Origin of the sequence: Sphingomonas beigongshangi (genome assembly GCF_016820445.1) — a bacterium.
GTDB classification, from domain to species: domain Bacteria; phylum Pseudomonadota; class Alphaproteobacteria; order Sphingomonadales; family Sphingomonadaceae; genus Sphingomonas; species Sphingomonas beigongshangi.
Genome location: NZ_JADHDT010000003.1, coordinates 53,959 through 390,451, shown reverse-complemented (window position 1 = coordinate 390,451; position 336,493 = coordinate 53,959). Strand labels below are relative to the sequence as shown.

315 protein-coding genes, 7 tRNA genes, 4 pseudogenes and 2 riboswitches (1 of these 328 cut by a window edge) are annotated in these 336,493 nt (G+C 67.1%); of the genes and pseudogenes, 187 read left to right on the top strand and 139 right to left on the bottom strand.

The window, feature by feature from the left end; genetic code table 11:
• Positions 1 to 363 precede the first annotated feature (363 nt).
• Positions 364 to 3,447, top strand: coding sequence for a TonB-dependent receptor domain-containing protein (locus tag IQ292_RS07685; protein WP_203309741.1), 3,084 nt, complete (start codon positions 364 to 366; stop codon positions 3,445 to 3,447).
• 144 nt (positions 3,448 to 3,591) lie between these two features.
• Here the strand turns inward: IQ292_RS07685 and IQ292_RS07680 are convergent, their stop codons facing one another.
• The 7 genes from IQ292_RS07680 to IQ292_RS07650 form a co-directional block, all read right to left on the bottom strand.
• Entirely contained in the window at positions 3,592 to 4,038 is a 447-nt protein-coding gene (locus IQ292_RS07680) for a MarR family winged helix-turn-helix transcriptional regulator (protein ID WP_203309696.1), read from the bottom strand.
• Positions 4,031 to 4,459: an ester cyclase gene (locus tag IQ292_RS07675; protein WP_203309695.1), complete on the bottom strand. Its 429-nt coding sequence runs from the start codon at positions 4,457 to 4,459 to the stop codon at positions 4,031 to 4,033. Before IQ292_RS07675 ends, IQ292_RS07680 begins: the two co-directional genes overlap by 8 nt.
• A gap of 528 nt (positions 4,460 to 4,987) precedes the next feature.
• The gene (locus IQ292_RS07670; protein WP_238940888.1) at positions 4,988 to 5,707 is read right to left on the bottom strand and encodes a TadE/TadG family type IV pilus assembly protein; all 720 of its coding nucleotides are present in this window, start codon (positions 5,705 to 5,707) and stop codon (positions 4,988 to 4,990) included.
• 41 nt (positions 5,708 to 5,748) lie between these two features.
• Positions 5,749 to 6,291: a TadE/TadG family type IV pilus assembly protein gene (locus tag IQ292_RS07665; RefSeq protein WP_338057606.1), complete on the bottom strand. Its 543-nt coding sequence runs from the start codon at positions 6,289 to 6,291 to the stop codon at positions 5,749 to 5,751.
• Positions 6,288 to 8,219 (bottom strand): TadE/TadG family type IV pilus assembly protein, encoded by a 1,932-nt coding sequence (locus tag IQ292_RS07660; RefSeq protein ID WP_203309694.1) that lies wholly within the window; start codon positions 8,217 to 8,219, stop codon positions 6,288 to 6,290. The genes IQ292_RS07665 and IQ292_RS07660 overlap by 4 nt, the downstream gene beginning before the upstream one ends.
• 91 nt (positions 8,220 to 8,310) lie before the next feature.
• Positions 8,311 to 14,961, bottom strand: a complete 6,651-nt coding sequence (locus IQ292_RS07655; RefSeq protein ID WP_203309693.1) for a BapA/Bap/LapF family large adhesin — start codon at positions 14,959 to 14,961, stop codon at positions 8,311 to 8,313.
• Positions 14,962 to 15,358: 397 nt separating this feature from the next.
• The gene (locus IQ292_RS07650; RefSeq protein ID WP_203309692.1) at positions 15,359 to 16,621 is read right to left on the bottom strand and encodes an FAD-dependent oxidoreductase; all 1,263 of its coding nucleotides are present in this window, start codon (positions 16,619 to 16,621) and stop codon (positions 15,359 to 15,361) included.
• Between the two features lie 271 nt (positions 16,622 to 16,892).
• On the opposite strand from IQ292_RS07650, the gene IQ292_RS07645 reads away from it, so the two are divergent.
• Together IQ292_RS07645 and IQ292_RS07640 are read left to right on the top strand one after the other, a co-directional pair.
• On the top strand, positions 16,893 to 17,990 hold the full coding sequence (locus tag IQ292_RS07645; protein ID WP_203309691.1) for a helix-turn-helix domain-containing protein: 1,098 nt from the start codon (positions 16,893 to 16,895) through the stop codon (positions 17,988 to 17,990).
• A gap of 200 nt (positions 17,991 to 18,190) precedes the next feature.
• Positions 18,191 to 19,540 (top strand): S41 family peptidase, encoded by a 1,350-nt coding sequence (locus tag IQ292_RS07640; RefSeq protein ID WP_203309690.1) that lies wholly within the window; start codon positions 18,191 to 18,193, stop codon positions 19,538 to 19,540.
• A gap of 378 nt (positions 19,541 to 19,918) precedes the next feature.
• Here IQ292_RS07640 and IQ292_RS07635 read toward each other — a convergent pair whose 3' ends face one another.
• From IQ292_RS07635 to IQ292_RS07595, 9 genes are all read right to left on the bottom strand, one after another.
• Positions 19,919 to 20,182: a hypothetical protein gene (locus IQ292_RS07635; protein WP_203309689.1), complete on the bottom strand. Its 264-nt coding sequence runs from the start codon at positions 20,180 to 20,182 to the stop codon at positions 19,919 to 19,921.
• The gene (locus IQ292_RS07630; protein WP_238940886.1) at positions 20,179 to 20,700 is read right to left on the bottom strand and encodes an SAM-dependent methyltransferase; all 522 of its coding nucleotides are present in this window, start codon (positions 20,698 to 20,700) and stop codon (positions 20,179 to 20,181) included. Before IQ292_RS07630 ends, IQ292_RS07635 begins: the two co-directional genes overlap by 4 nt.
• Positions 20,701 to 20,710: 10 nt before the next feature.
• Positions 20,711 to 20,974, bottom strand: a complete 264-nt coding sequence (locus IQ292_RS07625) for a hypothetical protein (protein WP_203309688.1) — start codon at positions 20,972 to 20,974, stop codon at positions 20,711 to 20,713.
• Between the two features lie 217 nt (positions 20,975 to 21,191).
• Positions 21,192 to 22,580, bottom strand: coding sequence for a glycoside hydrolase family 47 protein (locus tag IQ292_RS07620; protein ID WP_338057605.1), 1,389 nt, complete (start codon positions 22,578 to 22,580; stop codon positions 21,192 to 21,194).
• Between the two features lie 187 nt (positions 22,581 to 22,767).
• Positions 22,768 to 23,643 (bottom strand): SDR family oxidoreductase, encoded by an 876-nt coding sequence (locus IQ292_RS07615; protein ID WP_203309687.1) that lies wholly within the window; start codon positions 23,641 to 23,643, stop codon positions 22,768 to 22,770.
• A 312-nt stretch (positions 23,644 to 23,955) separates the two neighbouring features.
• Entirely contained in the window at positions 23,956 to 25,851 is a 1,896-nt protein-coding gene (locus IQ292_RS07610) for a glycoside hydrolase family 2 protein (protein WP_238940885.1), read from the bottom strand.
• A 17-nt stretch (positions 25,852 to 25,868) separates the two neighbouring features.
• The gene (uxuA, locus tag IQ292_RS07605; RefSeq protein WP_238940884.1) at positions 25,869 to 27,032 is read right to left on the bottom strand and encodes a mannonate dehydratase; all 1,164 of its coding nucleotides are present in this window, start codon (positions 27,030 to 27,032) and stop codon (positions 25,869 to 25,871) included.
• A gap of 9 nt (positions 27,033 to 27,041) precedes the next feature.
• Entirely contained in the window at positions 27,042 to 28,364 is a 1,323-nt protein-coding gene (locus tag IQ292_RS07600; protein ID WP_338057604.1) for an alpha/beta hydrolase family protein, read from the bottom strand.
• A 61-nt stretch (positions 28,365 to 28,425) separates the two neighbouring features.
• Positions 28,426 to 30,729 (bottom strand): TonB-dependent receptor, encoded by a 2,304-nt coding sequence (locus tag IQ292_RS07595; protein ID WP_238940883.1) that lies wholly within the window; start codon positions 30,727 to 30,729, stop codon positions 28,426 to 28,428.
• A gap of 114 nt (positions 30,730 to 30,843) precedes the next feature.
• Between IQ292_RS07595 and IQ292_RS07590 the strand changes: the two genes are divergently transcribed.
• Positions 30,844 to 31,662 (top strand): FadR/GntR family transcriptional regulator, encoded by an 819-nt coding sequence (locus IQ292_RS07590; protein ID WP_238940882.1) that lies wholly within the window; start codon positions 30,844 to 30,846, stop codon positions 31,660 to 31,662.
• 121 nt (positions 31,663 to 31,783) lie between these two features.
• Here IQ292_RS07590 and IQ292_RS07585 read toward each other — a convergent pair whose 3' ends face one another.
• The 4 genes from IQ292_RS07585 to IQ292_RS07570 are packed head-to-tail and all read right to left on the bottom strand — an operon-like array spanning position 31,784 to position 37,770.
• Positions 31,784 to 34,165: a glycoside hydrolase family 31 protein gene (locus IQ292_RS07585; RefSeq protein WP_203309685.1), complete on the bottom strand. Its 2,382-nt coding sequence runs from the start codon at positions 34,163 to 34,165 to the stop codon at positions 31,784 to 31,786.
• Complete coding sequence (locus IQ292_RS07580) at positions 34,162 to 35,415, bottom strand: MFS transporter (RefSeq protein ID WP_203309684.1); 1,254 nt, start codon at positions 35,413 to 35,415, stop codon at positions 34,162 to 34,164. The genes IQ292_RS07585 and IQ292_RS07580 overlap by 4 nt, the downstream gene beginning before the upstream one ends.
• Positions 35,416 to 35,455: 40 nt before the next feature.
• Positions 35,456 to 36,238, bottom strand: a complete 783-nt coding sequence (locus IQ292_RS07575) for a DeoR/GlpR family DNA-binding transcription regulator (RefSeq protein WP_203309683.1) — start codon at positions 36,236 to 36,238, stop codon at positions 35,456 to 35,458.
• Positions 36,235 to 37,770, bottom strand: a complete 1,536-nt coding sequence (locus IQ292_RS07570) for a glycerol-3-phosphate dehydrogenase (protein ID WP_203309682.1) — start codon at positions 37,768 to 37,770, stop codon at positions 36,235 to 36,237. The genes IQ292_RS07575 and IQ292_RS07570 overlap by 4 nt, the downstream gene beginning before the upstream one ends.
• Positions 37,771 to 37,825: 55 nt before the next feature.
• Here IQ292_RS07570 and glpK point away from each other — a divergent pair, with 55 nt between their 5' ends.
• From glpK to IQ292_RS07555, 3 genes are all read left to right on the top strand, one after another.
• Positions 37,826 to 39,307 (top strand): glycerol kinase GlpK, encoded by a 1,482-nt coding sequence (gene glpK / locus IQ292_RS07565; protein WP_203309681.1) that lies wholly within the window; start codon positions 37,826 to 37,828, stop codon positions 39,305 to 39,307.
• A gap of 306 nt (positions 39,308 to 39,613) precedes the next feature.
• Positions 39,614 to 40,369, top strand: coding sequence for a hypothetical protein (locus tag IQ292_RS07560; protein ID WP_203309680.1), 756 nt, complete (start codon positions 39,614 to 39,616; stop codon positions 40,367 to 40,369).
• A complete protein-coding gene (locus IQ292_RS07555; RefSeq protein ID WP_203309679.1) occupies positions 40,366 to 41,214 on the top strand; it encodes a metallophosphoesterase family protein in 849 nt (282 codons plus the stop codon). Before IQ292_RS07560 ends, IQ292_RS07555 begins: the two co-directional genes overlap by 4 nt.
• A 197-nt stretch (positions 41,215 to 41,411) precedes the next feature.
• Here IQ292_RS07555 and IQ292_RS07550 read toward each other — a convergent pair whose 3' ends face one another.
• Both IQ292_RS07550 and IQ292_RS07545 read right to left on the bottom strand, forming a co-directional pair.
• Positions 41,412 to 42,413 (bottom strand): family 43 glycosylhydrolase, encoded by a 1,002-nt coding sequence (locus IQ292_RS07550; RefSeq protein ID WP_203309732.1) that lies wholly within the window; start codon positions 42,411 to 42,413, stop codon positions 41,412 to 41,414.
• Between the two features lie 14 nt (positions 42,414 to 42,427).
• The gene (locus IQ292_RS07545; protein ID WP_203309678.1) at positions 42,428 to 45,271 is read right to left on the bottom strand and encodes a TonB-dependent receptor; all 2,844 of its coding nucleotides are present in this window, start codon (positions 45,269 to 45,271) and stop codon (positions 42,428 to 42,430) included.
• A 208-nt stretch (positions 45,272 to 45,479) separates the two neighbouring features.
• Here IQ292_RS07545 and IQ292_RS07540 point away from each other — a divergent pair, with 208 nt between their 5' ends.
• From IQ292_RS07540 to IQ292_RS07520, 5 genes and pseudogenes are all read left to right on the top strand, one after another.
• Positions 45,480 to 45,656, top strand: a complete 177-nt coding sequence (locus IQ292_RS07540; RefSeq protein ID WP_203309677.1) for a hypothetical protein — start codon at positions 45,480 to 45,482, stop codon at positions 45,654 to 45,656.
• A 66-nt stretch (positions 45,657 to 45,722) separates the two neighbouring features.
• Entirely contained in the window at positions 45,723 to 46,901 is a 1,179-nt protein-coding gene (locus tag IQ292_RS07535; protein WP_203309676.1) for a glycoside hydrolase 5 family protein, read from the top strand.
• A 4-nt stretch (positions 46,902 to 46,905) separates the two neighbouring features.
• The gene (locus IQ292_RS07530) at positions 46,906 to 48,009 is read left to right on the top strand and encodes a sialidase family protein (protein WP_203309675.1); all 1,104 of its coding nucleotides are present in this window, start codon (positions 46,906 to 46,908) and stop codon (positions 48,007 to 48,009) included.
• On the top strand, positions 48,006 to 49,046 hold the full coding sequence (locus IQ292_RS07525; RefSeq protein WP_203309674.1) for an arabinan endo-1,5-alpha-L-arabinosidase: 1,041 nt from the start codon (positions 48,006 to 48,008) through the stop codon (positions 49,044 to 49,046). The genes IQ292_RS07530 and IQ292_RS07525 overlap by 4 nt, the downstream gene beginning before the upstream one ends.
• A pseudogene (locus IQ292_RS07520) lies at positions 49,043 to 50,059 on the top strand (glycoside hydrolase family 43 protein); the annotation flags it as partial. The gene IQ292_RS07525 and the pseudogene IQ292_RS07520, both read left to right, overlap by 4 nt.
• Positions 50,060 to 50,175: 116 nt before the next feature.
• On the opposite strand, the gene IQ292_RS07515 reads toward IQ292_RS07520, so the two are convergent.
• Positions 50,176 to 52,998 carry a bifunctional YncE family protein/alkaline phosphatase family protein gene (locus IQ292_RS07515; RefSeq protein WP_238940881.1) on the bottom strand — a complete coding sequence of 941 codons (2,823 nt, stop codon included), beginning with the start codon at positions 52,996 to 52,998 and terminating at the stop codon, positions 50,176 to 50,178.
• Positions 52,999 to 53,210: 212 nt separating this feature from the next.
• Between IQ292_RS07515 and IQ292_RS07510 the strand changes: the two genes are divergently transcribed.
• The 14 genes from IQ292_RS07510 to IQ292_RS07445 all read left to right on the top strand — a co-directional run bounded on the left by IQ292_RS07510 (position 53,211) and on the right by IQ292_RS07445 (position 69,158).
• A complete protein-coding gene (locus tag IQ292_RS07510; RefSeq protein WP_203309672.1) occupies positions 53,211 to 54,770 on the top strand; it encodes a GH39 family glycosyl hydrolase in 1,560 nt (519 codons plus the stop codon).
• A gap of 181 nt (positions 54,771 to 54,951) precedes the next feature.
• A complete protein-coding gene (locus tag IQ292_RS07505; RefSeq protein ID WP_203309671.1) occupies positions 54,952 to 56,478 on the top strand; it encodes an acyl-CoA carboxylase subunit beta in 1,527 nt (508 codons plus the stop codon).
• Positions 56,479 to 56,522: 44 nt separating this feature from the next.
• Positions 56,523 to 56,810, top strand: coding sequence for a hypothetical protein (locus tag IQ292_RS07500; protein WP_203309670.1), 288 nt, complete (start codon positions 56,523 to 56,525; stop codon positions 56,808 to 56,810).
• A gap of 17 nt (positions 56,811 to 56,827) precedes the next feature.
• Positions 56,828 to 57,019, top strand: a complete 192-nt coding sequence (locus IQ292_RS07495) for a hypothetical protein (RefSeq protein WP_203309669.1) — start codon at positions 56,828 to 56,830, stop codon at positions 57,017 to 57,019.
• Complete coding sequence (gene mce / locus IQ292_RS07490) at positions 57,016 to 57,441, top strand: methylmalonyl-CoA epimerase (RefSeq protein ID WP_203309668.1); 426 nt, start codon at positions 57,016 to 57,018, stop codon at positions 57,439 to 57,441. Before IQ292_RS07495 ends, mce begins: the two co-directional genes overlap by 4 nt.
• A gap of 97 nt (positions 57,442 to 57,538) precedes the next feature.
• A complete protein-coding gene (locus IQ292_RS07485; RefSeq protein WP_203309667.1) occupies positions 57,539 to 58,321 on the top strand; it encodes an enoyl-CoA hydratase-related protein in 783 nt (260 codons plus the stop codon).
• A 22-nt stretch (positions 58,322 to 58,343) separates the two neighbouring features.
• On the top strand, positions 58,344 to 60,530 hold the full coding sequence (gene scpA, locus IQ292_RS07480; protein ID WP_203309730.1) for a methylmalonyl-CoA mutase: 2,187 nt from the start codon (positions 58,344 to 58,346) through the stop codon (positions 60,528 to 60,530).
• Positions 60,527 to 60,880, top strand: a complete 354-nt coding sequence (locus tag IQ292_RS07475; RefSeq protein WP_203309666.1) for a hypothetical protein — start codon at positions 60,527 to 60,529, stop codon at positions 60,878 to 60,880. Before scpA ends, IQ292_RS07475 begins: the two co-directional genes overlap by 4 nt.
• Positions 60,877 to 61,866: a biotin synthase BioB gene (bioB, locus tag IQ292_RS07470; protein ID WP_203309665.1), complete on the top strand. Its 990-nt coding sequence runs from the start codon at positions 60,877 to 60,879 to the stop codon at positions 61,864 to 61,866. Before IQ292_RS07475 ends, bioB begins: the two co-directional genes overlap by 4 nt.
• A gap of 117 nt (positions 61,867 to 61,983) precedes the next feature.
• Entirely contained in the window at positions 61,984 to 64,092 is a 2,109-nt protein-coding gene (locus IQ292_RS07465) for an acetyl-CoA carboxylase biotin carboxylase subunit (protein ID WP_203309664.1), read from the top strand.
• A 72-nt stretch (positions 64,093 to 64,164) separates the two neighbouring features.
• The gene (locus IQ292_RS07460; RefSeq protein ID WP_203309663.1) at positions 64,165 to 65,643 is read left to right on the top strand and encodes an efflux transporter outer membrane subunit; all 1,479 of its coding nucleotides are present in this window, start codon (positions 64,165 to 64,167) and stop codon (positions 65,641 to 65,643) included.
• A 17-nt stretch (positions 65,644 to 65,660) separates the two neighbouring features.
• On the top strand, positions 65,661 to 67,049 hold the full coding sequence (locus tag IQ292_RS07455; RefSeq protein ID WP_238940880.1) for an efflux RND transporter periplasmic adaptor subunit: 1,389 nt from the start codon (positions 65,661 to 65,663) through the stop codon (positions 67,047 to 67,049).
• A gap of 10 nt (positions 67,050 to 67,059) precedes the next feature.
• Positions 67,060 to 67,779: an ABC transporter ATP-binding protein gene (locus IQ292_RS07450; RefSeq protein ID WP_238940918.1), complete on the top strand. Its 720-nt coding sequence runs from the start codon at positions 67,060 to 67,062 to the stop codon at positions 67,777 to 67,779.
• Between the two features lie 170 nt (positions 67,780 to 67,949).
• Positions 67,950 to 69,158 carry an ABC transporter permease gene (locus IQ292_RS07445; protein WP_203309660.1) on the top strand — a complete coding sequence of 403 codons (1,209 nt, stop codon included), beginning with the start codon at positions 67,950 to 67,952 and terminating at the stop codon, positions 69,156 to 69,158.
• A gap of 141 nt (positions 69,159 to 69,299) precedes the next feature.
• Here IQ292_RS07445 and IQ292_RS07440 read toward each other — a convergent pair whose 3' ends face one another.
• The 5 genes from IQ292_RS07440 to IQ292_RS07420 form a co-directional block, all read right to left on the bottom strand.
• Positions 69,300 to 69,908: a nucleotidyltransferase family protein gene (locus tag IQ292_RS07440; RefSeq protein WP_203309659.1), complete on the bottom strand. Its 609-nt coding sequence runs from the start codon at positions 69,906 to 69,908 to the stop codon at positions 69,300 to 69,302.
• Positions 69,895 to 70,818, bottom strand: a complete 924-nt coding sequence (locus tag IQ292_RS07435) for an XdhC family protein (protein WP_203309658.1) — start codon at positions 70,816 to 70,818, stop codon at positions 69,895 to 69,897. The genes IQ292_RS07440 and IQ292_RS07435 overlap by 14 nt, the downstream gene beginning before the upstream one ends.
• A 123-nt stretch (positions 70,819 to 70,941) precedes the next feature.
• Positions 70,942 to 73,176, bottom strand: a complete 2,235-nt coding sequence (locus IQ292_RS07430) for a xanthine dehydrogenase family protein molybdopterin-binding subunit (RefSeq protein ID WP_203309657.1) — start codon at positions 73,174 to 73,176, stop codon at positions 70,942 to 70,944.
• Between the two features lie 2 nt (positions 73,177 to 73,178).
• A complete protein-coding gene (locus IQ292_RS07425; RefSeq protein WP_203309656.1) occupies positions 73,179 to 74,159 on the bottom strand; it encodes an FAD binding domain-containing protein in 981 nt (326 codons plus the stop codon).
• A complete protein-coding gene (locus IQ292_RS07420; RefSeq protein ID WP_203309655.1) occupies positions 74,156 to 74,701 on the bottom strand; it encodes a 2Fe-2S iron-sulfur cluster-binding protein in 546 nt (181 codons plus the stop codon). The genes IQ292_RS07425 and IQ292_RS07420 overlap by 4 nt, the downstream gene beginning before the upstream one ends.
• Before the next feature lie 109 nt (positions 74,702 to 74,810).
• Here IQ292_RS07420 and IQ292_RS07415 point away from each other — a divergent pair, with 109 nt between their 5' ends.
• Together IQ292_RS07415 and IQ292_RS07410 are read left to right on the top strand one after the other, a co-directional pair.
• On the top strand, positions 74,811 to 75,803 hold the full coding sequence (locus tag IQ292_RS07415) for a glycerophosphodiester phosphodiesterase (protein ID WP_203309729.1): 993 nt from the start codon (positions 74,811 to 74,813) through the stop codon (positions 75,801 to 75,803).
• The gene (locus IQ292_RS07410; RefSeq protein ID WP_203309654.1) at positions 75,804 to 76,082 is read left to right on the top strand and encodes a hypothetical protein; all 279 of its coding nucleotides are present in this window, start codon (positions 75,804 to 75,806) and stop codon (positions 76,080 to 76,082) included.
• Between the two features lie 23 nt (positions 76,083 to 76,105).
• Here IQ292_RS07410 and IQ292_RS07405 read toward each other — a convergent pair whose 3' ends face one another.
• Together IQ292_RS07405 and IQ292_RS07400 are read right to left on the bottom strand one after the other, a co-directional pair.
• Positions 76,106 to 76,798: an alpha/beta hydrolase gene (locus IQ292_RS07405; protein ID WP_203309653.1), complete on the bottom strand. Its 693-nt coding sequence runs from the start codon at positions 76,796 to 76,798 to the stop codon at positions 76,106 to 76,108.
• A gap of 35 nt (positions 76,799 to 76,833) precedes the next feature.
• Positions 76,834 to 77,520: a DUF2459 domain-containing protein gene (locus IQ292_RS07400; protein WP_203309652.1), complete on the bottom strand. Its 687-nt coding sequence runs from the start codon at positions 77,518 to 77,520 to the stop codon at positions 76,834 to 76,836.
• Between the two features lie 26 nt (positions 77,521 to 77,546).
• Between IQ292_RS07400 and phhA the strand changes: the two genes are divergently transcribed.
• Together phhA and IQ292_RS07390 are read left to right on the top strand one after the other, a co-directional pair.
• Positions 77,547 to 78,419 carry a phenylalanine 4-monooxygenase gene (gene phhA / locus IQ292_RS07395; protein ID WP_203309651.1) on the top strand — a complete coding sequence of 291 codons (873 nt, stop codon included), beginning with the start codon at positions 77,547 to 77,549 and terminating at the stop codon, positions 78,417 to 78,419.
• Between the two features lie 71 nt (positions 78,420 to 78,490).
• On the top strand, positions 78,491 to 79,492 hold the full coding sequence (locus IQ292_RS07390; protein ID WP_203309650.1) for an SDR family NAD(P)-dependent oxidoreductase: 1,002 nt from the start codon (positions 78,491 to 78,493) through the stop codon (positions 79,490 to 79,492).
• Positions 79,493 to 79,525: 33 nt separating this feature from the next.
• Here IQ292_RS07390 and IQ292_RS07385 read toward each other — a convergent pair whose 3' ends face one another.
• On the bottom strand, positions 79,526 to 80,155 hold the full coding sequence (locus IQ292_RS07385; RefSeq protein ID WP_238940879.1) for a TetR/AcrR family transcriptional regulator: 630 nt from the start codon (positions 80,153 to 80,155) through the stop codon (positions 79,526 to 79,528).
• A gap of 101 nt (positions 80,156 to 80,256) precedes the next feature.
• On the opposite strand from IQ292_RS07385, the gene IQ292_RS07380 reads away from it, so the two are divergent.
• The 5 genes from IQ292_RS07380 to IQ292_RS07360 all read left to right on the top strand — a co-directional run bounded on the left by IQ292_RS07380 (position 80,257) and on the right by IQ292_RS07360 (position 87,987).
• A complete protein-coding gene (locus IQ292_RS07380) occupies positions 80,257 to 81,432 on the top strand; it encodes an efflux RND transporter periplasmic adaptor subunit (RefSeq protein ID WP_203309649.1) in 1,176 nt (391 codons plus the stop codon).
• A 6-nt stretch (positions 81,433 to 81,438) separates the two neighbouring features.
• A complete protein-coding gene (locus IQ292_RS07375) occupies positions 81,439 to 84,678 on the top strand; it encodes an efflux RND transporter permease subunit (protein ID WP_203309648.1) in 3,240 nt (1,079 codons plus the stop codon).
• Positions 84,679 to 84,683: 5 nt separating this feature from the next.
• Positions 84,684 to 86,204 carry an efflux transporter outer membrane subunit gene (locus IQ292_RS07370; RefSeq protein WP_203309647.1) on the top strand — a complete coding sequence of 507 codons (1,521 nt, stop codon included), beginning with the start codon at positions 84,684 to 84,686 and terminating at the stop codon, positions 86,202 to 86,204.
• A gap of 116 nt (positions 86,205 to 86,320) precedes the next feature.
• Complete coding sequence (locus IQ292_RS07365) at positions 86,321 to 87,271, top strand: hypothetical protein (RefSeq protein WP_203309646.1); 951 nt, start codon at positions 86,321 to 86,323, stop codon at positions 87,269 to 87,271.
• Positions 87,268 to 87,987 carry an ATP-binding cassette domain-containing protein gene (locus IQ292_RS07360; RefSeq protein ID WP_203309645.1) on the top strand — a complete coding sequence of 240 codons (720 nt, stop codon included), beginning with the start codon at positions 87,268 to 87,270 and terminating at the stop codon, positions 87,985 to 87,987. Before IQ292_RS07365 ends, IQ292_RS07360 begins: the two co-directional genes overlap by 4 nt.
• 22 nt (positions 87,988 to 88,009) lie before the next feature.
• Here the strand turns inward: IQ292_RS07360 and IQ292_RS07355 are convergent, their stop codons facing one another.
• From IQ292_RS07355 to IQ292_RS07345, 3 genes are all read right to left on the bottom strand, one after another.
• On the bottom strand, positions 88,010 to 89,035 hold the full coding sequence (locus IQ292_RS07355) for a glycosyltransferase family 4 protein (RefSeq protein WP_203309644.1): 1,026 nt from the start codon (positions 89,033 to 89,035) through the stop codon (positions 88,010 to 88,012).
• A gap of 1 nt (position 89,036) precedes the next feature.
• Positions 89,037 to 89,930 carry a UDP-2,3-diacylglucosamine diphosphatase gene (locus IQ292_RS07350; RefSeq protein WP_420853661.1) on the bottom strand — a complete coding sequence of 298 codons (894 nt, stop codon included), beginning with the start codon at positions 89,928 to 89,930 and terminating at the stop codon, positions 89,037 to 89,039.
• 134 nt (positions 89,931 to 90,064) lie between these two features.
• Positions 90,065 to 91,711 carry an inorganic phosphate transporter gene (locus IQ292_RS07345; RefSeq protein WP_203309643.1) on the bottom strand — a complete coding sequence of 549 codons (1,647 nt, stop codon included), beginning with the start codon at positions 91,709 to 91,711 and terminating at the stop codon, positions 90,065 to 90,067.
• Positions 91,712 to 92,191: 480 nt separating this feature from the next.
• On the opposite strand from IQ292_RS07345, the gene IQ292_RS07340 reads away from it, so the two are divergent.
• Positions 92,192 to 93,349: an alpha-hydroxy-acid oxidizing protein gene (locus IQ292_RS07340; protein ID WP_203309642.1), complete on the top strand. Its 1,158-nt coding sequence runs from the start codon at positions 92,192 to 92,194 to the stop codon at positions 93,347 to 93,349.
• 116 nt (positions 93,350 to 93,465) lie between these two features.
• On the top strand, positions 93,466 to 94,545 hold the full coding sequence (locus IQ292_RS07335) for a mechanosensitive ion channel family protein (RefSeq protein ID WP_203309641.1): 1,080 nt from the start codon (positions 93,466 to 93,468) through the stop codon (positions 94,543 to 94,545).
• On the opposite strand, the gene otsA is transcribed toward IQ292_RS07335, so the two are convergent.
• The 4 genes from otsA to IQ292_RS07315 form a co-directional block, all read right to left on the bottom strand.
• Complete coding sequence (gene otsA / locus IQ292_RS07330) at positions 94,508 to 95,905, bottom strand: alpha,alpha-trehalose-phosphate synthase (UDP-forming) (RefSeq protein WP_203309640.1); 1,398 nt, start codon at positions 95,903 to 95,905, stop codon at positions 94,508 to 94,510. The genes IQ292_RS07335 and otsA overlap by 38 nt on opposite strands.
• On the bottom strand, positions 95,887 to 97,704 hold the full coding sequence (locus tag IQ292_RS07325) for a glycoside hydrolase family 15 protein (RefSeq protein ID WP_238940878.1): 1,818 nt from the start codon (positions 97,702 to 97,704) through the stop codon (positions 95,887 to 95,889). Before IQ292_RS07325 ends, otsA begins: the two co-directional genes overlap by 19 nt.
• Complete coding sequence (gene otsB / locus IQ292_RS07320; protein WP_203309639.1) at positions 97,701 to 98,447, bottom strand: trehalose-phosphatase; 747 nt, start codon at positions 98,445 to 98,447, stop codon at positions 97,701 to 97,703. Before otsB ends, IQ292_RS07325 begins: the two co-directional genes overlap by 4 nt.
• 142 nt (positions 98,448 to 98,589) lie before the next feature.
• Positions 98,590 to 99,519 carry a hypothetical protein gene (locus tag IQ292_RS07315; protein WP_203309638.1) on the bottom strand — a complete coding sequence of 310 codons (930 nt, stop codon included), beginning with the start codon at positions 99,517 to 99,519 and terminating at the stop codon, positions 98,590 to 98,592.
• A gap of 294 nt (positions 99,520 to 99,813) precedes the next feature.
• Here IQ292_RS07315 and IQ292_RS07310 point away from each other — a divergent pair, with 294 nt between their 5' ends.
• Positions 99,814 to 102,129 (top strand): S9 family peptidase, encoded by a 2,316-nt coding sequence (locus IQ292_RS07310; RefSeq protein ID WP_203309637.1) that lies wholly within the window; start codon positions 99,814 to 99,816, stop codon positions 102,127 to 102,129.
• A gap of 99 nt (positions 102,130 to 102,228) precedes the next feature.
• Here the strand turns inward: IQ292_RS07310 and nusG are convergent, their stop codons facing one another.
• The 3 genes from nusG to IQ292_RS07295 form a co-directional block, all read right to left on the bottom strand.
• Entirely contained in the window at positions 102,229 to 102,765 is a 537-nt protein-coding gene (nusG, locus tag IQ292_RS07305) for a transcription termination/antitermination protein NusG (RefSeq protein WP_037534189.1), read from the bottom strand.
• A gap of 13 nt (positions 102,766 to 102,778) precedes the next feature.
• Positions 102,779 to 102,976 (bottom strand): preprotein translocase subunit SecE, encoded by a 198-nt coding sequence (gene secE / locus IQ292_RS07300; protein WP_203309636.1) that lies wholly within the window; start codon positions 102,974 to 102,976, stop codon positions 102,779 to 102,781.
• A gap of 170 nt (positions 102,977 to 103,146) precedes the next feature.
• On the bottom strand, positions 103,147 to 103,359 hold the full coding sequence (locus IQ292_RS07295; protein ID WP_203309742.1) for a hypothetical protein: 213 nt from the start codon (positions 103,357 to 103,359) through the stop codon (positions 103,147 to 103,149).
• Between the two features lie 247 nt (positions 103,360 to 103,606).
• On the opposite strand from IQ292_RS07295, the gene IQ292_RS07290 reads away from it, so the two are divergent.
• The 11 genes from IQ292_RS07290 (at position 103,607) to IQ292_RS17890 (ending at position 110,379) form a co-directional block, all read left to right on the top strand.
• Positions 103,607 to 104,989, top strand: coding sequence for a tyrosine-type recombinase/integrase (locus IQ292_RS07290; RefSeq protein ID WP_338057603.1), 1,383 nt, complete (start codon positions 103,607 to 103,609; stop codon positions 104,987 to 104,989).
• 86 nt (positions 104,990 to 105,075) lie between these two features.
• Positions 105,076 to 105,636, top strand: a complete 561-nt coding sequence (locus tag IQ292_RS07285) for a hypothetical protein (RefSeq protein WP_203309634.1) — start codon at positions 105,076 to 105,078, stop codon at positions 105,634 to 105,636.
• 109 nt (positions 105,637 to 105,745) lie between these two features.
• Entirely contained in the window at positions 105,746 to 105,949 is a 204-nt protein-coding gene (locus IQ292_RS17875) for a helix-turn-helix domain-containing protein (protein ID WP_203309633.1), read from the top strand.
• Positions 105,950 to 106,182: 233 nt separating this feature from the next.
• The gene (locus IQ292_RS07275) at positions 106,183 to 106,392 is read left to right on the top strand and encodes a hypothetical protein (protein WP_203309632.1); all 210 of its coding nucleotides are present in this window, start codon (positions 106,183 to 106,185) and stop codon (positions 106,390 to 106,392) included.
• Entirely contained in the window at positions 106,389 to 106,700 is a 312-nt protein-coding gene (locus tag IQ292_RS07270) for a hypothetical protein (RefSeq protein WP_203309631.1), read from the top strand. Before IQ292_RS07275 ends, IQ292_RS07270 begins: the two co-directional genes overlap by 4 nt.
• Positions 106,697 to 106,924, top strand: coding sequence for a hypothetical protein (locus IQ292_RS07265; RefSeq protein WP_203309630.1), 228 nt, complete (start codon positions 106,697 to 106,699; stop codon positions 106,922 to 106,924). Before IQ292_RS07270 ends, IQ292_RS07265 begins: the two co-directional genes overlap by 4 nt.
• Positions 106,921 to 107,220, top strand: a complete 300-nt coding sequence (locus IQ292_RS07260) for a hypothetical protein (protein WP_203309629.1) — start codon at positions 106,921 to 106,923, stop codon at positions 107,218 to 107,220. Before IQ292_RS07265 ends, IQ292_RS07260 begins: the two co-directional genes overlap by 4 nt.
• Positions 107,217 to 107,513, top strand: a complete 297-nt coding sequence (locus IQ292_RS07255) for a hypothetical protein (protein ID WP_203309628.1) — start codon at positions 107,217 to 107,219, stop codon at positions 107,511 to 107,513. Before IQ292_RS07260 ends, IQ292_RS07255 begins: the two co-directional genes overlap by 4 nt.
• Positions 107,513 to 108,448: a DUF7146 domain-containing protein gene (locus IQ292_RS07250; protein ID WP_203309627.1), complete on the top strand. Its 936-nt coding sequence runs from the start codon at positions 107,513 to 107,515 to the stop codon at positions 108,446 to 108,448. The genes IQ292_RS07255 and IQ292_RS07250 overlap by 1 nt, the downstream gene beginning before the upstream one ends.
• Positions 108,445 to 109,881: an AAA family ATPase gene (locus IQ292_RS07245; RefSeq protein WP_203309626.1), complete on the top strand. Its 1,437-nt coding sequence runs from the start codon at positions 108,445 to 108,447 to the stop codon at positions 109,879 to 109,881. Before IQ292_RS07250 ends, IQ292_RS07245 begins: the two co-directional genes overlap by 4 nt.
• Before the next feature lie 300 nt (positions 109,882 to 110,181).
• Positions 110,182 to 110,379, top strand: coding sequence for an HGGxSTG domain-containing protein (locus tag IQ292_RS17890; RefSeq protein ID WP_420853660.1), 198 nt, complete (start codon positions 110,182 to 110,184; stop codon positions 110,377 to 110,379).
• An 816-nt stretch (positions 110,380 to 111,195) separates the two neighbouring features.
• Here IQ292_RS17890 and IQ292_RS07240 read toward each other — a convergent pair.
• From IQ292_RS07240 to IQ292_RS07205, 8 genes are all read right to left on the bottom strand, one after another.
• The gene (locus IQ292_RS07240; protein WP_203309625.1) at positions 111,196 to 111,516 is read right to left on the bottom strand and encodes a hypothetical protein; all 321 of its coding nucleotides are present in this window, start codon (positions 111,514 to 111,516) and stop codon (positions 111,196 to 111,198) included.
• Positions 111,516 to 112,007, bottom strand: a complete 492-nt coding sequence (locus tag IQ292_RS07235; protein ID WP_203309624.1) for a hypothetical protein — start codon at positions 112,005 to 112,007, stop codon at positions 111,516 to 111,518. The genes IQ292_RS07240 and IQ292_RS07235 overlap by 1 nt, the downstream gene beginning before the upstream one ends.
• Before the next feature lie 4 nt (positions 112,008 to 112,011).
• Positions 112,012 to 112,275 (bottom strand): hypothetical protein, encoded by a 264-nt coding sequence (locus IQ292_RS07230; protein WP_203309623.1) that lies wholly within the window; start codon positions 112,273 to 112,275, stop codon positions 112,012 to 112,014.
• Between the two features lies 1 nt (position 112,276).
• Positions 112,277 to 112,879 (bottom strand): hypothetical protein, encoded by a 603-nt coding sequence (locus IQ292_RS07225; protein ID WP_203309622.1) that lies wholly within the window; start codon positions 112,877 to 112,879, stop codon positions 112,277 to 112,279.
• Between the two features lie 2 nt (positions 112,880 to 112,881).
• Positions 112,882 to 113,514: a hypothetical protein gene (locus tag IQ292_RS07220; protein ID WP_203309621.1), complete on the bottom strand. Its 633-nt coding sequence runs from the start codon at positions 113,512 to 113,514 to the stop codon at positions 112,882 to 112,884.
• Positions 113,511 to 113,882 (bottom strand): hypothetical protein, encoded by a 372-nt coding sequence (locus IQ292_RS07215; RefSeq protein ID WP_203309620.1) that lies wholly within the window; start codon positions 113,880 to 113,882, stop codon positions 113,511 to 113,513. The genes IQ292_RS07220 and IQ292_RS07215 overlap by 4 nt, the downstream gene beginning before the upstream one ends.
• A gap of 3 nt (positions 113,883 to 113,885) precedes the next feature.
• The gene (locus IQ292_RS07210; RefSeq protein ID WP_203309619.1) at positions 113,886 to 114,281 is read right to left on the bottom strand and encodes a hypothetical protein; all 396 of its coding nucleotides are present in this window, start codon (positions 114,279 to 114,281) and stop codon (positions 113,886 to 113,888) included.
• Positions 114,282 to 114,634: 353 nt separating this feature from the next.
• Entirely contained in the window at positions 114,635 to 114,934 is a 300-nt protein-coding gene (locus IQ292_RS07205; protein ID WP_203309618.1) for a hypothetical protein, read from the bottom strand.
• A gap of 308 nt (positions 114,935 to 115,242) precedes the next feature.
• Between IQ292_RS07205 and IQ292_RS07200 the strand changes: the two genes are divergently transcribed.
• The 7 genes from IQ292_RS07200 (at position 115,243) to IQ292_RS07170 (ending at position 124,387) form a co-directional block, all read left to right on the top strand.
• Positions 115,243 to 115,467: a hypothetical protein gene (locus tag IQ292_RS07200; RefSeq protein ID WP_203309617.1), complete on the top strand. Its 225-nt coding sequence runs from the start codon at positions 115,243 to 115,245 to the stop codon at positions 115,465 to 115,467.
• On the top strand, positions 115,467 to 116,132 hold the full coding sequence (locus IQ292_RS07195) for a hypothetical protein (RefSeq protein ID WP_203309616.1): 666 nt from the start codon (positions 115,467 to 115,469) through the stop codon (positions 116,130 to 116,132). Before IQ292_RS07200 ends, IQ292_RS07195 begins: the two co-directional genes overlap by 1 nt.
• Before the next feature lie 8 nt (positions 116,133 to 116,140).
• Positions 116,141 to 116,968: a hypothetical protein gene (locus IQ292_RS07190; protein WP_203309615.1), complete on the top strand. Its 828-nt coding sequence runs from the start codon at positions 116,141 to 116,143 to the stop codon at positions 116,966 to 116,968.
• The gene (locus IQ292_RS07185; protein WP_203309614.1) at positions 116,968 to 117,879 is read left to right on the top strand and encodes a hypothetical protein; all 912 of its coding nucleotides are present in this window, start codon (positions 116,968 to 116,970) and stop codon (positions 117,877 to 117,879) included. Before IQ292_RS07190 ends, IQ292_RS07185 begins: the two co-directional genes overlap by 1 nt.
• Complete coding sequence (locus IQ292_RS07180; protein ID WP_203309613.1) at positions 117,876 to 122,489, top strand: hypothetical protein; 4,614 nt, start codon at positions 117,876 to 117,878, stop codon at positions 122,487 to 122,489. Before IQ292_RS07185 ends, IQ292_RS07180 begins: the two co-directional genes overlap by 4 nt.
• 702 nt (positions 122,490 to 123,191) lie before the next feature.
• The gene (locus IQ292_RS07175; RefSeq protein ID WP_203309612.1) at positions 123,192 to 123,722 is read left to right on the top strand and encodes a hypothetical protein; all 531 of its coding nucleotides are present in this window, start codon (positions 123,192 to 123,194) and stop codon (positions 123,720 to 123,722) included.
• A gap of 131 nt (positions 123,723 to 123,853) precedes the next feature.
• Positions 123,854 to 124,387: a hypothetical protein gene (locus IQ292_RS07170; RefSeq protein ID WP_203309611.1), complete on the top strand. Its 534-nt coding sequence runs from the start codon at positions 123,854 to 123,856 to the stop codon at positions 124,385 to 124,387.
• A 259-nt stretch (positions 124,388 to 124,646) separates the two neighbouring features.
• Here IQ292_RS07170 and IQ292_RS07165 read toward each other — a convergent pair.
• Positions 124,647 to 124,722 (bottom strand) — tRNA-Trp (locus tag IQ292_RS07165).
• A gap of 716 nt (positions 124,723 to 125,438) precedes the next feature.
• On the opposite strand from IQ292_RS07165, the gene rpsL reads away from it, so the two are divergent.
• The 30 genes from rpsL (at position 125,439) to IQ292_RS07015 (ending at position 145,182) form a co-directional block, all read left to right on the top strand.
• Positions 125,439 to 125,810 carry a 30S ribosomal protein S12 gene (gene rpsL, locus IQ292_RS07160; RefSeq protein ID WP_112381158.1) on the top strand — a complete coding sequence of 124 codons (372 nt, stop codon included), beginning with the start codon at positions 125,439 to 125,441 and terminating at the stop codon, positions 125,808 to 125,810.
• A 50-nt stretch (positions 125,811 to 125,860) separates the two neighbouring features.
• Entirely contained in the window at positions 125,861 to 126,331 is a 471-nt protein-coding gene (rpsG, locus tag IQ292_RS07155) for a 30S ribosomal protein S7 (protein WP_203309610.1), read from the top strand.
• 103 nt (positions 126,332 to 126,434) lie between these two features.
• A complete protein-coding gene (gene fusA / locus IQ292_RS07150; RefSeq protein WP_203309609.1) occupies positions 126,435 to 128,528 on the top strand; it encodes an elongation factor G in 2,094 nt (697 codons plus the stop codon).
• 202 nt (positions 128,529 to 128,730) lie between these two features.
• On the top strand, positions 128,731 to 129,924 hold the full coding sequence (gene tuf / locus IQ292_RS07145; protein ID WP_203309608.1) for an elongation factor Tu: 1,194 nt from the start codon (positions 128,731 to 128,733) through the stop codon (positions 129,922 to 129,924).
• Between the two features lie 276 nt (positions 129,925 to 130,200).
• A complete protein-coding gene (gene rpsJ, locus IQ292_RS07140; protein WP_007406109.1) occupies positions 130,201 to 130,509 on the top strand; it encodes a 30S ribosomal protein S10 in 309 nt (102 codons plus the stop codon).
• A 215-nt stretch (positions 130,510 to 130,724) separates the two neighbouring features.
• A complete protein-coding gene (gene rplC, locus IQ292_RS07135) occupies positions 130,725 to 131,462 on the top strand; it encodes a 50S ribosomal protein L3 (protein ID WP_203309607.1) in 738 nt (245 codons plus the stop codon).
• Between the two features lie 3 nt (positions 131,463 to 131,465).
• Complete coding sequence (rplD, locus tag IQ292_RS07130) at positions 131,466 to 132,092, top strand: 50S ribosomal protein L4 (RefSeq protein ID WP_203309606.1); 627 nt, start codon at positions 131,466 to 131,468, stop codon at positions 132,090 to 132,092.
• Positions 132,085 to 132,396: a 50S ribosomal protein L23 gene (locus tag IQ292_RS07125; protein ID WP_203309605.1), complete on the top strand. Its 312-nt coding sequence runs from the start codon at positions 132,085 to 132,087 to the stop codon at positions 132,394 to 132,396. Before rplD ends, IQ292_RS07125 begins: the two co-directional genes overlap by 8 nt.
• Before the next feature lie 5 nt (positions 132,397 to 132,401).
• Positions 132,402 to 133,238 carry a 50S ribosomal protein L2 gene (gene rplB / locus IQ292_RS07120; protein WP_203309604.1) on the top strand — a complete coding sequence of 279 codons (837 nt, stop codon included), beginning with the start codon at positions 132,402 to 132,404 and terminating at the stop codon, positions 133,236 to 133,238.
• 4 nt (positions 133,239 to 133,242) lie between these two features.
• Positions 133,243 to 133,518, top strand: a complete 276-nt coding sequence (gene rpsS, locus IQ292_RS07115; protein WP_115377319.1) for a 30S ribosomal protein S19 — start codon at positions 133,243 to 133,245, stop codon at positions 133,516 to 133,518.
• A complete protein-coding gene (rplV, locus tag IQ292_RS07110; RefSeq protein WP_115377318.1) occupies positions 133,518 to 133,895 on the top strand; it encodes a 50S ribosomal protein L22 in 378 nt (125 codons plus the stop codon). Before rpsS ends, rplV begins: the two co-directional genes overlap by 1 nt.
• A complete protein-coding gene (gene rpsC, locus IQ292_RS07105; protein ID WP_115377317.1) occupies positions 133,895 to 134,602 on the top strand; it encodes a 30S ribosomal protein S3 in 708 nt (235 codons plus the stop codon). The genes rplV and rpsC overlap by 1 nt, the downstream gene beginning before the upstream one ends.
• A 12-nt stretch (positions 134,603 to 134,614) precedes the next feature.
• The gene (gene rplP, locus IQ292_RS07100) at positions 134,615 to 135,049 is read left to right on the top strand and encodes a 50S ribosomal protein L16 (protein ID WP_203309603.1); all 435 of its coding nucleotides are present in this window, start codon (positions 134,615 to 134,617) and stop codon (positions 135,047 to 135,049) included.
• Positions 135,049 to 135,267 (top strand): 50S ribosomal protein L29, encoded by a 219-nt coding sequence (rpmC, locus tag IQ292_RS07095; protein WP_203309602.1) that lies wholly within the window; start codon positions 135,049 to 135,051, stop codon positions 135,265 to 135,267. Before rplP ends, rpmC begins: the two co-directional genes overlap by 1 nt.
• A 10-nt stretch (positions 135,268 to 135,277) precedes the next feature.
• A complete protein-coding gene (rpsQ, locus tag IQ292_RS07090) occupies positions 135,278 to 135,550 on the top strand; it encodes a 30S ribosomal protein S17 (protein ID WP_203309601.1) in 273 nt (90 codons plus the stop codon).
• A 163-nt stretch (positions 135,551 to 135,713) separates the two neighbouring features.
• Positions 135,714 to 136,082, top strand: a complete 369-nt coding sequence (gene rplN, locus IQ292_RS07085; protein WP_017979484.1) for a 50S ribosomal protein L14 — start codon at positions 135,714 to 135,716, stop codon at positions 136,080 to 136,082.
• Positions 136,082 to 136,399, top strand: coding sequence for a 50S ribosomal protein L24 (gene rplX, locus IQ292_RS07080; protein WP_203309600.1), 318 nt, complete (start codon positions 136,082 to 136,084; stop codon positions 136,397 to 136,399). The genes rplN and rplX overlap by 1 nt, the downstream gene beginning before the upstream one ends.
• Positions 136,392 to 136,976 (top strand): 50S ribosomal protein L5, encoded by a 585-nt coding sequence (gene rplE, locus IQ292_RS07075; RefSeq protein WP_203309599.1) that lies wholly within the window; start codon positions 136,392 to 136,394, stop codon positions 136,974 to 136,976. Before rplX ends, rplE begins: the two co-directional genes overlap by 8 nt.
• 105 nt (positions 136,977 to 137,081) lie before the next feature.
• Entirely contained in the window at positions 137,082 to 137,387 is a 306-nt protein-coding gene (gene rpsN, locus IQ292_RS07070; RefSeq protein ID WP_115377311.1) for a 30S ribosomal protein S14, read from the top strand.
• Positions 137,388 to 137,397: 10 nt separating this feature from the next.
• Positions 137,398 to 137,793 carry a 30S ribosomal protein S8 gene (gene rpsH / locus IQ292_RS07065; protein ID WP_115377310.1) on the top strand — a complete coding sequence of 132 codons (396 nt, stop codon included), beginning with the start codon at positions 137,398 to 137,400 and terminating at the stop codon, positions 137,791 to 137,793.
• Complete coding sequence (rplF, locus tag IQ292_RS07060) at positions 137,793 to 138,326, top strand: 50S ribosomal protein L6 (protein ID WP_203309598.1); 534 nt, start codon at positions 137,793 to 137,795, stop codon at positions 138,324 to 138,326. Before rpsH ends, rplF begins: the two co-directional genes overlap by 1 nt.
• Complete coding sequence (rplR, locus tag IQ292_RS07055) at positions 138,326 to 138,682, top strand: 50S ribosomal protein L18 (RefSeq protein ID WP_203309597.1); 357 nt, start codon at positions 138,326 to 138,328, stop codon at positions 138,680 to 138,682. The genes rplF and rplR overlap by 1 nt, the downstream gene beginning before the upstream one ends.
• A gap of 3 nt (positions 138,683 to 138,685) precedes the next feature.
• Positions 138,686 to 139,408, top strand: a complete 723-nt coding sequence (rpsE, locus tag IQ292_RS07050; protein ID WP_203309596.1) for a 30S ribosomal protein S5 — start codon at positions 138,686 to 138,688, stop codon at positions 139,406 to 139,408.
• Between the two features lie 6 nt (positions 139,409 to 139,414).
• Positions 139,415 to 139,591 carry a 50S ribosomal protein L30 gene (rpmD, locus tag IQ292_RS07045; RefSeq protein WP_115377306.1) on the top strand — a complete coding sequence of 59 codons (177 nt, stop codon included), beginning with the start codon at positions 139,415 to 139,417 and terminating at the stop codon, positions 139,589 to 139,591.
• Between the two features lie 168 nt (positions 139,592 to 139,759).
• A complete protein-coding gene (gene rplO / locus IQ292_RS07040) occupies positions 139,760 to 140,302 on the top strand; it encodes a 50S ribosomal protein L15 (protein WP_203309595.1) in 543 nt (180 codons plus the stop codon).
• A 180-nt stretch (positions 140,303 to 140,482) separates the two neighbouring features.
• Positions 140,483 to 141,847, top strand: coding sequence for a preprotein translocase subunit SecY (gene secY / locus IQ292_RS07035; protein ID WP_203309594.1), 1,365 nt, complete (start codon positions 140,483 to 140,485; stop codon positions 141,845 to 141,847).
• Positions 141,848 to 141,884: 37 nt separating this feature from the next.
• Complete coding sequence (locus tag IQ292_RS07030) at positions 141,885 to 142,535, top strand: adenylate kinase (RefSeq protein WP_203309593.1); 651 nt, start codon at positions 141,885 to 141,887, stop codon at positions 142,533 to 142,535.
• Positions 142,536 to 142,785: 250 nt separating this feature from the next.
• A complete protein-coding gene (locus tag IQ292_RS07025; RefSeq protein WP_203309592.1) occupies positions 142,786 to 143,475 on the top strand; it encodes a winged helix-turn-helix domain-containing protein in 690 nt (229 codons plus the stop codon).
• Positions 143,369 to 144,847 (top strand): sensor histidine kinase, encoded by a 1,479-nt coding sequence (locus tag IQ292_RS07020; RefSeq protein ID WP_238940877.1) that lies wholly within the window; start codon positions 143,369 to 143,371, stop codon positions 144,845 to 144,847. Before IQ292_RS07025 ends, IQ292_RS07020 begins: the two co-directional genes overlap by 107 nt.
• Positions 144,848 to 144,981: 134 nt before the next feature.
• The gene (locus IQ292_RS07015) at positions 144,982 to 145,182 is read left to right on the top strand and encodes a hypothetical protein (RefSeq protein ID WP_203309591.1); all 201 of its coding nucleotides are present in this window, start codon (positions 144,982 to 144,984) and stop codon (positions 145,180 to 145,182) included.
• A gap of 6 nt (positions 145,183 to 145,188) precedes the next feature.
• Here IQ292_RS07015 and IQ292_RS07010 read toward each other — a convergent pair whose 3' ends face one another.
• Positions 145,189 to 145,335, bottom strand: a complete 147-nt coding sequence (locus tag IQ292_RS07010) for a hypothetical protein (RefSeq protein WP_203309590.1) — start codon at positions 145,333 to 145,335, stop codon at positions 145,189 to 145,191.
• Positions 145,336 to 145,451: 116 nt separating this feature from the next.
• On the opposite strand from IQ292_RS07010, the gene IQ292_RS07005 reads away from it, so the two are divergent.
• The 8 genes from IQ292_RS07005 (at position 145,452) to guaA (ending at position 151,671) form a co-directional block, all read left to right on the top strand.
• Positions 145,452 to 145,715 (top strand): hypothetical protein, encoded by a 264-nt coding sequence (locus tag IQ292_RS07005; protein WP_203309589.1) that lies wholly within the window; start codon positions 145,452 to 145,454, stop codon positions 145,713 to 145,715.
• Between the two features lie 48 nt (positions 145,716 to 145,763).
• A complete protein-coding gene (locus tag IQ292_RS07000; RefSeq protein ID WP_203309588.1) occupies positions 145,764 to 146,564 on the top strand; it encodes a hypothetical protein in 801 nt (266 codons plus the stop codon).
• Between the two features lie 250 nt (positions 146,565 to 146,814).
• A complete protein-coding gene (rpsM, locus tag IQ292_RS06995; RefSeq protein ID WP_115377298.1) occupies positions 146,815 to 147,183 on the top strand; it encodes a 30S ribosomal protein S13 in 369 nt (122 codons plus the stop codon).
• 106 nt (positions 147,184 to 147,289) lie between these two features.
• Positions 147,290 to 147,679, top strand: a complete 390-nt coding sequence (rpsK, locus tag IQ292_RS06990; RefSeq protein WP_017979464.1) for a 30S ribosomal protein S11 — start codon at positions 147,290 to 147,292, stop codon at positions 147,677 to 147,679.
• 84 nt (positions 147,680 to 147,763) lie between these two features.
• Positions 147,764 to 148,831: a DNA-directed RNA polymerase subunit alpha gene (locus IQ292_RS06985; RefSeq protein ID WP_203309587.1), complete on the top strand. Its 1,068-nt coding sequence runs from the start codon at positions 147,764 to 147,766 to the stop codon at positions 148,829 to 148,831.
• 259 nt (positions 148,832 to 149,090) lie between these two features.
• A complete protein-coding gene (rplQ, locus tag IQ292_RS06980) occupies positions 149,091 to 149,513 on the top strand; it encodes a 50S ribosomal protein L17 (protein ID WP_203309586.1) in 423 nt (140 codons plus the stop codon).
• A gap of 128 nt (positions 149,514 to 149,641) precedes the next feature.
• Positions 149,642 to 150,088 (top strand): hypothetical protein, encoded by a 447-nt coding sequence (locus IQ292_RS06975; RefSeq protein ID WP_203309585.1) that lies wholly within the window; start codon positions 149,642 to 149,644, stop codon positions 150,086 to 150,088.
• 26 nt (positions 150,089 to 150,114) lie between these two features.
• Positions 150,115 to 151,671: a glutamine-hydrolyzing GMP synthase gene (guaA, locus tag IQ292_RS06970; protein ID WP_203309584.1), complete on the top strand. Its 1,557-nt coding sequence runs from the start codon at positions 150,115 to 150,117 to the stop codon at positions 151,669 to 151,671.
• 244 nt (positions 151,672 to 151,915) lie between these two features.
• Here guaA and IQ292_RS06965 read toward each other — a convergent pair whose 3' ends face one another.
• Positions 151,916 to 153,043, bottom strand: coding sequence for an SGNH/GDSL hydrolase family protein (locus tag IQ292_RS06965; RefSeq protein WP_203309583.1), 1,128 nt, complete (start codon positions 153,041 to 153,043; stop codon positions 151,916 to 151,918).
• 136 nt (positions 153,044 to 153,179) lie between these two features.
• Here IQ292_RS06965 and IQ292_RS06960 point away from each other — a divergent pair, with 136 nt between their 5' ends.
• The 5 genes and pseudogenes from IQ292_RS06960 (at position 153,180) to IQ292_RS06940 (ending at position 159,517) form a co-directional block, all read left to right on the top strand.
• Positions 153,180 to 154,211, top strand: coding sequence for a cupin-like domain-containing protein (locus tag IQ292_RS06960; protein ID WP_338057602.1), 1,032 nt, complete (start codon positions 153,180 to 153,182; stop codon positions 154,209 to 154,211).
• Positions 154,212 to 154,656: 445 nt separating this feature from the next.
• Positions 154,657 to 157,143: a glycoside hydrolase family 3 protein gene (locus IQ292_RS06955; RefSeq protein WP_203309723.1), complete on the top strand. Its 2,487-nt coding sequence runs from the start codon at positions 154,657 to 154,659 to the stop codon at positions 157,141 to 157,143.
• Positions 157,144 to 157,165: 22 nt separating this feature from the next.
• Positions 157,166 to 157,588, top strand: a pseudogene (locus tag IQ292_RS17885) (glycosyl hydrolase); the annotation flags it as partial.
• Positions 157,589 to 157,679: 91 nt separating this feature from the next.
• Positions 157,680 to 158,177 carry a glycosyl hydrolase gene (locus tag IQ292_RS17780; RefSeq protein WP_203309582.1) on the top strand — a complete coding sequence of 166 codons (498 nt, stop codon included), beginning with the start codon at positions 157,680 to 157,682 and terminating at the stop codon, positions 158,175 to 158,177.
• A gap of 2 nt (positions 158,178 to 158,179) precedes the next feature.
• Positions 158,180 to 159,517 (top strand): glycoside hydrolase 5 family protein, encoded by a 1,338-nt coding sequence (locus IQ292_RS06940; protein WP_203309581.1) that lies wholly within the window; start codon positions 158,180 to 158,182, stop codon positions 159,515 to 159,517.
• Between the two features lie 196 nt (positions 159,518 to 159,713).
• Here the strand turns inward: IQ292_RS06940 and IQ292_RS06935 are convergent, their stop codons facing one another.
• The 5 genes from IQ292_RS06935 to IQ292_RS06915 form a co-directional block, all read right to left on the bottom strand.
• Complete coding sequence (locus tag IQ292_RS06935; protein ID WP_238940876.1) at positions 159,714 to 161,783, bottom strand: M13 family metallopeptidase; 2,070 nt, start codon at positions 161,781 to 161,783, stop codon at positions 159,714 to 159,716.
• Between the two features lie 273 nt (positions 161,784 to 162,056).
• Entirely contained in the window at positions 162,057 to 163,220 is a 1,164-nt protein-coding gene (gene uvsE, locus IQ292_RS06930; protein WP_238940875.1) for a UV DNA damage repair endonuclease UvsE, read from the bottom strand.
• Positions 163,221 to 163,288: 68 nt separating this feature from the next.
• Positions 163,289 to 164,992: a PAS domain-containing protein gene (locus IQ292_RS06925; protein ID WP_238940874.1), complete on the bottom strand. Its 1,704-nt coding sequence runs from the start codon at positions 164,990 to 164,992 to the stop codon at positions 163,289 to 163,291.
• A 211-nt stretch (positions 164,993 to 165,203) separates the two neighbouring features.
• Positions 165,204 to 166,094: an alpha/beta hydrolase gene (locus IQ292_RS06920; RefSeq protein WP_203309580.1), complete on the bottom strand. Its 891-nt coding sequence runs from the start codon at positions 166,092 to 166,094 to the stop codon at positions 165,204 to 165,206.
• 216 nt (positions 166,095 to 166,310) lie between these two features.
• Positions 166,311 to 167,525, bottom strand: coding sequence for a cysteine desulfurase-like protein (locus tag IQ292_RS06915; protein WP_203309579.1), 1,215 nt, complete (start codon positions 167,523 to 167,525; stop codon positions 166,311 to 166,313).
• Between the two features lie 232 nt (positions 167,526 to 167,757).
• Here IQ292_RS06915 and IQ292_RS06910 point away from each other — a divergent pair, with 232 nt between their 5' ends.
• Both IQ292_RS06910 and IQ292_RS06905 read left to right on the top strand, forming a co-directional pair.
• Positions 167,758 to 168,078 carry a hypothetical protein gene (locus IQ292_RS06910; RefSeq protein ID WP_203309578.1) on the top strand — a complete coding sequence of 107 codons (321 nt, stop codon included), beginning with the start codon at positions 167,758 to 167,760 and terminating at the stop codon, positions 168,076 to 168,078.
• A 220-nt stretch (positions 168,079 to 168,298) separates the two neighbouring features.
• Positions 168,299 to 169,129 carry a 23S rRNA (adenine(2030)-N(6))-methyltransferase RlmJ gene (locus IQ292_RS06905; RefSeq protein ID WP_203309577.1) on the top strand — a complete coding sequence of 277 codons (831 nt, stop codon included), beginning with the start codon at positions 168,299 to 168,301 and terminating at the stop codon, positions 169,127 to 169,129.
• A 178-nt stretch (positions 169,130 to 169,307) separates the two neighbouring features.
• On the opposite strand, the gene IQ292_RS06900 is transcribed toward IQ292_RS06905, so the two are convergent.
• Positions 169,308 to 169,384: transfer RNA gene (locus IQ292_RS06900), tRNA-Arg, on the bottom strand.
• Positions 169,385 to 169,445: 61 nt separating this feature from the next.
• Between IQ292_RS06900 and IQ292_RS06895 the strand changes: the two genes are divergently transcribed.
• On the top strand, positions 169,446 to 170,186 hold the full coding sequence (locus IQ292_RS06895; protein WP_203309576.1) for a queuosine precursor transporter: 741 nt from the start codon (positions 169,446 to 169,448) through the stop codon (positions 170,184 to 170,186).
• Positions 170,187 to 170,201: 15 nt separating this feature from the next.
• On the opposite strand, the gene purQ is transcribed toward IQ292_RS06895, so the two are convergent.
• The 9 genes from purQ to budC form a co-directional block, all read right to left on the bottom strand.
• Positions 170,202 to 170,870 (bottom strand): phosphoribosylformylglycinamidine synthase subunit PurQ, encoded by a 669-nt coding sequence (gene purQ, locus IQ292_RS06890; protein ID WP_203309575.1) that lies wholly within the window; start codon positions 170,868 to 170,870, stop codon positions 170,202 to 170,204.
• A gap of 1 nt (position 170,871) precedes the next feature.
• The gene (gene purS / locus IQ292_RS06885; protein ID WP_203309574.1) at positions 170,872 to 171,102 is read right to left on the bottom strand and encodes a phosphoribosylformylglycinamidine synthase subunit PurS; all 231 of its coding nucleotides are present in this window, start codon (positions 171,100 to 171,102) and stop codon (positions 170,872 to 170,874) included.
• 17 nt (positions 171,103 to 171,119) lie between these two features.
• Positions 171,120 to 171,899 carry a phosphoribosylaminoimidazolesuccinocarboxamide synthase gene (purC, locus tag IQ292_RS06880; protein ID WP_203309573.1) on the bottom strand — a complete coding sequence of 260 codons (780 nt, stop codon included), beginning with the start codon at positions 171,897 to 171,899 and terminating at the stop codon, positions 171,120 to 171,122.
• 124 nt (positions 171,900 to 172,023) lie between these two features.
• Positions 172,024 to 173,652: an alpha-L-fucosidase gene (locus tag IQ292_RS06875; RefSeq protein WP_238940873.1), complete on the bottom strand. Its 1,629-nt coding sequence runs from the start codon at positions 173,650 to 173,652 to the stop codon at positions 172,024 to 172,026.
• 77 nt (positions 173,653 to 173,729) lie between these two features.
• Positions 173,730 to 174,527 (bottom strand): hypothetical protein, encoded by a 798-nt coding sequence (locus IQ292_RS06870; RefSeq protein ID WP_203309572.1) that lies wholly within the window; start codon positions 174,525 to 174,527, stop codon positions 173,730 to 173,732.
• Positions 174,528 to 174,592: 65 nt separating this feature from the next.
• Positions 174,593 to 175,372 (bottom strand): D-xylose 1-dehydrogenase, encoded by a 780-nt coding sequence (xylB, locus tag IQ292_RS06865; RefSeq protein ID WP_203309571.1) that lies wholly within the window; start codon positions 175,370 to 175,372, stop codon positions 174,593 to 174,595.
• Positions 175,373 to 175,391: 19 nt separating this feature from the next.
• Positions 175,392 to 176,534, bottom strand: a complete 1,143-nt coding sequence (locus tag IQ292_RS06860; protein WP_338057600.1) for a fumarylacetoacetate hydrolase family protein — start codon at positions 176,532 to 176,534, stop codon at positions 175,392 to 175,394.
• Between the two features lie 98 nt (positions 176,535 to 176,632).
• Complete coding sequence (msrB, locus tag IQ292_RS06855; protein WP_203309570.1) at positions 176,633 to 177,076, bottom strand: peptide-methionine (R)-S-oxide reductase MsrB; 444 nt, start codon at positions 177,074 to 177,076, stop codon at positions 176,633 to 176,635.
• A 23-nt stretch (positions 177,077 to 177,099) separates the two neighbouring features.
• Positions 177,100 to 177,861, bottom strand: coding sequence for a meso-2,3-butanediol dehydrogenase (gene budC, locus IQ292_RS06850; protein ID WP_203309569.1), 762 nt, complete (start codon positions 177,859 to 177,861; stop codon positions 177,100 to 177,102).
• A 172-nt stretch (positions 177,862 to 178,033) separates the two neighbouring features.
• On the opposite strand from budC, the gene IQ292_RS06845 reads away from it, so the two are divergent.
• Positions 178,034 to 179,257 carry a hypothetical protein gene (locus IQ292_RS06845; RefSeq protein ID WP_420853659.1) on the top strand — a complete coding sequence of 408 codons (1,224 nt, stop codon included), beginning with the start codon at positions 178,034 to 178,036 and terminating at the stop codon, positions 179,255 to 179,257.
• A 9-nt stretch (positions 179,258 to 179,266) separates the two neighbouring features.
• Here the strand turns inward: IQ292_RS06845 and IQ292_RS06840 are convergent, their stop codons facing one another.
• From IQ292_RS06840 to IQ292_RS06830, 3 genes and pseudogenes are all read right to left on the bottom strand, one after another.
• A complete protein-coding gene (locus IQ292_RS06840) occupies positions 179,267 to 179,656 on the bottom strand; it encodes an MAPEG family protein (RefSeq protein ID WP_203309568.1) in 390 nt (129 codons plus the stop codon).
• A 69-nt stretch (positions 179,657 to 179,725) separates the two neighbouring features.
• Entirely contained in the window at positions 179,726 to 180,730 is a 1,005-nt protein-coding gene (locus IQ292_RS06835; protein WP_203309567.1) for an inorganic phosphate transporter, read from the bottom strand.
• A gap of 10 nt (positions 180,731 to 180,740) precedes the next feature.
• Positions 180,741 to 181,385: pseudogene (locus tag IQ292_RS06830) on the bottom strand (DUF47 domain-containing protein); the annotation flags it as partial.
• Between the two features lie 257 nt (positions 181,386 to 181,642).
• On the opposite strand from IQ292_RS06830, the gene IQ292_RS06825 reads away from it, so the two are divergent.
• Both IQ292_RS06825 and IQ292_RS06820 read left to right on the top strand, forming a co-directional pair.
• Positions 181,643 to 182,182: a biliverdin-producing heme oxygenase gene (locus IQ292_RS06825; RefSeq protein ID WP_203309565.1), complete on the top strand. Its 540-nt coding sequence runs from the start codon at positions 181,643 to 181,645 to the stop codon at positions 182,180 to 182,182.
• A 138-nt stretch (positions 182,183 to 182,320) separates the two neighbouring features.
• A complete protein-coding gene (locus IQ292_RS06820; protein ID WP_203309564.1) occupies positions 182,321 to 183,292 on the top strand; it encodes a hypothetical protein in 972 nt (323 codons plus the stop codon).
• Here IQ292_RS06820 and IQ292_RS06815 read toward each other — a convergent pair.
• Positions 183,232 to 184,344: a GGDEF domain-containing protein gene (locus IQ292_RS06815; RefSeq protein ID WP_203309563.1), complete on the bottom strand. Its 1,113-nt coding sequence runs from the start codon at positions 184,342 to 184,344 to the stop codon at positions 183,232 to 183,234. The two genes, IQ292_RS06820 and IQ292_RS06815, sit on opposite strands and share 61 nt — an antisense overlap.
• A 482-nt stretch (positions 184,345 to 184,826) precedes the next feature.
• Positions 184,827 to 186,956: a histidine kinase dimerization/phosphoacceptor domain -containing protein gene (locus IQ292_RS06810; protein WP_203309562.1), complete on the bottom strand. Its 2,130-nt coding sequence runs from the start codon at positions 186,954 to 186,956 to the stop codon at positions 184,827 to 184,829.
• A 267-nt stretch (positions 186,957 to 187,223) separates the two neighbouring features.
• Between IQ292_RS06810 and IQ292_RS06805 the strand changes: the two genes are divergently transcribed.
• Positions 187,224 to 188,009 carry a metallophosphoesterase family protein gene (locus IQ292_RS06805; RefSeq protein WP_203309561.1) on the top strand — a complete coding sequence of 262 codons (786 nt, stop codon included), beginning with the start codon at positions 187,224 to 187,226 and terminating at the stop codon, positions 188,007 to 188,009.
• A gap of 39 nt (positions 188,010 to 188,048) precedes the next feature.
• On the opposite strand, the gene IQ292_RS06800 is transcribed toward IQ292_RS06805, so the two are convergent.
• The 8 genes from IQ292_RS06800 to rpoB all read right to left on the bottom strand — a co-directional run bounded on the left by IQ292_RS06800 (position 188,049) and on the right by rpoB (position 201,379).
• Positions 188,049 to 189,446, bottom strand: coding sequence for an L-serine ammonia-lyase (locus tag IQ292_RS06800; RefSeq protein ID WP_203309560.1), 1,398 nt, complete (start codon positions 189,444 to 189,446; stop codon positions 188,049 to 188,051).
• 116 nt (positions 189,447 to 189,562) lie between these two features.
• Positions 189,563 to 189,651: riboswitch (glycine riboswitch) on the bottom strand.
• Between the two features lie 29 nt (positions 189,652 to 189,680).
• Positions 189,681 to 190,424 (bottom strand): hypothetical protein, encoded by a 744-nt coding sequence (locus IQ292_RS06795; protein WP_203309559.1) that lies wholly within the window; start codon positions 190,422 to 190,424, stop codon positions 189,681 to 189,683.
• On the bottom strand, positions 190,421 to 190,639 hold the full coding sequence (locus tag IQ292_RS06790) for a helix-turn-helix domain-containing protein (protein ID WP_203309558.1): 219 nt from the start codon (positions 190,637 to 190,639) through the stop codon (positions 190,421 to 190,423). The genes IQ292_RS06795 and IQ292_RS06790 overlap by 4 nt, the downstream gene beginning before the upstream one ends.
• Positions 190,639 to 191,169 (bottom strand): DUF2975 domain-containing protein, encoded by a 531-nt coding sequence (locus IQ292_RS06785; RefSeq protein ID WP_203309557.1) that lies wholly within the window; start codon positions 191,167 to 191,169, stop codon positions 190,639 to 190,641. Before IQ292_RS06785 ends, IQ292_RS06790 begins: the two co-directional genes overlap by 1 nt.
• Positions 191,170 to 191,382: 213 nt before the next feature.
• Entirely contained in the window at positions 191,383 to 192,225 is an 843-nt protein-coding gene (locus IQ292_RS06780; RefSeq protein WP_203309556.1) for a hypothetical protein, read from the bottom strand.
• A 225-nt stretch (positions 192,226 to 192,450) separates the two neighbouring features.
• Positions 192,451 to 196,737, bottom strand: a complete 4,287-nt coding sequence (gene rpoC / locus IQ292_RS06775; protein WP_203309555.1) for a DNA-directed RNA polymerase subunit beta' — start codon at positions 196,735 to 196,737, stop codon at positions 192,451 to 192,453.
• The gene (locus IQ292_RS06770; protein ID WP_203309554.1) at positions 196,734 to 197,213 is read right to left on the bottom strand and encodes a hypothetical protein; all 480 of its coding nucleotides are present in this window, start codon (positions 197,211 to 197,213) and stop codon (positions 196,734 to 196,736) included. The genes rpoC and IQ292_RS06770 overlap by 4 nt, the downstream gene beginning before the upstream one ends.
• 8 nt (positions 197,214 to 197,221) lie before the next feature.
• Entirely contained in the window at positions 197,222 to 201,379 is a 4,158-nt protein-coding gene (gene rpoB / locus IQ292_RS06765; RefSeq protein WP_203309553.1) for a DNA-directed RNA polymerase subunit beta, read from the bottom strand.
• A 334-nt stretch (positions 201,380 to 201,713) separates the two neighbouring features.
• On the opposite strand from rpoB, the gene IQ292_RS06760 reads away from it, so the two are divergent.
• The gene (locus tag IQ292_RS06760) at positions 201,714 to 202,751 is read left to right on the top strand and encodes a M48 family metallopeptidase (RefSeq protein WP_238940872.1); all 1,038 of its coding nucleotides are present in this window, start codon (positions 201,714 to 201,716) and stop codon (positions 202,749 to 202,751) included.
• A 52-nt stretch (positions 202,752 to 202,803) separates the two neighbouring features.
• Here the strand turns inward: IQ292_RS06760 and IQ292_RS06755 are convergent, their stop codons facing one another.
• Together IQ292_RS06755 and cysS are read right to left on the bottom strand one after the other, a co-directional pair.
• A complete protein-coding gene (locus IQ292_RS06755) occupies positions 202,804 to 203,742 on the bottom strand; it encodes a D-2-hydroxyacid dehydrogenase (protein ID WP_203309552.1) in 939 nt (312 codons plus the stop codon).
• On the bottom strand, positions 203,739 to 205,178 hold the full coding sequence (gene cysS, locus IQ292_RS06750; RefSeq protein WP_203309551.1) for a cysteine--tRNA ligase: 1,440 nt from the start codon (positions 205,176 to 205,178) through the stop codon (positions 203,739 to 203,741). Before cysS ends, IQ292_RS06755 begins: the two co-directional genes overlap by 4 nt.
• A gap of 190 nt (positions 205,179 to 205,368) precedes the next feature.
• On the opposite strand from cysS, the gene rpsU reads away from it, so the two are divergent.
• Both rpsU and IQ292_RS06740 read left to right on the top strand, forming a co-directional pair.
• Positions 205,369 to 205,575, top strand: a complete 207-nt coding sequence (rpsU, locus tag IQ292_RS06745; RefSeq protein ID WP_017978269.1) for a 30S ribosomal protein S21 — start codon at positions 205,369 to 205,371, stop codon at positions 205,573 to 205,575.
• A 104-nt stretch (positions 205,576 to 205,679) separates the two neighbouring features.
• Entirely contained in the window at positions 205,680 to 206,246 is a 567-nt protein-coding gene (locus tag IQ292_RS06740; protein ID WP_203309550.1) for an FKBP-type peptidyl-prolyl cis-trans isomerase, read from the top strand.
• Between the two features lie 442 nt (positions 206,247 to 206,688).
• On the opposite strand, the gene IQ292_RS06735 is transcribed toward IQ292_RS06740, so the two are convergent.
• The 4 genes from IQ292_RS06735 to wecB all read right to left on the bottom strand — a co-directional run bounded on the left by IQ292_RS06735 (position 206,689) and on the right by wecB (position 210,357).
• Positions 206,689 to 206,913: a hypothetical protein gene (locus IQ292_RS06735; protein WP_203309549.1), complete on the bottom strand. Its 225-nt coding sequence runs from the start codon at positions 206,911 to 206,913 to the stop codon at positions 206,689 to 206,691.
• A 180-nt stretch (positions 206,914 to 207,093) separates the two neighbouring features.
• Positions 207,094 to 207,852: a metallophosphoesterase family protein gene (locus tag IQ292_RS06730; protein WP_203309548.1), complete on the bottom strand. Its 759-nt coding sequence runs from the start codon at positions 207,850 to 207,852 to the stop codon at positions 207,094 to 207,096.
• A gap of 86 nt (positions 207,853 to 207,938) precedes the next feature.
• Complete coding sequence (gene wecC / locus IQ292_RS06725) at positions 207,939 to 209,237, bottom strand: UDP-N-acetyl-D-mannosamine dehydrogenase (protein ID WP_203309547.1); 1,299 nt, start codon at positions 209,235 to 209,237, stop codon at positions 207,939 to 207,941.
• Positions 209,221 to 210,357 carry a non-hydrolyzing UDP-N-acetylglucosamine 2-epimerase gene (gene wecB, locus IQ292_RS06720; protein ID WP_203309546.1) on the bottom strand — a complete coding sequence of 379 codons (1,137 nt, stop codon included), beginning with the start codon at positions 210,355 to 210,357 and terminating at the stop codon, positions 209,221 to 209,223. Before wecB ends, wecC begins: the two co-directional genes overlap by 17 nt.
• Before the next feature lie 116 nt (positions 210,358 to 210,473).
• Between wecB and galU the strand changes: the two genes are divergently transcribed.
• A complete protein-coding gene (galU, locus tag IQ292_RS06715) occupies positions 210,474 to 211,343 on the top strand; it encodes a UTP--glucose-1-phosphate uridylyltransferase GalU (protein ID WP_203309545.1) in 870 nt (289 codons plus the stop codon).
• 7 nt (positions 211,344 to 211,350) lie between these two features.
• Here the strand turns inward: galU and IQ292_RS06710 are convergent, their stop codons facing one another.
• From IQ292_RS06710 to IQ292_RS06680, 7 genes are all read right to left on the bottom strand, one after another.
• Positions 211,351 to 212,124 carry a HesA/MoeB/ThiF family protein gene (locus IQ292_RS06710; RefSeq protein ID WP_238940871.1) on the bottom strand — a complete coding sequence of 258 codons (774 nt, stop codon included), beginning with the start codon at positions 212,122 to 212,124 and terminating at the stop codon, positions 211,351 to 211,353.
• Between the two features lie 7 nt (positions 212,125 to 212,131).
• Positions 212,132 to 212,515, bottom strand: a complete 384-nt coding sequence (locus IQ292_RS06705; protein WP_203309544.1) for a hypothetical protein — start codon at positions 212,513 to 212,515, stop codon at positions 212,132 to 212,134.
• Complete coding sequence (gene dut / locus IQ292_RS06700; RefSeq protein ID WP_203309543.1) at positions 212,515 to 212,958, bottom strand: dUTP diphosphatase; 444 nt, start codon at positions 212,956 to 212,958, stop codon at positions 212,515 to 212,517. Before dut ends, IQ292_RS06705 begins: the two co-directional genes overlap by 1 nt.
• A 10-nt stretch (positions 212,959 to 212,968) precedes the next feature.
• Positions 212,969 to 214,198, bottom strand: a complete 1,230-nt coding sequence (coaBC, locus tag IQ292_RS06695; protein ID WP_203309542.1) for a bifunctional phosphopantothenoylcysteine decarboxylase/phosphopantothenate--cysteine ligase CoaBC — start codon at positions 214,196 to 214,198, stop codon at positions 212,969 to 212,971.
• Positions 214,195 to 215,316: a hypothetical protein gene (locus tag IQ292_RS06690; RefSeq protein WP_203309541.1), complete on the bottom strand. Its 1,122-nt coding sequence runs from the start codon at positions 215,314 to 215,316 to the stop codon at positions 214,195 to 214,197. Before IQ292_RS06690 ends, coaBC begins: the two co-directional genes overlap by 4 nt.
• Positions 215,317 to 215,436: 120 nt before the next feature.
• On the bottom strand, positions 215,437 to 216,984 hold the full coding sequence (gene ubiB / locus IQ292_RS06685; protein WP_203309540.1) for a 2-polyprenylphenol 6-hydroxylase: 1,548 nt from the start codon (positions 216,982 to 216,984) through the stop codon (positions 215,437 to 215,439).
• Positions 216,985 to 217,003: 19 nt separating this feature from the next.
• Positions 217,004 to 217,735, bottom strand: coding sequence for a class I SAM-dependent methyltransferase (locus IQ292_RS06680; protein ID WP_203309539.1), 732 nt, complete (start codon positions 217,733 to 217,735; stop codon positions 217,004 to 217,006).
• A 56-nt stretch (positions 217,736 to 217,791) separates the two neighbouring features.
• Between IQ292_RS06680 and mutM the strand changes: the two genes are divergently transcribed.
• The 3 genes from mutM (at position 217,792) to dnaA (ending at position 220,917) form a co-directional block, all read left to right on the top strand.
• The gene (gene mutM, locus IQ292_RS06675) at positions 217,792 to 218,607 is read left to right on the top strand and encodes a bifunctional DNA-formamidopyrimidine glycosylase/DNA-(apurinic or apyrimidinic site) lyase (protein ID WP_203309538.1); all 816 of its coding nucleotides are present in this window, start codon (positions 217,792 to 217,794) and stop codon (positions 218,605 to 218,607) included.
• Positions 218,608 to 218,726: 119 nt separating this feature from the next.
• A complete protein-coding gene (rpsT, locus tag IQ292_RS06670; RefSeq protein ID WP_203309537.1) occupies positions 218,727 to 218,990 on the top strand; it encodes a 30S ribosomal protein S20 in 264 nt (87 codons plus the stop codon).
• A gap of 442 nt (positions 218,991 to 219,432) precedes the next feature.
• Positions 219,433 to 220,917: a chromosomal replication initiator protein DnaA gene (gene dnaA / locus IQ292_RS06665; RefSeq protein ID WP_203309536.1), complete on the top strand. Its 1,485-nt coding sequence runs from the start codon at positions 219,433 to 219,435 to the stop codon at positions 220,915 to 220,917.
• A 96-nt stretch (positions 220,918 to 221,013) separates the two neighbouring features.
• Here the strand turns inward: dnaA and IQ292_RS06660 are convergent, their stop codons facing one another.
• From IQ292_RS06660 to IQ292_RS06650, 3 genes are all read right to left on the bottom strand, one after another.
• Positions 221,014 to 221,529 carry a Smr/MutS family protein gene (locus tag IQ292_RS06660; protein ID WP_203309535.1) on the bottom strand — a complete coding sequence of 172 codons (516 nt, stop codon included), beginning with the start codon at positions 221,527 to 221,529 and terminating at the stop codon, positions 221,014 to 221,016.
• Between the two features lie 25 nt (positions 221,530 to 221,554).
• On the bottom strand, positions 221,555 to 222,883 hold the full coding sequence (mltA, locus tag IQ292_RS06655; protein ID WP_238940869.1) for a murein transglycosylase A: 1,329 nt from the start codon (positions 222,881 to 222,883) through the stop codon (positions 221,555 to 221,557).
• A 208-nt stretch (positions 222,884 to 223,091) separates the two neighbouring features.
• Positions 223,092 to 223,739, bottom strand: coding sequence for a Tim44/TimA family putative adaptor protein (locus IQ292_RS06650; protein WP_203309534.1), 648 nt, complete (start codon positions 223,737 to 223,739; stop codon positions 223,092 to 223,094).
• A gap of 223 nt (positions 223,740 to 223,962) precedes the next feature.
• Between IQ292_RS06650 and secB the strand changes: the two genes are divergently transcribed.
• From secB to trpS, 3 genes are read left to right on the top strand one after another with little or no spacing between them, the layout of a single operon-like run.
• Positions 223,963 to 224,472, top strand: coding sequence for a protein-export chaperone SecB (gene secB, locus IQ292_RS06645; protein WP_203309533.1), 510 nt, complete (start codon positions 223,963 to 223,965; stop codon positions 224,470 to 224,472).
• A 27-nt stretch (positions 224,473 to 224,499) separates the two neighbouring features.
• The gene (gene murJ / locus IQ292_RS06640) at positions 224,500 to 226,089 is read left to right on the top strand and encodes a murein biosynthesis integral membrane protein MurJ (RefSeq protein WP_203309532.1); all 1,590 of its coding nucleotides are present in this window, start codon (positions 224,500 to 224,502) and stop codon (positions 226,087 to 226,089) included.
• Positions 226,090 to 226,094: 5 nt separating this feature from the next.
• Positions 226,095 to 227,102, top strand: coding sequence for a tryptophan--tRNA ligase (gene trpS / locus IQ292_RS06635; RefSeq protein WP_203309713.1), 1,008 nt, complete (start codon positions 226,095 to 226,097; stop codon positions 227,100 to 227,102).
• Between the two features lie 32 nt (positions 227,103 to 227,134).
• Here trpS and dapE read toward each other — a convergent pair whose 3' ends face one another.
• The 8 genes from dapE to IQ292_RS06595 all read right to left on the bottom strand — a co-directional run bounded on the left by dapE (position 227,135) and on the right by IQ292_RS06595 (position 232,527).
• Positions 227,135 to 228,262: a succinyl-diaminopimelate desuccinylase gene (dapE, locus tag IQ292_RS06630; protein WP_203309531.1), complete on the bottom strand. Its 1,128-nt coding sequence runs from the start codon at positions 228,260 to 228,262 to the stop codon at positions 227,135 to 227,137.
• Positions 228,259 to 228,921 (bottom strand): glutathione S-transferase family protein, encoded by a 663-nt coding sequence (locus IQ292_RS06625; RefSeq protein ID WP_203309530.1) that lies wholly within the window; start codon positions 228,919 to 228,921, stop codon positions 228,259 to 228,261. The genes dapE and IQ292_RS06625 overlap by 4 nt, the downstream gene beginning before the upstream one ends.
• An 80-nt stretch (positions 228,922 to 229,001) precedes the next feature.
• Positions 229,002 to 229,619, bottom strand: coding sequence for a ribosome biogenesis GTP-binding protein YihA/YsxC (yihA, locus tag IQ292_RS06620; protein WP_238940905.1), 618 nt, complete (start codon positions 229,617 to 229,619; stop codon positions 229,002 to 229,004).
• A gap of 59 nt (positions 229,620 to 229,678) precedes the next feature.
• Positions 229,679 to 231,400, bottom strand: a complete 1,722-nt coding sequence (gene yidC, locus IQ292_RS06615) for a membrane protein insertase YidC (protein ID WP_203309528.1) — start codon at positions 231,398 to 231,400, stop codon at positions 229,679 to 229,681.
• A gap of 16 nt (positions 231,401 to 231,416) precedes the next feature.
• Positions 231,417 to 231,629 (bottom strand): membrane protein insertion efficiency factor YidD, encoded by a 213-nt coding sequence (yidD, locus tag IQ292_RS06610; protein ID WP_203309527.1) that lies wholly within the window; start codon positions 231,627 to 231,629, stop codon positions 231,417 to 231,419.
• Positions 231,626 to 231,991, bottom strand: a complete 366-nt coding sequence (gene rnpA / locus IQ292_RS06605) for a ribonuclease P protein component (RefSeq protein ID WP_203309526.1) — start codon at positions 231,989 to 231,991, stop codon at positions 231,626 to 231,628. Before rnpA ends, yidD begins: the two co-directional genes overlap by 4 nt.
• 8 nt (positions 231,992 to 231,999) lie before the next feature.
• The gene (gene rpmH, locus IQ292_RS06600) at positions 232,000 to 232,134 is read right to left on the bottom strand and encodes a 50S ribosomal protein L34 (RefSeq protein ID WP_028056723.1); all 135 of its coding nucleotides are present in this window, start codon (positions 232,132 to 232,134) and stop codon (positions 232,000 to 232,002) included.
• 102 nt (positions 232,135 to 232,236) lie between these two features.
• Entirely contained in the window at positions 232,237 to 232,527 is a 291-nt protein-coding gene (locus IQ292_RS06595; protein WP_203309525.1) for a hypothetical protein, read from the bottom strand.
• A gap of 123 nt (positions 232,528 to 232,650) precedes the next feature.
• On the opposite strand from IQ292_RS06595, the gene IQ292_RS06590 reads away from it, so the two are divergent.
• The 6 genes and pseudogenes from IQ292_RS06590 (at position 232,651) to IQ292_RS06565 (ending at position 237,380) form a co-directional block, all read left to right on the top strand.
• Complete coding sequence (locus IQ292_RS06590; protein ID WP_203309524.1) at positions 232,651 to 234,159, top strand: YifB family Mg chelatase-like AAA ATPase; 1,509 nt, start codon at positions 232,651 to 232,653, stop codon at positions 234,157 to 234,159.
• 265 nt (positions 234,160 to 234,424) lie between these two features.
• Positions 234,425 to 234,814: pseudogene (locus tag IQ292_RS06585) on the top strand (magnesium chelatase subunit ChlI family protein); the annotation flags it as partial.
• A 61-nt stretch (positions 234,815 to 234,875) separates the two neighbouring features.
• Positions 234,876 to 234,960: transfer RNA gene (locus IQ292_RS06580), tRNA-Leu, on the top strand.
• 585 nt (positions 234,961 to 235,545) lie between these two features.
• The gene (locus tag IQ292_RS17870; protein ID WP_338057599.1) at positions 235,546 to 235,971 is read left to right on the top strand and encodes a DNA/RNA non-specific endonuclease; all 426 of its coding nucleotides are present in this window, start codon (positions 235,546 to 235,548) and stop codon (positions 235,969 to 235,971) included.
• A 123-nt stretch (positions 235,972 to 236,094) separates the two neighbouring features.
• The gene (locus IQ292_RS06570) at positions 236,095 to 236,514 is read left to right on the top strand and encodes a hypothetical protein (protein WP_338057598.1); all 420 of its coding nucleotides are present in this window, start codon (positions 236,095 to 236,097) and stop codon (positions 236,512 to 236,514) included.
• Positions 236,515 to 237,179: 665 nt separating this feature from the next.
• Entirely contained in the window at positions 237,180 to 237,380 is a 201-nt protein-coding gene (locus tag IQ292_RS06565; protein ID WP_203309522.1) for a hypothetical protein, read from the top strand.
• A 111-nt stretch (positions 237,381 to 237,491) separates the two neighbouring features.
• On the opposite strand, the gene IQ292_RS06560 is transcribed toward IQ292_RS06565, so the two are convergent.
• From IQ292_RS06560 to IQ292_RS06550, 3 genes are all read right to left on the bottom strand, one after another.
• The gene (locus tag IQ292_RS06560; RefSeq protein WP_203309521.1) at positions 237,492 to 237,752 is read right to left on the bottom strand and encodes an SWIB/MDM2 domain-containing protein; all 261 of its coding nucleotides are present in this window, start codon (positions 237,750 to 237,752) and stop codon (positions 237,492 to 237,494) included.
• Between the two features lie 45 nt (positions 237,753 to 237,797).
• Complete coding sequence (locus IQ292_RS06555; RefSeq protein ID WP_203309520.1) at positions 237,798 to 238,004, bottom strand: hypervirulence associated TUDOR domain-containing protein; 207 nt, start codon at positions 238,002 to 238,004, stop codon at positions 237,798 to 237,800.
• Between the two features lie 82 nt (positions 238,005 to 238,086).
• Positions 238,087 to 241,071, bottom strand: coding sequence for a TonB-dependent receptor (locus IQ292_RS06550; RefSeq protein ID WP_203309519.1), 2,985 nt, complete (start codon positions 241,069 to 241,071; stop codon positions 238,087 to 238,089).
• 220 nt (positions 241,072 to 241,291) lie between these two features.
• Here IQ292_RS06550 and folE point away from each other — a divergent pair, with 220 nt between their 5' ends.
• Genes folE through IQ292_RS06530 form a run of 4 tightly spaced genes read left to right on the top strand, consistent with a single transcriptional unit; the run spans position 241,292 to position 243,966 of the window.
• The gene (gene folE / locus IQ292_RS06545; protein ID WP_203309518.1) at positions 241,292 to 241,921 is read left to right on the top strand and encodes a GTP cyclohydrolase I FolE; all 630 of its coding nucleotides are present in this window, start codon (positions 241,292 to 241,294) and stop codon (positions 241,919 to 241,921) included.
• Entirely contained in the window at positions 241,918 to 242,688 is a 771-nt protein-coding gene (locus IQ292_RS06540) for an SDR family oxidoreductase (protein ID WP_338057597.1), read from the top strand. The genes folE and IQ292_RS06540 overlap by 4 nt, the downstream gene beginning before the upstream one ends.
• The gene (locus tag IQ292_RS06535) at positions 242,681 to 243,031 is read left to right on the top strand and encodes a dihydroneopterin aldolase (RefSeq protein ID WP_203309517.1); all 351 of its coding nucleotides are present in this window, start codon (positions 242,681 to 242,683) and stop codon (positions 243,029 to 243,031) included. The genes IQ292_RS06540 and IQ292_RS06535 overlap by 8 nt, the downstream gene beginning before the upstream one ends.
• Positions 243,007 to 243,966 carry a hypothetical protein gene (locus IQ292_RS06530; RefSeq protein ID WP_203309516.1) on the top strand — a complete coding sequence of 320 codons (960 nt, stop codon included), beginning with the start codon at positions 243,007 to 243,009 and terminating at the stop codon, positions 243,964 to 243,966. The genes IQ292_RS06535 and IQ292_RS06530 overlap by 25 nt, the downstream gene beginning before the upstream one ends.
• A gap of 373 nt (positions 243,967 to 244,339) precedes the next feature.
• Here IQ292_RS06530 and IQ292_RS06525 read toward each other — a convergent pair whose 3' ends face one another.
• The 3 genes from IQ292_RS06525 to leuA are packed head-to-tail and all read right to left on the bottom strand — an operon-like array spanning position 244,340 to position 247,187.
• On the bottom strand, positions 244,340 to 245,011 hold the full coding sequence (locus IQ292_RS06525) for an HPP family protein (protein ID WP_203309515.1): 672 nt from the start codon (positions 245,009 to 245,011) through the stop codon (positions 244,340 to 244,342).
• 48 nt (positions 245,012 to 245,059) lie between these two features.
• Positions 245,060 to 245,476: a hypothetical protein gene (locus tag IQ292_RS06520; protein WP_203309514.1), complete on the bottom strand. Its 417-nt coding sequence runs from the start codon at positions 245,474 to 245,476 to the stop codon at positions 245,060 to 245,062.
• 34 nt (positions 245,477 to 245,510) lie between these two features.
• A complete protein-coding gene (gene leuA / locus IQ292_RS06515; protein ID WP_203309513.1) occupies positions 245,511 to 247,187 on the bottom strand; it encodes a 2-isopropylmalate synthase in 1,677 nt (558 codons plus the stop codon).
• Positions 247,188 to 247,492: 305 nt separating this feature from the next.
• Between leuA and IQ292_RS06510 the strand changes: the two genes are divergently transcribed.
• Complete coding sequence (locus IQ292_RS06510; RefSeq protein ID WP_203309512.1) at positions 247,493 to 247,885, top strand: BLUF domain-containing protein; 393 nt, start codon at positions 247,493 to 247,495, stop codon at positions 247,883 to 247,885.
• Between the two features lie 27 nt (positions 247,886 to 247,912).
• Here IQ292_RS06510 and IQ292_RS06505 read toward each other — a convergent pair whose 3' ends face one another.
• From IQ292_RS06505 to miaA, 5 genes are all read right to left on the bottom strand, one after another.
• Complete coding sequence (locus IQ292_RS06505) at positions 247,913 to 248,527, bottom strand: YceI family protein (RefSeq protein ID WP_203309511.1); 615 nt, start codon at positions 248,525 to 248,527, stop codon at positions 247,913 to 247,915.
• A gap of 149 nt (positions 248,528 to 248,676) precedes the next feature.
• Complete coding sequence (ilvC, locus tag IQ292_RS06500) at positions 248,677 to 249,696, bottom strand: ketol-acid reductoisomerase (RefSeq protein WP_203309510.1); 1,020 nt, start codon at positions 249,694 to 249,696, stop codon at positions 248,677 to 248,679.
• A 157-nt stretch (positions 249,697 to 249,853) separates the two neighbouring features.
• Positions 249,854 to 250,369, bottom strand: a complete 516-nt coding sequence (ilvN, locus tag IQ292_RS06495; protein WP_203309509.1) for an acetolactate synthase small subunit — start codon at positions 250,367 to 250,369, stop codon at positions 249,854 to 249,856.
• 112 nt (positions 250,370 to 250,481) lie between these two features.
• A complete protein-coding gene (gene ilvB / locus IQ292_RS06490) occupies positions 250,482 to 252,227 on the bottom strand; it encodes a biosynthetic-type acetolactate synthase large subunit (RefSeq protein WP_203309508.1) in 1,746 nt (581 codons plus the stop codon).
• Between the two features lie 66 nt (positions 252,228 to 252,293).
• The gene (gene miaA, locus IQ292_RS06485; protein WP_203309507.1) at positions 252,294 to 253,232 is read right to left on the bottom strand and encodes a tRNA (adenosine(37)-N6)-dimethylallyltransferase MiaA; all 939 of its coding nucleotides are present in this window, start codon (positions 253,230 to 253,232) and stop codon (positions 252,294 to 252,296) included.
• On the opposite strand from miaA, the gene serB reads away from it, so the two are divergent.
• The gene (gene serB, locus IQ292_RS06480) at positions 253,213 to 254,091 is read left to right on the top strand and encodes a phosphoserine phosphatase SerB (RefSeq protein WP_203309506.1); all 879 of its coding nucleotides are present in this window, start codon (positions 253,213 to 253,215) and stop codon (positions 254,089 to 254,091) included. The genes miaA and serB overlap by 20 nt on opposite strands.
• Before the next feature lie 10 nt (positions 254,092 to 254,101).
• Here the strand turns inward: serB and IQ292_RS06475 are convergent, their stop codons facing one another.
• A complete protein-coding gene (locus IQ292_RS06475; protein ID WP_203309505.1) occupies positions 254,102 to 255,181 on the bottom strand; it encodes an SPOR domain-containing protein in 1,080 nt (359 codons plus the stop codon).
• A gap of 161 nt (positions 255,182 to 255,342) precedes the next feature.
• Between IQ292_RS06475 and IQ292_RS06470 the strand changes: the two genes are divergently transcribed.
• From IQ292_RS06470 to IQ292_RS06460, 3 genes are read left to right on the top strand one after another with little or no spacing between them, the layout of a single operon-like run.
• Entirely contained in the window at positions 255,343 to 256,059 is a 717-nt protein-coding gene (locus IQ292_RS06470; RefSeq protein ID WP_203309504.1) for a ParA family protein, read from the top strand.
• A gap of 7 nt (positions 256,060 to 256,066) precedes the next feature.
• Positions 256,067 to 256,651, top strand: coding sequence for a hypothetical protein (locus IQ292_RS06465; RefSeq protein WP_203309710.1), 585 nt, complete (start codon positions 256,067 to 256,069; stop codon positions 256,649 to 256,651).
• Between the two features lie 22 nt (positions 256,652 to 256,673).
• The gene (locus tag IQ292_RS06460; RefSeq protein ID WP_203309503.1) at positions 256,674 to 258,020 is read left to right on the top strand and encodes an SPOR domain-containing protein; all 1,347 of its coding nucleotides are present in this window, start codon (positions 256,674 to 256,676) and stop codon (positions 258,018 to 258,020) included.
• A gap of 79 nt (positions 258,021 to 258,099) precedes the next feature.
• On the opposite strand, the gene IQ292_RS06455 is transcribed toward IQ292_RS06460, so the two are convergent.
• On the bottom strand, positions 258,100 to 259,320 hold the full coding sequence (locus IQ292_RS06455) for a dihydroorotase (RefSeq protein ID WP_203309502.1): 1,221 nt from the start codon (positions 259,318 to 259,320) through the stop codon (positions 258,100 to 258,102).
• On the bottom strand, positions 259,317 to 260,300 hold the full coding sequence (locus IQ292_RS06450; RefSeq protein WP_203309501.1) for an aspartate carbamoyltransferase catalytic subunit: 984 nt from the start codon (positions 260,298 to 260,300) through the stop codon (positions 259,317 to 259,319). Before IQ292_RS06450 ends, IQ292_RS06455 begins: the two co-directional genes overlap by 4 nt.
• 414 nt (positions 260,301 to 260,714) lie before the next feature.
• Between IQ292_RS06450 and IQ292_RS06445 the strand changes: the two genes are divergently transcribed.
• Positions 260,715 to 261,377, top strand: coding sequence for a hypothetical protein (locus tag IQ292_RS06445; protein ID WP_203309500.1), 663 nt, complete (start codon positions 260,715 to 260,717; stop codon positions 261,375 to 261,377).
• Positions 261,378 to 261,500: 123 nt separating this feature from the next.
• Here the strand turns inward: IQ292_RS06445 and IQ292_RS06440 are convergent, their stop codons facing one another.
• The 3 genes from IQ292_RS06440 to IQ292_RS06430 form a co-directional block, all read right to left on the bottom strand.
• On the bottom strand, positions 261,501 to 262,568 hold the full coding sequence (locus IQ292_RS06440; RefSeq protein ID WP_203309499.1) for an NAD(P)-dependent alcohol dehydrogenase: 1,068 nt from the start codon (positions 262,566 to 262,568) through the stop codon (positions 261,501 to 261,503).
• A 127-nt stretch (positions 262,569 to 262,695) separates the two neighbouring features.
• On the bottom strand, positions 262,696 to 263,169 hold the full coding sequence (ruvX, locus tag IQ292_RS06435) for a Holliday junction resolvase RuvX (protein WP_203309498.1): 474 nt from the start codon (positions 263,167 to 263,169) through the stop codon (positions 262,696 to 262,698).
• Positions 263,166 to 264,290: a DUF3089 domain-containing protein gene (locus IQ292_RS06430; RefSeq protein ID WP_203309497.1), complete on the bottom strand. Its 1,125-nt coding sequence runs from the start codon at positions 264,288 to 264,290 to the stop codon at positions 263,166 to 263,168. Before IQ292_RS06430 ends, ruvX begins: the two co-directional genes overlap by 4 nt.
• A 349-nt stretch (positions 264,291 to 264,639) precedes the next feature.
• Between IQ292_RS06430 and IQ292_RS06425 the strand changes: the two genes are divergently transcribed.
• The 9 genes from IQ292_RS06425 to IQ292_RS06385 all read left to right on the top strand — a co-directional run bounded on the left by IQ292_RS06425 (position 264,640) and on the right by IQ292_RS06385 (position 271,800).
• Positions 264,640 to 265,257 (top strand): hypothetical protein, encoded by a 618-nt coding sequence (locus IQ292_RS06425; RefSeq protein ID WP_203309496.1) that lies wholly within the window; start codon positions 264,640 to 264,642, stop codon positions 265,255 to 265,257.
• Between the two features lie 49 nt (positions 265,258 to 265,306).
• Positions 265,307 to 266,002, top strand: a complete 696-nt coding sequence (locus IQ292_RS06420; protein ID WP_203309495.1) for an HAD family hydrolase — start codon at positions 265,307 to 265,309, stop codon at positions 266,000 to 266,002.
• 106 nt (positions 266,003 to 266,108) lie between these two features.
• The gene (gene gatC, locus IQ292_RS06415; protein ID WP_203309494.1) at positions 266,109 to 266,411 is read left to right on the top strand and encodes an Asp-tRNA(Asn)/Glu-tRNA(Gln) amidotransferase subunit GatC; all 303 of its coding nucleotides are present in this window, start codon (positions 266,109 to 266,111) and stop codon (positions 266,409 to 266,411) included.
• A gap of 43 nt (positions 266,412 to 266,454) precedes the next feature.
• The gene (gene gatA, locus IQ292_RS06410) at positions 266,455 to 267,936 is read left to right on the top strand and encodes an Asp-tRNA(Asn)/Glu-tRNA(Gln) amidotransferase subunit GatA (protein ID WP_203309493.1); all 1,482 of its coding nucleotides are present in this window, start codon (positions 266,455 to 266,457) and stop codon (positions 267,934 to 267,936) included.
• A 46-nt stretch (positions 267,937 to 267,982) separates the two neighbouring features.
• A complete protein-coding gene (locus tag IQ292_RS06405) occupies positions 267,983 to 268,279 on the top strand; it encodes an AbrB/MazE/SpoVT family DNA-binding domain-containing protein (protein WP_203309492.1) in 297 nt (98 codons plus the stop codon).
• The gene (locus tag IQ292_RS06400; protein ID WP_203309491.1) at positions 268,276 to 268,686 is read left to right on the top strand and encodes a type II toxin-antitoxin system VapC family toxin; all 411 of its coding nucleotides are present in this window, start codon (positions 268,276 to 268,278) and stop codon (positions 268,684 to 268,686) included. The genes IQ292_RS06405 and IQ292_RS06400 overlap by 4 nt, the downstream gene beginning before the upstream one ends.
• On the top strand, positions 268,683 to 270,155 hold the full coding sequence (gatB, locus tag IQ292_RS06395; RefSeq protein ID WP_203309490.1) for an Asp-tRNA(Asn)/Glu-tRNA(Gln) amidotransferase subunit GatB: 1,473 nt from the start codon (positions 268,683 to 268,685) through the stop codon (positions 270,153 to 270,155). Before IQ292_RS06400 ends, gatB begins: the two co-directional genes overlap by 4 nt.
• Positions 270,156 to 270,229: 74 nt before the next feature.
• Positions 270,230 to 270,808: a peptidylprolyl isomerase gene (locus tag IQ292_RS06390; protein WP_238940865.1), complete on the top strand. Its 579-nt coding sequence runs from the start codon at positions 270,230 to 270,232 to the stop codon at positions 270,806 to 270,808.
• 119 nt (positions 270,809 to 270,927) lie between these two features.
• On the top strand, positions 270,928 to 271,800 hold the full coding sequence (locus IQ292_RS06385) for a hypothetical protein (RefSeq protein WP_338057596.1): 873 nt from the start codon (positions 270,928 to 270,930) through the stop codon (positions 271,798 to 271,800).
• 102 nt (positions 271,801 to 271,902) lie between these two features.
• On the opposite strand, the gene IQ292_RS06380 is transcribed toward IQ292_RS06385, so the two are convergent.
• On the bottom strand, positions 271,903 to 272,151 hold the full coding sequence (locus IQ292_RS06380) for a hypothetical protein (protein WP_203309487.1): 249 nt from the start codon (positions 272,149 to 272,151) through the stop codon (positions 271,903 to 271,905).
• Positions 272,152 to 272,165: 14 nt separating this feature from the next.
• Positions 272,166 to 272,327: a hypothetical protein gene (locus IQ292_RS06375; protein WP_203309486.1), complete on the bottom strand. Its 162-nt coding sequence runs from the start codon at positions 272,325 to 272,327 to the stop codon at positions 272,166 to 272,168.
• 114 nt (positions 272,328 to 272,441) lie between these two features.
• On the opposite strand from IQ292_RS06375, the gene IQ292_RS06370 reads away from it, so the two are divergent.
• The 6 genes from IQ292_RS06370 to IQ292_RS06345 all read left to right on the top strand — a co-directional run bounded on the left by IQ292_RS06370 (position 272,442) and on the right by IQ292_RS06345 (position 278,386).
• Positions 272,442 to 272,526: transfer RNA gene (locus IQ292_RS06370), tRNA-Leu, on the top strand.
• Between the two features lie 71 nt (positions 272,527 to 272,597).
• On the top strand, positions 272,598 to 274,295 hold the full coding sequence (tig, locus tag IQ292_RS06365) for a trigger factor (RefSeq protein WP_203309485.1): 1,698 nt from the start codon (positions 272,598 to 272,600) through the stop codon (positions 274,293 to 274,295).
• A 309-nt stretch (positions 274,296 to 274,604) separates the two neighbouring features.
• Positions 274,605 to 275,537, top strand: a complete 933-nt coding sequence (locus IQ292_RS06360; protein ID WP_203309484.1) for a glycosyltransferase — start codon at positions 274,605 to 274,607, stop codon at positions 275,535 to 275,537.
• Positions 275,538 to 275,592: 55 nt separating this feature from the next.
• Positions 275,593 to 276,282 (top strand): ATP-dependent Clp protease proteolytic subunit, encoded by a 690-nt coding sequence (locus IQ292_RS06355; protein ID WP_238940863.1) that lies wholly within the window; start codon positions 275,593 to 275,595, stop codon positions 276,280 to 276,282.
• A gap of 133 nt (positions 276,283 to 276,415) precedes the next feature.
• Positions 276,416 to 277,681 (top strand): ATP-dependent Clp protease ATP-binding subunit ClpX, encoded by a 1,266-nt coding sequence (gene clpX / locus IQ292_RS06350; RefSeq protein WP_203309483.1) that lies wholly within the window; start codon positions 276,416 to 276,418, stop codon positions 277,679 to 277,681.
• A 165-nt stretch (positions 277,682 to 277,846) separates the two neighbouring features.
• Entirely contained in the window at positions 277,847 to 278,386 is a 540-nt protein-coding gene (locus IQ292_RS06345; RefSeq protein ID WP_238940862.1) for a CPBP family intramembrane glutamic endopeptidase, read from the top strand.
• Between the two features lie 85 nt (positions 278,387 to 278,471).
• On the opposite strand, the gene IQ292_RS06340 is transcribed toward IQ292_RS06345, so the two are convergent.
• The 4 genes from IQ292_RS06340 to IQ292_RS06325 all read right to left on the bottom strand — a co-directional run bounded on the left by IQ292_RS06340 (position 278,472) and on the right by IQ292_RS06325 (position 282,880).
• Positions 278,472 to 279,053: a methyltransferase family protein gene (locus tag IQ292_RS06340; protein ID WP_203309482.1), complete on the bottom strand. Its 582-nt coding sequence runs from the start codon at positions 279,051 to 279,053 to the stop codon at positions 278,472 to 278,474.
• Complete coding sequence (locus tag IQ292_RS06335) at positions 279,050 to 279,292, bottom strand: hypothetical protein (RefSeq protein WP_203309481.1); 243 nt, start codon at positions 279,290 to 279,292, stop codon at positions 279,050 to 279,052. The genes IQ292_RS06340 and IQ292_RS06335 overlap by 4 nt, the downstream gene beginning before the upstream one ends.
• Positions 279,289 to 281,007 carry a M1 family metallopeptidase gene (locus IQ292_RS06330; protein WP_203309480.1) on the bottom strand — a complete coding sequence of 573 codons (1,719 nt, stop codon included), beginning with the start codon at positions 281,005 to 281,007 and terminating at the stop codon, positions 279,289 to 279,291. Before IQ292_RS06330 ends, IQ292_RS06335 begins: the two co-directional genes overlap by 4 nt.
• A gap of 169 nt (positions 281,008 to 281,176) precedes the next feature.
• Positions 281,177 to 282,880, bottom strand: coding sequence for a M1 family metallopeptidase (locus tag IQ292_RS06325; RefSeq protein WP_203309479.1), 1,704 nt, complete (start codon positions 282,878 to 282,880; stop codon positions 281,177 to 281,179).
• Positions 282,881 to 283,043: 163 nt separating this feature from the next.
• On the opposite strand from IQ292_RS06325, the gene lon reads away from it, so the two are divergent.
• The 7 genes from lon (at position 283,044) to IQ292_RS06290 (ending at position 293,374) form a co-directional block, all read left to right on the top strand.
• Positions 283,044 to 285,440, top strand: a complete 2,397-nt coding sequence (gene lon / locus IQ292_RS06320) for an endopeptidase La (RefSeq protein WP_203309478.1) — start codon at positions 283,044 to 283,046, stop codon at positions 285,438 to 285,440.
• 137 nt (positions 285,441 to 285,577) lie between these two features.
• Positions 285,578 to 285,850 carry an HU family DNA-binding protein gene (locus tag IQ292_RS06315; protein ID WP_203309477.1) on the top strand — a complete coding sequence of 91 codons (273 nt, stop codon included), beginning with the start codon at positions 285,578 to 285,580 and terminating at the stop codon, positions 285,848 to 285,850.
• A gap of 64 nt (positions 285,851 to 285,914) precedes the next feature.
• Positions 285,915 to 285,989 (top strand) — tRNA-Val (locus tag IQ292_RS06310).
• 613 nt (positions 285,990 to 286,602) lie between these two features.
• Positions 286,603 to 288,054 (top strand): hypothetical protein, encoded by a 1,452-nt coding sequence (locus tag IQ292_RS06305; RefSeq protein WP_238940861.1) that lies wholly within the window; start codon positions 286,603 to 286,605, stop codon positions 288,052 to 288,054.
• Between the two features lie 317 nt (positions 288,055 to 288,371).
• A complete protein-coding gene (locus tag IQ292_RS06300; RefSeq protein ID WP_203309476.1) occupies positions 288,372 to 288,608 on the top strand; it encodes a DUF5818 domain-containing protein in 237 nt (78 codons plus the stop codon).
• A gap of 202 nt (positions 288,609 to 288,810) precedes the next feature.
• Positions 288,811 to 290,457 carry a hypothetical protein gene (locus IQ292_RS06295; protein WP_203309475.1) on the top strand — a complete coding sequence of 549 codons (1,647 nt, stop codon included), beginning with the start codon at positions 288,811 to 288,813 and terminating at the stop codon, positions 290,455 to 290,457.
• A gap of 94 nt (positions 290,458 to 290,551) precedes the next feature.
• Positions 290,552 to 293,374, top strand: a complete 2,823-nt coding sequence (locus tag IQ292_RS06290; protein WP_203309474.1) for a TonB-dependent receptor domain-containing protein — start codon at positions 290,552 to 290,554, stop codon at positions 293,372 to 293,374.
• 28 nt (positions 293,375 to 293,402) lie between these two features.
• Here IQ292_RS06290 and IQ292_RS06285 read toward each other — a convergent pair whose 3' ends face one another.
• A complete protein-coding gene (locus tag IQ292_RS06285; protein WP_203309473.1) occupies positions 293,403 to 294,059 on the bottom strand; it encodes a prolyl hydroxylase family protein in 657 nt (218 codons plus the stop codon).
• A gap of 122 nt (positions 294,060 to 294,181) precedes the next feature.
• On the opposite strand from IQ292_RS06285, the gene IQ292_RS06280 reads away from it, so the two are divergent.
• From IQ292_RS06280 to IQ292_RS06185, 20 genes are all read left to right on the top strand, one after another.
• Positions 294,182 to 295,018 (top strand): type II secretion system protein N, encoded by an 837-nt coding sequence (locus IQ292_RS06280; RefSeq protein WP_203309472.1) that lies wholly within the window; start codon positions 294,182 to 294,184, stop codon positions 295,016 to 295,018.
• Between the two features lie 71 nt (positions 295,019 to 295,089).
• Positions 295,090 to 297,279 (top strand): type II secretion system secretin GspD, encoded by a 2,190-nt coding sequence (gene gspD, locus IQ292_RS06275; RefSeq protein WP_238940899.1) that lies wholly within the window; start codon positions 295,090 to 295,092, stop codon positions 297,277 to 297,279.
• 107 nt (positions 297,280 to 297,386) lie between these two features.
• Entirely contained in the window at positions 297,387 to 298,856 is a 1,470-nt protein-coding gene (locus tag IQ292_RS06270) for a GspE/PulE family protein (protein ID WP_203309706.1), read from the top strand.
• A 35-nt stretch (positions 298,857 to 298,891) separates the two neighbouring features.
• Entirely contained in the window at positions 298,892 to 300,115 is a 1,224-nt protein-coding gene (gene gspF, locus IQ292_RS06265; RefSeq protein WP_203309470.1) for a type II secretion system inner membrane protein GspF, read from the top strand.
• Between the two features lie 8 nt (positions 300,116 to 300,123).
• Complete coding sequence (gspG, locus tag IQ292_RS06260; RefSeq protein ID WP_203309469.1) at positions 300,124 to 300,570, top strand: type II secretion system major pseudopilin GspG; 447 nt, start codon at positions 300,124 to 300,126, stop codon at positions 300,568 to 300,570.
• A complete protein-coding gene (locus IQ292_RS06255; protein WP_203309468.1) occupies positions 300,545 to 301,120 on the top strand; it encodes a GspH/FimT family pseudopilin in 576 nt (191 codons plus the stop codon). The genes gspG and IQ292_RS06255 overlap by 26 nt, the downstream gene beginning before the upstream one ends.
• Before the next feature lie 3 nt (positions 301,121 to 301,123).
• Positions 301,124 to 301,510 carry a type II secretion system minor pseudopilin GspI gene (gene gspI, locus IQ292_RS06250; RefSeq protein ID WP_203309467.1) on the top strand — a complete coding sequence of 129 codons (387 nt, stop codon included), beginning with the start codon at positions 301,124 to 301,126 and terminating at the stop codon, positions 301,508 to 301,510.
• Positions 301,507 to 302,154, top strand: coding sequence for a type II secretion system minor pseudopilin GspJ (gene gspJ / locus IQ292_RS06245; RefSeq protein WP_338057595.1), 648 nt, complete (start codon positions 301,507 to 301,509; stop codon positions 302,152 to 302,154). The genes gspI and gspJ overlap by 4 nt, the downstream gene beginning before the upstream one ends.
• The gene (gene gspK, locus IQ292_RS06240) at positions 302,138 to 303,124 is read left to right on the top strand and encodes a type II secretion system minor pseudopilin GspK (protein ID WP_203309466.1); all 987 of its coding nucleotides are present in this window, start codon (positions 302,138 to 302,140) and stop codon (positions 303,122 to 303,124) included. The genes gspJ and gspK overlap by 17 nt, the downstream gene beginning before the upstream one ends.
• Positions 303,121 to 304,194 (top strand): type II secretion system protein GspL, encoded by a 1,074-nt coding sequence (gene gspL / locus IQ292_RS06235; protein WP_203309465.1) that lies wholly within the window; start codon positions 303,121 to 303,123, stop codon positions 304,192 to 304,194. The genes gspK and gspL overlap by 4 nt, the downstream gene beginning before the upstream one ends.
• Entirely contained in the window at positions 304,191 to 304,661 is a 471-nt protein-coding gene (gene gspM / locus IQ292_RS06230) for a type II secretion system protein GspM (RefSeq protein ID WP_203309464.1), read from the top strand. The genes gspL and gspM overlap by 4 nt, the downstream gene beginning before the upstream one ends.
• Positions 304,658 to 305,371, top strand: a complete 714-nt coding sequence (gspN, locus tag IQ292_RS06225; protein WP_203309463.1) for a type II secretion system protein N — start codon at positions 304,658 to 304,660, stop codon at positions 305,369 to 305,371. Before gspM ends, gspN begins: the two co-directional genes overlap by 4 nt.
• 143 nt (positions 305,372 to 305,514) lie before the next feature.
• Positions 305,515 to 305,591 (top strand) — tRNA-His (locus tag IQ292_RS06220).
• 102 nt (positions 305,592 to 305,693) lie between these two features.
• Positions 305,694 to 306,746 carry a Leu/Phe/Val dehydrogenase gene (locus tag IQ292_RS06215; protein WP_203309462.1) on the top strand — a complete coding sequence of 351 codons (1,053 nt, stop codon included), beginning with the start codon at positions 305,694 to 305,696 and terminating at the stop codon, positions 306,744 to 306,746.
• A gap of 103 nt (positions 306,747 to 306,849) precedes the next feature.
• The gene (gene ccmC / locus IQ292_RS06210) at positions 306,850 to 307,590 is read left to right on the top strand and encodes a heme ABC transporter permease CcmC (RefSeq protein ID WP_238940860.1); all 741 of its coding nucleotides are present in this window, start codon (positions 306,850 to 306,852) and stop codon (positions 307,588 to 307,590) included.
• A gap of 97 nt (positions 307,591 to 307,687) precedes the next feature.
• Entirely contained in the window at positions 307,688 to 308,122 is a 435-nt protein-coding gene (gene ccmE, locus IQ292_RS06205) for a cytochrome c maturation protein CcmE (protein WP_203309461.1), read from the top strand.
• Entirely contained in the window at positions 308,119 to 310,035 is a 1,917-nt protein-coding gene (locus IQ292_RS06200) for a heme lyase CcmF/NrfE family subunit (protein WP_203309460.1), read from the top strand. The genes ccmE and IQ292_RS06200 overlap by 4 nt, the downstream gene beginning before the upstream one ends.
• The gene (locus IQ292_RS06195; protein WP_203309459.1) at positions 310,032 to 310,559 is read left to right on the top strand and encodes a DsbE family thiol:disulfide interchange protein; all 528 of its coding nucleotides are present in this window, start codon (positions 310,032 to 310,034) and stop codon (positions 310,557 to 310,559) included. Before IQ292_RS06200 ends, IQ292_RS06195 begins: the two co-directional genes overlap by 4 nt.
• Positions 310,556 to 310,960, top strand: coding sequence for a cytochrome c-type biogenesis protein (locus IQ292_RS06190; RefSeq protein ID WP_203309458.1), 405 nt, complete (start codon positions 310,556 to 310,558; stop codon positions 310,958 to 310,960). Before IQ292_RS06195 ends, IQ292_RS06190 begins: the two co-directional genes overlap by 4 nt.
• Positions 310,960 to 311,595 (top strand): tetratricopeptide repeat protein, encoded by a 636-nt coding sequence (locus IQ292_RS06185; RefSeq protein WP_203309457.1) that lies wholly within the window; start codon positions 310,960 to 310,962, stop codon positions 311,593 to 311,595. The genes IQ292_RS06190 and IQ292_RS06185 overlap by 1 nt, the downstream gene beginning before the upstream one ends.
• A gap of 39 nt (positions 311,596 to 311,634) precedes the next feature.
• Here the strand turns inward: IQ292_RS06185 and IQ292_RS06180 are convergent, their stop codons facing one another.
• Both IQ292_RS06180 and ald read right to left on the bottom strand, forming a co-directional pair.
• Positions 311,635 to 311,868 (bottom strand): DUF3072 domain-containing protein, encoded by a 234-nt coding sequence (locus IQ292_RS06180; RefSeq protein WP_238940859.1) that lies wholly within the window; start codon positions 311,866 to 311,868, stop codon positions 311,635 to 311,637.
• Between the two features lie 38 nt (positions 311,869 to 311,906).
• A complete protein-coding gene (gene ald / locus IQ292_RS06175; RefSeq protein ID WP_203309456.1) occupies positions 311,907 to 313,013 on the bottom strand; it encodes an alanine dehydrogenase in 1,107 nt (368 codons plus the stop codon).
• 111 nt (positions 313,014 to 313,124) lie between these two features.
• Between ald and IQ292_RS06170 the strand changes: the two genes are divergently transcribed.
• The 4 genes from IQ292_RS06170 to IQ292_RS06155 all read left to right on the top strand — a co-directional run bounded on the left by IQ292_RS06170 (position 313,125) and on the right by IQ292_RS06155 (position 316,298).
• The gene (locus IQ292_RS06170) at positions 313,125 to 313,583 is read left to right on the top strand and encodes an Lrp/AsnC family transcriptional regulator (protein ID WP_238940858.1); all 459 of its coding nucleotides are present in this window, start codon (positions 313,125 to 313,127) and stop codon (positions 313,581 to 313,583) included.
• A 124-nt stretch (positions 313,584 to 313,707) separates the two neighbouring features.
• Positions 313,708 to 315,642 carry a potassium transporter Kup gene (locus IQ292_RS06165; protein WP_203309455.1) on the top strand — a complete coding sequence of 645 codons (1,935 nt, stop codon included), beginning with the start codon at positions 313,708 to 313,710 and terminating at the stop codon, positions 315,640 to 315,642.
• Positions 315,643 to 315,653: 11 nt separating this feature from the next.
• Positions 315,654 to 316,166: a 2'-5' RNA ligase family protein gene (locus IQ292_RS06160; protein WP_203309701.1), complete on the top strand. Its 513-nt coding sequence runs from the start codon at positions 315,654 to 315,656 to the stop codon at positions 316,164 to 316,166.
• A 55-nt stretch (positions 316,167 to 316,221) separates the two neighbouring features.
• Positions 316,222 to 316,298: transfer RNA gene (locus tag IQ292_RS06155), tRNA-Met, on the top strand.
• Positions 316,299 to 316,343: 45 nt separating this feature from the next.
• On the opposite strand, the gene IQ292_RS06150 is transcribed toward IQ292_RS06155, so the two are convergent.
• The 3 genes from IQ292_RS06150 to IQ292_RS06140 are packed head-to-tail and all read right to left on the bottom strand — an operon-like array spanning position 316,344 to position 319,398.
• On the bottom strand, positions 316,344 to 317,117 hold the full coding sequence (locus tag IQ292_RS06150) for a TadE/TadG family type IV pilus assembly protein (protein ID WP_238940857.1): 774 nt from the start codon (positions 317,115 to 317,117) through the stop codon (positions 316,344 to 316,346).
• Entirely contained in the window at positions 317,108 to 317,689 is a 582-nt protein-coding gene (locus tag IQ292_RS06145) for a TadE/TadG family type IV pilus assembly protein (RefSeq protein WP_203309454.1), read from the bottom strand. The genes IQ292_RS06150 and IQ292_RS06145 overlap by 10 nt, the downstream gene beginning before the upstream one ends.
• Positions 317,686 to 319,398 (bottom strand): pilus assembly protein, encoded by a 1,713-nt coding sequence (locus tag IQ292_RS06140; protein ID WP_203309453.1) that lies wholly within the window; start codon positions 319,396 to 319,398, stop codon positions 317,686 to 317,688. Before IQ292_RS06140 ends, IQ292_RS06145 begins: the two co-directional genes overlap by 4 nt.
• Positions 319,399 to 319,559: 161 nt before the next feature.
• On the opposite strand from IQ292_RS06140, the gene IQ292_RS06135 reads away from it, so the two are divergent.
• Positions 319,560 to 319,865, top strand: coding sequence for a hypothetical protein (locus IQ292_RS06135; RefSeq protein WP_203309452.1), 306 nt, complete (start codon positions 319,560 to 319,562; stop codon positions 319,863 to 319,865).
• A 47-nt stretch (positions 319,866 to 319,912) separates the two neighbouring features.
• On the opposite strand, the gene fdhD is transcribed toward IQ292_RS06135, so the two are convergent.
• The 6 genes from fdhD to IQ292_RS06105 form a co-directional block, all read right to left on the bottom strand.
• On the bottom strand, positions 319,913 to 320,704 hold the full coding sequence (gene fdhD, locus IQ292_RS06130; protein WP_203309451.1) for a formate dehydrogenase accessory sulfurtransferase FdhD: 792 nt from the start codon (positions 320,702 to 320,704) through the stop codon (positions 319,913 to 319,915).
• Entirely contained in the window at positions 320,701 to 321,297 is a 597-nt protein-coding gene (mobA, locus tag IQ292_RS06125) for a molybdenum cofactor guanylyltransferase (protein ID WP_338057594.1), read from the bottom strand. Before mobA ends, fdhD begins: the two co-directional genes overlap by 4 nt.
• Positions 321,204 to 323,495 carry an FdhF/YdeP family oxidoreductase gene (locus tag IQ292_RS06120; protein WP_203309449.1) on the bottom strand — a complete coding sequence of 764 codons (2,292 nt, stop codon included), beginning with the start codon at positions 323,493 to 323,495 and terminating at the stop codon, positions 321,204 to 321,206. The genes mobA and IQ292_RS06120 overlap by 94 nt, the downstream gene beginning before the upstream one ends.
• A gap of 115 nt (positions 323,496 to 323,610) precedes the next feature.
• Positions 323,611 to 326,268: a pyruvate, phosphate dikinase gene (ppdK, locus tag IQ292_RS06115; RefSeq protein ID WP_203309448.1), complete on the bottom strand. Its 2,658-nt coding sequence runs from the start codon at positions 326,266 to 326,268 to the stop codon at positions 323,611 to 323,613.
• Between the two features lie 86 nt (positions 326,269 to 326,354).
• The gene (gene glyS, locus IQ292_RS06110; RefSeq protein WP_203309699.1) at positions 326,355 to 328,601 is read right to left on the bottom strand and encodes a glycine--tRNA ligase subunit beta; all 2,247 of its coding nucleotides are present in this window, start codon (positions 328,599 to 328,601) and stop codon (positions 326,355 to 326,357) included.
• 5 nt (positions 328,602 to 328,606) lie between these two features.
• On the bottom strand, positions 328,607 to 329,506 hold the full coding sequence (locus tag IQ292_RS06105; RefSeq protein ID WP_203309447.1) for a glycine--tRNA ligase subunit alpha: 900 nt from the start codon (positions 329,504 to 329,506) through the stop codon (positions 328,607 to 328,609).
• Between the two features lie 224 nt (positions 329,507 to 329,730).
• Between IQ292_RS06105 and IQ292_RS06100 the strand changes: the two genes are divergently transcribed.
• From IQ292_RS06100 to trxB, 8 genes are all read left to right on the top strand, one after another.
• Positions 329,731 to 329,931 carry a helix-turn-helix transcriptional regulator gene (locus IQ292_RS06100; RefSeq protein ID WP_203309446.1) on the top strand — a complete coding sequence of 67 codons (201 nt, stop codon included), beginning with the start codon at positions 329,731 to 329,733 and terminating at the stop codon, positions 329,929 to 329,931.
• Positions 329,912 to 330,370 carry a hypothetical protein gene (locus tag IQ292_RS06095; protein WP_203309445.1) on the top strand — a complete coding sequence of 153 codons (459 nt, stop codon included), beginning with the start codon at positions 329,912 to 329,914 and terminating at the stop codon, positions 330,368 to 330,370. The genes IQ292_RS06100 and IQ292_RS06095 overlap by 20 nt, the downstream gene beginning before the upstream one ends.
• Complete coding sequence (locus IQ292_RS06090; protein ID WP_203309444.1) at positions 330,367 to 330,546, top strand: hypothetical protein; 180 nt, start codon at positions 330,367 to 330,369, stop codon at positions 330,544 to 330,546. Before IQ292_RS06095 ends, IQ292_RS06090 begins: the two co-directional genes overlap by 4 nt.
• Positions 330,543 to 330,983, top strand: coding sequence for a hypothetical protein (locus IQ292_RS06085; protein WP_203309443.1), 441 nt, complete (start codon positions 330,543 to 330,545; stop codon positions 330,981 to 330,983). Before IQ292_RS06090 ends, IQ292_RS06085 begins: the two co-directional genes overlap by 4 nt.
• A gap of 41 nt (positions 330,984 to 331,024) precedes the next feature.
• Positions 331,025 to 331,927, top strand: coding sequence for a TraB/GumN family protein (locus tag IQ292_RS06080; RefSeq protein ID WP_238940856.1), 903 nt, complete (start codon positions 331,025 to 331,027; stop codon positions 331,925 to 331,927).
• A gap of 140 nt (positions 331,928 to 332,067) precedes the next feature.
• A complete protein-coding gene (locus IQ292_RS06075; RefSeq protein WP_203309441.1) occupies positions 332,068 to 334,521 on the top strand; it encodes a TonB-dependent receptor plug domain-containing protein in 2,454 nt (817 codons plus the stop codon).
• Positions 334,522 to 334,556: 35 nt separating this feature from the next.
• Positions 334,557 to 334,673, top strand: a riboswitch (SAM-I-IV-variant riboswitch).
• Between the two features lie 52 nt (positions 334,674 to 334,725).
• Positions 334,726 to 335,775: a threonine aldolase family protein gene (locus IQ292_RS06070; protein ID WP_203309440.1), complete on the top strand. Its 1,050-nt coding sequence runs from the start codon at positions 334,726 to 334,728 to the stop codon at positions 335,773 to 335,775.
• A gap of 100 nt (positions 335,776 to 335,875) precedes the next feature.
• Positions 335,876 to 336,493: the 5' portion of a thioredoxin-disulfide reductase gene (gene trxB / locus IQ292_RS06065; RefSeq protein WP_203309439.1), read on the top strand. 351 nt of this gene lie beyond the right edge of the window; only the first 618 of its 969 coding nucleotides appear in the window; its start codon is at positions 335,876 to 335,878; the stop codon falls past the right edge of the window.

Below are 336,493 nucleotides of genomic sequence, written 5' to 3'. Positions count from 1 at the left end.
GAACTTGTTCGTCGTCTTGCTCGTCATAGCCCCTTCCTCTCAGGAGTTAGAGCCTCCGACAAACCCGGCGCGGTTCAGACAGCACCCTTTTGAGTCAGCCAGTCAGCATTCCGATGGGCGTCCCGTCTGACGGTGCGGCGGAAGATGGCCGCGCGCATTGGGGAGCAGCACGTCATCGTGACGCCGCCGCGCGGATGTGTTGCCGAGATGCCGCATTCCCGGCAAGAACGCCCGACATGACGCGATCGTCATGTTTCCGTTAAGTCACGTACATTCGTGGTGCAGACATAACCTCCCCATTCAAAAGGGGATTTACACGTGCGCCATCTACTCAACGCCACGGCATTGCTCGGCACGCTTGCGATGGTTCCGTCGCTTGCGCATGCCCAGACCACCGCGTCGGATTCGCCCGCGGTCGCGGCGGGGAGCGCAAGCCTGCAGGACCAGCAGGACGCGACAGACGCCGCGAGCAGGGCCGATCGCAGCAACGACATCGTCGTGACCGGCTCTCGCATCGCGAACCCGAACCTCACCTCCGCCAATCCGATCACGACGGTGCAGGGAGAGGATTTTTTCAAGACCGGCCAGGTTTCGATCGGCGATCAGCTCAATCAGCTGCCGCAATTCGCACCGACGTTTAGCCAGTCGAACTCGACGCGGTTCCTCGGTACCGCGGGCCTCAACCTGCTCGACTTGCGCGGCCTCGGCTCGCAGCGGACGCTGGTACTCGTCAACGGCCGCCGCCATGTCGCAGGCGACATCCTGAATTCGGGCACGTCGGTCGACACCAACACCATCCCGACCGACTTGATCGAGCGTGTCGATACCGTCACCGGAGGCGAATCCGCCGTCTACGGTTCCGATGCGATCGCCGGCGTCGTCAACTTCGTGCTGAAGGACCATTATCAGGGCCTCGAGGTGCGCGGGCAGAACGGCATCAGCACCTATGGTGACGGCGGCGCCAGCTTCGCCAGCCTGCTGGCCGGGCGCAACTTCAACGACGGTCGCGGCAATGTTGCGGTCAACGTCGAATATGCGCATCAGGATCAGTATTTTGCGAGCAGCCGTCCCTATCTCGACCAGCAAGCTGCGTTCATCACGGTCAACCCGACCGGCAGCGCCGGCAATCCGGAAAACATCCTCTACAACGACGTGCGCAGCGCGTCGTACAGCGAGACCGGTGTTATCCGCTTTGGTGGCAATGCGCGGTACAATGCCGGCATCGCGCCCAATGGCGTGGCTTACTATGTGCCCTATCAGTTCACGCCGGACGGCAATCTCGTTCCCCTGACCGGGCAGCGCGTCGGATATGGCCCGAACGGCAGCTTCATCGGCGGTAACGGCAGCAATTTCCGCTCGAACGACGAATTCCAGATCCAGCCGAAGCTCGATCGCGTCAACGTCAGCCTGATCGGTCATTACACGTTTGCGGACGCTTTCGAACCGTTCGTCGAGGCGACCTATTCGCATACCTCGGTGTTTGGGGCCGGATCGAACGGCGCTGCCTTCATCAACGGTGGGGTCTTCGGGGATAGTCGCGAAGCCATTCGGCTCGACAACCCCTACCTCACGTCGCAAGCGCTCGCGACGATCACCACCAACCTGCTTGCCGCCAACCCCGCCCGTGTCATTACGGGTGCTACCACGGTCAACGTCCGCGAACAGATGGCTGGTCTGGGTAATCGATCCGAACAGTCGGATCGCGATACGTATCGGATCGTCGGCGGCGTGCGTGGTACGTTCAACGGCGACTGGCGCTATGAACTGTCAGCGAATTACGGCTCGTTCCAGGAAAAGACCGAGGTTCTCGGCAACCTCAACATCCAGCGGTTCCTGCTCGCCAACGACTCCGTCCGCAACGCGAGTGGCCAAATCGTCTGCCGTTCGCAGGTCGATCCCACCGCTGCGGTCGGCTATGCCGGCGTGACGGATCCGAACCAGGCGACGAAGCTTGCACAGGACGTCGCCGCGTGCGTACCGATCAACGTGCTGGGCGGCCAATTCACGCAAGCACAGAAGAACTATGTGCTGCAGAACACGACGTCGGTCGGCAAGATCACGCAATTCGACGTCAGCGGTTTCGTGTCTGGCGACCTGCGCCAGCTGTTCTCGCTCCCCGGCGGCCCGATCGGCTTCTCGGTCGGTGGTGAATATCGCCGCGAGACGAACTATTACAACCAGGATCCGCTCGTCCAGGAAGGCTACACCTTCTACAATGCGATCCCGACCTTCACTGCTCCAGCGCTCCAGGTGAAAGAAGCCTATGGCGAGCTGCGCATTCCGCTGCTCAAGGACATCCCGCTGATCAAGGAGCTGACGATTTCGGGTGCAGCTCGCGTTTCCGACTATAACACCACCGCCGGGACGGTCTGGTCCTACAATGGATCGGCGATCTGGCAACCGGTCAGCGACCTGACCTTGCGTGCCAGCTATGCGCGTGCGGTGCGTGCGCCGAACCTGGGCGAATTGTACACGCCGGCCGGTGCCAATTATGCTCTGATCGCTGATCCGTGCTCGGCCGACAATATCGCCAAGGGCACCAATCCCGCCAATCGGCAGGCGAATTGCGCGGCCGCGGGGCGTCCCACCGGCTATAATTTCCAATATTCGAATTCGCTGCTCTTCTACAGCGGCGGCAACCCGAATCTGAAGGCGGAAACGTCGGATTCCTATACCTATGGCGGTGTGCTGCAGCCCCATTGGATCCCGGGGCTCTCGATCACGGTCGACTATTACAACATCCGTGTCCGCCAGGCGATCGCGTCGGTCGATGCGCAGACTATCGTCAATCAGTGCTACGACCTGCCGACCCTCAGCAATCAGTTCTGCGCGCTGTTCAAGCGTGCTGGATCGGGCGGCGGTCCGCGCGGAGAAGTGCCGTTCCAGATTCTGGAGGGCTCGCTCCTGTCGGCTGGCGTCAACTTCGGCGCCTTGCGCGCCCGCGGTATCGATACGTCGGTCACCTACACCCACCGCCTCGGCGATCTTGGACAGCTTTCGCTTCGCGGCAATTACACGCATGTCATCCAGCGCGATGATTTCACCGACCCGACCCGGCCCGCCTACGTCACCCGCGATCTCGACAATTTGGGTACGCCGTCGGACAGATTCACCGTCAATGCCGACTTCAAGTCCGGGCCGTTCACGCTTGGTTACCGCTTGCGCTGGTTTGCCCGTCAATATGTCGGCGATTACAGCTTCTACAATTCGCTAAACGGCAACGCGCCGACCGATCCCTATTATGCGAATTACAAGTTCTACCCGGTCGTCGCCTATCACGACCTGCGCCTTGGCGTTGATGCAACCAGTAAGTTCAACTTCTATCTGGGCGTCACCAATCTCGGCAATAAGCACCCACCGTTGGATCTGACGGGGCTTGGCGCAGGCAGTGGTCAGTATGATGTTCTCGGCCGCTTCATTTATGCGGGGGTGGTCGCGAAGTTCTGATAATAGCGTGCCAGCGAGCCATTGTGTTTGGCTGGCACGCATTACCGGACGATCCGCGGGGATGGGATCCCTATCCCCGCATTCGGCAGCGTAATCGCGACCGTGGCCTACAATCAGCTTACCGCGATAGATATCGAGGAATCGTCATTTGGCCCCGTCCGACAGGCGATCGAGGATGGGTATCGCAGCCTGGAGTTGCCTGCGCTCCTCGGCGGACAACATGCCGCGGATCGCGTCGGCGATATAAGCGGCGCGGTTCTCCCGCGCGCGCGCGAGTATGCGTTGCCCCTCGGACGTAATGGACACAAGCCTGCTGCGGCGGTCGGCGGGATCGGCGCGCTGTCGCACCGATCCTTCGGCTTCAAGCCCCGCGACCACAAGGCGCATCGTCTGGTGCGTGACGCCGCGTCGGTCGGCCAAAGCTGCGACATTCATCGAGCCGAGCCTCTCGAGAAGATCGAGTGTCTCAGACTGCGCCGACTTCACTGTGCACGTTCGCTGTCGCACGGTTCGGACGAACGCGCTTACGCTTTGCCGTAGAGCCTCGGCCAATTCGGCCGCGTTGTCCGCGGCTTCACCCATGTCACTCATGTGACGGTTCGTCCCGTTGCAGACCTGCGAGCACGATAGGGAGGTTGTTGATGCCCCAGTGTTCGACATAGCGGCCGTCCTCGACCCGCACGATGTCGATGACGTCAATGCGTATGGGCCTTCCGGTAGGTTCCGCACCGAGCAGGGGGCCGTTATGAGACCCCGATATGCTTTTGCGGGTGGTAACCTTATCGCCCTCCGCAATCTGATCGTGGATGGTAACGGTCAGCCCCCCGATTGCGGGGCGCAAAATCCGATCGAAGGTGTTCCACATGCTTTCGCCATCTGAAGGGGCATCAGCGGGCGCGGATCGGTTGATGAACGTCGGCGCCATTAGCGCCTCGAACGCCTCGCGATCGCCCTTCTCGATGACGTCTCGGTTGAAGCGACGAACAACGGATTTCGCATCGTCGGTCGACATAGCCTCTGCTCCATATATATACAGAATAGCTGTATATGATACGCGTGCAGCAAGCTTCAACCCGCGGTCTAAGCGGTTCCGTCGCCGACGCCTGCGAGCGCATCGCGTCAGCCGAACCAAGGCCGTTTCCGGGCGTCAAAGAAGGGCCGACGGACTGCCGGCCTGGATTTGCACGTCATTCGGCTGGCGGCTTGAAGACCTCTTTTATCGCTGAAGGGTCATGGCCAGTCGATTCCCTCCGACGGAAGGCGCCGATCCACCAAGTGCAGCCCCGGGCGAAGCATAAACCACAGTCCTATCCGCGGACATTGCGGAGGCTGATGCGTTGCCAAGCCCGGCTGCCGGTGCTGAAGAGAGGGCATGGTGTCGCCCGCTGGATCGAGACGACGTGTGCAGGGCCGGTCCCACGACGGCTACCAGAAATAACGTCGCACCTGCGGTCAATAGGCTCATTTTGATCATAGCCGAGTGAAGCCTGGCAAAGGTCGGGAGTTGGGCGGTGTCAGCGCGGTGTGCCTCGGTATTGTCTCAAGCAGTATGCTGGTCGCACGTGGACGGCACTGCACTTGGCGACGGATTGTAGATTTGCACGAAGCTGCGATTGTCACGTACGAGGAAGGACGCGGTGTAGTGGATAATTCGTGGCGCCACGAACAGCGTTCCAAACAATGGCTTGTACATGTAATTGATCTCTACGAACATGACGCCGGAATTGGCGGGTGCGGAGACCAGACGGCCTGGGTCGCCTATGCCATTTGGAACGGTGATTCCGGCGTTCGACTGCGTTCCGTCACTACCAGCCGACGGAGTGACCGAGCCGTAGCTCGACTCGTATCCCGCGCCGCTTGGCAGGCCGAGGCAGCGCTGCCAGTGGATGCGCTGGACTGGCTGCGTGTCGTAGCTCTGCTGAATGTTTTCCAGGCTGGAAATCGTGATCCGGCCGCGCGTCGTCAGGGCGATACCCGTGCCTTCGAGCTTGGCGCCGCGAAGCACGTCGTTGGCATCGTTTTCGCGAAAGCTTGTTACCCCGCTCGTGGCTTGCCCCACCCGTGTCGCATGATCGGCGAGGTTGAGCGCATATTGGCTGACGCGGAGGTGGCAGAGGGCAAGGTTGGACAGTTCGACGCCCCAGCCGCCGATCGCCAGGACGATGGGTAGCGAATAGGCGAACTCGGTGAGCGCTACGCCCCGGCCGTCTTCGCGAAGCGTGCGCAATTTGTCCGCCATGTGCGAAGCGATGTCGATCAATGAGGGCATATCTGCGCCGCTGTTTGTACGGTCTGGGTCGCTTAGGGTTGGTTCTTGAGCATCGTGGAGCCTGTCAGCGTGACGGTTCCCGGCAGACCGATTAGGCTCGCGACCGGGAACAGCCGCCGGTAGGTGATCGTCATCGTGTAAACGCTGACGTCGCTCGCCCCACCGCCGCCGCTCATGCCAGGATCGGTATCCCATACGCCGTTGCCGTTGATATCGGTGAAGCAGTCAACCGCTTGATTGTAGACGCCCGTTCCGGCGGTATCGACGAACGGCTCCGGCGCCACGCTCGTGAAGTTCGCGTAGCTTTTGCGGGTCGAGACGTAGGTGGCGTTGTGCGCCACTTTCCAGACCTGCTGCATCACGGCCTGATCGAGTTGCGATGTGTTGGCTGCCTGGATCGTAGAGCTGCGCCCGGCGCGCTGGATCGCCCCGGTGAGGACTGCCTGGATGTAGCCCTGATAGGTCAATTCGCCCAAGCCCATCATCAGGATCAGCATGACCGGGCACACGATAGCGAACTCGATAAGCGTCGCACCGCGCCGATCATCGACGAACTGCCGCATCAGCCCCGTCACTGGCTGATCCTCAACATCGACACGCGCTGGGCGATCGTCTGGAACGCGGCCGTCAGCTGCTGCGTGCTGTACGCCGAGAAGGATTGCCCGGGCGAGGCGCAATATTGCAGGTCGCTGGTGATCGCCGTGCCAAGGGCGACGGTATAGACAGTGATCCCCCGTGCCTTCGCCGCATCGCATTCGGCGCGGAACCGGGCGGCGTGATAGGCGCTGTCCCAGCTGGGCGAGCTTCCCATGTTGGCCGTGCTGCCATCCACGCGCAGATCAAGCGATTCAACCCCATATTGCCCGTAGATCAACGGGTTGGGTGCCATCGAACCATCGGTCATGAACACGATCGAGCGAGAGGGAGCCGGCCGCCCCGGCCAAGCCGTGGTGTCCGAGGCGAACACGCCGTTGGGCGACAGCATGCGCGTTCCCCAGATCATGCCGGTATCGTGATAGGTGCCGCCATAGGGCCTGAAGTCATTGTCGTTGACGTAATCCTGCACCTGCTGCGCCGTCATCGTCCGCAGGCGCTGAGCCCGGAAGGGGCAGGGCGCGTAGCCATATTGGTCGAACGGACTACCCGCCTTCATCGTCACATCGGTATAATATTGCGGGCTGGCTTCGTTGACCTGATCGTCGTTGACGTCGACCGTATTGGGCGACGAGCGCAGCCAGATCGCGTCGGGCCACATCGGTCGCCACATGTCGGATGCCGCGCTAGGGATGAAGTCGGGATTGAGATCGTCCGGCAGGCTGGTGGCGGAGAATGACGAAGCCGCGACGGTGTTCACCTCCTCGATGCAGCCGCGCCACTTGGACTGTGCGCCATCGAGACGGCTCGGATTGGCGACCGCGGCGCCGGCAACATATTGGGACAGCGGCAGCGAATAGGGCTGATATCGCCATACGGCCCGCAGCGGCTGCTGCGTACCGGAGCAGGTGCCGCCGTTCGCGGCGCTCCACGTCAGATTGTAGTAATATTCGGCTTGGTAATAGCTCGTGTTCCAGCTCGGCCCGGTCTTCGAATAGCCGGTCGCCGGATAGCGCTGCGGTACGCAATAGCTTTGCGGGATGCCGGTCAGGCTGACGCTGCTGGTCGCGCCGTAATTATAGTCGCGGTTGACCTGCCGGCTTTGATAGGTCCACGTCGTGCTCTGGAGATATTGCGATGGGATCGAGCCGCCGACGTTGACCGCGGAATTGTAGGGCACGAAACCATAGCGGAAATGGCTCGACGGATCCGCGCTGGACCGCATCGTCGTGTCGAACAGCGTCACGGCCTGACGCAACGATTGCAGCTTCGACAACGTGCTTCCGCTCGGCGCCTTCTCGGGGCTGTAGTAGCCGGTCGTGCCGTCGTCGCGCGTGAACGAGGAGGTGGCGGTGGCGCAGCTGTCTGGATCGCTGGGGTAACAGGACATGGAACCTGTCACGTCGAGCACGAACATGACGTCATTGTCGCCCGTGTCGAAAACCGCCTGGCAGGTGACCGCGATCGTGACCGGCGCCAACCCGAAGAAGCGCAGCAGTGTCATCGGGACCTGCGTGGACGCGGTCCCATTCACCTCGTTCGCGTAATTGGCGTTGCCTTGAACACCCTTGGTCGGCGTGAATGTCGCATTGGTGTTCTGAAACCAGCCCGACCGGAAGTTATTGCTGAAGAATGCATTGGCTGTTTGCGTGGCGGTCGCGTCGAGGGGTGTCGACGGATTGGTATCCGTCATCGCCTTGCGTCCGGCGAGCGCCCCGGCATCGCATGCCTGCTGCAGCCGCGCCTTCACGACATAGAGCCTTGCAGCATCGACGGCCGACCCCGACAGACCGATCAGCGGAATGAGAAACGCCGCCATGATCGCCATTGCATTGCCGCGTCGATCGCGTGCCAGGCGGGAGAGAAAGCATGGAAGGTGGTGCCGAGACGCTTCTTTACGACGGAACATGGTCACCTCACTGCCTTGGCAGCGGGTATGGCAAGCAACGTAAACGACCGGTAAAGTCAAACCAGTTTGGTGCGGCAACGTACTGTGTTTCTTAGCTTTCGGTGCTGCCGACAGTGCGGGACCGGAGCGGGGAGCGGCAAAAGCCGTCAGGTCTGCCTATGGCGTCTTCGCATCGGAATTGCGGCCGCGAAACGCAGCGGAAGACCTGATGCGGATAACGAGGCACCGCGGGCCGATTGCCGGCATGGCTGCCATCGGGATCTCTTCGTTTGCGAATGCGGGGACGATTTGGGTAGGCCGCGATCTTGATCCGGGATTCAATGTCCCGATCGTCGATTTCGGCGAACCGAGCGAGCGGTGCGGCCATGCCGAGCGCCACGACATCCGTATCCAGCACCGCGAAGGTGATGGGTTCGGTGATGCCTGCCGTGGCGGGCAGGACCGGCGTGGCGCCGTTGTTGATGTCCACCGCAATGTCGATCTGCGCGTTGGCGACGGTGCCGTTCGGCTGCACGATCTGATAGGTGAAGCTGTCCACCGGATCGGCCACGGCATAGGCTAGCGTCGTACTTGGCTGGTAGGTGTAATGACCGGCCGCGTCGACGGTCAGGCTGCCGTAGGTGCCCGCGATAGTCAGCGGGGAGTCGGGCACTTCAACGAACGCTCCGCCATGCGCGACCTGCAATGCGAAGAAGGCGCTGCCCGTCGCATCGTTGGCTAGGAGGTCGCCCTGCACCGGCGTGGTGTCGGTCAGCTGGTGCTGGTCGAAATGCGTTACCGTCTGGCCGATGTAGACGCCGGTGTCATATTGGCCGCTCAGCACGTGTGTCGACGAGACGGTGTAGGTGTACGATCCCGACGTCAGGTTGGGCAGCGTCACCGACACGCCGGTCCCGCCGAGCACGGGCAGGCCGGCGACGGCGGTGAGCGTCTGGTTGAGGATCTGGACGCCCTGCGGATTGGTGACGGTGATGGTGTAGCTGGGCAGCAAGCTGATCCCCGTTTGCGCCACGGCGGACAGGGTCACCGTGGAGGCGCTGTTCGCGTCTACGGTGAACGTGTGGGTGACGCTGCCGGTCTGCGGCGTGACGCCGGCCACAGGGGTGGTGAAGACCCGGTCCTGGAACGGGGCGACCGTCTCGACGACGTTCGCGAAGGTCGCGGCGGCGATCGCGGTATCGTGGCTAGCGACCGGTGCCGCAGCGATCTCCGGGCTGCCGATCGCGATCGACAGGTTGGCGCGTTCGACCTCTCCGTCGCTCAGGTCGAGCAGCTGGTAGGTGAAGACGTCGGTCTTGCCGATCGCGGCGGCATTGGCGTCCGCCGCATAGGTGTAGGACCCGTCGCGGTTGATCACCAGCGTGCCCCAGGCACCGTCGACGACGGTTCCGTCCGTCGTTACCGCCGTGGTGACGCCACCGACCGTGACGCTGGCCACGACCGTCTGCGGGCTGACCACGTCGACCGCGCCGCCGGGGCCGGGATCGGTGACGACGTTGCCGACGATCGTCCCGGGCATCGCGATCGCCTGCGTGAAGTCGCTGTCGACGCCGGTAGCGGACAGACCGCCAAGCAAACCGACGCCCGCCGTGCCGTCGAAGGTGACGAAGGCGCGATACTGGCCGGCCGCGAGCGTTTCGTTGGCGATGAGGTTGCCGTCGAGCAGCCGCACGTCCAGCGTCGTGCTGGTGCCGGTGCCGCCCACCGCGACCCAGCGGCCGCCGTCAAACCGCTGCACCACCACCGCATAGCCGGAAAGCGCACCGATGCTCAGCGTCGCGTCATAGGTGAAGGTCGCGTCCAGCGTGTGGCCGGCGGCGACGGTGAATCCGATGCTGGGCACCGCCAGCACCTGCGCGTCCAGATTGAGCGCGCCAAGTGACACCAAGGCGAGATAGGAGGCGCCGCCGAGCGTACGGTCGGCCTGCACCGGCTCCAGCGTAATCGACGCGGTGGCAGCGTTGTCGAACGCGGTGATGTCGAACGGCGCGGTGAGCCCGACCGCACCCGACTGATTGCCGGCGGGATCGCGCTGGTCGACCGTCAGTGCTTCGCCGGCGACCTGCGGCGTCGGCAACGTGATCGCATAGCCGCCACCGGCGCTGACCGGTCCCGTCGCGATGACGGTGCCGGCGGCATCGCGGACCTCGACTGTCGCGCCGGGTTCGCCAGTGCCACTGATGATCGCACCCGCCGTGTCGATTGCGGCGGTCGGCAGCGCCGGCGGCGTGATGTCCGGCGCGAGCGCGGGGACGGCCGGCGAGACGTTGCCCGCCGCATCGGCCTGCGTCACACGCAGCGTCTCGCCGTTCGCCTGCGGCGTGGCGAGCGTCGCGGTGTAGCTGCCGTCGCCCGAGACGACCCCGGTGGCGACGATCGCGCCGCCGGCGTCACGGATCGTGACGGTAGCGCCTGGTTCGCCGGTCCCGCCGATCGTCGTGCCGTCCGCTCCGACAAGGCCGGTGGGTGCGGCAGGGGCGGTGATGTCGGGAGCGGTCGCGACCGTCGTCGGCGAAATGTTGCCCGCTGCATCCGCCTGGGTGACCTGCACCTGCTCACCGTTCGCCTGCGCAGTGGTGAGGACGGCGGTGTAGCTGCCGCCTGCGCCTACCGTCGCGGTGCCAATCGGGGTGCCGGCGGGATCGCGGATGGTCACGGTCGCCCCTGGCTCACCGGTGCCGATAACCACGGTGCCCGTGCTGTCGACCGTCGCGGTCGGCGCGGCGGGGGCGGTGAGGTCGGGGGCGGTCGCGGCGGCGGCTGGAGAGACGTTCGCCGCGGCATCTGCCTGCGTGATCGTCAGCGCCTCGCCATTGACCTGCGCGGTGGTCAACGCCGCGGCGTAGCTGCCGTCCGCCGCGACGACCACGGTGCCGATCGCGGCGCCGGTGGCGTCGCGAACGGTGACGGTGGCGCCCGGTTCGCCGGTGCCGGTCACCGCCAAGCCATCCGCCGCGACGATTGCAGCGGGGGCGGCAGGCGCGGTGAAGTCCGGCGCGACGATGGGGGCGGCAGGCGAGATGTTGCCCGCCGCATCCGCCTGCGTCACGCTCAGCGCCTCGCCGTTGGTACGTGGCGCGTCGAGCACCGCGGCATAAGCGCCGTTCGCATTGATCACCGCCGTGGCGATCACCACGCCGCCCGCATCGGTGACACGTACGGTCGCGCCGGCTTCGCCGGTGCCGGTGACGATCTGGCCGCCCGTATCGATCGCCGCGGTGGGTGCGGCGGGTGCGGTAAGGTCGGGCGCGATCGCGATCGCCGGGGGCGAGACGTCCCCTTCCGCATCCGCCTGCGTCACGCGCACGGTCTCGCCGTTGAGCTGCGCCGGCGCGAGCGGTGCGGCATATGTACCGTTCGCATCGACGATGGCGGTCCCGATCACAACGCCGCCCGGACCGCGCACCGTGATCGTCGCGCCCGCCTGGCCGGTGCCCGATACGATGGTGCCGGTCGCGTCCACGACCGCGGTGGGCGCCGGAGGTGAATCGTTGAGCACCAGATCGGGGGCGAGCGCCGTCCCTGTCGGCGAGACGTTGCCGGCGGCATCCGCCTGGGTGAGTGTCAGCAGTTCGCCATTGACCTGCGCCGGGACGAGCGGCGCGGTGAACTGGCCCGCGGCATCGATCGTCACCGTGGCGATGACGACCCCGGTCGGATCGGTAATCGTCACGGTCGCGCCCGCCTCGCCGGTGCCTGACAACTGCGTGCCGTCGCCGCTTACCGTGCCGACCGGAGCGGCCGGTGCAGTCAGATCGGGCGCGGTGAGCGGCGTCGCAGGCGACGGATTGCCGGCGGCATCCGCCTGCGTCACGCTCAGAGCCTGACTGTCGATCTGCGGCGTGGTCAGGCGCACGGTGTAGGCGCCGCGGGCGTCGGCGGTCGCGGTGCCGATCGTCGCGCCGCCGGCGTCGCGCACGGTAATCGTCGCGCCTGACTCCCCGCTGCCGATGACAACGGCGCCGGTCGCGTCGAGCGCGGCGACGGGGGCCGCGGGCGGGGTGATGTCGGGCGCCGCGGCGGTCGTGGGTGGGGAGACGTTGCCCGCCGCATCCGACTGCGTCGCGATGACGGTGCCGCCGTTTGCCTGTGCCGGCGTCAGCTGCACGGTGAACTGCCCGTCCGCCCCGATGGTGGCGCTGCCGAGCGACGTGCCTGCGGCGTCGGTAACGGTGAGCGTCGCACCAGGTTCGCCCGTACCCGCGGCGCTGGCGCCATCAGCGCCGACCGATAGGCTGGGCGCAGCGGGAGCGGTGAGATCCGGCGCGACCGCGCTGGCAGGCGGGGAGGCGTTGCCCGCCGCGTCGGCCTGCACCACGCTCACCGTCTCGCCGTTGACCAGCGGCGTGGCAAGCGGCGCGGCGTAGGTGCCGTTGATCGTCACCGTCGCGGTGCCGATCGGCGCGCCGGTCACGTCACGGATGACGACGCTGGCGCCGGGCTCGCCGGTTCCCATCACGACGGCGCCGCTCGCGTCGATCATCGCGGTGGGGACCGCGGGCGCGGTGAGGTCGGGCGCAGTGATAGCGACACCGGGCGAGCCGTTGCCGGCCGGGTCGGTTTGCACCACAGCGAGCAGCTGGCTGTCGATCTGCGCGGGGGACAGCGGGGCCGCATAGCTGCCGTCGGCTGCGACGGTTGCGCTGCCGATCACCGTCCCGGCCGCGTCGCGCACGGTGACGGTGGCGCCCGGCTCGCCGGTGCCGGTCACCTGCGTGCCCTCGGCAGTGATGGTGGCGAGTGGCGCAGCGGGGGCGGTAAGGTCTGGCGCGACGGCAGTGGATGGCGTGGAAACGTTGCCCGCGGCGTCGCTCTGCCGCACCTCGACCGTTTCGCCGTCGCGCTGTGCCGGCATCAGTACGGCGGTGTAGCGGCCGTCCGTGCCGACCGTCGCCGTCGCGACCGTCGCGCCGGCGGGCGTGGTGACCGAGATGCTCGCACCCGGTTCGCCGGTGCCGCTGATGGTGATACCGTCCGCGGCGATCGTCGCGACCGGCGCCGCGGGTGCGGTCAGGTCGGGGGCGGTGACCGCCACCGCGGGTGAGGCGTTGCCGGCGGGGTCGACCTGGCTGACGATGAGCGACTGGCTGTCGATCTGCGGCTTGGACAGCGTGACGGCATAGCTGCCATCGGCGGCGACGGTCGCGCTGCCGATCGCCGTCCCGGCGACGTCGCGTACGGTGACGGTCGCGCCGGCCTCGCCGCTGCCGGTCACCTGCGTACCATCGATCGAGATGGTGGCGACCGGCGCAGCGGGTGCGGTCAGGTCGGGCGCGACGGCCGTCGATGGTGCCGAGCTGTTGCCGGTCGGGTCGACTTGGCGAACCTCGATGGTTTCGCCGTTGCGCTGCGGCTGGGTGAGGACGGCGGTATAGCTGCCGTCGGTCCCGACCGTGCCCGTGCCGATGGTGGCGCCAGCCGGGGTCGTGACCGTCACGCTGGCGCCCGGTTCGCCGGTGCCGCTGACCGTGGTGCCGTCGGCCGATACGGTCGCGACGGGCGCGGCGGGGGCGGTGATGTCGGGCGCCGCCACCGTCACCGGCGTCGACACATTGCCCGCCGGATCGGCCTGCACGACGGTGACCGTGCCCCCGTTCGCCTGCGCCGGCGACAGGGGCAGCGTGATGCTGCCATCCGCACCCACCGAGCCGGTACCGAGCACCTTGCCATCGGGGCTGCGCGCGGTGACCGTCGCACCGGGCTCGCCGCGGCCGGTCACGACGCTGCCGTCCGGTGCGATCGTCACGACAGGCGCGGCCGGGGCGACCAGATCGGACGTCGGCAGCGCGGTTGCGGGCGACACGTTGCCAGACGCATCCGCCTGCGTCACCGACAACGTGCTGCCCGCGACCTGAGGCGAGGCGAGGGTCACCGCATAGCTGCCGTTCGTGCCCACCACCGCGGTGCCGAGCACCGTTCCCGCGGCATCGACGACGCGAACGGTCGCGCCCGCCTCGCCCGTCCCGGTGATCACGATCCCGGCGGCGTCGATCGCCGCCGTCGGGGCTGCCGGGGCCGTCAGATCGGGTGCCACTGCGGTTGCGGGTGGCGAGACGTTGCCGGCGGCGTCCGCCTGCGTGACGGAGACGGCCTCGCCATTGGTGCGAGGCTGGTCGAGCGTGACGCTATAGCTGCCGTTCGCGCCGACCGTGCCCGTGCCGATCAGCGCGCCGGCGGCATTGCGGACCTGGATCGCCGCGCCTGCTTCGCCGGTGCCGGAGACGCTGGTGCCATCGCGCGTGAAGGTCGCGGTCGGTCGATCCGGCGGGGTGGCATCGACCACGCCGCCCGACGCACCGACCTCGCGCGTCCCGCCGCCGCCGCCCGCCACCGCGGCGGCAAGGCCGCCGGCGCCGGCAAGGCCGAGCACCGCGGGCAGCACGAAGGAACCGCCGCCGCCGCGGTCGCCCGACGCCGCGACGGCGGTCAGATCATGCACATCGTGCACAAGCGAAAAGCGCGCCGCCCCCGTTTCGGTGGGATGCGCGAGCCAGCGACTGCCGTCGCCGTCGCGAAGCACCAGATCGTTGGGAGTCGCTTGCGCTTGCCGGTAGAAATCGCCGATGTGGATACGTTCGCCGTCGGCGAGCACCAGGATCAGATCGTTGCCCTCTCGCTCGAACGCCGCGATGTCGGTCCGCGCCAGGTCGACCCGGACGATACTGGTCGTCGTCAGGCTGACGACGCTGCCATCGAGCGTATTTGTCCGGCCCGTTGCCTTGTTGACGATCTCGATCTTCATGGCTCGTGTCTCCCCATGCACACTATATGCTCGTGCCAAGCGCGCGATATCCATGTATCCGGTCCGGCCTAGCTGGGCCCTCAGCGGCTACTATCCCGAAGTCGGAAAATCACACGGGCGATCGTCGGCTCCGATACTTCCGAATTCGGAGTCAATTGTGCGTGTGCCGTCGGGATGTTCTCGGTTAGCTAAGCCCCGAGGCGCAGAAAGGGCGAAAAGAATGGCGAATATCGAATATCTGTTTCGACGCTTGCGCTCGGAACGTCGGCTGGCGCGGCGCGCGAGAACGACGGAGGCGAGCATCGCACATCGTCAACTGGCGGCCCTATATGCCGACCAGATCGCGGCACTGGGCGGCGGAGACGGAAACACGTTCTGGTTCGGCCGACGCTGGTGGCTATCGTGCTTTCGCCGCTGACGCGCGACCACCGATAGCGCGAGCCGTGGATACGGCGGCTCGCTGACTAAATAGCGGCTTCAGCGGATCGCCGATGAGGCCGCTGACCATGGCCGCCTGGATGCGAGTGGCAGGCCAGAGTTTCGACAACGGCCCGACAATCCGGTCGCGCATGAACGGGAGCGTTCGGCTGTCGGACTGGTAGACGGGGGTGAACAGCGCGGTCAGCGCCTGATACAGATGGACGTGCCGCCGGCGCATCGCGATCGCCGAGCTGAGCGCGGTTGCGACATCCGGCGATCGCCGCAAGGCCAGCGCCAGGGCATAGGCGTCGAGCAGCGCCATGTTCGCGCCCTGGCCCAATTGCGGACTGGTCGAATGCCAGGCGTCCCCGATGTGGATCATGCCCGTTTCCGCGGGGGTCGATAGCGTGCGATGCGCATAACGGGCAAAGGTAAGGTGATCGGCCGATCGGATCTGGTCGAGCAATCCTCGCGCTGCCGGCCATAGGGTGGACACCTCGGCCTTCCAGGCATCCAGGCCTGCCGCCTGCCACGCGGCCAGACGATCCGCGCGCAACGACCAGAACAGCGCGGCCTGTTGGCGCGGGGCGCCGGGAAACCGCCCGATGGGCAGGACGCCGACCATCACGCTCGCCCGCCGGTAGCGCTGTTCGAGTGCGGCGGGGTCGAAACTGACATCTGTGGGCCAGTCCAACGTGCCCCAGAGCGCACCATAGGCCAGTGTGCGACCGCAGGGCGGCGCCAGCGGCGTCCGCGTGCCCAGCGCGTCGACGATCAGATCGAACGGCCCGATGCGGCGACCGCCCTGCAGCAGCAGCGACCGGCGGTCGTCTGCTGCCGCTTCGCTTCCTATTACCGCGCAGCCGTTCTCAATCGCGATCCGCTCGGCTGCGACGGCTTCGTGCAGCATCGCGAACAGGGTCGCGCGGTGGACGCCGATGCCAAACCCTGCGTCTTTGCCGAGCGCGGCATAGCGGACATTGAGTACGACCCGGCCGCTGCTTCCTGCCTCGCCGTGGAGGCGATCGATGCGCGCACCGTGGTCGCGCAGGGTGTCGGCCAGCCCGAGCTCGCGCAGGACGGCGAAGCCGGTCGGCTGGATCATCAGTCCCGACCCCACCGGGCGCGGCGCATCGAACCGCTCGAACAGCGTGACATGGTGACCGTCGCGGTGCAGCAGCAGCGCCGTGGCGAGGCCCGCCGGGCCACAACCGGCTATGGCAATGTGAAGGCGCTGCATCGCGCCACCCTAACCAAGGTCTGGCGTGGCGGCATCCTCTTTGATGTCGGTGAGGGCCACAGCCCGCTCGATACCGATCGCGTTCAGGAAGCGGGCGTCGTGGCTGATCACGTGCAGCGCTCCGTTTCCCGCGCTCCCGCCGTCTGCGACAGAGACAAATGACACGTTCGAGAGGCGGGAAGCGGCGTCTGGACGCCGCCTTCGCATGCGAGCGATCGGATTTCATGCGTCGGCCGCTAGCGCTTGGCGGCCGTGAGGTTACGCTGAACCGATGGATCTGGTCTTCGGATGGCGCACGGCAGTTCTCGCGGTAGCGGCGGCGATCCTGCTGCCGCTGGCGGCGGGGCTTTGGATCTCTCTGCGCAACCGGCCGGCATCGCGCACGCTCGCGGCACTCCTGGTCGTCATGACGGGCGTCTTCGTCCCTTGGCTGATCGGGTTCGCCGGCTTCTACGATCGGTGGTGGTGGCTAACCTACGCACCCTTCTCCAACGCGCTCCTCGTACCGCCGCTGCTCTACCTACATGCATTCGCTTTGGTGTACGGTCGCTGGCCAGCTTTGGCCTGGCGGCATCTGCTCCCCGGCGCGGTCCAGTTCACTTACCAAACCGCCGCTTTCCTGCTGCCGACGCCGCTAAAGCACCTTTGGGCGGACCTCGCCTTCACAGCCGGGGACATGATCGCCGCGCTGCTGCTGGCGATCAGCTTCGTCGTCTACGGCGTCTGGATCATTCGCCTGCTCCGCCGTTACCGCCTCGCCCTGTCGCAGGAGCGTAGCGACGACGCGCGGTTCGCGACCGCCTGGCTGACGCATGCCGCCACCGCCTATCCGCTGTTGGCGATCGTCTGGGCGGGCTGGTTGCTCGTCGATGCGGCGATACCGCTCGGCTATACCGGGTTGATGCCGCTCTACGCGGCCGTCGCGGGGTTCGCGCTGTATCTCGGCATCGCCGGCTGGCGCTTCCTTGTGCTGCCGTTCCCGACGCTCGACGCGCTGCGGATACCCGAGATATCGTCGCTCCCGGGGCGGGACTGGCAGGCACAGGGGCTGGAATGGGCGAGGCGCACGCGGGAGGCGGGCTGGCACCGCGACGACGAGCTGACGTTGCGCCGCTTGGCCGCCTTGCTGGCAACCAATGAGAGCTATCTGTCGCGCGCACTCAACGAGGGGTTGGGCACTGGATTTTCCGCATTCGTCAACGGCCTGAGATGTGAGGATGTCGCGGCCGCGCTGGCGGCAGACGATCCGCGCCCGCTGCTCGTGATCGCGCTCGACGCCGGGTTCGCGTCAAAGGCCAGCTTCAACCGCGCCTTTCAGCGACGCTACGGTCGATCGCCGAGTGCCTATCGGGCGTCTCACAAGTCGTAGATTGCGGGCGATCCGCGATATTGAGGCGACCGCCTCATCCCGGGCGACCATGATGGCTCGTCACGTCATTCGCAGGAGTCGTCATGATCGTCTCGTCAATGTCGCGCCGGGCAGTTCTCGGCAGCTTCAGTGCCGCAATCGCCCCCCATGCGCTGTTTGCTCGGACGATGCCTGGCGCGCCGCTTCTTCAGCCAACCGACATGCGTGCGGACGTCGCGCTGTTGCGGCGGGCCTATGGCGCGCTCCACCCGGGTCTGCTGCGGTACAATTCCGCGACGAAGATGGAGCGGCGCTTCGATGCGTTAGAAGCGGCGCTCGCCGCGCCGATGTCGCTGCGCACCTTCTACCTGACGCTATCGCGCGCGCTCGCGACGGTGCGCTGCGGCCACACCTATGCCAACTTCTACAACCAGCGAAGCGAGGTGGCAGCCGCTTTGTTCGAAGCGCCCGACCGGCTGCCGTTCGACTTCCTCTGGCTTGGCGACGCGATGATCGTCACCGCCGATCCATTCGCGATCGGGATCAAGCCGGGCAGCCGCATCGTCGCGATCGACGGGCGGCAGGCGAGCGCGGTGCTGGCCGCGCTGCTCCCATTCGCTCGAGCGGACGGTCATAACGACGCCAAGCGCCGGCGGCTTCTCTCCGTTCAGGGCGACGATCGGTACGAGACGTTCGACATCTTCTTTTCGCTGCTGTTCGGACGCGAACGCTATCGACTGGTGGTCGATGATCCGGACGGCCGGCGGCGCACCACGACGGTAGCGGCGGTAACACTTGCGAAGCGCCGTGCCAGTGCGCACGCTGGCGTCGACGTGAGGGGCGACAAGCCGGTTTGGACGATCGAGCGACGCGGCGATGCCGCGCTGCTGTCGATGCCCAACTGGGGACTCTACGACAGCCAATGGGACTGGCGGGGCTGGCTCAATCAGGCGATCGATCGGCTGGTCATTGAACGGGTGCCGCGTCTGGTCGTCGACCTGCGCGCGAACGAGGGCGGGCTCGACTGCGGCAATGCGCTGGCGGAGCGGCTGGTGATGCGCCCGACGGCGTTCGAGGAGGTCCAGCGGCTGGTTCGCTACCGCACCGTGCCGGAGGACCTGAAGCCCGTACTCGACACATGGGACCGCAGCTTCGATCACCTCGGCGAGAATTCGACCCGCATCGACGACCGCTTCTATCGACTCGATGCGACGGGTGACCGGGTGGATCCGATCAGTCCGCGCGGAACGCGCTATGAGGGCGATGTCCGCATCTTGATCGGGCCGCAAAACAGCTCGGCGACCTTCCAGTTCGCCGACTTCGTCCGGCGAAACCGGCTTGCGACGCTGATCGGCGAGCCGACCGGCGGCAACCGGCGTGGGATCAACGGCGGATGCTTCTACTTCCTGCGCTTGCCGGCAACCGGATTGGAGGCAGACCTTCCGTTGATAGGACGGTTCCCGACGACGCCACAACCCGATCGAGGCGTAGTGCCGGACATGCCGCTACCGCTCTCGCGCGCCGACCTCATCTCGGGAACCGATCGACAGTTGCGGTTCGCGCTGGCGTGAGGCTGGCGACGAACCGCGCCCGCCTCTGTTACGAATGAACAAGCGGACGTTGGGGCCAATGACCAGCGGTGAGCGAGCGACGATCGGTCATCGGGGCAAAAGGGGTCGGCTGCATTGTCAGGCACGTCCGACAGACCGTTGATCGGCATTGCGATATGTCGGCGCGACTATCCCCGCCTCCGGTGCGTCCGCTCTTTCGCGCTCGGCGTCGTAACGCCCGAAAAGACGATGTCCGCCCGGACGATCCCGGCCCGGAGCGTACGCCGCAGTTCGCCCTGCCGGAGACGATGTCGACGCGAAAGCTGCGGCCGGCGCCCCCTCGGCGCGGGGGACGCCTTTGCGACGATCGAAGACCGTCGCGGGCCGGAACCGTGCGGGTCAGTGTCCGAAGCCGTCTTCGCCCTGTCCGCGACGCCGGAGGCGTGCACGGTGAACGACATCGGCGGTATGGCCGTGCCCGCGTCGCTCGGCGCGCAGCAACTGGCCGACGCGCTTGCCGTGGATCATCAATGGCAGACCGAGGAGCGCGAGCGGGAAGAAGATGATCATCGCAAACGATCCGTCGAGCGCCAGGCACATCGCGCACGATGCCGACAGCAGCAGGAAACCGCCTGCCTTCCATTGGAGGTCGCGCCGGGTCATGCCGCCAGCACCTTCGTGCCGCGCGGGCGGCGCCCATCGATGATCCGGTCGCTCGCCGCGGCGAGGCTCGCGCGTAGCCCGGGATGATCGTCGCCGGGGCGGTCGCCATGCCACAGCACGATATCGGCGGGGGCATCCGCTTCGACCGCCATCGCCTCGATCACGTCGGCGACCTCGAACGAAAGTCCGATTGCCGGATCGCGGAGGCGGGCGGCAGCCGCGCGGGCGCGACCGATCAGCATCGGCGAGCCGTCGATGCCGCGCCCTTCGATGGCGGTGAAGCCCATCTCGCGGGCATAACGCACCGCCGCGATCAGCATCGTGCCGCAGGCGCAATCGGCATCGACGATGCGCACGGCGCAGCGATGCCGCAAGCGAATCCGTTTCAGCGCCGCGCAGATGTCGGCCCAGCGGGGATCTTCGGTCGCCCTGCGGCTTCCCGGCATTGTCGAGCGGCACGGCGCCGCGCGGGCCGAAGTGTGACGCTTGACCGCGGTGATCTTCGAATTGCTAGCCATCGCAGGGCCTTCAGGCGGCAAGGGGGAGTGCGCGGTTGGCGCCGCGCTCTGGGACGAAGGCGATGGGTGGCACCAGCGTCAGTGTCACGATCTCAAGGCGCGCGTCATAGGTCCGACGCGCCGCTTCGACGAAACACCGCGCCGCGCCGCGCGACGCGAAATGGCCTTTCCACCGTTCGACGCTATCCTGCTCCAGCCAGCGACCCGAACTGTCCCGGCCGACGTCCAGGACCGCGCCGCGGCCGTCGGGCTCCGCCAAGGGTTTGGATGACATATCGCCTTCGAAACCTTCCATGATCGAGCGTCCAGCGCCCGCTCAGCCGAGGTACCGGCGGTGGCATAGTGCTTCGAGATCGATTCCCGGAAAGCGCATAGCGCGCTCATAGTGCTCACAACGGCTGGTCGCATTTCCGCAAAGGCGTGGTGTGCAGCCATCCAGCCATGCGGACGCGCGGAGCGGATCGTCACGATGACCGCGATCGTGACCGGCCTTACGCCTGGTTGCGGCGCAGGCCCTTGAGGACGTTGCCTTCCGTCGACAGGTAATTGTCCGAATAGTCGAAGCGCGGCGTATCGGCGAACAGCAGATAATAATATTTCATCTGTTCGGACCACCAATAGCCTGGGCAATGATCGGCCTGGCGCTTGGGCGTCGCCGTCACGTCGGCCATGTCGGTGTAGCCGTAGCGAGCCTTGTTCCACCGCTTCATCGCTTCATAGTGGATCCGCCCGATCTCGCGCCAGCGTGGCTGGCGATCGATCAGCCATAATGTGAAGGCGGCATCGGCAAGTTCGGGGCGCAGCGCATTGGTCACCTGGGTCGGCCGGGAGGTCGCATAGTCATAGCCTTCCGGCAGGATGCCGTAGCGCGCCTGCACCTTCGACCAGCTTTCGGTATAGGCGGCGCCCTGCCGGAGCGCGCCGCCCTGGCCGAGCAGGCCGCCATAGAAGGAGGCGAGTTCGTCCTGCTCGGTCGACACGACGGCGCCGGTCTCGAAGTCGACGTCGGCGAACCACAGTTCGTGGTCCTGCCAGACCTGCTGATGCTTGAGGATGGCGGCCGTGCACACATCGTACATGCGCTTGCACTCGGCATCGCCGAACAGCTGCCAGCTATCCCACAGATATTCGAAGAAGCTGTCGCAATAGGAGCCGATCGTTGCGGTGCGGGAGCGCCATGCGCCGCTCAGCACGTCGATCTTGGTCGCCACCAGATCGAGGGGGGAGCGCCGCTCGAAGACCGCGATCATCGCCTTGCGCGCGGCGGCGGCGTAGCGGGGATCGCCGGTCAGGCGGCTGAGCGTACCCCATTCGGGCAGATAGGTCGCGACATCGGCAGGGCTGGTGACCGCTTCACGCGGTACGCCCGTCTTCAGGTTGATGAAGCGGTAGGGCATGCCGGTCGGCGTTGCGAAGGCCGGCAGCAACCGGTCCGCGAGATCGCGCGCCTTGGCGAGCAGCGCGGCGTCACCGCACGCGAGATGGGCCGACAGCAGTCCACCGACGAGACGGATCGACGTCTCGAATACCGATACCTCGCCATCCACATCCGCGTCGAAGTGGGATTTGACCCACGCGACGCCGTCCTCGAACCGCGAGTCGAGCCCCATTACCCAAAGGGTGTCGAGCGCCTCGATGAGGCTGAGTCCGAGATGATGCGTCTTGAGCGGGAAGCTCGAGAAGGTCCCGCTTACAGGCTTGATCTCGTCCTTGCCCCAGGCACGGTCGCGGTAGCAATCCCAGGCCCAGGCCATCTGCGCTTTCACGTCCTCAGCCAACGCATGCCATCGCGCGTCGTCCTCGGCGTGGGATGGTTTTGATAGCGTCGTGCCGGCAAGCGCGGTCGCAGCGCCGATGACGGCTCGCCTGGTGATCTGCACGCGGCCTCATCCTCTTTCGTTGGGACCTTCTGCAGAGGAATGCAGCCTGCTGCGCCCGGCGTCCAGCGCAAGGTGTTTGCCCAGGACCGTCGGAGTGACCGCTCGCGGGCGACGCGTCCGCCCGGCGGATGCATGCCCGACCCAGCCACCGCCGCGTCGGGCGATGGCCGAGGCCGCGCAGTGCCTGTCAGGACACGGGAACGCCGCCCGTCACCGCTATGACGTTGCCCGACATGTAGCTGCCTTCCGATGAGGCGAGCAGCACATAGGCGGGGGCAAGCTCGGCTGGCTGGCCAGCACGTCCGACCGGCGTATCCTGTCCCAGCGTTTCCAGTTCGTGCGGCGACTTTGCGATCGGCTGGATCGGGGTCCAGATCGGGCCAGGCGCCACCGCATTCACGCGGATACCGTCGCCGGACAGAAGGTTGGAGAGCCCCACCGTCAGGCTCGATATCGCACCCTTCGTGGCCGCGTAGACGATCATGGTCTTGCTTGCGACCTTCGCCTGCTCGCTCGTCGTGTTGATGATCGCGGATTCCGGCTTCATGTGCGGCGCGGCAGCCTTCGCGAGGCGGATCATGGCGAAGACGTTGGCGGCGAAGGCCCCTTGCATCTCGTCGTCGTCAACGCTGTCCAATCCCTCGTTGATTGTCTGAGCGGCGGCATTGTTGACCAGGATGTCGAGGCGGCCGAACGCGGTGACGGTGCGTTCGACCAGGCTCGCGCAATGATCCCGGTCGCGGATGTCTCCTGGCAGCAGAAGGCAACGCCTGCCGGCTTCCTCGATCCAGACCCGGGTCTCCTCGGCATCCGCCTGCTCATCGGCGAGGTAGGATATGGCGACATCCGCACCCTCTCGCGCATAGGCGATCGCCACGGCCCGGCCGATTCCGGAATCGCCGCCGGTGATCAGCGCCGCCTTGTCCTTGAGCAAGCCTTTGCCGACATAGCTGTTCTCGCCATGGTCAGGCTTGGATCGCATCTCTGTCGTCAGGCCGGGCCGGGGCTGTTGAGGCTCGTCGGGAAAACGCGTCGGGCGTCTGGTCTGTGGATCGTCGGTCATGTCAGTTCCTGCTGATGGCGTGCAGGGAACGGTTCACGAGGATTAACTTTCCGGTGAAGGCGGTAGCGCGGTCGAATGACCGCGCTCCAAGCCGCTCATGCGCTGCCGGAACCGGTCGGCGGGCGAACAGCCGGCTGCCGCCTGCACGACGAGCGGGAATGATGATCCCCCGCGTGAGCGGATTGGAAGGCTAGATGGGTCGCCGCCGAGCCGGCATGGTCGTCATGTGGCGCGGTTCGGTGCTCGAAACCGACGAGGCCACGCCCTGTGCCGCATGGTCTATGAGGGGCGTGGGATCCTCGGAGCGCCAGCTTATCGTTGTCCGCGTCGCGCGTAATAATCGGCCAGCACGCCGAACGCCTCCTTGTGCTGGCCGGTTTCGGAGATAAGGCCCTTGCGGTTCCAGCCCTGCTGGAAATCGGGGTTCTGCCGCCGCGGTGACCGGAAATCCTTGAGGATCCAGGGCGACATGCCACGGAGCGTCGGAATGCGGTCCGCCATCGCCAGCGTCTGGCGATAATATTCGGCCTGATATTCCTCGCTGAACTTTTGCATATGCGCTGCGTCGTGGAATCCTGCCTTCGCGTCGGCGCCGAATTCCGAGAATATGAGCGGCTTGTCGGCAGGAACACGCCACTCGCTACTTGGCAGATCCGTCAGCCGATCCGGTGAATACCAGCCGTTGTAGGTGTTGATCGCGAGCACATCCAGCTTCGCCGCGAGCGGATCGGCCATCGTCATGACGGGGTGCGTCGAGTTCCGGTCCCGTTCGACCAACAGTGCGGCGCTGACCAGGCGGGTATCGTCCAGCCGCCGTGCGTCGTCCACCAGCGTCGTCAGAAAGCTGTTGCGGGCCGGCGTGACCGGCGTCTCGTTGGCGACCGACCAGATCGCGATCGACGCGCGGTTGCGGTCGCGCAGGATGTTTTCCGCGAGCATGTTGCGGGCGGTCGCCAGCGTTTCGGGGTTCGACCAGGCGACGCGCCAATAGACCGGCACCTCGCTCCAGACGATCAGGCCGAGTTCATCGGCGGCGCGCGTCATCACCTCGCTATGCGGATAATGCGCGAGGCGCACGAAATTGCCGTTCAACCCGTCGCGTACCTCGCCGAGCAGCAAGCGTGCCGCCGCCGGCGTCATCGCGCGCGTGGGATCGGTCCCGATCTCTTCCTCATGGAGCGAAATGCCGCGCAGGAACAGCGGCCGTCCATTCAACACGATGTCGCTGCCGCGGACCTCGATGGTGCGGAACCCGATGCGGTCCCGCCACACGTCGTCACCGGTGGTCAGCGTGACGTCATAGAGTTTGGGCATTTCGGGCGCCCAGCGCCTGAGCCCGCGCGGCACCGCGATGTCGCCCCGGAAACGCCCCTGCGCATCGGTGCGCCCAGTCAGCGTCACGTGAAGCTCGGGAATGAGCATTGTCACCGCGTGGTTCGCGGCATCCGGGCCGTCGAGCTTGGCGTCGACCGCGATGCGATTGCCGCGGATCAGCCGCACCCACGCGTCGTCGACATAGGTCGCGGCGGTGTGCACCAGTTGCACGGGGCGCGTGATGCCGCCGTAATTCTCCCAATCGGTGACGGGCGGCGGCACCGTCGTGTCGGTCGCTTGGGAATCCACGCCGATGGTGATCTGATTGTCGCCGTCTCGGAGCAATTGCGTCACCTCGAAGGCGAAGGGCGTGAAGCCGCCCTCATGTCGCCCGATCGGTTTGCCGTTCAGATAGACGTATGTCGCGTAATTGGCCGCGCCGAGCCGGATGAAATAGCGTCCGCTACGCTGGGCCGGCGCGGGAAAGGTGCGCTGGTACCACATCAGCCCCTGATAATACCGCAGTTCCGGCGCTTCGGTGAGCCAGGAGGAGGGTAGGGTGGTGATGGGCGAATGGGCTAGGTCAACCTCGTAGAGCACCCGGTTGTCGGCTGCCATTTCGCGTCGAACATCCGCTTCGCTGTACCGCTGTTGGCCGCGATCGGGCATCTCGCCGTGGAAACCGGCAAGTCCCGAGCGGAAGGGATCGATCGAATAATGCCAGGGGCCGGAGAGATCGGTGCCGTCGCGCAGATCGGCGCTGGTCAGGAGTGGCTGCGTCGCCACGGTCGCAAGCGGCAGTGGCACGACGGGCGGTCGCTCCTGCGCCTTGAGCAAGGTTGCCGGCATTGCGGCAAGCGCAACAAAGCTACCCAGCAGCGTGCGTCGTTCCATGCGCGTTTCTCCCTGTGCTAGCCGTCGAATGCGGCCGCTATGCCGCGTTCCAGTCCCCGCAGCTCGGCAAGCCCGCGCATCCGCCCGAGCAGCGAATAGCCAGGGTTCGTCTGCCGCGAGAGGTCGTCGAGCATCTGATGGCCATGATCGGGTCGTACCGGGATGCTCCGTCCCTCACGGCGCTGCAACGCGACGACGGCGCGCATCACCTCGGCCATGCGTGCGTCGCCCTCCAGGTGTCCGGCCTCGTGGAACGTGTCGTTCGCCTCGCGCTGAACCGAGCGAAGGTGGAGGAAACCGATCCGCGTGCCCAATCGATCGACCATGCCCGGCAGATCGTTGTCGGGGCGCACGCCGAAAGAGCCGGTGCAAAGGCACAGCCCGTTGGCCGCGCTCGGCACCCTGGCGAACAGGTCTGCGACATCGGCCTCCGTGCTGACGACGCGCGGCAGGCCGAAGATCGAGAAGGGCGGATCGTCGGGATGGACGACGAGGCGGATGCCATGCGCCTCGGCGACGGGGCAGACGGCTTCGAGAAAGGCGACGTGGTTCGCCCGCAGCCGCGCCGCATCAATCCCGGCATAGGTGCCGATCGCGGCTAGGAAGTCGGTGTCGGTAAAACTCTCCTCGCTGCCCGGCAGACCGGCGATGATCGTGCGGGACAGAAGGCGGCGCGCGTCATCGTCCATCGCGGCGTGACGACGCGCGGCGCCCTCCACCATCGCGGGCGTATAATCGTCCGCCGCGCCAGGACGGGCGAGGATATGAATGTCGTAGGCGGCGACCGCCTCCAGCTCGAAGCGCAGCGCGCGCGCGCCGTCGGGCAGTTCCCAGGCGAGGTCGGTGCGCGTCCAGTCGAGCAACGGCATGAAATTGTAGGTGACGACTTCGACCCCGCCCGCCGCCAGATTCTCGAGGCTGACCCGGTAATTGTCGATCAGGCGATCCCAGTCCGGGCCGCGCCGCTTGATATCCTCATGCACGGGCAGGCTCTCGACGACGGTCCAGCCGAGGCCGGCAGCCTCGATCTGCGCGCGGCGGGCGCGGATCGCCTCCAGCGTCCAGATCGCGCCATTGGGAACGTCGTGCAGTGCGGTGACGACCTCGCTGGCACCGGACTGACGAATAGCCTGCAGCGGAACCGGATCGTTCGGCCCAAACCAGCGCATCGTCTGCGTCATGAACATCGGTTACTCGCTTTCCCGGCCGCTGGCGGGGGACAGAACTTCGAAGGACATGCCGGCGCGCTTGCTCGGCTGAAACCCCTTCCAGATGGTCGAGGCAGGTGCGCCGGGACTGTAGCCGGCATAACGCCCGGCCGGCGCCGCCGCCCACATACCCATGTCCGAATCCGTCGTCAGCCCGTCGATATAAGCGGCTTTCGCAACGTCGCCCTTCACATAACGATCGAGGAATGCGGTGATGAAGTGCGACTGGACGGCGATCAGACGGTCCTTGCGCCACACGCCGTCCTCGAACCAATCCTTGTCCCAAAAGGTGTTCGTCATGCCGGGAGGCGCACCGATCAGCGCGATGCTGTGCGCGGCCTCGCGAAACGTCAGCAGGTAGCGACGCGTATGCGCCGTCTCTCTGAAGAGCGTACGCACGCCGGGATCATAGCCGACGACGTGATCCTGACTGCCGACGATGAACAGGGTCGGTGCGGTGATCGCGGTCATGCCGCCGTCCGCCCACAGCGGCAAATCACGCAATGCGCGCGGCGGGGAAATGGAGACCACAGCCTTGAGATTCGCGACCTTCAGCTCTCCGGCGCGCGCGCCTCCGGACACGAACGGGGTCAACACGCCGCGTGTCGCGGGGGCCAGTTGCGGTGCAAGCCGCCCGCCCGCCGCGGCGAGCACGCCATAACCGCCCATCGAATAGCCGATGAGGGCGGTCCGTTCGGGGTCGGCGGCGGCGAGGGGGCCCTTTCCGGCGCGGGCCAGGCGCTGTGCCTCCGCAGCGACGAAGGCGATATCGAGCGGGCGGCGCGCGAGCGGCCCTGCCAGCGATGCGAGCGTGCGCAGCGAAATCGCCGGATCGGCGAAGGCGGGTGCGACGACGACATAGCCCTTGCTGGCCAGGTTCTCGCCCAGCCACGACATCACCTCGGGCGTATTGCTGGCGCCATGCGCGAGCACGACGAGCGGGAAACGGCCCTTTGCGGCCGGCAGTCCCCGGGTCGCCAAACCCGGCACGTCGAACGCGACCGGTTGCCCATGCTCGCCGGGCAGGGCGGTATGGTAGGTCGTGCCGGTGCCGGTCGCGCCCGCCGGATACCAGATCTTGACCATCAGCCGTCGATCCGCCGCGACCGGCTCAGACCCATCGGGCAGTGGATAGAGCTGCCCCGGCTGGACGAGCGTCATGTCGGTGACGCCGATCGGATAAAAGCCCAATGCGGCAAGCTCGGGCGCGTCCACGCCCGGTCGTGCCGGTACGTCGGCCGCGGCGGCACCCATCGATGCCATTGCAAGGCACGCGGCCGCGACCGTCCTGATCCACCGTTTCACGGATCAATTCCCTTCGTGACAGGCGCGACCGACCTCGCGGCGGCACGCGCCTGCCATATCATCAGAAGTTCAGGCCGACGCGCAGACCGCCGTAGCGTCGGAAATCGCGCGGCAGTACGGCCTGTGTCGCGGTATTGCCCCCGAAATTGCCGGCCGTGTTCACGAGCGATCCGTAATATTGCTTGTCGAACACGTTGTTGACGAACGCGACGACTTCCCAGCGGCGATCCTCGTCACGCACGCCCAGGCCGACGTTGACGATGTGATAGGCGGGCTGGAACGTCTCCGGATCCCTCGCCTGGAAGAACAGGCTGCTTTGATATTGCCAGTTGAATTGTGCAACCCCGCGCAGGTGGCCACCGAGCGACGGCGAATAATCGCCGCTGATGTTGAACTTCCACTCCGGTGCCTGGACGGCGCGCGTGCCCGTCAGGTTCTGGCGCGCCGGAGTACCGGTGCATCCCAGCGCCGCGGTCTGCAGCGGATAGCATTGCGCGACGGGGAAGTCGGTGTAGGTCGCATCGAGATAGGTGACCGCGCCGTTCAGGCTGAGGTCTTGCGCCACCCGCAGCGAGCTTTCGAGCTCGATGCCCCGGGTACGAAGGCGTCCGACGTTGGTCAGGCGGAAGTTGGACGTGCCGTCCGCCAGCGTCTCGATCGTCTGCGCCTGGAGGTCGCGGTAGCTGGTGTCGAACAGCGTCAGGTTCAGCGTCAACCGCCGGTCGAAAAGCTGGCTGCGGATACCCAGTTCCTTGTCGCGCGACCGTTCCGGGCGGATCGGACCGGCGGCGGCGCGGTTCTGGTTGAAGCCTGTCGTCAGGTCGTAGGTCTGGCCTTTGTAGCCGGTGGCGTAGGTGAAGAACGCGTTGACGTCGGGTGTGAAGTCGTAACGCGCGCTCAGGCGATAGGTCGCGGCCGTGTCCTCGGCGCTGCCGCTGTAGAAGGTGTTCGCGAGATTGTCGCGGAAGCTGTAGGATACCCGCTCGTTCTGGACGCGCCCGCCGCCGGTCAGGGTCAGGCCATCGACGACGGTCCAGTCGGCCTGGGCAAAGCCCGCCACCTGGCGCGAGCGCGCGGTCGCATACCAATTCGCGAGCGAGAAGGACGGTCCGCGGAAAAACGGCCGCTCGAAGTGCGTGCTCGCCGCATAGGCACCGAGCGTGTAGCGGAACGGCAGTTCGCTCGGCGACTGCAGCCGCAGTTCCTCCGTGATCTGCTGCGACTTGAACTGTCCGACCTGGATATTCGCCCCCTGCGGCGCGGTCGACGCGGTGTCGTCGTGATCGAGGTAATCGTAGAGGTGGAACTTGTCGTAGGATGTGATCGAGATGAGGTTCATCGATCCCAGGCCGAGCTCGCCCCGGATATAACCGCCTCCGCCTTGGTATTTGGTGCGGGAGTCGTAGTTGTTGGCGATGTCCTGGTTGTCCGGACCGACGACGACACCGGGCAGCACCACCGCGGGGGGCAGCGCCGCGATGCCGCGCAGCCGTGCGTTGGGACCAAAGCGCAGGAAGGGACGACCGACGTCGGTGTTGCCGTTGATGTAATTGCCGGAGATCGTCAGCGAGGCGTTATCCGTCGGCGTCCAGCGCAATTTGCCGCGCAGGTTGATCGACTCGCGGCCGTTGACGGTCTTGTCATTGACGAGGTTGTGGACGTTGCCGTCCCAGTAATTGTAGGCGGCCGACAGGACATAGCCCAGGTTCTCGGCGGCCGGTCCCGACACGCTGAAATTCGCGCCACGCTCCTGATCGGTCGTCACCAGTGCATTGGCGCGTACGCGCAAGGTGTCCGTCGGATCGCGCGTGATGAGGTTGACCAGTCCGGCGGACGCCGACTTGCCGTAAAGCGTGCTCTGCGGGCCGCGCAACACTTCGATCCGCTCGACGTCGGGCAGATCGGTGAAGGCGCGTGCCTGGAACGCCAACGGAACCTCGTCGACCAGCACCGCAACGCTCGACTCCACGCCGATACCGAAGGCGAAGGTGCCGACGCCGCGCAGCGAGATGTTCGAATTCTGCGGCTGCTCGGCCGGGCGCACGACCAGCGAAGGTGCGATCTTGCCGATGTCGGTGAAATTGCGCACGCCCGCGCTCGCGAGCTGGGCCGGTGCGATCACCGAGACGGCGAGCGGCACCTTCTGGATATTCTCTTCCCGCTTGTTGGCGGTGACGATGATGTCGTCGGTGTTGACGGGGTCGGAGGCGACCTCCGCGGCTGACCTGGCCTGATCGGACGTGGTCTGGTCACGCTGCGGCGTTTGCATCGCCGTCTGCTCCGCGTTCTGTGCGAAAGCCGGCTGCGCGGCGCCCATGATCGCGGCGGCAAGCGCCCAACGGCACACGGTGTTTGCAAGACCCATCTGGCCCCTCCCATCTGATGAGCGGGTACGATGCGTGTCGGACCCATTGCCGACATCGCTACATATTGGTCAGGCCAAATGCAAGCGCTATTCCGATCAATAGGTCAGACGCACATGTTGCTGGCCATGGCGGGTGCTGGTAGCTGTGCGATCATGAACCTCTCTCCTCCAGCGCTCGGGCCGGTCGGCGATGGCCGCAAATTGTACCAGCAGGTCGCCAGCGCGGTTGCCGAGTCGATCCGCCGCGGGGATTTCAGGCCCGGGCAGCGCATCCCATCGGAGCGGGAACTTGCCGACGAGTACAAGGTCAGCCGCCCGACGATCCGAGAGGCGATGATCGCGCTGGAAGTGCTGGGGGTCGTGCGTTCGCGGCAGGGGTCGGGCATCTTCGTCAGCGATACGCCGCCCGGCGATGTGCCGATGATCGGGCTCGATATTGGCGCGTTCGAGCTCACCGAGGCGCGTCGCCTGTTCGAAGGCGAGGCAGCGGCGCTGGCCGCCATCAGCATCGATGACGCGCAGCTGGCGCAGCTCGAAACGCTCATCGAAAGCATGGAGCGCGAGAACCGCGAACGCGTGAGCGGCGAACATGCCGACCGCGAATTCCATCTCACGATCGCGCGCGCGACGCGCAACTCCGCGGTGGTCGACGTCGTCGAGTCATTGTGGGACGCCCGCTACCGCTCGCCCCTGTGCAAGCACATGCTTGACCGCGCGCGCAGCGTCGGCGTGCAACCGCGGATCGACGAGCATCAGGATATTCTGGCCGCGTTGCGCCAGCGCGATCCGCAGGCGGCGCGCCGCGCCATGCGCGACCACCTCGGGCGCGTCATCGAGGGGCTGCTCCACGCCACCGAGACCGACGCACTCGAACGCGCCCGCGCGGAGGTAGAGGAAAAACGCTCCGATCTCGCGCGGCGTGTCGCGATCTAGGGTGCGATCCAGCGAGGCTGGATCGGAGCGGCGCCGGCCTTCATCTCCCCACTAGGTCGCCCACACCGCGGATCCTGGATGGAGCAGGGGTGGGGGCCGCTTTACGGGCGTAGGTCAGACGCTAGACGCGCACGATCACGCCTCGGCGGCCGTCGACCTCGGCGGGCTCACCGTTCTCGACCTCGATCGCGCGCGTGTCCCCCCGCGGCAGCAGCAGAGTGATGGCGCGGTCCTGCGGCGTGCCGTCGCAGGCGACGGACAGGCGCACGCGCGCGGCGTCCGCATCGCCGGCGACGATCCACCGCCATGGTGCGCGATCCCCGTCGCCCTCGTCCTCCAACGCGTCCATGTCGAACGCGCCCGTTTGTGGCGGAAACAGCCACATCCCCCGTCGCATCGGCTCGGGCCGCCAGCCACCCGCGGCGAGGTCGACGAGCATCGCCGATCCGACGCGCGCGAGCAGCACCGGCGGGCCGTAAAGCGGCGCCGCCAACCGCGCCGTTTCTCCGCCGCGGACCGTCCGGCCGGTCCACACGTCGATCCAGTCCGCGCCGACGGGCGGCCGGACCTCGCGCTCGCCGGCGCCCTCCTCGACGACCAGCGGCACGAGCAGGTTGGGTCCGAGCAGATGGTCGTCGCTTTCCGCCCAGGCTTGCACGTCGTCGGGAAAGTCCAGCCACGTCGGGCGCACCATCGGCGCATAGTCGCGGTGGTAGCGCAGCAGGAGGTCGTACAGGAAGGGCACGAGCGTCTGGCGCAGCGCAAGCAGGCGACGGATCGCGGGCGTCGCCTGCGGATACATCCATGGCTCGTTGACGGTGCGGTCGTCGTTCCAGCTGTGGATCGAGAAGCGCGGCATCAGCACGCCCGCCTGCACCCATCGCACGAGCAGTTCCAGCGATGGCGCGGGACCGGAGAAACCGCCGACGTCATCGCCGCTGTTCGACACACCCGACAGCGCAAGGCCGATCGCCTGACGGGCATTGTAGCGCAGCGTCTTCCACGCGGTGCGATTGTCGCCGCTCCACGTCTGCGCGTAGCGCTGCAGCCCGGCCATGCCCGAGCGGGTGACGACATAGGGTCGCTGATCGGGCCGCGCCTCGACCTGGGCGCGGCGCGAGGCGCGCGTCATCAACAAGGGCATCACGGGACGCATCGCCGCTGCGGGCCGTGGCGCGCCAAAGCCCGCCAGTCGCGCGCGCGCGTCCCACAATTCATATTCGTTGTTGTCGTTCCAGGTCGCGACCATGCCGTGGTCCAGGAGCGCGGACTTGACCTGCGCACGCCACCAGTCGCCGGCGGCCGGGTTGGTGAAGTCGATGTAGCTGCCCACCTCGTCCCAGAATTGCGCTTCGACCGGATTGCCGTCGGCATCGTTGACGAACAATCCGGCGGCGCCGACCTCGTCATAGCGCGGATGACTGCGAAGCAGCGCAGGCTTGATATTCGGCACGAGCCGTACGCCTGCCTCGGCATAGCTGGCGACGAACGCGGCCGGGTCGGGAAACTTGTCGCGGTTCCAGTGGAAGACGTAGCGCTTGTCGCCGATCGACGTGTAGCCCGACGACAGGTGAAACGATGTCGCGCCGATGTCGTGCTCGTCCAGCTTGTCGAGAAAACCGGCCATCTGCGCGGCCGCGTCGGGCGCGTCGGTGTAGGTCATCGTCGAACCGGAATAGCCGAGCGACCAGCGCGGCATCAGCGCCGGGCGGCCGGTCAGCCAGGTGAAGCGACGCGTCACCGCCAGCGGGTCCGGCCCCGCGATCATCCACAGGTCCAAGTCGCCGAGTTCCGCCACGACATGGCGGTACAGCCCATGATAATTGTCGAGTTCGCGCCCCAGGTCGAGTGCGATATCGGCGCTGCTGTCGAAGAATTCGCCGTGGCAGCGACCGTCGGGATCGGCGACGAGCAGGTATGGGATCGACTTGTACAGCGGGTCGCTGGTCTCCGCGTCGAACCCCATCGGATCAACGTTGGTCAGCCGGAACGAGCGGCCGGCGCGGTCGCAGTCGCCCGTCCGGTCACCGAGCCCGTAGAAGCGCTCACCCGGGCGCCGTGCGAGATAGTGATGCGCGCGTCCGTCCCACCAGCCGAAATCATAGGCCTGCGTCGGACGATCCTGCGCCATCAGCCGCCACGTGTCGCCCTCGCACTGGTCCCAGCGGCAATGCAGACCGTGCAACGTGATCGTCACGCGCAGCCGCGACGTCGAAACACGGAGAATTCCATCATGCTCGACGACGCTGAAATCGGGGCAGGCGAAGCCGCTCACGTCCATCCGGTCGCGGCCCGGCTCTGCGATATCGTCCGCGCCGGGCGCGATCGCCCAGCTCGGCGGACTGGTGACCGTGCCGTCGGTCATAAGGAGCAGCCGCGCTATATCCTCCTCCAGCACGAACAGATGCGCAGTCGCGCCGGTATCGGCGGTGAGCGTCAGCCGGCCAGGCGCACGTTCCGAGACGGCGAAGACCGGCGGGTTGGAGAGCGTGGCGCGTCTCATCGGGCTTCCTTGGCGCGGGAGAGAATGGGAAGGCAGGCGATCAGCACGACCGCGCCCACGATGTCGAACAGCGACAGCGCGGCGAACAGCGGCGCATAGCCGGTTACGTCGGCGAGCTGCCCGATCAGCAGCGAGAATATCAGGCCACCCGTCCATCCGGCCTGGCCGATGAAGCCGTTCGCCTTGCCGACCTCCTCGGGCCGGAAGACGTCCGCGGACAGCGTGTTGATCAGCACCGAGATCATCTGGTGCGCAAAGCCGCCGATGCTGAACAGCGCGATCGCGGTGAAGGGGCTTTGCACCCAGCCAATGAACCCCGGCGCGATCATCAGCAGCGCGCCGGCGGTGACGCCGGCGACGCGCGAGGCGACCAGCGACAGCTTCGCCCGGTTCATCAGCAACGGCGACAGATACCCGCCGATCACGCCGCCGAAATCGGCCGCCAGGAACGGCAACCAGGCGAACACCGCGATCTGTTTCAGGTCCATGCCGCGTTCGGTGGCGAGGTAGAGGGGGATCCAGAAGCTGAACGTCTGCCAAGCGGGCTCCGCCAGGAAACGGGGTATGGCCAGTGCCCAGAAGCGACCGCTGCGCAGTATCTGGCGCGTGCTCGCCGGCTCGATCGGCGGCGGCCGGTCGGCGGCGATCAGCGCCGCTTCCTCGGCCGTGATCGCCGGGTGCGCGGCCGGGCTGCGGTAGAAGCGCCACCACATCGCGGCCCAGACCAGCCCGACCGCCCCGGTGACGACAAAGGCGATCCGCCAATTCGCCCAGAGCGACACTGCTACGACCACGGGCGGCGCGATCAGCGCGCCCAGCGATGTGCCGGCGTTGAACCAGCCGACCGCGACGGAGCGCTGACGGGCGGGAAACCATTCCGCGATCGCCTTTATCCCCGACGGGACCGCAGCGGATTCGGTGAATCCCAGCAGGCCGCGGAAGAAGGCGAGCCCGAGCCAGCCGGCCGCGAGCGCGTGCAGCATGTTGGTCAGCGACCAGGCAAGCCCGAACAGCGCGAAGCCGGCGCGCAGGCCGATGCGGTCGACGATCGCGCCCGCGATCGGCTGGCCGATGGTGTACGCAAGCTGGAATGCCCCGACGACGTAGCTGTACTGCTGGGTGGTCATTGCCAGCGTCGTCTTCAGCTGGGGCGCGAGAACGCCCAGCGAGTTGCGCGCCAGGTAATTGGCGATGGTGCCGAAGCAGATCAGGCCAACGATCCACCAGCGCAGATTGACGATCCGCCGCATCACCCTCTCCCCGATCCGTACGACCAATTGGTATGGCCAATTATATTGTCTGTGTCACCTTCACCCCGGCCGCGTCACACGCTGCGGCGATCTCGGCATCGTCGAGCTTGTCGGTCACCAAATGGTCGATCCGATCCAGGCCGGCGATGCGTACCGGCGCGGGCCGGCCGAACTTACTGCGGTCGACCGCCAAGATCGTGGTTCGCGCCTGTTCGATGATGCGTTGCGAGACGCGCACCTCGTCTATGTCGAAATCGAGCAAGGTGCCGTCCTGATCGATCGCGGACGCGCCGATCAGCGCGTAATCGACCTTGAAACCGCCGATGAAATCCATCGCCAGCGCACCGACGACCGCGCCGTCGCTCGGCCGGACGCGGCCGCCGGCCACGACTACTTCGATCGTCGGGCGGGCCGCGAGGATCGAGACGACGTTGAGGTTGTTCGTGACCACCAGCAGATTGCGGTGATCGACGAGCGCGCGCGCGATCGCCTCGGTCGTCGTGCCGATGTTGATGAACAGGCTGGCACCGTTGGGCACGAGCGCGGCCGCGGCGCGGCCGATCGCCGCCTTCGCCTCCGTCGCGATGGCGCCGCGCGCCTCGCGATCGAGATTGTCGACGCCGGAGGTGATGACCGCGCCGCCGTGGACGCGCGACAACATCGCGCGCTCGGCCAGGAGGTTGAGGTCGCGCCGGATCGTCTGGGGCGTGACGCCCAGCTCGCTCGCCAATGTGTCGACCGCGACGCTCCCCGTCCGTCGCGCCGCGGCGAGGATCGCCGCGTGACGCCGCGCGACCGCTTCCGGCAGCCCCTCGGCGATCATGCCGCGGCGCCCGTGCCGGTCGCGCTCGCGAGATACGCATCGATCCGCGCGGCCGTGCCGGCGGGAACGTGCAGGCCGAGCTTGCTGCGACGGTAGAGAATGTCCTCCGCCGTCCGGGCCCATTCGCGCGCGCGCAGGTGGTCGACTTCGCGCGTCGTCAGCCCGCCGCCCAGGTCTTCGCCCAGATCCGCCAGCGACGCGCCCGCCGGCACCAGCGTCGCGACGTCCGTGCCATAGGCGCGCACCAGCCGCCGTAACACGGCGGCGGGAATCGCGGGACGCGCCTGCGCCAGTTCGGCCAGATAGGCGTCGAAATCGAGGAAATCGCCGCCGGGTAGCGTCGCGCCCGCGGTCCAGGCACCCGTCGCCGCCGGGAAGAAGCGCGCGAGCTGTGCCATCGCATGCTCGGCGAGCTTGCGATACGTCGTGATCTTGCCGCCGAAAATGCTCAGCATCGGCGGCGCTCCGTCTGGAGCGTCGAGATCGAGCACATAGTCGCGCGTTACCGCGGAGGCGTTCGCCGCCTTGTCGTCATAGAGCGGGCGGATGCCGGCATAGCTCCAAACGACATCGTCCGCCGCTACCGCGCGCGCGAAATAGCGGTTGACCGTGTCGAGTAGATAGCGCGTCTCGTCCGCGCTGATTTCCGCCCGTCCGGGCGCACCCGTCCATGGCTCGTCGGTGGTGCCGACCAGCGAGAATTCGCCTTCGTAGGGGATCACGAAGACGATACGGCGGTCGGGATTCTGCAGCATGAAGGCGTGATCGCCCTCGTACAGCCTTGGCAGCACAAGGTGGCTGCCCTTGATCAGCCGCACACCACGGTCGTTGCGGCTGTTGCCGGCGCGCTGCAGTACGTCTGCCACCCATGGGCCGCCGGCGTTCACCAGGACACGCGCGTGCACTTCGGATGTACCGTGGCCTGCCGCGCCGTCGTCCCCGCTTTCGATCGTGGCGATCCAATGCTCGCCCTCCCTGCGGGCGCTGACGAGCCGCGTTCGCGTGCGCACGATCGCGCCCCGCTCCGACGCGTCGCGCGCGTTGAGCACGACGAGCCGGCTGTCCTCGACCCAGCAGTCCGAATAGACGAAGGCCTTGCCCGCGCGGGGCGCGAGGCCCGCGCCGCATGCCGACCGCTCCAGCGCGATCGTCTCTGTACCCGGCAGCCGCTTGCGGCCGCCGAGATGGTCGTAGAGGAACAGCCCAAGCCGCACCATCCAGGCCGGACGCGGCGATTGGGTCTGTGGCAGCACGAAGCGCAGCGGCCAGATGATGTGCGGTGCCATGCCCCAAAGCCGCTCGCGCTCGATCAGCGCCTCGCGCACCAGCCGGAACTCGCCATATTCCAGATAGCGCAGACCGCCGTGGATCAGCTTCGTGGACGCGGAAGATGTGTGGCTGGCGAGATCGTCCTGCTCGACGAGCATCACCGACAGCCCCCGTCCTGCGGCATCGCGTGCGATCCCGGCGCCGTTGATCCCGCCTCCGACGATCAGCAGATCGATCTTCGTTTCCGCGCTCATATCGAACATATTGACGCGCAAATGAAAACAATCAACAACCAAATCGAACATGGAGAGGTATTCGATGGCAACGCACATCCTGGCGATCGATCAGGGTACCACCTCGACGCGCAGCGTGGTGTTCGATGCCGCCGCGCGCCGCGTCGCCACCGCGCAAACCGAGTTCGCGCAGCATTATCCCGAGCCAGGGTGGGTGGAGCATGACCCCGAGGATATCTGGCGCGACGTGTTGGCGACCGCGCGCGAGGCGATCGACAAGGCGGGCCTTTCCGCGGCTGACATCGCCGCGATCGGCATCACCAATCAGCGCGAGACCACGGTCGTCTGGGACCGCGAGAGCGGCAAGCCGCTTCACAACGCCATCGTGTGGCAGGATCGCCGCACCGCATCCGTTTGCGCCAAGCTAAAGGCATCGGGCGCCGAGGATGACGTGCGCGCACGGACCGGCTTGCTGCTCGATCCGTATTTCTCCGCGACCAAGATAGGCTGGATCCTCGACCATGTCCCCGGCGCGCGCGAGCGCGCGGCGCGCGGCGAGCTTGCCTTCGGGACGATCGACAGCTTCCTGCTGTTTCGCCTGACCGGGGGGGCGGTGCATGCGACCGACGTCACCAACGCGTCGCGGACGTTGCTGTGGAACATCCACGAAAACTGCTGGGACGAGACGCTCTGCGCGCTGTTCGACATTGCGGTCGAGATGCTGCCCGAGGTCCACGACAATGCCCATTGTTTCGGCAGGACCGCGCCGGGCCTGTTCGACGCCGCCATTCCGATCACGGGCATAGCCGGCGACCAGCAGGCGGCGCTGTTCGGACAGGCTTGCTTCGCGCCCGGCACGGCAAAGTCGACCTACGGCACTGGCTGCTTTCTGTTGCTCAACACCGGTGAGTCGGCGATCACGTCCGAACACCGGCTGCTGACCACGCCAGCGTATCGGCTGAACGGCCGCACCACCTATGCGCTCGAAGGTTCGATCTTCGTCGCGGGCGCCGCGATCAAATGGTTGCGCGACGGCATCGGCGTCATCACCCATGCGCGCGAAACCAATGACATGGCTACCCAGGTCCCCGACAGTCATGGCGTGTACATGGTTCCGGCCTTTGTCGGGCTCGGGGCGCCGCACTGGGAGCCGGAGGCGCGGGGCGCGATCTTCGGACTCACGCTCGGCGCAACGCAGGCGCATCTCGCGCGCGCCGCGCTCGAGGCCGTCGGCTATCAGACGCTCGACCTGGTGACCACGATGGTTAGCGACGGCGGCACGAAGCCGGCCATGCTCCGCGTCGACGGCGGCATGGCGGCGAACGACTGGCTGTGCCGCTTCCTCGCCGACCTGCTCGAGGTGCCCGTGGAGCGCCCGGATGACCTCGAGACGACCGCGCGGGGCGCGGCGTTTCACGCAGGCCTCGCGGTCGGGCTGTGGTCCGGACTCGACGAATTGGAGCGGCTGTGGGCGCGCGAGGCATGCTTCGAGTCGGCGATGGAAGCCGATCACCGCGAGCGCCTGGTGGCGGGCTGGCAGGACGCGCTGTCTCGGGTGCTCCGCTAGAGCCTGATCCACGTGCGTGGAAGCGGCGCCGGCCCTCACCCCCACCCGGCCGCCCATCCAGGATACGCTGCGTGGGCGGCCGGGTGGGGGTGAGGGCCGGTACCGCGCCGATCCAGCTTTGCTGGATCGCACATCAGGCCACCACGCTGCTCCCTTATCCCCCCAAGCCGGTCGGTGCCCGCGCGCGTTGTCCCACGCCGCGCGCGATAAGACGTTGCGAGCGTGTTCAGCCGCAATACAATGTGTGCGGGCAATGGCTTACGGGGAGGATGATTGGCGATGTCGCATAGCGTTCGAACCGAAACCGTGGCGGCGGACATGGACCGCATCTTTCAGCCGCTCGCTGGGGTGACGGCGGGCCGCCATCCGTCGCCCAACCCCGTCGCCCGTCGAGAGCGGCGACGATCGCGCTGGTGGCTGCTGACCCTGCCGCCTTTGGTGGTCGCTGCCGGCACGGCCCTGGGCCTTACCGCCATCCACGAAGGCTGGCAGCCGCCGGTCGCCGCGCTCCGCTCCGCGGCGCCTACTGCTCCTCAAAAACGGGCAATCGACCAAGCGGCGCCCGCCGGCCCGCGTGTGACGGACGCGCCGACCGCCGTCGCGCCCGCCTCGCTGCCGGATACCGGCGTCGCTATGGACCCAGGCGGCACCGACGATGCCCAAACGGCCGTCCTGCGCGACGATCGCACGCCACCCGCCGCCGCCGATCTGCCGCGCGTAGCCCGTCAGCCGGTGCGGCCGATCGACCGCGCGACTCGGATCGTGACGGTGCGCGTTCCCGACAGGGTCCGCGGCGGTGGCGGGCGTGCCAGCGACTCCGGCTGCCCGCCGAACAGTCCGGAGAACCGCTGCATCTACCAGGACGTGCTCAACGCGCATGGCCGCCTGTATCGCGCGTATGAGCGCGCCCGGGTGCGCGGCGTGAGCAGTCGCGACCTCACGGTCATCGCGCGACGCTGGCGCGAGGCGCGCAACCGGGCGGACGACGATCCCGACGGCGCGATCCGCCGCTACAACCAACTGGCCGATCAGCTCGACGATCTGACGGAATCCGTGCCATGACGGGAGCCGCCGTGTCCGCGCTGCCGCGCGCCGACATCACCTGGATCGCCGATCATCCTCCATCGGCCCGAGCGGCGACTACCGACGGTAGGGTGGTCTATGCGATTGGCGATATCCATGGCTGCTACACGCAACTGGTCGCGCTGATCGAAGAGATCGTCGCCGACATCGCGCGCACGGGCGAGGGCCGGTCGGCATCGCTCATCTTCATGGGCGATTATGTCGATCGCGGGCCGGACTCGGCGAAGGTGCTCGATGCCCTGGTATGGATGAAGCGACAGGCGCCGTTCGATGTCGCCTTCCTGCGGGGCAACCACGAGGCGATGTTGCTGCAGTTCCTGGAGCGGCCCGACCGGGCGCTGCCCTGGTTGGAGCACGACGGGATCGGCACGCTCGCCTCCTATGGCGTGGCAGCGGGGCCGGAGGACGATTGTTTTCAACTACGCGATCGTCTGCTCGATGCCATGCCGGCGGCGCATCTGGCGCTGCTGCGTGGCCTGCCGGTGCGGGTGATCCGTGGCACCTATGTCTTCGTCCATGCCGGCTTGAGGCCCGGCGTCGCGCTGGCACGGCAAAGCGACGACGACTGCCTGTGGATCCGCGACGAATTCCTGCGCAGGGATTATCGGTTCGAGAAGATCGTCGTGCACGGCCATAGCTGGCGGTCCGAGTTGCCCGAGGTCACCGACCATCGGATCGGGATCGATACGGGCGTCTATGCGACCGGCGTCCTCACGGCCGTGCGGCTGGACGGCGCCGAGATCGCGTTCGCACAGGCGCGGCTGGATCCCGATCGTGACGCGGCTGCGAACCGCGCGCCATCCGAGGACGGCATGGGGTCGTGAGACCCACGGCCAGCGTGAAAGGCGTGACCAGGGTGTCGGTGTCATGAAAGCCGTCGCCGCGCCATCCCCTACGCATGCGGACCACGTTCGACGCTCTTGTCCGGTCGCCGGCCAGCGGCCCTGGGCGCTCTACACGCGCTGACCGGCCGCGCCCGGCGGGGGCAGAGCGTGGGCGGGGACCCGTGGCGCGAAGGTCGTCAGCAGCGCCGTGCGCGCGAGCGTGCGCTAAGGCCGATGTCGTGCGGGGATGCGGCGCCATCGGTCATGTGCACCGGCAGGATGGCGCCGTCCGCGGCATAATGGATTCGATCGATCGCGACCTGCCGCTCGCCACGCAGCGGCATCGGCCCGGGCGCCTGGTCCCACCGGTGGTAGACGATCAGCCATTCGCAATCCGGGGTACGGACGAAGCTGTGGTGTCCCGGTCCCTGATGGCTTGCGTCGCTCTGCAGGATGGGGCCCCGATAGCGCCATGGGCCGAGCGGCGACGGCGCGGTGGCATAGTGGACGGAATAGTCGGGGCCATTCCAATGGCCGTGGCTGTAGGAGAGATAATAGACGCCGCGGCGCTCGTGCATGAACACGCCCTCGGTGAACTGCGGCGGCTGGTCCACGTGCTCCTCGCGCGCGATCGTCACCATGTCGGGCTTCAGTCGCCAGACGCGCAGTCGTGCCCCGGCGCTGCCGCCCGCATAGAGGTAGCTGCGGCCCGTTCGCGGATCGGTAAAGACCATGGGATCGATAGCCTCGAACCCGTTGCCGCCGGTCACCAGCGGCTTGCCACTGTCGCGATAGGGGCCGCCGGGCCGGGTTGCGACCGCGACCCCGATGCGGCTGGGCGTCGGATTCTGCGGTCCCACCGAATAATAGAGGTACCATCGCCCATTGTGCCGCGCGACGCCCGGCGCCCACAGGAAGTGGTCGGGCGCGCCATCCTTGCCGATCCAGCCGATGTCGTCGCGGCGAAGCAACACGCCCCTGCTGCGCCACGACCTGAGGTCGCGCGACGAGAAGGCGCCGAACCGGTCGGCGCTCCAGCTGCCGCCCGGCCCGCCGGTCGGAAAGACCCACATCGCCCCGTCGATGATCATCGCATGGGGGTCCGCGCCCTGGAACTGCGGATTGTCCGCCGCGGCCATCGTGGCACACGAGAGCGATCCGATCAGAAGCAGACGGCGGGCAAGGCGGCTGATGCGCATCACGTCTATCCCGTTCAGAAGCGGAACCGGATACCGAGCGAGTAGCTGCGCTCGAGATACAGGACCTGGCGAAGGTAGCTGTCCCCCGTATCGTACTGGCGGGATCGCTGGATCGGGTTGCCGAGAAGGTTCACGATGTCGAAGGCCAATGTGATGTTCGGCACCGGCGTGACCGACGTCGAGAAGTCGAGCTGGCCGCGGCCTTCCTCGATCGTCGGATGCGCGATCGGGTCGAACGTCTCGAACGTATAGTAAGAGACGAAGCGCGAGCGATAGTTATAGGCGAGGCGCGCCGAGAATTGCGGCTTCTCGTACAGCGCGACGATGTTGTACGCCCATTTCGATACGCCCGGGAACGCCTGTTGCTGGTTGTTGTACGATGCGGCGAAGTTGGGCTGCAGGTCGCCCTTGGCATCGATGTACGTACCGTTCGCCTGGATGCCGAAGCCGCGTGCCCAATCGGGCAGCCCGGCGATGTCGAGGAAGCTGGTGAACTGCACCTCCGCGCCCTGCAGGCGGGTGCGGCCGAGGTTGACCGGCTGGTCGATCGCGATCAGGCCATAGGTCGGGTCGCGGAAGACGTTGTTGACGGTGGCGAGGAAGCCCTTGACGTCGTGCCGGAACACCGCCGCGCTGAAGAAGCCCGAGCGCGAGAAGTAATATTCGAGGCTCGCGTCATAGTTGTTCGACACCAGCGGCTGCAGGTTGGGATTGCCCTGCGATCCGCCGCGGGCACAGTTGCGGCTGTTGTACGTTGCGCTGGTCGGATCGAGGCAGGGGCTGCCGGCCGGGAAGGTCGGCGGCGTGCCAAGCGACAGGTTCGGCCGCAGGTCGATGAAGTTCGGGCGCGTACGCGTCTTGGTATAGGCCAGCCGCATCTGCAGCCCGTCGCTGAATGCGATGCGCGCGCTGCCGTTGGGCAGATAGTCCGTATATTCGTTGGTCGCGGTGTTCGGCGACACGACGCCAGCGATGTTCTGCTGCGCCAGGATGCGATCCTTCGTCTTCACCACGCGGAGGCCCGCGAGGCCGTCGATCGTGATTCCGCCGAGATCGAAGCCGTATTTCAGCTGGCCATAGGCGGCATAGGACTTCTCGTTCGCCCGGAACTGCTGCGTCGGATCGAAGGCGACCGTACCCGCCGGCTCGAGGAAGAACGCCCGCAGCGCGGCGAGGTTGTTGCGGATGCTGTCGCGGGTAATCGCCGCATAGGCGACGTTCGGCTGGCCGTTGTTATAGGTGAAGCCGGGCAGCGTGGTGCGAACGTCCGCGCCGGGCAGCGAGGTCAGCGGGATCTGGCGATCCTCGAAGAACACCGGCCCGGTCGTCGCCGTGCCGGGAACGGCGACGTTGTTGTAGATGTTGCCGAAATCACGGCTGGCGTCGCGATCGTCGTAGCGGACGCCGAACTGCAGCCGCTTAAGGAAGCCGGTGTCGAAATCATAGGACAGGTCGGCGCGCGACTGCCAGTCCTTGCCGCTGACCACGGTCAGTTCCTGGTAGAGACCGCGGGCGACGAAGTTCGCCGGATCGGCGATCGAATAGTTGACGAACGTCTGCGACGGACCGCCGTCTAGGCTGTTCGGCAGGTTGAAATAGGAGACATGGGTCGGCGAGCCGCGGGTCGCGTAGTCGACGTTGACCAGGTCGGCGGTATAGGTGCTGTCCGTGTAGGCGACGTCGCCGGAAATGGTCAGGCGATCACGCTTCCAGTTGAAGCCGGCACCGCCCTGGTAGGTGTCGGTCGCACCGTTGAACGAGCCCGTGTACCCGTCGGGGCGCACGGCTCCGGTGACGGTGGCGGACGAAATCTGGTTGGTGCCCGGGATGGTGGTGATGTTCGACAGGGTTATCCCGCCGAAGTTCGGGATGAACATCCAGCGGTTGTAGTCTTTCGAGCGGAAGCCCTGGTACAGACCGTCGGCGTAGATTTCGAGATCAGGCGTCGGCTTCCACTGGAACGCGGCATTGGCCGAAGGGCGGTAGCGCGCGCCATAGCCCAGGAAATTCCCCTGCGCGTCGGGGAAGCGCAGACCTGCAGGCTGCCCCGGCGCGTTGTTCGCGTCGGTGGTGGCGATCACCACCGATTGCTCGCGCGACGAGTCCATGAAATTGATGCCGACGTACGAGGCGTTGAGCAGCAGCCCCATCTCGCCGATGCCGGTCTGCCAGCGGTCGCTGATCAGCAGATTGCCGTTGGGGACGATCCGTTCCGATTGCTGCGACAGCACGCCGTTGAGCGACCCCGACAGTTCGAAGCCGTTGAAGTCGAACGGCTTGCGGCCGCGCACGTTGATCTCGCCGGCGATGCCGCCCTCGATCTGGTTCGCGGTGCCCGATTTGTAGACTTCGAGCGCGGCGACGGTGCCGGCGGGGAAGTCCTGGATCTGAACGAACCGCCCCTCTGCCGTGAAGATCTGGCGGCCGTTATAGGTCGTGGTGAGATCGGGGAGGCCGCGTACCGTGACGCCCGCGGACTCGCCGCCGCCACGCGTCACGGCGACGCCAGCGACACGCTGCAGGGCCGACGAGGCGAAGGTGTCCGGCAGCTTGCCGATATCCTGCGCGACGACCGCATCGACGATGCCGTCGGACGTGCGCTTGATCGCCTGCGCCGACTCGAGGCTGCGGCGCAGGCCGGTAACGACGATGTCGCTGCCATCGGTCGGCGTCTGCTGTACCGAGTCGGCGGCGGCGGGGTCCGTGCTCTGGTCGGAGGCGACATCCGGCTTGGGCAGATCCTGCGCCCCGCTCTTGGTCTGCGCGACAGGCGTGCCGTCGGTCTGTGCGGCCGCGGGCAAGCATCCCAGCAGGGCCACCATGGCTACCGACGCGTGCAACATCCCCTTGGCGTTCATATCCCCTCCTATTGCCGCCGGTCGGTTGGTTCCGAAGGTCTGGCGGCGGTTTCGTAACGCGACCTGACGCATCTGCCAACCGCTATTTGTCTGATTAGTTATAAAGTTCGCACTTCTGCCCTTGTCTTGGCCGGGGCATGCCGCGATGATGGAGCCGCCCCGGAGAATGGGCGGGCGGCACGCGCCGCAAGAGGGAGAGGGAGAAGCGATGAGGCAATTACCGGTCGCGGATATCGTATATTCCAAGCGTCTTACGGCGGTGTCCTCGCGCTGCGGCCTGGATGCGGTGCCGTTTTGCATTCTGTCGATGGTCCAGGCGAACACGCCGTTTGGCGGCCTTTCGTACGGTGCCGACGCCGCCCGACGCACCATTTATCTTGCCTGACAAGCCGACTCGCCGGTCCATCGTTGGTCCGGCTGGCGGGTCGTCCCGCGTAACAGGAGCTTCATCATGAAACCGTTTTATACGCTGCTTCTCGCATCCGCCGCGGTGCTTGCCGCAACGCCGGCGTCGGCGCGCGAGCGCTGGAGCGCGGCGCAGGCGAACGCCTGGTATGCGCGCCAGCCATGGCTAGTCGGATCCAATTACGCGCCGGCCAGCGCGATCAACCAGCTGGAGATGTGGCAGGCGCAGACCTGGGATCCGAAGCGCATCGACAGCGAATTCGCGCTGGCACAGGGCATCGGCATGAACACGATGCGCGTGTTCCTGCACGACCAGCTCTGGGCGCAGGATCCGGAAGGGTTCAAACGGCGGATCGACGAATTCCTGACCATCGCGCACCGCCATGGCATCCGACCGCTGTTCGTGCTGTTCGACAGCTGCTGGGATCCCGACCCGAAGCTGGGGCCACAGCATCCGCCGATCCCCGGCGTCCACAACTCGGGCTGGGTGCAGGGACCCGGCATGGCGGGGCTGCGCGACCGGGCCGGCTGGCCGCGGTACAAGGCCTATGTCCAGGGCGTGATCGGCGCGTTCAAGGACGACGATCGTATCCTCGGCTGGGATCTGTGGAACGAGCCGGATAATCCCGCCGACCAGTACAAGGGACAGGAGGGCAAGGAGCCGCTCGTGCGCGCCATGCTGGCGCAGGTGTTCGACTGGGCGCGCGCGGCCGACCCCGCGCAACCCGTCACCTCCGGCGTCTGGTGGCACGATGACTGGTCGCCCGATGCGGGCAAGCAGACGCCGATGGAAAAGCTGCAGCTCGGCCAGTCCGACGTCATCACGTTCCACGATTATAACTGGCCCGAGATATTCGAGCGGCGCGTGCGGCAGCTGATGCCCTACGGTCGCCCGGTGATCTGCACCGAGTTCATGGCGCGCGGCAACGGATCGACGTTCGACACAGTGCTGCCGGTTGGCAAGCGGCTCAACGTCGGCATGATCAACTGGGGCTTCGTCGACGGCAGGACGCAGACACGGCTGCCATGGGACAGCTGGAAGAAGCCCTATACGATGGACGAGCCGACGGTCTGGTTCCACGAGGTGTTCCGCGCGGACGGCACGCCCTATCGCCAGGCGGAGACGGACCTGATCCGGCGACTGAGCGCGGCGCCGAAGGGCGTCGTGCCGCAGCCCGCTGTCGCGGCGGCGCCGGTCGCGGCCGCGCGACGCGGACGGCGCTGAGCCGGTGACCATGCGGCCGGCGCAGGCATGGGTGGCGGCGATCGCCGCGATGACGTCGGCGACCGGCTGGGCGGAGGAGCGCGCCGCCCCGACGACGCCGGTCGCGCCGGTCGCCATCGCGGGGGCGACGCTTTATCCCCGTGCCTTCGAGGTCAGGCAGAATGCGCGGTGGAAGGGGCGGCTGATGCTGGCGACGCTCGCCGGCATCCTCCAGAGCGGCGACGAGGGCCGCAGCTGGGCGCCGGTGTCGCCTATCCCGCAACCTGCGGGTACGACCGAACGCTGCTGCGGCGTGCTGTACGAAGTGCCGCGGCGCGTCGGCGACCTCGCCGCCGGCAGTTTCCTCTACGCGGCGACATACCATCTGGGGCGGCAGACGACGATCCGCGTCTATCGCAGCGACGACGGCACGCATTGGCGACCGCACAGCGAACTCGCTACGGGTGGGCCGATCGGCACGGGCGTGTGGGAGCCGCAGTTCGACGTGGCGCGCGACGGTGCGCTGGTGGTCTTCTGGTCCGACGAGACCGATCCGTGCTGCAGCCAGCGACTGCGCCGTGCGCGCAGCTATGACGGAGTGACCTGGCGCGACACGGGCGATCTGGTGCGTGGCCACCGGCAGGCGGATCGTCCCGGCATGGCGACGACCGCGCGGATGGCGGACGGACGGACCGCGATGACCTATGAGATCTGCGGACCGGGCCGATGCGCGGTGTATATCCGCTATTCGCGCGACGGCTGGGACTATGGCGATCCGCGCGACCCCGGTGTGCGGGTCCAAACCGCGGCAGGGCAATATCTGGCCCATGCGCCGACCGTCGCGGCAAGCGGCGACCGGCTGCTGGTGGTGGGGCAGATGGTCTTCGAAGCGGACGACAGCGTCTCGCCGCTCAACGGGCGGGTCGTGCTGGAGCAGCGCGGCGGACAGGGGCCGTGGCGGACGACCGCGGCACCGGTGCAGGTGCCAGCCGCCTACGACAATTACTGCCCCAATTATGCCAGCATGCTGGTGCCGCGCGACGGTGGCCGGACATTGATGGAGATCGCGTCGGCCTATGACGCGGAGCATCGCTGTCGCGCCTATCTGGGGAAGCGGGGGATGCGATGACGATAGGAACGATCACGGCACGGGTGGCGGCGATGCTAGGCGGGTGTCTGGCGCTCGCGGCCGTGGCGCAGACGCCGTCGCTGCCGCTGGCGGGGGACGTGGCGCCCGTGCACGATCCCGTCATCATTCGCGCGCCAGACGGCTATCACGTCTTCTCGACCGGGATCGGGCCGGACGGGCAGGGCATAATGTCCGCTCGCCGGTCGCGCGATCGCATCCACTGGGAGCGGGAGCGGCCGCCGTTCAGCGCCATGCCCGCATGGGCGGCAAAGGCGATTCCCGGCGCGAAGAACATGTGGGCGCCCGATATCAGCTACGTCGATGGTCGCTACCGCCTGTATTATGCCGTCTCCACCTTCGGGTCGAACCACTCGGCCATCGGTCTTGCCACCAGCCGCAGCCTGGACCCGAACGCGCCCGATTACGGCTGGCGCGACGAAGGCATGGTGGTGATGTCTACCCCCGCCGACGATTACAACGCGATCGACCCCGCCTTCCTGGCGGACGCGCAGGGGCGACAGTGGCTATCGCTCGGCAGCTTCTGGACGGGGCTCAAGCTGTTTCCGCTCGATCCGCATACCGGCAAGCTGCTCCACCCCGGCGCGAGGCCGATCGCGATCGCCCGGCGTCCGGTCCCAAGCGGCGCGCCGTCCATCGTCGAAGCGCCGTACATCTTCGCACATGGCGGCTGGTACTGGCTGATCGCGTCCTACGATTACTGCTGCAAGGGCGTGAACAGCACCTATTACAGCGTCATCGGCCGCTCGCGCCGCGTCGAGGGGCCGTATCTGGGCAAGGACGGCAGCGCGATGATGGCAGGTGGCGGCACCATCCTGCTCCGTGCCGACCTTCAGGAAAAGCAGCGGTTCCGCGGGCCGGGCCATGTCGGCCACGTCCGTGACGCGGACGGCACAGACTATATCGTCTACCACGCCTATGATCGCGAGCGAAACGGTGTGCCGACCCTGCGGCTGGCGCGCCTTCGCTGGGGCGCGGACGGCTGGCCCGTCGCCAGCGAAGAGGGAGAGGCACGATGACCATCGATACCGGGCGCCGTCTGTTCGTGGCAGGCGCGCTGACGTTGCTGGCGGAGCCGGCGCTCGCCGCAGCGGAGCCACGCCGCGAGACGTTTCCGGACCCGCTCGTCCGGCAGCGCGCCGATGCGCAGGTGTTCCGACACACCGACGGCTGGTATTACATGACCGCCTCGGTCCCCGAATACGACCGGCTCGTGCTGCGCCGCGCGCGATCGATCGCCGGCCTGTCCACCGCGAGCGAGACGGTGCTGTGGCGGCATCCAGCCAGCGGGCCGATGTCGGGGTTCATCTGGGCGCCCGAACTGCATCTGATCGACGGGCACTGGATCATGTACTTCGCCGCCGGGCCGAGCGGCGGCGGCGCGGACGTCTTCCGCATCCGTACCTTCGCGTTGCGCTGCGATGGTCCCGATCCGATGACCGGGCGCTGGTCGGAACTGGGTCAGTTGCAGACCCCATGGGACAGTTTCACGCTCGACTCGACGAGCTTCGTCCATCGCGGAACCCGCTATCTCGCCTGGGCGCAGCGGGAGCCCGGCATCGACACCAACAGTAACATCTACCTCGCACCGCTCGCGACGCCACTGACGCTGGCGGCCCCACCCGCGCGGCTGACCGTCCCGATGCTGCCCTGGGAGATACGCGGCTACAAGGTCGCGGAGGCACCGGCCCTGCTCGCGCATGGCGGCAAGCTGTTCCTGACCTATTCGGCGAGTGCGACCGACGCGCGCTATTGCATGGGAATGCTGACCGCCGATGGGGACAGCAACATCATGGATCCGGCGAGCTGGGCGAAGTCGCAGCAGCCGGTGTTCCAGACTTCGGTCGCGAACCGGCGCTTCGGTCCCGGCCACAACAGCTTCACCGTGGATGAACATGGTCGCGACGTGCTGATCTATCACGCGCGCGATTACGACAAGATCGTCGGCGATCCGCTGTTCGATCCCAACCGGCATACGCGTGCGCAGTATTTCAGCTACCGTGCCGACGGCAGCCCGGACTTCGGCGTTCCCGGCGCGAGGGTCTGACACAATAGGAGTTGCGAGGAACGCTCGGCGGGAGCGACGCATATAGCGTCCGGACCAGCTAGCGTCCGGACCAGCCGCTGGCGGGACCCGTGCGGCCCGGCCTATCCCGGCAAGGGGCAGGATTCCGGACGCGTGGTGGGTAGGGCACGATCGCCGCGCAGGTCGGCCCCGCTGCGGACGGTCGGCTCCGCGCCTTCGCCCAGGCCGCGCCACAGCGCTGCGTTGAACGCGGCCGTGTCGAGATGGTCCTCCGTCCTGAAATCCTGCCCGCGCATCGCCGCCGTCCACCATCCGGCGGTCCGTCCGGGGCAGCCGACCGTCGCCGCCACGCGCGCGGCGAAGCGATCGGAGGGGATCGGCAGCTTCGTCGCGCGCAGCACGTCCGCCGCCTCGGCGCGGTAGGTCCATGCGGTCTGCGCCGGGTCGAAGAGATCCGCCATCGGCATGGCGAGCGCATCGTTGAGGCCGAGCGGTCTCAGTCCCAGGACAGCCTCGATCGTCCGCAGCATGTTGACCGTCGTATAGCGGGTCGAGACCAGCGCGCGCTGGCGGACATAGGGCCCGACGACGAACGCCACGCTGCGCCGGGCATCGACATGGTCCGCGCCATTCTGCGCATCGTCTTCGATCACGAACACGAGGGTCGAGCCTGCCGCCCGGCTATGCGCGATCCGCTCCACCACCATGCCCAGCGCATAGTCATTGTCGGCCATCTGCGTCTCGACGGTGTCGACGCCGTCCACCGCGTCCTTGAAATCGCCGAAATGATCGTGACTGAGGCGCAGCAGCGTCAGCGCGGGAAGCGTGCCGGCCGTATCGGCGGCGTCGAATTCGCGCTGCCACTCCAGCACGCGCCAGTAATCGGCGAGTTTCTGGTCGAAGCCGCGGAAATACGGATCGCTGCGGCTCGCGAGCAGGCGGTCGCCGGGCGTGTAGATGCGGCGGTGCTCCTTCCACGGTTCGCGTACCACAGGTACCGCGCCCGGTTCGCCGGTGTCGTAGATCGACGCATCGGAGAAGCCGTAGTTGCGCACGGTCAACCCCGCGCGGATGGCGGCGTCCCACAGGAACCCCTGTCCGGGCTTGTCGTCGTCTTCGGGGTCCGGCGCCGTCAGCAGCGCGGGCCCTGGCAGCAGGTCGGGGTCGCGGGAGAGCTTGGGGTTCGTCGCTAGTCGTTCGGCGGGCGTCTGCTGCGCGTAGACGAAGCGATCCGCCTCTTCCGCCTCATAGGCGAGGCCGCGCTGCGCGTAATTCACCGGCGCGGTCTTTTCGAGCAGGTCGGGCACGCGCGCCGCTGTCGACCAGGTCCAGCCGGTGCTCGACTGCTCGCCGGAGTCGTAGAAATTGTCGAGCGTGACGAACTGGCGCGCGAGCTGGTGATGGTTGGGGGACAATGCGCGGCCCAGGATCGCGAGATGCGGGTCGCCATTGCCGATCTCCAGGTCGCCGAGCACCTGGTCGTAGGTGCGGTTCTCCTTTATGATGAAGACGACGTGCTTGATCCGTGCGCGGATCGCCGCCATCCGCGCCTCGGCTGCGGCACGGTCCGCCCCGCCCGGCAGGCCGATATTGGCCGCCACCTGCAGCGTCGTTGCGGCAAGGACGGGATCCCGTGGCATTGGGAACTGCAGCAGTCCCGCTTTTTCCAGCTGGAAGATATATTGGTTGGCCGCGCCGCAGGCGTTCGGCTGTCCGCGGTAGATGGCGAGCTGCGGCGCGCAACCGTTCGGATTGGGGCCCGGCGGGCTCTTGCGGTTCACGACGAAGACGCGCGCGCCATCGGCGCTGGTCGCGACCGCGCTGGGATACCAGCCGGTCGGGACGAGGCCCGTGACGGCCCCGCCGCCCGCCGAAGGCGCGACCACCGCCACCGCATTGATGCCGCCGAGCGTGACGAGCAGCCGTCCGTCCGGCAATTGCGCGAGGCCGTTGGGATTGAGCCCCTTGCCGAGCGCGGGTGCCGCCAGCGCGGCGGGCAGCGTCAGGCGCGGCTCGGCGGCGAGGCGCCCCGCGGCGAGGTCGACGATCGCGAGCCGATCGGCATTGTCCTCGGTCGCGAACAGGCGGTGCTGTCGCTTGTCGATCAGCAGCGCGGTGGGCGCGCCGAGCGTCGCGACGCGCGCGGTCACGCGAACGCCTGCGTCGCCGACCGACAGTGCCACGAGCTGGCGGTCGCGCGGCGCGGATACCCAGGCGTGGCCCGTATCGGTCCAGGCGATCGCAAAGGGGTTTTCGCCGCCGGCGACCCCGCTCTGGCTCGGGTCGATCTTGCCGGGACGCAGATCCTGCTCCGCGACGACACGGCGCGCGGCGAGGTCGACCAAGCTGACCGAATCGTTGTAATAATTGGCGACGAGGGCGCGGCGCCCGTCCGGGCTGACCGCGACGCCCGCCGCCTGCGGCTTGACGTCCGCGCCGAGCCCGACAGCATGGCCGAGGGGGATCGTTCCGGCCGCCGCGAAGGTCGCGCCGCGACGAGCGAACAGGTGCAACGTATCGTCCACGCCCCCGCCGACGACGAATCCACCGCCGTCCGGGCGCCAGGCGATCCCGCCGAAGCTGTTGGGCACCTGCAGCGACTGGATCAACCGGCTGCCACGCGCATCGATCCGGTAGCGCAGCACGAACTGCGTCGACTGCGCGGCGACGACCTTGCCATCGGGCCCGTTGAAGCGATTGAAGCCGCTCGTCAGCACCAGCATCTCGCGCCGGTCGGGACTGACCGCAATCGCCGCCGCGCCGTCGGCCACGGTTGCGGGCTGGGGACCCGCATGAGTCACCAGCGGCTCGAATCGCGCGCCGGGCGCCGCGGTGGGCGTCAGTCGCTGGCCCGTCGGCAGCGCCTGTCCGCTGGAATCCTGCAAGGGCGAAGAAGCGGCAACGCCGGGTGCGGCGACAAGGACGAGGGCGCAAAACAGACGCAAGGCAGGCCTCCAATGGACAAGATGCCGCGATAGCGATGGTATATGACAGATCGCCGACTGGGCGCAGCGGGTTTTGACCATCTGTTGCCGATACTGAGAGCGCTATCATTGTTCGTCCTCGCCGACTATCGTCGGTCGAAACGGCGACGGGGCCAGCTCTTTGGCGACCGCGTGGCGAGTCGCTCGGGTGAACCGTGGAGCGGGAGGGGACGATGAGGATAGGGTTTCGCGCGGCGATGCTGGCCTGCGCAATGCTGTGGGCGGCACCGAGCGCGGCGCAGCAGGAGCGGGCGGTGACTGTCGACCTGGCGCGCCCAGGTGCACCGCTCGACCGGGCGTTCGACCTGTCGGTCGGCTCCGACTTCGCGGGCACCCTGTCGCGTGCCGACAGCCTGGCGCAGCTGCGCGTCGCGGTGGACGAGCTCGGCTTTCGTTATGTCCGCTTCCACGCTCCGTTCCACGACGCGCTCGGCACGGTGAAGCGGCAGGACGGGCGGATCGTCTACGACTGGCGCGGCCTGGACCGGCTGTTCGACGCCTTGCGCGCGCGGCGTATCCGCCCGTTCGTCGAACTCGGCTTCACGCCCGATGCGATCAAGACGTCGGACCAGACGATCTTCTACTGGAAGGGGAATACCTCCCATCCGCAGCCCGAGGCATGGCGTGCGCTGGTCGACGCGTTCGTCCGCCACATGCGCGCACGCTACGGCGCGGACGAGGTGCGGCGCTGGTATTTCGAAGTGTGGAACGAGCCCAACCTTGCCGGCTTCTGGGAGAAGGCGGACAAGGAAGCCTATTTCCAGCTGTACGAGGCGAGCGCCCGCGCGATCAAGGCGATCGACCAGGCCCTGAAGGTCGGCGGACCCGCGACGGCCGGGGCCGCCTGGGTGCCGGACCTGCTGGCGCGGACGGCCGCGCGCGACATCCCGATCGATTTCGTCACCACCCACACCTATGGCGTGGATGGCGGGTTCCTCGACGAAAAGGGGCAGGAGGATACCAAGCTGTCGGCCAGTCCGGATGCCGTGATCGGCGACGTGCGCCGGGTGCGCAGCGAGATCGACGCCACCCGCTACAAGGGGTTGCCGCTGTATTTCACCGAATGGAGCGCCAGTTACACCCCGCGCGATCCCGTCCACGACAGCTATATCAGCGCCGCCTATATCCTGCAGAAGCTGAGTTCCACACGCGGTTTGGCGCAGGGCATGAGCTATTGGACCTACAGCGACCTGTTCGAGGAGTCGGGGCCGCCGCCGACCCCGTTTCACGGCGGTTTCGGCTTGATGAACCGCGAGGGCATCCGCAAGCCGGCCTGGTTCGCCTATAAATATCTCCACGCGCTCACCGGCCGCGACGTGCCCATGGACGAGGCGCAGGCGATGGCCGCGACCGATGGCGTTCACACGGCCGTGCTCACCTGGGATTGGCGCCAGCCGCGACAGAACGTCAGCAATCGCCCGTTCTATACGAAGGTGTTGCCCGCCTTGCCCGACGCGCCGCGCTCCCTCCGCTTCACGGGCCTCAAACCGGGAAGCTACAGGCTGGCGTTGTACCGTACAGGCTTTCGCGCGAACGATCCGCAGACGCGTTGGCTGGAAATGGGATCGCCCACGACTTTGTCGCCGGCTCAACTCGCGGAACTGCAGGGGCTGACGCGCGACCTGCCGGAAGTGCAGCGCACCGTGACGGTCGGCGCCGACGGACGCTTTGTTTTGAGCGTGCCGCTGCGGAGCAACGACGTGGTGCTGGCGACGCTCGACCGTCTGCGCTGAGCCTGGGAGGGCCGCGGAGCCTGTCGGGCAGGGGCCGCGGGGGTTGATTCGTACGCCGTCGGCTGCCTATGCGCGAAAGCAACGGTCGCCCCGGGGGCGCGACACCGCGGCTTCGATGCCGCGGCGCGTGTCCTCGTGTTCGGCCATGCCATAGAGGGCGGACACGCTCGCAGGAGAGGCCATGTCATCGACGATCCAGGAACTCGACCGCCGCCGCGCCGCAGCGCGCCTGGGCGGGGGTGAGAAGCGCATCGCGGCGCAGCATGCCAAGGGCAAGCTGACCGCGCGCGAGCGTCTTGCCGTGCTGCTGGACGAGGGCAGCTTCGAAGAGGTCGACATGTTCGTCGAGCATAATTGCGTCGACTTCGGCATGGCGGACCAGGTGATACCGGGCGATGGCGTCGTCACCGGATCGGGCACGATCAACGGCCGGCTGGTCTTCGTGTTCAGCCAGGACTTCACCGTCTTCGGCGGCTCGCTGTCCGAGCGGCACGCGCAGAAGATCTGCAAGATCATGGACATGGCGATGAAGGTCGGGGCGCCCGTGATCGGCCTGAATGACTCGGGCGGCGCGCGCATCCAGGAGGGCGTGGCGAGCCTTGGCGGCTATGCCGAGGTGTTCCAGCGCAACGTGCTCGCATCGGGCGTGGTGCCGCAGCTCAGCCTGATCATGGGGCCGTGCGCGGGCGGCGCGGTGTACAGCCCCGCGATGACCGACTTCATCTTCATGGTGAAGGATTCGAGCTACATGTTCGTCACGGGCCCCGACGTGGTGAAGACGGTGACCAACGAGGTGGTGACGCAGGAGGCGCTGGGCGGCGCGGTGACGCACACCACCAAGACGAGCGTCGCCGACGTTGCGTTCGAAGACGATATCGAGGCGCTGCTCGCCGCCCGCGACTTCATCGACTTCCTGCCCGCCTCGAACCGCGAGCCCGTGCCCGAGCGGCCGACGGCGGATGCGTGGGACCGGATCGAGCCGAGCCTCGACACGCTCGTTCCGGCGAACGCCAACCAGCCCTACGATATGCACGAGCTGATCCGGAAGACCGTCGACGAGGGCGACTTCTTCGAGGTGCAGCCGGCGCATGCGGCGAACATCATCTGCGGCTTCGGCCGGATCGAGGGGCGCACCGTCGGTATCGTCGCCAACCAGCCGATGGTGCTGGCCGGCGTGCTCGACATCAATTCATCGAAGAAGGCGGCGCGCTTCGTGCGTTTCTGCGACGCCTTCGAGATCCCGATCGTGACCTTCGTCGACGTTCCCGGCTTCCTGCCCGGCACGGCGCAGGAGCATAACGGCATCATCAAGCACGGCGCCAAGCTGCTCTTCGCTTATGCCGAGGCGACCGTGCCCAAGATCACCGTGATCACGCGCAAGGCCTATGGCGGCGCCTATGACGTGATGGCGTCGAAGCATCTGCGCGGCGACCTCAACTACGCCTGGCCGACCGCCGAGATCGCGGTGATGGGCGCCAAGGGCGCGGTGGAGATCATCTTCCGCGGGCGGACGCCCGAGGAGATCGCCGAACGCACGGCGGAGTACGAAGCGCGCTTCGCCAACCCCTTCGTCGCGGCGAGCAAGGGGTTCATCGACGAGGTGATCCAGCCGCATTCCACCCGTCGCCGCATCGCGCTAGGCTTGCGCAAGCTGAAGAACAAGGCGCTGGAGAATCCGTGGAAAAAGCATGACAACATTCCGTTGTGAGCAACCCTCCTGCACATTATAAGGTCATGTGAAGGAGTGCGGCGATGCAGACGGAACGTGTGACCTTTCTGACAACCCCCGACCACAAGGCGGCGTTGGATGCCTTCGCGCGGGGGAGTGGCATGTCGGTGGGGCATCTCGTCCGCGAGGCGACCAGCCGGTACATGGCGGAAGGAGAGATCAGCGAAGAGGAGGAGCTCTCGCTGCTCGTCGACGAGCTGAACGTCGCCGTGCCGAAGATGGTAGCGGACATCGACGCGGCGATCCGCGCGATCGAAGAGTCCAATGCTCGCGTCGACGCGGTTCTCGCGGGAGAGGTCAAGCGCTCGTGAGCACGCTCGGAGATACCGTGAAGGCGGTGCGTGCCGTCCTGCTGTTGCAGGAGAAGCTCGCCGACCTGACGAAGACCGTCGAGCAGCAGGGCGCCAAGCTGTCGCAGATGGCAAATGCCCACGCGGACCTGCGAGACCGGGTCAGCCGCCTCGAAGGGGTGATCGAAGGCGCGGCGATGGCAACCCGCCAGCGGAGATTGGAAGAATGAACCTCGGTCGTCTCAACCATGTCGGCGTCGCGACGCCCTCGATCGCCAAGTCTGTCGAGACCTATCGCACCCTGCTCGGCGCCGCGGCGATCGGGGAGCCGTTCGATCTGCCGGCGCAGGGGGTGAAGGTGTGCTTCGTCGACGCGCCGAACACGCAGATCGAGCTAATCGAGCCTTATGACGATGCATCCCCGATCGCCGGCTTCCTGAAGAAGAACCCGGCGGGCGGGCAGCATCACGTCTGTTTCGAGGTGCCCGACATCCACGCCGCGGTCGCGCATCTGACGGCGAATGGCGCGACCGTGCTCGGCGAGCCCCGCATCGGTGCGCACGGCACACCGATCGTGTTTCTCCATCCGCGCGACATGGGCGGCATGCTGGTCGAACTGATGGAAAGCCCGGCGGAGGGGCGTCACGGCTGATCCCCTTGAACCGAAGCCGCGCGCGGTCCATGGCCCCGACAACGACGCGGGCGGGCACGGCTTTGCCGGCGAACCTTGGAGATAGGGAGAGGCGGATATGGCCGTCGATCAATTGCTGACCGAGCGGCGCGGCGACGTGCTCGTGCTGACGCTCAACCGGCCGGACCGCCTCAATGCGGCGCCGCCGTCGCTGTTCGAGGCGATCACCGCGGCGGTCGCCGACCTTGACGGTGCGCGTGCGATCCTGATCCAGGGCGCTGGTCGGGCTTTCTGTTCGGGCGCGGATGTCGGCATGGGGGCGCTCGGCAGCGAGGATCCCGGTGCCGCGACTCATGCCGCGCTGACCCAATCCTACAATCCCGCCATTCTTGCGATAGCTGGTGCAAAGGTGCCGGTCATCACCGCGGTGCGCGGGCCGGCCGCTGGTATCGGCTGCAGCCTGGCCCTCGCTGCCGATTTCTGCATCGCGAGCGAGAGCGCGTATTTCCTGCAGGCCTTCGTCAACATCGGTCTGGTCCCCGACGGCGGCGCGAGCTGGCTGCTGCCGCGCCTCGTCGGGCGGGCGCGGGCGGCTGAGATGATGCTGCTGGGCGAGCGCTTGCCGGCTGCGAAGGCGCTGGACTGGGGCATGATACACAAGGTCGTCGCCGACGACGCGCTCGACGACACCGCCCTCGCGCTCGCGACGCGTCTCGCGGCCGGTCCGACGGTCGCGCTCGGCGCCATTCGCCGCGGCCTGGCGGCCGCTCTCGAAACCGATCTCGCCACGGCGCTGGCGCGCGAGGCCGACGATCAGCGTGCGATGCGCGGCACCGCCGATGCGATGGAGGGCGGCATGGCCTTCCTGCAGAAGCGCACCCCCGCGTTCAGGGGAGCGTGACGTGACGGAGATCGAGACGAACCTGGGCGAGGACGCGGGCAGCACGCGCGCGCCTGCGGCACAGCCCGAGCCGACACCGCGCCCGACCCTCGCCGACTGGCAGGCTGCCGCTACCAGGGAGGTGAAGGGCAAGGACCTGACCTGGCACACGCCGGAGGGGATCGACGTCAAGCCGCTCTACACCGCGGCCGACACCGAGGGCTGGGACCCGGGCCTCCCTGGCTTCGCGCCGTTCACGCGCGGTGTTCGCGCGTCGATGTACGCGGGTCGGCCATGGACGATCCGCCAGTACGCCGGCTTCTCGACTGCGGAGGAGTCGAATGCCTTCTACCGTCGCAACCTCGCCGCGGGGCAGAAGGGCCTGTCTGTCGCCTTCGACCTCGCGACGCATCGCGGCTATGACAGCGACCACCCGCGCGTGACGGGCGACGTCGGCAAGGCCGGCGTCGCGATCGACAGCGTCGAGGACATGAAGATCCTGTTCGACGGCATCCCGCTCGACCGGATGTCGGTCTCCATGACGATGAACGGCGCGGTGATCCCGATCCTCGCCTTCTTCATCGTCGCTGGCGAGGAACAGGGCGTCGACCGCAAGCTGCTCGACGGGACCATCCAGAACGACATCCTCAAGGAGTTCATGGTCCGCAACACCTACATCTATCCGCCCGAGCCGAGCATGCGGATCATCTCGGACATCTTCGCCTATACGTCGCGCGAGATGCCGAAGTTCAACAGCATCTCGATCAGCGGCTATCACATGCAGGAGGCAGGGGCGACGCAGCTCCACGAGCTCGCCTTCACCATCGCCGACGGCATCGACTATGTGAAATACGGCGTGGCGTCGGGCCTCGACATCGACAAATTCGCCGGGCGGCTGAGCTTCTTCTTCGCGATCGGCATGAATTTCTTCATGGAGGTGGCGAAGCTGCGCGCCGCGCGGGTGCTGTGGCATCGGGCGATGACGCAGCTGGGCGCGAAGGACGAACGCTCCAAGATGCTGCGCACCCACTGCCAGACGAGCGGCGTGTCGCTGACCGAGCAGGACCCGTACAACAATGTCATGCGCACGACGATCGAGGCGATGGCGGCGATGCTGGGCGGCACCCAGTCGCTGCACACCAACGCGCTCGACGAGGCGATCGCGCTGCCTACCGACTTCTCCGCGCGCATCGCGCGCAACACGCAGATCGTGCTGCAGGAAGAGACGGGGATGACCAAGGTCGTCGACCCGCTCGGCGGCAGCTATTACGTCGAGAGCCTGACGAAGAGCCTGGTCGACGGCGCCTGGGCGATCATCGAGCGGGTTGAGCGCGAGGGCGGCATGGCCAAGGCGGTCGCCGCCGGCTGGCCCAAGGCGATGATCGAGGAGGCGGCGGCGGCGCGGGCGGCGCGGGTCGACCGGGGCGAGGACGTGATCGTCGGCGTCAACAAATACCGTCTCGCGGACGAGGCGCCGATCGACATTCTCGACGTCGACAATGTCGCGGTGCGCGAGGCGCAGATCCGCCGCATCGAACGCGTCAAGGCGACGCGCGACGAGGCCGCGTGCCAGCGTGCGCTCGATGCGCTGCGCGAAGGCGCGCGGGGCGGTGACAATCTGCTCGCGCTTGCGGTCGAAGCGGCGCGGGCGCGTGCGACGCTGGGCGAGATCTCGGCGGCGATGGAGGACGTGTTCGGCCGGTTCGGCACGCATCCCAAGCCCGTGAAGGGCGTCTATGGCGGCGCCTATACCGACGACGAGCGCTGGGCGCGGCTGGTGCGCGGCGTCGAGGCGACCGAGCGCCGGCTCGGGCGCAAGCCCCGTATGCTCGTCGCCAAGATGGGGCAGGACGGGCACGATCGCGGCGCCAATCTGGTCAGCTCCATGTTCGGCGACCTCGGCTTCGAGGTCGTGCCGGGACCGCTGTTCCAGACGCCGAAGGAAGCGAGCGCGCTGGCGCTGGAGAAGCAGGTCGACGTCGTCGGCGCCTCGAGCCTTGCGGCGGGCCACAAGACGCTGATCCCCGAGCTGATCGGCCACCTGAAGGATGCGGGCCGTCCCGACATCAAGGTGATCGCCGGCGGCGTCATTCCGGCGCAGGATTACCAGATGCTGCGGGATGCGGGCGTGCAGGCGATCTTCGGTCCCGGCACGAACCTGATCAAGGCGGCGGAGGACGTGCTGCGCCTGCTCGGCCACAACATGCCGCCCGAGGAGGAAGCCGCGTGATCGAGGCGGACGACGCGCCGGAGGGCGAGCTGCCGTTCGGCCGGTCCTATGATTTCTTCAAGCATGCGACCGGCATCGCGCTCGTTTCGCTGGGCGGCGTCTTCGCCTTCGCCGACGGACAGGGCACGAGGTTCGAGCACAAGCAGCTGATCGTCATTCTCGGCTTCATCGGCCTGGCCGGCGTCGTCAGCCTGTTGATGGCCTCCCACCTCGCCGGCCTCGAGGTGACGCCGCAACCGCGCGCCAAGGTTGCGCGGGCGATCCGTATCGCGCAAGCGGCCGTCAGCCTCCTGCTTTCGGGCGGGGTCGGCGCGTTCCTGTACAACTTCACACCGGCGATCCTGACATGACCCGTAACGACTGGACCCGCGACGAGATCGCAGCCTTGTTCGACCTCCCGTTCGACGAACTGATGTGGCAGGCGCAGGGCGTGCATCGCGCGCATCACGCGCCGAGCCAGGTGCAATTGTCGACCCTGTTGTCGATCAAGACCGGCGGCTGCCCGGAGGATTGCGGCTATTGCTCGCAATCGGTCAGCGCGGAGAGCGGCGTCAAGGCGACCAAGCTGATGGACGTGCGTGCCGTGCTGCAGAAGGCGGCGCAGGCGAAGGACAATGGCTCGACCCGCTTCTGCATGGGCGCGGCGTGGCGCAATCCCAAGGACCGCGACATGGACGCGATCGTCGCGATGGTCGAGGGTGTGCGCGCGATGGGCATGGAGACCTGCATGACGCTCGGCATGCTCGAGCCGCATCAGGCGCAGCGGCTCGCGGCGGCAGGGCTCGATTATTACAACCACAATATCGACACCTCGCCGGAGCGGTACGGCGACGTGATCACGACGCGCACCTTCCAGGAGCGGCTCGACACGCTCGACGCGGTGCGGTCGGCGGGGATCAACGTCTGCTGCGGTGGCATCGTCGGCATGGGCGAGACGCGCGAGGATCGCGTCGGCTTCATCCATGCGCTCGCCACCTTGCCCGAGCATCCCGGCAGCGTGCCGGTCAATGCGCTGGTGCCGGTGAAGGGCACGGTGCTCGGCGACATGCTGGCCGACACGCCGCTCGCCAAGATCGACGACATCGAGTTCGTCCGCACCGTCGCGGTGGCGCGCATCACCATGCCCGAAAGCATGGTGCGCCTGTCGGCGGGCCGCGAGAGCATGTCCGAGGCGACGCAGGCCCTGTGCTTCATGGCAGGCGCCAATTCGATCTTCACCGGCGACAAGCTGCTGACGGCGGGCAATGCCGGCGACGACAAGGACGCCGCGCTGTTCGCCAAGCTGGGCGTCACGCCGATGGCGGCGGAGTGCCGGCTGGCGGAGGCGGCGGAGTAAGTCCCCCCTCCCGCATGCGGGAGGGGCTAGGGGAGGGGCGTCCTCCCGACACCAGACAATGCCCGCGCGTGGACAGGCCCTCCCCGGCCCCTCCCGCAAACGGGTGGGGAGAAGAGGATGTTCAAGAAAATCCTGGTCGCCAATCGCGGTGAGATCGCCTGCCGTGTGTTCCGCACCGCGAAGCGGATGGGGATCAAGACCGTCGCGGTCTATTCCGATGCCGACGCGCGCAGCCCGCATGTGCTGATGGCGGACGAGGCGGTGCGGCTCGGGCCGGCGCCGGCGGCGGAGAGCTACCTCAAGGCCGAGCTGATCCTGCTCGCCGCCAAGGAGACCGGCGCCGATTGCATCCACCCCGGCTACGGCTTCCTTAGCGAACGGGAGAGCTTCGCGCGGGCGTGCGCGGACGCGGGGATCGCCTTCGTCGGGCCGCCGCCGAACGCGATCGCGGCGATGGGCGACAAGATCGAATCGAAGAAGCTGGCCAAGCAGGCCGGCGTCAACGTCGTGCCCGGCTATCTCGGCGAGATCGCCGACACCGACGAGGCGGTGCGGATCGCGTCCGACATCGGCTATCCGGTGATGATGAAAGCGTCCGCCGGCGGCGGCGGCAAGGGCATGCGGCTCGCCTGGAGCGAGCAGGACGTGCGCGAGGGCTTCGAGGCGACGAAGCGGGAAGGGCTCGCATCCTTCGGGGATGACCGCGTCTTCATCGAGAAGTTCATCGAGAGCCCGCGCCATATCGAAATCCAGGTGCTCGGCGATCAGCACGGCAACATCGTCTATCTCAACGAGCGCGAATGCTCGGTGCAGCGCCGCCACCAGAAGGTGGTGGAGGAAGCGCCGTCGCCTTTTGTCACGCCGAAGATGCGCGCCGCGATGGGCGAGCAGGCGGTCGCGCTGGCGCGTGCGGTGGGCTATTACTCGGCCGGCACGGTCGAGCTGATCGTCTCGGGCGCGGATACGACCGGCGAGAGCTTCTACTTCCTCGAGATGAATACGCGGCTGCAGGTCGAGCATCCGGTGACCGAGGAGATTACCGGCCTCGACCTCGTCGAGCAGATGATCCGCGTCGCTTACGGCGAGCGCCTCGCCTTCGGGCAGGCGGATGTGGGGATCAACGGCTGGTCGGTCGAGAACCGCGTCTATGCCGAGGATCCGTATCGCGGCTTCCTGCCGAGCATCGGCCGGCTGGTGCGGTATAATCCGCCCGAAACTACAGCCCTCCTGTCATCCCCGCGCAGGCGGGGATCCATAACCCATGTCGTCGATGGAGCCGCGGACGCTGCGTCTCTGGATCCCCGCCTGCGCGGGGATGACGAAGGGGGCGAAGGCGAGACCAACGCCATCGTCCGCGTCGACGACGGCGTCGCCGAGGGTGGCGAGGTCAGCATGTTCTACGATCCGATGATCGCCAAGCTGATCACCTGGGCGCCGACGCGCGAGGCGGCGATCGATGCGCAGATCGCAGCGCTGGACGCGTTCGAGATCGAGGGGCCGGGCACCAACATCGATTTCCTGTCGGCACTGATGCAGCATCCGCGTTTCCGCGAAGGACGGCTGACCACGGGCTTCATCGCCGAGGAATATCCCGAGGGCTTCCACGGCGCGCCCGCGTCGGACGGCCTGCTGCGCGAGCTCGCGGCGGTCGCCGCCTTTGCCGCGACCGCGCAGGCGGACCGCGCGCGGCGGGTCGATGGACAGCTCGGCCATCGCCTGCGCCCGCCGGCCGACTGGACGGTGCGGATCGGCGGCGTCGATCATGCCGTCAGCGTCTCGACCGACGGCATCACCGTCGACGGCGCGCCGCTGGAGATCGGCATCGAGTATACGCCCGGCGACCGGCTGATCGAGGCGGAGCTTGGCGAGGACGAGCGGCTGTCGGTCCGCATCGCGCCGACGCGGAGCGGCTTCCGGCTGACGACCCGCGGCGCCAGCCATGTCGCGCGCGTGCTGCCGGCGCATGTCGCGCCCTTCGCGCAGCATCTGATCGAGAAGGTGCCGCCGGATCTGTCGCGGTTCCTGATCGCGCCGATGCCGGGCCTGCTCGTCCGTCTCGACGTCGCCGCCGGTGACAAGGTCGAGGCCGGTCAGCCGCTCGCGGTGGTCGAGGCGATGAAGATGGAGAACATCCTGCGCGCCGAGAAGAGCGGCACCGTCAAGGTACTGAGCGCCGCCGCGGGCGACAGCCTGTCCGTCGATCAGGTGATCCTCGAAATCGAGTAACATGACAGCCGCGACATTCTGCGACAGATTAAGGCTGGACAGGTGGCGGGTGTGTTGGCCACACATCACGCCATGTCCCGTGCCCCCGCCTTCCTTCTACTGACCGCGGCACTCGCCGGCTGTACCGTCGGGCCGGATTACCGGCCGAAGACCGCGGCCGAACTCGGGGTGCCGGCAGGCTATTCCGTTCCCGCGCCGCAGACGCCGGAGGATCTGACGCGCTGGTGGTCGAACTTCGACGATCCCGTGCTCGGGCAGCTCGTCGAACAGGCGCGCCAGGCCAATACCGATGTCGCGCAGGCGGTGGCGCGGCTGCGCCAGGCGCGTGAGGCGCTGGTGGAAAGCCGTGCGCAGCTGCTGCCGACGCTGTCGGGATCGGCGGGCTATCAGCGCAACGAGAATCTGCGCGGCGGCGGCCGGTCGTTCACGCTGCCGGACGGCACGGTCGTCGATACGGGCGGGGGCGGCAGCAACAGTTTCTCCGCCGGTCTCTCCGCCAGCTACCAGCTCGGCCTTTTCGGTGAGGTGCGCCGCACCGTCGAGTCGAGCCGCGCGCAATATCAGGCCAGCGGGTTCGACTACGCCACGGCGTTGCTGACGGTCGAGAGCGAGGTGGCGAGCAACTATATCCTGGCCCGCGCCTATCAGGCGCAGCTCGCCAATGCGCGTGCCAGCCTCGCGATACAGGACGACAATCTGGAGATCGCGGGTTTCCGCGTGCAGGCGGGACTCGTCTCGTCGGTCGACGTCGAGCAGGCGCGCAGCCAGCGTGCGCAGACTGCCGCGACCGTCCCGCAGATCGAGCAGCAATATGCCGCCGCGGTCGCGCGGCTCGGCGTGCTGACCGGACAGGCCCCGGGCGCGTTGCGCGGCCAGCTCGCGGCGGCGCGTCCGATCCCGTGCGGACCGGAGACGGTCGGCGTCGGCATTCCCGCCGACGCGCTTCGCCGGCGTCCTGACGTCCGCTCCGCCGAACGGACCCTCGCGGCGGCGACGGCGCGGATCGGCGTCGCCAAGGCGGCACTCTATCCGGCGCTGGCGATCTCCGGCAACGTCAACACCAATGCGACCGGGTTGGGCAGCCTGGGGAGCGCCATCACCGGCAGCCTGTTCGCCGGTCTGACCCAGGCGATCTTCAACGGCGGCCGGCTGCGCAGCGTCGTGCGCGCCAACGAGGCGGCAACCGATGCCGCCTATGCCGCCTACAAGGGGACGGTACTGACCGCGCTGGAGGATATCGAGAACGCGATCGTCGCGCTCGATACCGCGCGCCGGCGCGAGACGCAGTTCCGCATCGCCTACGAGGCGGCGAACAATTCCGCGATCCTGGCGCGCAGCCAGTATCGCACCGGTCTCACCGATTTCACCACGCTCAACACGCAGGAATCGGCGCTTCTTTCCGCGCAGAACGGGCTGACCCAGGCCCAGTCGGACAGGGCGACGGCGCTCGTCGCATTGTACAATGCCTTGGGCGGCGGCTGGGACCCCAATGTCATCCCCGAGGCGCCCGCACGCGGCGCCCCGCTTCCTTCCGGTACAGAGACCCGCTGATGGCCCAGGACACGGCAATGCAGACGACCGACGAATTCCTGGGCGTGAAGCCGGTGCCGGCGTGGCGACGCTATCTGAAATGGGTGCTGATCGTCATCGGCGTTATCCTGCTCGGCCTGCTCGTCAGCCGCTGTTTCGGCGGCAAGAAAACGGCGGACTATGCGACGCAGCCGGCGGATCGCGGCGACCTGACGGTCAGCGTCTCGGCCACCGGCAAGCTCGCGCCGACGACGCAGGTCACGGTCGGCTCGCAGTTGTCCGGCCTCGTCACCAAGGTCGTCGTCGACGTCAACGACCGAGTCACCGCGGGCCAGCCGCTCGCGCTGATCGATCCGCAGCAGATCGACGACCAGATCAAGCAGCAGCAGGCGCAGATCGCCGCCAACGTCGCCCAGGTGAACCAGGCGCAGGCCACCGTCGCGGAAAGCCGCGCGCAGCTCGCCCGGCTGGAGGATGTCTACAAGCTGTCGGGGGGACGCGTTCCGTCGGGCACCGAGCTGCAGACCGGCCGTGCAGACTATCAGCGGGCCATCGCGGCGCTGAAGACCGCGCAGGCGAACGTCGCGGCCTCCCGCGCGCTGCTCGCGCAGAGCGAGACGCAGCGGCAGCGGGCGATCATCCGCTCGCCCGTCAACGGCGTCGTGCTGGCGCGGCAGGTCGATCCCGGCCAGACCGTCGCGGCGTCGTTCAACACGCCGACCCTGTTCGTGATCGCGCAGGATCTGTCGAGCATGAAGCTCGAGGTCGCGATCGACGAGGCCGACGTCGGCGGCGTCAAGCCCGGCCAGAAGGCGAGCTTCACCGTCGATGCCTTTCCGGGCAAGACGTTTCCCGCGACGATCACGCGGGTCAATCTCGGGTCGAACCTGACCGTGAGCGCTGCGAGCACCTCCTCGTCCTCGACGAGCAGCACGGCTGCGACCAGCAACCAGGTCGTCTCCTACGCCGCCGATCTGACGGTGGCCAATCCGACGCTGCAGCTGCGCCCCGGCATGACGGCGACCGCCGACATCGTCACCTCCGAGAAGAAGAACGTGCTGCTCGTCCCGAATGCGGCACTGCGGTTCAAGCCGACGAGCGGTGCGTCGTCGGACGGCGACGGCATCGCGGGATCGCTGACGATGCGGCGGATGCGGCGCAACAACCAGCGCCAGGCGACCGTCGGCTATGGCGCGACGCAGACCGTCTACGTCAAGGGCGCGGACGGCCAGCCGCAGCCGGTGCAGGTGACCACCGGCGCGACCAATGGCCAGATGACCGAGGTGCTGAGCGGCAGCCTGAAGCCCGGCGCGCAGGTGATCACCGGGCAGCTCGCGAGCAGCGATGGCAGCAGTGGCGGCGGCGGTGGTGGCGCGGGCCGGCGGCGCGGCGGTGCCGGGGCGGGCGGTGGCCAGCGTGGCCAGTAAGCCGCCGCCACTGCCCGCCGGCGACCCGCTGATCCGGCTGCGCGGCATCACCAAGACCTATGGCGAGGGTGCGACCGCGTTCCAGGCGCTGAAGGGCATCGATCTGGACATCCACGCGCGCGACTTCATCGCGGTCATGGGTGCGTCGGGATCGGGCAAGTCGACGACGATGAACATCCTGGGATGCCTCGACGTGCCGTCGGGGGGCGAGTTCCTGTTCCGCGGCCATCACGTCGAGGCACTCGACCGTGACCAGCGCGCCTTGCTCCGCCGCAAATATCTCGGCTTCGTCTTCCAGGGGTTCAACCTTCTGGCGCGGACCACGGCGCTGGAGAATGTCGAGCTGCCCCTGCTCTATCGCGGCGACAGCAAGCAGGCACGGCGCGAGGCGTCGATGGCGGCGCTGGACAAGGTCGGACTGGCGAAATGGTGGGACCATACGCCCGCCGAACTGTCCGGCGGTCAGCAGCAGCGCGTCGCCATCGCCCGCGCGATCGTGACGCAGCCCGACGTGCTGCTCGCCGACGAGCCGACCGGCAATCTCGATTCCGAACGCTCGGTGGAGATCATGGAATTGCTGTCCGATCTCAACGCCAACAGCGGGATCACCGTGCTGATGGTGACGCACGAGCCCGACATGGCGGCGTTCGCGCACACCGTGGTCCATTTCAAGGACGGGCTGGTCGAGCGGATCGAGGCCAACCACCGCGCCGGGGAGCCGGTGGCGTGAGCGAGGGGGCTACGGCACGCGCTACCGGCGATCGTCATCCCCGCCAAGGCGGGGACCCAGACACGCCGAGCGTCCTGCATGAAGCGCATTGGCAGCGTGTCCGGATCTCCGCCGCCGCGGGAATGACGAATGTAGGGGCGGACCGCGTTCCGTCGCGGAAGGCGCAATAGATGTTCGGCACCACGCTTCTTCTCGCGCTCCGGTCGATCGCACGGCACAAGCTGCGCTCGTTCCTGACGACGCTCGGCATCATCATCGGCGTCGCGGCGGTCGTGACGATGGTGACGCTCGGGCGCGCCACCACGGCGCAGGTGCAGAAGAACATCTCGTCGCTCGGCACCAACATCCTCCAGATCCGCCCGGGCCAGGGCTTCGGGCGCGGCGGCGGCGGCCCGCCGCCCGCGCCGTTCAAGCCCGAGGACGTCACCGCGATCGCGCAGCAGATCGCCGGCGTCACCGCCGTCGCGCCGCAGGCACAGGCGAGCGCCACCGCGATCTACGAGGGCGCGAACTGGCAGACGACGATCAACGGCACCACCAACGCCTATTTCGAGGTGCAGGCCTGGCCGCTGACCAGCGGGCGCTACTGGACGCCGCAGGAGGAAAGCGCGGGCAGGGCGGTGTGCATCATCGGCAGCACGGTGCGCCAGAACTTGTGGCGCGGCGGCGAGGCGGTCGGCACGCGCTTCCGCATCGGTTCGATCAGCTGCGACGTGATCGGCGTGCTCTCGACGCGCGGGCAGGCCGGTTTCGGCGGCGACCAGGACGATGTCGTCATCATGCCGATCAAGACGGTGCAGCGGCGTTTCACCGGCAATCGCGACATCCGCCTGATGCTGGTCGGCGTCGACCAGGCCTATTCGACCAGCACGGTACAGGCGGGGATCACCGATCTGCTGCGCGAGCGCCGCAACATCACCGCGGGCAAGGACGACGATTTCAACATCTTCGACACCAAGCAGATCAGCGACACGCTCACCAGTACGACACAGCTGCTGACGCGCATCGTCACCGCGGTGGCGGCGATCAGCCTGATCGTCGGCGGCATCGGCATCATGAACATCATGTTGGTGTCGGTGACGGAGCGCACGCGCGAGATCGGTATCCGCCTGGCGATCGGCGCGGTCGCGCGCGAGGTGCTGACGCAGTTCCTCGTCGAGGCGGTGGCGCTGTCGATGCTGGGCGGGCTGATCGGCCTGCTGCTCGCGCAGGCGGCGGTCGGCCTCCTGTCCGTGCTCGGCGATCTGCCGTTCCTGTTCGTGCCGGAGATCAACATCATCGCTTTCGCGATTTCGGCGATCATCGGCGTCGTCTTCGGCTATTTCCCGGCCCGACGTGCCGCGGCGCTCAACCCGATCGACGCGCTGCGGCACGAGTGATTAGCGCCGCTGGCGACGCCCCCGACAAGGACGTTCGATGCGCTCCTGCGAAGGCAGGAGCCCAGGCTTGCGGGCGATTGCGTCCGAGGCTCTGGGTTCCTGCGTGCGCAGGAACACGGCTCATGCGCGTGCCCGCTTAGGCTATCGCCATCGGGTCCTTGCTTCCGGCGCGTGGACCAGCCGGCGCAGCTCCTCCAATTCCTCGGGCGTGTCGACGTCGATCAGCTCCGCTGGCACCGTGACCACGTGCTTACCCGCCAGGATCAGCCGCCGGGCACCCTCGTCACCCTCGAGATCGCAAAGGGCATCGAAGTGGTTGCGCCCGAACACGCACGGCGGCTTCGGACTGCGGCCGTCGCTCGACGCCACCACCGCATCGTCATCCTCCGCCGCGTCGAGCAGCGCATGGATATGCGTCGCCGTCACGCGCGGCATGTCGGCGAGGGCGAGCACGACCGCCCGCGCGCCGATATCCCGCGCCCGCGCCACGCCGAGCCGCACGGAATTGGACAGACCGAGCGCGGGATCGTCGTTGCGGACGATGGCGAAACCGTGCCGGGCATAATCGCACTCGGCGCTGCCGCAGACGGCGACGCGTTCGCGGAACGGCATGTCCTCCAGCGCCACCGCGACGTGCAGCCCCAGTGGCCGTCCCAGGAACGGCTGGTCGAGCTTGCTGCCGATGTCGCCCATCCTCGTCGATCGCCCGGCGGCAAGCAGGACGAGGACGCATTCCTCAGCGCGGATCATGAAAGGCCTTCACCATCGCGGCGGCGATCGACAGCGCGATCTCGGATGGGCCGATCGCACCGATGTCAATCCCGACCGGTCCGTCGATCCGGTCGATCTGCACGCTGTCCAGTCCCGCCTCCGCGAGCCGCGTCCGCCGCGCGGCATGGCTCTTGCGGCTGCCCAGCGCGCCGACATAGGCGGCGTCGCTTGCCAGCGCGGCGGTCAGCGCGGGGTCGTCGATCTTGATGTCGTGGCTCAGCGTCACGACGGCCGTCGCGGGACCGGGGCGCCATGCCGCGACGGCCTCGTCGGGCCAGCGGTCGTCGAGCGTCGTGCCGGGAAAGCGCTCTTCGGTCAGGAAGCGCGCACGCGGATCGATCACCACCGTCTCGATGCCCAGCGTCGTCGATAACCGCGCGAGCGCCTGCGCGATCTGTACCGCTCCGACGATGAGCAGCCGCCGCGGCGGGTCGTAGCGATTGACGAACACCTCCCCCGTTTCCTGCGGCCGCAGGTCGCTGTGGCCGGTGGCAAGGTCGGTGGTCACGGTCAGCGCGCGTCCCTCGCTGCGCGCGTCGGCGATGCGGTCGAAGAGTTCGGGGTCGAAGCCGGCGGCGGTCACCGGCTGGACCATGACGGCGATCTCGCCGCCGCACGGCAGGCCGACCTCCCAAGCCGAAGCGTCCGCGACGCCGTAGCGCTTCAGTTGGAACGGCGCGCCGGCGATGACGTCGGCCGCGGTCTGCAGGATGTCGCTCTCGACGCAGCCACCGGACACCGATCCCTCGAACCGGCCGTCGGCGTGGACGAGCATATGGCTGCCGCGCGGACGCGGCGCGGAGCCCCAGGTCGACACGACGGTCGCCAGCGCCATCGGCTCGCCGGCCCAATTCCGTGCCGCGGCGATGACGCTATCGTTCTCGGCCATGGGTACCCTTTCGACGAAAAAGCCCCTCCCGGTCAGGGGAGGGGGGGGCACATCGGGCGCGCACCGCATGGCGCGGCGTCGCCCGTCCTCGCCCTTCCCCGCGGTGGGGAAGGGCGCTGCCCACTACACCGCCGGCAGCCCGTCCAGCAACTTGTCGAGCGTGAGCGGAAAGTCGCGCGCGCGAACGCCGGTGGCATTGTAGATCGCATTCGCCACCGCCGCGCCGGCGCCGGAGATGCCGAGCTCTCCCAGGCCCTTGGCGTGCATCGGATTGGCGTGGATATCGCGCTCCGACAGGAATTCGACGTCGATCTGCGGCACGTCGGCATTCACCGGGACATGATATTCGCCAAGGTCGCGATTGACGATCTTGCCGTTGCGCGGATCGTGCATCAATTCCTCGGACAGCGCCGTACCGATCCCGAAGGTGACGCCGCCGAGGATCTGCGACCGTGCGGTCTTTGCATTGAGGATGCGGCCGCCCGCGAAGACGCCGAGCATGCGCTTGATCCGCACCTCGCCGGTCACCGCGTTGACCGCCACCTCGCAGAAATGCGCGCCGTAGCTCGACTGGAGCGTTTCCTTCTCCTGCTTGCCGGGCGCGACCTCGCCCGTTGCGGCGATCCCGTCGCCGACCAGCTCCGCGAGCGGTACGGAGCGGTTGTCGCCGATGGCGCGCCCGTCCTTCAGCGTCAGACCATCCGCCGCGACGCCCATCTTGTCGGCGATCTGGCCGCGCAGGGCTTCGCAGGCGAGATAGACCGACGTGCCGCTCGAGCCGGCACCGAACGACCCGCCCGATCCGGCGGCGGGCGGGAAGGCGGTGTCGCCCAGCTTCACCGTCACGTCGTCGATCGGCAGGCCCAGGATCTCCGAGGTGATCTGCGCCAGGATGGTGTAGGTACCGGTGCCGATGTCGGTCATGTCGGTCTCGACCGTCGCACGGCCCTGGCCGTCGATGGACACCTTGGCGCTCGATTTCTGCAGCATGTTGGACCGGGCGGAGGCCGCCATGCCCATGCCGTACAGCCATTCGCCGCGCCGATCGCCCGCCGCCGGCTTGCGCTTGCTCCAACCGAACAGCGCCGCGCCACGCTCCATACACGGCACCAGTTGGCGCGACGAGAAGGGGATATGGTCGATCGGATGCTCGCCCGGCTCGTTCCGCTTGCGCAGCTCGATCGGATCCAGCCCGACCGCCTCCGCCAGCTCGTCCATCGCGCATTCCAGCGCGATCATCCCGACCGCCTCGCCCGGCGCGCGCATCGACGCGGCGAGCAGCCAGTCGAGCCGCACGATGTCGTGCGTGATCGTGATGTTGGGCGCGGCATAGAGGAACTGCGTTGCCTGCCCGCACGGCTCGAAGAAGCTTTCCTCGGGCAGGTTCGAGACGAGGCTGTTGTGGCCGAGCATCACGAGCTTGCCGTCCGCATCCGCGCCCAGCCGCACGCGCTGCTCGGTATTGGAGCGCCGGACGGTGGCGTCGAACACCTGCTGGCGCGCCATCACGCATTTCACGGGACGGCCGATCGCCTTCGCCGCGACCGCCGCCGCGACGCTTTCCGGCGCGATGCCCAGCTTCGAGCCGAAGCCGCCGCCGACGTAGCGCGCGATGATGCGCACCTTGTCGGGCTTCATGCCCATCGCCTTGGCCAGCTGGATGCGGTCGGTGCTCAACATCTGGTAGGCGCCGTAGAGGTGCAACTCGTCGCCTTCCCACACCGCGGTGCTGGCATGCGGCTCCATCGCCGCCGAATTCTGGCTCGGCGTGGTGTAGGTCGCGTCGATCTTTACGGCGGCGCCCTCGAAGGCCGCGTCGGGGTCGCCGGTGCCCGTATAGGGCGGCATCACGCCCTCTGGCGGCTTATCGTGCTCCTCGCGATAGGCGGCGAAGCTGTACCGGCCTTCCTTCGCCTCATAGGATACGCGCAACTGCTGCGCGGCATCACGCGCCGCCTCGTAGCTGTCCGCGACGACGATCGCGATCGGCTCGCCAAAATAGGCGACGTCGGCGACGCCCTGCGGCGGCTTGTTCGTGTCGCCGCCCTGGCCGGGGTTGCGGATGAAGGTCTTGTAGTCGGTGATGACGTCGATCACGCCGGGCAGCCCGCGCACCGAGTCCGCGTCAACCTCCGTCACCTTGCCCGCGCCGACCGTGGCACGGACGAGGAAACCGTAAGCCAGATCGGGGAAGTCGTATTCCGCCGCATAGGTCGCGCGGCCGGAAACCTTGAGCGGGCCGTCGATCCGGTCGATCGGCTTGCCGATCACCCCCTGCGCGCCCGTGTCGAGCAGGCTGTCGGGGTGCGGCTTGTCCATGGTCAGCGCATTGGTGTCGCTCTTGCCGAAACCGAACATGCTCATTCTCCCGTGAGTTCGCGCAAGGTGGCGATCAGGACCCGGCGCGCGAGCGGAATCTTGAAGTCGTTGCTGCCATAGCCCTTCGCGTCGGCGAGTAGCGCATCGGCAGCGGCGGCGAAGGCGGCGTCCGACGGCGCCTGGCCGACCAAAGCGGCCTCTACCGCGCCGTCGCGCCACGGCATCGAGCCAAGGCCCCCGAACGCCAGCGCGGCGGAGGCGATCTTTCCGTCCGCGACCTTAACCACGCCGGCCACGGACACGAGCGCGAAAGCATAGGACGCGCGGTCGCGCACCTTGCGATAGACCTGCCGGCCTTCGGGCGGCGCGGGCAGTTCGACATGCGTGATCAGCTCGCCCGGCTCCAGCACCGTCTCGAGGTCGGGCCGGTCGCCCGGCAGGCGGTAGAAGTCGTGGATGCTGATCCGCCGCTTGTCGCCGTCCGCCTTGAGCGTGACGATCGTCGCGTCGAGCGCGCGCATCGCGACGGGCATGTCGCCGGGATGCGTCGCGATGCAATTCTCGGATGTGCCGAGCACCGCGAGGATGCGGTTGAACCCGCCGATCGCGGAGCAGCCCGCGCCCGGCTCGCGCTTGTTGCACGGCATGGCCGTATCATAGAAATAATAGCAGCGCGTGCGCTGAAGCAGGTTGCCGCCCGTCGTCGCCTTGTTGCGCAGCTGCCCCGATGCGCCCGCCAGCAGCGCGCGGCTGAGCACGGGGTACTTGGCGATCACGCGCGGATCGGCGGCAAGGTCGGCGTTCGGCACCAGCGCGCCGATCGTCAGGCCGCCATCCTCGCGCTCCTCGATCTCGCCCAGCGGCAGGCGGCTGATGTCGACCAATTTGTCCGGCGTCTCGACCTGCAGCTTCATCAGGTCGAGCAAATTGGTGCCGCCCGCGATGAACTTCGCGCCCGCCCGGTCGATGTCGCGCACCGCCTCGTCGACCGTCGTCGCCTTTTCGTAGGTGAAGGTCTTCATGCGCCCGCCTCCGCCGGCTCGCGGGATGTCGGCGCGGTCTTCGCGTCGCCCGACGCCGCGGCGACCTCGCGGATCGCATCGACGATATTGGGATAGGCGGAGCACCGGCACAGATTGCCGCTCATTCGCTCGCTGATCTCGCCATCGTCGAATGTCGGGTCGGAAAGATCGTCGCTGACGTGGCTCGGCCAGCCCTTCTTGACCTCGTCGAGCATGCCGACCGCGGAGCAGATCTGCCCCGGCGTGCAATAGCCGCACTGATAGCCGTCGTGGCGGACGAAAGCCGCCTGCATCGGATGGAGCGATTCGGGGGATCCCAGGCCCTCGATCGTCACGATCTCGTCATCCTGATGCATCACGGCGAGCGTCAGGCAGCCGTTCACGCGGCGACCATTCACCAGCATGGTGCAAGCACCGCACTGGCCATGGTCGCAGCCCTTCTTGCTGCCCGTAAGGCCGAGATGCTCGCGGCACAGGTCGAGCAGCGAGGTTCGGATGTCGACATCCGCCTGATAGGATTGCCCGTTTATGGTAAAGCGCATGCGACGGAACCCCTGGTTGATCCATGTCGTAACGCCCTGCCTGCTGTTCGTTTCCGGCTGCGAATCAGTCGCACTGGCGCATGGCACGGCAGGCGGGCAGAGTGCGGCGATGCCGGCCCCGCTTTCTCCGCCCATCGTCATCGCCCATCGCGGCGCCAGCGGTTACCGGCCCGAGCATACGCTCGCTGCCTACGAGCTGGCGATCGATCAGGGCGCGGACGTGATCGAGCCCGATCTGGTGCCGACCAAGGACGACGTGCTCGTCGCGCGGCACGAGAACGAGATCGGCGGCACCACCGACGTTGCCCTGCATCCGGAATTCGTCGGCCGCCGCACGACGAAGACGATCGACGGCCAGCAGGTGACGGGCTGGTTCACCGAGGATTTCACGCTGGCCGAACTGAAGACGCTGCGCGCGCGCGAACGTCTGCCGACGGTACGGGCCGCCAACGCGGCCTATGACGGCCGGTTCGAGGTGCCGACGCTGGCGGAGATCATCGCGCTCGCCAAGCGCCGCTCGCAGGAACTCGGGCGCACGATCGCCATTTATCCCGAAACCAAGCATCCAACCTATTTCGCCACTATCGGTCACCCGACCGACGTCGCCCTGGTGGATCAGCTGAGAGCCGCCGGCTGGACCACCGCGGATGCGCCGGTGTTCATCCAGTCGTTCGAGGTGGACAATCTCAAGCGTATCCATGGCATGACCGGCATCCGCCTGATCCAGCTGGTCGACGGGGAAGGGGGACCGGCCGACCATGCCGCGCCGTCCTATGCCGCGATGCTGACGCCGGAGGGGCTGCGACAGGTCGCCGGCTATGCCTGGGGGATCGGACCGAACAAGGCGCAGCTGTGGCGGGGCGACATGCCGTCCACGCTGGTTGCGGATGCGCACGCGGCGGGGCTGCGCGTGCATCCCTGGACCTTCCGTGCCGAGAACCAGTTCCTCGCCACGCGCTTCCGTCGCGGCGCCGATCCCGACGCCCATGGCGACATACGGGGGGAAATCCGCGCCGCGCTGCATCAGGGTATCGACGGATTCTTCACCGATTATCCGCTAGAGGGCGTTGCGGCGCGCAACGGCGCCGAGGACCATCGGTAAATGCGCAAATTCTCCCTCCTGCTTCCCCTGCTCGGCCTCGCGACGAGCGGCTGCATCAGCACCGCGACGACGATCGTGAAGGCACCGTTCCAGGTTGCGGGCAAGGCGATCGACTGGACCACGACCAGCCAGTCGGAGTCCGACCGCAACTATGGCCGCAAGATGCGCAAGCAGGAGGCGAGGGAGGGCCGCGAGCGCAAGAAGGCGGCGAAGGAATGCCGCAAGCACCCCGACGACCAGGAAGCCTGCCGCTATTCGGGGTATCGCGCCGGTTACTGAACCTTGGGTGCCCGGCAGGGCGTTCAGTGCCCCCGCACGTCCTTGGCCAGCGCCGCGGCGATGGCGATCAGCACCTCTGGATGGATGTGCACGCCCAGGTGGCCGCTCGACACCTCGACGCAATCGGCGCTGGGATCGCGGCAGATATGGCCGTTGACGATGCCGTCGCGCCGGCTCCAGATCGCGGTGGCGGGCACCGGCAACGGCGCGGCGATCTCCTCGCACCGCGCCAGCACCGCGGGATCGTCCAGCCGCTCGCCCGTCGCCCATTCGAACGCGCGCCAGACGTTGGTCGCCTTGCCGCTGCCGGCATAGGGCGAACTGACCGTGACGACGCGGGAGACGAGATCGGGCCGCCGATGCGCGACCAACCGCGCCATCAAGCCGCCAAGGCTGACGCCCACCAGGGCGACGGGACCGGTCTCCGCGGCAAGCGCCTCGACCCTCGCGATCAGGCGGGCAGCATCGGGGTCCGCGCTGCGTGCGCCGAGGTTGCGACCCAGACCCCAGCCGTGCGGCCGATAACCCAGCCTCGTCAGGAACCGGCGCAGGACAAGGCTGGAACCATCGGAATCGAAGAGCCCGGGCAGCACCATGACGCCGCCGCCGTTGCCGGCAGGCACGGCGTCGAGCGCGTCGCGATAGCGCCATCGCGTCGCAAGCATCCATGCGACCCGCGGGAATTCGGATGCGAGCAGCGCGGGCGGCGGCGCCACCGGTCGGGCGCGTTGCCAGCCGGCCCTGTCGGACCCTACAGCGCTGCTGCTGCCCGAGGCGGGAACCATCCGAGGATCGTGACGGGAAACGGCGTCCATCGTCCTACCCGGACACCCGCGTGACGAAGCGCATCGCCGACCCAGGCGTTACACGTGCGGATCGCGCTGTAATGCCCGCGCGCGGGGTAGAAGGCGTCGTTCCTGTCATAACTTTGCAATATACGTCCTCCCGGCTTTAAGGTTGCCTGAACGAAGGCGATCAGTCGCCGGTATTCCGTGGGGCGCAAGACGATGCGGCGGCTCGTTTCGACGGGGCCGGGTACGTGCTCGACATGGAGCAGAGTCCGGTCGCTCCCCGCCGCCGCCGCCAGGATCGTGCCGGGCCGCACGTCGGCCCAGGTCGGCGTGCCGAGGAAGAACGCTTCGTCCCCCCAGCCGATGGCGAGGTGATCGTATCCTGCATATCGCGGATCGGCGATGTCCCCGGCCGAGGCAAGGGGACGCAGGTCGACGCCCGCCGCGACCTTCGGCAGCACCAGCGACACGTGGATGCCGTTCGACTCCACCCAGATCGGTATGCCCTGCGCCGGCGGGCGCCACGTCGCATGCGCGGGCAAGGCGCCGCCGACCAGCCCCGCGGCGCCATAGGCCAGCAGCACGCTAACGACGAGTGCGCCCGCGCCCGCGATCGACCGGAACAGCCATCGTGCGTATAGTTTCATCCGATACCTTCTGTTAGGCTGTGCCCATGGCTGACGACACGCACATGCTCGACTCGCCCCCGCCGGGCGCCGCCGCCGACTGGACCGTTCCGCAGGACTGGCAGCATTATACGGCGGAGGAGCATGCGACCTGGGATACGCTGTTCGCGCGGCAATCCAAGCTGCTGCCGGGCCGCGCGTCGGACGCCTATCTGCGCGGGCTCGACGTGCTGAAGCTGTCGAAGCCCGGCATTCCGGATTTTGAGGAGCTCAGCGAGCGGCTGATGAAGCTGACCGGCTGGCAGGTCGTGGCGGTGCCCGGCCTCGTCCCCGACGACGTCTTCTTCGACCATATGGCGAACCGCCGCTTCGTCGCGGGCAATTTCATCCGCCGGCCGGACCAGCTGGATTACCTGCAGGAACCCGACGTGTTCCACGACGTGTTCGGCCATGTGCCCATGCTCGCCGATCCGGTGTTCGCGGATTATCTCGAAGCCTATGGCCGTGGCGGCCAGCGTGCGCTCGGACTCGACGCGCTGAAGTATCTCGGCCGGCTTTACTGGTACACGGTCGAGTTCGGCCTGATCCGGGAGGGCGACGATCTGCGGATCTATGGGTCTGGCATCGTATCGAGCTACGCGGAAAGCCGCTTCGCGCTCGACGATCCCAGTCCGAACCGGATCGGCTTCGACATCGCACGCGTGATGCGGACCGAGTATCGAATCGACGACTTCCAGCAGAATTACTTCGTCATTCCCAGCTTCGACGAACTGCTGCGGATCACGGTCGAGACGGACTTTGCGCCGCTATATGCCGAGTTGAAGGCGCAGCACGATATTCCGGTGGCGGCGATCGAGCCGGGCGATACGGTCATCACCCGGGGCACGCAGGCCTATGCGCTGGCCAAGGCCGAAGGTTGACGCCTGCGCAAAAGGTCATAGAGCCCGCGCGGTCTCGTTCGCGCGAACGGGGATGCTGACGGGGAAGGGCGATGCCGACGACGCTGGTTACCGGAGCCGCCGGCTTCATCGGCATGGCGACCGCGCAGGCGCTGCTCGCGCGCGGCGATCGCGTCATCGGCGTCGATTCGATCAATGATTATTACGACCCCGCGCTGAAGCGGGCGCGGCTCGCGCACATCACACAGGCGCACGGCGACCGTTTCGCCTTCCATCATCTCGATTTCTCCGATGCCGCCGCGCTACGTGCCGCGCTCGCGGGCCGTGACTTCGATCGGATCGTCCATCTCGGTGCGCAGGCGGGGGTACGCTATTCGGTCGAGCGGCCCGACGTCTATGCGCAGGCGAATCTGGTGGGCCACCTCAACCTGCTCGAACTCGCGCGCGATCGGCGTGTCGCGCACCTGGTCTATGCCTCGTCCTCTTCGGTCTATGGCGGCAATATGGATGTCCCGTTCCGCGTCGAGGATCGCGTCGATCGGCCGCTGTCGCTGTACGCCGCCACCAAGCGCGCCAACGAATTGATGAGCGAAAGCTACGCGCATCTGTTCCGGCTGCCGCAGACGGGGCTGCGCTTCTTCACGGTCTACGGGCCGTGGGGGCGGCCGGACATGATGCTCTGGATCTTCACCGCGAAGATCCTGCGGGGGCAGCCGATCCCCGTCTTCAATCATGGCCGGATGGAGCGGGACTTCACCTTCGTCGACGATATCGTCGCCGGCGTCATCGCGGCGCACGACCATGCGCCCGCGGACGATGCAACGCCGAAGTCGGGAGGCAGCGTCTCGCCGCACGCGCTATACAATCTCGGCAACCACCGTGCCGAGCCGCTCGGCCGGGTCATCACGCTGCTGGAGGCGGCGATCGGTCGTCCCGCGATCCGGCAGGACCTGCCGATGCAGCCTGGCGATGTCACCCGGACCTTCGCGGATATCGAGTCCGCCACGCGGGACCTGAACTACCGGCCCGCAACGACGATCGACGAAGGTATTCCGCGGTTCGTGCGCTGGTATCGGGAGTATCACGGCGCATAATCACCGGCGCCGCCCCGATCCGGGCTCGCCGGATCAGGCGATTGCCGCCGAGCAGAGCGCGTCGAGCTCCCGGTCGACCATCTCGATCAGCTTCGCAGTAAGCGCCGGCATGTCCTTGGGCTGGTGTAGCAGCTGGAAATAGCTGAGCCCCAGCGACAGCGTCATGATCATGTCCGCCAGCAGCCGCCGGCGTTCGGCCAGCACATCGCCGGGCGCGAGCATCGTGAGCGCCGCGCTCAGCCGGCTTTCGAACTCTGCCCGCAACCGATGGAAGATCGTCGCGATCCGTGCGTTGCGCGTGGCCTCGGCAACGATCTCGGCGAACAACCGATCGTCACCCTCGGGATCCTCGGCATCGAGAAAATGGCGCAACCATTCGCGCACCCCCTGCGAGTCGCCCGACTCGATCGCCGCGTCCAGCTGGCCGCTCTGCATGAACTCGCCGCAATCGCTGTTGCAGATCGCCGCGACGATATCCTCCTTCGACGAGAAATCGCGATAGATCTGGCCGACCGCGACACCCGATTCCTTGGCGAGCTGTGCCATGCCCGTCGCATGAAAACCGTTTTCCATGAACAGCTTGCGTGCCGTCTCCGTCACCAGTCGGCGACGTTGCTCGGCGCGGTTCGCAAAGAGGGAGCAGCACTGTATCCTATCGGTCATGAAACGAAACTTCACCTTGGTGCTTGACGGTCAATCCGTGTTCGCAGTAGCAGCATTTTGTGAGTGAACGATCACTCACATACTGTCTAGCGGATTTCGACATGATGAACAGCCGACACGGAGTTGTGGCGCTGGCGTTGGTGCTGGCGGCCTGCGGCAAGGGGGGCGAGGCGCCGCCGCAGCAGCAGGGGGCGCAGGGACCGGCACCGGTCGGCTATGTCGTGATGGCGATGCAGCCCGTCCGGCTCACCTCGGAACTGCCCGGTCGCACCGCGGCCTATGAGACGTCGGACGTGCGGCCGCAGGTCAACGGCCTCGTCCAGGCGCGGCTGTTCACCGAGGGCGACATGGTGCGCGCGGGCCAGCCGCTCTACCGGATCGATTCCTCGCCCTATCAGGCGCAGGTCGCCAATGCCCGCGCCGCGCTGGCGCGCGCCCGTGCCGCGATCGCGTCGAGCGCCGCGCTCGCCCGCCGCTACGGCGAGCTCGTCAAGATCAACGCGATCGCTCGCCAGGACTACGAGAACGCGCTGACCAGTGCCGCGCAGGCGCGCGCCGACGTCGCCGCGCAGCAGGCGGCGCTGCGTACCGCGCAGATCGACCTTGCCCGCACCACGATCCGTGCGCCGATCTCGGGCCGCATCGGCCGGTCGGTATTCACCACCGGCGCGCTCGTCTCGGCGGCGCAGACGCAGGCGCTCGCGACGATCCAGCGCCTCGACCCCATCTATGTCGACATCCAGCAGTCGAGCGCCGACCTGCTCAAGCTGCGCCAGCAGATCATCGCGGGCCAGATCGCGCGCGACGGCAATGCGCGCGTGCGCCTGATGCTGGAGGACGGCACCGCCTATCCGATCGAGGGCACGCTGCGCTTCGCGGACGTGACGGTCGATCCGACCACCGGTTCGCAGACCATCCGCGCCTTGTTCGGCAACCCGCGCGGCCTGTTGCTGCCCGGCATGTTCGTGCGCGCGCAGCTGGTCGAGGGGACGCAGCAGAACGCGATCCTCGTGCCGCAGCGCGCCGTCAGCCGTGACGAGCGTGGCAAGGCGACCGTCATGGTCATCGGCCAGGGCAACAAGGTCGAACCGCGCGTGCTCGAGACCAGCCGCACGTCGGGCGAGAGCTGGATCGTCACCAGCGGCCTGAAGCCCGGCGACAAGGTGATCGTCGAGGGCGGCATGATGCTGCGTCCCGGCATGCCGGTCCAGGGCCATCCCTGGGATCCCAACGCCAAGCCGGCGGCCGGTCAACCCGGCCAGGCACAGGCGAAGTAACACCTCATGTCGCGCTATTTCATCGATCGCCCGATCTTCGCCTATGTGCTGGCGATAGTCACGATGCTCGCGGGCATCCTGGCGATCCGCAGCCTGCCGATCGCGCAGTTCCCGGCCATCGCGCCGCCCGCAGTGTCGATCACCGCGACCTATCCGGGCGCCGACGCCCAGACGCTCGAGAATACGACGACGCAGATCATCGAGCAGCAGCTGAAGGGAATCGACAACCTTCGCTACTTCTCGTCTTCCTCGTCCTCGGCCGGCCTCGTCACCATCACGCTGACGTTCGAACAGGGCACCGACCCCGACATCGCGCAGGTGCAGGTGCAGAACAAGCTGCAGGCGGCGACGCCGCTGTTGCCGCAGGAGGTGCAGCGCCAGGGTCTGATCGTCGCCAAGGCGACGCAGAACTTCCTGATGTTCGTCGGCCTATATTCGGCGGACGGCAGCCACAACGATTCCGACCTGTCCGATTATATCGTCTCCAAGCTCCAGGACCCGCTCGCGCGCGTCAACGGCGTCGGCGACACGACGGTGTTCGGATCGCAATATGCGATGCGCATCTGGGTCGATCCGCTCAAGCTCAACAACTACGCGCTGACGATGGCCGACGTGACGTCGGCGATCACCGCGCAGAATGCGCAGGTTTCGGCGGGCCAGATCGGCGCGCAGCCGGCGCCCAAGGAGCAGATGCTCAACGCCACCGTGTCGGTGGAATCGCGGCTGACCACGCCGGACCAGTTCGCGGCGATCCGCCTGAAGAGCAACACGGACGGGTCGATCGTGCGCCTGCGCGACGTCGCGCGGGTGGAAATCGGCGCGGAGAACTACGGCTTCCAGTCGCAGTGGAACGGCCGGCCCGCTTCGGGCATCGGCATCAAGCTCGCCCCCGGCGCCAATGCGCTGACCACGGTCACCGCGGTCAAGGAGCGGGTGAACGCGATCGCCAAGCAGTTCCCGTCCGACGTCAAGGTCATCTACCCCTATGACACGTCGCCCTTCGTGCGGCTGTCGGTCGAGCAGGTGGTGCATACCCTGATCGAGGCGATCATCCTCGTCTTCCTCGTCATGTTCCTGTTCCTGCAGAACTGGCGCGCGACGCTGATCCCGACGATCGCGGTGCCGGTGGTGCTGCTCGGCACGTTCGGCATCCTCGCCGCCGCGGGCTATTCGATCAACACGCTGACCCTGTTCGGCATGGTGCTCGCCATCGGCCTGCTCGTCGACGACGCGATCGTCGTCGTCGAGAACGTCGAGCGCCTGATCACCACCGAACATCTGTCGCCCAAGGAAGCGGCGCGCAAGTCGATGGACGAGATCACCGGCGCGCTGATCGGCATCGCCCTGGTCCTGTCCGCGGTGTTCCTGCCGATGGCCTTCTTCGGCGGGTCGACGGGCGTCATCTACCGCCAGTTCTCGATCACGATCGTCTCGGCGATGGTGCTGTCGATCGCGGTCGCACTGATCCTGACGCCGGCGCTGTGCGCGACGATCCTCAAGCCGCACGAGGCGAACAAGGTGGAGGGCAATGGCCCGCTCGCGCGCTTCTTCCGCTGGTTCAACGACAAGTTCGAACGCGGCCAGGTCCGCTACGAACATGGCGTGGTCCGCACCGCGAAGAGCTGGAAGCGGTCGATGCTCGTCTATCTGCTGATCGTGCTGGGCATGGGCTTCCTGTTCATGCGCCTGCCGACGGGCTTCCTGCCCGACGAGGATCAGGGGATCATGATCGCGCTGGTGCAGGGGCCTCCGGGCGCCACCACCGCGCGCACGCAGAAGGGCCTGGACACGATCCGCGACCATTTCCTGCAAAAGGAAGGCGGCAACGTCCAGGGCGTGTTCACCGTCAACGGCTTCAGCTTCGCCGGGCAGGGCCAGAACAGCGGCATCGCCTTCATCCCGCTCAAGGAATGGTCGCAGCGCGAAGGCGCGGCGAACAAGGCGCAGGCGATCGCCGGGCGCGCCATGGGTGCCTTCTCGCAGTTCAAGGATGCGATGATCTTCGCGGTCATCCCGCCCGCGGTGCAGGAACTGGGCAATGCCACCGGCTTCGACCTGCAACTCGTAGACGAGGCGGGGATCGGGCACGAAAAGCTGGTCGCCGCGCGCAACATGATGCTGGGCATGGCGATGGGCGACAAGTCGCTCGCCGGCGTGCGTCCCAATGCGCTCGACGACGCGCCGCAGCTCAAGATCGACGTCGATCAAGACAAGGCGCGCGCGCTCGGGCTCGACCTGTCGACGGTGAACAACACGATCGCGACCGCCTGGGGCGGATCCTATGTCAACGACTTCATCGATCGCGGCCGCGTCAAGCGCGTCTATATCCAGGCGGACGAGCCCTATCGCCAGAAGCCGGAGGACGTCGGCAGCTTCTACGTGCGCGGCGAGACCGGCACGATGGCACCCTTCACCGCCTTCTCGACCCTGTCGTGGAAGCAGGCCCCTGCGCAGCTGACGCGCTACAACGGCCTGCCGTCGATGGAGATATTGGGATCGCCGGCACCGGGCGTGTCGTCGGGCGCGGCGATGAAGGCGATGGAGGCGATCCATGCCAAGCTGCCGCCGGGCACCGGGCTCGAATGGACCGGCCTCAGCTACGAGGAACGCCTGTCGGGCGGCCAGGCGCCGGCGCTCTATGGCCTGTCGCTGCTGATCGTCTTCCTGTGCCTCGCGGCGCTGTATGAAAGCTGGTCGGTGCCGATCTCGGTGATGCTCGTCGTCCCGCTCGGCGTGCTTGGCGCGGTGCTCGCGGCGACGCTGACGGGTCTCAACAACGACATCTATCTCCAGGTCGGCCTGATCACCACGATTGGCGTGTCGGCGAAGAACGCGATCCTGATCGTCGAGTTCGCCGAGGAGAAGATGCGCGACGGGATGAAGCCGTTCGACGCGGCGGTCGCGGCGGCCAAGCTGCGGTTGCGGCCGATCCTGATGACGTCGCTCGCCTTCGTCTTCGGCGTGCTGCCGCTGGCGATTTCGACCGGCGCCGGCGCGGGTGGCCAGAACGCCATCGGCCGCGCGGTGGTCGGTGGCATGCTTTCGGCGACGATCCTCGCGATCTTCTTCGTGCCGATGTTCTTCGTCGTCGTCCTGCGCCTGTTCGGCCAGGGCGGCCATGCCGAGCCGGCTGCGCATGACGATCCCCATGGCCAGCCGCCGCACGACGGCCCTCACGGCACGTTGCCGCATGACGGCGGTGCGCATGACGACACTGAGGGGCGTCCCGCCCCGCAGGGAGCGTGATTTCGATGACCCGCAAGACCATCCTCCTTCTCGCCGCCGCGAGCGCGACGCTCGCCGGCTGCAATCTGGCGCCCAAATATGTGCGCCCGGTCGGCGCGGTGCCGGCGACCCTGCCGCAGGGCGGCGTCTATCCCGCGGCGGCGAGTGACGCGCCCGACGTCACGAAGATCGGCTGGCGCAGCTTCTTCACCGATCCGCGGCTGCAGCAGGTAATCGCGCTGGGACTCGACAACAATCGCGACCTGCGTATCGCGGCGGCCAATGTTCTGCAGGCGCGCGCGCAATATCGCGTGCAGCGCGCCGATCTCGTCCCCAGCACGACGATCAGCGGTTCGGGCACCTATACCAACAACCTGTTCGGCGCGGCGGGCGCGTCGGGTGCTGCCGCTGGCGGCGGCACCAGCGGCGGGGGAACGGGGACCGGCACGGGCACCGGAGTCGGTACCGGATCCGGGACCGGCGGCACGGGCGCCTCGGTCGGCACCGGCGGCTCGTCGAACCTGCAATTCTACTCGGTCAACGCCGGCTTCTCGGCGTTCGAGCTCGACCTGTTCGGCCGGGTCCGCAATCTCAGCCGCGCGGCCCTCGAACAATATTTCGCCAGCGAAGAGGCGCAGCGGACGACGCGGATCAGCCTGATCGCGGAACTTGCCACCGCCTGGCTGACGCTCGCCTCGGACCAGGATCAGCTGCGCCTGTCGGAGGAGACGCTCAAGGCGTTCCAGCAGACGCTCGACCTTACCCGCGCGCAATTCCGAATCGGCGTCGCCTCGGAGCTCGAAGCGCGGCAGGCGGAAACCAACTATCAGTCGGCGCGCAACGACATCGCCGTGCTCAAGACGCGGATCGCGCAGGACCAGAATGTGCTCAACCTGCTCGCCGGCACGACGGTGACTGCCGACCTGCTGCCGAACGGACTCGGGACCGGCGACGCGACCATCGCCAACCTGCCGACCGGCGTCGCATCCGACGTGCTGCTGCGCCGTCCGGACGTGCTGCAGGCGGAGCATCAGCTGATCGCGCAGAACGCCAATATCGGCGCGGCCAGGGCCGCGCTCTTCCCCCGCATCTCGCTCACCGCGACCCTGGGAACGATCAGCAGCGCGCTGAGCGGGCTCTTCGCCGGCGGCAGCTTCACCTATACCGGGTCACCCTCGATCGCCGCGCCGTTGTTCGACGGCGGCAGGCTGCGCGGCAATCTCGATTATGCGCGCGCCTCGCAGCAGGCGGCGGTCTCCACCTACGAGAAGACGGTGCAGACCGCCTTTCGCGAGGTCGCCGACGCGCTCGCCCAGCGCGGTACGATCGACGAGCAGGTTTCGGCGCAGGCCGCCCGCGCCAACGCCGCCAGCGTCGCCGCGCGCCTGTCGGACGCGCGCTATCGTGCGGGCGTCGATTCCTTCCTCACGACGCTCGACGCCCAGCGCACCGCCTACGCGGCGCAGCAACAGCTGGTGACGACGCGGCTGTCGCGCGGCAGCAACCTGGTCGAACTCTACCGCTCGCTCGGCGGTGGGCTGGAATAGGCTCGCCAGCCTTCGCCGTTCCACCGCCTTTCCATCGGTGGATTATCCGCGGTATGCCCGCGGGCATGGGGGACATGGAGCGCGGGCCGCGAGGCCTGGTCGATCATGACTGGCTGTTGATCCGTCGGTCAGTCGTCACGGCGTTGGCCGGCTGGCACGATCGATTCCTGGCGATCGTGCTGGTCGCGACCTGCCTGGCAGTCGCGCATCAGGGGCTCGCCGAGCGGACGCCGCGTCAGGCGATGTGGATCGCCATGGCGATCGGCGCGACGGCGGGCGTCGCCGCGTCGCGCGCTCTGGCGGATCGGCTGCGATACCATGTCGGCGAGGGAGCTCTGGCTGCGCTGGCGCTCCAGCGGGCATGCCGGCACCGATATCTGATCGCCTGTCATGCGGCGATAGTGGCGGTATTCGCTGCGGCCATGGCCATCGTACGAGCTGATACGATCCCTGTGGTCTGCGCCGCCTATCTGACGGCAGCGACCGGCGGGGCCGTCGACATCGCCCGCACGCCCGTCCCGAGTTCAGGGTGGCGCCGCGCGATCGACCGCCGCCTACTCTCTTGGCAGCGGCGGCCGGCGGCTGGGGTCGTCGCCGCCGTGCTGACCCTGATCGTGACGTTGGCGGCACCGACGGACGACAGCGCCCGACTTGCCGTCTGCGCCCTTGCGTCTTGTGCGGTGATCGCCGTGCTGACGCGGGTCGAACCCGCCGTCGTGCGGTTCCTGGCGCTCTCGGGGCACGGCCTGGGCAGCATCCTGTTGCGCCGGGCTGCCGGGGGCCTGACGTTCCTCTTCGTCGCGCCGGTGGTAGCATCGGTCGCAGTGGGGCTCGCCGGAGCCGTCGTGGTCGGATCTGTCATCGCCGGCATGCTGGTGCTGATGGCCCTGCGCATCCAGGCCCACCGGCTTTACGCGCGATTGCAGGCCGAACTGATCGTAGCGATGCTGGTCTTCGTGATAGCGATGGCCGTGCTCCTATCCCCCTTCGTCGCCTTGCCCGTCGCCGCCTTGGCCGTGTGGCGTTTGTCGCGCGCGGCGGCGCATCAGCGCTGGATGATCGGATGAGCGACATCACCCTGTCGGCCACGGTCGTCGTGCGGGGGAAGCGGCGGGTCGTCGACGGCATAGGGTTCGACGTGCCGCGCGGCACATGGTTCGGCGTGATCGGGGCAAATGGCTCGGGCAAGACCAGCCTCCTTCGCGCGCTTGCCGGGCGGCTGCCGCTCGCCGCGGGCATCTGCCGCGTCGACGGACGCGATCTCGCGGCGGATCGTGCCGCCCGCGCCCGCAGTTTCGGCTTTTGCCCGCCGGCCGATCGACTGCCCGACCTGATGCGCGGACGCGAACTGCTCGACTATGCGCGATGCGGCGCCGTGACGGATCATCGCCGCCTCGCCGCACTGTGGAGCGCGCTGGGCATCGCGGAGCTGTCCGACCGTTGGATCGGCGACTGTTCGGCGGGGATGCGGCAGCGGCTGGCGATAGCCTGCGCCTTTGTCGGCGGTCACACGCGGATCATTCTCGACGAGCCGTTCAACTGGCTCGATCCCGTCGCCGCCTACGACCTGCGGCAGGTTCTGCGCGCCATGGTCAACGACGGTCTTACCCTCGTAACGGCGTTGCACGACCTGCCGGTGCTCGCAAGCGCGTGCGATGCGGGCGTGATCCTCGCGGATGGGACGGTGGCGGCGACGCTCGACCGCAAGCGCCTGCGGGAAGCCGCCGTCGATCCGCAGGCCTTCGAGCGCGCAATGATCGACCGCCTGCGCAGCGGACGATAGCGCCAGGGCCGGGACGCGTATCTCAGGCGGCGCGTTGTGCGATCGGCCGGATCGGGGCCAGCGCGTTGAGGAATTGTGCTGCACTCGCTGCCCAGGTGAAGGCGCGCGCATAAGCCGCGCATGCCGCCCGATCCCTCCCGAGCGCGGCGAGGATCGCACGGTCGAGCGCCGCGTCGATCGCCCCCACCGCGGTCGACAGCACGTCGACCGGCCCCGGTGCAGGCAGTGCGGCGACGGGGGTGCCGCAGGCCAGAGCCTCGATCATCACTAGTCCGAACGTATCGGTAAGGCTCGGAAAGACGAAAACGTCCGCGCTGCGATATGCGGCGGCGAGCGCGCCACCGAACCGCGGGCCGACGAATCGCGCCTGCGGGTAGCGCGCCGCAAGCGCTTCGCGCGCCGGCCCGTCGCCGACGACGACCTTTGAGCCCGGACCAGGCGCCGCGAGGAACGCTTCGATGTTCTTCTCCACGGCGATGCGCCCGACGTAGAGCTGGATCGGGCCCGGCAACGCCGCGATCGCCTCGTCGCGCGGGCCGTCGGGGTGGAACAGCGACAGGTCGACGCCACGCCCCCAGCGGCGCGTGTGGCGCAGCCCCTGCGCCGCCAGGACGCCGTCCACCGATCCGGTGGAAACGAGGATCGCGTCCGCAGGCCGGTGGAACCAGCGGATATAGCGCCAGAACAGCTCCGCGTTCACGCCTGTCCGCTTGGCGAGATAATCGGGAAACTGCGTGTGATAGGCCGTGGTGAAGCGCAGGCTCTGACCCATGCACCAGCGCCGCGCGGCGAGCCCCAGCGGTCCTTCGGTCGATAGGTGGATCGCATCCGGATCGAAGGCGCGGACCAGGCGCCCCACGCCGCCGCGCCCGGTCAGCGCTAGCCGGATTTCCGGATAGGTCGGGCAGGGCAGGGTGGCGAAGCGGTCGGGCGAGACGACGAGCACCTCATGCCCCATCGCCTCCAGTTCCGCCTTGGTCGCGGTCAGCGTGCGGACGACGCCGTTGACCTGCGGCTGCCATGCGTCGGTGACGATCGCGATCCGCATGTCAGGCGGCGATCCGCGCGGCAGCGGCCCGCTCGGCCACCTCGCGCGCCGCGATTTCGTCGGCCCAGTGCAGCACCTCCATCGTGCCGTCGAAATGCTCGACCAGCGCGGTGCATCCCTCCACCCAGTCGCCGTCGTTATAATAGGTGACGGCGCCGATCTCCCGGATCTCCGCGGTATGGATATGCCCGCAGACGACGCCATCGACGCCGCGCGATCCGGCGGCATGCGCGACGACCTCCTCGAACCGGGAGATGAAGGCGACCGCGTTCTTCACCTTCGCCTTGGCATGCTTGGACAGCGACCAATAGGGGCGACCGAGCTTGCGCCGCACCACGTTGGTCCAGCGGTTGAGCGCCATCAGCGCGGTATAGGCGCTGTCGCCGAGCAGCGCGATCCAGCGGTGGCCGAGCGTGATGGCGTCGAACTCGTCCCCGTGCAGCACGAGCAGGCGGCGCCCGTCGGCCGTGCGGTGGATCGCCTTGCGCCGGATCGCGACGCCGCCGAAGTTCATGCCCGCGAACTGGCGGAACATCTCGTCGTGGTTGCCGGGGATATAGGTGACCTGCGTGCCGCGCTTGGCGCGCTTCAGCAATCGCCAGACGACGTCGTTGTGCGCGGCGGGCCAGTAGAAACGCTTCTTCAGCTGCCAGCCGTCGACGATGTCGCCGACCAGGTACAGGATGTCGCTGTCGACGCGGTCGAGGAAGTCGATCAGCATGTCAGCGTTGCAGCCGCGCGTGCCGAGATGCACGTCGCTGATCCAGATGGTGCGATAGCGGCGGCGGGCGACGTCGGGCTTTTCGGGCGTCACCGGCCGGTGCGACACGAAGGACAGGATCGCGGCCCCGGCATCGGCCATATCACCGGTGGTCATCGTCGGGTCGATGGTCATGGCATTCCACCCCAGCTGGGGGGCATTCGGCCCCCGTTCGGAGTGCCATGCCGGATCAGTGTGACGCTGACGTCACGATCCGGTTACGCGAATGTTGCGGTGGGATGCTCGTTCAGGGCATCCGCTGCGGCGCGTCAGCCGGCGAAGGTCCGGATGCCGGTCAGCAGCAGCCAGTATAGCAAACCCGAAAGAAGCATCGCGGCAGGAAGGGTGAGGAACCACGCCAGCGCCATGTTGCGGACGGTGCGCCATTGCAGTCCGGCGCCGTTGCCGACGGACGCACCCGCGACGCCCGACGACAGCACATGCGTCGTGGACACCGGCATGCCCAGCCGGTCGGCGAGCAGGATCGTGCTCGCCGCCATCAGCTCGGCGGACACGCCGATGCCATAGGTCAGGTGCGACTGGCCGATCTTCTCGCCGACGGTGACGACGATGCGCTTCCACCCGACCATCGTGCCGAGACCGAGCGCGATCGCCACGGTCACCTTGACCCACAGCGGGATGTAGCGGGTCCCCTGCTCGAGCCGCCCGCCATAGCCCTTGATCTGCTCCAGCTGCGCGGCGGAGAAGCGCGCCTTCGCGCCCTCGTCGGCGACGATCTGCTTGGTCGCATCGAGCACCAGATACATGTCCGCGCGGAGATTGGGCGCGGCGGCGGCGGGCACGCGGCTGAGCGCACCGTAATCGCCGATCCGGTCGCCGACGTCGCGCGACAGCTCCGCCAGCGCGCCATAGACCGCGGGCCGGTCGACGCTTCGCACCGACAGAGCCTGCGTGATCGTCGCGCGTGCCGCATCGGTCGAGGCGGGGCGCCCGCCGTCGGCATGGGCGGCGAAGGTCGCCTGGGCGGCGCGCGCCTGCGCGACATAGGCCGGCGTCGCGCTGTCCGGCACGGTGCGATTGAGCGCATAGGCGGTGGGCGCGCAGCCGATCAGAATCAGCATGATCAGGCCCATGCCCTTCTGCCCGTCGTTGCTGCCATGCGCGAAGCTGACGGCGGTGCAGGTGAAGATCAGCAGGCCGCGGATGCCGCGCGGCGGCGGTTGGTCACCGGACGGCTCGCGGTAGAGGCGCGGATCGGTGAAGATGCGCTTCATCAGCAGCATCAGCATCAGCGCACCGGCAAAGCCGACGAGCGGACTGACGAGGAGGGTGATGAAGATCTTTTCCGCCTGATGCCAGTCGACGCCCGACGTGCCCGACAGGCCCCGCGCGAGCAACTGGTTGGCGAGGCCCACGCCCAGGATCGATCCGATCAGCGCGTGGCTGGACGAGTTCGGCAGGCCCGCGGCCCAGGTCGCAAGGTTCCAGATGATCGCCGCGAGCAGCAGCGCGAAGATCATCGCGAACCCGCCCAGCGATCCGACGTGCAGGATCAGGTCGACCGGCAGCAGCGTGATGATCGAATAGGCGACCGCGCCAGAGGAGGTCAGCACCCCCAGGAAATTGAAGAAGCCCGACCAGACGACCGCGACCGGTGCGGGCAGGGCATGGGTGTAGATCACCGTCGCCACCGCATTGGCGGTATCGTGGAAGCCGTTGACGAACTCGAACCCCAGCGCGATCAGCAGGGCGAGGCCGAGGAAGAGGAACACGCCCGTTGCCATCTGCTCGCCGACCTGCGCGGTATCGGTCGCGATGCTGATCCCGGCATAGCCCAGCGCGCCGACGAGGACCGCGAGGAAGATCCATCGGCCCGCGGGGTGCAGCCGCGCGTCGAGATGCGGGCCGCGTGAGGGCGTAGCGCCCTCTGCCGGTTGGGAAGCGATGGTGGCCATTGGATTGCCGGTGCACCCGCGATGTGACGAGTTCGTGACAGGAGTAGTCGCTACCCGACATGTCCCGGAGCAGCAACACAGGTGAAGGTTGCAGGTTCCGCCATCCGTCGTCGCGCGCCAAGGCTTGCCATGGCCAACGTCTCCGCTGTCGGAGGGGCGACGGTGCGGAACGGCCCTCCCGTTCCGACCGGCGTGCGGGATCTCCGGCATGGGGCGCGCCGGACGTGGCGGGGCCATGAACCCGATGGAACCAGGCTCCATGGGGCGCTGCCGGGGCGAGGGGGGACGAGCCCGATCGGAGAAGCGTCTTGCGGGGCGCCAGATGCCGGCAGGTCGACGACCGGCTGCGAGGGGATGTTCGCCAGCGAGCAGGTCTCGCCATGCCCCCCGCATTCCGTATCGGGGGCGAGGCACGTCGCGCGACACGCTATGGCGGAGCGGAGCGCCAGCCGATAAGCGGGGAGAAAAGGAGAGGGGCCAATGGCCTATGGCGACTATCAGAACCTGATCTATGGGGCTGGGCTGCAGGGCATCGTCCCGCGCTGGCCGGTGGATTTCCCGACGCTGGAAGCACGCGCCGCCGCGGCGATGCCGCCGAGCGTGCTCGGCTATGTCCAGGGCGGTTGCGGTGACGAACTGACCCAGCGGCGCAATGCGGAAGCGTTCGGCCATTGGGGCATGGTGCCGCGGATGATGGTCGACTGTGGGACGCGCGACCTGTCCGTCGAACTGTTCGGCCTTTCGCTGCCGAGTCCGCTGTTCATGGCGCCGATCGGCGTCACCGGCCTGTGTACGCAGGATGGGCACGGCGACCTCGCCGCAGCCGCGGCCGCCGCGGCGACGGGGGTGCCGCTCTGTGCGTCCACCCTTTCGAACGATCCGCTCGAGGGCGTGGCCGGGGCGATGGGCGAGACACCCGGGTTTTTCCAGCTGTACACGCCCCGCGATCCCGATCTCGCCGCCAGCCTCGTCGGCCGCGCGGAGGCGGCGGGCTACAAGGCGATCGTCGTGACGCTCGACACCTGGGTCACCGGGTGGCGGCCGCGCGATCTCAACGTCGCCAATTTCCCGCAGCTGCGCGGCCATGTGCTGACCAACTATTTCGCCGACCCCGTCTTCCAGCGTCTCCTCGGCAAGTCGCCGGCCTCGGCGCCGGCGGAAGCGGTCGGCCTGTGGGCGCGTCTCTTCGGCAAGGTTCTGACCTGGGACGACATGCCCTGGCTGCGTTCGCTGACGCGCCTGCCGATCGTGCTGAAAGGCATCTGCCATCCCGACGATGCGCGGCGCGCGGTCGACGCGGGTGTGGACGGCATCTATTGTTCGAACCACGGCGGCCGCCAGGCGAACGGCGGGATCGCCGCCATCGACCTGCTGCCCGATGTCGTCGCGGCGGCCGGGACCGTGCCGGTGCTGTTCGACTCGGGTATCCGCTCCGGCACCGACGTGATCAAGGCGATCGCGCTCGGCGCGCGGATGGTCGGCGTGGGCAGACCCTATAGCTACGGCCTCGCGCTCGGCGGGGCGGACGGGGCGGCGCATGTGCTCAAGTGCCTTCTGGCGGAGGCCGATCTGCTGATGGCGGTCAACGGCTATCCGACACTCGACGCGGTGCGGCAGGCCGGCGCGCAGCGGATGTGAGCCGCGTCTGACAGGCATCTGATCCGGCACGGCAGCGACCGAGGTGGCGTGTCTCTCGCGCCGCCCCGGCCCCGGAGCGGGGGAGCCTTTGGCGCGCTGATGCGTGTTAGCGCACGATGCAGATCCCCTATCTCGATCACGACCTGCCGGGCTGGGTCGGGCGCCTGATCGGCCTGGCCGGCTACTTGCTGCTCGTCGTGCTGGTGCATCGCATCCTGTTCGCGGTCCTTCGCCGCGTCACCGAGCGGACGAAGACACGCGCGGACGATATCCTCGTGCTGCGCCTGCGCCGGCCGACCTTCTGGCTGATGATCGGCGTCGCGCTTGCCGCCGCGACCCCCGGCCTCGACCTGCCGCGCGTCTGGGAGAATGTGTGGCAGCGGCTGCTCGGCATCGCCGCCCCCGGGCTGTTCGGCTGGATGCTGCTCGCCGCGCTGACCGCCTATCGCGACATCAGCGAGGTCCGCTTCGACATCAGTGGTCCCGACAATCTGCGCGCGCGGCGACGGCGGACGCGCATCTCGATCCTGCACCGCATCGGCGTATTCGTGCTGGTGTTGCTGACCGCGATGATGATGCTGATGAGCATTCCGTCGGTGCGCACGATCGGCGTGACGCTTGCCGCCTCCGCCGGCGTCGCCGGCCTCGCGATCGGCGCCGCCGCGCAGCCGGCGCTGAAGAACGTCATCGCCGGCATCCAGATGGCCTTTACCGAGCCCATCCGCATCGACGATGTCGTCATCATCGACGGCGAATGGGGGCGGATCGAGGACATCAGACTGACCTACGTCGTCGTCCGCATCTGGGACGACCGCCGTCTTGTCGTGCCGGTGTCGAAGTTCCTCGAGAACAGCTTTCAGAACTGGACGCGAGAGACCAGCGCGCTGCTCGGCTCCGTCTTCTGGTATCTCGATCCGGCCGCCGATGTGCCACGGCTGCGCGCGAAACTGGAGGAGGTGGTCCGCGCGAGCAGCCGCTGGGACGGCCGCTTCTACAATCTCCAGATCACGGATTCCAAACCGGACGGGATCATGGAGGTGCGGGCGCTGATGACGGCGAAGGACGCGTCGACCGCCTTCGACCTGCGCTGCGAGGTGCGCGAGGCGCTCTATGCGTTCATTCGTATCGAGATGCCCGAGGCTCTGCCGCGCATGCGGCTCATGCCGGCTCCGGCGTCCGCACCAGCGCATTTGTGAAGGTGCGGCGCCACCATGCGATATCCTCGCGACGGATGACCGCCATCATCCGTTCCCACCGCTCGATCCGCTCGTCGCGCCCCATGCGCAGCGCCTGCATGATCGCGTCGGCCATCTCTTCGGCCGAATAGGGGTTGATCAGCACCGCGTCCGTCAGCTGGCACGCCGCCCCGGCGAAGCGCGACAGGATCAGCACGCCTGGGTCCTCCGGGTTCTGCGCGGCGACATATTCCTTGGCGACGAGGTTCATCCCGTCGCGCAGCGGCGTGACCAGGCCGATCTTCGCGGCGCGATAGATGCCGGCCAGCACGTCGCGCGGATAGCCCTGGTTGACGTAGCGGATCGGCGTCCAGTCGACATCCGAATAGGCGCCGTTGATGCGACCCGCGATGCTTTCCAGGCTGGACCGGATGCGCTGGTAGCTGCCGACGCTCGCCCGGCTCGGCGGCGCGATCTGGAGCAGGAAAACTTCCTTCCGCTCCTCGGGATGTTCAGTCAGGAACCGCTCATAGCCGAGGAAGCGCTCCTCCAGCCCCTTCGAATAGTCGAGCCGGTCGACGCCGACGATCATGTCCCGTCCCACCGCGCTGTCGCGCATCTGGCGGAAGGCGAGCCGGCCGCGCGTGCTGGTGGCCAGTTCGGCGAACTCGTCCACGTCGATGCCGATCGGCACCGCCATCACCTGCACCCGGCGCTCCCCTAGGCGCAGAATGTCGCCCTCCAGCGTCGCGCCCAGCTCGTGACACGCATAATCGACGAACGAGCTCAGCCATTCCTCGGTGTGGAAGCCGATCACGTCATAGGCGAACATCGTGCGCACCAGCGCCTCGGCCTCCGGCAGGATCGACAGCAGGCGGCGTGGCGGCCAGGGAATGTGCAGGAAGAATCCGATGCGGTTCTTCAGCCCGAGCCGGCGCAGTTCCTCGCCGAGCGGGAACATGTGGTAATCCTGAATCCACACCGCATCGCCGTCCTCGATAAGCGGCCGCACGGTTTCAGCGAAGCGGACATTGACCCTTTTGTACCCGCCGGCGAACTCGCGCTCATATTCGGCCAGGTCGACGCGATAGTGGAACAGCGGCCACAAGGTGCGATTGGCGTAGCCGTTGTAATATTCGTCGACGTCCTGCGCCTCCAAGTCGACCGTCGCGGTCGTGACGCCCTCCGCGCGGGTGAAGGTGATCTGGCCGGTGTATTCGTCCGTCTCCTCCCCCGACCAGCCGAACCAGATGCCGCCATTCTCCTGCAGGGCGGAGGCGAGCGCGACGGCGAGGCCGCCCTGTGCCCCGGAATGCGACCCATTGGGGGCAGAAACGCGGTTAGATATGATAACGAGGCGGCTCAGCGGATCGAACTCCATGGTTTGGATAGCAGGACGGCGCAGTTGATCATGCCGACCAGCGAATAGGTCTGTGGATAATTTCCCCAAAGTTCGCCGCTACTTGGATCAATATCCTCAGACAGCAACCCCGCTGCGGTGCGCCGTGTCAGCATCTCGTCGAACAACGCGCGCGCGTCCTCGGACCGACCGGTGAAGTGCAGCGCCTCGATCAGCCAGAAGGTGCAGACGTTGAACGCCGTCTCCGGCAGGCCGAAATCGTCCTCTGTATCGTAGCGCAGCATGTGACTGCCCCGGCGCAGTCCCTTTTCCACCGCCTCCAGCGTGCCGACGAAGCGAGGGTCGTCGGGCTCGAAGAAGCGCAGGTCGAGCAGCTGGATCAGGCTCGCGTCCAGGTCGTCGCCGGAGAATGTCGCCGACATGCGGTTCGTCTCCGGCCGCCACGCGCGGGCCTCGATCTCCGCCCGGATGCGGTCCGCGCGATCCTGCCAGAAGGTGCAGCGGTCCTCGAGCCCCAGCGCCTTGGCGGCATTGGCGAGACGATCGCAGGCCGCCCAGCACATCGCGCTCGAATAGGTGTGGACGCTCTGCCGGGTACGCAGCTCCCACAGCCCCGCGTCCGGCTGGTCGTGGAAGGTCCATGCGCGCTCGCCGACGCGCTCCAGGCTCTCGAAATCCTCGCGTCCCGACTGGCGGAACAGGCGCTGGTCGAAGAAGGCGTGGACGCTGCACAGCACGATCTGGCCATAAGCGTCGTGCTGGATCTGTTCATAGGCCTGGTTGCCGACGCGCACCGGTCCCATGCCGCGATAGCCGGCCAGCGCGGGGGCGAACCGTTCCTCCAGCGTCGCCTCGCCGAGCACGCCATAGAGCGGCTGGATGTGGCCGCCGCGCGCGCTGTCGACGATGTTGCGGAGATACCCCAGATACCCCTCCAGCACGTCGAGCGCGCCGAGGCGGTTGAGCGCCTGCACCGTGTAATAGGCGTCGCGCACCCAGCAATAACGATAGTCCCAGTTGCGCTCCGACCCGGCGTGTTCCGGTATCGACGTGGTCAGCGCCGCGACGATCGCGCCCGTCTCCTCGTGCTGGCACAGCTTCAGCGTGATCGCGGAGCGGATCACGACGTCCTGCCATTCCAGCGGCACGGCGAGGCCGCGCACCCACTCCTGCCATTCCGCGGTCGTCTGCGTCAGCATCGCCTCGACCGTTTCGGCGAGGTCGCCGGAGAAGCCCTCGTCCGGCCCCAGGAAGAAATGCAGCGGTCGCTCGATGCGGAACGGGCGCTCCTCCTCGACCATGCCGATCGGCGCGGTGGTGGTCAGCCGCATCGCCATCAAATCGAGCATGATGCGCAGGTGGTTCGATCCGCCGACCTGCTCGCGGCACGTGCCGCCCCAGCCGCAGGTGGTGCGCATGCGGACGCGGATGCGGGGGGATCCGGCGACCGGACGCACGATCCGCGCGAAGGCGACGGGGCGATAGGTGCGGCCGTGCCGCTGGAAGCGCGGGCTGAAGTCGATCACCTCGATAGCATTGCCATGCGAATCGGTGTGCAGGCTGACGAGGATCGGCGTGTTGCGGATGTAATATTGGTCGACGCGGGTCGAATCCTCGAGATCGATCGACCAATAGCCGTCGTCCGGCGCCGCGCCGCCGACGAGGGCGGAGAACAGCGGATCCCCATCGACGCGCGGCACGCAGGCCCAGACGAACCGGCCCGCACGATCGATCAACGCGCTGACCTGGCAATTGCCGATCGGCCACAGGTCGACCGACATTGCGTTCGCATCGGGATTGGCGACGGAGGCGTCGGTCATGCCGCCGCCTTCCGCGCTGCCGCCTCCAGCCAGTCCAGCGCGGCGGAGACTCCTTCCAGCCGATAGGCCGCGGCGCTCGCGCGCGCCGCGCCGATCAGGATACCGGCGCCGCCCAGCTGCGCCGCGGCGACCATCGCGGGCTCGTCGGTGTCGTCGTCGCCCAGGAAGACGGGGCGGTACCCCGCCATCGGTCCCGTCTCCATCAGCTTGTACAGCGCCGTTCCCTTGTCCGCGCCCGCCACGCGCACCTCTGCCATCATCTTGCCGGTCTGCAGGTGCAGCCCGGCCTCCTCGGCAAGCGCGCGGGCGAGCGCGTCGCTGTCCGCGGCGGCGGCGGGATCGCGGCGGTAATGGAGCGCCGCACCGAGCGGCTTCTGTTCGACGAGCACGCCGGGGCGCGTAGAGGCGAAGGATGTCATCTCCGCGACAATACGGTCGAGGGCGGCGGGTCGTTCCGCCACCGTCTCGCGACCGTCGGGCCAGGCGACTTCGAGCCCGTGGCTGCCCGAGATGGCGAAGCCGGGGTCGCCGAATAGCGCGCGGATCCCCGATACGGACCGCCCGCTGACGATCGCCACCCGACCGTCGAGCGCATCGGACAGGCGCGCGACCAGCGCGGACAGGCGATCGTCGACGCGCACCGCATCAGGCCGCTCCTGCAATTCGACGAGCGTGCCGTCGAAATCGAGGAACAGCGCCGCATCACGCAGCAGGTCAAGCGGGGGAGGGGGCAGATCGGCCATGTCGCGCGGCGTGTCCGATGTGAGGCCGCGCGGTCAATCCCCCGTGACGAGGAGGTGTGGGACCATGCTGGCAGCCATGTGGCGAGGGGCGCGGGCGCCGTGCCGTTCGATCTTCGGGACGCGGACGGCAGCGGCCGCAACATCATGGGGTTGAGTCGGGAAGATAGCCCGTTCGGATGAGGAAGGCGCGCAGGGAGTCAGGAAAACGCCTGAACCGTGTTCGGTGCCCCTCGGGGCATTGATGCCCTTGCCACTGCGAGGGTGGCAGATCGCACGGCTCCCAGAGAGCGCCGTCACGCTCGTAATGCGCCAGCATCGCGTTCCAGGCCGCATCGAATTGGCCGGCCCTCGCCGCATCGGCGACATAAGCCGCGCAAGCACCGTTGCGGTACCGATCATGCGATAGGCAAAGCGGTTCGAGGCGCTTCATGTCAGCGGCGAATATGCCTCCGACCCCCGGATCGCGGCTCTCATCGATGATCTGCCCATCCTTGACGGTCAGAAGCTTTGGCGGGCGCGGTGTGCAGGCATTGCAACCAAAGACGGAATCGAACGCAGCGTCTTCGAGTTTGAGATCGATGTTGCCATCCCCCGATAGATCATGAGGCGCATCAGCTATTTGACCTTGAAGGTGCAGGTCGACGGGGCTGAGTGATTGAGCCAGTCGGTAGCGATTGCCGATCGGGACCAGGAGTTGCAGCGTCATATCGCCGCCCGATCCACCTGATTGGCTTTCGATGATGATGCCCGGGATGCGGTCGCCTCGACGAATGCGAGCAACTGCGATCCTTGCATAGGCGCTCTGGCTGTCCGTCTTGATTGTCACGGAATCCATCCCCGCCTGTTCAACCGTGACGTTGGCCTGATTATTATAGCCATCCCACCTGCAAGCGCTGTCTCCGACGGGATGGGCGGGGCATGGCACCGCTTCTACATGAACGGTGACGCCGTCAGATGTGAAATCGAGCGGTTGCTTCTTGAAGGAAAGCCACGTTTGAAATTTGCCGGGTGGCACCTCAGCTGGGGCGGGGCCGATCAGAAAGCCGGCAATCATTATCGTTAGAGCGAGCACTGCACTGCCCCTTCACGGATATACTGAAGTCGACAATGCAGGGATAATCCATCGGTCGCAATAGTTCTTGTGGGAGGATGTAGAATATTGGCAAATATCGGCCGATCACCGGTTCCGCCTGTACCACGGCAGTGGAGCAACCACCCGTAATTCAAGCTCCCGCACCTGACGCAACACTTGGCGATCGTCGCAAGCCAGGGCATCCGCACGCGGACGGCGAGTCGCTCCCGAGCCGTATACGTTGCCGTCCCGCTCCGCTAACACGGCACGCACCATGCCTTGAGGGGGACATCCATGCGTTCGACACCCTTGCTCGCCCTGCTGGCCGCGGCGGTGTCGCCGGCGATCGTACGGGCTCAGCTCACCCCAGTACCGGAGGCGCCGGTGCAGCGCGCGAGGACACCTGTTGCCGCCGCCGCGCGGGGATACCGGCCGCTGACCGTCGACCGCATCTTCGGCGCCGACGCGATCCGCGGCGACAGTTTCGACGGCGGCGAATGGACCGAGGACGGGCGCGGCTATATCGCGATCGAATCGTCGAAAAGCACCGACGGCGGCAGCGACATCGTCCGTTACGAGATCGCGGGCGGCGCGCGCACCGTGCTTGTCCCCGCCGAGCTGCTCGTGCCGAAGGGGGCGGCGGCGATCGGGGTGGAGGGCTATGCCTTCTCGCCCGACCGGCGCAAGATGCTGGTGTTCACGGGCGGCAAGCCGTTCCGCCGCACGCACGCGCTCGGCGATTACTGGCTTCTCGACCTGGATACCAAGCAGTTGCGCAGGATCGGCGGTCCCACGGCCGCGCCCTCGACGACGATGTATGCGGAATTTTCGCCCGACGGCACGCGCATCGCCTATGTCCGCGCCAACGACCTCTATGTCGAACCCGTCGGCGGCGGCACACCGCAGCAGCTCACCCGCGACGGCAGCGACCTGATCGTCAACGGCCTGGGCGACTGGGTCTATGAAGAGGAGTTCGGCCTCCGCAAGGCCTGGAGCTGGAGCCCGGATTCACGCCGCATCGCCTTCTGGCGCTTCGACACCTCCGGGGTCGGCACCTTCGCCATGATCAAGAATACCGACGGCCAGTATTCGAAGGTCATCCCGCTGCAATATCCGAAGGTCGGCACTGCCAATTCGGCGGTGCAGGTCGGCACGGTCGACATCGCCACCGGCCGGACACGCTGGTTCAGGCTGCAGGGTGATCCGCGCCAGACCTATGTTCCGCAAATGGGCTGGGCGGGCAGTTCGGGCCGCGTACTGATCCAATATGCCAACCGGCTCCAGAACACTTACCAGGTTCTGCTCGGCGATCCCGCCGACGGCAGCGTCGCGCCCCTGTTCGTGGAGCGCGACAAGGCCTGGGTCGAGGCGAACGATCAGGTCCAGTGGCTCAAGGACGGATCCGGCTTCACCTGGATGAGCGAGCGCGACGGCTGGCGGCACCTCTATCTCGTCTCGCGCGACGGCAAGCGGATGCAGCTGCGCACGCCCGGCAATTACGACGTCATCGACCTGCTGCAGGTCGACGAGGCGGGAGGCTATGCCTATTTCATCGCCTCGCCCGACAATCCGACGCAGCGCTACCTGTATCGGGCGACGCTCACCGGCACGCCGCGCGTCGAGCGCGTTACGCCGAGCGGCCCGGGCCAGGCGGGAACGCATGCCTACGACCTTGCCCCCGGCGCGCACTGGGCACGGCACACCTTCTCCAGCTTCGACCGCGCGCCCGTCACCGAGGTGATGGACATGACGACCGGCAAGTCGCTGCGCGTGCTCGCGCGCAACCAGGCGCTGCAGGACGTGGTGACCGACGGGCCGCTGCCGCCGGCCGAATTCTTCCGCGTCGACATCGGCGGCGGGACGCAGCTCGACGGCTGGCTGATCAAGCCGGCGAACTTCGATCCGGCGAAACGCTATCCGATCCTGTTCCAGGTCTATGGCGAGCCGGCCGGTCAGACGGTGGCGGATCGCTGGGGCGGTCGCGGCGCGCTATGGCACCGCATGCTGGCGGAACACGGTTACCTGGTGGCGAGCATCGATCCGCGCGGGGTCGCATCGCCGCGCGGTCGGGAATGGCGCAAGACGATCTACCGGCGCATCGGGATCGTCGGGCCGGAGGACATAGCCGCGGCCGTGCGTCGCATGCTTGCGACCCGCGCCTATATCGATCCGACGCGTGTCGGCATCTGGGGCTGGAGCGGCGGCGGGTCGACGACGCTCCATTCGATGTTCCGCTTCCCGGATCTCTATGCGACCGGCATCGCGGTGGCGGGCGTCGCCGACCAGAAGCTTTACGACACCATCTACCAGGAACGGTACATGGGGCTGCCCGACGACAATGCGGAAGGATATCGCAAGGGGTCGCCGATTACCTATGCCGCGGGGCTCAAGGGCAACCTGCTGATGATCCACGGTACCGGCGACGACAACGTCCATTATCAGAACATGGAACAGATGGCAGACGCACTGATCGCGGCGGGCAAGCCGTTTTCGATGATGGCCTATCCCGACCGCACGCACGGCATCTACGAAAAGCCGGGGACGAGCGTGCACCTGTATTCGCTCATGACCCGTTATCTCGAGACCAACCTGCCGCCCGGCGGCCGGTAGGACGCTTTCTCCCCGCACGATTGCGGGCGGGAGCGGGGCAAGGAAAAAGGCCGGTCGGGTCGCCCCGCCGGCCTTTTCACGATCCGAAAGTCGTCGCGCTTACTTCGACCGTTCGACCTGCTCGAAGTCGAGCTCGACCGGCGTCGCGCGGCCGAAGATCGACACGCTGACCTTGACCTTCGACTTGTCGAAATCGAGCTCCTCGACGATGCCGTTGAAGCTGGCAAAGGGGCCTTCCAGCACCTTGACCGCGTCGCCGATCTCGTAATCGACCTTGACCTTGGTCTTCGGCGCCGCTGCGGCCTCTTCCTTGCTGTTGAGCATCCGCGCGGCCTCGGCCTCGCTGATCGCCTGCGGCTTGCCCATCGATCCCAGGAAGCCCGTCACCTTCGGCGTGTTCTTGACCAGGTGATAGACGTCGTCGTTCATGTTCAGCTTGGCGAGGACGTAACCGGGCATGAACTTGCGCTCGACCGCAATCTTCTTGCCGCGGCGGGCCTCGGTGACGGTCTCGGTCGGCACCTCGATCTGCTCGACCAGCTGCTCCAGGCCAAGGCGGGTCGCCTCGGCCATGATGGCATCGCGGACCTTGCCCTCGAAGCCGGAATAGGCGTGAATGATGTACCAGCGCGCCATGCAATTGGCCCCTTTACTTCGCGAGCTTCAGCAACGCCTGGACAACGGCGTTGAAGAACGAGTCGACGCCCAGGAAGAACAGCGCGAGGATGGTGGTCATGATCACCACCATGACGCCCGTCATGACCGTCTCGCGCCGGGTCGGCCACACGACCTTTTTCGTCTCGGCCTGCACCTGACGGATGAATTCGATGGGAGTCGTCTTCGCCACAGTTTTCGAAGCCCGCTAGAATCACAAAATACCGATCTGGAAGACATGGCTTTCCCGCCGCTTCCCGTAAAGGGAACCGGCGACGGCCCGTCCTCGCTGTCGGATGGGTTTCGGAGATAGCGGTGCGGCGACGCTAAGGCAAGAGCGCCGGTTATGCGTCGTTCCCGCGATCAATGGCCGTAGGTCTTGATCCCGCGGCGCCGCAGCTTCTCGCGCCGGCGTCGGCGCAGATAAACCGTCAAGGACGGAATGCCGATCAGGAGCAAGAGGCCTATGATGCCGTAAACAATGGTATAACGCGTCGCTTCATCCATGCGCTCGCGATAGCCGGGTGCCGGGCGGGCGTCACGCTCCGTTCGCCGCAAAAATGACACGGCATTCATGAAAAGCAACCGAAATCAGTGATTTAGACACCGATTTTGCAGCCATTTCGAGCGGAATGGCAGGAGTGGAGGGACTCGAACCCACGGCCCTCGGTTTTGGAGGTCCCTGCTACATACCGCAACGGATCACCCGACGGCATCAGGTGTTGTTTTATTCCCTGCCTGTTCTCTATGCGTATCGCCGTAGGCCGTCATAAGGCTTCCCGACTCGCCGCTGGCGTGTTATTCCCGTGCTTATCTGGAATGGGTGAGGCTCGCGGTGGCAACGGGGAAAATTACGAAACGCAGCGTCGAGGCTGTGCCCGTGCCTCCGCCGGGCAAGCGTGAGCATCTGTGGGATGACACCCTGAAGGGCTTCGGGGTCATGGTCACCGACAAGGGGGCGCGATCGTACCTCGTCCAATATCGCATTGGGGGGAGGGGCGCCCCTAGCCGACGAGTGACGATCGGCAAGCATGGATCGCCCTGGACGGCGGAGAGAGCCCGCGCCCGCGCTGCCGAACTGCTGGAACAGGTGCGGCGTCGAGATGACCCGTTCGACGCTGCGCAGGCTAAAGTCGCCGCTGAGCGAGAGGCAAAGGCGAGGGCAACAGCATCGGCAGTTGTCACCGAGCGGCTGGCTTTCAGTGTTTTCGCGAGTCGCTTTGTCGAGAAATACGCGAAGGTGAATCAAGCCCGGAGCTGGCGCGAGACGGAAGGCGTCATCAACCGCGACCTTGTTCCCCGCTTCGGCACGACACCGCTGACGGAGATCGAGGACGCCGATATTGTCGAAGTGATCGACGCGCTGGCTGAGCGCGGGCCATCCGCTGCCTTGAAGGGGTACAAGGCGCTCCGCCAGATATTCGCGTACGCCGTCGACAAAGAGCGCCGTCACTTGCCTGCGGCCAAGAACCCAATGGCGGGCATTAAGCCCCCTGCGAAGATGGGTAAGCGCGAACGCACCCTGACCGATACCGAACTGCGGCTAGTGTGGATGGCGGCCGGAGGGTTGGGCTGGCCGTTCGGCCCATTGGTCCGGCTCCTGATCTTGACTGGCCAGCGCCGCGACGAGGTAGGGGGCATGTCGTGGGCTGAGGTTGACGTGGACAAGCGGCAATGGCTGCTGCCGGGAGCGCGATCGAAGAACGGTCTGCCTAACCTCGTCCCCCTGAGCGACCAGACCTTGACCATTATCGGTGACCTGCCCGTGATTAAGGCGGTGCGAGGCGAGGGGGACAAGAGGCCCGATCCGCGTCTGGTGTTCACGACGACCGGCGAAACACCGGTGTCGGGCTTCTCCAAGGTCAAGGCGCGTTTGGATGACTCCATGCTTGATCTGATGCGGAAAGAGGCCGCAGAAGCCGGCGCCGATGAGCAGGCGATAAAGCGGCTGGCCGTTGAGCCGTGGACGCTACACGACCTGCGCCGCACTCTTGCCACTGGATGCCAGCGGCTGGGCTTCCCTACGGAGGTCACAGAGGCGGTCATCAACCACGTCAGCGGATCGCGGGCGGGGATCGTCGGAGTGTATCAAACATACCGGTATGAGAAAGAGAAGCGAGCCGCGCTTGATGCGTGGTCGCGCCACGTGACGAAAGCCGTAGTCGGGAAAACTGCGCCGAACAACGTTGTGGCGTTGCGCGCATGAGTGCTTGGATAACAGCGCGTCGCGCGCGGCATCTCGATCTGCGTAGCCTTGGAGGCAACGTAATCGAATGGGCAAGCCTTGGACTTGTGAAGTCGCGCGCCCGCGCGATCCGCAACCCCCGTGGACATGCCGGTTATGACCGGGGGGATGACGGCTGCTATCACCTGCCGGCACAATTCTGGGAAGACATGCGCGCGCTGCCGGGTTCTGAGTATCGCAGGTGGGACGCTGGCACCTTCTATGTGCTGCGAGGCCAGCACGCGCAGGTGCAGGCATATCTGGTTGAGTTTGATGAAGGCGATCTGTTGAGCGTGTTGGGCATAGCGATGGAGACGCCGCTGGCAGCAGAAGCTGAGCCATCGTCGGCCCCGCTTTCGCTTGATGACGGGCTGCCCGTTCCATCGGGGGGCAAGGCGCTGGCGACGTTGCGCCTTTTCCATGAGCGACTGAATAAGGGCGAGACGCTGCCGACCAAGGCGGCGGAGTATCGGGCGATTTACAGCTCATGGCCTGAACAACCAGGCCCCAGCGAGGACACGTGGTCCCGTAGCGGCGGACCTTATTACGATCGGCTCACGTGGCCAGGCAACAAGGCGCATCTTGATCCGCAAACCGCCGCAAAGTTGGCTAATATCACCGGCATTTGACCGCATTTCACCGCAACGCCGGTTGCGGTTATTTGCCCCCTGTTTCGCCGCAAGGCATCAGGTCCAAGACTGCTTCACCACAAGCAATCGCAATGTGGCGGAGGCAGATATGACCCAAGGATACCTACGAACGCCCGAAGCTGCGAAGTATCTCGGCATCGGTCAAAGTACGCTCGAACGTAAGCGTATAGACGGAACTGGCCCGCAATTTCGTCAGCTTGGCGCACGCATCGTCACTTATGCCATTGCTGATCTTGACGCTTGGGCGTCGCAGCAGGTGCTTACGAGCACTTCCGCACGGGTTGCTGCGTGATCCATGCTGGCAGCATCGGTTCGGGTATCGAAGCCCGGTAAGCGAAAGGGCCGCGCGGCTGGCACCGCACGACCCTCCCAGAAACTTCATCACGTCAGCGACAGCACAGATACTATCCCTCCACTGCAACTGCAATGCCTCGCGCGCTACGGCGTGACCGGCATTCGTGCCGGCCTGATCGCATCTCTGATCTGGGGCACTGACGGAGGTAATGAGCCGATCGGAGGTGTCGCATGACGCATCCCATGAACGCGAACCCCGTCAAGATCGCAGCGCTATCGCTGCTCAACCATCCCGAGCCGACGCTTAACTACAAGTCGGGCCAGTTCCTCGGCGGGATCGCCTTCAGCGACCAGCCGCTGACCGAGCGCCAGGAGCGCTGGCTGTCCGACTTGTTGCGAAAGCACGGCCTCCCCCCTTTGGTTTCGGGAGACAAAGCATGAGCTATCCCACCCAGGACAATCATCGCGGCGTCGATACCTCAATTGAGGCGGCTGCAATGGCCGCGCTGTCTTCGTCCGATCTGCGTCAGGTCGTTCTAAAGACGCTGTGCGCCCACCCAGAAAACCTGACGGTCGATCAGGTCTGCGCGATCACGGGACGGCCCCGGTACTCGCTGCAACCAAGATTTACGGAGTTGCGCAAGTTGGGGATGATCCGCGCGACCGAAGAGCGGCGGCGCAAGGCGTCGGGCGCGAACGCCATCGTCTGGCGTGCGGTGTTCCTTGATCGGAAGGAGGCGCAGGCATGAGCGCCGATCAACAGAGCGAGTTCATTGTCTTGCTGGCGAATGATGCGCTTGAAGCTGCGGATAATAGCCATGTCCATGCCGCGCTGCTGCTGTTCAATGCCGGCCTGTCGATCCTCGTCACGCGGCACCCCGGCACAGACGCTCGCCGCGAATTGGGCAGCATGTTCTCCGAATACGTGACGCAGCAGATTGAGGCGGTCATCACGCAAGGGGGTGACGCATGAGCGCGCCTGACAATCTGATTGTCCTTCGCCAAGTCGAAGGTACCCGCTGGTGCGTCGTGCGGCACACCCGCAAGGACGGCAAGCGCGTGTTTGCCGCCCGGATCGCGACTGCTCGCGACTACGCCGAAGCGGCGCGGATCGCGATGGAGGCGGCGTTCAAGCTGGGTCTGAGCCTCGGCATCGAGGGTAATGGCATGATGCTGCGCCGCTTTGATCGGGAGCGGGATATGCCGGCGCCTGAATTCAAGCGTCCTGATGGCTTCTCCCGCGTCTACGGCCGGGAGGATGCCGAATGAGCGCCGCTATCATCCCCCTGCGCCGCTCGCTGCCACGGTTGCCGTTCTGCGGAACGGTGGTCGTGATGGGGAGCAAGGAGACTGGCTTTCAGGTCGGGCACGAAAGCCGATCTGGCAATAGCTGGGGCCACTTTTCCGGGCCGTATTCGAACGGTGTCGATGCCATCTCCGCCGCGCTCGCGCTGAACCGTGACGAGTATAACGGCGGGTGTGATGTCGCCATCTGCGACGATGCCTTGGCTGATCGTGACGGCGTTACGTCACGGCCCCCCACCGATCGGGAGGACTTCTGATGGCCCTCCTAGACGTGCCGGCGATCCGGCAATTTTACCCGGTCGGGACCGTGGCGGGAGCGGTGATGCACCTTCGCCCGAAGCAGGGCGAGCTGGTCGGCTGCTGCCCGTTCCACAAGGACCGGTCGCCATCCTTCTACGTCTTCGCGGACGGCAAGCGGTGGCACTGCTTCGGGTGCAATGCGACCGGGGACGTGCTGGACTTCGTACAGCGCTACTATTCCCTGTCTATGCGCGAGGCGGCCGAGCACCTGTGCGGCGGTACGCTGCCGGTGGTCGAGGCCCCGAAGGTCACGGCGCGGGCCGAGCGGGACAACGCCTATGCGCTGAGCCTGTGGCGTTCTGCCGTGGCGATCGAGGGGACGCCTGCGGAGTCGTATCTACGACGCCGGGGGATTACGATCGAGTTGCCGTCCTCGCTGCGCTTTGCTCGTCTCAAACCGCCTGCGGAGAGCGGGGTCGCGGAGGCCAACGGGCGCGGATTGCTGCCGGCCATGGTGGCGCTGGTATCCGGTGCCGATGGCGAGCCTGCGGGGATCCAACGCACCTTTCTGCGGGAAGATGGCCGCAAGGCCGCAGCGACTGACGGCAAGGTCAAGTTTTCGCTGGGGCTGGTGCGGGGCGGGGCGATCCACCTCGGGCCGTGTCTCGATGATGGCTTGGCGCTCTGCGAGGGAGCGGAAGATGCGCTTTCCCTTATGGAGATGGGGGCGGCGTCTGCCTGGGCGTCGGCCGGTGCCGGGATGCTGGCGGGGCTGCAATTGCCCTCTGGCGTGCGCAGCGTCGTAATCGGCGGGGATGCGGACACGGCCGGCCGAGCGGCTGCTGAGACGGCGGCGGCGGCAATGTCGAGGCGCGGCGTAGAGGTTCGGGTGATCTATCCCGAGGATGGCGCCAAGGATTGGAACCAGAGCCTGATGGGGGTGGTGGCATGAACGCCCGTTCTTTTGCGGCGCTGGCCGCCGACGCCCGCCCGTTCGCCCCGGTGCCGCTTGATGGCGGATCGCCCAAACCAGCGTCAGAGCCGGTCGAAGTGCACGCCACGCAGTATGTCTTCCGCGATCCGGAGACGATCAAGCCGCGTGAATGGGTCTATGGTCGAGCGATCCAGCGCGGTCACGTGCGGGCGATCCTCGCCCCTGGCGCGGCCGGAAAGACCATCCTGAGTGTCGGCGAGGCGCTGGCAATGGTCACCGGGCGCAACCTGCTCGGTCAGGAAGTGCCGGGCGGTCCTAAGCGGGTCTGGCTGTGGAACCTGGAGGACGATGCGGAGGAACTGGCCCGCATCATCCAGGCGGCGTGCAAGCACTGGAGCATCAGCGCTGTGGACATCGGCGGACGGCTGTTCGTGGATAGCGCGTTGGACGGCGCTATCCTGAAGCTGGCCACCTCGACGGCGGCGGAAGGCTTCATGATCAACCGGCCGCTGGTGGCGGCGCTGACGGACGAAATGATCGCCCGCGGCATCGACTATCTGCACGTCGACCCCTTCGTATCGTCGCATGCTGCCAACGAAAACGACAACATGGAGGTGGACGCAATCGCGAAGGAATGGGCACTGGTTGCCAAGAACGCTCATGCGGCGATCGGGCTGGCGCACCACGTCAGCAAAGCCGGCGCTGGCGAGGTCACGGCGCTGTCTGGGCGGGGTGCCGTGGCGCTGGTCAATGCCTGTCGCTCAGTGATGGTCCTCAACCGAATGAGCGAAGAGGAAGCCAAGCGCTACGGCATTGAGGACGAGAAGCGCCGCCGGTATTTCCGGGTGTACGACGACAAGAACAACCGTGCCCCGCCCAGCGACAAGTCGGACTGGTTCACCATGGCGTCCGTCAGCCTCGGCAATGGGGTAAATGACGAAGGTGATAACATGGGGGTCGTCCTGCCGTGGTCGCCGCCGGATGCCTTTGAGGGCATTTCTGTGGATCATCTTCGCCAAGTCCAGGCTGCAATCGCAGCCGGTGAGTACAAGCACCATCACTCCGCGGCGGATTGGGCGGGCAACATCATTGCCGACGTGCTGGGCCTCAATATCAACGACAAGGTCGACAGGGCGCGTGTGCTCCGCATGCTCGGTACATGGATCGAAAACGATGTGCTGCGGGTGGAAGAACGAAGGGACGCGAACCGCCAAATGAAGAAGTTCGTCGTGGTCGGGAGAGGCGCCGACGACCACTCTGCTACACCTGCAAAAGGTGTAGCGTCGCAAGGTGTAGCAGCAGAGCCATCGAGTGCTACGCTACACCCCGCCCCCTTTAGGGGTGCGGGTGTTGCAGTAGCCGATAGCGAGGGCGGGAAGACTGACCGTTACGTCGCAGGCAATCCGGCATTAGGGGAGGTGAAGCGTGACCTCGGCCAGACCAAGTTTTGACGAGGTCACGCCGGCGGCCCCCAATAGGTCGGGCGAGTGGTGGGGCCAAGGTGTCAGCGTCACACGGATACCTCACCCCGTACTGGCTTCCGTAAAATACGGATGAGATACGGGGCAGTCGTTGGAATCACGGCGGATCAGGTGTGGGTTTGGGATCAGCGCGCGCGACGGGTGGTCTATTGGCGTAAGGCAGTTTCCGGACAGCATGTGCGCACACGGTAAGTCTCTTCTATATACAGTCGCGTAGGCGCGTACTGCTGCGCATCGCCCGCCGCCTGTAAAATACAGGAGGTTTAGAGGATGATCGAATTGCGAGGCGCGACCTGTGGCGCGATGACCAGGCTGGGCACGCCGTGCCGACGGTCGGACATCTATCGATCTGGGCGGTGCCGGCTCCATGGCGGCCTCAGTACCGGCCCGACCAGCGAGGCTGGCAGAGCGCGGGCAATCGCCAACCTGTCGAAGCGCTGGGCCGCTCGGAACCCCATGGGGACCTGATAAAACCTGACGCGGGACTGGCGCTGTCGATCAGAGGTTATTTCCCGATCTGGAAAAAACCGCTGCGCGGTGTCGTGCCGCGGCGTTGCTGCTCGGGCATGGGGTGTATGTTCAACATATACCCTTGTGGCGAGCGGCAGTCTCGTCGAAACCCTGAGTTTAAGTTAGGGTGTGGGTTCGCTGCGCCGTGCAGCAAACTCATCGCGTCTTATGATCGACACTTCCGTCGATCAGTCTTCGTCCGAAATTCGGACGCAGTCATTTTGAGGAAGTGCACGTCCACCGTTGGAGGCCATGCGATCACCTGTCTTCCAAAGCAGCAGCGTACGGGGATACGTTTGTCGCACCGCGCGACGTACGTCCCTGGGTTGCGTTTGCCTTGTGAGCCTTATCCGCTGGCGTAAGGAGACTGGATCGGCGTCGCTTAATCGGACGCCGATTGTTGTGTCGCAGGGCGCGACGTAACAACCTCGCTGAACGGGCGCAATTTTACGCCTGTCAGCGGCGACGAAATTCGTCGGCAGTCAATTCGCGCCACCATGGCGCAAATCTGGGCCATCCGGGGGTTTACGCCAAATCGGCGTCCGCTCGTGCGACGTCGATCCGCAGGCCATCAGGCTTTTTCCCCAAATTGGGGGGCAAACCAAGCCGACGAATTTCGGCCGGTTGGTTCCGACGTAATTCGTCGGATCAATTACCACCAACGGTGGAAAAGCCTCTCCTGATTCAACTGAACCCCGCTCGATGCAAATGGGCCGACTCCCCTGAAGGAGCCGACCCATGGAAGACGATCGACGGTGCCCGACCCGGTGCGGGTTATCTTGCGCCCCTGACCACCTCCAACAGCCCTGCACCTGTGGCGATCGACAGCCGCCATCTTGTGGGCATGTTGCCAGCAAAGTTCTGGGAAAGTGCCGAAGGCGGCGCCGCTACCGGGGAGCCGGCGATAAGCCCAAATTCTTCATCGGGCTCGCGCTCGTCTATCGGCTCTGCGTCGCCGTTGTCCTCGTAATCCGCGTCGCCATCCAGCTCGTCCAGGCGATCGATCATCTGATCGACTAGACGGGCCAGCGTCGGGCGCGGCAGGCTGGGGATCGCGGCGAGCATCTGCTCGGCGGATATGGGGCGGCTCGCCATCACGCCGCCCTCCCGATCTGGCGCATCGGCTCGTCAAAGGCGGGCTCCAGAACGCCGACGACCTTGCCGCGGAGTAAGCCGTTCAGGTAGCCGGCGCGTGGTCCCTCCGTCGCGTACGTGCCGTTGACCCAGCCCATATATCCGCCGCGATCGAGCCGTTCGCTGGCTTCCGCGAATGACCGAGGCCGGTTGGACCCGGCGACCAGCCAGCCGATCGTTTCGATATATTCACCATTCGGCCCACAGCCCAAGGTCATCGGGCGCGTCCAGGTTTCTACGATGGCTGAGCGCTCGCCGCCCCATGCAATGAGGAACAATTCGCCGTACTGCGGTTCCCGGTCGGTTGGATCGATGATCGCGATGTCACCGGGCCGGAGGTGAGGTGCATTCGCCATATCCGTGACCGGGAATGCGACGTAGCCTTCCGGCAGACGATCGTACACGACGAAGGCGCGCAGGTCGGGTTGCTGTGGTTGAGTGAGAGTGGCCATGGCGTCAGCCCTCCATCATCTGTTCGGATAGGGCTGCATTCGCCCGGAGAAGCCCCGCCAGCGCGTTTTGCGCGTCGGGGTGCATGATCGGCCCGCGAAGCCCGTTGAGGCTCCGTGTGGCGTCCCTGTCGAGGACTGGCGCCCGCCCGATCCACAGCCGGTCGCCCAGCAGCATTGCGATCCCGCCATGATCGGACCAGGCGGCAAACCATGCGGCGGCGTCGAAGGCAGGGGCGCTAGGCCCCTGCTCCATGATTGAGGTGGCCATATCAGCGGCCCTCCTTCGCGCGAGGCTTGGGGGCCTTGGCCGGGTAGCGCGCAAGGTCCTCGTCCACGATCGCCTGCCAGTCGGGTCGGTACGTCGCTGCCCATTCGCGCTTGCCGATCATCTCCTGCTTGGTGAGGGCGTCACATTTGCGAACGGTAGGGGTGCGTAGCGCGTCCTCTATGGTGCGGTTAAGATCGGCCTCGGCTTGATCGCATTCCAGCCGCGCCGCCTTGTGGCGCTCTCCTTCGTCTTGCCGGTCGAGGCAGTACGCGAGGTTCCACCGGCTTTGTGCAAGCTGGTGGGCTGCCTTTGCGACGCGCCACTTCCGCAGCGCCTCGTCAAACCATTCCCGTCGCGGAGTAATCGGGGTGACGAGCAACCGGAGGTTATTGCGAGGGAGCTTCTCGGTGATCCCCGCCATGTACTCGGCAAAGCGATGGTCCTTGCTGTTGGGTTCGGTCTGGGCAAGCTGGTATGCTTTTTCGGCATATGACCGTGCCACGCTCGCGACGCTGACAAACTCCAGGTCCTCGTTCCGCTGAGCGGGGATTGCGACACCTGGGCGGATTGCGCGGACGTTGCCGCGCCGTGCGATGCGGGCCATGCTCACGCCTCCCTGCCAGCAAGGCGGCGCACGTCGGCCATGACATGGTCGCTGTATTCGGGGATGTTGTAATCGCGCTCTGACCAAAGCCGATCCAGCTTGACCAACACGGCATCAAGGTCGGGGGCCTGGGTTTGGAAAAGCGCGTCCTCTGCCGGTCCAATGGCCTCGTAAAGTTCGTTGCTACGCTTGCGGATGGCATCCATGCCAAGCGTTGAGGCTGCTCGTTGGTGAGCCTGCCAAGCCGCCTTCACCTCTCGCGCCTTTGCGGCGTGTACCGATCCGGGGGGCATGGTTTCATACGCGTCGGGATCGTTGGGGCTCCAGCGGTGACGCACCGTGCGTCCCGTCTGGTCGGTGACTTCGAAGAAGCAGCCAGCGAATGGGGCGCGCCGTTGCAGTTTTTCGTTCGCGGGCTTTTCAACATCGGCGTAATGCCTGTCGCTTGCAGCGACGGCGGCGCGATAGGCGGCAAGCGCCCGATCCCAAGCGGCTCGGCCGGGACGCTCGGTTTCCGCGCCCTTGGCCTCTCCAGCGATGGCAAAGCCGCCAGCTACAGCGGCGGCGCCTGCACCATAGGCCAGTGCGCCAGTGCCGAGGCGCAGCAGGGCGCGGCGGGTTGTGTTCGCGCTCATGCCGCGTCCTCCAGCATGAAGCGCGACATATCCGCGACGATCGCGTGGCTATCGTCACCGTCGAACACAGAGCCGAAGTCGTTGAGCACCATCATGAAGCGCATTTTCGCCTGCGCGTCTGCGAGGGACTGGCAGGGCTGGTGGATCATTGCCCGCTCGATTTGGGTAAGCCGATCACAGATGGCCAAAAACTCGGGATGATCGTCTTCCCACCCGGCGTTTCCACGCGTCTGCACGGCGATGTATTCGAGGCGGAGGGCTTCGAAGGGGCTGCGGCTCGCGGCGGCGGCCGGTGTGGCTGCACAGGCGGCGACGGCGATTACCGGGAGCGCCGCAGCGCCCCCGAGAATGTTGCGACGGTTGAGCATGGATCAGCCCTCCATCTTCGCGGCAAGGGCTGCCTCGGCGGCGGCGTCGATCGCGTCCGTGACGCTGGACGAACGGCAGTGCAGCGCGAAGACGGCGTAGGCCGGGTCACCCTCGGCGTGGTACAGGTCGAGCGCGCGCTGTCCGTGTTCGTTGCGGATCGCCTCCAGCGCCTCCGCACGGTAGCCGACATAGCGGAAGCCCTCGCCATAGCCGTAGGCGTGATAGGCGCGGCTCCATTCGCCGTGCGGCATGGACGCGGCGCAGGACGCGAGCAGCAGCTTGGCGCGGGGATCGGCGGTCCAGCTCGCCAGATTATCGTTGGTGGGAATGGGCAGCGCGACGGGCGCAACCAGGGTGGTCGCATCATGCGCAATGATGCTAAGGGGCTGTGAAGCCATGGACGATCTCCTAACGATCGGTTGTGGTCAGACCGGGCGGGAGAGGTGCAAGCCTCCTGCTCGGTCGCCTTCCATGCTTGGAAGACCGTTACAAACTAACGCTACGCAATGCCTTGTCAACGGCTGTAGCGATAATTATTATCGGTGCATGACGATGACACCTGAACAGTGCCGGATGGCGCGCGCCGGATTGAATGTATCCATCGCCGATCTGGCGCAGGCCACGGGTTTTCGTCCCTCCACGATCAGCGCATTTGAGCGGGGGGGGGCTTCGCTGCAACGAACCGTCGACACGTTGCGGGAAGAATTGGAAGCCAGAGGCGCTGTGTTCTTCCCGTCTGGCGATGGCGTGCCTAGCGGTGGCGCTGGGGTGCGTCTGCGCCTTTAGCGCTTGGGTTGGGGCAACCCTTCTCTGCGATGGCCGACGCGACCTCGTAGACGTAATCGGGATCGCCTTCTTCCTTCGGCCCTTCCGCAATTCTGGCGATCGCATTCGCTCGATCAACGGGCTTGCCGCACATGGCTTCCGTTGTCGTGTTCCGTACCGGGTCGGAGGTTGCCGCTTCCGCGCTGTTGGCTGTTTCTTCCGGACCAGTGGTGCGCTGATCGCATCCGGCCATCGCGATTGCGATCGGGGTGAGCAGGAGCAGCATAGCGGAACGAACCATCCTGCGAGGATGCCTCAAGCCGCCATCGCCCGCAATCCATAGTCCGCAGATCACGGGCCGCAGGGTGTGGTTATCATGCCCACACTTTGCCCCGTGCCGATTGCCATGATGGCAATACCTTCAATGGATTCGCGCTTACGGAACGGCAGTAATGCGAGGTTTTCGCCCGTCCGAACGGCGGCAAACACTGAAACGATTCATACCCTGCTATTGCCTGTTTGTATGACATGGTGTACAAGGACGCATTGGCCCAGCCCTAGAGCAGCCGTTTCCGCCAGACTGGAAATGGGGCCATGCAATCCAAGCAGTACGAACATTCTGACGCGCGCGTCGCGACGCCCGATCGTCCTCGCTTGCCGTCACAAACTCTTTCACAGCGCACGACGCAGAACCGCCGTGTCATTTTCCGCTGTCCGGATCAGCTTGTGCAGTCCGCGCAGGATGCGGCTGACCGCAGCAAGATGGGCTTTTCCGAATATCTCCGCGACCTGATCCGTCGCGACGTTAGGGGGCTGTAATGGCTGGCAAGAGCACCACGACGACCGGCCCGAGCAAGGCGGCATTGCCGTACCTCAATATGGGTACGGACGCCCTCAACAGCGGTTACCAACAGTCGTCCAATCTGGCGAACCAGGCGACGAACCTGTTGCAGTCAAATCTACCAAACGTCGTCGGCCAGACGCTCAACAACCCAACGCTGACAGCAGCCAACAATTACACGCAAGGCGTGCTGAACGTGAATTACCTGAATTCGAACCCGTACCTTGATCAGCTAATCTCGAACAGCAACGCGCATGTCACCGACGCGGTGAATAGCTCCATTGGCACGCGGGGTCTGACTGGCGGTAGCGCGCAAACCCAGCTTCTGGCGCGACAGCTTGCCGAGAATGAAACCGGCATCCGCGCGAACCAGTACAACACCGAGCGGGGTTATCAGCAGAGTACAGCGAATACTGCGGCGGGCCTTTCGAGCGCAGGCGATCAGAACATCAATACGCTGCTGAATTACCTCACGGGCCAAACTCAACTGCCGCAGTCGGTGGCAAGCCAATATGCGAGCGGCATCAATGGCCTTTGGGGTGACAGCAAAACCACGACACAGAAGCAGAGCATCGGCTCGCAGCTTCTAGGCCTAGCTGGCGCGGGCCTTTCGGGCTGGGCAACCGGAGGGTTCAAGCTGTGAATGTTGCGATGTTCCAAGAGCTTTTCCGATCGGCGCAGCACGGAGACGCGAGCGGGTATTGCCAGCTTACCGTGGATGCTTTGGCTGCTGGGCGGAGCGGTGAACTTGCGGACACCATTGCGCTGACTCACGGCGTCATTTGGGCACGGTTGGCGACCTCCGTTGATCCCAGCGCAACCAACCTGACGACACTGAGCGAGATCCTCGCATCATATGCGCAGAGCGCTTGGCAACGCGGCTTTGCCACTCAGGCAGTGCAGATGGGAGCGCAGGCCATCTATCGGATGGAGCAGGCCGCCAAGATGGGGTTTGAGAGCGCAGCGGAACGGCTGGAGCGCATTGCGCGTGACCTGCCGTCCGAGTCCGCCAGCTTGGCGGCCGAGTGGGAGCGCAACGACCATCACGGGGTGGTCGAAGAGGACGATTGCCTGCGGGCTGCGGCCTGCGGTGAGCCCGCCGCCATCAACGAGATGTTCGACGCCGCCGTCGCCTTTACCGCTGAAGACGGAATGGACACGATCGACGGGATCGCGTTTCTCGACATCATCGGCGCGCTTGGATTGGCGACCGGCGACGACGGCTTGGCAATTCGGCAGGCAGGCGTCCTGCTTACGCGGGCATCGTATCTGCGCGCCTTCTACGGGGCAAACAGCGAGCATTGGCGCCCATCGGCGGAAGCCCTCGACATTCTGGCGGGCCTCGTAGGCCGCGGCGTTCACCGTGCGGCTAACGCACTGAATGTTGCGGTCGAGCTTGCCGATCCTCGTGCCTTGGTAGCGGTGGCGCAGGATACCCCATCCATTCTCGCCGCTCTCGAATGCAAAGGAATCTGTTGATGGTGTCTCGCCTGCTTCCGGGGATGATGTTCGCTGGTTCGGCGTCTATGATGCCACGCCCCGCATCGGTGATCGATGACCAGGCGCTTCCCAACCCTTCTGCCATGGGGATGGCATCGCCGGACCTGAGCGGGGCGACGGCGCAGCGTCCGGGGTTCTTCTCCAAGGGAGGCGGCTGGGTCGATGTCCTGGGCAGCATCGGCGATCAGCTCGCCGGCCGCCCGATCTTCCAGACCGCGCAGCGCGAGCGGCAGCAACAGGAGGCGGAGGCACAGCAGCTTGGCGCCCGCTTCCTCCAGCAGCAGGCAGAGCGGTTGCAGGATCATCAGTGGCATGTGGATGACCGCAACGCGGACATGAACAAGCCGCAGTTCTTCAACTCCGGGAATGACCGCGTGCGGTACGATCCGACGACCGGGCAGTCGCAAGTCGTGTACGATGCGCCCGCCGATTACGAGTCCTATGCCGCATCGCTCGGCCTCAATCCCGGCGACAAGGGCTATAACGAGGCGTTGCAGGATTACGTCCTGCGAGGCAGCGGACCCACGGCCCAGCGTGGCAAGATCGGGCTTGAGGGGTTGCGGCAGGACAACCGGGTCCAATTGCGGGGGATGCCGACCTTCGCCCAAGCGCACCCGGCGCCAGCGGGGCCAACCGCAGGACCTCGAATGCCAACGACGATGAGCGGTGTGGTTGCGCCTATCTTAGCCAAGATCGCGCAGGGCAAGACTTTGTCCCCAGGCGAGCAGCAGGCGCTGACGACCTATCAGGCCGGCCGTGGCGGGCGCAGTCGTGGGGGCGGCGGATCGTTCGGGGCTGCCGTGCCGACGGTCAAATCCCCTGCCGAGGCGCGTGCTCTACCGCCGGGTACGCGCTTCCGCACGCCTGATGGGCGGGAGATGGTGCGTTGATCGGGGACGACTGGAGCGAATTCAAACCCGCTCCGTCTAATCAGGGGGGCAGCCCTCGCTTCGCGCCGGTGGCGCCCATCGCGGCCGATCCTTGGGCTGAGTTCAGCGACGCGAAACCGTCGCGTAGTGCGCCGCCTTCCGGTCCCCTGATCCCTACTGGTCGCGCACATGATGGCGATACCTTCGCGCTTACCAACGGTCAGAATGCCCGGCTGTACGGTGCCGACGCTTTTGAGCTTAACCAGACAGGCGTGAACCGTGCTGGTGCCACTGTGCCGCTCGGGCAGATGGCGCGGACCAGCCTGCTACCATACCTCCAATCAGGCGCGGTGGTGACGCCCACCGGTGCCATGACCTATGGACGCCCCGTGGCTTCGCTGGAGCGCGGCGGGGACGCGGCGGACGGCTTGCTGCGTGACGGCTTGGCCATCGCGACGCCCTCGTTCCTGAAGGCCGATCCCCAGCGCCTAGCCGATTACATGGAGGCCGAGCGGTTCGCGCGCCTGAACGGCAAGGGCGCATGGCAGACGGCGTTCCAGCAGCCCGCCAGCTTCCGGCACAAGACGCCTGATCCGTGGGCGCCCGCGCAGCCTGCCGCCTATGGCAATGCGACCGCCGTGTTCAACGACGAGCCGATGCCGTTCCAGGGGCTGCGTCCCGAGATTGCAAAGGGCTATGCTGCGATCTTTCAGGACATGTCGTCCAAGCCTGAAGACCTGTTGGCCTATGCCAAGGCAAACGGCTTCCAGATCGATCCGGCCGAGACGCGCAAGCTGTACGCGCAACGCGCGAAGACGGGCGGAGCCGGTGGCGAGGTCACATACAAGGATGCGCCGCGCGTCCTGACCGACCCGAAGGACGGCCGGTTCGGCGCGTTCCTGCGCGGCGTTGGCGATCCCATCAACATGCTGGATGAGATGGGCGCGGTGGTTGACACCGTCGTCCCGAACCAGCGGGAAAACATCTGGTCGTCCGATCGGCGCTTCGGTGACATCCTCGCCAACAACCTCGATCAGAACCGCAGTGTCCTCGCCTTCGATGATGCCAACCATCCCTGGGCGCGGTTCGGCGGACAGCTTGCCGGTGGGCTCATCACGCCCGGCGCGTCGGTCGAAGGCTTGGGCTATCGCACGGCGGCGGCAGTACTGCGCGACGGCGGCACGCGCTTTGCGGCAGAGCAGGCGGCACGCTCCGCCGTCATCAAGCGGCTTGGGTTGGCCGGTGCGGTCGAAGGCGGCTTGGCAGGCGCGGGACAGGGCGAGGATGCGCGCGGGCGCTTTCAGGGCGCGTTGATCGGCGCGCCGGCTGGTCTGGCGCTGGGGACCGCCACCGGTGCTGTAGCGCCCGTGCTTGGCCGCCTGATCGGCAAGCCGTTTAGCCGACTGGCGGGGCGAGACGGCGAGCAGGCCGCGCAGGATCTGACAGACGGCGCCATTGATGCGGCAAAGAGCCGCGCGTCCAACGATCTGCCGCGCCCGCGCGATGTGCTGGATGGCGCGCCACCTCCCACGCTGACCGATCGCCCGTATGCGGCTCCGACGCAGGGTGTGCGTTCAATACACACCCCTGACCAAGCCATGGCGAACGAAACCGCCTCACCTACCTTGGCAGGTCCGAGCACTGATGAATGGGCAGAGTTTACGCCCGTTTCGGCGAGCGGCCCCAGCGCTGAGCGCATCGCGCAGGCGGAGGGCGTGACATCACGTGACATGCTGCCGCTGCCGGCGAACACCGTGGACGGCGTTGACGAGGCTGCCCGGATTGAGGCCGGGCGATATGCCCCCGTGCGCGCTCCGAATGAGGATGCGGCGCTGTCGAGCCGCACCATGCCATCGGGTACGACGGGCGCTCCTGTCCGCAAACGGGGGCCGGCTGACCTGGTGACGTGGCTGCGATCGGAAGGCAGCATCCGTCCGCAAGGCGGTGAGCTACAGCACTTCGGGATCGACAACACGCCGCGTCAGGGCATGGACTTTGCCAGCGGTGAAGGCCGATTTGGCGCGCTCGTCCGCAATGACGGCATGGGGTACGACGAGGCGGCGCAGCGTGCATGGGAAGCCGGGTTCTTTCCCGATCATGCCGAGCGGCCGACCGTAGCCGAGTTTCTGGATACCCTCCAGGCGACGCACAGCGGCGGCAACCGCGCCTTCCGGCCGGAAGACCTGCCAGAAGTCGACGCCTTCGAAGCGGCCCGCCGTCAGCGGTTCGACGTGGAGCGCGCTCGCGACCAAGGCGCGCCGCTGGCGGAGGACCGCGGCCAGCCGGTCGGATTGAGCGATCTGGACGCCAACGCGCCGCCAGTTAGGGCCTACGAGGAATGGGGCGAGAATGCCCCGAACCTCGCGGGTAACATCCGCCTCGACAAGCTGGACAGCCCGCAGGAGATCAAGCGGGCGCTGACGCAGACCGATCAGATTGCGGGCGGGTTCGACGCCGCACGGCGTGGCCGCATCACCCAGGCGGAAACCCAGAACCTTGCCGCTGACCTCGGCATGACGGCCGACGACCTGCTGAAGCGTCGCAAGGGACAGGCGTTCAACGCGGAGGAAGCGCTTGCAGCCCGCCAGTTGCTCGCGCGCTCGGGCGCCGATTTGGTCAACATGGCCAAGCGCATTGCGCGCGTCCAGACACCGGGTGACGAGATGGAGGCGGCATTCCGCAAGGCATGGCTTCGGCACGCTGCCATACAGGAGCAGGTGTCCGGCATGACGGCGGAGGCTGGGCGACTGCTGCAACAGTTCCGCATGACGGCGGACAGCCGCGACGTGTCGCAGGTGCTGTCGTCGCTGGGTGAGACGCTGGGCGGAACGGCCCGCATGAAGGAAGTGGCCGAACGGATCGTTGATCTGGAGAACGTCGGCACGACGCCGGCCGGCATCAACCAGTTTGCGTTGCGCTCGCTCCTGCCGAAGTGGCGCGACAAGGCGATTGAGCTTTACATCAACAGCCTGTTGTCCGGCCCGCAGACACACGCCGTCAACATCCTGTCCAACACGCTGACCTCGCTCGCGCAGTTGCCGGAACATGCCGTAGCAGCCGGCATCGGTGCCGTTCGCAAGGCGCTGCCGGGGCAGGCCGAGACTGACCGGGTACTGTTCTCCGAGCTTGGCACCCGCGCCGCTGGCATGGTGTCCGGCGCGCGCGAGGGGATGTCCGCGGCGGCCCGGTCGTTCCTGACCGGCGATGCTGCCGACGCTGTGACCAAGGTTGAATCCCAGATGGCGGCGATCGGCGGACGGACTGGCCGGATCATCCGCACGCCGACGCGACTGCTCACCGCTGAGGACGAGTTGTTCAAGGGCATCGCGAGCCGCATGGAGTTGAACGGCTTGGCTATGCGGCAGGCGGTGAACGAGGGCCTGCGGGGGCAGGCTGCGCGGGATCGTGCCGCCGATCTGGTCCTTAACCCGTCCGACGAGCTGTTGCAGCGCTCGATGGACTATGCGCGGTACGTGACGTTCCAGACCCCTTTGCGACACGGCAGCTTCTCGGCTGGCTTGTCGGCCGCCACGCAGGGGCAGCCGATCGCCAAGCTGCTGCTGCCATTCATCCGCACCCCCATGAACATTCTCAAGTTCGCAACCGAGCGGTCGCCTGCGGCTCTGGCAATGAAGTCGTGGCGCAAGGAATTTGCCGCGGGCGGTGCGCGTCGGGACATGGCCATCACGCGGGCCGTGGTCGGCACCGGGGTAGGCGCTGCCATCTACGAGATGGCGCTCGCTGGGCATATCACAGGCGGCGGCCCTGCCGATCGTAATGCACGGCGGCTGCTGGAGGCGAACGGCTGGCAGCCGTACAGCCTCAAGATCGGCAACCGCTACTACAGCTATGCCCGGCTAGACCCATTCTCCACGATGATCGGAACGGTCGCGGATATGGTCGACCTGCGCTCGCACATGACCGACGCGCAGCAGGAGCGGTCGGGGACGCTGGTCCTCGCCGCCATCGCGAACAACCTGATGTCCAAGACCTGGCTGTCCGGCCTTAGCTCGGCACTGGAAGCGGTGAACGACCCCGGCCGCTACATGGACAATTTCGTCTCACGCACGGCCGGCGCCATCGCTGTTCCTGCCCTTGTAGCACAGACAGCCCGCGAGACCGATCCGTTGATGCGTGAGGCACGCGGGCCGATCGACCGCATCCGCTCGCGCATTCCCGGCATGTCCACCAGCCTCAATCCGCGCCGTGACGTGTTCGGTCGGCCCGTAGAAGCGCAGGACGCGATTGGTCCGGACATCATCTCGCCAATTTACACAGGGGAGGACCGCGGCGACCCCACCATCTCGGCGCTGATTGATGCCGGCGCTACGATGTCAATGCCCGCCAAGACGTACAAGGAAGGCGGCAAGAATGTGCGCTGGACGCCTGAACAGTACGACCGCCTGCAAGCCGCGGTCGGGGCGTTGGCGAAGCCTCAACTTGATGCGCTGGTGTCCTCGCCATCGTGGCGCGGCATGGAGCGCGAGGGGCAGCAGAACGCCGTTGGCAATGTGATGAAGAGGGCGCGCACCGAAGCCAAGCGCAGCGTGTTGGGCGGTATGATGTTCTCGGGGCGGCCGGCTCCTGCGGCAAAGGGCGATGCCTGGGCGGAATTTAAACCGGCGCGGTGACGATCTGCACCGTCACGCAATGTCACGTGACCGTATCGACGTGAGCTACGGTGGTTATTCATGGAATCGATCAATCGCTAGGTATTGATCTAATATTCTCGTCCTGTCTTGCTTCTGTTCTCATTGCCCGATCAGGGCGAACACTCGTAGAACGAAAGAGGCCCGGCGCGTGGTTGCAACACGTCCGGGCCGCGAAACGGCGTTAGGCGCGCCGATCCGATAGGCCTCATGTAGGGGAACCCCCGGATCACTTGCAAGGCGGTTTACGCGCGTTGGCGCTTCACCCGTTCCTCAGTAATGAAGCTGCCTTGGTAGCGCCGCCACGTCCCGACATCTGCGGGTAAGCGGTCGAGCCTCCATCGAGTCGGGCAATCTCGATTTTTGACAAAGGCCCTGTTCCTCGGGTTTTTCCCCCGAACCGCCGACGCTTGAACCGAGCTAAGGCATAACCGTGTCACGGTGTGGGCGCTGATCACTGACGATCGGCACCGCGACGACAGCACGAACGAGGCCCGATTTTTTTGGGAGGCGTTCGATTGGTCGAGACTAGGGCTGGCCCCCCGGCGAGAGCTACAGGGCAGGCACGGGCAAACGAGGATGATGGTTCAGGGCAGTCCGTCGTGGTTTCCTTAGTAGGAGCCCCTTTCGACGGGGGACGGGGTGTGTCACCTATCGTCTTGGACGTCCAGCGGGGCCAAGCAGTTGAAGCGAGACTATCGAGCACGGGCAGACTGGCATTTTGCCAAGGCGGACAAGGCGATCACAGCCGATTGCGATGCGATGCTCGCGCAACATGCTGCTGCTGGCCTGCTTCAGAGCGGAGCGACACTGAAGAAGTCCGTGAAAATTTGGGCAAACCGGAGCGAGGAGGCCGTGACGGGCGTGTTGGCCGAAATGGGCTCAGTGATCGAAAAACGTGATAAAGAGTGGAGTCAGGCTATCGGCTCCGTGAAGCAGGCAATTGAAGCGCATCGGCTAAAGGCCGAAGATCAACTCGGCCGATATTTCCGGATGGCGGCACCCCCTGGGGATATGGACGGCGGCGCGATGAAGGCGGTTCGCGGCCTACTGGATGCGGCGGCGCAAGGCCTTCTCGGGCAGGTTGATAGTTTCGGAGACGGCTGGACCGCTCCACGTCCGAAAAAATGGAACGAGCGTCATCCCGTGGCCTTCGCGGTAATTATGGCGATCATAGGCGCTGCCTTAGCCCTCGCCGGGCGCGCGGCGTTCTAGGCCCTGCCATCGCACGATGAACTCCTGAGGCACGCTGCGATAGTCGATCGCGCGCCGAAGGCTATACTGGACCTATGGGAGACAACGACTCGCGCAGTAGGTTCGCGCCGATAGCCGGCTGGATGCCTGAGATGGCGCTTTCCGGCACCATCATCGCGATCATCGCTGGCGCCGCCTGGTTGGACCTGCCCGTGGCGGCATGGGGTCCAGCTCTCATCGCTGCGCTGGGTGTGATCTACTCCCGCATGTCGTCGCGCGAGCAGGCGCGTCTAGCAGAGCGGAAGCTGTTTCTTGACCTGATGCAACGGCGGGTGGCGTGGCTTGAGCAGCTTGAAGACTCGGTAGGCAAACGTGAGGCTGAGGCATCAGCGATGCTTGAACGCCTGCTGCAAGACGAGCCACCAGGCGAGCCTGAACATCTCTGGCGGATGCATAATTGCCAGCGGGAAGCTGCATGGCTTTTCGGCAAGCCAATCGCGGATCTGGTGGGGCAGGTGATAGCCGCGTCGGCGGCCGTGGACGATACCCGTTTGAAGGCCCGACAAGGTGACCGCTCGGCGGCGTTATCGGTGAGTGACAAGGCTTGGGTGGTCGTCAATCTAATGGGTGCGGTTACCTCGGCGCTTCGTCCGTACCTTTATGTCGGTGACATCAGGCGGCCTTGAGGGGCAAGTTCCACATCAGGAACTTTTGGCAATCGCTTTGAGGGTAGGGGGGGGCACGGTTTAGTCCGCGGCATATTGCGGAGACGATCGGAGCCGCCGCCCAATGCCGGTGACTAAGTTGGGGTGGCCATGTGGGAAGGGGTCGCGGACCGATTCGTCAGTCCGCTTGGCATTCTTCTCGCCGTGCTTAGCGCGTGCTTATCCAAGATCAGTCGAGCAGCTCGGCCGTTGCCTGATTGGCGCTAAGCCCTTGTAAAACTGGCAGGAGTGGAGGGACTCGAACCCACGGCCCTCGGTTTTGGAGACCGATGCTCTACCAACTGAGCTACACTCCTGCAGCGGCGCCGGCCTCTAGCGGGTCGTGTCGGGTAGGGCAAGCGCCCGATGTCGCAAATGCGTCACGTCGCGCGACCGGTCTTGCTGGGTTGCATAATGGCGCGCGATGGCCGCGGCGATCGGGGAGGGTGCGCGGCACCCCCGCGGCAGGGGAAGATTGTCGTTCGCCGGTTCGGGAAGGCTGATCCGAACCCGGACGCCCGCGCCGCATCGCATCCCGCCGCTCCGCCGCCTGATCCATGCCATGAGCAGGGTGGCCGCATGGAGGATCGACGCGGCCAGATGCGGATAGGGGGTGGGCGCCGGCCCCGTGGTCGAGCCGCGATCGGGGAGGAACCGCGCGACGGAGCGAGACTGGGTGCCCCAGGCGCGATTTCGCTCGGATCCGGCTGCGTTGTGCATCATGACGTGTCGCGCCTTGCGCCCGCGACGGTTGAGGCGGCGTTAAGGCCGGGAGGCGGCGCGCCCGCGCGTTGTCGCCCGGCCTGTTGTCGCCCGGCCCGTGTCGCCCGGCCCGTTGACGCTCGGCCTGCTCGCGCGTATAGGCCCGCCCCGTCCGGCGCCCTCAACAGGCGGTGGACAGCTTGAACATTGCTGGATGCAAAGTCGTGGGTCGGGGCGGCGCGGGTGATTCGCGCGGCCTTCGCCCCTTTTTGTATTCCCTAGTGCTGTGATGGCTCCAGCAAAGTAACCCTTTGATAGAGGTGAAGGCTTCATGCCGACGATCAACCAGCTGGTCCGCAAGGGCCGCGAACCGCAGAAGGCCAAGTCCAAGGTCCCTGCGATGGAGCAGAACCCGCAGAAGCGCGGCGTCTGCACCCGTGTCTACACGACGACCCCGAAGAAGCCGAACTCGGCGCTGCGCAAGGTGGCCAAGGTCCGCCTGACCAACAGCCGCGAAGTGATCAGCTACATCCCGGGCGAGGGCCACAACCTGCAGGAGCACTCGGTGGTGCTGATCCGCGGCGGCCGTGTGCGCGACCTTCCCGGCGTGCGCTACCACGTGCTGCGCGGCGTGCTCGACACGCAGGGCGTCAAGGATCGCCGCCAGTCCCGCTCCAAGTACGGCGCCAAGCGTCCGAAGTAAGCCGACGAACGCGTTTCGTCATCACGGCTGAAGTTTAGAAGGAATTTGAAATGGCACGTCGTCGTCGCCCCGAGAAGCGCATCATCCTGCCGGATCCCAAGTACGGTGATGAGGTTCTCTCGAAGTTCATGAATTCGGTGATGCTGGACGGCAAGAAGTCCGTCGCCGAATCGATCGTTTACGGTGCTCTGGAGACCGTCGAGACCCGCGCGAAGCGCGAGCCGATCGGCGTGTTCCACGATGCGCTCAACAACATCAAGCCGGGCATTGAGGTCCGCAGCCGCCGCGTCGGCGGTGCGACCTACCAGGTCCCCGTCGAGGTTCGTCCGGAGCGCGCGCAGGCGCTCGCGATCCGCTGGCTGATCGCCGCCGCCCGTGCGCGCAGCGAGAACACCATGTCGGCGCGCCTGTCGGGCGAGCTGCTCGACGCCTCGAACAACCGCGGCAACGCGGTGAAGAAGCGCGAGGACACGCACCGCATGGCCGAGGCGAACCGCGCCTTCAGCCATTACCGCTGGTAAATCGATGGTGACGCGGCCTGTCTTGGAAGCGTCTTACATCTGACCTATATCGTGGGGAGCCGGCCGAGTGCTGAGCTCCCCACATCGCTAAGGAAGCCCGATCATGGCCCGCAGCCATCCGCTCGAACTATACCGCAATATCGGCATCATGGCGCATATCGACGCCGGCAAGACCACGACGACCGAGCGCATCCTCTATTACACCGGCAAGTCCTATAAGATCGGCGAGGTCCATGAGGGCACCGCGACGATGGACTGGATGGAGCAGGAACAGGAGCGCGGGATCACGATCACCTCGGCGGCGACCACCTGCAAGTGGAAGGCCGAAGAGGGCAAGGGCCCCGAGCATCTGATCAACATCATCGACACGCCGGGCCACGTCGACTTCACCATCGAGGTCGAGCGTAGCTTGCGCGTCCTCGACGGCGCGGTCGCGTGCTTCGACGGCGTCGCCGGCGTCGAGCCGCAGTCCGAGACCGTGTGGCGTCAGGCCGACAAGTACGGCGTGCCGCGCATGTGCTTCGTCAACAAGCTCGACCGCACCGGCGCCGACTTCTATTTCTGCGTCCAGTCGATCATCGATCGCCTGGGTGCGAAGCCGGCCGTCCTGTATCTGCCGATCGGCATCGAGGGCGGCTTTAAGGGGCTGGTCGACCTGGTCGAGAATCGCGCGATCATCTGGCTCGAGGAGAGCTTGGGCGCGAAGTTCGAATATCAGCCGATCCCCGACGACATGGCCGAGAAGGCGGCGAAGTACCGCAACGAGCTGATCGAACTCGCCGTCGAGCAGGACGACGAGGCGATGGAGGCGTATCTCGAGGGCAACGAGCCCGACGCCAAGCAGCTCAAGGCGCTGATCCGCAAGGGTACGCTGAACATGTCGTTCGTGCCGGTCGTCTGCGGCTCGGCGTTCAAGAACAAGGGCGTGCAGCCCTTGCTCGACGCCGTCGTCGACTTCCTGCCGAGCCCGCTCGACGTGCCGGCGATCAAGGGCGTCAAGCTCGACGGCGAGACGCCGGACGAGCGTCCGTCGTCGGACGACGCGCCGTTCTCGGCGCTGGCGTTCAAGATCATGAACGACCCGTTCGTCGGCTCGCTCACCTTCGCGCGCATCTATTCGGGCGTCCTGACCAAGGGCGGCTACCTGAACTCGGTGAAGGACAAGAAGGAAAAGATCGGCCGCATGCTCCTCATGCACGCGAACTCGCGTGAGGACATCGAAGAGGCGCGCGCCGGCGACATCGTCGCGCTCGCGGGTCTCAAGGAGACGACGACGGGCGACACGCTCTGCGATCCGGCGCACCCGATCATCCTCGAGCGCATGGAATTCCCGGAGCCGGTGATCGAGCTGTCGGTGGAGCCGAAGACCAAGGCCGACCAGGAGAAGATGGGCATCGCGCTCAATCGCCTCGCCGCCGAGGATCCCTCGTTCCGCGTGTCGACCGATCACGAGTCGGGCCAGACGATCATCAAGGGGATGGGCGAACTCCACCTCGAGATCCTCGTCGACCGCATGAAGCGCGAGTTCAAGGTCGAGGCGAACGTCGGTGCGCCGCAGGTGGCGTATCGCGAATATCTCAAGAAGCCCGTCGACATCGACTATACCCACAAGAAGCAGTCGGGCGGCACCGGGCAGTTCGGCCGCGTGAAGGTGAAGCTGACTCCGGGCGAACGCGGCGCGGGCATCATCTTCAAGGACGAGATCAAGGGCGGTAACATTCCGCGCGAATATATCCCCGCGATCGAGAAGGGCTTCCGCGAGACGGCGGCGACCGGTTCGCTGGTCGGCTTCCCGATCATCGACTTCGAGATCACGCTGTACGACGGCGCGTATCACGACGTCGACTCGTCGGCGCTGGCCTTCGAAATCACCGCCCGCGGTGCGATGCGTGAGGGCGCCCAGAAGGCGGGCATCACGCTGCTCGAGCCGGTGATGAAGGTCGAGGTCGTGACGCCGGAGGATTACCTCGGCGACGTGATCGGCGACATGAACAGCCGTCGCGGCCAGATCCAGGGCACCGACACGCGCGGCAACGCGCAGGCGGTGACCGCGATGGTGCCGCTCGCCAACATGTTCGGCTACGTCAACTCGCTGCGCAGCTTCACGCAGGGCCGCGCCAGCTACTCGATGCAGTTCTCGCACTATGACGAAGTGCCGCAGAACGTCGCCGACGAGGTGAAGGCGAAGATGGCCTAAGGCGAACGGGGGCAGGCCTGCCTGCCCCCGCAACGTCGAAAGGCCGGCGGCGGATCGGCATCCTGCCGAGGCCGTCCCACGACGCGGGATCAATCCCGTGCGGCCCTCCTTCACGGGGGCTGGCATTACCGACAAACTCCCGCTACAGGGCCGCGTTCGCGTAGCCCCGGGCGGCACCGAATTCGAATCAGAAGGTAGGAAAATGGCTAAGGCAAAATTCGAGCGGAACAAGCCGCACCTGAACATCGGCACCATCGGCCACGTCGACCATGGCAAGACCTCGCTGACCGCGGCGATCACCAAGGTTCTGGCTGACCAGGGCCTGTCCGAGAAGGTCGACTTCGAGAACATCGATAAGGCGCCGGAAGAGCGCGCGCGCGGCATCACCATCTCGACGGCGCACGTCGAGTATGAGACCGCCAATCGCCACTATGCGCACGTCGACTGCCCGGGTCACGCCGACTACGTGAAGAACATGATCACCGGCGCGGCGCAGATGGACGGCGCGATCCTGGTCGTGTCTTCGACCGACGGCCCGATGCCGCAGACCCGTGAGCACATCCTGCTCGCCCGCCAGGTCGGCGTGCCGGCGATGGTCGTGTTCATGAACAAGGTCGACCTGGTCGACGACGAGGAAATCCTTGAGCTCGTCGAGCTGGAAATCCGCGAGCTGCTGAGCTCGTACGAGTTCCCGGGCGACGACATCCCCGTCATCAAGGGTTCGGCCACCTGCGCGCTCTCGGGTTCGAACGAGAAGCTTGGCAAGGACGCCGTCCTCGAGCTGATGCAGGCCGTCGACGACTACATCCCGCAGCCGGAGCGTCCGCTCGACAAGCCGTTCATGATGCCGATCGAGGACGTGTTCTCGATCTCGGGTCGCGGCACCGTCGTGACCGGCCGCGTCGAGACCGGCATCATCAAGGTCGGTGAGGAAGTCGAGATCGTCGGCATCCACCCGGAGGTCCGCAAGACCACCGTCACCGGCGTCGAGATGTTCCGCAAGCTGCTCGACCAGGGCCAGGCCGGCGACAACGTCGGTGCGCTGATCCGCGGCGTCGCTCGCGACGAGGTCGAGCGTGGCCAGGTGCTCTGCAAGCCCGGCTCGATCAAGCCGCACACCGACTTCAAGTCGGAAGTGTACGTGCTGTCGAAGGAAGAGGGTGGCCGTCACACGCCGTTCTTCGCCAACTATCGTCCGCAGTTCTACTTCCGCACCACCGACGTGACCGGCACCGTCGAGCTGCCCGAGGGCACCGAGATGGTCATGCCTGGCGATAACATCGCGCTCGGCATCAAGCTGATCGCGCCGATCGCCATGGACGTCGGCCAGCGCTTCACCATCCGTGAGGGCGGTCGTACCGTCGGCGCGGGCGTCGTGAGCTCGATCGACAAGTAAGACGCCGACGGCGCGCTCGCGCCGTCGCTGACCGAGGTTTTTCGCCCGGCTCCCCAAAAAAAGGGAGTCGGGCGATTGCCTTTTTATGAGGGTGCCTGTAGTGGGCGCGCCTTCAGTTTTTGAGTTTCGGCTCTTTCTCGTCGTTCCGGTGCCGCATTGAGCGGTGCATCGGGATCTCATCCCGCCGGCCTGCGGCCTGCGGCACGAGGCTCCATCGCCATCATGGCGGTCGGGGCGACGGCCGGGGTCGTGCTCGTATTCGCATCGGTAGGGATCATGGACAGCAACATCCGCATTCGCCTCAAGGCGTTCGATCATCGCGTTCTCGACCAGGCGACCGGCGACATCGCCGACACCGCGCGTCGCACCGGCGCGCTCATCCGCGGCCCGATTCCGCTGCCGACCCGCATCGAGAAGTTCACCGTCAACCGTGGCCCGCACATCGACAAGAAGTCGCGCGAGCAGTTCGAGGTGCGCACCTACAAGCGCATGCTCGACATCGTGCAGCCGACGCCGCAGACGGTCGACGCGCTCATGAAGCTCGACCTCGCCGCTGGCGTTGACGTCGAGATCAAGCTCGCGTAAGGGCTGCCTACGCGCTGCGGTCGACTCATGTCCCGCGGCGCGATGGCATTTGAGATACCGCTGACCGCCTCGGCAGTCAGGGCAGCGTCTCCCGTCATGTTCTTGAGCGTATCGCTGAGAGGACAACCGGCCCGGGACGGGGGCACGCTTCGCATTTCCGGGTCGACACGCACGTTTCGAATGGTTCGAGCGTGCCTCTGTGAGGAGTGTGGATCATGCGCACCGGCGTGATCGCGAAGAAGATGGGGATGACCCGCCTGTTTCAGGACGACGGTCGGCACGTGCCGGTCACCGTCCTGCAGCTCGAAGGCCTGCAGGTCATCGCCCGCCGCGAGATGAATACCGACGGCTACACGGCCGTCCAGCTTGGCGCAGGCGTCGCCAAGGCCAAGAACGTCGCCAAGCCGCAGCGCGGCCACTTCGGCAAGGCCGAGGTGGAGCCGAAGGCGGTCGTCGCCGAGTTCCGCGTGAGCGAGGACAACCTCCTCGACGTCGGCGCCGAGCTGTCGGCCGATCACTTCGTCGCCGGCCAGTTCGTCGACATCCAGGGTCGTACCCAGGGCAAGGGTTTCGCCGGCGCCATGAAGCGCTGGAACTTCGGCGGTCTGCGCGCGACGCACGGCGTCTCGGTCTCGCACCGTTCGCACGGTTCGACCGGTAACCGCCAGGATCCGGGTCGCGTCTTCAAGAACAAGAAGATGGCCGGCCACATGGGCGACAAGAACCGCACGCAGCAGAACCTTGAGATCGTCGGCACCGACGTCGAGCGCGGTCTGATCTTCGTGAAGGGTTCGGTTCCGGGCTCGAAGGGTGGCTGGCTGTTCGTCAAGGACGCCGTCAAGGTCGCTCGTCATGCCGATGCGCCGATGCCCGCCGGGCTGAAGAGCGCCGCCAACAACAATGTCGCTTCTGCCGAGCCTGCTCCGGAAGCCACCGCTGGCCAGGAGGGCTAACAAGTGAAGGTCGCAGTCAAGTCCTTCGCCGGTTCCGCCGCGGCGGATGTCGAGCTCAACGACGAGGTGTTCGGCCTCGATCCGCGTGCCGACGTCCTGCATCGCGTCGTCACCTGGCAGCTGGAGAAGCGTCGCGCCACCGCGCGTGGCACCCGCGAGCGCGCCGATGTCGCGCGTTCGGGCAAGAAGCTCGGTCGCCAGAAGGGCGGCGGTGTCGCCCGTCACGGCGATCGCCGCGCTCCCGTCTTCATCGGCGGCGGTAAGGCCCATGGTGCCCGCGTTCGCGACTTCAATCCGTCGCTGAACAAGAAGATCCGCGCGCTGGGCCTGAAGATGGCGCTGTCGAGCCACGCCAAGGCGGGTTCGCTGATCGTCATGGACAGCCTGGTCGTCGAGGGCAACAAGACGAAGACGCTCAAGGGCGATCTGGCGAAGCTCGGCTTCGGCAAGACCGCGCTCGTCATCGACGGCGACGCCGTCGAGACCAGCTTCGCGCTGGCGGCGGGCAACCTGCGCGAGGTCAACGTCCTCCCGGCGATGGGCGCCAACGTCTATGACATCCTGAAGGCTGACACGCTGGTGCTGACCCGCGCGGCGGTCGAGAAGCTGGAGGCTCGCTTCAATGGCTAAGCAGCAGAAGGCCGTCGACGTGCGTCATTATGACGTGATCGTCGCGCCGCACATCACCGAGAAGGCGACCCTGCTCAGCGAGCAGAACGCCGTCGTGTTCAAGGTCGCCAACGACGCGACCAAGCCGCAGATCAAGGCTGCCGTCGAGGCTCTGTTCGACGTCACCGTGACCGGCGTCAACACGATCGTCCAGAAGGGCAAGACCAAGCGCTGGAAGGGTGCCCCCTATCAGCGGTCTGACATGAAGAAGGCGATCGTCACCCTCAAGGATGGCCAGTCCATCGACGTGACGACGGGGATCTAAGGGTCATGGCACTCAAGCATTACAACCCGACGAGCCCGGCCCGCCGCGGCCTCATCCTCGTCGACAAGTCGGCGCTCTACAAGGGCAAGCCGGTCAAGGCGCTTACCGAAGGCAAGCGCAAGACCGGTGGCCGCAACAACAAGGGTCACGTGACCAGCCGCGGCATCGCGGGCGGCCACAAGCAGAAGTACCGCTACGTCGACTTCAAGCGTCGCAAGTGGGACGTCGAGGCGACCGTCGAGCGGCTCGAGTATGACCCGAACCGCACCGCGTTCATCGCGCTGGTCAAGTATGCCGACGAAGAGCTGGCCTACATCCTGGCGCCGCAGCGTCTGGCGCCGGGCGACAAGATCGTCGCGGGCAAGAAGACCGACGTGAAGCCGGGCAACGCCATGGAGCTGGGCCAGATGCCGGTCGGCACCATCGTCCACAACGTGGAGATGAAGCCGGGCAAGGGCGGTCAGATCGCCCGTTCGGCCGGCACCTATGTGCAGGTCGTCGGCCGTGACCGCGGCATGGTGATCGTTCGCCTGAACTCGGGCGAGCAGCGCTACATCCACGGCGAGTGCATGGCGACGGTGGGGGCGGTGTCCAACCCGGACAACCAGAACCAGAACCTCGGCAAGGCCGGTCGCAGCCGCTGGATGGGCAAGCGCCCGCTGACCCGCGGTGTCGCGAAGAACCCGGTCGACCACCCGCACGGCGGTGGTGAAGGCCGCACCTCGGGCGGCCGTCATCCGGTCACCCCCTGGGGCAAGCCGACGAAGGGTGCGCGCACCCGTCACAACAAGGCGACGGACAAGATGATCATCCGCAGCCGTCACGCGAAGAAGAAGGGCTGATAGGATGGCTCGTTCTGTTTGGAAGGGCCCGTTCGTCGAACTGAGCCTGCTGAAGAAGGCGGAGACGGCGCAGGACGCCGGTGGCCGCGCGCCGATCAAGACCTGGTCGCGCCGCTCCACCATCCTGCCGCAGTTCGTCGGCCTGACGTTCAACGTGTACAACGGCCGCAAGTTCGTGCCCGTCACCGTCAACGAAGAGATGGTCGGCATGAAGCTCGGCGAGTTCGCGCCGACCCGGTATTTCCCGGGTCACGCGGCTGACAAGAAGGGCAAGCGCTGATGAGCAAGCCTCAGTCCCCCCGCAAGGTCGACGACAAGTCGGCCCTGTCCGTCGGCACCCAGATCCGTGGGTCGGCGCAGAAGCTGAACCTGGTCGCGGGTCTGATCCGCGGCAAGAAGGCCGGCGACGCGCTGAACATCCTCGCCTTCTCGAAGAAGGCGATGGCGGTCGACGCCCGCAAGGTGCTCGCCTCGGCGATCGCCAATGCCGAGAACAACCACAACCTCGACGTCGACGCGCTCGTCGTCGCCGAGGCGTCGGTCGGCAAGTCGATCACGATGAAGCGCTTCGCCACGCGTGGCCGCGGCAAGTCGACGCGCATCCTGAAGCCGTTCAGCCGTCTGCGCATCGTCGTGCGCGAGCAGGAAGAAGCATAATGGGTCAGAAGAGCAACCCCATCGGTCTGCGCCTGCAGATCAACCGCACCTGGGACAGCCGCTGGTTCGCGGAAGGCCATGACTATGGCCGTCTGCTGCTGGAGGATCTCAAGATCCGTCAGTACATCATGAAGACCCTGCCGCAGGCGGCGATCTCCAAGGTCGTCATCGAGCGTCCGGCCAAGCTGTGCCGCATCTCGATCTTCGCCGCGCGTCCGGGCGTGATCATCGGCAAGAAGGGCTCGGACATCGAGAAGCTGCGCAAGACGCTGGGCGGCATGACCTCGTCCGACGTCTCGCTCAACATCGTCGAGATCCGCAAGCCGGAAGTCGACGCGCGTCTCGTCGCGCAGTCGATCGCCGACCAGCTGGAGCGCCGCATCGCGTTCCGCCGTGCGATGAAGCGCGCGGTGCAGTCCGCGCTGCGTCTGGGTGCCGAGGGCATCCGCGTCGCTTGCGGCGGCCGTCTGGGCGGCGCGGAAATCGCCCGCTCGGAGAGCTATCGCGAGGGCCGCGTGCCGCTGCACACGCTCCGCGCGAACATCGATTACGCCGAGGCCGAAGCGCACACGTCCTATGGCGTCTGCGGCGTCAAGGTCTGGGTGTTCAAGGGCGAGATCCTGGGTCACGACCCGATGGCGACCGACCGGCTGATGATGGAGGCTCAGACCTCCGGCGTCCGTCCGGCGCGCGACGACCGCCGCTAAGGATAGATAGTCATGCTGCAACCGAAGCGCACCAAGTTCCGCAAGGCCTTCAAGGGCCGCATCCACGGCGATGCCAAGGGCGGTACGAGCCTCAACTTCGGCGCCTATGGCCTCAAGGCCCTGGAGCCGGAGCGGATCACCGCCCGCCAGATCGAGGCGGCCCGCCGCGCGATCACGCGTCACATCAAGCGCCAGGGGCGTTTGTGGATCCGCGTCTTCCCGGACGTGCCGGTCTCGTCGAAGCCCGCCGAAGTCCGCATGGGCTCGGGCAAGGGCTCGCCGGAGTTCTGGGCGGCCCGCGTCAAGCCCGGCCGCATCCTGTTCGAGCTGGACGGTGTTGACGGCGGCCTCGCCGCCGAAGCGTTCAGCCGCGCCGCGATGAAGCTCCCCATCAAGACCAAGGTCGTTGCCCGCCTGGGCGACACCTCGCACCTCGGAGGCGAGTAATGGCCCAGAGTAAGAAGAACGGGACCGATTACAACGGCCAGAGCGACGACCAGCTCGTCGAGAGCCTGGGCAACCTGAAGCGCGAGCAGTTCAACCTGCGCTTCCAGGCTGCGACCAACCAGCTCGAGAAGCCGAGCCGCGTGAAGGAAGTCCGTCGCGATATCGCGCGGATCAAGACCCTGCAGGCGCAGCGCACCAGCGCTGCGGCCGCCAAGTAAGGAACGACACATGCCGAAGCGCGTGCTGACCGGAGTGATCGTCTCCGACAAGGGCGAGAAGACGGTGGTCGTGAACGTCGAGCGTAAGGTCAAGCACCCGCTCTACGGCAAGATCATCCGCCGTTCGAAGAAGTACCACGCCCATGACGAGGCGAACGAGTACAAGGCCGGCGAGACCGTGCGCATCGAAGAGACTGCGCCGATCTCAAAGCTGAAGACCTGGAAGGTGATCGATCGGGTGAACACCCATGCGACGCCGGAACGGGTCGACGTCGACGCATAAGTCTCCGTCCGGCTTCGGCCGGCGGACGGCGAGGGCAGGGCTTGCGTCCTGCCAGCGGAGTGGTTACAGGGCCGCTCCCCCGGTGCAGTCCGCTGCGCCGGGGTCATTGTTTTAGGCGGGGTTGGGTCGGTATCCACCCCATTGACGAGAAGGAAATGGATCGATGATCCAGATGCAATCCAATCTCGACGTCGCAGACAACAGCGGCGCGAAGCGGGTGCAGTGCATCAAGGTGCTGGGCGGCTCGAAGCGTCGCACGGCATCGGTCGGCGACATCATCGTCGTGTCGATCAAGGAAGCGCAGCCGCGTGGCAAGGTGAAGAAGGGTGACGTGCACCGCGCCGTCATCGTCCGCACCGCCAAGGACATTCATCGTGCCGATGGCTCGACCATCCGCTTCGACGGCAACGCCGCCGTCCTGGTCAACAAGAACGAGGAGCCGATCGGCACCCGTATCTTCGGCCCGGTCGTGCGCGAGCTGCGCGGCAAGAAGCACATGAAGATCATCTCTCTCGCGCCTGAGGTGCTGTAATGGCTGCCGCGAAGATCAAGAAGGGCGACCAGGTCATCGTCCTGTCCGGCAAGGACAAGGGCAAGACCGGCACCGTCACGCAGGCGATGCCGAAGGACGGCAAGGTCGTCGTGGGCGGCGTCAACGTCGCGACCCGTCACCGCAAGCCGACCCAGGCGAACCCGCAGGGCGGCCTGGAGCGCGTCGAAGCGCCGCTGCACATCTCGAAGGTCGCGCACGTGACCGCGGACGGCAAGCCGACCCGCGTCCGTTTCGAGACCCAGGACGGCAAGAAGGTCCGCGTGGCCGTCAAGACCGGGGAGAAGATCGATGGCTGATGCCTATAAGCCCCGCATGAAGGCGATCTACGAGGATCGCATCATCAAGGCGATGACCGACAAGTTCGGCTACAAGAACGTCAACGAGATTCCGCGGATCGAGAAGATCGTGCTCAACATGGGCGTCGGCGAGGCGACCCAGGACAAGAAGCGCGTCGATCAGGCGGCTTCGGAGATGGAGCTGATCGCCGGCCAGAAGCCGGTGGTGACAAAGGCGAAGAAGTCGATCGCGCAGTTCAAGCTGCGCGAGGGCATGCCGATCGGCGTGAAGGTCACCCTTCGCCGCGAGCGCATGTACGAGTTCCTCGACCGCTTCATCACGATCGCCCTGCCGCGCGTGCGCGACTTCCGCGGTCTGAACCCGAAGAGCTTCGACGGTCGCGGCAACTATGCCTGCGGTATCAAGGAGCAGATCATTTTTCCCGAGATCAACTATGACCGCATCGAGAAGGTGCGCGGCATGGACGTGATCGTCACCACCTCGGCGAAGACCGACGACGAAGCGCGCGAGCTGCTCCGTCTGTTCGGCTTCCCGTTCCCGCAGCCCGAGGCCGCCGAAGAGAAGAAGGCGGCGTAATCGGGACAGGGGAGGGGCCGTATCGAGCTGCGCTCGCGCCGGTCCTTCCCTCCCCCAACCCCTTCCGTTCGCGGGAGGGGAGCTAAGGAAGAAGAGCTTAAGTCCATGGCGAAACTGAGTTCGATCAACAAGAACGAGCGTCGCAAGAAGCTGGTGAAGCAATATGCCGGCAAGTTTGCGAAGCTGAAGGCCCAGGCTAACGACGAGAGCCTGGACGAGAGCGAGCGTCTGATCGCCCGCCTCAAGATGGCGGAGCTGCCGCGCAACGCGAACCCGACCCGGATCCGCAACCGTTGCGAGATCACCGGCCGCCCGCGCGCTTACTACCGCAAGTTCCGCCTCGCGCGCGTCATGCTGCGTGATCTTGCCAACAAGGGCATGATCCCCGGCCTCACGAAGTCGAGCTGGTAAGGATTAGATCATGGCAGTGACCGATCCCCTGGGTGACCTGCTCACCCGCATCCGCAACGGCCAGCGCGCGCGCAAGGACTCCGTCCTGACGCCGGCGTCGAAGCTGCGCGCCCGCGTGCTCGACGTCCTCCAGCGCGAGGGCTATATCCGTGGTTACAGCGAAGAGCAGATGGGCCCCGCGGCCGGCATCCGCGTCGAGCTGAAGTATTTCGAAGGCCAGCCGGCGATCAAGCATCTCGCCCGCGTGTCGAAGCCGGGCCGCCGCATCTATTCGGGTGCGCAGGACCTGCCGCGCGTGCGCAACGGCCTGGGCATCACCATCGTGTCGACTCCGCGCGGCGTGCTCTCGGATGCCGAGGCGCGCGAGCAGAACGTCGGCGGCGAAGTCCTGGCGGAGGTGTTCTGATGAGTCGCATCGGTAAGAAGGCGGTCCCGGTTCCGGCCGGCGTCACCGCGACCATCGCCGACAAGGTGCTGAGCGTGAAGGGTCCCAAGGGCACCCTGTCGATGCCGCTCGCCGACGAGATCGCCTATGACGTCCAGCCGGACGCGATCGGCGTGACGCCTGCGAACGACACCAAGCGCGCCCGCTCCTTCTGGGGAATGCAGCGCACGCTGGTGCAGAACCTGGTCACCGGCGTGACGACGGGCTTCTCGAAGAAGCTGGTCATCACCGGCGTCGGCTATCGCGCCGCGGCGCAGGGCAAGACCCTGAAGCTGCAGCTCGGCTACAGCCACGACGTCAACATCGACGTGCCGGAAGGCATCGAGGTGAAGACGCCGGACGCCACCACCGTCGAGATCAGCGGGTCGGACAAGCAGAAGGTCGGTCAGCTGGCCGCCGAGATCCGCCGCTGGCGCAAGCCGGAGCCGTACAAGGGCAAGGGCATCAAGTACGACGGCGAGTTCATCTTCCGCAAGGAAGGGAAGAAGAAGTAATGACCAAGGGTCTCTCTCTGTTCGAGAAGCGCCGTCGGCGCAATCGTACCGCGCTCAAGGCGCGTGCCGGTGGTCGTCCGCGCCTGTCCGTGCACCGTTCCGGCAAGCACATTTACGCCCAGGTGATCGACGACGAGGCGGGCAAGACCGTCGCGTCGGCGTCGACCCTGGAAAAGGGTGCGCGCGACACGTCGGGTGCCAATGTCGCGGCAGCGACCGAGGTCGGCAAGCGCGTCGCGGAAGCGGCGAAGGCCGCCGGCGTCACGCAGGTCGTGTTCGACCGCGGTGGCTTCCTGTTCCACGGCCGCGTCAAGGCGCTCGCCGAAGCGGCTCGCGAAGCCGGACTGGAGTTCTAAGTGATGGCTGACGAAAACACCGTGCAGCAGGCTGCCGGCGCCGAGGGCGCTCCGCAGCAGGACGCGGCACCCCAGGGCGGTCGCGGTCCTCGCGGCGGCCGTGGTCGCGGCCAGGGCGGCGATCGTGGTCGCGGCGGCCGTGACGGCAACCGCGGTCGTCGCGACGATCGTCGCGGCGCCGAGGATGGCGGCGAAGAGCTGATCGAGAAGCTGGTTCACATCAACCGCGTCTCGAAGACCGTGAAGGGCGGCAAGCGCTTCGGCTTCGCGGCGCTGGTCGTCGTGGGCGACGGCAAGGGCCGCGTCGGCTTCGGTCATGGCAAGGCGCGCGAAGTGCCGGAAGCCATTTCCAAGGCGACCGCTTCGGCGAAGAAGGCGATGGTCCGCGTTCCCCTGAAGGACGGCCGCACGCTGCATCACGACGGCAACGGCCACTTCGGTGCCGGTCGCGTGACGCTCCGTTCGGCGCCGCAGGGCACCGGCATCATCGCGGGTGGCCCTATGCGCGCCATCTTCGAGAGCCTGGGCGTTGCCGACGTCGTGACCAAGTCGGTCGGCACGTCCAACCCCTACAACATGATCCGCGCCACGTTCGAGGCGCTGACCGACCAGACTTCGCCGAAGTCCGTCGCGCAGCGTCGTGGCAAGAAGATCGCCGACCTGCTCGGTCGTGGCGGCGCCGACAAGGGCGTTGCCGAGGCCGAAGCCGCGGCCGTCACGGAGTAACGGGACATGGCGACGATCAAGATCAAGCAGACCGGTTCGCCGATCCGCCGCACCAAGGATCAGCGCGCGACGCTGGTCGGCCTTGGCCTCAACAAGATGCACAAGGTTTCGGAGCTCGAGGATACCCCCGAGGTCCGCGGCATGATCCGCAAGGTCCAGCACATGGTCGAGGTTCAGGGCTGATTGTGGTCCTGCGCAAGCAGGAACGCTAAAGCCACGGACCGGACCGGTATGACCCTGGGCTCCCGCGTTCGCGGGAGCACGGGACCTAGTGACAAATACGGGGAGGGGGGCTAATCGGCCCCCTTCCTTTTTCCATCAGCGCGACAAAAGCGAAAGCGAGTGCATATCATGAAGCTCAACGAACTCCGCGACAACCAGGGCGCCCGCAAGTCCAAGATCCGCGTCGGCCGCGGCATCGGCTCGGGCAAGGGCAAGACCGGCGGCCGCGGCGTCAAGGGTCAGAAGAGCCGCGAGGGCGTCAGCATCGCCGGCTTCGAGGGCGGCCAGATGCCGCTCCACATGCGTCTGCCGAAGCGCGGCTTCAACAACATCTTCGCCAAGGACTATGCGACGGTGAACACCGGCGCGATCCAGAAGGCGATCGATTCGGGCAAGCTGAAGGCCGAGGGCACGATCGACCATGCGGCGCTGAAGGCTGCTGGCCTGGCGCGTGGCGGCAAGGACGGCGTGCGTCTGCTCGGCAAGGGCGACCTGACCGCGAAGCTGGCCTTCACCGTCGCCGGCGTTTCCGCCTCGGCGCGTGAGATGATCGAGAAGGCCGGCGGTTCGGTCGATGTCCCGACGGTCGTTCCGGCCGCCGAGAAGGCCGCCGCCAAGAAGGGCGTCGCCTACAAGGCGCGCCAGGAGAAGAAGGCGTCGTTCAAGGCGTGACCCTTGCCGGTTCCCCGGCGTCCGCCGGGGCCCAGTAACGGGCCGCCCGCGACTGGGCTCCGGCCTCCGCCGGGGAACAATAGCTCCCATGGGTTAGACAAGCCTCGGAGCATGACTATATGAGCGGCGGGGGCGGTTGAACGCTTACCCGCCGTTTCTGTTTCCAGGACACCGACACGCATGGCATCCGCAGCCGACCAGATGGCGCAAAGCATCAGCCTGGCGAAGTTCGCCAAGGCCACCGACCTCAAGAAGCGGCTTTGGTTCACGATCGGCGCGCTGATCGTCTTCCGCCTGCTCAGCTACGTGCCGCTTCCGGGCATCGACCCGACCGTGCTCAGCCAGCTGTCGCAGCGGACCAGCGGCGGCGTGCTCGACTTCTTCAATACCTTCTCCGGCGGTGCGCTGACGCGCATGTCGCTGATCGCGCTGGGCGTGATGCCGTACATCACGGCGTCGATCGTCGTGCAGCTGGCGACGTCGCTCAGCCCGCAGCTTGCCGCGATCAAGAAGGAAGGCGAGTCGGGCCGCAAGAAGCTCAACCAATACACCCGCTACGGCACGGTCGCGCTGACCGCGGTACAGGGCTATTTCATCGCCGTCGGCCTGGAGGCGTTCGGTGCCAGCCAGGGCGTGCAGGCGGTGATCGAGCCTGGCCTGACCTTCCGCATCGCGGCGGTGGTCAGCCTGATCGGCGGCACGATGTTCCTGATGTGGCTGGGCGAGCAGATCACCAGCCGCGGCATCGGCAACGGCGTCAGCCTGATCATCATGGCCGGCATCGTCGCGCATCTCCCGACGACGCTGGTCAATCTGCTCGAGGGCGGCCGGTCGGGTTCGATCGACGCGGTGCGACTGGTCAGCATCGTCGCGGCGGTCGTGGTGCTCGTGCTGTTCATCTGCTTCATGGAGCGCGCGCAGCGCCGCATCCTGATCCAATATCCCAAGCGCCAGACGCAGCGCGGCATGCAGGCCGATCGCAGCCACCTGCCGCTGAAGCTCAACACCGCCGGCGTGATTCCGCCGATCTTCGCCTCGTCGCTGCTGCTGATGCCGCTGACGATCAGCCAGTTCGCCGGCCAGCGCGTCGCAGGGACGAGCAAGTGGGGCGACTTCATCATCACGCTCAACCAATATCTGCAGCACGGCAGCCCGGTGTACATGGCGCTCTATGCCGCCGGCATCATCTTCTTCTCGTTCTTCTACACCGCCGTGGTGTTCAACCCGGAAGAGACGGCGGACAATCTGAAGCGCTACGGCGGCTTCATCCCCGGCATCCGTCCCGGCAAGAACACCGAGACCTATTTCGATTACGTGCTGACGCGCATCACCGTGATCGGTGCGGCCTATCTGGTCATCATCTGCCTGTTGCCGGAATATCTGGTGTCGGCGCTGTCGATCCCCTTCTATCTCGGTGGCACCAGCCTGCTGATCGTGGTCAACGTGACGATGGACACGGTGACCCAGATCCAGAGCCACCTGCTGGCGCACCAGTATGGCGATCTGATCAAGAAGGCGAAGCTGAAGGGCGGACGCCTGCGCTGATCGGCGCCGTCACACGGTTTGAAAGGGGAAGACGCGCGTGAACATCATCCTTCTCGGGCCGCCGGGGGCGGGCAAGGGCACCCAGGCGCAGCGGCTGATGACGACGCGCGGCATGGTCCAGCTTTCCACCGGCGACATGCTGCGCGCCGCGGTCAAGGCGGGATCGCCCGTCGGGCTGCAGGCAAAGGCCGTGATGGATGCCGGGCAGCTTGTCTCCGACGACATCGTCTCGGCGCTGATCGGCGAACGCCTCGACCAGGGTATCGGTGGCGGAGCGATCTTCGACGGCTATCCCCGTACCGCCGCGCAGGCCGAGGCGCTCGACGGCCTGCTTGAGGCCCGCGACCAGACGCTCGACTTCGTCATCGAGCTCGAGGTCGACGAGGCCGCGCTGATCGAGCGCGTCGAGGGACGTTACACCTGCGCCCGCTGCGGCACCGGATACCATGACCGCTTCAAGCTGCCGAAGGTGCCGGGCGTCTGCGACGTCTGCGGCTCCACCGAATTCAAGCGGCGGCCCGACGACAATGCGGAGACGGTCCGTACGCGGATGCAGGAGTATCGCGCCAAGACCGCGCCGATCCTGCCGATCTACCAGGTGCGCGGGCTGGTGCACCGCGTCGACGGCATGGCCGACATCGAGCACGTCGCACAGTCGATCGACGCGATCCTCGACGGCCGCGGATAAGCGGTCATCGGCCGGGCGCCACGGGCGTCGACGACGGGTGTCGCAGCGATGCGGCGCCCGTTGTCGTGTCACATGACGAATCTTTCATACTGATTTCATGATCGCGGCGATCAGCTAAGCCTAGAACGGCAATCAACGATTTGGCAGGATCGGTACCCGACACTCCCGGGGGTATCGTTGGAGGCCGGCGGAGAGGTTGCTTTCCGCCGGCCTTTCCCGTCAAACGGAGATCGACGAGGACGAAGCGCGCGTGACCCGGAAGATCCTGATTGTCGAGGACGACAGCTCGACCGCTGCCTATCTGACCAAGGGGCTGTCGGAGGCCGGCTATGCCGTGGAGGCGGCGAAGGACGGGCGTGACGGCCTGTTCCTGGCGAGCGAGGGCATATTCGACCTGATCATCGCCGACCGCATGCTGCCGGGCCTGGACGGCCTGCAGATGGTCAGCGCGATCCGTGCCGCGGGCATCGCGACGCCGGTCTTGGTGCTGTCCGCGCTCGCGGCGGTGGATGATCGCGTCGACGGGCTCAAGGCCGGGGCGGACGACTATCTGTGCAAGCCCTTCTCGTTCGCCGAACTGTCCGCGCGGATCGAGGCGCTGGTGCGTCGGACGGATCGCGCCGCGAGCGAACCGACCAAGACCAAGCTGGCGGTTGGCGATCTGGAGATCGACCTGCTCGCGCGTCACGTCACGCGGGCGGGGCGGACCATTCCGCTCGGCGCGCGCGAATTCAATCTGCTCGAGTTCCTTGCTCGCCATGCCGGCCAGGTGGTGACGCGCACGATGATGCTCGAGAAGATCTGGAACTATCATTTCGATCCGGGTTCGAACGTTGTCGACGTCCATATCGGGCGCCTTCGCCGCAAGCTGGAGGACGGCTTCGGCGTGCCGATCCTCCACACCGTGCGCGGCGCGGGCTATCGCCTCGCCGTGGATTGAGCCGGGCGGAAGGGAGCTCATCGTCCTGCGCGCCCTTCGCCTGTCGGTCACCGCGCGCATCGCGCTGCTGTCGATCGCGCTCGCGCTCGTCTCCAACCTCGTCCTCGTCGGCTTCGTCTGGAAGCAGACCAGCGCCGCGGCGATCAGCACGGTACGGCGCGAGACGATCGAGAAGTCCGACGCGATGCGGGCGCTGTTCCACACCGGCGGCATGGCCGCGGTCCGCGAGGCGATCGGGGAAGGCCGCGCACCCGGCGACACTTCGCTGGTCCTGGCGGTGCTCGATCGTCGGGGCTACCGCGTCAGCGGCTTCGGACCGGCAAGGGTAACGATCCCGCTCGTCGCCGCGACCTTTCGCATGTCCGATATCGACGGCTCGAAGACCACCACCGACGTCGGCTATGCGCTGCATCCCATCGGAGACCATTGGCTGCTCGTCGGACGCAGTCTCGACCTCGTGCAGGCGGAGCAGCGGGCGATCGAGGGGGCATTGGCGGTCGCGGTCATCCTGTCGCTGATGCTGGGCGTTCTCGCCGGGCTCGTTCTGGCGCGTTACGTCGGACGCAGGCTGGAACGGATCGCCGCGGTCGTCGAGGCGGCGGGCGAGGGCGATCTGTCGCGGCGCGTGCCGATGGACGGGGGGCATGGCGACGGGTTCGATCGCCTGGCGGAGCAGCTCAACCGCATGCTGGGCAAGGTGGAGCGGCTGATGGTCGAGCTGCGCGTCGTCACGGACAGCCTGGCGCACGATCTCCGGTCGCCGCTCGCCCGCCTGAGGACCAAGACGGAACAGGCGGTGCTGATCGCGGATCCCGCGGCGCGGGAGGCGGCGCTCGGCGGGCTGCTGGTCGAAACCGATCTGGTCATGCGCATGCTGACGATGGTCATCGAGATCAGCCGGTCCGAGGCGGTGTCGCGCGACCGCTTCACGCTCGTCGAGCCCGCCGAGCTCGTCGAGGAGATCGGCGAATTGTACGAGCCGGTCGCCGAGGAGGCGGGGTTCGTCTTCTCCGTCGCGATCGACGCCGAGCCGCCTGCGATGCCGCTGCATCGGGAATTGCTCAGCCAGGCGATCAGCAATCTCATCGACAATGCCCTGAAGCACGCCGCGACGGGGAGAATGCTGGTCCTGCGCCTGACGACGGTAGCGGGCGCGATCGCTATCCAGGTCGAAGACCGCGGCCATGGCATTCCGGAAACCGATCGTGCGCAGGCGCTCAAGCGCTTCGGTCGGCTCGATGCGGCCCGCACCACGCCGGGCGCGGGGCTTGGGATGGCGCTGATCGAGGCGGTGGCCAGGCTCCACGACGGGCGGTTCGAACTGGCGGACAACGCCCCGGGGCTCATCGCCCGCATCGTGCTGCCGACCTGATCTGTCGGCATTGGTCGCATTTTTCGGGCGACTGGCAGTTAACCATTTGTCAGCGGACCAAAGCTTAGGTTTGGCGCTGCGTGCGGCCGGGGGGCCGCGGGGGCTTGGACCGTTTGGCGGCGAGAGGGAGCATCATGCTCGGGGCGTTCGTATTCACCTATGGAATGTTGGCCAGTTTCGTGTTGCAGGGAGCCGAGCGCAACCGCCGCTCCGGTCGGGCAAATCCGCCGGTCCTCGAATATGTCGGCTATACCCTGTGCGGCTTGTCCGCCGGTCTGGCGGTGATGCTGCTCGTCATGGCCTTCACGGCACCCGGCGCCATCCCGATCGCCTGAGCGCCGTCAGCCTCGCGTGCCGGTGCGCAGCGCCGCCTCGATCCTGGCGAGGAGATCGGCGATGGCGGGCGCGATCCATGGCCCGGCAGGGGCCGGGTGCGGCGTGCCGACTCGGGCGGCGATGTGATCGCTGATGCGGTGCGCGAGCGGCATGGAACTACTCCTCTGGCGGTCCGACCCGAGTGTCTCCGGGACGGCTAACATTGGGTTAACGGCGACATAGGTCGCCGGCCTTGCGCGGCTGGTAGCGAGCGGCCACGTCGGTCGGCATGGATCCGCTGTCGCTGTTCGGCCTGTTCGCCATCCTGTTCATGCTTCTGTGCTATATGATGGAAGCGCGGTCGCCGTGGTGGACACTCGGCTTCGCGCTCGGCTGTCTGCTGTCGTCGGCTTACGGCTTTCTGCAGGGCGCGTGGCCGTTCGGCGCCGTCGAACTGTTGTGGACCGCGATCGCGCTGCGCCGCTGGTGGCTGGCACTTGCGCGAAAAAGGGCCGTATCGGAATTGGTTGACCCCGATACGCAGCGGGGATAGTCCTTTCGGACCGAGTAGCGCGTTCCCTCTCGACCCGAAGGAACTTCGATGCCCAGCTCCGCCTATCGCCTGGCCGCCATCGCGGCGATCACCTTCGCAGCACCCGTCGCCGCCCAGACATCCCCATCGATCACCGGCACCTGGAAGGGCGACGTCGCGTCCGCCAAGCTCCCGACCAAGCCCGATATCTTCGCGATCAAGGACGGGCACTACACCTGCGCGAGCTGTACCCCGCCGATCGCCGTCAAGGCGGACGGGAGCGCGCAGGCGGTCGCCGGTCACGATTATTGGGATCACCTCACGGTCAGGATCGTCGATCCGCTGACCGTCGCCTATACCTATGCGCGCGGCGGCACGACCGTCTCGACCAGCACCGACACCGTGTCCGCCGACGGCAAGACGCTCACTACCTCATGGCGGTCGACCGACAATGCCAAGGGCATCGAACAGTCTGGCACATCGACCGAAACGCGGATCGGAACCGCGCCGGCGGGTGCGCACGCCGTATCGGGCAGCTGGCAGCGGGCCGAGATCAAGCAGGTGAGCGACTCGAGCCTGTACATGACGTTCAAGGACGCGGGCGGCGCGCTCGCCTTCTCGCAGCCCAGCGGCGAGACCTATACCGCAAAATTTGGTGGGCCTGCCGCGCCGATCGTCGGCGATCCGGCCGGCACCGTCGTCAAGGTGCGCCGTGTCGGCGCCCGGACGATCGAGGAAACCGACCTGCGCGGCGGCAAGGTTGTGTCCGTCTATACGATGACGGTGGCGCCGGACGGCAAGACCATGACCGTCGTCACCGAGGATCGAAAGGCAGGGACGAAAACGCAGTTCGTCGCCTATCGCCAATAGCGCGAGGGTGCCGGCGCGCGGCGGCCCGTCAGGGGCCCGCGCCGCCGGCGTCGACGAGGGGAACCGATCGCTTGACATGACGTTACCGGCCGCTTAACAGCCATCGCTTCCGAAACACCGGTTCCCGGCGGCGCTTGTTTGCGCTCGCCGCGCTCATGCGTACAAGGGGTCGGTGTCTGTGCGGAAGATGCGACGAGATGGGGGTCGTGGCTAGCCATGCCGGCCCCTGTGGAGCTAGGAGAAACGTTTCATGGCACGTATCGCGGGTGTCAATCTCCCGACCAACAAGCGCGTGGTGATCGCGCTGACGTACATCCACGGCATTGGCCCGGCCAAGGCCAAGGAGATCACCGGTAAGCTGAACATCGCCGCCGAGCGTCGCATCCAGGACCTGACGGACCAGGAAGTGCTGCAGATCCGCGAGACGATCGACGCCGACCACACGGTGGAGGGTGATCTTCGTCGCGAGACCGCGATGAACATCAAGCGCCTGATGGACCTCGCCTGCTATCGCGGCCTGCGTCATCGCAAGGGCCTGCCGGTCCGCGGTCAGCGTACGCACACCAACGCGCGCACCCGCAAGGGCAAGGCGAAGCCGATCGCGGGCAAGAAGAAGTAAAAACGATCCCGGGGGATCGTTTTTTCTTCTTCTCCGCCGGAGGCAGGCAAGAGGCTGAGCGCCTCCCGATCTCCGTACCACGAGATTTTGGTCAGGATTACCAACAATGGCACGTGAACCGCAGCGCCTTCGCCGTCGCGAGCGCAAGAACATCACCGCCGGCGTCGCGCATGTGAACGCCAGCTTCAACAACACCATGATCACCATCACCGATGCGCAGGGCAATGCGATCAGCTGGTCTTCGGCCGGCATGATGGGCTTCAAGGGCAGCCGCAAGTCGACTCCTTACGCGGCCCAGGTCGCTGCCGAGGACGCGGGCAAGAAGGCCGCCGAGCACGGCGTCCGCACGCTCGAGGTCGAGGTGAAGGGTCCGGGTTCGGGCCGCGAGTCGGCGCTGCGCGCGCTGCAGGCGGTCGGCTTCCAGATCACGTCGATCCGCGACGTGACGTCGATCCCGCACAACGGCGTCCGTCCGTCGAAGCGTCGTCGCGTCTGATGCTGCGCGGCCGCTGACGAGCGGCACCGCGCGTTTTTACCAGGCCGGCGTTTCCCCCGTCGGCCCAACTCCAGGGGACACAGCTTGTCTGTCAATGCAAAGAACTGGCAGGAACTGAAGAAGCCCAACGGCCTTGAGAAAAAGTCCGGCGACGGCAAGCGCAAGGCGACCTTCATCGCCGAGCCGCTGGAGCGCGGGTTCGGCCTGACGCTCGGCAACGCGCTGCGTCGCGTGCTGCTGTCGTCGCTGCAAGGCGCGGCGGTCACCTCGATCAAGATCGAGAACGTGCTGCACGAGTTCAGCAGCCTGGCCGGTGTGCGCGAAGACGTCACCGACATCGTCCTGAACGTCAAGCAGATCGCGATCCGCATGCAGGGCGAAGGCCCGAAGCGGCTCCAGCTTTCCGCCACCGGTCCGGCCGAGGTGAAGGCGGGCGACATCGCGGTGTCGGGCGATATTGAGGTGATGAACCCCGAGCTGGTCATCTGTCATCTCGACGAAGGCGCGACGTTCAACATGGAACTGACCGCCGACATCGGTAAGGGCTATGTCCCGGCGACCGCCAATCGTCCGGCCGATGCGCCGATCGGCCTGATCCCGGTCGACGCGCTCTACTCGCCGGTGCGCCAGGTGTCGTACAAGGTCGACCCGACCCGCGTCGGTCAGGACCTCGATTACGACAAGCTGACGCTGACGATCGAGACCGACGGCACCGTCACGCCCGAGGACGCGGTGGCCTATGCCGGCCGCATCCTGCAGGACCAGCTGGCGCTGTTCGTGCACTTCGACGATTCGGCGATCACGCGTTCGTCGGCTCCGGTCGGCCAGGCCGCCGTCCCGGCGACGGGTGGCGAGGTCGCGGGCGACACGCAGCAGATCAACCGTTACCTGCTCAAGAAGGTCGACGAGCTCGAACTGTCGGTGCGTTCGGCCAACTGTCTGAAGAACGACAACATCATCTATATCGGCGATCTGGTCGGCAAGACCGAGGCCGAGATGCTGCGTACGCCGAACTTCGGTCGCAAGTCGCTGAACGAGATCAAGGAAGTACTCTCGTCCATGGGCCTGCGCCTCGGTATGGAAATCCCGGGCTGGCCGCCCGAGAATATCGAGGAAATGGCCAAGAAGCTCGAGCAGGAAATCATGGGCTGAGCCTGCACCGGCGCAAGCTTGCTTGCGTCGGAGACGGGCCAGACCCGGCCGACGGGTCGGGGAGCGACGCAGTCGCAACCCGATCCCGTTCGACGTGACCGGTGCGGCTCTGCCGCACCGCCACCCGGCCACTGAAAGCGCATGCGAAAGTGTGCGACTTTTGGGATTTTCTAAAAGGTAATGGGTGGTGACCTTTTTATAACACCGCCTGGTCTGGGGTTCCGTGACACGGCCCCTTAACGAACGAAGGAAATGAATCATGCGTCATCGCGTCGGCGGCCGTAAGCTGCAGCGTACCTCGGCCCATCGTATTGCGCTGTTCCGCAACATGTCGGCCGCGCTCATCAAGCATGAGCAGATCACCACCACCGTCGCCAAGGCGAAGGAACTGCGCCCTTACGTCGAGAAGCTGGTTACGCTGGCGAAGAAGGGCGGTCTGTCGAACCGTCGTCTCGCGCACGCCCGCCTGCTCGACGACGCGCAGCTGGTGAAGCTGTTTGACGTTCTCGCGACCCGCTACGCGGATCGCAACGGCGGCTACACCCGCATCATCAAGGCCGGCATCCGCGCCAGCGATGCCTCGCCGATGGCGATCATCGAATTCGTCGATCGCGACGTCTCCGCCAAGGGCCAGGATTCGGGCCCGGTGATGAACGACGAGGACTTCGACGAGGCCGCCTGACCGGCATCCTCCCGGAGCATCCGCCATTGAAGGGGCGCGTCGGCAACGGCGCGCCCTTTTCGTTGTGTTCATCGGTCGGTCAGGTCTGAACCTTTCTAATGACCGGGATGGCGGGTAGGGGGCGGACGATGCGGCGACGGGTGGTGACGACGGGTGTGGCACTGAGCCTGACGGCATGCACCGGGCGGGGGCCGCAGCGTACGGCCATTTCGACGCCGACGTCGGAGCAATTGAAATGGGCGCGCGACCAGGCGAAAGTCACCCCGGCTCGGCTGGGTGGCGCAGTTGCGGCGGGGCTCGCCATGCAACTCTCCGGCCTGAAGGAGGAAGAGGAAGCTTCCGCCCCCGAGCTCCGGCGGGATCCACGTTTCCTCGATCTGGCGAGAACGGATGCGAGCGAGGTTCCGCTGACGCGATCGCGCCATTCCGGTCCGACGGTGGCGGGCGACGATCCGGAGACGCCGGTCACGGCGGGCGATCTGCCGCCCCCTGCGACCGTGCCGTTCATCCTGAAGCTGCCACCGGGCATTGCAATAGTGGCGCCTCGGGCTCGATCCGGTCGGGCTTGGCCTTGACGGGCTCGCCCGCTAAGGCCTGCGCCATGCAGCACAGCGACAGCATCCTCATCATCGATTTCGGCAGCCAGGTCACGCAGCTCATCGCGCGTCGGGTGCGAGAGGCGGGCGTCTATTCGGAGATCGCCCCCTTCCAGTCGGCGGATGCGGCGTTCGAGCGTATGCGGCCTGCGGGCATCATCCTGTCGGGCGGCCCGGCTTCGGTGACCGCGGAGAACAGTCCGCGCGCGCCGCAGCGCTTCTTCGAGGCGGGTATTCCCATTCTCGGCATCTGCTACGGCCAGCAGGTGATGAGCGCGCAGCTGGGCGGCAACGTCGTCGTTTCGGGCGATGGTGGTGAATTCGGCAAGGCGTTCGTCGACGTGACGGCGCCCTGTGCGCTGTTCGACGGCCTGTGGGCCGAGGGCGAGCGCCACCAGGTGTGGATGAGCCACGGTGACAAGGTCGATTCGCTCGCGCCCGGCTTCGCCCCGGTCGCCGTGTCGGAAGGCGCGCCCTTCGCCGTCGTCGCGGACGAGGCGCGGCGCTTCTATGGTGTCCAGTTCCATCCGGAGGTCGTCCACACCCCCGACGGCGGCAAGCTGATCGCCAATTTCGCGCGCCACGTCTGCGGCCTGAAGGGCGATTGGACGATGGCGGAATTTCGCAGCGCCAAGATCGCCGAGATCCGCGAGCAGGTCGGCAGTGCCAAGGTGATCTGCGGCCTGTCCGGCGGCGTCGATTCGTCGGTTGCCGCGCTGCTGATCCACGAGGCGATCGGCGACCAGCTGACCTGCGTCTTCGTCGACGGCGGCATCCTGCGGGCCGGAGAGGCCGAACAGGTCGTCAGCCTCTTCCGCGGCCATTACAACATCCCGCTCGTTCACGTGCAGGCGCAGGACCTGTTCATGGACGGTCTGGCCGGCGTCACCGATCCCGAGGCCAAGCGCAAGTTCATCGGCAAGACCTTCATCGACGTGTTCGAGGCGGAGGCGAAGAAAATCGGCGGGGCGGAGTTCCTGGCGCAGGGCACGCTCTATCCGGACGTGATCGAAAGCGTCAGCTTCACCGGCGGTCCGTCGGTGACGATCAAGAGTCACCACAATGTCGGCGGCCTGCCAGAGCGGATGAACATGAAGCTCGTCGAGCCCTTGCGCGAATTGTTCAAGGACGAGGTGCGGGTGCTCGGCCGCGAACTGGGGCTGCCGGACGTGTTCGTCGGTCGCCATCCGTTCCCCGGACCGGGCCTCGCGATCCGCATCCCGGGCGAGGTGACGCGCGAGCGGTGCGATATCCTGCGCAAGGCGGACGCCATCTATCTCGAGGAAATCCGTGCGGCGGGTCTCTACGACGCGATCTGGCAGGCCTTCGCGGTGTTGCTGCCGGTGCGGACCGTCGGCGTAATGGGGGACGGACGGACCTATGACAGCGTCCTGGCGCTGCGCGCGGTCACCTCGACCGACGGCATGACGGCGGACGTGTTCGACTTTCCGAGCGACTTCCTGCCGCGCGTCGCGACGCGGATCGTCAACGAGGTGAAGGGCGTCAACCGCGTCGTCTACGATTACACGAGCAAGCCGCCCGGCACGATCGAGTGGGAATGATCCGCTCGGGGTTCGGCGGATCCGGCGCGACGGACAGCCCGTGCCTGATCCCCTCTAGATCGGATCGCCGAGCGGGTCCGACAGGGAGGCGCGGGCCTGAGGGGCGATCCGGGTGGGCGGGGGCGGCACCGCTGCCACGCATGTGAACTCCATGGCAAACGCACGCCGGTGCAACGCGCTCGCCCGAGACCGTGACGCCGGACGACGTCGTTCTGTGCCGCGGCCGGCGCGAGCGGCAGCGCGATCACCGACGAATAGGCCAGACGTCGGGTTGCGCGTCGATCACCTTGCCCAGCGCGGCGGCGATGGCACGATCGTCGGCGACATCGGGGTGGCTGTGACAGCCGGCGAAGCGGAGGCCGGCGACCGGCACGAAGGCGACGCGGCGATCGCCGTCGCGTCGAAGCGCGGCGGCGACCCGTTCCGCCTCCCGCGCGATCTCGCCATCGGCGAGGTCGGTCGCCCACAACAGCACGAACGCACCCGGATATCGGCGGCGCAGCTGCCGGACGAAGGCGACATAGCCGCGCTCATAGTCGGCGTGGAGCGCCTCGCGGGTCGTCCAGCGCTCGCCCGGCTTCAGCTTGGTGGAGAAATCGTTGGTGCCGAGCCCGATCACGACCAGCTGCGGCCGCCAGCCGGCGGTGCGGTCCGGGGTCTTGCCGTCCAGCAAGGCGAAGGGATAGGCCTGCGGCACCGTCGGCGCGGCGAAACCATCGTAATTGCGCACGATGCCGCGGCCGGAGATCGCGTCGACCTGATAATCCGCACCATAATGAGCGGCCAGCGTGCCTGCGGGCCCCTGCGCGGTGTCGGTGGTCGCCCAGACCTGATCCTGCGTGCAATCGTTCCGGGCCGAGGTGTTGCCATAGCCGACGGTGTGCGAGTCGCCGATGAACTCGATCTGCCGCGTGCGCGGCGGCGGGGGTGCGAGCGGCGTCGTGCCGACCGGCGCATAGAGGCCGGCGATGCTGGTCGCGCCGGCCTGGCTTTCGCTGACGACCTGGATCCGGATGTCGTGGTCGCGCTCGCCCGGAGTGGCGATGCGATAGAGGCCTGGTGCGGGGCGGACCAATGCCAGCGGAGGGTTCCCGTCGATGGTGACGCGCAGCGAGACGTCGCCTGGCCCGACCGCTAGCGATACGGCCGGACCGTGGAAGCGCGCCTCCGCATAGCTGCCCGGCCATTGGCGGCGAAAGCCCGCCCCCTCCGCCACGACGCGGCCTCCGACCCGGAGCGATAGCGGTCGTCCCGCCGGCAGGCCGGCGGCCACGGCCGTTATGCCGGGCGGCAGATCGGGACGATCGTCCGCGCCGGTCGCGGCGAGGCTGATCGCAAGCATCAGCATGCGCCGGCCTGTTCGGATATCCATCGTCGCCACCTCCGGTCTTCGCCTCCGTTGGAGCCTAAGCGGCGGACCGGGGGGCGGACAATCGTAAACAAAATGATTTGCTTTTGCGGTTGCCGCTGCCAAGCTTCGGGAGGCGGAAATTATCGCGAGTTCGTAAGTGGTTGACGATTGGATCGCGGTTGCGCCGAAGCTACGCGAGGTGGCGTCGCCGCTCGCCGCCGGTGATTTCGACGCACTGATCGCAGAGGCGCGGCCGGTGGTGATGCGGGGGCTGGTCGCCGACTGGCCCGCCGTCGCCGCGGCGAAGGCGGGAAGCGACACGCTGGCCGGGCTGCTGCGCGGCTACGATGGCGGCCGGCCGCTCGGTCTGTTCGCGGGGTCACCGGCGATCGGCGGACGCTTCTTCTACCGCGACGACATGGCGGGTTACAATTTCGAGCGGGGGCAGGTGTTGTTGCCCGCGCTGCTCGATGCGCTGCTGGCGACGGCGACCGATCCGACACCGCCGGCGCTCTATGCCGGTGCGAATGCCGCCGACGAGCATTTTCCCGGCTGGACCCGCGACCATCGCCTGCCGCTGCCGTCGCCCGCCGCCGAGGCGACGGCACGGCTGTGGATCGGCAACGGCAGCCGCGTCTCGGCCCATTTCGACATGTCCGACAATGTCGCCGCCGTGGTTGCGGGGCGGCGCCGGGTCGTCCTCTTCCCACCCGATCAAGTCGGCAACCTGTATATCGGGCCTTTCGACGCGACGATGGCGGGCCAGCCGACCAGCATGGTCGATCTGGAGCAGCCCGATCATGCCCGCTATCCGCTGTTCCGGGTGGCGCAGGAGGCGGCGCAGGTCGCCGACCTGTCACCTGGCGACGCGATCTTCATCCCGGCGATGTGGTGGCACGAAATCCGTGCCACCGGCCCGCTCAACGTGCTGGTCAACTATTGGTGGACGGTGGGTACGCCGGATGCGCCGTTCGCGGTCCTGGTCCACGGGATCCTCGCTATCCGTGATCGTCCCGCGAGCGAGCGCGCCGCGTTTCGCGCTTGGTTCGATCATTATGTCTTCGGCGAGGGCGCGCGGGGCGCGGCGGACCATCTTCCGCCATCCGCGCGCAGCGTTCTGGGGCCGCCCGGCCCGGACCGCGACGCGCGAATACGCGGCTTCCTGCGTCGCATGCTCGGGGGTAGCTGACCTGCGGCAAGCCGGTCAGGGCGGTCCCGATGCGGCCGTGCCGGATCGTGCGCCAAGGCCCGCCGCCGACCCCGCCACAGGATGTGCCCCGCTTGCACCGACGGCGGGCCCCTCCGGCAGTGCCCCGGCCTTGGTAAACAGCGTTTCCGTACCTCTCCCTCCTCCCGGTTCGCGGGTTGCCCGCGGCAGCCACGATCCGGCAGGAGCCATGGTCATGTCTCCGTATCTTACCTAGAAACTGCTGGCTCCTGATCGGATTGGCCAGAGACCGGAATCGTGTCTTTTGTCCCTTTGCTTGGGCGCCAGGCGCGGAGTTCTGCTGCGTATTCGCACGCGACCGCGCGACCGATCTTGAGAAAACCCAATTCGCACTGCGTTTTCTTGACAGCTCCTCGCTGCGCTCGGCAGACAAGGCGCAAATCCGCAAGGGAGAGTAGGGATGGGGATGTCGAACGGGCTGGCGGCGCTGGCCGTCGCGACCGTGCTCGCGACGGGGGCCGCTGGCCAGCAGGCGCCCAAGGGGAGCGACGCGCGTGCGTCCGCGGCCTCGTCCGCGCTGGCGCATCCCGACCTGTGGCCCAAGCTGCAGCTCAGGCGCCAACGTGATCCGAAGATCGAGGCACGGATCGATGCGCTGCTGTCCCGGATGAGCATCGAGGACAAGGTCGGCCAGCTGATCCAGGTCGACATCGCCTCCATCACCCCGAAGGACCTTGAGACGTACAAGCTCGGCTCGATCCTCAACGGTGGCAATTCCGCACCGAACAACGACGAATTCGCGCCGGCCCCGGAATGGCTCAAGCTGTTCGACGCTTATTGGGACGCATCGGTGAAGCGGAGCGACGGACGGCCCGTCGTTCCGGTGATCTGGGGCACGGATGCGGTACACGGCGCTAACAACATCGTCGGTGCGACGCTGTTTCCGCACAACATCGGCCTCGGAGCGGCACGCGATCCGGAACTGATCCGCAAGATCGGCGCGGCGACGGCGGCGGAGACGGCGGCAACGGGTATCGACTGGAGTTTCGCGCCGACGGTGGCCGTCGTGCAGGACGACCGCTGGGGCCGCACCTACGAAAGCTATTCGGAAGATCCCGCCATCGTCGAGGCCTATGCCGGCAAGATGGTGGAGGGAATCCAGGGCACCGTGGGCGGCGACTTCATGCGGCCCGGCCACGTCATCTCCTCGATCAAGCATTTCCTCGGCGACGGCGGCACGGGCGGGCGCGATCAGGGCGACACGCGCGTATCCGAAGAGGTGCTGCGCGACGTCCATGCCGCCGGCTATCGCAGCGGTCTCGTCGCCGGTGCGCTCACCGTCATGCCCAGCTTCTCGAGCTGGAACGGGACGAAGATGACGGGCAATGCGAGCCTGCTGACCGGCGTGCTCAAGCAGCGGATGGGCTTCGACGGGTTCGCGATCGGCGACTGGAACGCGCATGGCCAGGTTCCGGGCTGCACCAACGAGGATTGTGCCGCCGCGATCAACGCGGGCCTCGACATGTTCATGTATTCGGGCGCCAAGTGGAAAGAGCTCTACGCCAACACCCTGCGCGAGGCACGGGACGGCACGATCCCCGCGGCACGGCTCGACGATGCGGTTCGGCGCATCCTGCGCGTCAAGCTGCTGGCCGGGACGTTCGAGGCAGGACGGCCGTCGTCGCGCCCCTATTCGGGGCGGTTCGAGTTGCTCGGCGCGCCGGACCATCGCGCGATAGCCCGCCAGGCGGTGCGCGAGTCGCTCGTGCTGCTCAAGAACAACGGCAGCGTCCTCCCGCTGAAGCCGGGGGCGAACATCCTCGTCGCGGGGCGCGGCGCCGACGATATCGGGCAGCAATCGGGGGGCTGGTCGATCACCTGGCAGGGCACCGGTGTCACCAACGCCAATTTCCCCAACGGCCAGTCGATCTGGTCGGGGATCGACGCCGCGGTGCGCGCTGGCGGGGGCAAGGCGACGCTCACGGCCGACGGCCGCTATGCGACACGCCCCGATGCCGCGATCGTCGTGTTCGGCGAGACGCCTTATGCCGAATTCACCGGCGACCGGCCGACGTTGGAATATAGCCCCGAAGACAAATCCGACCTCGCGCTGCTCAAGCGGCTGAAGGCGGCCGGAATCCCCGTCGTGGCGGTGTTCCTGTCCGGCCGCCCCCTGTGGGTGAACGCGGAGATCAACGCCGCCGATGCGTTCGTCGCTGCCTTCCTGCCGGGTACGGAGGGCGGCGGCATCGCCGACGTGCTGATCGCCCGCCCCGACGGCAAGCCGCGCTATGACTTCCATGGTACGCTGAGCTACTCGTGGCCGAAGCGGCTGGACCAATATGTGCTCAACCGGCGGGACCCAGGCTACGACCCGCTGTTTCCCATCGGTTACGGCCTGACCTACGCCAAGGGTGCGCAGCTGCCTGTGCTCAGCGAGACGCGGCCGGCGGGCGGCGTGGTCGACCAGAACGCGCTGTTCGTTCGCGGGCGGGTCGTCGCTGGCGCCCGGCTTGCGACGGCGGGACCGGTGCGGCAGACCCGCGTCGACCGCAATGCGCAGGAAGACAGCCTGCGCTTCGCTTTCGCGGGCGGCGGTGATGCGCGCGTGATGATCGAGGAGTCGCGCGGGATCGACCTGACGCGGGAATCGAACGGGCAGCTCAGCCTTCTACTCGACTATCGCGTCACGCAGGCGCCGACGGCGGAGGTGACGCTGGGCATGGAAGGCGGCAAGCCTGCGTCCGTTCCGATCACCGGGGCGCTCAGGGGCGAACTCGGCGCGTGGCGGCAATTGGCGGTGCCGCTGCATTGTTTCGCCGATGCCGGCGTGGCCATGGGGCAGGTGACCAGACCGTGGATCGTCGCCACCAGCGGGCGGCTTGGCCTCGACATATCATCGGTGCGCGTGGCGAGTGCGCCTCCGGGGCCGGTCAGCTGCGGCACGCGATAGGCGACGGGAAGGGGCTGGGGCGATGTCGATGCCGGATCTGACGCGGCGCCACGCGATCGGCGGCGGCGCCGCCTGCGCGCTGTTGCCGCGAGCGCTCGAAGCCGCTGTCGCGCCGCGCCTGTCCAATCCGGCCGCCGCCGGGCCGGCGCGGGCCCTCTATGCCTGGTTGTGGTCGCTCTACGGACGGCGCACGCTGACCGGACAGCAGGAAAGCCCCGGCGGGTCGCGCGATGAACTGGCCTATATAGAGCAGACCACGGGACGTCTGCCGGCGCTGCTGGGCCTGGACTATATCGATCCCGCCGACTGGAAGGGAGTCCGCGAGCGTGCCCTCGATTGGCATCGCCGCGGTGGCGTCGTCACGCTCTGCTGGCACTGGGGCGCGCCGGACATCGGTACGGGCTATGAGAATGCGAAACGCGACTTCGATGTCGCCGCCGCGCTGAAGCCCGGCACGGCGCAGCACCGGCTGATGATCGCGCAGATGGACGCGGTGGCGGGGGGAGCTGGCGTGGCTCCGCGACCGCGGCGTTCCCGTGCTGTGGCGTCCGTTTCACGAATTCAGCGGCGACTGGTTCTGGTGGGGCAAGCACGGACCCGACGCGTTCCGCGCGCTGTGGCGGACGATGTACGACCGTTATCGTACGCACCATCGGCTCGATCACCTGATCTGGGTGCTCGGTTGGGCGGGGCAGAACGTCGATCCGCGATACTTTCCCGGCCGGACAATGGTCGATGTCGCGGGGGCGGACATCTATGTCGACGATCACGACAATCTTGCACCGATGTTCGCCGCGGTGAAGCGCATCGTGGGCGACACGCTGCCGATCTGCCTGCACGAGAACGGCCCGATCCCCGATCCCGCAACCCTTGGGCCAGACGCCGACTGGCTATGGTTCATGACCTGGCACACACGCTGGCTGAAGGCGCCCGACCAGAATACCGCCGCCGGCCTGCGCGCGGCCTATAACGCGGAACGCTACCTGACGCTCGACGAGGTCGCCGCGCGTCGCCAAGCAACAGTGGAAGGATGACGATGGACGCGACGATCGACCGCCGGGCGTTGCTGGGCAGCGCGGCGCTGCTGGCCGGCTGCACCACGATGGGTGCGGGAGGCGCGGGGCGGGAGAGGCGTGATTTCGTGCGCCGCGACGGCATGCGCTTGATGGCGGGCGGGCGCCGCTATCGCTTCGCGGGTGCGAACATCTGGTATGCCGCCTATCTCGGCGCGGACGCCGCCTACGGCAATCGCGCGCGCCTGATGCGCGAGCTCGATGCGCTGAAGGCCATGGGGGTCACGAACCTGCGCATCCTCGCTTCGGCTGAGGAAGGTCCGCTGCGCAACGCGATCACGCCGGGGTTCCGCGGGCCGGGATCGAACTGGAACCAGACGTTGCTCGGCGGACTCGATTTCGCACTTGCCGAAATGGCGAAACGCAACATGCGCGCCGTGCTCTATCTGACCAATTTCTGGGAATGGTCCGGCGGCATGATGACCTATCTATCATACGTAAACGGCGGCAATTTCATAAACAACAACGATCCGGCGCATCCATGGCCGGCATTCGCGAACTTCAATGCGCAGTTCTATGGCAACGATCGCGCGGTCGGCCTCTACCATGACTGGGTGCGCGCATTGGTCGGCCGCACCAATGGCGTGACGGGACAGGCCTATGCCGATGATCCGACGATCATGGCCTGGCAGCTCGCCAACGAGCCGCGTCCGGCGGGCGACGTGGCTCACGCCGATCTGCCGGCCTTCTATGCCTGGGTGCAGGGCACGGCGCGACTGATCAAGTCGCTCGACCGCAACCATCTCGTCTGCACCGGGTCGGAGGGGCTGAAGGGATGCCTCGAACGTGCCGACATCGTGCTCGGCGAACATGGGATCGCGGAGATCGACTATCTGACCGCGCACATCTGGCCCAACAACTGGGATTGGGTGCGTCAGGCCGATCTGGCGAACACCTTCGCCAATGGCGAGGCGCTGACCCACGACTATATCGCCCGGCACGTTGGCTTTGCGCGGACGCTGGACAAACCGCTGATCATCGAGGAATTCGGATATCCCCGCGACGGCGGCAGCGACGATCCTGCCGTGTCGACGCGCTACAAGGACCGCTTCTACGGCCTGATCTACGCCGCCGTAGAGCAGGACATGGCCTCTGGCGGTCCCATCGCCGGCACCAACTTCTGGGCCTGGAACGGCGAGGCGCGCGCCCAGCATCCCGACTTCCGCTTCCGGCCCGGCGACCTCCAGTACATGGGCGATCCCCCGCACGAGCCGCAGGGGTGGTACGGCATCTTCACCGGGGACACGACCGTACGGCTGGTCGCCGACCATGCCGCCGCGGTCGCGCGCATGACGGCTTAGAGGTCGCTCCACCTGCGTGGGATCGGTGCAGGCCGTCACCCCCACGCGGCCAACCACGCGGCGAAACCTGAATGGGCGTCCGGCGGGGCGAAGGCCGGAACCTCGGCGATCCAGCCTTGCTGGATCGTACATTAGCCCACCCCCGTCACCCCGCGCGTCGTCGCGGGGATCGAGGAGCGTGATCGCCAGCGATAGCTTACCAGATCCGGACCCGATCCTCGGGTGCGAGATACTGTTTCTGGCTGGGGTCGATGTTCCAGGCCGCATACCACGCATCGACGTTGCGCAGCGGATTGACCGCGCGGATCTGACCCGGCGAGTGCGGATCGCTAACAAGTTGCTGGCGAAGCGCTTCGTTGCGGAACAGCGTCCGCCACACCTGCCCCCAGCCGAGGAAGAACCGCTGGTCGCCGGTGAACCCGTCGATGACGGGCGCGGGCTTGCCGCCGAGCGAATTGTGGTAGGCGTCGAGCGCGATCAGCACGCCGCCCAGATCGCCGATATTCTCACCCATCGAGGCGCGGCCGTTGATGTGGATGCCGGGCAGCCCATCGAAGCTATAGGCCTCGTATTGGCCACCGAGGCGGCTGGCCTGCGCCTCGAATTTGGTCGCATCCTCTGCGGTCCACCAGTCGCGTAGCACGCCATGTCCGTCCGACTTGCGACCCTGGTCGTCGAAGCCGTGGCTGATCTCGTGGCCGATGACGCCGCCGATGCCGCCGTAGTTCACGGCATCATCGGCCTTCGGATCGAAGAAGGGCGGCTGAAGGATCGCGGCCGGGAAGACGATCTCGTTCTTGACCGAGTTGTAATAGGCGTTGACCGTCTGCGGCGTCATGCCCCATTCCGCCTTATCGACCGGATTGCCGATGCGGCGACGCCGATAGTCCCATTCGAACCGCTGCGCCGCCTCGGCATTGCCGACGAGATCGTGGGGCCTGACCTGCAGCGCGGTGTAATCGCGCCATTTGTCGGGATAGCCGATCTTGACGTTGAACCCCTGCAGCTTGTCGAGTGCCTGCGCCTTGGTCGCCGTGCCCATCCAGGTCAGATTGCGAATCCGGCCGGCCAGCGCCACGCGCAGATTGCCGACGAGCCGATCCATCTTCGCCTTGGATTCGGGCGGGAAATAGAGCGCGACATAATCGCGGCCGATCCCCTCGCCGATGCCGTTCTCGGTGAAGGCGACGGCACGCTTCCAGCGTTCGCGCTGCTGCGGCTGGCCGTTCAGGAACTTGGAGCGGAAATCGAAATGCGCGTCGACGAAGCGCTTCGACAATAGCGGCGCCATATCGTCCGCGATGCGAAATGCTTCCCACGCCTTGAGCGTCGACAAATCCGTGTCGGTGAACACCTTGGCGATACCGGGGAAGGCGGTGTTCTGCGCGACGATGACTCGGTCAGCGGAATCGATACCCGCAGCCTTGAAGAAGGTCGGCCATGCGAAGCCCGGCGCCTGTGCCGTCAGCTGCGCCAGCGTCATCGGATTATAGGTCTTGTCGCGGTCGCGGCTCTGCGCCCGCGTCCAGTGCGCCGACGCGAGCCGGGTCTCCATCGCCACGACCGCATCTGCCGACGCCGCCGGGTCGGGCCAACCGGCGAAGGTCAGCATCTCCGCGACATATTGCCGGTATCGTGCGACCTGTGGCGCGAACTTGGGGTCGAGGTAGAGGTCACGGTCCCCCAGCCCGAGGCCGGACTGGCGCAGGTAGAGCGCGTAGATATCGGGCTGCTTTGCATCGTCATTGATGCCGGGCGCGAAGAAGCTCGCCCCGAATCCGCCCAGCGATCGGCCCATCAGCCCCGCGATGTCGGCCTTCGATGCGGCGGCCTTGACCGGGGCGAGACGCTGGACCAACGGCGCGGCGTCCAGGCGATCCGCCGTCGCCGCGTCCATATAATCGGCGTAGAGGATCGCGGCCTTCATGCGATCGGGATGCGCCGTATCGGCGGCCCCATAGCCGGAAATCAGGCTTCGCAGCCGCTGTTCGGAGATGTCCCGCAACACGGCGAATGCACCGTAGGAGGACCGGTCGGCGGGAATCTGCGTGCGTGCCGCCCAGGCGCCGTTGACGAAACGGAACCAATCATCACCGGGCTTGACGCTGCGATCCATGCCGCTGGTGTCGAAGCCCCAGCTTCCATAGCGTTCGGGCTGCGTGCTATCCTGACGCTCGGCAGCCGTCGCGCGGGTCACCTGCCCGGTGGCAGACATGCTGAGCGACGAGGCCCCGAGCAGGGCAACGAACGTCAGTTGCTTCAACATCAAGCCATCTCTCCATCCAAAGGTCAGGCCACCTTACGCGAATGATCGCGGGCCGCTAGACGTAAGATGCTGTTTAAAAACGCAATCACTCTCGGCAAGCGGAGCCTTGGCGTCGTCCGTTCTTATGCCGGTTCGTCTGCCGGCAGGCGCGGAGGCTTTGGGCCCTGTTGTGGAAAGCGTTCGTTCTGCGGGGGCGCATCGTCCGGGGGCGCCAGTCCTCGCGCCGCCGCACCGTGAGATATGGCCGCGATCGTCAGGCATCGACCGGCGGTGCTATGCTGTTCCGGCAAGCGCACCTTCGTCGACGTCCGCTTCCGCCTCGGCATCGACGCCATGGTCCAGCCTGGCCTCGTCGGCGGCGAAGGCAGCGGCATCCTCGTCCGTGATCCCGAACCGTGCCGCTACATCGGGGGCGAAACGCAGCAGATCCGGGCGCAGGCGCAGCAGGCTGAGATCCTTGGACTTGCCCTCCATCATCACGTCGAAAACCAGTCCCTCCGCCATGCGCATGAAGGTGGCGAACTCGAAAGGATTGGTAAAGTCGGCATGGCCCGTCCAGATCGGCGGTCGCAGCACCGTCTTCACACGTGCGGCGGCCTTCACCGGCGCCTTCAGCAGCTCGCCCTTTCGGGTCTTGGCGGTTCCGGATTTCGCCGCGGCGCGAGCCTTCGGCGTGATCTTCTGTTTGATCTCTCGTAATTCGGTGCGTGGCGACGAGAAATGGATCTTGGGACGTACGCCGTCGGGCCAAGTCGCCAGGAAGCGCTCCAGCGTTTCGCGCATGTCGAGCCGCTCGGGGTTGAGGCACCACATATGCTGATAGTCGAAGATGAGCCGGACGCCGGTGCGCTCGTGAATCCACAGCACGTCGGCCGCCGAGAAACGCGTGTCGTCGTTTTCGAGGACGAGTCGCCGCTTGACGTGCTCGGGGCATTGTTCCCAACCTTCGATCCAGCGCGCGCGGCTTGCCGCGTGATCGTCGTAGACACCGCCGACGTGCGTGACGACCACGGCTTCGTCGTCCAGGCCCATGCGGTCCAGCATCTCGGCCTGGCTCGACAGGTCCCAGATGCTCTTCTTTGTCAGCGCCGGATTGGGCGCATTGAGCAGCACATATTGCGACGGATGAAACGATAGGCGGATGTCGTACTGCCTCGCCTTTGCTCCGAAGGCGCGAAGTTCGGCGTCGCTGTCCGCCACCATCGAATGGAACTGCGGCATGTCCGGATGCGTGGCGTAGGGCGCGATGTCGGACGACATCCGGTACATGTCGAGCTTCTCGGACTTGAGGTAGTCGAGCACGCTATCGAGAAGTTCGAGCGAGCATTTCAGGTGCGGGTTCTTCTGCCACCGCCGGCTGTCCTGGCTTTTCAGGTCCGGTCTTCCCATTACCTTGACGGGAAAGCCGAGACGCAAGGGACGGTTCGTGCTGGTCATGCGTGTACCCTGTACCGTGGGCGGGGCAGGCCCGTGATGAGGCCATGATCGGTGCGCGAAGACACCTGTCAGTCGTCGCGGGCGAGGATGCCGCGATTGAGCGCCTGCCTGACGCGATCGAGCAGGTCGCTTCGCCGATAGGGCTTGCCGAGGACATCCAGACCGGCGCGCATCGGGCCTTCGGCCACCAGTTCCTCGTTATAGCCTGTCGTCATCAGGACGGGCAGATCGGGCGCACGTCGGGCGATCTCTCCGGCAAGGACGATGCCATTGATACCGCCCGGCATGATCAGATCGGTGAACAGAAGGTCCAGCGCCCCCGACGGCAGCGATTCGAAGAGTTCGAGCGCCGCCTTTCCGGTCTCGGCGGTCGATACGCGATAGCCGACCCCCTCCAATATCTCCCGCGCCAGCGCGAGCACTTCGGTGCTGTCTTCCACGACGAGGATATGCGCACCAGCTCGATCGCCGTCCGCCTGAGCGGAGACCGGCGGGAGGGAGGCGACGGGCTTGTCGGGGGCTCCATCGGTCGCCGAGGGAAACAGCAGGCGGACCGTCGTGCCCTGGCCGGCCTTGCTGTCGATCTCCAGCCGGCCCCGCGACTGCTGGACGAAACCGGACGTCATGGCCAGGCCGAGGCCTGTACCCTTGCCCTGGCCCTTCGTGGTGAAGAAAGGTTCGGTGGCGCGTTCCGCGACATGGGGCGGCATGCCCTGGCCCTGGTCGCGGACCTCCACGACGACATATTCCCCCGGCGAGAGTTCGCGTGACGATGCGTCCCCGTCGAGCAGCAGCTTGCTGGTCACGATCTCGATCAGACCGCCGTTCGGCATTGCATCGCGCGCGTTGATCGCGATGTTCAGGACCGCCATTTCGAACTGCTCGGGATCCAATACAGCCCGGGGCAGGCCACGCCTCAGGGTCAGCTGCAGCTCCGTCTGCTTGCCGAGCGAACTTTCGAGGACGTCGCAGAAGCCATGGATGGTGGCATTCACGTCGACCGGTCGCGGATCGAGACGCGACTTGCGGGCGAAGGCGAGCAGCTGGCCCGTCAGCTTGGCGCCCTTTTCGGCCGCCGTGCGGGCGCTTTGGATATAGCGGCTGATCCGATCGTCCTCAACGCGCGCCGCGGCCAGTTCGAGGTTGCCGTTCACGACCTGGAGCAGATTGTTGAAATCATGCGCCAGCCCGGCGGTCAACTGACCCACGGCTTCCATCTTCTGCGTCTGGAGCAGCGTCTTCTCGCTCTCGCGGCGGCGGGTCACGTCGATTTGGCTGGCGAAGAAGTAAAGGAGCTTGCCCGACGCGTCGTGGATGGGACCGATGAATACCGCGTTCCAGAAAGGCGTGCCGTCCCGCTTGTAGTTGAGCAGTTCGAGCGCGATCGAATCCTCGGCCTCGATGGCCTCCCGCAGCTTGGCCACCTCGCCCCGGTCGGTCTGCGCGCCCTGCAGAAAGCGACAGTTGCGGCCGACCACTTCTTCCTTTTCGTACAGCGTCAGATCGAGGAAGGCGTTGTTGGCGAAGACGATGGGGTTGTCGTCCTGATGCGGGTCGGTGATGACCATCGGCATCCGCGTCATCTCGATTGCGGCGAAGAAGACGTTGCCGCGCGCATCGAGACCCGGTTCGGTGATCGTCGCTTCCTGCCAGTGATGTATGCCGGAGGTCTCGATCGGCTCCCGCGCCCCGACATCCATGCTGCCCTCGGCCGGCGTGCCGGTGCTTTGGCCCCCGGCGTCGGCAAGCTTTTCCATGTCTTGGCCGGTCAACGTCTTCTCCCGTCTGTCGGCAGCTTACGGCTTGCAAACATTCCGGAGGCGCGTTCGGGTCCTTCGCCAGCACGGCTGGTCATGCGTTTCATCGGTGTCGGGGCGCCTGTCGTTCCGCCGCATCAGCGCCGCCGGTCCGCGCGCATCTCATCGCGATCCTGTGTTTCTCCGGTCCGACTCCCGCAGGGGCAGGCCCCGCCGGGGCGCCGGTCTATCGCCTGCGCGCGCTCCCATCGAGCCACCCTTCGTCGGCAAGCCAGTCCGCCAGGCGATCCGGCCAATGGAGGATCGAAATGCGGTTGGACTCGTCCAGGTTGAAGGCATGGTCCGCGCCGGCATACATGTGCAGTTCGGCGGACACGTGCGCCTCACGCAGCTGCTGATACAGGGCGACGGAGGGTGCGGCACAACATTGGTCCAGCGATCCGGCCGTGATGAAGGCGGGCGGTGCGTGCGAGGCGTCGCTGGCCGGCAGGCCGACCGGCCCTGGGAACACGAGGATCTGGAAGTCGGGTCGCGCGCTCAACCGGTCCGTGGCGTCGGTCACCGGCCTTCCCGCGGGTTCCGGATTGTCCGCGATGAGAGAGACCAGCTCGCCGCCGGCGGAAAATCCCATTATGCCCACACGGGTCGGATCGATGCCATAGTCCGCCGCATGCGCACGAACCCACCGCACCGCGCGACGCGCATCGTCCGCCGCGTCGCCGGCGACCGTATAGGTGGAACCCGGTTCGTTCGCGAGCCGATACTTCACCACGAAGGCGGTGACACCCATGCGGTTGAGCGCCGTCGCGACCTTCGTCCCTTCGTTGGTCCAGACGAGCAGGCGGTGACCGCCGCCCGGAAAGATGATGATAGCGGCGCCGCTCCGGTGTGCGGGATCGGCCGGAAACGCGATCAGCGAGGGATCGTGGATGTTGCGCACCCAATAATCCCGCGCGATCTCCGGCTCGCTACGTCTGGCTTTGGAGCCAGGCGCGCCGTTCGGCCAAAGCGGTATAGCCTTGAGGACCGGCGGCTTCGCGGGGGCGGGATCGTCGGCACGAAGGACGGCGGGCGTGGCCGCCGCCAGAAGCGCCGCAGCGAGCAATCTCAACCACATAACGCCTCGCTCCGTTCCGAAAGCTGACTGCCGGGGACGCTTTCATGCGGCGGTTCGCGCCCGTTGGCTAGAGTCTGATCCACTTACGTGGGAGCGGTACCGGCCGTCACGCCCACCCGGCCGTGCCGGCCCGGGGGATTGGCGCTGCCGTTCGGAACCGGGACAAGCGATGGCGGGGCAGGGTGACCCGCTCGCGGCGACGCCGATCCGCGACGCTCAGAGTTCCTCCAGCGCCTCGACCAGCCGGTCCACCTCGTCGGCGGTGCTGTAGTGGCAGAGCCCCACGCGAACGAGCCCGCCCTGATCGTCGAGGCCCAGGCGGCGGATGGCCTCGACGGCGTAGAAATGTCCCGCCCAGGCGAAGATGTCGCGTGCCGCGAGATGGCGCGCGATCGCGGCGGGGCTATGTCCCGCCACAGTGAAGGCGAAGGTCGGGACGCGTCCGTCCATGGTCGGCGGCCCATACAGCCGCAGGCCGGGGATGCGCGCCAGGCCGGCGAGCAGCCGCTCGCCGAGCATTCGCTCATAGTCGACGCTCGCCGCCATCGCCGCGAGCAGGCGGGAGCGGCGACTGTTGGCGAGGGGATCGATCTGGCGCCCGAGCCATTCCAGATAGTCGATGGTGCCGAGTACGCCGGCCTGACCTTCGAACGAGGGCGTGCCCGTTTCGAAGCGATGCGCGCCATCCGTGCCGGCCGGGCGAACCTTGTACGCCTGGATCTGGTCCAGCAAGGTCGCGCGGCCCCAGAGCACGCCCTGGTGCGGACCGAAGAACTTGTACGGCGAACAGGCGAGCAGGTCGCATCCGATCGCCGTCACGTCGGTGGCGACGTGCGGAACCGATTGTACCGCATCGACATAGACCATGGCGTCCGCATGCTGTCGCACGATGGCCGTGGCCGCGGCTATGTCGTTCAGCGTTCCGAGCGCGTTGCTCGCCGCCCCGATCGCCACCAGTCGCGTGCGCGCGTCGAGCAGGTCCGGCAACGCCTCCAGCAGCAGCCGGCCGCTGTCCGGATCGAAGTCGAGCCAGCGGATGTCCATGCCGCGGTCCGCCGCGACCGCCAGCCAGGGGGCGACATTGGCGTCATGATCGAGCCTGGTCACGATGAGATTGTCGCCGGCCGACCAGTGTCTCGCCAACGCGCGCGATACCGCGAACGTCAGCGACGTCATATTGGGTCCGAAGGCGATCTCCTCGGCACGACCGCCGAGCAGATCGGCCATCGCCTGGTGAGCCTCTTCGCTCAGCCGATCGACCGCACGCGATGTCGCGAAGGCGCCACCCGCATTGGCGGTGCCGGTGTTAAGGTGCGCGACCATGCGCTCGATTGCCGCCGCGCAGACCTGCGTTCCTCCGGGCGCGTCGAAGAAGGCACGATGGTCGAGCGCGGGAAAGCGCGCCCGGACGGCGTCGATGGGAAAGGTCATGTCACGATGTGTCCAACACCCGACGCCGCCGCGCAAGCGCATGCCGGCGAGGCGGGCCGGCAGGGGCCATGGCCGGTCGGCAGGGCCGTGCGCACTCGCGCCCAGCATGCCGCACTGGCGGCGGCGGGTCGAGGCGCCGGCGAAGATGCGCTATCGATCCACATCGCGCGTCCGTCAGCCGTTCCGGCACAGACCTGTGTTCTGACGCGGCCGGCGTGCTAAGGGCGCCGCCATGTCGAAAACGCAAAGCAACGGCGGCGCCGTCCTTGTCGATGGCGCCACCTATGATTGGCACCTCCAGCGCGAGCCGCATCAGTCGGACGACGAGGGATGGAAGGGGATGACGATCGCCCTTCTCGAGCGCGACGCGCAACGCGAGGCATGGGTGCAGTTTCCGCCTCCCAAGCGGCTATTGAAGGGTTTGCCGCGCGGTCGCCTGCAGCTGGATGACGCCACGATTTCGCGCTGCGTGCGGGCCGCCCTGGCGGCGGGTTGGGAGCCCATGTCGCGGGGCAAGCCGGTGGTCTTCATGGTCGATGCGGACGGCAATTGACCCGGCAGGATCGGCGGATCGCGCCGCGCGCGACGGTGGAGTCCGGCCCGATCGGCCCAGGATCGGTATTCCGCCTGCACGTGACCCGGGGCAGATCGAATCTCGGTGACGCTGCCAGCGCATGGCTGGCCATGCCGCGTCGCGTAAAGGCGTCTCGCAGCGGGCGTTATCGGGACGGGCGCGATGCGGCTGATTTCGTTTTTCGGAACCTGGAGCTGACGTGAATTATCGCCATTCCTTTCATGCGGGCAACAGTGCCGATGTCGTCAAGCATTGCCTGTTGATCGAGCTCGTCCGCGCGTTGCAGCAAAAGCAGGGCGGGTTGACGCTGATCGACACCCATGCCGGTTGCGGCCTGTACGATCTCCAGGGTGATGAGGCCCAACGCACGGGCGAATCCGTGCAAGGCGTGCTGCGGGCAGCGGCCGATCGCAACCCGCTTCTGGATGACTATCGTGCCGCCGTCCGGGCGGTCAACGTCGGCGACGAGCCGAGGCTCTACCCCGGATCACCGCGCATTCTCGCGCAGTGTCTGCGCCCGCAGGACTCCCTGATCCTCAACGAAAAGCATCCGGAAGACGCCTACACGCTGCGCGGGGCGATGCGCGGTACGTCCGCTGCCGTGCACCAGCGCGACGCCTACGAGTTCTGGCTGGCGATGGTCCCGCCCCGTACCGCGCGGGGCGTCGTCGTCGTCGACCCGCCGTACGAGCAGACGGATGAGCGCGAACGGATCACCGCCACCCTTGGCGCCGCACACCGTAAGTGGGGCCATGGCGTGACCGTGATCTGGTATCCGTTGAAGGAGCGCATGACGCATGGGCGGTGGAAGGAGCAGATGCGCAGGCTCGCCATCCCCAAGTTCCTCACGGTGGAGCATTGGCTGTACGACCAGGATCAGCCCGGCATCTATAACGGCGCCGGCCTGTTCATCATCAATCCGCCCTATGCCTTCGTCCAGACGCTGCCTCCGTTGCTGGAGGCCCTGCGCGCCGTGCTGGCACCAGAGGGCCATAACGGCGCGATCACGACCGATTGGCTGAACCGGTAGGGCGAAGCGCGGGCAGGGGGCTTTCCCCGGCGATGTGCTGCCGCTTGCGTTGACCGCGCCGGATCGTGGGCCGGATCCGCCGGACTCCCGGCGCGCATGCATTACGGGTGGGGAGCCCGGCGCTCCCGGTAGGCGCCGCTGCCGGTGCTGGTCGGCATGGACCGCACACGGACGAAAATGGCGCGCCCGGCTGGATTCGAACCAGCGGCCCCAAGCTTAGAAGGCTCGTGCTCTATCCAACTGAGCTACGGGCGCGCGCGGGAATGCGATTAGCGCGGATTGTGCGGCAGCGGAACAGCGATATGGTGCAGGGGTCATGATCCAGTCCGTCGAACGCCCCGTCGATGCCGCCGCCATGCAGGGGGCGGCATTTCGCTACTACGACTTCGTCATGGCCGCGTTCGTCGCGCTGCTGCTCCTGTCCAACGTGATCGGGGCGGGCAAGGTCGCGGTGGTGCACCTGCCCGTCGTCGGCGACTGGCCGTTCGGCGCCGGCATCCTGTTCTTTCCCGTCAGCTACGTGATCGGCGACGTGCTGACCGAGGTCTACGGCTATGCCCGGGCGCGTCGGGTCATCTGGGCTGGCTTCGCCGCGGTCGTGTTCATGGCATTCATGGCCTATGTCGTCGTCGCGCTGCCGCCCGCGCCGTCCTGGACCAACCAGGCAGCGTATGAAACGATCTTCGGCCAGGTGCCGCGGATCGTCTTTGCCAGTGTTTGTGCGTTCTGGGCGGGCGAGTTCGTCAATTCCTACGTCATGGCGCGGATGAAGCTGTGGACGGAGGGGCGCCACCTCTGGACCCGCACGATCGGCTCGACCGTGGTGGGGGAGGGCGTGGACAGCTTGATCTTCTACCCGCTCGCATTCCTGGGCGCCGAAGGCTGGACGCCGGCGCTGGTCGTCACCGTGCTGTTCACGCAATGGGCGCTCAAGGTGGGCTGGGAGGTGCTGCTTACGCCCGTCACCTATGCCGTGGTCGGCTGGCTGAAGCGAGCCGAGGGGGTCGATGTGTTCGACCGCGGCACCAACTTCTCGCCGTTCCGCACACGGCTTTGATCGCGCCGCGGCGACTTACGCGCCGACCGTTTCCAGCACGCCCTCGAAGAGGCGACGTCCGTCCGTGCCGCCATGCGCGGTCTCGATCTTGCGCTCCGGATGCGGCATCATGCCGAGCACATTGCCGGCGGTGTTGACGATCCCCGCGATGTTCCGCGCCGAGCCGTTGACCGCCTCGCCGTAGCGGAAGGCGACGCGGCCTTCGCCCTCGAGCCGATCCAGCGTCTCGGCATCCGCGAAATAATTGCCGTCATGGTGCGCGACCGGCACGGACAGCGTCTCGCCTGCGTCGTAGCGGCTGGTGAAGGCGGTCTGCGCATTGTCGACCGTCAGAGCGACGTCGCGGCACACGAAATTGAGCCCGGCGTTGCGCATCAACGCGCCGGGCAGCAGCCCCGCCTCGGTCAGCACCTGAAAGCCGTTGCAGACGCCGAAGACCGGCAAGCCGCGGCCCGCCTGCTCGACGACCGCGCGCATGATCGGCGAACGGGCCGCGATCGCCCCGGACCGCAGGTAATCGCCATAGGAGAAGCCGCCAGGCACGGCGACAAAGCCGATACCCTGCGGCAGCTCGGTGTCGGCATGCCACACCATCATGGGCTTGACCCCGGTCACCGCCTCCAGCGCGACGGCGAGGTCACGGTCGCAATTCGATCCCGGAAAGACGATGACGGCGGTCTTCATGTCAGGCGCGCTCCACCCGGAAATTCTCGATCACGGTGTTGGCAAGCAGCTGGCGGCACATGCCGTCGATCGCCTCGTCGGTCGTCGAGTCGGCGACCTCGAGCTCGAACATCTTGCCCGCGCGGACGTCCTCGACGCCCTCGAAGCCCAGGCTGCCGAGCGCGTGGTGGATCGCCCGGCCCTGGGGGTCGAGCACGCCGGGCTTCAGCGTCACGAAGATACGCAGCTTCATCTTACTCACCCCAGCCTTTACTTGCCACGCCGCTTGCGGTGGGAGTCGAGATCGAGCACCGCCGAATCCTCACCCTCTGGCATCAGGCCCAGCCGCCTCGCGACCTCCTGATAGGCCTCCGCCTCGCCGCCCAGGTCGCGGCGGAAACGGTCCTTGTCGAGCTTCTCGCCGCTCGTCATGTCCCACAGCCGGCAGCCGTCCGGGCTGATCTCGTCAGCCAGGATGATCCGGCCATAGTCGTTGTCCCAGATCCGGCCGAACTCGAGCTTGAAGTCGACCAGGCGGATGCCGATGCCCGCGAACAGGCCGGTCAGGAAGTCGTTCACGCGGATCGCAAGGTCGGCGATGTCGTGCATCTCCTCCTGGCTCGCCCAGCCAAACGCGGCGATATGCTCGTCGGTGATCATCGGATCGCCGAGCGCGTCGTCCTTGTAATAATATTCGATGATCGTGCGGGGGAGCTTAGTACCCTCCTCGATCCCCAGCCGCTTCGACAGCGACCCCGCCGCGACATTGCGCACGACGACCTCGATCGGCACGATCTCGACCTGCCGGATCAGCTGCTCGCGCATGTTGAGGCGGCGGATGAAATGCGTCGGCACGCCGATCGCGTCGAGCAGGGTGAAGACATGCTCGCTGATCCGGTTGTTGAGCACGCCCTTGCCGTTGATCGTGCCCTTCTTCTGGGCGTTGAACGCGGTGGCGTCATCCTTGAAATACTGGATCAGCGTGCCCGGCTCGGGCCCCTCGTAGAGGATCTTGGCCTTGCCCTCGTAGATCTGGCGGCGGCGAGCCATGTGCGGTTGTCCCCTGGAAACGGTGAGCCCCGGCGACGCCCTTGACGCGGCCGGGGCAGGATCGATGGCGCCTATAGGGGAAGGGGGGCGGGGGTGCAATCTTTGGCGCGTGCGGCGCCGGCCATCAGACGCGCGTCAGGCCGTCGCCCTCGACGATCAGGCCGATCCCGATCGGGTTGCGGAGCGCCGCTGGAACGTCGACCGCGATCGCGTCGGCGGTCGGCCTGAACGAAAGCGGGGCCGGGTCGCCCGGCACGGTGATCCGTCGCACCGATCCCTGCTTCGCCAGCGCGGGCAGCCGCACCACGCCGTCGTCGGGCCATCCCAGCGCAAAGGCGTGGACCGCGTTGCCCCTGCGGACATATCGGATATCGCGGGCCGTATAGGGACTGTCCTTGCCGCCCTCGTTGAAATCGCCGCCGGCGGCGCGCGTCGGCCCCTCGCCCGACAGGTGCCAGGGACGCGTACCGTAGATCGCCGAACCGTAGCGCCCCATCCACGCGGCGATCGCCTCGACGATCGCTTCCTCCTTCTCGTCGATCGTGCCGTCGCCCCGCATCGGCACCGACAGCATCAAATTGCCATTCTTCGACACGACATCGCACAAGGTGTGGATCACCTTGGCCGGCGTCTTGTAGCCGTCGCTCTCGTACAGATCGCGATCATAGTGCCAGTTGCCCAGGCATGTGTCGGTCTGAAAGGGAAAGGGCTGGATGTCGTCGTGCACGCCGCGCTCGACATCGTCGACGATGCCGCCGCGTCGGTCCGCGGGCGTGCCCTTTGCGGTGACCACCGCCTCGTTGCGGCCGCCGTGCCAGCGCATCGACTGGTTGTAGAAATGCGCGGTGATGTCGAGCCCGGCCTGGCCGAGGGGCAGCGAGAAATTGTCGAAGTAGATCATGTCGGGACGATAGGCGTCGATCAGCTCGCGGCAGCGCAGCGACCAGCCGCGAACGAAATTCGGATTGGTCGCGGGCGGCGTTTCCGTCCACAGCCGGTCGTTTTTCTCGTGCCAGGCATTGGCGGCCGCGATCGACCGGAAGCCGTCGGGCATCACCATGGTCGGTCCGGTATAGAGCTGCTGCGGATCGAGGCCCTGCCACCAGCGCCCCTTGCCCTGCGCCATCGTCAGGCGCGCGGCGTCGTAGCGTCGACCGGCAAGCGGCCCTTCGGGATCGTAGCCATAGGCGGGTTGCAGCCAGTGCCAGGCGTGACCGGAATGATTGGAGACCGCGAAGCGCAGACCGCGCGCGCGGGCATGTCTGCTCCACTCGCCGATGATGTCGCGGCGGGGGCCGATCCGCGTGCTGTTCCACGCATGATGGCTCGAGGCATAGGAATCGAAATTGTCGTGGTGGTTCGCCAGCGCCATGAAATATCTGGCGCCGGCGCGCTGATACAGGTCGAGCAGCCGGGCGGGTTCCCAGCGCGCCGCGGTCCAGCGCGGATACATTTCCATGAAGCCCACCTCGGAAGGGTGGCCATAATGCTTCAGGTGATGGGCATAGGCGCGGGCACCCTGCAGGTACATTTCGCGCGCATACCAATCGCCCGCCTCCGGCACGCACTGCGCCGACCAATGTGCCCAGATGCCAAACTTGGCGTCGCGGAACCAGTCGGGCGCCGTATATCCGCCGACCAGTGAAGCCCATGTCGGCTCGAATGCCGCCCCGCTTGCGCCACGCGCCCGGCCGTCGAGCAGCGAAGCCGAACCAAGGGCCGCCGCGCCATGGAGGAAAGATCGCCGGTCCATCGTGATTTCGCGCCTCTCGATTATGTCGGATCAGAACCTAAGCCGGCCTTTCCACCATGTCGAGGTGGCGCAAGCCGTCATTCGCTGCGAAGATCCGGGAACAGCCGCGCCCACCAGCGCCTGCCCAGGCGGTGCCACGCCAACGCGAGCAGCAGAAGCATCACGCCGGGTGGCGCAAGCCATGCGATCAGTGTCAGGGTCGTCGCCAGCGTCCATGTCAGCGACGCATATCCGGCCTGCGCGGCCTCCAGCAGGCGCGGGACCAGGCCGACGCCCGATCCGGCGTCATAGCGGAACGAAATCGGCGTCGTCGTGACGCTGGCACGTGCGGACGCTCCCGCCGCTGCCGCCTGTCGCTGCGTCTCCAGCAACGCGGCGCGGCGCGCGAGCAGATCGGAGCGCATCTGCTGCGACAGGTCGGGGCGCACGAGCTGTCGGTCGACCTCTTCGAGATCCGCATGCGCGTCGGCCGCGCCGGCAGACGCGGCGTCCCGTTCCGGCGCCGCATCCGTTCCGACGATCTCTGCGCTGGTCAATGCGCCGCCGGCGGCCGCAATCCCCTTGATCCCGTCCCGTCCGAACCCTCGCGCGATCGGCGACGCGACGCGCAGGTCGAGACTCGCCGAGGCCATTCCCGCAGCGTCCAGGTGATAGGCCATGCCGGTGATGCGGCACCGGCCCGGACCGAGCCGCTCGCACGCCTCTGCATGCGCCTCCTGCGCCTCCGCGATCCTGCTCGATGGCAGGCGGAAGTCGTAGCGATAGGCGAAGGCGACATCCGTCGCCCGCGTCGCGGCGTCTCCGGGGCCAGTGTCGGGAGCCTTGCTGCAGCCAGCGACCAGCACGCACGCCAAACCGAACCCAAGCCACCGCATCGCGACGCCCTCCCAGTGTGGGATATCCTATTATCGCGATGGAGATTGCGTCAAGCCGCTCGCGATCAGCGCCAGCCCGCGTCGATCCAGTAATTGTGACCGGTGCAAAGCCGCGCGTCGTCCGAGGCGAGAAACAGCGCGAGCGCCGCCACGTCGACGGGATGGATGCGCCCGTCCAGGCATTGCGCGGCGACGATCTCCGCCTCGCCCTCTGGCGTATACCACTTCTCCTGCCGCGGCGTCTTGACGTTGCCGGGTACGATCGCATTGCAGCGGATGCCGTCGCGGCCCAGGTCGCGCGCCAGGCTGCGCGTCAGGCCCTCGATCGCCGCCTTCGCGGTCTGGTAGAGGATGAGTTCGTTCAGCGCGAGATGCCAGCTGATCGAACCGAAATTAAGGATCGCGCCGCCGCCGGCGGCACGCATCGCCGGTACGACCGCCTGCGCCGCGAAGAACTGATGGCGCAGATTGACGTTCATCCGGTCGTCCCAATAGGCCGGTGTCACGTCCGCGATCGTGTGCCGATCGTCGTTGCCGGCGTTGTTCACCAGCACGTCGCACCCGCCAAGCGCGTCGATCAGGGCGCCGAACACGGTCTTGAGGGCATCCAGATCCGTGAGGTCGAGCCTCCGGAACAGCGGCGCATGTGCGGCATCCGGCGCCAGGCGCTCGACCAGCGCCTCGCTGTCCGCCACGGCGACGTCGACGAAGGCGACCTTCGCGCCTTGGCCGACGAAGGCCTCGACCAGGCCCGCGCCGATACCCGATCCGCCGCCGGTAATGATGACGCGCTTGTCGCGCAGCGAAGGGTAAACGGCGCGCCGGTCGGCGGGGACGTCGGTCATGGGAAGGGCCTTTCGAAGGTCAGGCGGAAAGCATGCCGCGCGCGGCAAGGTTGCGCATCAGCGCCAGTGTACCGAACGTCCAGGGTTCGGCGTCCTTCGACGTCGTCACGCGATTGACGAGCTGGCCGAGGCCGGGGCTGGCGATCGTCACAACGTCGCCGGTCTTGTGGGTGAAGCCCCGGCCGGGCTCGTCCCGATCCTGCACCGGCGCGAACAATGTGCCGAGATACAGCACGAACCCATCGGGATATTGATGCTCGCTCAGTGCCTGACGCACGAGCTCGAGCGGATCGCGGCTGATCTCGCGCATCGAACTGTGCCCGTCGAGACGATAGCCGTCCGTGCCCTCGATCGTCAGCGTCACCTGCGCATCGCGGACATGGTCGATCGTGAAGCGGTCGTCGAACAGTCTCACGAACGGGCCGAGCGCAGCGGACGCGTTGTTGTCCTTGGCCTTGCCGAGCAGGAGCGCGGAGCGGCCCTCGAAGTCGCGCAGGTTGACGTCGTTGCCCAGACAGGCGCCGACCGCCCGTCCATCCGGCGCGACGAGAAGCGCCACCTCCGGCTCGGGGTTGTTCCAGCCGGAATCTGAGCGAATGCCGACATCCGCGCCCCATCCGACCGTGGCGAGGACGGGTGCCTTGGTGAAGATTTCCGCATCGGGGCCGATCGCGACTTCAAGATATTGCGACCACAGGCCTTCCTCGATCAGCGCGGCCTTGAGCGCGGACGCTTCCGCCGTCCCCGGCACGACCGAACGCAGCCCGCCGCCGACACGCTCCTCCAGCCGCGCGCGCAGGCCCGCGGCGGCGGATGCGTCCCCGCGCGCCCGCTCCTCGATTACCCGTTCGAGCGCGGAGGTCGCGAAGGTCACACCGGCCGCCTTGACGACCTGAAGGTCCACGGGGGCAAGGAGGCGTGGCACCGCCGTTGCGGCAAGCCCGAGCGCCGCCAGGTCACCGATCGCTTCGCCCGCGTCCGCGTCGAACGCGGCGGCGGCGACCAGTTGCGCCACAGTCGCCGCGACTCGGCTCATGTCGTAGACGACGCCGTCGCGGATCAGGACCGGGCAGGGGCCTTCGCCCCGATCGATCCGGCCGAGCCACAGACCGTCACGCCAGTCGGCGCCGAGCACCGTCGCCGGATCGAAATGCGTCTCCACCAAGCCCCTCCATGGTTGCGGTACCAAAGCCGCCTGAGGGTCTCGTAGAAGCCGGGCGCGACGGCATCAAGCGGCTTTGATGCGCAGGTTGGGCGGGCTCAGCCTTCGACCTGGTCCAGATAGGCTCCATAGCCCTGCGCCGCCATCTCGGCCTTCGGTACGAAACGCAACGCGGCCGAGTTGATGCAATAGCGCAGACCGCCGGTTTCGCGCGGGCCGTCGTTGAAGACGTGGCCGAGGTGGCTGTCCCCACCGGCCGACCGGACCTCGGTCCGCACCATGCCGTGGCTGGTGTCGCTCAGCTCGTTGACGCGCGCCTGCTCGATCGGCTTCGTGAAGCTCGGCCAGCCGCAGTGCGATTCATATTTGTCCGCGGAGGCGAACAGCGGCTCGCCGGACACCACGTCGACATAGATGCCGGGCGCCTTGTTGTAGAGATATTCGCCGGTCCCCGGCCGCTCCGTGCCGCTCTGCTGCGTCACGTAGAATTGCTCGGGCGTCAGCTTGGCGATCGCCTCATCGGTCTTGCGATAGCCGGTCATGTCGGCCTTTCGATCTGCGCCCGTCAGCTCAGCGGTGGCTGGCCGTTCGACGCGGACAGGCCGCCGTCGACGGGCAGGTTGACGCCGGTAATATAGTGCGCGTCCTCGCTGGCCAAAAAGGCGATGGCACCGGAAATGTCCGCAGGCTCGGCGCCGCGTCCCATCGGGATGCGCTCCTCGAACTTGGCGATGAGGTCGGGCTGCTCCTTCATCCCTGCGGTGAGGGCGGTGTAGGTCAGCGACGGATTGACGGCGTTGACGCGAACGCCGTTCTTCGCCTCGTCCATCGCCAGTGCGCGCGTGAAATTGGTCACCGCGCCCTTTGCGGCGCAATAGAAGCTGTGGTTCCAGTCGCCACCGATGCCGGAGACGGAGGAAATGTTGACGATACAGCCCTTGGCGGCACGCAATGCGGCGATCGCGGCGCGGGTCATGTGGACGACGCCGTAGAGATCGGTTTCGATCACCTTGGTGAATGCCTCGTCGCCGCCCTCGTCGACCTTGCCGAGATGATCGACACCCGCGTCATTGACCAGCACGTCGATCCGGCCGAACCTCTCCGTCGCGCGTGCGACGAGCGCCTTGCAGTCTTCGGCCCGGGACACGTCCATCTCCAGCGTCTCGACCGTCCCGCCCAGATCGGTGGCCAGTCTGGCAAGACCATCCGCGTCCTTGTCGCCAAGAACGAGCATGGCACCTTCCTGGGCGAAGCGCCGGGCGGCGCCTTCCCCGATGCCGGACGCCGCGCCCGTGATCACGATCACCTTTTCCGAAAACCGAGCCATGGCCTTGATACTCCTCACCGGCGAAGCGCGAGAACGGCCCGTCTGCGCGATAGTTGCGGGGGCGGCCGAGGCGCGGGAAACATTTGGTAATGGCCGGGCAACGACTTCAACCTAGGGTCACGCGGCAGTCCGCTGTTACGGCGGACATCCATTTCGGGGGGATGGATGGGCTATGATGAAATTTGCGACGCGTTCGACGCCGCTGCTGACCACGGCCATGGTGCTGTCGTGTGTGACCACGCCGGCGGCGGCGCAGACGGTCACGCCGCTCGCGGAGGCGCGGCTTCGCTGGGAGCATGTCGAGCAGCAAGGCCTCCCCCAGGATAGCGATGCCGTGACGGTACGGGTCCGGACGGGCGTGCAGGTCAGCGAGGGACGCTGGTCGGCCCTCGCACAGGCGCAGGGCAATCTGGCGATCGTGCCCCGCTATTTCGACGGCCTGCATGGCGCCGCGACGCTGCGTCCGCTGGTCGCGGACCCGCAGAGCATCGGGATCTATCGCGCGCAATTGCGCTATGCCGACCCGCGCCTGGCGGTGACCGCCGGCCGGCAGGTGATCCAGCTGGACGACGAGCGCTTCGTCGGGGCCGGCACGATCCGCAACAACGGCCAGAGCTTTGACGCAATACGGGTCGAATGGACCCCGGTCGCGAAGGTGAAGGCGGATGTGAGCTACGTCTGGTCCGTCCGTACCGTCAACGGCATCGACGGACGCGGCGCACGCCCGCGGTCGATCGGCGGCAACACCGTGCTGGCCAATCTGGGATGGGAGACGCCGATCGGGCGCCTGACCGGCTTTGCCTATCTCGTCGACGAGGACGAGGCGGCGGTGCAGGGCTACCGCTTGTCGAGCCAGACCTATGGCGGTCGCTTCGCCGGCACGCGGAAGGTGGGCGTGGCGAAGCTTTCGTATCAACTCAGCTACGCCCGCCAGTCGGACTATCACCGCAACCCGAACCGTTACACCGCCGATTACAAGCTCGCGGACGCCGGCCTCGATTTCGGCGGCCCGCGGGTCGGCGCGGGGTACGAAGTGCTCGGCGCGAGCGACGGAACGCCGCTGGCGAGCTTCCAGACGCCCTTGTCGTCAATCTTCAAGTTCCAGGGCTGGGCGGACAAGCTGACGACGACGCCGCCCGATGGCGTGCGCGACCTCTATGGCAGCGCCGGCTGGGGATGGCAGGCGATCGGGCCGGCGAAGGCGGTGTCGCTGACCGCCGTCTACCACCGCTTCGAAAGCGACCGGCTGATCCGGCATTACGGCAACGAGATCGATCTTCTCGCCACCGCCAAATTCGGTCGCACCACCGCGGCGGTGCGCTACGCGGACTATCGTGCCGACCGGCTCTTCACCGACACGCGCAAGATCTGGCTGCAGCTCGATTGGGCGCTCTGATCGCGGCGCTCACAGCAAGCGGAACAGCATCAGCGCAAGCCCCAGGATCGACACGGCCCAGACCAGGCTGCGGATATAGGGGATGCCGGCGAGATACAGCGGCAGGTAGACGATGCGCGCGCCGAACCAGGTCGCCGCGCCCACCGCGCCGAGTCCGCCGGTCTTGCCCGCCACCGCGAGGCCAAGTGCGAGCGCGAGGAACGCGGGATAGGTTTCCTGGAAGTTGGCGAGCGCCCGCGCAGCGCGTCCCGCGACCGGCCCCAATGGCTTGGCATCGCCGTCGCGGGGGCCGGCATTCCAGTCCATGCCCCGTTCGCGTGTCGCCGTCTGTCCCTGCACCATCACATAGACGAGGAGCAGGATGGTCGAGGCGCCGACCAGGGTGAGTTCGAGCGGCATGGCGGATCCTTTCGCGGCGGCGGCAGCGCGGCCCCGACGCCCGCCTGCCCCTGCCGTTCCTTACCGCAATCAGAGCCCGGAAAGAAGCTTCGTCGCCTCGTAGAACGCCGCGCCGATGAGGCCGGCGGCGGGCAGCGTCACCACCCAGGCGACGACGATCCGGCTTGCGACGTTCCAACGCACGGCCGAGAGCCGCCGTGCCGATCCGACGCCGACGATCGCACCGGTGATCGTGTGCGTCGAGGAGACGGGGATGCCGCCGATATTCGCCAGGAACAGGGTGATGGCGCCGCCGGTCTCGGCGCAGAATCCCTGCGCCGGCGTCAGCCGCGTGATCTTCGAGCCCATCGTGTGGACGATCTTCCAACCGCCCGACATCGTACCCAGCGCCATCGCGGCCTGGCAGGACAGCACCACCCACAAGGGGATGTTGAGGTCCTTGCCGACCATGCCCTGCGAATAGAGGAGCACGGTGATGATCCCCATCGTCTTCTGGGCGTCGTTGCCGCCGTGGCCGAGGCTGTAGAGCGCCGCCGAGACCAGCTGGAGCTTGCGGAAACGCTTGTCGACGCCCATCGGCGTCAGCCTCAGCGTGCTCCAGGCGACCGCCAGCACCAGCGCCAGCGCGAGGACGAGGCCCAGTGCCGGCGACAGGAAGATGGCCGCGACGGTCTTGATGACGCCCCACCACACGACGACGTCCAGGCCCGCCTTGGTCACGCCCGCCCCGATCAGCCCGCCGATCAGCGCGTGGCTGGACGAGGAGGGGATGCCGAGCCGCCAGGTGACGACGTTCCACACGATCGCACCCATCAGGGCGCCGAAGATCAGCTGCGGATCGATGATCTGCGCCTCGATGATCCCCTTGCCGACCGTCTTTGCGACGGCGTGGTCGAAGACCAGGAACGCGATGAAGTTGAAGAAGGCGGCCCACAGGACGGCATGATGCGGCTTGAGCACCCGCGTCGACACGACCGTGGCGATCGAGTTGGCCGCGTCGTGCAGGCCGTTCAGGAAGTCGAACAGCAGCGCCACGCCGATCAGCAGGACCAGCACGGTGAAGGAGATGGTCATCGCGCCAGCCTCAGGCGTGGTCGATCACGAGACCTTGGATCTCGTTTGCGATATCCTCGAACCGATCGGCGATCCGTTCCAGATGACTGTAGATCTCGCGGCCGACGATGAAGCGCATCGGCTGGTCGTTGCCGCACGCCTTGAACAGCGCCTTCAGGCCAGCGGCATGGAAGCCGTCGACGCGTCCCTCGATCGTGACCAGTTGCTCGGTCAAGGTGTGCAGCCGGGTCTGGTTGGCGTCGAGACGTCGCAGCAGCGGGATCGCCTCCGCCGTCACCCGCGCCGCCTCGACGGCAAGGTCCGCCATCGCGCGCATGTCGGGCGCGAATTCCGTCACCTCGTACAGGCCGATCGTGTTGGCGGTCTGGTTCATCTGATCGATCGAATCGTCCATCACGCCGATCAGATCGGTGATCGCGGAACGGTCGAACGGCGTCACGAAGATCCGGCGGACATCGCGCAGCACATCGCGCGTGATGTCGTCGGCCTCATGCTCCCGCCGCACGATTTCGGCGATATGCTCTGCGGTGGTGCCTTCGCCTGCGAACAGTCGCTGCAGCGCCTCGGCACCGGCGACGAGAGTCGCGGCATGCGCTTCGAACTGTTCGAAGAACCGCCCTTGCTTGGGCATAAGTGCCTGGAACCAGGCAACCATGGCGAGACCTTTCGTTGGGATGGCACGTCGTGGATAGGCGCGGCGGCGCATGGCCGCCAGCGGCCATCCGTGCAAGCCGAAAGTGCGCGATCGCTGGTGCCGTAACGGGAAGCCGCGGTTTGCCGCGGTGTGCGCGGGTCGATTTCCGTGGTCGCCGCGCGTCCCGCCGCGTCGGCACCCCGCCGGGCCCAGCCGATTCGCCGCACGCCTGACGTTCCGCCCTCGACAGCCGCGCCGGCAGCCGGCAGGGCAGCGCAATGTCGTTCGTCGCCACGCTTCGCAAGGCAACCGCTGCCGATCACGACGCGGTCGACGCGGGGTTCGGCGTGTTCCGATTGGACGATGCGACCGACTACGGGCTCTTCCTGGTCGCCCATGCCCAGGCCTTGCACGTGGTCGAAACGGCGTTGGCGGGGGATTCGACGCTCCCGGCCTGGCGACCCAGGGCGGCGTTGCTGGCGGCGGACCTCGCGGCGCTCGGCCTCGCGATGCCCGCGCCTGCGCCCGCGATCGCGCCGCCGGACGATCCCGACGGCCGCTGGGGGGCGCTCTATGTCATCGAAGGTTCGCGGCTCGGCGGGAGGGTGCTGGCCAAAACGGTGCCGTCCGCCTTGCCGACGGCCTATCTGGCGGCAGTGCACGAGCAAGGCGAGTGGCGCACGCTGCTCGCGGCGATCGACGCAAGGGGCGCGGCCTCCGACGACCGTGCGCGTGCCGCGATAATCCGGGGCGCTCGGCAAACGTTTGCACTTTTTGCGGCGGCCGCGCTGGCCGCCCATGCCGATAGGCACCGCTAAAATACTCAAAGCGGCGGTTTTGTCTTGTGACTCATCGACAGTTTTTAAACCGGCGTGCCAGTATCCTGCGGTATCGGGAGCAGCGGCCGCAGGAACGGACAGGTGAAGATCGCGAGCGTTACACGACATCTTGCGCTCATGCAGACCCGGATCATCGCCGCCGGATTGGGTCGGTTCGAGGGCGATGTCGATCGGTTTGCGATCTTCGCGCTGATCATGCGCGAAACCTTGCGCGGGGGATCGCGGACCAAGGGCATTTCTATGCATTCGATGGCGATATCGCTCTCGCGATCGTTCGAGACCGTGCGACGCCACGTCAAGGCCCTGATCAGCGCGGAATTGTGCGCACGGGTCCAGGGCGGCGTGGTCGTGCATCCGGATGTCTTCACCCGGCCCGACATCCAGCGGCTCATGACGCTGACGCATGACAGCTTCGTGGCCTTCGCGCAGGGACTGCGCGATGCGGGGGAGCTGCCGCCGATCCGTGCGGCCGCCGAAATCTACCTCCCGACCGCCGGCATCGGCGCGGCCGTCGACGTGATGCTCGGCACTGTCGAGAGCAATCGGGCGATCCACGGCAGCTGGCTGGACCTCGTGCTCTTCTCCACCATCCTGTGCGGCAACCTCGACCGGCAGGCGGCACTGTGCGACGCGCCGACCGATCCGAACGCCCGCATCCAGTTCAGCGGTGTCCATGCCATTCGGGCGAGCACCCTGACGCGCGTGCTGAATCTACCCGAAACGACGGTTCGCCGGCGTCTGACGCGGCTCAGCGCGGCGGGCGGACCGGTCCAGCGGCTACGCCAGGGGTTCGTGATCCATGCCGCGTGGATGAACAGGGAGGATGCGGTGGAGACAAGCGCCCGCACCGCCAGCACGGTTCGCCTGGCGCTCGCCGCCGCCGCGGTGCAGGGCTTTCCCTTCGACCGCATCGAGAGCGCCTATCTCGACGGGCCGCCGCCGCCGGTCGCCTTCGACAATCGGGTCGCTGCCTGCGCCCCGGCTCTATTCGCCGCCGGAAGCTGCGACAGGACACGCCGGCGCGACGATCAAGGCGAATCGATCGGTGCCGTCGCGATGCGGTTCTTGCCCGACCGCTTGGCGACGTAGAGCGCGGCGTCCGCGTCCCGCATCGCCTGGACCGGATCTCCATGCACTTCCGCCAGGCCGATCGAGATGCTCAGCGCGCCGATCGGCTTGCCCGTGTCGCGATTGACGAGCGATCGATCGGCTATGGCCGCGCGAACGGCATTCAGTTGCGCGCAGGCTTCGTCGAGGCTGCGGTCCGGGAACAGGCAGGCGAACTCTTCGCCGCCATGGCGGGCGACGGTGGCGCTGGTGCCGAGGTCCGATTCGAGCGCGCGGGCGACCAGCTTGAGCACCCGGTCGCCGGTGTCATGTCCGTGTCGGTCGTTGACCGCCTTGAAGTCGTCGATGTCACACAGGGCGACGCACCAGGGTCGGTCGTTCGCGGCGTCCGCCTCCGCGCGCGCACGCAATCGTACGTCGAACCCGCGTCGATTGATCAGACCGGTAAGATGGTCGCGTTCCGCGATCCGCTGCGCGCGATCCAGATTGTCGCGCAGCAGAGACGTCTCGCGGTGCGTTTCCTCCAGTTTCTCCGCCATCCGCCGCGAGGTAGCGACCGCCTGCACCGTCAGGTCGATCAGCCGGCCGATGGCATCGCCGTCATTGACCGCGATAAGCCGCGCCTCGCGGTCCAGCGCAATGCCGTAATCCTGCGCCGAGGCCCGGGATTGCCCGATCAGCGTCAGGCATCGGCCGAGTTGCGCCGCCAGCCCGTCCGCCATCTGCGCCACCGCCGCCGGACGGATCGTGCCGCTGCGATTCTCAGCCAGCGTCCGGATGAACGCCGCGTCCAGGCCCTGCGTGGTGCGCAGCTGCTCCTGAACCGCGAAGACCAGGGCGGAATCGCCGCCGCGCAGATAATCCAGGACCACGCCGAAGACGTCCGCGCTCAATGGCAGCCGATGGGTGAAGATGAAGTCGCCGACTTCCGCGTAGAGCGCAGCATCGCCGGCGCGGAAGGCATCGCCGAGGTGCGTCGACTGGAGGTCCGGCGCCGGCTGTCGCTCGCCCGGCGCGAGCCAGGAGGACAGTCTAAACCGCCGCCGTTGCTCGGCGTTCGGTATCGCATTCATGACGCGATCTCCTCTCGTTGGGCACGCGTCTCTTGGCGGAAAGCCGGATGGTCCATCGGCGTCGCGCGCGGCGCCCCGGTTGCGTGCCGCCCACGTCGCCGAGGGGCAGGCGAGGGCGCGTCCACGCGCCGCCTCTCGGGCCGATCCTCGCCGGTGACGGGATGGGCGCCGGCGCCGCGGAGAAGCATTGGTTTACGGTCCTTTGTCGGATCGATCTCGATGCTGGGGATCGATTGGCGCGGCATGTCGCGGTCGCAGGCATCCGACACCATGAGGCGCCTGCCGAATGGGGGCTGCAGCCACTTAGGGTGCCGCGGCCGGACGTACGGCCCCACTCGGGCCTGACTGCCCGGAATGTCGGGAACGCGCGGGGTGGGCGATGCAGCGGGCATGCGGCCGACATGGCCGTTCCGGATGAAGAATTGATCGACGTTTACTCAAAACGGCGACAAAGTCGCGAAATAAACCGAATCCGTTGTATTTTACTCGACGATCGGCGCGGTCATGATTGCGCGGACTCCCGGCGCATTGTCCAGATAGTCCAGCGTGCCGTTCAGACGCTGCACCATAGCCGCCATCATGCGGCTGCCGAACCCTTCACCCTTGCCCTTGCCGCGCCCTTCATCCGCCACGATCAGGCGGAGCAGCGCGCCATGCTGTTCGGTGGCGATCATCAGCGGACCCGGCGTCCCGCCATAGGCATATTTGCTCGCGTTGATGACCAGTTCGGTGAGGATGAGGCCGATGTTCACGGCTCGATCGGTCGGCACGAGCACCGGCGCCAGGTCCAGTCGGATCTGGGCGGCCCAATCGGCGCCCATCGACGTCCGCATGTCGGCGACGAGCTCATCGACGTAGCGGGACAGGTCGACGCTTTCGACCTGATCGTCGCGGTAGAGGCGGCGGTGGACGAGCGCGACCGCCGCCAGCCGGGCCTGCGCCTCCGCCAGATGCTCCGCCACCGCGCCGTCGCCCGCCGTCTTCGCCTGTAGCCGCAGGAAGGAGGCGACCAGCTGCAGGCTGTTCTGCACCCGGTGGTTGACCTCCTTCATCAGGACGTCCTTCTGCGCGATCAGCGCGTCCTTTTCGACGACCATGCGGTTGAGTTCGCGATTGAGGCCGCGCAGCTGCTGGCTGGTGCGTGCCTCGTGGAACCGGCGGCGCAGTCGATGCGCGGCCTCGATCTCTTCCAGCGACCAGCGGCGCGCATGCCCGCGTACCGTCTCGCTCCATGTCTCGAACGAGGCACGCGGCGTCAGCCGCTCGCCGGGAGCCAGCGAAAGCGCCTTGTGCGGGTTGCCGGCCCACTCGACCTTTGTGATCCGTTCGGCGCGGAGCCAGATCAACGTCGCATCTTCGTCGCGCAACGGTACGGCGATCATGCCGCTCGCGAGCGCGCGATGCTCCGCCATTGCGGGAAGATTCGCGCCGAGCTCGTGCGTGGTGACCGGCTCGCCGCCGCGCGACTGCGCCCAGCGGGCCAGCATCGACAGAATGGCGGGCGGGGGGCAGTGGCCGTCGGTCTCGATCGTCGTGCGCGTGACCATCGCGAAACCGTCGGCGTCCAGCATCGTGCGCAGGTCGCCCTTCACGACGCCGACGATCTCCGCCAGTGGAATGTCGCCCTGCAATTGCGGGACGACATTGTCCTCGACGGCGCGCAGGTTCAGTCGCTCGCGATAGGCGACCGCCTCCTGCTTGGCGCGGATCTGGCGCGCAAGCCCGCTCGCCAGCGTCGCCGCCGCGTTGCGCACGTCGGGGGAGAGCAGCCTGGGGGTCATGTTGTGGCAGGCGACGAGGCCCCAGAGCAGACCATCCTTGACGATCGAGATCGATGCCGATGCCTGCACGCCCATGTTGTGCAGATACTCGGTATGGATCGGCGACACGCTTCGCAGCGCAACGTCGCTGAGATCGATCCCCGCGAGCGCGGCGGGGCGGATCGGCTGCGGGACGTAGCCGGCGTCGGGAATCGCGCGCGTGCGGTTGCGGATATACAGCGCGCGGGCCTGGCGCGGTATGTCGCTCGCGGGGAAATGGTGGTTCAGGAAGCTGTGCAGACCTGGCACGCGATCCTCCGCGACCACGCAACCCGCCTCGTCATCGAGGAAGCGATAGATCATGACCCGGTCGAAGCCGGTCAGCACGCGAAACGCCTTGGCCGCGCGTTCGTACAGCGACGCCATGTCGGCGGCGCGTTCGAACCCCGCCGCCGTCGCGTCAAGCCAGGACAGGATCGACGTCGCGGTCGCCGCCTCGCGGCCGGTCGGCTCGAGTTCGACGAGCAGATGCCGCTCCCCCCGGTGCAGAGTCGCCACGAAGGTCTCGTCCATCCCGGCGATCACGGGCGGCACGGCAACGTCCGGACTGGTCGGCAGGACGGTGCCGAGCAGGGTCGCGACATCGCAGCCAAGCACGTCCGCGAGCGGTCGGCCCAGCCAGTCCGCCGCCAGTCGCTCTTCGATCGTACCGGCGCCCCCGACGATCTCGTGCGCGCCATCCGCCGCCGCGATCAACAACAACCCATGCGGTTGGATCGCGCCGGGGACATGGATCGGCTCGCGATCGCATGCGGTCAGGTCCTGTCGAATGTCGGTCGGGTCGGTGGCCATCGGGTCTCTTGCGATCGGAACGGAAATAATGGGCCGGGCAGGGGGCCTTTACAATGCGCGCAGCATTAATCTGCGTTAATAGGGCTAGTCATCGCTGGCTGTGTACGATTCCGCACAGGGCGGTGGACGTGGACGGACCCGCGCGCGTAATGGTCGCACCATCGCAGACGGGGCGTGACGGCCAAGCGTCTGATCCCATGCGGGATCGGCTCCGAGGCGCGCAACCGGCGTCGGGCACTCAATTCCTATGGCGGCGTTCCACGGTCCATGATCAAGCTCTTTCACGTCAGCGACGTTCACTTCGGTGCCGAGGACCCGGCGGCGCTCGCCTGGTTCGAGACGCGGGTTGCGGCGGAAAAGCCAGACGCCGTCGTCATGACCGGCGACCTGACGATGCGCGCGACCCGGCGTGAGTTCGAACGTGGCGGCGCGTGGCTCAAGGGGCTGGGCGTGCCCGTGACGCTAGAGGTCGGCAACCATGACATCCCCTATTACTGGGACCCGTTCCGGCGACTGCTCGCGCCCTATCAGCGCTATGCCGCCGTCGAGCGGATGATCGAGCACGAACTCGACCTCCCCGGCGTGACGGTCGTCCCGCTCAAGACCACCGCGCGCGCGCAGTGGCGGTGGAACTGGTCGAAGGGGCGCGTCAGCCGCGGCTCGCTGCGCCGCGCGCTCGCGCTGATCGCCGCGGCGCCAAAGGGCAACCTGATCCTCGTCGCCGCCCACCATCCCCTGATCGAGGGCGGGACGAAGGGCACCGCGAAGACCCGACACGGTGACAGCGCGCTCACCGCACTGGCCGCGGCGGGCGCGCATGCGGTGCTTAGCGGACACGTCCATGATCCGTTCGACGTGCCCATCGACCGCGGCGGGTGGATCGTGCGGATGATCGGCGCCGGCACGCTGTCGAAGCGGACCCGGAACTCGCCGGCCTCCTTCAACGAGATCCGCATCGACGGCGGCCGGTTCACCACCATCGCGCGACGCCAGGGCGACATACCGCCGGCGGTGATCACCGAGGATTCGGCAGTCGGACCGGCGCGAGAATAGGTTTGACGGCTCCGATCGCCGTCAGGGTCGCCGGGTGCGTCAGCACTCCACCACGTTGACCGCGAGGCCGCCGAGGCTCGTCTCCTTGTACTTGGTGCGCATGTCCTCGCCGGTCTGGCGCATCGTCTCGATGACCGCGTCGAGACTGACGACGTGGCTCCCGTCGCCTCGCAGTGCCAGATAGGCGGCGTTGATCGCCTTCACCGCGCCCATCGTATTGCGCTCGATGCAGGGGATCTGCACCAGTCCGCCGATCGGGTCGCAGGTGAGGCCCAGATTGTGCTCCATGCCGATTTCCGCGGCATTCTCGACCTGTCGGTTGCTGCCGCCGAGCACCGCCGCCAATGCGCCCGCGGCCATCGAGCAGGCGACGCCGACCTCGCCCTGGCAGCCCATTTCGGCTGCCGAGATCGACGCGCGTTTCTTGTAGAGCATGCCGATCGCCGCGGCGGTGTAGAGAAAGCGGCGCGCGCCTTCCGCGCTCGCGCCTTCGACCAGCGTCTCATAGAAGCGGAGCACGGCGGGCAACACGCCCGCCGCACCGTTGGTCGGTGCCGTGACGACGCGGCCGCCCGCGGCATTCTCCTCGTTCACCGCCAGCGCCCACAGGCTGACCCATTCGAACACCTCGGCCGGATTGCTGCCGGGGACGCATCCCGTCAGCGCCCGTTCGATCGCCCGCGCGCGGCGCCGGACGCGCAGCCCGCCCGGCAATTCCCCTTCCTGCGCGATGCCCCGGTCGATGCAGGCGCTCATCGCGGCGCGGACCTCGTCGAGGAAGGCATCCGCCTCTTCGGGGCTACGCCATGCCTCTTCGTTGGCGCGGACCATGTCAGCGATCGACAAGCCGGTCTCATCGCCGCGCGCGAGCAGTTCCGCGCTGGAGGAAAAGGGATGGCGTACCGCGACATTGTGCGACGGCAGGGGCGCGCCCTTGCGCAGGATCGCGCCGCCGCCGATCGAGAAATAGGTCTCCGCATAACCGGTGCCGTCGGCAAGGCGCGCGGTGAAGGTCAGCCCGTTGGGATGCTCGGCGAGGAAATCGCGCGGGTGGAAGACCACGTCCGCCGCCTCGGAAAACGGCAGCGCGCGTGCTCCCGCCAGCACAAGGCGCCCCATGTCGCGTATGCCGGCCAGGATCGCCGGTGCCGCATCGGGGTCGAGCCGTTCCGGCTCCCAGCCGGCGAGGCCCAGGATGACCGCGGTGTCGGTCGCATGGCCGCGCCCGGTCAGCGCGAGACTGCCATAGAGGTCGCAGGTGATGCCGACCGGCGGCAGGTCCTGCGCCAGCGCGCGCTGCGCGAAGTCAAAGGCGGCGCGCATTGGCCCGACGGTATGCGAGCTCGACGGCCCGATGCCGATGGTGAACAGTTCCGCCACGCTGATCGGGCGTGCGGCGCCGCGATCCAGCGCGGCCGTCGGTGGTTGCAACTGCATGCCCTCTCCCCGCCGGCGGTGCCGGCTCGTCTCGCATGCCCCATCTGTCCCTTGCGCCTGAGATCGCTATCCCGTCGGCGGACGCAGGCAGAGACCGCGCCACTCTCCAGATGTCCGTCGTCGCGTTGGTCCTTCTGCCTGAGAGTTTCCGGGGCGGTTGCTCCTTCGGCGCCGGGGCAGGCCCGGTCTCTCCCTTCGCGACACGCGCGGCTATCGGGGAGGGGGCGGGCCGGGTCAAGCGGCGATGGCGGCGCGCGACGGCGGGTCGAGGGTGATGCCGGCCGCCGCCGCCGCGCGCGTCGCCGCGACGTATCCGGCCGCGAGCATCACCGCGCACAGCCAGCCGACCAGCAGTGCGTCCGCCAGCAGCACCGGCCACAGCAAAGCCCGGCCGGCGAAGATCGCCGCCGCGCCCAGGATATAATGCGGGATCATCAGCGGCAGGATCGTCGCGAGCATCAGCGCGACGGTAAACGGCAGCTGGCGCATCATCAGGCGTGCCGAGGCGACCGGGCCGATCGCGGTGTTGCCCAGCGCCGCCGCCACCGTCCAGGCGGGCACCAGTCCGCTGATCACCTGTCCGATCGCGAATCCCGCCAGCAGCACCCCGACCGTCGAGGGCAGGACGAACAGCTGAAGCGCGCTGAGCGCGGCGTGGAAGGCCACGACGCCCGCGTAGAGCACGGCTGCGCGCGGATCCACGCGTGCCGCCGCGCGCGGGTCGCGCCAGGCGAGGAAGCGGGTGATCCAATATCCCGGCACGATCAGCGACAGCACCTTCATCATCCCGAATGCGAGGCGCAGCGGATGATGCTCGGTGGCCTTAGCAGCCGCGATGCCGTCGTACATGCCGATATGCACCTCGACGACATGCTGCACCATCTCGAAGACGACCGGGACGAGCGCGAGCAGGGGGCACGCGATCAGGAAGGCGATGCTGCCGCGATAGGTGTCGGCAAAGGCTTTCGCGAAGGTCATGCATCGTCTCCATCGGGAAGGAAGGTCAGGATGTCGCCCGGCTGGCAGGCGAGCGCGGCACAGATCGCCTCCAGCGTCGAAAAGCGGATCGCCTTCGCCTTGCCGGTCTTGAGGATCGACAGATTGGCGAGCGTGATGTCGACGCGTTCGCTCAGTTCGGTCAGCGTCATGCGCCGCGCATGCAGCATGTCGTCGAGATGGACGCGGACCGGCATCAGACGGTGCCGTCCAGGTCTTCGCGCATCGCCGCGCCGCGCTCGAAGACCTGGGCGAGGACGAAGGCGATCAGCACCCCCAGCCAGCCGGTGAAGCTCGGCTGCCAGCTTGCATAATCGATGTGCAGCAGCTTCGCGACGAGGCGGGTCGCGCCGAAGGCCAGATCCGCCACCTGGATGGTCAGCAGCATCCAGCCGATCGTCCGAAGGCGCGCGGCATTGGCGCGCACGAACGGGTCGCCCTCGGCGACCGTGCCGAGGATGGCGCGCAACGCCGCCAGCAGGCGCTCGACGACCCAGCAGATCGGCAGGCCCAGTAGCAACGTCACGCGAACGAACAGGACGACCGTCACGGTATCGACGGCGCCGCCATATTTGCGCGCCAGCGCATCTTGGACCAGCTCCAAGCCCGGCAGCGTCGCGCACAATATCGCGAGGAAAAACACCGCGATCGCCAAATTGGCGATCCGAAAGGCCTGAACGATGCGGGTCGAAAGCGACAGCAGGCGGGGCTGGGACACGTGGGGCATGGCAATCCTCCGACGGCAGAGGATAGCGGCATATTGAATAACGGCAATAGAATTATCGAAAAACAATAAATATGCGACTGGACTGCGATCTTGTTGCGCGGCAGCGGAGCCGCCTCTCACGCTTCCGGACGGCTTTCACACCGTATTCCCGATGGACGGCCGGGCGGGGGTGGGGGCCGGCATCGCCCCTATCCGGCCTTGCTGGATCGCACGCTAGGCAGCGAGCAAACCTCGGGAAGCGCCAGCGTGCCCAACTGCGCCGCCGTTATCGCGCGATCCCAGGCGCCAAGCGAGCGCCAGCAGGAAGGCGGCCCCCACGCCCGCGGTCGCGCTGATCGGGGCGATCGGCACATTGGTCAGCGAAAGGACCAGGCGATCCCATACGGCCGTGCGGCCGATCGTCTCGAAGCCGATCAGCTGGGCTGCCGTCGCGGCCGCCGCGAAGCCGAACGGCCCGCGCCCGCCACGCCGCCGGCCGGCGAGCCACAGGGCGAGAAGCAGCGTGACACCTTCGGCAAGGTCGAACGACAGTCGGAAGCCCGCGAAGCCTGCCGCGCCACCATGCGGGAAACCGGGCAATGCGGGAAACAGGCGTCCGATGATCGGCGGCAACACCAGCAGCGCGGTCGCCAGCATCGCGGCGGCATGGACCTCCACCCGCCTCCGCCGGAGAAAGGCATAGGCGACCAGAAGGAGGACGGACGGGCCGGCGATCATGTCGGCGATGACGAGCCGGGCGCCGAATGCGCTGTGGAAGGGATCTGCGTGACTCCGCCACAACCATGCCATGCCCTGCAACGCCAGCGGACCCGCGGCGGCGAACAGCGGCACCACCATGAAGGTCGCCAGGCCCGCGCGGCGATGCCATGCCACCGCGCGCGCGTGGATCGACCAGCTCTGCAGCGTCAGCAGGATCAGCCACGCCGTCGCGGTGATGCCATGGGCATGCAGGGCGAAGGGCGCGTCGGCCAACTGCCCGAAATAGCCCGGCCAGAACGCGAGCGCGATCAACGGAAAAAGGGTCAGCAACCAGCGGTAGGCGCGACGATATGGCATCTCTTCTCCCCCCGAAGAAAGACGCCCGTACGATAACACAGCTGGTATCGACGGCCAAATTGCCGCGCGGCGATGACGGCCGGGCCCAGGCGCGGATACCGTCGTTAGTTGACTTGCGGGTGAGGGCGATGGCGCGGTTGCCGCACCGCGCCGCAACGAAAAACCGCCGCCCGGTATCCCGGACGACGGTTCCTCATGTCATCAGGCGGTGCGCCCGAACGACGATCAGTCGTTCAGATACTCGCCCGCGGCCTCGTCGCTGCCGTCGCCCGAGGGGACGACCTCGGCGAGCGGGTCGGGACCCGTGCCCTGGTCGTCACGGCGCGACCGCTGCTCCTCCGCGGCGCGCAGCTCGGCCGCCGAGGTGGGAGCGACGATCGCCGCCTGCAGCGCACGCTGCTGCGCGCGTAGCGCGGCGTCGCGGCTGGAGGCCGCCACGCGCAGTCGGTTCATGCCCGCGCCGGTGCCCGCCGGGATCAGGCGGCCGACGATGACATTCTCCTTCAGGCCCATCAGCGTGTCCTGCTTGCCCTGGACCGCCGCCTCGGTGAGGACGCGGGTGGTCTCCTGGAACGACGCCGCCGAGATGAAGCTGCGGGTCTGCAGCGACGCCTTGGTGATGCCCAGCAGGATCGGCTTGCCCTGCGCCCGCGCCTCGTTCGGCCCGAGCTTGGCGTTGACCGCATCCATCTCCTCGCGATCCACCTGCTCGCCGGGGAGCAGGGTGGTGTCGCCGGCTTCGGTGATCTCGACCTTCTGCAACATCTGGCGAACGATCACCTCGATGTGCTTGTCGTTGATCTTCACGCCCTGGAGTCGATAGACTTCCTGGATTTCCGAGACGAGATATTCCGCCAGCGCCTCGATGCCGAGCACCTCGAGGATGTCGTGCGGGTCGGGGCTGCCGCCGATCAGGTTGTCGCCACGCTTGACGTAGTCGCCTTCCTGAACGTCGATCACCTTCGACTTGGGCACCAGGTACTCGACGACCTCGCCGCCATCCTCGGGCTGGATGCCGATCTTGCGCTTCGCCTTGTAGTCCTTGCCGAACACGACGCGGCCGGAGACCTTTGCGATGATCGCATTCTCCTTCGGCTTGCGCGCCTCGAACAGCTCGGCGACGCGCGGCAGACCGCCGGTGATGTCGCGCGTCTTGGCGGCTTCGCGGCTGACGCGGGCGAGCACGTCACCCGCCTGCACCTGCGCACCGTCCTCGACCGACAGCGTCGCGCCAGGCGCGAGCATGTAGCGACCGCTCTCGCCGCTCGTCTCGTCGAGAAGGGTCAGGCGCGGACGCAGATCCTCCTTCGACTTGGACGAGGTGCGATATTCGGTCACGACGCGCTGCGCGATACCGGTCGCTTCGTCGGTCTGCTCGGTGAGCGTCTTGCCCTCAAGCAGGTCCTGGAAGCGGACGGTACCCGGGTTTTCCGTGATCACCGGCATGGTGAACGGATCCCACTCGGCCATCCGGTCGCCCTTCGACACCATATGGCCGTCGTCGAACATGACGTACGCACCATAAGGAATACGGTGCACCGCCAGTTCGCGGCCGTCCATGTCGACGATCGCGATCTCGCCCGAACGACTCAGCACCACGCGACGACCACGCTGGTCGACGATCAGGCGCAGGTCGCGGAACTGGATGGTGCCGTCGACCGGCGCTTCCAGGTTGGACTGCTCATTGAGCTGCGCCGCACCGCCGATGTGGAAGGTACGCATCGTCAGCTGCGTGCCCGGCTCGCCGATCGACTGCGCCGCGATGACGCCGACCGCCTCGCCGATGTTGACCGGCGTACCGCGGGCGAGGTCGCGCCCGTAGCACTTGCCGCACACGCCGACCTTCGATTCGCAGACCAGCGGGCTGCGGATCTTCATGCCCTGGATGCCCATCGCCTCGATCTTCGCGACCATCGGCTCGTCGAGCAGGGTGCCCGTCGGGATGACGACCGCGTTGGTCTTCGGATCGACGACGTCCTCGGCCGTGGTGCGGCCCAGGATACGCTCGCCGAGCGACGCGATTGTGCTGCCGCCCTGAACGATCGCCTTCATCTCCAGCGCGCGTTCGGTGCCGCAATCCTCCTCGATCACGACGCAATCCTGCGACACGTCGACGAGGCGGCGGGTCAGGTAACCCGAGTTCGCCGTCTTCAGCGCCGTGTCGGCCAGGCCCTTGCGGGCGCCGTGGGTCGAGTTGAAGTATTCAAGGACCGTCAGGCCTTCCTTGAAGTTCGAGATGATCGGCGTCTCGATGATCTCGCCCGACGGCTTGGCCATCAGGCCGCGCATGCCGGCCAGCTGCTTGATCTGCGCCTGCGAACCGCGGGCACCCGAGTGGGCCATCATGTAGATCGAGTTGATCGGCTTCTCGCGGCCGGCGTTCTCGCCGTCCTCGTAGCGCTTCACCGCCTTGATCTCGTTCATCATGGCGTTCGCGACCTGGTCGCCGCACCGGCTCCAGGCGTCGATCACCTTGTTGTACTTCTCCTGCTGCGTGATCAGGCCGTCCTGATACTGCTGCTCGTAATCCTTCACGAGCGTGCGGGTCTCCTCGACCAGCGCGTCCTTCTCGTTCGGGATGATCATGTCGTCCTTGCCGAACGAGATGCCGGCACGGAACGCGTGACGGAAGCCGAGGCTCATGATCGCGTCGGCGAACAGCACGGTCTCCTTCTGGCCCGTATGACGATAGACCTCGTCGATCACGTCGCCCACGTCCTTCTTGGTGAGGAGGCGGTTGACGATCTCGAACGGCACCTTGTGGCTCTTCGGCAGCGTCTCGCCGAGCAGCATGCGGCCCGGCGTCGTCTCGACGCGCTTCAGATAGGTGTTGCCCTGTTCGTCGGTCTGCGGAACGCGGCTGACGATCTTGGTGTGCAGCGTCACTGACCCGGCGTTGAGCGCCTGGTGCACCTCCGCCATGTCGGAGATCAGCATGCCCTCGCCGGGCTCGCCTTCCTTCATCATCGACAGATAGTAGAGACCCAGCACCATGTCCTGCGACGGCACGATGATCGGCTTGCCGTTCGCGGGGCTGAGGATGTTGTTGGTCGACATCATCAGCACGCGCGCTTCCAGCTGCGCCTCGAGGCTCAGCGGCACGTGCACAGCCATCTGGTCGCCGTCGAAGTCGGCGTTGAACGCGGAGCAGACCAGCGGGTGGAGCTGGATCGCCTTGCCCTCGATCAGCACGGGCTCGAACGCCTGGATGCCGAGGCGGTGCAGCGTCGGCGCGCGGTTGAGCATGACGGGGTGCTCACGGATCACCTCGTCCAGGATGTCCCAGACTTCCTTGCGCTCCTTCTCGACCCACTTCTTCGCCTGCTTGAGGGTCATCGACAGACCCTTGGCGTCGAGGCGCGCGTAGATGAACGGCTTGAACAGCTCGAGCGCCATCTTCTTCGGCAGGCCGCACTGGTGCAGCTTGAGCTCGGGCCCGGTCACGATGACCGAACGACCCGAATAGTCGACGCGCTTGCCGAGCAGGTTCTGGCGGAAGCGGCCCTGCTTGCCCTTCAGCATGTCGGACAGCGACTTCAGCGGACGCTTGTTGGCGCCCGTGATCGTGCGGCCGCGGCGGCCGTTGTCGAACAGGGCGTCGACCGCTTCCTGCAGCATGCGCTTTTCGTTGCGGACGATGATGTCCGGCGCGCGCAGCTCCATGAGGCGCTTCAGGCGGTTGTTGCGGTTGATGACGCGGCGGTACAGGTCGTTGAGGTCCGACGTCGCGAAGCGGCCGCCGTCAAGCGGCACCAGCGGGCGCAGCTCGGGCGGGATGACCGGAATGACTTCCAGGATCATCCACTCGGGACGGTTGCCGGACTCGAGGAAGCTCTCGACGACCTTGAGGCGCTTGATGATCTTCTTGGGCTTCAGCTCCGACTTGGTCGTTGCCAGCTCTTCGAGCAGCGCGACCTTCTCGCCCTCGAGGTCGAGATTCTCGAGCATGACGCGCACCGCTTCCGCGCCGATGCCGGCGGAGAAGGCGTCCTCGCCATATTCGTCCTGCGCCTCGAGCAGCTCGTCCTCGGTGAGCAGCTGGAACTTCTCGAGCGGGGTCAGGCCCGGCTCGATCACGATATAGGCCTCGAAGTACAGCACGCGCTCGAGCTGCTTGAGCTGCATGTCGAGCAGCAGGCCGATGCGGCTCGGCAGCGACTTCAGGAACCAGATGTGCGCGACCGGCGCGGCGAGCTCGATATGGCCCATCCGCTCGCGGCGCACCTTGGACACCGTGACTTCGACACCGCACTTTTCGCAGACGATGCCCTTGTACTTCATGCGCTTGTACTTGCCGCACAAGCATTCGTAATCCTTGATCGGACCGAAGATGCGCGCGCAGAACAGGCCGTCACGCTCCGGCTTGAACGTGCGGTAGTTGATCGTCTCGGGCTTCTTGATCTCGCCAAACGACCACGAACGGATCTTGTCCGGCGAAGCGATGCCGATCTGGATCTGGTCGAACGTCTCGGGCTTGGCGACCGGATTGGCGAAATTGGTCAGTTCGTTCATCGTTCCGTCCTTCCCGCCAACCAAGGGTGGCGTAGTAGAAAGCTTGATTTGATCTTATTGGCGTCAGAGTGCTTCATCAGGTCCAGCGAGGCGTAAGAAGCGCGTACTTCCGCCATCTGGTGCGAAGCACGGGCCTTGTGCCAGGAGTAATCCTCGAGCAGCGCCTTGATTGCGAAGCGATGTTCGGCAGCAACCAAGAAGCTGTGTGAGGCGATGCCGAGTTGCTGGAATATCTCGTCCAAACGCGGCTCTTCATACCATTCTGGCAAGGCAGACCCGAAAATAGTGTCATCAGCCAGTCTGACTCCTGCGTCGGCCTCACCGCGATAGATCCACGAGAAAAATACCAGACCGTCTTTGCTGATTTCAACTCTAGAGCCGACGCCATCAAACGTTGAGCGACTCTCGATCCAACCGTCATCTGCAACAAGAGTCGCAAAGCTAGCTAGATCGGATCGAGCGTCGTTCCGCTGCACGCTACCGCTTACTCCGCGGCCTCGGCGAGCCCGTCGTCGGCGTCGAGTTCCTCCATCGACTTCAGGTCGACGTTGAGGCCCAGCGAGCGCATTTCCTTGACGAGCACGTTGAAGCTTTCGGGGATGCCGGCCTCGAACGTGTCGTCGCCCTTGACGATCGCCTCGTAGACCTTGGTGCGGCCGACCACGTCGTCCGACTTCACCGTCAGCATCTCCTGCAGCGTATAGGCGGCGCCATAGGCCTGGAGCGCCCACACCTCCATCTCGCCGAAGCGCTGGCCGCCGAACTGCGCCTTGCCGCCCAGCGGCTGCTGGGTGACGAGGCTGTACGGCCCGATCGAACGCGCGTGGATCTTGTCGTCGACAAGGTGGTGCAGCTTAAGCACGTACTTGTAGCCGACGGTCACCTTGCGATCGAACGCGTCACCCGTGCGACCGTCGAACAGGGTCACCTGACCCGATTCGTCCAGCCCGGCGAGCTTCAGCATGTCGGCCACGTCGGATTCCACCGCGCCGTCGAACACGGGCGTGCCCATGGGGACGCCGGTGCGGACGTTCTCCGCCAGGTCGATCAGCTGGTCGGGCGAACGCCGGTCCAGTTCCTCGACATAGGTGTCGCCATAGGCGAGGCGCAGCGCATCCTTGACCGCTTCCGGCGCCTGACCCGGCGTCGGATTCGGGTTCTCGGCGCGCCATGCGTCGAGCGCGGCACCGATCTTGCGACCCAGACCGCGCGCGGCCCAGCCGAGGTGCGTCTCGAAGATCTGCCCGACGTTCATGCGCGACGGCACGCCCAGCGGGTTGAGCACGAAGTCGACCGGCGTGCCGTCCTCGAGGAACGGCATGTCCTCCTGCGGCAGGATGCGGCTGATGATGCCCTTGTTGCCGTGGCGGCCGGCCATCTTGTCGCCCGGCTGCAGCTTGCGCTTCACCGCGACGAACACCTTGACCATCTTCAGCACGCCCGGCGGCAGCTCGTCGCCCCGCTCCAGCTTCTCGCGGCGATCCTCGAACTTGTCGCGGATGCGCTTGGTCGCCTCGTCGTACTGCGCCTTCACCGCTTCCAGGTTCGCCTGCACGGCATCGTCCTGCACCGCGAACTTCCACCATTCGTGGCGGTCGACGCTGTCGAGCAGGTCCATGTCGATCGTCGAGCCCTTCTTGACGCCCTTCGGCGCACCGGTCGCGACCTGGTCGAGCAGCATCTCGCGCAGGCGGCTCCACGTCGCCCGGTTGAGGATCGTGCGCTCGTCGTCGGCATCCTTCTTCAGGCGCTCGATCTCCTCGCGCTCGATCGCCATCGCACGCTCGTCCTTGTCGATGCCGTGGCGGTTGAAGACGCGCACGTCGACGACCGTACCGGCAACGCCCGGCGGCAGGCGCAGCGACGTGTCACGCACGTCGGACGCCTTTTCACCGAAGATCGCGCGCAGCAGCTTCTCTTCCGGCGTCATCGGGCTTTCGCCCTTGGGCGTGATCTTGCCGACCAGGATGTCGCCCGGCTCGACCTCGGCGCCGATGTAGACGATGCCCGCCTCGTCGAGGTTGCGCAGCGCTTCCTCGCCGACATTGGGGATGTCGCGCGTGATGTCCTCCGGCCCGAGCTTCGTGTCGCGGGCCATGACCTCGAACTCGTCGATGTGGATCGACGTGAACACGTCGTCCTTCACGATCCGCTCGTTGATCAGGATCGAGTCCTCGTAGTTGTAGCCGTTCCACGGCATGAACGCGACGAGGACGTTGCGGCCCAGCGCCAGCTCGCCGAACTCGGTCGACGGGCCGTCGGCGATGATGTCGCCGGCCTCGACCACGTCGCCCACCTTCACCAGCGGGCGCTGGTTGATGCAGGTCGACTGGTTCGAGCGCTGGAACTTCATCAGCGTGTAGATGTCGACGCCGCTGACGCTCGCGTCCACGTCACCCGTGGCGCGCACGACGATGCGCGTCGCGTCGACCTGGTCGACCACGCCGGCGCGCTTGGCCGAGATCGCGGCGCCCGAATCGCGCGCCACCGTCTCTTCCATGCCGGTGCCGACGAACGGCGCCTCGGCCTTGACCAGCGGCACCGCCTGACGCTGCATGTTCGAGCCCATTAGCGCGCGGTTCGCGTCGTCCTTCTCGAGGAAGGGGATCAGCGACGCGGCGACGGAAACGAGCTGCTTGGGCGACACGTCCATCAGCGTGATCGTCTCGGGAAGCGCCATCAGGAACTCGCCCGCCTGACGCGCGGAGACCAGCTCCTCGACGAAGCGGCCGTCCGCGTCGGTCGCGGCCGACGCCTGCGCGACGGTATGCTTCTGCTCCTCCATCGCCGACAGATAGACGACCTCGTTGGTCACCTTGCCGTCGACGACCTTGCGGTACGGCGTCTCGATGAAGCCGTACTTGTTGACGCGGGCGAAGGTCGACAGCGAGTTGATCAGACCGATGTTCGGGCCTTCCGGCGTCTCGATCGGGCAGATGCGGCCATAGTGCGTCGGGTGGACGTCGCGGACCTCGAAGCCCGCGCGCTCACGCGTCAGGCCGCCCGGCCCGAGCGCCGAGACGCGACGCTTGTGCGTCACTTCGGAAAGCGGGTTGGTCTGGTCCATGAACTGCGACAGCTGCGACGAGCCGAAAAATTCGCGCACCGCGGCGACCGCGGGCTTGGCGTTGATCAGGTCGTTCGGCATCACCGTCGACACGTCGACGCTCGACATGCGCTCCTTGACCGCACGCTCCATGCGCAGCAGGCCGACGCGATACTGGTTCTCCAGCAGCTCGCCCACCGACCGCACGCGGCGGTTGCCGAGGTTGTCGATGTCGTCGATCTCGCCCTTGCCGTCCTTCAGGTCGACCAGCGTCTTGACGACCGCCAGGATGTCCTCGGTACGCAGCGTCGTCACCGTGTCCGGCGCGTCGAGGTCGAGGCGCATGTTCAGCTTGACGCGGCCCACCGCCGACAGGTCGTAGCGGTCCGGATCGAAGAACAGGCCCGCGAACAGCGCTTCCGCCGTCTCCAGCGTCGGCGGCTCGCCGGGGCGCATGACGCGATAGATGTCGCTCAGCGCCTGCTCGCGCTCCTCGGCCTTGTCCGCCTTCAGCGTGTTCCGGATCCACGGGCCGGTGGTGACGAAGTCGATGTCGAGCAGCTCGATCGTGTCGACGCCCGCCTTGTCCAGCTTCTCCAGGTTCTCGGCAGTGATCTCGTCACCTGCCTCGACGTAGATCTCGCCGGTCTTTTCGTTGATCAGGTCGTACGCGCTGTAGCGGCCGAAGATCTCCTCGGTCGGGATCAGCAGCTCGGTCAGGCCGTCCTTGCCAGCCTTGTTGGCGGCGCGCGGGCTGATCTTCTGGCCGGCCGCGAACACGATCTCGCCCGACTTGGCGTCGACGATGTCGAACATCGGCTTCACGCCGCGCCAGTTCTCCGGCGCGAACGGAATGCGCCAGCCACCCTCGCCGCGGACGAAGGTCACGCGGTTGTAGAAGTGGTTGAGGATTTCCTCGGAGTTCATGCCGAGCGCGTAGAGCAGCGCCGTCACCGGCAGCTTGCGCTTGCGGTCGATGCGGACGTTGACGATGTCCTTGGCGTCGAATTCGAAGTCGAGCCACGAGCCGCGATAGGGGATGACGCGCGCCGCGAACAGATACTTGCCCGACGCGTGCGTCTTGCCGCGATCATGGTCGAACAGAACGCCCGGCGAACGGTGCATCTGGCTGACGATGACGCGCTCGGTGCCGTTGATGAAGAAGGTGCCGTTCTCGGTCATGAGCGGCATGTCGCCCATGTAGACGTCCTGCTCCTTGATATCGATGACCGACTTGGCCTCGGTATCCGGATCGACCTCGAACGCGGTCAGGCGCAGCGTAACGCGCATCGGCGCGGCATAGGTGATGCCGCGCTGGCGGCATTCCTCGACGTCGAACTTCGGCGGTTCGAGGACGTAATCGTCGAAGTCGAGATAGGCGGTGCCGGCGAAATCCTGGATCGGGAACACCGACCGCAGCGTCTTCTCCAGACCCGAGACATGGCCCGTGCTCTTGTCGGAGCGCAGGAACTGTTCGTAGCTTTCGCGCTGAACCTCGATGAGGTTCGGCATCTGGATGACTTCGTGGATGTCGCCGAAGATCTTGCGGATGCGCCGCTTCGCGGTGCTGGCCTGCTGGATCGCCTTGGTCGCCATGGATCTATTGTGCCTCGTCAGCCGTATATCGTGCCCGGATGCCTCCGGACGGGACGCGGGGGTCGGAGACGCGAAAAAGCCGATCGCAAGCGAGTGCGTCGGCCTTGAAGCGTCCCTGATACCGGCAGCTTCCCATTCGTATGACGGCGCTGCGCGACGGCGCCCCATGTCCCGAAAGCTGTGGTGAGGAGCGGGATATAGGCGTGGGGTGGGGCCTTGTCAAAGGGGCGGACGCAACCACGTACCCTTTTCTCGCCTCCTGCACGCTCGATTCTTCCGCGACGTACCGGTCCTCCGCGCCTCCGGGAATCGCGGTCGCCGGAACTGGGGCGGCATGACCACCGGGATACGGTTTCGCTTCAGGACATGGCGCTGTACACGCACCTCGATGCCGTTCGCGTTCCTCGCCGCCCTTTCCCTTGCCGCTGCCGCGCCTGCCGCCCCGGCGGACGATCCCGCCGCGACCTTTGCCGCGCTGCGTGAGGTCGACGGTCGCATGGCGGCGATCGCCTATCGCCTGACCACCGCAAATGCGGCGCTGTGCCGCGATCGTCAGCCGACCCCCGGCTGGGCGCTGCACGCCATCGGCCAATATGACGCCCCCTTGCGCGCGCAGGCGAAGGTCAGCTTCGGCTTCGAGCGTCCCGTTGCGGTCGAGGCGGTCGTGCCGGGCTCTCCCGCCGCGGCCGCGGGAATCGTCCCGGGCGACTCGCTTGTGGCGCTCGACGGGCGCGACCTGCCCGACGCGCCGCTGCCGGCGCAGGCGAGCAGCGCCGCCCGCGACGCCGCGCAGGACCTGATCGCCGGCCTGCCTGCCGACAAGCCGCTCGCCGTCACGCTGATCCGCGGCGGCCGCACGCGGCGCGTGACGCTGCCGGCGTCGCCGGGATGCCGCAGCGCGTTCGAGGTACTGCTGGGCCCGAAGATGGAGGCATCCTCGGACGGCCGCATCGTCCAGGTCGGCGTCAGGTTCTTCGCGCGCTATTCGGACGAGGAACTGGCCGTGGTGATCGGCCACGAGCTTGCGCATACCATCCTGCGCCATCGCGCCCGCCTCGACGCGGCGGGCGTCAGCCGTGGCCTGCTGGCGGAGGTCGGCCGCAACGGCCGCCTGTTCCGCACCACGGAGGACCAGGCGGACCTGCTCGGCATGTACCTGATCCGCAACGCGGGCTGGGACCCGCGGGCGGCCGTCCGCTTCTGGCGCGACCATGGCGGCGACGTCGACGGCGGTCTGTTCCGCAGTCGCACCCACCCCTCGTCCAAGGCGCGCGCCGCGGCGCTGGAAGCGGAGATCGCGAAGATCTCGCCCGATGCGCCGATGCCCTACCTGCCGCCGATCCTCGCGGAGGCCGACAAGCCGCTGCAGTGACAGGCCCACGCTGCTTCTTGCGGTGCAAGGAGGGGAGGGCGTTCCTGCCGCTTCAATAGCCCGCGTCGAGGTCGGCGACGTTCCGCATCGGCTTGCCCTCGAGGAAAGCCGCGAGGTTGTCCAGGAACAGCGCCGCCCCGCGCTGGAACATCTGCGTCTGACTGCGCCCGGACAGATGCATCGAGATCATGCAGTTGGGCGCGTCCCACAGGCGATGGTCCGGCGGCAGCGGCTCGGGGTCCGTGGGGTCGAGGAAGGCGCCCCCGATGCGCTTGTGGTGCAGCGCGTCGAGCAGCGCGTCCTCGTCGATCATGTCGCCGCGGGCGATATTGATCAGCCACGCGTCGCGGCGCATCGCCGCCAGCTCGTCCGCGCCGATCATCGCCTTGGTCGCGTCGGTGGAGGGCGCCGCCAAGACCACCCAGTCATAGTCGCCAAGGCGCGCGCGCCACGCATCCGGGCCCAGCGTCCCGTCGCGGCCGGACCGCGTCACCCCGTCGACGCCCACGCCGAACGCCGCGAGCCGTGCCCCGATCAGCCGGCCGATCGTGCCATGGCCCACGATCAGCGCCCGCGTACCGTCCAGTTCGACCTTGCCCGGGGCGTCGCGCAGCCATTCGTGGCGATCGCCTGCGCGCAGCACCGTGTCGAAGCGCTTCGCCGCGACCAATATCCCCATGACCGCATATTCCGCGACCGCGACGGCGTTGATCCCGGCCCCGTTGGTCAGCCTCGCCCCCCGGTCGCGCAACACGTCGAGCGGGAAGGCGTCCAGCCCGGCGTAGATCGTCGACACCCATTTCAGCTTCGGCCCGGCCGCGCGGATCGCCTCCGCGACCAGCTGCGTCGGCTGCATGTCGACCCAGGCGATGTCCGCATCCGCGATCATCGCCTTCGCCTCGTCGGGTGTCGCGAACCAGGCGGTGTCCAGTCCGCCCGGCAGCCGCGGTTCGAGCAGCGGGCGCGCGAGCGCGGGCAGCACCGCTTTCATGCCGTCACCTTCCAGTCCCATCCGATCGGATCGCCATCCATGACTTCCACTCCCAGTGCCGCCAGCGTATCGCGGATCACGTCGCTGCGCGCGAAATCCTTGGCCGCCCGCGCCTCGCGGCGTTCGGCCAGGCGCGCCGCGATCTGCGCCTCGTCGATCCCGGCGCTGTCGGGCCGGACGCGCAGGTCCTCGCGCGCCAGCGTCAGCAGGTTCAATCCGAGCACCGCATCGAAATCCTCGAGCGCCGCCAGCCGATCCTGCGGGCTGACTTTCTTGTCGGCGAGCAGTTCGTCCAGCACCGGCAGTGCGCGCGGCGTGTTGAGATCGTCCGACACCGCCGCGTCCAGCCGCTCGCGGTAAGGAGAGGCGTCGGCGGCACCCTTGCCCCCTGCCTTGGCCTCGCCCCGTGCCCTGAGCGCGGCGACGCTCTGCACCAGTCGCTTCAGCCGCGTCTGCGCTGCAGCCAGATTCTCCCAGCTGAACTCCAGCTCGCTGCGATACTGCGCCTGGAGGCACATGAGGCGGTAGGCGAGCGGGTGGAAGCCGCGCGCGACCAATGCCGGCAGCGTCAGGAACTCGCCCGATGACTTGCTCATCTTGCCGGTGCGGTCGACCAGGAAGTTGTTGTGCATCCAAATGCTTGCACCGGTGTCCGCGCTGCAGGCATGCGCCTGGTTCTGCGCGATCTCGTTGGGATGGTGGATCTCGCGATGGTCGATGCCGCCCGTGTGGATGTCGAAATGGTCGCCCAGATACTGGCGGCTCATCACCGAGCATTCGAGGTGCCAGCCGGGCGCCCCGCGGCCCCAGGGGCTGTCCCATTCCATCTGACGGTTCTCGCCCGGCGCGCTCGTCCGCCAGATCGCGAAGTCGGCGGGGTGGCGCTTGCCCTCGACCGTCTCGATCCGGCCCTCCGCCGGCGCGTCGTCGCGCGTGCCGGCAAGCCGCCCATAGTCCGGCACGGTCGATACGTCGAAATAGAGCCCGTCGGGCAGGCGATAACAATGCGTGTCGGCGATCTTCTCGCCGAATGCGATCATCTCCGCGATATGATCCGTCGCCAGGGGAAAGCGCGAGGGAGCGCGGACGTTCAGGTCCTTCAGGTTTTGCTTGAACGCCTGCGTGTAATGCGCGGCGATCGCCCAAATGTCCTGGCCGCTCTTCTTCGCCGCCGCTTCCATCTTGTCGTCGCCAGCATCCGCGTCGCTGGTCAGGTGTCCGACGTCGGTGATGTTGATGACGTGCGTCAGGCCGAAGCCCTTCCACGTCAGCACCCGGCTCAGCGTGTCGGTGAACAGATAGGCGCGCAGATTGCCGATATGCGCATAATGATAGACGGTCGGGCCGCAGGAATAGATGCGCACGTTTGCGGGGTCGGCGGGCTCGAAGATCTCGGCCGCTCGGGTCAGGCTGTTGTAGAGCGTGATCGGCGTCATGGGGCAGGGCCTTAGCGCGGCCGCCCCCGCTGCGCCAATGGCTTCCCGCCGACGGCGACGTGCGGGCGCCGTCGAGCGGGCGCCCGGTCGCGGGTTGCCATCGCGCCGACTCGCTGCTAGGGGAGCCGTTCGCACGGCGCGGACCCTTGTTCGCGGCCGCATTGGCTATTGACTGGAGTTCATCGGTTTTATGCAGATCGTCGTCCGCGACAACAACGTCGACCAGGCCCTTCGCGCGCTCAAGAAGAAGCTGCAGCGCGAGGGCGTGTATCGCGAGATGAAGCTGCGCCGTCATTACGAGAAGCCGTCGGAGAAGCGCGCGCGTGAGCGTGCCGCCGCCGTGCGTCGCGCCCGCAAGCTGGAGCGCAAGCGCGCGGAGCGCGACGGCGCTCGGTAAGATCGCCCGGACCCTGGCGCAGGCGCCGGGGTCGAACACTGCGACTTTTGCGACCTTTCACCGGTGACGGCCGGCCCGGCACCACAACTCCAGGTGCCACTACGATGTCGACCGTCACCGCTGTCCCGCTTCGCCCCGTCAAGCGTAGCTACCTCGTCTATCTGTGGGTGGCCATCGCGATCGCATGCATCGCCGCCTTCGCGCTGGCGCGGCAGGGCGACGATTTCCTGACCCGCAACGCGCGGCGCAGCGGCGTCGTGACGACCGCGTCTGGCCTGCAATATCAGGTGCTGGAGCCGGGCAAGCCCGGCGCCGCCAAGCCGACCGACAGCGACGTCGCGCTCATCACCTATGAAGGCCGCCTGCTCAACGGCACCGTGTTCGACAAGTCGCAGCAGCCGACGCCGATGCCTGTGGCCGGTGTCGTGCCCGGCTTCTCCGAGGCGCTGAAGCTGATGCCGAAGGGATCCAAGTATCGCGTCTGGATCAAGCCGTCGCTCGGCTACGGCGCCGATGCGCGCGGGCCGATCCCGGCCAACTCGACGCTCGTCTTCGACATCGATCTGCTCGAATTCCTGCCCGAGGCGGTCGTGCGCCAGATGCAGATGCAGCAGAGCATGATGGGGCGTCCGCAGGGCGCGCAGCAGCCCGGGGTGCCCGCGGGACAATAAGCGCGCGGCGCGCCGTCGATCCCCGATCGAAGGGCCGGCTTCCTCGCCCGAGGAGGCCGGCCTTTTTCGTACACGCGATCAGCATGCGATCCGGGATATGCTGAGTGGGCGGCCGGATGAGCGCGGGGGCCGGCACCGCTTCCATGTAGGGGATCAGAGTCTGCCGGGCTGGCCGGACGCGGCGGGATCAGGCGTGGGATCGGCCGCCCCTAGAGCGGGATGACATCAGGTCAAACCATGCATCAACGGTATGTCATCATACTCTAGCCAAGAGGCTCGCGCCGTCTTCCTCGCCGCGCCGACCCGAAGCCATGCATCGCCCTCACGGCATTGGTGCGCCGGGGCGGGAGGGTGAGGGGGTAAGGGACGGGATTCGATCTTCGGCAGGCAAAAAAATAGCGGCCCGAAGGCCGCTATTTCCTAGCCGAAGCTAACGGTCAGCTTAGTTGCTGGCCGGCGTGCTGTTGTCGTCGGCGACGACGACGATGCCCGCAACGACCGCAGCGGCCGCCAGGATCGCGACGATGACGCCGCCACCAGCCAGCTTGTCCTTCGACGACGAAGCCGAACCGGTGCGAACCGACTTCGCAACCGACAGGCTCGCAGCCGGGTTGGCCGGAGCGGCCACAGCCGGAGCAACCGCCATCGTGGCGGCCGCAGCGGCCATGACAATCTTCCCAAGACGCATGATGAACTCCCTCTTGTGCTCGTCACTCGGCGCCCTGCCACAATTAGGACAACAGGGCAACCCAACTAAAGCTCGTCCCAACAATCTGTTCCGCGACGTTGCCGCGGTGCAACAACTTGCGGAGCGATCGTTAATATAGTCCTAACGCGGCGGTTTGCGTCAGGCTTCGAGCGTCCATGTCTCGCCGCCTTCCAGCGCGAGTGCCGTCAGGCGTCCCGTCGTATAGGCTCCCGTATCGACGCCGATCCGATGCGGCTGTACGTCGAGCCCGTCGCTGATCGTATGTCCGTGCACCACGATCTTTTCCAGCGGCCGGCCGTGATGCAGGAAGGGGTCGCGAATCCAGCGCAGGTCGCTGCCACGCTGGGCGTCGAGTGCCACGTCGGGCCGTACGCCGGCGTGAACGAAGATATAGTCGCCGATCACGATCATGTCTTCGAATCCTGAGACAAACGTACGGTGGGATTCGGGAACGTGGTGCTGCAGTGCCTTGACGAGTTCCTCATAGTCCATCCGGTCATAGTCTTCGGGACGAAGGCCGTAACTGATGACCGTCTCGCGGCCACCGATCCGACAGAACAGACGCAGGGCCTTGGGATCGCCGTCCAGCGCCCCGAGAAAGATCTCTTCGTGGTTGCCGAGCAGGAACCGGGTATTGGGACGCGTTTCGTGCAGCCGGTGGAGGCGCTCGATAACGGCGGCCGAATCGGGGCCACGGTCGACGAGGTCGCCGAGGAATATAAGTGTCGTGATTGCCGGCTCCCGTGCGGCATCATCCTCCCCGATCTTCGCGAGGAGCCGGTCGAGCAAGTCGACGCATCCATGGATGTCACCGATGGCATAGACCCGCTCGCCGGGGGGAATGGTCGCGGCAGGCTGCTGCCGTGAACGGCGAGACTTGAGCAATCTGTTGAGCATGGACGTCCAGGCTAATGGCGGCAGCGCGCGCAGATAGGATGGCGCCGCCCTCGTCGCAACCGCCTGAACCGGGCGTGAAGGCGTGGTCAGCTGGCGAGTCGGACCGGCTGAAGCATGCTGGCGGGCTGGGGTTGGTCGGGCCAAATGCCGCGTGTGTCGAGCACGGCCTTGTCGCGTCTTTCCTCCAGTGGCACCGAACGGAAGACGTCATGGTCCACGAGCACGATCATGATCGGACACCGCTCGATCGCGGTGTCCACGTCGATCAATCGAGCGCCGTGGCGCGACAGCGATACGGGAAGCGTCCGAGCATAGGGCTCGACGATGGCTACCCGCTCGCCGAACCGCGCCGCCAGCGCGTCCGCTACCCTCAGCGCGGGGCTTTCGCGGAAGTCGTCGATGTTCGCCTTGAACGCCAGGCCGAGGCAGGCGATCGATGCGCCCGGATGCGCTTCGACGAGGGCGGTCGCTTGCGCGATGACGTGGTCGGTCTTCCCGTCGTTGACCAGTCGGGCCGTCCTGATGAGCGGGGTCTGATCCGGCGCGGCGTGCACGAGGAACCAGGGGTCGACCGCGATGCAGTGGCCGCCGACGCCGGGACCGGGCTGGAGGATGTTGACGCGCGGATGGCGGTTGGCGAGGCGGATGACCTCCCACACGTCGACGCCCATCGTGTCGGCGACGAGGCTGAGCTCGTTGGCGAAGGCGATGTTGACGTCGCGAAACGCATTTTCCGTCAGCTTGGTCATCTCCGCGGCGCGCGCGTTGGTGGTCACGCAGGCGCCGCGGACGAAGCGGCGGTAGAAGGTCAGTGCCTTGCGCGCGCAACGCGGCGTGATGCCGCCGATGACGCGGTCATTGTCGATCAGCTCCACCAGGATACGGCCCGGCAGGACCCGTTCCGGACAGTAGGCGATGGCGATGTCGGCGGCCTCGCCGGTGCGGCCCGGGACCCGCAAGTCCGGGCGCAGCTTCGCAAGCAGGTCGCGGACCTGTTCGGTGGTACCGACAGGCGACGTGGATTCGAGGATGATCGTGTCGCCCGGTTTCAGGACCGCCGCGATCGATGTGGCGGCCTGGAGGACATAGCCGATGTTGGGGGCGTGATCGTCCGAAAACGGCGTCGGAACCGCGATGACGAACACGTCGGCGGGCTCGACCTGGGTCGACGCACGCAAGGTGCCGCGGGCAACGACGCCTGAGACGAGGCCGTCGAGGTCGACTTCCTCGATATGCACGCGGCCCGAGTTGACCGTTTCGACGACATGGTCCGAAACGTCGATGCCGAGCACGCGCGCGCCGGTCCGTGCGATCACCGCCGCCGTGGGCAGCCCGATATAGCCCAGCCCAAGTACGACGACCTTCAGGTCAGAGTCCGAACCCATCGGCGATGATCCTCGCGATCCTGTTGCTGGCCTGGCCATCCCCGAACGGATTGTGGGCGCGTGCCATGGCGGAATAGGCGCCCTTGTCGTCGAGAAGCGTGAAGACTTCGGAAACGATGCGGTCCGCGTCGGTGCCGACGAGCCGTGCTGTCCCCGCCGCGATCCCCTCGGGACGCTCGGTGGTGTCGCGCATCACCAGCACGGGCTTGCCGAGCGCGGGCGCCTCTTCCTGCACGCCGCCCGAATCGGTCAGCACGACGTCGCACAGCTCGAGCGCACGGATGAAGTGCGGATAGTCCAGCGGGGCGATGCGCGCGACGCTGCCGCAGTCACCCAGCACGCGGTCCATGACCGCGCCGACATTGGGATTGGGATGCATGGGGAACAGGATGGCGACGTCGTCGCGGGCGGCGATCCGGGCGATCGCCCGCGCGATCTGCTCCATGCCGTCACCGAAATTCTCGCGACGATGGGTTGTCACCAGGATCGTGCGTCGCCCCGCGAACCGCCCCGCCACCGGGTCCAGATCGGAGGCGAGCGTCCGATTCTGCGCGATGCGCGCCCTGGTCCACAGCAGGGCATCGATCACCGTATTGCCCGTGACATGCACGCCCGTCGTGACGTTCTCCCGCGCCAGCGCAGCGGCGGCGGTCTGCGTCGGCGCGAAATGCAGGTCGGCGATCGGCGCGACGATGCGGCGGTTCACCTCCTCGGGCCAGGGGTGGTAGATATCGCCCGAGCGCAGTCCCGCCTCGACATGCGCGACGGGGATCTTCCGGTAATAGGCCGCCAGCGCGCCCACCATCGCGGTCGCCGTATCTCCCTGCACGACCACGCGATCCGGCCGGTGTGCATCCATGACCTCGCCCAGCGCGACGAGCAGGCGCGCGGTCAGCCTGTCGAGCGTCTGACCCGGCTCCATCAGGTCGAGGTCGACGTCCGGCTCCAGGCCTGCGATGGCGAGCACCTGATCGAGCAGGCCGCGATGCTGTGCGGTGACGCAGCTGGTCACCGCGACCCGGCCTTCGTCCGCCATCGTACGGATGACGGGGAACAGCTTGATCGCTTCCGGCCGGGTGCCGAAGATGACCAGAACCTTGGGGCGCGACGTGGCTGACATGGCCCCGCAGACTAAAAACGGTGCCTTAACATGCCGCTAATCGTACAATGGCTACGCGTTGCGCCGCTCCCGCAAGCCGTCTAAGGCCCGCCTCACCGCTCACGACAGGGTATACGATGACCATCAAGCCTGTACGCAAGGCCGTTCTTCCCGTCGCCGGTCTCGGCACCCGGTTTCTGCCAGCCACCAAGGCGATGCCGAAGGAAATGCTGACGGTCGTCGACAAGCCGCTGATCCAATATGCCGTCGAGGAGGCGCTGGAGGCCGGAATCGAGCAAATCATCTTCGTGACGGGCCGCAACAAGGGCGCGCTCGAAGATCATTTCGACATATCCTACGAGCTCGAACAGACGATGGCCGCGCGTGGCAAGTCGCTGGAGGCCATTGAGGGCACCCGGATGAAGCCGGGCAGTCCGGTCTACATCCGCCAGCAGGAGCCGCTGGGCCTGGGGCATGCCGTCTGGTGCGCGCGCGAGATCGTCGGCGACGAGCCGTTCGCCGTGCTGCTGCCCGACGAATTGATGGTCGGCACGCCCGGCTTCATCGCGCAGATGGTCGAGGCGTATAATTCGGTCGGCGGCAACGTGATCGGCGCGCTTGAGGTCGCGGAGAGCGAGACCGACAAATACGGCATCATCTCGCCCGGCAACGTCGATGGCCGGCTGACGGAGGTGACCGCGCTGGTCGAGAAGCCGAAGCGGGGCAGCGCGCCATCCAATCTGATGATCCCCGGCCGTTACATTCTGCAGCCGGAAGTGATGCGGATCCTGGAACGGCAGGAGACCGGCGCCGGCGGCGAGATCCAGCTCACCGACGCGATGGCGCAGCTGATCGGCACGCAGCCGTTCCACGGCTTCACCTTCGATGGCGCGCGCTACGATTGCGGCGACAAGGCGGGCTATATCCAGGCCAATCTCGCGCTCGCCTTGCAGCGGGAGGACATCGGGCCGGCCGTGCGAAGCTTCGCGGAAACGTTGCTGCGCTGATCGGCGATCAATGGTCCGGGCGGCCGCAGCCGCGGCAGCCCGGGTCCTTCGGCAGGCGCAGCGTGCGGAAGCGCAGTGCCAGCGTGTCGGCCAGCAGCAGTAGCCCGGCGCTATCCTCTCCGAAGGGGGCGATGCCGCGGATCGTCTCCAGGGCGGCAAGGCTGCCGATCATTCCGGCCATCGGGCCGAGGACCCCGTCCTCCGCGCAGCTCACGCCGGCGCGCTCGGGATCGTCGCCGACGAAGCAGCGGTAACAGGGCTTGTCGGCCTCCCAGCCGCGAAAGGTCGCGAGTTGCCCGTCGAACTGTCCGATCGCCGCCGAGACGAGGGGCGTTCGGGCCGCGAGGCAGGCGTCGGCGACGCAGAGCCGCGTCGCGAAATTGTCGCATCCGTCGAGGACAATGTCCGCGTCAGCGATGAGCGCATCGACGTTCGCCGCGTCGATGCGCAGCGCGACGCCCGATGCCACGACGTGCGGATTCAGTCGCCGCGCGGCGGCGGCGGCGGCATCGGCCTTGCCGCGACCGATATCGTCCGTCGCATAGATGGTCTGCCGCTGGAGGTTCGACAGGTCGACGCGGTCGTCGTCGATGATCGTCAGGCGGCCCAAACCCGCCGCGGCGAGATACTGGATGGCGGGCGATCCGATCCCGCCCGCGCCGATCACCAGGACGTGCGCCGCACGCAGCTTCAACTGACCCGCGCCGCCAACCTCCTTCAGCACGATGTGGCGCGCATAGCGCGTCAGCTCTTCGTCCGTGAGCATCGCGTGGACCGACATTCCGGCCTTATTGCGCCCAGGTGAAGGTCAGGCTGGTCTTGTACCAGCCGTCGGCGCCGATCGTCGTCGCGGCGATGTTGCCGCGGGCCATGCTCGAGACCAGCCCGGCGGCATATTGCTCCACCGCGGGGCATTGGATCGCGCGCGGTACGACCCGCCGCAAGCGGCCGCTCGTCACCAGCACGGCCACGTCCACGCGCAGCGACCACCCGCTAGGTCCCTGCAGCGCCGCATTGCATCGGCCGGATCTGACTTCGGCGCGGACGAAGTCGGACAGATCGCCACCACCCTCCGTGTCCCGACTGTAGGGAAGCGGCCGCAGCGTCGTCCAATCCTGCGGCGGCAACGGGCCGGGGACCATGGCCTGCGTCAGCAAGGCGACCAGCACCATCACCGCCCCGTCGATCCGAAGCCGCCGCTGCCCCGCGCGGTGTCGTCCAGTGCCCCGACCTCGACCAGCGCCGCATGCAGCACCGGCGCCGGCACCAGTTGCGCGATCCGTTCGCCCCGCGCGATGGCGAAGGGCGAGTCGCCCAGGTTGGCGAGGATCACCTTCACCTCGCCGCGATAGTCGCTGTCGATCGTGCCGGGCGTGTTGAGGCACGTCACGCCGTGCTTGAGCGCAAGACCCGATCGCGGCCGTACCTGGACCTCGTAACCCAGCGGGATCGCCAGCGCGAACCCCGTCGCGACCGCGGCGCGTGCCCCAGGGGCGATCGTCATGGCTTCCGCCGCGACGACATCCATGCCCGCAGCGCCCGCCGTCGCATAGACCGGCAGCGGCAAGCCCTCGCCATGGGGGAGGCGGACGACGTCGACACGGATACTGTTCACGGAATGATCTTTAACCCTGATCGGGTCGCAATGAAACCCGTCCGGAGGATTGTACGGTGTCCAACACGTCGAGATGTTCGGCGATGCGTCGGGCCAGCCGGTCGGCCACGGCCTCCTTCGGCATCCTCTGCCACGACTCGACACCCGACGCGGTCACGAGGTGCACGGTGTTCGCGTCGCCGCCGAAAACGTCCCCCGACACGTCGTTGGCGACGATCCAGTCCGCGCCCTTGCGCACCCGCTTGGCCTGCGCATGGGGCAACACGTCCTGCGTTTCCGCCGCGAAACCGACGACGAGGCGCGGGCGGTCCGGACCCTTTGCCAGCGTCGCGAGAATGTCGACATTCTCAGTCAATACCAGCGCGGGGGGCGTATCGCCCTTCTTCACCTTGTGGGGCGCCTTGGCGACACGCCAGTCGGCGACCGCCGCGACCATGATCGCCGCGTCCATGGGCAGCGCCCGCGTCACCGCGTCGGCCATGTCCTGCGCGCTCTCCACGTCGACACGCGTGACTCCGGCCGGCGTCGCGAGCGTCACGGGACCGGCGATCAGCGTCACCTCGGCACCCAGCGCGGCGATCGCGCCGGCGATCGCGAACCCCTGCCGCCCGGACGACCGATTGGCGATATAGCGGACGGGATCGATCGCCTCGTGCGTCGGTCCGGCCGTGACGAGCACGCGTCGGCCGGCGAGCGGGCGGGCCTGGCCGCCCAGCAGGCGCTCGATCGCCGCTACGATCGCGACGGGCTCCGGCAGCCGGCCGGGGCCGTATTCGCCACAGGCCATCGCCCCCTGGTCGGGCTCCAGCAGCGTCACGCCGTCCGCGCGCAGCGTCGCGACGTTGCGGCGGGTCGCCGCATGGTCCCACATCCGCACGTTCATCGCCGGCGCGGCGAGGACGGGCGTGTCGGTAGCGAGGAGCAGCGTCGTGGCGAGGTCGTCCGCGATGCCCGCCGCCATCCGCGCCAGCAGGTCGGCGGTCGCGGGTGCGATGACGATGAGATCGGCCTGGCGGCTGAGCTGGATATGTCCCATCTCCGCCTCGTCCTTCAGGTCCCAGAGCGTGGTGTAGACCTTGTCCTCGCTCAGCGCGGCGAGCGTCATCGGCGTGACGAAATGGCTCGCGCCCTCGGTCATCACGCAGCGGACCGCATGACCCTGTCTGCGCAGCAGGCGGATCAGTTCGCACGCCTTGTAGGCCGCGATGCCGCCGCCGACGATCAATAGGATGCGCTTCATCGGACCAGCCTCGTCACCGTGATGCGGCGCGTATCGAGCGCCGCGCCGAGCAGGTCGCGCACGCCGTCGATCGCAAAGGCGATCCCGACGAGCGAGAGCGGCGCCACCAGCAAGCCCCAGTAGAATGTGTCGAGCCGGCCGAACAGCGCCAGCACGATGCCATAGGCGATGAGCAGCGCCAGCACCCGAATTCCCAGCGCATCGCACCAGGCCAGCCAGCCGAACAGCGACAGGCCGAACAGCGGCGCGGCGAGCCAGAGCGGTGCGATGGCCAGCGCGGTCGACAATGCCATGGTGCGTACGAAGAACCCGAAACCGAGCTGCCCCGCCCAACCCGGCGAGGCCGCGTCGAGCGGCCGGACCACCGCCGCGACGGCATGCGCGTGCAGCAGGAGAGCAACCGCCAGGATCGCGGCGGCGACCGCCCAGGCCGCCGTTTCGCGCCTGCGGCCTTCAAGCAGTGCGATTCCGCCCATGAGCACCAGGTACAGCCCCGCAGTCTCGCGGATCAGCGCGGCGGCGAGACCGAAGGCGACCGCCGGCAGCCAGCGGCCGGGCCGCCACACGCCCAGCGACAGCGCGATCAGCAGGCCGGCCCAGATCTCGTGAAACGGCGCGAGGTCCGCCTGGACGAAGGCCATCATGCCGCCGGCGAGCAGCGCCAGGGCGATCAGCCGCGGCGGCGCGCGCGAGAGGGCGGTGGACAGCCGTGCCCACCAGGCGACCATCACGGCGGCGCAAAGTAGATAGAGCAAGGTGCGGACCGCCACGGGCGGCAGCGCGGCCTGGATGCGCGCGAGCGTCGGCAGGCGCATCGTGACGAACGGTTTGAGCGGGTAATGTCCCGCCCGCTGCGCATCGGCGGCGGCAAGGTAGTAATTGCGGCCGGCACGAACGTTGTCGACGATCGTCTCGTACAGCACGACGTCGGCCTGGTCGTCGGCGCGCTTGGCCGGATCGCCGCTCGCGGCGGGTGGGGCGGGACTGGCGAAGACGAGCAGCGTCGCGAGCAGCAGCAGCGCGAGCAACGCCATGCCGATCCGGCCGCCGCGCGGCTGTACGTCCGCGAAACGCGAGGGGCGGGCAAGCCAGAGGGGGGCGAGCGCGCGGCGGTGCATCGGACTAGAGGACGGCCTCGGACGCCCTCGCGCGTCCGGTGCCATGCTTGTTTCCGCGCTCCTCCACGGGCACGGTACGCGAGACGTCGCCGACGACGCCGGGGCGGGGCGGGGTGCCGATCAATGGACCACCAGCAGCGTGCCTGCGATGCTCGCCGCCGCCGCGATCACCGCGACCGCGGCATAGCGCCAACCGCCGCCGATCCGCACCACCTCGATCTCCTTGAGGGGCGGAGCGGGGGGCTCGCCGCCGGGTTCGGGATAGCGCGCCTCGATCCGGCGGATCAGGTCGGGGAGTCCGGCGATCGTGCGCATGTCGCGGATCAGACGGTCAGCGATCGCGGCTTCCGGGCCCAGTTCCGTGCGAATCCACTCGCGCACGAACGGCGCTGCGGATTCCCAGAGGTTGATGTCCGGATCGAGGCTGGTCGCCACGCCCTCCACCATGACCATCGTCTTCTGGAGCAACAGCAGATGCGGCTGCGTCACCATGTCGAAGTCGCGCGTGATGGAGAACAGGCCGTCCAGCATCATGCCGATCGACATGTCCTTCACCGGCAGGCCACGCATCGGCTCGCCCACCGCGCGCAGCGCGGTCGCGAATTCGGCGACATTGTGGTGTGGCGGGACGTAGCCTGCTTCGAAATGGATCTCGGCGACGCGGCGATAGTTGCCGGTAATGAGGCCGTAGAGGATTTCCGCCAGCCATACGCGCGCGCGCCGGTCGATCCGCCCCATGATGCCGAAGTCGATCGCCGCGATCCGCCCCTGGCCGTTTGCGCCCGGCAGGGCGAACAGATTGCCCTGATGCATGTCGGCGTGGAAGAAGCCCTCTGCGATCGCCTGCCGCAGGAATGCCTGCACGAGCGTGTTGGCGAGCTTGCGCAGGTCGTAGCCCGCGTCGATCAGGGCCTGCCGGTTCGACAGCTTGATACCGTCGATCCATTCCATCGTCAGCACGCGGGTCGAGGACCGCTGCCAGTCGATCGCAGGGACGACGAAGTCGGGCTCGGCCGTCATCGCCTCCGCCAGTTCGCTCGCGGAGGCGGCTTCGCGCTGGAAGTTCAGTTCGCGCAGCGTCCAGCGGCGGAAGTTCTCCACCGTCAGCCGCGGCCGCAGCCGCTTCGCCTCGCCGCCCAGGCCCTCGAGCTGCGCGGCGGCCCATTGATAGGTGTCGATCGCCCGCGCGAAATCCGCTTCGACCCCCGGGCGCAGGACCTTCACCGCGACCTGGCGCCCGTCGGTGGTGACCGCACGGTGGACCTGTGCGATCGACGCGGCGCCGACCGGCGTATCCTCGATATGACTGAATACCGCGCTCATGGGCCGGCCAAGGCTCGTCTCGAGCGCTGCACGAATCGTCTCGAACGGCACGGGAGGCAATTGGTCCTGCAAACGCAGCAGGTCGTGGGCCGCCGCCTCGCCAACCAGATCGGGACGCGTCGCCAGCGTCTGGCCGAGCTTGATCGCCGCCGGCCCGATGGCCTGGAAAGCATCGGCATAGCGCGGCGTCGCGGGGACACGCGCACCCAGCCGGGCGATCCGTGCCAGCCGACGAACCGGGGCAGGGGTGTTGGCGTCCCCCTCTATTCCCTTCAGCGCGCCATGGCGCGCCAGGATGCGGCCCCATTTCAGGAGCCGCCAGACATGGACGGCGGGGGCGGTCACGAGCGTGCGGCGCCTCGCATCAAATCTTCCATCCCGAATGGATCGCCACCAGGCCGCCCAGCATCGGCTCGACGCGAGTCGCGGTGAAGCCCGCGTCGCGGATCATGCCCTCGAACGTCGGCATGTCGGGAAAGCGGCGGATCGACTCGATCAGATAGCGGTAGCTGTCCGCATCCTGCGCCAGCATCTGGCCCAGTTTCGGGACCAGCTTGTGCGAATAGGCGTCGTACACCTCCTTGAAACCCGGCCACAGCGTGGTGGAAAATTCGAGGCAGAAGAAGCGGCCGCCGCGACGCAGCACGCGATGCGCCTCGCGCAGCGCCGCCGGGATGTCGGTGACGTTCCGGATGCCGAACGCGATCGTATAGGCATCGAAGAACCGGTCGGGGAAGGTCAGCACCTCGGCATTCGCCTCGGTCCATACGAGGCCGTCATATCCGCGCTTCGCCGCGCGCTCCATGCCGACCTCGAGCATGGCGGGGTTGATGTCGGCGACCGTTACCGTCGCGCCGCGGTCTGCGATGCGAAAGGCGATGTCGCCGGTGCCGCCCGCCATGTCGAGCACCTGCTCGCCGGGACGCGGATTGAGGCGTCGCACGAAGCGGTCCTTCCACAACCGGTGCATGCCCGCCGACATGGCGTCGTTCATCAGGTCGTAGCGGCTGGCCACGTTGGTGAACACGCCGCCGACGCGGGCGGTCTTTTCTTCCGGGGTGACGTCTTCGTAACCGAAGGAGACGGTGTCGCTCATGCGCCTGCCCTAGCCGCGCCTTGTGGCGGGGGCAAACGCAACCTAGCTGGTCGGGCGTGCCAGAACTTCCCGAAGTCGAAACCACCGTTCGCGGGCTTGCCCCCGTTCTTGCCGGCCAGCGCCTGACGCGGGTGGAGCCGCGCCGTGCCGATCTGCGCAAGGCGATTCCCGGTGACCTGCGTCAGCGGATGACCGGGGCGACGGTCACCGCGCTCGGGCGCCGCGCCAAATACGGGCTGATTGCCACCGATCGCGGCGACACGCTGATCTTTCACCTCGGCATGTCGGGGCGCTGGCGGGTCGATCCGACGGACGATCTCGCGCATGACCATGTCCTGCTCGAAACCGGGGCGGGGCGCCGGCTCGCGTTGAACGATCCGCGTCGCTTCGGCTTCCTCGACCTGTGGCGCAGCGACGCGCTGGATGACTATCCTCCGTTCGCGGCCATGGGGCCGGAGCCGCTCGGCGAGCGGTTTACCGGCGCATATTTGGCCGAAGTCCTCGACGGGCGGGCGGCGCCTATCAAGGCGATGCTGCTCGACCAGCGGATCGTCGCGGGATTGGGCAATATCTATGTATGCGAGGCGCTGCACCTTGCGCGGATATCGCCCACCCGGCCGGCGGGTCAGATCGGGCGGGCACGGCTCGATCGACTCGCGGTCGCCGTGCGCGACGTGCTGCTCGCAGCGATAGAGGCCGGGGGTTCCACGCTGCGCGACTATGCGCGGCCCGATGGCGAGCTCGGCTATTTCTCCAAGCAGTTCCTCGTCTACGGACGGGAGGGAGAGCCATGCCATTGCGGAGCAACCGTTGCCCGGCGCGTCGATTCGGGCCGGTCGACCTTCTTCTGCCCGAAATGCCAGCGGGCCTGACGACCGTCGCAGGTTGACCGGCGGCCCAGGCTTCGGTATGGGCCCCACCTTCGAGAGGGCGTAGGGTGATCCCGGCGCCTCTTTTTCATTGACCGGAATAGACCTGAGGACCGACCCGAATGGCGAACACGCCGCAAGCCAAGAAGCGCATCCGTCGTAACGAGCGCCGCGCCGAGATCAACGGTGCGCGCGTTGGCCGTATCCGTACCTTCGTGAAGAAGGTCGAGGCTGCGCTGGCGGCGGGTGACAAGACGGCGGCGACCACCGCGCTCGCGGCGGTCCAGCCCGAGCTGGCGCGGGGCGTGGCGAAGGGCGTGCTTCACAAGAACACCGCGAGCCGCAAGTTCGCACGGCTGACGAAGCGCCTCTCCGCGCTCGCCTGATCGTCGTTCTCGCATCGGCAAAGATAGGCCCGCCGGGGTTGCCCGGCGGGCTTTTTGCTGTGCGTGCGACGCAGAGAATTGGAATGTTCTCAAGATGTCCGCGGAACAGAATCAGAAACGCAGGACTCACCACGATTCGAGAATCACGCCACGGAAGCGAATCTCATAAATCCCTGCTATTTCCGTGACTTATCATTTTTTCCGACGCAATTCCGCGGGCGCCGGCCTGTCAATCCCGTTTATTTCACATTCGTGACCGGACTGGGGCTTGATCGACTCGTCGCAGGCTTCATAACTCGACCTCTGCCGCGGGGGTTCACCGGCGGTCGGTACTGAACAGCTTAGGGGTGCCGGACGGCTCGGTGGGCCGTAGGGGGGACTTGTCTGTCCTGAAGATCAGCCGCTGGCGCGACCGGGTCGCGTGAGCTTGGGAGACGTGTGCGTGGTCAAGGTGCAGGCAGCGACGGAAACGGGGAGCGAGGCGCAGCGCGCCTGGGCTCACGTCCGCGCGAACCTGCGTGAATCGGCCGGCGCGCGTTTGTTCGAGCAGTGGCTGAAACCGATGGAGCTGATCGAAGACGCCGAGGAGCCGGACACGATCCGGCTGGGCCTTCCATCCGCGTTCATGACCAATTGGGTCCGCAATCATTACGCCGACCGGCTTCTTCTCGAATTCCGGGCGCTGATGCCGCGGATCAACGGCGTCGTGATCGAGACGCGCGTCGTCCGTCCGGCACCGTTGGTGCTGGTGGCGGAGCCGGCGGCGACGGCCGCTTCACAGGCGCTGTCGGTCGCGCCGACGCCGATCGCGACAGCTCGGACCTCCGCGCCCGACGTCGCCATTCCCGCTGCGATCAAGCCGCCGGTCGCGCAGTCGATGGCTGCGCCGAAGCCCGCGGCCGAGCGGCCGCCGCTCGACCCGCGCTTCACCTTCGATCGATTCGTCGTCGATGCCGCGAATCGGGTCGCGTTCAATGCCGCGAAGGCGCTGGCCGAGCCCGGCACGCCGCGTTTCAGTCCGCTGTTCCTCCATTCGGGTACGGGGCAGGGCAAGACGCACCTGATGCATGCGATCGGCCATGCCTTCCTCGCCGCGCATCCCGGGGCGACGGTGCTGTGCATGTCCGCCGAGCGGTTCATGTTCGATTTCGTCGCCGCGCTGCGCGCGCGCGACACGTTCGCATTCAAGCAGCGGCTGCGCGGCGCCGACCTGCTGCTCATCGACGATCTTCAGTTCATCGCCGGCAAGGATGCGACGCAGGAAGAATTCTTCCACACCGTGAACGAGATCATGAGCGCGGGTAAGCGACTGGTGATTTCCGCCGACCGGTGTCCGCAGGCGCTGGACGGAATCGAGGCGCGAATCGTCAGCCGTATGGCGGTCGGTCTCGTCGCCGACATCAAGGCGCCCGATCTCACGTTGCGCCGTGCTATACTGGACAGGAAACTGAGCGACCTGCCCGATGCAGATGTCCCGGCCGAGGTGCTCGACCTGTTGGCGGCGCGCATCCATGCCAATATCCGCGAGCTGGAGGGCGCGCTGAACCGGGTCGTCGCTTATGCGCAATTGACCGGGGACCGCATCGATCTGGACTTCGCGCTGACGACGCTCGGCGACGTGCTGCGCGGCGCGCAACGGCGCGTGACCATCGACGAAATCCAGAAGCTCGTCAGCCGCCATTTCGAGCTGAAGCCGCTCGATCTCGTATCGGCCCGCCGCAGTCGCGCCGTGGCGCGCCCGCGCCAGATCGCCATGTATCTCGCCAAGCGGCTGACGACGCGGTCGCTGCCGGAAATCGGCAGGAAATTCGGCGGTCGCGATCATTCGACCGTGATCCATGCGGTGCGAAAGATCGAGGAATTGCGCGATCAGGATCGCGACATCGACGCCGCCGTGCGCACCCTGATGCGGGAACTGGAGGCGTAGGCTTCGGGCTTAGCCGGGGGTGGTCGATCGGGTGATCGGCGATCATCGAGTGAGGGTCTCGCCCGGACCTGCGCGCGTTCCCTCTCAGGCAAAGCCTTACCGCCCCCGGCGCAGCACGATGTAGAGCGCACCCGCACCGCCGTGCCGCGGATGCGCCCCGCGCACGGCCGCGATGGCATCCGCATGGCGCGAGGCGGCAAGCCAGTCCGCGATCGCCGCACGAATTGCGCCGCGTGCGTGTGGGCGCTCGCTCTCCGGACGCGGCGGCTTTCCGGTCACGAGCAGCAGCACGCGATCGCCGCGTGCGATTGCCCGGTCCAGCCCTTGATCGAGCAGCGCATGGGCGGACGCGAGGCTATGCCCATGGAGATCGATCGAACTGTCCGGGATGACGATGCCCCGGCCCAGCTTCTTGTCCCAGCCGCCGTCGAGCGTGTTGGGGCGTGGTTTGGCCGATGGGGTGATCGCGGGCGCGGCCCGCATCGGCGGCACCCGGCCGGCGGCTTTGACGGGCTTGGGAGACGCGGCGGGCGGAGGGGGTGGGGGCGGCGGCGCCTTGGGCGGCGGCGGGGCGGCGCGCGGGGCCGCACGTAGCGGCCTCACCGTCGCCATCACGCGGGCCCAAAGCGCGGCCTCATCAGGGTTGAGCGGGCGCACCGGCCTGCATCCGTGCGAGTGTTCCGACCGGGAGGAGCAGGAAGGCGGTGCCGCGCGCCGCCATGCCCCCTGCGGTCGCCTCCGCCAACGGGCCTGCGCCCCAGAAGGTGTCGAAGCGGTTGGCGCCCTTGATTGCCCCGCCGGTATCCTGCGCGACCCACAGGCCCGTCGCATCCTGCCGGTCCATCGACAGAAAGACGGGGGCGCCCAGCGGCACGAACTTGGTGTCGACCGCCGCGCTGACCCCGCCGTTGACGACATAGCCCATCGCACCGAGCGGCGGCGTCGTGATTTCCCGGAAGAAGACGAAGCTCTTGTTCTCGTTCATGATCGCGCGGCCCTGTTCGGGATTGGCGCGCAGCCAGGCGACGATGCCCTGCATCGAGGTCTGGCCCGGCCCGATCAGCCCGCGCGCCTTCATCAGCGCGCCGATCCCGGTATAGTCGCGACCGTTCTGATCGTCGTATCCGACCCGCATGATCGCGCCGTCCGGCAACCGCAGCCGGCCGGACCCCTGCACCTGGAGGAAGAAGACCGCGGCCTCGTCGGCGCCCCAGGCGAGGACAGGCGCGCGCCGGTCGATCGCGCCCCCGACGATCGCCGCGCGGTCGTAATACGGAATCAGGCTCTTGCCGTCGACGCGGCCGCGGATCTTCTTGCCCTTCAGATCGGACGAGAATTGTCCAAGGTCCACATCGACGAGATCGTCGGGCCTGGCGTAGATTGGTACGTCGTACCCCGGCCGCCGATCGCGCGAGGCGGCGATTTCAGGCTCGTAATAGCCGGTGGCGAAGGCACGTCCGTCGCCGACCTGCACGGTCTCGAAGTTGGTCAGGAAGAAATCCCGCGCGCCGCCGCGTGGCGCGGCGCGGGCGGCGTCGCACGCCGTCTGCCAATCGGGGCTACGGGTCAGGCCGCTGGCATCGGTCCGCCGCATCAGGCCGGGGCAGCTGGTCAGGAACGCCTGCCGCGCCGCTTCCGCCTGCGCCTCGGTGATCGGCAGCGTATCGATGGACGGACCGGGGACCACGCCGGCCGTGGCGGCGGTGGTGGCGCCGACGTTCGGCACGACGGACGTGGCGAGCAGCGGCGTCGCGGGCAGGATGCGGCCGTCATAGGCTCGGCCGCTCGTGATCGTCTGACCGGCGCCGGTTGATGACGGGCGCGGCGGGAGCGGCCGATTGGGCACGGGGCGGGCAACCGGCTGACGCACGGGCGGGTGATCCGCCGCGACCGGCACCACGCGTCCGCCACAGGCGCTCAATGCGAGCGCCAGCGCAAAGCTTGTTGATACGCGCTTACCGATCATGGTCGTCCCCGATTGCACCGCGCCTACGTTGCGCGTGTTCGCGTCGGCAGTGCCTCAGGCGGGCAGCGGGGAACAAGCGTTTAATGAGCAGGACGAGCCCATCTCTCCGATATCGCGACGGAGACCCACGTCCGTGACGGCAGGTGCGTCGTCGATGTGGCACCGGCAGCAGCGATGATCATGGGCGGCCGCAATGCAGCCGTATCCGTCAGGCCTCGTCGGTGTCGGCCAGGGTCCAGTTGGGATCGTTGCTCTTCAGGGTGCGCGTGAACGTCCAGAGGTCGTGCGTCTCGACCGCATCGGTCAGCGACCCGGCGATGACCTGCCCTTCGGCGTCGCGCGTCACGGCAGCGATATCCGCATCGAAACGCACCGTGATTCGCGCCTCACGCCCGTCGAGCGATGCATCCGCGATCGTCGCCCGCTCGATCGAAACGAGTCGGTTCTCCAGCGTCTCGCCCGCATCGCGACGGGCGGCGATGGCCTCGCCGAAAGCATGCGCGACATCCGGCTGGGTCAGATCGGCCAGCGCCGCCTCGTCGCCCTTCCAGAATGCGTCCAGCGTCATGCGATACGCGGCCTGCGCGCCCTGCAGGAACTGACCGACGTCGAACCCCGGCTCGCCGGCGACGATCGCCCGTATGCCGGGCTCCGCCTTCGGATCGATGTTGCGATTTTGCGGCTCGCGCACGTCGGGCGTCACGTCGATCGTCCGCGGCACAGCGACCGTCGCGGGACGATCCTCCGCGGTGCGGACCAGCGGCTGCTGTTCGTGGCCGGTGCGCTTGCCGAGCACGCTGTACAGGCGCAACGCCAGAAACGCCGCCACCATCGCGAGAAGAACCACGTAAAACACCGTACCTCCGATCCGTCCCACCACATAGGCGCATGGCGCCGTTTGTTCAAACCGCTTCGGGCTTTAAACCGGCAAAGCCACCGTGCCGGCGTTGAAACGCGTCGCCCGCGCTGCTAGGCGCGTCCACCATCGCGATCGAACGCGCGACGGGCGGCTTCGGTCCTTCGGTCCCGCGTCCGGCCGCCACGCTTCATCCAACGCTTCAACCCAAGGATTTCTCACCATGGCCGATCAGGACAACGGCACCTCGCTCGACACGCAGCCGATGGCGAACGGTGCGGATACCGCGCCCGCGGCCGGCCTGATCTCGCAATACGTCAAGGATCTCTCCTTCGAGAACCCCAACGCCCCGGCGATCTTCCAGAATCCGAACCCGCCGGCGATCGACGTGCAATTCAACATCGGCATGGCGCAGGTCGGCGACGAGGTGCACGAGGTGATCCTCAAGATCGACGTCAAGGCGGAGGCCGAGGGCCAGACCGCGTTCATCGTCGACCTGACCTATGCCGGGCTGTTCGGCCTGCGCAACGTGCCGGCGGACGCGGTCCAGCCCTTCCTGCTTGGCGAGGCGCCGCGCCTCCTCTTCCCGTTCGCGCGCCGCGTGCTCGCCGATTGCGTGCGCGATGGCGGTTTCCCGCCGCTGCTGCTCGAGCCGATCGACTTCGGTGCGCTGTACCTGCAGCAGGCCGAGGCGCAGGGCCAGTTCACCGTCGGCGACGTCGGCCACGCCTAAGCGTACCGCGGGCGGGGAACGACGGGGGTGAACCTCGCCAAGGCGCTGGGATCGGTCGGCGGCATGACGCTCGCCAGCCGTGTGCTGGCGCTCGTTCGCGATACGTTGCAGGCGACCTATGTCGGCGCGAGCTTCGCGTCGGATGCCTTCTTCGTCGCCTTCCGCCTGCCCAACATGTTCCGCGCCTTGTTCGCGGAAGGGGCATTCTCCGCCGCGTTCATTCCGCTATTCAACCGCAAGGTGGCAGAGGGCGGGGGGACGCCGGCCGGGATCGACTTCGCCGAACGGGCGCTGGCGGTCCTGTTCCCGGTGCTGCTCCTCTTTACCGCCGCGATGCTCATTGCGGCCTGGCCGATCACCTGGGCATTGTCAGGCGGTTTCGATCGCCAGCATCCTACGCCGGAACAGTTCGCTTTCGCGGTGACGCTGTCGCGCTTCACCATCCCTTATCTGATGCTGATCTCGCTGGCCTCGCTGCTCGGCGGCATCCTCAACTCGCTGCACCGCTTCTGGGTCAATGCGGCGGCGCCCATCCTGCTCAACATCGCGATGGTTGCGGCGCTGATCTTCTTCCATGGCGGCGATCCCTATGCGACCGCTCGGGCGCAGGCGATCGCGGTGACCGCCGGCGGCGGCCTGCAGCTTGCATGGTTGTGGTGGGCATGCCGCAAGGCCGGCGTTAGCCTGAAGCTGCGTCGTCCTCGAATCGACGACGACGTGCGGCAGATGCTCAAGCTGATCATTCCCGCCGCGACCGGTGCGGGCGCGGCCCAGATCAATCTCGCCATATCAACGGCGCTTGCCGGACACCTGCTTGCGGCAGGATCGATTTCGGCGATCTATTATGCCGATCGGCTCAACCAGTTGCCGCTCGGGCTGATCGGCATCGGCCTTGGCACGATCCTTCTGCCCGTGGTGTCCCGGCTGTTGTCGGAGGGACGCGATACCGAAGCGATGGAAACGCAAAATCGCGGCCTCGAACTCGCGCTGTTCCTGACGCTGCCGGCGACCGCCGCCTTCGTTTTCGCCGCCGAGCCGATCGTGCGCGGCTTGTTCCAGCATGGCGCTTTCGACGCGCGCGATACCGTCCGCTCCGCGCAGGCTCTCGCCGCCTTTTCGATCGGCCTGCCCAGCTACGTGTTGGTCAAGGTGCTGACCCCAGGCTTCTACGCGCGTGCCGATACCAGGACGCCCGTGCGCCTCGCGCTCTATTCGGTCGCGATCAACCTTGTGGGTAACCTCATCCTCATCCCCGGTCTGGCACATTGGGAATTGGGCCAGATCGGGCCACCGCTCGCTACGGCGCTCGCCTCGACCGTCAACGTCGCCTCGCTCTACGTCGTCCTTGCGCGGCGCGGCCATTTTGCGCTCGACCCGGCGGTGCGTCGCAAGGTGCCGCGATTGCTGCTGTCGTCGCTGCTGATGGGCGCCGCGCTGCTATTGGTGACGCCGCTGGTCGATCCCTATCTCACCCGCTCGCTGCCGGTGCGCGGCGCCGCTCTGGCCGTCCTGGTCGGTGCGGGCGTCGCCATCTATGCCGCCGCCTGTTTCGTCACCGGTGCATTCCGCGTGGCGGATCTCAAGTCCCTCCTTCGTCGCAGAGCCGCCACCCAATGACTAAGATGCGCGTCGTTTCCGGCATCAAGCCCACCGGCAACCTTCACCTCGGCAATTATTTGGGTGCGGTGAAGCAGTGGGTCGCGATGCAGGACCAGATTCAGGCGCAAGGCGGCGAGACGCTGTACTTCATCGCCGACCTGCACGGCCTGACGGAGTTCATCGCGCCGGCGGAGCTGACCGCCAACACGATCGAGGTCACGGCGACGATGATCGCGGCCGGCATCGATCCGGCGCGTTCGATCCTGTTCAATCAGGCGCGCGTCCCCGCGCATAGCGAGCTCAGCTGGCTGCTCAACAATGTCGCGCGGGTGGGCTGGCTGAACCGCATGACTCAGTTCAAGGACAAGGCGGGCAAGAACCGCGAGGGCGCCAGCGTCGGCCTGTATGACTATCCCGTGCTGATGGCAGCCGACGTGCTGCTCTACAATGCGACGCACGTACCGGTCGGTGAGGACCAGAAGCAGCACCTGGAACTCGCGCGCGACATCGCGACCAAGTTCAACACCGACTATGGCAGCGACCTCTTCACGCTGCCGGAGCCGCTGGTCAGCAAGGCTGCGCCGCGCATCATGAGCCTGCGCGATGCGTCGGCGAAGATGTCCAAGTCCAATCCGTCCGAACAGTCGGTCGTCAAGCTGGTCGACAGCGACGACACGATCGCCGACAAGTTTCGCAAGGCGAAGACCGATCCCGACCTGCTGCCCGCGACGCTCGCCGAGCTGGAAGGGCGGTCCGAGGCGCGCAACCTGCTGACGATCTTCGCCGCACTCGCCGACCGCGATGCGCAGGACGTGCTGAGCGAGTTCGCCGGCAAGGGCTTCGGCGCGTTCAAGCCGGCACTCGCCGACCTCGCGGTGGCGAAGCTTGGCCCGATCCGCGACGAGATGGTCCGCCTTCTCGACGACCGGGCGGCGATCGACGCCATCCTCACCACGGGCGCGGAAAAAGCGCGCAACCTCGCGGCGCCGGTACTCGCATCGGCGCAACGCGCGATGGGCCTCGTGATGTGAGAAGCGCGGGCCGCGGCGGCGACGCGGTCCCCTCATCGTGCCTTTCGGATGACCTCCGCGTAAATCCGCACGAGCGTTTCCAGGTCGTCGATCGCGACCGCCTCGTCGACCTGATGCATCGTCGCGTTGATCAGGCCGAATTCGACGGTGGGGCAAAGCTTCGACAGGAAGCGCGCGTCGGACGTGCCACCGGTGGTCGACAATTCCGGCTCCGCCCCGGTCGCGTCCAGGATCGCTGCGCTGACGATCGCGGTCAGCGTGCCGGGCTGCGTCAGGAACGCCTCTCCCGACACCTTGCCGCGTACTGTCGCGTCCGGAACCACGGCCTGCACCGTCGCGGTGACGCGCTCCAGCAGGCCCAGCCCGGTCTGCTCGTCGTTGAAACGGATGTTGAGGCGCGCCCGCGCCGCAGCCGGGATGACATTGTGCGCGCCATTGCCGACCGTGATGTCGGTGATCTCCAGGTTCGAAGGCTGGAACCAAGCGTTCCCCTCGTCCAGCGACAATGTATCGAGCGCCCCCAGCGCCCGGACCAGCTTCGGCACGGGATTGTCGGCGAGCTGGGGATAGGCGACGTGGCCCTGGCGGCCGGGCACCTCGATCCAGATATTGACCGAACCGCGCCTGCCGATCTTGATCATGTCGCCCAATCGTCGGACGGACGTCGGCTCGCCGACCAGGCACAGATCTGGCGCGACTCCGAGCTCGGCCATGCGGGCGATCAGCGCGGGCGTCCCATAGGTCGCGGGACCCTCCTCGTCACCGGTGATCAGAAGGCTGAGGGGCACGCTGTCCGTCACGCGGGCGGCAGCGGCCACAAAGGCGGCGACCGCGCCCTTCATATCGACCGCGCCGCGCCCGTACAGGAGGCCGTCGCGTATCGCGCCGCTCCATGGCGAGCCGGTCCAGCCTTCGCCGGGCGGCACGACATCGACATGGCCCGCAAAGGCGAGATGGCGGCCCGTCCCCTCCCGCGTCGCGATCATGTTCTCGACCGGACCATCGGGCGCTTCGCCGCAGACGAAGCGATCGACCGCGAAGCCGATCGGCACCAGCGCCGCCTCGAGCACGTCGAACACGGCGCCACGGGCCGGCGTCACGCTGTCCGCGCGCAGCAGCGCCTGCGCCAGCGCCAGCACGTCGATCCTCGGGCTCGTCACCGGATCGGCTGCTCGAACTGCTCGATCACCCAATCCTCTTCCTGCGCCCCGGCGATCCAGTCCTGCAGGAAGGGATGCTGGATCACGGCATCGAGATAGCTCGCCGCGAAGCGTGCGATCGGCAATTGATAGGTGAGGATGCGCGTCACCACCGGTGCGAACATGATGTCCGCCGCACTGAAGTCACCGAACAGATACGCCCCGTCGCCGCCGAAGCGCGCGCGCGCCTGCGCCCACAATTCCATGATCCGCTTCAGGTCGACGATAACGTCGTCGTCCGGACGCGTTGCCGGGAATTGCTGACGGATGTTCATCGGATGCTTGCGGCGGAGCGCGGTGAAGCTCGCGTGCATCTCCGCGGCCATCGAACGGGCCATGGCGCGGGCGCTGTCCTCCGCGGGCCAGAAGCGGTCGCGCCCGACCTTGTCGGCCAGATAGTCGACGATCGCCAGACTGTCCCACACCACGGCGTCGCCATCCCAAAGGATCGGCACCTTGCCGCTCGACGGGGCGAACTCCGCCCCCTCGCGCCGACGATCCCATTCGGCGTCGTAGAGCGGGACGACCACCTCTTCGAAAGGCAAGCCCGACTGCTTGCATGCCAGCCAGCCGCGCAGCGACCAGGAGGAATAGGCCTTGTTACCGATGATCAGCTTCATGGCCCCACGGGTAGCGGGGCCGGGCGGGGAGGTCTAGGAGGAGACCGCCCTTCCCACCGAGCCGAACCCCGTGGGAGCCGTCAGCCGATCGCTTCCAGCACCGCGGCGCGGAGTTCCGGGATCCCCATGCCGCCCTCGCTGGCGGTGGCGAGAATATCCGGATGCGCGGCCGGGCGCTTGCGGGCGTCGGCGGCCGTGCGGGCCACCACCTCCGCGAGATCCGTCGCCTTGACCTTGTCCGCCTTGGTCAGCACGAGGCGGTAGCTGACCGCCGCCTTGTCCAGCATGTCCAGTATCTCACGGTCGACATCCTTGATGCCGTGCCGCGAGTCGATGAGCACCAGCACGCGCTTCAGCACATCCCGTCCGCGCAGGTAATCGTTGACCAGGAAGCGCCATGTCCTGACCACGTCCTTCGGCGCCTTCGCGAAGCCATAGCCCGGCATGTCGACCAGCCGGAACAAGGGGGCGTCGCCGACGTCGAAGAAGTTCAGCTCCTGCGTGCGGCCCGGCGTGTTCGACGTGCGGGCGAGGCCGTTGCGGCCGGTCAGCGCGTTGAGCAGCGACGACTTGCCGACGTTGGATCGCCCCGCGAACGCCACTTCCGGTGCGACCGGATCAGGCAGGAACCTGAGGCCGGGCGCGGACTTGAGGAACGTCACCGGCCCGGCGAATGTCTTGCGCGCGACCTCGACCAGTTCGGGTGCGAAGCCGCCTGCGTCCTGCTCGCCCTCCGCTCCGGTGGTTGCATCCTCGCTCACTTGGCGATGACCGTCGTCTTCGCCGCGGCGGTCTTAAGCTCCGGATGCCGTGCGTAGAGGATCTGCTGCTGCAGGATCGCGAGGCAGTTGGAGGCGATCCAGTAGACCTGCAGGCCGACCGGATAGCTCGCCATCACGAACATCAGCACCCATGGGATGACCGCGAACACCTGCTTCTGCGTCTCATCCATCGGCGCCGGGTTGAGGCGGAACTGGAAGAACATCGAGATGCCGAGCACGATCGGCACCACGCCGATCGCCAGCATGTGCGGCGGGGTGAAGTTGAGGAAGCCGAACAGGTTGACCGGCGTCAGCGGATCCGGCGCCGACAGGTCCTTGATCCAGCCGAAGAAGGGCTGGTGCCGCATCTCGATCGTCAGCATCAGCACCTTGTAGAGGGCGAAGAACACCGGGATCTGGATCAGCGTCGGCAGACAGCCGGCGAGGGGGTTCGCCTTCTCCGTCTTGTACAGCTCCATCACCTTCTGCTGCATGACGACCTTGTCGTCCTTGTAGCGATCCTGGATCGCCTTCATCTTCGGCTGCAGCGCGCGCATCTTCGCCATACTGGCGAACTGGCGCTGGGCGATCGGGAACATCAGGCCGCGGATCGTCACCGTCAGCAGAATGATCGCGACACCGAAGTTGCTGACCATGCGGAATAGCCAATCGAGATAGGTGAAGATGGGCTTTTCGAGAATCTCGAACCAGCCCCAATCGATCGCCTTGTCGAACTTGGTGACGCCTTGCGCATTCTCGTAATGCTGGAGCAGCTTCACTTCCTTCGCCCCGGCGAAGAAGCGGCTCGACTGCGTCAGCGCCTGGCCGGGCGCGAGCACCTTGGGCGCGAAGGCATAGTCCGCCTGATAGAGCTGGCCCGACCCCGCACGGAACTGCCCGTCGAACTGGCTCCCCTGATCCGGCACCAGCGCGGTCAGCCAATATTTGTCGGTGAAGCCCAGCCAGCCGCCGGTGGAGGTGAAGCGCGTCGGCGCCTTGTCGACGTCCTTGAAATTGACGCCGTAATCCGCGCCGCCGTTATGCACGGACATCGGACCGGTGTGGATCTGCCACGTCCCCGGGTCCTTCGACACGCCGACGCGGCTGACATAGCCATAGGGAGCCACGGGCACGGGCGCGGTGCCGCCGTTCAGCACCGTCTGCGTGATCGTGAACATATAGCCGTCGTCGACCGACAGCTTGATCTGAAACCGCTGGCCGCGCGCATTGGCCGCCTGCAGCGTCACCGACTGGCCGGGCTTCAGCACGTTGCCGCTCGCCTGCCATACCGTGTCGGCCGCGGGCGGGCTCAGCCCCTCGTCGCGCCAGCCGAAGCCGGCGAAATAGCCGTCCTGCGCGCCCGCGGGCGACAGCAGGCGGATCGGCGGCGAGTTCTTCGCGATGGTTTCCTTGTACTTGACCAGCACCAGGTCGTCGATGCGCGCGCCCTTCAGGTTGATCGACCCCTTCAGCATCGGCGTGTCGATGGCGACCCGCGGGCTGTCCCGCAGCACGACGTCGCGGTTGCGCATCGCAGCGGGATTGTCGGCGGTCGGATCGGCCGACGGCTGCGGCAGGACCTTGGACTTGCCCTTCTCGATCTTCGTCACCGGCGGGTTCGCGACGGGGAAGAACTTCCCCTGGATCAGCGGCCAGGCGAACAGGATGAGCGCGGCAAGGACCGCGAACAGGACAAAATTCTGGCGTTCGTTGTTCAAGGTCCGACCCCAAATCTTACGGGACGGGATCGGGTCCGTACCCGCCCCAGGGATGACAGCGCGCGATCCGCTTCGCCGCCAACCAGCCCCCCTTCAGCGCGCCATAGCGGCGAAGCGCCGTGATTGCATAGGCTGAACAGGAGGGTTGGTAGCGACAGGACGACGGCAGCACGACCGACGGGCCGATCTGCCACAGGCGCACGAGGAAGATGAGCAGGCGGGCCGTCATCGCCGCCGCTTGGGCGGACGGGGGCCGCGCGCCGGCGCCGATTCGCCCCGCGCGATCTTGCCCAGCGCCTTGCCGAATTCGGTGCGCAGCGCGGCGAAATCGCGTTCGATCCCGCCCTCTCGCCCGATCAGCACATGGTCCGCACCGGCGATGCCCCCGTCAGGCAGCACCTCACGCGCCAACGCCCGCAAGCGCCGCTTCATGCGATTGCGGACGACGGCGTTGCCGATCTTCTTGGTGACGGTGAAGCCGACGCGGATCGTCGCGTCACCGTCGTCGCGGGGGCGCACCAGCAGGACGAAGCCCGGCATGGGCGCGCGCAGGCCCGCATTCGCCGCCACGAAGTCGCGGCGGCGGGTCAAGGTCGCGATTACGCCGACAGCTTCTTGCGGCCGCGCGCGCGACGCGCCCGGATCACCGCCCGGCCGCCCACCGTCGCCATCCGCGCACGGAACCCGTGGCGACGCGCACGCACCAGGTTGCTCGGCTGAAAGGTCCGCTTCATCGTTCATTCCTCGAGTACGTCGAAATAGAAAATGGCCACCACGAAGGGCGGCCGGATGGTCGGGGCGCTTACCCGCAAGCCCGGTCCAAGTCAACGCGCGGGTCACCGTGACCGCGCCGCCTTGTCGCGGGCGTGGCGACGCAGGGCCGAGCGGCGACGCATCGCGCGGTCGACCAGGGCGCCGGTCCGCGGCCAGCGGCGCTTGAGCCGCACGAAATGGACCTGCGCCGTGCGGGAATTGCGCAACACGAGCACCAGGCCGCCCGCGAACAGGAAGATTCCGCCGGGTCCCGGCAGCGGCGCGACGATCCCGGCGCCGACGATCAGCAGCACGCCGCCGCCCAATTGGATCAGGCGAAGGGCGGGGTGACGCTGTTTGGGGTGGGCGGACATGCTGACGCTCATCTGGCGAGGGTGTATTGCAAACGCAAGTCGCCCCGGCGGGCCGGAGCGGGCGACGCGCCCGTGTACAGCGCCGAAAAATCCGATATGAACACAAACCGGCTGGGGAGGGTTATGGCCGCGATCGTTCGGACAGTGGCGTATCTGGGGCTCGAGGCGCGCGGCGTCGAGGTGCAGGTGCAGCTGATCCCCGGCCTCCCCGGCTTCCATGTCGTCGGGCTGGCCGACAAGGCGGTCGGCGAAAGTCGGGAACGCGTGCGCGCAGCGGTCGCCGCGCTCGGCCTTGCGCTCCCGCCCAAGCGGATCGTCGTCAATCTGTCGCCGGCCGACCTGCCGAAGGAGGGATCCCATTTCGACCTGCCGATCGCGCTCGGTCTCCTGGGCGCGATGGGGGTGCTCGATGTCGAGGCGCTGGGCGATTATGTCGTCGTCGGCGAACTCGGGCTGGACGGACGGATCGCGCCGTCGCCGGGCGTATTGCTCGCCGCACTCCATGCGGGCGGGGAAGGGGCGGGGTTGATCTGCCCCGCGGCGCAGGGTGCCGAAGCGGCCTGGGCAGGCTCGGTGGAGGTGCTCGCCGCGCCCGACCTCCTCGCGCTCATCAATCACTTCAAGGGCCATGGCCTGCTGGCCGCGCCGCAGCCCGGCGGGATCGATGTACCCGCGCCGGGTCCCGACCTGGCACAGGTCAAGGGCCAGGAGGTCGCCAAGCGGGCGCTGGAGATCGCCGCGGCGGGCGGACACAACCTGCTGATGATCGGCCCGCCTGGTGCGGGCAAGTCGCTGATGGCGGCGTGCCTGCCCGGTATCCTGCCGCCGCTCGACGCGGCGGAGGCGCTGGAGGTGTCGATGGTCCAGTCGGTCGCCGGCACGCTCGCCGGCGGTCGACTGACCCGCGCGCGCCCGTTTCGCAGTCCGCACCACAGTGCCTCGATGGCGGCGCTGACCGGCGGCGGCCTGCGCGTCAGGCCGGGGGAGGTCAGCCTCGCCCATCTTGGCGTGCTGTTCCTCGACGAACTGCCGGAGTTCCAGCGCGCGGTGCTCGACTCGCTGCGCCAGCCGCTCGAGACCGGGACGGTCAGCGTCGCACGCGCCAATGCGCACGTCACCTTTCCGGCGCGGGTGCAGTTGGTCGCGGCGATGAACCCCTGCCGCTGCGGCCACCTGGGCGATGCTAGCCTCGCCTGCGCCCGGGCGCCCCGCTGCGCCGCCGAATATCAGGCGAAAGTGTCGGGTCCGCTGCTCGACCGCATCGATCTGCACGTCGAGGTCGCGGCGGTGACGGCCGCCGATCTCGTCCTGCCGCCGCCAACCGAGGGGTCAGCGGAGGTCGCCGCGCGGGTCGCCGCAGCGCGAGCCATTCAGCGTGATCGGTATGTAGGGACGAGCGTGCGAACCAATGCTGAAGCGGATGGCAATTTGCTGGAGCGGGTGGCCGTTCTCGACGAGCCGGCCCGCAAGCTGCTCGCGCAAGCGGCGGAAGCAATGCGGCTTTCGGCTCGCGGCTTCCACCGCGTGATTCGTGTGTCACGCACAATCGCCGATATTGCAGGAGCGGAAACAATCGGGCGTGTTCATGTGGCGGAAGCGCTCAGCTATCGTCGTCGCGCGCCAACGAACTGAGACGGGAGGGAACCTGTGTGTGGATTCAGTGAAAGCTACTTCAGCGTGACTGCCGCTAACGAAGCTGCGGCTGTGAGCCATGTCACCGCCCGGGGCTTCCCACCGTCGCGGATAGAGCGAAATGACGATGGCATCTCTGTGCTGGTCTTTGCGCCCTTGCCCGACGATAGGATGTCGGGTCTCGCACAAGCGCTGCCTGTCCATCTGAGCGCGAAGATCGCTATTGTTGGCGGCCCATTGTTTGAATGACCCCAATTTGAAAACGGGTGCCATCCTCGACCGCATCGACCTGCACGCCGAGGTCGCGGCGGTGACGGCCGCCGATGTGATGCTGCCGCCGCCGGCCGAGGGGTCGGCCGAGGTCGCGGCGCGGGTCGCGCAAGCCCGCGCCGTCCAGTCGCGGCGCTATGTCGACCAGCCGCCACGCACCAACGCGGAGGCGGACGGCGCGTTGCTGGAGGCGGTGGCGACGCCAGACGACGCCGGCCGCAGGCTATTGGCGCAGGCGGCCGAAGCGACTCGCATGTCCGCGCGCGGTTACACGAGGGTCCTCCGCGTGGCGCGGACCATCGCCGATCTCGCCGGCAGCGATACGGTGTCGCGCCTGCATGTCGCCGAAGCGCTGAGCTATCGACGCCGGCCGCCCGCCGCGTGAGTTCGCGGACGCGTACCGCTTGCCGTGTGCCGTCTCATCGGCTACCGGGCGCATCTTCGCTGCCCCTGTGGCGAAATTGGTAGACGCATTCGACTCAAAATCGAACGCCGCAAGGCATGCTGGTTCGAGTCCGGCCAGGGGCACCACTCTCGTCAGATCGCGCCCATAAAGGGCGAGACTGGGTGCCTCAGGCAGGTGCCGAGCACGACGGCGGCCGAATTACGGCTTGACCTGTTGGAGAATGTTGCTCAAATGTTCTTCCCGCACGGATTGCGGGGCGGCATGACGTACATACCGGACGGCGAAAGACGGCGCGCCTTTTCAATATGGCTGCGGACCGGCAGATTTCCGTTTGTAACAAACGCGGATGGGGTCGAACTCAAGTTCAACCCTTGGCACGATCCGGGCACGGGCCGTTTCACTTTTGTCGGCGCCGGACAGCGTCATGGCCAGTGGGGGGACGGCGGCTTTCCAGGTGGTGGTGGCGGTAGGGGCGGCGGTGGCGGCGCGACTGGTTCAGGCGATTGGTCGGCTGATTTGTCCCGGCGGAAACCGCAAAATCCGGCAAGGGGTCGCACGCCGAAGGTCCCGGCGCAGACTGCCGCGTCAGCCGACCATGCGGCGTCGATCAAGTCATCCGCTCACGAGCCTTTCCCTGAAGGCACCTGGACGAGTGGCGGATTCGTCGGCGGTGGCGGCGGTAGCTTTCGTGGAGCGGGAGCATCAGGAACGTGGGGGGTGCCCGATCCGAAACGGCGTCCATCTCCTTCACCGGGGTCGGCGACGGCCGGTGCGTCTTCGGATCGGGTCGCCGCGACCCATGGAACTACCGCACGGCTCGCGAGCACGCCGAGCGAAGAGTTCGTACGGTCGTTCGCAACGGCTATGCCTATCAGATCGAGGCGCGCGGGCGGACGCGGCGCGTATCCGGTACGTTGACGATTGCCGAATCGCCACGCCGCTCTCGAACTTCACAGCGTCAGGCGGGCGGAACAGAGCGTCGCGCGAGCGATGACGGCGGCCATTACATCGCTGTGCGCTTCGACGGTCCGACCGACGCGTTCAACCACTTCGCGCAGGATAGGCATTTCAACCGGGGGGCTACCGTCTGCTCGAGGATGAATGGGCGAGGGACAAGCGTTTCGGACGGGCGGTAACGGTAAAAATCGTTCCCAAGTTCGGCGGCAAGTCCGTGCGACCATCGACGATCAATGTGTGGTGGACGGTCGATGGCAGGGAAAAGAGTGCGAAATTTTGCAATGAACGATCGGAGAATCGCCGTGGCTGAAACCGAGTCGGAACGTCTGCTGCAGGAGATCGGCGGATTGCTGATGGAGGACAGCGAATATCCGTCGCAGCCTACGCTGCTCTACGCCCAACTCGATCACAACATGGTCGGAGACTCTATTTTCAAGGACCTAGGTAATCAAATTCTCTATCGGCGGTCTTTAGACGAAAGCTTGATGTATGCGCTTCTTGATCTGTGGGAGGCGCAGGAGGAGCGCGATCGGTGGTCGGAACTGGAATACGTGTTGCGCGATGGCAAATTTGAGGTCGCCTATTTTTATCCTGACGACATCGATCCAGAGGAAGACGTGCTCGAGCGCCGCGAGCGTGCGCTGCGGCGGCATTTCGGAGATAAGCCCATCGTCTATCCACCGTTGCTACTGGAGGACGAAGATCCAGGCTACGATCTGTAGGTTACGCCCTGGCGAGCATTTTGCGGGCAACCGGCATTTTCCAGTGGCTTGCGTGCCCGGCTTTGTCCTCTGCGGGGCATTATTTTCGATACGGCGAAGACATCGGCGATGCCGGCCGAGCCGGATTGGACGTCGCGGGCGGACGGGCGTCGTATCATGGCGGCGGCGACGACGCGCCCGGCACGTGTCGCCTCGCCACAATTCTCAAATCCCGGCAGGGTCCACGTTCGGCGCGGGCGGGCAACATCCGCAGGTCTCAGGCTGCATGGTTCCGGCGCGCGATAGATAAGCGATCGGACGCGACGAAAACTGACGAACGGGACTGGACGAACAGCGTTGTCGATGCGTTATGAACGCGTCGCGGCGGGCAATGCAGTTTCGTGCTCGTCACACGACCCCGTCGCGACACCCGGCATCGTGGATCCGTAACCCCGGCCCGTCGCCCCGCCCGCACTTGTCGAACGTAAGGGCCATGGCCATATGCCGCTTCGGTACGGCGGTTGCGGGTTTCCCCCCGGTGCTCCCGTCGTGCCACCCGTCTGCGACATCCGGCTGATCGGGTTCGCGACATATTGCGACACTTTGCACGTCCTGGCTGACAATCGGGCGCAACAAAGCGCAGCTAGCGCTTCCGTCCGGGACGATATGGCCATATGGGGCAGGCAATGGACACGCCGCTGCGCGGCTTTTGTATGGGGTTTGCGATCGGGGCGGCGCTGGTGCTGCTCCGCGCGACGATCGGGGCAGGTGAGATGTCGGCAAAGCCGGTTTCGTTCTGGATGTATGTGCTGGCTGGCGCGGTGATGATCATCGCCTCGACGATCGCCATGCCCTTCCTCAGCCCGCGCAAATCGGGTCGCGCCTGATCGCGCTGCGACGGCACGCCGTCGCGTCGTCGTTCGGCCCGGGGCGGGACCTTCGCCGTGAGGGCGTACCGGGATCAAACCGGTACGCCCTCGGGAATACGCGCTGGCGCCTTAGGCCTTCACGTGCTGCGAGATGTACTTGTTCATCTCGAACATCGTGACCTTGTCCTTGCCGAACACCTTCTTCAGCTTGTCGTCGGCGAGGATCTCGCGCTTGTTCTCCGGGTTCTGCAGGTTGTTGGACTTGATATAGTCCCACACCTTGCTGATCACCTGGCTGCGCGGCAGCTTCTCGTTGCCGACGACGGCACCGAGCTCGGCCGAGGGCTGAACGGGGGCGTGGATGCCGCCGGTCTTGGTAGTGGTAGCCATCGCATTCCTTCCTGTTTCGCCCGGTCCATCGCCGGGCGGAGCGATTCACGCCTTCTTGAGCGCCCCCGCCTTGTGCGCCGCCTTTCCGCCGTTGTCACTCTCTACAATATATTGCGGGTCGTCCTTCGACGCACGGACGGTGTGGTCCTTGATCTTGGTGTCCTTCGTCACCTTCTTCTCGACCTTGCCGTGGGCGGTGCCGCCGTGGCTCTTCCAGGTCACCGTGTCGCCGGCCTTCAGGTTCGCTGCCATGTCCGTTCCTCCTGTTGGGTGAGGGTGACAGCGCGCGAACGGCCCGCGGGTTGCGTCCCGCGGGCCGCCGCACCGGCCGGGATCAGAACTTGAACCCGGCGGCGACGCCGTAGCGACGCGGTTCAATGGTGAAGATGTTGGTGTACAGACCCGACGACTGGTCGCCGACCGCCTGGCCGGTGATGGCATTGTTGTCGGTCAGGTTCTGCACGAACGCGCGCAGGTACAGCCGGTCGCCCGGCGCGTTGACCTGCACCTGTGCGTTGACGACCTCGTAGCCCGGTACGCGGTCGATGTTCATGTTGAACACGCTCGCGTAGAAATTGCCGGTGTAGTTCAGGTCCGCGCGCGGCACGATGGTCCAGTCGCCCGCGACCGGGATCGTATATTGCGCACCGACCGCGAACTTGTACGTCGGCGCCTGGGGCAGCTTGTTGCCGTTCAGGCTGACGCCGACGCCATCGGTGACGGTGAAGGGCAGCGCGCCGCTGGGCACGCCGAACAGGGCGCGCAGCGGCGCCGACGGATTGGCGGCGGAGGCGGCGAGCGCCGAGCATATGCCGAAGGCGCCGGTGGTGCCGGTGCCCGGCACGGCGGTGGGCGCCCGCAGGCCGATGGCGCTGTTGACCGCCGCGACATAGCCGTTCGCCGCCGCCGCGCCGCCCGCGGTGGGAATGACGACGCAGTTGGAGGCGTTGGTGATATCCTTGATGATCACCGTGTCGGTGCGACCGCCCGACGGCAGGCGCGGGTTGATCAGCTGCTTGTCGCCGGTGATCTGCGTCTTCAGCGCGCTCATGTTCATGTTGACGACGAAGCGCGGGGTCGGGCTGATGATCGCCTCTGCCTCCAGACCGTAGATGTTGGCATCGACATTGTCGTTGACCGCGGTGCGCGCGACGATCCGGCTGAGCTGCAAGCCCTTGTACTTGTAGTAGAAGCCGGTGACGTTGAGGCGTAGCGCACCGTGGCCGAAGCTGTTCTTCGAACCGATCTCGAAGGCATCCACCTGCTCGGGTGCGAAGGCCTGGGGCACGGTGAAGGTCGCCGGCAACGGCGGATTGATGCCACCCGACTTGTAGCCGCGCGAATAGGACGCATAGAGCAGGTTGTCGGGCGTGATCTTGAAGTCGAATACCGCGCGGCCCGTCAGCCGGCCGAACGCGACCTGGCGGACCGCATAATCCTGCACGCCGGCGGTCGTCGGATCGAAATCGGTCGAGGCGTAATTCAGGCCGCCGTTGATGCTGGTGGCGTTGTACGGCGTCAGCACGTTGAGTGTCAGGTTGCGCGCCTGCACGTATTTGTCGTCATGATTGTAGCGCAGGCCGAGCGTCAGCTTGGCGCGCGAGCTGACCTCGAAATAGGTCTCGCCGAACACCCCCCAGGATTTCAGCCGGAAATAGGGCGTGTCGTTGCGATAGAAGGGCGAGGCGAGGAAGGCGTTGCCGCCGACCCCCGGAATGGCCGCCGACGAGGCTGCGCCAAGGATGCCGGACGCATAATCCAGTCCAAAGGCGTTGACGAAATAGTCGTTGTTTCTGCTGCGATTGTCCAAATAGATCCCGCCGAGCAAGAAGTTGAACGGCCCGTCGAAGCTGCTGTCGACATGCGCCTCCGCGGAGATCTGGCGGCTGGTGATGCGCGAGCGGTCGAAGTCGAGGCTTTGCGGATAGCAGCCGATGCTCGCGCCGCCGTAGACGCCCAGATTGTTGGGGTCGGGCGCCGATTGGCAGACCCCGCCGGCCGGCCCGTTCGGAATCAGCGTCTGGCGCACGCCGTTGAGGAACGCGAACGGGCTGCCCGCCCGACCGAGCGCGTTGAGCTGCGCCAGGCCGGGGTTGTTGGCCAGCGACCCTTCCACGGCGAGGTTGTAATCGACCGTGCTGTCCACGGTGTTGCGCGCGTAGCCGCCCGTGAAGTTGAAGTTCACCCGGCCGAAATCGTGGAATATCTTGGCGGTATATTGCTCCTCCTCGGCGAAATAGGTCGGCGTGTAGTCGACGCGGACGGTTCGCACGTCGGTCGGATTGATCACGCTGGCATAGGGATCGGTGCCGTAGAGGCTCTGCAGCGCGAAGCGACCGAGCGCCGGATTGTTGACGTTGAAGAATTCGGTGGACGTCAGCACCGCGGCCAGCGTCGAAAGGCCGTTCGTCGTCTCGAAGCCCTTGGTGTCGGGCAGGCAGCCGAGCACGCCGGTCGGGTCGCGATGGCAGAGCTGCTTCTGGATGCGGCTGCGATTGTCGCGCTCGTGGAAATAATAGCCGATCAGGTCCACGCGCGTGTCGCTGGAGGGTGCCCAGGACAGCGTGCCGCGCACCGCATAGAGATCGCGGTCGTCGATCCGCCGATTGTCGTAGGTATTGAGGGTATAGCCGTCGCGCTTCAGATAGGTGCCCGCGACCCGGATGCCGAGCGTGTCGCCGATCGGCAGGTTGAACATGGCCTGCGCGCGTTTCGAACCGTAATTGCCATATTCGAATTCGCCGGCGGCGTGGATGGCGGTGAGATCGGGCTTGGCGGTGATGAAATTCACCACGCCGGAGGTCGCGTTGCGTCCGAACAGCGTGCCTTGCGGGCCGCGCAGGACCTCGATGCGCTCAAGATCGAAGAATTCCGTCTCGAACAGCCGCGTCGTCGTCAGCGGCATGTCGTTGACGTGGATGCCCGTCGCGGTGTCGCACGATGTGCCGACGCAAAGATCGCCGATGCCGCGGATCGTGAAGCTGGAGGTGGTGAAGCCCGTCTTCGTATAGGTGATCGAGGGCAGCGACTGCTGTAGCGCGACCGGATTGACGATCTGCTGCTTCTGAAGATTGTCGGCTGTGAAGGCGCTGACCGCGATCGGCACGTCCTGCAGCCGTTGCGACTGGCGCTGCGCGGTGACGATGATGTCGCCCAGGCTGGCCTGGGAGTCGGTGGTCGTGCTCGACGGCGCCTCCTGTCCCGGGCCGTTGGTCGGCGCGCCATTCTGCGCGCTGGTCGTGTCGGCGGTCTGCGCGGCGGCGGGCACCGCGGTCGCCAGAATGATGGCGGTCGCGGCAAGCAGGCGATATTTGATCACGGTGGCACCCTCCCAAGGAACGCCGCCCGCTGGTCTGATGCCCGCGATCCGGCACAACATCCGTTATGTCGCAGGGTGTTATCCTGAGTTTCGCCAGTCAAGCGGCATAGGTGAAGATAATTACGTATGCGTCCGGGAAGCCACATCCTCTGGAACCGTTGCGGGATCGTACCTATTGTCCGGAGCCGGCGCTCGGCCGGCTGACGAAGGATCTCGATGTATGACCGACACCGGAGATACGCCGGACGATGGCGATCTGGTGAGCCAGACCAGCGACGCGGCGATCCCCGCGGAGGTTGCGGAAGCCGTGCGAACGTTGATCCGCTGGGCGGGCGACGATCCGACGCGCGAAGGCCTGGTGGATACGCCGCGACGCGTCGCGAAGGCGTGGCGCGAATATTGTGCCGGCTACGCCGACGATCCCGCGCATCACCTGTCCCGCGTGTTCGAGGAGGTCGGCGGCTATGACGAGATCGTGCTGCTGCGCGACATCCCGTTCCAGTCGCATTGCGAGCACCATATGGCCCCGATCATCGGCAAGGCGCACATCGCCTATCTGCCGAAGGATCATGTCGTCGGCATCTCCAAGCTCGCGCGCGTCCTCCACGCCTATGCCCGGCGCCTGCAGGTGCAGGAGCGACTGACGGCGGAAGTCGCCGATTGCATCTGGACCCACCTGAAGCCCCAGGGTGTCGCCGTGGTGATCGAGGCGAGCCATGCCTGCATGACCGCGCGCGGCGTCCGTACCCCGGGCGTATCGATGACGACGAGCCGGATGATGGGTGTCTTCCGCGACGACGAGCGCAGCCGCAAGGAAGTGTTGGCGCTCATCGGTCTGACGCGGGCGTGAGCGAACGGCCGCGAGGCTGGGTGCTCGTGACCGGCGGCGCGAAGCGGCTGGGGGCCGCGATCGCCCGCGCCTGTGCGGAGGCCGGCTGGCGCCCGGTGATCCATTTCCGCGAATCGGCGGATGAGGCCGCGACGGTGGCGGCTGCGCTCGGCGGCGTGCCCGTGCGGGGCGACCTGGCCGATACGGCGGACGTAGAGACGCTCTTCGCCCGCGCGCGGCTCGCGACGGGCGCTCCGATCGCCGCGCTCGTCAACAGCGCGTCGCGCTTCGCGTTCGACCGGCCGGAGGCGATCGATCCCGGCTTGTCGGCCGAGCTGCACGCGATCAACGCGGTCGCCCCGGCGATGCTTGCCGCAGCGCTCGCGGCGCAGGAGGATCTGGACGAGGGGGTGGTCGTCAATCTGCTCGACCAGAAGCTCGCCAACCCGAACCCCGATTTCTTCTCTTACTCGCTCAGCAAATATGCACTGGCGGGTGCGACGACGATGCTGGCGCAGGCGCTCGCACCCCGCGTCCGCGTCAATGCCGTCGCGCCCGGCCTTACCTTGCGCAGCGGCGACCAAAGCGAGGAGGAATTCGACACGGTATCGCGTCGCAACCTGCTGGAGCGCCCCGTCGGCGCGCAGGCGGTGGCGGACGGTGTCGTCTATCTGCTCGGCGCGCGCAGCGTGACCGGTCAGACGCTGTACGTCGATTGCGGTCAACGCTTCCTCAAGCGAGACGGCGACGTGATGTTCGAGGGGCGAGGGGGCGGCGGGAATGGCTGAATTCACGACGATCCTCAAGGGGCTCGAGGTCATGATGCGCCTCGGCATCCATCCGCAGGAGGCGGTGCCGCAACGCGTCATCCTGTCGGTATGGATGACGGTCGACTATCCCGATCCGCCGCGCGCCGACCGGATCGCGGAGGTGCTCGACTATGACTTCGTGCGCGACGGCATCGTCGCCCTCGCCGACGGCGCGGGATTCGATCTGCAGGAGACGCTGGTGGAGGCGGTCGCGGCTTTGTGCCTTTCCGATCCGCGCGTCCGCCGGGTGCGGGTGCGGTCGATGAAGCCCGACATCTATCCGGATGCCGGTGTCGGATGCGAGATCGTCCGCACGCGCTGAACCACCGCCGGTTCCCCCGGCCGCAGGCGCATGATAGCCACGTCGCGATCGGCACGGAGGACGGGATGAACGGCAGGCGCGGAACGTGGTGGCGATCGGCGGCGCTGATGATGACGATCGCCGTCGGGACGGGAACCGCCGGCGCCCAGACGATCATGACCCCCAAGGACGATGGCGCGGTCCTGCGCGCCCGGCTCGCGCCCGTGATGGATCCGCCGGGGCGGGCGATGCCGGCCGATGTCGCGGGCCTCGACGCGATGGTCCAGGCGCGCAGCTTCATCCCGCTGGGCAACCGGTTGATGGCCCCGAAGGATCTGGCGGCGATCGATCTCGACCTCAACTGGATGCAGGCCCGGCTGTTCGAGGGCGCGGGATTCTTCGTCGCTTATTCCTACATGCGCGCCTTGTGGGCGCTGGGCACGCATGTGCCCGCGGACCAGGGCGAAGGGCTGAAACAGAATGCGGCCGCCATGTTCCTCTACACGCTCAGCCTCGCGTCCGTCGACGGATCGCGCTGCGGCGACGTGACCGCGCCCGGCCATCGGCAGGATCAGCTGTTCCGGCAGGACGCCGACGTCCTCGCCTATCTGCGCGGCCTGCCGCCGCCCCGACGCGCGCAGGTGGGGACGATCGCCGTGTCGATCGAATCGGCGACGGCGGGCGTGCGGCGCGATGATCCCGTGCTGTGCAGCGGCGGCATGGAGGAGATGGAGGCCGGGCTGAAGGGGAATGGCAAGGCGCCGCTTCGCCAGGTGCCGAACGCGCCCGGCGTGGCCGGAAAGACCTATGCGGTGCCGCCGTCCCCGGCATACCGGCCGCGCTATGTCGCGGACGCGGTCGCGGAGCCGAAGCGCGTCGCGGCGCGGCAGGCACTGCCGACGATGCTGACCCGCCTTCTCGCCGCGCCCGGCGGCGGGGGCACGGCGCCCCCCTGATACCAGGCATTCGTCCGCGCTTTCCTCGCGCGGCCGTGCCTTCCGGCGACGATGTGATCGGATGGTCGGATCGATTGGAGGCCGGTCTCACGGCGCCGCCGAATCCACCGTGCCTCGTATCGCCGTAGCGTTTCGGCGCATCGGTCGCGGCGCACGCCGTCCGCCCGGCTGCCGGGTTGCAGGGTGCGGCGGTCCGATACGCCGCGCGGCGGGACGAGATCGCCAATCAGCGGGGACGGATCGGCTGCGCGGCTGCGGGCCGGCCTAAAGTCTTTTCGGGAGCCGTGCCGCCGCGAGGGCGCTGCCCCGCCCATTCGCAACGCTGCCCGGGGCGCGACCATGCCGCGCCTCCCGATGGCGGTCCCGCCTGGCCCTAGCCGTGCGCCTGTCGCGCGGCCGCGTGGCGGGCGGCATGGTCGAGCAGCGCGTCGAGATCCGCGCGCGCGATGTCGAAGCTTTCGTGCATGTCATCGAGTGCCGCGTCGATGTCGCCGGCCTGGAAGTGCGATGGCGCGGGGGCCACCGGCGCCACGACCGCGCGATGGGGATAGCTGTGCCGCCCGGTGCGGTGGAAGGCGATCGCCAGCATCGCCAGCACGACGGAGTTGAGCGCGACCGGCAGCAGCGCGAAGGCGAAGCCCGCGGCGTGCACCGCCGGACCGCCGATGACGGCGGTCAGCGCCGCCGCGCCGCCGGGCGGGTGCAGGCATCGCAACAGCGACATAGCGAGGATCGCGCCGCCGACCGCCACGGCGGCCGCGACCGTCACGTCGGGAATCAGGCGCCAGGCGGCGACACCGACCACGGCGGACGCGGTATTCCCGCCGATCACCGACCATGGCTGCGCCAAGGGACTGGCGGGGACGGCGAAGGCGAGAACCGCGGATGCGCCGAGCGGCGCGACGATGATCGGAAGGTCCGCGGCGCCCAGGTGCAGCCGGCCGCAGATGAGCATGGTCAGCCCGATGCCGATCGTCGCGCCCAGGCACGCGAGCAGACGGTCGGGCAGGGATCCGCCCGCGAGGATCGGCTTGAACAGGCGCATGACCCGCCGTGGCCGAATTCTACCCGGCCCGTCAACGCGAAGCGTGATCTATCCCTTACTAGGGTCGCCTTGCGCATCGCGGGGCGCCGGTGCGCCTTCCATCAGCCAGGCCATGGCCGCCGCTTCGCTGTCGAATACCGCGCGCTTGTCGTCCGAGATGCGTTTGGCCTGAAGCGCGTGCAGCTTGCTCGCGACGATCATCGCGATCCGACACGACGGTGAGTCAGGGCGTACCATCTTCGCGAATTCCGCGACCACATTCTGCGGCAGCAGGTTCTTTTCGCGCATGTCGATCAACGTGCGCAGGTGGCCGTGGCGCGTTCCCGACGCGAGCATTTTCCGCAGCGTCGTGGCGACGTCGGCCGCGAAGCGCTCGGTTATATCGGTGTCCCAGTCGCCGCGCAGCGTCAGTCGCAGGAATTCGCCGGGTGCGTCGAAGTCGATGGAATAGGTCGGGCGTGTCATGAGGGCATCATGACACGCCAAGACAAATGAAGAGTTAATCCAGAACGGACTTTTGTGCGTTATTTGCGGCGCTTAGCACGGCACGCACGCTGGCGGTCGCGATGTCCGTGTCGAGGCCGACGCCGAAGACGGTTCGGCCGTCGGGCGTGCGGCATTCGACATAGGCGGCGGCCTGCGCGTCCGCGCCGTGGCCGATCGCATGTTCGCTATAATCGACGACGTCCAGGCTGGGTCCGGTCGTTTCGGCAAGCGCGGCGATGACGCCGGAGATGAGACCATTGCCGCGCCCCGCGATGCTACGCTCCTCGCCGTCGACGGCGACCCGGCCGATGAACAGCCGATCGCCGGCGCTGCCGCTCTCCTCATAATCGCGCAAAACGAACCGGTCGTCGTCGCGCGGCAGGTAGGTCGCCTCGAATCGCCCCCAGATGTCGGCGGCGCCGAGCTCGCGGCTGGTCTCGTCCGCGAGCTGTTGCACGTGGCGGCTGAAATCGGCCTGCAGCCGCTTGGGCAGCTTCAGGCCCTTGTCCTGCTCGATGATCCAGGCGACGCCGCCCTTGCCGCTCTGCGAGTTGACGCGGATGACCGCCTCGTAGCTGCGACCGAGGTCGGCCGGGTCGATGGGCAGGTAGGGTACCTGCCACAGATCGTCGTTGCGTTGCGCCTGCGCCGCGAACCCCTTCTTGATCGCGTCCTGGTGGCTGCCGGAGAAGGCGGTGAAGACGAGATCACCGGCATAGGGCGTCCGCGGGTGGACCGGGATGCCGGTGCAATGCTGCACCATGTCGACGATGGCGTCGATGTCCGACAGGTCGAGCGCCGGGTCGACGCCTTGCGTGTACATGTTGAGCGCGACCGTTACGAGGTCGCAGTTGCCGGTGCGCTCGCCATTGCCGAGCAGGCATCCTTCGACGCGGTCGGCGCCGGCCATCAGCCCGAGCTCCGCCGCCGCGACGCCGGTGCCGCGGTCGTTGTGCGTATGGAGGGAGATGACGACCGTTTCGCGGTTCGGAATGTGGCGCCCGAACCATTCGATCTGGTCGGCATAGACGTTCGGCGTCGCGCATTCGACCGTCGCGGGCAGATTGAGGATCAGCGGGCGCTCCACCGTCGGGCGCAGCACATCCATCACGGCCGCGCATACCTCCACCGAAAAGTCGAGTTCCGCGGTGGAGAAGGTTTCCGGGCTGTATTCGAAATGCCATTCGGTGTCCGGGTAGCGGGCGGCCTGGTCGCGCAGCACCTTGGCGCCTTCGACGGCGATCGCCTTCACCTCGTCGCGCGTCATACCGAACACGATCTTGCGCCAGGCCGGCGAAACGGCGTTGTAGAGATGGACGATCGCCTGTTTCGCGCCCTGAAGGCTGGCGAAGCTCGTCTCGATCAGGTCGCGGCGCGACTGGGTCAGCACCTGGACGAAGACGTCGTCGGGAATGCGGTCCTGCCGGACCAGTGCGCTGATGAAATCGAACTCAGTCGCCCCGGCGGACGGGAAGCCCACCTCGATCTCCTTCAGGCCCAGCTTGCAGAGCAGGTCGAAGAAACGCCCCTTCTTCTCCGCGTCCATCGGATCGATCAGCGCCTGGTTGCCGTCGCGCAGATCCGTGGAGAGCCAGCGCGGCGCCCGGGTGATCGTGTTGCCGGGCCACTGCCGGTCGGGCAGGTCGACGGGCGGGAAGGGGCGGTATTTGGTCGAGGGCGTGCGGAGCATGATCGGGTCCCGGCTCTGGGCCGCCGCGGTGGACTCCGCGCGCGGCGCTATGTGGCGCTGAAGCGGATTCGGCCCTTAAGGGAAGCGCGCCTGTGCACTGCCGCCCTTAAGGGCGGATAAGTCGAAGGAAGGCGCGCAGGTCGGTCATCTCGTCCGCTCGTTCATGCCGCCCGATCCGGCCCGTGTCCAGCGATGATGTCGGGTCAAGCGACGCTTTGCCGCCAGCCTTTATTAACCCTTTGATCCTAGGAAGGGGCGGACACGGGCGGGGGCTTGTTGATCCACGGTAGGAAAGGCCCGACGCCATGCGCCAGCTCGTCTATATCAGTACCCTGCGGCGTGGCGAGTCGGTCGATGCCGAACAGATCCTCGCGCAATCGCGGCGCAACAACGCGCGTGACCGTGTGACCGGCCTCCTGTTCTTCGACGGCAAGCGGTTTCTGCAGGCGCTGGAAGGCGAGGAGGGGGCGGTCAATGCCGCCTTTGCGCGCATCCAAGCGGACGCACGGCACTATGCGCTCGTGGTGCTTTCCAATCGCACGATCGCGTCCCGCGAATTCGGCGAATGGGCCATGGCCTATGCGAAGCCGGGAGAGGCCGCCGACGCGCTGGATCGCGTGGTCCGTCTGACGGCGGAGGCGGACGCCGGCGTGCGCGCGACGTTCGAGGGCTTCGCCAAGGTGCGCCGGGCGGCCTGAACCGCACCGGCGCAGCAGGGGCGAACGTTAGGCCGTGAAGGCGGCGTGGATGTGCAGCTTCACGGTGTCGGAGACGACCGGTGCATAGGCGCCGACGCCGAAGTCGCTGCGCTTGATCGTCGTCGTGCCGTCGAAGCCGAAATTGAGCTTCTTGTTCATCGGATTGGTACCGGCACCGACGAAGGTCGCGTCGATCGTCACCGGCCTGGTCTGGTCCTTGATCGTCAGATTGCCCGTGATCGTCGCCTTGTTTCCGCCGCGCGGCGTTACCGAGGTCGAGACGAAACGGGCGGTCGGGTAGGTCGCTGCGTCAAAGAAATCCTTCGACTGCAGGTGCTTGGCAAACGGCGCCGCGGTGACGCTGAGCTGATCGATCTGGAAGGTCACGTCGACCTTCGCAGCGGCAGGCTTGGCGGGGTCGATGGTGATCGAGCCGGCCGACGCGCCGAACATGCCCTCCAGCACCGAGAAGCCCATGTGGTTCACTTCCCAGGCGACCTGCGTGTGGAAGGGATCGACCTGATAGGTGCCGGCGGGCACCTTGGCGCTCGGCTGGCCGGGCTGACCCGGTGCGGTCGGGATGATCTGTGCGATCGCGGGAACGGCGGCCGTGGCGAGCACGGCGGCGAGGATAAGGCGCATGGATGGTCTCCCCTGTTGGATGGCCGGGGTTTGACCATAATGTCCGCCCGACGAAAAGCGCCGGAACGGAAACGCTTGGTTGCGCCACCCTCACCCTGGTCGTGCCCGCGGGCGTGGACCCGCGGGACAGGCGAGGGTGGCCGGCCCCGTCAGTTCTTCGCCTTGTCGACCAGCTTGTTCGCTCCGATCCACGGCATCATCGCGCGCAGTTCGGCACCGGTCTTTTCGATCGGATGCGCCTGCGCCGCCTTGCGCGCGGCCTTCAGTTCCGGCTGGCCGGCACGATTGTCGAGGACGAAGTTCTTGACGAAGCGACCCGACTGGATGTCGGCGAGCACGCGCTTCATCTCGGCCTTGGTGTCATCGGTGATGATGCGCGGGCCGGTGGTGATGTCGCCGTATTCGGCCGTGTTGCTGATCGAATAGCGCATGTTGGCGATGCCACCCTCATAGAGCAGGTCGACGATCAGCTTGGTCTCGTGCAGACATTCGAAATAGGCCATCTCCGGGGCATAGCCAGCCTCCACCAGGGTTTCGAAGCCCGCCTGGATCAGATGCGTGATGCCGCCGCACAATACCGCCTGCTCGCCGAACAGGTCGGTTTCGCATTCTTCCTTGAAATTGGTCTCGATGATCCCGGACCGGCCACCCCCGACGCCGCTGGCGTAGGCGAGCGCGACGTCATGGGCGTTGCCGCTGGCGTCCTGATGGATCGCGATCAGGCAGGGGACGCCGCCGCCTCGGACATATTCGCTACGGACGGTATGGCCCGGGCCCTTGGGCGCGATCATGATGACGTCGATGTCCGCGGGCGGCTCGATCAACCCAAAATGCACGTTGAGGCCGTGCGCGAAGGCGAGTGCGGCGCCGGGCTTCATATTGCCCTTGAGGTCGTTTTCCCAGATCGCCGCCTGATGCTCGTCGGGAGCGAGGATCATCAATATGTCGGCCCAGCCGGCCGCATCCTTGTTCGACATCACCTTGAAGCCGGCGGCCTCCGCCTTCTGCGCGGTCGCAGAGCCCGCGCGCAGCGCGATCGCGACGTCCTTCACGCCCGAATCGCGCAGGTTCTGCGCATGGGCATGGCCCTGCGATCCATAGCCGAGAATGGCGATCTTCTTGTCGGTGATCAGGTTCAGATCGGCGTCGCGATCGTAATAGACCTTCATTGTTCGTCCCTTTGCTTCTTTTTTCCCTCTCCCGCCGGGAGGGGATAGGAAGGCTTGGCAGCGCGCCGCCGAGCCGGAGTTCGTGAGGGCGGGGCGCCGCGGCCCTCACCCTTCCGCGCCTTCGGCGCTCCCTCCCTCGTCCGGTGGGAGAGGGATTTTACGCCGCCTCGCGGCCGCGGGCGATGGCGGCGATCCCGGTGCGGGCGACCTCGACCAGCCCCACTTCGCCCATCAGCTCGACGAACTTGTCGATCTTCTCGATCGTGCCGGTGACCTCGAACACGAAGGAGGCGATCGTCGCATCGACGACGCGCGCGCGATAGACCTCGGCGAGGCGCAGCGCCTCGATCCGGTGGTCGCCGGTGCCAGCGACCTTGACCAGCGCCAGTTCGCGCTCGACGTGCGCGCCACGGGCGGTGAGGTCGGTGACCTTGTGCACGGGTACCAGCCGATCGAGCTGCGCGATGATCTGCTCCATCACCGACGGCGACGCGCTGGTCACGATGGTGATGCGGCTGACCGCCTTGTCGGCGGTGATCTCCGACACCGTCAGGCTCTCGATATTGTAGCCCCGTGCGGTGAACAGGCCGGCGATCCGGGCGAGGATGCCCGGTTCGTTGTCGACGATCACCGACAGGGTGTGGCGTTCCGTGGCTTCGGTCTTGATGTGCATGGGACTTCTTCCCTCCTCCCGCGTGCGGGAGGACTCGGGGTTGGGAAAGCCGCGAGCGGGTCCGAGGGTGGACAAGCCCACCACCGACCCCTCCCGCAAGCGGGGAGGGGCGTTACACCAGCGCTTTCGCCTCGTCGTCCATCGTGCCGGATACCTCGTTCGCCTGCAGGATCATGTCGGTGTGCGCTGCGCCCGAGGGTATCATCGGGAAACAATTGGCGAGCTTGGCGACGCGGCAGTCGACGATCACCGGGCCCTCATGATCGAGCATCGCCCGGATGCCGTCTTCCAGTTCGCCCCGCGCCTCGATGCGGATGCCTTTCCAGCCATAGGCCTCGCCCAGCTTCACGAAGTCCGGCAGGCTGTCGGAATAGCTTTCGGCATAACGGCTTTCATACGTCAGTTCCTGCCACTGGCGGACCATCCCCATATATTCGTTGTTGAGGATGAAGATCTTGACGGGCAGGCGATATTGCGTGGCCGTGGCGAGTTCCTGGATGTTCATCTGGATGCTCGCCTCGCCGGCGATGTCGATGACGAGCGCCTTCGGATTGCCCAGCTGCGCGCCGATCGCCGCAGGCAGGCCATAGCCCATCGTGCCGAGACCGCCGCTGGTCAGCCACTTGTTCGGTTTCTCGAAGCCGAAATGCTGTGCCGCCCACATCTGGTGCTGGCCGACCTCGGTCGTGATGATCGGCGATCGGGCATGCGTCGCCTCCCACAGCGCGCGGATCGCGCGCTGCGGCATGATCTCCGTCCCGGATTCGGGGAAGTCCAGCGACTTGACCGCGCGCCAGCCGGCGATGCGCCGCCACCAGTCCGACGTGTCCGGCTTCGGATGTTGACGCGCCTTCCAGACGCGCACCATGTCCTCCATGGCATGGCCGGCATCCGCGATGATCGCCAGATCGACGCGCACGTTCTTGTTCACGCTCGACCGGTCGATATCGATGTGAACCTTGCGGCTGTTCGGGCTGAACGCGTCGAGGCGACCGGTGACGCGGTCGTCGAAGCGGCTACCGATCGCGACGACCAGGTCCGCCTGGTTCATCGCCATGTTCGCCTCGAACGTCCCGTGCATCCCGAGCATGCCGAGGAACTGCGGCGAAGATGCCGGGAACGCCCCCAGGCCCATCAGCGTCGACGTGACGGGCGCGCCCGTGATCCGTGCCAGTTCGCACAGCAGCTGGGATGCGGCGGGACCTGCGTTGATGACGCCGCCGCCGGTGTAGAGGATCGGTCGCTCCGCCGCGGCGAGCATGTCCACGACCTGCTCGATCTCGCTCTGGGGCGCCTTGACTTGCGGGCGATAGGTCTTGTGCTGGATGACGCCGGGCTTGACGTAGCGCGCGGTGGCGACCTGGACGTCCTTCGGAATGTCGATGACGACCGGACCGGGGCGACCGGACGTGGCGATATGGAACGCCTCGTGGATCACCGCGCCCAGTCGCGCCGGGTCCTTCACCAGATAATTGTGCTTCGAGCAGTGGCGCGTGATGCCGACGGTGTCCGCCTCCTGGAAAGCGTCGGTACCGATGAGGCTGGTCGGCACCTGGCCGGTGATGACGACCATCGGGATCGAGTCGAGCAACGCGTCGGTGATCCCGGTCACGGCATTGGTCGCGCCCGGACCCGAGGTGACGAGGACGACGCCCGGCTTGCCGGTGGAACGAGCGTAGCCCTCCGCCGCGTGGGTCGCCGCCTGCTCGTGCCGGACGAGGATGTGCTTGATCCGTCCCGAGCGGAACATCGCGTCGTAGATCGGCAGGACGGCGCCGCCCGGATAGCCGAACACGACCTCCACGCCGAGATCGCACAGCGCCTCGACCAGGATGTCTGCTCCGCTCTTCTCCGCCACGATAACCTCCATACGCCTTGGTCGAGGGCTGCGCGGGTAGAGGGGGTGCCGGGGTGGGTCAACCCATTATAGCAATAAAGATGCAATTTTGTTTTCGGCATCGACAGAATCTGTCGCGATATGCCAGCTGGATGGTGGCTGGTGTCGAAACCAGGTATATTGCCGCTTGGCATAGCGGCGGGTGTCGAGGCTGGTCCGGGCAAGCGCCGCGGCGCGGTCGCATTCGCCCCGCACCATGGCTGCGATCGGCGGTACGCCGATCGCGCGCCGGATGGGGGCATCGTCGGGAACGTCGTTGCGATCGAGCAGGGCGGCGACCTCCTGGACCGCGCCGGTCGCGAACATCGTGGCGCAGCGTGCGTCGATCCGCTCGATGAGCGTCGCGCGATCGGGCAGGAGGACGACCGCGGCGAGCGCGACGCGGTCCGCGATCCCGCCGGTACGTTCGTCCTGCCAGGACGCCAGCGGACGTCCGGTGGAGCGGACCACCTCCAGTGCGCGCGCGACGCGCGCCGCATCGGCCGGCGCCAGGCGCGCGGCGGCGGCGGGATCCTCGACCGCCAGCAGCCGGTGCGCGTCCGCGACGGGCAGCGCGCGGACCGCCTCGCGGATCGCCGGATCGATCGTCGGCACCGGCGCAATGCCGTCGATCAGCGTGCGCAGGTACAGGCCGGTGCCGCCGACCAGGATCGGCAGTCGCCCCCCGGCGTGTGCGGCGTCGATTTCGGCGCGCGCCTCCTGCGCCCATCGGGCGGCGGAATAGCCGGCGTCGGCGGCGTCGACATGGCCAAACAGTCGATGCGGCGCGCGCGCCTCGTCGGCGGTGTCGGGGCGCGCGGTCAGGATGCGAAGGTCCGCATAGACCTGGCTCGCGTCCGCATTGATCACGACGCCGTCGTGCGTTTCGGCCAGGCGGACCGCCGCGGCGGACTTGCCGCTGGCGGTAGGCCCTGCGATGAGCGCCAGCGCGGGTTTGGAGGGCAAGGTGTTCACGGCAACGCTCATAGCAGCAGATCGACTCGATGCGGGCGATTGTTCGACGGCAGCCGACCGGCTTGCGCAGGCGGGCTGTATGCCCTCGGCGCCACTATGGATCGACGCCGGTCGCGCGGCGGACATTCCCTTCGCGACCGACGCGGCGGCGGCGCGCGTCGCGCTGGAGCAGGCGTTCGCGCGGGTCGACGTCGTCGTGCAGCCGAGCGCGACCCGGGCCAAGGCGTTGATCGTCGCCGACATGGATTCGACGATGATCACGGTCGAATGCATCGACGAGCTGGCCGATTATGCCGGCATCAAGGCCGAAGTCGCCGAAGTGACGGAGCGCGCGATGCGCGGCGAGCTCGATTTCGAGGCGGCGCTGGACGCGCGGGTCGCACTGCTTGCGGGCCTCGACGAGGCGGTGATCGCACGCTGCCTGAAGGAACGCGTGACCATCATGCCCGGCGCGAAGGCGCTGGTCCGCACCATGCGTGCGCAGGGCGCGACGGCGATCCTCGTCTCCGGCGGCTTCACGCGCTTCGCGGAACCGGTGGCGGCGGAGATCGGGTTCGATCGCGCGATCGCCAACCGCCTGCTGATCGCCGACGGGCGACTGACGGGCGCGGTGGCCAAGCCGATCGTCGGTGCGGCGACGAAGGAGGAAACGTTGCTGGCGGCGATCGAGGCGGGAGGGATCGATCCCGCGCGGAGCCTGGCGGTCGGCGACGGTGCCAACGACCTGGCGATGATTCGCCGCGCGGGGCTGGGCGTCGCCTATCACGCCAAACCCGTCGTCGCGGCGGCGGCGGCGGCGCGTATCGATCACGGCGATCTTTCCGCGCTGCTGTACGCGCAGGGCTATCCCCGCACGATGTGGGTCGATTGATCGCGCCCGATCAGGGCGCGATCACCACGCACGACACGCCCGACGTGGTGCAGGCGCGCTGCGCCCGCGCCTTGTCGCCATAGCCAACCGCCTGCAGGCGGATGACGTTGCCCGCCTTGACATAGGCGGGCTGGGCGCCGGCGAGTCGGCCGTGCACCTTGGCCCATTGCGCCTCGGCATTCGCCTGGGTGCTGAAGGCGCCGATCTGGATCCGCCATGCGCCGTTCGCGCGCGGCTTCGGCTCAAGAGACGGCTTGGCGGCCCTGGCCACCGGCGCGGGCGTTTTTTCGCCACTAGCCTTGGCTACTTGTTTCGCCGGCGTCGCGGCGGGGGCGGGCTTGCCCGGCGCCGGATGCGCGATCACCGGCTGCTCCGCGACGCGATCCGGCACCGGACGATCGGGTGAGGCCTGGGGCATGCGCGGCCGCGGTGCGGCTGACGACGGAGCGGCTGCCGGGGGACGGGAAGGCGGCAGGTCCGCCGTGGCGATCCGCGTCGCTCGCGCAGGATTGGCATCGGGCGCGCTGCGCTGCGCGGCGGCATATTGCTGCGCCAGCTGCGTCCCGCGTTCGCGATCGGCCGGGGTGATATACTGGTCCATCTGCGCCAGCGTCTCGGACGCGGCGCTCAGGCCGGCGCGGGAGGCCAGCGTCATCAGCGCATAAGCGCGCGGATAGTCGCGGGACACGCCATCGCCGTTGAACAGCATCGTGCCGAGGACGAGTTGCGCGCGCGGTTCGCCGCGCGCCACCGACTTGTTGAGCCAGGGCAAGGCATCTGCCTTCTTGTTCGCCTGGAACAGGGCGAGACCGTAATTGTCCTCCGCCTGGGCATGACCCTGCAGGGCGGCCTTGCGGAACCAGCTTTCGGCCAGCACCGGATCGAGCGGCACGCCGCGGCCGAGCTTATAGGCCTGGCCAAGGTTGAATTGCGCATCCGCATCGCCCGCGACGGCGGGACCGCGCCACTGGTCCACCGCGGCGGCATAGTCGCCGCGACCCCAGGCATCGACACCGGCCTTCACGTTCTGCGCCGCCGCCGGCGTCGCCGCACCGAGCATCGCCACCGCGAACCAAACCGAGCCACGCATGCTTCACCCCTCAGATACCCTGGCCTGCATCATGCCCCGACGCGCCCAAGAAGGCAAAGCGCGGGCGGCCGATGGGGCGCTCGTGCGTCGTTAACGGCTTTTTAGCGCGCCTCTGGCACCTCAAGATCGCCGATTTGGGCAGTTTAATTCGAAGGGGGCCTATGCGCGTTCTCGCGATGGCATCGCAAAAGGGTGGTTCAGGCAAGACGACCTTGTCCGGACACCTGGCCGTGCAGGCGCAGATGGCGGGCCACGGCCCCGTCGTGCTGATCGATATCGATCCGCAAGGGTCCCTCGCCGACTGGTGGAACGAGCGGACGGCGGAATATCCCGCCTTCGCGCAGACCACCGTCGCCCGGCTCGCCGCCGATCTCGAATCGCTGCGGCAGCAGGGGTTCAAGCTCGCGATGATCGACACGCCACCGGCGATCACCATGGCGATCCAGAGCGTCATCAACGTCGCCGAGCTGATCGTGGTACCCACCCGGCCGAGCCCGCATGACCTGCGTGCCGTCGGCGCGACCGTCGACCTGTGCGACCGTGCCGGCAAGCCCCTGATCTTCGTCGTCAACGCCGCGACGCCCAAGGCGCGCATCACCAGTGATGCCGCCGTGGCGCTGTCGCAGCACGGCACCGTCGCGCCGATCACGCTGCACCAGCGCACCGACTTCGCCGCGTCGATGATCGATGGCCGCACCGTCATGGAGGTCGATCCGAACGGCAAGTCCGCCGCAGAGGTGGCCGCGCTGTGGAGCTATGTCGCCGACCGGCTGGAAAAGAATTTCCGCCGCACCGTCTTCACCGTCCCGACCAGCGGCGGCGGCTTCGGGGCGCGGCCTGCGGCCGGTGGCTTCGGTCGCCGCGTGGTGGGAGGCTGAGCGCGTGATGTTCGGCAGCGGACCCAAGCCGATGGCATCCCTCTCGTCCGGCCTGCTCGCCCGCAAGGGGCAGGCGCGACCCGCCATGCGCAGCCAGGGACTGGGGGGCTTCGGCCACGGTCTCGACGATCTCGGCTGGAACGACATGGGCGGGGAGACCGCGGCCGCGCCGGCCGCCGTGCCCGCGCAGCCGCAGCCGCAGCCACAGCCACAGGCACAGCCGCCCTCGTCGGCGGCGCCCGCGGTGGTTGCTGCATCACCCGATTCGCCCGCACCGGTGTCGGCGGAGTCGATCCCGACCGTGCTGCTCGAGCGCGAGCGGCTTCAGGCCGCGATCACGCCGCCGCCCGCGGTCAAGTCCGTCTCGGTCGCCACGGCGACCCGCCTGCGCCGCGAGACGCAGCATGCCGGAAAGGCCGCCTTCACGCTGCGCGTGGACGCGGAGCGGCATCTTCGCCTGCGTATCGCGTCGGCGATCACCAACCGGTCCGCACAGGACCTCGTCACCGAGGCGCTCGACGCGCTGCTCGCCGCGATCCCGGAGGTGGAGGCGCTCGTCGCGCAGCTGCCCCAGGGCAAGCGCGGCCGCTAGAAGTTCCGGGGGGAAGCATCCGATGAAGACCCGCACGATCCTGTCGCTCAGCCTGTCGGCGCTGGTGCTTGGCGGCACCATGGTCGGCTGCACCGCTAATGGCGCGCATGTCGCCGCCGCCAGCGACCGCGCGGCGCAGCGCGCCGCGCACGACGCCGCCAAGCAGGCAAGCAAGGCCGCGCAGGCCCTGCAGAAGCGGGACGCGCCCGTCGCGATCGGCTATGCGGAAGCGGCGGTAGGCCTGGCCCCGCGCGACGTCGGCTATCGGATGATCCTGGCCGACAGCTATATGCGCGCCGGTCGCTTCGCCTCCGCGCGGGCGGCCTATGGCGACGTGCTGCAACTGACCCCCGACAATGGCAAGGCGGCGCTCAACCTCGCGCTGACGCAGATCGCGGGCGGGGATTGGGTCGCTGCGCGCGCGACGCTGGGCGCTCACGGCAACGCCATTCCGGCGGCCGATCTGGGTCTCGCCACGGCGCTTGCGGGCGATCCGGCGACGGCGGTGGCGATCCTGACGCCCGTCGTACGCTCCGGCCACAGCAGTCCCAAGGCGCGGCAGAATCTGGCGCTGAGCTATGCGCTGGCCGGCGAGTGGCAGATGGCCCGCGTCGTCGCGGCCACCGACATGTCGCCCGCCGACGTCGACGCGCGCATGGAGCAATGGGCAGCCTTCGCCAAACCGAGCTCGTCGATGCAACAGGTCGCCGCGCTGCTCGGCGTGACGCCGGGGCCCGACGCCGGCCAGCCCGTCGCGCTGGCGCTCAACGCACCGGTGCCGGTCGGCACGCCCATGGCGCAGCTGCCGACGCAGGTCGCAGCGGCGGACCCCGTCGTTCCGGCCCCGCTGCCGTCCCCGTCGCCGTCGCCAACCGCGATCGCCGCGGCCACGCCGGCCTCGGTCGCCGCACCGACGGCCGCGTCGGCCGCGACACCCATGAGGATCGCCTTCGCCCCGCGCCGCGAAGTCGTGCAGCCGCTGCCTGCCCCGATGCTCCGCGCCGCCGGACCGATGAAGGTCGCCGCCAACGTCGTCGTCCAGAACGTCCCGCCGGTGCAGCGGCTGGCGCGGCATGGCGAATGGTACGTCCAGCTCGGTGCCTACAGCACCGTCGCGGTCGCGAAGTCCGGCTGGGCGATCGCCACCCGCAAGTTCGCCGCGCTGTCCGGCCATCAACCGACCGGCGCATCCTTCGCCGGGCGGCAGGGCCAGCTGTATCGCCTGTCGGTCGGCGGGTTCAGCCGCGAGGCGGCGGACAGCTTCTGTCGCGGCTATCGCGCCAAGGGGGGCACGTGCTTCATTCGCCGCGACGCAGGCGACCGGATGGCGCAGTGGCTGCGGACGCCGGTGCAGGTGGCCGCGCGCTGACCGCGCCGACCCGTCCGGTGTCGCCTATCGCGCACCGGCGCGGTCGACGCCTCGGCATTGGACGCTGGCCGTCGCGTCCTCAGATCTCGCGGCCGCCCTTCCACAGGCGCAGCACGCGACCCTGAACGGGCAGGCCGTCGAAGGGCGTATTGGCACCGCCGCCGCTGAACGCGGTGCCGTCGATCTGCCAGGGCGTGTCGGCGTCGAACAGCAGGAGGTCGGCAGGCTTACCCGCCTCGAGCGTGCCCGTGTCGATGCCAAGCACCCGCGCCGGATTGGCGGCGAGCAGCGCAAACAGCCGGTCCATCGCCAGGTGGCCGTCACGGACCAGCATCAGCGCCAGCGGCAGCAGCGTCTCCGCGCCCGCCATGCCCGGCGTCGAATCGGCGAAGGGCAGGCGCTTCTCCTCCGGCCCCTTGGGGTCGTGACCGGACGCCAGCACGTCGATCGTCCCGTCTGCAATGGCGGCAAGCGCCGCCTGCCGGTCCGCTTCGCCGCGAAGCGGCGGGGACAGATGCGCATAGGTCCGGAAATCGCTCGCGGCGATGTCGGACAGGTGCAGATGCGCAGGGGTGATGCCGCATGTCACGCGCACCCCGCGACGCTTCGCCGCGCGGACGAGGTCGAAGCCCGCGGCGGTCGTCACCTGCCGAAGGTGGAGGCGCGCGCCGCTGTCCTCCGCCAGCATGATGTCGCGGGTGACCGCCAGCGCCTCGGCGATCGCGGGCGCGGAGGCGAGTCCCAGTCGCGTCGCCGTCTCGCCGTCGGTCGCGACCGCCCCCTGCGTCAGCCCGCCGTCCTCGGCATGCGTGACGACTGCGATATCGAGATCGCGCGCATAGGCGAGGACACGGTGCATGACGCCCGAATCGGCGATCCAGCCCTTGCCGGTGCCGACGGCCTTCGCCCCGGCGGAGGCGCAGATCGCCATCTCCGCCATCTCGGCGCCGGCGAGACCACGCGTCGCGGCGGCGATCGGATGGATCCACAGGTCGGGCTTGCCGATCAGGGCGGCGCGCTGGACGATGCCGGGATCGTCCAGGACCGGGCGACCATCGGGCATCAGTGCGACGCGAACGATGCCGCCGGCGCGGCATGCGGTGCGATCGACGGCGAAGACGCCGAGATCGACGATCCCGGGCGCCAGCATCTTGCCGGCGCAGTCGACCGTCAGCGCATCGGCGGGAACGTCGATCGTACCGGCGGCGACGATCGCCCCGTCGCGAACCAGCAGCCCGCCGTCGCGCGTGCCGGCGACCGGGCAGACGAGTCGCGCGTTGAGAAAGGCGGTGACGGTCATGCCCAGCCCTCCACCTTGCGCGCGCGTCGGGTCAGGATGTCCAGACACGCCATGCGTACCGCCACGCCCATCTCTACCTGCTCCGTGATCGCCGATTGCGGACCGTCGGCGACGCTCGAGTCGATCTCGACGCCGCGGTTCATCGGCCCCGGGTGCATGACCAGCGCGTCGGGCAGGCGCGCCATACGCTCGGGCGTGAGCCCGTACCGAAGGCGATATTCGCGCGTCGACGGGATATAGGCGCCGTCCATCCGCTCGTTCTGGACGCGCAGCATCATCACCACGTCGGCGCCGACCAGCGCCTTGTCGAAATCGGTGAAGGCGGTGACACCCATTCGCTCGATCGCAGGGGGCATCAACGTCGATGGCGCGCAGACCCGCACTTCGGCCGCAAGCGCGGTCAGGCTGAGGATGTTGGACCGCGCGACCCGGCTGTGCAGCACGTCGCCGCAGATGACGACCCGCTGGCCGGCGATGCTGCCGCGGCGACGGCGGATGGTCAGCGCGTCGAGCAACGCCTGGGTGGGATGTTCGTGGCGGCCGTCGCCCGCGTTGAGCACCGGGCAGTCGACCTTGTCCGCGATCAGGCGCACCGCGCCCGATGCCATGTGGCGGATGACGATGACGTCGGCGCGCATCGCGTTCAGCGTCTGCGCCGTATCGATCAGCGTCTCGCCCTTCTTCACACTCGACTGCGCGGCATGCATGTTGACGACATCGGCGCCCAGCCTCTTGCCCGCGATCTCGAAGCTGAGCAGCGTCCGCGTCGAGTTTTCGAAGAAGGCGTTGATCTGGGTGAGGCCGGCAAGCCGCTTGTCGGGGGCGGCATGGTCGCGATTCGCACCGATCCAGCGCTCCGCCTCGTCGAGCAGGAACATGATCTCGTGCGGCTGGAGGCCGTCGATGCCGGTCAGATGCCGGTGCGGAAAGACGGCGCCGCCAGGAAGCTGCGCGGCGGGGCGGTGATCGGACGCTGTCATCGAGAGCGCCGGGTATACGCGCGCGGGCCGGGGGGCAACCTGCATCGCGACGCGGCCGGCAGGCCACGAACGGCTGTCGCCATTTCGATCGGAGATAGAATAATATCCGTATCGGACTATTCTTTGGTTGATGCCGCAGATCGCCGAGGACAAAAAGGCGGAAGTAACTAGCTTCAGTAGATGAAGGGACCCGCAATGCGTAGCTTAAGCAGCAAGCTGACGAGATTGGTAGGAGGCGGACAGCAGCAGGCGCCGGTGTGCGTAAGTACGCCAGGGCCTTACAATATACCTGTCGTTGTATGCACATGCCCGAACGGAAGTACCCCCACTACTACCACGAACACCAATGGATCAATAACGGTCAGGTGATGATTCATGTGCTTCAGAAATCTAGTCGTTCTTGCAACTGCTAGATTGTTGCCCCTTTGGTTCTTCATGCCGCAGGCGCAGGCGACGATACGCGCGCTGCCTATCTCCGATGCGGGTGAGATCAGGGCGCTGACCGCGATATGCGGGGGCAAGAAAGCGGCGTATTACGACGAGAAATCCAACGTCCTTTGTATCGATGGCCAATTTGACGTCGAGGGGCGGCTCGAACGGATGATCACCGGTCGATCCTATCGTGACGATCTCGTCGTCGTCGCCAAGAGCCCCGGTGGTGGCCTGCAGACGGCGCTCGACACGACGCGGTACCTGGAACGATACCATTACACGATCATCGTCGACGGCCTCTGTGCCTCCGCCTGCGCGCAATTTCTCTTCATGGGCGGCACCTACAAGATCGTCACCGGCAAGGGCATCGTCGCGATGCATGGCGGGCCCATGTCCGCGGCGTACATCGACAAGATGTCCATCACGCCCGAGGGCAAAGCCAATCTCCGGCGCGAGAACGAAGAATTCCGGGAATTCTATCGGACCCATGGGATCGATGTTGCGATCACGACCAACGCCCCGCAGTCGGTCCTCGACGCGATGAAAAAGGGCGAGACGCTGTTCTGGGCCCCGCCGAGAGCGGAGTTCGAGCGATCCGGAGTGAAGAACGTTCGGTTCGTCGATGCGGACATCATGCGACAGTGAGCGCGGTGCCGCGGCCGCGCAACGCATGGGCCGCGGCGACCGCGACGGCGCGCGCGCACGCCATCGCGCCGGCAAGGCGGCGCCGCGTCGATCCCGCCTCCGCGGGACGCGCGGCGCCCGGCCTCACGCCGCGGAGTCGAGCGTCGCCATGTCGATGACGAAGCGATACTTGACGTCGCTCTTCACCATCCGGTCGTAGGCGGTGTTGATCTCGTCCATCCGGATCATCTCGATGTCGGCGGTCAGGCCATGCTCCTTGCAGAAGTCGAGCATCTCCTGCGTTTCCTTGATCCCGCCGATCAGCGAGCCCGCCAGCGCGCGGCGCGCGAAGACGAGGTTGCCGACGGAGGGGCTGGGATGCGGCTCGGCGGGGACGCCGACGAGGCACATCGTGCCGTCGCGCTTCAACTGTACCAGCAGCGCGTCGAGATCGTGGGGGGCGGCGACGGTGTTCAGGATGAAATCGAAACTGCCCTGGTGCGCGGCCATCTGATCGGCGTCCTTCGACACGATCAGGTCCTTTGCGCCCAGTCGTTGCGCATCCTCGCGCTTGTTGGGCGAGGTCGAGAAGACATAGACCTCCGCGCCCATCGCATTGGCGATCTTGACGCCCATGTGGCCGAGCCCGCCCAGGCCGACGATGCCGACCTTCTGCCCCGGGCCGACCTTCCAGTGATGGAGCGGCGAATAGGTGGTGATGCCCGCGCAGAGCAGCGGCGCGACCGCGGCGAGATCCTGCTCGTCATGACCGATGTGGAGCACGAAGTCCTCGTCCACGACGATATGGTCGGAATAGCCGCCGAAGGTGTGGCCGTTCATCACCGGGTCGGGACCGTTATAGGTGCCGACGAAGCCGCCGCCGGTGCAATATTGCTCCTCGCCGTCGTGGCAGGAGGGGCAGCGGCCGCAGCTGTCGACCATGCAGCCGACCCCGGCGACGTCGCCGACCTTGAACTTGGTCACGTCGCTGCCGACCGCGGTGACGCGGCCGACGATCTCATGGCCGGGCACGCAGGGATAGAGCGTGCCGTCCCACTCACCGCGGGCGGTATGGAGGTCGGAGTGGCACACGCCGCAGTATTGGATGTCGATCGCGACGTCCTTGGGACCGGGATCGCGGCGCTCGAAGCTGAACGGCGCCAGCGGCGTATCGGCGGATTGGGCGGCGAAGCCGTTGGTGGGGGTCGGCATGGCTGAAGTCCTCGATGGATATCGGATGGGGCAGGACGCCCGAAGGGCCTCCATGTGGCGCTGCAACGCAGCATGGCCAATCCGGCTCCCGCCGAGAACTGTCGATCAGCCCGATCGACGTTTCCGATCAATCCTGTACGGGAACCGCCACCAGCGCGTCTATCGCCGCCTGCAGGATGTGGGCTGCGGCAAGATTGTCGATGCGTTCCGCGCGCCTGGCGCGGCTCATGTCCTGTTCGATCATCGCGCGCTCGACCGCGACAGTGGACCAGCGCTCGTCCCACAACAGGATCGGCAGGCCGGTATCCACCATGTTCCGCGCAAAGGCGCGCGTCGACTGGGTGCGCGGGCTGTCGCTCCCGTCGAGGTTGAGCGGCAGGCCGATGACGAGGCCGCGCACGCCCTGCGCCGCGATCAGGTCGGCGAGCTGCGCCTTGTCCTTGCTGAACTTGGTGCGGCGAACCAGCAGCGCGGGGCTCGCGAAGCTCCAGCCGGCATCGCACAACGCTGTGCCGATCGTCTTCGTGCCAACATCGAGCCCGAGCAGGCGCCCGCCCGCAGGCAGCGCGGCGCGGAAGGCGGCTGCGTCCGTCGTGATCATCGCGCAGCCTTGCGCTGCGTCCGGAATGCCGCGAGGCGGCGGTCCGCGTCGGCGCGGACATTGGCCCAGAACAGGCTGTAGTCGTAGACGTGGTAGTTGTTGCCGGGCAGGACGTAATTGCCGAGGTCGGGCGGCGATGCGCCGATCATTAGCAGGCCGCGTCCCTGACAGGCGGCGGGGACCTTGCCGGGTGCGATCGCCGCGGTGCTGAGATCGGCGGAGGGAAAGAGCGTGCCCAGGTTCTCGCTTGCCGGTGCGGTGGCATCGGCGGTGCCGGTGAGGGGATTGGTACAGACCATCGGCGTATCCTTGCGCGGCCTGCCGTCGAAGCCGATCGTGCGATCGTAGGTGTCGAGGATCAGCGAAGGATCGGCGGGCTCGGCGAAACTCTGCCACGAGAGGAGGCAGCCGGTCTGATCGGCGCGCGTGCATTCGGGCAGGCCGAGCGCGGCGAGATCGGTCGCCTTCGACACGGGCCAGCCGACGACATAGACCGCGACGATCCGCCGCGCGAGCGGCGTGCCCGCGACCTTCTCGCGGAGCAGCCGGGTCAGGTGGAGCGCGCCCTGGCTATGGCCGGCAAGGATGATCGGACGCTTGGGGTCGACCTGCGTGAGGAAGGCGTCGAACGCCGCGGCGACATCGCGATAGGCAAGGTCGAGCGCGCGGTTGGCATCCGCGACGCTGGTCAGGAAGGCACCAAACGTCGCTTGCCGGTAGCGGGGCGCCCAGATCTCGCCCGCGGCGTTGAACGCGCTTGCCTGACCGCGCAGGAAGATCGCGGCGCGTGCATTGGTCTCCGGATCGGTGAGCGTCGCGTTCCAATGGTCGCGGCCGATATAGCTGGTCGGGTGGATGAAGAAGACCGCGGCGGCGGGCGTGCCGGCGGGCGCATAGCCGGCAGGCGCCCAGAGCGCCGGATTGCCGGCGATATCGGGCCGCGCGATCCACATCCGCGCCTCGCGATAGGTTGCCGGCGTGATGCCGGGCTGCGCGCGGAAGGTTTCCGAGGGCACCAGGGCGGCACGCAGCAGCTGCGCCCCGTAATAGCGATAGGCGATGCCCGCGGCGAGCACGAGCGCGATCAGAACGGCAATGACGTAGAGGAACTTGCGGGCCAAGCCTCGCTCCTGTGCGGTGATCGCGCGCGTCCTGCCCGACCGCGCGCGGGGACGCAATGGCGGCTGGAGGAACAGGAATGTCCGTTTCGGTCGCAAAGCGTTAACGCTTGTGTGCGACGATTGGCCGGTCGGGGAGATGACGAAAGGGAGGGACGTGATGTGGGATATCACGGCATGGCGGCGAACAGCGCCGATCCGTCCGGCCGCGGCGTCGGGGGCGCCGTGTGCCGCCAGTCAAGCGGGCGCGCCCGGCGGCGAGGGGCGCGCGGGGGCAGCGGAGGCGGGATCCGCAGACAGGGTGGACTTCACGCGGATCAGTCCGCGGCAGCTGGGCAGGGTGGTCTCTGCCTTGGTTGAGTCCGGGCGCATCGGCGCTCAGGCGCTTGCCGGCGCGACGGACCTGGTCCAGTCGCGCGCCGATGCGGATACGCCGCTCAACATGATCGCCTATCTGAGCCACGAGGCCGAGGCGAATGCCTCAGCCCCGGGCGGGTTGGGCGTGGCCTTTCGGCAGCGGGCGGCGCTGGCGGCCATGATGGGACTGCAGCGCGATGCGGGCCTGCCGGTCGTCTACGACGATCGCTATCCGACGGCGCCGCAGGGAAGGCCGACAGAGGATTCGAGCGCCAAGCTGAAGGCCGCCGTCGCCGCGTTCCGGGCCGAGGCGGCGCTGACGCCCGCGCAGCGCCTCGCCAAGAAACTTCGGGCGGACATCATGCGCGAGATGAAGGTCGGGGAGTCCGACCTGAAGGCGATGGCACCCGACGCGCGCGCCGCGCTGGAACGCCGGATCGACGAGGAGGTGGCGCGCCGCATGGCGACGCTGGGCTTCGGCGGCGGCGACGGCAAGGCCGCGTCATCGCCGCGGGACGATGCGGCCGCCGCCTATGCCGCATCCGCCGGATCGGACGGCGCGGCCGCTCCCGCGGGCGGCGTGTCCGAGCGCCCGTCGCCGCCCGCCGCCTGAGCGCGCGCCCTCTTTGCGCGGGCGCGCATAGCGGGCACAGGCCGGCATCATGCCGATCGACCTCATCTGCCTCGATGCCGACGACACGCTGTGGCACAACATGCGCCACTTCCAGGCGGCGCAGGATGCCTTGCAATCCATGCTGCGGCCGTTCGCGGACGCTGCGATCACGCGCGCGACGCTCGACGCCTGCGAGGCGCGCAACCTTCGGCTGTACGGCTATGGCGCCAAGGGATTCACGCTGTCGATGATCGAGACGGCGACGCAACTGGCCGGCGACACGCTGCCGACGCGAATGGTCGCCGACATCCTCGATGCCGGCCGTGCGTTGCTGGCGCATCCGGTCGCATTGCTGGACGGCGTGGAGGCGACGCTGGATCGGCTGGCCGACATGGCTCGACTCGTCCTGGTGACGAAGGGGGACCTCCTGCACCAGGAGGCGAAGCTCGCCGCATCCGGGCTCGGCGATCGGTTCGCAGGGATCGAGATCGTCAGCGACAAGACGGCGGCGACGTTCCGCCGGGTCTTCGCCGCTCATGGCGTTGCGGCGGAGCGGGCGGCGATGGCCGGGGATTCGATGCGGTCGGACGTGCTGCCGGCGCTCGAGGCAGGCGGATGGGCGGCGTATATTCCGCAGGAGGGCGCCTGGGCGCATGAAGCCGCGGCGGAACCGGTGGGGACACCACGCTATGCGCGTCTGGAGCGACTCGCCGACCTGCCCGACTGGATCGCCGCGATCGCCTGATCGGCCCGCGGCAGGCGGATGCGGGGGTGCCCCGGAGCCGCCACGCCGGCGCATGCGCGGGACAGGCGCTTGCACCGTCCCGCGGCAGCGGCTAGCCGCTTGCCCCATGTCCGTAGACACCACCATTGTGAAGAAGATCGCGAGCCTCGCGCGGATCGCGATCACCGACGAGGAGGCCGCCCGGCTCGCGCCGGAGCTCGGCAATATCCTGGGCTGGATCGAGCAGCTGGGCGAGGTCGACACGACCGGCGTCGAGCCGATGACCGCGGTCATTCCCAACAGCCTGCGCCTGCGCGACGACGTGGTCGATGCTGACCCGCTGACCGGCGGCGGCAAGCGCGACGAGCTGATGGCCAATGCCCCGGAAGCGGAGCACGGCTTCTTCACCGTGCCGAAGGTGATCGAGTGATGACGCAGCCGCATCGTTCGATCATCCGCGCAGGAGACATTTCGTGACCGACCTCACCACCCTGGGCATCGCCGCGATCCGCGACGGCGTGCGCGCCGGCGAATTCTCCGCGGTCGAGGTAGCGGAAGCCTTCGTCGCCAAGGTCGCCGCGGCCAAGCCGCTCAACGCCTTCCTCGTCGAGACGCCCGACCATGCGCTGGCCGCCGCCCGCGCCGCCGATGCCGCGCGCGCGGCGGGAGAGGCGCCCAAGGCGCTCGCCGGCGTGCCGATCGGCATGAAGGACCTGTTCTGCACCAAGGGCGTGGCGACCACCGCGGGGAGCCACATCCTGGAAGGCTTCACGCCGACCTATGAATCGACCGTGTCACGGAATTTGTGGGACGCGGGCGCGGGCATGCTCGGCAAGCTGAACATGGACCAGTTCGCGATGGGATCGTCGAACGAGACCAGCGCGTTCGGCAACGTCATCTCGCCGTGGCGACGCGCGGGCGGCAACGAGTCGCTGGCGCCGGGCGGATCGTCGGGCGGCAGCTCCTCCGCCGTCGCGGCGCGGCTGTGCCCGGGTGCGACCGGCACCGACACGGGCGGCTCGATCCGCCAGCCCGCTGCCTTCACCGGCATCAGCGGCATCAAGCCGACCTATGGCCGGTGCTCGCGCTGGGGCGTGATCGCCTTCGCCTCCAGCCTCGACCAGGCCGGGCCGATGGCGGTGGACGTGCGCGACTGCGCGATCATGCTGGAAGCCATGGCGGGTTTCGACCCGAAGGACGCGACCTCGCTCAAGCTCGACGTGCCGGCGTGGGAGGCGGGCCTTTCCGCCGACCTGACCGGCAAGCGCGTCGGCATTCCGAAGGAATATCGCGTCGACGGCATGCCCGCCGAGATCGAGGCGCTGTGGCAGCAGGGGATCGCCTGGCTGAAGGACGCCGGCGCGACGATCGTCGACGTGTCGCTGCCGCACACGAAATATGCCTTGCCAGCCTATTACATCATCGCACCGGCGGAGGCGTCGTCCAACCTCGCGCGCTATGACGGCGTGCGCTACGGCCTGCGCGACCTGCCGCAGGGCGCGGGGCTGCAGGACATGTATGCCGCGACTCGGGCGGATGGCTTCGGCGCGGAGGTGAAGCGCCGGATCATGATCGGCGCCTATGTGCTCTCCGCTGGATTCTACGACGCCTATTACACGCAGGCGCAGAAGGTGCGCACGCTGATCGCGCGCGACTTCGAACGGGCGTGGGAGAGCTGCGACGTATTGCTGACGCCGACCGCGCCGTCGGCGGCGTTCGCGCTGGGCGAGAAGTCCGCCGATCCGATCGCCATGTACCTGAACGACGTCTTCACCGTGCCATCGAGCCTTGCCGGCCTGCCGGCGATGAGCGTGCCGGGGGGGCTTGATTCCGCGGGCCTGCCGCTGGGCCTCCAGGTCATCGGCAAACCGCTCGACGAACAGGGCGTGCTCAATGCGGCCCTCGCGATCGAGCAGCGCGCGGGTTTCACCGCGCTGCCCGAGGCGTGGTGGTAGACGCTTGGCCGTGTAGGTGTTACCTTGGTAACACCGGAGACGCGCGATGAATGCACCACTCGACAAGCGCACGACGACCAATATGACGAGCAAGGGTCAGGTCCTGATCCCCAAGGACGTGCGCGACGCGATCGGGCTGGTGCCCGGCCGACCGGTGGAAGTGGGTATCAACGATCGCGGCGAGGCAGTGGTCTTGCCGGGCAAGCGCTGGCCGGACGAAACGCCCGAGGAGCGCGCGGCGCGGATAGAGGCCTTGTTCGCCCGCATGAAGGAACGTCCCCATTTTTCCAGATCGGGCGCCGACTATGTGCGGGACATACGCGGCGACGAACCGCTGCCGTGATCCTGCTCGACACGAACGTCATCGCCGATTTGCTCGGCAACGCACCCGGCATCGAACCCGAATGGTCGCGCCGCACCGTTGCCGCCTTCGGGCAACCGGACGAACTTGGATGCAACCATATCGTTCTGGCAGAGATAATCGCCGGGTCGTCCCAACCTGAAGCCGTTCTTGACGACCTCGACCGCTTACATGTCGACGTGCTTGCCTTGACGGTGGAGGCGGCACTTGCCGGCGGTCGGGCATTCGGCGAATATCGACGTCGCGGCGGCAGACGCGAGCGGGTCTTGCCCGACTTCCTCATCGCCGGCCACGCCGCTGTAATGGGTGCGACGCTCATGACGCGCGACCGCAGGCTCGCCAGCTATTTTCCCGATCTAACCCTCATTACCCCAGAGACGCATCCATGACCGAATCGACGTATCGCATCCAGGGCGCCACCGGCGAATGGGAGGTCGTGATCGGCCTGGAGGTCCACGCGCAGGTGACGAGCAACGCCAAGCTCTTTTCCGGCGCGGCGACCGCCTTCGGCGCGGAGCCCAACACGCAGGTGTCGCTGGTCGACGCGGCGATGCCGGGCATGCTGCCGGTGCCGAACCGCGAATGCATCCGCCAGGCGGTGCGCACCGGCATGGCGATCGACGCGCAGATCAATCGCTGGTCGCGGTTCGATCGCAAGAATTATTTCTACGCCGATCTGCCGCAGGGGTACCAGATCAGCCAGTTGTACCATCCGCTGGTCGGCGAGGGGCATCTCGACGTCAGCCCCGACGACAAGAACCCCGACCAGGTCAAAAGGATCGGGATCGAGCGGATCCACGTCGAGCAGGACGCGGGCAAGCTGATGCACGACCAGCATCCGACCAAAAGCTATGTCGACCTCAACCGGTCGGGCGTCGCATTGATGGAGATCGTCAGTCGTCCGGACATGCGTTCTCCCGCCGAAGCAGGGGCTTACCTGACGAAATTGCGGTCGATCCTGCGCTATGTCGGCAGCTGCGACGGCAATATGGACCAGGGATCGATGCGCGCCGACGTCAATGTTTCGGTCCGCAAGCCGGGCGAGCCCTTCGGCACGCGGACGGAAACGAAGAACGTCAATTCGGTCCGCTTCGTCATGCAGGCGATCGAGCATGAGGCGAAGCGCCAGGTTGCGGTGCTGGAGGACGGCGGCGCGATCGTGCAGGAGACGCGGCTGTTCAACCCCGACACGGGGCAGACGCGATCGATGCGATCGAAGGAAGATGCGCAGGATTACCGGTACTTTCCCGATCCCGACCTGTTGCCGCTGGAACTGGACGAGGCGTTCCTGGAGGAATGCCGGGCGAGCCTTCCCGAACTGCCCGACGCCAAGCGCGCGCGCTACGAGGCGGCGGGCATCTCGCCCTATCAGGCGGGCGTGCTGACCGCGGAGGTCGAGGCGGCGCGCTGGTTCGATGCACTGCTCGACGCGGGCGCGGCGCCGGTCGCGGCGGCGAACTGGACGACGTCGGAGCTGTTCGGCGCCCTCAACCGTACGGGCCGCGACATCGCCGATTCGCCCGTCAGCCCGACACAGGCGGCGGAGCTGCTCGCGCTGGTCGCGGACGGCACGCTGTCCGGAAGCCTGGCGAAGCAGGTGTTCGAAGTGATGCTGGAGACGGGTGACGCGCCGGCGAAGATCGTCGAGGATCGCGGGTTGAAGCAGACCAGCGACACGGGCGCGATCGAGGCGGTGATCGCCGAGGTGCTGGCGAAGAACCCCAACCAGCTCGAACAGTATCGCGGCGGCAAGGAGGCATTGTTCGGCTTCTTCGTCGGCCAGACGATGAAGGCGATGGGCGGCAAGGCGAACCCCGCCGTCGTCAACGATGTGCTGAAGAAGGCGCTGGCCGGCTGAACCCGATGGGAGATACGCGGATGATCGTGCGAGGAGCGCTCACGGCGCTGGCGATATGGGCTTGCAGCCCTGCGATGGCGCAGCAGGTGGCCGCGCCCGCGCCCGCTCCGGTGGCGCTGCCGCGCGTCGCGCTCGATACGACCGCCGGGCGGATCGTGATCGAGGCGGACACGGCGCATGCGCCGATCACGGCGGGCAATTTCCTCAAATACGTCGATGGCCACCGGCTGGATGGGGTCGTCTTCTACCGCGCGGTCAAGGTGGCCGACCAGTTCGGCTTCATCCAGTTCGGCACGAACGGCGACCCGAAGAGGGTGCTGCCCCCGATCAGGCACGAGCCGACCACGCAGACCGGACTGCACCACACGAGCGGAGCAATTTCGGTCGCGCGCTTCGAACCGGGCAGCGCGCGCGGCGACTTCACCATCAGCGTCGGCGATCAGAGCCCGTCGCTGGATGCCGACCCCGCCAAGCCGGGTGACAACCTGGGCTATGCCGCTTTCGGCCATGTCGTCGAGGGGATGGACGTGGTGACGAAGATCCTCGACACGCCCGTCTCGCCGACCGCCACCGTGAACGGCGCGTTCAAGGGGCAGGTGCCGGTCGAGACGATCCGCGTGATCAGCGCCCGACGCGTTCCGCCCGCTCCCTAGAGTCTGGTCCAGCCTTTCTGGATCGCACGCTACTCACGATCGTGTCGCGATTTCGCCCTTGAGTCCGTCTGGTCCGGATGCAACCATCCTGTCGCCGAACTCAGGCAGGGGGGACTATCGTGACGATTGGGATCATCGCGGCCGCGATGCTGTGCGTCGCATCGCCGGCGGCTGCCGAGACGCTGACCAACCGGTCGGTCATCAGCTTGGTACAGGCGGGGCTGGGCGACGAGGCGGTCATCGCCAAGATCAAGGCATCGGATACGCGCTTCGACCTTGGGACCGAGGACCTGATCGCGTTGAAGAAGCAGGGCGTTCCGTCGTCCGTGCTGGCCGCGATGCTGGCGGCGTCGCAGAGCGGAGCGAACGCCGCCAGAGCGGCCCTGTCGCCCGATTCGCCGGATTGGCGCGTGCCGCATCCGTCGGGCGTCTATCTGTTGGCCGACTGGCTTCCCGCGCCGCGCATGCAGCGGCTCGATCCAACCACCGCCAACCAGACCAAGACGGGGGGCATGCTGGGCTATGCGCTGACCGCCGGGATCGCGCCGATCAAGATGAAGTCGGTCATCCCGAACGATCACGCCCGCATCGGCGCTACGAAGCGCAAGCCGGACTTCTATTTTTTCTTCGACGAGGCGAATGCAGGCCTGTCGGGGGGCGCCAACACCGGTTCGTGGCTGACGGGACCGAACGCCACGGTCACGTCGCCCGCCGAGTTCAGCCTCGTCCGCTTCGATGTCAGGAAGGATCGGCGCGAGGCGCGGGTCGGCAGCTTCAACATCGGCGGCGCCAAGTCCGGGGTGATGGACAAGGATCGCATCCCGTTCGATTATGAGCGGGTCGCGCCCGGCGTCTTTCGCGTGACGCCGCAGCAGCCGCTGGAGCCGGGGGAATATGGCTTTCTCTATTCGCTGAGCGCCGGGTCGGGGCCCGGCATGTTCAGCAACAGCATGACGACGCGGGTATTCGATTTCTCGATCGCCGCTCCGTGAGCTCAGGCTCGATCACCGCTCCACGCGTCCTCCGCCCGGCGGCAACGCCTTGAACAGCGAGGATGCGGGGCGGCGGTCCGTCCGCGCCGCCCCGCTCGCGCGTCACTGCTGGGTCAGGTCCTGGTTCTTCACCTCGCCGCCGGTGCCGCTGTTGCCGTCGAAGGCGCCGGTATCGGTGAAGCTGGAGGGCTCTTCGCCTCCCTCGCCGCGGGCGACGGCATCGGCGCGGGCCTCGACCACCTGCTGGATGTCGGGACGGGGGTCGTCACGATCCTCGGCGGGTGGGCTGTCGGGATTGTCCTCCGGCGCGTCGGCGGGAAGGTCGTCGGGATGCGGATCGGTCGGGCTCATGGCGCAGCGGCTCCTCAGACTTCGCTTGGGGTCTGCGTGCCCGGATCGGTGGCGGGCGTGCCCGGCGACGGCTGGTCGATGTCCGGGGTCGGCGGCGTGATCTCCGGCGGCGGCGCGGTCGGCTCGACGGGCTGGGGCGAGGGGGTCGGCGCCTCGGGCGGCGGCTGCGTGGCCATGGTGTTTCTCTCCTTTAAGGGCTTTCCTCAACGCCATCGTGCGGCGAACGGTTGCCTCCCCTTGTGCCTTTGCGCCATGCTGATATAGACGCGCGCCCAACGGCGGGTCCTCATGCGGGCGTGGCGGAACTGGTAGACGCGCTGGATTTAGGTTCCAGTATCGCAAGATGTGGGGGTTCGAGTCCCTTCGCCCGCACCAGTCCCGCCGCCAGTGGCGGGACCGGAAGCCTCAGAAGATTTCAGGCATTTTCTCCAGATCGAAGGCCCAAGATGCAGACTGTCGAGACGTTGAACGAGGGGCTGAAGCGCGCCTACACGCTGACCATCACCGCCAAGGACATCGACGCCAAGGTCGACGCCGAGGTCAAGCGCGTCGCCCCGCAGGTGCGCATGCCCGGCTTCCGCCCCGGCAAGGTGCCGGCGAACCTGGTGCGCAAGATGCACGGCGAGGCGCTGGCCGCCGATGCGCTGAACAGCGCGATCCAGCAGGGCGTGCAGGCGCTGATCGCCGACAAGGGGCTGCGCCCCGCGATGCAGCCCTCGGTCGAGCTGAACGAAGGCTATGCGCCGGGCAAGGACGCCGAGGTCAAGGTCGAGCTCGAAGTGCTGCCCACCGTGCCGACGCCGGCGATCGACGCGCTGAAGCTGGAGCGACTGACCGTTCCCGTCGCCGACGCGCTGGTCGACGAGCAGCTGCAGAAGTTCGCCGACCAGTCCAAGCGCTGGGACGATGCGGGCGAAAAGGCGGCCGAGATGGGTGACCTGGTCACCGTCGACTTCGTCGGCAAGACCAGCGACGGCGTCGCCTTCGACGGCGGCACCGGCACGGACATGGGCGTCGAGCTCGGCTCGGGCCGCCTGATCCCGGGCTTCGAGGAGCAGCTGGTCGGCGTGAAGGCCGGCGAGGAAAAGACGCTGAACGTCACCTTCCCGGAGGATTATGGCGCGGCGAACCTCGCGGGGCAGCCCGCGACGTTCGACATCACCGTCAAGTCGGTGAAGACCGCCGGCGAGAGCAAGATCGACGAGGATCTGGCCAAGAACCTCGGCCTCGAGAGCCTCGAGCAGCTGCGCGGGCTCATCAAGGGTCAGATCGAGCAGGAGCATAACGGGCTCACCCGCACGCACATGAAGCGTAAGCTGCTCGACCAGCTCGCCGAGGGGCATGATTTCGAAGTGCCGCCGTCGATGGTCGAGGCCGAGTTCCAGCAGATCTGGCATCAGCTCGAGCATGAGGCGAGCCACGAGGAGGATCCGCAGGCGGCGCTGGCCGAGATGGAGGCCGAGCGCGACGACTATCGCAAGATCGCCGAGCGTCGCGTCCGCCTGGGGCTGTTGCTGTCCGAGATCGGCCAGGCAAACGGCGTCGAGATCAGCAGCCAGGAGATGAATCGCCTGATCGCGCAGGCCGCGCAGCAGTACGGCCCGGAAGATCGCCAGCGCTTCATCCAGTATGTCCAGCAGGAGCCGATGGCGGCCGCCCAGCTGCGTGCGCCGCTGTACGAGGACAAGGTCGTCGACTTCCTGTTCGACAAGGCCGAGATCAGCGACCGCGAGGCGACCCGCGAGGAGCTGGAAGCCGCGATCGAGAGCGAGGACGGTTTCGCGACCGGCACGCATAGCCACGACCACGACAATCCCAAGCCGCGCAAGTCCGCCAAGAAGGCGGATGCCAAGGCCGAGGGCGACGAGGCGAAGCCCGCCAAGAAGGCTGCGGCGAAGAAGCCGGCCGCCAAGGGCGAGGACGCTGGCGCGGTCGAGGCTCCGGCGGCGGAAGCGGAGGCCGAGGCCGCACCCGCCAAGAAGCCGCGCGCCAAGAAGGCTGCCGCGCCGGTCGAGGCAGAGACGCAGGTGACCGAAGCGTCGCCGGTCGCCGCCGAGGCCGCCGAAGGGACCGAGGCCGCCGACGCCGCGCCGGCGAAGAAGCCGCGCGCCAAGAAGGCCGCGGCGCCGAAGGCCGAGGGCTGATCGAGGGGAGGGGGCATTGCTCCCTCCCTGCTCGTCGTCCCGGCGAATGCCGGGACCCACTGACGCGCATGGCGAGGGGGCGCGAACTCTTCGGTTGTTCCGCATCCATGGGTCCCGGCATTCGCCGGGATGACGCATGTCTGGGGCTTGTGCATCGACCCCTAACGTCATCCCCGCGGAGGCGGGGATCCAGACGCGCACGGCCCACAGGAGTTCGGGCCATCAGCGTTTCTGCATTCCCGCCTGCGCGGGAATGACGCTAAATGGGACGCGGCTTTTGTCCGCTTGCATGAAGACGGGGGCAGTGAAGTGACGCAGCCGCGAATCGCAGTCCTGCTGCCCTGCTACAACGAGGAAGCCGCGATCGCGCAGACGGTGGCGGGGTTCCAAGCCGCGCTGCCGGACGCGACCGTCTACGTCTACGACAACAATTCCCGCGACCGCACCGTCGAGGTCGCGCGCGCGGCCGGCGCCGTGGTGCGGCGCGAGCGCATCCAGGGCAAGGGCAACGTCGTGCGGCGGATGTTCGCGGACATCGACGCTGACGTCTATGTGATGGCGGACGGCGACGCGACCTATGACGCGGCCTCCGCGCCGGCGCTGGTCGCGCGCCTGATCGAAGACCAGGCCGACATGATCGTCGGCAGCCGCATCAGCCAGGTCCAGGAGAGCTACCGCCGCGGTCACCGCTTCGGCAACGCCTTGCTGACCGGCATGCTCGCGCGGCTGTTCGGGCGCAGCTTCACCGACATCCTGTCGGGCTATCGCGTCTTCTCGCGCCGCTTCGTCAAGAGCTTCCCATCGCTGTCGTCCGGGTTCGAGATCGAGACCGAGATCAGCGTCCACGCGCTGGAGCTCAAGATGCCGGTGGCGGAGGTGGAGACGCCCTATTTCGCGCGGCCGGAGGGCTCGACGTCGAAGCTCAGCACCTATTCGGACGGCTGGCGTATCCTGCGAACGATCGTCACCTTGTACCGGATCGAGCGGCCGCTGCTGTTCTTCGGCCTCATCGCGGCGTTGCTCGCGCTCCTCGCGGTCGCGCTCGGCATTCCGCTGGCGATCACCTATATGCAGACCGGGCTGGTGCCGCGCTTTCCGACCGCGATCCTGATCACCGGGCTGATGACGGTCGCTGCGCTCTGCTGGTTTGCCGGGCTGATCCTCGACACGGTGGTGCGTGGGCGGCGCGAGGTTCGGCGGCTTGCCTATCTGGCCCTGCCGGCGCCAGGCGCCGGGGCTTGAACTGTCCGCCGTGAGCGCCGATGTTGGCGTTCCTTAGGGCACAAGAGAGACATCCATGCACAATCCGTTCGAGACCGGCGATTTCGCGAACCATCTGGGGCGCGCGGGCCTTGGCTTGCAGCAAACCCAGGCGGGCCTCGTGCCGATCGTGATCGAACAGTCGAACCGCGGCGAGCGCTCGTTCGACATCTTCAGCCGCCTGCTTCGCGAGCGGATCATCTTCGTCACCGGCGGGGTCGAGGACGGCATGGCCAGCCTGATCACCGCGCAGCTGCTCTTCCTCGAGTCCGAGAACCCGAAGAAGGACATCTTCATGTACATCAACTCGCCGGGCGGCGTCGTCACGGCGGGCATGGCGATCCACGACACGATGCAGTACATCCGCCCGCGCGTCGGCACGGTCTGCATCGGCCAGGCCGCCTCGATGGGCAGCTTCCTGCTTGCCAGCGGCGAGCCCGGCATGCGCATCGCGCTGACCAACGCGCGGATCATGATCCACCAGCCGTCGGGCGGCGCGCAGGGCATGGCGTCCGACATCGAGATCCAGGCCAAGGAAATCCTGCGCATCCGCAAGCGGATGAACGATCTGTACGCCCAGTACACCGGTCAGCCGCTGGAGGAGATCGAGCGTCGCATGGATCGCGACACGTTCCTCGAGGCGCATGAGGCAAAGGATTTCGGGCTGGTCGACGAGGTGTTCGACAAGCGCCCGACGCCGGCCGACGAGGTCGCGCAGGCGGCGTAACGCCCTGATGCCGCGCCGGGCGCCCGCCCGGTTGCGGCCGTTAGGGACGTTTGACCGTTGTGGTTTGCGTACCGGCCGGGTTACCATGCCCGGCCTCACCAGCGGGAATCTCCCCCGCGACAAGGAAGTTTGAATGACGAAACTGAGCGGTGGCGACTCGAAGAGCACCCTCTATTGCTCGTTCTGCGGCAAGTCGCAGCACGAGGTTCGCAAGCTGATCGCCGGACCGACTGTGTTCATCTGCGACGAATGCGTCGAACTGTGCAACGACATCATCCGCGAGGAGACCAAGTCCGCACTGGTCGCCAAGAAGGATGGCGGTGTGCCGTCGCCGCAGGAAATCTGCAACGTGCTGGACGATTACGTCATCGGCCAGAAGCAGGCGAAGCGCGTCCTGTCGGTGGCGGTGCACAACCACTACAAGCGGCTGAACCATGGCGCCAAGGGCGCGGACGTCGAACTCGCCAAGTCGAACATCCTGCTGGTCGGGCCGACCGGCTGCGGCAAGACCCTGCTCGCGCAGACGCTCGCGCGCATCCTGGACGTGCCGTTCACGATGGCGGACGCGACGACGCTGACCGAGGCGGGCTATGTCGGCGAGGATGTCGAGAACATCATCCTCAAGCTACTCCAGGCGTCCGATTATAACGTCGAGCGGGCGCAGCGCGGCATCGTCTATATCGACGAGATCGACAAGATCAGCCGCAAGGCGGAAAATCCGTCGATCACGCGCGACGTGTCGGGCGAGGGCGTGCAGCAGGCGCTGCTCAAGCTGATGGAAGGCACCACCGCCTCCGTCCCGCCGCAGGGCGGGCGCAAGCATCCGCAGCAGGAATTCCTGCAGGTCGACACGACGAACATCCTGTTCATCTGCGGCGGTGCGTTCTCGGGGCTCGAGAAGATCATTGGCGACCGCCTGCAGGGCAAGTCGATCGGCTTCGGCGCCTATGTCGCCGCGCCGGAAGAGAAGCGGACGGGCGAGTATCTGCGCCAGACCGAGCCCGAGGATCTGCTGAAGTTCGGCCTGATCCCCGAGTTCGTCGGTCGCCTGCCGGTGATCGCGACGCTGGAGGACCTGGACGTGACCGCGCTGGTCAAGATCCTGTCCGAGCCGAAGAACGCGCTGGTCAAACAGTATCAGAAGCTGTTCGAGATGGAGCAGGTGGAGCTGGACTTCACCGACGATGCGCTGACCACGGTCGCCAAAAAGGCGATCGAGCGGAAGACAGGCGCGCGCGGCCTGCGGTCGATCCTGGAGGGCATCCTGCTCGACACGATGTTCGACCTGCCCGGCATGGAGGGCGTCGACGAGGTGATGATCGACAAGGACGTGGTCGAGGGCCGCAAGGAACCGATCCGCGTCTATGCCGAGAAGAAGAAGGACGGCGCCGCGGCCTGATCCGCAGCGCACCGCTGAAAAGGGAAGGGGCGTCGCGTGAGCGGCGCCCTTTTTCGTTCGCACCGGCGGCCGGCGCCGCGGCGGTGCCCAGACCCAAGGATAGCAGCCGCGTCATCGGGCATTAACGCCTCTGCGGCCATGCCACGTTCGCAAGGAGGCGCGGGCATGATGGAAACGGCGGCGAGCGAAGATCCTATCGTCGAAAGTTCTGCGTGGCGCGCGGGCCGCGGCCCGCTGAAGGTGCTGCCTGCGCCGCTGTTCGAGGATCGGCGCGCGTGGCTCGCCATCCTCCTCGGCTGGGTGCTGGCGCTGGCCGGCAGCGTCGCGATCGGCTTCGTCATCACCCGGCTGGTGCCCGGCGGAGCGGGCCCGGACCTGGGCGAGGCGCCCCCGGTGGTGCTGTGGGGGATGATCGCGCTGTTCAGCCCGATCACCGAGACGCTGCTGATGGCGGGCGTGCTCGGCATCCTGCGGCGCTTCCTGGGGCCGTGGCAGGCGGTGATCGCCAGCGCGATCCTGTGGGGGTTGCTCCATTCCACGCTGGCGCCGCTGTGGGGGGCGGTGATCTGGTGGCCGTTCCTGATCTTCTCGACATTGTACACCACATGGCGGCCGCGCGGCTTCTGGGTCGCGGTCGGCGTGCCGATGGCGGTGCATATCCTGCAGAATGCAGCGCCCGCGACGATGATCGTGCTCGGGCGATAGCACCGCGCGCGTCGCACATTCTTGGTGCCGGCGCGGCCGATACCGTGCCGCCGGTCCCCGCCGCGCGCTCGGTGCGGCTGACCTGTCAGAACAGGCCGGGGACGAAGCGCTTCACCCGGCGCCCATAGTCGCGATAGGCGTCGCCGAACGCGGCCAGCAGCAGGCGCTCCTCCACCCGGATGCGGAGCCAAGTGCCGAGTGCATACAGCGGTAATGCTACGACGAGGCGCGGCACATGGCCGAGGGCGATGGCGGTGGCGAGCAGCAGCAGCGCGATCGCGACGTAGATCGGGTGACGGACATGGGCGAACGGACCGGCGGTGACGAGCGCATGGTCCTGCCGCAGCCGCGCGACGACGCTCCAGTTCCGTCCCATCGTGCGGCGTGCCCAGACGAACAGGCCGATAGCGCCGAGGAGCAGCAAGGTGGTGGCAGCGGCGAGCGCCAGCGACGGAAACCCCAACGGATCGAGCGCCACGGCGATGGGGCCGCTGCCGCAGACGGCGAAGGCAATGCCCTGGACCATTATGCCGAGCAGCGAACGCCCGTCGCGCCTTGCCCCTTCCTCGTCGCGGCGCTTGAGGCGCGCGGCGAGGACGAGCGCGGCGAAGACGACGAACCCCGTCGCGAGGACGGCGAGCGCGGGGAGGCCGGTCGAATGGCTCATCGCGGGCGCTGCCTTGCGGCAAGCGCGAGGCCGGCGGCGACCTGCACCAGCGCATAGAGCCGGCGGCGGCCGGGCCGGTCGACGAACGGGGCGACGACCTTCTCCGCACCCAGCGCCTCGTCCTTCCACAGGTCGACGTGGCGGCGGGGCTGGACGAGGCCGATCAGGCCGTCGCCGACCATGAAGATCGCCGCCATCTCGACGACGCGCGGCGCCAGGCGCGAGCCGGGCCGGCTCATTGCGTGCGCCGCGCGGACTGGGCGGCGCGCCAGGCCTGCATGTCCTCGACCGCCACGCTTCGACGCAGGATCTTCGCATCGGGATCGACCACATAATGGGTCCCCGCGGGGATGGTCAGCGTGCCATGGCCTTCCGTCATCGGCAGCGTGGTCAGCTTGCCGGCGACGTCGACCTCGACCGGCATGGGGAAGGGGCCACCGCCGGGCACGTTCCACGCCAGCGTCACCGCATCGCCGCTGCGCGTCTCGAGCAATTCGGGCAGCTTGGCCTGGCGGAGATAGACGTCGAAGAACCAGCCGTAATCCTTGCCCGTCACTTGCCGGACGAAGCCTTCATATTCGCGGCTGGAGCCGAAACGCGGTTTGAAATTGCCCGGCCGGGGGTCGAGGCGACCATAGACGGCGAGGCGCGTCACCTTCCAGAAGGCATCGTCGCCGATCAGGCCACGCAAGGTGTGCAGCATCCACGATCCCTTGACGTAGATATCCTGGCCCGCGCCGCCGTGGTCGGTTTCGTAGACCTGCTCCTCGGTCAGCACCCGGTCCTGGACGATCGGAACCTTGTTCATGATCGTCGCGCGCTGCCCCTGCAGCATGGCGGCATAGCGGGCGCGGCCCTCCCGCCACAGGCCATAGGCGGGCTGCATGTAGCTGCCATAGCCTTCGTGCAGCCAGTAATCGTCCCAATTGGCCGCGGTCAGCTGATTGGCGAACCATTCGTGCGTGAATTCGTGCTGGAACAGCCAGTCGAATCCCTCGATCGCCTTTGCATAGTCGTTGCCGTAGGCGTTGATCGTCTGATGCTCCATGCCCTTGTGCGGGGTCTCGACGACGCCGACCTTCTCGTCGCCGAACGGATAGGGCCCGACATTGGCCTCGAAGAAGTCCAGCGTCGGGGCGAATTCGTCGAACAGCTTTTGCGCCTGCGCCTTCTCGCCGGGCAGATACCAGTAGAACATCGGGATCGCGTTGCCGAAGCGGCTCTTGTAGCTGCCCTCGATCACCTCATACGGCCCGACGTTGAGCGCGATGGCGTAGGTATTGGGATTGCGCGTGCGCCAGTTCCACCGGGTGCGTCCATCGGGGAGCTGGTCGACCGAGATCAGCTTGCCGTTCGACGGCGCCTTCAGCCCCTTGGGGATGGTGATGTGGAGGTCGACGACCCCGGGCTCGCCGGTCGGAAAGTCGAGGCACGGCCAGAACAGGTCGCAGCCATAGCCTTCCGATGTGGTCGCGAACCAGGTGCGGCCGTCGGGCGTCTTCGACCAGACCATGCCGTCGTCCCAGGGGGCGCGCACCGCGACATGCGGCTGGCCGCCATAGGCGATCCGAGCGCTCACCGACTGGCCGGCGGCGAGCGGGCGGGGCAGGGTGATCGCCAGCTGGCCCTCCGGATTGGTCCAGGCAGCTTTCGGCAGCGGCTGCCCGTCGATGCTGATCGCGGTGACGGGCAGGTTTCGGTCGAGGTCGATCAACAGCCGGGTCAGCGGCGCCTTGGCGGTGAAGCCGAGCGTCGCGACGCCATTCAGCGTCTCGGTCTCCGGCAGCACCTCGAACGACAGGTCGGCGGTGTCGAAACGCAGCGCCATCTGTTCGGGCGGACGCTCGCCGCCGGACTTTTGCGTCTGCTCGGTGATCGGCGGCTCGCCCTTCTTGGGGAGGCCCGGCGCGGCGGCGACGAGGGCGAGCGCGGAGATGGCGAGCAATGTCTTCATGGTTTCCCTCCTCAAATCCTCCCCGCTCCGCGGGGAGGGGGACCGCCAGCCGCAGGCTGGTGGTGGAGGGGCAGCCCCAAGCACGTCGCTCTGTTGGGCTGCCCCTCCACCACGCCTCTTCGAGGCGCGGTCCCCCTCCCCTGCAAAGCAGGGGAGGATTGTGTGATTGTCATTTCTTTGCCGGCGCCTGCGCCGCCTTCCACGCCTGGAAGGCGTCGACGGCGTCGTCCTGCTTGAGCAGGCGGCTCATCGGGTCGATCACGACATGCGCGCCTTCCGGCACGGTAATCGTCGCCAGGCCCCCGGTCATCGGCACCTTCTCGACGCGATCGTCGATCTGCACCTCGACCGGCAACGGGAAGGGCTTGTTCAGCGGCGTCTGCCATTTCAGCGTCAGCTGGCTCGCGTTGCGGTTGGCGACGAGCTTGGGCAGCGCGGCCTGGTACAGGTAGACGTCGAAGAACCATTGCCAGTCCTGACCCGTCGTCTGGTTGACGAAGCGGATGAAGTCCGGCGTCGTGCGGAACACGGGCTGGAAATTGCCCGGCGCGGGATCGGTGCGGTTGTAGACGAGCAGCTTCACTGCGTCGAAAAACGCCTTGTCGCCGATCGCATTGCGCAGCGTGTGGAGGATCCACTCGCCCTTCGTATAGATGTCGCCGCCGCGGCCCGGCGCCTTCTCGTACACATCCTCGGCGGTCTGCGGCTTGCCGGTGACGAGCGGCGACTTGTTCTGGATGCCCGGCCGCGCCGCCAGCATCATCGCGGTGTAGCGCCCGTCGCCTTCGCGCCAGCGGCCGTAGAGCGGCTGCATATAGGCGGTGAAGCCCTCGTGCAGCCAGAAGTCGTCCCAGTTCACGGCCGTCATCTGGTTGGCGAACCATTCGTGCCCGAATTCGTGCTGGAACAGCCAGTCGAACCCCTCGGGCGCCTTGGCATAGGCATTGCCGTAGGCGTTGATCGTCTGATGCTCCATGCCCTTGTGCGGCGTCTCCACGACGCCGACCTTCTCGGTGTACCAGGGGTAGGGGCCGATCACGCCTTCGTAGAAGTCGAGCGTGGGGGCGAATTCGGCAAACAGCCCCTTCGCCTGCTCCGTCTCGCCGGGCAGATACCAGTAGAACATCGGAATCGTGTCGCCGAACCGGCTCTTGTAGGTGCCGGCGATCTCCTCGTACGGCCCGACGTTGAGCGCGATGCCATAGAGGTTGGGATGGGCGACCTCCCAGTTCCAGGTCGTGCGCCCGTCCTGCAGCTGATCGACGCCGAGCAGCCGGCCGTTCGACGGCGCCTTCAGGCCCTTGGGCACGGTGATGTGCAGCGTCACCTTCTCCGGCTCGTAGGTCGGATAGTCGATGCACGGCCAGAACAGGTCGCACCCTTCCATCTGCACGGCGGTTGCGATCCAGGGTTGCCCGCCCGGCGTCTTCGCCCAGACGAAACCGCCGTCCCATGGCGCCCGCACGGCGGTGTGGGGACGACCGCCATAAGTGATCTTGACGATCAGCTTGGCGTCCTTCGCCGCCTTCTTGGCGAGCTTGATCGTCATCCGGCCCTGCGGGTTCTGGAAGGACGCGTCGACGCCGTCGACCGTCACCGCGGTGACGGTGTAATTGTTGTCGAGATCGATGACGACCTTGTCGGTGCGGTCCCGCGTCGTGAAGACGAGCGACGCGACGCCGTTCAGCACCTCGCGGTCCGGATCCACCTCGAACTGCAGGTCGGCGGACTCGAACTTGAGCTTCTTCTGCGCCGGATCGAGCTGGCCGCCGGAGGCGGAGACCTGGGCGGTGATCGGCGGCTTGCCCGGCTCCGCGGCGAAGGCGCTGGCCGACAGGAACAGAGCAGCGGCAAGCGTCAGGCGAAGCGTCATCGTATACCCCTTGTTGCAGTGACGTGGTTTCCACGTCGTGCGGGGCGCTGGCAAGGGGCTAATGACGCGATCAGCTGGCCGCGAAACGATTGATGGACGCCGCGGCCTCCCCATATAGTGTGGCATGAGGCCGCCCCCGGTTCCGGGCGGCCGCGGAGTTTGCATGCACACCATCTATCCCGTCCTGCCGCTGCGCGACATCGTCGTCTTCCCGCACATGATCGTTCCGCTCTTCGTCGGCCGCGACAAGAGCGTGTCCGCGCTCGAGGCCGCCATGGCCGCGGACAAGGAGATTTTCCTCGTCGCGCAGCTCGATCCGGCCGAGGACGATCCGGCGCGCGAGGACCTGTACGAGGTCGGCGTCACCGCCACCGTGCTCCAGCTGCTCAAGCTGCCCGACGGCACGGTGCGCGTGCTGGTCGAGGGCAAGCAGCGCGGACGCCTGACGACGCTGGAGGAAGGCGAGGGGCATCTCGTCGCCGCGATCGAACCGATGCAGGATGCCGAACCGCAAGGACCGGAGATCACCGCGCTGATGCGCTCGGTCGTCGAGCAGTTCGAGAATTACGCCAAGCTCAATCGCAAGCTGCCCCCCGAGACGGCGGTGCAGCTGGGCGAGCTGGTCGAGGCGGCGAAGCTGTCCGACGCGCTGATGGCCAATGTCCAGGTGAAGGTCGCCGACAAGCAGGCGCTGCTGGTCGAGACCGATCCGGCCAAGCGGCTGGAGATGGCCTATGCGCTGATGGAGGGCGAGCTCGGCGTCCTGCAGGTCGAGAAGAAGATCAAGAGCCGCGTCAAGCGCCAGATGGAGAAGACTCAGCGCGAATATTACCTCAACGAACAGTTGAAGGCGATCCAGCGCGAGCTGGGCAACAGCGACGACGAGAGCGACGGCGACGAGATCGCCGAGCTGACGCAGAAGATCGCGACGCTCAAGCTGTCGAAGGAGGCGCGCTCCAAGGCGACCGCAGAGCTGAAGAAGCTCAAGACCATGGCGCCGATGAGTGCCGAAGCGACCGTCGTGCGCAACTATCTCGACGTGCTGCTCGGCCTGCCGTGGGGCAAGAAGAGCAAGATCAAGAAGGACATTCCCGCGGCGGAGGCAGTCCTGAACGAGGACCATTACGCGCTGGAGAAGGTCAAGGACCGGATCGTCGAATATCTCGGCGTGCAGGCGCGGATGAACAAGCTGAAGGGGCCGATCCTGTGCCTCGTCGGGCCGCCGGGCGTCGGCAAGACCTCGCTGGGCAAGAGCATCGCCAAGGCGACCGGGCGCGAATTCATCCGGCAGAGCCTGGGCGGCGTGCGCGACGAGGCCGAGATCCGCGGCCACCGGCGCACCTATATCGGTTCGCTGCCGGGCAAGATCGTCACCAACCTGAAGAAGTCGGGGACGAGCAACCCGTTGTTCCTGCTGGACGAGATCGACAAGCTTGGTCAGGATTTCCGCGGCGATCCGGCATCGGCGCTGCTCGAGGTGCTCGATCCGGAACAGAACGCGAAGTTCAACGATCATTATCTCGAAATCGACATCGACCTGTCGGACGTGATGTTCGTGTGCACCGCGAACACGCTCAATCTGCCGCAGCCGCTGCTCGACCGCATGGAGATCATCCGGCTGGAGGGCTATACCGAGGACGAGAAGGTGGAGATCGCCGAGCGGCACCTGCTGCCCAAGGTGATCGGCGAGCATGGCCTGAAGGACGGCGAATTCACGCTGACCAACGCGGGCCTGCGCGCCCTGATCCAGAAGTACACGCGCGAGGCGGGCGTGCGCACGCTGGAGCGCGAGATCGCCAAGCTCGCGCGCAAGGCGTTGCGCCGCATTCTGGAGGGCAAGGCGGAAAGCGTGACGATCACGCCCGACAATCTGCACGAGTTCGCGGGCGTCCAGAAGTTCCGCCACGGCCTGTCCGAGGAGGAGCACCAGATCGGCGCGGTCACCGGCCTGGCGTGGACCGAGGTCGGCGGCGAGTTGCTGACGATCGAAAGCGTCACCGTGCCAGGCAAGGGGCAGGTGAAGACGACTGGCAAGCTGGGCGACGTCATGAAGGAATCGGTGCAGGCCGCCTTCAGCTTCGTGCAGGCGCGCAGCCCGAGCTATGGCATCAAGCCGTCGCTGTTCCACCGGAAGGACATCCACATCCACCTGCCCGAAGGCGCCGTGCCGAAGGACGGTCCGTCGGCCGGCATCGGCCTCGTCACCTCGATCGTCTCGACGCTGACCGGCGTCGCGGTGAAGAAGGACGTGGCGATGACCGGCGAAGTGACGCTGCGTGGTCGCGTGCTCCCTATCGGCGGGCTGAAGGAAAAGCTGCTCGCGGCGCTGCGCGGCGGCATCACGACGGTGCTAATCCCGCAGGAGAATGAGAAGGATCTGGCCGAGATCCCGCAGAACATCCGCGACGGGTTGACCATCGTGCCGGTCAAGCACGTCGACGAGGTGCTGGCGCTCGCGCTGACCGAGCCGCTGGAGGCGATCGACTGGACCGACGCGGACGAACTTGCCGCGCTGCCGCCGCCGGGGGTTGCGTCGACGGGCGTCGAACGCCACCACTGATCGTCACAATTCCGTCATCAGCCTCCGCCATCCCGCGCCGGGACGGCGGGGGCATTGACTCGTACCGTACGGACGGCCTTACTGGACGTTCGGCCTGTCGACACGATTCTCAATGGTTTAAAAGGGGGCAAACGTTCATGAACAAGCAAGAGCTGATCGCCACGGTCGCGGACACTTCCGGCCTTGCCAAGGGCGACGCGACCAAGGCGGTCGAGGCCGTGTTCGACGCGATTTCCGCCAGCCTGAAGAAGGGCGACGAAGTGCGCCTGGTCGGCTTCGGCACCTTTTCCGTCTCGAAGCGCAAGGCGTCGACGGGGCGCAATCCGCGCACCGGCGAGCCGATGACGATCAAGGCGTCGAGCCAGCCGAAGTTCAAGGCGGGCAAGGGCCTGAAGGATTCGGTCAACTGATCCACGAAGTTCGGGCTGGACAGGCGGCGTGCCGCCGCCTAAAGGCCCGCCTCCGACAGTTTTCGGGCGCGTAGCTCAGCGGTAGAGCACACCCTTCACACGGGTGGGGTCACAGGTTCAATCCCTGTCGCGCCCACCATCCTTTTCAAAGGCTTACGGGCTAGGAAAGGATGACCATCCAGGAACATCCCTCTGTATCCCCACTGGGGTTCAGGGAAACAGGCTCAGTCTTCACCTCTGACGGGGTGGGCTGGGCCTGCTGTGGTTTTTGGCCTTTCGATTGCGACCGTTGGCCCGTCACTTACTTTTCGCTTTAGGGTCGTTGGCAACCTGGGGTCGAAGGCTGACGGCCAGAGTGGCCCGAAAAACCATTATGTCAAACAATGAAAGGGGGTAGCCGGGGGGCGTGGAGAGGCCTCTTCCGTTTGCAGTTTGCGTGCCACCTCTCGCGCGACCAAAAAATTCACAAATTTAAGCCTACGCTCTCAAGTCGGACGTGGCCCGCGACTGCCCAAGGTTTTTGGAAATGCTGCAGTCTCTATGGCAAACGCTATCGCCGACTGCCCTTTCGCGGCTGCTATCAGTTCGTCGTTGTATCTGCCGTCTTACGCGAGGGGCGTGGCGCCACTATCGCAAAGTCGTTTGCAATTACGTGATTGCGATTGCGCACACTCCGACGATTTCAAGCTCCCACTGCCTTGCTACTTGTCCGGTGCTCGGTTAGCTTTCAATTCTCAAGAGGAGGCGGGTCTATGGCAGGCAAGAAAACATTAATTCATCCCGTCTTGTTCTCGAAGCATTTTAAAATTGACCCTAAGAAGCTCGACGCTGCTAAGCTTCTCGATCCGGTGCTAAATAGTGACACAAAGCTTTTTATAGACCCATTGCTCATTTATAAGAGCCAAAATCCTATCATTAAGCGCGATGGGCGCAAGCTGATTAAGCAGTCGTTCGATAACGTGATTGGCTTGGTCGACATATCCCAAGCTGAAGGAGACGTGGCGTGGAAGGGGGCCTTCAAAGCCCTAAATTTGGACGAGCGACCGGAGACAGGCTTAGGGTTCGGCGGTGCCGGGACAAGCGGCAGTTCACGGCCGCCGCATCTGCGTCACGACATACTGCGTACTGCGAAGCAAATCATCACGTTGGGCGAGAAGAACCCCGACATGATACCGTTAATGGGGCTGTTTGAGAAAGGTGTCGGTCCTGACACTCTCAGCGACATGACCACAAATTTTCTCCTTCCCGTTCTGTGCGAAATAACGGAGGAGTTTTGTAAGAATAACAGTATTCCAGTTCGGGGGTTCGGGGCCAAATACGGTAATCGCTCGCTACCTGAAAATCCGTACAATATTGATCTTCCAATCGTTCTAGTGCCCCGTGACCTTCTCCGTGATCTTCCTTTGGCGGCGGACTGGTCCGACGTGTCTCGCGTTGTGATGGAGGTTCATGAAATACGTGACGCTGTCAACCAGATGTTTGGAAATTTCGCTCGGGCAAGCGTAACGGAGAAGAAAAAAGCCGTTAGAGAGATCAGTCTTAAATCGGCTCGTATACTGCGTCTTATTATGCGGGCTGTGGCTGGGGCGTCGGAAAGCTATGATGAAAAGGCTGACTTAGACGGATATTATCAATTTCGTCGCATTCTCTATCAAGATCCAAAGGTCTTTGCTGGCATGATCAAGCCTCCAGCGGATTTGGATGCCGCTGGTCTGAGGCAGACTGTTCTTGAGATAATCGAGCAATTTAGGAAGCTCGTTGAAGATAATAATATGTGGGAGTTGCTATGGAATGGCACGTCGCATCGGCATGAACGGGCGAGCCAGCTTCTATTTTTTGCGGTTGCGACGGTCATGTGCGCCGTCAACAATGTCGATATATCTCCAGAGACAAACTCGGGCGGAGGGCCAGTAGATTTTAAGTTTTCGACGGGCTTCCACGGACGGCTAGTCGTTGAGATGAAGCTTTCGAAGGGAACCGTTGAAAGCGGATATAAGAACCAACTAGAAGTTTATAAGAAAGCTGCCGCGACCTCGGCTGGTATCTTCGTGATCATGGACATTGGCGGTATGGGCTTCAAGCTCCGCAAGATCGAGCGGTTGCGTGACGCTGCCCTAGCCGCAGGTGAGGCTGCCTCGGATATTGTCGTCATTGATGCGAAGCGCAGAGCATCAGCGAGCAAGCGCAAGGGGCCCGGTCGTTGACCCTGACGCACAGGTTCATCTTGTCCCCCACTCCGATTGATTGCCTCCGCGCCTTATAGCCTGCATAACAGCCCCAGAGCCGCCACGCACGGCTCTGGGGCTTAGTAACCCCGAAACACAGCGGTTGGGCTGCCCGATGCAGTCCACGCATCCTTGACCCTTATGGTCGGGGAGCCTGCGACGCATGTCCAGGGCTTTCCAGCCTAAAGGTCGTAGGGACCGGCTGTGTTCGGTTTACTAACTCCCCGATCACCAAGGATCAGGTGTGAAGTCCATAGCGGGGGCGTACCGCATCGGACTTCCCGGGAGGCGCGGATATGCCAAGAGGTACCCGGCACGTCATTACCGGCACACTGAGCTGGGACGATCGCCAGTTTATCCATCGGATCGACGTCGAGGGCGGGGGCTATTGGTTCGTCTCCATGCCGCGCGCCGCCGTCGCGTTGCTTGGCCGCCGCGTGACCGTTGATGGAGTGCGCACAGGCTTCAACATCCTGGACGACGTCGCGGTGAGGGCGACCCTTGCCACGGACGACGCAACGGAGCGCCCCTGACGGGCGCCGATCCCGCTCCTCGCTAACACCTGCTAATGTCATTGAAGTGTCGCATCACTGACGCGGCTCCGTCACACGAATCTCATTCTCATGTCATTTAAGGCGCCTACCCGCCGGTTCGAGACCGGCAGGGGGGATGCCTTGGCCGGTCGCGGGCGCCTCTGCCCGACATCCAACGACACGACGACTGGGAGCATCGATCATGGCGGCCAAGACGCGCTACGGCAATTTCCTGATGATGACGAGCGCGAGCCTGGTGCTGGCGGCGTGCGGCGGCGCGGACAATGTCGCGTCGCCCGGCGCGGGCAGCGTGACGATCGTGCAGCCTGCGCCCGCGCCGTCGCCGACGCCGACCCCGACGCCGACCGCCGCGATCACCGCCGCGCAGTTCGCCGCGGCGACCACCGTCAACGGCATCACCGTGACCGCCGACGAGCAGCTCGCGATCGTCAACGCCGGCAGCAACAACAACGTCAACGGCACCGGCAGCACGATCAACGGCATCTATCCGACGAGCGCGACGTCGCTCGCGACCGCGAGCGATCCGGCGCGGATCGACGGCTTCTTCACCTCCACCAACTATGTCGGCGCGTTCAACGGCCCGACCGATACGAGCTTCCAGGGCTGGACCTGCAACTCGACCTCGGCGGAATTCGGCGGGTCGGGCGCGCGCTGCACCGCGGTGCCGGCGGTCGGCACGCTCGCGTCGGGCGCGTCGTGCCCAAGCGGCACGAACACGCCGACCGGCACGACGACGGGCGCCGCCAACGTCGCCACCGTCGGCGGCTTCAAGGTCTGCGACATCCCGCAGGCGATCACGACCAGCCTGACGCTGCCGCGCATTCCGGGCATCGCCTATCGCTTCACCGGCCAGACCGAGGTCGGCACCGATGTCGGCACGACCGGGGCGAATTCGGGGGTCACGCTGACGATCGAGCCGGGCGTGGTGATCTTCGCCAATGCCAATGAGTCGACCAACGACCTGCTGCTGGTCAACCGCGGCTCGCGCATCCAGGCGGTCGGCACCGCAACCGCGCCGATCATCTTCACCTCGCAGCAGAACATGGTCGCCAACGGCGTCTCGGACGCGAGCCAGGGCCAGTGGGGCGGTATCATCCTGCTCGGCCGCGCGCCGACCGGCGTCTGCCGCAGCGGCACGGGCCCGAACAACGCCGCGGGCTCTTCGACGACCTGCGAGCAGGCGATCGAGGGCGTGACGGGCCGCTTCTACGGCGGCCCCAATGCCGCGGACTCGAGCGGCCAGATGTCCTATGTCCAGATCCGCTACTCGGGAATCGCGATCAGCGACGGCAACGAGCTGCAGGGGCTGACGCTGGGCGGCACCGGCTCGGGCACCGTCATCGACCACGTGCAGAGCCACAATTCCGCGGACGATGGCGTCGAGATCTTCGGCGGCAACACGAACATCAAGTATTTCGCAGTGACCGGCGCCGACGACGACGGCTTCGACATCGACAACGGCTATCGCGGCTTCATGCAGTTCATCGTCGCGGCGCAGCGCGTGCTGGGCGCGACCGCGGACAGCTTCTCGACCGAGATCGACTCGAACAACGCCGAGGACCTGCTGCCGCGCACCTTCTCCACCTTCGCCAACTTCACCTTCATCCAGACGGCGCTCGCCCCGGCGGCGATCCGCCAGCGCGGCGGGTCCGACATGCGCTTCGTCAACGGCGTGGTGAAGACGCCGGCGAGCGTCGCCTGCGTCAACATCATCGCGGGCGAGCAGACCGCGGGGGGCCGCACCACGGTGCGACCGGCCGACAGCGCGCTCCAGGACTTTGGGCCGCCGTCGTTCAACTCGGTCTATTTCGCCTGCAACGGCCGCTGACGCGCACCCCCTCGACATCGTCGGGCACCGGGGTGGCGGCAGCGCCGCCCCGGACACCTGTTTCGAAGACCCCTCGTACCGGGAATCCACGGTCATGCAGCAGCAGCGGCTCGCCTTCGCCACGCTCCTCCTTCTTTCCTCGACGCTGACGGCGCCGGCCGTGCTGGCACAGACCGGCAGCGCCACGCCGCCGCCCACGACGCCCTCGACGACCGCGACGTCGCCGGATGCGCAGACGGATCCCGCCCCGGCCGACGGGGCGGCCGCGTCCACCGATCAGGAGCAGGTCGAGGTCTCCGCACCCGGCACACAGGATCTGGGCGATATCGTCGTCGTCGGCCGAAACATCCCCAATACGGTGCGCGCCACGGCACAGATCGTGTCGGTGCTGTCGAGCGCGGACATCGCGCGGACGGGCGAGGGCGACATCGCCGGCGCGCTGACCCGCGTCACCGGCCTGTCGGTGGTCGGCGGCGGCTTCGTCTATGTCCGCGGCCTCGGCGACCGCTATTCCTCGTCGCTGCTCAACGGCTCGCCGCTGCCGAGCCCGGAACCGCTGCGCCGCTCCGTGCCGCTCGACATATTTCCGACGACGATCGTCGGGTCGGCGCTGGTCCAGAAGACCTATTCGGTCAATTACCCCGGTGAGTTCGGCGGCGGCGTGATCAACCTCACGACCAAGGCGATCCCCGACAAGAACTTCCTGTCGGGCGGCGCGACGATCGCGGCGGACGATGCGACCACCAGCGAGCTCGGCTACACCTATTACGGCGGCGGCGCGGACTGGATCGGCTTCGACGATGGCGCGCGCAAGGTGCCGTCGTTCATCACCAGCGCCCCCGGCGGATCGGGCCTGATCCCGGCGGCGCAGGTCGCGCAGCTGACCAACGCGCCGACCACTTTGCTCCAGCGCAACAACCAGCTCCCCGCCAATTGGTCGGCGGAGATCAGCGGCGGATCGGTGTTCGACCTGGGCGGCTCCCGCCTCGGCGTCGTCGCCTCGCTGAGCGCGAGCAACACCTGGCGCACGCGCCTGTCGACGCAGCAGGATTCGGTGAGCGAGGACGGGCAGCTGCGCAACGACTATCGCACGCTGATCACCGACAATCGAGCGGTCGCCAATGCGCTGATCGGGCTCGGGTATGAATTCGGCCGCAACACCGTGCGCTGGACCAATGTCTATATCCACGACAGGCTGAAGCAGGCGCGCGGGTCCGCCGCGACCTTGTACAACAACCCGTCGGGCCTGCGCTTCCAGCAGAATACGGCGTGGTTCGAACGGCAGCTGATCGAAAGCCAGCTGGTCGGCGAATTCCAGCTGAGCGACGCGCTGAAGCTGGACGCCCGCGGCGCCTATGCCAATTCGAAGCGCAACGCGCCCTATGAGCGTCAGTTCGACTATCTCTGTTCGAACCGCACCACGACCGGCCTGCCGATCACCGGCGACGGCGGCCAGCAGGCGGGCGGCTTCCAGTGCGACGGCGCCTATCAGGTGACCCAGCGCTTCACCCCCTTCGCCTCGATCATCTTCAGCAAGCTGAACGAGGATCTGTACACGGGGCAGGCGGATGCCTCGTACAAGCTCGACACCGACCGGCCGATGACGCTGTCCGCCGGCTATTTCTACCAGGGCACCAAGCGCACCTCGTCGCGGCTCCAGTTCAACTACCAGACGTCGCTGGGCGGCGGGACCGCGCCGCAATATCCCTATAACCTCCTCCGCCCCGACTATCTGCTGAGCCCGGACGTCATCAACAACGCCTGCCCGCAGACGGCAAACACCATCCCCTGCACGCTCCAGCTGCAGTTCAACACGCCGCTCGGCGCCTATGAATATGCCGCGAAGCTCGACGTGCACGCGGGCTATGTGCAGGCCGAGGCGGAGGCACTCGACGGCCTGCGCGCCGTGATCGGCGTCCGCTACGAGACGGGCGACGAGCGCGTGACGCCGATCAAGTCGACGACGACGCGGCTGAAGAACGACTATTTCCTGCCGGCGGCGACGCTGACCTGGAATTTCGCGAAGGACCAGCAGCTGCGCGCGAGCTTCGCCAAGACGATCTCTCGCCCGCAATTCCGTGAGCTCGCCCCGCAGCAGTTCCGCGATCCCGATTCGGATCGCCTGTTCTTCGGCAATCCGAACCTGCGCGATTCGGAACTGTACAACCTCGAGGCGCGCTACGAGTGGTTCTTCGGCCGGGACCAGCGCTTCACCGCGGCGGGCTTCTACAAGCGGATCGACAATCCGATCGAGCAGGTCGGCTTCTACACCGGCGCCGACGACCGGCTGCAGACCGGTTTCACCTATCTGCCGAAGGCGACGCTGTACGGCGGCGAGGTCGAGGTGCAGAAATACTTCAAGCTCGGCGACGTCTTTGGCGGCGACTTCTTCGCCACGCGGCGGGCGCTGTTCGTCGCCAACTATACGTATACGAAGTCGAAGATCACCGCCGACAACAGCTGCGTGCCCGACGTATCGCCGGGCGCGCAGCCGGTTAACGGCTGCGCCGCCGGCTTTGGCCGGGCGTTCAAGCTGTTCCGCGACGGAGCGCCGCTGACCGGTCAGTCGGACCATCTGGTCAACGTGCAGGTCGGGCTGGAGGACACCGCCTCGCTGTCGCAGATCACATTGCTGTTCAACTATGCCAGCGATCGCGTCACCAACCGCGGTCCGTCGTTGCTGGGCGGCGATCGCTTCCAGCCCGACATCGTCGAACATCCGGGAATCCGCGTCGACATGGTGGTGCGCCAGGGATTCGAGGTCGCCGGCGGCAAGTGGGAGCTGAAGGCGGAGGCGCGCAACCTGACGCGGACCCGCTATCGCGAAAGCCAGACCTTCGCCGACGGGCGCGAGGTGTTCATCAACCGCTACAATCTGGGACGCGTGTTCAGCCTGGGCCTCAGCACGACCTTCTGAGGCGGGGCCGTCACCCCAATGGGGGTGGTCAGGCCCAGGGTCGCTCGCGAAACCATTTGGTGATGACGTACTTGACCCCGCTGCGCACCTTCATCCCCTGATGAAGCGTGGCGGGGTTCAGCGATCCGTCGGGGCGGCGATTGCTCCATGCGACGAGCTTGCCGGTCTCCGGCTGGATGGTCTTGTCGATCGCCTTGAAGCGCGTCGCCCCACCGGCTTCGGGCTCGTTCAGATAGACCATGATCGTCCAGGTGCGGTTTCCCGCGACCGTGCAATAGCGCGCATAGTCGACGCCGTCGGGATCGAAATAGTCGGTATGTCCCTTGAATTCCTGCCCAACCGCATAGCGCTGACCCTGCAGCGGCTCACCATGGACGGGGTCGAGGCCGGTGAAGGCGGCGATCCGCGCCTCGATCACCTGCACGATCGGATCGGCGGCGGACAGATCGCCGGTCTCGCTGGTGCGAAAGGCGGCATCGCCGTTCGGGTCCGCGATCGTCGAGGGGCGGCGGACCGTATCGATCCGCTCGATCAGCGCGGCGCAGCTCTCCGGCGGCAGGAAGCCCCGCGCCAGGAACAGGTCGAGCTTGGCATTGGGCACCTTCTGAACACCCGGGTGGGAGAGGATGCGGTCGGCGATCGGACGCGGGTCGACGCCATTGCCGAGGATGGGAAGACTGGCCATGCCGCCTGCGATACCGCGCGCTGGCGCCGCCGCCAATTCGTCATGGCGTCAGTATTCGGCACTATGCCATCGGCACGGAACATGGCATGCACGGGCGCAAGGGTGCGAGACCGGAAACCTCTATGCGTTTGAAATTGGACGCGCGCACGCGCCGCCTTCTGCGGCGGCTGCCGGTCGTCAACGTCTATTCCCTGGCCGAACTCGTGCTGCTCGGCGCGTTGGCGGTGCAGTCGGCGCGTCTGGTCTGGACGCTGGCGACGCCGGTGTCGCCGCTCGGCGACTGGCGTCCTGCCGATGTCGTGGTGCCCGGCCAGCCCGCAGACGTGCTGGCGAGCTTCGATCCCTTCTTCCGGCTGGACGCTGGCACCGCTGCACCGACCGCGGTCACCGCGCTGCAACTCACGCTCTACGGCATTCGGGTCGACGAGGCGTCCGGTCGCGGATCGGCGATCGTCGCCGGACCCGACGGGATCCAGAAGAGCATCGGCGTCGGCGAGGAGGTGCTTCCCGGCGTGACGCTCAAGGCGGTGGCCTTCGACCATATCACGATCGATCGCGGCGGGCGGCCAGAGGATCTGTTCCTGACGCAGGACAATGCGCCCGCGTCCGCGCCGGCACCGGGCGGACAGCCCGCCCCGGCGATCGTCGCACCCGGCGCATCCTCCGCGCCCGCGATCCAGGCCGGGCAGCTGCGCAACGAGATCGGCTTCATCCCGCGTATCGACGGTGGCCGCATGACCGGCCTCGTCGTGCGGCCCCAGGGTTCGGGGGCGCTGTTCCGCGCCGCCGGCCTGCGCGAAGGCGACGTCGTCGTCTCGATCGGCGGCCGCCCGGTCAGCGGCCCGCAGGACGTCGATCGTGTCACCGCCGACTTCGCCAAGGGCGGCAATATTCCCATCACCGTCGAGCGCGGCACCGAGACGCTGCCCCTCGCCATCACGGTCGCACCCACGCCATGAAGACTGTTTCGCCCATCCGCTTTCTCCTTCCGTCCGTCGCTGGCTTCGCGCTCGTGCTGAACGGCGTCGCCATGCCGGCCTCCGCGCTGGCGCAGACCACGCTCAACGTACGCGATGCCGACATCCGCGCATTCATCGCCGATGCCGCGCGGGTCACCGGCCGGACGTTCATCATCGACAATCGTGTGCAGGGGAAGGTGACCGTGGTCACCGATCGCCCGTTGAGCAAATCGGAATATTTCGAGGCGGTGCTGTCGACCCTGCGTGCCAACGGGCTGGTCGCGGTGCCGACGGGCAACGGGGCGCTGCGCGTGCAGCCGATCGACAATGCGGCCGCGCAGCCGAGCCGGATCGGCGTGGCCGGGGCCGGCCGCAACAGCTTCGTCACCGAGATCGTGCGCCTTCGTTCGATCGACGCCGCCCAGGCCATCGAAACGGTGCGGCCGCTCGTCAGCGCCCAAGGATCCGTCAGCGCCAATCGCGGCGCCAACAGCCTGGTGATCGTCGATTTCGCGGACAACATCCGCCGCGTGCGCGAGGTCCTGCGCCGGGTCGATGCGGACAATGCCTCGACCCGCGTCATCGCGCTGAAGAATGCGAGCGCGAAGGAGATCGCCGCGGCCTTGCAGGGCTTGGTCGGCGGGGCAGGCGGCGGGCAGGGCGGCGGCGCCGCACCCGGTGCGGTCGGTGCGTCGGTCGTCGCGGTCGACAGCTCCAACAGCGTCATCATCCGCGGCGACGCCTCGAGCGTGGCGCGGCTCGCCTCGGTCGCTGCGGACCTCGACCAGAAGGCGAAGAACGGGACCGAGATCAAGGTCGTGTTCCTCGAGAACGCCGATGCCGCGCAGCTGCTGCCCGTGCTGCAGCAACTGGTCGGCCAGACCCCGGACCAGCCGCAGCAGACGCAGCTGAGCCGCGCCGGCTCCGGACTGACCGCGAACGGCGGCTCGGGCGGCACGAACCGCATGGGCGCGCCCGCGCTGTCGCAGCCGATCGTGTCGCAGGCGCCTGCGAGCGTCGGCGGCGGCGCGGCGAACGGCCAGCCCGCGATAACGACGCAGGGCGGCCGGACGGCGGCGGTGGTCACGCGCTTCCAGGGCGCCAATGCGATCGTCATCGCTGCGCCGGCGGACATCCAGCGCCAACTGGCCGATGTCGTGCGGCAGCTCGACACGCGCCGCGAGCAGGTGGTCATCGAGGGGATCGTCGCGGAAGTCTCCGACGCCACCGTCAACCGGCTCGGCGCGCAGTTCATCCTCGCCAACCCGTCGGGCGGTGCGTTCGCGGCCTCGACCTTTTCGAACTCCGCGCCCAACATCCTGCAGATCGCCGGCGCGATCGGCGCGCGTGAGCTCGGCCGCAACACGACGACGACCGTCGCCAATGGCGTCGCGACGACGGTGACGACGAACACGGGCGCGTCGGACCAGCTGACCCAGTCGGCGATCAGCTCGATCCTCGGCTCGACCGGCGGCTTCGGCGGGTTTGGTGGCCAGATCGGCGACACGATCTTTGGCGCGATCATCAATGCGGTGAAGAGCGACACCACGTCGAACCTGCTGCAGGTGCCGCACCTGGTCACGCTCGACAATCAGGAAGCTTACAGCCTGGTCGGCCAGGAGATTCCGATCACCACCGGACAGGCGCTGTCGAACAATTTCGACAATACCTTCCGCACGACGCAGCGGGAAAACGTCGGCATAGAACTGACCGCGCGGCCGCAGGTCAATTCCTCCGGCTCGATCAAGCTCAACCTTCGGCTGGAGGTGAGCTCGATCGCGGGACCGGTGTCGAACGACAATAGCGACCTCATCCTCAACAAGCGGCAGGTCGAGACGACGCTGACCGTCGACGACGGGCAGATCGCTGTGATGGGCGGTCTGCTCAGCGACGAGGAACGTCGAACGATCGAGAAGATCCCGTTGCTCGGCGACATTCCGGTGCTCGGCAACCTCTTCAAGTCGAAGGCGAAGTCGCGCAACAAGACCAATCTGATGATCTTCATCCGCCCGACGATCCTCCGCACGCCGGAGGACAGCCGCAAGCTGGCCGAGCGGCGCTATGGCTATCTCCGCCAGCAGCAGGGCCTGCAGACGCCGGGCGAGGAACCGACGATTGACGAGCTGGTGCGCGACTATCTGGGCGCGGCGCCTCCCATCCCGTCCGCGCCGGGACCGGGCAATATCGAGGACCCGCGGATCGCGGTTCCCGTACGAACAAGCGTCTCCCAGCGGACGATCCGGCCGGAGAAGCGGCGGTGATGGAGACCTTCGCGCCCGGGGCCGATCTCGATCCGCTACCGCCGGTCGCGCGCGAGGCGTCGCCGCTGCCCGAGGACAGCGCAGCCGTCGATCCGGCCGCGGTGCCGATGGTCGCCATCCCCTACGGCTTTGCGCGCAAGCACGGCGTCGTGCTGCAGCCCACCGAGCCCGAAGCGACGCCCGTCGTCGCGCTGCGCGAGGGCGCCGATCCGCGCATGCTGATCGAGGTGCGCCGATATCTGGCGCGGGCGTTCGACGTCGCGGTCGTGCCGCCCGTGGCGTTCGACCGGCTGCTGTCCGATGCCTATGCCATGGACGGGCAGGCGACGGCGATGGCGGCGGTGGGCATGGGCGACGAGCTCGACATGCTCGCGGAAGGGCTGCCGACCGCCGAGGATCTGCTCGACACGGCGGACGATGCGCCGGCGATCCGCCTGATCAACGGCATCATCGCCGATGCCGCGCGCAACGGCGTGTCGGACATCCATATCGAACCCTATGAGACCGGCCTCGTCGTCAGGATGCGGATCGATGGCGTGCTGCGCGAGACGCTGCGCATGCCGCCGCACGTCGCGCCCGTCGTGGTCAGCCGCATCAAGGTGATGGCGCGGCTCGACATCGCGGAACGCCGGGTGCCGCAGGACGGCCGGATGGGGCTGACACTGGGCGGCAAGCTACTGGACGTCCGCGTCTCGACGCTGCCGAGCCGCGCGGGCGAGCGGGTCGTGCTGCGCATCCTGGACAAGGAGAATGCCGGCATCGACCTCGACGCGCTCGGCATGGACGAGGCGATGTACGCGCTGCTCCGCCACGCGCTGGCAGAACCGAACGGCATCATCCTCGTCACCGGGCCGACGGGATCGGGCAAGACGACGACGCTCTACGGCGCGCTGCGCCTTCTGAACGACGGCAGCCGCAACATCCTGACGGTCGAGGATCCGGTCGAATATGCCGTCGAGGGCGTCGGTCAGACGCAGGTGAACGCCAAGGTGGGCCTGACCTTCGCCGCCGGTCTGCGCGCGATCCTGCGCCAGGACCCGGACGTGGTGATGGTGGGCGAAATCCGCGATCGCGAGACCGCGGAGATCGCGGTGCAGGCGTCGCTGACCGGACATCTCGTGCTGTCCACGGTGCATACCAACGACGCGGTCGGCGCGATCACGCGCATGCGCGACATGAAGGTCGAACCGTTCCTGCTCGCCTCGACGCTGCGCGCGGTGATCGCGCAGCGGCTGGTCCGGCGGCTGTGCGACGTGTGCCGGCGGCCGGTGCGGGCCGCGGACGGCGTCGCGCCGCTGCTCGGCATCAAGCCGGGCAAGATGGTGTACGAGGCGGTCGGCTGCGAGCGTTGCAACCATACCGGCTACCGCGGCCGCATCGGGGTGTTCGAGGGCGTGCGCGTCGACGAGACGATCCGGCGGCTCATCAACGAAGGCGGCGACGAGGCGGCGATCGCGCGCCACGCCTTCGAACACAGCACCAGCCTGGCGCAATCGGCCAAGGCGTTGGTCAAGGCGGGACTGACGACCCCCGAGGAAGCCGTGCGCGTGACGCGGCGCGAGGCGGACGATGCCTAGCGCCACCGTGACGCCGCCTCGCCCGGCCAGGGCCGATGGCTGATTTCGACTATGTCGCGATCGACACGCGCGGCAGCGAGCAGCGCGGGCATGTCGCGGCGGCCGATATCGACGCGGCCCGGGCCAGTCTCGACCGGCGCCGGCTGTACGTCGTCCGGATCGAGCCGGGCGCGCCGCCCGCGACGACGCGCCGTCCGCTGTTCGGCCTTCAGTTCGGCCGGCCGAAGATGAGCGGCAAGCAGCTGACGTTGTTCACGCGCCAGCTCGCGACGCTCAACCGCGTGTCCCCGCTGGAGGAATCGCTGCGCACCATCACGCGGCAGACGGAGCAGGACAGCGTCCGCGGCATCGTCGTAGCCGTTCACGCCGGCGTCGTCGAAGGGCGCCGGCTGGCCGATTCGATGGCGCGGGAACCGAAGAGCTTTCCGCCCCTGTATCGCGCGATGGTGGCGGCGGGCGAGAGCTCGGGCAGCTTGCCCACCATCCTTGACCGGCTCGCCGCGCTGCTGGAACGGCAGGCGGAAATCCGGGGCAAGCTGATCACCGCGCTCGCCTATCCGACGATCCTCGCGGTGGTGGCGCTGGGCGTGGTCACGGCCTTGATGATGTTCGTCGTGCCACAGGTCGTCGAGCAGTTCGACACGGTGGGCCAGCAGCTCCCGCTGCTGACGCGGATCGTCATCGCGATATCCGCCCTTCTCGTCGGCTGGTGGTGGCTGATGGCGCTGGTCGCACTCGCGATCGGCGTCGGTAGCTGGTTCGCGCTCAGGGATCCGGCGCTGCGCCTCGCCGTCGATACGCGCCTGCTGCGACTGCCACTCGTCGGGCGCCTGTTGCGCGACCTTCATGCGGCGAGGATGGCGCGCACTTTGGGGACGATGGTCGCGAGCCGATTGCCGCTGCTCGAAGGACTGGCGCTGACCGCCTCCACCATCCACAACCGGCGGCTGCGCCTGGCGTCGGACGAGATCGTCGACGCGATCCGCGGCGGCGGCAGCCTGTCGGCGGCCATGCGGCGGGCGGGCGTGTTCCCGCCGCTGCTCACCTATCTGGCGGCGTCGGGCGAGGCGGCCGGGCGGCTGGACGAGATGCTGGAACGCGCGGCGGATTATCTGGAGCGCGAGTTCGACCGCTTCACCGCGACCGCACTGTCGCTGCTCGAACCGGCGATCATCGTGGTGATGGGCGGTATCGTCGCTACCATCGTGCTATCCATCCTGCTGCCGATCCTCCAGCTCAACACGCTCGCGGGTCAATGAGGAAGTCTATGAACATCGAAGACAAGAAGCGCCGCCGTCGCCGGGACGAAGAGGGGTTCACGCTCGTCGAGCTGATGGTCGTCATCGTGATCATCGGTCTGCTCGCGACGATCGTGGCGCTCAACGTATTGCCGTCGGGCGACAAGGCGCGGGTCGAGAAGGCGAAGGCCGATATCGCGCAGATCGAGGGCGGGCTCGAGCTGTACCGCCTGCAGATGTCCACCTTCCCGACGACCAGCCAGGGGCTGCAGGCGCTCGTCACAGCGCCGGCGGGCGCGGACGCCTCTCGCTATCAGCGCGGCGGCTATCTGAAGAAACTGCCGAACGATCCGTGGGGCCGGCCGTATCTCTATGCGTCGCCGGGCAAGCACGGCGAGGCCGACGTCTGGACCTATGGTGCGGACGGCAAGGAAGGCGGCGAGGGAATCGATGCCGACATCGGCTCCTGGCAGTAACGCGACCGATCCGCGAGGGGCGGTCCAGGCGAAGCGGCCGGCCGGCCATGGCTTCACGCCCGTTCGGCGTTCCGCCGAACACGGCTTCACGCCCGTTCGGCGTTCCGCCGAACACGGCTTCACGCTCGTCGAACTGATGGTCGTCGTCGTCGTGATCGCGCTGGCCGCGGCGGTCGCGGTCTATGCGATGCCGGATCCGCGCGGACGCGTCGCCGACGAGGCGGCGCGGTTCGGACTGCGTGCACGCGCGGCGCACGACGCCGCGATCGTCGGGGGGCGCAGCGTCAGCCTGTGGATCACGCCCGGCGGCTATGGCTTCGATCAGCGCGTCGCGGGCGCCTGGACGCCGATGGCGGACACGCCGATGCGGGTGACGCGCTGGAACGACGGTACGGCCGCGCGGATCGACGGCGCGACCGGCGGGCGGCTGCGTGTCGTCTTCGATCCGACCGGCCTGGCCGATCGGGCGGCACAGGTCGTGCTGACCCGCGGTCCGGCACGCGCCGTCATCGACGTCGCGGCCGACGGCAGTGTGCGGATCGCGAGCTGAACCATGGCCGCGCGCGCACCCTCGTCACGGCAAGCGGGCTTCACGCTGATCGAGATCATGGTCGCGCTCGCGGTGTTCAGCCTTGCCGTATTGGCGCTGGTGCGGCTGGAAAGCGCGACGGTCCGCGGCGCGACGATCCTCGACGACACGATGGTGGCGAATCTGGTCGCGCGCAATGTCGCGATCGAGGCGGCGACGGAGGCACGCACGCCGACGATCGGGCGCAGCGCGGGGGTGGAGACGAACGCCGGACGCGCGTGGAACTGGGTGCGCGAGGTGCGGCCGACGGGCAATGCACAGATCGTGCGGATCGATGTCGCGGTCGCGGATCGTCGCGGGACGACGATCGGCCGGGCGACGGTGGTCCGGCCGCCGGACGCACAGCCGTGAGGCCGCGCACGCCCTGCAGGACGGAGGCCGGCTTCACCCTGGTCGAGGTGATGATCGCCCTGCTGATCTTCGGCATGATCGCGGCTGCGGGCGTCGCGATCCTGTCGTTCAGCGTCCGTGCGCAGGGCGCAACCTCGACGCGGCTCGACGACATCGGTGCGCTCAACCGGACCATCGCGCTGGTGTCCGGCGATCTGGGGCAGGCGATCGACCGGCCCGCGCGCGACGAGGCCGGACAGATGCTGCCGGCCTTCACCGGCGGGCCCGACGGCCAGATGCTGTTCGTGCGCACCGGCTGGGCCAATATCGACGCGGCGCCGCGGGCGAGCGCGCAAAAGGTCGCCTATCGCGTCGCGGACGGCACCCTGCTGCGGATCGCCTATCCGATGATCGACGGCGCCGCGGCGCTGACGCCGGTGCCGCTGCTCACTGGCGTGGCCGGCGTCGGTGCGCGCTATCGGCTGCGCGGCGCGTGGAGCGATCGCTGGGACGGGACGCAGGGCGCCGCCTTGCCCCAGGCGGCGGAACTCGTCGTCCGGCGTACGAACGGCAGCGTGCTGCGAATCGTCACGCTGGTCGGCACGGGTTATCTGCCGCCGCCCGCGATGCCTGTCGGACAGATGCCCAATGCGCCGCCCGCCTGATCGAGAGCGGGGGGCGGCCCTGCTCACCGTCCTGATGCTGGTCGCGGTCATCGCCGTGATGGCCGGCGCCGCGCTGGAGCAGCTACGTCTGTCGACGCGCCTTGCCGGCAATGCCGCGGATGGCGAGCAGGCGCGGGCCTTCGCCCGTGCCGCGGAGGTGCTGGCGACGACCCGGGTCACCGACCTGCTCCGGCAGGCGGGCAATTCGGTGACGCTGGCCGGCGGGTGGAGCGGACGACCGATCCCGTTGCCGCTGCCCGGCGGGGGTGCCGCGGTCGCGCGCGTGACCGACGGGGGCAATTGCTTCAACCTCAACAGCCTGGTGCGGCCCGGTCCGTTGCAGGGGACCTATACCGAATATTTCGAGCAGCGCGTCCAGTTCGTGCGACTGATGCGCCTGGTCGGCGTACCGACGCAGGCAGGAGAGGCCATCGCCGCGGCGGCGACCGACTGGATCGACAGCGACCAGAATGCCTTGCCGGGAGGGGCGGAGGACCAGACCTACCTGGCCAAGGACATACCCTATCGCACCGCCGGCACGCTGATGGCCGATCCCAGCGAGCTGCGCGCGGTGAACGGAGTCACGCCCGACATCTACGCGAAGCTGCGACCGTGGCTGTGCACCCTGCCCAAGGCGCAGGCCACGACGCTGAACATCAACACGCTTACCCCGGAACAGGCGCCGCTGGTCGCGATGTTGTTCGGCGATTCGCTTTCGGTGGACGCCGCGCGGTCGATGATCCTGCGCCGGCCGCCGCAGGGGTTCGCGAGCACGGACGCGTTTTTGAATCTCGCTTCCGCCAATGGCGTCGTGCCCGCCAACAGGGGGCAGTTCGGGCTGAAGAGCCAATGGTTCTCGCTCGGCATCGACGTTACGCGCGGTCAGGCGGATCTGAAGGAAACTGCCTTGATCGATGCGACGACGCTTCCCGTGCGGCTCGTCTCGCGGCAATGGGGCGATGACCTATGACGACCTTGCTCTTCCTTCCGACGATCGATCTCGGCTGGCGCTGGCTGCGCGTGGCCGACACCGGCGCGATCCATGGTGACGAGGGGCTGCCGGCGCTGGAGGATGCGATCGTCGCGATCGCACCGGCGGAATCGGTGACGCTGCACTGGGCGGACCTTCCGGCGCGCTCCACCGCGCAGGCGGTGGCGGCCGCCAGGCTGCTGGTGGCGGAGGCGAGCGCCGCACCGATCGCCGAGCTGCACATCGCGGTCGGACCCGAGGGGGAGGGCGACCGCGCCATCGCCGTGGTCGATCGCGGTGCGATGGCGGGCTGGCTCGCGGACCTCGCCGCGCACGGGATCGATCCGCAGATGGTGATCCCGGCGCCATTGCTCCTGCCCCGTCCCGTGGAAGGCTATGTCCACGGCACCATCGCCGGCACCGGCATGATGCGGGGCCGCGCCACCGCTTTCGCCGACGATCCCCTGCTGACGCCGCTCGTCGTCGGCGACGTGCCGGTCGAGAGCCTGACCGGCGAGGCGCTCGACGATGCGCTGCGCGCGGCCGTCGCGGCACCGCCGCTCGATCTGCGGCAGGGGGCGTTCGCGCGCCGGCGGCGGATCGGCATCGATTGGGCGCATGTGCGTCGCCTCGGCACGATGGCCGCGGCGATCCTGCTCGTCACGCTGAGCATCGATCTCGTCCGGATCGCCAAATACAGCTTCGGCGCGGATGCGCTGGAAGCACGCGCGGAGGCACTGGGACGCACCGGTCTTGCCCGTGGGGAGACCGTCACCGACGTCGACCGGCAATTGGTCGAGCGGCTCAGCAACGTGCGCGGGCCGGGCCTGGGCTTCACCACCACGGCTGCCGCGGTCTATGCGGCGATCCGCGCGACACCGGGGACGGAACTGACCGGTCTCGATTTCCAGCCGAACGGCGACCTGCGCCTGTCGGTCGCCGCGGCGCGGGAGTCGCTGCCGACCGACCTCAAGCGCGCGCTCGAAAGGGCCGGCTTCACAGTCGAGGCAGGCGTGTTCCAGGCGGCCAACGGCCGCGTGACGGGAGAGATGACGGTGACCCGGCGATGACCGCCTTCCGCGCCTGGTTCGACGGGCGATCGCTGCGCGAAAAGCGCCTGATCCTCGTGATGCTCGGCCTTGCCGTGCTGACCATCCTCTGGGCGGGCATCGTGCGACCGGTGCGCGACGGCCTGTCGAGCGCGCGCGAGCGGCACGCCGACGCGGTTGTCCGCCTTGGCACGACGGAAAGCGCAATCGACGCCATTCGTGCCGCCGGTCGCCGCGTACCGCTGACGGGCAGCCTTGCCGACGCCTTGCGCGCGCAGGCGGAGAGCGCCGGCTTCGTCCTCGCCACGCTGGACGAGCGCACCGGCGGGCGCGTCCATACCTCCATCCAGGCCGCACGACCGGCCGCGCTGTCGCGCTGGATCGCGGACCTCGAGGGCAGCGGCGTCCTGGTGGACAGCGCGACCTGGCACGATAATGGTGATGGCAGCGTCTCCGCCGACCTCGTCGTCAGGGCGCGCGCGTCATGAGGCGCCTGCGCTTGCGAACCGGGCCTACGGCCCTGTTCGGCGCGATGCTGGTCGCCGCGCTGCTGCTGTTCCTGCCGATGCGGTTGGCATTGGGCTGGATCGGGCTCGGCGAAGAGGGGTTCAGCGCGCGCAGCGTCGAGGGATCTGTCTGGGACGGGCGACTGGTGGAGGCGCGGTTCGGCGACCTGTCGCTCGGCACGCTCCACGCGGGCGTCTCGCCTTTGGCATTGCTGATCGGACGGGCCAGGATCGGCCTGGAAGACGATCTTGGCGGCCTTCGTGGCGCGATCACGATCAGCCGCCATCGCCGCGCGCTCGATCATGTCACCGCGACGCTGCCGACGGGACGGGTCTTCGCGCCGCTGCCGGTCACCTCGCTGATCCTGGAGGATGTGACGATCCGCTTCGCCGACGCATCCTGCGAAGCGGCCGACGGACGGGTGCGGGCGACGCTGGTCGGCGACGCCGGTGGCGTGCCGCTGCCCACCCAGCTTTCCGGCAATGCGCGCTGCGACGGCACGGCGTTGCTTTTGCCGCTTGCAAGCCAGGCGGGCACGGAGGGGGTCGAGCTGCGGGTGACGGCCGACGGCCATTACAGCGCGCAGATGCGGATCGCCGCCACCGATCCCGTCGCGGCCGAGCGGCTGGCGGCGGCAGGCTTCACGCCTTCGGGCAGCGGGTATCGCCTGACGATCCAGGGTAGCTTCTGAACGTACCGGCCGGGGTGATGCAACGCCCGGAGAAGCGACGATTACGCAGCGACCGGCCGTGCTGCTTCGCGCGGCGCCGCGCAAAAACGTCTGCGGCAACTTGACGAAGCCCCGCCTCCCTCGTAGGGGCACGGGCCTTCGCGGCGACCGTAGTTCAATTGGTTAGAGCGCCGGCTTGTGATGCCGGAAGTTGCGGGTTCAAGTCCCGTCGGTCGCCCCATCTCTCCTGTCCTTTTTTGCTAAGTGCCGATCAGGGCTGGCCAAAAGTGCGGGGAAAGAATATTACCGCTCCCCGCAACAACATTATGCAGCGGAGCAGGTCATGACCTCGGTGTGGGATCTTCCCGATTTCGACAGCCACGAGGGCGTGCACGCCTTCACCGATCCCGAATCGGGCCTGCGCGCGATCATCGCGATCCATTCGACGCATTTGGGGCCGGCGGCCGGCGGCGCGCGCTTCTGGCATTATGCGGCGGGCGACCAGGCGGTGACCGACGCGCTGCGCCTGTCGCGCGGCATGAGCTTCAAGAACGCCATGGCCAATCTGGCGCTCGGCGGCGGCAAGGGCGTGATCCTCGCCGACAAGCCCGGCGCCGTGATCAGCGAAGCGCAGCTGAAGGCCTTCGGTCGCGCCGTCGAGTCGCTTGGCGGCCGCTATGTCACGGCGGAAGACGTCGGCATGTCCGAGGCGCGGATGAAGGTCATCGCCGGAGAGACCAGATACGTCTCCGGCCTGCCGGTCGAGAGCGGCGCGGCGGGCGGCGACCCCGGTCCCTATACGGCGCACGGCGTCTATCTCGGCGTGAAGGCGGCGGCGCAGCGTGGGCTGGGCGCGACGGACATGAAGGGCGTGCACGTCGCGATCCAGGGCGTCGGATCGGTGGGCGGCGGTCTCGCCCGGCTGCTCGCACGGGATGGCGCGACGCTGACGCTCGCCGACGTCGATGCGGCCCGTGCGCAGGCGCTTGCGCAGGAGCTGGGCGGCCAGGCGGTCGCCGCGGGAACCATCCTGGGCGTGGAAGCCGATATCTTCAGCCCGAACGCGCTGGGCGCCATCCTGACCGAGGCGACGATCCCGACGCTGACCGCGAAGGTGGTCGCGGGCGGCGCGAACAACCAGCTCGCGACCCGCGAGGACTATGATCGCCTGCACGAGCGCGGCATCCTGTACGCGCCGGATTACGTCATCAACGCCGGCGGCATTATCAATGTCGGTCTCGAATATCTCGGACAGGGTGACGAGGCCGAGGTGATGGCCCGCATCGAGAAGATCCCCGCGCACCTCAACGAAGTGTGGGACGAAAGCGATCGGACCGGCCGCCCGGCTGCGGAAGTCGCGGACACGATCGCGCGCCGCCTGATCGGGCGGGGCTGATCGATAGGGGCTAGGCGCCACCGCCCCTCCCACGCGGGGAAGGGCGGTGGCGGACCGTCGCGTCGAACCTGCGTGGCGGCTTGGCGGCGTGCGCATTCCTGCTATGACCCGCACGATCGTGCCGAGCCTCCACGCCCTCGCCAATCCCGCGCGTTTCCTGCGCATCGCCCGGCCCCTGACGCCGGTGCTGACGCTGGCGGGGCTGGCGCTGCTCGCCTTCGGCAGCTGGGCGGGACTGACGCGCACGCCCGCCGACTATCTGCAGGGCGAAACGGTCCGTATCCTCTATGTCCATGTACCCGCAGCCTGGCTCGGCATGGTCGGCTGGAGCGGGCTGGCGGTGGCGAGCGCGGCATTCCTGATCTGGCGCCACCCGCTCGCCCAGATCGCGGCGCGCGCGATCGCGGTTCCGGGCGCGACGTTCGCGGCCATCTGTCTCGTCACCGGCGCCATCTGGGGACGGCCGACCTGGGGAACCTGGTGGCAATGGGACGGGCGGCTGACGTCGATGCTGCTGCTGTTCTTCGTCTATTGCGGCTACATGGCACTTGCCCGCGCGGACGCCGATCGCGGCGGCGACGGGCGCATACCTGCTCTCTACGGTATCGCCGGCACCGTGCTGCTGCCGGTCATCCGCTATTCGGTCGTCTGGTGGAACACGTTGCATCAGGGGCCGTCGATCAGCCTGACGCGCTCCAGCATCGATGCCAGCATCCTGTGGCCGCTGGGCTTCACCGGCATCGGCGCGACCTTGCTGTTCGCCGGCATCGTGCTGATGCGCATGCGCATGATTCTCGCCCGTACGAAGGCAGAGGCGCGGATGCGCCGGATGGCCCGCGCATGAATCCCTGGCCTTTCGTCACCGTCGCCTATGTCGTCGCACTGGGCGGTGCCGCGGTGCTGACCCTGGCGAGCTGGATCGCGATGCGGCGGGCCGAGAAGTGACCGCCAAGAACCAGCGGCTGACGCTCGTCCTGCTCGCGCTCGCCGCGATGGTCGGCGCCGGGCTCCTCGCGCTGTCCGCGCTGCGGGATCAGGCCAGCTTCTTCTACGCGCCCTCGGACGCACGCCGCGACGGCCTGCCGCTCGGTCGTGAGGTGCGGCTGGGCGGGATGGTGCAGGCGGGATCGATCGTGCGGGCCGCCGATGGCGTGACGATCCGCTTCGTCGTCGGCGACGGGCTGGCGACGACGCCCGTGACGTTCCGCGGCATCGCCCCCGACCTTTTTCGCGAACGGTCGGGCGTCGTTGCCGAGGGGCATTTCAATCCCGACGGCAGCTTTACCGCGACCAACCTGCTCGCCAAGCACGACGAGAAGTACATGCCGCCGCAGGTCGCGGGTGCCATGCACGAGACGAAGACGCTGACGAAATGATCGCGGAGGCTGGCCTTGCCGCGCTGTGGTTCGCCGCCGCGCTCGCCGCGCTGCAGCTGGTGCTCGCCGCCGCTGCGGTCGCGCGCGGGCAGGAGGCGCTGGTCGGCGGCGTGCGTCCCGTCGCCATCCTGCAAGGCGGCTTCGCCGCCGCCGCCATGGCGGCGCTGATCGCCGTTTTCCTCGCCTCCGACATGTCGGTGCGGGTCGTCGTCGAGAACAGCGCGGCCGCCAAGCCGTGGATCTACAAGTTCGCCGGCGCCTGGGGCAATCATGAGGGGTCCATGCTGCTCTGGGTCACCATCCTCGGCCTCGCCGGCGGAGCGGTGGCGATCCTGGAGCGGCGTCTGGACGCGCGTACGCTGATCGCGACGCTCGGCGCACAGGCCGCGCTGGCGCTCGGCTTCTACGCCTTCCTGCTGTTCTCCTCCAACCCGTTCGACCGCGTCAGCCCGGCGCCGCCGGACGGACTGGGTCTCAATCCGCTGCTGCAGGATCCTGGTCTCGCCTTCCATCCGCCGACGCTCTACGTCGGCTATGTCGGCATATCGGTCGCCTTCTCCTTCGCGGTCGGGGCGCTGGTGACGGGACAGGTCGGTCCCGCCTTCGCCAAGGCCATGCGCCCTTGGGTGCTGGCGGCCTGGATCTTCCTGACGATCGGTATCACCGCCGGCAGCTATTGGGCCTATTACGAGCTGGGCTGGGGCGGCTGGTGGTTCTGGGACCCGGTCGAGAACGCCTCGCTGATGCCCTGGCTCGCCGCCACCGCGCTGCTCCACTCGGTCACCGTGCTCGCGACGCGCGACGGACTGCGCGCCTGGACCGTGATGCTGGCGGTCGTCGCCTTCTCCATGTCGATGATCGGGACATTCCTGGTCCGCTCCGGCATCCTGACCAGCGTCCATGCCTTTGCCGTCGACCCAAGGCGCGGTGCGTTCATCCTGGCCCTGCTCGCACTTTATATCGGCGGCGCGCTGGCGCTGTTCGGCGCGAGGATCGGCACGGTGCGGGCCGGCACGACCTTCGAGCCGGTCAGTCGCGAGGGCGGTCTCGTCATCAACAACCTGCTGCTGTCGGTCATCCTGGGCGTCGTGCTGATCGGCACGCTCTACCCGCTCGTCGCGGCGAGTTTCGGCGTGCAGCTGTCGGTCGGGCCGCCCTTCTTCAACAAGGCGGCGGGGCCGATCGCGCTCGCGCTCGTAGTGGTCATGGCGGCCGGGCCGCTCATCCGCTGGCGGCGCGACGATGCCGGGCAATTGACCGGCCGGCTGACCTGGCCGATCGCCGCGACCTGCTTCGCCGCGGCGGCGCTGGTGGCGTTCGGTCCGATACCCGTTCTGCCGACGATCGGGCTCTCGCTCGCTGCGGGGCTCGCGGTGGCCAGCATCCTGCCGGTGATCCGTCGCCACCCGTTGCGCACCCCGCTATTCACCTGGGGCATGGTCGTCGCGCACCTGGGAATCGCGGTGAGTCTCGCCGGCATGGCCTCCGACAGCGCCTTCACCAAGGAGACGCTGCTCGCGGTCACCGTCGGCCAGCCCGCGCGCGTCGGGCCGTTCACGGTCCGGCTCGACGGGATAAAGCCCGTGATCGGCGAAGGCTGGTCGGCGTTGGAAGCGCGGCTGTCGGCAACGCGGGACGACGACCTCACCGTGTTGCGCCCGCAATCCCGCTTCTTCTCGACGCCGCCGACATCGACGAGCGAGAGCGCGATCGCGACCTTCTGGGACGGTCAGCTCTACACCGTGCTGGGCCAGCCGGATGCCAATGGCCGCTGGCAGCTGCGCCTGTGGTGGAAACCGTTCGTGACGCTGATCTGGCTGGGAGGTGCGCTGGTGGCACTGGGTGGGGCGCTGTCGCTCATCGGCCGCTGGCGGCGCGAACGACGCGCGCGCATGCGGGACTATTGGGCATGAAGCGCCTGCTGCTCTGGTTGCCGCTCGCCGGCTTCTCGTTCCTGTTCGGCATAGCCGCGCTGGGCCTGATCAAGCCGGCGGACCGTATTGTGCGTTCGCACCTGGTCGGCAAGCCGCTCCCCGAATTCCGTTTGCCGCCGCTTGCTGCGGGCAAGCCCGGGCTGACGACCGCGGACTTCCGGCAAGGCAAGCCGCGGCTGCTCAACATCTTCGCCAGCTGGTGCATCCCCTGCGCCGCCGAGGCGCCGCAGCTGCTGCGCCTGAAGGCCATGGGCATTCCGGTCGACGCCGTCGCCATCCGTGATACCGCGCCGGCCCTCGCGGCCTTCCTGCGCCGCAACGGCGACCCCTATGATCGCATCGGTGACGACAGGCAGAGCGCGGTGCAACTCGCCATCGGCTCGTCGGGCGTGCCGGAGACGTTCGTGATCGACGGACAGGGGCGGATCGTCCTTCAGCACGTCGGCGACATCCGCGCCGAAGACGTCGACACTATCGCCGCAGCGGTCAAGGGCGCGCGATGAGGCGCTGGCTCTTACCGGTGGCGCTGATCGCCGCACCCGCCCTCGCGGACCCGTCGACGCCGCCGGCGGCGCTCGCCAATACGCAGCTGCGCGATCCCCTGCGCGAAGCCAAGGCACAGCGGCTGATGGAGACGCTGCGCTGCCTCGTCTGCCAGGGCCAGTCGATCGCCGACAGCGATGCGAGCATCGCGGGTGACATGCGTGCGCTGGTCCGCCAGCGGATCGCGGCCGGGGAGAGCCCCGATGCGATCCGCCGCTGGCTGATCGCGCGTTACGGCGAATATGTGACCTACGATCCGCCGCTCAACGGGGCGACCTGGCCATTGTGGTTCGCGCCGGTCGTGTTCCTTGTCGTCGGCGTCGCAGTCGCGCGTCTCAGCTTCCGCCGAAGGGCGCAATAATGGGCTGGCTGGCGCTGCTGATCCTCGCCGTCCTCGGTGCGGCGGCGGTCGTGCTGCTCCGCGTACCGCGGATGCTGTGGAGCGCCGTCGGCGCCGCGGCGATGCTCGGTGCCGCCGGCTACGCCTGGCAGGGGCGACCCACGCTTCCCGCTCACCCGGCAGTGGCGCGCGCTTCCGTCCTGCCTGACGACCTGACGATGATCGACCTGCGCAACCGCATGCTCGGCCAATATACCGCGGACGGCGCGTATCTGGTCGCGGCGGATGCGATGAGCCGGTCCGGCGACCCGCGCGCGGCGGTGCGGGTCATCCTGGGCGGGATCGCGCATGTTCCGGAAAGCCTGATGCTCTGGACCGCGCTGGGGGGTGCCCTGGCGACGCATGACGGCAACCGCGTGTCGCCGCCCGCCCTGTTCGCCTTCCAGCATGCCATGCGACTGTCGCCGCAGCATCCCGCGCCGCCGTTCTTCCTCGGCCTTGCCTATGTGCGGGAGGAGAATTTCGACGTGGCGCGACGCTATTGGCGCCGCGCTCTCGCGCTGACTCCCGCCGATGCGTCCTATCGGCGCGATATCGCGATCCGGCTCATGCTGCTCGATCGGCTGATCGCGATGCAGGATGCCGCGCGTCGTTGATCGGCGATGCCCCTCCCGCGGACGGGAGGGGATGAGAGGTCACTGACCGCGCCCGGTCTGCTCCTGCAGCGCGTCGATCCGTTTCGACGCCTCCGCCTTGCTCAGCCCGTCCTCAAACGGCTCGCCGGCTTCCTCGCTCAGCGCCTTGAGGTAGCTCGCCTGCGCGCCGGTCATCGGCTCGCCGCCGGTCGTCCAATCGTCCGGATCCTTCTCGGCATTGCCGGTGGGGTGATCCTTCGGGTTTTCGGACATCTGCTTTTCGTCAACGGACATGGGGTCTTCCTTTCGAAAGACCCCAACCCCTGTGTTCCTTATCCGTTCCAACCGGAGAACGGCAGGTCCAGCGCCTCGGCGACCGCGTGGTGCGTGATCTTGCCGTGGTAGACGTTGAGACCGTTCGCCAGATGCGCGTCCGCCTTCATCGCCGCCTCGGCGCCCATGTTCGCCAGCTTGACCGCGAACGGCAGCGTCGCGTTGTTGAGCGCGAAGGTGCTGGTGCGGGCGACCGCGCCCGGCATGTTGGCGACGCAATAATGGATGACGCCGTCGACGTCGAAGACCGGGTCCTCGTGCGTCGTCGCATGGCTCGTCTCGAAGCATCCGCCCTGGTCGATGGCGATGTCGACCATCACCGCACCGCGCTTCATCGTCTTGACCATGTCGCGCGTGACGAGCTTCGGCGCCGCCGCGCCGGGGACGAGTACCGCGCCGATGACGAGGTGCGCGTTCTTCACCGCCGCGGCGATCGCCGCCTTGCTGGCATAGGCGGTCTTGATCTGGCTGGAAAAGAACATGTCCAGTTCGGCGAGCCGATCGTTGGAGATGTCGTAGATCGTCACGTCGGCGCGCATGCCGACCGCCATCTGCGCGGCGTTGACGCCCGAGACGCCACCGCCCAGGATCGCGACCTTCGCGGGGGCGACGCCCGGCACACCGCCGAGCAGGACGCCGCGGCCGCCCTGTTCCTTTTCCAGATAATGCGCACCGACCTGCACCGACATGCGGCCGGCGACCTCGCTCATCGGCTTCAGCAGCGGCAGGCCGCCGCGCGCCGCGGTCACCGTCTCATAGGCGATGCACGTGGCGCCCGACTTGATCAGCCCCTCGGCCTGCGGCTTGTCGGCCGCGAGGTGAAGGTAGGTGAAGAGCAGGTGGCGCGATTCGAGCAGCGCGATCTCGCTCGCCTGCGGTTCCTTGACCTTCACGATCATGTCCGCCGCGGCGAACACCTCCGCCGCGCTCCCCAGGATCTTCGCCCCGGCGGCGACATAATCCTCATCGCCGAAGTCGATGCCGGCACCCGCCTGCGTCTCGACGACGACGTCGTGGCCCGCCGCGACCAGCTCCGCCACCGACGGCGGGGTCAGGCCGACACGATATTCGTGGTTCTTGATCTCCTTGGGTACGCCGATTCGCATCTTGAACTCTCCTTGTGTCGATCGCCGCATTAGCGCCGTTGCGCCGGGAGGAGTTTGCAATCTCGTCCGGTTGACGGCAGGGACGCAGGAAATCATCCCGAGGGTCCGCCGATGTCCGCAACGATTGTGCTCGACGCGCTGGACCGCCGCATCCTGTCGCAACTGGCCGCGAATTCCGACCTGACCAGCGCCGAACTGGGCGAGGCGGTCGGCCTGTCGCCCAGCGCCGCCCACCGGCGCGTGGCGACGCTGCGCGAGCGCGGCCTCATCGCCGGCTATCGGGCCGTGCTCAGCAGGGCCGCGCGGGGCGATCCGAGCACCGTGCTCGTCAACGTCACGCTGCGCGACCAGCGCGAGGAGACTATGGCCGCCTTCGAACGCGAGATCGTCGATTGCCGCGAGGTCCGCGAATGTTTCCTGATGAGCGGCGAGGCCGACTATATGCTTCACGTCGAGGTCCGGCGGGACGACACCTTCGAGCGAATCCACCGCGAGACGTTGTCGCGCCTGCCGGGGGTCGCGCGTCTTGCCTCGCATTTCGTGATCCGCGAGGTGGTCCGCCGCGGCTGACGGACCCTGCCGACGTGCCCGGCGTTGCCCCCTTCGTTCAGCCCATGCTAAGGCGCGCGCCAATGGAACAGGTAGGGAACTGCGGCCACTGCGGCCGCGTCACCGCGATCGGTCCGCGCTCGTCATGAGCGCGCCCATCGCCGCCGCGACGCCGGATGCACGCGGCACGCAGGCCGAGCATGGACTCGGTCACCCGCATCATAGCGATGGGTTGCTCAAGCTCGCCGTAGGGGCGGTGGGCATCGTGTTCGGCGACATCGGCACCAGCCCGCTGTACGCGTTCCGCGAAACCTTCGCCGGCCATCACAAGCTGGCGCTCGATCCGATGCACATCATGGGCGTGCTCAGCCTGATGTTCTGGTCGATGATGATCGTCGTTTCGATCAAATATGTCGCGATCATCATGCGCGCCGACAACAAGGGGGAGGGGGGAAGCCTCGCCCTGCTGGCGCTCGTCTCCGGAAGGACGCGCAGCCGCCGGTGGACCGCGGGCATCATCCTGCTGGGCGTGTTCGCGACCTCGCTCTTCTATGGCGATTCGATGATCACGCCGGCGGTCACCGTGCTCGGCGCGGTCGAAGGCCTCGCGATCGCCGCGCCCGCCTTCTCGCCGCTGGTGCTGCCGATCGCGGTGGTCATCCTCGTCGCGCTGTTCTGGGTGCAGAAGAACGGCACCGCGCGCATCGGGCTCGTGTTCGGTCCGATCATGCTCGTCTACTTCGCGACGATCGCGGTCCTCGGCATCCTGAGCGTCGTGCAGACGCCTGAGGTGCTGGGCGCGTTCTCGCCGCATCATGCGATCCGTTTCTTCGCCCACGATCCCGTGCGTGCCTTCCTCGCTCTCGGATCCGTCGTGCTGGCGGTGACCGGGGCGGAAGCGCTCTACGCCGACATGGGGCATTTCGGGCGCCGGCCGATCGGCCTGTCATGGCTGTGTTTCGTGCTGCCCGCGCTGATGTGCAACTATCTGGGGCAGGGCGCGCTGCTGTTTCGCGAAGGGCGCGCGGCGCTCGAGAGCCCGTTCTACATGCTCGCCCCCGACAGCCTGCAGCTGCCGCTGGTGATCCTGGCGACCATGGCGGCGATCATCGCCAGCCAGGCGGTGATTTCCGGCGCCTTCTCCGTGACGCAACAGGCGATCCAACTCGGCTATATGCCGCGTTTGCGCATCGAACACACCAGCGCCTCCACCGCAGGACAGATCTATATCCCCCTCATCAACTGGATGCTGATGGCGATGGTGATCCTGCTGGTGCTGTTCTTCCGCACCTCGTCCAACCTGACCTCGGCCTATGGCATTGCGGTGACGGGCGCGATGTTCATCGACTCGTGCCTGCTCGGCGTCGCGCTGCTGCGCCTGTGGAACTGGCCGGTCTATGCCGCCGCGCCCCTGCTCGGGCTCTTTTTCCTGGTCGACGGGGCCTATTTCACCGCCAACCTGACCAAGGTGCCCGACGGCGGCTGGTTCCCGCTCATGATCGGCCTGATCGTCTTCACCCTCCTCACCACCTGGTCGAAGGGGCGAGCGCTGATGATGGCCCGGCTGCGGGAGGCGGCGATGCCGCTCAAGGTGTTCATCACCTCCGCCTCGAGCTCGGCGAGCCGCGTGCCGGGCACCGCCGTGTTCATGACGTCGACCGCCGACGGCGTGCCGCACGCGCTGCTGCATAACCTCAAGCACAACAAGGTGCTGCACGAGCGCGTCATTCTCCTGACGGTCAAGGTGGTCGAACAACCCTATTGGCCCGCCGACCAACGCGCGGACGAACAGGCGATCGGCGAAGGCTTCTATCGGGTCGTGCTGCGCTACGGGTTCATGGAGGAGGTCGACGTTCCCGCCGCCCTGAAGCGCGTCCACACCTGCGGCGCCGATTTCAAGATGATGGACACGAGCTTCTTCCTGTCCCGCCAGACCCTTTTGCCGTCGGAGCGACCGGGCATGATGCTGTGGCGCGAGAAGCTGTTCTCGTGGATGCTGCGCAATGCGGAAAGTGCGATGGAATTTTTCCGGCTGCCGACGAACCGGGTCGTCGAGCTCGGCAGTCAGGTGGAGATTTGAGCACGTCCACGATGCCTTCGGCGGGCGCGCCGATCATCGTCAGCGCGGTGTTCGGTCGCCAGGACCAGGGCTGGTTCGATGCGCAGCGCGCCGCGCACTTTCCGCCCGAGCGAAATCAGCTTTCCGCGCACCTGACGCTGTTCCACCATCTGCCGCCATCGGCGGAGGCGGAACTTAAGCACCGTCTGGTGCAGGAGACGCGCGGCGTTCGGGCCCCCCGCGCGCGGATCGGCGGCTTGATGTCGCTGGGACGCGGTGTCGCCTACCGTATCGAATCGCCGGACCTGGTCGCGATCCGCCATCGGCTTGCCGATGCGTTCGCCGGTCTGCTGACGCCGCAGGACGCCGGCGGCTGGCGACCCCATGTCACCATCCAGAACAAGGTGCAGCCGAATGTCGCCAAGCTGCTGCTGACGGGTCTGTCGCGCGACTTCGTGCCGCGCGAGGTGGAGGTCGCGGGGCTGGCGGCCTGGTGGTATCGCGGCGGCCCGTGGGAAAACATTTCCCGGCACATGTTCGCTTGACGCCCCTCGATCGCCTCCATATAGGCCGCGGCTCGCGAGTGAGCCGCCGGGTTTCGGCGGAGTAGCTCAGCTGGTTAGAGCACGGGAATCATAATCCTGGGGTCGGGGGTTCAAGTCCCTCCTCCGCTACCATCCGCCCGGTCGGATGGCGGCAGGCCACTCGCGAATCTCCTCTGATCAGATCGTCGGAACGCTGGCGTCGAACAGGCGGCAGTCCGCGCGTTGCGTCCCGCTCAGCGCGCTATCGTTGCGAAGGGAATAGGCGGTGCGCTGACGCACGTTGAACGCCTGCAAGCGACGGATCGTCCAGCCACGGAACAGCGGAAGCGGCGTGATCGGCTGGTAGGTGTAGACGATCTCCGCGACCATCACGGCGGTGCCGCTCGAGGCAGAGATGACGTTGGTCGACGGCCCCATGCCGAGAATCATCGACTTGGTCTCGACCGCGCCGTCGTCCGGGTTGGGATCGTCGAGGTTCGTCACGGCCGCGCCGTTGGCGTCGAGCGGCCCCCCGTAACCGGAGCTGACGTTCAGCGCGCCCACGCAGCGCTGCCAGCGGATCCATTGACGGTAGCCGTTGGGATTGTCCGTCGTGATCGGCCCGGCCCCGCCGGTCGTGTTCGTCCGCTGCTCGAGGTCCGACAGGATGATCCTGCCGTTGGCGGCGAATCCGATCGGCTCGCCCATCTTGCGGGCGCCGACCATCAGTTCATTGATGTCGGCTTCGTCGATCGACGTCCGCACGCGGCCGGCATTGTCGGCAACCGTCATCGCGATTTGCGACACGCGCAGCGACGCCTGCATGAAATGCGCGGTTTCCAGCCCGCCAACCCCGAGCGTCAGCAACAGGGGCAGGGAATAGGCGAACTCGACGAGCGCAAGCCCGCTGGTCGCGGATGCGAGCATCGCGAGCGGTCGACGCCGCGTAACGAGGCGGCGGATCAGTTGCATATCGTCGGCGGGTCCGGCTGCGCCGCATAGGGCTGGTTCTTCATCATCGTCGTGCCCGTGATCGTCGTGGTTCCCGACAGTCCGAGCAGGCGGCCCACGGGGAGCAGGTTCGGATAGCTGACGGTTGCCTGGTAATAGACGATGTCGTCGGACCCGCCCGTACCGCCGCTCCCGGAATCGGCATCCCATCTGCCGTTGCGGTTGAGATCGAGGTAGCAGTCGCCGGTGTTGTAGGTGCCGAGCGGCGCCGTGTCCGTCGTGATCGGCTCCGGCTTCCCGACATGCGCGAAGTCGTAATAGCTGGACGGCGTAACCGTCACGGTCGCGCGCGGCAGGATGCGCTGGATCTGCCTGCGCACCGAGGCGGCGATCGTCGCGGGGTCGTTGCTGGTCGAGACCGTGACCTGCCGCGCGGACTGTTCCAGCGCGCCCTGCAACTGGACGCCGACATAGGCCCGGATGCCCAGGTCCATCATCCCGATCAGCAGCATCATCAGGCAGGGGGCGACGATCGCGAATTCCACGATGGTCGTGCCGCGTCGATCGCGCAGGGGCGCAATGATGCCGATCACTGCGTCAGCCTCAATGCGCCGATGTTCTTGCCGATCTCGACGAATTTAGCCACCAGCGCCGCCGAATTGGCGGAGGTCGACGCCTGGCTCGGAGAACTGGCGCAGTTGGTCAGGTTGGTATCCAGGGCCTGGGCAAAGCCGATTACCCAGACCGAATACCCCATCGTCTTCGCCTTCGCGCAAAGAAGATTGAAGCGTTGCTGGTGCCGCGCCATCTGGTCGGCCTTGTTGGACTGGTTCCCTCCCGGGGTCACGCGCCCGTCGAGGTCCTCGACGCCATAGGCCGAGTAATAGCCGGAATAGCCGGTATCGAGCAGACCGTCGGTCATGAAGATGATGAATTTCTTGACCGGCATGCCGCTGTAGGTCTGCGGATTGTTCGCACCGAAGATGCCGTTCGAAGAGGCCCAACGCGCGCCCCAGCGCATGCCCGCATCATGATAGGTGCCCCCGTCCGGCGTCAGCGTGTTGACGTAGGTGACAAGCGCATCGCGGCTCCAGGTCGCCATCGGCGCGGCCTGCGCGGGACAAGCGAGCTGCGGCTTGCGGACCTCCGTATAGATGCCCCAGTTGTAGCTGAGATACTCGACCTCCGGCCAGTAGGGACGCCAGCGCGTGGCGTCGTTGTAGGGGATGAGGTCGATGTCCAGGTCATAGGCCGCCGGGTCGATGCTGGTGGCGGTGCTGGACATCCGCGTGGTCTGCCGCTCCTCGATGCAGCCCGCCCACGCCGCCGAATAGCGGTCGGGCGTCCAGTAATCGGCGATCGGAGTCAGGCCTTGCGATTTGTTCGGGTCGGACGTGCCCACCTTGGCGTTGCCGCTGCCGCCGCGGCCGGCGATCCGTACGGGCTGGCCCGACAGATATTGCGTGACGTCATATGTTCGTGGGCCGTAGCTGAAATACTCGCAAATACCGCTCGGGCTATCGTAGGTGCCCGACAGGTAGCTGCAATAATATTGGCTTGTGTAGGCCCAATTCTGTGCTCTGCTCTGATATGTCGCCTGCGTCGCCATGTAGCTGGGATTGGCGGCCATGATCGCTGCGCCGACATTCACGGTGCTCGAATAGGGAACGATCCCGTAGCGAAGTCGCATGCCCGCGGCCTGAAGTGCCGCCTGCGTCGGGGCGAGCTGGTCGTACAGCGCGAGCACGGCGTTGCGCACGCCGGCGATCTTCGACACCGTGTCGCTAGGGGTCGCAGGATCCTTCATCGACCCCGTGGTATCGAGGACCAGCACGACGTCGGTATTCACGAAATCCTGCTTGGCGTTGCACGTCACCGAAATGGGCAAGGCCGAAAATCCGAAGATTTTCATCACGGTGACCGGCGACGTCGAGGCAGCCGTGAGAACCACGGTTTGCGCCGATCCCGGCGCGCTGCTGACCGTGGGCGTAAACGCGCTGGTGCCGAAGGCGCGTTGGGGGAAGTTGAAGTTGAAGAACTTGGTTACCTCGGCGGTCACCGCGGAATCGACCGAACCGGCGGTCATCGCGCGCCGACCGGCAAGCACCGCGGCGTCACAGGCATGCTGCATCCGCGTGCGCGAGGCATAGGCGCGGCCCAGATCCACGCCGGATCCGATCACGGCGAGAAGAACCATGATGTAGAAGGCGCTCAGCATGATCACGTTGCCGCGCCGGTCGCGGGCGAGACGGGCGATCAGGCGGGAGAGCCTGCCTATGTTCGGACGTGCGCGGCGGACCATGGTGAATGCGTGCGAGCCTCTGTGCGGGCAAGCGCCCCACCGCCGGCGTGTAGGGTGATGTGGTTGCGACCAAGTAAATGGAATTTAAAAAAAAGGTCATCTGTCAGGATCGGAACGATTTGGAAACCACGTGCCGGCTAAGGTGATGACGGAGCATGTCGATGCAGCAGCCCTATCATTTCCCCCATGACCGTCGCCGAGAGGAACGACGTCGCGCGCCCAGCGCCGTGCCCCCCCAGGAGGAGCGCCGCGTCGCCGACCGGCGGTCCGGCGAGGTCAAGCTGCGCCGCGTCAAGCCGCAGCCGATCAACCGCGGGCTGCTCTGGGCCGCGGCCCTCACGGTGCTGGTCGTGGTCGACTCGGTTTGCCTCGACGGCGCCTACCGGCATGTCGTCACGCAATGGACGGCGGAGCGTGCGACCACGGTGCGATCGACGGTCGATCATTTCTGGGACTCGGGACACTAAGCGCGGCGGGCGCCCACCCATCGTCGAGCGGATCGCTGTCCCGCGTCTCAGCCAAACGCGTCGTGCGGGTCGCTGGCGACGAGCATCGTATCCGCCCGCGCGAGGGCGACGAGCGTCAGGCCGTGAGCCCGGGCATGATCGATCGCGAGCGTGGTCGGCGCGGAGATGCCGCACAGCAGCGGCGCGCGCGCGACCAGCGCCTTGTCCACCATCTCGAAGCTGATCCGCGACGTGACGAGCATGAAGGCGTCGGCGGCGCCGGCGATCGCCCGCGCACCGATCAGCTTGTCCAGCGCGTTGTGCCGGCCGACATCCTCATAGGCGGCGACGATGGTGCCCGCGCGGTCGCATGCGGCCGCCGCATGGACCGCACCGGTGCGGGCGTTCAGCAGTTGATGCGAGCGAAGCGCGGCCCGCGCCGCAAACAAGGCGGCGGCGGCGACGGAAGGGCGGGGAGGGGGCTGCCGCACCGGACGTTGCACCTGCTCGAGGCTCGCGATGCCGCACAGGCCGCAGGACGTGTCGCTCGTGCGATGCCGTACCCGATCCCGGATGCGACCGGCGCATGACGGCGCCAGGAAGACGCGCACGATCCAGCCCGCGGGCGTTTCGAACGGCTCGATAGCGAGGATGTCGGCAACACCGTCCGCCAGCCGTTCGGTCAGCATGAAGCCGGTGGCGAACGCTTCGAGATCATGCGGCGTCATCATCATTACCGCATAGCCGAGCCCGTCGACCTCGATGGCGACGGGGGTCTCGCACGCGACCGCGCGCTCCGCCGTGCTCCTGGCGCCGTCCGCATGGAGGACGCGGACCACCTCGAGCCGCTCGCCGCTCATAAAGCGAGCAGGTCCTCCGGAGCGTTGATGTTGGCGATCGGCGCCGGCGCGGCGATCGGCAGCGCACCGATGTCCCGAGCCCATCGCCGTACCGACCGGTCCCCGTCGCCTCGCGTCAACCGTTCGCACAGATCGTCCGCTAGCGCGGCCGGCCACAGGCCGATGACGGGTACGTCGACGCAATAGGAGGGCGATCGCCGCAACAGCGCCTCGAGCAGCGATGGCGGTGGAAACGGCGTGTCGCACGGCAGCGTGAGCACGTCGGTGAAGCCATGGCGCGACGCGTGGCGCATGGCACCGGCGATGCCGCCCAGCGGCCCCAGGCCGGGCCGCGGACAGTCGGCGATCCCCTCGGCGCGCCCCACGACGACGATGGTTGAGACGTGCGCGACCAGCGCGGTGCGGACATGGTCGATCAGGCTCCGCCCCGCGAACAGGGCCGCAGCCTTGTCGCTGCCGAAACGGCTCGCCTGCCCGCCCGCCAGGATCGCACCCAGGATCAGGCGGCGCGCTCCACCCGGACCGGCACCGATTTCGCGGCTGGCACCCGGCTCTGTTCGGCATGATGCGACACCGGCATCAGGACGTTGCACTCGGGATAATAGGCGCCGAGGCATCCTTCGGGAATGTCATAGGGCACGACGAGCAATCCACCGACGCGCGTGTCGCCGTTATCACCGGCGTCGCCGACCAGATCCACCTTGTCGTGCTCCGCGACCCCCAGACGTGCCATGTCGGCACGGTTCATCAGCACGACGTCGCGCGTGCCTTTGATGCCGCGGAACCGGTCGTGATAGCCGTAGACCGTCGTGTTGAACTGATCGTTCGAGCGCAGCGTCATCAGGCGGAAACGTCCGTCCGCATCCTCGAAGCCTGTGGCGCTCATCGCGGTCGGCACGTTGAATTCGGCACGGCCACTTTCGGTCTGCCATTCACGATGCGCGGCGGGGACGCCCTTCCAGAAGCCGCCGGGAATCCACATCCGATCGTTGAAGCGCGCGAACTTGTCGGGATAGGTCGCCTCGATCGCGTCCCGCACGAGGCCGTAATCGCCGACCCAGGCGTCCCAATCCACCTTCGGATTGGGGGCGAGCGTCGCCTTCGCGATGCCGGCGACGATCGCCGGTTCGGACAGCAGCGTCGCCGCCGCGGGCGTCGCGCGCCCGCGCGAGCCGTAGATGCGGCTGAACGAGTCTTCCATCGTGACGGCCTGCGGACCGGTGGCCTGTTCGTCCGTCTCGATCCGTCCGAGGCAGGGGAGGAGGTAGCAGGTCTTTCCGGGGAGCAGATGCGTGCGGTTGAGCTTGGTCGCGATGCTGACGGTCAGCGGCAGGCGCTGCCACGCCGGCTCGATCCTTGCCGTGTCCGGCACGGCGCGGGCCAGATTGCCGCCGAGGCCCAAGAAGGCCTGCGCCGATCCGTCAATGATGTGCTCGCAGGCATCGACCGTGTCCCAACCCTTCTCGCGCGGCGGCTCGAAATCGTAGAGTTCCTTGAGCCGGTCGAGCGGGGCGAGTTCGGGCTTCTCGGTGATGCCCACCGTGCGCTGGCCCTGGACGTTGGAATGCCCGCGCACCGGCCCGAAGCCGGCGCCGGGCTTGCCGACGTTGCCACGCAGCAGCATGAAATTGACCAGCATGTGCAGGTTGTCGATGCCGTGGACATGCTGGGTCAGCCCCATGCCATAGACGCAGATGACCCGTTCCGCCTTGATGTAGATGCGCGCCGATTCCTCGATCTCCGCCCGGCTGAGACCGCTTTCGCGTTCGATCTCTTCCCAGCCGGTGGCACGCGCCTTGGCCGCGAAATCGTCGAACCGCACGGTGTGCGTTGCGATGAAGTCGTGGTCGATGATCGCGGGCTGACCCGCCGCGCGGGCGGCATCGTCGGCTGCGATGACATATTTGCACAGGCCCATCAGCGCGGCGATGTCGCCGCCTGCCTTCACCTGGTGATATTGGCTGGCGATCGGCGTCGATTTGCCGGTCGCCATCTCGATCGGGTTCTGAGGATCGGTAAAGCGCTCGAGCCCGCGTTCCTTGAGCGGGTTGAACACCACGATCTGCACGCCGCGCTTGGCGCAGGCGCGCAGGGGATGGAGGAAGCGCGGGCTGTTCACGCCCGGATTCTGTCCGAAATAGAAGATCGCGTCGCACGTGTCGTAGTCCGACAGGTGGATCGTGCCGACGGGCGATCCGATCGCCTGCTTGAGTCCGACCGAGGTCGTCTCGTGGCACATGTTCGAGCTGTCCGGCAGGTTCTGGCTGCCATACATGCGCGCCATCAGCGACCACATGTACGACGTTTCCAGGCTGGCGCGCCCGGACGCGTAGAAGACAACCTTAGTGGGATCGAACCCTTTCAGTTGCGCACCGATGTCGGCGAAGGCCTCGGCCCAGCTGACCGCCACATATTTGTCGGTCGGCGCATCATATTTCATCGGATGCGTCAGGCGGCCGGCCTGTTCTAGGTCGAAGTCTTTCCAGCCGCGCAATTCGGTCAGCGTATGCTGCGCGAAAAATTCCGGCGTGACGCGATACCCGGTCAGTTCCCAGGCGGTGGCCTTCGCCCCGTTCTCGCAGAATTCGGCGATGTGCGGATGCGCCGGCTTTCCCCACGCGCAGGACACGCACATGAACCCACCGGGCTTGTTCTGACGCGTCAGTTCGCGTGCAATTTCCGGCCGGCTCTTCTCGCGCAGCGTGATCTCGGCCAGCGACTTCATCGATCCCCAGCCACCCGCCGGTCCCGTATAGGGGCTGGTGTCGATATCGTCCGTCGTCTTGCGCATGTGCCGTGACCCTTCCGCTTGGCCGATCAAACGAAGTGGCGGGAGTTTCGATGCAGCGAGAGCAAAAAGGCAAGCGCCGCCCCGGATCGGATGCCGGGACGGCGCAAGCGTTGCCTTACCGCCGCAATGCCGCCTGCGCTGCCGCGAGCCGGGCGATCGGCACGCGATAGGGGCTGGCCGACACGTAATCGAGCCCGACGCTTTCGCAGAAGGCGATGCTCGCCGGGTCGCCGCCATGCTCGCCGCAGATGCCGAGCTTGATGTCTGGCCGCGTGGCGCGACCGCGCTCCGCCGCCAGCTTCACCAGTTCGCCGACACCCTCGACGTCCAGGCTGACGAACGGGTCCTTGGCGTAGATGCCCTTTTCGACATAGGCGCCCAGGAACCGCGCGGCATCGTCGCGGCTGACGCCCAAAGTCGTCTGCGTCAGGTCGTTGGTGCCGAAGGAGAAGAACTCGCCCGTCTCCGCGATCTCACCCGCCTTCAGCGCTGCGCGGGGCAGCTCGATCATCGTGCCGACCAGATAATCGACCTTGGCCCCGCGCTCGGCGAAGACGGTTTCGGCCGCCTTGTCGACGACCGCCTTCATCAGGTCGAGCTCGCGCTTGGTGGCGACCAGCGGGATCATGATCTCGGGCACCGGCGCGTCGCCCTTGGCCGCGACGTCCAGCGCCGCCTCGAAGATCGCACGGGCCTGCATCTCGTAGATTTCGGGATAGGTGACGCCCAGGCGGCAGCCACGGTGGCCGAGCATCGGGTTGAATTCGTGCAGCTCGTTGGCGCGGCGCTTCAGCGTCTCGACGTCGACGTTCGCGGCGGCCGCCACCTCGGCGAACTCGGCCTCCTCGTGCGGCAGGAATTCGTGCAGCGGCGGGTCGAGCAGACGCACCGTCACCGGCAGTCCGGCCATCACCTCGAAGATCTCGGTAAAGTCGCTGCGCTGCGCCGGCAGCAGCCGGTCGAGCGCGGCGCGGCGGCCCTGCTCGCTGTCGGCGAGGATCATCTGGCGCACCGCGGTGATGCGGTCGGCGTCGAAGAACATGTGCTCGGTGCGGCAGAGACCGACGCCCTCCGCGCCGAAATCGCGCGCCGTGCGGCAGTCGGCGGGCGTTTCCGCATTGGCGCGCACCTTGAGCCGGCGTGACCCATCGGCCCATGCCATCAGCGTGCCGAAATCGCCGGCGAGTTCCGGCTGGACGGTCGCGACCTCGCCGGCCATCACCTCGCCGCTGGCGCCGTCGATGGTGATCGTGTCGCCTTCGCCGAGCGAGCGGCTACCCACGCGCAGCACCTTGTCCTTCGCCGAAATCGACAGGCCGCCGGCGCCGGAAACGCACGGACGCCCCATACCGCGCGCGACGACCGCGGCGTGGCTGGTCATGCCGCCGCGTGCGGTCAGGATGCCCTTGGCCGCGTGCATGCCGTGAATGTCCTCCGGGCTCGTCTCGACGCGGACGAGGATGACCGCCTCTCCCGCCGCGGCGCGCTTCTCCGCGGTGTCGGCATCGAAGACGATGCGGCCAGAGGCGGCGCCGGGGGAGGCGGGCAGGCCCTTGGCGATGACGTCGCGCGGCGCCTTGGGATCGAGCGTCGGGTGGAGCAGCTGGTCGAGCGCCATCGGGTCGACGCGTGCCACCGCCTCCTCGCGGGTGATCAGGCCTTCATTGGCCATGTCGACCGCGATCTTCAGCGCCGCCTTGGCGGTGCGCTTGCCGGAACGGGTCTGCAGCATCCAGAGCTTGGCCTTTTCGACCGTGAACTCGATGTCCTGCATGTCGCGATAATGCGTCTCCAGCCGGTCGAAGACGGCGGCGAGTTCCGCATAGACCTCCGGCATCGCCTCTTCCATCGAGGCCGGCTTGGCGCCCGCCTCCTCGCGGGCGGCGCGCGTCAGATATTGCGGCGTACGGATGCCGGCGACGACGTCCTCGCCCTGCGCGTTGATCAGGAATTCGCCATAATAGGCGCGATCGCCCTTGGCGGGATCGCGGGTGAAGGCGACGCCGGTCGCCGACGTATCGCCCAAGTTGCCGAACACCATCGCCTGGACGTTGACCGCGGTGCCCCAGTCGCCGGGGATGTCGTTGAGCCGGCGATAGACCTTCGCCCGCTCCGACTGCCACGAGCCGAACACCGCGCCGACCGCGCCCCATAGCTGGTCGTGCACGTCCTGCGGGAAGGGCTTGCCCCATTCCTTTTCGACCAGGCCCTTATACTCGGCGACGAGGGCGCGCAGGTCGGCGGCGGTCAGCTCGGTGTCGAGCGTATAGCCATTGTCCTCCTTGGCGATCTCCAGCGCCTCCTCGAACGCGCCATGATCCAGCTCCAGCACGACATCGGCGTACATCTGAATGAAGCGGCGATAGCTGTCCCAAGCGAAGCGTTCGTCGTTGGCGGCCCGCGCCAGGCCCTCGACCGTCGCGTCGTTGAGCCCCAGGTTGAGGACGGTGTCCATCATGCCGGGCATCGACACGCGTGCGCCGGAGCGGACGGAGACGAGCAGGGGGTTGGCCGGATCGCCGAAGCGTTTGCCGGTGATCCCCTCGATATGCGCGATGCCGTTCGCCACCTCGTCACGCAGCGAATCCGGGAAGCGCTCGCCCTCCTCGTAGTAACGCGTGCACATCGCGGTCGAGATGGTGAAGCCCGGCGGGACGGGGAGGCCGATCGACGCCATTTCGGCGAGGTTCGCGCCCTTGCCGCCCAACAGGTTCTTGTCGCCCTTGCCGCCGTCGGAGACGCCGCCGCCGAAACGGAACACGTACTGGGTCATCGCTGGTCCTTCACTTCGGTGAACGTGGCCCCGGGGAGGGAAGGCTTCGTCGGAAGGTCACAAAGGTCACGGTGTCGCGGCGGGCATCAACCTTCGATCCGGGAGAAATCGGCGACATTATGGACCGCGGCGCGGACCCGGGCGAGCAGCGCAAGGCGCGCGGCGCGCTTCGCCGGATCGGCGTCGTTGACAGTGACCGTGTCGAAGAACGCGTCGATCGGCGCGCGCAGCGAGGCGAGTGCCGCCATCGCATGCGCGAAGTCCTCGTCCGCCACCGCGGCGGCGGCGGCGGGCTCGGCCGCGTCGAGCGCGGCGATCAGCGCGGCCTCCGCCTGGTCCGGCGCATAGGAAAGCGGCGGCTGCGGGCCGTCCGTTTCCGCGGCATAGCCCTCCTTCTTGAGGATGTTCGCGGCGCGCTTGTAGCCGGCGAGCAGATTCGCGCCGTCCTCCGTCGTCACGAACGCCTGGAGCGCGTGGACGCGGGCGAGCAGGCGGACGAGATCGTCCTCGCCCCCCAGCGCGAACACCGCGTCGATCAGGTCGTGGCGCACGCCCGCCTCGCGCTGCTGGACCTTGAGGCGGTCGGCGAAGAAGTCGAGAAGCTGAGTGACTGTAGCAATCCGCTTGCGCGCTAACGGAACAACTGTTTCCATTAATTCCGAAAATTCGGCATCACGTATCTTAAGAGACGCCGCTTCCTCGTTGATCAAAAATTCTCGCAGGTTACTGAGAATGGCCGACGCGACGCCACGCTCGCTTTCAGCAAAAACCCGAACACGCGCAAACATTGGAGCTAGAAGCTCCACGCCTATGATCTTGCGGAGAGGCACACGTAGGCCGGCGGTGGTAATCAGCCTAATGATCGCGATTGCCGCTCTTCGTAACGCAAACGGATCTTTAGAGCCGGTAGGCACCTCATCAATAGCAAAAAACTGCTGGAGACTATCCAGCTTGTCCGCCAGGCTTACCGCCACCGTCACCGGCGCGGTCGGCACCTCGTCGCCCTGGCCGACGGGCTTGTAATGGTCGCGGATCGCGTCGGCGACTTCGCGGGGTTCGCCCTGCGCGGCGGCGTAATAGCCGCCCATCAGGCCCTGCAGCTCCGGGAATTCTCCGACCATGCCGGTGACGAGGTCCGCCTTGGCGAGCCGCGCGGCGCGTTCCGCCATGTCGGCAAGCGACAGTCCCTCTCCCCCGGTGGGGGAGGGAGATTGGACGATGCCTTCCTCGACCAGCCAGCGCGCGAGCTTGGCGACGCGGTCGACCTTGTCGGCGACGGTGCCGAGCTTTTCGTGGAAGACGATGTTCGACAGCTTCGTCGCCTGATCCGCGAGCGGGGTCTTCAGATCGGTGTCGTAAAAGAAGCGCGCATCGCTCAACCGCGCGGCGAGCACCTTGCGGTTGCCCTCCACGATCTTCGCACCGCCGTCGCTCGCCTCGATATTGGCAGTGCAGACGAAGGCATTCGCGAGCGCGCCCGATGCGTCGCGGCAGACGAAATATTTCTGATTTACGCGCGCGGTGAGCTGGATGACCTCCGGCGGTACGCTGAGGAAATCGGCGTCGAAGCGGCCGAGCAGGGGCACCGGCCATTCGGTGAGCCCCGCATTCTCCGCGACCAGCCCCTCGTCGGCGATCAGGTCGAGTCCCGCCTCGGCCGCCAGCGCGGCGGCGCGGTCGCGGATGATCGCGCGGCGTTCGTCCTGGTCGACGATGACGTGGCAGGCGCGCAGCTTCTCGGCATAGTCGCCCGCGGAGCCGATCGTGATCGGGCCACTGTGGTGGAAGCGGTGGCCGAGCGTCGCGGCGCCGCTGGTGACGCCGGCGATCTCGACCGGCACCACGTCCTCGCCCAGCAGCGCGACGATGCCGTGCAGCGGGCGGACCCAGCGCAGCGATTCGGTCGACAGCGACGACGCACCCCAGCGCATCGACTTGGGCCAGGGAAAGGCGCGGATGATCGCCGGGATCGCCTCCGCCAGCACGTCCGCGGTGGCGCGGCCGGGCTTTTCGGTGACCGCGTAGAAGACGCCGTCGCGCTCCGTCAGCTGGTCGCGGGTAAGGCCGGTCTTGCGCAGGAAGCCGTCGAGCGCCTGGGGCGGGGCGGAGATCTTCGGACCCTTCAGCTCCTCGCTGACCGCCTCCGTCGCCAACGGGAGACCGCGCGCGATCAGCGCGAGGCGGCGGGGGGTGGCGTAGGTGACGGTCCCGGCGGCGACCAGGCCGGCCTTGGCGATTTCCGCCGCGAACAGGCGGGCGAGATCCTCGCGCGCCTTGTCCTGCATGCGTGCGGGGATTTCCTCCGAGCGGAGTTCGAGCAGGAAGTCGGTCATGTCGGTCACGCCGCGCTCCAGTTCGGGAAGCGGGCCTGCCAGCCTTCGGCGTTCTTCTCCATCCACGCGCCGCACGCGCCCTTCGCGAGGTCGCGGACACGGCCGATATAGGCCTGGCGCTCGGCGACGGAGATGACGCCGCGCGCCTGCAGCAGGTTGAAGGTGTGGCTCGCCTTGATCGCCTGTTCGTAGGCGGGGATGGGCAGGCCGGCCGCCAGGCTGTTCTCGCACTCGGCCGCCGCCTTCCTGAAGGCGTCGAACAGGGTCGCGGTGTCGGCGACCTCGAAATTCCAGGCGGACATCTGCTTCTCGTTCTCGAGGAACACGTCGCCATAGGTCACGCCGGCATCGTTGAATGCCAGGTCGTAGACGTTGTCGACGTCCTGGATGTACATCGCCAGCCGTTCCAGCCCGTAGGTCAACTCGCCCGCGACCGGCTTCATGTCGAAACCGCCCATCTGCTGGAAATAGGTGAACTGCGTCACCTCCATGCCGTCGCACCAGACTTCCCAGCCGAGGCCCCAGGCGCCCAGCGTCGGGCTTTCCCAATCGTCCTCGACGAAGCGGATGTCGTGGCGCGTCATGTCGACGCCGATCGCGGCGAGGCTGCCGAGATAGAGGTCCTGCAGGTCCGGCGGGCTCGGCTTCAGGATCACCTGATACTGGTAGTAATGCTGGAGCCGGTTCGGGTTCTCGCCGTAGCGGCCGTCGGTCGGACGGCGGCAGGGCTGGACGAAGGCCGCGTTCCACGTCTCGGGCCCGAGCGCGCGCAGCGTCGTCGCGGGGTGAAAGGTGCCCGCGCCCATCTCCATATCATAGGGCTGGAGGATCACGCAGCCCTTGTCGCTCCAATAGTCGTGGAGCGTCAGGATCATCTTTTGGAAGGAGAGGGGTCGGGCAGCCATCGGCGCAGGCTTTGGCGGATGGCCGCCGCTTCCGCAAGAGCTGCGGCACAAGAGACGCGGCGCGCGCGAACAGGCGGGAAGCCGCGGTTGGCGTGTCATGGGGACGTGGCAAAATGTAAGGGGTTATTGACAATGTCACGACTCGCTGCCATTTAGTCATGGTTACCTGACATTGCGTCAGGGGACGGTGACATCGGAGGATGGGCATGGCAGAGGAGGCCGACATGAAGAATCGCCTCAAGGTGCTGCGCGCCGAACGCAACTGGAGTCAGGCGGAACTGGCCGGGCGGCTGGATGTATCGCGCCAGGCGGTGAACGCCATCGAGACCGGAAAATACGATCCGTCGCTGCCGCTCGCCTTTCGCATCGGCCGCCTGTTCGAACGTCCCATCGAGGAGATTTTCGATGACGAGCATCATGACTGAGTCGGGTGTCGACGCGGGGGAGGGCTGGGGTGCCGCCCGGGCAGACGCCAAAGTGGTCCGCAGCCGCAAGCGTCGGCTGACACTCGGTTTGACGGCCGCCGCCGTCCTGGCAGGCATCCCGTTCATCGACGGGTTCGTCGACGGCTTTCGCGGCGTGCCCCGCCACCCCACACCGGATTGGATCGTCGACGTGCTGCTGCTGCCGGTACTGCTGCTGGCGGCGGTCGTCAGCTGGCGCAACTGGCGGGAAATGGACGAGGTGCAGCGCGCGCTGGCGGTGCAGGTCTGGGCGGTCATCGGATGCGCGGGATTGGTATCGAGCGTGTTTCTGGAGGTCCTCGGCAAATATGTCGCGCTCGGCGAGGTCTCGCACATGGCGTGGTTCCTGTCCGCCGCGATCGGCATGGTATTCTACTTCTACCGACGGGTGCGGGCATGACCCGGCGGCCGCCGCATCGGGCCGTCGTGGCGGCTGCGATCGCGCTCGCGATCGGTGCCGTCGGCTTCCACCGCCCCGGTATCGCCGCGCTCGACAGGCCGGCGGCCGGCAGGATCGGCGCGTCCTTCCACCCTCCCATCGTCAACGTCCATGTGACCCTGGAGATTAGACCATGATCTCGACGAAGAACGGCAATGCGCCGCTGGCGCCCAGTGTGCGCGCCAATCGCCGGCTGCTCGCCATCTCGGCGGTGTTCGGTGCCGTGATCGGTGTCGCCACCGTCTTCGTGCAGCTGCCGCACAGCGACGGCGCGCCAACGATGGGCGACTTGCTCCGCGCGCCGCTGCCCGCCTGGTTCGCGATCCTGATCGCGGTCGCCTGGGGCATCGTCCTGCCGCTGATCTCGTGGCGGTGGGAGCGTGTCGTCGACGAGCACGAGCGCCAGGCCTATCGCGACGGCGCCGTCGCCGGCTTTTACGTGATGGGGGTCGGCGCCCCCATGTGGTGGATCCTGGCGCGCGGCGGCCTGGTGCCGGCGGTCGACGCCATCGGCCTCTATGTCGCGACGATGGCGGCGACCGCGGTCGTCTGGCTGTGGCGCAAATACGCGTGACCCCCTTTTCTTCGCTTCGGAGCACCGTCATGACCCGCCTGATGAAGACGTCCCTTACCGCGCTCGGCCTGCTCCTCGCTTTGCCTGCCTGCGCGCAACAACCCGCGGCCAAGGCTCCGGCCCGCGCTGCCAACGATGCCGATCCTGCCCTGTGGGTGGTCAAGGACAAGGACACGACCGTCTATCTGTTCGGCACGATCCACGTGCTGAAGCCGGGCCTCACCTGGTTCGACGAGGCGGTGAAGACCGCGTTCGACCGGTCGAACGAGATCAAGCTGGAACTGGTCATGCCCGACCAGGCGGCGATGACCAAGCTGGTGATGGCGACGGGTGTCGCGCCGGCGGGAGCGCCGCCGCTGACCGAGCAGCTCCCCGCAGACAAGCGCCCCGCCTTCACCAAGGCGGTGGTGGACATGGGTCTGCCGGCGAATGCGCTCGACCGGTTCCGCCCATGGCTGGCGGCGACCCAGCTGTCGATCGCGCCGCTCAGCAAGATGGGCTACGACAGTGCCAACGGCCCGGAGGCGGTGATCACCGCGGCGGCGAAACAGGCGGGCAAGCCGTTGACCGGGCTGGAAACCGCGGAGCAGCAGCTCGGTTTCTTCGGCAGCCTGTCGCAGCCCGCGCAGCTCCAGTTCCTCGAAAGCACGGTCGACGAGCTGCCCAAGCTGGACGAGACGATGGCGACCATGGTCAAGGAATGGGCCGATGGCGATCCCGACGCCCTGGCCCGCGAGATGAACGACAACCTGAAGGATTCGCCGGAGGTCGCCAAGGTCCTGCTGACCGACCGCAACGCCCGCTGGGCGCAGTGGATCAAGGGGCGGATGGCCCAGCCCGGCACGGTGTTCATCGCGGTCGGCGCCGGGCATCTCGCCGGCCCGGATTCGGTGCAGGCGCAGCTCGCCAAGCTCGGGTTGAAGGCAGAACGCATCCGTTATTGAGGACGATGCGCGTTCCATTTGGGGGGAGAGCCGATCCAGACCTGAGTGATAGAAATTCTTTGCCGATCGGGCAGGGTCGCTGGCGTAAGGGCACGAATCCGCATCGTGCTGCGTTGCGGCATGAAAAGGATTTCAGGGACATGACTCAGGGTCGCACCATCGCTCTCCTCGGCGCCTCGCTGCTGGCGCTCGTCGCGCAAGGCGCCGCCGCGCAGGCGGTGCCCGCGCAGGGTTCGCCGCAGACCACGCCCGCCGACGACCAGCAGGCGCAGGCGGCACCGGCCGCTGGCGCCGCCACGACCGGAGACGAGGGCAACGACATCATCGTCACCGGCACGCGCGCGGAAGGCCGCACGCGGCTGGACAGCGTGTCGCCCGTCGACGTGCTGAGCGGCGCGAGCCTGCAGCGGCAGGGAACGACCGAGCTTGCCGCCGCGCTCGCAACCGTGGCGCCGTCGATCGACTTTCCGCGGCCTTCCGCCAATGACGCGACCGATGCGATCCGTCCCGCGACGCTGCGCGGCCTGTCGCCTGACCAGACCCTTGTGCTGATCAACGGCATCCGCGGCCATACTTCCGCGAACCTCAACACCAACGGCACCGTTGGACGCGGGTCGGCAGCGGTCGACCTCAACACCGTGCCGACGGTGGCGCTCGATCGGATCGAGGTGCTGCGCGACGGCGCGTCGGCGCAATATGGCTCGGACGCGATCGCCGGCGTCGTCAATCTGCGCCTGCGGCAGGCGCGTACGGGCGGCGGCGCCAGCGTCACCTACGGCTTCTACGACACGCAGGTCGATACCGCCGCCAACAGCCGCAACGTGAAGGGCGAGCCCGTCGTCACGGCATCGGCCTGGCAGGGCTTCGGCTTCGGCAGCGACGGTTTCGTCACCGTGTCGGGCGAATATACCAAGCGCCAGCCGACCAACCGCGCCGACATCGATCGCCGCGTCACGCCCAACCGCATCACGGGCCGCTACGGCGATCCCGAGGTCGAGCAATATACGGGCTTCGTCAACGCCGGCACCTCGCTGACCGACAACATCAGCCTCTACGCCTTCGGCGGCTACCAGGACCGCGACTCGCGTGGTGCTGCCTTCCCGCGCAACACCAACGCCTCGACGATCCTGGCGGGCTATCCCAACGGTTTCCTGCCGATCATCAATACCAAGTCGAAGGACATCAACTCGGCCGCCGGCCTGCGCGGCGACTTCGGCGGCTATAACGTCGATCTGTCGTTCAGCTACGGCCGCAACACCGTCGACTTCCGCACGCTCAACTCGGCGAACTACGCCTATGGCGCCGCCACCCCGCGCGACTTTTACGACGGGCAGGTCGCCTACGACCAATATGTCGCCGGCCTGGACGTGACGCGCAAGTTCGACGTCTTCCAGTCGCTCAATGTCGCCTTCGGCGTCGAGGGCCGCCGCGAGGGCTATAAGATCACGCCGGGCGAGCAGGCGTCCTATGGCTATCCCGCGACGGGCGCGGTCGCCGGCGCGTCGCCGGGCGCGCAGGGCTTCGGCGGGTTCAGCCCGGCGAACGCGATCAAGCGCGGCCGGCGCAGCGGCAGCATCTACCTCGACGTCGAGGCGCAGCTGACCGACAAGTTCCTGGTCGGCATCGCCGGTCGTGGCGAGGATTATTCGGACTTCGGCTCGACCGCGACGGGCAAGATCTCGGCGCGCTACGATGTCACCGACTGGTTCGCGTTGCGCGGCACCGCCTCTACCGGCTTCCGCGCGCCGTCGCTGCAGCAGCAGTATTTCACGCAGATCGCCTCGGTGGTGACCAACGGCGTGCCGATCCTGACCGGCACCTTCCCGTCGACCAGCCCGGTCGGCGCGGCGCTGGGCGGCCTGCCGCTGCAGCCGGAGCGGTCGACCAACCTGTCGGTCGGCACGGTGATCCAGTCGGGCGGCTTCGACCTGACGGTCGACGCCTATCGCATCCACATCCGCGACCAGATCGGGCTGTCGGAAAATATCCAGGCGACGGCGAGCAGCCAGGTCGCCGCACTCCTGGCGCCGTACAGCGTCGCCGCCGGCCGCTTTTTCATCAACGGGCTGGCGAGCACGGCGAAGGGCATCGACGCGGTCGCGCATTATCGTGCCCGGACGCAGGGCGCGGGGACGTTCGACTTCACGCTGGCCGGCAACGTCAATACGATCGCGGTGACGCGCGTGCCGACCAGCACCGCGACGCTCAACCCGGCGCCGACGCTGTTCGCGCGCAGCCGCATCCTGACGCTGGAGCAGGGGACGCCGGGCGAGAAGGTGACGGGCACGATCGATTGGTCGCTCGACCGGCTGGGGGCGCTGGCGCGCGTCACCTATTACGGCAACGTCAACCAGCCCGGCACGGTGGCGAGCGCAGACGTGCTGAGCGGCAATCGCGCGATCACCGACCTGGAGGTGCGCTACACCGCGCCGAAGGGTGCGCAGTTCGGACTGGGCGTCAGCAACCTGTTCGACGTCTATCCGCGCGCCACGCCGACCGCGAACAATTCGACCGGCGCGCTTGGCTTCCCTTATTTCTCGCCGTTCGGGTTCAACGGGCGGTACCTGTACGCCCGCGCGGGCCTCAACTGGTGATATTGCGCAGCGCAGCATGAAACGATAGGGCGTCGGTCAGACATCAAGAGTCGGGCCGACGCCCGGCACCAACCTGCCGATCCCGGCAAGGTGGTGCTTCCCCTCTCTCAGGGGGGAAGGATGTGGCCGGACCGGCAACGAACGGGACACGCTGCATAGCCGTACGTCGACGCGACCCTTTCGGACGGGAAGGAGCGACGAGACATGACCGCGCGGGATCAGCAATTCGCCAGCGACAATTATGCCGGGGTCTGCCCGGAGGTGTGGGACGCGATGGCCCGCGCGAATGCCGGTTCGGCGACCGCCTATGGCGACGACGACTGGACGGAACGCGCCGCCGACGCCTTCCGCACCCTCTTCGCGACCAAGTGCGACGTCTTCTTCGTGTTCAACGGCACCGCGGCCAATTCGCTGGCGCTGGCGCAATTGTGCCAGTCGTTCCACAGCGTGATCTGCGCCGCCTCCGCGCATGTCGAGACCGACGAATGCGGCGCGCCGGAGTTCTTCTCGAACGGATCGAAGCTGCTCGTCGCGCCGACCGCGGGCGGCAAGCTGACGCCGGACGCGGTGCGCAGCCTGGCGACCAGCCGGTCCGACATCCACTTCCCCAAGCCGCGCGTGGTGACGATCACGCAGCCGACCGAGACGGGGCAGGTCTATACGATCGACGAGGTGCGCGCGCTGTCGGAGACGTGCCGCGCGCTGGGGCTCAAGCTGCACATGGACGGCGCGCGCTTCGCCCATGCCTGTGCGGCGCTCGGCTGCGAGCCCGCGGACATCACCTGGCGCGCGGGCGTCGACGTGTTGTGCTTCGGTGGCACCAAGAACGGCATGGCGGCGGGGGAGGCGGTGATCTTCTTCGACCGCAGTCTCGCGGACGATTTCGACTATCGCTGCAAGCAGGCGGGGCAGCTCGCCTCGAAGATGCGGTTTCTTTCGGCACCCTGGATCGGCCTGCTCGAAAGCGGCGCGTGGCTGCGCAACGCGGCGCACGGCAACGCCTGCGCGCGACGGCTTGCAGCGGCGGTCGAGGGCCTGCCCGACATCGCGCCGATCTTTCCGGTCGAGGCGAACGCGGTCTTCCTCGCCGCGCCCGAAGACGTGCTGGAGACGCTGCGCGCGAAGGGCTGGCGCTTCTACACCTTCATCGGCGGCGGTGCGCGGTTCATGTTTGCGTGGGACGCCGATCCGGCACGCGTCGACCAGCTCGCGGCGGACATCCGCGCCGCGGCGCTCGTCCCGGAAATCGCCTGACCGCCGCGACACCGGGGCCGGGTTCGGGTGCAACCGTTGCCCCGGACCCCCGACCATCCTAGATCACGCCCAATTCCTTCATCCGAACAGGCGCGTTTCCATGACCACCCACACGACCCGCATGCTGATCCTCGGTTCCGGCCCGGCCGGACTGTCGGCCGCCATCTATGGCGCGCGCGCGGGCATGCAGCCGATCGTCGTACAGGGCATCCAGCCCGGCGGGCAGCTGACGACGACCACGGATGTCGAGAACTATCCCGGCTTCGCCGACGTCATCCAGGGCCCATGGCTGATGGAGCAGATGCAGAAGCAGGCGGAGCATGTCGGCACCCGACTGATGTGGGACACGATCGTCTCGGTCGACCTGACCAGCCGCCCGTTCAAGCTGATCGGCGACGGCGGTGACGTCTACGAGGGCGAGGTGCTGGTGATCGCTACCGGCGCGCAGGCCAAGTGGCTGGGCCTCGACAGCGAGGAGGCGATGAAGGGCAAGGGCGTGTCGGCGTGCGCGACCTGCGACGGCTTCTTCTATCGCGGCAAGAAGGTCGCGGTGATCGGCGGCGGCAACACCGCGGTCGAGGAGGCCCTGTACCTGACCAATCATTCTCCCGACGTGACGCTGATCCATCGCCGCGACACGCTCCGTGCCGAGCGCATCCTGCAGGAGCGGCTCCACGCGCACCCCAACATCAAGGTGCTGTGGAACAAGGAGGTCCGC

Excerpts from the sequence above, each read along its gene's own strand:
- IQ292_RS07685 (WP_203309741.1), top strand. The coding sequence starts at position 364 with ATGGTTCCGTCGCTTGCGCATGCCCAGACCACCGCGTCGGATTCGCCC.
- IQ292_RS07680 (WP_203309696.1), bottom strand. The coding sequence starts at position 4,038 with ATGAGTGACATGGGTGAAGCCGCGGACAACGCGGCCGAATTGGCCGAG.
- IQ292_RS07675 (WP_203309695.1), bottom strand. The coding sequence starts at position 4,459 with ATGTCGACCGACGATGCGAAATCCGTTGTTCGTCGCTTCAACCGAGAC.
- IQ292_RS07660 (WP_203309694.1), bottom strand. The coding sequence starts at position 8,219 with ATGTTCCGTCGTAAAGAAGCGTCTCGGCACCACCTTCCATGCTTTCTC.
- IQ292_RS07655 (WP_203309693.1), bottom strand. The coding sequence starts at position 14,961 with ATGAAGATCGAGATCGTCAACAAGGCAACGGGCCGGACAAATACGCTC.
- IQ292_RS07650 (WP_203309692.1), bottom strand. The coding sequence starts at position 16,621 with ATGCAGCGCCTTCACATTGCCATAGCCGGTTGTGGCCCGGCGGGCCTC.
- IQ292_RS07645 (WP_203309691.1), top strand. The coding sequence starts at position 16,893 with ATGGATCTGGTCTTCGGATGGCGCACGGCAGTTCTCGCGGTAGCGGCG.
- IQ292_RS07640 (WP_203309690.1), top strand. The coding sequence starts at position 18,191 with ATGCGTGCGGACGTCGCGCTGTTGCGGCGGGCCTATGGCGCGCTCCAC.
- IQ292_RS07635 (WP_203309689.1), bottom strand. The coding sequence starts at position 20,182 with ATGACCCGGCGCGACCTCCAATGGAAGGCAGGCGGTTTCCTGCTGCTG.
- IQ292_RS07630 (WP_238940886.1), bottom strand. The coding sequence starts at position 20,700 with ATGGCTAGCAATTCGAAGATCACCGCGGTCAAGCGTCACACTTCGGCC.
- IQ292_RS07625 (WP_203309688.1), bottom strand. The coding sequence starts at position 20,974 with ATGTCATCCAAACCCTTGGCGGAGCCCGACGGCCGCGGCGCGGTCCTG.
- IQ292_RS07615 (WP_203309687.1), bottom strand. The coding sequence starts at position 23,643 with ATGACCGACGATCCACAGACCAGACGCCCGACGCGTTTTCCCGACGAG.
- IQ292_RS07610 (WP_238940885.1), bottom strand. The coding sequence starts at position 25,851 with ATGGAACGACGCACGCTGCTGGGTAGCTTTGTTGCGCTTGCCGCAATG.
- uxuA (WP_238940884.1), bottom strand. The coding sequence starts at position 27,032 with ATGACGCAGACGATGCGCTGGTTTGGGCCGAACGATCCGGTTCCGCTG.
- IQ292_RS07595 (WP_238940883.1), bottom strand. The coding sequence starts at position 30,729 with ATGGGTCTTGCAAACACCGTGTGCCGTTGGGCGCTTGCCGCCGCGATC.
- IQ292_RS07590 (WP_238940882.1), top strand. The coding sequence starts at position 30,844 with ATGTTGCTGGCCATGGCGGGTGCTGGTAGCTGTGCGATCATGAACCTC.
- IQ292_RS07585 (WP_203309685.1), bottom strand. The coding sequence starts at position 34,165 with ATGAGACGCGCCACGCTCTCCAACCCGCCGGTCTTCGCCGTCTCGGAA.
- IQ292_RS07580 (WP_203309684.1), bottom strand. The coding sequence starts at position 35,415 with ATGCGGCGGATCGTCAATCTGCGCTGGTGGATCGTTGGCCTGATCTGC.
- IQ292_RS07575 (WP_203309683.1), bottom strand. The coding sequence starts at position 36,238 with ATGATCGCCGAGGGGCTGCCGGAAGCGGTCGCGCGGCGTCACGCGGCG.
- IQ292_RS07570 (WP_203309682.1), bottom strand. The coding sequence starts at position 37,770 with ATGTTCGATATGAGCGCGGAAACGAAGATCGATCTGCTGATCGTCGGA.
- glpK (WP_203309681.1), top strand. The coding sequence starts at position 37,826 with ATGGCAACGCACATCCTGGCGATCGATCAGGGTACCACCTCGACGCGC.
- IQ292_RS07555 (WP_203309679.1), top strand. The coding sequence starts at position 40,366 with ATGACGGGAGCCGCCGTGTCCGCGCTGCCGCGCGCCGACATCACCTGG.
- IQ292_RS07550 (WP_203309732.1), bottom strand. The coding sequence starts at position 42,413 with ATGCGCATCAGCCGCCTTGCCCGCCGTCTGCTTCTGATCGGATCGCTC.
- IQ292_RS07545 (WP_203309678.1), bottom strand. The coding sequence starts at position 45,271 with ATGAACGCCAAGGGGATGTTGCACGCGTCGGTAGCCATGGTGGCCCTG.
- IQ292_RS07540 (WP_203309677.1), top strand. The coding sequence starts at position 45,480 with ATGAGGCAATTACCGGTCGCGGATATCGTATATTCCAAGCGTCTTACG.
- IQ292_RS07535 (WP_203309676.1), top strand. The coding sequence starts at position 45,723 with ATGAAACCGTTTTATACGCTGCTTCTCGCATCCGCCGCGGTGCTTGCC.
- IQ292_RS07525 (WP_203309674.1), top strand. The coding sequence starts at position 48,006 with ATGACGATAGGAACGATCACGGCACGGGTGGCGGCGATGCTAGGCGGG.
- IQ292_RS07510 (WP_203309672.1), top strand. The coding sequence starts at position 53,211 with ATGAGGATAGGGTTTCGCGCGGCGATGCTGGCCTGCGCAATGCTGTGG.
- IQ292_RS07505 (WP_203309671.1), top strand. The coding sequence starts at position 54,952 with ATGTCATCGACGATCCAGGAACTCGACCGCCGCCGCGCCGCAGCGCGC.
- IQ292_RS07500 (WP_203309670.1), top strand. The coding sequence starts at position 56,523 with ATGCAGACGGAACGTGTGACCTTTCTGACAACCCCCGACCACAAGGCG.
- mce (WP_203309668.1), top strand. The coding sequence starts at position 57,016 with ATGAACCTCGGTCGTCTCAACCATGTCGGCGTCGCGACGCCCTCGATC.
- IQ292_RS07485 (WP_203309667.1), top strand. The coding sequence starts at position 57,539 with ATGGCCGTCGATCAATTGCTGACCGAGCGGCGCGGCGACGTGCTCGTG.
- bioB (WP_203309665.1), top strand. The coding sequence starts at position 60,877 with ATGACCCGTAACGACTGGACCCGCGACGAGATCGCAGCCTTGTTCGAC.
- IQ292_RS07465 (WP_203309664.1), top strand. The coding sequence starts at position 61,984 with ATGTTCAAGAAAATCCTGGTCGCCAATCGCGGTGAGATCGCCTGCCGT.
- IQ292_RS07460 (WP_203309663.1), top strand. The coding sequence starts at position 64,165 with ATGTCCCGTGCCCCCGCCTTCCTTCTACTGACCGCGGCACTCGCCGGC.
- IQ292_RS07455 (WP_238940880.1), top strand. The coding sequence starts at position 65,661 with ATGCAGACGACCGACGAATTCCTGGGCGTGAAGCCGGTGCCGGCGTGG.
- IQ292_RS07445 (WP_203309660.1), top strand. The coding sequence starts at position 67,950 with ATGTTCGGCACCACGCTTCTTCTCGCGCTCCGGTCGATCGCACGGCAC.
- IQ292_RS07440 (WP_203309659.1), bottom strand. The coding sequence starts at position 69,908 with ATGATCCGCGCTGAGGAATGCGTCCTCGTCCTGCTTGCCGCCGGGCGA.
- IQ292_RS07435 (WP_203309658.1), bottom strand. The coding sequence starts at position 70,818 with ATGGCCGAGAACGATAGCGTCATCGCCGCGGCACGGAATTGGGCCGGC.
- IQ292_RS07430 (WP_203309657.1), bottom strand. The coding sequence starts at position 73,176 with ATGTTCGGTTTCGGCAAGAGCGACACCAATGCGCTGACCATGGACAAG.
- IQ292_RS07425 (WP_203309656.1), bottom strand. The coding sequence starts at position 74,159 with ATGAAGACCTTCACCTACGAAAAGGCGACGACGGTCGACGAGGCGGTG.
- IQ292_RS07420 (WP_203309655.1), bottom strand. The coding sequence starts at position 74,701 with ATGCGCTTTACCATAAACGGGCAATCCTATCAGGCGGATGTCGACATC.
- IQ292_RS07415 (WP_203309729.1), top strand. The coding sequence starts at position 74,811 with ATGCCGGCCCCGCTTTCTCCGCCCATCGTCATCGCCCATCGCGGCGCC.
- IQ292_RS07410 (WP_203309654.1), top strand. The coding sequence starts at position 75,804 with ATGCGCAAATTCTCCCTCCTGCTTCCCCTGCTCGGCCTCGCGACGAGC.
- IQ292_RS07400 (WP_203309652.1), bottom strand. The coding sequence starts at position 77,520 with ATGAAACTATACGCACGATGGCTGTTCCGGTCGATCGCGGGCGCGGGC.
- phhA (WP_203309651.1), top strand. The coding sequence starts at position 77,547 with ATGGCTGACGACACGCACATGCTCGACTCGCCCCCGCCGGGCGCCGCC.
- IQ292_RS07390 (WP_203309650.1), top strand. The coding sequence starts at position 78,491 with ATGCCGACGACGCTGGTTACCGGAGCCGCCGGCTTCATCGGCATGGCG.
- IQ292_RS07385 (WP_238940879.1), bottom strand. The coding sequence starts at position 80,155 with ATGACCGATAGGATACAGTGCTGCTCCCTCTTTGCGAACCGCGCCGAG.
- IQ292_RS07380 (WP_203309649.1), top strand. The coding sequence starts at position 80,257 with ATGATGAACAGCCGACACGGAGTTGTGGCGCTGGCGTTGGTGCTGGCG.
- IQ292_RS07375 (WP_203309648.1), top strand. The coding sequence starts at position 81,439 with ATGTCGCGCTATTTCATCGATCGCCCGATCTTCGCCTATGTGCTGGCG.
- IQ292_RS07370 (WP_203309647.1), top strand. The coding sequence starts at position 84,684 with ATGACCCGCAAGACCATCCTCCTTCTCGCCGCCGCGAGCGCGACGCTC.
- IQ292_RS07360 (WP_203309645.1), top strand. The coding sequence starts at position 87,268 with ATGAGCGACATCACCCTGTCGGCCACGGTCGTCGTGCGGGGGAAGCGG.
- IQ292_RS07355 (WP_203309644.1), bottom strand. The coding sequence starts at position 89,035 with ATGCGGATCGCGATCGTCACCGACGCATGGCAGCCGCAGGTCAACGGC.
- IQ292_RS07350 (WP_420853661.1), bottom strand. The coding sequence starts at position 89,930 with ATGACCATCGACCCGACGATGACCACCGGTGATATGGCCGATGCCGGG.
- IQ292_RS07345 (WP_203309643.1), bottom strand. The coding sequence starts at position 91,711 with ATGGCCACCATCGCTTCCCAACCGGCAGAGGGCGCTACGCCCTCACGC.
- IQ292_RS07340 (WP_203309642.1), top strand. The coding sequence starts at position 92,192 with ATGGCCTATGGCGACTATCAGAACCTGATCTATGGGGCTGGGCTGCAG.
- IQ292_RS07335 (WP_203309641.1), top strand. The coding sequence starts at position 93,466 with ATGCAGATCCCCTATCTCGATCACGACCTGCCGGGCTGGGTCGGGCGC.
- otsA (WP_203309640.1), bottom strand. The coding sequence starts at position 95,905 with ATGGAGTTCGATCCGCTGAGCCGCCTCGTTATCATATCTAACCGCGTT.
- IQ292_RS07325 (WP_238940878.1), bottom strand. The coding sequence starts at position 97,704 with ATGACCGACGCCTCCGTCGCCAATCCCGATGCGAACGCAATGTCGGTC.
- otsB (WP_203309639.1), bottom strand. The coding sequence starts at position 98,447 with ATGGCCGATCTGCCCCCTCCCCCGCTTGACCTGCTGCGTGATGCGGCG.
- IQ292_RS07310 (WP_203309637.1), top strand. The coding sequence starts at position 99,814 with ATGCGTTCGACACCCTTGCTCGCCCTGCTGGCCGCGGCGGTGTCGCCG.
- nusG (WP_037534189.1), bottom strand. The coding sequence starts at position 102,765 with ATGGCGCGCTGGTACATCATTCACGCCTATTCCGGCTTCGAGGGCAAG.
- IQ292_RS07295 (WP_203309742.1), bottom strand. The coding sequence starts at position 103,359 with ATGAATGCCGTGTCATTTTTGCGGCGAACGGAGCGTGACGCCCGCCCG.
- IQ292_RS17875 (WP_203309633.1), top strand. The coding sequence starts at position 105,746 with ATGACCCAAGGATACCTACGAACGCCCGAAGCTGCGAAGTATCTCGGC.
- IQ292_RS07275 (WP_203309632.1), top strand. The coding sequence starts at position 106,183 with ATGACGCATCCCATGAACGCGAACCCCGTCAAGATCGCAGCGCTATCG.
- IQ292_RS07270 (WP_203309631.1), top strand. The coding sequence starts at position 106,389 with ATGAGCTATCCCACCCAGGACAATCATCGCGGCGTCGATACCTCAATT.
- IQ292_RS07265 (WP_203309630.1), top strand. The coding sequence starts at position 106,697 with ATGAGCGCCGATCAACAGAGCGAGTTCATTGTCTTGCTGGCGAATGAT.
- IQ292_RS07260 (WP_203309629.1), top strand. The coding sequence starts at position 106,921 with ATGAGCGCGCCTGACAATCTGATTGTCCTTCGCCAAGTCGAAGGTACC.
- IQ292_RS07255 (WP_203309628.1), top strand. The coding sequence starts at position 107,217 with ATGAGCGCCGCTATCATCCCCCTGCGCCGCTCGCTGCCACGGTTGCCG.
- IQ292_RS07250 (WP_203309627.1), top strand. The coding sequence starts at position 107,513 with ATGGCCCTCCTAGACGTGCCGGCGATCCGGCAATTTTACCCGGTCGGG.
- IQ292_RS07245 (WP_203309626.1), top strand. The coding sequence starts at position 108,445 with ATGAACGCCCGTTCTTTTGCGGCGCTGGCCGCCGACGCCCGCCCGTTC.
- IQ292_RS17890 (WP_420853660.1), top strand. The coding sequence starts at position 110,182 with ATGATCGAATTGCGAGGCGCGACCTGTGGCGCGATGACCAGGCTGGGC.
- IQ292_RS07240 (WP_203309625.1), bottom strand. The coding sequence starts at position 111,516 with ATGGCGAGCCGCCCCATATCCGCCGAGCAGATGCTCGCCGCGATCCCC.
- IQ292_RS07235 (WP_203309624.1), bottom strand. The coding sequence starts at position 112,007 with ATGGCCACTCTCACTCAACCACAGCAACCCGACCTGCGCGCCTTCGTC.
- IQ292_RS07230 (WP_203309623.1), bottom strand. The coding sequence starts at position 112,275 with ATGGCCACCTCAATCATGGAGCAGGGGCCTAGCGCCCCTGCCTTCGAC.
- IQ292_RS07225 (WP_203309622.1), bottom strand. The coding sequence starts at position 112,879 with ATGGCCCGCATCGCACGGCGCGGCAACGTCCGCGCAATCCGCCCAGGT.
- IQ292_RS07220 (WP_203309621.1), bottom strand. The coding sequence starts at position 113,514 with ATGAGCGCGAACACAACCCGCCGCGCCCTGCTGCGCCTCGGCACTGGC.
- IQ292_RS07215 (WP_203309620.1), bottom strand. The coding sequence starts at position 113,882 with ATGCTCAACCGTCGCAACATTCTCGGGGGCGCTGCGGCGCTCCCGGTA.
- IQ292_RS07210 (WP_203309619.1), bottom strand. The coding sequence starts at position 114,281 with ATGGCTTCACAGCCCCTTAGCATCATTGCGCATGATGCGACCACCCTG.
- IQ292_RS07205 (WP_203309618.1), bottom strand. The coding sequence starts at position 114,934 with ATGCTGCTCCTGCTCACCCCGATCGCAATCGCGATGGCCGGATGCGAT.
- IQ292_RS07200 (WP_203309617.1), top strand. The coding sequence starts at position 115,243 with ATGCAATCCAAGCAGTACGAACATTCTGACGCGCGCGTCGCGACGCCC.
- IQ292_RS07195 (WP_203309616.1), top strand. The coding sequence starts at position 115,467 with ATGGCTGGCAAGAGCACCACGACGACCGGCCCGAGCAAGGCGGCATTG.
- IQ292_RS07190 (WP_203309615.1), top strand. The coding sequence starts at position 116,141 with ATGTTCCAAGAGCTTTTCCGATCGGCGCAGCACGGAGACGCGAGCGGG.
- IQ292_RS07185 (WP_203309614.1), top strand. The coding sequence starts at position 116,968 with ATGGTGTCTCGCCTGCTTCCGGGGATGATGTTCGCTGGTTCGGCGTCT.
- IQ292_RS07170 (WP_203309611.1), top strand. The coding sequence starts at position 123,854 with ATGGCGCTTTCCGGCACCATCATCGCGATCATCGCTGGCGCCGCCTGG.
- rpsL (WP_112381158.1), top strand. The coding sequence starts at position 125,439 with ATGCCGACGATCAACCAGCTGGTCCGCAAGGGCCGCGAACCGCAGAAG.
- rpsG (WP_203309610.1), top strand. The coding sequence starts at position 125,861 with ATGGCACGTCGTCGTCGCCCCGAGAAGCGCATCATCCTGCCGGATCCC.
- fusA (WP_203309609.1), top strand. The coding sequence starts at position 126,435 with ATGGCCCGCAGCCATCCGCTCGAACTATACCGCAATATCGGCATCATG.
- tuf (WP_203309608.1), top strand. The coding sequence starts at position 128,731 with ATGGCTAAGGCAAAATTCGAGCGGAACAAGCCGCACCTGAACATCGGC.
- rpsJ (WP_007406109.1), top strand. The coding sequence starts at position 130,201 with ATGGACAGCAACATCCGCATTCGCCTCAAGGCGTTCGATCATCGCGTT.
- rplC (WP_203309607.1), top strand. The coding sequence starts at position 130,725 with ATGCGCACCGGCGTGATCGCGAAGAAGATGGGGATGACCCGCCTGTTT.
- IQ292_RS07125 (WP_203309605.1), top strand. The coding sequence starts at position 132,085 with ATGGCTAAGCAGCAGAAGGCCGTCGACGTGCGTCATTATGACGTGATC.
- rplB (WP_203309604.1), top strand. The coding sequence starts at position 132,402 with ATGGCACTCAAGCATTACAACCCGACGAGCCCGGCCCGCCGCGGCCTC.
- rpsS (WP_115377319.1), top strand. The coding sequence starts at position 133,243 with ATGGCTCGTTCTGTTTGGAAGGGCCCGTTCGTCGAACTGAGCCTGCTG.
- rplV (WP_115377318.1), top strand. The coding sequence starts at position 133,518 with ATGAGCAAGCCTCAGTCCCCCCGCAAGGTCGACGACAAGTCGGCCCTG.
- rpsC (WP_115377317.1), top strand. The coding sequence starts at position 133,895 with ATGGGTCAGAAGAGCAACCCCATCGGTCTGCGCCTGCAGATCAACCGC.
- rplP (WP_203309603.1), top strand. The coding sequence starts at position 134,615 with ATGCTGCAACCGAAGCGCACCAAGTTCCGCAAGGCCTTCAAGGGCCGC.
- rpmC (WP_203309602.1), top strand. The coding sequence starts at position 135,049 with ATGGCCCAGAGTAAGAAGAACGGGACCGATTACAACGGCCAGAGCGAC.
- rpsQ (WP_203309601.1), top strand. The coding sequence starts at position 135,278 with ATGCCGAAGCGCGTGCTGACCGGAGTGATCGTCTCCGACAAGGGCGAG.
- rplN (WP_017979484.1), top strand. The coding sequence starts at position 135,714 with ATGATCCAGATGCAATCCAATCTCGACGTCGCAGACAACAGCGGCGCG.
- rplX (WP_203309600.1), top strand. The coding sequence starts at position 136,082 with ATGGCTGCCGCGAAGATCAAGAAGGGCGACCAGGTCATCGTCCTGTCC.
- rplE (WP_203309599.1), top strand. The coding sequence starts at position 136,392 with ATGGCTGATGCCTATAAGCCCCGCATGAAGGCGATCTACGAGGATCGC.
- rpsN (WP_115377311.1), top strand. The coding sequence starts at position 137,082 with ATGGCGAAACTGAGTTCGATCAACAAGAACGAGCGTCGCAAGAAGCTG.
- rpsH (WP_115377310.1), top strand. The coding sequence starts at position 137,398 with ATGGCAGTGACCGATCCCCTGGGTGACCTGCTCACCCGCATCCGCAAC.
- rplF (WP_203309598.1), top strand. The coding sequence starts at position 137,793 with ATGAGTCGCATCGGTAAGAAGGCGGTCCCGGTTCCGGCCGGCGTCACC.
- rplR (WP_203309597.1), top strand. The coding sequence starts at position 138,326 with ATGACCAAGGGTCTCTCTCTGTTCGAGAAGCGCCGTCGGCGCAATCGT.
- rpsE (WP_203309596.1), top strand. The coding sequence starts at position 138,686 with ATGGCTGACGAAAACACCGTGCAGCAGGCTGCCGGCGCCGAGGGCGCT.
- rpmD (WP_115377306.1), top strand. The coding sequence starts at position 139,415 with ATGGCGACGATCAAGATCAAGCAGACCGGTTCGCCGATCCGCCGCACC.
- rplO (WP_203309595.1), top strand. The coding sequence starts at position 139,760 with ATGAAGCTCAACGAACTCCGCGACAACCAGGGCGCCCGCAAGTCCAAG.
- secY (WP_203309594.1), top strand. The coding sequence starts at position 140,483 with ATGGCATCCGCAGCCGACCAGATGGCGCAAAGCATCAGCCTGGCGAAG.
- IQ292_RS07015 (WP_203309591.1), top strand. The coding sequence starts at position 144,982 with ATGCTCGGGGCGTTCGTATTCACCTATGGAATGTTGGCCAGTTTCGTG.
- IQ292_RS07010 (WP_203309590.1), bottom strand. The coding sequence starts at position 145,335 with ATGCCGCTCGCGCACCGCATCAGCGATCACATCGCCGCCCGAGTCGGC.
- IQ292_RS07005 (WP_203309589.1), top strand. The coding sequence starts at position 145,452 with ATGGATCCGCTGTCGCTGTTCGGCCTGTTCGCCATCCTGTTCATGCTT.
- IQ292_RS07000 (WP_203309588.1), top strand. The coding sequence starts at position 145,764 with ATGCCCAGCTCCGCCTATCGCCTGGCCGCCATCGCGGCGATCACCTTC.
- rpsM (WP_115377298.1), top strand. The coding sequence starts at position 146,815 with ATGGCACGTATCGCGGGTGTCAATCTCCCGACCAACAAGCGCGTGGTG.
- rpsK (WP_017979464.1), top strand. The coding sequence starts at position 147,290 with ATGGCACGTGAACCGCAGCGCCTTCGCCGTCGCGAGCGCAAGAACATC.
- rplQ (WP_203309586.1), top strand. The coding sequence starts at position 149,091 with ATGCGTCATCGCGTCGGCGGCCGTAAGCTGCAGCGTACCTCGGCCCAT.
- IQ292_RS06975 (WP_203309585.1), top strand. The coding sequence starts at position 149,642 with ATGCGGCGACGGGTGGTGACGACGGGTGTGGCACTGAGCCTGACGGCA.
- guaA (WP_203309584.1), top strand. The coding sequence starts at position 150,115 with ATGCAGCACAGCGACAGCATCCTCATCATCGATTTCGGCAGCCAGGTC.
- IQ292_RS06965 (WP_203309583.1), bottom strand. The coding sequence starts at position 153,043 with ATGGATATCCGAACAGGCCGGCGCATGCTGATGCTTGCGATCAGCCTC.
- IQ292_RS06955 (WP_203309723.1), top strand. The coding sequence starts at position 154,657 with ATGTCGAACGGGCTGGCGGCGCTGGCCGTCGCGACCGTGCTCGCGACG.
- IQ292_RS06940 (WP_203309581.1), top strand. The coding sequence starts at position 158,180 with ATGGACGCGACGATCGACCGCCGGGCGTTGCTGGGCAGCGCGGCGCTG.
- IQ292_RS06935 (WP_238940876.1), bottom strand. The coding sequence starts at position 161,783 with ATGTTGAAGCAACTGACGTTCGTTGCCCTGCTCGGGGCCTCGTCGCTC.
- uvsE (WP_238940875.1), bottom strand. The coding sequence starts at position 163,220 with ATGACCAGCACGAACCGTCCCTTGCGTCTCGGCTTTCCCGTCAAGGTA.
- IQ292_RS06920 (WP_203309580.1), bottom strand. The coding sequence starts at position 166,094 with ATGTGGTTGAGATTGCTCGCTGCGGCGCTTCTGGCGGCGGCCACGCCC.
- IQ292_RS06915 (WP_203309579.1), bottom strand. The coding sequence starts at position 167,525 with ATGACCTTTCCCATCGACGCCGTCCGGGCGCGCTTTCCCGCGCTCGAC.
- IQ292_RS06910 (WP_203309578.1), top strand. The coding sequence starts at position 167,758 with ATGTCGAAAACGCAAAGCAACGGCGGCGCCGTCCTTGTCGATGGCGCC.
- IQ292_RS06895 (WP_203309576.1), top strand. The coding sequence starts at position 169,446 with ATGATCCAGTCCGTCGAACGCCCCGTCGATGCCGCCGCCATGCAGGGG.
- purQ (WP_203309575.1), bottom strand. The coding sequence starts at position 170,870 with ATGAAGACCGCCGTCATCGTCTTTCCGGGATCGAATTGCGACCGTGAC.
- purS (WP_203309574.1), bottom strand. The coding sequence starts at position 171,102 with ATGAAGCTGCGTATCTTCGTGACGCTGAAGCCCGGCGTGCTCGACCCC.
- purC (WP_203309573.1), bottom strand. The coding sequence starts at position 171,899 with ATGGCTCGCCGCCGCCAGATCTACGAGGGCAAGGCCAAGATCCTCTAC.
- IQ292_RS06875 (WP_238940873.1), bottom strand. The coding sequence starts at position 173,652 with ATGGACCGGCGATCTTTCCTCCATGGCGCGGCGGCCCTTGGTTCGGCT.
- IQ292_RS06870 (WP_203309572.1), bottom strand. The coding sequence starts at position 174,527 with ATGCGGTGGCTTGGGTTCGGTTTGGCGTGCGTGCTGGTCGCTGGCTGC.
- xylB (WP_203309571.1), bottom strand. The coding sequence starts at position 175,372 with ATGACCGACGTCCCCGCCGACCGGCGCGCCGTTTACCCTTCGCTGCGC.
- msrB (WP_203309570.1), bottom strand. The coding sequence starts at position 177,076 with ATGACCGGCTATCGCAAGACCGATGAGGCGATCGCCAAGCTGACGCCC.
- budC (WP_203309569.1), bottom strand. The coding sequence starts at position 177,861 with ATGGCTCGGTTTTCGGAAAAGGTGATCGTGATCACGGGCGCGGCGTCC.
- IQ292_RS06845 (WP_420853659.1), top strand. The coding sequence starts at position 178,034 with ATGATGAAATTTGCGACGCGTTCGACGCCGCTGCTGACCACGGCCATG.
- IQ292_RS06840 (WP_203309568.1), bottom strand. The coding sequence starts at position 179,656 with ATGCCGCTCGAACTCACCCTGGTCGGCGCCTCGACCATCCTGCTCCTC.
- IQ292_RS06835 (WP_203309567.1), bottom strand. The coding sequence starts at position 180,730 with ATGACCATCTCCTTCACCGTGCTGGTCCTGCTGATCGGCGTGGCGCTG.
- IQ292_RS06825 (WP_203309565.1), top strand. The coding sequence starts at position 181,643 with ATGTCGTTCGTCGCCACGCTTCGCAAGGCAACCGCTGCCGATCACGAC.
- IQ292_RS06820 (WP_203309564.1), top strand. The coding sequence starts at position 182,321 with ATGCAGACCCGGATCATCGCCGCCGGATTGGGTCGGTTCGAGGGCGAT.
- IQ292_RS06815 (WP_203309563.1), bottom strand. The coding sequence starts at position 184,344 with ATGAATGCGATACCGAACGCCGAGCAACGGCGGCGGTTTAGACTGTCC.
- IQ292_RS06810 (WP_203309562.1), bottom strand. The coding sequence starts at position 186,956 with ATGGCCACCGACCCGACCGACATTCGACAGGACCTGACCGCATGCGAT.
- IQ292_RS06805 (WP_203309561.1), top strand. The coding sequence starts at position 187,224 with ATGATCAAGCTCTTTCACGTCAGCGACGTTCACTTCGGTGCCGAGGAC.
- IQ292_RS06800 (WP_203309560.1), bottom strand. The coding sequence starts at position 189,446 with ATGCAGTTGCAACCACCGACGGCCGCGCTGGATCGCGGCGCCGCACGC.
- IQ292_RS06795 (WP_203309559.1), bottom strand. The coding sequence starts at position 190,424 with ATGACCTTCGCGAAAGCCTTTGCCGACACCTATCGCGGCAGCATCGCC.
- IQ292_RS06790 (WP_203309558.1), bottom strand. The coding sequence starts at position 190,639 with ATGCCGGTCCGCGTCCATCTCGACGACATGCTGCATGCGCGGCGCATG.
- IQ292_RS06785 (WP_203309557.1), bottom strand. The coding sequence starts at position 191,169 with ATGCCCCACGTGTCCCAGCCCCGCCTGCTGTCGCTTTCGACCCGCATC.
- IQ292_RS06780 (WP_203309556.1), bottom strand. The coding sequence starts at position 192,225 with ATGCCATATCGTCGCGCCTACCGCTGGTTGCTGACCCTTTTTCCGTTG.
- rpoC (WP_203309555.1), bottom strand. The coding sequence starts at position 196,737 with ATGAACGAACTGACCAATTTCGCCAATCCGGTCGCCAAGCCCGAGACG.
- rpoB (WP_203309553.1), bottom strand. The coding sequence starts at position 201,379 with ATGGCGACCAAGGCGATCCAGCAGGCCAGCACCGCGAAGCGGCGCATC.
- IQ292_RS06760 (WP_238940872.1), top strand. The coding sequence starts at position 201,714 with ATGACCACCGGGATACGGTTTCGCTTCAGGACATGGCGCTGTACACGC.
- IQ292_RS06755 (WP_203309552.1), bottom strand. The coding sequence starts at position 203,742 with ATGAAAGCGGTGCTGCCCGCGCTCGCGCGCCCGCTGCTCGAACCGCGG.
- cysS (WP_203309551.1), bottom strand. The coding sequence starts at position 205,178 with ATGACGCCGATCACGCTCTACAACAGCCTGACCCGAGCGGCCGAGATC.
- rpsU (WP_017978269.1), top strand. The coding sequence starts at position 205,369 with ATGCAGATCGTCGTCCGCGACAACAACGTCGACCAGGCCCTTCGCGCG.
- IQ292_RS06740 (WP_203309550.1), top strand. The coding sequence starts at position 205,680 with ATGTCGACCGTCACCGCTGTCCCGCTTCGCCCCGTCAAGCGTAGCTAC.
- IQ292_RS06735 (WP_203309549.1), bottom strand. The coding sequence starts at position 206,913 with ATGGCCGCTGCGGCCGCCACGATGGCGGTTGCTCCGGCTGTGGCCGCT.
- IQ292_RS06730 (WP_203309548.1), bottom strand. The coding sequence starts at position 207,852 with ATGCTCAACAGATTGCTCAAGTCTCGCCGTTCACGGCAGCAGCCTGCC.
- wecC (WP_203309547.1), bottom strand. The coding sequence starts at position 209,237 with ATGGGTTCGGACTCTGACCTGAAGGTCGTCGTACTTGGGCTGGGCTAT.
- wecB (WP_203309546.1), bottom strand. The coding sequence starts at position 210,357 with ATGTCAGCCACGTCGCGCCCCAAGGTTCTGGTCATCTTCGGCACCCGG.
- galU (WP_203309545.1), top strand. The coding sequence starts at position 210,474 with ATGACCATCAAGCCTGTACGCAAGGCCGTTCTTCCCGTCGCCGGTCTC.
- IQ292_RS06710 (WP_238940871.1), bottom strand. The coding sequence starts at position 212,124 with ATGTCGGTCCACGCGATGCTCACGGACGAAGAGCTGACGCGCTATGCG.
- IQ292_RS06705 (WP_203309544.1), bottom strand. The coding sequence starts at position 212,515 with ATGGTGCTGGTCGCCTTGCTGACGCAGGCCATGGTCCCCGGCCCGTTG.
- coaBC (WP_203309542.1), bottom strand. The coding sequence starts at position 214,198 with ATGAAGCGCATCCTATTGATCGTCGGCGGCGGCATCGCGGCCTACAAG.
- IQ292_RS06690 (WP_203309541.1), bottom strand. The coding sequence starts at position 215,316 with ATGCACCGCCGCGCGCTCGCCCCCCTCTGGCTTGCCCGCCCCTCGCGT.
- IQ292_RS06680 (WP_203309539.1), bottom strand. The coding sequence starts at position 217,735 with ATGAGCGACACCGTCTCCTTCGGTTACGAAGACGTCACCCCGGAAGAA.
- rpsT (WP_203309537.1), top strand. The coding sequence starts at position 218,727 with ATGGCGAACACGCCGCAAGCCAAGAAGCGCATCCGTCGTAACGAGCGC.
- IQ292_RS06660 (WP_203309535.1), bottom strand. The coding sequence starts at position 221,529 with ATGGCGACGGTGAGGCCGCTACGTGCGGCCCCGCGCGCCGCCCCGCCG.
- mltA (WP_238940869.1), bottom strand. The coding sequence starts at position 222,883 with ATGATCGGTAAGCGCGTATCAACAAGCTTTGCGCTGGCGCTCGCATTG.
- secB (WP_203309533.1), top strand. The coding sequence starts at position 223,963 with ATGGCCGATCAGGACAACGGCACCTCGCTCGACACGCAGCCGATGGCG.
- trpS (WP_203309713.1), top strand. The coding sequence starts at position 226,095 with ATGCGCGTCGTTTCCGGCATCAAGCCCACCGGCAACCTTCACCTCGGC.
- IQ292_RS06625 (WP_203309530.1), bottom strand. The coding sequence starts at position 228,921 with ATGAAGCTGATCATCGGTAACAAGGCCTATTCCTCCTGGTCGCTGCGC.
- yidD (WP_203309527.1), bottom strand. The coding sequence starts at position 231,629 with ATGACGGCCCGCCTGCTCATCTTCCTCGTGCGCCTGTGGCAGATCGGC.
- rpmH (WP_028056723.1), bottom strand. The coding sequence starts at position 232,134 with ATGAAGCGGACCTTTCAGCCGAGCAACCTGGTGCGTGCGCGTCGCCAC.
- IQ292_RS06595 (WP_203309525.1), bottom strand. The coding sequence starts at position 232,527 with ATGTCCGCCCACCCCAAACAGCGTCACCCCGCCCTTCGCCTGATCCAA.
- IQ292_RS06590 (WP_203309524.1), top strand. The coding sequence starts at position 232,651 with ATGGCCGCGATCGTTCGGACAGTGGCGTATCTGGGGCTCGAGGCGCGC.
- IQ292_RS06565 (WP_203309522.1), top strand. The coding sequence starts at position 237,180 with ATGGACACGCCGCTGCGCGGCTTTTGTATGGGGTTTGCGATCGGGGCG.
- IQ292_RS06560 (WP_203309521.1), bottom strand. The coding sequence starts at position 237,752 with ATGGCTACCACTACCAAGACCGGCGGCATCCACGCCCCCGTTCAGCCC.
- IQ292_RS06555 (WP_203309520.1), bottom strand. The coding sequence starts at position 238,004 with ATGGCAGCGAACCTGAAGGCCGGCGACACGGTGACCTGGAAGAGCCAC.
- folE (WP_203309518.1), top strand. The coding sequence starts at position 241,292 with ATGACCGACACCGGAGATACGCCGGACGATGGCGATCTGGTGAGCCAG.
- IQ292_RS06535 (WP_203309517.1), top strand. The coding sequence starts at position 242,681 with ATGGCTGAATTCACGACGATCCTCAAGGGGCTCGAGGTCATGATGCGC.
- IQ292_RS06530 (WP_203309516.1), top strand. The coding sequence starts at position 243,007 with ATGCGAGATCGTCCGCACGCGCTGAACCACCGCCGGTTCCCCCGGCCG.
- IQ292_RS06525 (WP_203309515.1), bottom strand. The coding sequence starts at position 245,011 with ATGCGCCTGTTCAAGCCGATCCTCGCGGGCGGATCCCTGCCCGACCGT.
- IQ292_RS06520 (WP_203309514.1), bottom strand. The coding sequence starts at position 245,476 with ATGACACGCCCGACCTATTCCATCGACTTCGACGCACCCGGCGAATTC.
- leuA (WP_203309513.1), bottom strand. The coding sequence starts at position 247,187 with ATGCTCCGCACGCCCTCGACCAAATACCGCCCCTTCCCGCCCGTCGAC.
- IQ292_RS06510 (WP_203309512.1), top strand. The coding sequence starts at position 247,493 with ATGCGCCAGCTCGTCTATATCAGTACCCTGCGGCGTGGCGAGTCGGTC.
- IQ292_RS06505 (WP_203309511.1), bottom strand. The coding sequence starts at position 248,527 with ATGCGCCTTATCCTCGCCGCCGTGCTCGCCACGGCCGCCGTTCCCGCG.
- ilvC (WP_203309510.1), bottom strand. The coding sequence starts at position 249,696 with ATGAAGGTCTATTACGATCGCGACGCCGATCTGAACCTGATCACCGAC.
- ilvN (WP_203309509.1), bottom strand. The coding sequence starts at position 250,369 with ATGCACATCAAGACCGAAGCCACGGAACGCCACACCCTGTCGGTGATC.
- miaA (WP_203309507.1), bottom strand. The coding sequence starts at position 253,232 with ATGAGCGTTGCCGTGAACACCTTGCCCTCCAAACCCGCGCTGGCGCTC.
- IQ292_RS06475 (WP_203309505.1), bottom strand. The coding sequence starts at position 255,181 with ATGCGTGGCTCGGTTTGGTTCGCGGTGGCGATGCTCGGTGCGGCGACG.
- IQ292_RS06470 (WP_203309504.1), top strand. The coding sequence starts at position 255,343 with ATGCGCGTTCTCGCGATGGCATCGCAAAAGGGTGGTTCAGGCAAGACG.
- IQ292_RS06465 (WP_203309710.1), top strand. The coding sequence starts at position 256,067 with ATGTTCGGCAGCGGACCCAAGCCGATGGCATCCCTCTCGTCCGGCCTG.
- IQ292_RS06460 (WP_203309503.1), top strand. The coding sequence starts at position 256,674 with ATGAAGACCCGCACGATCCTGTCGCTCAGCCTGTCGGCGCTGGTGCTT.
- IQ292_RS06455 (WP_203309502.1), bottom strand. The coding sequence starts at position 259,320 with ATGACCGTCACCGCCTTTCTCAACGCGCGACTCGTCTGCCCGGTCGCC.
- IQ292_RS06450 (WP_203309501.1), bottom strand. The coding sequence starts at position 260,300 with ATGACAGCGTCCGATCACCGCCCCGCCGCGCAGCTTCCTGGCGGCGCC.
- IQ292_RS06440 (WP_203309499.1), bottom strand. The coding sequence starts at position 262,568 with ATGCCGACCCCCACCAACGGCTTCGCCGCCCAATCCGCCGATACGCCG.
- ruvX (WP_203309498.1), bottom strand. The coding sequence starts at position 263,169 with ATGATCACGACGGACGCAGCCGCCTTCCGCGCCGCGCTGCCTGCGGGC.
- IQ292_RS06420 (WP_203309495.1), top strand. The coding sequence starts at position 265,307 with ATGCCGATCGACCTCATCTGCCTCGATGCCGACGACACGCTGTGGCAC.
- gatC (WP_203309494.1), top strand. The coding sequence starts at position 266,109 with ATGTCCGTAGACACCACCATTGTGAAGAAGATCGCGAGCCTCGCGCGG.
- IQ292_RS06405 (WP_203309492.1), top strand. The coding sequence starts at position 267,983 with ATGAATGCACCACTCGACAAGCGCACGACGACCAATATGACGAGCAAG.
- gatB (WP_203309490.1), top strand. The coding sequence starts at position 268,683 with ATGACCGAATCGACGTATCGCATCCAGGGCGCCACCGGCGAATGGGAG.
- IQ292_RS06390 (WP_238940865.1), top strand. The coding sequence starts at position 270,230 with ATGGCGCAGCAGGTGGCCGCGCCCGCGCCCGCTCCGGTGGCGCTGCCG.
- IQ292_RS06380 (WP_203309487.1), bottom strand. The coding sequence starts at position 272,151 with ATGAGCCCGACCGATCCGCATCCCGACGACCTTCCCGCCGACGCGCCG.
- IQ292_RS06375 (WP_203309486.1), bottom strand. The coding sequence starts at position 272,327 with ATGGCCACGCAGCCGCCGCCCGAGGCGCCGACCCCCTCGCCCCAGCCC.
- tig (WP_203309485.1), top strand. The coding sequence starts at position 272,598 with ATGCAGACTGTCGAGACGTTGAACGAGGGGCTGAAGCGCGCCTACACG.
- IQ292_RS06355 (WP_238940863.1), top strand. The coding sequence starts at position 275,593 with ATGCACAATCCGTTCGAGACCGGCGATTTCGCGAACCATCTGGGGCGC.
- clpX (WP_203309483.1), top strand. The coding sequence starts at position 276,416 with ATGACGAAACTGAGCGGTGGCGACTCGAAGAGCACCCTCTATTGCTCG.
- IQ292_RS06345 (WP_238940862.1), top strand. The coding sequence starts at position 277,847 with ATGATGGAAACGGCGGCGAGCGAAGATCCTATCGTCGAAAGTTCTGCG.
- IQ292_RS06340 (WP_203309482.1), bottom strand. The coding sequence starts at position 279,053 with ATGAGCCATTCGACCGGCCTCCCCGCGCTCGCCGTCCTCGCGACGGGG.
- IQ292_RS06335 (WP_203309481.1), bottom strand. The coding sequence starts at position 279,292 with ATGAGCCGGCCCGGCTCGCGCCTGGCGCCGCGCGTCGTCGAGATGGCG.
- IQ292_RS06330 (WP_203309480.1), bottom strand. The coding sequence starts at position 281,007 with ATGAAGACATTGCTCGCCATCTCCGCGCTCGCCCTCGTCGCCGCCGCG.
- IQ292_RS06325 (WP_203309479.1), bottom strand. The coding sequence starts at position 282,880 with ATGACGCTTCGCCTGACGCTTGCCGCTGCTCTGTTCCTGTCGGCCAGC.
- lon (WP_203309478.1), top strand. The coding sequence starts at position 283,044 with ATGCACACCATCTATCCCGTCCTGCCGCTGCGCGACATCGTCGTCTTC.
- IQ292_RS06315 (WP_203309477.1), top strand. The coding sequence starts at position 285,578 with ATGAACAAGCAAGAGCTGATCGCCACGGTCGCGGACACTTCCGGCCTT.
- IQ292_RS06305 (WP_238940861.1), top strand. The coding sequence starts at position 286,603 with ATGGCAGGCAAGAAAACATTAATTCATCCCGTCTTGTTCTCGAAGCAT.
- IQ292_RS06300 (WP_203309476.1), top strand. The coding sequence starts at position 288,372 with ATGCCAAGAGGTACCCGGCACGTCATTACCGGCACACTGAGCTGGGAC.
- IQ292_RS06295 (WP_203309475.1), top strand. The coding sequence starts at position 288,811 with ATGGCGGCCAAGACGCGCTACGGCAATTTCCTGATGATGACGAGCGCG.
- IQ292_RS06290 (WP_203309474.1), top strand. The coding sequence starts at position 290,552 with ATGCAGCAGCAGCGGCTCGCCTTCGCCACGCTCCTCCTTCTTTCCTCG.
- IQ292_RS06285 (WP_203309473.1), bottom strand. The coding sequence starts at position 294,059 with ATGGCCAGTCTTCCCATCCTCGGCAATGGCGTCGACCCGCGTCCGATC.
- IQ292_RS06280 (WP_203309472.1), top strand. The coding sequence starts at position 294,182 with ATGCGTTTGAAATTGGACGCGCGCACGCGCCGCCTTCTGCGGCGGCTG.
- gspD (WP_238940899.1), top strand. The coding sequence starts at position 295,090 with ATGCCGGCCTCCGCGCTGGCGCAGACCACGCTCAACGTACGCGATGCC.
- IQ292_RS06270 (WP_203309706.1), top strand. The coding sequence starts at position 297,387 with ATGGTCGCCATCCCCTACGGCTTTGCGCGCAAGCACGGCGTCGTGCTG.
- gspF (WP_203309470.1), top strand. The coding sequence starts at position 298,892 with ATGGCTGATTTCGACTATGTCGCGATCGACACGCGCGGCAGCGAGCAG.
- gspG (WP_203309469.1), top strand. The coding sequence starts at position 300,124 with ATGAACATCGAAGACAAGAAGCGCCGCCGTCGCCGGGACGAAGAGGGG.
- IQ292_RS06255 (WP_203309468.1), top strand. The coding sequence starts at position 300,545 with ATGCCGACATCGGCTCCTGGCAGTAACGCGACCGATCCGCGAGGGGCG.
- gspI (WP_203309467.1), top strand. The coding sequence starts at position 301,124 with ATGGCCGCGCGCGCACCCTCGTCACGGCAAGCGGGCTTCACGCTGATC.
- gspK (WP_203309466.1), top strand. The coding sequence starts at position 302,138 with ATGCGCCGCCCGCCTGATCGAGAGCGGGGGGCGGCCCTGCTCACCGTC.
- gspL (WP_203309465.1), top strand. The coding sequence starts at position 303,121 with ATGACGACCTTGCTCTTCCTTCCGACGATCGATCTCGGCTGGCGCTGG.
- gspM (WP_203309464.1), top strand. The coding sequence starts at position 304,191 with ATGACCGCCTTCCGCGCCTGGTTCGACGGGCGATCGCTGCGCGAAAAG.
- gspN (WP_203309463.1), top strand. The coding sequence starts at position 304,658 with ATGAGGCGCCTGCGCTTGCGAACCGGGCCTACGGCCCTGTTCGGCGCG.
- IQ292_RS06215 (WP_203309462.1), top strand. The coding sequence starts at position 305,694 with ATGACCTCGGTGTGGGATCTTCCCGATTTCGACAGCCACGAGGGCGTG.
- ccmC (WP_238940860.1), top strand. The coding sequence starts at position 306,850 with ATGACCCGCACGATCGTGCCGAGCCTCCACGCCCTCGCCAATCCCGCG.
- IQ292_RS06200 (WP_203309460.1), top strand. The coding sequence starts at position 308,119 with ATGATCGCGGAGGCTGGCCTTGCCGCGCTGTGGTTCGCCGCCGCGCTC.
- IQ292_RS06195 (WP_203309459.1), top strand. The coding sequence starts at position 310,032 with ATGAAGCGCCTGCTGCTCTGGTTGCCGCTCGCCGGCTTCTCGTTCCTG.
- IQ292_RS06190 (WP_203309458.1), top strand. The coding sequence starts at position 310,556 with ATGAGGCGCTGGCTCTTACCGGTGGCGCTGATCGCCGCACCCGCCCTC.
- IQ292_RS06185 (WP_203309457.1), top strand. The coding sequence starts at position 310,960 with ATGGGCTGGCTGGCGCTGCTGATCCTCGCCGTCCTCGGTGCGGCGGCG.
- IQ292_RS06180 (WP_238940859.1), bottom strand. The coding sequence starts at position 311,868 with ATGTCCGTTGACGAAAAGCAGATGTCCGAAAACCCGAAGGATCACCCC.
- ald (WP_203309456.1), bottom strand. The coding sequence starts at position 313,013 with ATGCGAATCGGCGTACCCAAGGAGATCAAGAACCACGAATATCGTGTC.
- IQ292_RS06170 (WP_238940858.1), top strand. The coding sequence starts at position 313,125 with ATGTCCGCAACGATTGTGCTCGACGCGCTGGACCGCCGCATCCTGTCG.
- IQ292_RS06165 (WP_203309455.1), top strand. The coding sequence starts at position 313,708 with ATGAGCGCGCCCATCGCCGCCGCGACGCCGGATGCACGCGGCACGCAG.
- IQ292_RS06160 (WP_203309701.1), top strand. The coding sequence starts at position 315,654 with ATGCCTTCGGCGGGCGCGCCGATCATCGTCAGCGCGGTGTTCGGTCGC.
- IQ292_RS06150 (WP_238940857.1), bottom strand. The coding sequence starts at position 317,117 with ATGCAACTGATCCGCCGCCTCGTTACGCGGCGTCGACCGCTCGCGATG.
- IQ292_RS06140 (WP_203309453.1), bottom strand. The coding sequence starts at position 319,398 with ATGGTCCGCCGCGCACGTCCGAACATAGGCAGGCTCTCCCGCCTGATC.
- IQ292_RS06135 (WP_203309452.1), top strand. The coding sequence starts at position 319,560 with ATGCAGCAGCCCTATCATTTCCCCCATGACCGTCGCCGAGAGGAACGA.
- fdhD (WP_203309451.1), bottom strand. The coding sequence starts at position 320,704 with ATGAGCGGCGAGCGGCTCGAGGTGGTCCGCGTCCTCCATGCGGACGGC.
- IQ292_RS06120 (WP_203309449.1), bottom strand. The coding sequence starts at position 323,495 with ATGCGCAAGACGACGGACGATATCGACACCAGCCCCTATACGGGACCG.
- ppdK (WP_203309448.1), bottom strand. The coding sequence starts at position 326,268 with ATGACCCAGTACGTGTTCCGTTTCGGCGGCGGCGTCTCCGACGGCGGC.
- glyS (WP_203309699.1), bottom strand. The coding sequence starts at position 328,601 with ATGACCGACTTCCTGCTCGAACTCCGCTCGGAGGAAATCCCCGCACGC.
- IQ292_RS06105 (WP_203309447.1), bottom strand. The coding sequence starts at position 329,506 with ATGGCTGCCCGACCCCTCTCCTTCCAAAAGATGATCCTGACGCTCCAC.
- IQ292_RS06100 (WP_203309446.1), top strand. The coding sequence starts at position 329,731 with ATGAAGAATCGCCTCAAGGTGCTGCGCGCCGAACGCAACTGGAGTCAG.
- IQ292_RS06095 (WP_203309445.1), top strand. The coding sequence starts at position 329,912 with ATGACGAGCATCATGACTGAGTCGGGTGTCGACGCGGGGGAGGGCTGG.
- IQ292_RS06090 (WP_203309444.1), top strand. The coding sequence starts at position 330,367 with ATGACCCGGCGGCCGCCGCATCGGGCCGTCGTGGCGGCTGCGATCGCG.
- IQ292_RS06085 (WP_203309443.1), top strand. The coding sequence starts at position 330,543 with ATGATCTCGACGAAGAACGGCAATGCGCCGCTGGCGCCCAGTGTGCGC.
- IQ292_RS06080 (WP_238940856.1), top strand. The coding sequence starts at position 331,025 with ATGAAGACGTCCCTTACCGCGCTCGGCCTGCTCCTCGCTTTGCCTGCC.
- IQ292_RS06075 (WP_203309441.1), top strand. The coding sequence starts at position 332,068 with ATGACTCAGGGTCGCACCATCGCTCTCCTCGGCGCCTCGCTGCTGGCG.
- IQ292_RS06070 (WP_203309440.1), top strand. The coding sequence starts at position 334,726 with ATGACCGCGCGGGATCAGCAATTCGCCAGCGACAATTATGCCGGGGTC.